Raw genomic sequence first — 338,215 nt, forward strand, 5'->3', positions numbered from 1 at the left:
TTCCCATACCGAACACGGAAGTTAAGCTCTGCAGGGCCGATGGTACTTGGGTTTATCCCTGGGAGAGTAGGTCGCCGCCAGAATTAATTTTTAAACCACTGGGTAGTTACCCAGTGGTTTTTTGCGTCTTAATCGCTTTTAATATATCGGATCAAAGTAGCACCTCTGACTTTTTGCTAAAATATCAACTATAAACATTACAAATCCTAAAACTTAAGCTTTTCTTAAGTTTTTTGGTGTAAATTAATAATATAAAACATTTCCTTGACAAACTGTAGATAAGAACAATTATATAGCTGATGTATGCAATAGTGAAAGGGAGAAAACAAGTGGAACAGAACATAAAAATTTTAGTGGTTGAAGATGATAATGATATTAATCAATTGCTATTTAGAATTATTAAAAAAAGCAATTACTTCGCACAACCTGCCTATTCTGGAACAGAAGCGTTGATCTATTTAAAAAAGCAGAAGTGGGACTTGGTTTTACTGGATTTAATGCTTCCGGGTATGACCGGGGAAGAAATTCTTGCAGAACTCACTGCGAGGGGCCCTACCCCAGTCATTATCATTTCTGCTAAGAGCAAACAGCAGACAAAGATTAGTAGTTTACGATCTGGCGCAGATGATTTTATTTCAAAGCCATTTGATGTTGAAGAGGTATCGGCACGTATTGATTCTCTATTACAGAGATATAAGCATACTAATAATACAGTTAAGAGAAATGAGCTAATCCATAAAGATATTCATATTGATTTAGAAGCAATTTTGCAATGACTAACGGTGAATTTGTAAAATCTGTTATCATCGGGGGAGCAACATTAATCATCATCACTTTCTATGGAATTTTCTTTTTTAATAGAAAAGAAATTAGATAATTTTTAAGAAGCGGGTGAGAGCAATGATTTACTTGTTAATATTGATATCATTAGTGACAGTATTGTTGCTCACTCGCTTACTCACTTTAAAAAAAGAAGTAAAAAGAATAAGCAAACAGCTACAAAACTATAACAATCGCAAAACAAACAAAAAAGTTGATATAGCACTTAATGATCAAGAAATTGAAAATCTGGGTTTGGAAATCAATAAACTTATTGATTTGCATGTGACAGAGAATAGAATGCGTGTACGTTTTGAAAATGAACAAAAGCAAGCTGTTGCCAATATATCCCATGACTTAAGAACACCATTAACTTCTATTTTGGGGTACATCCAGATGGCTGAATCGGATGATGTTACAGTTGATGAAAAGAAAGAATTATTATCTATTGCCAAACAACGAGCTAAACGACTGGAAACGTTGTTATATGATTTTTATGAGTTGAGCATTATTGAATCTACCGGTCATCATCTGAAATTTGAACAAATCAATATTAGGAATTTAACAATAGATGTAATAATTAGCTTTTATGACCGTTTTAATGAGAAAAATATAGAACCAATCATCAACATGCCAAAAAAAGATGTTTTTATTATTGCTGACGAATCCGCAGTAACGAGAGTTATTGAAAATTTGATCTCCAATGCCATTACTCATTCAGAAGGAAATATAAGTATCAGTCTTGAGGAAAAGGATGCAACGGTTAGACTAATTGTTAAAAATGATGCTCATGCCTTAACAGCAAAAGATGTTGACCACATCTTCGACCGATTTTATATGGCAGACCAATCCCGTTCAGGCAAAGGTACTGGGTTAGGCTTGTCCATTGTAAAAAGCATTATGGATAAAATGAACGGGATTATTACAGGGCATCTAAATAATGGGCAATTGTCAATCGTTTGTGAATGGAGAGCAGGTTAGATCATCTTTCTTTAGACACAACTAGCCATTTGTCTATTACTCGCTTTTTCTCGCTATACGGACCCATTGGGGAGGGCTAACCAAACATTATTGGGTTTTGGCAAAATGGATCGGTAACATATTGGCGATTACTTTTGGCGCCACCTATGTGCGGATTGCGATAGACAACTCACTTTCTACTAGCAATATTATCAGTGGTCTATATTCTTTACAAAATCCGGCTTACCTAGAAAGTCGTCAGTTTCTTTTCATTGGCATTGCAATAAGTATTACTATTTTATTCTTGTTAGTAGTAGTTTCTTATCTTAAACCGTGGGGAAAATCAGTAAAAGCCAGAGAGTAACCATCCCTGGCTTTTGTTTCTATTAAGGAACCATGCCATCTGACATTTTTGCATAATCATCGTTCCTGTACCGACTGGACTCCAATTTAGTGGACAGTTTTTTCTCTTCTTGATTGATTTTCGTCTGATTAGTGGTTTTGGTTTTACTATTTGCCATATTATATCACCTCCTTTTTAAAACCTCTAGAATTAAAAGCCTCCTACAAAAACACCCATCACAAGAACAAAGATAGTTACACCGGTGAAAACATATTTAGCCCAATATTCCCACCATTTTCCTATGGGTTTTACGGCACCTTTGTTTACTTGTGCGCGGGCTTTTTCAGCACCATAAATCCAGAAAAAGACAAAGGCGGCCAGTGCGGCACCAAAAGGAACTAAGTAGATAGTGACGGTATCGGCAAATGTGCCGAATAAGTTCATGTTTAGGTCTAGTGGTAGACCTACAATGAAACCAGCAATGGCCACAACAATAGATGCCTGTCTGCGGCTTAGCTTAAAGCGGTCTTGAATGGCTTCTACTGGTACCTCCATCAGGTTGACCGCTGAAGAAATGGCCGCAAAAATTATTGCTGCAAAAAATAAGATACCAAAGAAATAACCACCGGGCATTGCAGCAAAAACGTGGGGAATAACAATAAATAGTAGGGGTGGGCCTGCCTGTGGATCCAAGTTAAAGGCAAAGGCTGAAGGAATTACCACAAAAGCAGCCAGCAATGAAGCAATGGTGGTCCATATAGCAGTGTGTATGGCCGAAGAAGGGATATCCTCTGTCTCCCTCAAATAACTACCATATACCAGCATGGCTGCACCACCTAGGGCCACTGTAAAGAAGGCCTGCCCCAAGGCCATCACCCAAGTAATGGGGTCGGCTAGTTTTGACCAATCGGGTACCGTAAGAAATGCAATGCCCTTTGTAACTCCGGGTAAGGTTAGGACCCTGATCAATAGGATCAATAAAATAATGAATAGCCCGGGCATCATAATTTTATTGGCTTTTTCAATACCGCCGGAAATCCCTTTCATTATAATAGCCATGGTCAGGACCAGGGCCAAGAAATGCCAGATAATACTGGGAGATTGACCTGCGAAGGAACCAAAATATTGTCCGGGATCGATCTGGTCAAATCCAGTTAAAGCCAAAACAAAATAACGCAGTATCCAGCCACAAACAATTAGGTAAAAGACGAAAACACCGGAAACACCCAATACCGGAAGGATTCCTAGGGCGGCACCGTAGTTTTTACCCTTTTCTTTTAAGACACTTTCAAAGGCACTAATGGCTCCGGATTGTCGACTACGACCAAAGGCAAATTCGCCCATTAGTCCAGTAACCGCTAAGGCAAAGGTAAAGATTAAATAGGGCACTAAAAACGCCGCACCACCAAAGGCACCAATCCGATAGGGAAACATCCAAATGGAGCCAAGGCCCATGGCAGCACCAACACTGGCTAAGATAAAACCAGTTTTGCTGGACCAAGCATCACGTTCTGCCATAGGAGAAACCTCCTTTATTGTAAAAAATTTACAACAGCCTCCACCAGCAGCTTTTAAATTCCTGCCGGTGATAGGAGTATTACTGTACAGGCTTTAAGCGTGCCAAGAAGTGGCGCAGAACCGGTGGTTCGTAGGTAAACTCTAAACCTTTTAAAGAATTTACTTTTTCCTTAACACGGATGAGGCCATCTGCGATGACATCCATGTGACTATAGGTATAGGTGCGGCGCGGAATGGTTAACCGCAGCAATTCCATGGGGGACTCCAAGTTTTCCTTTGTATCTGGGTCTCTACCCAGCAGAAAAGAGCCTATCTCCACTGAGCGCACACCGGATTCTAAATACAATGCGTTGGCTAAGGATTGGGCAGGGAATTGATAATAGGGGATATGAGGTAACATTTTTTTAGCATCCACAAATACTGCATGTCCACCGGTAGGGGATTGGAAAGGTATGCCGCCTTCCTTGAGCTTTTCTCCCAGATAAGCAACTTGGTTGATGCGGTATTCCAGATAGCTCATATCCATACCTTCGTATAAGCCACGGGCTAAGGCTTCCATGTCGCGACCTGCTAGACCACCATAGGTAGCAAATCCTTCCATGGGAACACATCTAGCCCGGCAGGCGTTGAATAATTCTTCATCATCTTTGAAGGCTAGCACACCACCGATGTTCACAATGGCGTCTTTCTTTGCGCTCATGGTAAAACCATCTGCATAACTGAACATTTCTTTAGCGATTTCCTTAATAGGCTTGTCGGCATAGCCTTCTTCACGTTTTTTGATAAAGTATGCGTTTTCGTAAGCCCGGGCAGCGTCAATAAATACCCGAAGGCCGTATTTTTTGGCGACCTCACTGGTTTGACGAATGTTTTCCATAGATACGGGCTGGCCACCAGCACTGTTGCAGGTAATGGTGATGATTACAGCAGCTACATTCTCGGGGCCTTTTTCTTTAATGGTGGCTTCTAGACGTTCAATGTCCATGTTACCTTTGAAGGGGTGATATTTCTCAGTATCAAAGGCATCTTCAATCACGCAGTTTATTGCTCGACCACCAGCCATTTCCACATGACCCTTGGTGGTATCAAAGTGCATGTTGCTAATAAAGTAATCGCCAGGTTTTTTAATAACTATAGGGAATAAAACCTGCTCGGCACCTCGGCCTTGGTGAGTGGGTATGGTGTATTTATAACCAAAAATATCTTCCACGGCATTTCTTAAGTTGTGGTAGTTTCTACTGCCAGAGTAGGCTTCATCACCCAACATCAGCCCGGCCCACTGGTTATCGCTCATAGCCCCGGTACCGCTGTCTGTTAGCAAGTCGATATAGACTTCATCGCTGTTGAGTAAAAATAAGTTGTAGCCGGCACGTTCCAGAGCCTTTTCTCGTTCTTCACGAGTAATCATTTTTATGGGCTCAACCATTTTAATTCGGAAAGGTTCTGGTACAATTTTAACTGCACACATAGCAAAAAATTCCCCCTTATACAAATTTGTAATTAGTCTTTCATACTAAATGTTTTTTAACCAAACAAATTATGGTAACAAAACAGGCCCCTTATAATTGGACTGCAAATTGATATGACAACTAATGGTTGACTAGACAGAGGTATGGTTTTATAATTACACCTAGATATACGATGCATTGTAATTCGATAATGAAAAGGTGATAACTTACATGAAAGTCAACAAAGAATTGCTAAAAGGCAGTACCGTCATTTTGATACTTAAATTACTTGATCGCAAGCCAATGTACGGCTATGAAATGATTAAAGAAATTGAAGTTGCCTCTGGCGGGGTATTTGCCTTTAAGGAAGGCACACTTTATCCCATTTTGCACTCTTTAGAGGCGGATGACATGGTGGAAGCTTATTGGTCGGACGCTAATGGAGGTCGCAAAAGGAAGTATTACCGAATAACTGAAAAGGGGCGGGCTCAGCTTGAAGAAAAGTGCCATGAATGGGTGATGTTTCGCTCAGCAGTAGATAAAATTCTGGGGGAGGCAATTGTATGTCGTTAGCACAGAACCCTAAGGTTCAAGAATATTTGAATAACGTTTGTATCCAGATTAAGTTTGGTGAGGTGCATCAGCAAATAAAGCTAGAACTACTGGCCCATATTGAGGATTGTGTAATGGAGTACACGGCTGAAGGTGTGCCGGAGCAGCGAGCCATAGAAATGGCCATCAGCAGAATGGGTGATTCGATGGCATTGGGCAAACAACTCCACAAAGCCCACCAACCGGCCACAAATTGGCCGTTATTGGCAATTGTTTCAATGTTGGCGGTGGCAGGTATCTTTTTTAACAAAGATTGGGCCAAACCCAGTTGGTTTGCCACTTCTGTTTTGCTATTGTTAGTACCTAATATCTTTTATGTTGTTAGTAATTCGTGGTCTTCAGCAGTTATCTATACAATGGTATTTTTAGTGCTTATGTCACTGGCTGGTGTCAGCAAAAAACAGCTTATAGGTGTTACTTTAATACCGATTGTTATATTTACTTTGGCCATCACTACCGCGCCCCATAAATTGAATAGATTGCTAGCCTTTATCAACCCTTACCATGACTCGACCGGTAGTGGGTATATCTATATCCAATCCATTGAGACCATAAAATCGGCTGGGTTATGGGGGCAAGGGTTTAACTTTGCCGGTAATTTACCAGAACTGCACACCGACTTAATCTTTTCTTATTTAGTGTATACCTTTGGTTGGCTTGGCGGTGCAGTGGTGGTTCTGTTAGCACTGGCCTTAATTGTTAAAATGATTAGTGTGGTTAAACAGATCAAAGATGGTTTTGGCAGATTGTTGGTTAGCGGACTAACTAGCATCCTGGCACTGCACTTTATTTGGAATATATTAATGACGTTAGGCTATGCACCGATAAGCGGCATCGGTTTACCTTTCTTTAGCTATGGTGGCTCCCAAACAGTAATTAACATGGCCATGATGGGTATAGTTTTAAGTGTATACCGCAGAAAAAATTTGCGAACCAGCACCAATCCTAAACAAGGGTAAGACAAGGGGACAGGTCCCTTGTCTTACTATTTAGGGCCAATGGGGCAGGTGGTTTCCTTCACTGCTTGAAATTTGCTTATTTGTATTTATAGTAGCTGCTATATTTCTTAGATGCTGAGCTATTGTTAGATAAGAATTAATCAAATCTAAAAATATTGCGCTAATGTTTTTGGCTTCTTTACTGCTATTTTTTAATCTTACAAAATGACTTATTCTATATCGGAACTCCATATCTGAAATATCATCATATAGCAATTGGGCATGATTGATCAGAGAAGTATTATTGGTAAGTAAGATATTGTTAACATAATGGTGTAGTTGGATCACCTTTTGTTGCATATGGGCAATCTCTTGATGACCATCTTTGGAAAAATCATTCATGTTAGCATGCTTACTTTCAGCTAGATAAACGATATTTTTTTCCACTACGTCCCCGATATGCTCGTAATCACTAACAATATTTTCAAAACTCATACAACATTCAATATCCTCTTGACATTTGGAATTTCGCATTAGCTTAGTTAAATAGTTATTGGTAGCCTTAGATAGTAAATCTATTTCATCTTCAATTTTAAGTAATTTTTCAACAGTTTCAGAATCATACTTTTTAAACAATTGGTCACAATGCATAATGATATAGATAGATTTATCGGAAATTCGAATAATTTCCTTTAATGCCATCCCAATAGCTAATGAAGGAGTAGTGATTAGTTGTTCATCTAAGTATTTTGGTTTAACCTCTATATTTTGCTTTGAACGATCTGGTATGAGTTTTACCATCAATTTTGCAAATTGCTCAGTAATGGGTAAAAACATTATAGCCAGTGCGATATTATATAAAGTGTGAACATTTGCCACCTGAAAGTCCAGAGAATTGGGCGTTAACCAACAAATAAAACTGGCAAAGGGCTTAACAAGGGGCAATAGAACCAAAACACCAATTAAGCGAAAGAAAAAATGAGACAACGCTGCTCGTTGAGATTCCTTGGTTGAACCAAAACTGGAAAGAATGGCGGTAAAGGATGTGCCTACGTTTGCACCAAAAACTAAATAAATCGCCGATTGCAATGTTACTAAATGATGCATAGCTAACACCATTATAATGCCAATGGCTGCAGCACTACTATGAATTAAAAAAGTAAAAAATGATGCAAAAATAATGGCCAGTAGCGGTTGATTACTAATAGTGGCCAAACAATTGACAAAAATTGGAGCATCCCTTAGTGGCTCCATGGCATTGGTCATAAATTTTAAGCCTAAAAACAACATGCCGAAACCAATTACGGCTTGGCCAATTGTTTTTGTGGACTGATTTTTAGCAAATACCACTACCGCACCACCAATGCCAATAATGGGTAATGCTAACTTGGTGACATTTAAAGCTAACAATTGTGCAGTTATAGAGGTGCCTATACCAGCACCTAAAACCACAGGAAAAGTAATTATAGAGGCGTTGGTTAACCCCACTAAGATAACGCTAGTGGCAGTACTGCTTTGAAAAATAATAGTAACTATAATACCAACTAACAAACCAACTAAACGATTTTTGGTAAGTGTACTAAGGATAGTGCGCAACTTGTCGCCGGCAATGGTTTTTAAGCCTTCACTCATTATATATAAACCATAGAGCAATAAACCCATACCACCCAACAAATATAACACTGTAACTCGCCACATATCAGTCACCCCTATAAACATTGTAATTTTTTTCACTAATTAAATCAATAATGCTGATAAAAAAATTTTAGGATATTAAAATTAGTTTGTTAGCCTTTAGCGTTCTACAGTGTTTATATTTTGTAATGGGGGCATAGGAAGAAGACAAGGGACCTGTCCCCCTGTCTTCTCCTGCATTAATATAGATTGGACCACAGATCCCATGGGTACTCCTTTGGAGGTGTTGATTTGACATTGACCATTTCTTTTGTGGTGGGATGTTCAAATCGAAGCAGTAGAGCTCATAGGGCAATTTGTTGCCCCGGACGGTTGAACTTTTGGCCGTATTTTTGATCACCATATAGCGGACAGCCCACAGCTGATAGCTGAACCCTAATTTGATGGGGGCGACCGGTGTGCAGTTCAACATAAAGTAAACTTAGACTGTTCTTTTTTGCTATCGTTTTGTATTTTAATACTGCTTTTTTGGCATTTTTATAGTGTGGCGGAACGGTATATACTTTGTTTTGTCTGGTATCCTTGATTAAATAATGCTCTAAAACCCCATGATCTTTAGGAGGTGCTCCCCGCACAACAGCTAAATATCCCCGCTCAATTGCTCTGCGGCGAATCGCATCTGATAACCGGGAAGCCGCTTTGGATGTTTTGGCAAACACCATCACGCCACCGACAGGACGATCTAAGCGATGCACAAGCCCTAAGTACACATTGCCTGGCTTCTGGTAACGAACTTTCAAATCACGTTTTAACATACTAAGTAAATCATCGTCCCTCGTTTGATCCTGTTGCACAGCAACATTTACCGGCTTTTTAATGATAAGCAAATGATTGTCTTCATATAAAATTGGAATCTGCATGTGGTACGAAGCCTCCTTATAAAACAATTTCCATCTAATTTCCATCTATTGTATCGTAGTATATAAAAAATTGGAAGGCCATTCCAGTTAAGCGGACAGCAGGCGATACTAAGGCATTTATTAAAACCGTTAGGTGACCATACACCTACGATCTTTTATATTTTATCTTGACACAACTGTTATAACTGTATATATTGTTTATATACAGTTATAACAGTTTCTGAAGGGATGTTACAGCGATGAAAATTATTATATCTAATGTTTCTCATCAGCCCATCTATGAGCAGATATTAACGCAGGTTAAAGAATTAATTATGCGGGGGGAGCTTAGAGAAGAGGATCCTTTGCCATCCATTAGAAGCTTGGCTAAAGAACTACAGATTAGTGTCATTACCACCAAACGCGCTTACGATGAATTAGAAAAGGAAGGGTTTATTGTCACCGTACCGGGCAAAGGTTCTTATGTGGCAGCGCAAAACCAAGAACTAATGCAAGAAAAGAGGATAAAAATTGTGGAAGAGAAGCTAGCCGAAGCGGTGTTGGCCGGCAAATCCATAAATTTATCCTTGGCAGAGCTACAAGAAATGCTGAGCTTACTTTACGAGGAGGAATGAACAGATGACGCCCATTTTAGAGGTCAGCAACCTAAGCAAGAATTTTAAAGACTTCCGTTTAAAAGATATTAATTTTACCATGGAGAAAGGCTATATTATGGGGTTTATCGGCCCCAACGGTGCTGGCAAAAGCACCACCATCAAGTTAATACTAAACTTGATCAAAAGGGATGGGGGCGAGGTTAAAATCTTTGGTCTAGATAATATCAGCCAGGAGATAGAAATTAAAAATCGCATTGGTTTTGTCTTTGACGATAATTATTATTATGAAGATCTGACTATTAAAGAAATGAAATCAGTGATTGCACCATTTTATAAAAACTGGGATGAAGCCGCCTTTGCCAAGTATCTAAAGGATTTCAATTTAGCTCCCCAGAAGAAAATTAAAGATTTATCTAAGGGGATGAAGATGAAGTTTTCGCTGGCCATTGCTTTGTCCCATCAGGCAGACTTATTAATTATGGATGAACCCACCGCCGGGTTAGATCCACTGGCCCGTCATGAGCTATTGGAAATATTGAGTTTCATCATCCAAGATGAAAACAAGGGCATTTTACTTTCCAGCCACATTACATCTGATTTAGATAAAATAGCGGACTTTATTACCTTTATCAATGCTGGTGAAATCGTTTTTACCACCACTAAAGATGATTTATTGGAAAACTACGGTTTAGTTAAAGGAGGCAAAGAGCTGTTAGATGCTGATACCAGAAAGCAATTTATCGGTATCAGAGAAAACCAATTTGGCTTTGAAGGCTTGGTCAAAAACAAACAACAAGCCCAGCGATTGCTTGCCGATCAGGCACTGATAGAAAAGCCGTCCTTAGAAGATATTATGATTTACTATACAAGGGGGCATCAACATGTATAGCTTAGTGATCAAAGACATTTTAGTGCAGAAAAGGACCGTACTTATTAGCTTGCTTTATATAATTTTTCTCGCCTTTATGTTGCAGTCCTTAAAAGAGGGGATATATCCTGTAACCATAAGTGGTATTTGTTATATTTTAGTGGCCACAGCTTGTGCACAGGATGAAAAAAACAAAGCTGATGTGATGCTAAACAGTTTGCCCATAAAAAGATCCACCATTGTGGGGGCTAAATATGTACTAGCAATAGTAATATTTGCCATTGGTACAGTGGCTTATTTAGCTATTATGCAAGCAATGAAGTTTATCGGCCTACCTTTGCAAGTTTATCCGATTACTTTAGCCAACTGTTTGGGGACATTGCTGGCTATTAGTTTGTTAAACGGAATCTATCTTCCCATTTACTTTAAATTGGGTTATATTAAGTCTAGATTTATCAATCTGATATTATTTTTTAGTTTGTTTGCCGGTATTAGCAGTATTGCGACACTATTGGGGGATAGCGATGGATTGCCTAATCTAATAAGTTTTGTTAACAGCTATTCAGAACTGCAAATAGCAATAATGATTGTCATGTTAACTTTGGCAATACTGGCTTTGTCATACACCGTATCACTAAAGGTCTATAATTCTAGGGAGTTTTAAAACTATAATATGGGGGAGAAAAGATGATTAGAGAGTATCAAAAAAACGATGATCAAGAATTAATTACAATCTGGTACGAGGCATCGATAATTGCTCATAATTTTATTCCTAGCGAATTTTGGGCGGCTGAGAAAAAGAACGTCCAAGAAAAGTACTTACCAATGGCTGATACCTATGTGAAAGAAGTGGATGGTAAAATAGTGGGGTTTATTTCGTTAATTGATGATTACATTGGGGCCCTGTTTGTTTCTCCGGAATATCAGGGAAAAGGTGCAGGTTCTGAGCTAATCAGCAAGGCTAGGTCATTAAGAAAAGAATTGACGGTGGAAGTTTACAAGGATAACATTAAGGCACAACAATTTTATCAAAAGTGTGGTTTTACTTTGGTCGGTGCCAGAGTGCAACCGGAAACCGGGTGTGAATTACTAACCATGAAATTGACTAATTAAAGGGCAAAGAGGCTGCTTTTTGCAACAGCCTCTTTTTAATTTTACTTAGTAACCTGCAACAATCTCAGCAGTGAGACCGCGGCGTAACCGCGGGGAATGGTGTCCTGGGGGTTGTAGTTGCCGTTGTTTTCCGTTTGCAGGCCTAGGCCAAGGCTTAGGGCGACATAACCCTTGAGGTTGGCCGGTACTTTATTGGCATCTTTGCTGGTTAGTAGATAAATATCATTTAACTTGGCAGCGCCATCGTAGTCTAAGAAATTAATCATCAGTTTGGCGTATTCCAAGCGGGTGAGTTCTTGATCCAAATCTTTGGCTTCTTCCCTTTCAATTATGCCCATACGGATGGCGGCATCCACCACATTTTTTTGCATATCTTCAAGGGGTCTTTCCAACTGATAGCGGTCCCGGCTGGCCACCAGCCAAGTTAAGGCATCCATTTTGGTAATGTTTTTATCGGGATAAAACTTATTGTCACTACTTTTTAGAATTCCGGCGGCGGCCAGAGTGTTAATGGCATCTGCCGCTGGATGGCCAGCAATGTCGGTAAATTTAGTGGTTTGTTCAGCGGCCAGCGGTTTACCCTGCCAATCTAAGTATTGGCCGCTGATGGCATCAATGGTAAAGGAGGGGCGCTCCTTTAAATGATAGGCCAAATAGACCTTCGGGTTATTGGTACTGTGGTTTAGAGTGACATAGTCTAAAACTAGACCGTCATCGGCCATAAATGTGGCAGCGGCTCGGTCGGTGCCCAGGACATTGGTTGGTTTAGGGAAGTCGGCATCCCACCAATTCATGTTGTAATTAATTATTTCACCAGTATATAAGTTGACTTGCACGTCAAAGCCATTGCTGGGGAAGGGAATACCGTTAACCATGCGCACATAGCCAATCCGATGGCTGATTGGGTATGGCTTTTCATAAGGTATCACGCCGTAATTTACACTGTCATCCAGCTCGACGCTTTTAAAGCGCTGGGGTTGTTGTTGTTTAATAAAATCTGCAGCGATTTGTTGGGCTTGGGCTAGGGTATATTTAGGCTTTTCATTATTATCGATATTTTCTCTGTTCAGCCAGTTGTTAAAGGATGACAACTCACCGGTTGCCGCATCAATGGTGATATTCAGCGACCCATGATCGTTGTTCCAGTTAAAGTGCCACATTTTTTGGCCCGAAAGGTGGTTTTCCGTCAGACGGCTTTCCATTAGCTTAGCGTCACTGGGAATTTTGACAGATTTTTTTGCTATCTTCAGTGCACTTTCTTCGCTAATTAAATTATTCAGTTTTTCCACCTCGGCTTGTTCAGCGGGGGAAAGGCTTTGCTCTGCTTCTTTACTCATGGCCCCTAAACCACCTATAGCCCAGTCGTGGGTGTAATAACTGGGTTCGTTAATGACTTTACCGCTATGGGCATCTATAAATAGTCCAGCGCCCCTGGGCACCTGGTAAACAAGTTTTACTTGGTTATTCTCCTTTGAGTTTTGGGGTTGAAAATATGTCAACTTTACATTGTCCTTTAAAACAGCTGCCGCTTGGTTGGCGTTAATGATGTTGGTTGTACCGGGGAAGGTCTTGTTGTCTTCCCAATTGAAGTTATAGCCCACCAGTTGACCGGTGTCTGCATTAATGCGTACCGCAATACTGTTTTCTTTATAGGGTACACCGTTAACCACCCGGTGGAAATAATAACTGTACTCAATGGGCCCGCGATTAGTTAAATTGTGGTAGGGCAGCTGCTCATCCGGGGTTAATTTGGTGGCTGAGTAGTGGTTGGGGGCCAGTTTTAGCGCCCATTCAGCAGCCAATTTGCCAGCCTGCCCATAGTTATACTGGGGTAGTCCCGATAGGTTATTTGGTTGGTTTTGCCAATTATCCATGCTGGCAATTTCCCCGGTGACGGCATTAATGCGCACCACAATGGAGCCCTCCGGTTCAGCGCTGCGGTTCCAAGATAGCTCCCAATGCGTTTTGCCGTTATAGGTACTTAAATTGCTGTTAAACTTGTCATAATCTTCGCCAATATTGAAGGTTTGTTTGGCCTTTTCTATTGCTTTGTCCAACGGCATTTTTGCCTCGGCAACTTCCACTGGCGCCCTCTCTCCGATGGCGTTGGACAGGGGCAGTGACTCTGCAATTACCTTTGTTTCGGCTTCGGCCAGCGGATTAAACAACAGCAACCCCGCAGCTAAGCAACTGGCGGACAGACCGATAATCTTTTTTTTAGGCATACAACATCCTCCTGTAATCACAACATTTACCTATAAGACGTGAGGGTTTAACGAAAGGTTGCAATAAATTAAAAAGCATTTTGAACTTGCCCATTAGCATTCCTAAAGCTAACAATTCTATATATCCTTTGTTTATCCAGACATCTTTTTGGTGGGTAATAATTGTTTGGCCTTCAACCTTGGTAATATTAGAAGAATGATAGCATTTGCCAACTTACATTGCAATAATGTTAAATGTCGAAATCGATCTAAAAATAATGGGTTGTTGGTATGTTATACGTTGGTGCTTCTAAAGAAATGATGGCCACACAAATTAAACAACGATTATAAGTCAATTGATGAGTTAATTAAGCGCTCTCTCTATGATAAAGCTAAAAAGGATAAGGATATTGACATAGAAGAGGCGTGGGATAAATTTAATAATAAATATTATCCTAAGCATAAAAACCCCTACCGCAAGATAGCAGTTGTTGCTTGCTCCATTTTTATACTTTTGATTACGTCCATAACCTTTCTGCCCAATGAAGGTATCGCAATAAATAGCAAGATTTTCAATAACATAAAATTGCTGCTTACCGGAAAGGTTCAATCGCACGAAGTTTCCTTTACTGCGGAAGAAAAGGAAAGCACGCTCAACCAGTTAAAGCCGGAGGTTAAACGCGCTTTGATGGGGGCTGAATATGAAGTTTTATTGCCAGTTGGTTTGTTGGATAAGTATTCAATAGATGAGGTTACCGTTGAAAAGCATGGCAAATTGCAAGAAATTGAATTTCTACTTATCGCCGCAGATAACCGTACCACTAGGGTTAGGCAAGTTAACGTCATCGACGGTATCAAACAAGGTATCTCTTACGATACTGACGATGCCATTATGAAAGATGTTAACATCAGAGGCCAGCAGGCAACGCTGGTGGTGAATATAAAACATAACATGGCTATGTTATCGTGGGTTGATCGAGATATTTTTATTACTATTTCCGGTAAAATAACCGAAGACGAAATTATAGAGCTAGCCAGTTACACGACCAGAGTTAAAGTTAACTAACTTTGGGTAATAGATTTAACACCTCCTAAGTAGGGCGCAGTTGGTGCCACCACTTTAGGAGGTGTTTTAAACTTAGTCATATTATCACAATTATCAGGTGGCTTAATTAATGATCACTGGTTGTTAACCTGGCCACTACGCCCTCGTCCGGTGTAACAAATACTGTTTGTTGGTTTTCGTAAATCACCATGCCCGGTTTGGCTCCGTTGGGTTTGTGTACGTGCTTAACGTAGGTATAGTCCACCGGCACCTGTTTAGACTGCTTGGCTTTGCTGTGGAAGGCGGCTAAAATTGCTGCTTCTTCTAAGGTTTGGTTGGGCACTGGCTTGCCTTCGGTGCGAATGATTACATGGGAACCAGGAATATCTTTGGTGTGCAGCCACAGGTCATTCTCTTTGGCATAGCGCATGGTTAGATAATCGTTTTGCCGGTTATTTTTGCCCACCAGAATGGTAAAGCCGTCGCTGGACGTAAATGGCAGTGGTTGGGGTTTATCACGTTTTTTGTCCTTTTTGCCACCCTTTTTTTCCTCCAGTTTTAAGTAACCCTGGGCAGCCATTTCCAGCTTAATTTCTTCTAAATCTTCTAATGTTGTTGCTTGGCGAATGGTGGTATCAACACTTTCCAGGTAGTTGAGTTCCTCTTTGGCTTGTTGCAACTGCTCAGTTACCGCTTCCAAAGTGCTTTTGGCCTTGACATATTTTTTAAAATAAGCCTGGGCGTTTTGAGCTGGTGTTTTTTGTTTGTCTAAGGGAACGGTGATGCTTTTTTGCTCTGGGTCATAATAGTTCACCAGTTCTACTTGGGACAGGCCTTTGGTTAATTGATACATGTGGGCGGTAATTAAGTCACCATAAAGGCGGTAGTCTTCACCCCGGTCGGCTTCATTTAAACTTTTTTGATATTTGGGCAATTTATTTTTTAATCGACTGAGGTCGCGGTTAAGGATTGTTAACAGCGATTGTTTTTTAGCCTGCAGTTGCTGTTGGTAATCCCTATGGGTGTAAAAGGTATCCAGTAGCAAGTTCATGTCACCATGTACAATTTTTTCGTTTTTAAATTGAGTTAGTTCAAAGGCGGCAAAGTCCTTGGGGGTACCGTCCCGATTAAACACTAAACTGGGGGCGAATTCCTCTTTATCCAGCGCCCTGCCAATGGTGGAAAAATGTTGCCACAACAGCCGCAATTCATACTCTCCGCAGTGATTTAGCGTCAAATCTAAGGGTAAATCGCAACGATAAACCAGCTCCCGGCACATGCGGGGGGAGAAGCCATCAAAGGTGCTGAGCAAAATATCGGTCAACTTGGCGTCTAGTTCAGCTTGGGTAATCAAGGCAAAAAAACGTTCTTCTGTTAAGCCCAGCGGACTGTGCTTTTGCTGTTCCGGAGGGGCAACGTATTCTCTGCCGGGTAGCACCTCCCGGTGCCGGCTGATGGCATGGGAATAGCGCTTAATGCCATCTATTATGCAGTTGCTTTGATTATCAATTAAAATGATGTTGCTGTGTTTACCCATCACTTCCACCACCAGCGTTTTGGGGGCAGAACGTCCCAATTCGTCTCGGGTATCAATTGTTAAATGCAATACCCTTTCTAAGCCCGGTTGGGAAACAGCTAAAATTCGCCCCCCTTCCAGGTGTTTGCGCAAAACCATGCAGAAAAGCGGTGGCGTTGCGGGGTTGGGCTTGCTGCTGGCGGTGGTATGTATGCGGGCGTTGGTGGCGTTGGCTGAGATCAAAATTTTGTAACGTTCCTTAGGTTTGCTGACGGTGATGGCCAGTTCTTCCCTCAGTGGTTGATAAATCTTCTCTATTCTGGCACCAATTAATTTATCTTTTAATTCGCTGCCTACGGCAGCCATGACCAATCCATCGTAAGGCATTAGCACTAATCTCCTTTCCCGGACAATTATAACATATGGCTAGGCTTGTTCCCAGTTATTAAAAAGTTGTCCCATTTGATGGTTATATTTGCCTGTTCACCGAATATGTATAGGTTATAGCCAGGGTATTATTGGTAATTTTTATTATAAGGAAGTAAGAGGTGACTTTATATGGGTGGACGCTGGCATACCATGGGGCGTGAAGAAGTGGTTGACAAGTTTGATTCCAACCGGGACAAGGGGTTGGATGCCAAGGAAGCCAAAGAAAGATTAAAACATTTGGGGCTAAACCAGCTGGTTAGTGCCCCCAAAGATCCGCCGTGGGTAATGTTCCTTAATCAGTTTAAAGACTTTATGGTGTTGGTTTTAATTGCCGCCACCATTGTCAGTGGTTTTTTACACGAATGGGCCGATGCCATTACCATTATGATCATTGTAATTGTCAATGCCATTTTAGGCTTTATTCAAGAATTCCGGGCTGAAAAGTCCATGGAAGCCCTAAAGGAAATGACCGCGCCAGAGGCCAAGGTGATTAGAAACGGTGTAGAAAGCAAAATCCATGCCTCAGAACTGGTACCCGGAGATGTGGTACTGTTGGAATCTGGAGACAAAGTGCCAGCAGACCTGCGGTTGTTGCAAACGGTCAATTTAGAGGTGGAAGAATCGGCGCTGACCGGTGAATCGCTGCCGGTGAAAAAACAGGCAGAGAAGATGGTCGAGCAGGAAAACATTGGTTTAGGCGATACCTGCAATATGGCCTACATGGGTACCGTGGTGACCCGAGGGCGAGCCAAAGGGTTGGTGGTGGCCACCGGCATGGCAACGGAAATGGGTCACATTGCCGGCATGATGCAACAGGTTACCGAAGAAGTAACACCGCTGCAGCGGCGGTTGGCCCAACTGGGCAAATACCTGGTCAGTTTCTGTCTACTGGTTTGTGCTTTGGTGGTGGTGCTGGGGGTAATGCGGGGAGAACCGGCCTACAATATGTTTATGGCTGGGGTGAGCTTGGCGGTGGCGGCTATTCCCGAGGGATTACCAGCCATTGTGACCATCGCACTGGCCATTGGCGTGCAGCGGATGGTAAAACGAAAGGCCATTATTAGAAAGCTACCAGCGGTGGAAACGTTGGGTTGTGCCACGGTAATTTGTTCCGACAAAACCGGTACTTTAACCCAAAACAAAATGACAGTGCGCCGATTGGTGATGGCCGAGGCGGAAGTGGAGGTAACCGGCGAAGGTTACAATCCCCGGGGAGATTTTAATTTTGTCAAAGGTAAAGATGAAAAGGAATTTGATTTGCTGCTGAAGGCAGCGGCCCTGTGTAACAACGCTACGCTGGTAAAGGGCAATATCAGCATTGGTGGGCTGTTGCGCAAGTTATCTAGCCAACCTAAGGAATGGCAGATAAACGGTGACCCCACCGAGGGGGCGCTTATGGTGGCGGCAGCCAAAAGGGGGGTTTGGCGGTCCCATTTGGAAAAGGATGAAGCTAGGCTGGTGGAATTGCCCTTTGATTCTGACCGCAAGCGGATGACTGTAATTTATCAGAATAAAAAGTGGGAGAAAACCGCTTACGTCAAAGGGGCACCGGACGTGGTGTTGGATCTGTGTACTCACTTTTATCAAAATGGCCAAATTAGACCATTGACCAGTAGCGTGAAACAAAGTATGCTTTGGCACAATGCCAAAATGGCCGATGATGCCCTGCGGGTGCTGGCGGTGGCGGTGCGGGAACTGCCGGTCAACATGGATGATTTTAGCGAAACCAATGTCGAACGGGATTTGGTGTTTGTGGGCTTGGCGGGGATGATCGATCCGCCCCGGCCGGAAGCCCTGCAAGCGGTGCTGACCTGTAAGCGGGCCGGCATTAAAACGGTGATGATTACTGGTGACCATCAGTTAACCGCCCGGGCCATCGGCGCCGAACTGGGGCTGTTGGGCCGAAACGGTACCGTGATGACCGGAGTGGAACTGGATGCAATAGATGATGATGAACTGCAGCGGCAGGCGGAACAGGTGGCGGTGTATGCCCGGGTGTCACCGAAACACAAATTGCGCATTGTGCGGGCTTTAAAGAGTAATGGTCATGTGGTGGCCATGACCGGTGACGGGGTCAATGATGCTCCGGCGGTGAAAGAGGCCGACATCGGGGTGGCCATGGGTAAAACCGGCACCGATGTGACCAAGGAAGCCTCGGCCATGGTGTTGGCAGATGATAACTTTAAAACCATAGTGGACGCGGTAGAAGAGGGGCGCGGCATTTACGACAACATCAGAAAATTTATCCGCTACCTGTTGTCCTGTAACGTCGGTGAGGTGCTGGTGATGTTTCTGGCGGTGTTGGCGGGGTTGCCGTTACCACTGGTGCCCATTCAAATCTTGTGGATGAACCTGGTTACCGATGGCCTGCCGGCCATGGCGTTGGGAGTAGACCCGGCAGATCGGGACGTAATGAATCGCCCGCCCCGGCATCCCCAGGAAAGCGTATTTTCCCATGGTTTGGCTTGGCGGATATTGGGCAGTGGCACAGTGATTGCCATCGGCACACTGATGGCCTTTTGCATCGGATTATTCTGGGGTGACGAGGCATTAGCTCGGACAATGGCCTTTAATACACTGGTGTTTTTCCAATTGTTCTATGTGTTTATCTGCCGGTCGGAGCATCACTCATTGTTAGAAATTGGTCTCTTTAGTAATCCGTTTTTGTTAGCAGCGGTGGCAATTTCCACAACACTGCAGTTAATGGTGGTATATTTGCCCTTCCTGCAGCCAGTATTTAAAACGGTACCTTTGGAACCAATGCACTGGCTGGTGGTGCTGGCCATTAGCTTTACGCCACCATTTTTAAGCACGGTTACAATGCACGCTAAAAGACGGCTTAGACGGCATGTTACTTATTTGAAAGCCTAATAAATTTTTGCTAAAGGGGAAGTGCCAGTGCAATTGTCAGTGGCAACTTCCCCTTGACAGTTTAATTACAGTACGGTCCCCTCCGCATTAGTAGATTAATATTGATCAAGTTGCTTGGAGTAGTATAAACTAAAACTGACGAACGATGTTTTATTAGTAAAAGGAGGTTTAAACAATAGATACAGTAACAATTTTTCAGCTTTTGTTGTTTGCCTTAGGTGTAATTCTGCTTTTGCAATTTACTCCGGTTAGAGGACTAAGAACCTTAACTGGTCAGCTATTTAAACAAGAATTAAAGCAGAATGAAAATAATATCCTGATTGATGTTCGGGAACCTGCTGAATATCAAGAAGGATATATCAGCGGAGCAATCAATATTCCTTTGTCTCAATTTAAAGCTAGAATAAATGAGATTTCTCCGGACAAGCCTATCTTTCTTTACTGTCGCAGTGGACATAGAAGTAAAAGAGCAGCCCGTATTATGAGCAAAAATGGCTTTGAGAATATAGTTCACCTGCAAGGTGGCATTAGATCTTGGGATGGAAACATTAAAAAAGGTAAGCGCCCCAAACATTAGTTGGGGCGTTTTATGATTTATTCCATTGCCTCTTTATATAACCAGTACGATAAATTCTTTCCTTATATATAGACACATCACAGAGGGACGGTTTCTTTGTGTTGTAAATGAGCTGTTCTTTATCTCTGAATTTAATTGATGATTGTGTATTTAAAAGAGTGTTGTTATTGAGTTGATGTGTTAAAATGACTAACAAATAAATAATATCTATCGGTGATTGGAGTAGTTAACATGGACAATAACCAAGAAATAAAATTAACCAACAGGCTTAGCTTAATAGAATCTGATATAACAACACTAAAGGTGGACGCTATAGTTAATGCTGCCAATGAATCTTTGCTTGGTGGTGGAGGTGTGGATGGACAAATACACCGGGCAGCAGGACCCGGACTATTGGCAGAGTGCCGCAAACTAAATGGTTGCCCTACTGGTGAAGCTAAAATCACCGGTGGTTATAACTTACCTGCTAAATGGGTCATTCACACTCCTGGTCCAATTTGGCGGGGTGGAGAATTTCAAGAGGAAAGATTATTGGCTAATTGTTATAGGAATTCACTACACCTGGCAGTGGAGCATGGCGTAAAAACAATTGCTTTTCCGATGATTAGCGCAGGGGTATACAGATTCCCCATGGAAAAGGCCATTAACATAGCGATAACGGAAATAAAAAAGTTTTTGCAAATAGATAAATCTCTTGATAAGGTTTATATGGTTTTATACCGAAGATCTCCCGAAGAGATGATGAAGTTAATCAAATAGAGTGAGTTTGAAACCTATACAGGGAGCAAAAAAGGTGATTGGAGCGGCCATTGAAAGCACCGACATTGATGAAGTGAAGGGACTAGGCTTTTGTGTGTCTGTAGCCCACGCTGAATTGATGGCTAAAAATTACGACAACATGGGCAGAAAAATAGATTTTGCTGTAAAAAATCTTGGTTTAAAGCAGGGAAATGCAGAAATCAGGTTGAATGAAAAAAATAATTAGCAAATATGGAAAGAAGGTATAAGATAATTTATGGAAGAAGAAAATACTACATATAACGAACTGATTAATGCATTTCTTAAGAGTAGAAATCCCGACCAAGCAATTCAAATGGCTGCTTACATGAAAAACAACTTTCCCTTTTTGGGTATTAAAAAGCCCCAGCGGGCAGCACTGGGTAAAGATTTTATTAAGAACGCAAAAAAACAGAAAATAATTAACTGGGATTTTATTGACAGACTATGGGTTATGCCGGAGCGTGAGTTTCAGTATTTGGCCATCGATTATTTGCTGGCTTTGAAAGATTATTTGCAGAAGGATGATATTGATAATATTAAATTTTTGGTAGAAACAAAACCCTGGTGGGACACCGTTGACACTTTGGCCAGTAACATCACTGGGGTGCTATGTCTTAAATACCCAGAACTAATCAACAGCCATATTTTAAAGTGGGCAGAAAGCAACAATATTTGGCTTGTTAGGGTTGCCATTCTGTTTCAGTTAAAATATAAAGAGAAAACCGATCAGGAATTGCTTAGTTTAATAATTAAACAAAACAGCAATACCACAGAGTTTTTTATTAACAAGGCTATTGGCTGGGTATTAAGGGAGTATTCTAAAACCAATAAAGAATGGGTTAAGGAATTTATCGCCAGCAACCCGCTGCACCCGCTGAGTGTAAAAGAAGGCAGCAAATATTTAGATTAGCCTTGCCATATGGCAGGGTGTTTTATTTAGGGCTGGCTCCCTTGATTATAAAAAGTGGTTGGAGCTTATGGATACGCAACAAACTGAACTGATTAATCAGTTCCTGTGGAAAAAATATCGCCATATCTGATGGTGCTATATGGGTCGGCAGAAAACATTAACTAAAATGTTGTTTATATTATAGAAGAATTTTTAGTAATATAGTAGTAATATGCAAGAAAACAGATAATTAAAGTAATATGCTTCTGTTTCGGAGTGCCAAAATGGGTTTGTAGCTTACCTGTAAGGAATTGAAACTCTGCGGTTACAAAAATTGACGATATGTGTAGAAATTTTCTTAAAGGAATTACTTGATTTTACTAGAAGTACCAGTCAATAAACACTTAAATGACAATTTTCTTAGTACGGGGGGAGTGAAATTGCGTTTATGTCTTACTCTTACCAGCCAAGAACCGCAAATATTATTACCAATACACTATAATCATTATATTCAAGCGGCAATCTATAACAACATATCTTCAGAATTAGCAAGGTTCTTACACGAACGAGGGTACATATATAAAAACAGAAGTTTTAAATTTTTTACTTTTTCTCGATTGCTGGGTAAATACAAAATCAATAATTTAGACAAAACCATTACTTTTTATCCCCCACTAAAGCTGTATATTGCATCCCCGATTCCAGAATTTTGTACATCTATCATGAACTGTATACTCGGTGAAGGAAAAATTCGTATATATGATGTTTGGGTTGAAGTTAACAACATTAGCGTTGATAAGCCAACCATAGAAAGTGATAGCGCTATACTAAACATCATTTCGCCAGTTGTTACTTACAGTACCTTTAATAAACCTTCCGGTGGGAAATATACATGTTACTATCAGCCTGGGGAAAAGCAATTTGCATCTCAAATTGAAGAAAACCTGCGCAAAAAATATATTGCTTATTACAACCGACCTGCCCCAACAGAAAAAATAAACATAGAACTGCTGAACAAACCGCACATGAATATAACGACCTATAAAAACACAGTCATTAAAGGGTATAGCTGCAAAATAAAACTTTATGGCCCACGAGAACTACTGCAAGTGGCAGTTGATGCTGGTTTAGGGGCTAAAAACTCCCAGGGATTTGGTTGTGTTGAATTAGAAGGGAGGGATTGAACTGATCATTGAAAGTCTAATTCGGCTTGGTCGACCATTAGTGGAAGGTGGCATATCTCCCCAGGCTATATTAAGCCAAATATCTGACGTGGCAGCGGTAACAGCTAAAGGGTTTTTATCCCGAGTATTTGTGATTGAGGTTGACAAAAGGGCCCTAAAAACCAAAATTGCTGCTTTACCACTACAGTGCTGGGGGGATTATGAAGTACAATCCCCCAAAAGTAAAAAACAGGTATTCGTGCAAGATGTAGACCGGGCAGTGGGTGCTCCCTTTGTTATTCCTGCGGGAGGTAATCCTACCAAGCCACAAGGGCGTTATAGCGTTCCGTCCTATTTAACTTACGAAAAACAAGTGCAAGAGTTTATTAGTAGTGCCAGTAGTATAGAAAAATTTCTAGCCGGTAGGGTACCAAGAACTGTGGGAGTTAGCTTGACGGACAAAGAAATAACAGAAATAGCAAATCAGTTACATAAAGTGGCCCAAGGGGTTTCTACAGATACAAAGGACAAGCTTTTAGCATTAGTGGTTTTAGCAGTAGTGGCGGAAGATAGTCCTTATCAATTAAGTGACCAAATCCCCCGGGGTAATAGCACGCTTGCCTACATTGGCCCTAGCGTGATAGAAGAAGGCAAGTACTTGGTGGCTGACCTAAATCTAATTAAAGATAGATTCTGGGAAGCAAAATTAGCCGAAGGGGCAGAAAAGGGTGAACGACAGGATAATGATGCTATATGTTACTTTTGTGGTGCCGCTGGCAGAGTAGTTTCCACTTATTGCAAGGCGTGGCCTTGGTTTACCACCACCTGGAGTTGCCCATTACCTGCGGGTTTAAAGGATAATAAGTTGGTAGAAACCATTGCTGTTTGTCCCCAGTGTTATAATGCTTTAACTTACGGTGCCAACTTATTTAACAAATTAACAAAACCCCTAGATAACTGGCTTACTAAAGAATTGTTTGCACCATCTGCCACTGCCGAGGGTAAGCGTATTTCTAAAATAGGTACACCCGAAAGAATATATGGCTGTGGTTATGTACTACCTGTTTTGGATGACTTTTTAGAAGATGAAGACGATCGATTGGACTTTGTTGAAGGAATGCTATCAATGCTAACTGGCAATGAAACTAAAGACGACAAAGTAAATGTTCACCTGCAAGAAATAACTGGATTTGAACTACAACTTCCCCAAGAGATATCAGCAGATAACTATCGGCTGACCATTATTTACTACTCCGGAGATACAAGCCGGGGGGACATCCACTTAAGGGCCACCATTGAAGAGGTTATCCCATCGGTAGCTAAAAATTTAAAGCGTATCACAAAAGATGTTGCTGATTATGCACTCGACATTGCTAACCAATTACAAAATGTTTCAGTAGAGTATGCCTACATTATTAAGAAAAACTATTCTTCGTTGCCATACTTATTGACTAATGCTTACGGGGCTCCATATATCTGGCAAACATTGAGCAATGTGTTGCACCGGGGTAAAATATCACGCCAACGTTTTTTATTAAATATAGCCCAAAGAATGAATGAACTGGCACGTAAATTACCAGATTCCAATGTTATTTATGATTTAAATAAAGAAGTTATTTTCTACTTAGCGTTTACAGAATTTTTAATTAAGTATCAAAAACTTGTTGCAGTTGAAACCGGAAACGGAGGTTCACAAATGAGAGATTGGAGAGAGCTAAAAACAATAATAGCAGCGGCAGACATTAATGACATAAAATTTATCGATGCAGAAGAATTGGGCTTTGCCTGCGGTTACTTAATGCGCGTTTTTTCCAAACATTATTGGCATAAAAGTAATGGCAAAGATTTTTTAAAACACCGAGTAATGACCTTTGGCAGCAGTTTAACTCCAGAAAGTATTTGGAAACGCGGATTGTCAAAGGTTGATGAGTATGCCAGAAAATTAGATATGCATATTACAGATGATTTGCGAAAGCGCTTTGCATTGGCCTTGATGGAATATAGCCGTATGAAAGAACAGGTTAATAAAGATAAAGATGCTTTTATGGCAGCCTTTTGGGCAGGCTATGCCCTGGCCACAGATAAAAAGAATCCTAGATAAGGAGGAATAACCTTGAGCGTAAACAGTGGTGAAATCTTGTTTATTAAAAGTGTAAAGGACGGCATACCTAACCGCGATCCACTTAACGAAAGTGATGCCAGAAGATTGTTTGGCGAAGAAGATGGGCGTATTTCTCTTTCAGATGTCAGTATAAAACGGGACGTGAGAGATTATGTGTTGGCCAAATACCCAGCTGGTGGTGAACAAAAGCGTTATTACATTTTCTGCCGTCAGGAGCGTACTGAGGATGGTAAGTTATTAGGACGACAAAAACTTGCCGAATCTATTTTAAATGAGGTTAATAAGTCTAAATCTAAATCTAAACGTACGGACTTGTTAGCGGCTAGTTTTGATATGCGTATCTTTGGTGCGGTTTACAGTGTGGATAAAGAAAGTTTTAACCAAACAGGACCGGTACAATTTGGTTGGGCTCACTCACTGCATCCGGTGGAGACTAAGTATGTGCAAGGTACAGTGGTTATGCCCAGTAGAGATATAAAAGAGAACGATAAAGGTGAACAGGAGGGCAACCAACAAGGTACAATTTGGACTACCTATACACTTCCATTTGCAATATTTGCCATGCCAGCTGTAATTAATGCTCATATTGCAAAGGATACTGGCATGGATGACAAAGATGTAGAGGTGCTGTTGGAAGCTTTGTGGAAAGGTACCCAGCATCGTCAGGCTAGGGGGCGGGGAATTCAGCAACCACTGTTGTTGTTACATGTCGAATACAAAGACCCCTTTACCCGCATAGGCTATTTAGAAGATTATGTAACTATTAAACCAGAGCGGGATGTATGGTTGGGGGTAAATCCGCCAACATCATTGTCGGAAGTAAAACTGGATGTAACCAAACTGGAACAAATTTTATTAACTAATAAGAAGAAAATTGCAAACATTCGTTACTGGTTACATCCTGGCTTAAAATTAATTGGTAACTTGTCCGGAGAAGCATGTGATTTTGATTAATAGCGACAATTAATCTCCGGGAGGTGAGGTAACTGAAACTGTTAGTGTTTGATATTAAAGGCAACATAGCGCATTTTCGCCGCCCGGATACCACCGGGACTCATGCCACTTACCCTTTTATTACTAGAACCAGTTTGCATGGATTAATAGCTTCCGTCTTAGGGTTAGAGCAATTAACAGGCACAAACATGATAGGTATACAACTGCTAGCACCCATTTGTACCCGCGTCCAAGAAATGTCTATGTTAGGTAAGGGATGGTTGGGTGAATCTAAAAGCACCTTTAATCGACCTACATCAATAGAATTGGTGATAAATCCAAATTATAGAATCTATTATACAGGTGATCACTTAGAAAAACTTAGTGACATGTTGCAACATGGGCGAAGCCATTATCATACTTATTTGGGTAGCGCTTATTGCTTAACATTTCCTCGCTATGTAGAGTGTGTTGAAGTAGAAACAATAGTGCCTCAGCAAGATTGCGCATTAACCTGTAGTACAGTGGTGCCAAGCCACGTCATTAGTTCATTGATGCCTGCTGCAGGGTGTCAGTACGGGCGGGTAGGGGGTATGCATTATCAATATCTGGGCGAAAGGCGTTTTAAAGGCACAATTAATTTAATTTACGAAACGGCTGGTAAAACAATTGTAATAAAACCGAAAGTATCCAGCACTGAAAGGCCAGTAACATTTTGCATGTTGCCTGGAAAAGAGGTGGTATGTATTTGGTAATTGCACTAGAGCAATGCATTGCCAGACCTGCCGATGTTAGTGGAAAACATCCCTTGATTGAACATTTAGAAGCAGTAGCTTTTGGCTGGGGTGATAAAAACGGAAACAATAAGGATATGCTTAGATTTTTAGCAGGCTTAATGCATGATGCTGGTAAAGCCCATGCAGAATGGCAGCAATATATTAATACTCCGGCAGTCAGGCGCCGCAAAGGGCCACCCCATTCTCCGGCGGGAGCAGCTATTTTCTGCTACTGTGCCATCCACTTATTAAGTAATATGCAGCTAGATAGGGGAGAATTGAAGGAAACACAATTTTACATCATGCGTTTAGCCAGGGATATTTATGATCATCATGGGCAATTGCAGGATATAACTGAGGAAGTTCCTTGGGGCAACAGCTTAACGCTAGGATTTTTTGATCAGCTAGACTTAGATGGATTGATTGATCTAGTAGAAAAACATCTAAAAATTGCGCATCTGTCTAAAGAGCAATTTACCTGTTGGCTTGAAGAATTTCCTGAAACATGGGAGCGCTGGTATTATCGATTACCTGGTTATATTAGGCGACGAGTGGAGAGCGAAGGAAACAAGTACAGCAATGCCGCCAAAGAAGCATTGCGTTCGGTAACCGCAAACTTAATTGCTAGTGACCGTTACCATGCTGCAGGGCTATATCCATCTTCATTATGTTCGGCGGAAGCACGAAGAGCACTTAAGTTGCTTAATGGGTTGTGTGTTAAAAAGGGACAACAGGTTTTACAAAATGGTAGCGCTTCCAAAGAACTAGTGAATTTGCGCCAGTGGTTGCAGCAAACGGTTTTTGAAAACTATCAGCATAATAACCCTAATAGGTTCTTTAGCCTGACTTTACCTACAGGGATGGGTAAAACATTAACATCAATACGGCTGGCTTTAACCGCCTGTGCATCGGGACACTGTGAAAAAATCATTTATGTGGCTCCCTACCTATCTATCTTATCACAAGCCACTGCAGAAATTAGGAAATATACTGGCTTAGATGTTGTACAACATCATCATTTATCTGTGCTGGATGTCGAGGCGGGAGAAGGTAATAACGAAGAAACCTTTTATTTAGCATTGGAGGCCTGGCAAGCAGCGCCAATTATAACCACAACATTTAATCAGCTGTTTAGGGCATTGTTTCCCAACCGAGCTCAGCAATCTATGCGTTTAAAAGGATTACAAAAATCATTTTTAATTATAGATGAGCCACAAATTATAGATGGTGCGGCGTGGAACCTATTTTTACAATTATTGGCGGCAGCGGCAGAAGAATATGATATGCAAGTGTTGCTTACCACCGCCACTCTGCCGCCAGCGGAATTGGGGTTACCCAAACAATTGGTGCCTTTAGCACCAGTCTTTCAAATACCAAATCGCTATACAATAAGGTGCCGCCAGGAACCGCTAGATCAACATGAGATTTCTGAAATAGTTATGGGCAAAATAGAAAAGTGCAAGTCTATTGGCATTGTGATGAATACAATCCAAGATGCGGCTATAGTTTATGAAGAAATTTTATTTTCAATTCCTGATGGGGTAAATTGTTTTAATCTTTCTAGCCGCATGACACCATTACATAAAGCGCAAAAAATTTTAGAGATATCAGAAAAACTGAAATCTGGTCAGCCCACAATAGTAGTTTGTACTCAGGTATTAGAAGCGGGGGTGGATTTGAGTTTCCGCTTATTATTGCGGGCATTGCCGATTATTCCCTCTATAGCTCAGGCAGCGGGGCGAGCCAATAGACATGGTGAGGGAGAAGTAGCTTTGGTTGAAGTGTTCCAGTTTTTGAGAGATGGCAAAAAAAATACTAGAAAATATGTATATAGAAGTAACATTGCACGGGAGGAAACAGATAGTATTGTTGATCAATATGGGCAATGGTCTGAACCAAAAACAACAGAGATTGTGAGTAAATATTATCGAAACTGCTTTGCAAGAAATACACAAACTACTTCGCTAGAAGGTTTAATTGATGCAGTTTGTGGCAACTGGTCCGCCATTTCTGGCGTTAATCCCTTTGGTTTTGATTTACCTAATATTAGTTTATTTGTGCCATGGGGTGAAGAATATCTAGATAGAAACATGGCCCAATTATTGCATCAATATGCTCCGTTAGGCGTTGAGCAGCTTTATGAAAGGTTTGTTGATAAAGATTACTTAAGGCTAAATTTTATAGATAAAAAGCGATTTATGGCTCTGTTACAGAATTTTACTGTGCCAGTAACCGATAAAATAGCTTTAAAACTAGCGGCATCTTTAACAGATGTATCAATTCCGCGATTAGCCAACCCAAACATATATTCATCAGATACTGGTCTTGCTCATATAGTGGCCGATGGTGTGGAGGATTTTTCAAACTGTTGCTTCTAGTATAATATTTTTCCGTCGACCTGCGGTAGTGTAAAAATAGCTGGGGGTCGACGGAAAAATTTAGCTGAAATGCAGGTAAAATGCCTGTGATGCGGTAGTTTTATGTTGAAATTAATGTGGTTTGTATTGATTTTTAAGGAAAAAGGTGCAATTTTAAGCACCAAAATGGGTTTGTAGCCTACCTATAAGGAATTGAAACACTATACAGTGTAAAGAAAAGTCAGGAGTGTTAATTAGTTTGTAGCCTACCTATAAGGAATTGAAACACTCTACCTCTGATTTCCTTGCATTAATACATGGCATAGTTTGTAGCCTACCTATAAGGAATTGAAACTGGGACAAAGGCGCGCCACTATGGTTTATATCACAAAAGTTTGTAGCCTACCTATAAGGAATTGAAACTTGTAGTCGCCTACGCCCAACAAAAAAGCAGGTACTCGTTTGTAGCCTACCTATAAGGAATTGAAACTTGTCGCAGTATATAATTTTCAAAACCTAGTCCTCCGTTTGTAGCCTACCTATAAGGAATTGAAACGTCCTTCCATCGGATTGGCAGCCAGATCACAAACTTGTTTGTAGCCTACCTATAAGGAATTGAAACTATACCCCACATTGTCAAATGTCTGTACGATGTTTGTGTTTGTAGCCTACCTATAAGGAATTGAAACTTAATCCTATTGCCGAGCGTATTGTTTCGATTCTATGTTTGTAGCCTACCTATAAGGAATTGAAACTTCAGTAAGTAAATTGCATCGCAAGTGTCTATCATTGGTTTGTAGCCTACCTATAAGGAATTGAAACCCTTAGAGAAGTGCGAAATGGTTATAAGCCAGACGGGGTTTGTAGCCTACCTATAAGGAATTGAAACTACACACGCATGAAAATGGCGATTGAGAGTTGGGAAGTTTGTAGCCTACCTATAAGGAATTGAAACCTATGCAAGACGTATTGTAAACGGTTTGAGAAGGGGTTTGTAGCCTACCTATAAGGAATTGAAACAAAAGCAACCTGCCGATTTTTCGGCATTCATAACAGTTTGTAGCCTACCTATAAGGAATTGAAACTTTCCGATCTAGCACTTCAGGCTAGTAATGGCATTAAGTTTGTAGCCTACCTATAAGGAATTGAAACCTCTATACCCCCTTTGCCTTGTATTGCATTAATACAGTTTGTAGCCTACCTATAAGGAATTGAAACGCATACTTTTCTAGTTTTTTGGTGTAAGGTTTGGTAAAGTTTGTAGCCTACCTATAAGGAATTGAAACCTAGGGGGGTGGAGTGCATTGCTTGGAGTGTTGCTTGTTTGTAGCCTACCTATAAGGAATTGAAACAAAATGGCAGGTGTTATAAATGTTTAGTTTCCCAAAGTTTGTAGCCTACCTATAAGGAATTGAAACCTTCTTCTGCCGTTATTAGTGCCTGCTGTTCTCTCCGTTTGTAGCCTACCTATAAGGAATTGAAACATCAAATTGGATGGAGATTGACAGGAAGAGAAGGGGAGTTTGTAGCCTACCTATAAGGAATTGAAACACTTGCTGATAACTAATACTAACATATCTGATTTAGTTTGTAGCCTACCTATAAGGAATTGAAACGTGGTTTATTGTAGGTAATTATCAACAAAGTTATACACGTTTGTAGCCTACCTATAAGGAATTGAAACCATAAGTTTTGATGATAACGGCGACCGAATTAAAACCGTTTGTAGCCTACCTATAAGGAATTGAAACTTGCCACGCCATCATAAAATAGTTTTCTGGTTCTGGTGTTTGTAGCCTACCTATAAGGAATTGAAACTCAGATTACGATGTTTGGATTAGTCAAATATCAGATACGTTTGTAGCCTACCTATAAGGAATTGAAACATTGTTACCGCTACAGGGCTACTGGTAACATCGTTTGGTTTGTAGCCTACCTATAAGGAATTGAAACTGGTCACGCTATGGGTGCCATCACTTAATGAGCTTGGTTTGTAGCCTACCTATAAGGAATTGAAACCCAAAAATTTAAACGCGCTTAAAACGCCATTTAAAGTTTGTAGCCTACCTATAAGGAATTGAAACTAGGTACAAACCCCTTGCTCACCACAATTACTCTGCGTTTGTAGCCTACCTATAAGGAATTGAAACGAGTTAGAATTTAGCTATCCTGACCCAAATTTGCCACCAGTTTGTAGCCTACCTATAAGGAATTGAAACTCGTATATACCACTATACGGCACATGAAAAGCATGGATGTTTGTAGCCTACCTATAAGGAATTGAAACTCCAAAATGGACAACAGACATATATCGCTTATATCGTTTGTAGCCTACCTATGAGGAATAATGTCTGGGGTAGTCGTACCTTTGTATTGGCCCTGGTGGCGGAAAATTTAATAGGGGGTTAGCGCCAATGTATAGGGATGAGGTTAAAGTTGGTGGTACACTCATATGGTACTATTATGTTTGCAAACGAGAAGTGTGGTTGATGGCTCATCAAATAACGCCAGATCAAGATGATACCAATGTTGTTTTAGGTCGCTTTTTTGCTGAACAGTCTTACAATCGTAATAAGAAAGAAGTAGCCTTTGGACATATGAAATTTGATATTGTAAAGAAAGGTAAAGACGGTTTGGTGGTAGGCGAAGTTAAGAAAAGTAGCAAATTTAGAGAAAGCGCTAGAATGCAGTTGGCCTATTATTTACTAGAACTACATATCAACGGGATTAAAGCCAAGGGAGAACTGCTTTTTCCTCGCGAGAAAAGAAAGGAAATTATTGAGTTAAATGAGGACTTAATAATTAAATTAAAAAATGCTGAAAAAGAGATTTTGCAAATCATCCATTCTCCAGTGCCTCCCGATGCAAAGAAAATAAATTTCTGTAACAAATGTGCCTATGCAGAATTATGTTGGGCGTAAGGAACAAAAAAATGAAGAAAACTATTTATATATTTAATGATGGCCAGCTGAAGCGAAAAGGAAACACATTGTACTTTGAGACAGAAGAAAATTCTAAATACTTGCCGGTTGAAGATATAGGGGAAATATTGGTCTTTGGTGAAGTTACACTTAACAAAAAATTTCTAGAATTTGTTTCTCAAAAAGAAATAATAATCCACTATTTTAGCCATTATGGGTACTACATGGGTTCATTCTATCCTCGGGAACATTTGAATTCTGGGTTCATTATACTTAAACAGGCAGAAAATTATTTGAATGCTGAAAAACGAATATTTTTAGCTAGGCAGTTTGTTAGAGGGGCAGCCAGAAACATCAGACAAGTACTTAAGTACTATAATAATCGAATTGGTGGTCTAACTGAGACCATAGAAAATGTCAGTGAGCTAACTGGTATGTTGGCTGACTGTGATGATGTTAGTAAATTGATGGCTCTAGAAGGAAATATCCGCGATTATTATTATAAGCAATTTGATAAGATAACCAACAACCCTGACTTTAAATTTGAGGAACGCACCCGGCGCCCACCTAAAAACCATATAAACACATTAATAAGTTTTGGCAATAGTATTATGTATACAATTGTTCTTAGTGAAATTTACAAAACACACTTGGACCCACGCATAGGTTATTTACATACAACTAATTTTAGAAAGTTCTCACTAAATTTAGACATTGCAGAAATATTCAAACCTATTTTGATAGATCGAGTAATATTTAGTTTGTTAGCCAAAAAAATGATTACAGTTGCAGACTTTGAAGAATTTGCCAATGGAATCATGATGAAAGAAAGGGCTAAAAAGATTTTCCTACAAGAATTGGATACTAAACTAAAAACAACTATAAAGCATAAGTCCATAGGTCGCCAAGTTTCTTATAGGAGGATAATTCGCCTAGAGTTATATAAGCTAGAAAAACACTTAATGGGTGAAGTTGAGTATGAACCGTTTGTGGCACAATGGTAATTTTTTGGTGGTGAAATAATGTTTGTAATCCTAGTTTATGATATTAATGTTAAAAGAGTAGCTAAGGTATTAAAGACTGTACGTAAGTACCTCCATTGGGTGCAGAACTCTGTATTTGAGGGTGAGATTTCTAAAGCCAATTATCAAAAATTAAAAACAGAAATTCGAAACATCATTAATAATGAAGAAGATTCTGTTATCATTTATGTTTTTCGCACACTTCAATATTCAAGCCGAGAAATTATGGGAATAGAAAAGGGCGGTGAAGATATTTTTCTTTAAAGCATGTAACAGAAAGCAAAGTACACTACATGGTTGTATATAAATAAACGACCACATGACTGAGGCTAGGGGGGTTAGACTAACGTAACTGCAAGTTACAAATATTGTAATTCTTGTTACCGCCAATCAGTAGTTGTATAAAATAAAAATTTCCAAACTTGCGCAGTTAAATCACAAATACTGAAACTGGACAATACCAGTATAAAAGTATAAAATATATACATTAATAAGCTCCCAATGGAGGGCTTATTGTTGTCTATTCAAAGCCAAAAGTTATCTAAGGGGTAGATACAATGATAAAAATTGATGCTGAAAAATGTATCGGTTGTGGACTATGCGTTAAAGACTGTTTTCCCCAAGACATAGCAATAGTTGACGGAAAGGCCCAGGTTAAAAATGTAACCTGCCTTAAGTGTGGTCACTGCATTGCTGTATGCCCCCAAAGGGCTGTATCTATTGAAGAGTATAATATGGAAGAAGTAAAGGATTATAATAAAGAAGCCTTTACAGTGGATGCCGATCAGTTATTAAACTTTATTAAATTCAGAAGAACGGTTAGACAATTTAAGAAACAAGAGGTAGAAACCGAAAAAATCTTAAAAATTATCGAGGCCGGCAGGTTTACCCAAACCGGTAGTAATATGCAAGATGTATCCTATATCGTTGTCAGAGAGGGATTGCAGCAGTTAAAGGCTTTAGCCTATCAAAGCTTAAAGAATAAGGCAGAAGCCATGCTGGCCAATTTAACCCCAGAGACCATGCAGTTTAAGAGATATGCTGAGATGTGGGTGCAAATGTATCAAGGCTATCAACAAAATCCTGATGAAAATGACAAACTATTTTTTAATGCTCCGGCAATAATTGTTGTAACTGCCCATTCCCAAGTCAATGGTGCCTTGGCTTCTTCCAATATGGAACTGATGACCAATGCTTTAGGGCTGGGAACTTTCTTTAGTGGTTTCTTTGTAATTGCCTCCCAAGACAATAAACAGATTATGGATTTTCTCGGCATAGATGGGGGCAAGCAAATTGTAACCTGTATGGTAATCGGTTATCCTAATGTGAAATATTTAAGAACAGTACCCAGAAAAGAGGCCGATATCCGCTGGAAATAAAACGCCGGAAAATTCCGGTGTTTTTAATTTTGGTGAAGGGAGGAAGGCGGCATAACCAATTGGAATCCCTGGCATGGATGTACCAAAATCAGCCCGGGCTGTCTTAACTGTTATGTATATCGACGGGATGCTGAATTTGACCGGGATGCTTCAATGGTGCATAAAACTTTATCCTTTAATTTGCCTATAAAGAAAAATCGCAAAGGTGAATATAAATTGCAACCCGATGGCGATTTTGTTTATACTTGTTTTACCTCTGACTTCTTTCACCCAGATGCCGATCAGTGGCGGATAGATGCTTGGCGGTTTATGAAAGAACGTTCAGATTTGCAGTTTTTCTTTGTGACCAAGCGCCCCGACCGTTTTTATGTCAATTTACCGGCAGACTGGGGTGAGGGTTATGACAACGTGCATATCTGCTGTACCTGCGAAAATCAACAAATGGCCGATGTCAGATTGCCTGTTTTTTTGGAGTTGCCCATTAAACACCAATCCATTATCCATGAACCAATGTTGGAGGCCATCGAAATTCGAACCTATTTGGCAAAATATCGTCACCGCATCGAAAAGGTAATCTGTGGTGGTGAATCTGGTGATGCAGCCAGATTATGTGACTATAGTTGGGTGCTTTCCACCCGATCCCAATGTGTAGAATATGACGTGCCTTTTCATTTCAAACAAACCGGCGCCAACTTTCGTAAAGGGAATCGGATATATAAAATCCCCAGAAAGTATCAGCTAACTCAGGCAGCCAAGGCCGGTATTGATTATAAAACTGATAGGAGGTAAAGGGTATGAAGGTTGTAGCTTTTAACGGTAGTCCAAATAAAGCGGGCAATACTTATCATGCCATTAAGTTGGTGACTGAGGAATTAGAAAAAGAAGGTATCAAAATCGAAATCATTCATGTGGGCAACAAGGTAATTAGAGGTTGTTTGGCCTGTGGTCAATGTATAAAGAATAAAAACGAAAGATGTGCCATCAATGATGAAGTCAATGACTGGTTGCAATTAATGAAGGGGGCAGATGGCATCATTTTGGGTTCGCCCACACATTATTCAGCCATTGCCGGCACCATGAAATCATTTTTGGATCGAGCTGTTTATGTAGCTGGTGCCAATGGTGGCATGTTAAGACATAAGGTTGGGGTGGCGGTGGTTGCCGTTAGACGATCCGGCGGTCTGCCAACCTTTAATCAGCTAAACAACTACCTTAACTATTCCGAAATGTTGATCCCCACTTCTAACTACTGGAACGTTATTCATGGCAGAGCTCCCGGCGAGGCATTGCAGGATGCTGAAGGGGTACAAATTATGAGGGTTCTGGGTAAAAATATGGCTTGGCTATTGAAATTGGTGGAGAACGGCAAAGGTGCTGTGCCAGAGCCGGCAATGGAAGATAAAGTGTTTACCAACTTTATTCGCTAGAATAAAAGGGCTGTTGCAAAAAGCAACAGCCCTTTTATAATGTCGCAATGTCAAAACCTCTTATAGATAAGTTCCACATCAGTGACCATTGTTTGTCCATATTCTCTAATCTGGCGGATCAAAAAGTCTTTGTGTTTTTGTATAGTTTTGGCACTGTCAAAATCTGTGGCAAAGATAACGAAGTTGCCCTCATCCCTAATGGCCTTAGAGTTTGCCAGCGCAGTATAAAGATCCATGTTGGCATAATAACAACTGGCAATGATGTATTCCCAATACTCATATTCAATGTAGTCTTGATAGCTACCCTGTTTAAAAGTTAATAAGTCCGGTAGGTTGGGTTCCTCTATTAAGTCATACAACCCCGTTTCCTCAAAGCTGGTCATGTTGCCGCAGTTTGGGCAGTACCGATATATACCGGATAACAAAGTTGTCTCATGTAAACAAATATTGCCCAAAGCGGTACCGCATTCTTCACATACAGTGGCTTGGTTAGAAAAACTGTGGTTTTTACAGACTGGACAATATAAAATTCGGCCGTCTTCCCGGGTGTCAATATGGGGATAATACTTGCCAATTCTGGGTAGCCCTTTGCCGTCGTCGGGGTTGGCAATTTGTTGGCCGCAGACATGGCAATATTTCTGACCGGGGTCCGATATATAGGCACGGCAGTTTCGGCAAATGCGACAGATTTTATACACTCCTTTATATTGGCGACGGCCGCAATATCTGAATATACCATTGGCAATTGACTGTAGATGCTTTTGAGTATAAAAGAACCGAAAGAAATTCCGCACCAGCGTCATCTCCAAATGTTGCACCTTTACTTGATAGTTTCTTACATGCTTTGCACTTTCCTCGGCGGCATCCAAAGAAATGTCACACAATAAAGCAATTTCCTTCGGATCACAAATTTTAAACTGGTAAAGAACCGCAGTGGGTGCCAGCAGCGCTTCGGCAAACCAGTGGGCCTCCACTTCTAAAGTTCCATATTGTTCTTCCGTCAACCCACCGCGATTTAAAGCGGTTTCTTCATAATAAACCAGATGTCCCAATAAAATATGGCCAATTTCGTGGGCAATGGTCCAACGAATGCGTTCCCGGCTTTTAATAGTATCATCAAACACAATTAAATAGTCAGATGTTCCCCGGATAATTTGGACTTTAGCATCGGCACCGTTCCTCTTTAAATTATAAGGGTCTGTCACCCTGTGTGTCTTTCTCAGCTCGGTCCAGCTACACAAATATATGTTTGGCTCATTTTTGACAATTGCAAAGGGGTCCACCGGCAGCCCTTTGATGTCCAATTGCACTAAGTATTGATAGGCTCTCAATATCGCCCGCCTAAAATTAGGCTTTTTTGGAATTTTTCTTACTCTTGGCATAGGCTAGGAACATCTCCGTTTGCCGCACTAAGTCCTCTGCATCTCCTTCTTCTAAATCTGCATTTCTGGCCAAACCATCCACAATTTTGCGCAAAGCGTTGCGTTGCACTTCGGTTTTCAAGTCCGGAAACACCTTTTCAATTAAAGACACCGTTTGGTCTTGTTCATCAATGTAGCCTGCCGCCTGCAACATTTCTTCCTTGGCCACCCCTAAGGCTTCCGCTAAAGCATTCAGCACCGGTACCGATGGGTTTTGCCGTTCGCCATTTTCAATGCGGTGTACTTCGGTGTGGCTGATACCAGCTTCAATGGCCAATTTTCTTTTAGACCATTCTTTAGCTTGCCGCCGTTCTTTGACAAACTGCCCCAATGTTGCCATAAAGCAACACCTCCTGATCTTTAGTGTAACATCGTTGTAACCGAATGGCAACAATTTTATTATTTTTGAACTTCAAATTGACATCCAAAGAATGGTATGATTAAATAAATGTAACTTATAAGTTCAACTTTATAAAGGAGTGATACGATTGGTGCCAAATCGCGACTATCTTTTACAACTGGTTAGGGAGAAAGATTGGTCTGGCAGTGAACTGGGGCGGCGGATGGGCATATCCAGAACGGAAGCCAACCGCCTGCTAAACGGCAGTAGGGTGGGGGGCAAAAAAGTCATTGCTGGCTTGATGAAGGCTTTCCCCGAGGAACCTTTAAATAGGCTGTTTCTTTTGCCCACTGTGGAACCTAAAAACAACAAAGGAAAGGCAACTTCCAAATAGCCAGCGGAGCGTTAAAACTTGTAGTTTGCGGCCGGGTTTAAGGAGGGGAGAAAATTCATCATTATAAAAGTGGATGTTATCACTGGTAAGGTGCTGGTGGATAACCTGGCGGATCTGTGGCAGCAACACAACAGCAACAGCGGTTTAAGGGAACCAGTGTACCACACTAACCCGGCGCTGTTAGTGGCAAAAAAGCCGATGCACCAGCATTTGTTTGAGCGGATTAAGCATTTCAACCAAGGTCGTTATCAAAAGTGGACCAATGAGGAGTTGTATCGATTGGTAGAACTGATTTGGCTGGAGAACAGGGGTTACCAACAGGCGGTAACCCGTTTAGGCCGCAGCAAAAGTGCCTGTAAACAAATGATGTACCACATGAGAAAAGCCGGAGTGCTTATTAGGGAGGAAGAAAATAAATGAGAAGGGCAGACTTTATTGCCAGCATTAAAAAGATCGAGATATGCAACAAGGTCAAAGTAGAAAGTTGGGGTCAAACAATTAGATTAACTCTGGGTGATATCGAACTAACCAATGAAAACCTGGTGGAGTTGCGCCAATTTCGAGCCAACGAGCCGGTAAAAGTAGTAATTGAGGCAGAACAAGTTAGCTTATCTGATATTAAGACCAAAGCAACCACAGAACATTTTATCGAATTGGAAGAAAACCAACCAAACCCGCCACCCAGTGCGGTGGTGAAGGTCTTTAAATTTTAAATAAAGAGTGGTGCTGCAGGGGTGAGATTGTTGACAACTGTCACAAATTCTCACCCTTTGTCTTTGTGCCAAAAAGCTATTTACAAAAAGGGTGCAATAGGATATAATGAGAATGATAATAATTCTCAATCCCAATTTGGTGCTATTTTATAACCCGGAACGATTGGCGGAAACAATATTTAATGAGGATAATTTTTCTTTTTTTACAGCAATTTGGTTATAACCACAACATGGCGCTAGACCACTGTTGAAAAAAACTCAAAGAACACTTTGATGATTTGTGTCCCCACGAATGTGGAATATTCCTTGGTTACCCGTTAGAGGATGTCAAATATTTTATTAAGTATTCCGGCGGAGGTTGTTTACTTGGTGGCTACTGGAAGGTGTATCTTAATGTAATGGAAGCTCAGCAGCTATTTAACAAATATGATCAATCAAAAATTACCATATTAAGGTCAATGCTTAGTGGATCAATACTGTATTCATACATTAGCTATCAGCAAGTGAGTTAAGTTATTGTGCCAAAAAATAATTTATGGAGGGGAGTAGATGTCAGTATTTATAGTGGGTGGCGACAAATTGGGTAATATTGGGGATAAACTAAAAAAATATGGGTTTGATCGGGTATTTCACGAAAAAGGCAGAAAAATGATTCGAAATAAAAATTTGAATATTCCAGTAAAGACAGGCTTAGTCATTGTCCTTACAGATTTCGTTAATCATAACATTTCAGAAATGATTAAAAAGCAAGCTAAAAATAAAGAGATTCCCATTATACATACCAAACGTTCGTGGTCGGCAATATCACAAAAAATGTATCAAATACACGAGACTGGTAGTTTAGTTAAATAGTCATTTTTAAAAGCCAAGGGGGTTTATCCTCTTGGCTTTGTTAGTTTATGGCAGTTAATTGGTAATTAAAAATAACAATATGTGGATAACTTATAGCAACAAATGGAAGGAACAATTTATATAAAAATGTTATAGTTAAGTTATGCTCACATTTTTAACAGGTAAAATTACGCAGCCTGTAGAAATATGCCCTGGGGAGGTGTGGGCTTTGCAAAGATGTCCTTGGTGTGAAGGTGATGAACTGTATAGCGCATATCATGATCAAGAATGGGGCGTGCCTGTTCATGATGATCAAGTGCATTTTGAATTTTTAGTGTTGGAATCTGCCCAGGCGGGGTTGAGTTGGCTAACTGTTTTAAAGAAAAGGCCAAACTATAGAAGGGCCTATGATGATTTTAATGTGGAAAAAGTAGCCCGTTATGATGACAACAAGATTGAAGAATTAATGAATAACCCCGGCATCATTAGAAACCGCAGAAAAATTGAGGCATCCGTTAATAACGCCAAAAGATTTTTAGAAATTCAAAAGGAATTTGGCTGCTTTGATCGCTACCTATGGTCCTTTGTCGATAATCAGCCAATAAAAAATCGCTGGCAAACTGTAGATGATGTACCAGCCTATACCGAGTTGTCGGATGAAATAAGTAAGGATCTCAAAAAAAGAGGCTTTAAATTCATCGGTACCACCATTGTCTATTCCTATCTGCAAGCCGTCGGCATTGTAAACGACCATATTGTAGATTGTTTTCGCTATCATCAAATATAGTGAGAATAAAACTAAGAGGATGTGTTAGCCGTGCCTGGTAATCAAGTTGTTTTAATACACGGCTTTGCTAAAAATAGCCAAGATATGCTACCGTTACAAAATAATCTCCAGTTATTGGGTTATCAAGGGATATTGATTAATTTGCCCCTGACCTTTAAACCCCTTGAGTACAGTGTGGGGTTGTTAGAGACTGTTTTAGATGATAAATTATCAAATTTAGCGGGCAGCGAAAAAATCCACCTGGTGGGGCATAGTACCGGTGGCTTGGTGATCCGAGGTTGGTTGGCCACAACTAAGTATAAAGATAAGGTGGATAAAGGTGTGTTGTTGGCCACACCCAATCAGGGCAGCCAACTGGCCGATATGGCAGGCAGGTGTTTACCGTTGCTACCCGCCCTTTGCAAAACCCTAGCATCTCTGCAAAGTGAACGGGTAAAGCAGTTGCCTCCGCCCACTGAACTATCGGTGGAATTGGGGGCCATTGCCGGCAACAACAACAATCTGCTGCTGGGCAAGTTGCTAAAGGAAGAAAATGACGGCCGCGTGACGGTGGAATCGGTGCGCATACCGGGGTTAAAGGATTTTATGACTTTACCCTTTGGGCATCAAGAGATCCATAAAAAGTTAGAGACTGCCCAATTAATTGATCGGTTTTTACAAAGGGGCAAATTTAGATAACATCATAAATTTACTGCTGGGTCCTCTGGGTTTAATGGCAAACACAGGGGATTTTTTATTTAACAAATTTGCTTAACGGACAATATATGCCCTTTTAGTTTAGGTATAGTTGCCTCAAATGAAGTGGTTTGAGGAGGTGCAGTGTTGTACAGCAAAAAATGTTGGGCTTGTAATAAAACATCTTACAGTGCCACTGATAAAGGACGATGGATTTGTCCCTACTGTGGTAAAGATTTAACTTTTCAACCGGTAACTGAAACTAAAATATATAGAAGGAAATGTCGAAATATCACCGAATAATTAACAAACAATAACCAAACTTCCAATATTATAGCCAGTTGGCATAAAGTAGGTGATATCACAGGTGAAGGGGAAGGGCTATGCCAAAACATTTCGGATTTTATCCATGTATGATCGGTTAAATCGGGGGCAAATCATCAATAAAAACCAAGAAACCACTGCATTTAATGTGGATGAAAAAACGGTGCGAAGGGATATTGAAGACCTCAGAACGTATTTGGCAGACGCTAACCTAAACCACAGTAACGGTTCTTTATCCATTTGTTATGACAAAAAACTCAACGGTTATGTGCTCAGTGGCGATAATAGTGTCTGGCTGACCAATGAAGAGGTGCTGTTAATAGTTAAAATTGTTTTAGAGAGCCGTGCTTTGCCCCGGGAGGAGCTTAATCAACTGTTGGATAAAATTATGTTGCAGTGTATTCCTGAGGAACGAGAGCATATTAAAAAGGTAATTTTAAATGAACGTTATCATTATGTGCCGGTAAATCATGGTCAACCCTTGGGGGAAAGGATTTGGCAGTTAAGTTATGCTGTGCGGGAACACCGATTGGTTGACATAGAATACCAAAAAATAGGGCACCCTACTGCGGTCAAGCGCATGATAGAGCCAGTGGGGATTATCTTTTCAGAATATTATTTTTACCTAATTGGTTACATAGCGGGTTATGGCTATGAGTTCCCGGCGGTTTATCGGTTAGATCGCATCAAAAATTTCGTGGTTACCGATAGTCATTTTTATATACCCGATGCCCAGCGTTTTGAAGAGGGTGAATTTCGTAAACGGGTGCAGTTTATGCATCCGGGCAGTTTAATGCGCATTCAGTTTCGATTTTGGGGACCGTCATTGGAAGCGGTGCTGGATAGGTTGCCAACGGCAAAAGTGCTCAGCATTGACAAGGGGTCCGCTTTGATTGAGGCGGAGGTGTTTGGCCGGGGTATAAAAATGTGGTTACTCAGTCAGGCCCAATACTTAGAGGTGATCAAACCAGAGGACTTTAGAGCAGAAATGAAACAAACCATCCAAGCAATGCTTAACAACTACAACTAGAGGACGGTGGGTCGATGACAAAGGACGAAATACTTGGTATTGTTAGTAAATTAAGGCAGTACTCCCTTAATGATGAGACTGCGATTCCATCAATCTATTAAAGTAAATGTTCCACAGTAATCAGGAATTTTGGCAGAGAATAATTTTTGTTGGCAACCATTGTTGCGGATTTAAAGGAACTGGAAGGGATTAATAATGAATTGAAACTTTTGTACAATAGAGTGTAGTTTTAAATAGAAATACCAGCCCAGGTTTAGGCTGGTATTTTGTGTCAAAATTTTCGCTGCCAATTAAATTTTAAACTTTTCAACGGTGCTGTTCAGTTCGTTGGCCAGCTCGGCCAATTCTTGGGCAGAGCCACTCATCTGTTGAACGGTGGAGGATACCTGTTGATTGTTGGCCGCCACCTGTTCTAATCCTTGGGAGGTCTGCTTAATGCTATGGGACATCTCTTCCACAATTTCAATGGTGTGCTCAACGGCCTGTTGAATGTCACCCAGCGCAGCGCTGGCATTTCCTGCCAGTTCGCTACTTCTGCTCCGCATGGTATCGGTGGCCTGTAACATATCGCTTATTTGAGCAATGGCACCTTGTACCTCACCAATAATTTCATTGATTTCCTTGGTGGATTTAGAGGATTGCTCCGCCAGTTTTCTTACTTCCTCTGCCACCACCGCAAACCCTTTGCCGTGCTCGCCAGCCCGGGCAGCCTCTATGGCAGCATTTAACGCCAGTAGGTTGGTTTGCTCAGCTATGGCAGAAATGGCAGAGGTGATACTGCCAATCTGTGCCGAAAGGTTGGTAAGGTCACCCATGCTGCTGGCAATCTCGGTGGAAAACTCATTTATTTCATTGTTTTGTCTAATTAACAGGCCAACGGCCTTGGCCCCTTGTTGAGCCGTTACCTGAGCCTGGTGGGCTTTGTCCACCGAGCTAACTACATTCTGATAGCCGCTTTCTGCCATGGCGTTAACCTTATTGGTGGTACTGGCCACTTCTTCCATGGTGGCACTGACCTCTTGGTTGGCAGCGGCCAGCTGTTCGCTATGGGAGGCCAAGGAGTGGGAAGTTACGTTGATATCGCTGATCAGCTTTCTTAGGCTTTCACCCATGTTGTTGATGTTATGGCCCAGTTCACCCAATTCGGTATCGTAATTGACTTCAATTTTAGCGGTAAAGTCACCAGCGGCATATCGTTTTACACCGGTGGACAGCGAATTCAAAATGGCACAAAGCTTATTTACCGCCAACCAAGCGGCGACGACAATTGCCACAAACAATACACCGGCAATGGATAAAATGCGATTTATAATACTATTCTGGATTGCATAGGCATCGGCGGTGGCCTGTTCCACAAACAACCCCCAGCCGGTGCTGGGAATTTCATTGTAATAAACCAGCTGTTCTTCATTACTATAGGTGCCGCTTTCTCCGGCCAGCGCTTTTTTAACGTAGTCATTGCCAGATAAATCTTTACTTTCCTTAACCAATTGTTGGTTGGGGTGAGCGATTACTTTACCCTTTTGATCGGTAATATAAATAAAGCCCGTTTCACCAATTTTTTGGGTGTTGACTAACTCTGTCAGCGCAGACAGCGACACATCAGCAACGATGACGCCATGGAAATTTCCGTCCTGATCCTTAACTGGGTAGGATATGGCAATCACTGGATCACCGGTGACAACATCTATGTAGACATCAGAGTAGCTTATTTGGCCGCTGGATTTGGCCAATTCATACCACGGCCTAGTCCTGCCGTCGAAATCAGCGGCCATTTCCGCATGGGGCACCAGCACATCCAATTTACCATCTAAATTGCAATAATACACGTTGGTAAAGGATTCGTTGCTTTCCTTGACGGCGCTGAATAACTTGTCCATCCCTTCCAGATCAAGATTTTTAACCTCTTCGCTGGCATTTAAGGTTAATAGTACCGAGGCCTTTTCTTGTAGAAAGTTATCGATGGTGTTCTGGATGGCATGACTAAAGGATTGATTGTTTTGGTTGACAATTTTTGTTACATTGCTGGAGATGGAATTAGTTACTAAATAGCCCACTATACCGATACTGACCAATAATGTAACAAAGATTAAAATCAGCATTCTTGCTTTTAAACTTTTTACCATATTGTACTCCTTTATGCATAATTTGTTGTTTTTATATATTCTGTCATTTATTTAAAATTCCTGTTGTACTTTAGCAAAATGTAAATATTAATATGTAATTCACCATAAAAAAGCAAGGGGCAGATAATTCCACCCCTTGTTATTTTAACGATATATTTAATAAACGATGATAATGAGAATGGCCAACAAAATGCGGTAAATGGCAAATGGAACCAACTTAATGCGGTTAATCAATTTTAAAAAGAAACGAATGGACAATAGTGCAAAAATAAAGGCGCTGATAAAGCCCACAATAAAAAATGGTAGGGCATCGATGGTAAAGTATTGCCAGTTTTTAATTAGCGATAGCCCGCTGGCCCCTAACATTACCGGCACCGCCATTATAAAGGTGAAGTCCGATGCCGCCCGGTGACTCATGCCCAGCAACACCCCACCGGAAATGGTTGATCCTGAGCGGGAAAAGCCCGGCCACAATCCGATGCACTGAAATAATCCCATGCCCAGGGCTTGTTTATAGCTAATTTCATCAACGGTTTCTTTGGCAAAATTTGGACGAAACTTATCCGCGAGAATCATCAAAAATGCTCCCAACACCAGACCAATGATTACTGTTTCCACAGAAAACAAGTGTTCATCGATGTAATCCTCAAACAAGAAACCCAATACCCCGGCTGGAATTAAACCGACAATAATTTTGGTTAGGGTTAACCTTTGGGACTGGTAAATATGGCGTTTTCTGAGATCTAACAGGTCAATAAAGCGTTCTTTAAATACCACCACCACCGCTAAAATAGATCCCAGTTGGATCACCACTTTAAAGCTGTTGGCCACCGAGGAGGAGAATATCTCCTTAGAGTGCAGCAACAGATCGTCAACAATAATCATGTGACCGGTGGATGAAATGGGAGCAAACTCGGTCATCCCTTCCACCAGCCCTAAAATAAAGGCCACAAATAATGCGTATAAATCCATTAATAATCCTCCTAAAAATGTTGATTAATTCAAATGCTGTCCCCAACAAATAGTTGCCTAATATAATAAGTTATGTAACGGTGTAGATTATATCCCTTATTGCTTGATGTTGCAATGAAAAATTAAAGGTAAAAATAAATTTCGCTACCAAAATATGGAAGCATTTGGTATAATACCAATAGCTTGTACAGATCAATCCAAGGGGGTTAATGGATGAAAAAGCTTGTCAATGGCCTGGGGGTAGTTGTAATCACTTTGCTAATATTAAGCCTATATCCATTTTGGCAAATTGAGGCCGGGGAAACTGAAGTATTAACCCCCAGCTATTTTTTATCACCACCGGATAAAACCCTTGTTTATCAATATCAGCATGCAGATGGCACTGAGGGTCAATATCGGGTGATGTGGCAACAACATGCCAGCGGCGTCTATACCAATTCGACGATTTATGCTGATGGCTCTTGTGATTTTGTAAAATATCAGCTGGACAATAATCAGGTGGTTCAGTTGGATTCTGGATTTTCGGTACCCCAAAGCGAGTGGTCCAATGAACCGGTGATTGCTGGCCAGAACACAGTCTTTAGGCAAGTGGACCCAGGTGTTGGCTGGAGTAACCATTACCAAACCAAAGATGCATGGGATACTCTTTGCCGTTATCAAAGTAATTATACCTTTATGGGCTGGGAAAAAATAGTGGTGCTGGGCCAAGAGGTCACTGCCGCCAGAATTAATTGCCGTGAAGATAAAACCATAGTGTCTAAATCCCCCTTAGGTGCAGAATGGGATCAAATTCCCTTTGCTGCCACCTATGATCGCTGGTATGTTGACGGCATCGGATTAGTAAAGAGTAGTGGCGTTATTACATTTTCCGCTGACAACCAGCAATATACGGTAACCAATCAGTTGATTGACATTATAGCGGAACAATAAAAAGGAACGGACGCTGTGCCGTTCCAATGTTACTTATTTTACATCTTACTGTGTTAGTTTAAACCCAGCCTTGCGGAAACATCCTCAAAGCGGGGTTCCTCGGCATAAATTGCTTGGTAGTCTTTATTGGCTTTTTTTAGCTGACCTGCCTCTTCATACATCCGACCACGCATATACCTGGCGCAAAGCAAGAGTTCTTGGGGCCGGTGTTTTTTTCTTCTGGTGAGAGCACCCATCAGTTTAATGGCGGCATCGCTTAAGCCAAGGCGATATAACACATAGGCCCGTAAATAAAGAATGTTGGTATCGATGGGCTCTTCGTTTTCAATGTCTGCAGTTAGTTCAGCTATATCTTTCAATTCATCAATTGTGGCTGAGTGGGAATTTGCTATCAAATCAGTTAGTGAAAGTAAAATAACCTTGTCAGCGGGGTTTTGGTTCCAAATGTCGGTTAAAATGTGTAACGCCTGTTGATATTTGTTTTGCCCTTGATAGGCCTCTACCATTGCCAGCGCTAACCCTCTGGTATCAACATGAACGGGGGCTTCTATGAACTCAGTTACTTCCAAAAGCATTTCCAGGTCCCCGCTTATTTTCTGGATAATGCGCCCTAACTCCCCCGCTCTTGCTTTGCAAATATTGAAATGCCCTTCGGCCTTGGAGTAATCATCATTTCCTAGTGCAATAAAGCCACACATAAATTGGCTGTCCACTGAATTATTGTTCAGTAAAAGAATGTTGTAGGCCCCGGATTGATCCCCTTCCAAAAATCTTTTTATCCCTTGTATCAGATTTTTTTCTTCTGGGGAGGCAAATATTTGTTTTAAAAAGCCCGTTTCCGGCAGGGGTGTTGGTTTAAGACATTGCTGTTTGTTGCCTTTTTTATTGTACTGGGTATAATATAGACCGGTTCCTGGGATGCCAAAGGTGGTTCTGGTTCCTTTGGCCCCCACGGTATATTTCATTCCCCGGGGACCAAAGGAAAAGGATGCCCCTGATTTACTTAAGTTCATCGTCAGGCCAGGGGCAATTTTAATCCGTTTAAAGAAACGAAATCCCATTGCTCCATCTCCTTTCCCAATGTTAAAATTAGTCTTTTTATTGTGCCACCACTATTTTTTTATTCAATTTTCTTATTTCGCCATAGATGAATACAGCGGTAAATATTACAGACAGAAAATCGGCGATGGGGGCGGCGCGCCAAACCCCTTCGATGCCCCAAAAACGGGGTAAAATCAGCAACAGCGGAATGAAAAATAGTATTTGTCGGGACATGCTTAGGATAGCAGCTTCCCGGGCTTTGCCCACCGCTTGGAAATAGTTTGCGTTAATAATTTGGAAACCAATTACCGGTAACAGAGCAAAGAACACTAACATGGCATGGTTTGTCAAATTAATTAGTTCTTGGTCATCGCCAAATAGGCTGATGATTTCCACGGACCAAATTCTTAAAGCCACATACCCCACCACAGCGATGACGGTACCAGCAATGCTGGCGATTTTCAAAGTCTTTTTCACCCGTTGATATTGATGGGCTCCGTAGTTGTAGCCAATAATTGGTTGTGCCCCTTGGCTAATGCCCACAATGGGCATGAACAATAGGGTGGATATCCCCATCATAATCCCCACTGCCGACAGGGCTAGGTCTCCCCCATAGTTCATTAAAGCTCTGTTTAAAATTAAGTTCTGGACGCTCTGGGCAATTTGCATAGCAAAGGGCGAGAAACCAATGGCCATAATCTTTATTAAAATGGGCCACTCGGGCATTAGGTATTTGACTCTGATTTTGAGCAAGCTCTTGCCGGTAAAGAAATAACTCAACACCCAAACAGCGGACACCCCTTGGGCAACCACGGTGGCCCAAGCGGCTCCTTTGATGCCCATACCCATTTTCATAATAAATATATAATGAAGTATTATGTTGACAACCGCGCTAAGAATTTGCGTATACATGGCTATTTTTGGGTTGCCTTCCGCCCGGATAAAGTTGTTCACCCCAAAGCTGATGGAACCAAAAACTGAGCCTAGCATAATAATCTGGATATAATCCTTGGCATAGGGGAGCACATTCTCACTGGCGCCAATGGCTATTAAAATCGGCTCGGTAAACATAAAAAATATCACCGCAATGATGGCGGGGAATATCACCAGCATTAAGGTGGCATTACCCATTACCTTTTCAGCCTCATTGTTTTTCTGTTGACCCAACCGAATAGAAATTAATGCGGTGGCGCCAATGCCGAAGAGCATAGCGGCTGCAAACATAATAATCATGACGGGAAAAGCAATGGTAGTGGCTGCAAGGGCTAACGGACCCACCCCTTGGCCAACAAAAATTCTACTGATGATGTTATACATTGCGTTAACCAGCATGCCGACAATGGCCGGCAAAGAGAAATTGAGTAATAGCTTACCAATGCTTTGGTCACGCATGATGTCGCTTTGGTTCATAAAACATATCCTTTCTTAATATTTTAAGTACTAAACTATCATGCGCTATATTCTACTCCTCTAATTGATAAAAGACAAGGGATATTTAGAAATATTGCCTAAGCCAGCAAAACAATTGATTATACAGTAGGTCATTACAATAATATGTTAATGATATATGTTAATACCTTGGATTAAGGCAAACAGTGACGATAACATACTAGATTATTGTTTGAGAATTGAGTGGTTTTATACCATGCTGGTTTTGATGTATGCAGTATTATGGCAGGGATTAAATAAAAAAATATTGAATAACAACCACGGTGTAAATAAAAAAACATTGTGCTTAAAGAAACAATTAAGGAATGTGAATTTGAAGGGGGATATATGCTTTGCGGTTTACAAAGGTGCATGGTTTGGGTAATGATTTTGTGTTAGTGGACTATATAAATGGCAACGATAATCCTCCCGGTGACTTGGCAACATTGGCGCGGCAGGTTTGTCACCGCAGCTTTGGCATTGGAGCCGACGGGTTGGTGCTGCTGTGGCCATCGAACACTGCCGATTTTAAGATGCAAATACTAAATTCAGATGGCAGTGAAGCCGAGATGTGTGGCAATGCCATACGCTGTGTAGCCAAGTACGTTTATGATCATAATATTGTTAACAAGGTAAAAATCAGCGTAGAGACGCTGGCGGGTATCATGGTGCCAGAACTGATTGTAGAAAACGGTAGTGTTACCATGGTTAAGGTAGATATGGGTCAACCGCGGCTGGAAAGGGAGCAAATTCCCGTGATTGGTGCCACCGGGCAAGTGATTAACGAGAACATAATGATTGAGGGAGAAAGCTTTGGGGTGACAGCGGTTTCCATGGGTAACCCCCATTGTGTAATTTTTGTGCCTGATTTAGATAGGGTGCCGTTGACCCAGTGGGGCCCCAAGTTGGAAACTCACCCGGCCTTTCCCCAAAAGACCAATGTCGAATTTGTTCAGGTGTTAAACAAGCGAGAATTGAAAATGAAGGTTTGGGAACGGGGGGCCGGGCCCACAATGGCCTGTGGTACCGGTGCCTGCGCCACCGCGGTGGCGGCGGTTTTAAACGGTTTAACTGAGCGGGAGGTGACCGTTCACTTAACGGCCGGGCCGCTGGTTATTGAATGGGCTGATGACAACCATGTATATATGACTGGCCCGGCCAGCGAGGTGTTTACTGGAGAGTATATAGTATACAATGGGGACAAACGTTGAAAGTTTGCCAATAAATTGTTATACTGTTGTGGCAAAAATAACAATGGGTGTTATATTATGGAAACAATATAGCTGATAGATTAAAGATTCACATGAGGAGGGTGCCATGGTTGCTAGAATTTACAGAGGCCGAAAGAATTAAAAATTTGCCACCGTATTTATTTGCCCGGATTGAAAAATTGATTGCAGAAAAAAAAGAACAAGGGGTAGATGTAATTAGTTTGGGTATTGGTGACCCCGATATTCCAACCCCCAAGCATATTGTGGCTGCATTGCAAAGGGAAGCAGAAAAGCCAGCCAACCATCAATACCCATCATCGGTGGGTATGCTCAGTTACCGTCAGGCAGTGGCTGATTTTTATAACAAACGTTTTAACGTGGATTTAGATGCCAAAACAGAAGTGGTGTCATTAATTGGTTCTAAAGAGGGTATAGCCCATATCGCTTGGTGTTATCTAAACGCCGGTGATACCATTTTAGTACCAGATCCTGGCTACCCGGTGTACGCCGGCGGTGCCATTTTGGCGGGGGCGATACCGTACAATATTAAGGTTACCGAAGCCAACGGTTTTAAACCAAACTATGCCGATATTCCCAGCCAAGTGGCTAAAAAAGCCAAGATGCTATTTATCAACTATCCCAACAATCCCACCGGGGCAGTGGCGGATTTGCAGTTCTTTGAGGAAACAGTGGCCTTTGCCAAAGAATATAACATACTGGTGTGCCACGATAACGCCTATTCAGAAATTGCCTTTGATGGTTATCGACCACCCAGTTTTCTGCAGGCGCCGGGAGCTAAAGATGTGGGGGTGGAATTTGGCTCGGTATCTAAGCCCTACAACATGACCGGCTGGCGCATAGGCTGGGCAGTGGGACATCCCGATGTGGTGGAGGCCTTGGGACGGCTGAAAAGCAATTTGGATAGTGGACAATTCCAAGCTATCCAATATGCGGCCATGGCCGGATTAACCGGTCCCCAGGATGAACTGCAAAATAACATTGCCATTTATGATGAACGCAGAAAAATTGTAGTTGATAGTTTAAATGCCATGGGGTGGAATTTAAGTTACCCTAAAGCCACCTTTTATGTGTGGGCGCCGGTACCTAAGGGTTTTACTTCCACTTCCTTTGCAGAATATGTAATTGAAAAGGCCGGCGTGGTGGTTACCGCCGGTAACGGATATGGTCAGAATGGGGAAGGTTATTTCCGCATTTCCTTAACAATTCCCAAAGAAAGAATTGTTGAAGCCTTTGAACGCATGAAAGCGTGTTTAGGTAAATTGGAGTTTTGATAAGTAATAATAGAATGGGAGAGAAGACTGATGAAACTAGCAGATCGAGCAGCAAATATTGCCCCTAGTCCAACTTTGGCCATTGACGCCAAGGCTAAACAAATGAAAGCAAATGGTATTAAGGTTTATAACTTTGGTGTAGGGGAACCTGATTTTGACACCCCCCAACACATTAAAGATGCGGCCATAGCAGCCATTAACGCCGGTATGACCAAATACACTCCGGCATCGGGAACGGTGCAATTAAAACAGGCCGTTGTGGACAAGTTTAAAAAGGATAACGGTTTAGATTACGAATTGGGTCAAATAGTAATTTCCGCCGGGGCTAAACACTCGCTGTATAATGCTTTTCAGGTGTTGGTGCAAGCGGGGGACGAAGTAATTTTACCTGCGCCCTTTTGGGTCAGCCACTTAGAGCAAATTAAAATTCCCGGCGCTAAACCGGTGATTGTTATGACCAAAGAAGAAAATGGCTTCAAAATGACACCGGAGCAATTGCGAGCAGCCATTACCCCCAAAACCAAAGTGTTGTTGCTAAACAGCCCCAGCAACCCCACCGGTGGTGTTTATTCTAAAGAAGAATTAAAGGCGCTGGGGGATATTGTTTTAAAACATCCCGATATCACCATTATCTCTGATGAAATTTATGAAAAGTTAATTTACGATGGCATGGAACACTGTAGCATTGCCAGCATTAGTCCGGAACTTAAAGAACGCACCGTGGTGATTAATGGGGTGTCCAAGGCCTACTCCATGACCGGTTGGCGAATTGGTTATGCTGCCGCGCCGCTGGCAATTGCTAAGGCGATGGCTAACTTACAAAGCCATTCCACCAGTAACCCCACATCCATCGCCCAAGCTGCCAGTGTGGCGGCGTTGAATGGTACTCAACAACCGGTGGCCGATATGAAACAAGAATTTGTTAAGAGGCGGGATTATATGCATAAGCGGTTGACAGCTATGCCCAACATCAGTTGTCCCAAACCCAATGGTGCTTTCTACCTGTTCCCTAACGTTAGTGCCTACTTTGGCAAAAGCTACAAAGGTAAAGTGATCAACAGTGCCACTGATTTGGCTGGAGTTTTATTGGATGAAGTGCAGGTGGCGGTGGTGCCAGGGATAGCCTTTGGCAATGATGATTTTCTTCGTTTTTCCTATGCCACTGACATGGAAACCATCGCCGCGGCAATGGATCGGATTGAAACAGTGTTGGCAGAGTTAAAGTAAATCCTTTAGAGTGTAAAATACCCTTCCTGGTTATGGGAAGGGTATTTTAATGCAGTTTTCAGCGTTTTTCTCTTAAAATAAAGGATTTTCTTTTTTAAGGTAGAAAAATTAATTTTATAGTAAACAGTCAATAATATAATAATAGCAAAATTAGGGTGGTGAGACTTTGCTCAAAAGCATGACCGGGTATGGCCGCGGGGAGGCCGATGCCTGTGGTCGTAAATTCACAGTGGAGCTTAAGTCAGTCAATCATCGTTTCTCTGAAGTGGTGGTTAGGGTACCCCGGGTGATGTCTTCACTCGAAGATAGAGTTAAGCGGTTAATACAACAACGTATTGGCCGAGGACGAGTTGACGGATTTATATCTGTGGAAGAAACCGAACAAAAATTACAACAGGTAAAAGTTGACAAAACATTGGCCCTCGCATATCATAAAGCAATGAAAGAAGTGCAACAATTCACTGATGTTGCTGGTGAGATAGAGCTGCGGGATATTATTAATCAACCCAATGTGTTAAAACTGGAAGAGCCGGAAGAAGACTTGGAAGAATGGTGGCCGGCTGTGGAAGAAGCTTTGCAGATAGCGTTGAATCAGTTAATACAAATGCGGGTTGAGGAAGGTGCCAAGCTTGGCGAAGACATCGCCAAACGGCTGGACCTCATTGAAGAATATAATCAAAATATTAAACAGCGGGCACCGTTGGTGGTGGAGGAACATCGGGAAAGGTTAAACCAACGATTGCTGGAATGGCACACCCAAGGAACGCTTGACGAAAGCAGAATTGCTACCGAAGTGGCAATTTTTGCCGAACGGGCTAACATCACCGAAGAAACGGTGCGCTTAAACAGCCATTTGGATCAAATGAGAAGAGCTTTGCAAGCGGAGGAACCAGTGGGGCGCAAATTGGACTTCATTGTCCAAGAGATGAACAGGGAAATAAACACCATTGGTTCCAAAGCCAACGATTTGACAATTGGCAATCAGGTGATCAACGTCAAAAGCGAATTGGAGAAAATTCGTGAACAGGTTCAAAACATAGAATAATTGTATAATGTAATTTGGGGGGATATAGTTATGGATATCAAATTAATAAACATTGGTTTTGGCAATATTGTATCGGCCAATAGAATAATTGCCATTGTTAGTCCAGAATCGGCACCTATTAAACGGATTATTACCGAAGCCAGAGACCGAGGGATGCTTATCGACGCCACTTATGGTAGACGTACCCGGGCGGTTATCATAACAGACAGTGACCACGTCATTCTATCAGCCGTGCAACCAGAAACAGTAGCTAATCGCTTGGTAACCAAAGAAAATAATAATCAGGAAGATATTGCTGAATAATATCATGGGCAAAGAAGGATTATTAGTAGTACTATCCGGACCTTCGGGAGCTGGTAAAGGAACAATTTGCCAAGGCCTAGTAAAACAGGCGGAGGAGATTTCTCTTTCGGTATCAGTGACCACCAGGCCCCCCAGACCAGGTGAAGAGCACGGCAAAAACTACTTCTTTATAGCACGGGATGAATTTGAAGAGATGGTCAAAGACGATCAGTTGATCGAGTGGGCTCAGGTCTATGATAATTGTTATGGTACACCCAAAAAGTGGGTGGAAGACAAGTTGGCCAATGGGGAAGATGTATTATTGGAAATTGATATTCAAGGGGCATTGCAAATCAAAGAAAGATTTCCGGAATGTGTATTGATATTTGTGGTGCCCCCCTCAATTAATGAGCTGCAGGCTCGGTTGATTGGTCGGGGCACCGATGGCTCCGATGTAATTGCCAAGAGACTGCGCTGTGTTGAGGGTGAACTGCAGAAAATTCCCCAATACGATTTCATTGTGGTGAACGATACATTGGAAGAGGCTATTAATCAAGTGAAGGCCATCATTATTGCAGAAAAGTGTCGCCCTAAACGTTTTAATCTTGATAAATATCTACAATGTGGAGGCATATCATGAACCGAATTCCTTTAGATGAATTATTAGAGAAGGTAGACAGTCGTTATAGCTTAGTGATTGCCGCGGCCAAAAGGGCTCGGCAGTTAATTGATATGGAACTTCAAGAAGGTAATCGCGAGATTCAATACAAAGTAGTATCTCATGCCTTAAAGGAAATTTCTAACGAAGATGTGAAAGTGGTGCTGAGAAACCGAGACATGCCCAGCACCTATGAATTAAAATAATTGGGGGTAGCAACGTGTTAACCGGCAAAAAAATTACACTTGGAATCGCCGGAGGTATCGCCGTATATAAAGTGGCAGAATTGGTCAGTGGTTTAATTAAAAAGGGTGCCGTCGTTAAAGTAATTATGACCGAGGGAGCCCAAAAATTTGTGCAGCCGTTGACATTTTCCGCCCTTACAGGTCACGACGTTTATACAGATACGTTTAATTCTCCCCGCAGTGGTGGGGTAACCCATATAGAATTGGCCCAACGGGCGGACTTGTTTGTGGTGGTTCCGGCCACCGCCAATATTATTGGCAAAGTGGCTTCCGGTATTGCCGATGATTTGTTATCAACGGTGCTGTTGGCAGCCGATTGCCCGGTAATTATTTGTCCTGCCATGAATACAGTGATGTACAAAAACCCAGTGGTGCAGCAGAATATTGCCAAGCTGCAACAACTGGGTTACCACTTTATAGGGCCAAATTGCGGTCGCTTGGCTTGCGGAACCGAAGGGCCTGGGCGAATGAGTGAACCCGGCGAAATATTAAAGTACATTGCAGGTTTTTTCCAGCCCGGCGATCTGCAGGGCGTCAATATATTGGTTTCCGCTGGACCCACCAGGGAACCGGTGGATCCGGTGCGTTTTATCACCAACCGCAGTTCTGGTAAAATGGGTTACAGTATTGCTAAAGTAGCATTGCAGCGGGGAGCCAACGTGACATTGGTCAGTGGCCCGGTTAATTTGTCGCCGCCGGCGGGGGTAGAATTGATCAAGGTGGAAACTGCCCAGCAAATGCACACTGCCATGCTGGAGCGCTATGACGCTGCAGAAGTGGTGATTAAATCTGCCGCGGTGGCCGACTATCGCCCGCTACAAGTGGCGGACAAAAAAATTAAAAAAACCGCTGATGATTTAACTTTATCCATGGTAAAGAACCCAGATATTTTGGCAGAGCTGGGCCAGTTAAAAAAGCATCAAATTTTAGTGGGCTTTGCTGCCGAAACCAATGATTTAGACACCTATGCTCGGGAAAAACTGCACAAAAAGAATCTAGATCTGTTGGTGGCCAATAATGTTGCCAGCCCCGGCGCTGGTTTTGATGTGGACACCAATGTGGTTTCTTTATACTACCGCCACCAGCAGGTAGAGCACCTGCCGCTGATGGATAAACAACAGGTGGCCCAGCGAATATTAGATGGGGTGGTGGCCCTTTTGGCTGCCCGCAGGGATGGCAAAGGTTAAGTTGCTGGGGCAATATGCTGAGGTGGTGGTTGAGGTGCCCAGCCGTCAAGTGGATCGCCCCTTTCACTATCGGGTACCAGAAAGTTTACAACCACTGTCGGTGGGTAGCCGGGTGCTGGTTCCCTTTGGCAATCGGACGATAGCTGGCTATGTGATGGGCTACTCTGACCCGCCAACGGCGGTAAAAATTAAGGACATAAAAGCGGTGGTGGGCGGAGGACTATCGCCTGAATTAATGGAGTTAGCCCGGTGGCTGGCTAAGAAATATCTGTGTACTTTATCCGAAAGTTTACACTGTGTATTGGGGCCGGGCCGAGAACCCAAAAAGGTGCCCCAGGGCTTGTTTGCGGCAATAAGTGATGCTCAGTTAGTGAAGCTTAAACTAACTGCCAAACAACAGCAGGTTATGGAGCAAGCGTTGGCTCATCCTGGATTAAACAAAACTGAACTGGCCCAAATATCATCAGTGTCCACTGCCACTGTGACCACTTTGATTAAAAAAAATCTGTTGCGGTGGTCCAGCCGGACTGATGTTGGGGCCGAACAGGCAACAGAACCGTTGCCACAGCTGACTGAGGAACAAAGGCAAGTATTAGGTGCCATTGCTGTTGCTGTAGACGAAGAGGCTTACTCTGCTTTTTTACTGCATGGTGTCACTGGCAGCGGTAAAACCGAAGTATATCTCAATATTATTGCCCGGGTGCTAAGCCAAAACAGACAGGCCATTGTGCTGGTGCCAGAAATTTCTCTGACACCCCAAATGGTGTCGATATTTAAAAAGCGGTTTGGCAATGCAGTGGCGGTATTGCACAGTCGCCTTTCCGATGGAGAAAGGTATGCCGAAAGGGAGCGCATTGAACAGGGCCAGGCCCAGGTGGTTTTAGGCGCCCGTTCGGCAATTTTTGCGCCGGTACCTAAATTGGGCATAATTATTATAGATGAAGAACATGAGCCTTTGTATAAACAGGAAGAAAACCCCAAGTACCATTGCCGGGACGTGGCGTTACACCGGGCCAAATTAAATAACGCGGTAGTTATTTTAGGCAGTGCCACCCCAGCCTTAGAAAGCTATTGTCGCACCGAAATTAACGGCCCCTATCAACTGTTGTCTATGACCAAAAGGGTGGCGGATCGGCCACTGCCGGAGGTGGCAGTGGTGGATATGCGCGAAGAGATGGCCAGCGGCAATAAAAGCATTTTTAGCCGGGCACTGTTAAATAAAATGGCCGTCAGGTTGGAGAAACAACAGCAGGTGGTGCTGTTTATTAATCGCCGGGGTTATGCCACTTTTATTGTTTGTCGCCAATGTGGCGAGGTGCTAAAATGTCCCCATTGTGATATTTCTTTAACCTACCACAATGATGGTGTGTTGCGCTGCCATTACTGCAATTACCAGCGGCCCACTCCAAAAAAGTGTCCCCATTGCCAAAGTGATGCCATTGGCTTTTTTGGGGTTGGTACCCAACGGGTGGAAGAGGAAGTGAGAAGGTTCTTTCCCCAGGCCAACGTGTTGCGGATGGATGGAGACACCACCAGTCGCAAGGGCGCTCACCAAGAAATATTGGACGCCTTTAAAGCCGGTGAGGGCGATGTGTTGGTGGGTACCCAAATGATTGCTAAGGGTTTAGATATTCCTGGAGTGACACTGGTGGGGGTGGTAAGTGCCGACACCATGTTGCATATGCCAGACTTTCGGGCGGCGGAACGCACTTTTCAGTTGCTGACCCAAGTGGCGGGCCGAGCGGGCAGAGGGGTGAATGTCGGAGAAACCATTATTCAAACCTATAGCCCCGAGCACTATAGTATTGTCACCGCCCAAAGCCATGATTATGCCGGCTTTTATAATAAAGAAATGAATCTACGACGGGCGCTGAAATATCCACCTTTTTATTATCTGTCCCGGATATTAATTACCGGCGAAGATGAACAACTGGTGGAAGTGGTGGCTAAGCAACTTAAAGACATTTTGGCCCAGACGGTGGCAAAGGTACCTAGCGAACAGCAAGCCATGGTATTGGGCCCTGCTCCAGCGGCTTTATCTAAGGTGCAAAAGAAATATCGGTGGCAAATAATGATTAAGGCCCGCACTTTGGTCGCCACCCGGGCTATAACTGGTAACGGGGTTAAGCAGTGGGAGGAAAATAATCGGTTGAGAAACAGAGTTTCTGTTAGCATAGATATGGAACCTCAATTTTTAATGTAGGTTAAAGCAATTATGAATTCTAAATTATGAATTGTGAATGATTAGTTCTAAAGTAACCATTCCTAATTCAAAATTCCTAAATTCATAATTGAAATTACCATTTGCAAGAACGTTAACGGAAAATTTAACTACTAATAATTTTGTGAACCAACAGGAGGTAATTAACATGGCGGTGTATGAAGTGGTGAAAAACGGTGACCCCATCCTGCGTGAAAAGGCAGCGACGGTGCCGAAAATTACACCTAACATTATAAAGTTACTTGATAACATGCGGGATACCATGTATGCCAGTAAAGGAGTGGGTTTAGCAGCTCCGCAAATTGGTATTTCCAAACGGGTAGTGGTGGTAGATATTGGTGAAGGGTTAATTGAGCTGATTAACCCTGAGATTATCGAAGGTAGCGGCGTGGAGACTGATTACGAAGGCTGCTTATCCATTCCCGGCATCATTGGCGAAGTGTCAAGGGCCAGTGCGGTGATCGTTAAAGCTTTAAATCGGGATGGCCAGGAAGTGCAATATAAAGCTAAAGGATATTTGGCCCGGGCCTTTCAACATGAAATAGACCATTTGGAAGGCATTTTGTTTATTGACAAGGCCAAAAACATTAGGAAGGAAGAGTAAAATATAATGCGTATTATCTACATGGGGACACCGGATTTTGCAGTACCCTGTTTAGAAGCCATTGTTGAACACAATCACCAGGTGGTGGGTGTGGTCACTCAGCCCGATCGTCCCAAGGGGCGGGGCAAAAAATTGCAACCACCACCGGTAAAGGTGACGGCAGAGGCCATGGGAATACCGGTATATCAGCCAGAAACAATCAAGACACCGGAATTCATGGCATTATTAAAAGAATTCAATCCCCAATTGATAGTGGTGGTGGCCTATGGCAAAATATTGCCGCCGGAAATTTTGCACTTACCTCCATTGGGCTGTGTCAATGTGCATGCTTCGTTGCTGCCTAAGTATCGGGGCTCGGCGCCAATTCATTGGGCTATAATTAACGGGGAACAGCAAACTGGTGTTACCACCATGTATATGAATGAGGGTATGGATACCGGGGATATGATTCTCTCCGCTGCCACCGATATCACAGATGCGGACACAGTGGGGACACTTCATGATCGGTTGGCCACGATGGGAGCAACGCTTTTGGCCGAAACGTTACAACTGATTGCCCAGGGCAAAGCGCCGCGGATACCCCAAAAGGATGCCGAGGCTTGCTACGCACCGATGCTTAAAAAAGAACATGAGCTAATTCAATGGCAACGGTCTGCGGTAGCAATAAAAAATCATATCCATGGACTAAACCCTTGGCCCGGTAGCTATACCACTTTGGCAGGTAAAGTGTTAAAATTATGGCGGGCAGAGTTGGTGCCAGGAAATGGTGGAGAACAACCAGGGACCGTTGTTAGTGTGAAAGACAACCAGGTGGTGGTCCAAACCGGTGAGGGCCTGTTGGCGTTGACAGAACTGCAGTTGCAAGGTGGTAAAAGGCTCAGTGCCCGAGAGTTTCTCTGCGGGAAAAAGTTGACCCCCGGTATCAAACTGGGAGTTTAGAGGTGGAGCACAACATGATTACCGAATCAGCAGTTAATAAACCCCAAGCGAAAAAAAGACTGTTTATTGGCCTGTTGGCCGTCAGTGTAATTGCAGTTTTGGGACTGGCTATCTTATTATGGTATTTGATGTCCCATCCCACAACTGTGTTACAACAGGTATTATTGGTGCTATTAATTGGTAGTATATTAATAACACTGGTGGCGGTGGCCTTTGGCATTGGTGGTATTGTTTTGACCATTTGGTTGGCTAAGACCATTACCCCACTGCAACCATTGATGAGGGTGGCCATGAGTTTACTGTTTCCGGTGGTAATTGGCTTGGGGCACGTCTTTAACATTAATACCGACAAAATAAAAAGTTCCTTTATTGAGGTCAATAACCAGTTGGTGCGGACTAAGGAATTTAGTTTAAAACCAGAACAACTGTTGGTATTGGCTCCCCATTGTTTGCAAAAGAGCAGTTGCCCACACAAAATTACCACTAACATCAACAACTGTAAAAGATGTGGCGGTTGTCCGGTGGATAAACTTTTGGCGGTGCGGGAACGGTATGGTGTTAATATCGGTTTGGCCACCGGCGGTACGCTGGCCCGCAAATATGTTAAGGAATACCGACCAAAAGCGATAGTGGCCATTGCTTGCGAACGGGATTTGGTCAGTGGTATTCAAGATTCTACCCCCATACCGGTGTTGGGAGTGTTAAATGATCGACCCTTTGGTCCTTGCTTTAATACCCAAATATCGGTACCGAGACTAGAAGAAGCGATAAGATATTTTTTATCCGCAGAAGAAATTTAAAGGTGGAAAAATCATGTCCAATGTAAATGCTAGGGAAATGGCTTTAATGGCGTTAAAATCAGTTGAGGAAGAGGGCGCCTATGCTAATTTAGCTTTAAATAGAGTGCTGGAAAAATATAAACCAGAAAAGCTTGATCGGGCCTTTGCCACAGAAATTGTCTATGGCTCATTGCGCACCATGAATACTCTGGATTGGGTGATATCACGGTTTCTACAGCAACCATTGGCGTCACAAACGGTTTGGGTAAGAAATATTTTACGCATTGGTACATACCAATTAATCTATATGGATAAAGTCCCGGCGGCGGCCGCCTGCAATGAATCAGTGGAATTGGCCAAAAAATATGCCAATCCTGGGGTGGTTAAGTTTGTCAATGGCGTGCTGCGCAATATTACCCGCAACCTAGACAACTTAGACTATCCCGATATTGAGAGTGATCCGGTAAGCCATGTGGCGTTAAAATATTCGCATCCTCGCTGGATGGTGGAAAGATGGTTAAAGGAATATGGGGTTGAGCAGACCATAGAGCTCTGCAAGGCTAACAATCTGACGCCCCCAAACACCATCCGTACCAATACGCTGCGCATCAGTCGGGAAGCTTTAATTAACCTGTTGCAAGCTGAGGGCGTAAAGGTGCAAAAGACTAAATACGTTTCCGAAGGCTTAAAAATAGATGGTTTTTTATCTTTCCGTCATTTGGAAGCCTTTCAACAGGGGTTGTTTCAAATACAGGATGAAAGCTCAATGTTAGTGGGTCATGCTCTCAACCCAGCCCATGGTTCCCGGGTAATTGATGCGGCGGCGGCCCCCGGTGGTAAGTCCACCCATATTGCTCAATTGATGGAAAACACCGGTTTGATATTATCCTTTGATATTCATCCGCATAAACTAAAGTTGATTGAAGAGAATTGTCGCAGGTTGGGCATTACCAATGTCAAAGTAAGCGTGGGCGATAGCCGAGAAATAGCTGCTGATTTACACAATTGGGCAGACTATGTATTGCTGGATGCCCCTTGTTCCGGATTAGGGGTATTGCGCCGCAGACCTGATGCCCGGTGGCGTAAAGAGGCTTACCAAATTCCGGCAATTGTTAAATTGCAACGGGAAATGTTGGAAAGTGTCAGTAAATGTGTGCGGCCAGGTGGGGTGTTGGTCTACAGTACCTGTACCATTACCTATGAAGAAAATTTGGGGCAGGTCAAATCCTTTTTAAAGGAACATGACGAATTCATTTTAGAGGACTTAACACCGTTATTGCCAGCCAATATGGCCAACGAGCCAGATATAGCCAAAGGTTATGTTCAATTGCTACCCCATGTGCACGGTATGGACGGTTTCTTTTTAGCCCGTATGCGAAAAAGAGGATTAAGTCATAAGCTGTAGAATAATAAATTAATTTTAAGAGGCGGTATTATGGCCAAGCTAAACCTGAGGGATTTAAATTTGCAAGAGATGGAAGCATTGATTGTAGATTTAGGAGAACAAAAATTCAGAGCGAAACAAATTTGTCAATGGATACTGCAGCATGGGGTTACCGATTTTGACCAGATGACTAATATTGGCAAAGGTTTACGCCAGAAACTGCAAGATGTTGCTTATTTAGGTGGCCTGGAGGTGCTGGCTAGACAAACGGCATCCAGTGGCGACACAGTAAAATACTTATTTGGTTATCCCGATGGTGAAGCGGTTGAAAGTGTGCTAATGCGGCATTCCTATGGCCGATCTGCCTGCGTTTCCACTCAGGTTGGTTGTCGGATGGGTTGCCGTTTTTGTGCTTCTACAATTGCCGGAGTGGTGCGTAACCTGAGCAGTGGCGAAATATACGATCAAGTGTTGGCCATCCAAAGGGATAGTCAAGAGCGGGTAAGCCATGTGGTATTAATGGGGTCTGGAGAACCACTGGATAACTATGAACAGACAATCAAATTTATCCGCAATATTGCCGAACCCTATGGCTTGAATATCAGTTACCGCCATTTGACCCTAAGCACTTGTGGCATTGTGCCGGGTATTAAAAAATTGGCCCAAGAAAAAATGGCCATTACGCTGGCGGTGTCATTGCATGCCCCCAATGATCAGTTGCGCAACCAGATTATGCCCATTAACCGGCGCTACCCGCTTTCGCAGTTAATTCCTGCCTGTAAAGAGTATGTAGAGATTACCGGCAGAAGAATTACCTTTGAATACTCACTGATGAAGGGGGTCAACGATGGTGTTACCCATGCCGATGAGTTGGGGCAGTTGCTCAAGGGGATGCTGTGTCACGTCAATTTAATTCCTATCAACCCGGTTAAGGAACGTGGTTTTGAACGCACCGCTTCCCCGCAAATTATGCAATTTCAAAAAAACTTGGAAAGACACGGTGTCACTGCCACCGTTAGAAAAGAGATGGGGGCCGATATAGATGCTGCCTGTGGCCAATTGCGCAGGCGGGTCAGTACCAACCCCCAGCATAAATAAGTTATTAAAGAGGTGAAGAGTGTGGGCCTCTTTTCAGGATTGGAAGGTAATCTTGAAAAATATATCGAAGGATTTTTTAAGGATAAATTTAAAAGCAGGGTACAGCCGGTGGAAATTGCTAAGCAATTGGCCAGGGAAATGCGCAATAATCGGCGGATCAGCGTCAGCAATACCTATGTACCCAATGAATATACCGTTATTTTGCATCCCGAGGACTGGGAGAGTATTGGTGCCTTTAACCAACTACTGTCCTTGGAATTACAGGATTATTTGCTGCAAAAGGCAGAAGAAAAGGGTTTTACCCTGGTGGGTCAACCACTGGTGACGGTAGAAAAAAATGAAGAAACCGCTGCGGGCAATATTGTGGTTAAGGCAAACTTTGGTGAAGCAGTACCGGTGAATTTAGAATCGCTTCGCAAAGAGCAACCGGTGGTGGATGAAGCAGAGGTGGAGCACACCCAGATGTTTAAGCCGATCAAGGAAACGGCACCACTACCGAAGCCCGATGTGACTCCAGCTCGGTTAACTGTGGAAGCTGGCCGCGATGCCGGTAAGTTTTTTATTCTCAACAGTCAGCAAATTGACATTGGTCGTCGGGAATTAAACGATATTGTGTTGAAAGATCCCAGTGTCTCTCGAATACACGCCCAAATAGAAGTGAAGGATGACACTTATGTTTTGACCGACTTAAACAGCACCAATGGTACGTATGTAAATGACGTCAGGATAAGTCAAAAGGTGTTGAAATCTGGTGATACCATCGTATTCGGCACCACTGTATGTACCTTTAAGGTGGATCCGGTATGATAGATGTGGTGCTGCTGATACTGCGCTATTGCTTTCTGGCAATGTTTTATTTATTCTTATTCAAACTAACGCTAGCCATCCTAGCGGATTTGCGTCGACCACCGGAGGAAACGGCTATTCAATTAGGCTCACCCGGTGGAGATGGCGCCGCTTTAGTGGTGCTGTTCAGCAGTGATGAGCAACTGGAACCGGATACCCAAATTCCGTTGGGAAATAAAACGTTGTTTGGCAGGACTAACAACAGCGATATCAAGATACAGGATAATTTTGTTTCTGCCAAGCACGCACAAATCACCTATCGCGATCATCAATACTGGTTAGAGGACTTAGGCAGTTTAAATGGCACTTATTTAAACGAAATTAAAATTGACAAAGCCACTGCCATTGCGGACGGAGACAGAATCAGAGTTGGCGGAGTTAGTTTTCAGTTTGTGAGGTGGGCTTATGAAATGGGGCCAGATTACTGAGACCGGTTTAGTCAGGCCTAATAATGAAGATAACCTACTAATTTGTCCTGACATAGGATTATTTGTGGTTGCTGATGGTATGGGCGGTCACCGGGCTGGCGAGGTGGCCAGCAAACAGGCATTGACTTATTTGGAAAAGCAACTGAGGTTGGCACTGAGTTATTCCAATGACTTGGCAGAAAAATTAAAGGAAACCATAACTAAAGTTAATCAATATATCTATGAAATGTCTTGTCAAGATAATAGCTTGCAGGGCATGGGTACCACCATCACCGCCTGCTTAATCAAAGATGATTTGGCTATGGTGGCCCATGTGGGTGATAGCAGGGCATATTTAATCAGAGATAACACCATTAAACAGGTGACTGACGATCATTCACTGGTGGGGGAATTAGTCAAAAATGGTAGTATCAGCGAGGAACTGGCCCAGGTGCATCCCCGAAGGAATGTACTTACCCAAGCCATCGGGGTTTCACCCAATGTAGATGCGGATATTTACCAAGTGCCGCTGCAGGCTCGCGATCAATTAATGCTGTGCACAGATGGATTGACTAACCATCTTACCCGTAGCGATATTTTAAAAACGGTAGCTACCACCCAAGATCCCCAGCGGGCGGTGAAACAATTGGCGGACGCCGCCTTAAGTCAAGGCGGTACAGATAATATCACCATTATTTTAATTGAAATTTAGGAGGCTACCGATGTTCGGTACTGCTGGTTTAAGGTTGGAAGAAAGAAGATTAATATTTTACAATGGTCTCTTTTTATTACTGGCAGCAGTGGTTTTATTGCTGGGTGGCGATAAAGATGACATGACCGCCAACATTAAAAGTGTCACTGTGCTGTTGGGGGCCTTTGTGGCTTTTATGTTGCTAAGTTATATTTGGCAAATCACTGGTTTTAAGGCGGATTGTTATATATTGCCCATTGTCTTCGGTTTAACTTCCATTGGATTAATTTTCTTAATGCGCTTAAAACCAGATTATGCCTTTCGACAATTTATTTGGTTGTTGGTGGCCTTGACAGTGCTGATTATTGTCACTACACTGTTTCGCAATTATCATCGGTTATCTGAGTATACCTATATTTATGCTTTGTTAGGGGTAGTGGCATTAATATTGCCGATTTTCTTTGGGGTGGAGCAGTATGGCGCCCGCAGTTGGTTAGGATTTGCCGGTTTCCAAATTCAGACCTCAGAGTTTGTGAAAATATTGTTGGTACTGTTTCTGGCGGCATTTTTAGCCGAAAACCGCCGCATATTAACAGCTGGCACCGCCACTTGGTTGGGGATTCCCCTTCCCGGCCCGAGAGAATGGGGGCCATTGGTGGCCATGTGGGGAGTAGCCTTAATTATTTTGGTGTTTCAGAGGGACTTGGGTACTGCTTTGATTTATTTTTGTACCTTTTTGGCCATGATTTATGCTGCCACCGCCAGAATCTTTTATGTGTTGTTTGGCCTGGTTGCTTTTTTGCTTAGTGGTTTTGCCAGTTACCAACTCTTCGACCATGTGCAGGCCAGAGTTAACATTTGGCTAGATCCTTGGCCATATTTTGAAACTTCGGGTTATCAATTAATTCAGTCATTATTTGCCATTGGCAGTGGTGGCGTTTTCGGTAGTGGCCTAGGTGCGGGATCTCCTGATTTGATTCCAGCGGTGCACACCGACTTCATTTTTGCCGCTGTCTGTGAGGAAATGGGCTTACTGGGTGGTTGTGGCCTAATTATATTATTTATTATCTTTGTTTATCGCGGTTTAAAAACCGCCATGGCTGCTAAAGATGAGTTTTCTGCATTAGTGGCGGCAGGATTAACGGCGCTGATGGGTTTGCAAGCCTTTATTATTGTGGCAGGGGTAATTAAATTGTTGCCCTTAACTGGGGTGACACTGCCCTATGTCAGCTATGGTGGTAGTTCATTGGTGGCAAATTTTATTATCCTGGGCCTGATATTAAATATTTCTCATAAGGCAGGATTAGAACATGAGAAATAATATTCGTAAGTTAGGTATCTTTCTGCTGGGAATTTTGATCTTATTAATACTTTATCTATCTTATATCCAGTTAAAAACCGGTCCTGAGTTGGCATCTCACCCCAAAAACTATCGGTTGACAGAAGAAATGAGTAAAATTCACCGGGGTGCGATATTAGACAACCAAGGTAATATATTAGCTGAAACCAGATGGGATGATGAAAGTGGGTTGCGCCATTACCCGTTGGCAGAAAAAACCGCCCATCTGTTGGGATACACCTCAATCAAATATGGCAGTGCTGGGTTGGAGGGGGCTTATAACAGGGAACTATTGGGTTTGACCAGCGAAGGTAAGTTTTTGAATCTAATGCGCCAGGTCACCGGGGAACAACCGGTGGGCGAAGATTTGGTGCTGACCATAGATGGTGAGTTACAGCATTTGGCTGTAAAGTTGCTGGCCCAGACTGGCAAACCCGGGGCGGTGGTGGCGGTTAATCCCCGCACCGGAGCGATATTGACCGCAGCTTCCTATCCATCCTTTGACCCTAATAATTTAGAAACCCAGTGGGACAGCCTGGTGAACAATCAACAATCACCGCTATTAAACAGAGCCTTTCAAGGGGCTTACCCACCGGGTTCGGTGATAAAGCCGGCCATTGCAGTGGCCGCTCTGGAGGCGGATAATCAATTGGCCACAGGCAAATTTAACTGTCCAGGTTATTTGGAACAGAATGGAGTTAAACTTGCGGATAATGGTGTCCATGGCCAAGTTGATTTAACCCAAGCACTGGTGGTTTCTTGTAATACCACCTTTGGCCAATTGGGTGTCTCTTTGGGCAAAACTAAGCTAGAAACAGCGCTGGGGGATTTCGGTTTTAACAGCGATTTTGATTTACCAATAGATGTCAGACCCAGTACAATAACAAATGATGACAACATAGAAAAGCAAGAACTGGCAGAAGCAGCCATTGGTCAGGGCGAACTATTGGTTAGTCCGCTACAAATGGCCATGGTGGCCTCAACCATTGCTAACAATGGCATACTGATGCAACCCTATTTGGTTCAAGAAATAATTGCTCCCACGGGTGAGACGACGATGCAGCATCAGCCTCAAATATTAAAGCAGGTGACTACTGAAGACATTGCCCGTTTTGTCAACCAAGGAATGGTGGGTGTTGTGGAGAGAGGCACTGGTAAAACTGCTGCCATCAGCGGTATATCTGTGGCTGGTAAAACTGGCACGGCAGAAAATCAACAAGGGCAACCCCATGCATGGTTTATTGGTTTTGCACCAGCCCATGATCCACAGATTGCGTTGGCCGTAATAGTTGAAAATGGTGGTTCCGGTGGGACTGTGGCAGCGCCGATTGCGCAACAGATGATATTAGAGGCATTGAGGTGAGTGGCTAGATATGATTGGCAAGCTTTTAGGAAACCGTTATGAAATATTAGAGCAATTGGGCGGCGGTGGCATGGCCATTGTTTATAAAGCCCGGGATAATTTTTTGAACCGCTTGGTGACGGTAAAAATCTTGCGGGCGGAGTATGTTTCGGACTCTGATTTCGTCCGACGCTTTCGCCGGGAAGCCCAAGCAGTTGCTCGCTTGTCCCACCCTAATATTGTTAACATCCACGATGTGGGGCAAGAAAATGATACTCAATATTTGGTTATGGAATATGTGGATGGCGACAATTTAAAAAATTATATTAAGCATAACCAAAATTTGGATCTGCCAACCATTGTCAACATTGTGATGCAAATTTGTGACGCTCTGCAACATGCCCACGACAATGGCATTGTACACCGGGATGTAAAGCCACAAAATATTTTAATTGCCCACAATCAGCGGGTAAAATTGACAGACTTTGGTATTGCCTTTGAGGCGGCAACCGGTACAATATCTAATACTGAAACTGTCTTGGGTTCGGTACATTATATTTCACCGGAGCAAGCAAATGGCGATACCCCCGGGGCACAATCGGATATTTATTCATTAGGGGTAGTACTTTACGAAATGCTCACCGGTCAGCTGCCATTCAAAGGCGATGGCGCGGTGGCGGTGGCGTTAAAACATATTCAAGAACAGCCGCCACTGCCCAGTGAGATTAAGCCTGATATTCCCAAATACTTGGAACGGGTGGTTATCAAGGCAATGGAAAAGGATCCGGCCCGAAGATACCAAACCGCCAAACAGTTTAAGCAAGATCTGCAACAATTGGATTATACTGCCGATTTAAATGATGATTTTGCCACCCAGGTGTTGCCTGGTAGCGCCATTGCAAAGGCAAAGGAAAGTGTTCCCCGGGAAGGGGTTAATGGGAAGCCGCCGCCGGCAAAGGCTAAACCCAAGGCCGATACAAGGAAGATTGTGTTAATTGCCTCTTTGCTTATCTTAAGTCTGCTTAGTGGCGTGCTGTTTGCCTTTTATAAGTATATAAACGTACCGGAAATAACCGTCCCGAACGTGTTGGGGTATACCGAACAGGAAGCCCGGGATGCTCTAACCAAAGTGGGTCTGGAGGCCCAAGTGAAAGAAGTTAAAAATGAAGCGGAAAAGGGGACGGTTATCTCCCAAGACCCAGAGCCCGATGCTAAAGCCAAACAGGGGCGGGTGGTAACGTTAACTGTCAGTTTGGGACCGGAAATGGCTAAGCTTCCTGATGTCATGGGGCTGCCCATATCCGAGGTTAGGCTGGCATTACAAAATCTAGATTTTGAATATACCGAGGAAGAAGTATTTAGTGATAAATATGAAGCGGGGTTAGTGGTGGACCAGGATCCGGGGCCTGGAGAATACCCCAAAGGAACCAAAGTGGCCCTTGAGGTTAGTAAAGGTGCTGAACCAAAAGTACATCCGATGCCCACCTTGGTTGGTCTGCCCCTAAGTCAGGCGGAGCAAAAGGTGGCAGAGTTAAATTTAATTTTGGATGAACCCACTTTAACCCAAGCCAGCGATGAGTATATGCAAGGTTATGTAATTAGTCAAAAACCTGAACCCGGAGCGGAGATAACAGAGGGAGAAGGGGTGTCGGTGGTTGTCAGTGAAGGTCCGGGACCCGCTAAACGCAGTGCCGGCATTACCGTCGAGATTGACGACGATGATAAAGAACATCAATTAAGAATAAATGTTTCGGATGCCCGGGGAGAACAGGATGTGTATGTTAAAAAACATGCACCGGGTGAAGTGGTTTACGAGAATATTGAATTTTATGGCCGTGCCACAATCAGAGTATATATTGATAACGAACTGCGACAACAAAAGGTACTATAGGGCGGAGGTAACTTTATGATCGAAGGCATAGTTGTTAAAGCCTATAGCGGTTATTACTATGTCCAAGAGGGTAATAAACAGTGGGTATGTCGCTTGCGGGGCAAATTCCGCATCGATAAAGTAAATGTGCTGGTGGGTGATTATGTCAGAGTAAAGCCCGCCGGCAGTGACACCGGCGTTGTTTATGAGGTGCTGGGCAGGCGCAACCAATTGGTTCGCCCATCGATAGCCAATGTTGATCAAGCGGTGATTACCTTTGCGGTGCAAAATCCCGAACCTAATTTAGACTTGCTAGATAAGTTTTTGCTGATGGCCGAGGGAGCAGGGGTAAAACCAGTGATATGTTTAAACAAAATTGATTTGTTGGCGGCCACCGAACCGTCCTGGCTGGAAATTTATCGCCAAGCAGGTTATTCGGTGCTAACCACCAGTACTAAAAAGGACTTAGGAATAGAGGAGTTAAGAAAAATCTTAGCTCATAAAGTTTCGGTATTTGCCGGCCCCTCAGGGGTGGGTAAGTCCAGCCTGCTTAATGCTGTTCAACCGGGCTTGCAATTGCAAACCGGTGAAATTAGTCATAAATTAAAACGGGGTAAACACACCACCCGTCATGTGGAACTTTTGCCTTTGGCCTTCGGCGGCTTGGTGGCAGATACGCCGGGATTTTCCAGCCTCTATCTGCCAGAAATACCGGCGGTGGAATTGATCAACTACTTTCCGGAAATTGCCCAATATGCTTCCCGTTGCCGTTTTAACAGCTGTAGTCATACCCAAGAACCAGATTGTGCCGTTAAAGGGGCAGTGGAAGAGGGAATTATTAATGCCAGAAGATACCATAGCTATTTACAATATTACAATGAATTAAAGGAACGGGAAGGGAGATATTAACAATGGTTAAACTAGCACCTTCAATACTGTCAGCCGATTTTGCCAACTTGGCTGCCGATGTGCGGGCGGTGGAAGCAGCCGGAGCGGAGTATTTACATATTGATGTGATGGATGGTAGGTTTGTCCCCAATATTACCATCGGACCGTTGGTGGTCAAAGCACTGCGTCCTCATTCACGGATGGTGTTTGATGCCCATCTGATGATTGTGGAGCCGGAAAAATATGTGGCTGACTTTATCAAGGCCGGTGCCGATTTAGTGACGGTACATGCCGAGGCCAGTACCCACTTGCACCGGGTGGTGACACAAATAAAGGAAATGGGTGCTAAAGCCGGGGTAGCCTTAAATCCAGCAACCCCAGTCAGTGCTCTGGAATATGTCTTGCCGCTGTTGGATTTAGTGTTGGTGATGTCGGTTAATCCCGGCTTTGGTGGTCAGAAATTTATTCCCCAGGTGCTGCCGAAAATCAAACAATTGCGGCAGATGATTGACAGCCAAGGCTTAGCCACTGAAATCCAAGTGGATGGCGGTGTAAATGTAAACACCATTGCTACAGTGGTGGATGCCGGTGCTGATGTGCTGGTGGCTGGCTCGGCGATATTTGGTAGCAACAATATTGGACAGGCGGTAAATGATTTGAGAAAGGCCGTAAAATAGATATCTTGCTTAAATTATGAATTATGAATTATGAATGGCTAGTTTAATTTAAAATTCCTAATTCATAATTCGTTTTTTAGGAGGTGAGTTAAATGGCAGTTTGGAAATGCTCCCAATGTGGTGAAACCAAGGAGGGACGTTGTAAGCCAAGAAAATGCCCGTCATGCGGAGCATCTGGCACTGACACCTTTGTAAAGGCAGAAGAATCCAAGTAATTCCATTATATATCTTGATGGCTGGTTATATGCTCCTGGACATTCCGGGAGCATATTTGTTATAATGTATTCCATACTGGAATATAAATTAAAATTTGTTTATTGCATTCAATTATAATGAATTCCGATGAGGAATAATCTTAAACGCTTAATTTTCTTCTATGAAAAACGGGGGAACCATTTATTGGGGTTAATCCAGTGCTTTCGCTGGTAGGGCTAAACCTTGCGGCCCGAACCCGTCAGCTAACCTCGTCAGCGTTGTAGGGGACCGTTCTAAATGATTAATGTTAATTAATTATTGTATTTTTGCACCTTTCTATTCTGTAAAAATATGGAAACCCCTATGAGGGTTTTTTTTGTTTTTATATAGAGACAAATTTGTTCCGTATAAAGCAAAACCAATTACAAAATGCTATAGGTATATCCAAAGAAGCAGTAGAGATATTAAAGGAAGGTATTAAGTAGATGAAAAAATTAGTGGTTAAAGATCTAGTTAAAATTTTTGGTGATAATCCTAAAAAGGCCTTGCAAATGATTAAGGAAGGCAAAGACAAAGATGAAATTTTTGCTAAAACCAAACAAACGGTGGGCGTATATAATGCTAATTTTGAAGTGGACACCGGCGAGACTTTCGTAATCATGGGCTTGTCCGGCAGTGGTAAATCAACACTACTGCGTTGTTTAAATCGCTTAATTAATCCCACCAGTGGACAAATTTTAATTGATGGTGAGGACGTTGCCAAAGCAAATGATGAGCGGTTGCGCTATATAAGACGCCAAAAGCTGGGCATGGTGTTTCAAAACTTTGCTTTATTCCCCCACCGTACGGTGTTAGAGAATGCAGCCTATGGCCTGGAAATTCAAGGAATGGATGAAAAGACAAGACTGGAGAAGGCCGCAGAAGCTCTGGAATTGGTGGGCCTCAAGGGAAGGGAAGACTCGCGACCAGATCAACTTTCCGGTGGTATGCAACAGCGGGTGGGGTTGGCCCGGGCCTTGGCCAGTGATCCGGATATTTTATTGATGGACGAAGCCTTTAGTGCGCTAGATCCACTTATTCGTAAGGACATGCAGGATGAACTGCTGTCCATTCAAAGCCAGATGAATAAAACCATTATTTTTGTCTCCCACGATTTGGACGAGGCTTTAAAACTTGGTGATCGCATTATGTTGATGAAAGATGGCTCCATCGTGCAAATAGGTACGCCGGAGGAAATCCTTACCAATCCAGCCAATGATTACGTGGAGCGCTTTGTAGAAGACGTGGACATGACCAAAGTGCTGACTGCTGAAGGGGTAATGAAAAAGCCCGAGGCTACCATTACTATTAAGCATGGACCGCGATTAGCCTTGCGGATGATGCGGGATAACGGTATATCCAGTATTTTTGTTACCGCTAAAGATAGAAAACTTTTAGGTATTGTAACAGCTGATTGCTGTGTCGATGCGGTGGTAAATGGCAATAACGACATTACCAGATTAATTGTCCCCGATGTACCCCAAGTGACGCCAGATACTAACTTAAACGATGTCATTCCTCTGCTGGCGGACTCTAGATATCCAGTGGCAGTGGTTAATGACGATGGCAAATTAATGGGCGTGATTGTGCGTGGGGCTGTGCTGGCAGGCATGATGAGAAAAGGGGGGGACAATAATGGAGATGCCTAAAATACCTATTGGCGGAGCTGTGGAATGGTTTGTAGATTTTTTAGATATATATTTTGGCTGGCTGTTTGATTTGATCACCGATGTGGTTGAGTTCATGGTGGGCAATTTTACCGACCTTTTGATATTTTTACATCCCTTTATTTTCATTGCTCTAGTGGCTTTAATTGCTTGGCGTCTAGCTGGCAACAAAATAGCCATTGGTTCGATATTGGGCTTGCTTTTAATTTGGAATATTGGCATGTGGCAACCAGCCATGGAGACCATTGCCTTGGTGTTAATAGCAACCTTTTTATCTTTGCTGGTGAGTATACCCTTAGGTATTTTAACTGCTCGCAAAGAGTGGGTGCACAGAATAGTGATGCCAGTTTTGGATTTAATGCAGACAATGCCGCCCTTTGTATATCTAGTACCGGTGGTAATTCTGTTTAGAATTGGCGAGGTGCCAGGCTTGATTGCGACGGTGGTGTTTGCCATGCCGCCGGCCATTAAATTAACGGGCTTAGGCATTCGCCAAGTACCCAAGGAGTTAGTGGAAGCAGCGGAGGCCTTTGGCTCTACCGAAAGGCAAAAATTATTTAAAGTACAACTTCCTTTGGCATTGCCAACAATTATGACTGGGGTTAACCAATGTATTTTGTTGGCCCTGTCCATGGTGGTAATTGCCGCTATGGTTGGTGTTGGTGGACTGGGTGGCATGGTGTTGCGCGGTATCCAGCGTTTGGATGTGGGCATGGGATTTGAGGCTGGACTTTCCATTGTCATTATCGCCATTATCCTTGACCGCATTACCCAAAATATTGCTGGTAAGCCGAGAACATAATATTAAGTTTAGGGGGAGAGAAAACTTGAGGAAATTTACTAAATTATTAGCGTTACTGGCCACAGTATTGTTGATGACAGTGGCCTTGGTAGCTTGTGGCGGCAATGATAAGCAAGGTGACGCCGAAAAGCAGGCAGCGGACAATAAGGGTACAGTCAAATTGGGCTATGTGGAATGGGATTCCGAAGTGGCCAGCACCCATGTGGTTAAAGAGGTGTTAGAAAGTAAAATGGGCTATGAAGTAGAAGCCACTGCAGTGGATGCCGCCATTATGTGGCAAGGTATTAAACGCGGTGACTTTGATGCCATCGTATCAGCATGGCTACCTGCCACCCACGCCGATTACTATGCCCAGGTGGAAGGGGATGTGGAAAACTTAGGGCCTAACCTAGAAGATGCCAAAATTGGTTTGGTGGTACCTAGCTATGTGGAGATAAATTCCATTGAAGAGTTAAATAGTGTTAAAGATCAGTTTGAAGGTAAAATTGTGGGCATTGAGCCCGGTGCCGGTGTGGTTAATGCCACAGAAAAAGCCATTGCAGAGTATGGGCTGGACTTTAATTTGCAAACCAGCAGTAGTGCTGCCATGGCTGCTGAGTTAACCAGTGCGATAAAAGAGGAAAGGGCAATTGCAGTTACCGGTTGGACACCCCACTGGAAGTTTGCAAAATTTGATTTAAAATACCTAGAAGATCCTAAAGGCGTATATGGCGAAGCTGAACAAATTGACACCATTGTACGCAAAGGTTTAAAGGATGACGATGAAGAATTATATAATTTCTTGGACAAGTTCTACTGGACCCCAGCGGATATGGAAGCAGTGATGCTGAAAATTCAAGACGGTATGGATCCAGAAGAGGCTGCTAAGCAGTGGGTGGAAGAGAATAAGGACAAAGTAGAAGAGTGGTTAAACTAGTTTAACTAAACAGGTATCATCTAGTTTTGATGGTACCTGTTTTTGCCTTGCAGAGTGATATTTGTTGACAGCTACAGTGGTAAGTAGTAAAATTTCCCTTGTAACTTAAAGATATAAATGCTGTACAGTGGGCATTTTAATAACTGTGGAGGTGTACACATATGGAAAACTCTTATGATATTTTTGATACAACATTGATAGATAAACTGGTTTTATTGCAGCGGCAACAAAAAAACTTAGATGAAGGTGACGAGTTAAAATTTAAAGCTGACTTGGTATTCTTTGTTAATTTTCTCAATTCACAGTTGCGGAAAGATTTAACGGAGGCCGATGAGCTAGATATTGTTAAATATAAAGATTTTATTAGAGAGGATTATACTTTTAAAGATATTATAGATCGCCGCCTTAACAGTGCAAAAATTGCCCTGAAATTGTTGAAACAAATACAATAGTATAAGTAATTATTGACATTAATTAAAGCTGGTAATATAATCTAATTAAGTTGAACTTAATAAAGCGTAACCTTCGGGGACTGGTGTAATTCCGTACCGGCGGTGAGGATTTAATTCCAAGCCCGCGAACCCTTTTATTAGGGTGGATTCGGTGAAATTCCGAAGCCGACAGTTAAAGTCTGGATGGGAGAAGGTAAACATAAATCATTACGCAGGTGGTGTTTTTTTCACTTATACTTGCTTTAATGAGTTATGCTTATTTGTTTTGCCATTTTACAAACCCTGGAGGAAACTCTTGGGTTTTATTTTGTTTTGGGGGTGAAAAGTTGCAACAAGTGGACACTGACAGGGATATCTTCTTTATGCAAAAAGCACTGGAGTTGGCAGCTAAAGCCGAAGGTTACACCAGCCCTAATCCACTGGTGGGAGCAGTGGTGGTAAAGGATGGCCGCATTGTTGGCCAAGGTTATCACCAAAAGGCTGGGACACCCCATGCGGAGGTGCATGCCCTAAAGGATGCCGGCAGTTTAGCACTAGGAGCAACAATTTATGTCACGCTGGAGCCCTGTTGCCACTATGGGCGGACACCACCATGTACCGAAGCCATTAAAGCGGCTGGGATTAAAAGGGTGGTGGCAGCGATGACCGATCCCAATCCCTTAGTGGCTGGCCAGGGATTAAACTCTCTCAAAACAGCGGGCATCGAAGTTTCTTCTGGCATACTGGCAGAGGAGGCAGCCCAATTAAACGAAGTGTTTATAAAGTATATCACTAAAAAGCTACCCTTTGTGGCATTAAAGGCAGCGGTCAGCTTAGATGGTAAAATTGCCACCGTTATCGGTGAATCCCAATGGATCACTGGCACTGAATCCCGCTTATATACCCATTCCCTGCGTCACAAATACGATGGCATTTTGGTGGGTATTAACACTGTTTTGGCCGACAACCCCTCTTTAACCACTCGTTTGCCTGCTGGCCAAGGTAAGGATCCGGTGCGGATAATTCTGGACAGCAAATGCCGGACGCCGCTGGATGCTAAAATAATTAATCAAGCATCAGCAGCCCAGACAATTATTGCCACCACCAGTGGGGCCGATGTCGACAAAATAAAAGCCTTGGAGGCCCAAGGGGCGGAAGTAATAATCTGTGGGGATGCAGACACAGTGGACTTGCATCAACTGTTGCAGCAATTGGCCGCCAGAAAAATTACCAGTTTGTTGGTGGAAGGTGGAGCCGGTGTTCACGGTTCCTTTTTAACCAGCGGTTTGGTGGACAAAGTTTATTGGTTTATCGCCCCAATGCTAATTGGCGGCGACGCGGCCCCCGGCGCGGTGGGGGGATCAGGAATAAGACATTTAGAAGATGCGGTAAAATTAGATCGCACAACAATTCGCCATTTTGGCAAAGATATCTGTGTGGAAGGTTATGTTGCCCAAGGAGGTGGTAGACTATCTTTACTGGAATAGTTGAGGAACTGGGCACCATTAGAAGCATTACCAAAGGTGCAGATTCAGCGAAGTTACATATTAACGCCAGCAAGGTGTTGCAAGGTATTAAACTGGGTGACAGTATTGCTGTCAATGGTGTTTGTTTGACAGCAACCACCTTTAGTGATGATGGCTTTACTGCGGACTGCATGGCGGAAACATTGGCTAAAAGTAATTTGGGAGAATTGGCACCGGGCAGTGAAGTGAACTTGGAACGGGCATTGCGTTTGGGTGACAGATTGGGTGGACACATTGTCACCGGACATATTGATGGGGTAGGTTCGATAATTAAAATAGAACGCCATGACATCGCCATTTTAATTACCGTTAAGGCACCGCCGGCGGTGATGCGCTATATTATTAAAAAGGGCTCGGTGGCCATAGATGGCACCAGCCTAACGGTGGTGGATCACACTCCAGATACTTTCCAAGTGTCGTTAATCCCCCACACTGCCCACCATACTGTATTAGGGGGGAAAAAAGTAGGGGATCAAGTTAATTTGGAAGGCGATGTGTTAGGTAAATATATCGAAAAATTGATGGGTCAAAGGCAAGAAAATAGTGATCCTAAAAGTCCAGACAATATATCGATGGACTTCCTAGCTAAGCACGGGTTTCTCTAATTAAATTAAGGGGGTTTTAATGTGACCTATAAATTCAACACAGTTGAAGAAGCAATTGAAGATATAAAACAAGGTAAAATGATTATTGTGGTGGACGATGAAGATCGCGAAAACGAGGGGGACTTAGTGGTGGCAGCAGAAAAGGCCACTCCAGAAGTGGTAAACTTTATGGCCACCCACGCCAAAGGTTTAATTTGCTTACCAATCGAAAACAAACGGGCGGATGAACTGGATCTGCCACTGATGGTGACCCACAACACCGACCCCAATGGCACCGCCTTTACCGTTTCCATTGATGGGAAAGATTCTACCACCGGTATTTCTGCCTATGAGCGGGCAATGACCGTTAAAGATGTGCTGAACCCCAACACCAAACCAACGGATTTGCGTCGGCCCGGTCACATCTTCCCATTGCGGGCCCGGGAGGGTGGCGTGTTGCGCCGTTCCGGCCACACCGAAGCAGCGGTGGATTTGGCTCGCCTGGCGGGATTGTATCCGGCCGGGGTAATTTGTGAAATTATGAAGGACGATGGCACCATGGCCAGAGTGCCGGAATTGATGGAGTTTGCTGAAGAACATCGCCTAAAGATTATTACCGTGGCTGCGTTGATTAAATACCGGCGCAACCATGAAAAGTTAGTTAAGCGGGTAGAGACGGTGCATATGCCCACCAAATATGGAGACTTCAATGCGGTGGCTTACGAAAGTTTGCTGGATGGCGAAGGCCACATTGCTTTGGTTAAAGGGGATTTACAAAGCGTAGAAGCACCGCTGGTTAGGGTGCACTCCGAGTGTTTAACCGGTGATGCCTTTGGCTCGTTGCGTTGCGATTGCGGTGATCAACTGGCCACCGCGCTGCAACAAATAGAGCGAGAAGGGGTTGGGGTGCTGTTATATATGCGGCAAGAGGGCCGCGGCATTGGTTTAATTAACAAAATGCGGGCCTATAAACTGCAAGAAATGGGTGCCGACACTGTGGAAGCTAACGAAGCCTTGGGCTTTCCTGCAGACCTGCGGGACTACGGAGTGGGGGCGCAAATTTTAGTGGACTTGGGTTTATCCAAAATTCGGCTATTGACCAATAACCCCAGAAAAATTGCCGGCTTAGAAGGTTACGGCTTAGAAGTGATGAACCGAGTGCCGATAGAAATCCAACCCGGTGAAGATAACCAATTTTATTTGAGTACCAAAAAACAAAAAATGGGCCACATGCTCAAGTTACAAGGCTTAGAGAAAAAAGAAGCATAACAAACACATAGTGCGTAAAAAAATTAAATTAAATTAATATTTTAGGAGGAACATATCATGTCACAAATATTTGAAGGACATTTAATTGGACAAGGGTTAAAAATTGGTATAGTGGTCAGTCGTTTTAATGAATTTATTTCTACCAAACTCCTTTCCGGGGCGCTAGATGCATTAAAAAGGCACGGCGTAAATGAGATGGATGTTGATGTGGCTTGGGTACCCGGAGCCTATGAAATTCCTTTGTTAGCAAAGAAAATGGTGGAATTAAATAAATATGATGCGGTAATTACTTTAGGTGCGGTAATTAGAGGCAATACACCTCACTTTGATTATGTTGCAGCGGAGGTTTCCAAAGGGGTAGCAAAGGTTGGTTTAGATAGCGGTATGCCGGTGATCTTTGGTGTATTAACCACCGATACCATTGAGCAAGCAATTGAGCGGGCTGGCACCAAGGCTGGTAACAAGGGCTGGGATGTTGCCACCAACGCCATTGAAATGGCCAACTTGATGCGGACCCTTGGTTAAGTCCAATTCAGTTGCGGTATAATAAATTGTAAAATCAATGATGATGGGGTGTTTAACCTGGAGAAAATCAAACCTCTCAATACTTTGCAGGAAGTAGAAGAGTTGGAAATGCCCTCGGAAGGTAGACTGTTTTCTGCAGATAATGAAGAAATTAAACGGGGTTATACCACTGACATATATTTTGTTAAGACAATGGAAATACTCAAAGGGCTAAATTTGACAAATACCACGGTGGTGGCAGAAATATTTGCCAGCCGGCCAGGGGTAATGTGTGGCACTGAAGAGGTGAAAAATCTACTGGCCGGGCTGCCCATTGAGGTAATGGCTTTACCCGAAGGAGAAACCTTTGGAGCTAAAGAAGTGGTGATGCGGATCACTGGTCGCTACACTGACTTTGGCATTTATGAAACAGCTATACTGGGCATTTTAGCCAGCTCCAGCGGCTGGGCCACCGCCGCCAGGGAATGCGCCGATGCGGCGGGAGATAAGGGCATGATCTGTTTTGGTTCCCGTCACGTTCACCCAGCGGTTTCGTCGGTGATGGAACGGGCGGCATTGGTAGGGGGAGCCGACGGGGCCAGCAATATTATGGGGGCCAAGTTTTTGGGCCAGCAGCCCAAGGGTACTGTACCCCATGCAGTTTCTTTGATTGTGGGTGATACCGTGGAAGTTGCCAAGGCTTACCACCAGTGTATGCCCGCCGGCTCACCCACCATTGTTTTAGTGGATACCTTTAAAGATGAAGCCGAAGAAGCGCTGCGGGTGGCGGAAGCACTGGGTGAAAACCTAGCCGGAATTCGATTGGATACACCATCCGAACGGGGTGGTGTAACCCCACAATTGGTAAGGGAAGTGCGGGCCAGATTAGACCAAGCTGGTTATCAGCACGTTAAAATTTTTATCTCCGGTGGTTTAACGGTGGAACGCATACAATTGCTGAAGGAGGCCGGAGCTGACTCCTTTGGAGTAGGCAGTTACATATCTGGTGCCAGTGCCATCGACATGACCATGGATTTGAAAGAGATTAACGGCAAGCCAATAGCTAAACGGGGGCGGATTCCCGGCATTACCAAAACAGATAGATTAACAAAGATTATGTAGTAACAAAAGGCTGGGAAGGTTGCATGAACATTCCCAGCCTTTGCTAATATAGTCTCCATGCCATTGACCCAGGGCCCAAGGGAAAATATACTAAATAGAATTGCCGATCTGGTAATGACATATTTAACTATAATCCAATTGAATTTAAAGAAATCAACTAAGTTGTGTGTTTGGCCTCTTAGCGTCCTTCAAAAAGAATATCGCCATGGGAATCACAATAATTAAACCGCATGTTAAGTACATATAGGATAGCCCAATTTTATTAGATACCAATCCTAACATAATTGAGCCAACCCCAATACCTAGGTCGAGGGCGGTAAAGATAGTGCCATTAACAGCACCTCTGCGAAATGGCTCAACGCGATTGATGGCCATTGCTTGAATTGTTGGTTGTATAATACCAAAGCCAACGCCCATGGTAATGGCCGATAAAATAAATAATAAATAACCCTTGGCAGCAAAAAGCATGGTAAATGCTGTGGCTAAAGCAACAAAGCCGATGAACATAATCTTATTAGGACCGTGTTTATCAAAATGTTTACCGGCATATGGTCTAACAAATAGCAGCGCGACACCATAAATGAGGAAAAAGAGCCCGGCGTTGCTAATATTTAATTCTTTGGCGTAGATGGTGATAAACGTCATAATGCCCCCATAGGCTAAATTAACAAAAAACATTACCACTGACAGGGAATAGACCCGAGGTTCTAAAATACTGTTGAGAGTAAGCTTTTTCTTTGTGTTTTCCTTATAATCCTTAGCTAAGGTTTCCTCATAGTTAGTACCCAACAAAAATAAAAGACCCATGGCTGCCAGTATCGCACCAACCAAAAATAAAGTGTTAAAACCATATTGGTCCAGGATATAAAGGCTGATAATTGGACCCAGTGCCATGGCAAAAGTGCCGGCTAAGCCAAAATAACCCATGCCTTCGCCTCTTCTGGTAGCAGGAACAATATCGCTGGCCAGTGTTCCGGTACCGGTTGAGCAAAAGCCCCAGGAGAAACCATGAATTGCCCTTAATGCCAAAAGTAGCAACAAACTGGTGGTAAAACTATATGCAAAGGTTGCGATCACAAAGACTGCCAATGCCAATAACACAACCTTTTTTCTACCAATAGTGTCCAGCAGGTAACCCGCTATTGGTCGGACGATCACCGCGGCAATGGTAAGCACTCCGACAATATATCCCACCTGACTATCATTGCCGTGTAAAACATCGGTAACATATACCGGCAGTGTAGGGATTAAAAAATAAAAACTTGTAAACAAAAATAAGCTGGTTAAACATATAAAGATGAAGTTTTTAGTCCACAACGGTTGTTGAACGCTCATAAGTAATCTCCTTATAAATTCAATATTGTAAGTAGTGCTTAAGCATTTATAAAATATTATTTTTTAATAAATCTATCGGATATAGTATGAGAGGATTTTGTTTGTTGTTTTCTATCGAAGGATATGATTTTACAGTTGGTCTGAATTTGAACATCTGATTGCCGTGACCACCAATAGAATGTTGAAACATGCTGCCCTAATTCAATAAGTTGTGGATTTCTAACTACATAGGTTTGTTGGCTACCAAGGGGAAAATATCTGTAGCCGTCTGAAAATTTTTTAAGGATATAACCACCTTGTTGGTAGCAATCCGGATCAAAGAAAGCCTTTTTTCGGGCATTGCTTGGGAGTCTAAAAACCAAATCTGTTTTCATAATTATCCCCCCAAAATAAGTATTTTATCTCCAGAACAAGAAAAATTGTCCTGACAATCATGTCAACCTAAGTGTTTTAAGAATCTAAATTGCGATATATTTTATTAAGTACAGTTTTAACCAACTCAATTTCCTTTTCACTAATGCCGCTGATGGCTTTATCTAAAGCTTCAAAGGCCAGAGGATATAGTTTGTTTTTTAACTGTTTTCCTTCAGAGGTAAGATAAATTAGAAAGGATCTATTGTCTTTTGGATTAACTTGTCGCCATATATAGCCTTTTTTTTCTAACTTTGAAAGCATTCTTACGGTGGTGGGTTGATCTTTTGAAGTTAATTGGGCCAAAACTTTAGGCGAAAGGCCTTCTTGCACCCATAAACGGTTTAGAACTGCCCATTGCTCAGGGGTGACGCCATATTCTTTAAAGCTGTGTAATAAACTATTCTTCATCTTTGTGTTAGTGCGATTAAGAATAAAACCCAGGCTGTTATCTAAGTTAATGTTCATTTTATATCTCCTCTATATTTAATTGTCAAGACAATTATATTATTTAATAAATGTAATTGCAATCCAATTAGTTAAATTTGCTATTATTATGTATTACTAAAAAGGCAACAAAAAAAGCCCACCAATAAGGCAGGCCTTTAGCACTATCTGGATTACATTGCACGTTGAACTTTGCCGCTACGGAGGCAGCGGGTGCACACCAGAATACGTTTAGGAGTACCGTTAATTACTGCGCGTACGCGCTGTAAATTAGGCTTCCAAACTCTTTTGGTACGAATATGTGAGTGGCTCACTTGGAATCCTGATACCATACCTTTGCCACAAACCTCGCATTTTCTGGCCACTGCGATACACCTCCTTTATATACAATCAAAAAGTTGATTTTCTTCCAAAATCTCACTACGCTAGTATACCATAAAGAAAAGTAAATTACAAAGCTTTTTTATGGATGCTTCAATGCCTTTACCTTGACATCAACCGATAGTCGTTAGAAAATAAGGGTAAAAATAATAATGGTGATAAAATTGAACGATATACTTAATAAACAGGTGCAATACTTAAAGGGTGTGGGACCGAAACGGGCTTTGTTACTGCAAAGAATTAATATCTTTACCGTTGGTGATCTGTTATATCATTTTCCCCGGGATTACCAAGACCGCTCCAATATAAAACCTGCCCATAGCTTTGAACATGGTGAAACTGCCACTGTAATTGGACGGGTATTATATGCCCAGGAACTTAAACCCCGCCGAGGTTTAACGGTAATAAAGCTGTCCATTGATGATGGTGCCAAGGTGTTCCAGGCCATTTGGTTCAACCAAAAATATATTATCAAACAGTATCCCCCGGGCACATTATTGCTGTTAACCGGTCGCATTGACAAGAGTTTTCGCAACTCGGTTCAACTACAGGTGGTGGACAGTGAAAAAATAGATGATCCAGATAAAGCCAAGCAAGAAAGCCATATCATCCCGGTCTATGCTTTAACCGAAGGCGTCACTCAAAATGTCATGCGGGCGATGATGCAAAGGGCTCTGCATAATGTTGGCGAACTGAGTGAATTTATGCCGGTAAACCTGTTAACAAAATATAAACTGCCATCACTGAATCAGGCGTTGCAAGACATTCATCATCCCCAGGATAAAAATGCCATTGTGCAGGCCAAGCGCAGATTTATTTTTGAAGAATTATTCTTGCTGCAATTAATGTTGGCTAAACGGCGGCAGAAAAATCAACGGTTAGAAAAGTATCATCGCTATCAACCCGGTGAGGGCCCATTAGTGCAACAGTTATTGGCTAAGTTGCCGTTCAAACCTACCACCGACCAGATTAAAGTGTGGACGGAAATTTATCATGATTTGGACAGCCCTTATCCAATGAACCGACTATTACAAGGAGATGTGGGCTCAGGAAAGACATTAATTAGTGCGTTAATGTTGGTTAAGGCGGTGGAATCCGGTCTGCAAGGAGCTTTGATGGCACCCACCGAGATACTGGCTGAACAGCATTACATTGGATTAACCCAGTGGCTACAACCATTGGGAATTAAAGTGGGTCTATTGACCAGTAGTATTAAGAAATCCCAGCGGGAAACGTTGTTGGCCCAATGTGAAAGTGGCCAGTTGCAGGTTTTAATTGGCACCCATGCGTTAATCCAAGAGGTGGTCAATTTTAAAAAATTAGGGGCAGTGGTGGTGGATGAGCAACATCGTTTTGGCGTCAAACAAAGAATGGCGCTACAAGCCAAGGGCAATTTGCCTGACGTGTTGGTAATGACTGCCACTCCCATTCCCAGGACAATGGCCTTGACGGTATATGGGGATTTAGAGATGTCAGTTATTTATCAACTACCTCCGGGCCGAAAACCAATACGCACTCATTTTGTAAACCATAAAAGAATCCGCGATGTTTATTCTTTAATTAAGCGGGAAGTGTCCCAAGGACGTCAAGCCTATATAGTTTGCCCGTTAGTGGAGGAATCCGAGGCTTTAGATGTACAATCGGCGGTGGATTTGGCTGCAGAGTTGTCCCAAAGTACCTTTAAGGAAATGCGGATTGGGTTGTTGCACGGTCGCATGCGGGCAGAGGAGAAGGAAATGGTGATGCATGACTTCCGAGCGGGAGAGATTGATGTATTAGTTTCCACCACCGTCATTGAAGTGGGGGTGGACGTATCCAATGCCACGGTAATGGTTATTTTAGATGCCGATCGATTTGGCTTAGCCCAATTACATCAATTGCGCGGGCGGGTTGGTCGTGGCAAGCACCAATCCCATTGTATTTTAGTTGCTAACCCCAAGACCGATGAAGGTAAAAAGCGAATGGCCGCCATGGTTAATTCCAATGATGGTTTTGCTTTAGCAGAAGAGGATCTGCGTTTGCGTGGCCCGGGGGAATTCTTAGGATTTAAACAATCCGGAGTGCCGGAATTTAAAATTGCCAATCTAATTAGGGATCGACAGGCGATGGAATATGCTCGCCACGAAGCCAGCCTGCTGGTGCAAAAAGACAGCGGCTTTAAAGCAGATGAGCATCATCTTTTGGTCAAAGAACTACAGCGACGCTTTGGCAATAAGGAAGAGTTGTTGAATATCGGTTAACTTTATCGATACGGTGACTTTTGCATTTTTTGAATGAACAGCCTACCTGTGGTGATAATAATAAAAAAACTGGAGGTGGCAAAAATGATTGCTGGTAAAAGGGATTTTCCGATGAATGATAAGCAACAGAACTTTGCCTTTGAGGTGGCGCAGGAGATTGGCGTCAGTGGCAAAAAGCAACGCAAGCCAGGGTTGACAGCGCCCAGCACTGGGGCAGACGCATTGCAAAAGGATGCTTTAACCAAAACCGATCACGGCAATGATACCGAGAGATTTGTTCCAAAATTTTAAAGGTTAAAAGTGCTAACATAGATTTTATATGTAGTGTCCATAATAACACTAGATTAAGCGCCAACTACAAAAGACAAAATAGCGTTATCTGAACAGGGGTGCATTCCAACCCACCCCAAAGTGAGCGCGCTCTAAAGGTTGGTGTAAGAACAAGCGGACTTATAAAATTATAAGGACCGCTTGTTCCTTTATTAATGGTAAATTATTAGTGTAGGTACATGCTGTATTCCTCGGAGGAAATACCTTGGTGCAGTGATGTGGATATACCACCGGCAATGATTTTTGAGGTGTTATCTATTAGCATGTCAATTTCTTTGGGAGTGACCATTAAATGACCACCAAAGGGAGCCAGCACATCGGCAATTGCATCCTGAACCGCCTGTTGCTGGTAGGCCTGGTATACGCCGGGGTTTGTTTTAAAATTTTCAAACAGCTGATCAATGGCATCTGCAGCAATAACCGCAGCATGGCAAACTGTGGGCATGCCAACGGCGATTACAGGTACCCCTAGGGTTTCTTTATTGAGCCCCTTGCGTTTGTTACCAATTCCTGAGCCCGGTGATACTCCAGTATCCGCAATTTGAATGGTGGTGGCAATGCGCTCAACACTGCGGGATGCCAATGAATCAATGGCGATTACCAATTCAGGCTGAATATTATCTACAATCCCTTTGATGATTTCTGCTGTTTCAATGCCAGTAATGCCCAGCACCCCTGGGGCCACAGCACTGACTGGCCGCATGCCATCCCGCACTTCACTGGGGGCATAATTAAATATGTGCCGTGTCACCAGCACTTGCTCCACTGCTTTGGGACCTAAGGCGTCGGGAGTGGCATTCCAGTTGCCCAAGCCAACCACTAACACGTTGGATTTAGCAGTGAGGTTATACAAGCCACTTAAATGTTTGGCCAGCACTTCCACAACCTCTTGATGCACTTCTCGATTATTATCCCGCAGGCCTGGGGCTTCGATGGTAATATAGGTGCCCTGGGGTTTTCCCATAATTTCTTCGGCAGCCTGTTCGAGAATTCTTACTGTGGTGACCGCTGCATGTGTGTAATTTTCTTTGTCCATTGCTACCCCAGGGATTTCTTGTCCGGTTTGACCACGAACCACTTCTTGGGCTTCGATGGCTAAGTCTAGATTAATGCCAAGGGAAGATAAGAATCTATCATTAAGAGACATGGTGGTCCTCCTCTAAAGTTTAAATTTATTTTTAACTAAAAAGACATAAATATACATAATTTTGTAATATAGCTAAAAAAATCGATTTTTTGGAAACTATATGCTATAATGAACTTATTTATGAAAGGATTGTTGGTTTTGCGAGTGATTGCCGGTATCGCTAAAAAAACCCAGCTAAAGAGTCCCAAGGGCATGAATACCAGACCGACAACCGACAGGGTAAAGGAAGCAGTTTTTAACATACTAGCTCCGGTGGTGGTGGAGAGTACTTTTTTAGATTTATTTTCCGGCACCGGTGGTATGGCCATTGAAGCTTTGAGCAGAGGTGCGTCCCAAGCGGTGTTAGTGGAGAAAAACCCCAAAATGGCCGCTATTATCCGGGAAAACTTAAACCTTACCAAACTTTTTCCCCGGGCAGAAGTAATGGTAAAAGATATTTATGCCGCCATCAAAGCGCTGGCTGAACATCAAAGAAAATTTGATATTATTTACATTGATCCACCATACTATGAGGATCACTATCAGCGGGTGTTGATGGAGATCAGTGAATACCAAATATTGAATGTGGATGGTATGGTTGTTGTAGAAAGTAGCAAAAAAATGCCTCCGGCAGATAAGATAGCCACAATGACAGTGATGCGCAGACAAGTATACGGCGATACAATAATAAATTTTTATCAATCAATACAGCAATAGGTGGAGGATACATATTTCATGCGTATAGCGATTTATCCAGGTAGCTTTGACCCCATTCATTATGGTCACTTAGACATTATTGAACGCTCTGCTAAACTTTATGATAAGTTAATTGTGGCGGTGACCACTAACCCACAGAAAAAGCCTTTATTTACCAGTGAAGAACGAGTTGACATTTTAGAACAGGTGCTGCAGGACTATTCCAACGTTTTTGTCGAGTCCTTTGAAGGATTAACTGTTAACTATGCCTTAAAGCAAGGAGCCCAAGTGTTGGTAAGGGGTTTGCGAGCAATAACCGATTTTGAGGGTGAGTTTGTTTTTGCTTTAACCAATAAAAAACTGGTGCCAAATGTTGAAACCGTTTACTTAATGACTAGGTCAGAATATTCATTTATTAGTTCCAGTTCGGTGAAAGAAGTGGCCTATTATGGTGGCAATGTTAGTGATATGGTACCGTCATTGGTGGCAGAAAAGTTAAGCATAAAATATAAAGGAAACACAAAATAAGGGAGGAGAGATTGATGGAGCTCCTAAAAATACTAAATGAGCTGGAAGAATTTATAGAAGAATGTCCCGGGGTACCATTGAGTAAACGCATCATGGTGGATGAAAATGTGCTGCTTGATTATCTAGATCGCATTCGCACCACGTTGCCAGATGAAGTGAGACAAGCGAAGCTATTAATTAAAGAGCGGGAAAAAATCTTAGCCGAATCTAAACGTGAAGCCCAACAGATGATGGATGACGTGCAGCGCCAGATTGAAAAAACAGTTGACCAAGATGAAATAGTGGTGCAAGCCCATGCTAAGGCCAAAGAAATTGTTCAACAAGCTGAACAAATAGCTAGCGAAATAAGGTTAGGGGCTCGGGATTACGCCGACGAGCTACTGGCCCACCTGGAAGAAAATTTGCAAAAAATAGATGCCCAAGTTAAAGCCAACAGAGAAGAATTAAAACAGATGAAGTAAACCTGAGCTCCCCAAATATATCATTGGGGAGCTTTTATATTTGCAACTGTTGCCTAGGGGCAGTTCATAAACATTGCGCCCCACCGAACCGGGATAAACGGAATAATACTGAATGACCCCTTGGGGATCAACAAAAAAGTGGCCCGGGGGGCATTGCCTTCGGCGGTATAGAAGAACAGCATTACCCACTGTCCCCGATGATCAGCTAACTTAACACTAATGGGGTCACCCCGTTTTAAACAATATTCCGGCATCATATAAAAAACCTCCTTTTATTTACCATGTTATGAATGGTGGAAAAAGGAGGTAAAGAAACAATTATGAATTAAGAATGCTGAATTTTGAATTATTAAAACTAGCCATTCAAAATTCGTATTTTAAAATTAAAATAATCGTTCGAACATGTGGCTTTAGACAATTACTTCAATTCATCCAAAATAGCTTGCCAATCGATATATCGTTCTACATTTTCCAGAGCTAATTTAATACTGCGCTCATCGTCGGCTTTAATGCGGTGTGAAACCTCTGACATCCGTTCAATGGTGGCAAAGGTATCGTAGTGTACTAAAATAACTGGAACCCCTTTTTCCTTAGCCTTGGCGATTACCTTTACGTCGGGGTATAAACCGCCGGTTAGGATAATTACAGATGTGTCAGTCTCTAACGCTGCCAATGCCATGTCCGCCCGGTCACCGCCGGTAATGACGGCTTTGTTGGCCGAGCGGCGCAGGTAGTTTAACGCACTTTCAATGGTCATTGCTCCGACGATGGAATCTTCCACCAGACGCATTAATTGATCTGCACCGGTGAGCAACTCTCCACCCAATACTTGATAAAGGTGTTCAACTGTGGGGGCGTTCAGTTCTGCGCACCGGGGAACAATGCCGAGGGTTTTGAACCCGTTTTCTTCTAGAATTTCTTTGTAGACGCCCTCGGTTTTGGCCAAAATTTGTCGGGGAACGTTATAAAACACGTTGCCCACCACTTGGATGCCTTGGCAATCGAAGAAACGATTGAAAAACATGGCCTGGTCAAGGCTGTAATCGTTTTTAATCTTTACCATTTGTAACAAAGCAGCATTAAACTTTTTAGCCAATGTGGGTACATCAAAATTCATGCTGGCCATGGCATGGGGAAATATCGCCCCATCAATCAGCACAATGTCAGCATCCTTGTTAATTTCTTGATAAGCTTCACTGATTTTAGCTTCCAGCTCGGTTGATTGGTGAAACCGAGTTAAATAAAAGGGGCTGGTTGAACAGGGAACAATGGTTTCAATGGGTTTATCAATTTGTAGTAATTGTTTCATTAACAGTGCATCTTCGTCAATTGAACCACCGGTGGCGGTGATGGCGCCGATTGGTTTAAAATAGCTGACCCGATAGCCTATTTGCTGAAGCTTTTGCGCTAATCCCACCGCCATGGTGGTTTTGGAAGTGCCTGCCGAACCTGTAATATAAAGGTTTTTCACTGTTTAACACCTCACGATATAGTTATTTTAATATCTATAGCTGATAATCCTTCTGAATAAGCAAATATCGGGTTAATGTCCATTTCAGCAATTTCTGGAAAATCAGTCACTAATTTAGCTACCCGACCAATGACATCAATTAAGGTATAAATATCGGCTGGCCGTTGACCGCGGTATCCCTTTAATAAAGTGTATGCTTTGGTTTCGGTAATCATGGTATCGATTTGCCGTACAGTGATGTCTTTGGCAAAGCGGAAAGACACGTCCTTTAACAAGTTAACATAGATGCCCCCTAAACCAAAGGCCACCATTGAACCAAATTCTAGGTCTTTGTTCATGCCTATAATCAGTTCGGTGCCTACCGGCATCATTTTTTGTACCTCGATGCCGTAGGGCAGTACATCGGGTAAGTAACGCTGTACATTCTCCATTATCTGCAAATAACCTTCCCGAACCTTTTCGGCACTATCGACATCCAGCAGCACTCCACCAACATCGGTTTTGTGCTGAATTTTTGGCGATGCCACTTTCAGCGCCACTGGATAACCAATTTCTTCGGCTAGTTTTACCGCTTCATCGGCTGTGGTTGCCAGCAGCAGTTTGGCAGATGGAATGCCGTATGCTTCAGCAACGGTATAGGCTTCATTGCCCAACAGCACCCGTCGGTTGTCCCTAAAAACATCATAAAATACTGCTTTAACAGCATTTTTATCCACGTCATTATAACGCAGTGGTTCGTCATTGGTTAGCGGACGATTGCTGAAATCGGCGTATTTAACCATCCCTTTAAGGCTAAAAATCGCCTGTTCTGGGAAGGTGTAGTTTGGTATATTAGCAGCAGTTAATATTTGTACTCCGTCATCTAAAATGGGCCCGCCCATAAAGGAAGTAAAGATTGGTTTATGGGGATATTTTTTGTGCGCATCTATAATGGCTCGGGCAATGGCAACCGGGTCTGTCACCGCTGTGGGGCAAACCAGTACCACTGCACAGTCCACAAATTCATCGGCCAATGCCTGTTCTAAAGCGAACTGATATCTGTCGGCCTGGGCGTCACCAAGGACATCAATGGGGTTGTAAATATTAGCTTCCGGTGGCAATGTTAGCCGCAGCGACTCGATGGTTTCCCGAGAGAATCTGGCAACCCCTAAACCATTATTTTCTATGGCATCAGAAGTGACGATACCAGGACCGCCGGCGTTGGTGATTATAGCTACTCGGTTGCCCGCTGGCAGTGGTTGATATGAAAAGGCCCGGGCCAGATCAAACAGTTCGGTCATTGTCTGAGCGCGAATAACACCGGTATGTTCAAAGGTAATTTCATAGGCTAAGTCACTGCCACCCAGCGCACCGGTATGTGAGGTGGCTGCCAGGGCACCGGCGGCACTGGTACCAGATTTAAGTACAATAACCGGTTTTTTGCTGGTGGCTTTGCCGGCTGCTTGGATAAATTTTTGACCGTTATTAACATCTTCTATGTAAGCGATGATCACTTTTGTATTGGGGTCATCCGCCAATGCCTCAATAAAATCAGCCTCGTTTAGTTGGGCTTTGTTGCCCAGGCTAATCACTTTAGAAAAGCCCAAGCCGGTGTCTAAACTCCAGTCCATAATGGAAACCAGCATAGCACCACTTTGGGATATAAAAGCAATATCCCCTTGTTTGGGAAAAACAGCTGAAAATGAAGCGTTTATTGGGGTGATTAAGTCCATAATGCCGACGCAATTAGGCCCCAGCAAGTTCATGCCGCCATTATTGCAAATTTGTACCAGCTTTTTTTCTAATTCCATCCCTTCGGTACCTGTTTCTTTAAAACCGGCGCTTAGCACAATGAGGTTTTTAATACCTAGGCCAGCTGCTTCCTCTGCGATGTTGAGGCAAACATTAGCAGGTACCGCCAGAATTGCCAACTCCACCACTTCATTGATGGCAGTGAGTGATGGGAAACATTTAAGGCCGTTAATCTGATCATATTTGGGGTTTATTGGATAGACTTTGCCTTTAAACCCACTGTTAACGATGTTTTGAATGACTGCATAGCCAATTTTGCCAGGTGAGTTAGAAGCCCCGATAACGGCCACACTTTGGGGATTTAAAAAACTTGTTAAGTCTGCCAAGTTCTCACCTTCTTTAGAACTAAATTAATACCATTATATGCCACTGGCAATTTCACTGTCAATTGATCTATCTTAAAGGGCTTTCGCCAAAGTGACAATAGTAGGTTTAAATAAAAAGGAGGAAGCACAGCCTCCTCCTTAAAATATTATTTTACCAGCTCTTCAGTTTCGGTAGCGATCATTAATTCTTCGTTGGTGGGGATAACCATAGCAACGGCGTTGCCGGCTTTGGTAATGATTTGCTCTTTACCTCTGACATTGTTCTTTTCTGGATCAAGTTCCAACCCTAGGTAAGCCATGTCGGCCAGCACTTTTTCCCGGATTTCGATGTCGTTTTCACCAATACCACCGGTGAAGACAACTGCATCTAAGCCACCCATGGCAGCGCTGAAGGCACCGATCCATTTTTTAACGTTGTAAACAAACATATTGCGTGCCAATGCAGCCCGTTGGTTGCCTTTGGATGCGGCATTTTCTAAATCTCTAAAGTCGCTGCTCACGCCAGAGACACCCAAGACACCGCTTTGTTTATTCATCAAATTATTTACTTCGCCGGTGCTCTTGTTTTCTTTGTCCATAATATATGTCACAATTGCTGGGTCAATGTCACCGGTACGGGTACCCATTGGCAAACCGGCCAGTGGGGTGAAGCCCATGGTGGTATCCACCGATTCACCGTTTTTAACAGCAGTGATGCTGGAACCATTGCCCAGGTGACAAACAACAATTTTTAATTCATTAATGGATTTACCTAGCACTGCTGCTGCTCGGCCAGACACATACTTGTGGGATGTACCATGGAAACCATATTTGCGAATACCGTACTTTTCATAGTATTCGTAGGGCAATGCATATTGGTAAGCATAGTCTGGCATGGTTTGATGAAAGGCGGTATCAAATATGGCCACCTGGGGTGCCTTGGGCATTAACTCTTGGCAAGTTTTAATACCAACAATGTTTGGCGGATTGTGCAATGGAGCCAAATCTGAAACTTCTTCCAGTGTTTGTAGTACTTCGTCATCAATTAAAACAGCTTTGTTGAATTTTTCGCCACCATGGACCACCCGGTGACCAACGGCATTAATTTCAGAGATGCTGCTGACCGCACCATATGTGGCATCGGTAATGCAGGATATAAGCTTTTCTAAGGCTACTCTGTGGTTTGGCAGAGCATCATCCAGTACCAACTCACCACCGGCGGTTTTTTTATGTTTAATTCTTGAGCCCTCTAAGCCGATCCGCTCAGCCAAACCAGAAAGCAGGGCTTTGCCTTGGTTCATATCCAGCAGTTGGTATTTTAATGATGAACTGCCACAGTTAACAACTAGGATAATCACTAGGTATCCTCCTTTTATATATGTAATGTAAAATTTATAACCCAGGTTAAACTGATTAACCTAGGTTATAAAGTCAGTCTATTTTTATCTAGTTTTAGCTTAAATTCAGTCTAAAATACAACTATTTATTTAGAATTTCTGAAATATGACCTTTATGAATATAGGCGTTTAGTATATCACCGTTTCTTAAACCAACGGCATTGGCCTCGTCGGTATCCACATGCATTTCTAGTTTAAAGTTGTCACTGACGCGAACCAATACGTCGCCAAAGATAATTCCACGGGGACCTTTGGCCCGAACGCTTACTTTGTCGCCATCTTTTAATTTGAGTTTTTCGGCAACGGAGGTGTGCATATGAATGTGGCGAGCGGCCACAATGGCACCTTCCTCTAAAACAACAGTGCCTTTGGGTCCCACCAAAGTGATGGGGGCAGAACCAGCTAAATCGCCGGAATCTCTTAATGGTGCTTTAATGCCCAGTTTAAAACTATCTGTTAAAGTGATTTCAATTTGGGTTTGCTTGCGTGCAGGTCCCAGAATTCTCACTTTTTCAATTACACCCTTAGGACCCACCAGCATTACAGTTTCTTCACAGGCGTATTGACCTGGTTGGGATAAGTCCTTAAGTTTGGTTAATTCATGTCCTTCACCATATAGTGCGGCAATGTGGTCTACGGATAAGTGCACATGACGGTTGGAGATACCAACAGGTACTTCAAATATTTCTGGCTTTATAACAGTTAGGTTATCCTTTTTGTTGGTTCCCTCAACGGTAATTTTGTCTTTAATACTTTCATTTAACATTAAACTTCACTCCTTCTTTGGAAACTTAATATTTTAAAACAAATAAATTTTGGAATCAGTGTAAGTATATTGTATCAATAATATAATTTGATGGTCTGACCACCTTTTTCTTATATAAACATTGTGTATATTTTCATTATGACTCACGTTCAAACGGAAAGTCAATGATTGCATAAAATGTTAGAATTTTAACTATAATCTCAACTTGCTTATTTTCCTTATATTATCTCTGATTAATCCGGCAATTATATCTGGTGATCAATAGTAGTATTGGGGATTAAAGTATAGAAATAAAAAGTTTAAAGAAAAGCTGAGTGTTTTGCTAAAGGCTTGGCGATCACCAAGCCTTTTAATTCCCTTTAACTAACTTAATGGCCGAATTAAATAATTGATTCAAAAATCCCAGCAAAATAAAAAGTAACAATATAATAAGGAATATTTTAAAACATTGACCGGTTACAGCCCATGCTGAAATTACCACGTTGTCTGCACTTGACAGTGTGGGCACATCCAACCACCCTTTCTCCATCGGGTTTGACCAGGTCCAAAACAGATAGGTATACAATGCACCTAGAGTGGAATGGGCTAAGCGGGTAAAAATGTATGGATATATTCTGATATCGGTATCGGCAATTAAGCTGGCCACTTGGGCGTGAATGGATAGACCGCTCCATCCTAACATCATGGCGGTGGCCAGCAATTGTTGAAGCAGCGGAGCGTTGGTTTCACTGGCCAGCTTTGTGCCCAACGTGATTTCAAATATGCCGCTGGCAATGGATTTATAAACATCCTGTTCAAAGCCTAAAAAAAATAACGCCGCTGAAAATAATTGCGCCAATAAATCGATAAATCCCATCTCGGTAAGTAGACGAATAATGACAGCAAACAAAATCATAAACCCGCCAATTTTTAATAGAGTATTGATGGAATTAGTGACAGCATCGCCAATAATCTGACCAATGGGTCTTTTTTCGTTCCGGTGATAGCGGGACAATTCCGCGAAGGAACGCTTGATGACGTTATGAGGAGATGACTGACTGGCAATTCGTTCGCCATCCTTTGGACGATAAAATCTTAGCATTAGCCCCAATGTTAAGTTGGCCAGGTAATGGGCACCCACGATCAGACCCCCCAACTTAGGGTTGCCAAACATACCAACAGAAACTGCCACCAGCATAAAGAGTGGACTAGAATTGTTGGTGAAGCTCATCAGACGTTCTGCTTCCACCCGGGTACACATGTTGTTGCGACGCAACTTGGCGGTAATCATAGAACCGATGGGACAACCGGATGAAAATCCCACCACCATCACAAAGGAACCACAGCCTGGCACATTAAAGAGGGGGCGCATAATCGGTTCCAGCAAAACCCCCATAAAACTTACTATTCCCAGGCTCATCAGTAATTCCGAGGCAATAAAGAAAGGCAGTAGCGAAGGAAAAACAATATTCCACCACGCCTGCAAACCAACGGTTGCCCCTTCATAAACTGTTTTAGGTTGAATAATCATTAAATATATAAATAGCATGACACAGCTGGACCAAAATAACTTTGTGATGCTTAAATTCGATTTGTTAATGAAACTTGATAAGCTGGGTCTAAATATCAGCAGAATGCAAATAATTATTATTATAGATACTATTAGCAATTAATCACCACCTGGTTATTAGCTCACTAGAATATATACAGATAAAAAGAATAGAATAGACCATTGGATTTTGATTAGTCATGGGGGTATATCAACGAAAACACCTTGACAAATGAAGGAGCAATAAATATAATGTTGTTTGTTAAGCATAGAGGTGAATGGGCTAATGCGCATTAATGTAGCTTTTTTAAAGAAAGCCTTGGGAGACAGCAAGCATTTTGAATTGGCAGAGAATTTACCTTCAATAGATATTGATGGTAATGAAGTGGTGTTTAAAGGGCCAGCAAAGGTTAGTATCGATGTAACCAATGCAGATACACATTTAGAGGTTAAAGGCACCATCAACACGGTGGCTCAATTGACTTGTGGCCGTTGTCTGGAAAAGTATAATTTCCCTGTGGATACAGAATTGATAGAAAGCTACCATTCTGCCGAAACGGGAGAAGGAAACGCCGATGACGAAAGCAAACCTTTCACCGGGGACTATATAGATATTGAACAGGATGTTGTTGAAGCGATTCAACTATCTCTACCAATGCGACAGATTTGCAGTGAAGATTGTAAAGGTTTATGCCCCCATTGTGGAATAAACCGAAATCTAGAGCAGTGTGATTGCAAAGAAGATGATGTTGATCCCCGGTTGGCTGTCTTGAAAGATTTGTTTAACAAAAAATAATAAAAAGTACCATAAGCATTTTGGCAAGGGGGTGTAAGAGGTGGGTGTACCAAAGCGTAAAAGCTCAAAGATTAGAGGTAGACGTCGCCGTGCGGAGAACATGAGATTAGATGCTCCAAACCTGGTGACTTGCCCGCAATGTCAAGCATTGATTAGACCGCACCATATGTGCGATGTATGTGGTTATTATAAAGATAGAGTTGTAAAAGAAGTTAAAGAAGCTTAGTTATTAAATGCAAGCCTGGAAAATTCCAGGCTTGCATTTTTTTACAAATAAAAGTATAATCGTATTAGCACCAGGTATTAAGATAAGGTGATAATATGAAGAAAAAAAATACCAAAACCCAGCGGCAACATGAATTAATAAAATACATAAACAATAATCCCTTTTTGACCGACGAAGAGTTGGCAGAACTGTTGGGCGTAAGCGTACAAACAATTCGTCTGGATCGCACCGTTTTAAAAATTCCTGAACTCAGGGAAAGACTAAAACATGTGGCCCGCGGGGGGACCACTCCGGTTAAATCCCTCACCGATGAAGAATTGGTGGGTGAGTTGGTTAACATTGACATGGGTAGAATCGGTAATTCCATACTGACCATCACCAAAGATATGGTGTTTAAAAAGAATTTGGTAGCCCGGGGACATCATCTCTTTGCCCAGGCCAATTCATTGGCGGTGGCATTAATAGATGCCACGGTGGCTCTGACCGGTAGTGCTAAAGTTAGTTTTCGCCATCCAGTTAAGCTGGGGGATCGGGTAATTGCTGAAGCTAAGGTTACAGAAATTCGCGAAAACCGCCATTTGGTGGCTGTAATATCTAAGGTGAGGGATATGGTGGTTTTCGAAGGGGTGTTTACAGTATTTGCCATTGCAGAGGAGGGTTAATTGGAATGAGGATAGCGTTAGATGCTATGGGTGGTGATCATGCCCCCAAAGAAGTGGTGCAGGGGGCAATATTGGCTGCCTCAGAGTATCAAGTTGAAATAGTTTTAGTTGGCGATCAAAAGGTAATTGAAAGGGAATTGCAAGGTGACACCGTTAATGGGCTGATTACAGTGGAACATGCCCCGGAAGTGATCGGGATGGATGAACACCCGGCAGCGGCGGTAAGGCGCAAACGCAATGCCAGTGTGGTGGTGTGCAACACTTTGGTTAAAGAAGGGCTGGCCGATGCAGTGGTGTCCGCTGGCAACACTGGTGCTGCCATGGCGGCATCGCTATTTGGTTTGGGTAGAATTAAAGGTATTGAACGGCCGGCCATTGGCACCGTTATTCCTACCGGTCAGGGTTCTATGGTGTTAACCGATGCCGGCGCCAATGCAGATTGCAAAGCCAAACACTTACAGCAGTTCGCTGTGATGGCGTCTGTATATGCCGATAAAGTTTTAGGCATAGATAATCCTAAAGTGGCATTAATCAATATTGGAGCCGAAGAAACAAAAGGTAATGAACTAACCCAAGGGGTATATTCACTGTTAAAAAACACCGCTGGCATTAACTTTGTGGGTAATGTCGAAGGAAGAGATCTGATGTGGGGTCCGGTGCATGTGGCGGTGTGTGATGGCTTTGTTGGTAATGTGGTGCTGAAAACCCTTGAAGGGACTGCCATGTTTGTTTTAAATACCGTGAAAAAGAGCCTGGAACCACTAATGGCAGAAGTTGATCCTGTAAAACTAAAGCAGGTGTTAACGGGAGCAAAAAAACATTTAGATTACTCAGAGTATGGTGGGGCACCGCTACTGGGTGTTAATGGTGTTAGTATCGTCAGCCATGGTAGTTCAGAAGCTTACGCCATTAAAAACGCAGTGCGGGTTGCCAAAGAATCAGTAACGGTTAATTTGGTAGCTGCAATTGCTGATAGTATTGGCCTGATAGAAAAGGAGGAACTAGCTTAAATGAGCCAGCAACAAATTATTCAGGCCGGAATACTTGGAGTTGGAAGTTATTTGCCGGAAAGAATTCTGACCAATAGAGATCTGGAAAAAATGGTGGAAACCAGTGATGACTGGATAGTTAGTAGAACCGGAATTAAAGAACGGCGGGTGGCGGCAGAGGAGCAATTGGCCTCTGATTTGGCAACGGAAGCAGGTAACAAGGCATTAAAGGATGCCGGTATCAGTGGTGATGAAGTGGATCTGATTATTGTGGCCACCAGTACGCCGGATATGTATTTTCCATCCACTGCCTGTATAGTTCAGGATAAGTTGGGTTGTCCAAAGGCAGCGGCCTTTGATTTGTCCGCGGCTTGCAGTGGTTTTATCTATGCCATGACAGTGGCGCAGCAATTCATTGGCACCGGTGCGGCTAGGTATGTGTTAGTTATTGGGGCTGAAGTATTAACCCGGGTAACCAACTGGCAGGACAGATCTACCTGCGTGCTCTTTGGCGATGGCGCCGGTGCAGTGGTGATGGGCCCGGTGGCAGCGGGAAATGGGATTTTGTCCTCCAAAATGGCTGCCGAAGGAGCCGGCAGGGAATGTCTGACGTTACCCTGTGCCAGGGCGGTAACCCCCTTTAGCAACCAACCATCCTCAACCCAGGCATTAATCGCTATGCAGGGGAAAGAGGTGTTTAAGTATGCCGTCAGAGTGATGGTGGACGGAGCCAGAGAGGTGTTGGAGCAGGCCAATTTGACAACGGATGATATTGCTCTGTTTATACCTCATCAAGCTAACATCCGTATAATTGAACATGCCGCTAAAAAATTGGATTTGCCGCAGGAAAAGGTCTTTGCCAACGTGGATAAGTATGGCAATACCAGCGCTGCCTCGGTGCCTATCGCTTTAGATGAGGCTTATCGGCAAGGTCGAATAAAATCCGGTGATAAAATTATTTTAATTGGTTTTGGTGGCGGGCTCACCTGGAGTGCCGCGGTGGTTAAATGGCAGTAAGGTTCTAAAGGGAGAATTAGGAGGGAAATAGTATGGTAAGAACAAAACTTTGTGATGCACTGAATATAGAGTATCCAATCATTCAAGGCGGTATGGCTTGGGTGGCGACGGCAGAGTTGGTGGCAGCGGTATCCGAAGCTGGCGGTTTGGGTGTGATAGGTGCTGGGCAAGCACCGCCGGAGTGGTTGGAAGAACAGATAGCAAAAATTAAAGGTATCACAAACAAGCCCTTTGGCGTTAATGTAATGTTGATGTCACCCTATGCCGACCAAATAATGGACATTGTGATCAAAGAACGGATTTCAGTTGTTACCACCGGTGCCGGTAATCCTGGGAAATACATACCCAAACTAAAAGAAGTGGGTACCAAAGTAATTCCAGTGGTGCCATCGGTGGCATTGGCTAAACGGATGGAGCGTTATGAAGTTGATGCTGTAATCGCCGAAGGTGGAGAATCCGGTGGTCATGTGGGTGAACTTTCCACCATGCCCTTAGTGCCCCAAGTGGTGGATGCGGTAAACATTCCAGTAATTGCTGCTGGTGGTATCTTTGATGGACGCGGTTTGGTGGCAGCGCTGGCTCTGGGTGCAGTGGGCGTGCAGATGGGCACTAGATTTATGTGTGCCACAGAATGTGTGATACATGACAACGTCAAACAAGTGCTGCTTAAGGCTAAGGATCGCGATACGGTGGTTACTGGCCGTAGCACCGGCCATCCGGTGCGGGTACTTAAAAACAAGTTGACTAAACGGTTTATGGAATTGGAAAGTTTGGGTACCTCTCCAGAGGAACTGGAAAAATTAGGTGTGGGTAAACTGCGAGCCGCTATGGTGGATGGCGATGTGGAATATGGTTCGGTAATGGCTGGTCAAGTGTCCAGTATGATTAAACAAATTCAACCGGCCCAAGAAATTATTGACGATATCATTGGTGGGGCAGAAAAAACATTGAAGCTACTGTCCCAAGGGAGGTAAAGGTTTTGTCACTGGTTTTTGTATTTCCTGGTCAGGGTTCACAATATGTGGGCATGGGCAAAGAACTTTGCGCTAACTATTCGGTGGCCAGGGAGATTTTTGAACAGGCCAACGAAGTGTTGGGCTTTGACTTAACCCAAATGTGTTTTGCCGGTCCGGCAGATGAATTAAACCAAACAGCAAATACGCAACCGGCTTTGCTCACCACCAGTGTTGCGGTGATGAAGGTGCTGGAAGCTAATGGCATTGAGGCCAAGGCTGCTGCCGGACACAGTTTGGGAGAATACTCGGCGTTGGTATGTGCCGGAGCATTGAAATTTACCGATGCAGTCAAATTGGTGCAATTGCGCGGAAAATATATGCAAGAGGCGGCTCCCCAGGGTGCCGGGGGTATGGCTGCCATTTTAGGTTTAGATGGTGCAGCGGTAAATGATGTTTGCCTGCGGGCGGCAGCTAACGGCCATACCGTAGAGGCAGTAAATTATAATTGCCCTGGGCAGGTGGTGATTGCTGGCACCCAAAGCGGTTTGGAGGCGGCGATGGCACTGGCTAAAGAAGCCGGAGCACGCAGATGTGTGCCACTGGCGGTCAGTGGGCCATTTCATTCCAGTTTAATGAGACCAGCCAGCGACCGGTTGGCCAAAGAACTGGAACAAATCACCATCAGTGATCCTCAGTTGCCGGTACTATCTAATGTAACTGCGGATTATGTCCAAAGGGCGTCGGAAATCAAGCAAAAATTAATAGAACAAGTATTTAATCCGGTACGCTGGGAGGAATCGGTGCAACGTTTGGCGGCAGATGGGTATAACTTGGCGGTGGAAGTGGGCCCAGGCAAAGTTTTAAGTGGTTTGATTAAGAAAACCACCAAGAGCATTAACACTTTAAATGTCGAAGATCAAGGTTCACTAGAAAAAGTTCTTGCACATATGAAGGAGGTTGGCTAAAATGGTTCTTGATGGTAAGGTTGCCATAGTTACCGGTTCATCCCGGGGGATAGGCCGGGCAGTGGCATTAAAACTGGCCGAGGCCGGTGCGGACATTGTGGTTAATTATGCAGGCAGAGCTGAGGCAGCAGAAGAAACTGCTGGCATAATTAAAGATTTGGGACGCAAAGCGCTGGTGGTCAAGGCAGATGTTGCTGATGCTGAACAGGTTAAAGGGATGGTGGATCAAACCGTTAAAGAATTTGGCCGCCTAGACATATTGGTGAATAATGCCGGCATCACTCGGGATAATTTAATCATGAGAATGAAGGATGAAGACTGGGATGCTGTACTGGGTACAAACCTAAAGGGTGCTTTTAACTGCTGTCGGGCAGTGGTACGGCCGATGCTGAAGGCTAAAGGTGGTCGGATTGTCAACATCAGTTCGGTTGTGGGCATCAGTGGTAATCCCGGCCAGGCTAATTATTCAGCGGCAAAAGCTGGCCTGATTGGTTTAACCAGAACGCTGGCCGGTGAAGTTGGTTCCCGCCAGATCACTGTAAACGCTGTGGCCCCTGGTTTTATCACCACAGAGATGACTGAGGTGTTGGCACCGGAGGTTAAAGATCAACTGGTGCAACGGGTACCGCTGGGTAGATTGGGTTCGCCGGAGGAAATCGCTGAATTGGTGGCTTTTCTATGCAGCCCAGCCGCAGCCTACATAACCGGACAGGTGATTGCAGTGGACGGCGGGATGACTTCGGTATTGAAATAATTTTTTAGACAGACATTGGAAGGGGGTGAGTACTGTGGCAGAATTATTTGATAAGGTAAAGGACATAATTGTAGATCAGCTGGGAGCAGAAGAAGATCAAGTTACTCTAAACAGCTCTTTCGTGGATGATCTGGGTGCAGATTCCCTAGATATAGTGGAATTGGTTATGGCTCTTGAAGAAGAATTTGATATACAAATCCCTGACGAAGAAGCAGAAAAGATTCGTACAGTGGGCGATGCGGTTAAATATATCCAAGAGCATGAATAATAACTACAGCCTGTGTCGAAAGTCCCGGGGAGTTTCCACGGGACTTTTTTCCACCGGCAAAAACATAAATTTAGTTTAGTTCTTTTAAATGTACTGGGAGGTGCAGTTTTGAGTAAACGGGTTGTTATCACCGGCATGGGAGTTATCTCGCCAGTGGGTACTGGTTTGGATAAGTTTTGGCACGCCATCTCCACTGGGGTAAACGGCATAGACAAAATCACAAAATTTGATGCAGCGGAGTATCACTCACAAATTGCCGGTGAGGTGAAAGATTTCACTCCCACCGATTATTTAGATAAAAAAGAAGCCCGCCGGATGGATCGTTTCACGCAATTTGCAGTGGCTGCCACTGGAATGGCTTTGAAAGATGCTGGTATGGATTTGGATAGCGAAGATCGGGAACGCATTGGTGTCATCCTTGGTTCTGGCATTGGTGGCATGGAGACGCTGTGGGATCAAGCCCAGGTGCTGGTTAAACGTGGTCCCAGCCGCATCAGTCCATTTTTAGTGCCGATGATGATTGCCAACATGGGGGCGGGTCAAGTGGCCATCGCCCATGGCTTACAAGGCCCTAACGTAACAGCGGTTTCAGCCTGTGCTTCTGCCAACAGCGCCATCGGTGACAGCTATCGCCTATTGCAGCGTGGTGATGCGGATGTAATGATTACTGGCGGCACCGAAGCACCCATTACCCCATTAAGTGTAGCTGGCTTTTGTGCTATGAAGGCGTTGAGTACCCGCAACGATCAACCCCAGCAGGCTTGTCGTCCCTTTGACGCTGAACGTGATGGCTTTGTGATGGGAGAAGGGGCCGGTATTTTAGTGATGGAAACATTGGAACATGCCCAGGCCCGGGGTGCTAGAATTTATGCCGAAATTGTTGGTTATGGCAGCACTTGTGATGCTTATCATATTACAGCTCCTCATCCCGAGGGGAATGGCGGAGCTAAGGCTATGGAACTAGCTTTAAAAGATGCCGGTCTAAAACCCGAGGACGTTGATTACATCAATGCCCATGGTACTTCAACATCACTAAATGACAAGTTGGAAACCAAAGCAATTAAACGGGTATTGGGCGATCATGCCTACAACGTGGCCATAAGCTCAACCAAATCTATGACTGGTCACTTGCTGGGTGCCGCTGGTGGTGTTGAGGCCATTGCTTCAATTATGGCCATCAATAATTCTTTGGTGCCACCCACCATTAATTATCAAGTTCCAGATCCTGAGTGTGACCTTGACTATGTACCTAATCAAGCCAGAGAAAAGGAAGTTAATGTTGCTCTATCCAATTCATTAGGATTTGGCGGTCATAACGTCACAATTGCCTTTAAAAAATATGAAGGATAAAAGTCAGGTGATAAAACTTGTATAAATCCAGCATTTATATAGCCCGGCTGCAGCAGCGGCTGGGCATAGACTGGAACGACCCGGCATTGTTTTACCAAGCGTTAACCCATAGTTCCTGTGCCCATGAGAATCGTCATTTAGGGCTAACCCACAACCAGCGCCTGGAGTTTCTGGGGGATGCGGTGTTAGAATTAGTGATCAGTGAACACCTATATCGCCATTTTCCAGACAGTACCGAGGGAGAATTAACTAAACTGCGGGCGGCGGTTGTGTGTGAGCCTTCATTGGCCAAAGTGTCCCGAGAACTGGCCTTGGGTTACTGCTTACGGATGGGGCGGGGCGAAGAACGATCAGGGGGGCGGGAACGACCCAGTATATTGGCAGATGCCTTTGAAGCGCTACTGGGAGCCATCTATATGGACAAGGGGTTGGAAGTGGCGCGTCAAATTATTCTTGAGCAGTTGGCTCCGATACTGGAAGATGTAATTGCCGGCCGATTGGATAAAGACTATAAAACAGAATTGCAGGAAATACTACAGCAGCATTCCTCTGATCCGGTTAATTATGTGATTATTAGGGAAGATGGTCCCGATCACAATAAAACCTTTACAGCGGGAGTGGTTTACCGAGGTAAAGAGATTGGCCGCGGCGTGGGGCATTCCAAAAAAGAGGCCGAACAACATGCTGCCAAGGAAGCATTAAAGGGCATTCGAGAATTTCCGCCAAGATTTAGAGGTAATCGCAAACGACACAAGAAGTAACGATGAGGGCGTTCGATAACGAGCGCCCATAAATCTTTATAATATGATTGATAGCAAAGGGGCAAGACAGTGCTAAAACGATTAGATATTCAAGGCTTTAAATCCTTTGCCGATAAAACAAAAGTTACCTTTAAGCCGGGGTTAACGGTGGTTGTGGGCCCCAATGGCAGTGGTAAGAGTAACATCTCTGATGCCATTAACTGGGTACTGGGAGAACAGCGGGCCAGTGCACTGCGGGGCGCTAAGATGGATGACGTTATTTTTGCCGGCAGTGATAAACGCCGTGGCGTTGGCATGTGTGAGGTATCGTTGACATTGGACAATAGTCAAAATATCTTTCCCATTGACTACTCAGAAATGACCATTACCAGACGGATATTTCGTTCCGGTGAAAGTCAGTTTATGATCAACAAAGTGCCTTGTCGCTTAAAAGATATCCACAACCTACTGATGGATACCGGTATTGGTAAAGGAGCATACTCCATTATCGGCCAGGGTAAAGTTGATGAAATTCTACATAACAGACCAGAAGAACGACGCATGATAATTGAAGAGGCGGCAGGAATAGTAAAGTATCGTCGCCGCAAAGAAGAGGCTCAGCGCAAACTGACCAACACTGAGCAGGATTTGTTGCGCTTAGGCGATATCATTGCTGAGTTGCACGATCGTTTAGAACCATTACAACAGGAAGCCGCCAAGGCCCAAAAGTGGCATGGCCTGGTCAGGGAGCGTAGGCAGTTGGAATTGGGGCTGTTGGCCCGGGAATTAATTGATTTGGAAGATAAACTTTCCGTCCTGGGCGAGCAGCTAAAACAGTGGCAACAGGCAGATCAGCAAAGGGACACGCTGCAGGACCAAAATGTCACTAAATTAGAAAATCAGTTATTGAACCATAACATGCAGTTGGAACAATACCGCGCCCAGGCCGAGCAACTGAAAACTGACATTCAAACGATGGAAAGCCAGGTTTCGTTAGTAAAGGAAAGACAAAGCAGTTGTCGTCTGGAATACCAGCGCATTCAACAACAAAGGGCGGAAACAGAGCAACGATTACAACAGCTTAAATTAGAAAGGGAGCAAGAACAGCAGCAACTACAGCAGCTTAAATCCTCTATTCAGCCAAAGAAAAATGCAATTAAGCAATTGAATGAACAGCTAGAATTGGCAGCGGAAAAATTGCAGCAACAAGAGACGTTGTTAGAAGATGATAAAGCGCAAATTATTGATCTGATGAACAACGGGGCCCAGGGCAGGGCCGCTTTACAGCGGGCCGAAGAGCGTAAAGCCTCTGCCGAATACCGTCTTTCTCAGTTGCGTCAATCAGCCCACGATGCCACATTGGAACAAAATCGGTTAAAAGAACAATTAAAAATGGTACGGGAAGAAACCATACAGTTAGAGCAAAAAATCTCCACCGGCCAGCAAAAAATTAAAGACAATGAAGAATTACGCCGCCAAATAAAGACCCAACTAAATAGCAGCCAGGAAACACTGAGGGATATCCGCGGTAAAATATCCGAAGCCAAATCCCGCCATCGGGTGTTGGTGGAAACCCAAGAAGGTTACAGCGGTTACCAACGGGGTGTCAGAGAAGTGTTGTTGGCGATAAAAATGGGTAGAGCCCAGTTGGCAGGTATTTGTGGTACCGTGGCCGAACTGATAAAGGTGCCGATGGAATATGAGTTGGCCATTGAGACCGCGCTGGGTGGGGCATTGCAAAACTTAGTTACCGAAAAGGATACCGATGCCAGACAGGTAATTGAATATTTAAAGAAAAATAAGTTGGGCCGAGTAACCTTTCTACCACTGAACACACTGCGCCCCTCAAAAAGACACCCATTGGAACAGCAGGCATTACATATGCCGGGGGTAATGGGGGTAGCGGCTGATTTAATTAAGTGTGATCCCCGTTATCAAGTGGTGGTTGAATTTTTGTTGGGCAAAGTGTTGGTGGTGAATAATATTGATCATGCTTTAAAAGCAGCCCGCACCAGTGGCCAACGGTTGCGCTTAGTCACTTTGGAAGGCGAGTCTATCTATCCTGGCGGTTCATTGGCTGGTGGTGGCAGTGCTGTAAAAAGTGGTGGCCTGCTGAAGGCTCGCCGGGAAAGAGAGGAATATGCCCAAAGGATTGCCGAACTGCAACAAAGGGAACAGGCACTGGTAGTGGCTGAGCAGCATCAGGCAGCGGAATTAAATGGCTTAGAACTGGAAATAGATGGTTTAAAGGAGCAGCTTGTTAAGTATCAAGTGACTTTGGCAGGTAAAAAGCAAGAGTTGATTCAGCTGGAAGATGCAGTGACCAAGTACGGATACCGCAGTCAGGAAAATACCTATGAAATAAATAACCTGCAACAGGAAATTACAAACCACGATCAGGTGCAAGAACTGGCTGCCAAACAGGTGGCTGAGGCTGAGGGAAAATTAAAGCAAGTACAGGATATGATTCAAAATAAACAGCAACAGCTGTTAAATTTGAAAGCCCAATGTCAGCAAATACAAGATCAAATCACCGCTGCCAAGGTGGAACTGGCTGGCGTGGAACAACAGCAATCTGGTCTGAGCAACCTAGTGGAAAGACTAAACCAAGAGAATAGTAAACTAAGGCAAGAGCTGGCGCTCCTCAATACCCAGGAGCAAGGCTTACAGGTTAAAGAACAGCAACTGCAGCAGCAAGGGGATCAATATCAACAAAGGCTGATACAATTGCAGCAGCGGTATGACCATTGCAGTCAGCTGATGCAAACTGCCAAGGAGAAACAGGCTGAGCTGCAACAGGCATTGGAGCAAGCAAGAATAGAACTGCAACAACTGCAACAGCAAAGGCAACAACAATTGGCCCGAGCCCACAATTTGCAACTGCAACAGGCGCGCCTTGAGACCGAGAAACAAGCAATTTTGCAACGTCTGGAGCAGGATTTTAATATTGAAAATATTGAAGAATTAACGGTGGAACCGGTGGAAAACTTGCGGCAAACCAAAAACCGCATTGCTGAGCTGAAAAATGCCATTGAGACCATGGGTTCGGTAAATCCAATGGCTGAACAGGAGTATCAACAGGTTTTTGAAAGATATGACTACCTGCACAAGCAGAAACAGGATTTAGATGAAAGTAAGCAGTCATTGCAACAACTGATATCAGAAATGGATCAGCTGATGTCCAGCAAATTTGTCAGCACCTTTCAGCAGATTGAAAAGGAGTTTGGTACAGTATTTAAAGAACTCTTTGGTGGCGGCTCTGCAACGCTGCGTATGGTGGGTGATAACCCGCTCACCGCCGGGATAGACATTGATGCCCGTCCGCCAGGTAAAAAGCTACAGAATATTGGCTTGTTATCCGGTGGTGAAAGGTCGTTAACGGCCATTGCGTTGTTATTTGCCATTTTGAGAATTAAACCCAGCCCCTTCTGTGTGTTGGACGAAATTGATGCGGCGTTGGATGAAGCCAATGTGGATCGATTTGCAGAGTATCTGAGCAAATTTAGCCAAAGGGTGCCCTTTGTGGTGATTAGCCACCGTAAGGGAACGATGGAACGGGCTGATACCATTTATGGAGTGACCATGGGTAACACCGGCATATCCAAAATATTTTCAATTGAGTTGACCAAAGCCGAGGCGGCTGTGGCTGACGCCTAATACTTTAGCGGAGTGAGGAGGAAGAAAAGATGGGTTTTTTTGATCGATTAAAAGCAGGATTGAGCAAAACCAGAAAGGGTTTTGTGGAAAAGGTTGAGCAGGTGGTTATCGGCCGCAATAAAATTGATGAAGAGCTGTTCGAAGAACTGGAAGAAGTGTTAATCCAAGCGGATATTGGCGTTAACACCGCACTGGAACTGGTGGACAGAGTGCGGCAGGGAGTTAAACTGCGCAATATCGGTGATCCAGCTAAAGTAAAGGACATCTTCCAGGAGGAACTGGAATACTTAATTGGCGAAAAATCAGAACCAATTAATCTCAATCCCGAGGGTCTGACGGTAATTATGGTGGTGGGCGTCAATGGTGTCGGTAAAACCACCACCATTGGTAAAATGGCTAACTATTTTAAAGGTCAGGGCAAAAAGGTTATTTTGGCCGCCGGTGATACCTTCCGGGCCGGCGCCATTGATCAACTGGAAATCTGGGGTCAACGTGTGGGTGCCGATGTGATTAAACAGGCAGAGGGTTCTGACCCAGGGGCGGTGACCTATGATGCGCTGCAGGCAGCGAAAGCCAGAAAGGCCGATATTTTATTGATTGACACCGCTGGCAGATTGCATAACAAGAGTAACTTAATGGAAGAACTGAAAAAAATACATCGCATTGTGGCCAGAGAATTGCCCGGTGCCCCCCATGAGACACTGCTGGTGCTAGATGCCACCACCGGTCAAAATGCCATCAGTCAGGCAAAGCTGTTTGGTGAAGCGGTAAATGTGACCGGCATTGCGTTAACTAAGTTAGATGGTACCGCTAAGGGTGGCGTGGTCATTGGTATCAAAACCGACTTGCACATTCCTGTGAAAATGATTGGCGTGGGCGAAGGAATCGATGATTTGCAACCCTTTAACCCCAGCGAATTTGTCTCCGCTTTATATGGACTAAATATAGAACAATAATCCAGGTGCATACCTGGATTATTTGTTTGTGCGCCCCGGCATGGGCGTTATCTAACTGCAGTTGATAAATAATCGAGTTTTCACAATTAAATTTTTAAGTCTAGACTGGAATAACTTGTTCTCGCAATATAGTTAATTTAATTTTAAGAACTACTTTGATAATCAAATTTGCTTTTTGACCAGTAGATTTAGGTGAAGAATTGTCAGGAATACCCATAACGGTAATGGTTTCTATTTTAGCATTTTCTTTCACTTCATCACCGGGACGTAGACAATCGATTTGGTGTACGGATTGAATGGGTACAACAACTTCTTTACTAATGCTTTTTCTTACATCAGGGCATGGCTCTGGGTCTGGATTTTTGAAAAGCATCTTAACTTTAACGAATCCTTCGTTAACCAATAGCCCTTTCTCTATCTTTGGCGTTAATACCACATCGCTGGCAGGTGCAATTTTTATAGGTGCCATTATCTTGCCGATTTTAGGATCAATTTTCACTCCGATTGGTGCTGGTATAATGTTTTCTCCGATTTTCATGATAGTTTCCTTGAAAATCACCACTTGGGTTTTTATTTCTTTTATTTTTTTAGCATCTTTTTTTTTATCACTGCCCATAATGACTCTCCTTTTTGTTAATTTACAACTTGCTACATAATACTCTTTGCAATCTAGAATGTGACTGAGTAGTACAATTAGCTATAGGTAAAATATCTCAATTTTATTAAGAAACCAATAAATTAAGCCCTTGATCCCTCTTTTGAGAGAAACCAAGGGCTTGATCATTAGCCTATTCTAAATAGTACAAGTTTTAAGGGCAGGGGCAGAACTGGGTAGCAGCATTAACCTTCATGATTGTTTCTTTGCTGATAATAACACATGTTTGAATAGTTGCTGTAACTAATACACCAAAGTCTACTACACCATCAACCAACGGAATTGCTGTAGCGGTTAAACCTTCTAGTTGCAAATCATGTTTTTGTACGTTGATTGTGCCGTCTGGTACAATACCGGGACAAACAACTTCTCCTGAGAAGGGTATTGCCGGTATAGGTACTTCAATTGGAAGTTCTACACCAAGAAGTGTAATTGTTAATGCTGCGGGAACTGTACCAACGTTAATGATTTTGCCATCCAAGACTTCTATGGTCCCAATTGTAGGTGGTCCGGTGGCTACTATATCGATGCTGACAATGTCCTCTAATGCTGGGATACCGGGAACTGGGACGGTGACTGAACCTGTTTCCTGGACGCATTCTGAGCAGAGAACCTTTAGTACTTTAATCTTCTGGTTAACAAAATTGTCTGGTAGAACCTGATTAACAAAAGCCATATAATTACCTCCTTTTATAATATATTACAATATATTACATAATACCCAATATGTGACAGTTTATTAATTTTGATTTTGCTGATGTTTTTAATAAAGCATAGCCCTCTTCTCTCAATTATGAGAGAAGAGGGCTATGATCGTTAATTTCTTCTGAATAGCCTCTATTGGTTTAAATATCACAAGTTTTTAAGGGCAGGGGCAGAACTGGCTGGCAGCCTTAACTTTGAGAACTTCTTCACGGCTAATAATAACACACATTCTAACAATCGCTTTTATAATAAGGTTAAGGCTTAATGTGTACTCTTCAGCATTAAATAACCTAACTGGAGATGTGATAAGCCCCTCTACCTGTAAGTCATGGGTTTGCACGTTTGTAGTACCGTCTGGCTCGGCACAAGTGCAATCAACGACACTTTGGAAGGGTATTTCTAGTAATTGACATATTACACAGTCGTTAACTAGCAAACGAACGGGGACTATTCCCATGATTACTACTTTACCTACCAGTACTTTAATTGTTCGAATTTGAGGCGCACCAACAATCTCTAAAGATACCGGAGCGTTAAGCAGGCCGGTATCTGGATCAAGGGTTAGGTTTGCAGGGGCAGGAATAATAATATCACCAACTACCTGCACACATTCCTGGCAACATACCTTTAGTACTTTGACCTTTTGATCAACAAAATTATCAGGGTTAACTTGGTTAACAAATCCCATCTTTAAATCCTCCTTTTAAAAAACATACGTTAACTAATTATTGCATGCCAGGACAGAGATAATTTCCTTACGAGATATAATTAACTTAACTTCAAGTACTATTTTGATGGCAAGATCTATTCTTTGACCAACAGATTTAGGCAAACTATTATCAGGAATTCCGATGACGCTGATAGATTTAATATGCACTTTTTCTTCAATATCGTCATCGGGATATATCCCCCCGATTTGATGAACAGATTGAATTGGTACAGTGGCTTCTTTAGTAATGCACTTTCTTTCATCATGGCATGGTTCAGGGTCTGAAATGTAAGCAATTATTTTTACTTTAACGAAACCCTCATTAATAAGTAAGTTATTTACTACTTTGGGGTTAAGTATCACTTCACTCACTGGTATAATTTCTACTGGCACTGTTAATTGGCCGGTTTTAGAATCAATTTCTACACCAATTGGGGCGGGTATAACCCCTTCAGCATATTTTAGGATTTTTTCTTTATGGAGTACAACCAAGGCTTTTATTTCTTTTTTGATTACATTATCACTAGAATAGGTGTGTCGGTGCTCAGGTTTATGCGTGATTGTAGGTTTGGATTGGGCTTTAGTTTTGATGTTTTTGTCACTCATGCGAATTAAATCAGTCAAAAATATAGGAGGATGGGGCCCGTTATTATATAGGTGATTAATAAATTCAAAAATATGATTATACAAAAAATCCCTCCTTTCAATCGGTCTCTAGACACTAATTACTCTTTATAGTATTCCGTTTTATTAAATGTGTTAATGAAACATTTAGATGTGGGTTATCAAATAAAGTCAGCACAGGCCTTGCTTTTTTGCAAAAAAGGAAATGCTAGGTATTAATAAATGGTTCCGTTTTGAGGTGCAAAGAAATACGTTATTATGCCAAATCATATACATATGATTATTGTATGAAAACGGGCGGTCAAAGACCGCCCCTACGATTTCACGTATTATAAAGCAATTTAAAGCAGATGAGATTATCAAAAAAGCCTACCAGCAAAATTCCTAATTCATAATTGCCACTTAACTACATATGGGTCACCCGATCTTTTAATTCTTGGTGTTTAGCGCTGTTGAAACGATCGGTCTCTGCTAAATAACCGGTAATGCGGCGCACCCTTTTGATTGGTGGCGAAGTGACCACCTTGACCTCCAGTTCTTCGGCACTAATTTCTGTAATCACCAGTTCGGTGACAATTTTGCCTTGCCGCTGAGCTTTAGCTTGTTCTTCCTTTAATAACATGTCAATTTCTAGTTGGCTTACCGTTCCGGACACAGTGATTTTTGGTGTCATAAGCTGTCCTCCTTAACCTATGGAATAAAATTATTTTAGCATAATTTGCTATAAATGTATACCTTTTTGGTAAAGTATTATAACGAAAGTATTGCCGACAGCAGTGCTCTGCCAGGACTAGATTTGACAAAATCTTGTAATGTAGTTTGATAAGCTTTAGTATTTACTGATAACTGATTTGCTATAGATCTATTTCTTTAAATACTTCGTTTTTCATAATATCGATCAGTTTAATTTTGTCGTCGGTAATGATGGCGGCGGAATGTACCTCATCTTTGGGCAGTGCGGTGCTGCCTGGGTTAAGCACAATCAAGTTATCATCACGATAGAGTTCCTTTTTATGAGTATGGCCATAAATGAAGATATTGACATTGAATTTTTTAGCTTGCTCTATGTATTGGTTAATATCATTTTGATAGCCGTGGTTGACTAAAATTTTATGTTTGCCTAACTGGACTAAAAGATAGGGATTTTGAATGGGGTGATTAATCACCATTTGGTCCACATCGGCGTCGCAATTGCCTTTGGCAAAAATAATGTTACTCATACTGTTAATTTTTTGTGCCAACTCCTTAGGTTGATAGCCTTCGGGCAGCGGGTTGCGGGGTCCATGGTATAAAACATCGCCCCCGTGGATAATATAGTCACATTCTCCCAAAACAGATAATGCCTTTTCAAATAGACTAAGGCTTCCATGGGTGTCGCTAATCACCGCAATTTTCAACTTACTCAACTCCTTAAGATTTTTTATAATAGTAAAGCTTACCATTTTCTATTTGATGCTCCAATTGATTCAGCTCAGCTAAGTAAGTAATCATTGCAGATATGGTAGAAAGGGAGAAATGGTACTCTTTAAAATCAATGGCCAAATCATTTAATATGATAATCTCTTCTAATAATTCTTCTTTAGTCTTCGGCTGAATGAGGCTTTCTATTACCATATCCAAATAGTTGTTTAAATTATCCTGATTAATTTTTACTAGTTTTTTAATGGTTTGGCCATTGTAGATTTGATCCGCGTGACCAAGTACGAAGAAGTCATAATCAAGTTCCGTTATGGTTTGATAGCTATTTAGCTGGGCTTGAATATCGAATAAAAAGGGCAGTGAGTACTTGCTGATTATCTTTTCGCTAAATAGGGCATCGCCTAAAAAACATACTCTATCCCGGGTGGCAATGCCAATTTGCCCGCTGGCATGCCCGGGCAGCGGGATAATATCAAATTTTTCGTTATTAATTTTAAAGTGGCCCGGTGCCAACGTGATATCGATCAAGTAATCTTTGTTAGCCACAAAGTATTTGGCTAGGTCTTTAACGGGGTTGCCGCCAAAAAGATACATGGGGAATAAGCGGTCATTTTCAATCATTAACTTGGCATCAGTGGAAGCGTGTAGCACCGTGCCAGGGTAATGGGTTTTGAAAAATCCGTTACCGCCGGTATGATCAATATGGTTGTGTGTATTAACAATGAACTTGATGTTGTAATTATTAGCTTCCACCACTTCACTGATTTTGCGGGCCTGTTGATTGTTGTTGCCGCTATCGATCAGCAAAGTATATTTATCCTTAAAGGCAAACAGGCCAATATTTGTGCCGGCAGGCAGGTAATAGGTGTTGCCATTTATTTTAACTAATTCCATTGCTACCTCCATTGCAGATTGAATTTAGAATCCAAGCTAAAATATATTATAAAGTCGCCTTTTTGACAACTGGGTACAAAAAAAGCTTATTATACATAGTAATTTTTAATACTTAGAAGGAGAATAAATATTGATGTAGAATTTTGGTAACTGGGATAAAAAATAAGGTGGTAATGTTAATGTCATTAATAAACAACCAAGTGCATCAAGTACTTGAAAAAATAGCTCCAGAAGTGGTAAAAATGGTGGCGGAAGAAACCGGTGAGAATGTTCATATTATGATAGCAGGCGGAGTGATTTTAGCCACCACTCAACCGGAGCGCAAGGGTGCAGTTCACGAAGGGGCAAAAAAATTGTTGACTGGTGAAATTGACGAAGCCTTTATAACCGAGGAGGACTGTCAACGTCTAAGTGGTGTCCGTCCGGGTTATACCGCGCCAATACTATATCAAGGCCAGCGGGTAGCGGGGTTAGGCATATCCGGTGACCCCCACAGAACGAAGCCCATGGCGCGCATCGGCATTAGAGTTGTGGAGAACTTGATTGAACGGGAAATGAGTGTAGACAACGTTAGGATGGCAGCCCAAGAGGTCTACGCCCGGGTGGAAGAAACATCTGCTGCCATTGAACAGCTAAGTGCTGCTGCACAAAGTATGGCTGCCAGCAGTAGTGAAGTGGCACAGATGGCCCAACAGGCCAATGCCAAGGTTGAACAAGTTAATGCCATTTTAGAAGCCATTGAAGAGATTGCAACCCGCAGTAATTTATTAGGCTTAAACGCCGCCATAGAAGCAGCCAGAGCAGGTGAACATGGTAAAGGCTTTGGTGTGGTGGCCACCGAAATTAGAAAGATGGCCAATTCCAGTGCCAAATCAGTGGAGGAGACCGCTAAGGTAATTAATGAGATTAAGGATTTCTTTAAACAAATCAATTCATCGGTGGGCTATACCAACAGTTATGTGCAGGATCAGAGTAATTCTTTAGAAGAAATGACCACTCAGTTGACTGAGATTAATAACCAGATGGAACAACTGGTAAGAAATTTTTAATGTTACACATAACGAGAAGCCATCAGGGGAATCTGATGGCTTTTCACATTATAGGTACTTTATGGTCGGCTGACAACTAAGTTAAGTTAGTTGTGTTATAATTTAGTTAAGGTCGCTAAAGAACAGGTGATTTAATGTTAAAAATGATTATTCAGGGTTTGATATTGGGGTTGATTATAGTGCTGCCCGGGATGAGCGGAGGCACCGTTTTTTTAATGTTTGGGATTTATGAACAGGTGATTAGAGATATATCTAAACTCAATTTAAAACCCTATTGGCCGCTAGGTATTGGCTTGTTGGTAGGTATTTACTTGGGCGGTATTGGTTTTACCTTGTTTTTTCAAAATCATCCTGATGCCACTGCCGCCTTTCTGTTAGGTTGCTTGCTGGCTTCTGTTAAACCGGTAATTGGCAGTTGCGCCAAACCCCATACTAAAGCGATGGTATTTCTTGTTTTGGGCGTCATCGCCGGCTTTGCCATGGTTGATGAAAGCATTGGCCAACAGGCCCTTGTACAAATGAATGTCAGTTGGGGATTGTTGATGGTGGCTGGTGCATTATCCAGTGCGGCCATGATCATACCGGGAATACCGGGCAGCGCAGTCTTGATGGTTTTGGGCATTTATGATGACATACTTTATTATGTCGCCGAGTTACACTGGGTTAATCTTGCCATTTTTGGTATCGGGAGTATTCTTGGTATACTGCTATTAGCCAATGTGATTAATACTTTATATACAAACCACAGGCTAATAATTTCTTACTTTTTTGCGGGATTAATTATTGGGTCATCCCGCGGGTTACTGCCCACTTATTTTGAGCCTCTTTACTTGGTATTGTTTATGCTAGGCTTTATGTTTGTTTGGCAAGCCAGTGATAGGGGAAAAGAACTGAAAATGGATACTGTGGAAGAGGAATCAAGCTAAGCATATGAGATGGGGCTGTGCAATAAAACGTGCAGAGGTAGGTTTTATTGCAACAACCTTATTTTTTTGTTACTTTTCTAAGTATTCCATCAGGCTGGCAATGCCTATTGTTTCTACCAATGCCAAAAAGGGTTCCACCAAATTAGGGTCGAAATGGGCGCCAGCACATCTTTTGATTTCATCTAACGCTTGCTGGGGATGTAAACCTTTGCGGTAGGGACGGTCGCTGGTCATGGCATCGTAGGCGTCGGCAATGGCTATGATGCGGGCCACTAATGGGATGGCTTCACCCTTTAATTTTTTGGGGTAACCGGTGCCGTTATATTTTTCTTGATGATACATAACCCCTTCCCAAACCTGCCGCATAAAGTTGCGTGGTTCGATCTGTTCAATAATTTTTGCCCCAATTTCGGGGTGACTTTTCATCACTTTCCATTTTTCGTCGTCCAACGGCCCAGGCTCAAGCAAAACATTATCGCGGATACCGATCTTACCTACATCATGCAACAGTGCTGCCTGCTGAATTATTTCCAACTGTGCGGGTTCTAAGCCAATACTTTGACCAATGAGCACCGATAACTTGCTGACCCTTTCGGAGTGACCCTTGGTATATGGGTCTCTGGCGTCAAGGGCAGAGGTTAAAGACTTAATTAGACTGATTAATAACTTTTCCTGGTTAGAAAATAGCATACTGTTGTCAATAATCACTGCCGCTTGGCTGGCAAAGGCATTACATAGCCGTAAATCCCGGGGGCAAAAATTACTACCATCTTGCTTATTAATTAACTGTAGTAAGCCCAGTGGCCGACCTTTACTGATTAAGGGAATAAACACCATGGAATTAACTTGATGACTGAGTAAGCCACTGATATTATCTAACGTCATCGAACCGCCATTGCCGTTGCGGTAAACTATCTTTGGTTCGCCGCTGGCTAAAATTCTATTGACGTCCCCTTGGAAATGCTGTCCTATTTTTTTAACTAAAGGTTGATCCAGTCCATAGGCTACCACCGGTGACAGATCATGTTCTTCATCCAGGTCAAGCCATAACACACCTGTTTCTGCTTGCACCAGGATGATGCCTTGCTCCATCACAATACCAACCACTTCTTCTAAGCGTAAATTGGAACTGAGTAGCACGCCCACTTCCAGTAGCGTGTTAACTTCATTGGTGGTAAAATTATCATCCTTGTCAACGGCTAAATTATTCATAGAACATTCCCCTAATCATTTCTTTCACTCATATCTAGAGTTGAAATATGAAATAACCATTATGCCCCATTATACCAAAATTTGTACAAGCTTTATAGTCACATAGAGGAATCTTTTTAAAACAGTACTAATTTTCGACATTCTCCACTTTAACGGCACACACCTTTAACTCCGGTATTTTGGCCACAGCATCCACCGCTTTGTTAGTAAGTTTATTTATTGGTGCAGCGGGGAAGTGGAACGAGGTAAACACTGTGCCCACTGGCACAATTTCCGTTGTTTTAACTGGTAATTTTATGCTGCCACGGCGGGATGACACCTTCACCAAGTCCCCGGTTTTGATGCCCAGTTGGTCAGCATCTAACGGATTCATTTCCAAATATTCCTCTGGGTAATATTGTTCTAGTATTCCTGTGCGCAAAGTCATTGTACCGGTGTGATAATGATACAATCTTCTGCCGGTGTTTAGGAACAACGGAAATTCATCATTGGGCATTTCTGCCGGCGGTAAATACTCCACCCCATGAAATTTACCTAAACCGTTGCTAAAGGTGTCTTGGTGCAGTATGGCGGTGCCGGGGTGAGTGGCGTCCGGGCAGGGCCATTGTAAACCGCCACTTTCTAAACGATGGTGCTCGATACCGCCGTAACTGGGTGTGAGGCTGGCAATCTCACCCATAATTTCTGCCGGTGACGAATATTGCATCGGAAAGCCCATGGCGTTGGCCAAAGTGCAGATGATTTGCCAGTCAGCTTTGGCATTACCCACTGGTTCAACAGCTTTGCGCACCAATTGTACTCGACGCTCGGTGTTGGTGAAGGTGCCATCCTTTTCAGCAAAGCTAACCGCCGGTAGCACCACATCGGCCAGTTGGGCGGTTTCAGTTAGAAAAATATCTTGCACCACTAAAAAATCTAGATTTTTTAAGGCGGCAATAATATGATTGGCATCGGCATCAGACAACACTGGATTTTCTCCCATAATATACATACCCTTTATGGCCCCTCGGCCAGCAGCATCCATGATTTCCCCCACCGTCAATCCTGGCTTGGCCGGGAGGTGATCAACTTGCCAGGCGGTGGTGAATTTTTGCCTGGCCAAATCTGAGCTAACCCTTTGATAGCCGGGCAATACATCGGGTAGCGCGCCCATGTCGCAGGCCCCTTGCACGTTGTTTTGCCCCCTTAGGGGATTAACGCCTGAATGTTTTTTACCAATATGGCCGCAGAGCATGGCTAAGTTGGCCACTGTCAACACATTATCGGTGCCCGTGGTGTGCTGGGTAATGCCCATGGTATAAAGGATGGATGCCCGTTCGGCTTGGGCATATCCTCTGGCCACTTGACAAATAATGTCCGCAGGAATGCCAGTGATTTGTTCGGTGAATTCCGGTGTATACCGGGCCAGTGATTGCCGGTAAGCGGCAAAACCCTCGGTGCGTTTAGCCACAAAATCCTGGTTCCACAAGCCCTCTTTAACAATGACGTGGGCTAATCCGTTTAATAAAGCGCTGTCAGTGCCGGGGTTAAGCCGCAAATGGTGGTGAGCCAACTGAGCCACCTCTGTTAATCGGGGGTCAATTACAACCAGTTGTGCCCCTTGACGCACTGCTTTTTTAACCTTTAGCCCAATGATTGGGTGGGCTTCGGTGGTGTTGCTGCCTATAATCAATAAAAAGTCTGCCCCGGAGATCTCATCAATACTGTTGGTCATTGCGCCACTGCCAAAGGTAGTTGCCAGACCGGCAACGGTGGGGGCGTGTCACAGGCGGGCACAGTGATCAATATTGTTGGTACCTAAAACTGCCCGGGTAAATTTTTGCATCAGGTAATTTTCTTCGTTGGTGCATCGGGCTGAACTCAGTACCGCTAAGGCATCTCCGCCGTGGTTTTGTTTAATCATTGTCAATTTGCCACTGACCAGTTCAATGGCTTCATCCCAGGTGGCCGGTACAAATTGGCCATTCTTTTTAATTAACGGGTTGGTTAGGCGGTCGGGATGATGAATAAAGTTATAGCCGAAACGGCCTTTAACACAAAGCGCCCATCCGTTGACATCCCCATCACAGGAGGTGACACCCACCACTCGGCCGTCTTTGACATTCAGTTCAAAGTTGCAGCCGACACCGCAGTAAGGACAAGTGGTTTTTATTTTTTTAACTTCCCAAGAACGGGCTTTACTGCGCAAATCCTTTTCTTGCAGGGCACCCACCGGGCAAAGGGCCACACAGTTGCCGCAAAATACGCATTCCGATTGGCTTAAAGGGGTGTCCATGGCCGGGGTTATTTTAGTATCAAAACCGCGGAAGGCAAAGTCTAATACGGCTTTTCCTTGCACTTCGTCACAGACTCGAACACATTTACCACACATGATACATTTATTCATATCCCGGACGATAAAGGGGTTGTCGCTTTCAATTGGATATTGGTGATGTTGACCGCTGAAGCTGCTTGCCTGTACCCCGTACATAAAGGCATAGTCTTGCAGTCGGCAGTCGCCGGCTTTGCCACAGGTAAGGCAGTCTTGAGGATGGTTAGCCAGCAACAATTCGAGGATTGTTTTACGGGCTTCCGCCACCGCAGCAGATTCGGTGTAAATCACCATGCCTTCCTTAACCTTGGTGGTACAGGAAACAGTAAGTTTGTTTTGCCCCTCAACCTCCACTAGGCAAATTCTGCAGGAGGCCTGTTGGGTTAACTCGGGGTGGTGGCACAGGGTGGGGATAAAGACCCCTGCTTTTTCTGCTGCTTCTAAAATGGTAGTGCCTGCTGGTACAGATACTGGTTGTTCATTGATGGTGATGTTGATATAATTAGCCATTTTTCACTCTCCTTTTACCCCGACTATTTTTTAATTACCGCGCTGAATTTGCATTTTTGTAAACAACTGCCGCATTTGATGCAAATAGAGGTATCGATGACGTGGGGTTGTTTTTTGTCGCCGCTGATGGCCGCCACCGGGCAAGAACGGGCGCAATTGCCACAGCCGATGCAACGTTCGCCATCGATGGCATAGGTTAGTAGGTTGCTACACGCTGCGGCTGGGCAATGTTTATCGTATATGTGGGTCTCATATTCGTGGCGGAAATATTGCAACGTACTTAATACCGGGTTAGGGGCACTCTGTCCCAAACCGCAGAGGGAAGTTGACTGAATAACCCGACTTAGTTTTTCCAGTTGTTTTAAATCTTCTGGCACCCCTTGTCCGTCACAAATGCGGGTGAGAATTTCCAACATCCGGGTGGTACCTTCTCGGCAGGGGGTGCATTTACCGCAGGACTCAGCCTTGGTAAACTGCAAAAAGAAGCGTGCCACATCAACCATGCAGGTGGTATCGTCCAACACCACTAGCCCCCCGGAACCCATCATAGCCCCCACTTGCTTTAAAGAATCGTAATCCACCGGCAGATCTAGATATTCTGTCGGAATACAACCGCCGGAGGGGCCGCCGGATTGTACGGCTTTAAATTGACGGTTGTTTTGAATGCCACCGCCAATATCAAAAATGATTTCCCGCAGTGTGGTGCCCATAGGTACTTCCACCAAACCAGTATTAACCACTTTACCAGTTAATGAAAAAACCTTAGTGCCACTACTTTTTTCGGTGCCGATGGCAGCATACCAATGGCTGCCCTTAAGAATAATCTGAGGCACATTGGCAAAGGTTTCTACATTGTTGAGGGTGGTGGGTTTTTCCCACAACCCCTTTTCGGTGGAGCGAGCCACTTTAACCCGAGGCATACCGCGGTTACCTTCGATGGAGGCCATCAATGCCGTGCCCTCACCGCAAACAAAGGCTCCGGCGCCAGCTTTGATTTTGATGTGGAAGTTAAAGCCGGAATTTAAAATATTGTCTCCCAATAACCCCTTAGCTTCGGCTTGGGCAATGGCAATTTTTAATCTGCCAATGGCCACCGGGTACTCGGCCCGCACATAAATATAGCCTTCGTCTGCTTTGGTGGCATAGCCGCAAAGAGCCATCCCTTCCAGTACCGAGTGGGGATCACCTTCTAAAATACTGCGGTCCATAAAGGCCCCGGGGTCGCCTTCGTCGGCGTTACAGATCACATAACGCTTATCGATGATTTTGGCATTTAAAGCCCCTTGCCATTTGATGCCGGTGGGAAAACCAGCACCACCCCGTCCCCGCAAACCCGAAGCTTTAACTTCGTCAACCACCTGCTGAGCAGTCATGCTGGTCAGTGCCTTTGTCAACGCTTGATAGCCACCATTGGCAATATATTCCTCAATATCTTCCGGGTTAATGGTGCCGCAATTTTTTAACACCACTTTATGCTGCTTGGCATAAAACGGTACCCGGTCGTAGGTGAGTGTAGGGCCACTCTGTGCAGTGCCCTGATATAGCAGACGAGTTACTGGGTTGTTGGTGGTCAACGATGCCACAATGTCTGCAGCATCGGCTTCGGTAACTTGAGTATAAAAAAGTTTATCTGGTTCCACTGTGACTATCGGCCCCTGTTCACAAAAGCCATGACAGCCCACTGGCTTAACTGTTATTTGGTTGGACAATCCTTGACGTTCAATTTCTGATTTTAGCCGCTCGGCCACTTTATTTGAACCGGAAGAAGTGCATCCCCCGGCGCAGACACAAAGAACTCTTTGGTTACTACCGTCAGTAAGTTTATTCACAGCAACCGCCCTTCCTATTTATATTGGTCTAACACTGCTATTGCTCTGGCGGATGTTAGCCGCCCGTAAGTATCTTCGTTAACCATCATAGCCGGTGCCAAGCCACAGGCACCAAGGCAAGCCACTGTTTCTAAGGTGTATCTTAAATCGTCAGTGGTTTCACCGTTTTTAATGCCCAGTGCTTCCTCAATACCTTTAAGTACTTTGTCTGCTCCCTGAACATGACAGGCGGTGCCGGTACAAACTCTAATTACATGCCTGCCACGGGGTTTAAGGTGGAACTGAGCATAAAAAGTGGTTACCCCGTAGACTTTGCTGAGGGGGATGCGCAGTGCTTTGGCAATCTGTTCCATTACATTTTGGGGTAGATAACCATAAATATCCTGGGCTTCTTGCAAAAGTGGAATCAAAGCCCCTTGACTATCTTTGTACTTATCTAAAGCCGCCTTCAGCGCCTTATGATTAGCATCAGTGTTGTTACCGCAGCGACAACTACAAACGGACAAAGTTTAGCCCTCCTTGCGAAACCAAGTTATTTATATATATTGAATCATAACTTATGGAAAATGGGAATAAATAAGCTGTTAAAAAGTGATAATTTTATTAGTGAAAAAAAGGATTAGGCCAGAAGGGTGGACATTACTTCCAGCCTCTGGTATATTTTTTGTTGTCGAATTTTATATAATATTGTTGCGGAGGAAGTACAATGTCAACATTGGTCTTTGGTCATAAAAATCCGGATACCGACTCAGTGATGTCGGCCATTGCCACCGCCAATTTAAAAAACAAACTGGGTGTTAAAGCGATACCCTGTGTGCTGGGCGATGTCAATAGAGAAAGTGAGTATGTTTTAAATTATTTTAAAATTCGAGCACCTAAACAAATCGATAATGTTAAAACCCAGGCTAAGGATTTGAATTATAGCAGTATTCAGGGGATCACCCCTTGTACCTCAATATTACATGCCTATCGGATAATGGAAAGGGAAAACTTCAGAACCTTGGCAGTGGTGGATGCTACCCAAAAACTGCTGGGTATTTTAACCATGAAGGACATTGCCATGGGGTTAATTATGGGAGACTTTTATCAACTGCACACCTCCATTGATAATATTATCAATGACTTTAATGCCCAGGTGTTGGCCTGTAAAACCGATGCAGATATAAATGGCAAGGTGTCTGTCATTGCCTACTACGATGATACTGTTAAGGGTACGTTGGGCGAAGATGACATTATTATCGTTGGCGATCGGTACAATGTGATCGAAGATGCCATTGCGTCAAGGGTGCAATTGATCATTGTTACCGGAGGTCGAGAACTGCCGCCAAAGTACATTGAGCTGGCGGAACAACATCAGGTGACTATGTTGTCAGTTGCTGATGATACATATACTGTTTCTAAGTTAATCAACCAGTGTAATTATGTGACGTCCATAATGAAGTCCAAGGATATTGTTAAATTTTATGAATGTGACTGCCTGGATGACATTAAGGATGCCCTGATGTCCACCAGTTATCGCAATTACCCAGTGATCAATAAAGAAAATCAATTTTTAGGTTTTATCAATAAAAAGAATCTTTTAAATCCTGAGCGCAAGCAGGTGATTCTGGTGGATCACAATGAATATCATCAGAGCGCAGAGGGGTTAGATGAAGCGGAGATTGTGGAAATAATTGATCACCACAAAATTGGTGATATTGCCACCTCCAAGCCAATCAGTTTCCGCAACATGCCGCTGGGCAGCACCTGTACCATTGTTTATCAACTTTATCGTGAGATGAATATTGATATCACCCCGGAAATCGCCGGTGCATTACTGGCCGGGATTGTGTCAGACACGTTGCTGTTTAAGTCACCCACCACCACCCAGTTGGACAAAAAAGCGGCGGCTGAACTTAATGACATATTGAATTTAGACATAGGGCGTTTTGCCATGGATATGTTCAAGTACGGCACCTCTTTGGAAGGGCAGAGCATTGAGGAAATTTTCTACAAAGATTTTAAGGAGTTCAACTTGGGCGGGCGCAGAGTGGGTATAGCCCAGGTGTTCACCATGGATATTGAAGAAGTGCTGGGCCGCAAGGAGGCTTTTCTGGATTTCATAGGGCAAACCCATCGCAATAAGGAATATTATTTGACGTTGTTGGTGATTACAGACATTATTAAAGAGGGTTCATACCTGTTATATCAATCTGATCATAATCATTTGGTTGCCATGGCCTTTAATATCGGCGATGAAGATGAACAGGGGGCCTTTGTTGCAGATTTGGTATCCCGGAAGAAACAGGTGGTACCGATGCTTACCGAGACCATTAATATGATCAAATAAATTTTGTTATTTCAAGCTCTCCGCTTAATTTGGCGGGGAGTTTTTTTATTATTTACAAACGTGTTGGTGTTTGGCCGTCCACGGCTCGGTTGCCGGTGGCGCACGTCCTATGCGCCACCCTGCCTCCGACCGCCTCCTTCGCTAAGTTCGGTTCGCTGTTCAACTATATGTCGTTTGCTAACTGCAGCAGCAAACATGTTTTAGTCAACCTTTGCCAGGAAAGCAGCTGCGCGACCACCAACCTTTTTCAATCAACTGCCATCTTAAAAACCGCTGGCTGTTAAAATCTTCTGTTGGTTAAAAGGAAATCGTAACCAAAGGGGCGAATATTTGGGCATTGTGCAAGATATTATAAATGGTAATAAAATGAATGGGGGTATAGCGTGATGTCTGTTTCTATGGCCATAATCGGGGGTACTGGGGTTTATGATCCTAATATTCTCTCGAATATTCATGATGTAGAAGTTAGTACTCCTTATGGAGATACAGTGGTTAAAGTTGGTGAATACCAAGGACGGGAAGTGGCCTTTATGAATCGCCATGGTGCCGGTCATTCGGTGCCGCCGCACTTGGTAAATTATCGTTGTAATATTGCTGCCTTAAAGAAACTGGGGGTAAAAAGCATATTGGCCACCGCTGCGGTGGGGTCTTTAAATCCCAATATGAAGCCGGGGGACTTTGTGTTTTGCGATCAGTTTCTTGATTTTACTAAATCCCGAGCGCAGACGTTCTTTGAGGGTGGTGCTCAAGGTGTAATACATCTGGATGTAACTGACCCCTATTGCCCTGAACTGCGGCAATTGCTGGAAAAATCCGCGGTGGATTTAGGTTTGTCCTTTCATCAGGGTGGTGTGTATGTGACTAGTGAAGGTCCGCGCTTTGAAACTCCAGCGGAGATTAAAATGTATAGTATACTGGGTGGAGATTTGGTGGGTATGACCAGTGTGCCCGAGGTGATCTTGGCCCGGGAAGCAGAAATGTGTTATGCTACCATTTGCATGGTCACTAACTTTGCCGCCGGGATTTCTCCTACGCCGTTAACTCACCAAGAGGTGCTGGATATCATGGCGGAAAATGCCATAAATTTACGCAAATTGGCGATGAATACCATCGGGTTAGTATCACCGAACCGCACCTGCGCTTGTCACACAGCGGTGGGAGGCCCGATACATGAACTTTTGAAAGGTGGAGCCTAATGAAAACATTATTTTGGGAAGATGGGGTGTTGCACATCCTTGACCAAACTTTACTGCCCGGCAAGGTGGAATATATCGAGGCCAAGGATGTAGAAACGGTGGCTGACGCCATCCGCCGTCTCAGTGTCCGCGGTGCCCCGGCCATTGGAGCGGCAGCAGCCTACGGCATGGTCATTGGTGCCAACGCCATCAGGGAAACTGAAAAAGAAAAATTTTTGGCTGAAATCAACAAAGTGGGCTATGAGCTTTCCTCAACCAGACCCACTGCGGTCAACCTGCGCTGGGCCATTGATCGTTTGATGGCCTTGGTCAGAGAGCATCAAGGGTTGGATGTCAAGGGAATTAAAAAGTTGCTTTTGGAAGAAGCCCATAAGATTTTTTGCGAAGACCTGGAAGCCAACCGCAAAATGGGGGAATATGGTCAAAAATTGTTGCCGGATAGCGTGCGCATTCTCACTCACTGTAATGCCGGTGCCTTGGCCACTGCCGGTTTGGGCACTGCCCTGGGGGTTATTCGGGCCGCCCACAAAGCCGGCAAAACGATAAAGGTCTATGCAGACGAAACCCGTCCTTTGTTGCAAGGGGCCAGATTAACCGCTTGGGAAATGATGCAGGAAGGGATACCGGTGACGCTGATCACCGACAATATGGCCGGTTATTTGATGGCCCAGGGCAAGGTGGATGCAGTGATAGTGGGAGCGGATCGCATTACCGCCAACGGTGATGTGGCTAATAAAATTGGTACTTATGGCGTGGCGGTGTTGGCTCAAGCCCACAACATCCCCTTTTATGTGGCAGCACCGATATCCACTTTGGATATGAGTATGCCCAGCGGGGATCAAATACCCATTGAACAACGGGCTGCCGATGAAGTAACTCAAATTGGTGGTGTCCAGGTGGCTCCCTCCGGGGTGGAGGTGTGGAATCCGGCCTTTGATGTAACGCCAAATAAATTAGTCACTGCCATCATTACCGAGCGGGGTGTGGTGAAGCAACCTTATCATGAAAATCTGCGTAAGTTGATTGAAACCACCGCACCGGACGACGATTGCAAAAAGTTTAATCAAGCTCAAGTTTAAAGGAGGACATAAATTTGCCAGACTACTTAGTGAAGGATATCAACTTGGCCCCCGAGGGTCGTTTAAAAATAGACTGGGTTAGTAAACACATGCCGGTACTAAATGCCATTAGAGAAGAATTTGAAAGGGATAAGCCATTTAAAGGAATTAAAGTGGCGGTGAGCATTCATTTGGAAGCCAAAACCGCTTACCTGGCAGAAGTGTTGGCTGCCGGAGGCGCCGAAGTTTCCATATCCGGTTCTAATCCTCTGTCCACCCAAGATGATGTGGCTGCAGCACTGGCAGCCACCGGTATGAAAGTATACTCTTGGTATAATGCCACCGACGAAGAATATAAGCAACATCTGCTGCAGGTGTTGGATAACGGCCCAGATATAGTGATTGACGACGGCGGCGACTTGGTACATTTGTTACATACCGAGCGTCAAGATTTGGCTGCCAAAGTGATGGGCGGTTGCGAGGAAACCACCACCGGCGTACTGCGCCTGCGGGCGCTGGATAAAGAGGGTGGCCTGAAATTTCCCATGATTGCGGTCAATGATGCCTTGATGAAGTATTTGTTTGATAACCGCTACGGCACCGGTGAATCGGTGTGGACGGGCATTATGCGCACCACTAACCTGGTTGTGGCCGGTAAAACAGTGGTGGTAATGGGCTATGGCTGGTGCGGTAAAGGGATTGCGTTGCGAGCCAAAGGTTTGGGTGCCAAAGTGGTGGTTACCGAGGTGGATCCTGTTAAGGCCATTGAAGCCCACATGGATGGTTTCGCTGTAATGAACAGCTTAGATGCCGCCAAGGTAGGGGATGTGTTTATTACCGTCACCGGTTGCAAAGATGTGCTGACCGCGAAACATTATCAGGTGATGAAAGACGGCGCCATAATGTGCAATGCCGGGCACTTTGATGTGGAAGTAAACAAACCCGACCTCAAACAAATGGCCACCAATGTACGGCCAGTGCGCAAAAACATTGAAGAATTTACCATGGCAGACGGTCGCAAACTGTTCCTGTTGGCCGAAGGAAGATTGGTCAATCTGGCGGCGGGGGATGGTCACCCGGCAGAAATTATGGATATGTCCTTTGCAGTGCAGGCCATGTCAGCTAAATTTGTGTTGGACAATGCTGGCAGTTTGGAAAAGCGGGTCTATGATGTTCCCGACGCGATAGATGCCAAGGTGGCCGACATCAAATTAAAATCATTGGGCGTGAACATTGATAAGTTAACCCCAGAGCAAGAACGCTACATAAGTTCTTGGAATCATGCCGAATAAATAATCAATGCACGGATGGAGCGTTTAAATTGAAGTTAAAAGTGACAGTGGAAAAGGCCCGGGAACAGGTGGCTAAATTCAGTCAAAAAATGGCCACCATGAACCTAGTGTTGGGCACCTGGGGCAATATATCCTGCCATTTGCCCGAAGATGGGCTGGTGGTGATAACTCCCAGCGGAGTGGATTATGAAACCATGCGTCTACACAAGACGGTGGTGGTGAATATGCAGGGCGAGGTGGAAGAAGGCGAATTAAAGCCCTCCAGTGAAGTTAAGGTTCATTTGGCTGTTTACGCCGCCCGCCCGGATGTTAGGGCGATTGTACATACCCATAGCACCTATGCCAGTGCGCTGGCGGTGGCCAGGGAGCCGATACCACCAATTTTGGAAGATATGGCCTCGTTGATTGGCGGCGAGGTGGCGGTGGCGGAATATGCCTTGGCCGGCACTGATCTACTGGCCACCAATGTTGTCAGCTCGCTGGGAGATAGGAATGCGGTGCTGATGGCGAGCCATGGCATTGTTGGGGTTGGTAGAGATCTAACAGAAGCATTTAATGTTGCTATGATGGTTGAACGCTGTGCCCATATCTATACCATTGCCAAGCAAGTGGGCAATCCGCATATGCTAGGGCCGGAAGATGTGGCCTTTATGCGGAATTTCTACTTGACTAAATACGGGCAAAAATAACGAGGAGGTGAATCGATGGCCAATATACTTATTCGCAATGTGGACATTTTGACCATGACTGAAGATCAACAGGTGATAAACGACGGGGAAATGGTGGTGTCTGGCAACAAGTTGCTGGTGGTGGGGGAGCGCGGTTCGGTGCCGAAAGATTTCAAGGCAGACATTGAAATAGATGGCAGTGGCATGGTGGCGATGCCTGGATTTGTCAACTGCCACACCCATGCGGCCATGACATTACTGCGGGGTTACGCCGGTGATCTACCGCTAATGGAGTGGCTTCACAACATCTGGCCCATTGAGGATAAAATGCAGGCCGCTGATATTTATTACGGCAGTCTGCTGGCTTGCGTGGAAATGATTAAATCCGGCACCACCACCTTTGCCGATATGTACAGTTTTATGGATAAAGTAGCGGACGCGGCCATAGAAAGTGGCATGAGGGCGGTGTTGGCCCGGGGGTTAATCGGCGCAGCGCCTAACGGCATGCAAGCGTTGGCAGAGAACAAAGAGTTTGTCCAACAATATCAAGGCGCGGCCAACGGGCGGATTACAACGATGATTGGACCCCATGCCCCTTATACCTGCCCGCCGGATTACCTGTTAAAAGTTATCGAGGCGGCGGAAGAGCTGAAGGTTGGTCTGCACATCCACTTGGCGGAAACGGCCACCGAGTATACTGATATTGTCAATCAGTACGGCAAAACACCAATTCAGCATGTGGAAAGTTTAGGTTTGTTTAAGTTACCTACCTTGGCTGCCCACTGTGTGCACCTGGATAACCAAGATATTGAAATACTGGCCAAATATAACGTCGGCGTGGCCCACAACCCCGAAAGCAACATGAAACTGGCCAGTGGCATTGCCCCGGTGCCGAAATTGCTGGCTGCGGGGGTCAATGTGGGACTGGGTACCGATGGAGCATCCAGTAACAACAATCTCGATATGTTGGAAGAAATGCGTTCAGCGGCACTGCTACATAAAGTTTCCTCCATGGACCCCACAGTGATGCCTGCCCAGCAGGCATTGAAAATGGCCACTGTTAATGGCGCAAAAGTACTGGGCTTGGAGAAGGAAATTGGCCAACTGAAACCAGGAATGAAGGCTGATTTTATTCTGATTAACTTTAAAGCGCCGCACCTCTATCCCAAATTGGATATTGCAGCGCATCTGGTGTATGCTGCCCACAGCGCCGACGTGGACACGGTAATTATTGATGGGGAACTGGTTATGCAAAACCGCAAAATACTGACCGTTGATGAAGATGAAATTATGCAACAAGTGGCTGAACGAGCTAAACGATTACTGGCCTAAAAGGCGGGTGCAATTGCGCACCCGCTTTTTGAGCATATTATCTATATATTAGTATAGAGAGTGATAGCCGAAAATTAGGTGGCTTTTGCCTTTCCGTCGACCTATAATAGCGCAAAAAAGCCGGGGGGTCGACGGAAAGAATCTTGGCAATTTAGCAGGTTTTTTGTCATTAACGTAGTATTACACAGGTTAGAAGTTGATTTTTAAGGATAATATTACTAAAATGTAATGATTTGGTGCTAAATTTAAGTAAAAAATGGGTTTGTAGCCTACCTATAAGGAATTGAAACTCATATTACCCAGCGTAGCATGTCCGAGCAAACTAGTTTGTAGCCTACCTATAAGGAATTGAAACTTATACAGAACAAAGAAAAGCCAGGGGAGTTAAATTAGTTTGTAGCCTACCTATAAGGAATTGAAACCCAATGGCCGCAAATACAGCGTTATCACTTTTTAGATATGTTTGTAGCCTACCTATAAGGAATTGAAACAGCAACAATCCAGAGGTTAAAATAGCCGCCGGGAAGAGTTTGTAGCCTACCTATAAGGAATTGAAACTCTTCCTCCGCTTTCATGTGAGCTGCCACTATGGGAAAGTTTGTAGCCTACCTATAAGGAATTGAAACCTAAAATAAATACCTAGCAAAAAAAACTTAAAAAAGTTTGTAGCCTACCTATAAGGAATTGAAACTAATAAGTATGATTAACGGTGAAAGTGCTGCAATTAGTTGTTTGTAGCCTACCTATAAGGAATTGAAACCCACACAGGCTTTTAAAAAGCAATCGTGACCGCTTCCGTTTGTAGCCTACCTATAAGGAATTGAAACACTGTAGATAGTTAGTTACTATGCCAGCCGCTAGTTGGTTTGTAGCCTACCTATAAGGAATTGAAACTGAACTAGCACGGAAGAAGGAACAGAAATATAGAAAGTGTTTGTAGCCTACCTATAAGGAATTGAAACTTGAGTTTGATATTCTCACTAATGAAGAACCAACAGAGTTTGTAGCCTACCTATAAGGAATTGAAACTAGGGTTGCCTGTTAAACATAACGCCACCCCTATTCGTTTGTAGCCTACCTATAAGGAATTGAAACAACTGTCAATGTAAATTACTTTACATCTTCTATTAGTTTGTAGCCTACCTATAAGGAATTGAAACAAATCTGCGCTATCAAAAGCATGGGACGGCATGCAGGGTTTGTAGCCTACCTATAAGGAATTGAAACAAATTTATGCAGCAAGGCTATTACTGCTGGCCCTCATTGTTTGTAGCCTACCTATAAGGAATTGAAACAGATTCGGTATACTAGCAGCAATACCAGCGGAAAACATGTTTGTAGCCTACCTATAAGGAATTGAAACTCCTTTGGATAATTCCCTACAATCTGGACACAATAACGTTTGTAGCCTACCTATAAGGAATTGAAACTACCATAACAGAAGTAGGGCAATCGAAAATTAGCTAAAGTTTGTAGCCTACCTATAAGGAATTGAAACGATTTTCCACAACCTATACATTTTATTTTTGGCATTGTTTGTAGCCTACCTATAAGGAATTGAAACTCAAGGTTTAATAATAGGCAATAACGAATATTACCCTTGTTTGTAGCCTACCTATGAGGGATTGAGTGGTTTTAATGTTGGGAGACTGAGAAGTATAGGGGTATGGGAATAAATCCGGGGTCAGTTTACATACTGACCCCGGAAGCAACAGGTGTGGTAAGTTTGGGCGGGCGTGTAAACCCGCCCTTTAATGTGAGGAAAACCGGAGTTATTTTTTCCCCAGTGATTTTAATATCGTCCTGGCCCCAGAGGCGGCCACGCTGAAAAAACCTTTGTGGGTTTGAAAAATCTCCTCCAGCGATTGCACCACATGATCCAACTGCTGATATTCCACCGTGAGCGGTGGCTCTAAACGGATTACATTGGGATTATTTAAGGTATAGGCGGTAATGATGCCATACTTATTCAACAACTCTCCGGCCACTAAACTGCCCATAAACTCCTCGGCCAGTTTATTCAATGTCCCCAAAGTAGCCTTATATGTAAACCCCTTGGGCTGAGCAAATTCTAAACCAACCATTAGCCCGCGCCCTCGCACATCGGCCAGCAATGGATACTTATCCTTCAGGGCGGATAATTTGCTTCGCAAATATTCGCCCTTTTCCTTAGCCTGGACAATCAAATTTTCTTGATAAAGCACTTCGATGGTGGCAATGGCGGCGGCAGCAGCTAAGCTATTGCCACCAAAGGTGGATGTATGTAACGTCGCCTTTTCAATACTGCCATAGGCCCGTTGCCAGATTTCATCGGTGGTGATGTAGGCGCCGATGGGCATTACGCCACCGCCTAAAGACTTGGCAATGCATAAAATGTCTGGCGTGGTGTCTTCCTGTTCGCAGGCAAACATGGTGCCAGTCCTTCCCATGCCGGTTTGGATTTCATCAACTATCAGCAATGTGCCGTGCCGTTGACATAACCTTTGGACAGATGCTAAATAGCCCGTAGGAGGTACGTTGATGCCCCCCTCCCCTTGGATTGGCTCCACAATAAAGGCGGCGGCATCGTTTTGTTCAAGAGCCTTTGCTAAAGCATCAATATCGCCAAAGGGAACCGCCACGGTGTCGGTCAGCAGTGGCTGAAAAGGCTTTTGATATTTTTCTCGGCCGGTTACTGAAAGGGCGCCAAAGGTTTTGCCGTGGAAAGAACCAAGACAATAGATGATTTTAGACCGACCGGTGGCTATGCGAGCCAACTTTAAAGCACCTTCCACCGCCTCGGCTCCGCTGTTGCCAAAGAAACAGCGCTGCAATTTTCCCGGTGTAATGTGGGCCAAGTTGGCAGCCAAAGCGCCGGCCAAAGTGCCTAATGAAGCTTGCAAAAGATTGGGCAACTTTTGGGCCTTTGCCACCGCTTGTAAAACCCGTGGATGATTGTGGCCTAAATTTAAGGCGCCATATCCACCCAAAAAATCATAGTATTGGCGGCCGTCGCTGTCCCATACCGACACGCCCTCGGCCTTGACAAATTGAGCATCAAAGTTAATTAAACCCAACATGGTGGCTAAACTGGAATTGATATATTTTTTGTGTAAATCTTTAACATCCTGGCGGTTTAAATTGAATGCTTGCTCTAGGCTGATCAATTGGTCTGACAAATTGTTGTGTTGTGGTTGCTGTAACATAAATTCGCCTCCTAAGGAAATTATCACCATATTATTATTCTATCATTCACGCTCTATACCTTTTGTCAGATAAAAATCGCAGTATTACTTGACAGCGATCAAAGATTTCTGTAGAATCATTCTGTAAAGTGTATTGCCTTTATAGGGGTGGAGGCTGCTGTGGACAAAGTTATTTGGATAACCTTGCTGTATGATTTTTACGGTCAACTGCTAACTGAGCGTCAGCAGCGTTTTATTGACCTATACTATGGTCAGGATTTTTCTTTGGGTGAAATTGCCGAAGAATATCAAGTAACCCGTCAGGCGGTACATGATACCTTGAAACGAGCTGAAAAACTACTTGCCGGCTATGAAGGAAAATTGGGTTTGGTAGATAAGTTCATGTGCCAGCGCAAAGTAATAGCCGAAGCTTTGGATTTGTTAAAAGCCTTCCGCCAGGACCGCAACCCCGATCAATTAGATCGGATAGAACAAATATTGGCTGAAATTACAGAGCTAGAAGAAAAGTAACTCAGCCTCAGTAAAGGGGTGCAGTCAAAAATGTTTCAAAGTTTATCTGAAAGGCTACAGGATACCTTTAAAAAGCTCAAAGGTAAAGGACATCTTACAGAAGCCGATGTAACCGAGGCCATGCGCGAAGTGCGGGTAGCATTACTAGAGGCTGATGTAAACTATAAAGTGGTAAAAGAGTTTGTGGCCTCGGTCAAGGAAAAGGCTGTTGGCCAAGATGTGTTCTCCAGTTTGACCCCTGGGCAGCAGGTGGTTAAAATTGTTCGCGAACAATTGATTGAGCTGTTGGGTGGAGTACAAAGTAAAATAAACATTGCGCCAAAACCGCCAACAATTGTGATGTTGGTGGGCTTACAAGGCTCTGGTAAAACCACCACTTGCGGTAAATTGGCCAATTTGTTGCGCAAACAGGGACGGCGTCCGCTGTTGGTTGCTTGTGATGTCTACCGACCAGCGGCCATTAAACAATTAGAAGTGTTGGGAAAACAACTGGATATTCCAGTGTTTTCAATGGGTCAGATTAATCCGGTGGATATTGCCAAGGCGGCAGTGGATCATGCCTATAGCAATGGGCAAGATTTGGTGATTATCGACACAGCCGGTCGTTTGCACATTAACGAAGAGTTGATGGATGAACTTAAAAATATTAAAGCCACCGTCAAGCCTCATGAAATCTTACTGGTGGTGGATGCCATGACCGGTCAGGATGCAGTTAACGTTTCAGAAAGCTTCAATGAAACTTTAGGTCTAGACGGTGTGATCATGACCAAGTTAGATGGTGACACCAGAGGTGGAGCGGCCCTTTCGGTGCGTAAAGTTACTGGTACGCCGATTAAGTTTGTAGGCATGGGTGAAAAACTGGATGCGTTAGAGGTGTTCCACCCAGACCGAATGGCTGACCGTATTCTGGGCATGGGTGATGTGTTGACCCTGATAGAAAAGGCCCAAGCTAGCATTGATGCCGAAGAAGCGTCCAAATTAAGCCAAAAACTAAAGGCTGCCAATTTCACATTGGATGACTTTTTTGATCAACTACAGCAAGTTAAAAAAATGGGCCCGCTGGATCAGATTATGGGCATGATACCAGGTATGAACAAGCTTAAGGGTATCCAAGATCAGATAGATGACAAAGAGTTGGTATATGTTGAAGCCATTATCCAGTCAATGACACCCTATGAACGTCAACATCCCGAGAAGATTAATGGCAGCAGACGCAAACGCATTGCCCTGGGCAGCGGTACCAAAGTACAAGACGTAAACCGATTGCTAAAACAGTTTGAACAGACCAGAAAAATGTTTAAGCAATTTGGCGATATGGAAAAGCAAATGAAAAAGGGTAAAAAATTCAAATTGCCATTCCCTTTTTAATTGACATATCTAAACTTTTTAAAGGAGGTGACATCAAGTGGCAACAAGAATTCGCTTAAAAAGAATGGGCGCTAAAAAAGCTCCATTTTATCGTATAGTAGTGGCTGACTCCCGTTCACCACGCGACGGTCGTTTTATTGAGGAAATTGGTTATTATGATCCACTGAAAAAGCCAGTGGTAATCAATGTCAATAAAGACAAAGCCCAAGATTGGCTAAAGAAAGGTGCTCAGCCTTCTGAAACCGTTAAATCTTTGTTTGTAAAGGCAGGAGTGCTGGAGAAATAGGGAGGGATTTAGACGATGAAAGAATTGGTTGAAATTCTTGCCCAATCCCTTGTGGACCAGCCAAATTTGGTTGATGTCAGAATGGTAGAAAAAGAAAAATCTGTAATTATCGAACTAAGAGTAGCCCCAGATGACATGGGCAAAGTTATTGGCAAACAGGGTCGTATAGCCCGGGCCATACGCACCGTTGTAAAGGCTGCTGCCACAAAGCAACGCAAAAAAGTAGTTGTAGAAATAATATAACAAGGGGACATTAGTCCCCTTGTTATATTATTATTCTAGGGGGTATGGGGTTGCAAAGTATAAAAATAACCAGGCCGGTGGTTATAAAGGTTAGGGTTACGGAAGAATATAAAAAGGTAGTGGCATTTGAATTGCAGAAACTAATCCATGGTTTGGATCTAGAGCTGCAACAACTTGAATTTCAAGCAAAAAAATTACAGGCAGAAGTGGCCAAAAATTCGCAATTTGCCGTGACAGCAAAGCAAAAACTAGAGGAAGAAGTTAGGCAAAGATTGAACAAAAAACAACAGTATATGGATAAGATTAAAGACATTAGTAGGTTGGAGCTTGGTAGCGAGGTAATACATGGCCGAGTGGAAAGTTTGGTGGAGTTAAAAGTAGGCGATGATTGGAACCAACTGATGAATGTTGAGGTGCTGATTGAAAACGGTAAAGTGCTGGAGATAAGGCAAGGGGTGTAAAGGGATAATGGGTGAGCAATACATTACAATAGGTGAGATCGTTAACACTCAAGGTATCAAGGGAGAGGTGCGGGTGTTGCCCCAGACTGATTTCCCAGAACGGTTTAAGGAATTAAACGAAGTCTTAATTTATCATCAAAATCAACGGTTTACATACCAGATCACATCGGCTAGGCAGCACAAGCAGTTCATCATTATAAAGTTTGCAGAAGTAACTGATATGAACGGAGCCGAAAAACTAAAGGGAGCGTTAATGCAAATCACCCCAGATCAATTGGTGTCGCTACCTAAGGACAACTATTATATCTTTGAAATTGTTGGTCTTGACGTGTATACCACTGCAGGGGAAAAATTGGGTAGCCTTAAGCAAGTGCTAAAGACCGGTGCTAATGATGTTTATGTGGTTAAACCACCCACCGGTGCAGATATACTGGTGCCAGCACTAAAGCAGGTGGTAAAAGAAATAAACATAGAAGCCAACCGCATGGTGGTGGAGCTTCCCGAAGGGTTGCTGGACTAATGCGTATAGATATATTGACGTTATTTCCTGAGATGTTTGCCGGTCCCTTTGATACCAGTATTCTAAAAAGAGCCCGGGAAAACAAATTGCTCGATATTAACTTAATTAACATTCGTGATTTCTCTCAAAACAAGCACCATACGGTAGACGATACGCCCTTTGGCGGCGGTGCGGGGATGGTAATGCAGGCAGAACCGATTTTTAAAGCCATGGAGTATTTGGAACAACAACAAGGCGATTTGGGCCGGGTGGTCATGATGTGCCCCCAGGGTCAACCCTTTAGCCAAGAGTTGGCCAAAGATTTAGCCACCGCCCGCAGATTGGTGTTGCTTTGTGGCCACTATGAAGGCATAGATGAGCGGGTGCGAGAAAAACTGGTAACCGATGAGATTTCCATCGGCGACTATGTGTTGACAGGCGGGGAATTGCCGGCCATGGTGGTGGTGGATGCAGTGGCCAGAATGATTCCCGGTGTGTTGGGAGAAATGGCTTCGGCTGAGGAAGATTCTTTTTACAGTGGGCTGTTGGAACACCCACATTATACCAAGCCTAGGAATTATCAAGGCATGGAAGTGCCGGAAATACTTTTATCCGGTCACCATAAAAATATCGAAAAATGGCGCCGGCGCCAGTCGTTAATGCGCACTTTGGAAAGACGCCCCGAGCTTTTAGATAATGTAGAATTGACTAAAGAGGACAAAAAGGTATTGCAAGAGGTATACGATAAATTGAAGAAACTGTTGAAATGAAAATCTTTTTTGGTAGCATTTGTCAATGTGGAAATCAGCCATACATGAGTAACGGTTATTTTAAATGGTTAAAATGAAAAATGTTGATTGAAAAACTTTGTTATGTTATAATAGCTAAGGTTTGGTATTAAGGGCGGTCCGCTACCTTACATAGTGTTAAAGATTAATAAGAAGGTATGAACGTCTATACAGGAAGGAGGAAATGTAATGGACCTCATTAAGTCATTAGAACAAGATTATTACAGAAGCGATATTCCTGATTTTAAGCCTGGCGATACTGTTAAAGTACACGTAAAGGTTGTTGAAGGTACCCGTGAGCGTATCCAGGTGTTTGAAGGTGTTGTTATCAAGCGTAGAGGAACTGGTTTAAGCGAAACATTTACTGTACGCAAAATTGCTTCTGGTGTAGGTGTTGAAAGAACTTTCCCGCTGCACAGCCAACGTGTTGATAAAATTGAAGTTGCTCGCCGCGGTCGTGTAAGAAGGGCTAGACTATACTATCTGCGTAACCTGCGTGGTAAAGCTGCCCGCATTAAAGAAATTCATAATAGATAATGGCATTAACAAGGGGGGGACTGGCTCAATGCAGACAGTCCCCCTTTGCTATATCTTTAAATTGAAATAAATGATAAAATTTACATAAGTGCAGCAGAATAGGGGGGAGCGGTCCTTGAAAGATATTGAAGAAAAAGAGCCAGAAAAGGAAATTGACGGTGTAAAAACAAGTGCTTTGCGGGAATTGTTGGAGTCAGTGGTTATTGCCGTGGTGCTGGCCATAGTGATCAGAATGTTTGTTATTGAGCCTTTCTACATACCTTCTGGCTCGATGGAACCAACGCTAATGGTAAATGACCGGATTATTGTTAGCAAGCTGTCCTATCATTTTGAACAACCGGAGTACGGTGATATCGTGGTGTTTAAGTATCCCATGGATACCAGTAGAAATTTTGTAAAAAGATTAATTGGTGAGCCAGGGGATACTGTGGAATTGAAGGATAGTAAACTGTACATAAACGGTGAGGCGATGCCGGAATCCTTTTTGCCCGCCGGTTTACAATACGACAATTTTGGCCCGATAGAAGTGCCCGCCGGGCAGTATTTTATGCTTGGTGATAATCGCAATAACAGTGAGGACAGCCGCTACTGGGGCTTTCTGCCTGAGGATTTAATTGTTGGTAAAGCAGTATTCATTTATTGGCCTTTGGACCGTTTGAGTATAGCTAGATAAATTGGTGGTGAATTGTTAGTGGAGCAACAAAATGCTATTCAGTGGTTTCCTGGTCACATGGCTAAAGCCAGACGGTTGGTGCAAGAGAACCTTAAACTGGTTGACGTGGTTATTGAATTACTGGATGCCCGGATACCGTTGAGCAGTCGCAACCCGATGATTGATGAAATTTTAGGAAAAAAGCCCAGGTTAGTGGTGCTAAACAAATCTGATCTGGCTGACCCAACCATCACCAAAAGGTGGCTGGAATACTTTAAAACCCCTATTAGTCAGTCGGTAACGGTGGATTCTGTTACAGGCAAGGGGTTCTCCGAGGTGCCTGCTAAAGCTCAGCTGTTGGTGGCAGACATGATGGCTAAGCTAGCGGCTGCGGGCAGGCGACCGAGGGCGGTAAGATGTATGGTGGTGGGGATACCTAATGTTGGCAAGTCATCATTTATTAACCGCTTATCCCGTCGCAAATCAACCCAAACCGGGGATCGACCGGGAGTAACTAAAGGTAAACAAATTATCAAAATTAACAATGATTTTGAATTGTTGGATACTCCGGGCATACTGTGGCCAAAGTTTGAAGATGTGGAAGTGGGCTTTAAACTGGCAGCAACCGGAGCGATAAAGGAGCAAGTGATTAATGTAGAAGAAGTGGCCATCTACTTGCTTGGACTGCTGAAAGAACTGAAACCCGAAGGTATCGCTACCCGCTATAAACTGACCGAATTGGCTGAGGATCCGATACAGTTGTTAGAACAAATTGGCGTTAAAAGGGGTTTGCTGATCGGTGGGGGGCAAGTGGATTATCTAAAATCCTCGGTTTTAGTGTTAAAAGAATTTAGAGAAGGTAAACTTGGAAAAATCTCTTTAGAGAAACCCTAGAGGCGAAATTAATTATGGACATTAGTAAATTAACGATAACAGAGATTAAAAAAATAATTAAAGAACACCAAGCCAGCGGTGTCATCGCCGATGATTTGTTAGCAGCGGTGGCCAGTGATGCTAGACAAGGTGTGCAAAAAATACATAAAGAAATTATAAAAAAGCAACAGCAACTGGCAGCAGAAGAAAGCAGGTTGGCTCAGCTGTTCAATTATGAGCGAGAACTGATTGCTCAGGGCAAACAATATTTGGCTGGCGTGGATGAAGTGGGGCGCGGACCATTGGCAGGTCCGGTGGTGGCGGCAGCGGTGATTTTACCCCATAATATAAAGTTGTATGGATTAAATGATTCTAAAAAGTTAACCAAAGCTAAACGGGAGCAGCTAACCCAGCTAATCAAGGGAACCGCCCTTTGCTGGGCCATTGGCACTGCTTCCACAGAGGAAATTGCTAAGGTGAATATTTACCAGGCTTCGGTACTGGCAATGGCTAGAGCGGTTGAAGGCTTGACCACCGTGCCCGATCATTTATTGATAGATGCCGTCAAAATTCCGCAATTAACTATACCGCAAACACCAATCATTGGTGGTGATGGACTTAGTGCATCGATAGCAGCAGCATCAATCATTGCTAAGACCCATCGCGATCAATTGATGGATGATTACCACCGAAGCTATCCTCAGTATGGCTTTGATAAACATAAGGGCTATCCGACGCCGGAGCATTTGCAAGCATTAAAACAGCATGGCCCCTCGCCCATTCACCGGATGAATTATGGCCCGGTGGCAGAGTTATTACAGCAAAATTTGTTTTAAAGGGCACGTTACAGCGTGCCCTTTACTCGATTGCGACCACAATGTTTAGCATATCTCAATGTGGCGTCTGCCGCTTTTAAAAATTTCTCCACATCCATACCTTTGGATAACTCGGATATTCCAGCACTGGCGGTCACTTTAACCTCTTTACCAGCCACTATAAATATTTCATTTTCAACTATATCCAGTATTCTTTGGGCAAAAAGATAGGCTTGACTGAGATTGGTGTCACGCAATGTGATGGCAAAATCCGCCGAATGACAACGAACAATAGTATCATCTGCTCGTTTGTTTGCTTTTATAATTTCGCTTAGGCGGACAAGCACTTTATCACCTTGGGCATAGCCATAGGTTTTATTGAATAAATCCAAATGATCAATATCAATCATTATTAAAGAAAGAGCAGTGCCGCTGTTGCGGGCAAGGGCCACTTCTTTAGTCACTATTTGCTGTAATTTACCGCAGTTTAGTAATCCGGTTAAGGGGCAGAGATGATTATTTTTGTCATTTGTTGTCATATATTCCTGACCCACCTTCATTGTACATTTTTTACATATTATGGGTATAGGTAAAAAAGGTGCTAAATTTAATGAAATTCGGAGGTTTGGATGATGACCTTTTTCCGACAAAAAACTGGAAAATTAGGAGAGGATGCTGCAGTAACTTACTTAAAGCGTAGGGGAATGACAATTAAAACCCGCAATTACAGGTGTCGAATTGGTGAATTGGATATCGTGGCCATTGACCAAGGAGTGCTGGTTTTTGTGGAGGTGCGCTCTAGGCGTACCATTGGTTATGGATTACCGCAGGAAACCATTGACGTAAATAAAATAGCTAAGGTGCGGCGGGTGGCCGAGTATTACTTGATGGTTAATAAATTAATTGATGTTGAATGCCGCTTTGACGTCATAGCACTGCAGTTAAATGATGAGGGCGGTGTGAAAAATTTGGATTATATCCGGAATGCATTTTAATCTGCCTGCAAATACAAAATATAAAGATAAAGGCTAGTATTCAAAGTATGGACATAAGAATGCAGAAAATTAGCCAATTTTCGACAAATCAACGGTTTGCAAAGCATGCAAAATACATTAAAATTATGTTTGAGTATATTTAGATCCATTATTTTAATATTAATATAAAAAGGAGGCTAGGAGGATATAGTTATCAATAATTAGTGGAATTTGTCGCAACTTTTAAAACAATATTGTTGTTTTTTCGCAATAACAAATCTAACAACCAAAAGAGGTGTAGCACATGAAAAGAATTGGACTTTTACCTAGATTAATCATTGGTTTGACCCTTGGAATCCTAATAGGTTACCTCTCTAGCATTGTACAAGTGGAATTTCCGGTGCGCCTGTTGGCTACCTTTAACGGTATTTTTGGTAACTTCTTAAACTACGTTATTCCGCTAATTATTATCGGTTTTGTTGCCCCTGGTATTGCAGAATTAGGTAAGGGTGCTGGGCGGCTACTGGGTATCACCACCTTATTTGCTTATGGTTCAACAGTAATTGCTGGCACTTTCGCCTTTTTAGTGGGAACAGGCCTGTTGCCTAAGATTGTTAACGCCGCCAGTGGTCAGGCCAGTAACCCAGAGGAAGCTCTGCTGAGCGGTTTTTTCCAGGTTGAAATGCCACCCATTATGGGGGTAATGACAGCACTGATCACTGCCTTTCTGTTTGGTTTGGGTATGGCAGCAATTGACAACAAATCTATGTATCAAGTAACCAGAGACTTCCAAGAGATTATTGAAAAAGTAATTAAAGTGGTTATAATTCCTTTGTTGCCCTTCCACATTGCTGGTATCTTTGCCAACATGACCTATGGTGGCGAAGTGGTTAGGGTTATGCAAGTATTTGGTGCGGTGTTTGCCATTGTTATAGTTTGTCACCTGCTAATGCTTGTCTTCCAGTACACCACCGCCGGTAGCATGACTGGAAGAAACCCGTTGAAAGCGCTCAGAAACATGGTCCCAGCCTATTTAACTGCCATCGGCACCCAGTCTTCAGCGGCTACAATACCTGTAACCCTGAATTGTACTAAAAAGAATGGTGTATCTGCCGGAGTGGCTGACTTTGCAGTGCCCCTTTGTGCCACCATCCACCTGTCCGGCAGCACCATTACGTTAACACTGTGTTCCATGGCGGTGATGTTAATGGCAGGTACAGCGCCGGTGTTTGGCGAAATGTTTCCATTCATTTTAATGCTGGGTGTAACTATGGTGGCAGCACCTGGTGTGCCTGGGGGCGCGGTGATGGCGGCCTTAGGTCTGTTACAATCCATGCTAGGTTTTAGCGAAGCACAACTGGGTCTGATGATTGCCCTTTACCTCACCCAAGATAGCTTTGGTACCGCATGCAACGTCACCGGTGACGGAGCCATTGCTATGCTGACTGATAAATTTGCCAAAGGATCGGCAACAACTGCTAATCCGGCAGAGGCAAATGCTTAGGCATAAAAATTAATAAATAACTAAATTTACCATAAGCGGAACTAATTAGGTTCCGCTTTTTTGTGTGTATTTTATTAAGCTAGCAATGAATGAATTTTATAAAGGTTAGGAAAAATGAAGATGTGGTGCATTACATAAACTGGGGGTGCAGGAAATATTGATAAAAAAGTAGTATTGATACCCATGTTGGTAATTATATGTATTGCCATCATGTTTGCCGCTGTGGATACAGATAGGCATACATCGGTACATAAAATTGAGGAAAGAGAGGATACTGCCGTCATGACCAATAGCAAAGAACAATATAAATGGAAGTTGGAAGATATTTATGCCACCGATGAATTGTGGGAACAGGATTATCAAAAGGTACAGCAACTATTAAACGAAATGGTCGGTTATAAGGGCAAGTTGGATCAGTCCAGTGGTACTTTGTTGGAAGCACTAAAGTGCAGTGACAACATCCAGATGCTGAATGAAAAGGTGTTTACCTATGCCGGTATGCGACAGGATGAGGACAACAATAATAGTACTTACCAAGCCTTAAAGGATCGAGCAGTTAACCTAAGCACTAAAGTGCACACTGCCACATCATTTATCGTACCTGAGATACTGGCGATGCCGGTGGAAAAATTGCAGCAGTTCCGCCAAGAACAACCGGAGCTTAACTCCATCTATGGTTTTATGTTGGATGATTTGATCCGGGAGAAACCCCATGTGTTGTCGGAGGCTGAAGAACAAATTTTAGCCCAAACCAGTGAAATCAGTCAAGCGCCCAACAAAATCTTTGGCCTGCTTAACAATGCAGATTTATCCTTCCCCAGTATAAAAAATGAAAAGGGCGAAGATGTCGCAGTTACCCACGGCAGTTATGCTAATCTGATGTTAAATCGAGACCGACGGGTGCGGCAAGATGCCTTTAAGTCACTGTATAGTGCCTATGACAGTCACAAAAATACTATTGCAGCCACTCTTAGTTCTAGTGTTAAAAGGGATATATTTTATGCCCAAGTGCGCAAACATCCTTCGGCGTTGGAAGCGGCATTGTTTTCTGATAATGTGCAACCACAGGTGTACGACAACCTAATTCAAACGGTGCGTAAAAATTTGCATTTGATGCACCGGTATGTAGCGCTGCGCAAAAAGCTGCTGGCAGTTGATGAATTGCACATGTATGACATCTACACGCCACTGGTTAAAGATTTAGATTGGCAGGTGCCCTATCCCGAGGCAATATCCATTGTGCAAAAGGGCTTAGCCCCTCTGGGCCAATCTTATCTAGAGATAATGAATGAAGGTTTTACATCGGGCTGGATTGATGTTTATGAACAAAAGGGCAAAACCAGTGGTGCCTACTCTTGGGGACCCTATGGCGTGCATCCCTACATCCTCCTTAATTATCAAGACGATTTAAACAATGTCTTTACGCTGGCGCACGAAATGGGCCATGCCGTGCACTCCTATTACTCTTATCAGGAACAACCCTATGTAAATGCACACTATTCCATCTTTACGGCGGAGGTGGCATCCACTGTCAACGAAACTCTGTTAATGAATTATATGTTGGAAAACACCACTGACAAAAGTAAAAAACTTTACCTGGTCAATCACTATTTGGAACAGATCAGAGGAACGTTGTTTAGACAGGTGATGTTTGCAGAATTTGAAAAAATCATTCACGAAAAGGCGGAAAAGGGAGAGGCGTTGACCGCCGAACTGTTTAGTCAAGTTTATCACCAATTGAATGTAGATTACTATGGGCCGGAAATGGTGATTGATCCAGAAATAGATTTGGAATGGGCGCGGATTCCTCACTTCTACAATGCCTTTTATGTTTATAAATACGCCACCGGTATCTCGGCAGCCACATCCCTGAGCAAACAAATAGTAGTCGAAGGGGAACCGGCGGTGCAACGATATATCGCCTTTCTAAAGAGCGGTGGCTCGGATTACCCCGTTGAATTGCTTAAAAGGGCTGGGGTAGACATGACCTCTGCTCAACCGATACAAGATACATTAGATCTGTTTGCTAGCCTGCTGGATGAAATGGAGAAATTAACCCAATAAAAGTATGCTAAAACAGCTGTCGACCAATGGTTGACAGCTGTTTAGGTTTAGGTCGTTTAGATAAGAAAATTATCACCTAATCGACAAATAGTAACAGGATATTTTAATTTTACCGCGAATAGATAAATAATCCAATTTAACAGCGGAGCATAATAGTTTTGGAGGTATCTATAATATATGTTCTTTAGAAAATCTGATCAAGATGTAATGGACATGCTAAAGAAGCAGCAGGATCATGCCAATTTTGTTACCGCAGTGGCTACCTTTTCACTTACCCACACTGAATTGATCACGCTGGCTGCCATGCTGAAGGTAAAAGAAATTGGCACTAGGGCAGGAGAACTGACCTCTATGGCCCAAGAAATGGCGGCCACAACTGAAGAGGTGGCGGCTTCGGTGGAGCAAATAAATGCTTCCATGCAACAGGTGGCAGCAAATGGCCATAAGGTTGTGGGCAATTTGCAGGAATTAACGGTGTTAGGTGATAAAACCGGACAACTATTTCAAGAAATGGTTGCGGATTCAGCTGCATTGAATGATCAGATTATTAACATAGATAATATTACCCAAAATGTTTCTGACATTGCCGACCAAACCAATTTACTGGCATTAAACGCAGCCATCGAAGCGGCCCGGGCTGGAGAAGCAGGCAGAGGGTTTAATGTGGTGGCGGAAGAAGTGCGCAAACTGGCTGGACAAACTATCGTTGCGGTAAGCAATGTCAAGCAAATATCCGAGAGCATGAATAGCCAGTCCAGCACCACCAGCGGAAAAATTACCGAGGTGCAAAACAACTTTGAAAAGTACCTGGAAAACTCTAAGCTCACCAGTGAAATAGTTAATAAAACCACTGACCATACTTTGCAGTGTAATGAGATGATTAACAACATATCTGGTGCCACCCAACAACAGACGGTGGTTGCGGAAAGGTTATCTCAAGCATCGGATGAATTGACTGCCAACACCGAAGTTATTAGGAATGTACTGAGCCACGAGGCTGATAATCTATGTCAAATAGTGACCCCCTTTTTAAAAATATCTGATAGTGAATCGGTGGTTAGCACTTTGGCGGCTCGGTTAATAGATCATGCCAATTTTTTAAGAAAAACAGCAGCCGAAGCAGGCCAAGGGCAGGGGGTAGTTGGTTACACCCAATGTGCCTTTGGCAAGTGGTATGAAGCTAACCGCAGTAATTACAGCCATTTGGAAGCCTTTGTGGCAGTGGATGAACCGCATCAACGGGTGCATATAGCTGCTGAAAAACTGGCCCAAAATTGCACGTACGATAATCTTGAAGAACTAATGCAAGCTTCTGCTGGTATTTTGCAAGGATTTATTGATCTTTACCATACCTTTGCTAAACAGAGTTAAGGCTTAACCCGGGATGATAAATTCCCGGGTTTTTTCTTTAATGGTATTTAACGCAAAAGTATGAGAAAATATAAAAGAATTTAGTGTAGTTAATCGGAGGTTATCAAGATCAATGGGTAAAACATTAGTGCTGGCGGAAAAGCCGTCAGTGGCCAGAGATATTGCCGCTGTTTTGGGCAAGTTTAGAAAGGCCGATGGATTTATGGAAGGTGAACAGTACATCGTTACTTGGGCCGTTGGCCATTTGGTGGAACTGGCCGAGCCAGAGGATTATAACCCCGCTCTTAAAAAGTGGCATGTTAATACACTGCCAATAGTACCAGAAACCTTTAAATTAAAACCCAATAAACAAACCCACAAACAGTTTGCCATTGTTAAAGAACTGTTGCACCGACCGGATGTTGCCGACGTGGTCAACGCCTGTGATGCTGGCCGGGAAGGGGAATTGATTTATCGTTATATTATGCGTTTAGCAGATTGTAGTAAGCCATCCCGTAGGCTTTGGTTGAGCGAAACTACCCCCGAAGCAATAAAGAAGGCCTTTGCTGTGTTGCGCAGCAACGGTGACTTTGATTTATTGGGCTATGCTGCCGAAGCCCGTAGCCAGGCCGATTGGTTGGTGGGCATTAATGCCACCCGGGCCTTTACTGTACGTCAAAACACATTGTTATCGGTGGGCCGGGTACAAACCCCTACACTGGCGTTGATTGTCAACCGTGAGCGGGAAATTAGAGATTTCAAACCAGAGCCCTATTGGCAACTGGTTGGCGAGTTTATTAAAACCGATGGTCAAAGTTACCACGGTAAGTGGTTTAAGGGGAAACAGAACCGTTTTATCGCTCGAGATCAAGCCATGGCCATGCGGGACAAGTTGGTTGGTCAAGAGGGCAAGGTGATAGACATCAAGCAAAAGCAGCTGATTGATAAGCCCCCCTTTTTGTTTAATTTGAACGATTTACAGAAACAAGCTAATCGCAAGTTTGGCATGTCGGCCCAAAGGACATTGAATATTGCCCAAAGCCTATATGAAAAACATAAATTGCTCACTTACCCCCGGACTGATTCTCGTTATTTAACTAAGGAATTGGCCAATTCTTTACCTGGCAGAATCAGGGCGTTGTCCCAGCACGATCCATATAATAACTTTGCTGAGCGGGCAGCGAGGGTTGGTAAACTGGGTGCCCGCTATGTAAATGATGCCAAAGTAACGGATCACCACGCCATTATTACCACCAATGTGGTGCCCAATTTCGGTAAGCTAAGTGGTGAAGAACAAAAAATATACGATTTAGTGGCCCGGAGGTTTTTGGCGGTGTTTTTTAACGCTGCCCAATATATGCAAACCACCATCATCACCGATGTGCTTGGGGAAACCTTTAGCACCAAAGGCAAAGTAGTTTTGGATTTGGGTTGGCGCGAGGTCTATCAACCGGTGGAAAACAATAACGAGGATGATGACAACACGGTACTGCCGGTGGTGACCAAAGGGGAAGCAGTCAAGACAGAAAACGTTGAACTGAGCGAAAAAGAGACTAAATCCCCCAAGCGTTATACCGACGCTTCATTGCTGGCAGCCATGGAGGGTGCCAGCAGGTTGGTGGATGATAAAGAACTGAAGAGTACCATGAAGGGTAGCGGTTTGGGCACCCCGGCAACCAGAGCGGCGATAATTGAACGTTTAATAAAAGTGGGTTACATAGAGCGGCAGAAAAAAAACTTGTTACCAACGGCCAAAGGAGAAACTTTGATTGATCTGGTGCCGGAACTGGTAAAAAGTCCAGAGATGACCGGCCGGTGGGAAAAGACGTTGGCGGATATAGAAGAAGGCAGTGCCGACCCCCAAGAATTTATGGAGGGGATAATTGCCATTACTCACAAAATAGTTGACCTGGCAAAATCTCAGCAGGTAACCGATGTTTCGGTGGTAAATGAATCCGTTGGTAAATGTCCCCTCTGTGGGCGGGCAGTGGTGGAGGGAAAGAAGGGCTATGGCTGCAGTGGTTATAAGGCAGGTTGCCAGTTTATTATTTGGAAAGAAGTGGCCAAAAAGAAATTGACAGAGAAACAGGTGCAAAAATTACTAACCGATGGCAGGACAGGAGAAATTAAAGGCTTTACATCTAAAGCCGGTAAAAAATTTAACGCATCCCTAATGTTGGATCAAAATGGCAAGGTTAAGTTTTATTTTTCCCAACACCCAGCTAAGTCAGTGGGCAAATGTCCGCTATGTGGCCGAGATGTTGTAGAACTACCAAAGGGATACGGTTGCAGTGGTTACAAAGCGGGTTGTAAATTTGTGGTTTGGAAACAAATTGCCGGCCAAAACATTGCGTTACAGCATCTACGAGAACTACTGCAGAACGGTCGTACTGAAAAAATAGAAGGTTTTGTTTCCAGAAGCGGCAACAAATTTGCAGCCGCTTTGGTATTGAACAATGGCATCGTAGAATTGAGTTTGAACGATTAATGAGAGGTGAATTACAGTGTCCACTAATAATCTATCCCAGGTAGAGCCTGGCGTACTGCTGGAATTAATTAATCATTACGATCAATACATTCAAAAGGCCAGTAAAAACCAATGCTATCAGCATGGGGATTGGGAGCCAATGACTATCGAAGATTACTATGACACAGAGTTTCAATTGGTGCTTAAAACCACTGCACCAATGGAGGTGGCGCAACAAATTAAAGAACAAACAGAACAGCCTGCGGTATCTATTGAGGAAAAGCCAAGTGACGGTTGGTCTACCTTCAGTAAACATGAATTGTTAAAACCAAAACGAAAACCATGGTGGCGCAAATTGCTACCATGGTAGATGCCCGGTTTTGCCCATGCTTCACGAACAATAAGTTAATATTGTCTTATAAATGCATAATATACTGATACATCAGCCAGAAGTGGCAAAAGCTGCCGGCCAGTACAAACAGGTGAAAGATCTCGTGAAAGCCCATTATTTTATTGGTGATGTTGGGCCACTTGAAAGCATAAATCACTGCTCCTAATGAATAGATAACACCACCGCTAACCAGCCAAGCAAGGCCGTCGGCAGGTAAATTTTCGATCAATGGGAAAATGGCAATTACCACTAACCAACCCATGATTAGATAAAACAAAGTGGATAACCAGCGGGGAGCATTAAGCCAAAAGGCTTTCATGATTATGCCCACAATGGCAATGCCCCAGATGCTACCCAACAGACTCCACCCCCAAGGGCCCCGCAGCGGGATTAGGCACACTGGGGTATAGGTACCGGCTATTAGTACAAAAATCATCATGTGGTCAATCTTGCGCAAAATTTTGGTGCCGCGGATGGACAGCGGTAATAGGTGATAAAGGGTGCTGGCGGTGTAAAGTAAAATTAAACTGGCCCCAAAAATTGAAAAAGAAACCACATGCCATGGGGTGGCCCCGGTGGCGGCATAATACACCAACAGAATTAACGCCACTACCGAAAGTAAAGCACCAAATAAATGGGTTAACCCGCTAACCGGGTCTCTAAGTTTAGCAAGCATACAACACACCTTCTTATATATAGAGATGTTAGCTTCTATTAATTATACCACTTGCAACATAAATTATCCCGCTCAGTTGCAAAATATTGGATAAACAATATAATAGAAGGGAAAATACTTAACAGGGAAGGGAGATTACAAATGGCTAAAGATGCATCCTTTGACGTGGTGTCCACGGTGGACATGCAGGAAGTAACCAACGCAGTTAACCAGACTAATAAGGAAATCAGTCAAAGATATGATTTTAAAAACAGCAAATCAGAGGTTACCATCGAAAATGATGGTTTAAAAATTTTAGCAGATGACGATTTTAAATTAAAAAGTGTAATTGATATATTGCAATCTAAGTTGGTGCGCAGACAAGTGCCAGTCCGTAATTTAGAATATGGTAAAGTGGAACAAGCCAGTGGTGGCATGGCCCGGCAACTGGTTAAAATTAAACAGGGTATTGAAACCGAAATCGCTAAAAAGATTGTTAAAGATATTAAGGACTTAAAAATAAAAGTGCAGGCCCAAATCCAAAGCGACCAAGTGAGGGTCAGTGGAAAAAACAGAGATGATTTACAAGCAGTGATTGCCATGTTAAAAGAAAAGGATTACGGTGTGGAACTGCAGTTTACCAATTATCGCTAATAATGATAAACTTTAAGGCTGTTGGCAATTCTAAAGGGTGTCAACAGCCTTTTTAAATTAGGTGCTTTTGGCTATGGGCACCGATAAAAGCTGTTAATGTCCGCGGGACAGATAAGTAAACCAAAGAAATGAGGCGCAACATGAAAAAAGAACTAAAACTTGCTGAAGAATTAATAGAATTTATTAATCAAAGCCCCACAGCTTTTCATGCAGTAGATCGGATCACTAAAACTTTAGCCAACCAAAACTTTATTGAGCTTGTCCCAGGTGATAAGTGGGAGCTTAAAAATGGTGGCAAATACTATGTAACCATTAATCAATCGGCCTGTTTGGCATTTGTGGTGGGCGAAGGGGTGGCCGAAAACGGCTTTAAAATCATTGGTACCCATACAGATAGTCCCAGTTTTAGAATCAAGCCCCGCCCTGAAATGGTGGACAACGGTTATTTGAAATTGAACACCGAGGTTTATGGTGGCCCGATATTAAATACATGGCTAGATCGGCCGCTGGCGTTGGCTGGTCGGGTTAGCCTGCGTAGTAAAAATCCGTTAAGGCCGGCACATAAATTGGTCAATATCAATAAGCCGGTGGCCATTATTCCTAATTTATCTATTCATATCAACCCTAAAGTCAATGAAGGTTGGCATCTGAATAAACAAAAGGATACCTTGCCGATGCTGCAAGTGGTTACTGCAGGGTTCGAGCGCAACCATTACTTGCTTAATCTACTTTCAAACCAATTAAAGGTAAAACCCAATGACATTTTGGACTTCGATTTATTTTTATATGAATATGAACGGGGTAGCGTTATTGGCTTAGAACAAGAGTTTATATCGGCCTCTAGAATAGATGATTTGAGTATGGTACACGCAGGTCTCAAAGCTTTGTGTAGTACCACCCCAACCAGCGGTATTAATGTATTGGCTTGTTTTGATAACGAGGAGGTGGGCAGCACCACCAAACAAGGGGCAGATTCACCAATGTTGGCCCACCTGTTGGAACGAATAATTTTATGCTTAAACAAAAACAAAATTGTACTGTCCAATAAAAGTAGAGAGGATTATTTTCGAGCATTGGCCAACTCCTTTTTAATTTCGGCGGACATGGCCCATGCTGTTCACCCCAACAGCCCCGAACGGCATGACCCTACCAACAAACCGCTGATTAACCAAGGGCCAGTCATTAAAGTTAATGCCAATCAGAAGTACACCAGTGACAGCGATTCGGTGGCGGTCTTTGAAAGACTGTGTACTGATAATAACATTCCAGTACAAAAATTTGTTAACCGTTCCGATGTCCGGGGAGGTTCCACCATTGGGCCCATCAGCGCCTCCCAAGTCAACATTCGTGCGGTGGATATCGGCAACCCAATGCTGGCGATGCACTCCATCAGGGAACTGGCGGGCGTCAAGGATCACAGCTATATAATTAGTGCCTTTGAAGCCTTCTATAAACTATAAGTCAGAGAATAATTGCTTTTTGATGGGCGAAAGATAACATAATAAAGGAGGGGAAACTGATGATTGCTGGTGGAAGAAAAAATGAGTAAAGTAATTAACCTAAATCAGCCGGTAAAAGAAATTTGTGACGCCTACCCAGAGGCCAAAGAAATACTAAAGGGGTTGGGGTTTGTGCAAATTACCAACCCGATGATGTTAAAGACGATGGGTAAAGTGATGACGTTAACTAAAGGTTCGGCGATGATGGGTGTAGATATTGACAAAATTAAAAAGGCCTTTGAAGATAAGGGTTATGAGGTGAAAGATTAAATTATAAACCAGCATCCAATGTAGCTAATATTTTGGATGGTGGTTTTATTTTGTTTATTATATTATAATATGTCCAATTGTAAGGACCAGTTTAAAGAGTGCTGTGATACCACAAATTCAGAAAGGCGGGTAGGATATGCAAGCTTTAGTGGTAATTGATATGTTAAAGGATTTTATCGATCAAGATGGTGCGCTGTGTACCGGACCAGCGGGCGAAAATATTGTTGGCTTTATTCAAGATAAAATACAAGAGTTTAGGAAACAGGGGCATCCCATTATATTTATTTGCGACCACCATCAACCAGACGATAAAGAGTTTGACATGTTTCCTCCCCACTGTATTGCCGATACCGAAGGGGGCAACATAATTGCTCAGTTGGCAGTTGAAAAGGGCGATAAGATTATCCAGAAAAGACGTTATAGTGCCTTTTTTGGCACCGAACTGGATCTGTACCTCCGGGAAAAGGGAGTGCAGGAAATTTTCCTGGTGGGAGTATGCACCAATATTTGTGTGTTATATACCGCGGCCGATGCTAGAAATCTAGCCTATAAAGTGAATATCTACCGCGACGGCGTGGCCTCCTTTGATGCAGCGGCCCATCAATTTGCCCTTAAGGAAGCAGAAAAAACATTGGGTTGTCATATATTATAGGTAAATAATAAATCTAAAAGACCAGTATCAAAAAATAACCGATGCTGGTCTTTTAGATTTAAAAAATTTTAAAAGACCTGTCATGTTTTAACCTTCGCCGGTGTCTATATTATGAAACGGTGAGGGGGGGTTAATATTAGCGCTAATACACCGGCTTTAACCATCGAAGCCGTTCCGATTTGTGGTGAAAAAATGGAAAGTTCCTTTCAACAAATTTATCAACAACTTTATGCCAAACTGGTGCGGCAAGCTGTTTTTATGTTGGGTGAACGGGCTGCCGCTGAGGATGTGGTGCAAGAAGCATTTTTACGCTTGCATAATATAGGCATAACGGCGGTAAATAATCCATCGGCTTGGCTGGGTAGAGTGACCAACAATTTATGTTACAACTACATGCGGGGTGAAGGCAATCGGCGCCGCCGGGAAGAAAAGGTGAGTAGCTTACCTAATTATTGCGATAACAACTTGGTAGCACCATCGGCCGAAGACACTGTGCTGGATAAGGTTGAGTTGCAATTAATTCGTCAGGCATTGCAACAACTTCAACCCCGGGACCGCATGGTGCTGTTGATGAAATTTTCTGGTTACAAATACCATGATATTGCTGCCGCTGTGGATATAAATAAAACTTCGGTGGGCACAGTTTTAGCCAGGGCGAGGGAACGTTTTAAACAGGAATATCAACGTATCACTAATAATTAGGGGGTGGCTGGATGCAGTGTCCAGATAGAGGTACTTGGCAGGCATATATAGATGATGAAGTATCGTCAACAGAAAAAGTTACATTGGAGCAGCATGCTGAAGGTTGTCCCAAATGCCAACAAATATTGACGGAAATTTCCGATCTGGCCATGTGGTCTGAGGATAAGTTGGCCCAGTATCAAGGGTTAATTTTAGATGATGACAATACTAAAGAAAATCAAACACAGATAACTAAAGGGAGAGATTTTTGGATGACCAAAGGTATTAAAAAATGGGTTGCGGTGGCAGCTTCGGTGGCAGTACTGGCAGGATCACTAACCTTGACGCCGGTACAAGATGCAGTGGCAGATTTATTATCAATTTTTAGAGTGCAAAAGATTGAAACGGTAAAAATAAACCCAGCGGAGTTAAACCAAATGGCTAGGGACATAGAGGCTAAAGTGGGTCAGGTGGACTTGCAGCAATTTGGTGAAGTACAGTTTTTAAACACCAATGAATTACAAACATTAACATTGGCAGAAGCCAAGAACACCGTGAATTTCGACCTAAAAGAACCGAAATTTATACCAAATAACTTTACCCTGGATGAACAGGTTAATGTAATGCGGGAAAACACAGCGGAATTTAAGCTGAATGTCGAACCGGTTAACGCCATGTTAAAAAGCCTAGGCGCTAAAACACTGTTGCCTGATACTTTATCAGGCCAGGCATTTACCATCAAAACCCCCGATGGTGTGCAAATGAATTACCAAAATAAGGATAACAAGTTTTTTAGCTTTTATCAGTCTAATAGCCCCGAGGTTAGAGTTCCCGATGGGGTAAACCCCAATGAGTTGCGGGCGGCACTGTTGGATCTGCCAATACTGCCGGAAGATTTGCGTACCCAGTTGGCGGCCATTGAGGATTGGCAACACACCATGGTTATACCAGAAGCTGAAGCTTCCGAAGTGGTGACCATTGATGGTCATCAAGGAATATTTACCAGTAGTCCCCACGGCGGCTTTAGTAATTTGATGTGGGTAGATAACGGTGTTATTTATCAAATCAGTGGTGAGTTGGATCGGGATAGCATGATCAAAGTTGCTCAGTCAATTTACTAAATATTGGAGAGATGATGTTGCTAGCAATTGAGACAAAAGGACTGACTAAGACCTATCAAGGCCATGGGGGCTGTCGGGATATTTCCCTGGCAGTCCCTAGGGGCTCTGTTTTTGGCTTGCTGGGACCAAATGGTGCCGGCAAAAGCACGTTGGTGAAAATGTTGGTGGGACTACTGCATCCCACCTCGGGTGAAGGAAAAATTTTAAATCAACCGCTAAATGATCTGTCAATGCGCCAAAGAATTGGTTTTTTGCCTGAGAATTTTAGTTATCACGACTGGCTCACCGGGGAGGACTTGTTACGTTTTCATGGTTCTTTGTACGGCCTGTCTAAAGATCAACTGAATCGCAGAGTACCTCAAGTGTTACAGATGGTGGGGCTAACCGGCCATGGTAATAAGCGGGTGGGCAGTTACAGTAAAGGTATGCAACAGCGGGTGGGTTTGGGTTGTGCCTTGGTTAACAACCCGGAGATAATTTTTTTGGATGAACCCACATCGGCGTTGGACCCCATTGGTAGAAAAGCGGTGCGCGACTTGATGGAAACTTTAAAACAACAGGGAAAAACTGTGTTTATTAACAGCCACCTGTTAAGTGAATTGGAAACGGTATGCGACCAAATAGCCATTATTAAAGCGGGTAGATTGATCTTTCAAGGTGATTGGCGAGAAATGTTATCCCAAGGATGTCGGGCAAAAATAATTGTTGGCAATCAAGCGCCCCTAAATCAGTTGTTGGAAAGCCTAAAATCAGAGGTGACGCTAATATCCCAAGATCAAATTACCGCCGATAAACAACAAATAATTTTGTCTTTAACTTCCGAGCAGGTTATCCCCCGGGTAGTCAGTAGTTTGGCTAAGAATGGCTGGCAAATTTATGAAGTGACGCCGATGATGGATTCTTTAGAGAAAATCTTTTTACAGTATGTCAACAACACCGATGGCTCAGCAGAAGGAAGGTAGTGCCGTGCTTAACATTGCTAGATTAACCTTTATGGAAGCGGGAAAAAAGAAAATCTTTTTTGTCACCATTATTTTGACACTGGCCTTTCTGTTGCTATATGGTTTAGGTCTGCATTTTACTGATAAAGAAATGGCAGAGATAAACGCTGTCCTTGGGGCACAGTTGGCTGTACAGCAAATTGTTGGCAATCAATTATTGGGTTTGGGATTATATTTATCTTCATTTATGCTGTCGTTGTTGGCGTTGATGGTCAGTGTCGGTTCCATTGCGTCAGAGGTGGAAAGTGGTTTGCTACATGCCATTGTATCTAAACCCATTAGGCGACGGGACATTGTGCTGGGCAAGTTTTTAGGCTATGGGCTAATGCTGACAGCCTATTCTTTGGTGTTGTTTATCATGTTGTTGTTATTAAATTGGATCTTTAATGACATCGCGCTCACCCTTTTAACACCGGCTAATTTTTTTTATGGCGTTTTTATCTTTGTTTTACAGCCGCTAGTATTATTGGGTTTGGCCTTAGTGTTTTCCACCAGCTTTAGAACTATGGCAGCGGGTATCATCACCTTTGCATTCTATGGTCTAAGCATTGTTGGCGGCTTTATGGAACAAATTGGCGCTCTGATTAACAAAACAGCGTTAATTAACACCGGCATTGTAACCAGCTTAGTTATGCCCAGTGACGCCTTGTTTAGAAAACTAATAAGTGTGTTAACCAACAGTGAAGCTAATCCCTTATCATCTTTAACTGGGCCAATGGGGGTAGGAATACCACCCAGCAATGCCATGATTGTCTATGCTTGTTTGTATTTAGTGGCCTGTGTGGGATTGGCTGTTTCTAAATTTGCCAAGAAAGATCTATAGACCCTTAACTAAACTTCAAAAATGAGATTGCTTAACAATAAAAATACATCTTGATTATATATTTAGATTGTGTTAAACTCTGGAATAACTTAAAAAATAAATACAGACAAAGCGAAGATTGAGAAGAGTAGCTATAAATTGAAAACTCCAGAGAGTCGCTGGCTGGTGGGAATGCGGCAGGGATATTTATGGTGAATGGGCTCATGAGTGCGGTCCGAAAATATTTAGTAGGCATCGCCGGAAATCCTATCCGTTATCAATTGGACGTGTATGATAGTACATGGTTTAAGGTGGGCATAGTAATATGCCAATTTGGGTGGTACCGCAGGAGATTACCTCTTGTCCCTTACATGGGATGAGAGGTTTTTTGTTTTAGCAGGCCGTGAAACTACTCTAATATCATACACAAATAATCACAAAAATAAAATTTAAGGGGGAGTATGGTTATGATTAACAATGGTGGTTATTTTGGTGAATTTGGTGGCAGATTTGTACCTGATCAGTTAGTGGCACCGCTGGCAGAGTTGGAAGAACATTTTTACAAGTACATTCAAAATCAAGAGTTTCTGAACGAACTGAATTATTATTTCAAACAATATGTAGGGCGGTGCAGCCCACTCTATTTAGCAGCAAGGTTAACCGAACAGGTGGGTGGAGGTAAAATTTACCTAAAGAGAGAAGATTTAAACCACACCGGTGCTCACAAAATTAACAACGCCCTCGGTCAGATACTGCTGGCCAAAAAGATGGGTAAAAAAAGAATTATTGCGGAAACAGGCGCGGGACAACATGGAGTGGCAACGGCCACCGCATGTGCCCTTTTTGGCCTGGAGTGTGTTATTTACATGGGTGAAGTTGATATTAAGAGACAGGAATTGAATGTATTCCGCATGGAACTATTGGGAGCCCAGGTACAGCCAGTTACTTCAGGTACTGGTACATTAAAAGATGCGGTGGATGAGGCGCTAAATGACTATATGTTAAATTACAAAGATACTTTTTATTTGTTGGGTTCCGCCGTTGGCCCCCATCCTTATCCCACCATGGTGCGTGAATTTCAAAGTGTTATCGGTCGGGAGGCCCGAGAGCAGATTCTAGAAATGGAGGGTAGACTACCCGATTACCTGATAGCCTGTGTTGGTGGGGGAAGCAATGCCATCGGCCTGTTCCATCCATTTTACCAGGACAGTTCGGTAAAGATGATTGGCGTTGAGCCGGCAGGTAAAGGGTTAGACACCGACGACCATGCGGCCAGTATTAATAAGGGTACGGTGGGGATTATTCACGGATTTAAGTGTTATACGTTACAGGATGAAAATAATGAACCATTACCAGTATATTCTGTTGCGGCAGGACTCGATTACCCTGGGGTTGGCCCCGAACACAGTTATTACAGCGCAAGCGGCAGAGCTAAATATGAAGCCATTACTGACCAAGAAGCGCTGGCAGCTTTTATGCAACTATCCAAAACCGAAGGCATTATTCCTGCCATTGAAAGTGCCCATGCGGTGGCCTACGCTATCAAACTGGCAAAAGCATTAACTCCGGACCAGATTATTATTGTAAACTTATCGGGACGCGGGGACAAGGATGTCAACCAAGTGAAGGATATGATCCACAGGGGAGAATTTGTTTAAGTGGTACAAAGCTTATAGACAACAGCTTTGCATTATCCCTCTCACAAAGTGCCAGAAGGTAGGGGTCACCTTTTGGTACTTTCCCTTTTCTTTTAGTACTTTGTTGCCTTATATCCAACAACAATGTTGGATAAACTGTAAGAAAAGAGGGAGGGTATGCGTAAATATGGAACTGACAATGCACATGCAGTCCGAAGTGGATGAATTTGATATCCGGAGGTTACAAGAAAGGATAGAAGAAATCGGCTATACAGATGAACTTACCATTACTATGGAGGCAGCAGATGCCCATGAAGCCGTTGCCATTATTGAGTTGTTGGAAGAGAATGGTTTTTCCCACGAAGTAAAAGGTAGCCACGATGGTAATACCTTTAGCATTATTGCCCGCAGAATGCTACATTGAGATAATACATACAAAATACCCCCCGCCCTGGCAGGGGGTATTATTTTCTTTAACCCTTAAGTATTTTGGTTACGCAGTCCTTAACTTTGTTGCCGTCGGCCTTGCCCTTAACCAAAGGCATAATTTCTTTCATTAACTTGCCCATGTCCTTGGGTTCGCTGCATCCCAACTGCTGACACTTTTCCTTAACTAATTGTTCCAGTTCATCGTCGGACATTTGAGCAGGCAGGTATTTTTCCAAAATTTCTATTTCCCTTTGGTATTGATCGATTAAATCCTGCCGGTCACCAAAGGTGGGGATGGCATCGCGACGCTGTTTTACTTCTTTGACCAGTACATCAATTTCCTCGGCTTCGGTTAACGGCTGACCCAATTCCTTGGCCTTAAGTTGCATATTATTAATGGCCATTCGCACCACGGTGGTGGTGAATTTATCTTTGCTTTTCATAGATTCTATCATTTTGGCCTTCAATTGTTCTAGAATCAAAGCAATCATCTCCTAACATTTCAAGATGTTTTCATTATATAGAAAAAGTGGCAAATATTCAAATTAAGGGTTAAGGTCTTGTTTTATCAGGTTAAATATATTATAATTGTATTAATTAGACAGTAAATGATTTGTTTAAGATTTAGTATAAGTGTACTTATAATGTGTACATAGTTACTATATTAAATAAAAAGGAGAATAAAGATTAGTGAAAAATATTCATCACGGTGGGATTGTTGTTTATGCTGTTGTGGCAGCGACGTTGGCGTTGGTTACGCTGTTGGTGACTCCCAAACCGGTGGAAACCGCACAGTTGATGTCAGTGTTAACTTTCTTCGGTTAAATATTAGATAGAACAAAAGGCACTCTGTTAGGTGACAGAGTGCCTGCGTATTTTAAAAATAATTTAATCACAGTCCAACGATCCAGATAATATTGCGCTGCCCGTTTGCTTAGTGATGGTATTGACCGGACGCACCTCGATGACAGTGTCGGGGGTTAATGATGCGCTAATTTCAGCAAAAGTGCCGGCCCAGGTGGTTAATGGTTCCATAGAAGGATACAATATCCACCGCCAAGCAATATTACTGGGAATGGATGTAAGAGCTTCATAGCCATTGAAAGCACCATAGACAGAAGGTTTAGGCAGTCCATGGGCCACAATGCTGATGGCGGTACGACCGGGCCTAATGTCAGCTAATGTTCTGATCATAGCGCTGCCTAGGGCATCTGTGGAAACACGTTTTTCTTTGGGTTTTAGCAGGGTACAACTAGGTAATTTCACTGGTTCGGGTTTCGGTGGTAATTCGGGAATACATAATACGTCACCCGGGAAAATGACACTTGGGTCTTGAATATGCTTATTGGCGTCGATTAAGTCTTGGGGGACGACATCATAATGCTCAGCAATCAACCACATGGTATCTCCGGCTTTAACGGTGTAGCGATTGGCAAAACCACTGGGACATGAAGAAGGGACACGGGGAGATTTTTGACGGAACAACATTTTCATAACGACCTCCTTAAAAGCTGCACTTATTGGTGCAATGAAGACATTGTTCTTATATGTTATGTGATTAATTGCTTACTGGTTACGATCTACTGGTTTGTAAATTGCTTGAAAAGTTTCTGTTGAGTTTATCTTTTTCGGCCATCGGACACCATGTTTTCTTGTCCCGCAAATATCACCACATATTTTCCAAACTGCGATATTGCAATGCTTCTGCCATGTGAGAGGCTTCGATGCTGTCGCTGCCGGCTAAATCAGCAATGGTGCGGGCCACTTTTAACAATTTATCGTGGCTGCGGGCAGATAGATTTAGTTGTTTAAAGGCTGTTTTTAGCAGAGCCTTAGCTTCGCTGGTGGCCCGGCAGTGTTTTCTCACTAAGGAGGCGGGCATTTGCGCGTTGCAGGTGACGGTGGGTTTACTATTGGCGAAACGTTGACGTTGTATAGCCCGGGCCTTTTCAACCCGCTCTTTGATCAGAGCCGATGCTTCGCCAGGTTCTGCTTTTTCTAAATCACTAAACTCCACTCTGGTTATCTCAACGTGCATATCAATGCGGTCCAAAAGTGGTCCAGACAATCGGCGCAGGTAACGCTGAATCTGCACCGGACTGCAGGAGCATTCTTTGGATTTATCTCCGTAATAACCGCACGGACAGGGGTTCAGGAACCAACTTAGAAAAACTAAACGTGGTAGAAACATTTGCATATGCTCTACCGGTGTTGGGATCGATTTTGGTGTTAACTGTTATTTCCTTGACTAACGTTCGGACCACCGAGCGTTTATCATCAAATGATGGCTCGCCCTTGATCCTTTCTTTTAAATCCATCAGCATTTCTTCGGCTGTTTCAAATTGTGTAGTGTAATTTTTATCTTGGGTTAGTTTTTGTTCAAGCTCTTTTATATGTTGCTCAAGTGATAGAGTTTCTTTCTCGATTTTATTTAGCTGGTTAGTAACATCACCAATATTAATAACTTTCTTTCTGTAGAGATCGAGGATGCTTTGCTTTTCGGTCTCTTTGTCTTTTATAGATCTGCTTATTAGCTGCATTTCGGTTTCAATTTCTGCTTTGTGAGATTTCTGTTCTTCTATATTATCCTGCAATTCTTTGATAGCATCTCCGGGGTTAAGTATAAAGTTGACGCATGTTTGCCATGTGATTTCTTCAATCCAGTCTTTAGGGATGTTTTTTGACTTACATTTACCATTCAGGGGACCGGCATAAGCATTTTTACCACCGCAAACATAGTAGGCCTTCAATTTACCCCCAGGGCCCTTGTAAGCGGTGCCATGGTATGTTAGTCCACATTCACCACACTTGATTAGTCTGCGAAGTAAATACTGCCGCTTAGAGTTCCGGGTTGCTTCTAACATGTTACCGTGTAGCACTTGCTGAGCTTTATCCCATGCTTCTTCATCGACAATTGCCGGCATTTCACGGGGGATCAGTTCCCTGACTTTGTCCGAACGTTTTCCGTAGTAGTGTATGCCTTTATAAGTAGTGTTTTTCAAAATCCGTTGTACCTTATTTGGCCGCCAGATGCCGGAGGTGTTTACCTTTCTTTTGCCACGCTGCATTTTACGGTCATCTTTTGCGTAGTGGGTAGGGATGCTGAGTGAGTTAAGGTAGTCAGCAACTTTGATGGTTGAGTAGCCTTGCTCAGCAACTAGTTTAAAAATGAGCTTAATCACATCAGCTTCGCTCATGTTTAACCCAGGAAGCGGGTTGTTGTTTACTTCTAGATACCCGTCATCATTAACTAGATATCCATAGGGCACAATGCCGCCAAGCCATTTGCCGGCCTTGGCAGCTCTGTTAGCCCCGTGCCACATGCGACTTAATATATTTTCGCGCTCTAGGTCTGCAACACCGGCCAGAATGGTAAGAAGAAAGCGACCATTAGGATCACCTGTGTCGAATGGCTCGGTCATGCTACGGATTTTAATACCGTGCTGTTCCAAGTCATAAACTGCATTAAGAATTACCCTGGCCGAACGACCCAAGCGGTCAATTTTATAGATTAGGAGTAGGTCAAACTTTTTAGCTTTAGCATCTTCGAGTGCCCTTTTACCTTCTGGGCGCATTTCAAGGGGGAGGGTGCCGGTAATACCGTCATCCTTGAACCACTCTACAATATCTAGTTGATGAAGATCACAGTATTTTTTTGCAAATTCTATTTGGTTTTCTATAGTGCCGCGTTCCTGTTGATCCTCTGAGGACACACGGCAGTAAATAGCTACACGCATATGGGGACACCTGCCTAAGATGAATTACAGAACAAACGTTCTACTTACATGGTATTAGACAACATTTGCCTATATTCCTGCATGGTGATGTTAATTGTAGGAGAGTAATATAAGAGGAGTGCAGTTGGCGGGATTTAAATAGGTTTTAAAGAAGAAACAGGACCAAAGGGATTGCCCATTTCCCTCAGCCCTGTTTCGCGGGTTAACTCTTATTACGGTCCGTTTCTAGAATATGCATTACCACATAAAAGCATCATTATTAAAGACCTCCTTGCTTTAAAAGAGTCATACCCTTTGGCTTGGAGTTATATAATGACATCTAATGCTAATGATATTAAACTTATACTACGCTGACACTGAAATTTCCTGTTAGTTATCAAAATTTACACCAAATAATTCGGGGTTGATTCTCGCTTTTAAGGACCGCAAGCACTCAAGGACTTTGGAGCTGGTTGTATCTCTGTTGCCAGAGACCTACTAATCCACGGGCAAATGGACCCCTGCCAGATTGAAACAACCCGCAAAATTTTGGCTGAATTATAAACCCTATATACTGAAATAGCATATATTATGAATAGAGTGCATATACTAGCTATTATATCTGCGGTGAGCCTATTACTTCATCAGCTGCACCACGAGTAAACTGAATGTTATCATTAGCATCAACGCTTGATAATTTGTCATTAGTATCCTCCGCCAAACTTGCGGCAGAATTTTATCCCGGGGTGGGCAGCCCGGGATTTTTGCTTATAGTAATTTAAACAAATCAATTTAATATTAATGACGTTGTGGTTAATATGTGTATAATAAGCGTAATAGTATCATGTATTATAAGGATTTGGGGGGTATTATAGATGTATGCATACTATCATGAGCATTTTGAGTTATCAAATTTTGACTCGTTTATAAGAGTGACCTGCGTTTGTTCAAAAGATTTTATTTGGAGTGCAGATCCCTCACAAGAGCAATATCATCGGTGTCCCCATTGCTCTGAATTGTGGGTGATTGGTAGAGTTGGTGGTTTTATAACTTTATTAAGGAAAAAGACAGGTGCTAAGATTAAGCTTTGGGTTGGCGAAATTAATAACGCTTATCTGGACGATCCTCCTTTGAACGTACCAAAGTAGTTTCAACTTTAGTTTTGGTCTTAAGTTTATTAGCCCAACGACCCTCTTCTTCTCCAGTTGATAGATCGGTAACTTTTTTATAGCGTACCTTGCTTGGCTGAAACAGAATGTTTCTTATCTGATCCAAATCTTTGGGTGGTGGAGTAATAGGGCCGAATAATAATTTTAGGTACTTTTTCCATAACGTAGGTTTAATCAAAATGTTTTCAAGGGTTTCCAAAATAATTTTGCTATGTTTCCTAAAAGTTAATGCTTCATAATTTGTAGGCTCAGATAAGATATTTGGTAGCAACTCCTGTAACTTTCTGCTTGCCATAATTTGTTTGACTTCATTATCAAATATAGCGGCGCTTTGCTCTTGCGTTTCTGCACCTTTAAGTAAAAGGAATTTCTTAATACAAGAACTGCCGACAAGAAAAACCTTGCCAGTACCGATATTTGATATTACAAAATTCGTTTTTAGTCCAGGTTGATTACATAATTCACATTTATCTGTAAAACGTTCAAATTTATCATAATCTCCCTCTAATATTATCTCGGTTAATTCCCATTCTCTGCGGGCTTCTTCCCATTCGGTTTCCTTGCTATTGGCAATAATTCTTTCTTTGACTAACTTAAAATCTTTTTGCGTTACTTTTTCTTCGTGTCCAACTAAAATATTGTTCCTTCTTTTATTTCTAAGCCCAGCTACGTTTCTTCTTCTACTCATAGACCCTCCTTAAAACTAGTTAATACCACTGCGTACTTAGTAAAAAGCTGTTGCATTTTGTCGTTTGTCTTACATACACCAAAACCACCCAGTGTTTGGGTGGTTTTACGTTGCTGTTATCTAATGCTGTCAATAATTTATTTAACTTTCATCACCTGATACATAGTCTCTAACATATTAATTAACTGTTCTGGTTTAATCCCCAACTGAAAAGCTCGCTCAATTACCGGCTGCCACTTATCCATATTGATATCCCTAGCTACCAAATAATCGTTGTATATCTTATAAGCAGGGGCTTCTTTCCTAATGATAGCTATTAGCACCCCGGCAATGCGCCAGTTTGTATCCAATGGGATGTCTTCGAAATTTGGGTTGGCAGCTCTAAGTATCGGACGTTCTTTGCTATTGAAATAATACTTAAGTGTTGCCTCAGAAAACCCACCAGAATCATGTAGGGCCACAACAATATCGCCAGAATATGCGGTTGACTGTTGGCGACAGATTGCGTAATCGCCATCCAGTAGGCCAACACCGATCATGCTGTCTCCATGGGCCTCCAGTGCAAAGTCTGCGTGTATGTCGGAAGGGATCTCTAATTCACCATAGTAATTTTCTTCTGCTAGCAGTGGGATACCCATTTTGATTTGGCCTAGGATGGGTATGGTTGACATTTTTGGAACATGTAATAAATTGGGGTTGTCCAACGCTCGGATTAAATCTAAGCGTTGTTTAGGCGTAATTGGTCGTCCGCCGGCCAGTAACTTTAGTCCATCATTTTCGACTATGTCTAATAGTTCCAATTCTTTTTTAATAGCGCTTAATTTTCTTGATGAGTTATCAGTGCGCCCCAAAAGATAATCGGCGGTTGTATTAAGGACGTCTGCTAATCTTTGTATATCATCATGATCTATGCCGGTATATCCTCTCTCCCAATTAGAGATCACTTGTGCCGACACATTTACTTGTTTTGCTAGTTCTGTTTGAGTGAGCCCTTTTTCTTTTCTGAGAGTTTTTATCCTAAAACCAATATCCATAATTAGCACCTCTGACAAAATAATACCAATTACTAACGAAATATGATAGTTGACTAACGGAAATTGAGAATTTTATAATAAAACAGTTGACACTAACGGAACACGTTAGTATAATATGTTTAACGGATTACGTTAGTTCGAGTGAGGTGAGACTAATGAATGATGTACGTCAAAATATTGAAAAATTAAGAGTTGCTAAAGGCATTACAAAGACCTATGTTGCAGGCAAACTTGGTCTTTCGTTGCAGGGATATAGGCATATAATAGCAGGGACTAGTTTAGACGTTGAACGATTAAAGGTAATAGCAGAAGTTCTAGGGGTAAAGCCAGCAGTTTTTTTTGATAACAAACTAACGGATTCCGTTATTCGGAGCTTGCAAAAACCAACCGGCACTGGTTAAGGGAGGTGAATGGAGTGACCAATGAAAAGATAGAGCAATTCGTATCCTTGGTGTTAGGGATGAAGCCGGCGGAATGGAGTAGGCTCAAAATAGCAGTTGATAAGGAGTTTGATTCGATGTCAAACAGATTGGTGCTGAATGACACCGAATCATTGAAAAGAAAGATCGAAATTGAATTCAAATGTTAAATTTCAACAATCTGTATCATGGACGGATGTATTCTGTAATCTTTGCCACCATGCTGAACATGAATGTAGTCATATTCAAAACACTTTGCAACTTTTGAATTACCTTCATACGTTAGATTTTCTTCAAAATAAATAGATGGTTTTTGGTGGTCAGCAACCGTGCCAGTGTCGGTAATGTCAGTCCAAACACCTAGTAAGTTAGCGTAAATACGCTTCATGACAATCCCCCTTCCTAATATACTCAGCTTTGGCAGAGCCTGTAATTAGATTATAGGGTAAAGCAAAGGTCTTGACCATCTTATGGGGGAATCCCTGGAGGTTTGCAACCGGATGAAACATTAGGCACCGGTACCACGGGTTAAGGGGGGTGATACAAAATGGATGCCGCTCGCATTGAACAACTCAAAGCGATGCTAGATGAAAAAGGCATCAAGTGGCCTAAAGGTATTTCTTATTCCGAAACATTTGAGCCTGACAGAGAGCGTGAGGTTAAGGCACTACGGATTGTCAAAGCAATGCCAACGCCAAGCGAAAGGGCGGCTCAAAAAGAAGTGGGCTAGGGGGTGAAACATGGATCACGTTATTGACGGTATAAAAACGTTCCTCGAAATATCTATGGACTATCTTCGTGAAGAGTGGAGGTCAGGAGAATACAAAAAGTTATCTGACTGCCCTTCATATCTGGAGTGTAAAGCCATGGTTGATGCTATTCACATTTTAGAAAAATATTACTATGGTGAACACAAAACAATGTCGGTCAGAGATAACATCATGTTTGATTAGAGAAGGGAGGGACAAGTTCCCGGCCACCGGCGCTAAGTAAACCGGGTTGGAAGGTGGTGTGTGAGTGGATGATCTTAACGCATTGGCGAAACGGATTGAAGAAACAAAGGGTAAGTTAACTGCAAAGATTAGTTTTATTAACAACTTGTTGGGGTCTAAAAATGCAAAGCGCCAAATTGATGAGGCACTGAGGGATCTATATAACATCAGGGTTGAGCTAGATTGCTTAAAGCATGATTACAACAATTTATGTATTCAACTTAATTCTACTGTTAAAACTGCATAATTACCATGTCACTTTTTGCCCATATTTTACTGCAAATATGTCGCCAAAGGGAGGGGTAATACATGGATGTTGACTACCAACATTACATGAAACTAAGCAATAATACTATTGAGGGGACTGCTGTTGATCTTGGCGTTTCAGCAAGGCAACTTCAGCGGTATCTTAAGTACGAATCGATATTGCCAGATGACAAGGTATTAAAAATGGCATACATATTTGGACCAGTTGCTGCATCAATGCCATTTGAGCATTTTACGCACGAAAGCGATATAGGTAAACGACTTTACCCAGCACCATTAAATAATATTGATAATACATTTCCGGCTTTCTGCTTTAAAGCTGTTGAGGAACAAGAAGAAATGATTGATGCACTGCAAGCAATGTGTCGGATGGTTTTAAATAACCGGCTAATGACAGGCCATGAGGTAGAAAAATTCGATCGGTTATTTAATGAGGTTTTAGATGTAGAGCAACTTTGTTTAGAGATAAAGATTAAATATGCAAGATTAAGAGGGTTAGCAGCGCTAGAGGAAAGGGTAAGAGCACATAAACGTAAGGTCATTGAACGTGGATATCACTTAGAACAAAAAGAAAAACAGCCTGCTCTCGTGGCGGAGAGACAAGCTGCATACAAATTTGCTTAACGGAATTATACCATAAACGAGGTGGTGTTAACAATGGCAGTTAATGCGGAAGATATCCGACCGATTTATATTTGTGCAGTTTGCAAGAGAGATATCTACCCATGTAGTGATAGATATAAGTATGTCGGCATGTTTTTTTGCGATGACCCAGAGTGCTTGGCTAAAGCAGCCAAGCTTGAAGAAGCGAGAACAACTTGCTTTATATGTGGCAATGATTTAGCTGAAGAACAGCACTACACAATTAATGGAAAGCCATTTTGTAAACGTGTGGATTGTATAGCAAAAGCCATCGGAGCAAGACGTATTGATTGATTCTTAGCCGGCTGGGGGTTCGGACGGCTAATTAAAACTAGGGCAGGCCCGTTAATCCGCTAAAGCTTCGGGGGATCTTTTGTTAAGTCAAAATCAACATCGGGCCTGCAAGGAGGTTTGTGAAATTGAAACTATTACAACTGGTGCTTAATAATTTCAAGGGTATAAGACACTTTGTTTTAGATACACAGGGCGGCAACGTTGACGTTTTTGGTGACAATGCTACCGGTAAAACAACTTTATTTGACGCTTTCTTATGGCTGCTGTTTGACAAAGATAGTCAGAATAAAAAAGACTTCGATATCAAAACATTGGATGATAGCGGCCAACCATATCATGGTTTGGACCATGAGGTTGAAGCAATATTTGATATCAATGGCAAGCAGTTAACCCTTCGTAAGGTCTACGCTGAAAAATGGACTAAAAAGCGCGGTTCTGCAACACGTGAATTCGCTGGACACACCACAGATTATTACATCGATGGGGTGCCAACGGGAACCAAGAAAGAATTCGTTGATAAGGTGGCTGAGATTGCTAACGAGGACATTTTTAAACTACTCACTAACCCATCCTATTTTAATACCCAACTACATTGGCAGGAACGCCGTAAAATCCTCCTGGAAGTTTGCGGGGATGTATCAGATGCTGATGTTATCGCCAGCGACAAGTCCCTGGCAGAACTCCCGGGAATCCTCCAAGGCCGGAAGCTAGAAGACCATCGCAAGGTTATAGTAGCTCGCAGGGCTGAAATAAATAAGGAACTGGAACGCATACCGGTACGCATCGATGAAGTTCAGCGGAACTTACCGGACATAAGCACTATAATTCCTGAGGCGCTAGTAGATGACATGGAAAAACTTAGAGCTGAACGGCAACAAAAAGAACAAGAGCTCTCCCGCATTGAATCAGGTGGAGAAATTGCAGAAAAGCGCCTGCAACTACGGGTGGTTGAATCAGAACTGGTTCAATTAAAAAACCAACACCGGTCCCAAGTGGATGAAATATTGGGAGAAAAGCAGCGTAAGCTTAGCACCTTGAAAGGGCAGATTTATGAATTTAATAATGCAATTAGCAGGCTGGCAAGACAAAAAGAAAATTGTTTGGCAGACATTGCTCGGTTAGAGGACGAGAATGCTAGGTCTCGTGACTACTGGTTTGTTGTTAATGAACGGAAGTTTGAGTTTGAGCAGAGCGATACCTGCCCCACCTGTGGCCAATCATTGCCACAAGAAAAACTGGATGCAGCACGCGAGAAAGCACTGGCTAAGTTTAACTTGGATAAAGCGACCGAGCTGGAGGCTATTTCGGCTGATGGTAAAAAGAATAATGCTCGCATAGTGGAGCTACAAAAAGAAGTAACTGAGTTAGACAAAAAAATTGACACGGTTACCACAGATATTGCAAACACCGAGAAGCTGGTGAGCGACCTGCAGAAAGAAATAGATGCACTGCTAGCTAGTATTAAAAATATCGAAGAAACCCCAGCTTATGCTGAAAAGATACAACAGAAGGAAACTTTAGAACAAGCTATTACAACTCTGCAGGAAGATAACACTGAAGCTATTTCCAAGGTTAAGCAGGAAATAAAAGTGATAGATGATGCTATTGCCGCTATTGAAGAATCGATTGCCAAGGTTAAACAGCACGAACAGGGTAATAAGCGGATTGAGGAATTGAAGGAACAAGAACGGGCGCTGGCCAGTGAGTTTGAACGGTTAGAGCAGGAACTATACCTCACAGAACAGTTTATCCGTTCAAAAGTTAGCCTGCTGGAAGAAAAGATCAACAATTGCTTTAAGCTTGCCAGATTTAAACTCTTTGAAACACAGATTAATGGTGGTGTAGTTGAATGTTGCGAAACTATGTATCAAGGGGTACCGTACTCAAGCTTAAACAATGCGGCCCGCATAAATGTGGGGCTCGATATTATAAACACGCTGTCAGCCCATTACAACTTCACAGCTCCAATATTTATCGATAATGCTGAGGCTGTGACTAAGCTTATTGAGACCAAAGGACAGGTTATTAACTTGATAGTAAGTGAGGCGGACAAGAAACTTCGCGTAGAATATAAAACCGCCATGAAGGAGGCAGTTTAAATGAGTGAAACCAACAAGCTGACGGAAACCTCAAAAGCTGAGATAATCCCTGGATTTAGTAATCTACAAAGTTTTGAGCTTGCACAAAGGGCAGCGACACTACTTTCAAAATCTTCGTTGGTACCGAAGGAGTACCAGGGGAACCTCCCTAACTGCGTGATAGCGCTGAATATGGCAAGTAGGATGGGCGCAGATCCGTTGATGGTTATGCAGAACCTGTACATCGTTCATGGCCGTCCGGGTTGGTCTAGTCAGTTTTTAATCTCTACATTTAATACTTCGGGACGTTTCTCGGCATTGCGGTACGAGTGGGTTGGCAAGCAAGAAACAGATGAATATGGTTGCAAAGCTTGGGCTATTGAAAAAGCAACAGGTGAAAAGCTGGAAGGTTCTGTGATAACTATCGGCATGGCCAAAAAAGAAGGCTGGTACGGTAAAAACGGTAGTAAGTGGCAGACCATGCCCCAGCAAATGCTAATGTATCGGGCTGCTAGTTGGTTTATCAGAGCATATGCACCGGAGCTGGCAATGGGCATGCACACTGCAGAGGAAATCGTAGATACCATTGAATTAGATACTAACAGTTATGAGGTTAGAACTGAGCAAGAGATACGAGAAAACGCCAACAGTGAAACCATTGATATCGAAAGTACTGATGAAAATGAATCGACACCTGATAAAAAAGCAAATGTTCAAAGCAATAGTGAAGAACAGCAAGGGATGTTTGATTCTAAAGAGGGACCAGGGTTTTAGTTATGGGTAAACGGCGAATAGAAGTAGCACATGGTGATAGATATGGAAAGCTTACTGTTATAAAGGAAACATCGCCATATCAGTGGTCTAAATATAAACACCGTATGGTTTTGTGTAAATGCGATTGTGGCAATGAAACAACAGTAAGGCTTGAGTATCTTAGAAGCGGCCACACAAAAAGTTGCGGATGTAATCTAAAAACTGTTTCTGCCAAAGTTAGAATAACCCATGGAAGCAGTAATACTAGACTGCATGGTATATGGGCAGGCATGTTATCTCGATGCCGAAATAAAAACAGCAAAAGCTACAAGAATTACGGTGCGATTGGTATTTCTGTTTGTGATGAATGGCTGGATTTTGAAACATTTCAAAAGTGGGCATTGACGAATGGATATCGCCAAAACCTAACAATCGAACGCATTGACAACAGCGTTGGATATAATCCAGGTAACTGTACGTGGGTTACAAAAAGTGAGCAATCTAAAAATCGAAGGTGCTGCAGATATATTACGTACAAAGGCAAAACAAAAATAATACAGCAATGGGCTGATGAACTAGGAATAAATGCCGAAACGTTGCGCGGTAGGTTGTTGAGAGGGTGGAGCATAGATGAGGCTTTTAATACCCCTGTACAAAAAGGTACTGGTGTTAGCAAATGATCAACTTCACTCCATATGCAAGCAGTAGCAAGGCTAATATGTATACGGTTGATGATGGGAAAACAAAGCTTTTGATTGAAATGGGCCTGCCAATTAAGGAGATAAAGAGAGAGCTCGGTTTTGGACTATCAGAAATATCTTTTGCCTTACTTACCCACAGCCACAATGACCATTGTAAAGCAGCCAAGGACATAATTAAGGCCGGGATAGACGTGTATACATCCCAGGGCACAATAGATGCCCTGGGATTATCCGGACACCGAGTTCATGCGGTGGAAAGTAAAAAACAATTTAAAGTCGGAAGTTGGACAGTGTTGCCTCTTGAATCGCAACACGATGCCCCAGAACCACTTTGCTTTCTCTTAGCAAACTCAGCAGGCGAGAAACTTTTATTTGCTACGGACACTTATTACTTAAGATATAAATTTGTTGGATTAAACGTTATTGCTATCGAATGCAACTATTCACTAGATATTCTCAGAGCAAACGTAGATAGTGGCACAGTTCCGCTAACGCTAAAAAACAGATTATTAAACAGCCATTTTAGTTTGGACAACGTTAAAGAGTTTCTAAAAGCCAATGACCTAAGCAAAGTACAGGAAATATGGTTATTGCACTTGAGTGATGGAAATAGTGATGCGGAACGGTTTAAGCGTGAAATACAAGAGCTTACTGGCAAGGTGGTGTTTGTGGCCGGTGAGTAACATCTCACCGTTGCGAAGGGGTGGATAAAATTGAACTTAAAAGATATTGATTCGAAAATCAACGAATTAACTAAGAAACTAACGCCGTTAAATAAGGAATTGGATGCAATTGAGAATGAAATCGAGATATTGGAAATGCATTGTGTGATGAGTGTAAATCTTATTGGGTAACATACAGAAAAATGAAACCTACTCATAAATGTGTTAATTGCGGTAATTTTATCGTTGCTCCTACCAACGATAAATGTGCATGTGGTGGAATTTTTATTGAAATATAGCGTGAAATAATAGACTAGAACATGATAACTCGTCGGATAAAGTTACAAGAGGAGGGAGTTTCATGGCAAGTGGTCCTAATTTGGAAGAAAAGAAACTTTTGCTCAGGTACGGACTGAGACCAAATGAATGGTTAGTTATAAAGAGACCACCGAATGGTGAGTTACACCTAAGACATCGTGTTACTAGACGAAAAATGGTTTTATCGAAAGATGGTGGCGGCAATGCAGCCAGCTAGAGTAGAGGATGCTAGGCCGGAAGTAACTCAACAGGGCAATGTATATTACTTGCAGTACCGTCCGCATCAGCAGGAAGCAAAACAGCGTCGGCGGGTGTGGAAACCACTTAACAGGTTGCAGACGTGGTTGGAAGGTGAGGACAAGCTATCGGCAAAAGTGGGTTCCTATGGGGTGCTGGCGGTGGTTGTAGTGTACTTTGTTTGGCAGGTGGTGCGAGCGTATGGTTAAAGAGATACCGATGCTTTTTAACACCGATATGGTTCGGGCTATATTGGGCGGGCGCAAGACACAGACTAGGCGGATCATGAAACCACAACCACCAGGGTGGATAGATAGCTTCGGATTTTCGTTTTTTACACCTGGCGGACATATCTCTGGACGTGGATATTGTGAAAGTGAAGGACCGGGAGAGAAGTTTTTTAAACTCCCTTGCCAAGTTGGCGATATCCTCTGGGTGCGGGAAACTTGGTGTATTGATGATTTAACACCTGACGATATTTACTACCGAGCTGATTATACCGACAGAGAGGCAAAGGAGTTATTTGGTGACACAGGGTTGTATTGGCGCCCAAGCATCCATATGCCCCGCAAGGTGGCGCGACTGTTTTTGAGAGTGACAAACGTCAGAGTAGAGCGGTTGCAGGACATAACGGAAGGAGATGCTCGGGTAGAAGGGTTTCGGGATAGTTTTGATCTTTTAAGCGATACTTTTTATCCTTGCGGGTATCATTTTGTTGAAACTTGGGACAGCATCTACGCAAAGCAAGGTTATAGCTGGGATGCTAACCCTTGGGTATGGGTGATTGAGTTTGAGCGGGTGAAGGGAAATGTATAGCCACCCAAGCTATGCTAGGCAGTATAAGGCAAAGGCAACTAACGAGCTATTAACACCGCCGCCGGGCACCTGCTGGTCTCCAGTGCGGTTACTGGATCATAACTGCGGTGGGTGTAAGTACTTTGAAAATTGTACACATAAGAAAAAGCGGGTGATTTAATGCTAACGCACCTCAGTTTATTTACAGGTATCGGTGGTATAGATTTAGCAGCAGAATGGGCAGGGTTTGAAACAGTTGGACAAGTTGAATTTGCTGACTATCCAACTAAGGTATTAGAAAAACACTGGCCCGATGTGCCGAGGTGGAGGGATATTAGAACGGTCACAAAGGAGAGTTTTTATGGAAAAACAGGATTGCGAACAGTTGACCTTATTACGGGGGGGTTCCCGTGCCAGCCATTTAGCGTTGCCGGTCGGAGAAAAGGAAAAGAAGATGACCGCTATTTGTGGCCAGAGATGCTCGGAGTTATCAGAATGTTACAGCCCTCTTGGGTGCTTGCTGAAAATGTTGCAGGGCTACTCTCTATTGATGACGGAAAGCGAATCAGCGAAATCAAACAATCTTTGGAAAGCGAAAACTACGAAACAACAATTATCTTATCACCAGCATGTAACTATGGGGCGCCTTTTGAGGGGAAACGAGTTTTCATCGTTGCCACGTCCAAGAGTGGCAGATACAGAGGGCGCACCAGTAAAAAATGCGGAATTAAACAACGGTTGTTGGTCAAGGATGAACAACAAAGGTATCCGGCATGGGGTGAAGCTGAAAGACGCCTTGTTCAAACTATACGGTGTCAAGAAGCCTTACCCAGCAATTTACGAAGCGATTATGGGTTTCCCGATTGGGTGGACCGAATTAAATGCCTAGGCAATGCAGTAGTACCGCAACAGGTATACCCAATACTAAAAGCTATCGCGGAGGTTAGTTAAGTGACTAGGTTAATACTGACCCTAGTTATCACTATCTTTGCTGTTTTATACACCCAGAGCCAACCACAATATACAGAGCAGGGCCCGCCGGTACCACAAGCAACAGAACCATCGCGGGGATCTGAACGAGTACAAACTTTAACGATGGAAGCCACAGCCTATTGCCACACTGGCAGCATGACATATACAGAGACCTGGCCGGTGGCCGGAAGAACCATTGCTGTAGATCCAGAGGTAATACCCCTTGGCTCACATGTATGGGTCGAAGGTTTTGGGTGGATGATAGCAGAGGACACCGGTGGAGCGATCAAAGGCAACATAATTGATATTTATATGGACACCAGGGAAGAGGCCCTGCAGTGGGGCAGGCGTGATGTTTTAGTCATAATCCCAGAACAACCTTAATTATTAGCAGACTGAGGTGTAATTATGAATTACCTGACAGAGATTTTAGCTTTTACCGAATGGAAGGAAGTAAACCAGCTTCCTGCCAGTGCAATTGCATTATGGTATGAATTGATGGCCATTTGTAATAAGACTGGGTGGCGGCAGGAATTTACTGTTCCAAACGGTTTGCTACAAATCAAGGCTGGAATTAGCAGAAAAGAGTTTGATAGAGCTCGGCAACTGCTTATCCAGGCTGGCAGGATTCAATACAAAAAATCAGGCCGAGTAAATCAGGCAGGTAAATATATATTAATTCCGTTTGTTCAAAAGGGGCAACAGAAGGGACAACAAACGGTACAACAGGAAGGGCAACAGAAGGGGCAACGAATGGAACACAGCGGGGGCAACGAGAGGGGAACATTATATAAACGTAAACTAAAACAAAACATAAATAATAATAATAATGACAATAACGCGCGCGAAGATTTTCAGATTTTAGCAATCTTCGAAAAAGAATTTTCTCGTCCGTTGTCACCGATAGAAGTAGATCGCATTATGTACTGGTTAAATCAGGATCAGTTATCCGATGAGTTAATACTTGAGGCACTGAAACGTGCTGTGATGATGGGAAAGCTAAAATTCGGGTACATTGACGCTATTTTATTAGACTGGAGTAAAAATAATCTGCTTACTATCAGGGATATTCAGGAACGGGACAAGCAGTTTAAGGAGCGCAAGACAAAAACCAGTACAACAAACAAAAGCGGCAAAGATACCAAAAATGGTTTTGCTAGTAAAGTACCCAAGGCTTATGCAAGTCTTGAAGATTGGGCAGAGGAGGATTATTAATGACCAAATCTGAGATTAAAGTCTTACTACAGTGGGCTACAGCAAACTTCCCGAACATGCAGGAACGTGACATGAGACCAACGGCAGCACTCTGGGAAAAGATGTTGGCGGATATGCCTTACCACGTTGCAGAAAATGCACTCATGAAAGTGCTGGCTACAGCTAAGTTTTTTCCGACCGTTGCCGAGATACGTGCGGCTGCAGTAGAGATTACCCAACCGGCTATGCCTACGGCTGCAGAAGCATGGGGTGAGGTTGTTACGGCCATTAGCCGCTATGGCTACTATCGGGAGGTTGAGGCTTTAGAAAGCTTATCGCCTACGGTGGCCCAGGTTGTGCGCTTTATCGGCTGGAAAGATATATGCACCAGTGAGGAACCGGACATTATTCGTGCACAGTTCCGCAAGGCCTACGAGACACATTCGGCTAGGGAGAGGGAAATGGCCCAAATACCAAGTGATGTTCGGCAATTAATTAGCTCGGTTGTAAAAGCGTTGCCAAGTATCAATTAGGGGGTTGAGTGTGAAACAGGCTGTAATTGAATACTGCAATAAAAATGCTGCAGTACTAGAGCGGATGACAACACCTGAGATAGCCAGACACCTTAAAACGCAGTTCCCAAAGACACCGGTGATGGTAATTGTAAGTGCTTTGGGTGAGTGGTGTACAGAGTACCGGCCTAAGATAGCAGGCTAACCGCATGGATTGCCAGTTAGCTTTAAGCATAGCCGGGAAACTAGCGCTGACTGTTCAGTGTTGCCCAAGGTGCGGTAAACGGTCAGTGCAGACGTTACCGGCCGTTAGGCTGGATTATTAGCGGTGCCAGTGGTGTGGGTACCGCTGGTGCAAAATAAATAAACTTAAGCAGGTGAGTGTCTATGGCAAAGAAAGTTAATGCTCAAAGAAAGGGCAAAAAGCACATAACCCATGCTGAACAGTTCGCCAATCCTATCTATGCGGTGGACGAGCACGGCAAGGTGGTAGTGGATCGGTACTGGGACGTGGTGACCGAGGGCTATACAAAAGGAGCACCGGAGGAAGTGCAATGGCCGCAAAAGATAGCTTAAAGCTGCGCCCCAAAGAAGAGTTAAAGATTGCCCTCTATGACTTGGACTTTAGCTGGTACCACTGGGAGATCGAGCAAGTCATAGAGCTTTGGAATGAAGGCGTCAGTATCGAAGACATTGCACTCCAAGTCAGGCCTGCCAAGAATGGTATAAAGACGCGGGACGATGCAGTGGATGAGGTTGCGCTGTTAATCATGCATCTGAGACGCCAGGGGATGATAAGGCATAGAACCGGCGGAGCATGGGGTGGTGACAAATAATGCAAAAACCACATAGGCAGCTGCGGGCAGTTAAATCAAAGCCAAGAAAATTCAACGGTAAGTGTGAAAGATGCGGTAGGCCAATATGCAGTTGTAAAGCTTATCGGTACTTCGATGACACCAATGCAGCGATAAGTAATTCCTCGCCCTGGCTTTGCGCTGATTGCTATCAGGAAAAATACGGGGTGAAGATCAAATCTGATGTTGAAGTGTACAAATCTAATTTAGTCAGCAAAGCGATTAGTTATACAAAAATGGGATACGCTTTCAACGGTGTTGATGACGTTATTAAATTTATTAGAGCGGTGAAATAGCATATGCGACTAAAAGGACATTTCAACAGTTAAAACATGTATTGTCTGAAGCAGTTGAGGTTGCTAAGGCCTGGGTGTGGTATCGCCTGGGCCTTGGCAGCAGACAGCGGGTGGATGAAGAAATGGCAGACCTGCTGCATAGTGCGGAGACTTACTTTCGCATCAGAGAGCGGGAAGGGTTGGATGTGCCGGCCACGTTTAGGTCAGTAGTGCGCAAGAATCAGAGCAGGGGGTACTACGAATGACGCGGATTAGCAGAAAAGAGGCTAGAAAGTTAGGTATTAGCCTCCCGCAACTGAAAAAATCAAAGTACGGATCGCGTAAGGTAGAGGTTGATGGCATCACCTTTGATAGCAAGAAAGAAGCTAACAAGTACTGTGAGCTAAAGATGCTTAAGGCGGCTGGGAAAATTGCAGGCTTTAACTTACAACCAGAGTTCGAGCTTCAACCGGGGTACCACGATAAAAATGGTAAGTGGATAAAGCCGATTAAGTACAGGGCTGATTTTGAGGTGTTTTACCCGGACGGCCGGGTAGTTGTGATCGACACGAAGGGATTTAAGACTAAAGAGTATTTGCTAAAAAAGAAAATGCTGCTATATCGGTACCTAAACTTAGAGTTTGTCGAGGAGTGATTAGCATGGCGGTGGTAAAGACAAGATGTCACCGGGTAATCATAACAGACCACGCATGGCAGCGGTGGCAAGAACGAGCCGGGATCAAAATAAAGCGGGATAAATTAACTAAGCTGCTAACTGCCAAATTAAATACAGCCCTAGCGGTTGGTTTAAAGATAGATCATACCGGAGCCGGATGGCTAATGCTTGACCAGTGGCTATGGGCTAACGTGAGGGTTACAGATAGAGGCTGGGTAGTGACTACGTTTATCAACTGGCGCAATGAAACTATGGAGTGGGTGGTTTAGATGGTATTTAGCTTTGGTTCGTTCTTGGCGGGTGCCACGGTTGCGTTAATGGCTGGAATGGCCATTGTGGGACTGGCATCAACAGAGAGCAAGTGCAACACTTGCGGGTGGCGCAATGGTTGCCAGCAGTTGGGCGCAGAAGATGATTGTAAGCGGAATGGGTATGAGTACTGGGAGCCGGTGGAGTAGTGCGCATTCTGTCAAAAATATGTAATAGAAAGGATTAAAAAATGGAAAATGTTTTATGGGTTTTACTTGCCCATTATGTAGCTGATTACCCCTTACAAGGAGATTTTTTGGCACAAACAAAAGGTAAGTATTGGTATAGCTTGTTGGCACACAGTATGATATATGCTTTATGTGTTAGTTTATGCTTTGAGTTACTTGGAGTATTTGCCACGTGGAAGTTCTATGTTTTATTCGTTAGTCATGTATTTATCGACTATAGAAAAGCAACTGCAAAAAATAAAGAAAAAGCATTAACAACATATCTGTATATAGACCAAAGCTTGCATATAACAATTAACTTTTTGTTGTATGTCGCATAACCAATAATGTTGCGAAGGAGGTAAATGAGATTGGGTATTAGATGTCCGTTTTGCGGAGAAAAACTTGATATGGAATATTACCAAAGTGGCATTAAGGGGAAAATGGGTAAAACTGTTGTTTTCTGCAATAATGACAGATGCAATATTAAACCGTGCACAGATGCAACATCGCCATCTAAGGCTTTTAAAGAAGCAGAGTTATTTGGGAAAATCAAGTAATACACATTTCCAATAAAATCACGTAGCAAAAAGTTTCCGGTTGAAATCAAATTATAAAGGAGGGTACCTCCCTGGAATCCCTCAACAACCGGAATTATTATAACAAACTCAAGAGAGGGGGTGATTAAACCATAACTGACTAACGAGCATTAACTCACCATAACCAAATAACCTAGTAGGTGCACCGCGGATCGGGGGTTCGCCCGGCTTTAGTTAGCCGGTGCCTGATCCGTTGGCAAGTTTAGTAATAGTACAACCTGTGATACTACTTGCAATATTTGCTGGAGCTTGGGGGACTTCTCCACCCCCAGGCTATCCTTTTTAGTCAATCCCCACTGGGGTTTATATAGATTTTATTTAGGAGGTGGTCGAAATTAAGAAACATCCGTTATACCAGAAAGTTGAAGAGTTGCTGAAAGATTATAACTCAATGCAGGCGAGAGTTAAAAATCTAAAGTTAGACATAGAGCGACTAAATAAACCCATTCAGCAGGAGTCTGTTGACGAAACTATCGAAGGAATGTACTACACCAAAGCAGTGACCAGCGGGCCGCCTCCACCAGGGACTGTCGGTGATAGGACTGCAAGTGTGGCGTTATCTTTTAGGCGTGAGAACGAAGAAACAAATCATGATTCCGCATGGTTACAGATACATGAGAAGGCAGCTGTTGAAGAAGAGTTGGATAGGCTTCAGTGTTTGTTGGCCAAGGTAGATAATGCAATAGCTAGTTTGGAACCGATGCAAAGGGAAATAATTACTCTATTTTATATCAACAAGAAAAACTGGCCACAAATTACTATTGCATTACATGAAAAACATAAAGCATACTACAGTGAAAGGCATTGCAGGCGTGTTAAAGCTGCTGGCATTAAGTATATGATTAAATCTATGTTTGGTTATTCAGCTAAGGTCACTGCATGATGTCCGAAAAATGTCCGCTTTATGTCCGGTTTTGGTCCTAACAATGCTATATAATGACACTAATAGAAGTATGAACCGCCACAAGTTGGCGGTTTTTACATTAGAATATGACAAAGCTTTGCCAATCCGAAGCCCTAAGTTTAATGCTTAGGTTACTCATATAGGAGCGGTGGGGCTTTTTAGTTTGCCCGGAGCAAACAAGGCGGATTAGTCTGCTGGTAACTCCGGGGTCCCTTTGGGGCTAAACATCAATAGAGGCAGACAGTAAAGAGGGTGAGGTGGTGGGAGGCAGGCCCAAGAATCCTAACCGACAAAAAGCCAAACAAATATGGCTTAATCATAAAGGTAAAATAACCAACCGGCAGATTGCAGAGATGTTGGGCGAGAAAGAAAAGACGATCTCTGCATGGAAGTGCCGCGATAAATGGAGTGCAGTACTACAAAATGAGAACTGTAGTACTACAGATAAAAAGTGTAGTACTACAAAAAAGAAAATCGGCGCCCCGTACGGCAACAAAAATGCTTTAGGCAATAAAGGCGGTGGCGCACCTAAGGGTAACCAGAACGCCAAAGGCCATGGACCACCAAAGGGTAGTATGAACGCATTAAAGCATGGTTTCTTCCGGAAGATATTTCCCGATGATGAAGAAACCATGGCCATTGTTGGAGAAATCATGGAGAAAACTCCTTTAGATGTGCTTTGGGAGCAGATTGTCATTCAGTACACTGCAATTGCCAGGGCCCAGAAGATTATGTATGTGACAAATAAGCAGGAAATGATCAAGGAACTTAAAAAGGTTAAAAGTCAGCTAGATTTTAATCCCAGATACAATCCTGAGGAACCGGATAGCGAGCCATTTGAAGAGACTTACTGCGAAGAAGAATGGGAATTCCAGTTCGCGTGGGATCGTCAGGCTACTTTTTTAACTGCCCAGTCTAGGGCCATGAAGACACTGGAAGGGCTCATTACAAAGTATGAGGAATTGGTTGAAAAGTATGAGCTCAAAGGGTTAGTTGTTGAAGAGCATAGGTTGCGGGTTGAGAAACTAAGGGCTGAAATTAAGAAGATTGGTAATAAAGAGCAGCAGGTGCGAGTAATCATTGAGGATGATGTTCGTGAGTAGTGAAGTGAGAATATCAACTCAAAAGCTTATCGGAAAAGGATATGCAGATTACTGGAATTTTAAAGGCCGCTATCGAGTATGTAAAGGTTCTCGTGCTTCTAAGAAATCAAAGACAACAGCAATCTACTACATTATAAAACTAATGAAACATCCAGATGCGAATCTCTTGGTTATTCGGAAAACATTCAGATCTCTTAAGGATTCATGTTTTGCTGAGCTTAAATGGGCTATTCATCGATTACAAGTTGATGAGGATTGGGCAATTAAAGAATCGCCTCTTGAAATGACCTACAAACCAACCGGACAAAAAATATACTTTCGTGGTCTTGATGACCCGTTAAAAGTAACATCAATTACTGTTGATAAAGGTGTTCTTTGCTGGATGTGGATTGAAAAATGGTTCACATAAAATTCCCCTAATTGCTGGGACACCCTTAGAGCTTTCTTCACCACAACGTGACTGGTAACAGTGAGCGTGATGGTTTGAAAAGAAGAATGATTGGGAAATCAGCAGCGAAGTTACTTGGCATTAATAATCGGTTGTGGTACCATATACTTACGAAGTATAAGGGAAGGAAGAGTACTGTGACCGAAATTTGGAAAGACATTGAAGGGTTTGAAGGTTTTTATCAAATAAGCAATTATGGACGAGTTAAAAGTCTTGGCGGTTGGTGTGGAACCGCGAAACGAAAAGAAAGAATTCGAGCAGTTCATTTGACACATGATGGTTATGAAAAAGTAAGACTGATTCACGGAGGGAAAGATAAAACCGTACGAGTCCATCGTTTAGTTGCAGAAGCCTTCATACCCAATCCTGAGAACAAAGATACTGTAAATCATAAAGATGGAAACAAGCGAAACAATCATGTTTCTAATCTTGAATGGGTTGACAGGTCGGAGCAAATGATACACGCATATAAATTAGGATTGAAAACTTCAAGAGTCGGCTCCAAAAATAAAAACGCTAAACTTACCGCTGAGCAAGTTAGAGAGATTCGAAATTCATATATCCCGTATAGTCGTGAATTTGGGACAGTTGCACTAGCTAAGAAATATGGGGTAACGAATAGAGTAATAGGATTAATTGTCAGAGGTAAGTCATATGAAAATGTCAAGTAAAACGTTCAACGACTATCGAAAGCAGAAAAGCGCTCTATTACGAGTGCTTTTTTAGTTAGTAGAGTAGGGTTCAAGCGAACTCGAAACGGGGAGCGCCAAATTTTGGTGAAGATATAGTCTGAACTGCATGGAAACATACAGAGGGTAAACGGAAGCGGTTTATCCGTAACATATTGCGAAGAAGCATACGAGATTCTGAACGAAGATGACTTCAATATGCTAGATGAATCAATCCGTGGTGCAGCACCTGAAGGATTGTTTAAACAAATTACGCTTACTTTAAACCCATGGAATGAACGCCATTGGATTAAAAAGCGTTTTTTTGATGTTGAAAAAGACCCTGATATCCTAGCAAAAACCACAAATTACTTGTGTAATGAGTTCCTGGATGAGGCCGACAAGCGTGTTTTTGAACGCATGAAACGGGATAACCCAAGACGCTATCAGGTTGCTGGTTTAGGCAATTGGGGGATTGTTGACGGGTTAGTGTTTGAGAATTGGGAAGAGCGTAAATTTGATATCAAGAAATTGCTTCGGGAACGCAAACACATGAAAACATTCTTCGGCCTTGATTTCGGTTATACGAATGACCCTACCGCCTTTTTTGCCGGGGCAGTAGATGAAGAGGCAAAAGAGATCTATGTGTTTGACGAGATGTATGAATACGCATTAACCAACCGAATGATTTATGAAGAAATTTCTAAATTAGGTTATGAAAAAGAGCGTATTCGTGCAGATAGCGCTGAACCGAAGTCCATTGATGATTTATATGAGTTGGGCTTGAAAGGCATTATGAAGGCGCGTAAAGGCAAAGACAGTGTCAATAACGGCATTCAAACCATCCAAGATTATAAAATAATCATTCATCCTTCATGTGTTAATTTTTTAACTGAAATTACGAACTATACTTGGGATGAAGACAAGTTTGGTAAGAAAATCAACAAGCCGATTGATGACTTTAACCACTTAATGGATGCAATGCGGTACGCGTTGGAAGACATTAAAGGCGAATTATTCAGTTTTGACTAGGAGAGTAGGTGAAGAAATGGCTGGTTATTTTCCGTTCCAAGGCATCGAGACCGAAACCGAACGATTAAATACAATTATTTCAAATGGTGCAAAAACGGCATTAAGCGAAATTCGAGTTCTTGAGAAAGAAATTCAGAAATTCAAGCAATCAGAAAAGTTAAAGTGGATGAAAATTGGTATTGATTACTACAATGGTGATCAAGACATTATGAAGCGCGAGAGAAAAGTAATCGGTAAAGGTGGTCGCTTAGAGCGAGTAGACAATTTACCTAACAATCGAGTACTTGATAATCAATATGCGAAGTTAGTTGACCAAAAGGTAAACTACCAACTAGGCCAACCTTTAACCATTGAGACTGATAATGAAACATATTTAAAACTTCTACAAGAGGTATTCAATAAACGGTTTCATCGCACCCTAAGGAATATTGGTGAGGATGCACTAAACTCTGGCATTAGCTACCTACACCCGTACTATAACGAAGATGGCGAATTTACATTTAGGCACTTTAAAAGTTATGAAATTCTGCCGTTTTGGCGTGATTCAGCACATACCGAATTAGATGCATTCGTACATCTATACAGCATTAATATGTATGAAGGTGAAACAGAGGTAAAACGAGAATATGCCGATTTGTATAGTAAAGATGGGATAACGAGTTATGTATGGTTCAATGGTCGTTTGGTTCCTGATGTAGAAAAAGCGCCATCGCCATATTTAATAGCGGTTGATGACGAGGGTAAAGAGTATTCCATGAATTGGAAACGAATCCCCCTAATTCCGTTTAAGTTCAACTCTAAAGAGCAACCATTGATCAAACGCGTTAAGTCATTACAGGATGGTATCAACACGATGCTAAGTGACTTTCAAAATAATATGCAGGAGGATGCTCGTTCTACTATCATAGTGCTACATAATTATGATGGGCAGGATTTAGGTGAGTTTAGACGTAACCTTTCACAGTTTGGTGCTGTTAAAGTTAGAAGCACAGATGGTGCAAAGGGTGGTGTAGAAACCCTTCAAATTGAAGTTAACAAAGATAACTATGAATCTATCTTGAAGTTGTTTAAAAAGGCGCTTATTGAAAACGGGCGCGGGTACGATGCTAAAGATGATCGAATGAGTAACAACCCTAACCAAATGAATATTCAATCAATGTACAGCGACATTGAATTGGATGCAAACGGCATCGAGACTGAATTTCAAGCAGCATTTGAAGATTTACTTTGGTTCATTAATCAACACTTTGCAAATACCGGGAAAGGCGATTTTGAGGGTGAAAAGGTTAAATTCATCTTTAACAGGGATACGTTAGTAAATGAAGCAGAGGTAATCGAAAGTTTAAGTAAATCAACCGATTTATCACTAGAAACTCGTATTTCTCAGCATCCTTATGTTGATGATGTCCAGAGGGAGCTAGAACGCATCAAAAAAGAACGCCAAGAAATGATGGAACTATATGATGGCTATGGAGCTACTTTCACTAAAAAACAAGGTGATCTAGATGTCCAAGAGTAGAGAGTATTGGCGCAAAAGGTTTGAAATGCTTGAGGATGCCCAGAACAATAAGGCTATGTCGTATTATAAGAGCTTGGAAAAGGCCTATATTCAAACGATGACTGAAATCGAAAGGGATATTGCTCGTTGGTACCAACGGTTTGCTAATAATAACGAGATTACACTTGCAGAAGCGAAAAAGCTACTGAAATCCGATGAATTAAAAGAGTTCCAGTGGACCGTTGAAGAATACATTAAGTATGGTGAGGAAAATGCTATAAATAAAGCCTGGATGAAACAACTCGAAAATGCATCTGCTCGGGTCCATATAAGCCGTTTGGAGAGTTTGCAAACTCAGCTACAGCAACACATTGAAAAGCTCTACGGTGGGCAAATAGAAGATTTTGAACGGCTTATAAAGGATGTATATCAAGCTCAATACTATTACGCTGCCTATGAGATTCAAAGGGGTATAGGAGTTGCTTTTACTATATCGGCGCTTGATGAAAATGTACTAACTAAGGTAATAAGCAAACCATGGACGTATGATGGATTAACGTTCAGCGATAAGATATGGCGTGATAAAAACCTGTTGATAGATACGATTCATAAAGAACTTACTCAGTCCATTGCTCGGGGGCAGGCACCAGATAAGATCATTAAAACAATAGCTAGAAAATTGAATACATCCTGTTCAAACGCTGCTCGTCTTGTTATGACTGAATCAGCGTTTTTTAGTGCTTCTGCACAGAAAAAGACATTTGATGATTTGGATGTTGAACGATATGAAATTGTAGCAACACTGGATCACAAGACAAGTGAAATCTGCCAAGCGATGGATGGCAAAATATTTAAAATGAGTGAGTATGAACCTGGGGTAACCGCTAACCCTTTCCACCCATGGTGTAGGACTACAACAGTGCCTTATTTTGATGATAACTATGGTGAACGGATCGCAAGAGGGAGGGGTGGAAAGGTTTATTATATTCCTTCTAATATCACTTATAAGGAGTGGGAAAAGAAATATGTTGTTGCTTAAGTAAAGCATGTTGTTTCAATAGCCATTTTAGCATTTTTGGGCGTTAACTAATAAAGCTGGTCGTGGACGTAACCACGTAAAATTAAATCGTAACCAATGGAGGAAATGAAAATGAAACGTGAATTTTTAGAAGGTTTAGGTCTTGAAAAAGAAAAGATTGACGCTATTATGGCTGAGCATGGAAAAACAGTTGAATCGCACAAAACAAAGGCTGCTGAATTAAACAACAGTCTTGAGGGCTTAAAGAAGCAACTGGAGGATCGAGATAAGGACCTTAAAGATTTAAAGAAAAAAGCAGAAGGCAATGAGGAGCTTCAAACAAAGTTTACAGAACTAGAAAACAAATACAACCAAGCGAAATCTGATTTTGAGCAGAAATTAAAAGACGCTCAACTTTCCGGTGCTTTAAAATTAGCCTTAGCCGGCAAGGTCCATGATGTTGATCTAGTAGCAAACCTCATTGACAAAACTAAAATTGAACTAGGAGATGACGGTAACGTCACCAAAGGACTTGATGAGCAGATAAAGGAACTGCAAAAATCAAAGTCCTTTTTGTTTGTTCCTAATAAGCCCAATAAACCAACATTTAAGGGGTTTGTGCCAAACGGTGGTAACGATGATGATGACAATCCAATCGACATTGGCGCTAGTTTCGCAAAAATGGCAAATGAAAAAGCGCAAGCACCAAAAATTGAAAATAACCCATGGGGTTAAAGGAGGAAAATTAAATGCCATATGTTAAGCAAGTAGAAAGAGCGGAACGTATTAATTTTTTAGCATCTTCAAAAGTCCAAGCCTTTACTTATCAAGTAAGTGATGAAGGTGTCACAGCCGATGCTAATGGTAAGAAAATTGTAAAAGCTGGTACTATTCTACCTGCAAACGATGCAACAGCAGAAGGAATTCTTTATACAGATGTTGACGTGACAAACGGACCGCAACCAGGTTCTTTAATCGTTGAAGCCTATGTTTTAGAGGATCGTTTACCGGTTGCTCCTGCTGCTGAAGCAAAAACAGCTCTAACAAAAATTACATTCCGCTAATTAATAGCGATTATTTAGGAGGTTATGAAATATGCCAGATGTATTAGAACTTTTTAACTCTGAAACTGTATTGAACTATCTGAAAAATCGTCAATATAAACCACTTTTGGGAGAAACACTTTTCCCAGAAGTTAAGCACGAAACACTTGATTTCAGCTACCTAGTTGGGGCAAGCTCACTGCCGGTTGTAGCATCTGTCCATGCATTTGATACAGAAGCTGAAATTGGATCTCGTGAGGCTGCTAAGCAAGCGCTAGAAGCGGCATATATTAAACGTAAAATGCAACTAACTGAAAAAGATTTAATTGCGCTACAGTTCCCGCGCACACAAGGTGAACAACAATATTTGATGAGCCAAGTGTTTAATGACATCGATAGATTGGTTGCCGGCGTAAAAGCGCGTGTTGAATTGATGCGTATGGAGGCATTAACAACAGGAAAGGTAACTTTAAACGAAAATGGACTAAATATGATTGTAGATTATCATGTTCCAAGTGAACACCAAGAAACTTTGACAGGTACTGATTTGTGGACTAATGAAAATGCAGACATTATTGGTGATTTAGAACGCTGGCAGGATTCTTTAGATGAAAAAGCAACTCGTGCTTTAACTTCTACAAAGGTGCTAACTCAAATATTGCGCAATAGTAAAATTATTGGTTATTTATTCGGCAAAGATTCTGGCCGAATTCCAACTAGACAAGATTTAAATGCGTTTCTTATCCAGCACGACTTGCCAACTATCGCAGTTTACGATTCAAAATATCGCAAGCAAAATGCTGACGGTACTTACACTACTGCCCGTTTCTTCGGGGAAAATAAATTTGTTATGTTCGGTGATGGAATCCTTGGTGAAACGCTATATGGACCAACACCGGAAGAAAGCCGCATGATTCGTGAAGGTGCAAATGTTTCTAATGTAGACAAGGTGATTGCTATGGTTTATGAAGAAGGTAAGGACCCTATCTCTACTTGGACAAAAGCAGCGGCTACAGCTATACCTTCATTCCCAGAAGCGAATAATGTATTCCAAGCACAGCCGATTGCTTAATTAGGAGGTAAATTAAAATGGCTAAAATCAAAGTAAAGGTAAAAGCTGGTGTTTTCCCTGTGAGGTATAATGGCGAACGCTATGCAGCAGGAGATGTAGTCTCAATTGAAGATAAACACTTTAATGCTTCCGTATTTGAAAAAGTTGAAGCTACAAAAGTGAAGGAAGTTACTGAAAAAGCTGAATAGGGCGTGATACTATGCTCGAAGATGTAAAAGGGCGATTGGATTCACTGGGGATTAATATCCCCGGTGAACCTAACAACGCTGATGAAGTGATCATAAACTTTACGATAAACAAAGTAACAAATCATATTAATAGTCAAACAAATTTAGATGCAATTCCTCATGGTTTACATGAAATTGCCGTAGATATGGTTGTCGGCGAATACCTTTTTGTTAAGAAAGCAATGGGCCAACTAAATTTAGAAACAATCAATTTTTCACCAGTTGCTAAACAAGTGCAAGATGGCGATACAAATGTAACATTTGCAGTGGAAGCGAGTGCCACTCCCGAAGCAAAATTTGATGCATTGGTGAACTACCTCCAGCACAATGAAGTTGATTTTGTAAAATACCGGGTGTTGACATGGTAAGCGCTCGGAGAAAAGCTCTAGAATTGCTTTGGAGGGGTACTTGTACAGTGAAAGCTTGGCAAGAGGTTAAGGATCCTATAACGCATATAACTAGACATGAAGAAATAACGTTGTATGCAGGGTTAAAGTGCAAATTATCCCATGAAAAGTTAACTGTTGCATCCAATACAGGAGGCCCTGCGGTTATTGCGAAAAATGTAAAGCTATCACTCGGAAATGAGTATGAAATACCTGCTGGATGTAAAATTATCGTCACTCAGGACAATGTAACCACTGAATATACTCGAAGCGGGGAACCTGGTATCTTCATGGATCATCAAGAAATACGCTTAGAGTTATTTAAGGGGTATGCCTAATGGCCAGGCGTTGGGGACGTGTGGATTATCGGCAATTGCAGAAATTGCAGAAGCGTATGGAAAGACTTGAAAAAGTCGATTACGAAAAGTTTTGCGAGGCAATGGCAAAAGAATTAGCTGCTCGATTGCTTGCAAAGGTCATCAAAAGGACTCCTGTTGCAGACCCGTCTAAATGGAAAAAGCCAGTTAAAGGATATGTCGGTGGAACCTTACGTAGAGGATGGACAGCCGGTAAACAGCATTGGACAGAAACTAAAGATGGCAAATTGAGAACAAAAGGCATCGGTGGTAAATCCGGTTATGCCCAATCGCTTGAAGTAGTAAAAAGAGGTAATGTGTTTGAAATTTATGTAATCAATAACGTGGAATATGCCTTAACGTAATGGGGCATGTAAAACCGAGCAAAATCGGTAAACGCTAAACCTTATTAAAGAATATCTAGAATATGGTCATATTTATTTACTATTGGTACAATATAGGTAACCAAGTTAATGAGGTGATAATGTGGCTGTATTCAAAGATTTAACAGGTCAAACATTTGGTAGATTAACCGTTATAAAGCTCTCTAAAGAAATAAAATCAGGCAATAGATATAGAAAATATTGGTTGTGTATTTGTGAGTGTGGTAATAAAAAAGATGTTCGCACAGATAGTTTGACTTCGGGAAATGTCAGGTCTTGTGGCTGCATTAAGAAAGAACAAGATCATAAAAACCTTACAAAAAATCACCGCCATAAAATGAGTGGGACGAGGTTGTATGGTATATGGCAAAAAATGAAAGACCGTTGTTATAACAAAAATGTAAGGTCTTATAAGGATTATGGGGCTCGAGGGATTAAAGTATGCGATGATTGGTTAACGCCTGATAACTTCTTTGATTGGGCGCTTGCTAATGGATATAAGGACCATTTAACAATTGATAGAATTAATAATGATGGCGATTATGAGCCTGATAATTGTAGATGGATAACTCCTAAAGAGCAAGCAAGAAATCGTCGTTCCAATATTGAAGTTGAGTATCTAGGTGAAAAGATGACTATGATTGAAGCTGCCGAAAAATCAAATATATCTTATAAAGTCTTAAATGCAAGATATAGAAGAGGTGCACGAGGAGAAAATTTGTTTGCGCCTGTACAAGACGCAGGAAAAACTAGAGAAGTAAACTATCACGGACAAATAGTTACACTTAGAGAACTATCAGATATTACAGGAATTAATTATAATACTTTAAGTAGTAGATGGAGAGCTGGTAAAAGAGGACCTGAACTATATGAATAAGGCATGCCGATACCGAGGTAACTTACTAGATTGCGAAAGGCTAGTAAGCACCGTAGAGCGTAGAAGGTGAATAAATATAATCCTTCCAAGAGTGCTCGGAACAAAAAGAACATCTCAAGATGTTCTTTTTGTTATGATGTACGCCGAACCGGGGACGAATGAACGTCCCGTAATGCGAGGAAACTCCCGGAAGTAAAGGATAAAAAGCCTTTACGATAACAAAATGCATACGTTGAATTTGGGCACAGGACATCCGACCATCAAGGCTGGGTTCCAGGACGTTTCATGATGACCATATCTGCAGACGAATTACAAAATCAAGCGCCAAAAATCATTGAAAAGAAACTCATTAAATTATTAGGAGAGGCTTTCAGTGGAGATTAAGAACATTATTGACGCTATCTCCATCAAGCTAAATCAAAAATTTGGAGACAGCTGCAGAATATATGTTGACGAAGTACCGCAGGGGTTTAAAGCTCCTGTTTTTTTGATACTTTTTCTATCACTTGAACAAAAGAAACAAATCGGTAAACGGTGGCACATCACAACGTTATTTAACGTGCAGTATTTCCCTTCCGGTGGCCATGTGGATGCTTCAAATCACGCTCTTAAGGTACAACAAGTATTAAAAGAAATAACATTGCTAAATGGCGCCACAATGCTTGGTACGGGGGCAAACAGTGAAATTGTAGACGGTGTAGCTCATAGCTTTATTCATTTTAATTTCTTCTTGCAAGAACAAGAAGAAAAAATCTTCATGGAAACGCTAGGACAACATTCTAGATTGAGAGGGTGATAAAGTGGCAAGACAAAAAACGGTTGAAAAAGAACCAACTGAACAAACAAAGAAAGCAAAATATACTAAACACCAGCTTGTTAAAAGCAAAAAGTATGCAAATTATCGTGATGCCTTAAACGCCATTTTAGCAGATGGTGAAACTTACACGTTAATACAAGTTGATAATGCCTTAAAACAGTTTTATGAAGGAGGTAAAAAGTAATGCTGGGTGGTGGTACATTTTTAACCCAAAACAAAGTTCTTCCCGGTACTTATCACAACTTTGTTAGCGCAGCACGTGCATTTGTTAATCTATCAGACCGTGGTTATGTTGGTTTACCGATAGCACTAGATTGGGGTCCAGATGGCGAGGTGTTCGGGGTTACTCAGGAGGATTTACAGAAAAATTCTCGTGAAATCTTCGGCTACGATTACACTGATAAAAAAATAAAAGGAATTCGTGATGTATTTAAGAATGCTATCACTGTTTATTTCTACAAGTTAGCAGTAAATCCAGTTGCAGCATTCAATGAATTTGCAACAGCGAAATACAAAGGTGTTCGCGGTAACGATATCAAGATTGTTATTCAGGCGAATGTAGATGAGCCTACTAAATTTGATGTTCAAACATTACTTGATAATGTAGTAGTGGACGAACAAACGGTAGCAGAGGCTAAAGAGTTAGTAGATAACGATTTTGTCGTGTTTAAAGCAGAAGCAACCCTTGCAGAAACTGCCGGAACACCATTAACAGGTGGTACAAATGGGGATGCAGTTACAGGCGGAGCACACCAAGAGGCATTAGATGCGCTTGAAGCTTATGGATTTAACACACTTGGTTGCTTATCTGATGATGAAACCATTAAATCACTCTATATTGAGTATACAAAGCGTTTACGTGACCAAGTGGGCGCTAAGTTCCAGCTTGTCGGTCATAAACTTGGTGCAGCTGACCATGAAGGTGTAATTGATGTCATCAATGATGCGCTTGATGATGAAGTTTATGGAGCAGTTTATTGGACAGTTGGAGCTCAAGCTGGGGTTGCGGTCAATAGATCAAATACGAATAAGCGTTATGATGGCGAATTTGCTTTGGACATGAAGGAAACACAAACACAGCAACAACTTTCTGCTTTATTACAAGCCGGAAAATATGTATTCCATCGTGTTGGTGACGAGATTCGTGTCCTTGAAGACGTCAATACATTCACTTCCTTTACTGTTGATAAAAACGAAGATTTCAGCATGAACCAAGTGATTCGAGTATTAGACCAAATCGCTATTGATACTGCAACGTTATTTAACACACGCTACTTAGGTAAAGTTCCAAATGACCAAAGTGGGCGTGTTTCTTTATGGGGCGATATTGTTGCGCACCGTAGGGAACTACAAGCAGTAAGAGCCATTCAAAACTTTGACCCAGACCAAGTTGGTGTTGAACAAGGAAATTCTAAAAAATCAGTAGTAGTAAATGAGGTTGTAGAGCCCACCGTGGCTATGTCTCAGCTTTATATTACTACGACTGTAGCATAAGGAGTGAGTGCAAATGACTGAAACCATGCATGCAAAAGACGCTATTAGTGGAGCTGCCGGTGAAGCATTTGTAACTATCGAGGGGCAACGTTACAAATTTGCTAACTTAATTAACCTTGAGGCAAGGATGGAAAAAACTAAAACGCAGGTTCCGATTCTTGGTAGGGTAGGGAAAGGTAATAAGTCTACTGGTGCAGAATATTCCGGCAGTGCTACTTTCCACTTCAATACTTCCATTTTCAGAGAGTTGCTTTATCGTTACCAAGAAACAGGTGAGGATGTCTATTTTGATATCCAGGTTACAAATGACGATAAAACTTCCACAGTGGGCAGACAAACAACTATCTTAAAAGATTGCAATATTGATGGTGGAATTGTTGCTTTGCTTGATGCAGATGCAGAGTATCTAGAAGATTCTCTTGATTTTACTTTTGAATCGTTTGAATTTCCTGAGAGGTATAGTATTTTAGATACGATGCTTTCCTAAAAGAGCTCGCTTCGGTGAGCTCTTTTAAATATGTAGAGGTGAAAAATGATGCATGCGAAAATAGCTTTTAAAAATGCTAGAGAGTTTCAAAGACTGCTAGAAAGAGCTACCACTCTATCCAATCAGCTTGAAGAAACTCTCCGGCGGATCAGTGATTTCGAAGTAGACATACATGCAGAAACCAAAAATAAAGATTGTCCAGATAAGATTATAGAGCAAATCTCTAAACGATTAGAAAAAGCTACTCATCATTTGTGATTTCTTCATGATATTTTTTGAGCATTATCTTCGTTGTCTAAGCAGAAATTTTAACAAGTTGTTTTATCAGCTTATCTACTGAATCGTCTGTTTTGAATCGAGATTGTAATTCTTGAATTGTTTCTTCTTTTATTCTTTCAAAAACTTCTTGATTTAAAATAGACACCTCCTTCCAATGTCCTGATTCGACAGGGAGTGAGAAAATGCCTATTAAATTATTAGGAGGAATGTTTAATGAGTAACTTACAAGCATTTTTTGCTCAAAACGTTGAAAAAGTAGAGATTGAAGAGCATGTAATATCAAAACGATTTAAAGATGAGAATGGGAATCCAATCCCTTGGAAGTTTGGAGCAATAAGCGGCGATGAAGATGCTGCAATTCGAAAGTCTTGCACGAAGCGTGTGCCTATTCCTGGCAAGAAAGGTTTGTACATGCCTGAAACAGATTATGAGTTATATACATTAAAAGTTACAGTCGCAACAATTAAGTACCCTGATTTAAACAATGCCGAGCTTCAAAATTCATATGGTGTAATGGGTGCAGAAGCGTTACTCCAAAAAATGCTGTTACCTGGTGAGTTAACAGAAGTGAAGAAAATTTCTCAATCTGTAAACGGTTTTGACGTGGGTATGGATGAATTGGTGGAAGAAGCAAAAAACTAATTGAAGACGGCGACCCAGAGGCTAATATACTCCACTATTGGATTCATAAGCTTAAAAGGTTGCCGTCTGAATATCTAGCCCTACCGCTACTAGATAAAGCCTTTGTTACTGCATCAATTCTTGTCAAAGTTGATAATGAAAAGAAGGCTCAAAAAGAAATAGAACGTAAAAGTAAAAAAGGTAGTAGAGGAAAAAGAAGGTAGATGGTAGAACTCCTTTTCCGTATATTATTGGATAAGGAGGTATTTTTATGGCACAAAATAAAGTTATTGCTGGTGACTATGAAGGCAGTTTAATAATGGGGTTTGTTACACCAGGGATATATCCCAATCCAAAAGAGCGGCCCATTGAATTAACAAAAGAAAATGTTGTTAAGTATGAAGTTATTACAGAAGAACATCGCAAAAGCGCAATCAGTGGAGTTTCAAGGGGTTTGGTTGGTGGTGCATTATTAGGGCCAGTAGGGCTATTGGCAGGATTATCAGCCAAAAATAAAGGCACGTACGTAATTGCGATTGAATTTACTAACGGTAAAAAATCCTTAATAGAAATAAACGAAAAATTGTATAAAGCATTAATAAAATCCATGTTTTAATTCCCAAGCGCTTAAAAGAGCGCTTTTTATTTTGCACAAAAAGGCGGTGAAATAATGGCAACTATAAGAACTGCAATCATGGTTAACGACATGATGTCCCAGCAATTTAGAGCTATGAATATGGCGATGGCTGCAGTCATTGATAGTTTTCAAACGCTACAGGAAACCACAAGCAATGCAATTGATATTTCTGCACTTAATGCTGCCCAACAGGAACTGCAACAAGTAGAGGCAAGTTTCTCTCAGATAGAGAGCGAAATCAGACAGGCTGAACAAGCACAAGGGCAGTTTAATGTAGAAATAAACAATGCTTCCAATGCCGCTGATGGTTTATTGAGTAAAATTGGAGCTATTGTTGGAGCTTACGTAACTTTAAATGCAATAGGTGATGTAATAAGTTTATCAGATGAATTAACAAACACTACGGCAAGATTAAATATGATCAACGATGGTCTGCAAACCACAGCAGAATTACAACAAATGATATTTCAATCTGCTCAACGTTCTTATGGATCTTATGCTCGGACCGCTGATTTAGTAGCAAAACTAGCAATGAATGCTGGTGCCGCATTCTCCACTAATAAGGAAGCTGTACTATTTGGTGAACTGCTTAATAAACAATTTGTAATTTCCGGGACTAATGCGGAGGGCGTTCAATCAGCCACACTTCAGTTAACTCAAGCGCTTGGAAGTGGTGTTCTACGTGGTGAAGAATTAAATGCTGTTTTTGAAGCCGCCCCTAGTATTATTCAAACAATTGCTGATTATTTAGACGTTGACATAGGTATGATTAGAGAAATGGCAAAAGAAGGGGAAATCACTGCTGATATCGTGAAAAATGCAATGTTCGCTGCATCAGAAGAAATAAATAAGAATTTCGAGGCAATGCCATTAACATTCTCTCAGATTTGGACAAGTTTTAAAAATGATGCTTTATGGGCGTTTCAAGAGGTCTTGTATAAATTTAACGATATTGCTAACAGTGAAAGATTTTTAGGCTTTGTAGAAAGTTTAAAAACATCTTTATATATTTTAGCATCAGCGACACTGTTCGCTCTGGATATTTTGACTAGCGTCGGGGGATTTATGTATGATTATTGGTCAATCATTGGGCCAGTTGTAGGAGCTGTTACTACTGCAATACTGGCATACGGAGCAGCTCTATTAATAACCAAAACATACACTGTAGCAGCCGCAGCCTGGCAAGCCATATTAGAACTTAGAACTATAAGGCAAGCAGCTGCAACAATGATGGCAACAGGAGCGACTTTTGCACAAACTGTAGCTCAACATGGACTAAATGCAGCGTTATTAGCATGTCCTATCACATGGATTATCTTGGGGATAATTGCGATTATAGGCGTTGTTTACTTGGCGGTAGGAGCTATTAACCACTTTGCAGGAACATCAATAAATGCAACGGGAGCTATCGCAGGGGCTATTTTTGTAGCCGTAGCATTTATAAAGAATTTGTTTGTGGGCTTAATTAACTTCGTTTTTGATGTAGTTGCGTCAATCTATAATGCTTTTGCAACGGCTGCTGAATTTTTGGCAAATGTGTTCAATGATCCGGTAGCTTCAGTTATTCGCTTATTTGCTGGAATGGCTGATTCGATTTTTGGGATACTCCAAGGAATTGCAAAATCCATGGATGCAATATTCGGATCTAACTTAGCAGGTGTCGTTAATGGGTGGCGTTCTTCTCTTGAGGGTGCTGTTACCGGTTTAGTAGGTGAAGCAGAAATAAAAATACCAAGAATGGATACTAGTAAATTTTATCTTGATAGGTTTGAGTATGGAGAGGCTTGGAGCGCGGGCTACGAATGGGGAGCTGATTTAAGCAACTCCTTTAGTATGGATGGCCTTTTAAACGATCTTTGGGCAGCAGATATGAGCAAATATGGAGCCAATATTGCAGCTAACACCGGAAAAACGGCTGATTCATTAAAAATAACAGAAGAAGATTTAAAGTACTTACGAGATGCAGCCGAGCAAGAGGCTATTAATCGCTTTACAACAGCGGAAATAGTGATTGATATGAGTGGTATGAACAATAACATCAGCAAAGACATGGATATAGATGGTATTGTAAACAGTTTGGCCGAAAAAGTTGAAGAGGCAATTAACACAGTAGCGGAAGGAGCGTAAGAGGATTGTATAACTTTTTCTTAGATGGAACGCAGTTGCCCATAGCTCCAGAAGAATTGATAACGAAAATAAATAATAAAAACAAAACTATTACATTGATAAATGAAGGAGAAGTTAGTTTGCTTAAACAGGCCGGACTAACTTCTTTTGAATTTACAGTTGATTTGCCTAATCAGAAATATCCATTTGCTGTTTACCCAAATGGTTATCAACCGGCATCATACTACCTTGAAAAGCTAGAACGATTGAAAGTTAGTAAAAAGCCCTTTCGGTTTATCGTTAATCGAATGAGGCCTAACGGAAAACTTATTTTTGACACAAATATAAATGTATCATTAGAAGATTACATCATTACAGAGAGCGTAAAGACGGGTTTTGATTTAGAAGTTACAATCAAACTGAAACAATACAAAGCATGGGGTACCAAAACAGTAAAAATTGAAAATACCACAACAGCTGTTAAAACAGCAACTGTACAGGCCGCGAGAGATACATCATCTAAAACAACACCCAAAACCCATACAGTAGTTAGAGGTGATACTCTTTGGGCTATTGCTAAAAGGCATCTTGGCAATGGAGCACGTTATCCCGAGTTAGCAAAGCTCAATAATATTACTAATCCTAACTTGATTTACATAGGCCAGGTGATTCGCCTTGAGTAAATGCGAAATTCTAATACAATACGGAAATACGATTTATCAACCAGCGGTAGAGGAAGGTGTTGTCTGGGAGGCACAAAGAAGAAAGGCTGCGGGGAAACTAACCTTTACAGTTTTGAAAGATGCAGCATTGAATTTTACAGAGGGTAATGCAGTTCGCTTTACCTATGGCGGGGAAAAAGTATTCTACGGCTTTGTCTTTTCGAAGCAACGCTCTAATAACGATGAGATCAAAGTTATTTGTTATGACCAACTCCGATACTTTAAAAATAAAGATACGTATGTTTACGAAAACAAAACTGCCACTCAATTATTAAGAATGGTGGCTAATGATTTTCGGCTTAAATTAGCAAGAGTAGCTGACACAAAAATTGCTTTATCCGCATCTGAGGATAACAAAGAATTATTTGATATTGTCGGAAACGCTCTTGATGAGACAACGACAATAAGCGGTCAATCTTATGTTTTATATGATGAGTTTGGTGGTTTGGTTTTAGAAAACATCTCAAATATGAAATTAGATATCCTTATCGATGCAGAAACCGCACAAACTTATGATTACAGGTCATCAATTGATAGTGGCACCTACAACAAAATCAAACTGGTTTACGACAATAGTGAAACAGGAAAACGTGAGGTCTTTATTGCCCAGGATAGCGTAAATCAAAACAATTGGGGCATCTTACAGTATTTTGAGAGTTTGAATAGTAATGTAAACGGCAAGGCAAAAGCAGATACACTATTGAAATTATACAACCGAAAAGCTCGTTCGCTCAGCATTAAAGACTGCGCCGGTGATGTACGTGTCCGTGGTGGTTCGTTAGTTCCAATTATGCTTAATTTAGGTGATGTGGCATTAGGAAACTATATGCTGGTTGAAAATGTTAAGCATACGTTCAAAGAATCGGAACACACGATGACAGTGCAGATAAATGGCGGTGATTTTAGTGCGTGATGCTAATACACTGGTGAGGTTGATTAAACAAACAGCTTTGGATGCCGTTAACGCTTCCAATCCTACAATGATTCGTTTTGGTAATGTTATTAGTACCAGCCCGCTCAAAATTCAAATTGATCAGAAGTTGATACTTTCTGAGGTGCATTTAGTTTTAACCAGAAATGTAACTGATTTTGAACTACAAATGACGGTAGATCATACTACCGAGGTTGAAAGTGGCCCAGAAAACCATAAGCATGATTATAAGGGAAGGAAAAATTTTAAGGTGCACAATGCGCTGAAAGTAGGCGAAAAAGTGATCTTGTTAAGAGTGCAAGGCGGTAAACAATATGTTGTAGTTGATAGGGTGTGATCATATGCTGCCCAACAACGATGGTTTAGTGATGGATTTTGAAGAAACAACTGAACCAAGTAAAACCTTTAAATTACACATGGAAAAGAATCGCTGTATTGGCTTTGTTGATGAACTTGAAGCCGTGAAACAAGCGATTTTTTTAATGCTTAATATTGAAAGATACGATTATCTAATATTTTCATGGAATACTGGTGTCGAACTTAAAGACTTAATAGGGAAACCCGTAGCTTATGTTGCTAGTGAGGCACCACGTAGAATCAGAGAGTGTTTATTGCAAGATGATCGTATTACAGAAGTTACTGATTTTGAAGTGACGATTAGTAAGAATAAAGTCCATGTAACTTTTACAGCACATACGATATTCGGTGAAGTTCAGTCGGAAAGAGAGGTGGAGTACTGATGGCGGAACCAATTAACTTAGACACAACTTACGAAGACTTAATGGCTCAGAAACTCGCTAAATTTAGTGAAATGGACAGACGAGAAACAAGTCCACTTTACATTTCAACTGCTGCCAACAGTGCAGAAACAGCTCAAATGTTAGCAACTATTAAAAATAACATTGATTTAGTTTTTGCTGACACTGCTCCGAGAGAATATTTGATTAGACGTGCAGCAGAAAGAGGTTTATCTCCACATCCAGCAACAAAAGCTAGGTTAAAAGGTGAATTTAACATTGATGTGCCAATCGGTTCACGTTTTTCTGGCGATGATTTGAATTATATTGTTGTCGAGAAAATTGATGATGGTGAATTCATCTTGGAGTGCGAAAGCGCCGGAGAAGCAGGGAACTTATATTTAGGTACATTAATCCCAATCGATTACATTACAGGACTTGAAATAGCTAAATTAACAGAAGTATTGATACCAGGCGAGGACGAAGAGGACACAGAAGCTTTTCGAACTCGCTATTTTAATAGTTTTAAATCGGTTGTATTTGGCGGGAATCGCGCTGATTATAAAGAAAGAGTTGGTGCTTTAAGCGGTGTTGGCGGTGTCCGTGTATATCGTGCTAAATATGGTCCTGGAACGGTTGGGCTAACCATTATTAATTCGCAGTTTGAAAAGCCATCTCAAGCACTAATCAACGCAGTGCAAGAAGCAGTTGACCCGTTAACCATGCAAGGTGAAGGAGTAGGACTTGCGCCAATTGACCATATTGTAACAGTTTCAGGGGTAAATGAAACTGCAATAGACATTGAACTAAATATCACTTATCAAGATGGCTGGACTTGGGCTGATATTCAAGATGACGTTTACCGAGTTATCGACGAATACTTTAAAGAATTGGCGAAAGAGTGGGCACAAGCGCAAACATACGAAGAAGATCACACTGGTTTGGTTGTCCGTATCTCTCAAATTGAAATCAGATTGCTAAGCGTAAACGGCATTTTGGATATTGCTGATACAGAACTTAACGGAGTCACATCTAACATCCAACTTGATAAAGAAGCTATACCTGTTAGGGGCGTTGTGAATGGCTAGGGAAGTCGATATTTTAAGTTATTTGCCTCCAATATTACATGAAATCAGGGAAATAGTAGAAATCGCCAACGTTGAAAATTCGTCTCTTGAATCCGTTTGGCAAGCAATTGAGGACGCATTAAACAATCAATTTATCTTAACAGCTAACGAGGAAGGGTTGGCTCGTTATGAAAAAATGCTCGATTTAAAAGTTCCGGCTACTGATAGTGTAGAAACTCGAAGATTTAGACTTTTAACTCGTTTTAACGAGCAACCGCCATACACAAACAAGATAACAAAAAAGCTACTCGACACACTACTCGGTGAAGGTCATTACGATTACATCAGAGACGCAGCAAACAAAACTTTGACAGTAAAACTGGAACTAACGGTAAAAGGTCAATTTGATGCGGTTGTGGCAATGCTAGAACGAGTTACACCACAAAATATGGTCTTAACAATCGAACTCAGATACAACACACATCAAAAATTGTCTCAATTTACTCACTCTCAATTATCAGCTTACACACATAAACAACTACGAGAGGATGTGTTAATTTAATGGCATCTGAAACACCGAATTATCAATTGTTAAAGCCTGATCCAAATGATTTTTATGATGTCAATGTAGCAAATACCAACATGGACAAAATCGATACAATATTAAAACAATTAGCTAGTGCAATAGCTAGCGGAGCTACTGCTGAACAGATTGAGGAATTAGGAAATGCTATCGGTAATCTAGAGGGCCTTGAAACAGAGACAAAAACCAATTTAGTAGCTGCGATCAACTCATTAAAGCAAACCATTAGTTCGCATTTGGCCGAAACTGCGACCGATGAGGTACGACCTCATGGCATGGGCACTGCGGCGGGCAAAGATGTGCAAGCATCAACTAGAGATGAAAGTACCGGGCGTTTAATGCAAGTGGGGGCGTTCGGTTTAGGTGGAGGTAGTATCGGTGAAAACGGAGACCTAAATACGTTTTTGGGATATACAAACAAGTTCTTTTGGGCGGGTTCTGGTAGTGGCGACGGTCTAGCGAACACTCCTGGCAACTTGTATGGACATGGAATACAGTTTGTGCGGGCTGGTGAAGAGGGCTCGTCACGTACTCAGCTATTTACAGACAATGGTGCGGGTGATAAATCTATGTGGTTTAGAGGTTGGAGTGGCTCACAATGGGGTCCGTGGTTTGAACTTTTCCACGAAGGGAATCAACCAAAATTAAGGGTCAATAATGATGTTGTAGAATACCTAGACGACAATACATGGAAACCAATAAGTAAAGGCGGTTTACTGCCTGGCTTCAATGGACTACTATACTATAGTGGTGAGGAGCATATCCAGTTTGACGTTGGTTATAAAACAGGAACAGCCACACAATCTAAAAACGCAGATTGTTTATTATTACAACCGTCTAGTTCTACTGGTGAATGCGCGTATGTAACAAGCATTGAAGTTGATTTAACCAATGTTAATACATTAAAAGTTGATTGGGAACAAAGCTATGCAGATAATAATACTTACTCTTATTTAATTGTATCCACAAGTAAAACTGGCAACTTTGAAACGTATAATGCCCGTACTTATGTGCGTGGGCAATTCGCTAGAAAAATTGATACTCTCGATGTAAGTAACCTTACCGGTACTTATTATATACGTGTGGCTGCCAGGCGTCTTGACACGGCTAGTAGTTCTCCGTCACATAAAATATACAGGATTTGGGGTGAGTAAATTATGACTTTTGAAGAGGTGAAACAAGAGCTTATTGATAGTGGCAAAGATCCAGACGATTTTAATATTGAAATTAAGGAGAACACTGTCAAAATTTCACCTAAAAAACTTGATGATAAATTACAGAACGCAAAAACAAAAATTGTGGGTCTACAGCAGGAAAACCAACAACTGGAACAATCACTAGCAGACACTAATGCTATGATGCTTGAACTTATGGAATCAATACTTGTTTAGGAGGTATATTTAAATGGCAGTAATCAGTTTATTAGTTAAAGCATATGCAGTAAATATTTATCGTTATGGAAACCGTACTTTTGCAACCATTCCAGCGGAATACCACGAACCTGTTAAACAACACGCAGCATTAAACCTTGAATTATCAGAAATTGACCAAGCACTTGCAAAACAATATATCACCGAGCAAGAATATAACGAAACACTTGCTTATATTCCGAAAGAAGAACCAACTGAATAGTACGCTAAAGACTAAAAATGCGTACTAAGTTTCATCATATTCTGAGTGCTTTTATCTTTGCAGGAATATGCATTTTTTAATAGAAAATCTCCTTTTATTAAGTAAGAAAAAGGGGAGAGAGCGAAAATGTATACTGTTAATGTTGAAGCTTTTGCAAATGAATTAATCAGTTCAATCAAAGAATATAGGAAAGCTAGAGATGAAGCGAATTCAGGTAAAATTGTTTCAGGTATCGATGGTTATAAAAAGTATGAGAGAGAATTAGAAGATTATTTGAAGGAAAAACAAAATATTTACGCTGGGGAAATGGTTAATTTGCCCAGAAGCGAATACTGGAAAAATGTAATTAAGGCAAAAGCAGAAGTTATTGCAGCAATTGGAGGGTGCGCCTTGCTTGTTGATGTTTGCGATCAACTAAGTAATCATCCAGAAAATGCAGTCTACCACTTTGCCTCTGCATTTGAAGTGGCGGCGGACGGATTGGCAGGTTTTTATATTTAAATACAAACTTAGTAAACGCCTAGTGTTAGGCGTTATTTTTATGCCCGGGTAACACTGGTGCCTGGGTTAACTGTTACTGGGGGTGGGAGCATGGGTGAAAGCGATGTTCAAAGGCTATACAAAGCCATAGATAAATTACAAAAGACAGTGGACGAGGTAAAAAAGGAATTATCTGATACAAAGGTGCTGCTGGCCGGCACGTATGTCACAAGGGAAGAATTTGATAAAAGAATTACTGCTCTGGATAACAAGGTAGAGAACCACGAAAAAGAGGACAGAGCAAATAGGTTTAAGTTTGCCGGCATTGTCGCAACCGCAACCGGTATAATCGTTAGCGTCATTCAGTGGATGGTTGGCTTATGGACCAGGTAATTGAGCTGATTATACCTTTTATTGCACTAGCCATCTTGAGTGTGATGATAGATAAGTTCACCCTGTTTTTAGAAGCTGCCATGAATTTAATACCAGGGTTGCCAGATAAATTCGAATGGCCCGTTGCCTATGTACTTGTACTAGCAGCGGGTTATGTTGTTTGCTGGCAGGGGAATTATGATTTGTTTGCCTACCTTAACATTAACTTTAATTACTCATGGCAGGGTTGGTTAATGACAGCACTTGTTATATCAGGCGGCAGTGCTTTTGTTCGGAGTAGTTTTGGTGTTGTTGACGCCATACCAACTGGTATTGGTGGGGTGACGTCTGTTGTTAAAAAGTTCTTCAGTACTAAATAAGGAGGGGTTATACATGCTCATAGTTTTAGATCCAGGGCACGGTGGTAAAGATCCGGGTGCGATAGGCAATGGTTTGCTCGAAAAAAGGTTGACCTGGGAACTGGCACTACTGGTAAAGGAAAAGCTGGCAAATGTTAAAGCGGATGTTAGAGTTGTGCAGCCAAGTGCAACTAACCCTAACAGTACCGGCCGTAATGAAATCAATATCCCGGTACGGGAAGCAAATAACATGAAGGCTGACTTTTTCTTGTCAATCCACATCAATGCCGGTGGCGGTACCGGATTCGAAAGCTTTGTCTACAGCGCTGGTAGTAAGGCAGACCAAATTCGTGATAAGTTACACTATCAGATTATGCAGTATTGTAAAAAGCATAATCTGCCTGATCGCGGCAAAAAGTACAGCACTCATTTTGGTGTGCTACGCATGACTAACATGCCGGCTGTATTGATCGAGTGTGGCTTTATCGACAACCAGTATGATGCCAAACTGTTGGCCGACCCTAGGTTTTTGGATGGTTTAGCGAATGAAATCGCTTACGGGTTGATAGTGGCTTTAGAATTGGAGGCTAAATAATGGAAGACAAAATTGTACAGATTGCATATGAAGTACTGGCTATACTTATACCAGCGCTAGTGGCTTTGGTTGCTGAACTTGTGCGCCGCCGGTTGGGTACCGAAAGGATCCAAAAAATCCAAGAAGAATTGGTTGCTAAACAAGAATTGGCCATTATTGCGGTAAAGTTTGTTGAGCAAGCATACATGCAACTAAAAGGCCCGGAGAAATACCAACAAGCTGCTGCATGGTTAGCCAAGCAAGCCCAGAACCATGGAATCAAACTTGCTGAAGATGAAATAAAAGGTTTGGTGGAGTGGGCCTTGCGCGAGATCAAGGATGAGCTTGGGGAGCAGTGGGCCGATGGCTTGCAAAGTTGATGAGATGCGGGCGGACATTGCTAAGGTTAAAAATATTTGTTTTAGAGCTGAAAAGGTGACTGAGCCCCGCCAACTACAGCAGTTGCTAAAGCAGATTTGTAGCTATACAGCAGAATACATGACTAAATAAAAACCCCTAGTGATGTGGTCTATTAGTAGGCCATGTTGCTAGGGGTTTTTCTGTTTTTATATTATTCAATAACCCGTAGTTTTAGTGGTAATATGAAATTTATGTTTATGAACGACAAAAAACGACATAGTAAACAACATTGTTTTGATAGAATTAGCACATAGTTTTAAATTAATCTTAAAAGGGGATGTTATATAAATGCCTCGAATAGCAACGTTTATATATTCGGAAGATAGCCTTTCAGAACCCACGCCTCAAGGGCAACGGATGAATGTGGTTAACCCTCAATTGGTTTTTAGACCCTTATTTATTCCAAGTTTGTTTTCCTTTGCGATAACATTTGGCATTTCAGGAATGGATACAACTCAAGAAAACAAAATACAATTACTTTTCCGGAATCCAGATGACAGCGAGATATTAATTAATACAGACTTCACAATGCCAAAATCAGATGATGATTCCGAATTGCCTATTGAGGTACGTGGGGCTATGGTAAATATGAATCTTAGGAACGTTCCTTTTAAATCCGAGGGAACATATTCGACTGAAGTTATTGTTAATGGAGATTCGTTGGGCAGATTCCCTATATATGTTAAGGGGAAGGAACAAGTATGATTCAATTAGAATTTAACTATCCAAATGGTCCATCTACATCAGTAAGTCATGAGATCTGCGCAAAAGACACAGGCACATTAAGAAAGGCAACTTTATTTATTCAAAAAACAGTTATAGCCTCTGTTGTTGCTGGTTCTTTAATTATTTTACCTCATGGAGCAGATGCTAACATTAGGAACTTAGGTGTATCAGGAGAAAGTAATCACTCTATAAAAACTGAAATTGGGTATGGTCATAAGGTACAAAAAGTTGTTGGTGAGAACGATGTTTTTAAAGATAAAAATTTTTATACAGCAAGAGAAATGGCAGACGTAAATGTTTCAGAATATGTAAAAATAAGCAACATAAAAAACTCCGCTGCATTTGATGAAAATGTATTCATTAAACCAGAAATCGGCTATAATATAAAGAACCAATTAATTAATAGTATTACGCTGGGTGATATGAGTACATGGATGGAGGGGATGTTTATGAAAAATAATAAAAAAGATAATGTAAAACATCCCGTTAAAAAATGTAAAGCATCAGTCCGTGTTAAAAATCATGAACCAATGAAAATTAAGGACACGTTTGTAGATTTTGGCGTTGAGCGATTGATCATAAAACAATCAATTAAGAAAAAAATTACAGCTACAGTGCGTCGCGCAGAGCCAGTTAAAAAGATTTATGGTTAAGGGGGCTTCAGCGTGCAGTGGTATCAGGAAGTAGATTCTCACGAACCAATTAGTCAAGGAGATATTTTTCTTAACGTTCCTTTCTTTAGCGTGGACGTTAATTCTGTTGACTTAGAAAAAATAGATGATTCAACATCCATTGAAATTGAAATGGAGCGGATTAATTTAGTTGTATTAACTCAAGCTTGTGATCTTCAGGATGGAGTTAGCGAGGTAGTTGTTGCAGAAATTGAGGATATTAAAACCATGGAAGTTGTTGGGTCGAGGTATGATTTTGTGTGCAGTGTACATGCTGGAAGAAGGCCAAATTATGCTTTAATTGGAAAACATGAAAGTGAAGATGATAGGTTAAACATGAATTTTCAAATCGTAGATTTTTCTGATCTGCATACCATCCCTTTTGATTTTATCAGAAAATACAGCGAACAGTATGGCAGAAGGTTAAAATTAAATACACCTCATAGAGAACTGCTTTCCCAGCAATTTGGTAATTATTTTTCTAGAATCGGTCTGCCAAATGAAGACTTCATAAGTAAAACAGATCTGAAAGAAGCCCTTAAATAATAACTCACCTTTGTGTGAGTTATTATTTTTCCAAAGCGACCATTTAAAATTGGTCTATAATTATATTAGTAATTTAGTCCACAGGCTTGCTGGGTCACTAGGAACCCAGCGATGCTCCTTATTTGGTCAGTAATAGGTATACCAAAACCCAAATCAGAGCTAAAGCCTCTGGACTAATATACATATTTAAGCCTCCATATTTAACTTATAATTGTATTATTGCTCGTTAATAAATAGTTTATACCAGTTCAAAAGCAGATAACTCCAAGAAAAGCGGTGCAAGGGGATATGGGCAATCCTCTAATAGCATCGTTTTTCTGTTTTCTGCAGGACTATCGACACTTAACGTTGAACCACACTCCAAAAGCAATCAGGAGCAAAAACAATGTACACGTTATTCATACTCCAAACAATCTGGTTTGTGTTATTCTATCGCTGGTGCCGTCTCCCCAGGTGGCTGCAGATCATTGGTGCCAGCGTAAGTATTAACGAAGCTTATTTAATAGAAGTAATGTTTATTAGAGAGGTGACCACCAATGCCGCCAACCCGCGAGGAATTATATGCAGCTATAGAAAAAGTCAAAGCAGAAATAGTTGATGTAAAGGAGCGCTGGAAGGCGGCTGCCGATCCAGTCGAAGAGCGCCGGCTGAAACGAAAGCTGAAAGAGTTACAGTATCTGCAACTATGGCAGATGGACATGGTGCAGAATATGTATGATCAGGAAAGGAAACGTTAAACATCATCCTCAAAATTAGCCCTGCCACATGGTAGGGTTTTTCCTTTTATAGTACTCATTAAGTAACGCATCCAGTTGCTGGCTAACCTGCACTACATCTTCATGGCCAAAACCTTTCTCCTCAGCTAACCTGTGCATTTTCCTCCGCGATTCTTCAATTTTTATCAGTAATTGAGCAAAATTTTGCATTGTTATCCCCTTTCAACACAACAGTTTCAATTTTAACATATGTATGTCAGGAAAAATGTCGAAACCAGTCTTTGTTAAGTAAAATTAATATATTTCATACAGAACAAATGTTTGCTATAATGTAATAGGGTGAATTAAATGAATGTCTTGGTAGATGGTGGTAAAAAATATTTATACGTGCTCTTATCTACAGACATAGGTAAAGATATACCGGGCGGTTTAATACACGCGTTGGAGAAATATAACACTGACTACTCTCCAAGAGAGTGGAAAATGGAACGCGCTTGGTTAGGATTTCGGCTGGCCTATAATTTCGATGATGTTGACTATGTTATTAAAGCGTTAAATCATCATGGCATCAGTGCCGGCCCTTTACTTAAGTTGTGGAATGATCTTAAGGAGGATAAATGATACCATGGTTACCGATGAACAAATAATTAATGCAATTATAGAATTAAGTGGAAAGGGATACCCGCCAAGTATTAGAGAGATTGGCAAGCTCGTTGGATTAAGGTCCAGCAGCACTATCCATGCTAGACTAGCTAAGTTGCGTAAAGCGGGGATAGTTGAATGGGAACAGGGGCAGCCAAGAACGTTAAGAGTGGTTAGTAAATACGCATAAAGAAAACCCTGCCAATTAGACAGGGTTTATATCTATTAAGGTTTGCAAACGCCACAAGGTGCGTAGCCTTGGGCTTGTGCATCTGCAGCATCTTTAAACCAAACTTTATTTTCTGCAGTTATCTTTTCAGCATAGCGACAGCCTGGTTCATGGTATTTATCTGATTCAGCACTGCCAACAAACTGGCCAGTAGTGACAGCTGGTACTTGTGGCGTTGGCTCTGGTTTAGGTGTAACAATTGGTACTGGTTTTGTTTGTACTGGGGCAGGTTGAACTACCGGTGCTGTGCGATTATATTGAGTAGCTACTGAATATGTTTTGCCATCCGTAATCACAACAATATGACCGTTTAGGTCTGTACGATATATTTTAATGTTAGCATTATTTAACTTTTGCAATGTTTCTACTGTTGGGTGGCCGTAAGAGTTACCGGCGCCAACACTGATGATGGCAGTTTTCGGGGCGACTTTATTCAAAAAGGCATCAGATGTTGAAGAATCGCTACCATGATGGCCTACTTTAAGCACCTCTGCCTCTAGTTCTCCTTTTAGTATTTTTTCAACTGGTTCTTCTGCATCGCCGGTGAACATAAATTCAATGTTGCCGGTGTCCAGTCTACAAACCACAGAGTAGTCATTCACGTCTTTCCATGTCTCTGAACCGGTCAGAACCTGCAGAGCTACATTACCAAAAGCGAATGACTGGTGACTATCAGCTATACATTCAGCACCTTCTGCCTGTGCTTTAGCGCGATATTCGGTACTAATTTTGCTATCGGTAAAGTGTCCACTGTCTATGATTTGTTCAACCTTAAAAGCATCTAAAACTGCAGGCAAGCCGCCAATGTGGTCCTCATGCGGGTGGGTGGCGACTAATAACTCAATATCGTCTACTCCCTGTTTCTTTAAATAGTCAACTACTAAAAAACTATCGGCACGATTGCCACCATCAATCAGTACGTCCTGATTATTGGGCATTTCAATGTAAATACTATCTGCCTGCCCTACATCAATGAAGTGTACTTTTGTTATTTCAGTTGCTGGTGTAGTTGGTGAAGTTATTGGTGCAGTACCAGTTGAAGTGATTGTAATGGTTTGACTAGCTCCATCCCATACTACATTAGCACCTAATGATTCACTGACAAACCTAAGTGGCACCATAGTGTTTCCATTTACAACCTTGCCCGGTACTTGCAGTGCTACAGCTTGACCGTTTTTGTAGGCTGTCTTAGAACCTATTTGCAATTTAATAGTTGTCTGGCCTTTTACAGCATTAACGGTTTGGGTTGGTCCATCCCAGTTTACTTCAGCTCCGAGTGATTGAAAAATTGCTCTTAGTGGCACCAATGTTGTTCCGTTTTCGCTTGCTGTGGAAACATCGAGCGGTTGGCTATCAACTATAATGCTGATGCCATTACTTGATATTACTGGGGCTGTCGGCATGGGGGTTGTTTGTTCATATCCGGGGAAAGGTCTTCCGGGGTCTGTAACGATTATTTCTCCCCCGTTACCTGGAATGATTTCATCTGCAAAGACCGGGGTTGCCAAAAGCATCAATGCTATCACTAATGCTACGATAATTGGTTTTCTCAATCTTAGATCCTCCTTTGAAATTTGTAGTTATATGTATAATTGTTTATGAATTAGCAAATTCCTCCAATGCGACAAATGTTGTCATTATTTATCAAGGCTTAAGAAACTGTAATAAAGAATCCAAAGCCTATAAATAATTAATAATAGTTTTCGACAAAACATTACATAGTTTTGTTGAAATTGATTAGATTGATTGATTAGTATACTATTAAAAGATTAAAAGGAGTGCTGAAATGCGTAAGGTAATATTAATTTTGATACTCGCTTTTTTGACGTTAGGAGTTCTGGTTGGTTGTGGGGGAAGTGATCCCGATGAGCTTAAAGATATTGCTACTAAAGAAAATGTGTGGCTAGAGCAACTGCAACCTATAGCAAGTAATATAACAAATAGTTATGAAAAATGGGAAGCTGGTGAACTCTCGAGAGAACAATTAGCTAATGAACTTGCTAAAAACATTGAAGAGGTACAAGATCTAAGAAGCCAATCGGACCAATACTATCTTAATGAAATAGAGTTAACAGAAGAAATCAAAAAGCATCCAGACTACGATCAAGGACTATATTATGGCCAAAGTTTACGTCTAAATGTTTATACATTTTTAATTGCTGCCACACAGGGCTACCAAGTTGCACCCAGCGATACGCTAAAGAACAAAGAACCAGTAACAGATCAGGAACTAAAAAGCACCTTTGATACAGAAATGGTGACTGGCTATGAACGTAAAGTTGATAAACTGAAAACAGCTTTGGGAAATCAACTAAATTAACTGTTAGAAGCATTAACCCGGCCAATGCCGGGTTAATTTTTTAATATGGCCATATAAGTTTTTAGCTGGCCAATATACCGTTGCAACGGCTGTCGCTTATCCTGTTCCCACTCACGCAACGTTTTAACATTAACACCGATGGTGGCTGCCAGTTCCCTTTTTGTCAGCCCGTGAAAATGTCTAGCCTTAGATATGCGCTGTCCCAATGTATCCTCGGGCAAAGATTCAAAGCAACCCAAATATGATACCGGCGCATCTAATGCAGAAGACAATCGCCGAAGCGTATGCAGCTTGGCTTTAGTTTTATCTGTTTCTAATAAGCTAATGTTATTGGGTGCTATTTGTGCAATTGTAGCTAAATCACGAATAGTCATGTTTTTATCTATCCTAGCTTTGCGTAAGCGGGCACCAGGTGTATTTGGATTAGAGTTATATACCGATGGTTTAAGGTAATGAGAAGATAATAGTGTCTTCTTTATTATGCAACCCTCCAAGGATGGTTCTTGCACGGACAGGGATTGGCACTGGCCACTAACATTATTCGAGCGGGATAGGTGAGGGAGGACTGCACTCTGGTGATGGAAACAATGCCATCCTCCAATGGTTGACGCAGTGATTCTAAGACGTCCTTGCGAAACTCCAGTATTTCGTCTAGAAATAAAACGCCATTGTGGGCCAGTGACACTTCGCCGGGGCGAGGAATGCGTCCACCACCAACTAAGCTGGCAGATGATGCAGAATGATGAGGAGCCCGAAAGGGTCGTTCTGTTACCAATGCTTGATGCGGTTGTAGCTGACCGGCTAAGCTGTGCACCTTGGTTACCTCCACCGCTTCGTCAAAGGTCATATCCGGTAATATTGAGGGTAGTCTGCGGGACAACATAGTTTTACCCGAGCCAGGGGTACCCACCATCAAAATATTGTGGCTGCCGGCGGCAGCCACTTCCAATGCGCGTTTAGCGGCAAGTTGGCCCTTTACATCGGCAAAATCACAATGGGTTGTATGATTATTTTTCAGCAATTGGCTAACGTCAACATGGTGAGATACCAGTTCCATTTCTCCTTTGAGGGCGGCCATCAGTTGCACTAGGTGACCTGCTGGGTAGACATTAATGCCCTGGACTAAAGCGGATTCAGCGGCGTTTTCAGTGGGTACCACCAAATTGCTGTGGTGATGTTGTTGGGCGGCCAAGGCCAACGGCAGTGCTCCATTAATCTTGCGGATGGCTCCATCTAATGAAAGTTCGCCCGCAAAAATATAATCACTGCATTTTGTGGCATCTATTTGTTCCGAGGCGGCCAAAATACCTATGGCGATGGGCAGGTCGTACATTGGCCCTTCCTTGCGTATATCTGCAGGGGCTAAATTGACAGTAATTCTCTTTACAGGGAAATCAAAGCCAGAATTTTTAATGGCTGCCCGCACCCGCTCTTTGGCCTCCCGCACCGAGGTGCCGGGCAGCCCCACTAGGTCAAACCCAGGCAAACCGTGGGATACATCGACCTCTACTTTAATAACCACACCATCAAGCCCCTGGAGCGCAATGCTGTGGACAATGGCAAGCATAGAATCCTTCCTTCCATAAGCGAGGATATTTGGTATATTCTAGCAAAATATTGGTTTACCTGCAGCCTTTGTGAAAATAGATCAAAAATACAGAAAATGGTTGGCGGGATATATAAAATTGTAATAATATAAGAGTAAAACAGAGTAAGGTGGGTTAAACATGGACCATAATGTAACACCTCAGGAATATCTGGCTGCTTTAATAGAGATTTATCGAGGTTATATGGTAGATATCCCTAAGGTGGACGATAAATTGCAGTTGGATTTATTAAAGGATGTGCTTTCCTCGGCCATTAGATTTGCTGAAAGTGAAAGGGCAGTACAAACCATCAGTGAAGAGTTGTTTAATTGTGCGCAGGGAAAATGTAATTTTGCCCAGCAGATAGAGGCGGCAAAGGTACAGTCACCAGAAGTATTAACTGCCAAAATGACCGCTGCTGCCTACATAATGAAACTTCATAACAGTGCAAATTAGGAGAAAAATCACATGATTAAGGAAGGCGTGCTAATATTAGCCCACGGCTCCCGCCGGGAGGCAGGCAATGAAGAAGTCAAAAATATAACAAAACAAATAAAGGCCAAGGATGGTTTAAATCGCCTTTATCAAGCGGCATTTATGGAGTTCGGCCAACCCAATATGGTAGATGGGGTGGCAAAATTAATTGACAGCGGTGTGCAGAAAGTGATTGTGGTGCCGCTATTCTTGTTTTCGGGCAATCATATTTGGCGGGATATTCCCCAGGCATTAGAGCAACAAAGACAACAATATCCAAATGTGCAGTTTGTGTTGGCCCGACACATTGCTGCAGCCAATCTGTTTCCGGATTTAGTTGCGGAATTGATTGATGGTGTTGACAATAAATAGGCGCTGTGATTACAGCGCCTAAAATACCACCAATAAAAACCAGACGATCATGCCAATTTCAATAATCAGCTTTACTAAAGCCCCTCCGGCAAAGCCCAGTAAGGTACCAACACCTACTTTAATCGCTTGTTCCAGTGGCCTATTGCTCAATAATTCCCCAATGATGGCGCCAAAAAACGGACCTAAAAGGATACCAAAGGGTCCTAACAGAAATAACCCCACAACACCACCGACAATACTGCCCCAAACCGCGGCCTTAGAACCGCCATATTTTTGAGCACCGATGGCCCCCGCCAAGTAGTCCACAGCGAAGATCAGCATAAGCAATAGCACCTGACCGATCCAAAAGGTGGGGGAGAAGGCGGCAAAGCCCTCAAAGGCTCCGTAAACCACCATACCCAGCACTATTAACGGCCCACCGGGTAGTAGCGGTAAAATGGTGCCGGCTAAACCAACCAACATAAGCAATACTGCTAGTGTAATACCAATCCAACTCATAAAATAGCCACCTTATCTAACCGCATATTAAAAATAATTCTAACATAGGGCTATTCGCTGCGCAATGCTTCAATGGGATCAAGTTTGGCCGCTTTAAGAGCTGGATAGACACCAAAGAAAATACCTACCAGTAATGCGAACACCAAGGCGGTAATCACTGCCGGCATCGACACTGCGGTGTTAATATTTGGTAGTATTTGTGGCAAAAGTCGAGCACCGGTAATACCGGCCAATAGCCCCAGCAGGCCGCCAATTAAACTTAGAAAAACAGCCTCGATCAAAAATTGGACTAAAATATCCCGTCGTTTGGCTCCGATGGCTTTACGAATACCGATTTCTTTAGTTCTTTCGGTGACCGAAACCAGCATAATATTCATAATGCCAATGCCCCCAACCAGCAGTGAAATAGCCGCAATGCCCCCGAGACCAGCAGTCAATGCCCCTAAAATATTGTTGATGGCTTTTAAAATGTCCTTTTGTTTTAACACCGTAAAATTACCTTCGGGATGGTTTTGGCTAAGGGTATTTTTAATGACGGTGGCGGCAGCCTCCACATCCTGGGAAGAGGGGGCTTGCACTAATATCTGGCCCACTGTTTTATCCGCTTTACGATCTAAAACATCGGTAATTGGCAAGTAAATTTTAGTATTGATATTCTCGGCCTGAGGACCCAGGTTTTCAGGTTCCTTATATTTTAGAATGCCAATCACTCGGTAATCCTGACCGTTTATTTTAAAGGATTTACCAATGGAGTTTTGGTTATTGAACAGCTCAATGTTTGCTTGTTGGCCGATAACCGCCACTTTAGCTTTGTTTTTTCGCTCATCACCATTAATAAAGCGGCCGTGGGCAAAATCTAACTTATTTATTTTGTTGAAATCTTCGTCCACTCCGGTGGTGGAGACAAAAATATTTAAATCATCTAATCGATCGATACTAGTCAAGCTACCAGTGGCGGTGGCAATGTTATCTTGTCCCTTTAGCAATAACACATCGTCATAGGTTAAAACATTGGGACTATCATTGAAGTGTCCATCTTGAACGCTGAGCTGGCTTTCGCCTTTTTTAGGAGGGCCCATCTGTATTTTGCCGGGCACTACATAAAGCAGGTTAGCCCCCAGCGATTCCACCTGGGAGCCAACCTCCTGCTTTAGGCCTTCACCAATGGAGGTTAAAGTGATGACGGAAAATATACCGATAATTACCCCCAGCATAGTTAACAGGCTGCGCAACTTATTATGAAACAGCGATTTAATACTGCTGCGGATACTCTCTTTAAAATTCAATTGGTGACCTCCTCCAGCACACCATCTTTAATACTAATTACCCGTTTAGCCCTGTGGGCAATATCTAGGTCATGGGTGACAATGATAATGGTTTTACCTCGGCTGTTTAACTCCTGAAATATTTCTAATACTTCCTGACCGGTTTTGGAATCTAGGTTACCGGTGGGCTCATCGGCTAGCAACAATGAAGGGGAGTTGACCAAGGCCCGGGCTATGGCCACCCGTTGTTTTTGTCCACCGGATAGCTGGTTAGGCTTATGTTTTAAGCGATTGCTGAGGCCTAAAGCATCCAGTGCCTGGATCGCCTGTTGGCGAGCATTTTTGTTAGATTTACTATATTGTATTGCCAATTCAACGTTCTCCAGTGCGGTGTATTGGGGCAGTAAATTAAAGGATTGAAAGATGAAACCGATATGCTGGTTTCTTATTTCAGCCAGGGCATTGTCGTCTAATTTGCTAATATCATTGCCGTCCAATTTGTAACTGCCGCTGGAAGGGCGGTCTAAGCAACCGATGATATTCATTAGGGTAGATTTTCCTGATCCCGATGGTCCAATAATGGCCAAAAAATCACCGTCTTGTATTTGTAGCGAAACATCCTTCAGCACCTCAGTAACTTCATCGCCGTTTATGTAGTTTTTGTATAAAGAATTAAGCACTATTGTCATAAAATTATTTTTCGATTGTTGGCGGTGATTTATACTTGTAATTGGCTGTTGATAAATAAAAAACCTAACCCCTTGCTAGGGCTAGGTTACTAAAGTTATTTATTTTGCTGAGCAAAAATTACATACGAATATATCGTTGTGATTATAGTAGGGACCAGTATACCCGCCATCATGATGACAAACCCAACGGTGGGGGAAGCCAATAGCCCCAGCAGTGCCACCAAACCACCGGCAACCATTAATTTACTGCCAAGGCGGTGAGTTTTTTTCCAAACCACTTCACTGGCCAATGTCCAAGGGGTTTTAAAACCCAAAGTATAATTGTGTTTAATTTTAGCCATGTAGTTGCCTAAATAAATGAAAAAGATGGGCAGTAGGATGCGCATGATTAAACTAATATTAACCTTATACCCTAAACCTGCCATTAGCGACATGGTAACCACACCCACCATAATCAGTACTGTGGCCAGGCAAATTTTTTCATAACTGGCGCTAAATTTGCGGTAGCTTTCTTTTTTGGGATCAATTTTAGGAATGATAATCATTAAGAGATAAATTCCTAAAGGTAACAATGGCATGATTAGCGTTGCCACAGCTTTGTGCGAGTAGCCGTCAATCTCACCTTTAATATTCCAATGGGTTGGTACTTGTTCGGGCATTGAAGGGTAAAATGATGCACAGATACCCCAAAAGGTCAGTAGTAAGATGATGGTTATCCAGCTAATTTTTGTTTTGCCATTAGTCACTGGTTTTGCCCCCCTTCTGCATGAACCCTGCAAACCAGGCCATCACTTCATCCATAACGGTGGTGTTAAGCGAGTAGTAAATGAATTGCCCTTGCCTTTCATCCTGTACTAAATCAGCATTTTTTAATACATTTAAGTGATGGGAAACACTGGGCTTAGATATATTAAAGTGCTGGGCTATTTCGCCCGCTGTTAAGTCCGCATTTTGCAGCATCTTTAATATTTCTCGCCTGGTTGGGTCTGATAAAGCCTGAAAAGTTTTGTTGATTGACATCGCATTTGCCACCTTTAGATATTTAGAATATTATCTAACTATCTATATTATACTATGTCTTTACCATCGATTCAAGCACTAAAAAAGCCCTGCGTAAAAACGCAAGGCTTTTTTAGGCTTAACTAAGTGGTTACTTTATTCCAAATGTAACGAATGATGTCGCCACGACTGATGATGCCAACCAGTTTTTTGTTTTTAACTACCGGCACTTTTTTTATGCGTTTATTGCCTAGAATTTGGGCGACGTTGTCCAATTCAGTATCAGCGTCCACTGTAATCACACGTTTATTGGCCAGTTCCATGATGTTTAGCTTCAGTAGGTCATGAACCTTTTTTTCCATGGTTTCGTTGTCAAACCAAGTTATCAGGTGGGTGAAATAGTCAACAATGACGGTATTGTTGTAACCAATATATTTCATAATATCGCCATCGCTAATAAAGCCAATGGGCTCATTAGCGTCATTGACCACCGGCAAACCGCTAATGCGGTTGGCAACAAATTTTTCCATTACATCGCTAACGGTACTGTTGTTTGTAACAGCAATTACCGGACTGACCATAACATCACTTGCTGTCGGCATACCATATACCCCCTTTATAAGCATATTATACCATTTGGGAGTAGAAATGCACAAATTATCATACTAAGGTTAAAAAATAAGTTATCGGTGAGCTATTTTATGATTTAGTTTTTTAATTTCTGCATCCAAGAACTTAATTTCTTCAACATATTTGGCTGCTTTTTCGTTTGTGGTGGGATTAATTAAATTGGCTTTGTAAACATAGGACCCCAAATCACGAAGCAACGCATTCCTTTGCTTTTTTAACTGGTAACAGCTATATTTCAGATTGGCCAGTTCTGTCACTTCATCTGCCTTTTTACCAATCAACACCAAAGCCTTGGTCAGGGTCTGTTCAACCTTTTTGCTCAATTCCATTATTTCCAGTCCCTTCATAAAGCATGTTTTGCTATTATATAACATGATTATGTTTTGGGTGACTGTTGCGCAATCAGATTGACCGTTAATTTTAAATACGGAATTTTTCAATGGTCGGCGACTCTTTAATTGCCCGCACAAAGGTATCATAATTTTGGGCACCAACAATTTTTTTACCGTTTTCAAAAATAAAGGTTGGCAAACCAGCAACTTTGTGTTGGGCACCCAGTGCGCGGTTGTTGTCTATCACTGGTGCATATTTTTTTTGCTGTAATGCTTGTTTTAGCAGGTTCACATCTAAACCCACTTGTTGACCGCAGGCCAATACGGTTTCTAATTTGCCAATATCTTGGCCCGCTTCAAAATAAGCTTTAAACACTGCGTCGTGAAATTCTACAAATTTGCCATACTCCCGGGCAAACTCACTGGCTTCTAAGGCTAATCTGGTGTTGGAGTTAACCTCCATTTTTTTAAAGGCTACCCCGTAGGGCTCTCCGGCCTTGTTTAAACTTGTCATCATTTTGTCGATGTCTAAGTCGGGAAAAGCCTCCTTGAGCAGAGCCCCTTCCTTGGGGGTTTCGGGATGTAACTCATAGCCAATCCACTTTACCTCCAATGAATACTCCCTTTGCAGTTGTTCGACAATACCTTTGCCGATATAACAAAACGGTCAAGCATAATCTGAAAAGAGTAGCACTTTGGTCGGTGCCATCTGTAATCAATCCTTTCGTTTTGAAATTGGTTATAAGTATAGTGCGGGTGCGACAATATCTATTATACTGTAACGATGACATTTTTTGCATCCGGACTTTTTTATTCTTTTGAGATGAATTATACTAATACAGGAAGTTGAAAGGTTTGCTAGCGAAAAAAATGGAAAAGCTGTAGATATATTGGTAGGGGGAGGCTTTACTGCATTGCGATTGTGTCTTTATGCTGCCGTAATGGGCGGCAAATTATCTTCTAGATTGAGTAAATTTACCGGTGGCCGTGGTTCTTCTTTACCTGGTGTGGTGGCCAGACGTATTTATGCCAAGACACTGAGTGAATTGTCTAAGCAGGTAAAGAAAGGTACCATTATGGTTACTGGCACTAACGGCAAAACAACCACTAACAACATGCTGGCTAAAGTATTGCAGGCGGACGGTCAGCGGGTGGTGTTTAATGAAGAAGGGGCTAACCTAATTACTGGTGTTACTGCCTGTTTTGTGCGCAATGCCACCCTTAGCGGGGTAATCGATTATGATTATGCTGCCCTAGAGGTGGACGAGGCTTCTTTTCCCAAAGTGGTAAAAGAGGTAAAACCGGATATGGTGGTGGTAAATAATTTTTTTAGAGATCAGTTGGATCGTTATGGCGAGTTGGACAAAACGGTCAGCTTGGTGCGCGATGCGCTGAAGCAATTGGATGATGTGATATTGGTGTTAAATGCAGATGATCCTTTGGTGGCTCAACTGGGGCCAACCACTGGACACAAAGCTATATATTATGGCATCTCCCAGCAACAGGATGTTGGTCGGGCAGCGGTCCAAACAAGGGAAGCGCGGTTTTGTCCCTTTTGTGGGGGCGAGTTAGACTATAACTATTACCATTATAGTCAGTTGGGTGATTACAACTGCCCCCGGTGTAACTTTGCCCGGGTAACACCTGAGGTTGAGGCCACCGATGTTGAGATCACCCTTGGCGGGCTGACCGCCCAAGTTTGTCATCAGGGCAGTTGCTCGGCAATTACGCTGCACACCGCTGGTTTTTACAATCTGTATAATGCGCTGGCTGCATTTGCGGTGGGAAAATTATTGGCCATTAGCGTGCCCACAATACAAAAGGGTTTAGAAATGTATACTCCGGCCATTGGGCGAATGGAGCGTTTCCGTTATCATGATAAACCGGCTTTGCTAAACTTGGTAAAAAACCCCACCGGTTTTAATGAAGGCTTGGCAACGCTATTGTCACTGCCCGGCAGTAAAGATGTGTTTATAGCCCTTAACGACAATGCGGCCGACGGTCGGGACATATCTTGGTTATGGGATGTGGATTTCGAAATATTGACAGAGCAGTTGGATTATCTGCAGACCTTTACCTGTGCTGGTACCAGGGCGGAGGAAATGGCCCTGAGGTTGAAATATGCCGGGGTGCCGGTGGACAAAATAACGGTGGTACGAGAATTAGAATCCGCCATTACCGCCACTTTAGGTGGCCAAGCTGATACAGCCTATCTTTTCAGCACTTATACAGCGCTGTGGCCAGCTCAAAGTATATTAAACCGCCTGGCGGAGAAGGAGGAAACCCATGCTGTCGGTTTGTCATCTGTATCCTGATTTATTAAACCTTTATGGTGACCGAGGTAATGTCATTGCCTTTCTGCAACGTTGTCGTTGGCGTAACATCCCGGTGCGTTTGGTGGAAATCAACCTCGGTGATCCTTTGGATTTTAGCGACATCGACTTTTTGTTTTTAGGCGGTGGCTCTGACCGAGAACAAAACATTATGGCAGCGGACTTAGTTACTCGTAAAGGCCCATTGGGGCAAGCAATTGAGGATGGTTTGGTGGTGCTGGCGATTTGCGGTGGTTATCAACTTTTAGGCCAGTATTACCAGATGACGGACGGTTCTAAAATTCCTGGCCTGGGTTTGCTAGATTACTATACAGTGGCTAGTGAGCAAAGGTTAATCGGCGATGTGGCTATTGAAATGGAGTTGGATGGGGAGAAAGTTAAAGCCACCGGCTTTGAAAACCACGGCGGTCAAACATACCTCGGGGCTGGGGTGGCGCCGCTGGGCAAAGTGATATCCGGTTACGGCAACAATGGTAAAGACGGCTTTGAGGGTGTCCGTTACAAAAACGTTTTTTGCTCCTATATGCACGGCCCGATGTTGCCTAAAAACAGTAAATTAACCGATTACCTAATCACATTGGCTCTTAAAAGGCGTGGTATGGATACTCAGTTGCAACCGCTGGATGATCAATTAGAAAACAGTGCCAATGCAGTAATGCTTAAGCGCATGGGAAATTAAATAAAATAGATAAACGCCCTTATTTCTAAAGGTTTCAATAGAGGGCGTTTGTTTTTTGTAAGAAATACTATTCTTTTTCCCACTTATCAACAGTGTCGTTGCTATAGCGTGAGTTTGTACCCTGCTTGGGAGCAAAATTTTGTAAGGTCGGTTTTTTTACTTTAAATGATGGTGGATCATAAGAACTAATGGGGTCTGGATTTTCCCGTTGACTGGGTTTTCTTTTCATTAATTAAGTGTACCTCCCCTGAGCCTTTATTCGTTTATCCGTCTTTTAACGGAACCTTTACTATAGTGGGTATTACCGATTTCTTTAGGGGGAAGATCATTTAAAACTTGTTTTTTTGATTTGATTGAATTGGGGTTTTGTTGCAGGTTAGGTTTTGAATGCTCCAATTAGCACACCTCCTTTATACCAGTATTTCTTGTTTTGTAGATATTATTCTTTCATATACTAACAAGCACTGCATAACCGCTTGTGGCGCAGTGCTTGTTAGATTAATTTTGTGCTTGGGTATAGTAAACAATGCCGATGGTGCCGGGGCCAACGTGTAAACCAATTACCGGGCCAATGGGGCATACCGGCAAATGGGTACCAACTTGTTCTTTCAGTTGTTGGGCGAGCTTAAGGGCTTCGGCTTCGCAATTTATGTGATGGATCACCGCTTCACCCAGACCCTTTTGTTTAACGTCGGACAAAAAAGTATCGATCATTTCTTGCAACGCTCGTTCTCTTTTGCGTACCTTTTTAAATACATCTGCTTTACCATCAATAACCGTTAGAATAGGTCGTATTTGCAGTAGCGAACCTAATAATGCCGCTGCACCGCCAATGCGACCACCCTTTTGTAAATATGCCAAAGTGTTGGGTAGGAATAGAAATCGGCTTCTGGCCATGACAAACTTGGCTTGTTTAATCACTTCGTCTATACCAGCGCCCCCTTTGGCAACTCTAGCCGCTGCCAACACCGGCAGACCCAGTTCCATGCAGTTGGACTGGGAATCCAATATTTCAATGACAGCATGGGGATGTCGTTCCAGTATCATTTTTTTGGCCAGATTAGCAGTGGAAACAGTGCCGCTCATGGCGCCGGACAGAAAAATGCCCACCACAGCATGTCCATTTAAAACAAGCTTTTCAAAAACATTGTAAAATTCTTGGGGTGGCGGTTGAGAAGAGGTAGGAATTGCTTTGGCCTGAGCCATCTTGGTATAAAAGGTTGCATTGTCTATCTCCTCTTCCCGATAGGTTTCAGTATCAATTGTTACTCCCAGCGATACTACCGATATATCATACTCATCCCGTAAATGTTGGGGGAGGTAAGAGGTGCTGTCGGTGACAATCTTTATTTTCATATCATCTATAACCTCCGTTCATTCTTTTTAAGCCCATTAAAGCGATAACCGTTAATAATACACAGCATAGGTACATAAATTGATCATTGGTGGCGTCCAGTACCAAACCGGCCCCTAAACTGCCCAAAACCGAGCCGAAGCCGTAGAACATATAACGTACCCCTTGACCGGTGGATTTTAAGTTTTTTGGTACATACTGGTGGATTGTTTCTACCAATGTGGACCAAAATAGCGCAAAACAAATGCCGTGTAATATTTGTACCACTATAATGAAATTAATATTTGTAATAAAGGCCAGCAACAGCCAGCGGATTAAATATAATAGCCAACAATAAGCCAATTTGCCAATAACTATAACCCCTATGGTTAAACATTAATGGGAGAAAGGGAATGATAATGCCATTGACAGCATGGTGGGAGGCGGTAAACACCTTCAGCAATATATTTTTGCCATTCAACTTCATCCAGTCTCCTTAATAAATCCACTAATTTATACTATCATAAAGATGATGGGATAATATAAAAAATATTAGAAAGGAATTTTAATATGGAAACTACTATGCTAGAAAGATATGCTAAATTAATTGTTGAAATCGGCGTGAACATACAACAGGATCAAACGTTGGTAATTACCTCACCCATAGAATGTGCTGATTTTACCAGGTTGGTGGCTGACTTTGCCTACCAGGCCGGTGCCAGGGACGTGGTGATTCAGTGGCAGGATGAGTTGTTTTCCCACCTTCGCTATTTAAAGGCACCCGAAGCGGTATTTACTGAATTTCCTAAGTGGCGTCAGGAGTTTTACCTATCCTATGTCCGGGCTGGGGCAGCCTTTTTAAGAATTGCTGCCAACGATCCAGAACTGATGAAGGATGTTAACCCCCTAAGAATGGCCAAAGCCCAAAAAGCTAGCAGTGCAGCGTTGGTAGAATACAATGATCGACTGATGAGTAACAAAAACACCTGGTGCGTGGTGTCAGTTCCCACCAAAGCCTGGGCCCAAAAGGTGTTTCCCCATCTGTCAGCAGAGCAGGCCATGGAAAAACTCTGGCAGGCTATATTTAAAACTGTCCGGGTAGATACTGCAGACCCGGTTGTGGCATGGGAACAACATAAAAGCCAACTAAAGAAAAGATTGGATTTTTTAAACGGTCGAAGGTTTAAAATACTACATTTCCAAAATTCACTGGGTACAGATTTGACAATTGAGCTTCCGGAAGATCACATTTGGTTTGGTGGTTCGGACTATACTCTTGATAAAGTGGAGTTTGTGGCTAACATACCAACGGAGGAAGTCTATACGCTACCTTTAAAAACCGGTGTTAACGGCACAGTGGTTAGTTCAATGCCGCTGAACTACAACGGCAATATAGTTGAAAACTTTTCGCTAACTTTTAAGGATGGCGAGATTGTGGGTTGCAGCGCCGAAAGGGGTTATGAGGTGTTAAAGAATTTAATTGCTACCGATACCGGTTCTCACTATCTGGGTGAAGTGGCGTTGGTACCCTTTGATTCACCAATTTCACAGTTAAATATTTTATTTTATAACACCTTGTTTGATGAAAATGCTTCCTGCCATTTGGCCATCGGTCAGGCCTATCCCACCTGTATCGAAAATGGTGAAAACATGAGCAAAGAGGAATTAGAAGTCCAAGGAGTTAACGATTCGCTGGTGCATGTGGACTTTATGATTGGTACAAAGGATCTGAAAATCACTGGTATCGCTGCGTCAGGTCAAGAGATGCCGGTATTTAAAGACGGAAATTTTGCATTTTAGACAAACATACCCAGTTTGAGATAAAGCATAGTGAAAAACCTGAAGAGATAAGGAAGCTGGTAAGTTTTAATGCAAAAGCTGAGGAAAGTTAATATTTTCACAAGGAATCACCTTCTTTTTGGCGAATATAGATAATAAAAGGGAGAGGGAGGAGATCTACTTGGTAAGGATTATTAACTACAAGCTAGGTGACGCAGAAGAAAAATTTGAATATCAAGCTGGGGATAGCGTAGAGGTTAGGTTTGATTCAACTGCGCATTACTATTTAGACAGTAGTAAAGGAATTATCAAGTGTGACCGGCTTTCGGTATACACAAACCGAGCAAACTCGGTATCGGAAATTATGGTGGTGCCCCAGGGTGAAAACGGAACAATGCTGGCATCACTATATTTTGACGCTGGCAAGACGTATGCATTTGTAATAGAGAGCAAGCCGGAAATTAAAAAGATCTCAGTATCATTTAAACCTACCAATTAGTTTTAACAAATATAAAAAGGGCATCCCCAGTGGGGATGCCCTTTATTATGCTAGATTAACGAGCAACAACGTTTGCGGCTTGAGGACCACGGTTGCCTTCAACAACTTCGAACTCTACATTTTGACCTTCTTCTAAAGTTTTGAAGCCTTCGGATTGAATAGCGGAGAAGTGAACGAACACGTCGTTACCCTCACTGGTTTCAATAAAGCCATAACCTTTTTCTGCATTGAACCATTTTACTGTACCAGTCATTTTAAAACCTCCCTTTCCTATAAATTGTCAAAAAGCTTAAAACTCAAAATCCTTGACCAATCATAGAAAACAACGAGACGGTCTTAAAATGATTTTCGTTCTTAACTTCTCAAACACTGCAATAATACCACAAATTTATACCGAACGCAAACTTATTTTACTACATTGAGGTATAACCACCGTCAACGGGAATAACGGCACCGGTTAAAAATGAGGACTGATCTGAAGCCAGCCATAAGCTGGCCTGAGCAATCTCGCTTGGCTGGGCAAATCTACCCAACATACTCAATTGTTTGGCATATGCTATGGGATCAAAATTAAATTGTTTCAATGCCCCTTGCAACATCGGCGTGTCAACCGCTCCGGGGGCCACAGAGTTAATGCGAATGCCGTGGGGTGAATAGTCCAATGCACCACATTTTGTTAAACCGATAACCCCGTGTTTTGCTGCCACATAGACAGGATTGGCCGGTTGGGGACGAATTCCACTTACGGAAGAAATATTAATAATGGATCCGCCGTCGCCCTGTTTCATCATTTGTTGTAGTTCGTATTTCATACAAAGGGCAACCCCTTTTAAATCCACAGCAATTAAAGCATCAAAAACATCTTCCTCCATATCGGCAATGGGCTTATCATCGGGTGTGCGGGCGGCGTTATTCACTGCCACGTCAAGACGTCCATATGTGTCTACAGCAAAATTAACCATAGCTTCAACCTCTTTGGAATTAGAAACATCAACCTTTACAAAGGCTGCGGTACCACCAGCCTCATTAATTCTTTGGGTTTCTTTTTTGCCCAGTTCTTCATTGAAGTCGGCGATAACCACTTTAGCCCCAGCAGATGCAAACAATTCTGCGGTGGAAGCCCCCATCCCCATCGCTGCTCCAGTTACAATGGCCACTTTCCCATCCAAGATACGCATTGCAATTCCTCCCCACATAATAAATTTTACTTTAGGTTAAAAAATAGTACGCTTTTACTCTCATTAGCATAAAGCTCAAAAACAGTATAGAGCACTCTTGTTCATAATTCAATAAATATTCTGAATAAAGAAAAAATAAACTTTCACAGCGGTGTTTAAAAACTCGCTGCTTTTAATAATTTCGATAAGGTTGTTAACTGCCTATTCAGATGATATACTAATGGAAAGTGAATTTAGTCACATGAGAAGGGGGTATAAATAATGTTAAATTGCTCCTTTGAAACCACTGCAGAAGAATTTATTACAAAAATATATAAAGGTAATCTAAATATAGTTAAACTGTTGCTGAAAAACAATGCAAATCCCAACATAATAGTTAACTTTAATAATAAAAATATGCCTTTACTATACGTTTTAGTTAAAAATATTGAAACGCCCAATAGATTAGAAATGATTAGGTTGTTATTGGAACATGGGGCTGACCCTAATTGTTGCGGAGAGGAAAAATTAATTAAACTGTTGTTGTTGGCAATAAATAATAAATCAGATAAAGATCGTGTGGAAATAATCAGTTTATTGCTTAAACATGGAGCTGATCCAAATATTAATGTGATCATCCAAAATAGAATTATGCCTTTGTTAGCGGCGGTAATTGTTGCCCAGCCGATCCCTAACAGAACAGAAATAATTGAATTGCTGCTAAAACATGGTGCTAACCCCAATGTTACACTGGTTGAGGACGATATAACTATACCTCTCTGTGTATATGAACTGGTGATGAACCCTCAAAACATTGAAGAGCGATTGGCAACGCTCAATTTATTAATTAAATATGGAGCCGATCCCAATCAACACTTCCAGGTGGAAGACTATAAAATACCGCTTTTAGGTTGGACGTTGTTAAACGTTGAAAACGTTGAAAACGTTAATATGAAAGTTGCTCAGTTACTACTAGATGCTGGAGCAGATCCAAATCTCAATATGCAAAGAGGAGAATATAAAGATACTTTATTTGGTTATGTGTTAGAAAGTTCTTTCACCAATAAAATGGAAGTAATAGAGTTGTTTTTAAAGCATGGAGCCAGTTTAAAAGAGTTAACGGCCCACAATAACTGCTACGGAGGCCTACAATAATGTTTAAATGAAACCCTTGTCCCAAGTAAAGTGAATAAGGGTTTTTTATTGACATTAACCAAGCAATATTTTATAGTGTTAAATCAAGAATAAACCCGAGCAAAAGAAAGGAAAGTAACCGTATGAAAAGGCCCTTCGTGACTTTAGAACAATTGAGAGAAATTACAGCTAAATATCCCACTCCGTTTCACTTGTATGATGAAAAGGGTATTAGAGAAAATGCCCGGAAGTTAAAACAAGCCTTTGCTTGGAATAAAGGTTTTAAGGAATACTTCGCGGTTAAAGCCACCCCCAACCCAGCCATTCTAAAAATTTTAAAAGAAGAAGGCTGTGGTGCCGATTGCTCATCATTAACCGAGTTAATGCTATCTCAAGCGGTGGGTTTTACCGGGGATGAAATTGTGTTTTCTTCAAACATGACCCCAGCAGAGGACTTTGAATACGCCCACAAATTAAATGCCATCATTAATTTTGATGATATCACCCATATAGAGTTTTTTAAAAACATCGCAGCATTGCCGGAAACCGTTTGTTGTCGCTATAATCCCGGTGGACAGTTTAAAATTAGTAATGCCATTATGGATAACCCCGGCGAGGCTAAATATGGCTTAACCCGGCCCCAAATGACGGAGGCCTATAAAAGACTGCAGCAGTTAGGGGTCAAGCATTTTGGTATCCATGCATTTTTGGCCAGCAACACCACCACCAATGAATACTATCCTGAACTGGCAAGAATTTTGTTTAAAACCGCAGTGGAGTTGCACCAAGAAACCGGTGCCCATATCGCCTTTATCAATTTATCCGGTGGCATTGGTATTCCCTATCGTCCTGAGGAAGAGGCCGCTGATATTATGGTTATCGGTGAAGGTGTGAGGCAAGCCTATGAAGAAATATTGGTGCCCGAGGGAATGAATGATGTGGCAATCTACACCGAACTGGGCAGATATATGTTGGGACCATACGGCTGTCTGGTGGCCACTGTCATCCATGAGAAACATATTCATAAGGATTATATCGGCCTAGATGCCTGTGCCGCTAACCTGATGCGACCGGCCATGTATGGTGCCTATCATCACATTACTGTAATGGGTAAAGAAAATGCACCGGCAGATCACCAATATGATGTGGCCGGAGGATTATGCGAAAATAACGATAAATTTGCCATAAACCGGATGTTGCCCCGGGTTGAAGTGGGTGATTTAATCGTCATTCACGACACCGGAGCCCACGGCTTTGCCATGGGCTACAATTATAACGGCAAACTGCGCTCGGCAGAAATCTTATTAAAAGAGAATGGTGATACTGAACTGATCCGGCGGGCGGAGACGCCGGCGGATTACTTTGCCACCCTCGATTTTACCGATTATTTTAAAAAGAACAAATTTTAAACTACCGATTAACAGTTTGCCCCAGCGCCGGTAAATTGGCTTTGATAAAGCTCCGCATAAAAGCCACCTTTATCCAGCAGTTGTTGGTGATTGCCCTGTTCAATAATGGTGCCATTATTCATGACTAGAATTAAATCCGCATGCCGAATGGTGGACAGCCGGTGGGCAATGACAAAGCTGGTTCTACCCTTCATCAATTTAGTCATCGCCCTTTGAATAAAGATTTCTGTCCTTGTATCCACACTGCTGGTGGCTTCGTCTAGAACCAGTATCGTAGGGTCGGCCAGCAATGCTCGGGCAATGGTTAACAATTGCTTCTGCCCTTGGGAAATGTTAGAGGCTTCTTCGTTCAGCATGGTGTTGTAACCGTCGGGCAACGTTCTAATAAAGTGATCGGCGTTGGCTGCCTTGGCGGCCCGAACCACATCTTGCTCCGTTGCACCGGTGCGACCATAGGCGATATTATCCCGAATGGTGCCGTTAAAGAGCCAGGTGTCTTGTAGTACCATGCCAAACATACTGCGCAAATGCTCTCGCTTCATGTCCCTAATGTTTATGCCATCAATGGTTATTTTTCCATCATCCAGCTCGTAAAAACGCATCAGCAAATTGATCAGAGTGGTTTTGCCCGCTCCGGTGGGTCCCACAATGGCAATAACCTGTCCTGGTTTAACCTGGATATTCATGTTTGTCATTAGAGGCTGACCTGGTTGATAACCAAACTTTACCTCTTGAAATTCCACTGCCCCTTGGGGAGAGTGGATTGTTTTGGCATCTTTTTTGTCTGGAATTTCTTCTGGCTCATCCAACAGTTCAAAAATTCGCTCTGCCGAGGCAACGGTGGACTGAATAATATTGGCAATATTGGCCGTTTGGGTGATGGGTTGGGTAAACTGCCGCGAATATTGGATAAAGGCTTGAATATCGCCAATTTTCAGCGTTTGTTGGGTGACAAATATACCGCCGATCACCGAGATCAGTACATAGGCGAGGTTGCCAATTAGGTTCATCAGCGGCATAATACTGCCGGAGATGAATTGGGCTTTCCAACCTGAGCGGTAAAGTTTTTCATTTATCTTGTTAAATTCAGCGATGGACTGTTGCTCAAGGCCGAAGGCTTTGACTATTTGATGGCCGGTGAACATTTCTTCTACGTGACCGCTTATTTCGCCCAACGCCTGTTGTTGATCGGCAAATTGCTTTTGCGACCTGCTGGCCAGCGCTTTAGTCACCAGCACATAAAAGGGTAGTGTGAGCATAATAATCAGTGTTAGCAGGGGACTGATGGTTAGCATCATGATGATTACCCCCACCAACGTCACAATGGCAGAAATAAATTGGGTGATGCTTTGTTGTAAGGTGGAACTGATGTTATCCACATCATTGGTAACGCGACTAAGAATTTCGCCGTGGCTGTGGGTGTCAAAAAATTTAATGGGCAACCGGGGCAGTTTGTCATTGACCTCGTTGCGCAGCGTAAAAACTGTTTTTTGGGTCACTCCGATGATGATATATTGCTGTACATAGGAAAAAATCGAACTGGTAAAATATAACCCGGCCAAAATAGCAAGAATTTGCATGATGTAATGGAAATCTATGCCAGCACCGGGGGCACCGTTCAATTTCATCATCATACCTTCAAAAATTTTAGTAATGGCTAAGCCAAGGACTTTGGGGCTCAAAATATTAAAAATTGAGCTTAGTATCGTTGCTAAAAAAACTAATATCAATTGTCTTTGGAAAGGCTTTAAATATTTCACCAGTCGGCGAAATGTCCCTTTAAAATCCTTGCTTTTTTCCACCGGCATAGCCATTCTTGGCCCGCCGTGGCCGTGCTTTACCCTTGGTTGATGCTTGTTACTCATGCTAAATCCTCCTCTGAAAGTTGCGAGGATACAATTTCTTGATATACTGAACAAGTATTTAACAGCTGTTGGTGTTTGCCTATACCTACAATTTTGCCTTTGTCCAATACAATAATTTGGTCTGCGTGCATGACGGTACTAACCCTTTGGGCAACGATAATTACAGTGGCGTTAGCGGTTTCTTTTTTCAGAGCGGTTCTTAGGCAGGCATCGGTTTTAAAGTCCAGAGCCGAGAAGCTATCGTCAAAAACATAAATCTCAGGTTTTCTCACCAGCGCCCGGGCGATGGCCAACCGTTGTTTTTGGCCGCCGGAAAGATTGGTGCCACCTTGGCTAATTTCAGCCTGCAAACCGCCCGGCAGGTTGCCAATGAATTCGGTTGCTTGGGCAGTGTTGGCTGCTTGGGTCAGCTCTTCTGGGGTGGCGCCTTCCTTACCATAGCTGAGATTATCAGCTATGGTACCGCTGAACAATATTGCCCTTTGGGGTACATAACCAATTTTAGAGCGCAAATGTTGTTGAGCCATTTCCCGCACATCAATGCCATCTACCAATACTTGACCACTGTCAACGTCGTAAAACCGAGGGATCAGACTGATTAATGTTGATTTTCCTGAACCGGTACCGCCGATAATGGCGGTGGTTTCTCCGGGGCCGGTTTTAAAGGAGATGTTGCTAATGGCGGGTTTTTCAGCGCCGGGATAACTGAAGGTGACGTCTTTAAATTCCACCCAACCTTTTTTGTGGGCAGCCTGTTTAACCAGAGCTGCATCTTGGATTTCCGGCTTGGTTTCTAGCACTTCGTTAATCCTAATGGCCGAGGCCTGAGCCCGGGGAATCATCACAAATATCATTGAAACCATCATTAATGAAAACATAATGTGCATGATATATTGAATAAAGGCCATTAAATCCCCCACTTGCAAGTGACCGCTATCAATACGCATGCTGCCAAACCAAATTACCGCCACGATGGTAAAGTTAAGGACAATTGTCATTACTGGCATAATGGTGGCCATAATTCTATTGACCTTAACCGCAGTGACAGTGAAATTCCAGTTGGCTTGATGAAAGCGTTGTTGCTCGTAAGCAGTTCGATTAAAGGCACGGATTACTCTAATGCCCGTTAAACCTTCCCGCATGACTAAACTCAATTGATCAAGTTTCATCTGCAGTAGTTTGAAAAGTGGCATTGCTTTTTTGGTGATGGTATAAATGGTTGCCACCAATATTGGTACACCGGCAATGATAATTAATGACAGTTTGGCATCGGTTGACACCGCCATAATTACACCGCCCACCATCATTAGTGGCGCCCCTAAGGCCATGCGCAGCATCATGATCATTACCCGTTGAATTTGAGTGATGTCGTTGGTGGTTCTGGTGATTAGTGAGGCGGTGCCGAATTTGTCAAACTCTGTGAGCGAAAAACTTTCCACCTGGGCAAAAATGTCCCGGCGCAACGTGGTGCTAAATCCCAGGGCGGTTTTAGCAGATAAATAACTGGCACAAATGGTGGCAGCGGTGATCACCAAAGCCACCAATAGCATGATAACACCAACATCGGTGATGTAATTGATGTCACCGTTGACAATGCCGACGTCAACGATATCAGCCATCAGTGTCGGCAAATACAATTGAGAAATTGACTGTAAAAAAGTCAGCATTAAAATGCTAAGTACAGCCCATTTATATGGTTTTAAATAGCGTAGCAATTTTAGCATTAAATTCCTCTCCGCTGGATATTGTTTGCCTTAATAAACTTTCCCCAAATTAAATATTATCATCAAAATTTCTGTATCCAATATCTGAATTATCTATATTAACAAAATTCTAGTGGTTTGCCAAGCGCGCTACAAAAAGTTACCAGTGGTAGATGAAAATGGTGAACAAAAAAAGCCTCGCCAAATGACGAGGCTTTTTTTATTGTTTATTAATATGGGCTAAAGACATAAATTCCTGAACAACCCCTTTGTCTTGAGTCAAATAACTGACTGTAAAGGCGCTGAGAAAAGCACCCACAACGCTGTAAAGGGCGGGATTAACCAAGACTGGGACATTAAATAAGTAGGGTATCTCTAAAAAACTGGCGCCGGTAAAAATAAGACTGATAAATAACCCGGTACACATTGCGGCAATGGCTCCCTCTCTGGTAAAGTCCTTCCACCAGATGGTTAAAATTAATACCGGTGCGAAGGTGCTGGCGCCGATACCAAAGGCGATGACCACCAGAAAAGAAATTCCTTGATCCCTTAATATAACCGCTAACATGATGGCAATTAATGAAAGCATTGCAGAACCGGTTTTGGCAAATCTCAATTGTTTTTCCTGATTAGCTTTAGGATTGATAATGCCTGCATAAAGGTCGTGGGCCAGACAAGTGGTGGCAGATATCATTAGGCCGGCAGCGGTGCTTAGCATAGCAGACATTGCTCCGGCAGCAGCCAGGCCCATTAAAAACTCACCACCCACAACTTGGCTTAGCATAGGTACCACCATGTTAGTGGCTAATCCGGTATTTCCGTTGGCTAAATATCCAACCAGGGTAGGGTAAAGCATAATCATGGCAGCTAAACCAACCATGCAGGTGGCAACATAAAAGATCGCTAATCCACTCAGCGTGAGAACCAGGCTTTTTCTGGCATCCTCTGCGCTGGGTACAGTGTATAATCGGGTAAGAATGTGAGGTAAACCAGCAACCCCTAAAAAAAGTGCCAGCACGAAACTCAGTTGGTTTATTAAATCATGGGAAAAGACCCCTGGTGTTAATGCGGTGATTCCAGCCTGCTGAGACACCTGTGGCGGCACAGTTTGTTGCGCCTGTAGGATGATATTTAACGGGTTGCCATCGAAGTGTTGGATTGTAATGAGGATGAAGATAACCATCATTACCAACCAAAGCATCGTTCCTTGGATAATTTGGTTATAGGTGGTTCCGCGCATTCCACCCAACACCACATAAAGGGCCATTAAAACACCCACCACCATCATGGTAAACAAATAGTCCCAGCCCAGTAGCAGATGGAACAACCCTCCGGCGCCAATGATTTGTGGCACCAGGTAAAAGGTGCAGATAATTAATGTGGTTATGGCTGAAATTACTCTGATGTATCTACAGTTAAATCTCGCCATTAGCACATCGGTAACGGTAAACTTACCGGTGTTGCGCAAGGCAGAGGCGACCACAAACAGCACTGTCATATAACCGGCAAAGTAGCCAATGCCATCCCAGAACCGGTCGATGCCAAAAATAGCGATTGCTCCGGCAACACCTAAAAAACTGGCGGCGCTTAGATAATCACCCAGCAAGGCTAAACCATTGGCTAACCAGGAGATTTTGCCTCCGGCCACATAAAAATCGGCTGTGGTTCTGGTCCAACGCCTACTATACCAAGCCACTGAGATTGTTAGCAATATACTAATTAGTACTATCAACAATGATAAAGAATTTTGCATTAATACTACCTCCCTAAACGCAAGTAAAACCAACAGAGTGTTAATGATGCCGGAAATATCATGAAGCTAAGCCAAACTCCCAGCGGCACATTCAGCAATAATATTCCGGCGGTGGTTTGAAACGACGTGGTGTTGATTATGGCAGTGGTGAAATAAAGAAGCATGAAGGCTGTTAAAAAGCCAAAGGAAAGAAAAAAGTTTTTACTCCAGCTTTCCTTTAACAGAGGTGAAGATGCGTCTTTATTGACCATTGGCATTTTTTTATGTTCCATTGCCAATTGCCGGATGTCTGATATATCAACAGTGCCTCTTTTGACGACCAGTACCGGCACATGAGAGCGTTTTAACACACTTTCTGCCACGCTGCCGAAGTGCATTTTCTCCAGACCGCTGCGGGCGGTGTCACCCATGACAATGATGTCTACTTTGTGATTGCGACTGATCTGTAGAATTGTACCGGCAACTACCCCGGTAAATTCAATGGTCTGAAGGCGCACTTTTTTCTGCCGAGCATACTCTGTCACTAAATTTAAAACGTCATCATAAATTATCCCAGTGGTACGGGTGGCTTCGTATTTCTTCTCAGCCATTAAAAGCGGTGAATTTTCCTGCACCTTTAACGCAATAACCTCTGCATTGTACATCGATGCCAGCTCGATTGCTTTTTTCACTGCGCCTAAGGAAGGTTCATAACCATCCACGGCCACTAATATTTTATCCATGTTGCCCTCCTCTTTTAATTAGTTGGTAATCAATTTATATGTGGGTATTATAACTATGGATGGTTATGTTGACTATAGAACCTCGGTTAACTGCCTATTTTGCCAGTTTAGCGAATGTGTTTTGTAAAATTATTTTTGGTATTATTTTTAATAAACATTCGATTTCTTTCGACGGCAATAATAAAACCGTCAGTTGTCATAACTGGCGGTCGATTGAAAAATACCATATTATTTTTAGGCGTACATGCAATTTAAAGTAGGTTTTGTTCCAATTAAAACTGTGATTTAAACCATATTAAAAGTATTTTTTATTCAATCATTGATAGTTTGTCGCTGGGTTCATCCATACAAAATTGTTTTTCAGCTAGTTTTAAAATATCGTCATACATATTGATTCTGCTCAATAATTTCAAGAGGGAATTCTTTTCGTTTTCTTCAATTGCTAAACGACTAATATTCTTTTGCAACAACACCCGTGAAGCATTATAAATATTGTTAGCATCTTCTAAAAAGTCATCATCATCTGTGGTTCCAATGACGGTAACAGCGCTTTTGGGGAGGGTGATAATTGGTATACAAGAGCAACGTAATACATCGACATTATCTTCCCGAACAGCAACCACTCTACCCACCTTGTCTTTTTCCAAACCAATTTTTTGACTGGGTCTCCACAACACGATATCGTTTTCTTTAATTTTCGGCATATTATCTCCTCCTTATTATTAGATATTGTGAAATTTATTACAATAAACATAACATGCTTTGCTAAAATAATAAAGGTATTTTCCAGATGTTTCTATATTAAGTATTTTTTCACTTAGTTAATTATTGAGAAAATAAAAATTGTTTTGTGTAGACAGTTTGTATTTGTTTAAGATATCTTAAAATTTTAGAAGGAAATTAATGCAGAATGTCGAAAACCGTACAAAAATACTGATTAAATTATCTTGACAAATGGGACAACATGATAGGGCATTATTAGTCATTAGGGCTGATCTGCGGTGGCTTGGGAGGTAATATAAGATTATCGTTATGAAAAGAACAATATTCCATTTCTTGTTTAAAAACGGTGTTTAAGCGTACCTGTAAGGGAAGCCAAATGAGGGATGATATTGTGAAAACTTGTACTAAAACGGTGAATGTGAAAAATAAATACTTTCTAATTTTTTCATACATATTATCTGTGACAATAGCAATTATTGTTTATGTTACCGGAGGAACAACTAAAGTCTATGCAAATTTAATGTACTTCCCCATCGCCATTGTGGCGTCAACAAATGGTAAAAAACACGGCGTTATACACGCAGCGGTAAGTGCATTGTTAGTGGGAAATATCATGCCACTAGATGTAGATTTAAATATAAGTCAAGATTCGATAAACTGGATACTGAGATTAATCATTTATACAACAATTGCATATGTAATTGGATTTTTTGCTGAATATTACCGGCGTGAGTTTGAGAAAAATCGCAACAAAGACAAAGAAATTGCAGAGACGCAACTGGCCACCATCTATTCTTTGGTAAAATTATCAGAATCTCGGGATGATGAAACCGGTGCTCATATAGAAAGGGTAGCATTATTTTGCAAACTGTTGGCCAGTGAGTTGCGCAATCTACCTCAATACCAAGATTATATCAATGATGATTATGTTGATAATATATTTAAAGCCAGTCCATTACATGATATCGGCAAAGTGGGGATACCGGATAGTATTTTGCTTAAGCCAGGCAAACTCTCTACAGAAGAATTTGAAATTATGAAAACTCACACAGTGATAGGAGCTAACACCTTGTTAGAGGTGAAGAAAAAATACCCCGATAATAAGTTTTTAGAACTGGGGATTAGTATCACTCGTTTTCATCATGAAAGGTGGGATGGTTCTGGATATCCTGATGGCTTATCAGGACAAGATATTCCTTTGTCAGCAAGAATAATGGCCATTGTAGATGTATATGATGCCCTAAGGTCTAAGCGGGTATATAAAGAGGCCCATTCCCATGAAGAGAGCATGAAAATAATCAAACAGGGTGAGGGCAGTCATTTCGATCCAGAAATTTTGCAGGTTTTTGTTCAGAATGAAGCCAGATTTAATGCCATTTATGAACAATTAAATAAAGGAGAAGTGGATTTTGAACATTCAAATCTTTGGTGTTAAAATGCGGTGAGCCCAGGCTATGCACCAAAAGTGTTGAAGGCTTGGGAGAGAGCTGACCAATTACCACAGCATTAAACAGAACAAATCAAAAAAAGCCTCCGAAAATGTCGGAGGCCTTGCTATTACTGGCGGGAGTGTGTGAGAATCGAACTCACCTAGGACAGGAACGCTGCCCAACGACCGGTTTTGAAGACCGGGAGCACCACCAGGCACCATCCACTCCCATAAAAGATTGTCAGATTGTACTAAAGCATATATAATTTTAAATCATTTCATAGTTACAGTCAAGTATGCTAAAACTGTGGCCAGATGTTGTGATAAACAGTTATAATATATATTATTTAAGGATTGTTTAGGTGACAATTAAGGATTGTTTTAAATACAAGGAAAGGAAATCAACTTAATGAACAAAAAGACAATTTTATCAGTGGTGTTTATTACTTTAGGTTTGATATTGGCGGCAGCATTGTTGTCGATGTTTAACGCCCAATAATTACTCAAAGGAGAGGATAATTTGGAAGTCAATCCCCAAGAAAACTTGTCGGAAAGTATAGATGCGTCTGCCAAAAAGAAAAAGAATGGCTGGCTATCCAAGTTTGGGCTGCTGGGCGCACTGTTGGCGGTCACTAAATTCGGCAAGTTGGCTGCCATTGCCAAGGTGCTTTTCGCTGCTTTGAAGGCTTCTAAATTTGCTGCTACATTTATCAGCATGGCGGCAACGGTGGTTATTTATGCCCAGTTTTATGGCTGGCTTCTTGCCCTAGGTTTTATAATAGCCATTTTTATTCATGAAAGTGGCCATGTGGTGGCATCCAAAAAAGTGGGACTGGATGTATCGGCGCCGATGTTTATACCTTTTTTTGGTGCCTTTATCGCCATGAAAGAACTGCCCAAAAGCGTTAAGCAGGAAGCAATTTCTGCCATTGGTGGCCCTGTGGCTGGTGCTTTGGTGGCGGCAGTTTGTTTGTTGTTGTGGGACATCACCGGATCGCTCTATTGGGTTGGGTTAGCCTATCTAACGGCCTTTTTAAACCTGTTTAATTTATTGCCCTTGGGAATGTTGGATGGTGGCAGAATTACCAAAGCACTATCCCCAGTGATTTGGGTGATAGGTATTGTTGGGGCGGTTATTCTGATGCTTAAATTGCATGCCTATATCTTGTTACTGGTATTGGTTCTCGGTGTGATGGAGTTGGTGTCGATGATTAAAAACCGACATCAAATGGCAACTTACTTGCAAGTAGAACCGCAGTTTCGCTTTAAAATTGGTTTAGCCTATTTGTTGTTGATAACTATACTGGTGGGGATGATGATGTACTCGCTGGATTTATCACAGCAATTTATTGGTTCAATGGGATAATAGGGCTGTTGCAAAGTTTTGCAACAGCCCCTTTTCCTTATTAGCAAACTGGTTTTAATCTCCTGGCCACCACTTTTCGTTGCAGTATGACCATCCGACTTAGTAAGAAAACCGCTCCAATGGCCAGCCCCACGATGAACCCAATCCAATAACCGAAGGCTCCCCAGGAGCCGTAGGTGGACAGGATATGGCCCAGTGGTAACCCCACTATCCAGAACGAAGTAAAGGTAACTATCGAGGCAATGTTTACATCTTTATAGCCCCGCAATATGCCTTGCACTGGAGTAACGATGGCGTCTGATAATTGAAAAAAGATGGCGAACATTAGAAATTGTTGGCTTAGCTGCAGTACCGCCCTATCTTGGGTATATAAACCGGCTACCTGTTCTTTAAAGAGCAGGATGGCGACACCGCAACAAACCGCCAGTCCTAAAGCGATGCCAAGGCCCAAAAAACTGTACTGTTTAGCATCTTGGTACCTTTTTGCCCCCACTTCATATCCCACTGCAATGGTTAAGGCCATCGAAATGCTTAATGGCACCATGTATAGGAAGGAAGCAAAGTTCATCGCGGCTTGGTGGGCGGCGATGGTAATGGTGCTGTACTGACTCATTAGCAGTGTGACGGCGGCAAAAAAGCTCCCCTCAAAAAATATTGATAGGCCGATGGGAATCCCCAATTGGAGCTGATTTTTCCAAGCTGTTAAAGAAATGGGGTGCCACTTTTTAAACACCTGGTAATCGGCAAAGGGCTTCACTTTATGTACCGTCCAGAGGGTAATCAGCAGTATACACCAATAGGTTATGCCTGTGGCATATCCGGCACCTGCTCCGCCCAAACGGGGAAAGCCTAGTTTGCCGAAGATTAATAAATAATTTAGCGTTACGTTTATTGGTAGTGACGTTAGAGTAATCATCATAGTTATTCTGGTTTTTCCCAATGATTCAATAAAACAGCGCAATATGGTATAGATAAACAGCGGTGCAATGCCAATGGATAAACCCATTAAATAATGATAAGCGATATCTCGTACTGGAGCATCTAGGTTCATGTTGGACAAAATCGGCTTTAGAACGAAGGTGCCGCCCATTATGATAAATAGAGAAATAGCGATGGCTATATAAATTCCCTGTATCACTGTAAAGGGGATTTTATCCCGGCGGTTAGCCCCCAAATGTTGAGCGATAATGGGGGTGGTGGCAATTAGGACGCCGGTTACGCCAGAAAAAATTGGTGTCCAAAGACTGGAACCAATGGCGACTCCTGCTAGGTCGTTGGTGCCTGCGTGACCGGACATGATTGTATCGACTAAGCTCATTGAATAAATCATTAACTGGGTAATAAAAATGGGCCATAAAATAGTTAGTAACTGTTGTCCCTTTTCTCGTAAAGACCAGGTGGGTTGCATCGTTTATCCTCCTTAAAACATGACGATTTAGATGACAATTTTATTATTATATCATTTTTACCCACCGGCAACGACTATTTTTTTAATGAAACTGCTACAGCAAATTTTGTAGGCTGAGCTGGTTTCTACCAAATCCATCAGTTGTTCGGGTGACAGATGTTTTAATAGATCATAAATGCTAATTTGCTTTGGGGGCATTTTAGCTTTGTTGTGATACACAGAGATGGTTTGTACGCAGCAGGTTTTATTTTGGCATTTGCCAATGACGGTGACAAAGTAAACACAATCTTGACAGGTGTGAATGTTTTTTTCCAACATCTCGGGCAACATCATGGTGTGGCTGCGGTATAAAAAATTGTTTTGATAATATTTATCTAGTTTTCTTCCGCTCATAATAAACTCCTAAATCTGTTAAGGATACTGCCCGTTTAATGGCATCGTACCCCCAACGGTTTTTAATGGTATCACAAGCTTTTTCTAAATTTTCTTGACGTAGCACATCACTAACCAAGTCCAACTGGCGGTTGCCATCGGTGGTTAGATTGGAAAGGGTTACTCCCACCGACCTAACCTTAACGTCGTTGGGCCAGTGCTTTTTCATTAAAGATACTGCCACTTGGTAAACCTCGCTGGTGATATTGGAGGGTTGCGGCATGGTGATGGCGTGACTTTTGGTGGTTAAAAAATGATCCCTTAAAGTTAAGGAAACAGTTTTTCCGGAGTAGTTGGCCATTCGGGCTCGATAACAAACTTGTTCGGCCAGTTCCAAAATAACCACCTTTATTTCTTCGAAGCCTTCATAATCTTGGGGCAATGTAATTTGATTGCCAATGCTTTTCACATTTTCCAAACTGGTGGGATCCACCGGGCTATAGTCAATACCATTGGCTGATAAGTGTAAAATTTCTCCCATCATCCCAAATTTGCTGGTTAATATTTTTACTGGGAAATTAGCCAACTGGCCAATGGTTTTAATGTTTAAAGCGTGTAAATGTTTTTCATATCTTTTGCCCACCCCAAACAATTCCCGTATCGGTAATGGCCAAATTTTTAACGGCACCTCCTCTTTGCTCACCGCTGTTAACCCATCTGGTTTTTGTAAACCACAAGCCATTTTAGCCAGCAACTTATTAGGGCCAATGCCAACACTGCAAGTAACCCCCACTTCTGTTTTAATTCGTTTTTTGATATTGCAGGCAATTTCAATTGGCTGTCCTAATAACCCCAAAGAACCACTGATATCTACAAAGGATTCGTCAATGCTGAAGGGTTCCACCAGTGGGCTGAAATCCCGCAAAATATTTACTATTCGGCTGGAAAAACTAAAATAGTGTTGGTATTGAGGTGAAACAAAAATGCCATGGGGGCATAGACTGCGGGCTTCATTTACTGTCATGCCGGTTTTAACCCCGTAGGGCCGTTTGGCTTCATAAGAAGCAGCCAGCACGATGCCATGCCTTTTGCGGGGATCGCCGCAAACAATTACCGCTTTACCCCGCAATGCAGGCTCCAGAGCCTGATGCACTGAAGCAAAAAAACTATTCATATCCACCAATAAAATAACTCTTTCTTTCATAATTAACAGTATACTGCAAACAAATGTTCTGTGACAAGGATTATTTTAAAGGTTTTGGCGCTGCAAAACAATGAGAGCGTAAATTTAATTAATATAAAATAACAATTGGTTTAAAATGCTCAACAATTACTTGACATGTGTAAAGTAACTAAATATAATAAAAGACGTAAATATTCTGATTATTCCGAAGCGTTAAATAAGAGGGGGCTGGCTAAATAATGACACTGGGCGAGCGAATAAAACAACTGCGGATCAACAATAACCTCAGCGTAAGACAATTAGCGCAACAGGTAGGGGTTACGGCCAGCTTTATTTACCAATTAGAACAGAATAAGGTTTCTCCGTCCTTCTCCACGTTAAAAAGTATGGCGACTGCATTAAAAACTAACATGAGCCTACTGATTGAAGAAGAGTTACCTGAAGAATGGGTTTTAATCAGAAAGAATAACCGCCGGAGGATAGCCACCGAGAACGAAGGCATGAAGTTGGATATGCTAGCCTTTTTAGGCACCAGAAACAAAAAGATGCAACCGCTGGTGTTTGAATTGGAAACCGGTGATGGTGAGGTTGAGTTACCAGTGATTAATGGTACTCACGAAGATTTTATCTATATTATCCAAGGCAAGGTAGAGGTAACCGCTAATAATAAAGGTTACGTCGTTGAAGAAGGGGATGCTGCTTATTTTATGTTTGACAGCCCCACCGCAGTAAAAAATGTTGGTGACAAAAAAGCAGTTGGTTTATGGGTGGTTAGTCCACCTGGAATATAATTTAAAAGATTAAATAAGGGGGATTTAGCAGTGGAATCGCCAGAAAGAAAGTTTCAAAAATTGCAGGAGATAATCGATAAGCACAAAGGCCAAACAGCCCACTTGATTGCGATCCTACAGGAAGTGCAAGAAGAGTATCGTTATTTGCCAGAAGAGGTACTTACATATATTGCTACTGCCATGAACTTGCCACCGGCAACAGTGTATGGAGTTGCAACATTTTATGCTCAGTTCTCTTTAATTCCTAAAGGCAAATATGTGATCAGGATTTGTGACGGCACTGCTTGCCACGTACGTGGTTCAGAACCAATTAACTTTGCAGTCAAAAAAGATTTGCAGTTACAGGCCGATCAGTCAACCACTGAAGATCTGCAGTTCACAGTGGAAAGCGTATCATGCTTGGGAGCATGTGGCTTAGCACCGGTGGTAACGGTGAATGATGTTGAAGTATATGGTCAAATGACTCCAGAAGGTATTCTGGAAGTAGTAAACAAACTTAAAGAAGCTGAATAATCCGTACGAGGAGGCAGAGAGATGCTTAAGTCACGTGAAGATTTAAATAAATTATTTGAACAGGCCCAAGATGCCTTAAGGAAAGAAAAATTGCGTATATTAGTTTGTGCCGGTACCGGTTGTGTGGCCAATGGTTCATTAAAAGTATATGAAGCATTAAAGGCTAAGCTGATTGAAAAGGGTTTAGCTGTTAAGGTGGAGCTGATGGAAGAAAAAGAAGATGAGCCCTGTGCCGTTAATGTCAGCGGTTGTCACGGTTTTTGCCAAATGGGTCCATTGGTGCGGATAGAACCGGAGGGTGTTTTCTATCATCACGTTAAAGAAACCGATGTTGATGATATTGTGGAGCAACACATACTAAATGGTCAACTGGTTGAAAGATTGCTGTATAGCCATCCAGTCACCGGTAAACAAGTAAAAACTCAAGATGAAGTGCCTTTCTATAAAATGCAAACCCGGGTGGCTTTAGAGCACTGCGGTAGAGTTAATCCGGATGATATCAATGATTATATTGCCCACAATGGTTATCAAGCCATTACTAAAGCAATGTTTGAAATGAAACCAGAAGAAGTAATTAATGAAGTTTTGGAATCAGGCCTAAGGGGCCGTGGTGGCGCGGGTTTCCCCACTGGTCGCAAATGGCAGTTTGCCGCTGCTGCTAAAGGAGATAAAAAGTATATTATTTGTAACGGTGACGAAGGTGACCCCGGTGCCTTTATGGACCGGTCGTTAATGGAAGGTGACCCCCACCGGATGATTGAAAGCATGATGATAGCTGGTTACGCCATTGGTGCAGATGAGGGTTACTTTTATGTAAGGGCTGAGTACCCGCTGGCGGTAAAGCGTTTAAGGAGAGCCATTGCAGAATGTGAAAAGCTTGGCATTTTAGGAGAAAATATTTTAGGCTCAGGTTTTTCATTTAAACTACATGTTAAAGAAGGTGCCGGCGCCTTTGTTTGTGGTGAAGAATCGGCATTGATAGCCTCCATTGAAGGTGAACGGGGGATGCCCCGTCCCAAGCCACCCTTCCCAGCCACTAAGGGTTTATGGGGATGCCCCACCGTTATCAACAACGTTGAAACATTGGCCAACCTGACATCCATTATATTAAATGGTGGCAAATGGTTCCGGGCCTTTGGTACTGAAAGTAGTCCCGGTACAAAAACCTTCGCTTTGGCTGGACAAGTAGCCCACACTGGTTTGGTGGAAGTGCCCATGGGGATGACATTAAAAGAAATTGTTTTTGATATCGGTGGTGGTCTGCAGGCCGGTAAAGAGTACAAGGCGGTACAAATTGGTGGCCCTTCCGGTGGCTGCTTAACTAAAGATCACTTGGACGTTAGGTTAGACTATGATGAATTGAAAAAAGTTGGTGCCATGGTTGGTTCCGGTGGCTTGGTGGTAATGGGACAGGATACCTGTATGGTTGAAACGGCCAAATTCTTTATGGGCTTTATCCAAAATGAATCCTGTGGTAAGTGTGTACCATGCCGCGAAGGCACTAAGCGGATGTTGGAAATTCTTACTAATATTACCAAAGGACTGGCCACTGAAGATGACTTGGCGCTATTGGAAGAACTGGCTTATACAGTACAGGATGGAGCGCTCTGTGGTTTGGGTAAAACTGCCCCTAACCCAGTATTGACTACACTCCGTTACTTCCGCGATGAATATCTGGCCCACGTTCGGGACAAAAAGTGTCCGGCTGGTGCATGTAAAGATTTACAAGATTACGTTATTGATGCTGAAAAGTGTAAAGGTTGCGGACTTTGTGCTCGGGTTTGTCCCGTTGGCGCCATCAGTGGCGAGAAAAAGCAACCACACACAATAAATACAACTATATGTGCTAAGTGCGGCACTTGTATGGAAAAATGTAAATTTGGAGCTATTTATACAGCCTAATGTCCCAACTTACCAGTGATAAGGAGTGTGAAAAATGAGTACCAGTAAAGTGACCATTGATGGTCAAATTGTTGAAATAAATGGTGCCAAAAACATATTAGAATTAGCCCGTCGTGCCGGTATAGAACTACCTACCTTTTGTTATCACTCAGAGTTAAGTATTTATGGTGCCTGTAGATTGTGTATGGTGGAAGTGGAAAAAATGGGGTTGGTGGCTTCTTGCTCCACTCCCCCCAGTGATGGTATGATTATTCATACCAACACCGAACGGGTTAGACGCCTGCGGCGGATGATTATTGAACTGCTGTTGGCTAACCATGACCGGGAATGCACCACCTGTGGTAAGAGTACCAGTTGTAAATTGCAGAAATTGGCCAAGCAGTTTGGTGTGACCAAAGTTCGGTTTGGCAATCGAGATGTGAAATTACCTATAGATGAATCCGGTAACAGTATTGTTAAAGACCCCAACAAGTGCATCCTTTGTGGTGATTGTGTGCGTATGTGTAAAGAAATCCAAGGCATTGGGGTTTGGGACTTTGCCCATCGGGGTAGCAAAACCGAAGTTACCACTGCCTTTGGCAAAAATCTTTCCGAGGTGGCCTGCGTAAACTGTGGTCAGTGCGTGGCGGTATGCCCCACCGGTGCTTTAACCATTAAGTCAGAAGTGGAGCAGGCTTGGCGGGCAATTCATGATCCTAACAAAACTGTGGTGGTACAAATTGCTCCAGCAGTGCGGGTGGCTTTAGGAGAAGAATTTGGTTTAGAAACCAGTGAAAAGGTAACTGGTAAAATGGTGACAGCCCTGAAGAAAATGGGTGTGGATAAAGTATTTGACACTCTGTTCTCGGCAGACATGACCACCATCGAAGAATCGATGGAGTTTATGGATCGTTTACAAAACGGCGGTAAACTACCACTATTTACTTCCTGTTGTCCCGGTTGGATTAAGTACTGCGAGCAAAACCATGCAGACATGTTAAGTAACTTATCCAGCTGTCGTTCGCCGCAACAAATGTTTGGCTCGCTGGTGAAAAAACATTATGCTAATAAAATCGGTAAAGAGGCCAAAGAAGTGGTTTGTATCTCTATTATGCCTTGTACCGCTAAGAAATTTGAAGCCAAAAGACCTGAGTTTACCACCGATGGTGTTCCCGATGTGGATATCGTGCTGACCACAGTGGAGTTATCCCAAATGATTAAAGAGTCTGGCATTATATTTAAGGAATTGGAGCCAGTGGGATTTGACAATCCGCTGGGCATGGGTTCCGGCAGTGCGTTAATCTTTGGTGCTTCCGGTGGGGTGATGGAATCTGTGGTGCGCTTTGTCGCAGGCTATACCGGTGGCGCAGATGTGGGCCGGATAGATTTTTATCCAGTGCGTGGTATAGAAGGTATTAAAGAAGCATCAGTAGAGGTAGATGGTACAGAGCTTAAACTGGCAGTGGCCAATGGCATTGGCAATGCTGAAAAACTAATTCAAAAAATTAAAAAAGGCGAAGCATTCTATCATGCCGTGGAAGTAATGTGTTGCCCCACAGGCTGCGTTGGTGGTGGTGGTCAACCAGAGGTTAACGACACTGCAACCAGAGTGCAACGGCTGAAAGAAATTTACCGACTGGATGCAATGGAGCAGGTGCATAAAGCTCAAGATAACATCTACGTTAATAAAATACTGAATGAATGGTTCGGCGGTGCTGCATCTGAAAACACACACCATGACTTGCACACTAACTATACGCCCCGTAGACGGATTACCGGAAAAGCAATTGAAGTAAATGACACGAAAGAGGGTGGTTCTGTGCATGTACAAGTATGTGTAGGTACTGGTTGTTACCTTCGTGGCTCCTATGACATCATGAATAAATTTACCGAATTGATTAAAAAGTGGAGTATGGAGGACTACGTTCAACTGACCGGCACATTCTGCTTAGAAAAATGTGATCAAGGCGTGTCAATTAAGATAGATGATGAAATCATCACCGGTATTAATATGGACAACGTTGAACATATCTTTAAGACAAAAATAGCAATTAAGGTGGATTTAGCTTTAAATTCTTAATATAATTAAGTCGAATGGATAGTTAATCAGTTATAACCATTCGAAAGGATGAGATGTGATGGGCTTAATTACCACCAACGAAGCAAAGTGCTTGGACTGTTACAAGTGTGTAAGGACTTGCCCAGTTAAAGCAATTGCCATTAGCAATACCAACGATAAAAATGCTCCCCATGTGAGTATTATAGATGAGCTGTGCGTTAAAGGTGGATGCTGCATTGAAATCTGTCCTCAAAGTGCCAAAAAATTAAATCATAGTGATCTGGAGCAAGTAAAACAACTGTTGGCCAATGGTGAAAAATTGGTCTGTACTGTAGCCCCTTCCTTTGTGGCTGCAGTACCTCTAAGTGCTGATCTAATGCCCAGTTTGCTAAGGCAGTTGGGTTTTGAAATTGTGGAAGAAACGTCTGTAGGTGCCGGGATGGTGTCCCGGCGCCACCTACAGATTGGTTTCGAGGAACCACTTATTAGTAGTTCATGTCCAGTAATTGTTAACTTGGTGGAACGCTATTATCCGGAGTTAATATCGATGTTGGCACCGGTGGTTTCGCCGATGATTGCCCATGGGCGCTATCTTAAACAACGATACCCAGATGCAAAGGTGGTCTTCGTTGGACCATGTGTGGCCAAAAAGGATGAATATACCACAGCAAGCATTAATGACGCTGTGGATTTTGTACTGGGTTTTAACGAGCTATGGCAGCTGGTGGAGCAATTGGGGGTTGATTTAAACAGTTTGTTCCCAGCAAAATTTGATAACCCGGTAACCGGCGATGCCAGCCTGTATCCTTTGGATGGGGGTATGTTTAAAGGTATCAAAGATGGTTTGTCAAGCCCTGACGAAGAGTATTTTTCTGCCAGTGGTTTAGAGGATTGTATGGAGTTTCTCAACCACCTGGCTGCCGGTAATGTAGCTGAACCACCCAAGTTAATTGAACTGCTGGCCTGTAAGGGTGGATGTATTAACGGTCCACTGGCACTGGATCAGGACCAAAGTTTATATGCCAGAAAACGTAAAGTGTTGAATTATTATCAATCGTTTATTAATACTGCCGATGATCAACCATTGCCGGAATTGCCGGTGGAGCAATTAACCCGCAGTTATCAGTCTCAAAAACTTGATTTACCACTACCCACTGAAGCAGACCTAAGGGAAATACTTGCCAAGACTGGGAAAGTTAAAACTGAGGATGAATTAAACTGTGGTGCCTGTGGCTACGATACTTGTCGGGACAAAGCAGTGGCGGTTTTCCAAGGTAAAGCCGAAGTGGAAATGTGTATTCCCTATATGCGCAAACGAGCAGAGTCTTTGTCCAACGTGGTTACTTCTGCCATGCCTAACGGCATTATTATTGCGGATGAAGGTTTAAAGGTATTGGAGATTAACCCGGCGGCCGAAAAATTGTTTAACATTTCAGCTAGCAAAATTGTGGGAGAAAATCTTAGTGCTTTAATTAACACCAGCAATTTTAACCGGGCGGTTAAAGATGGATCAATGATTCACGTCTGTTGTACTTATCCAGATAGAAACATTGTTACCAGTGAATTTATTTTTCCGGTAGTTGAGGAAAATATTGTAGTGGGTATTTTTGTTGATATTACCGAGGAAAAGCGACAACGGGAACAGTTTGAATTGATTAAAAATCAAACCATTATGCAGTCACAAGAAGTGATTGAAAAACAAATGATGGTGGCTCAAGAGATCGCTGGCTTGTTGGGCGAAGCTACGGCAGAGAGTAAAATACAATTGACTAAATTAATTAAGCTAATGCGCGAAGAACCTCAACAAAGGGGTTAATGTGCTATGAGTATAAAATTTGATTTTGGAGTTGCCCAACTGAAAAAGCATGGCGAAGAACTTTGTGGCGATAATGTGGAAATATTTAACACTGACCAAGATAATATAGTGGTAATGTCCGATGGTTTAGGTAGTGGTGTTAAAGCCAATATTTTGTCGAGATTAACAGTAAAAACCGCTGGCACCATGTTAAAAATGGGCGGTGATATCGACGAGGTTATTGAAACCATAGCCAGCACCTTGCCCACCTGTAAGATAAGAAAGTTAGCCTATAGCACCTTTACAGTGGCTAAAATTAAGCACGATGGAAGAACCTATGTGGTGGAATTTGATAATCCCCAAGTCTTTGTTGGCCATAATCATAGAATACTTAAACCACACCAAATTACTCGAACCATTGCAGATAAAGAGATTAATGAATATTTTTTTGAAATGAAGGATAATGACTGGTTGGTAATGGTCAGTGATGGGGTGTTGCATGCCGGAGTAGGTTTGGTAATGAATATGGGGTGGGGTCGAGCAAGAATCGGCCAACTCCTTGAAGAAACATATTTGCCAAGCAAAAACGCCCAGGAGTGGGCTGAGGAAATTATTCATCTATGCTACAATTTGTACGGCGAGCAACCGGGGGATGATGCCACTGTTGTGGTGGTAAAGGCCCGCCAAGCTCGGAACGTAACTGTAATGATCGGTCCTCCGGCCAATAAAGAAGATGATTACGCAGTGGTAAATCGACTGATGAGTGAATCCGGTGCTAAAGTGGTTTGTGGTGGCACCACCGGTAACATTGTGGGGCGCATTTTAGGCCGTGAGGTGGCGGTGGACTTGACTACCAATACAAAAAAAGTACCACCCATTGGAATTTTGCCTGGTATAGATTTAGTAACCGAGGGTGCAGTTACGCTAGTTTATGCTTTGGAATATCTTAAATATGGCATTAAGCTAAAGGACCTAAAGGGTAACAAAGATGGTGCCAGTAGGCTGGCGGTACTTCTGTCGGAGGCCGATGACATTAGTTTTATTATTGGTACCGCTGCTAATCCCGCCCTGCAAGGGGTAGGGGTGCCGGCAATTTATACCTACAAACAACATGTAATACGTGATTTAATTACTGTGCTAAAGGACAAAGGTAAAAATGTTACTGAGGAATATTATTAAAAATGCCGCTATGGAAGAGGGTATTATGCATGAATACTAAAAATCAGTGCCAGTGCAACAGTGATCAGAGATTAATTGACTTAAACGAAGGCTCAGAATTAACAGAAGGCGAAAATACTATTAAGCCAGCGGCAAAACACCAGGTGTTAATATGTTTAGGTACTTCATGTCACTTAAGGGGATCGGCTGAGTTGTTAGAACAACTTATTGCTGAACTGTGCATTCAACCGGGTGAGGTAACTCCAGACGGCTTGTTCTCATTAAATGTGGCCCGCTGTTTGGGCGCCTGTGCAATAGGTCCGGTGATGATGGTGGATGAAGTATTATATCCAAACATGAACAGTGATAAAATCAGTAAAATTTTAGAACAATATCGAAAGTAATTGGGCGCCCATCGGCGCCCTTGTTGTTTGCTGAGATTATTGTGTCATTTTTGCTCGGTGTACCTTTAATAATGACACCCTAAGTTTCACATGGTTAAGCATTTGTGTTATAATGCATGCAGGGATTTTGAGCTGTTTGGAAGGATTTTTCTCTGAACAAGCGAATATTTATACGTTGCAATAGAAAAGATAGAATAGGTTTGAGTGGGTGATCGTTCGGTGCTGGAAATATTTGATGTAGTAAAAAATGATCTAAAATTGGTGGAAAAAGAACTGGGCCGGGTTGTGCAACATAAAGACCCGCTTTTAAATGAAACATCCAGTCACTTGTTAAATGCCGGAGGGAAAAGATTGCGTCCGGCTTTTGCACTTTTGTCCGGTAAGTTTTATCATTACGATTTAAATAAAATTATGCCACTGGCGGTGGCATTGGAACTAATACATATGGCTTCTTTAGTGCATGATGATGTGGTTGACTGTGCCGTTACCAGGCGTGGCAGACCCACTGTGAGGGCCAACTGGGGTAATAGAATATCGATGCATACCGGCGATGTTTTGTCTGCCAAAGCTCTAATGATGATTGCCCAATACAATGATATACCACTGGTGGCTAAGGTGTTTGCTAGAACCACTGTAAAAATGAGTGAAGGTGAAATAGAGCAAATAATCAGTGCTTACAGAAGTGATCAATCCATTAAAGATTACTGGTATCGTATTGAACGTAAAACTGCCATGCTAATTGCAGACAGCTGTCAATTAGGGGCGGTGGTTTGTGGGGCACCGAAGGAAATATATATGCCGTTAAGAAGATATGGCCATAGAATAGGTATTGCCTTTCAAATTGTGGATGATATTTTAGATATGATAGCCGATCAGGATAAATTGGGAAAACCTATTGGCAGTGATTTGCGTCAGGGGATTGTTACATTACCAGTTCTTTATGGACTAAAAAATAGTACCAAAAATAAGCGATTAGCCCAATTGGTTGAAAACCAGAACAAAACCGAGGCTGAAATAGAGGAAGCAATAGATATTATTGTTAGTTGTGGCGGCATTGATTACTCAAATAATGTTGTTGACCTCTATGTGAATAAGGCCAAAAAAGAATTGGATAAGCTTCCAAACACTCCAGTCAGACAAACGTTGGCCCTTATTGCTGATTTTGTCAGATATCGCAAGTTTTAAGGAGATCAATAACATGACAAAATTATATCCTTTGTATTTGCGTTTAAATGGAGAAAAATGTTTGGTGGTGGGTGGGGGCAAGGTGGCGGCCCGCAAAGTTAACAGTTTGTTGGAGGCAGAGGCAACGGTAACGGTGGTTAGTCCGATACTAATCCCGCCATTGGCTGAACTTGAAAAAAAAGGGCAAATTGAACATATTCAGCGTACATATCAAGAAAAAGATTTAGAGGGTGCTTTTTTAGTGATTTGTGCCACCGATGATAAAGAGGTTAACCGTAGAGTGGCGGCCCAGTGCCAACAAAAGAAAATATTGGTTAATGTAGTTAATGACCCACCGCAAAGCAATTTTTTTGTGCCTGCAGTCATTCGTCAAGGCTCACTTTCAATAGCGGTGTCCACCGATGGCAAAAGCCCACTTTTGGCAGCCCGCATTAGAGAGCAGTTGGAACAAACCTATGGGCCAGAATACGCTGATTTTTTAGAGCTGTTAGGGGAAGTACGACAGGATATTATTGAAAATGTACCAGATCCAGAAACACGCAGAGAGATTCTACAAAGAATTGTACAATCGGACATCATCAGTTTAATTAAAGAAAATCGTTATCAAGAAATAAAGGAGCGGGTGCAAAATGCTTATCGTAGCAGTGGGAGTTAACCACCGTACCGCCCCGGTAGAGGTTAGAGAAAAGCTTTCCTTTCCGGCACACACATTGCCAGATGATCTTAAACGTTTGCAATCTTACAGTGGTATTGATGGTTGTGCCATTATTTCTACCTGTAACCGCACAGAGATCTATGTAACTCCTTACGAATTAGATGAGGGCTTAAATGCTATTTGGCATTTTTTATCGAAACATTCAGGCTTGGACATATCAGAAATTAAGAATTGCACTTTCTGCCATAGCTTATATGATGCTGTACGACATTTATTTAGGGTATCAGCTGGTTTAGACTCGATGATCTTGGGTGAAACCCAAATTTTAGGTCAAGTGCGAGAAGCCTATGAAATAGCACTAAAGACTGGTACCACCAACAGCGTGATAAATACTTTGTTTAAGCAAGCCATTGTTGTGGGAAAAAGAGTGCGCACTGAAACCGGCATTGATAAAAATGCTGTTTCTGTCAGTTATGCGGCAGTGGAATTGGCCAAGCAAAAATTTGGCAATTTAAACGGCCGTTCAGTGCTGGTAGTGGGTGCAGGTAAAATGAGTGAATTAACTGCTAAACACTTGGTGTCCAATGGGGTATCTGGCGTCATTGTGTCTAACCGTTCTTATGATCGGGCAGAGATGCTGGCGGAGAAGTTTAATGGTCAAGCGGTAAAGTTTGAAGAACTCTTTAAACATATGCATAGTGCCGATATCATTATCAGTTCCACAGCGGCCAGGCATTATGTTATTCGTTATGCTGACATGTTGGAATTAATGCATATCAAGAAAAATAAAAGTTTAATTCTGATTGACATTGCGGTACCGAGGGATATTGATCCCCGGGTAGGTGAGATTCCTGGAGTAACCCTTTACGACATTGATGATTTGCAAATGGTGGTAGATAACAACCTAGAAGAAAGACGGCAGGCGGCAGTGTTGGCCGAAGGAATTATTGAAGAAGAATTAAACGAGTTTTTAAAGTGGTTAGCGACCCAGTTTGTAGTTCCCACCATTTCTGCCCTGAGAGATAAAGGCGAAGAAATTAAACAACATGAATTACAACGGGCCTACAATCGTTTAGGAGACTTGACTGCTAGAGAACAAAAGGTGATCAGTACGATGGCTAATTCAATAGTTAAGCAACTTTTACACCTACCAGTGGTGCGGCTTAAAGAATATGCCATGACCAGTGAAGGACATTTGTATACAGAAGTGTTGCAGAACCTATTTGACTTAGAAGTGCAAGGGCAGCGTCCAAAAAATAAGGCATGTGTAGATATTGATTTAATACCATGGTTGGAAAGTGCTGCCGAATATAATAAAAAGCATCACACCGGGGGGTAACAAGTTGAAGCAAGAAATTTTAGTCGGTACCAGGGAAAGTGCCCTCGCCATGTGGCAAACAAATTGGGTGGTGGCAGAGCTACAAAAGAAATTTCCCGACCGTACTTTTAAAATTGTCAAAATGAAAACCCAAGGCGACAAGATATTGGATGTAGCTTTGGCTAAAATAGGGGACAAGGGTTTATTTACTAAAGAGCTGGAAGTAGGTATGCTGGAAGGCAAAGTTGACTTGGCAGTGCACAGTATGAAGGATTTGCCCACCCAACTGCCCAATGGATTGATCATCGGTGCCATTTGCCAGCGTGAATATCCAGGCGATGTGTTGGTTAACGATTCCGGTAAAAAATTGGATGAGTTACCACAGGGGGCCAGAATAGGTACTTCTAGCTTGCGACGCAGTGCACAGTTGCTAAAATATCGTCCGGACCTAAAGTTAGAATCATTGCGAGGTAATTTAAATACCCGTATGACCAAACTACAAACGGAACGGTTAGACGGCATAGTGTTGGCAGCAGCCGGCATGATTCGCATGGGTTGGCAGGATAAAATAACCCAATACATACCAACGGAAATTTGTTTGCCGGCAGTGGGGCAAGGGTCCATTGGCATCGAAATTAGAGAAAACGACCCAGAAATATTGGGAATAGTGCAGAGTATCGCTGATTATGAGGCCACTGTGGCCATCACTGCTGAGCGGGCGCTTTTGCGCAAACTGGAAGGTGGTTGCCAAGTGCCCATTGGTGCCTTCGGACAGGTCGTTGACAACAAACTGCACGTTGAAGCAACGGTAATTAGCCTAGATGGCAGCAAGGCAGTTAGGGATACCATTGAAGGTCCGGCTGATAAAGCCGCTGAGTTGGGTCTGGAACTGGCTAATCGCTTGTTAGAGCAAGGTGCTGGCGATATATTGGAACAAGTGCGTAAGGAGAATGATGAATAATTATGAAAAACAGCGTAGTGTATTTGGTAGGTGCTGGCCCGGGGGATCCTGGCCTAATTACAGTCAAGGGCCTGGAATGTATAAAAAAGGCAGATGTCATTGTATATGACCGTTTAGCCAGCCCAAGGTTATTGGTCCATGCTCGGCCTGACGCTGAGTTAATATATGTTGGCAAATCACCGGAACGTCATGCCATGAAACAACATGAAATTAACCAACTGCTGGTGGATAAGGCTAAAGCAGGCCATGTGGTGACCCGTTTAAAGGGTGGTGACCCCTTTGTATTTGGCCGGGGAGGTGAAGAAGCAGAGACGTTAGTGGAACAGGGCATTAGGTTTGAAGTGGTGCCGGGAATTACCTCTGCTGTATCGGTTCCGGCCTATGCTGGTATTCCAGTAACTCACCGGGATGCCACCAGCAACTTTGCGGTGGTCACTGGGAATGAAGATCCCACCAAGGATGACTCCAACATTGCCTGGGACAAAATTGCTACAGGTATTGGTACCTTGGTGTTTTTAATGGGTATGGGCAACCTGCCCTATATTTGTGAAAAACTGATCCGATATGGCCGCAGTCCGGAAACTCCGGTGGCATTAATCCGTTGGGGCACTCGACCAGAGCAAAGAACTTTGGTGGGCACCATTGCAGATATTGCTGAAAAGGCTAAACAGGCTGAATTTAAAAACCCAGCGGTGATTATTGTGGGCGAAGTGGTGAAGTTACGGGAAAAATTAGCTTGGTTTGAAAACAGGCCGCTATTTGGCAAACGGGTATTGGTTACCCGTTCTCGGGAGCAGGCCAGTGTGTTATCACAACGCATTGAAGCTTTAGGTGGCGAACCTTGGGAATTTCCCACCATTCAAGTTACTGATCCGGAGGACTACGCACCGCTGGATCAAGCCATTGCTAAATTGTCCCAGTACAAATGGGTAATCTTTACCAGTGTTAACGGGGTAAAATATTTCTTTGATCGACTGCGGCAACAAAACAAAGATATCAGAGCACTGGCAGGCTTGAAAATTTGTGCCATTGGCCCTAAAACCAAAGAATCCCTTGAGGCCTATGGTTTAATGGTGGACTATGTGCCCGGTGAATATAGGGCGGAACAAATTATTGCCGGCATGGAGGACAAAGTAAAACCCGGTGATGGTGTTTTACTGCCTAGGGCAGATATTGCCCGTAAAATATTGCCCAATGCCCTCAGGGAGATGGGGGCTTTGGTGGATGAAGTTACCACCTACAGAACGGTTTTAGGGGCAGGAAATGCACAGTTACTTAAAGAAATGTTAGCAAGAAAAGAACTAAATATTTTAACCTTTACCAGTTCTTCTACAGTAAGGAATTTTGTAGAATTAGTTGATGCAGATCACTTACAAGATTTATTGCGAGATGTTATAGTAGCTAGTATCGGACCCATTACTACCAACACAGCTAAAGAACTAGGCATTAATGTCACTGTGGAGGCTAAAGAATACACCATAGATGGGTTGATAGAGGCAGTGTTAAAAGCAATTAAGAATTAATAATTTTGAATTTAGAATGAGCAGGTGCCAGATTCCAGCCTTAGGTACAATGTTACCTTATAGAAATATTTGCCCAGGCTGGTGTCTGGCTCCGCATAAGAGCCTTTGTCAAAAGGTACTTAGCATGCTTTTTTAAAAAGAAAGGTGAAACATAATGATCAGTATTAGTAAACTGTTGTGTGATACCAAAAATTTTGGTGATACCCTACGTTATTCTCCGGATTCCAAAGAACAAATGCATGGTACCCACGGTGATCACGGCCCGGTGGTGGTGTGGAATATCACCCGTACCTGTAATTTGAAATGTCGACATTGCTACTCCAATTCCGATGGCCAGAAATATGAAAATGAAATGACCACTGAGGAAGGCCAGCAATTTTTGCGGGACTTGGCTGAATTTAAAGTGCCGGTGGTGTTGTTTTCCGGTGGCGAACCACTGGCTAGGCCTGACTTTTTTCAGTTAGCAGCTTACGCCAGAGAACTAGGCTTGCGGGTGACCATTTCCACCAACGGTACGCTGATTACTCCGGAAGTGGCCCAAAGGATTAAAGATATCGGTGTTGGTTATGTGGGCATTAGTTTAGATGGCATTGGGGCTAACAATGACCGTTTCCGGGGACGTACCGGAGCCTTTGATGCAGCTTTGGCTGGTATTCACAACTGTTTAGCTGTAGGTCAAAAGGTGGGGTTGCGTTTCACCATTAATCGACACAATTATCACGAATTAAATGATATTTTCGATCTGTTGGAGCGAGAAAACATCCCTCGGGCTTGTTTCTATCATTTAGTTTACTCGGGACGCGCTAGCCACATGAAGGATGAAGATATTAGCCATCAAGAAACCAGAGCGGCCCTTGATTTGATTATCCGCCGGACAGAAGATATGAATCGGCGGGGATTAAACAAAGAGATTTTGACGGTGGATAATCATGCCGATGCCATTTATGTGTATTTGCAATTAAAAGCCAAAGACCCAGTTAGAGCCGAAAGGGCTTGGGAACTACTAAACAGAAATGGTGGCAACCGCACCGGCATTGCCATTGGCCAAGTGGATTGGCATGGCAACGTCCATGCGGACCAGTTTACCCAAAACCATACCTTTGGCAACGTGCGTGAAAGAAAGTTCGGTGATATTTGGACAGATTTAAGCAATCCAATATTGGCAGGCTTAAAGAATCGGAAGCCACTACTCAAAGGCCGCTGTGCCCAATGCAAGTGGCTGGAAGTTTGTAATGGTAACTTCCGTGCCCGTGCCGAAGCCATCCACGGCGACTTCTGGCATGAAGACCCAGCCTGCTATTTGACAGATGAAGAAATTAAGTAAATAGCAATTTGAATTAGGAATTTTGAATTTGGATGAATAAACTAGCCATTCAAAATTTATAATTCAGAATTCATAATGCTACTGAAGCTGTTACAAGAACACAAACAATTATTATAAATACATACAAAAGATATAATAAGCTGTAAAAAGGGGTGCCTACCTTGACTTATCCTTATCTACGTTTACGTCGGTTGCGGGCTAATGACAATGTGCGCCGTTTGGTGCGGGAGCATCATTTGCGGGTGGATGATTTAATCTACCCGGTTTTTGTAATGCCCGGTGAAGGCATAAAAAAACCAGTATCATCAATGCCCGGGGTTTACAACTTTTCTATCGATCAATTATTAATGGAGTTAAAACAACTGGTAGAGTTAAAAATACCGGGGGTACTTCTCTTCGGTGTCTTGGAAGACCAGGACAAAGACGAAGTGGGTTCCAATGCCTATGCTGATGATGGTATTGTTCAGCAGGCCATTCGAGCCATTAAGCAAACCTACCCGGAACTAATGGTCATTACAGATGTGTGCATGTGTGAATTTACCAGCCATGGTCATTGTGGCATTATTAAAGATGGTGATGTTGATAATGATGCCACCTTGGAATTGCTGGCTAAAAGTGCAGTTTCCCACGCCCGGGCCGGTGCCGATATGGTGGCGCCTTCGGACATGATGGATGGCCGGGTGGCTGCCATTCGAGATGCATTGGACGAAAACGGTTTTGGCAACGTACCCATTATGGCCTATTCCGCCAAATATTCATCAGCTTACTATGGCCCCTTTAGAGAAGCGGCCTGTTCAGCTCCGCAGTTTGGCGATCGCAAAACCTATCAAATGGACCCGGCCAATGGAGATGAAGCCATTAGAGAAACCATGTTGGATATTGAAGAAGGGGCCGACATTGTGATGGTCAAACCGGCTTTAGCCTACATGGACATTATTAGGCGAGTTAAGGATGAGTTTAACTATCCCACCGCTGCTTATAACGTTAGTGGTGAATACTCCATGATCAAGGCAGCAGCCCAAAATGGTTGGATTGATGAGAAATCAGTGGTATTAGAGACCCTCACTGCCTTTAAGCGGGCTGGAGCGGATATAATCATCACTTACCATGCTGTAGATGCTGCCCGTTGGCTTAAGGAGGACATGTAAAGGAGGACTGCATTTTGATTATATCTTGGAACACAACTAACGCCTGCAACATGTACTGTGAACACTGCTATCGGGATGCCGGTGCCAAGGTGGAGGACGAACTAAACACCGAGGAAGGCAAGGCCTTAATTGATGAAATAGCCAAGGCTGGCTTTAAAATTATGATTTTTAGCGGTGGCGAACCGCTGATGCGAAGTGACATCTATGAACTGGTGGCCCACGCCAAATCCAAGGGTTTGCGTCCGGTATTTGGGAGCAATGGCACTTTAATTACACCAGCGGTGGCCAAAAAATTAAAGGATGCCGGGGCGTTAGCCATGGGTATCAGTTTGGACAGTGTTGACGCCGCTAAGCACGATCGGTTTAGGGCTACCCCTGGGGCTTGGGAAGGTGCGGTCCAAGGTATGCGCAATTGTCGGGCGGTTGGACTGCCTTTCCAAATTCACACCACTGTGGTGGATTGGAATTATGATGAAGTGGAAGCACTAACTGATTTTGCAGTTAAGGAAGGGGCCAGGGGTCACCACATTTTCTTCTTAGTACCCACCGGCCGAGCGGTAAATATTGAGCAAGAGTCGTTGCGGGCAGAGCAATACGAAAAATTATTGCATCGGATTATGAAAAAACAGCAACAGGTAGACATTGAGTTAAAGCCAACCTGTGCACCGCAGTTTATGCGGATTGCCAAACAGATGGGCATTAACATGCGATTTACCAAAGGATGTCTAGCCGGAACCGCTTACTGCATCATTGGTCCCAAAGGGGATGTGCAACCCTGTGCCTATATGAATATCCCGGTGGGCAATGTGCGGGAAATTCCCTTTAGTGAAATTTGGCGAGACAATGAAGTGTTTAACCGTTTAAGGAATGAACCGCTGCAAGGTGGTTGTGGTAGCTGTAATTACAATGACATCTGTGGTGGATGTCGAGCTCGGGCCCAATATTACCACGGGGATTACATGGCTGAAGAACCGTGGTGCCTATATCAAGGACGTAAAGGATATTAGAAATAATGAAATTAGATGCAATCGATAAAAAACTGTTAAATATAGTGCAAACCCAGTTTCCCATCACGTTAGCGCCTTATCAAGAGATTGCCCAAGAGTTGGGTATTACTGAACAACAAGTTATTGACCGTTTGAAGCGCCTGATGGATACAGATATCATCCGCCGTTTTGGTGGTGTTTTCGATTCCCGCAAGCTGGGTTATAAGGGAACGCTTTGTGCCATTAAAGTTCCAAATGAGCGCATTGAAGAGGTGGCAGAGGTAATTAACAGTTATCCCGGCATCACCCACAACTATTTGCGCGAACATGATTATAATATGTGGTTTACCGTGTTGGCGGATTCGCCGGACAAAGTAGAAAAGATTCTTAATCAAATAACTGCTAAAACCGGTATTACCGATATTTTAAATCTACCGGCTGAAAAATTCTTTAAGGTGATGGTTAACTTTTCAATAGACGAGGTGTAGTATGATTACAAAACTGGAGAAAACAATTATTCGTGAACTTCAGGCCGGGTTGCCGTTGGTGCCCCGCCCCTTTGCTGAGTTGGGTGCTAAGGTTGGCTTAACAGAAGAGCAAACCCTGGCTAAAGTAAATGAATTAATTGATAAAGGTTATATGAGAAGAATCGGTGCCGCTCTACGCCATCGTCAAGTGGGTTATGTGGCCAATGCTATGATTGTGTGGCTGGTACCGGATGAAAGGGTAGACGAGGTGGGAAATGAGTTTGCCCATCGTCCAGAGGTAACCCATTGCTACCAACGTAAAAAGTTACCCCAGTGGCCTTACAATTTCTATACCATGATTCACAGCCAATCCAAAGATGAGTGTTACAACATCGCTGCAGACATGGCTAAATCAGTGGGAATAGATGATTACCAGTTGTTGTTTAGCACCAAAGAATTAAAAAAGAGTAGTATGAGATATTTTATGGAAGAAGAGAATATATAAAAAATCAATTATGAATTCTGCATGTTGAATTTTGAATTAGAAGTTCATAGTTATATGATGAAATAGGGTTAACCAGATTCTTCACTATTGTTCAGAATGTAACAAAAATACTCTGTTATTCTGAACATTATCGAAGAATCTCTGTGTATTACATAATAATATAAGTGTATGTAAAGTGGTGTCAGGTACAGTGTAGAAACGTAACTTTATGTGGCATAGATACTGGTGACTTTTGCTGTGGATTGATATTTGTTTAGCTGTTAAGATAAGTGTTCGGTTACTGCTCAACTATATGTCGTTCGCTTACTGCGGCGGGAACCGGGTTTTTTAATAAGCCTGTAGTTTTTAAGCAAGGGCAAAAATCACCTGCAGTATCAACCCGACACAACAATCCTAATTCATAATTTTGGAGGTTATTTTTAATGTCCAGATCTTACGAAAAATCTAAGACGTTGTTTGCTGAAGCTCAACAATACATACCCGGGGGCGTAAATAGTCCAGTGCGGGCCTTTAAATCAGTGGGCAGAGATCCACTGTTTATTGAACGGGGAAACGGGGCTTACATTTGGGATGCTGATGGCAATCGCTATATAGATTATGTTGGCTCCTGGGGGCCGTTGATTTTGGGTCATCGTCACCCGGCGGTGATTGACGCCCTCATGAACTATTTAAATTATGGTACCAGTTATGGTGCCCCCACCGAGTTGGAAACCGAATTGGCCCGGATGGTATGTGAAGCGGTGTCTTCGGTGGAAATGGTGCGGATGGTAAACTCTGGCACCGAGGCCACCATGAGTGCTTTGCGGTTGGCCCGGGGGTATACTAAACGAGATAAAATTGTTAAATTTGAAGGTTGCTACCATGGACATGCTGACTTTTTACTGATCAAGGCCGGTTCCGGTGCGCTAACTTTAGGCGTGCCCACCAGCCCTGGGGTACCAGCCAGCATTGCTGCCAATACCATTACTGCCCCTTACAATGATTTGGAAACATTAACAGAAATTTTTGCCCAGGAGGGTGAAAATATTGCAGCGGTAATAATTGAACCAGTGGCTGGCAACATGGGTACAGTGCCAACTAAGCTTGGTTATTTGGCCGGTTTAAGGGAGCTAACCCAAAAGTATGGCGCATTATTAATATTTGATGAAGTGATGACAGGTTTCCGGGTGGCTGCTGGTTGTGCGCAATCTTATTACGATATCGACCCCGATTTGACTTGTTTTGGTAAAATCATCGGTGGTGGATTACCGGTGGGTGCCTACGGTGGGAAAAAAGAGATTATGCAACATGTTTCTCCGGCAGGCTCTATTTATCAAGCCGGTACATTGTCTGGCAATCCACTGGCAATGACTGCCGGAATAGCCACCTTAAAAGAATTGGCCAAGCCCAACACCTATCAAGAGCTGGAGCGCAAGTCTGCTAAATTGGCAGCAGGCATGGCCCAAGCAGCCGCAGAAGCTGGCGTAGATGTAAGTCAGAACAGGGTGGCTTCAATGATTTGTACCTTCTTTACGCTGGAAGAGGTGGTGGACTTTAAAACTGCTCTAAGTTCAGATACTGAAAAGTTTGCCCAATTCTTTAGGGCAATGTTGGATGAAGGGGTATATTTGGCACCATCACAGTTCGAAACTACATTTATGTCCGTTGCCCATACCGATGAGGATATAGAATACACAATTGAAGCGGCCAGAAGGGCCTTCAAAAAAATAAAATAGAGGGGATGGGTTAATAATGATTATTACCACCACACAATCCATTGAAGGTAAGTCAGTGCGCAACTATCTGGGCATAGTTAACGGCGAAGCCATTATGGGCGCCAATGTTGTGCGGGATATTTTTGCTAGCATCACTGATATTGTTGGCGGACGTTCCGGGGCCTATGAAGGCAAATTAGCCCAAGCCAGGGAAATAGCTTTGGATGAAATGACCAGACGGGCGCAACAAATGGGTGCCAATGCTGTTTTAGCAGTGGACTTGGATTATGAAGTAATCCGTGATGGTATGCTAATGGTAACCTGTAGCGGCACTGCGGTAGTGGTAGATTAAAATTTTGCTACAAAAACACTGGGCAGTTTACATTAGACCCAGTGTTTTTGTAATTTTTTTGTATTTATTTTGTGCAATTTTGTAGAAATATATAGTATTTTTACATATAGGCAGGATTTTTTGTTTTAATATATAATTATTTAAAATTGAACGAACATTTATTCATTTATTAATGTGACCCAAAGGGGAGATTGAATTGAGTACTAAAGGTTTAATACCCATTGAACTGGCTAATAAAATGGTACAAATTCTTCATAAGGTTACGGGCAATCATGTGCAATTTATGGGTAAAAATGGATTAATTGTTGCCAGTACCCAAGAGAATCGCATTGGTACTATTCATGAAGGGGCTAAAAAAGTAATGGCTGGGGAAATTGAATTCGCTGCCATTACAGAAACTGACGCTCAAAATATTCCCGGGGTATTACCAGGATATACTGGACCTATAAAATTTAACGGAAAAATCATTGCGTGTATTGGCATAACCGGAAATCCTACCATTGTTAAGCCATTGCAAGAATTAGCCGCTATTATAGTTACCGAGGAGATTAAAAAGGAAATTGAAAATAAAATGCGAGAAGAACTGATAGAGAATATTTCCAACGAATGCAGTAAATATTTACAGTTAAGAAATGATGATTAGTTCACAGTATAATGATAAAAGGAGGGGCCTTTAAAAAAGCCCCTCTTTTTGTTTAGTTGCTTTATTATTAAAGTACATTATTTAAATCTAGCAACAACCATAATTGATCTTCTTTTTTCACCACGCCCCGCAAATATTCGGCATCGCTGCCCATCATGGAGGCGGGTTCAATTTCAGATTCATTAAAACGGCCAACTTCCAGCACAGAATCCACTATCATGCCTACCTTTTGGCTATTGTTTTCCACAACTACAATTCGGGTTTCATCATCTGCTTCCTTTTCCATCAGGCCTAAACGACGGTTTAAATTGATCACTGGTAAAATGGTGCCGCGTAAGTTTATAATGCCCTCTAAATAATAATTAGCGTTTGGTATGCGGGTAACATCTGTCATCCGAATGATTTCTTGGGTTTCTTGGATTGGTAAAGCATATTTTTGATCACTTAGTTGAAAGACTACTAATTGTTCTTCGCTCACTACAGCCATGTCTAAGGCCCCCCCTGTAGTTAATAATTGTAACTTGTAATTTTATTCGACACCGTTAAGCACATTCCTTTTAATAAGTCAAATTATGCTAAAATATCTAAATGTTAGTTTACAATAGCTAAAAATATAGTTCAAAAAATTTTGTCAATTTTGCCTGTTTTTGTTGACTACCTAATCGATTAAAAGATATAATGTACTCATACAACCTGAGGTTACAGGTCAGAGTGCTTGTAACCAAGGGTGAGCAAAATTTAGGTAGTCCCTGAGGGGAAGGGCTTCAGTTCTAACGCCGAGGGGTACACTACAGTGGATATACTTGTGCCATTAGTGTGCCCGTTTCCTATAAAGGATTACGGGCATTTATTATTTTTAAAGGTTATTGGTAATACAGGTGTTTGGTGAGTAGATTGAAAATTTCAAATTCTATTTGTGGGGGTGTTGCTTTGGAACGGCGCATTGGTGTGGTCGGTATTGTGATCGAAGAACGGAGTAAAGCTGCACAAATCAATTCCATCCTTAGTGAATACGGAGATATCATCATAGGCCGGATGGGTATTCCGCAACGGGAAAAGGGTTTAAATGTCATCTCTTTAATTGTAGAAGGAACCACTGATAAAATTGGTGCGATGACAGGTAAGTTGGGCAACATCAAAGGGGTGCAGGTAAAATCTGCCCTCAGTAATAAATTTTTAGGGTAGGTGCTGACTATGCATAACACTCCTAGGGGGAATAGGCTACATATAGCTATTTTTGGCCGCAGAAATGCTGGTAAATCCAGTTTGATTAATGCTATCACCAACCAGAATATAGCATTGGTCTCGGACATTGCTGGCACCACCACAGATCCGGTCTATAAAGCAATGGAATTGCTGCCCATAGGTCCGGTGGTCATTATTGATACCGCAGGTATTGACGATGTGGGACCATTGGGAGAACTGCGGGTGGAAAAATCCAAGGAAATATTAAAGAAAGCCGATATAGTGCTGTTGGTAATTGATGCCACTAAGGGCATAACCAACTTTGAGCAAGAGTTAATTAAAGAATGCCAAAGGGTTCAACTACCGGTGGTGGCGGTGATTAACAAGATTGATCAGCGACCGTTAACAGCTGGAGATGTTGCAACCTATAGTAACGATTTGTCGGTACCGGCGGTGGCGGTTAGTGCTACCACAGGTAAGGGAATAGCTGATTTAAAATTAGCGATCATTCGTTATGCTCCCAAAAGTTGGGATGACAACGCCATCATTGGTGATTTGTTGAGTCCCGGTGATACTGTGGTGCTGGTAACACCTATTGATTCAGCGGCGCCAAAAGGGCGCTTAATACTGCCTCAGGTGCAAACCATCCGGGACATCCTCGATCATGATGGCGTGACGGTGGTAACTAAAGAAACCGAATTAAAGCAATCTTTGGCTAATCTTAAGGGTAAACCTAAAATGGTAATTACCGATTCCCAAGCCTTTGCCAAGGCTGATGCGGATACCCCCAAAGAAATACTGTTGACATCTTTCTCTATCCTGTTTGCCAGATACAAAGGGGATTTGGAAACCTTAGTGGCAGGGGCTAGGGCCATCGATAAATTAAAGTCCGGAGATAAAGTATTGGTTGCCGAGGCTTGCACCCATCACCGGGTAGAAGATGACATTGGCACGGTGAAAATTCCTAACTGGCTGCGCAAACATGTGGGTGGAGAATTACAATTTGAATGGGTTAGTGGCACTAAATTCCCAGATGATTTAAGTGAATATAAACTGGTGTTACACTGTGGCGCATGTATGATTAATCGGCGGGAAATGTTAGCACGGATTATGCAAGTGCAAGGGGCAGGAGTGCCGGTGGTCAATTATGGAGTGGCCATTGCCTATTTACACGGTATATTGCGACGGGCACTGTCTCCGTTTCCGCATTTGGTAAAAATGTTGGATGAATAAATTATCTACAAAGGATTAGGAGGCGCTATGAACAGCAACTTTGCACAGATTTTAAACAAAGCTGTTACCAATCAGCGATTAACCAGGGAGGACATTATAACACTGCTGGGTGCCAAACCCGGTGAGGAACAGCAAAGGCTGTTTGATCTGGCAGATCAAGTGCGCAAAGAACATCATGGTGACTATGTCCACTTGCGGGGGATTATTGAATTTTCTAACCACTGTCGTAACGATTGTTTCTACTGTGGATTAAGACGTAGCAATAAAGATATCAACCGTTATCGCATGACGGTGGAACAAGTGTTAGAGGCGGCCAATGAAGCTGTTGCTTTAGGTTTTAAAACCATCGTACTACAGTCAGGAGAAGACTTGTGGTATGATATTAACTCGCTGTGTGAGATGGTTAGGCAAATTAAAGCCAAGGACGACGTGGCCATTACCTTAAGTGTTGGCGAACGATCCGCAGCTGAATATTATCAACTGCGACAGGCGGGAGCAGACAGATTTCTGCTCAAGCATGAAACTGCCGATGAATCTTTATTCAATAGATTACGTCCTGGCACCAGCTTTAGCCACAGAATAAAATGTTTAAAGTGGCTCAAGGAGGCCGGGTTCCAAGTTGGCTCCGGTAACATGATCGGATTGCCCGGCCAAACGTTGGCAACGATAGCAGATGACATCCTGTTGTTAAAGCAATTGGATGTAGAAATGGCTGGCATAGGGCCCTTTATACCCCATCACCAAACGCCATTGGCTGGTGAACCACCAGGAGATTTAATTTTAGCCTTTAAAACATTGGCAGTGACTAGGTTGCTGTTGCCCCAGACCCATCTGCCGGCAACCACTGCAGCGGGCACACTGCACCCCCAAGGCAGAGCGATGGCTTTAAAATGCGGTGCCAATGTAATTATGCCCAACGCTACACCGCTTAAGTATCGGCAATTATATCAGATATACCCTAATAAAGCTGGGATTAGCGATGATCCCCGGCAATCGTTAGATAATATTGTTAGTTTAATTCATCAGTCAGGACGGGAAGTAGCTACCAACCGTGGTGATTCCCCAAAAATAAAATATAATTAATTATCTGGTTTAATAACCAGCGAAGGGTAGGGAGATAAATGTCAGTTCAAGAAGAAAAAATGGTGGCGGATTTTATTAATGAAGAACAAATTCATCAAGACTTAGAGACGGCGAAGGGTTGCTCTAAGGAATATGTAAAGGAAATAATTGAAAAAGCCAGAACGGCGGAAAAAGCCAATGCCCTCAGTCCGCAAGAAGTGGCGGCACTGTTGCAAACCGAAGATCCGGAACTGTTAGAGTTAATGTTTGAGGCTGCTCACGAAATAAAAGAGAAAATATATGGTAAAAGATTGGTAATGTTCGCGCCACTTTATGTGAGCAACCACTGTATTAACAACTGCGTTTATTGTGGTTATCACCGGGACAATAACATCAAACGCCGCAAGTTGACCATGAGAGAAATTGAACTGGAAGTGCAAGCTCTGGAGGAAATGGGACATAAACGTTTGGCGGTGGAAGCCGGAGAACACCCGGTGGAATGTCCAATAGATTACATTTTGGAATGTATTGATACCATTTACAAAGTGAAATTGAAAAACGGCAGTATCCGCCGAGTTAACATAAATATTGCTGCCACAACGGTGGAGAACTACGCCAAATTAAAGGCCGCGGGCATCGGCACCTACATTTTATTCCAGGAAACATATCATCGGGAAACCTACCGGAAGCTGCACAAAAGCGGTCCCAAAATGGACTACGATTATCACACCACTGCCATGGATCGGGCCATGATGGGCGGCATTGATGATGTGGGTATTGGCGCGTTACTGGGTCTGTACGATTATAAATTTGAAGTGATGGGCATGATTTATCATGCTCTCCACCTGGAGGAGCGCTTTGGTGTAGGGCCACACACCATCTCGGTACCGAGGGTGCGGGCTGCAGAGGGTGTTGATCTAAATATGTTCCCATACCCAATCACTGATGAGCAGTTTAAGAAGATTGTCGCCATCATCCGTCTGGCAGTGCCATATACCGGTATGATTTTATCCACCCGGGAATTGCCTGAGACCAGAGATGAATTAATTAAATATGGCATTTCTCAAATCAGTGCCGGCTCATGTACCGGCGTGGGTGGATATAATAAGGAAACCCAAATACCGGATAATAAGCCACAATTCGACATTTCAGACGATCGCACCCCCAATGAAGTGTTGACCAGTGTTTGTAAATCAGGCTACCTGCCCAGTTACTGCACTGCTTGCTATCGGATGGGACGTACTGGCGACCGCTTTATGCCGTTAGCTAAGTCTGGCGAGATTCATAACGTCTGCCAGCCCAATGCCATTTTAACCTTTAAAGAGTATTTAGAAGATTATGCTACACCGGAACTAAAGGCCATTGGAGAAGAAACTATTAAAAATCATTTGGAACAAATTACCAGCCCCAGAATTCGTGAACTAACTGAACAGCGATTAAAACAAATCGAAAATGGCGAAAGGGACTTCTATTTCTAAATAAATGGCGTTCATACAAAGGGGCTGTTGCTAAACTTGCAACAGCCCCTTTATGTATTGTTATTAACGAAACCTAGGTGTCTTTTACCTTTGCTTTTTAGATAAAAGGTTAACTGAAAAACCCGGCGCCTGCTTGCAGGTAGCGAGCGACTTTTAGTGGCGCAGCGAACCGAAGTTAGCGAGGAAGGTTGTCGGAGGCAGGGTGGCGCGCTGTCAACGTGGCAAAAAAATGAACCGCTCTAACTAGAGCGGCTATTGTTTCATCAGTATGGATCTGTCTTCATTAAGCAACTGAGATCGCGATTAGTTTTTACATCCTTAGTGGCTTGGTGTACCGCTGCCAAATAACTTTCCAGCGAGTCGAAATTTTCACCAACTAGATACTCGATGGAAACACCACATATCTTAGCAGTTTTTTTAATGTGTTCAAAATCAGGGTAATATCTACCCGATTCCAAAAAGTTTATAATATGAATTGGTTCCTCCAGTGCGTCGGCTAACATTTTTCTCGTAAAGCCAAAACCCAGTTGGGCAGATTTTATTCTCCGTGCTTTTTTTATATTCAATCCAATTTGAGCGCTGTTTAAGAGGGGCAAAGTTGAAACCTCCAACCAGAATTTATATAAATATTATAAAATTCAGCTTAATTTAATAATAATATTATAGTAAAATTGTATAATTAAATTAAAAATATGTCAATAGATAGAAATGTTATATAAAATCAGGACTATAATAAACCCTACGGATATTAAATTTATTTTAAAAAGGGGTTGCATCGCGTTGTAGTTTCTGCTAAAATAACAATTGTCGCTGACGGGGTAACGGAGTGACCGACGGGATTTAGCGCAGTTTGGTAGCGCGCCTGCCTTGGGAGCAGGAGGCCGGGGGTTCAAATCCCTCAATCCCGACCATTGACAAAAACAGTCTAGATTTGTTAGAATTAGTAGCGATAATTGGCCCCTTGGTCAAGTGGTCTAAGACACCGCCCTTTCACGGCGGTAACACGGGTTCGAATCCCGTAGGGGTCACCAAATAAATATGGAGGAGTGCCCGAGCGGCCAAAGGGAGCAGACTGTAAATCTGCCGGCGAACGCCTTCATAGGTTCGAATCCTATCTCCTCCACCATGTTGGGGTGTCGCCAAGTGGTAAGGCACCGGTTTTTGGCACCGGCATTCGTAGGTTCGAATCCTGCCACCCCAGCCATCAATAGAACCTCGGTTACAGACCAAGGTTCTATTATTATATCGGTGTTTGTTTTTTTAAGTGTTTGGCCAGTTAGGGCCACTAATTCTTTGCAGTCGTTTAAGGTAAGCAGCTCTACCGGTTTTCCATGGTTCGCGATATCCACTTCCAGTGGTCAGTGTCGCAGGTCCTGTGGTGCCAGCATTCTTTAATAATCCTCGAATACGTTTAGGCATGGTTATACCTCCTTAATGGGATATTGGGACTAAAGCTAACGTGCCCTATAAATTAGTTTGGCTAATAATATAAAAAAGTTGCATCTTTACTAAAGACAAAATATTATATTATTGACAACAAAAAAATGGTGTGTTACTATAAATCTTGTCACTAAGATTAATGCGGTGGTGGCGGAATTGGCAGACGCGCTAGATTCAGGTTCTAGTGGGCATTACGCCCGTGGAGGTTCAAGTCCTCTTCACCGCACCAAATTTATAACTTAATATACTTACACCAACATGCGGTGGTGGCGGAATTGGCAGACGCGCTAGATTCAGGTTCTAGTGGGCATTAGCTCGTGGAGGTTCAAGTCCTCTTCACCGCACCAAAGATCTGTGCTCTTGGCACAGGTCTTTTTTTAGTTTGCCCGGCATGTCTGCCGAGCCGCTGGGTTGAAAGAAACCCTGTCACCTAACCAGCGGGAAGACAACCCGTAGGGCAAGGGAGGCACTGGTAACGGTGGGGTCTGAAGGAAGCCGAAGGGGGAACTTGGAACATAGCGAAAGCGAACCGAAGTTGGCCTACCAAGCGGGTAACCTTGCTAAAGGTGGGAAAGCCCAAAAGCTGGCTAGCTTGGAAGGTTAGGACGGATGGGTTCAAGTTCAGGCAAGCAGACTTAACTGGGGAAGCCCAGTACCATCCTGTGACGACAGGTAAGCTCAAACAAGTGGAAACACAAGGGAGAGAAGACGTGGTGTAGGGTGGCAGATGAGTCCGTAGTAGTGATAAAATCTCAGCCAGAGAAGGCTGGTAACAGACCGGAGGGCAAAACTGAGAGGACACTGCACCCAGTTGCCTGAGAAGCCAAGAGGAACGCAGACATGGATTTATCGAAATGCTTTGATAGGCTAGACCATGGGCTAATACTAAGGGAGGTAGCTCGAAAGATTAGTGATGGAAGCATACTGAAGCTATTGAACAAATTCCTCACCGCGGGAGTAATGAAAGATGGCGCTTGGGAAGGAACAGATATAGCAAGCCCGCAGGGTGGAGTGTGCTCACCGTACGTACGGTTCTGTGAGAGGGCTAACGCTGTAGAAAATTACTACGGCGTTACCCTACTCGATATATCAAGTTAATTATTGGTGTGATGGCGAAAACGGTGAAGGAAATCTTTATTAAAACTATTCCAAGTTGTGACTAATCTGTAGACAAATTCTTCCCATAGCTCGTCGTGGTGACAAATATTTTCAAATAACACTTGGTAAAATATTGTCACTGCTTTAAAATAATATTCCTCCCGCACTGCTTTGGCAACGTTATTTTGTTTAACAGTATATATGCACTGCATCATTTCGGCTTTAGTACCTTTATCCATACACTGGTATAAAAACTGTTGATCTAGGAACGGCAGGATTTCTTCAAAGAGCTCGGTACTCTCACAAATCATGTTCATTATTGCCTGGTTTGGTAGCGATTCCAGTGAAAGGAATCCCCCTTTTCCCATACAAACCAATACTAGTAGCCGGTCAAAATTTGTTTCTTCAGGCAACTGATCATAAATTTTTAATATCAGTGCCCGAAATGTTTTAGTTTTTTGAATTAGCTCATCAAGGGCCAAATACATTACCTAACCCCCCTTAACTAAACCTATGTTCTACGTGATGGATAAATTTTCCTTTGGTTAAATTGACATGTTTTGTCGCAACAAATAAATTTGCAAATATATATCATAACTGGGACAACTTGCCATATTATTAACATATAAGCGTTATGGGGGTGCCAAGTATGCATTTCAAAGGTAAGGTTATTTTTCATATTATAATTTCGTTGCTAGTGGTTATGTTGGCAACAATGCCTGTATTTGCAGCTCCGGCTGAGGATTCAGGTTCTACAACCAAAGAAGATGTTAAAGTTAATGAAGAAACAACAAAGATGGTATTTTTATTAATCATTGATGGTTTACAGGATGACGCTTTAAAAAATGTCAGTGCGCCCAACATCAAAGGTTTGTCCTCTGCTGGCCTCAAGGTGGAGAAGGTGGCATCTGTTTATCCAGCCGATACAGTTTCCGCTGTGGCCAGCGTCTTGACGGGATCTACCCCCCAGCAACACCATTTCACTGAAGAAACCACCACTTTGGAAGCTGCCAGTATTCTACAAGTAATGGAAGGCAAAGGTATTAAGACATCGCTATTTGACGGTACTGAAAAACTAAAGGCTTTTTCCAATGGGGTTAGTCATGCTTGCACAGGCCCTTTTAATGGTAAAGATAGTTTAGTGATAGAAAATGCAGTTAATGAATTAAAAGATAGCAATACCTATTTCAATGTGCTGGTTTTGCCCCAACTGCGTAGTATTTACCAACAACAAGGAATAAATAGTAACGAATACCGTGAGCAATTAAAAGATACCGATAACCAAGTGGGAAGGCTACTGCACTTTTTGCATACCAATGAATTGTACGATCAAAGTTTAATCATTATCACCGGCACCTGTGGCAACCTGCCATTAATAATCAAAGGTCCCCAGGTGAAGGTGGGAGATACTATACCGCCAGCCAGTTTAATTGATATTGCCCCTACCGTAGCTTATTTAAACGGGTTAAAGATGGATGGGGCTGAAGGTTTGGTGTTGTACAATGCCATCAAGCCTAAGGGTAACCGTACCGAAAGTTATTTACTTAGCCAACGGGTGCAAGAGTTAAGTGGTGCCTATGCCAATGCCCTCGATGATATGCACCGTTTGGAAGAGGAAAAAAATGAAGTTAATAAACAACAAAAAAAAATAACACAAGAAAAACAAATGATTCAACAAGAAATAAAGGAACGGGATCAAAAGATTTCTGCTTTATCCAGTAAGATTACATTTATGAAAGTGGCAGGTATCTCTTTGTTAATTATTTTTATAATTGGCTACATTATTGAATACATTATACTTCGCAAAAGATTCTTAATGTTTTAGCCGGGGTGATCTCCGGCTATTTTTTTGTTATAATAAAATAATTAGTTGATTTTTTGACTGTTATTTTATAGCTTAGGTGGTGTTTAATAATGATTGTAGCAAAGCCAAAACCGGTTGAAGAAGTGGCACGTCTAATAGATAGTTGCGATAATATTTTAATAGTAGCCTGTGGCGGCTGTGCTACCATTTGCTTAGCCGGTGGCGAAAAAGAGGGGGAAATACTGGCCACAGCCTTGTGCAGTTGGCGAGAAAAGCAAGGGCGCACCATAAACGCCACTGTTACCACCATTACCAGACAATGCGAACTTGAATTTGTTACTGATATTGCCCATCAGGTAAAACAGGTGGAGGCAATAGTTTCACTGGGTTGTGGTGTAGGGGTGCAATTCTTAGCGGAACACTACCGCGATAAACTAGTATACCCGGCGTTAAATACCATTTTTGCTGGTGGTTCTGTGCAGCCCGGGCGGTGGGAGGAAAGATGCGGTTTATGTGGCGAATGCATGCTCCATTTAACTGCCGGTATTTGCCCGGTGACTCGCTGTGCTAAAAATATTCAAAACGGTCCCTGTGGTGGCTCACAGAATGGCAAGTGCGAAATTAACCCTCAATTGCCTTGCGCTTGGCATTTAATTTACGAAAAATTAGCATCCCTGGGCAGATTAGATATAATGATGGCTTATCGGCCACCTAAGGATTGGTCTAAGGGAAAAAGTGGTGGGCCAAGATCTGTGAAGAGGGAGGATGCGACACAAAGATGAAAAGTGGCAGCGTACTAGAACAGGTTCTCTCTCGGGGCGATTTTGCTGTGACAGCAGAAATGGGGCCGCCAAAACATGCTTCTGCAAAGGTAATTAAGCAGCAGGCAAAGTTGTTAAAGGGCTGGGTAGATGCAGTTAACATCACCGACAATCAAACTGCCATTGCTAGGTTATCCAGTATTGCGGCGGGGGTTCATTTATATAATGCCGGTGTAGAACCAGTAATTCAAATGACCTGCCGCGATCGCAACCGCATTGCCATGCAAAGTGATTTATTGGGTGCCTATAGTTTAGGTATGCGCAACGTACTTTGTTTGTCCGGTGATCATCAAAAATTTGGTAACCATCCCCAGGCAAAAAATGTTTATGATATTGACTCAGTGCAACTGGTTAACATGGTAAAGACTATGCGAGATGAGAAGAAGTTTCAATGCGGTGAAGAAATTAAACAGCAAGAGCCCCGTTATTTTATCGGTGCGGTGGCCAATCCCTTTGCGGACCCCTTTGAATTTAGGGTTTTACGGTTAGAGAAAAAAATAAATGCTGGTGCGGACTTTATTCAGACCCAATCCATTTTTGATATGGAGCGTTTTGAAAGATTTATGGAATTGGTTAGATACCGAGGCTTAGACAAGCGAGTGCACATATTAGCCGGTGTTACCCCGTTAAAATCTGCCCGCATGGCAAAAATTATGCAACAGCGGGTTGCGGGCATGATTGTGCCAGACGCAATTATTCAAAGAATGGAGCAGGCTAAAGATCAAAAGGCAGAGGGCATAGCAATTTGTATTGAGCAAATTAACCGTTTAAAAACTGTAGCGGGTGTAGCCGGCGTCCACATCATGGCCATAAATTGGGAAGAAGTAGTGCCGGAAATTGTTAGTAAAGCAAAATTGAAATAAACCAGCAGGTGAAGTATAAAGTATACCCAGGATAGTGTATCCTGGGTATATATAGATTGTTCAATTAACCCCTTATATTTTTACCAACCAAATATCCCATATATCCAATGCCAAGAATGCCCATTGCATGGGTGATCCAAAAACCGGAATTTGGGTAGGCCCAGGTGGTACCTTCCAGTGGATGATCACATTCTGGTTGACGTCGTCTCATCAAGTTACCAACTCCTTTTTTAAAATATTGTTTGATTTTTAGGTCGAAACTAAACAGGTATTAGTTACACCACCAGTGAATATTAGGAATTGATAACTTTTTAATAACCATTATTGGGGGAGAATCAATGCAAGCAGAAATTATTTCAATTGGAACGGAATTGCTACTGGGAGAAATTCTAAATACCAATGCCCAATATTTGTCAAAAAAATTAGCGGAAATGGGTATATCGGTGTACCACCAAGCGGTGGTGGGGGACAACGGACAAAGAATTAAAGAAGCTTTTTCTCAGGCCTTTACTAGATCCCAGTTGGTAATCACAACCGGTGGTCTTGGTCCCACCAAGGATGATATATCAAAAGAAATGGTGGCTGAATATTTTGGCAGAGAGATGCAACTGGATCAACAATCCTTAGCGGATATCAGTTTATTATTTCAGAAAAACAATTGGCAGATGAGTGAGTATAATAAAAAGCAAGCGTATTTTCCGGTGGGGGCACATATCCTAAAGAATACCATTGGCACTGCACCGGGATGTATAGTAGAAGGGCAAGGTAAAATTGCTATTCTATTGCCAGGACCACCGGAAGAGATGACTAATATGTTTGAGAATGAAGTGGTGCCCTACCTGTCAAAGCATCAAAGTGCGGTGATTTATTCTAAAGTTTTACGTTTATACGGTATTGGCGAAAGCAGTATGGCCGAGGCCATTGAAGATATTATTGAGGCCCAAACAAATCCCACGGTTGCGCCCTACGCTAAAGAATATGATCAAACCCTTAGAATTACCGCCAAAGCAGAAAACGAATTACAGGCTAAAGCCTTAATTCTTCCTTTAGAAGAAAAAATTAGAGTACGATTAAGTCAATATATTTATGGTGAAGGGGAAACTGGTATAGAGGAGGTAGTGGCACAAAAACTACAATCTAAAGGCGTGACTATTTCGGTGGCAGAGTCATGTACTGGGGGGTTATTGGCAGCCAAATTAGTTGATTACCCCGGCGCTTCAGAATTTTTCTTGGAAGGTGCTGTCACCTACAGCAATGAGGCCAAGGTTAGACGATTAAATGTCAAGCAACATACGCTAGATCGGTATGGTGCTGTCAGCCCCGAAACAGCGATGGAAATGGCCAAAGGGATAGCCGCCTCAGCTGGCACAGATATTGGCATAGCCACCACCGGCATTGCTGGACCTACCGGCGGAACTCCCGAAAAACCCGTGGGCTTAGTATATATTGGACTATTTGTTAACGGAGACTGCAAAGTGAAAAAAATAAATGCGGTTGGTGACCGCAACAACATTAGAAATGTAACAGTTATGGAGGCCTTGCACTGGCTAAAGAAAGAACTGGAATAAAAATTATGCATTAGGAATGTTGATCATTCAACATTCCTAATGCATTTGTTTATGTTATAGTTTTTTTACCATGGGACAAATTTCATTGTCTGGATAGCAGTACAACGTTTTCTTAAAACTTAAACGTTCCCAAAATCCGATAGCGTTTTGATTGTTATCATGTTCTTCGGCAACGGCTTCCAGAAATATCTGTTGACAACCCAGCTTTACAAATTCATCCTCCAACACCTGATAAATTTTTGTTCCCAAACCGTGGCGCTGCAATTGTAACGGTATTTGATAGTACCTGATAATTGCTGTTTTTACACCCTGATAATTAAATTTAATATCAAATATCAATATAAATTGGTCAGGGTCTCCATCGGTGGAGAATTGATCAAAAATGCAGACACTGTCGGGGAATAAACGTTGTTTTTTAGTAATCAATTTTCTGTGCAAATACCTTTCGGCTGCGGTTATAATGACATCGGTTATATCTGCCGATAAATATTTACAGGCCACGATTAATCCCCTGCCTTTAGTTTTTAATTGCTTTAGCCAATGCTACGGCAAGTTCGGGATTTTGTTGTTTAATTTGGGCTAAATACATAAATACACTACCTGGATATTCCAATTGTTCTTGCAGAACACTACTTTCTAAAGCATTTCTTACTAATGAAATTACACAATCATCACTGTGATTTTCTCTACACTCTCGGCATTGCTTACAAGTTTCTGCCAGCGCTTCAGCCACTGCATCGGTATAATATGGTTTAAAATCATTCTTTGGTATCAATTTATGCGCCCCAGGTATGTCCAGTACTCCTTTTTGTATGGCAAAGCGCAAAACTTTTTTGCCAAATCCCACCAAACATGTGGATTCCTTACAGTTACCGTTGCTTTTATCATCACATTCATTGCAGTATGCATCTAATTTAGACAGCATCGCTGCCAGGTCTACCTCATTAACTTTACTGGTCATCCTCATCCCCCTTATTAGTTGTCACTTAATAAAAAGTTGGCAAAATCCTCATCGACACCAACATTTTCGTTAGTTAGATAGAGTTCGGTTGGCGGTATAAATTGCTCAATACCAATCCTTTCGATGGTATTGCACAGCCGTTCATGAGGTTGTGCCAATTGACGGTATCTTTCCAGGACAAAGTCCAATACCGCTGAAACCTTGTCTGTAACCACTTCTTTAGCGACAATTTGACCGTGGATGGGGCGATTAGTAGAACCTCTGCCGCCGATGATGATATTAAAGAGGTCTTTACCAACTGCCACCACGCCAAAATCAGCACAGTAGGGCTCAGTACAACCCCGGGCACAGCCGGCGGTTGATATTTTAAAATCCTTTGGCGTAGGTTGTCCTAAGTAGTTAGATTCAATTGTTGTACCCAAGGTAAGAGCATCGCCTAACATCCGGGGACACAACCCTTGGCCACCGGAACAAGCTTTGACACTGCGGACAGTACTGCCAAAGGGGGATACCTGTAGGTTAATCGTTTTAATAGCATCGATAAAAGCACTAATTTTATCTTCTTCTAAAACAGCAATTAATGTTTGCCTAGTGCCGCATTTTATGCGCCAAACGCCTAAGTCGGCAGCAATTTTGGCCAGTTGAGTTAATTGATCTACTGTCATTAACCCGCCTGGTGATGAAATGTTAACGGCATAGAGGCCATTTTTTTGTTGTTGAAAGATACCTTGACCCATTATATACACCTCGCAATTTATTACTAATTAAACAATTTTCTCTAAAAAATGATTAATTCCTTTAGGCTGATATAAAATATTCAACAACTCAGTGACCAAATGCTAACATCTATCATATTATGTAAAAAATGGAAGGAGGTAAACTTTTATGTGCAATAATGAGCTAAATGAAAAATGGCTTAAAAAAATGAAAGAGCAGTATGACAGACTACAGAAGAAGTGGTTTGAATGTGATGAGTACTATGACAACAAGTACCACGACAAGTATGACAAGAAGCACGACAACAAAAAATATGATGACTGTGATAAGAAACATGACAAGAAGCACGACAAAAAATATGATGACTGTCATGAAAAGCACGACAAGAAGTACCACGACAAGTATGACAAGAAGCACGACAACAAAAAATATGATGACTGTGATAAGAAACATGACAAGAAGCACGACAAAAAATATGATGACTGCGATAAAAAGCATGGCAACAAGTACGATGATAAGCACGACAAAAAGCACGATAACAAGTGTGATGAGTGTGGTAAAAAGTACGACAAGAAGTACCATGACAAACATGATAAATGCGGCGATAAAAAATTTGATAGAGAATATGAAAAGGAATACTGCCGCAAGAAAATGGAGTATTGTCGAGATAAATTTAAGGAATGCGGTAAATATGGCAAAGAGGCCGATGACTGTCGTCAATATTATAAAGCAAAATTCAAAGAGTACAAAGACAGATATCAAAAATGCGTAAAAGATAACAAAGTGGGTAAAGATGGCAAAGATGATAAGAAATCTGATGGTTACAAAGAATGTATGCAAACCTACGAATGCTTAAAGCGATTGTTTGACCAGGTATGCAAGAAATATAAATAAAAAATACAATGCACCGGCTAAAAGGCTGGTGCATTCTTTTGGCGCGTTTTATAAGTCTACCATGTGGTTTTTGATGGCGAACAGTGCCGCTTGGGTGCGGTCATTTACTTTAATTTTTTGAAATATACTGGTTAAATGGTTTTTAACAGTTTTTTCGCTGATAAATAGATTTTTGGCAATGGTCTTATTGGGAGATCCTTTGGCCACTTCCTTTAGCACTTCCAATTCCCGTTCGGTTAAACCATAATGGCGGTGTGGTTGTTCTTTTTGTTGGGCCAATCGGTTTAGTTCCTGAAATACTTTGGTAGTGAGGGAAGGGGGCATAAAGGATTGGCCCTCTGCCACCCCGCGGATAGTTTTGATCAATTCGTCAGGACTTACATCCTTTAATACATAACCCGATATGCCACTGCGAATCAATTCAAACAGGTAATCTTCTTGATCATGAATGGTGAGAGCAATTATCCCAACCTCTGGCTTGATGGCTTTAATTTCTTTGGTGGCGGTAATGCCATTGACATTGGGCATATTAATGTCCATTAATATAACATCCACAGGGGTCTTTTGGGCCAACGCAATTGCTTGGGCTCCGTCTGCGGCTTCACCGACAACATTGATATCAGATTCCAACGAGAGGATTTTTACTAAACCTTCCCTAAGCAGTGCGTGGTCATCAGCAATAATTAAATTAATTTGTTTATTGATTGTCATATATTTTCCTCCCAAAATCTTTGTTGGCTAATGCCTTATCATCGGTTGGCAAATTAATAAATATTTCCGTTCCCTCACCGATGTTTGACCGGATATTTAATTTTCCATTTAATAGTTGCATTCTTTCTCTCATACCCAACAGGCCAAAACCTTCCCGTTGTTTGTCTGCTAATACACTAGGCACATCGAAACCGCAACCATTGTCGCGGATTAATACATTGATTACATCAGCCGTAAATTCCACTTTGATCAATACATGTTTGGCCTGGGAATGTTTTTTTATATTAGTTAAAGACTCTTGAATCACTCTAAATAAGGCCACTTCCAATGAACTATCCAGTCGTCGTCCATTACCAAATTGGCTAATTTCCACATAAATTCCAGTGTCTTTACAATATTGTTCGGCATAACGTTTAATAGCGGGAATTAAGCCCAAATCATCCAGCACCATCGGTCTAAGATCAAAGATGATTTTGCGTACATCGCTTAAACTGTTCCTAGTTAACTCAATTAAATTATAAATTTCTTCTCGCATTAGGGATGGATTTTTTTCCATTAATTTAAGGCAAAATTCCGCCCGCATGACGATATTGGCCATGCTTTGGGCGGGACCATCATGTATTTCTCTGGCTACCCGTATGCGTTCCTCTTCTTGGGCCTTGATAATTGATAAACTTAACCCCTGCATTTGTTTGAGTTCATTTAATTCAACACTTAAAGAATGAAAATCATTGGTTAAAAATTTCATCACAATGCCCATATTAGATATCAATGTGTCGGTGCGCTGTAGGGTTTCTTCTAAGATTTTTAAGTTGCGCTCTAAATTATCACGCTGTAGGCGCAATAATTTTTCTTTTTCTTGTATTGCTAATAATTCCAGTTGTTTTTCATGGGCATAGTCATAGGCATCTTTAACCTGTTGTTCATTATATCGGTTAAAATTTTGGGTTACCAATACTAGATGTTGTCTGGCCCTGTATTCCTCTTTCCTTAATTGATCAACTTTTAAGATTGTCTTGGTGGTCTCTTCTTTAATAGCCAATAATTCCCGTTGAGTGCGCTGGCAATCTTGACGGGCAGTTTCTCCAATTTTATAAATTTCTTCCTGACTGTCGGCAATTACTTGAATAGCTTTGTTTAGTATTTTGTCTAAAATACCACTGTCTAACATGTAATTCATCCTTTAGCAATACATAATATTACATCATTTTCTATTATCATACAAAAAATCCCTGCTTTTTTTAAAACAATATACGCAGGTTAATACTCCTTTTGATGGGTAGCATGCCCAAATGGCATTAACAGATACTTAACAGTTGTTTAACCAACCCTTTACTAATCAGTAATTGTAACTTAACAACCAGGGTGTACTATGGTTATGTAAGGTAAGGGATTGCGAGATGATAATAAAACCGCAATCAAAAAATAGAAAACAAAGGCAGGGGAGGAATTTTAATGTTCCGCAAAAAGAATCAATCGGTATTGTTGCTGATACTGGCCTTGGTGATGGCAGTGGCTTTGGTTGGTTGTGGCGGCGGTGACAAGTCAGCAAATGAAGGTGATAACGCCGAAGGTGGCGAAACAGTTACCATTGCCGGTTCAACTTCTGTGCAACCTCTTTCGGAAGAATTAACTGCTAAATTTATGGAGCAAAACCCTGGTATAACCATTCATGTACAAGGTGGCGGCTCCAGTGCTGGTGTGAAGGCAGCGTTAGAAGGCGCAGCGGAAATTGGTGCTGCTTCCCGCAACCTGAAGGATTCAGAACAAGGCCAAGGGCTGGTGGAACATAAAATAGCCATAGATGGTATTGCCATCGCAAGTAACGCTAAAAACACAGCTGTTGATAACCTAACCATTGAACAGGTGCGTAAGATTTTTGCCGGTGAAATTAGCAACTGGAAAGAGGTTGGTGGTGACGATGCTAAAATTAATGTGGTATCCCGCGAGGATGGTTCCGGTACCCGGAGCGCCTTTGAAGAAATGGTCATGGCATACAAAGATGATGCTGGTGAAGAAAAAATTGCAGAGTTAGTGGCTGATGCGGCTATTCAGTCTTCTAACGGTGCTGTACGCACAACTGTAGCAAATGATGCCAATGCCATCGGTTATCTATCCATCGGTTATATAGATGAAACTGTTAACCCGCTGAAGATAGATGGTGTTGAACCCACTGCCGAAAATATTATTGCAGGCGAATACTCAATTGCCCGTCCCTTTCTGTACCTAACCAAAGGTGAACCAGAAGGTGTTGTTAAGGATTACATCGACTTTGTGCTCAATGAAGGGCAAGAAATTGTCAAAGAAGATTATGTTTCGGTAAAATAATAGTTAACATGAAAGAGCAAGGAAAGGTAGCCCTCAATAAGTCTGCCTTTCCCCGTGTCAATCACAGCGGGGAAGGGGTTTGGCAAAGGGGAAGTAATATGCAAAAAACGTGTAGCAATAAAATTCGAGAGACTTGGGAAAAGGTAATTGAAAAAATATTACTGTTAAGTGCAGCAGCAGCCATATTGGTAGTTCTGCTGATTTCTGTTTTTATATTTGCCCAAGGTTGGCCGGTAATTCAAAAGTATGGGTTGGCACATTTTTTACTAAATATGGAATGGAAACCACTGGCCGACCCCGTACAGTTTGGCATTATGCCAATGTTAATTGGTTCCTTTATGGTTACCTTAGGGGCGTTAATTATCGGCGTACCGCTGGGTCTTGGTTGTGCTGTGTTTTTAGCGGAGTATGCTCCCAAACAAGTAACCCGAATTGTAAGGCCAGGCATCGAACTGTTGGCTGGCATTCCATCGGTGGTCTATGGCTTCTGGGGGTTGGTGGTACTGGTGCCACTGATTCAACAGCATTTGGGTGGGCGCGGTATGTCGGTATTGGCAGCTTCTATAGTGCTAGCCATTATGGTTTTACCAACAATCATAAATATTTCTGAGGATTCCATCAGAGCGGTGCCTAAGGAATACAAAGAAGGTTCCTACGCTTTAGGTGCCACCCAGTGGCAGACCATTAAAAAGGTAATTCTGCCGGCAGCCCGTTCTGGCGTTCTCACTGCGGTGGTGTTAGGCATGGGACGGGCCATTGGTGAAACGATGGCAGTAATATTGGTGGCCGGCAATGCCACCGTAGTGCCGGGATCAATTTTAGACATGGTTAGAACATTAACCGCCCATATTGCCATAGAAATGGGCTATGCCGCCGGCGAACATTCCCAAGCTTTGTTTGCCACCGGCATGGTGTTATTTATAGTAATTATGATCTTAAATTCTCTGGTATTACTAATACCCAAACGGGCAGGTGATGAATAATGCGTAAAGCTGTGATATTTGAAGAAAAACTAGCCCGTGGCTCTTTATGGTTATCGGTAATGTTAACTTTGGGTATCTTGTTTACAATTTTATTTCATGTCATCAGCCAGGGGATAACCGGTATTAATTGGGGGTTTTTAACCGAAATGCCTAGAGAAATGGGTAAAGAAGGTGGCGTCTTCCCCGCCATTATCGGCACCATTTATTTAGTGGCGGTGGCGTTGTCGGTGGCCACCCCCATTGGTGTAATGGCTGGTATTTATCTCACCGAGTACACTAAAAAAGGCAAGTTTGTCAGTGCGGTGAGATTTTTTAGCGAAACCTTGGCGGGCATCCCCTCCATTGTGTTTGGTTTATTTGGCTTTCTGTTTTTTGTACTGTTCCTGGATTGGGGTTGGAGTATTATTTCCGGAGGTTTAACAGTGGCGTTAATGATTTTACCCACCATTGTTCGGACCACCGAAGAGGCCATTAAGTCGGTGCCGTTATCCTTCCGCGAAGGCAGTCTGGCATTGGGGGCCACCCGCTGGCAAACGGTGTATAAGATTGTTTTACCCACAGCACTACCTGGTATTGTCACCGGAATCATTTTGGGCGTTGGTCGAGTGGTGGGAGAAACTGCGGCGGTATATCTTACTGCCGGTATGTCTGGCTTTCAAGTGCCAACTTCGGTGTGGGATCCAGCCAGAACGTTATCGGTACATCTGTATATTTTAGCTTCGGAGGGTATTTCATTCGAAAAGGCCTATGCCACAGCCACGGTGTTAATTATATTGATATTTATCATTAATTTTATTGCTAACAAAATTATGCGCCTGATGATTAGAAATCGTCAAAGCGCAGAAGTCTAAGCTTACCTCCTCTTGATATATAATAATTTAGGCAAGTGTTGTTTGGTTACACTTGCCTATTTTCTTTAGTAATAGTGATTATCTTTGGATAATTTCAGTACGATAGCCATCGGGGTCTGTTAAAAAGTAATACCCACCAGTTGCTTCACCGCTTAATTGTTTAATCTCGCTAACGGTATAACCGGCATTTTTGTGGCGGTTATATGATGCTGATAAATCATTGACGGTCACTGCCATATGGCTATAACCGTCACCAAGGGTATATGGTTGTTGCCGGTCATAATTATAGGTGAGCTCCAGTTCAAAATCTTCCCCAGGAAACTTCAAGTAGACTAGAGAAAATTGGTATTCTGGAAAATCCCTCCTTCTGGAAATCTCCATACCCAATGCCTCTTGATAAAATTTAATAGATTTTTCAACATCCAGTACCCTTACACAGGCATGAACAAATTTGTAACTTTGTGACATTAAAAAACCTCCTTGGCTTATTATTAATCATGAAGTATAGTATTAATAGTTATAATGAAATCTATTATACAAGTAAATTAAATCCTTATACAAGGGATAAGAGCTATATAATTGGCCAATGATTTATTTTGTTAAAGGACGGTGACAATGTTGATCAAAGAAAAGGGAGAGCAAGTTTGTCCTAAATGTGGTGGTAGAGGATTAATCCTTAAAGATAGATTGGTTCCATGTCAGGGAAAGGTAATTAAAGAGATCAATGGAGTTAATCAATTTGTAGACCAAGTAATTAAGCGCCGAGAGGTATTTGCGGTGCAATGTGACTGTATAAAACGTCGCAAATTTAAAAACGCTAATTTGCCTGAACGCTTAAAAAACATTAGCTTTAATGATTTTGATTGTAACCGCTATTCTAACGAAATATATACAGTGGACGGCAGAGGTCAAACCTATAGAGAAAAGGCGGTGGTGGCCTTATCCCAGGCTAGACTATTTGCCCGGGAATTTTTGCAGGGTAAAAGAGACAAAGGACTGCTGTTTACAGGCGATGTTGGCAGTGGCAAAACACTATTGGCAGCGGCCATAGCCAATGAAGTTATTGCTAATACTGATAATAAGACAGTTTCCTTTGTGTCGGTTCCCAGATGGCTTGATGAAATGAAGTACACCTTTAATACACCCAAAGGCAAAACCGCCGAGGTAACTGAAAAGGATTTGATGAACAATGCCATCGATGTTGATTTGCTAATTCTAGACGACTTAGGAGCCCACAAATATAGCGAATATACCGAGGACAGGCTGTACAATGTACTCAATGAACGGTTGAATAATTATAAAACCACAATCATTACCACTAATTTAACTGAAGAAGGCTTGTTAAGGGAAAAGATTGGCGAAAGAAGTTTTTCCCGTTTTTTTGAGTTGTGTGATACCATTGTGCTTACCCATGAAGGCGGTGCCAAAGGAGACATCAGAATTAAGCAAAAGAGGGTGCTGACCGAGGTGGCCTCATTAGAACCACAACCGCCACAAACGAAATTAAAGTCAGAGCCTAAACCGAGGCCGCAATTGCATCAACAAAAGCAATCGCCGCCACAGCAACCGGTACCATCGCTGTTTCACCGACCTACACCTAATCATAATTACGATGTTAAGCAGGCTATGCAAAAAAACCCGTTATCTAAAAGGAACAGAATAAAGCCAGAGAATAATTAGCAAGAATTTGCTGAACATTAAATAGAAAATTAGTATTATCGGATTAGAATAATTATTTTATTAACATACTAAAGTTAATTGATGGTGGTAGGGTATATGGTTTTTTTGTTGAATTTACAATGTATACCATCGGAGTATATATTAATTGTTGAGGAGGGCCATGGTGGACTACGAAAAACAAATAGCAGTTATCGAGCATTACTTACGTAAGGGCGAAAAGGACAGTGGCCGATTACTGATTGGCGTGGAAATGGAGCATTTGATACTACATAAAGAAACATTAACGGCGGTTTCTTATTACGAAGAAAATGGGGTTGAGGCCATTTTACAGTCCCTATTAAATAAGGGCTGGCAAGGTCTTTATGAAGATGGTTATTTGCTCGGTTTAGAAAGGGCTGGAAGCAATATTACGTTGGAGCCAGGTGGGCAACTAGAAATCAGTATCAAGCCGTTAAGCTCCATAGATGAAATAGAAACAGAGTATTTGGATTTTTTACAGCAGATTATCCCAATACTTGAGGCCAATAAACAATTAATAATGGCAATTGGTTATCAACCGGTATCCAAGATTGCCGACATTCCTTTTATTCCCAAAAAACGATATACATATATGTCGGATTATTTGCAACATCAAGGCAAATATGCGTTGAACATGATGAAGGGCACAGCAGCAATGCATGTAAATGTAGATTACCGTTCCGAACTTGATTACATAAAAAAATCCCATGTTGCCAACTGTTTAGGCCCGACAATGGCTGTGATCTTTGATAACTCCCCGGTTTTTGAAGGGGACGTCACAGATATACAGGCTGTTAGAACCATTGTATGGCAGAACTGCGATAATGACCGTTGTGGTATTGTGCCAGCCTCTTTGAGCGACGATTTTGGTTATCGTAAATATGCTCAATATATTTTGGATACACCACCAATTTTGGTGAAAAGGGATACAATAATGTACACCAAGTCTATCAAAAACAAAGAGTTGTTTAATCCGGACAATTATACCCAAGAAGAACTGGAATATATGTTGACCATGGTTTTTCCAGACATAAGGACCAAAGGCCATCTAGAAATCAGGGTGTCAGATTCTGTGCCATATCCCTATAATATTGCAGGCATAGCCCTGTGGAAAGGGCTTTTATATAACGATAAAAATTTAGATGAACTCTACCATTATTTTGCTGAAGTTAATGAAGAGGATATCCAGCGGGCAAAAAACCAAGTGGTGCAACAGGGGTATCAAGCTAACTTTAAAGATCAAAAAATTTATGAGTTAGCGCAGTATATCATTAACTTGGCTAAAACCGGTTTAACTGAGCATGAGCAAGCATACTTACAGCCATTAGTTGCTTTGGTTCAACAAAGGGAGAGTTTGGCCAGTATTTCTAAAGCCAAGCTAAAGGAAGGGGATATACAGGCCCTGGAGCGGTGCGTATTGAATAATTTGTTGGCAGGTGAATTTAATGGGTTTCAACACGCTATTAAAGGAATATGTTGCGCTGGTAACTAATCACCCCGACCGTTACTATCAAGATTACCTGGCAACGATAAATGCAGTGGAAAATTCCAGCGCTAAATTTAATAATCAAACGGTGCCTTTTCTATACAATCCTTTATTCTTCAGCACCGAGGATATTAAAAGCTTCCAAGGGTTGACAAATACTTTGATGGGAATTTTGCAAAAGGTAATAGAAAAATTCATTTCATCGCCTTCATTTAGAATTAAATTTGGTTTTGATCAATTGTTGGAAGAATTAATCTTGGTGGACCCTGGCTATGAGGTTAATATACCAATGTCTAGATTTGATATATTTTACTACCGTCCCGGCGTTTTTAAGTTTTGCGAACTCAATGCAGATGGTTCTTCGGGAATGCATAAGACCAATGAACTGGAGAGAATTTTTTTAAATACCGCCGTTGTCAACCAATTAAAAACTAAGTACCAACTGAGTTATTATGAGTTGATAGATACTTGGGTAAATGAAAGCCTAAAGAATTACCAGCAGTTTAATGGGCACCTAGATAGGCCCAATGTGGTTATAATGGATTGGCAGCAGGCTGGCAACCTTAAAGAATTTGAAGCATTTAAACAGGCCTATGAAAACAAAGGTTGCCGTGCTGCCATAGCGGACCCTAGACACTTACGATATGATGGCCAAAAACTATACTATCGGGATATGCGGGTGGATTTAATTTATCGGCGTCTAGTAACCAGTGAATTAATAAGCAATCATCAACAGTTGACAGATTTTATTCAAGCTTATCGCGCTGGCGCAGTTTGTGTTATCGGGCCATTGCGATCAGAAATTATCCATAACAAAATTATATTTAAAATATTGCACCACGACACTGAGGATTTATTATCTGCCGCTGAGAGGGAGTTTATTAATAAGCATGTACCCTATACCGCTGAATTTAGTGGCGAAGAAAGTTTGTTTTTAAAGATTCAACATAATAAAGATAACTTCGTTTTAAAACCGAAGGATCAATACGCTGCTGCCGGCGTTTATGTAGGTAAAGATTATAGCAACACCCAGTGGCAACGGTTAACGGCACAGTGTTGGGAGAATAATTATTTGGTACAGGAATATTGTCAACCCTTTGTGGGTCCGTTGATAGAATTTAAGCAGCAACAAGCGGTGGTCAATAATTATAACCAAATGTTAGGCTTATTTGTTTATAATCAAAAATTTGCTGGCTTGTACACTCGGGTGGGAAGAAATAATGTCATTTCCCAGCAACATGGCTACTATCTATTGCCCAACTTTGTAATTGGTCAGAACCTTTAAATCAAGTATCAAGAAAATAAGCGCGTACTCTAAGGTGCGCGCTTTTATATATAGCTTAATGGCAGTAAAGCACTTGAAAAATATGTAAACATATTTACTGATAACAGGATTTGTTAACTTTTTATAGAAACTAAGATGCACTGGTGGTTGATTTTTTAACTAGTTCTGGTACATCCTTAAAGGCGTCGGTTTGGTACTCTTCAATTCTACCTTTATCGCACAGTTCAGAGAACTGAGGGTCAATGGGTAAAGTGGCGATCATGGGCAAATTTAATTTAGCGGCAGTTTCGCCGTGGCCAGGCCCAAAAATGCGTGTTTCTTCGCCACAATGTGGACACACATAGTAACTCATATTTTCAACCATGCCCAAGATGGGAACCGGTGGTGACATCAGTTGTGTCATCTTTACCGCTTTGCGAACCACCATCGCTGCTAAATCTTGAGGAGATGTGACTACGATAATGCTGTTTAATGGAATTGACTGCATTACAGTCAGTGGGACATCACCTGTGCCAGGGGGCATATCTAACAGTAAGTAATCTAATTTACCCCACTCAACATCAGTCCAAAATTGCTTAACCGCACCAGCAATGATGGGTCCACGCCAAATAACGGGATCATCTTCATTTTCTAATAACAGATTCAAGGACATAACCTTAATTCCTAAAAGGCTGGTTTTGGGAGGCTCAAAGCCAATGCCGGTACCGTTACCAGGTCTGTCGACTACGCCAAACATTTTTGGAATACTGGGGCCGGTGATATCGGCATCCAAAATACCAACTTTGTAACCTTGCCTAGCTAAACTTACAGCCAGTAAAGAAGTAACAGATGACTTACCAACGCCACCTTTGCCACTCATTATCGCTATAATGTTATTCACCATAGTGGAATCGTTGGCTGCAATTTTTTCTGGACCTGGACAGCTGCCATCGGCGTTACAGCTACCGTTGCTACTGGAATTACAACTGGAGCACTTTTCGCTCATCTTAAGTTCCTCCTTCTGTAATGGACATTGTTTCATAACCATAATATTACCGTTTTAATTTTATGTCAATATAAATAATAGAGATTATTTACACATTTATTAATGGGATAACTTATACCTGTCCATCATAGATAAAATTCTATTCAAAGTTCTGCTATGGACATTTTACCTTCAGTGCCATAAAATATATAATGGCAAGTTCAGGGGGGCTGTAACAACATGAATAATACAAAAAAAACGGTGAAAAAATATCGGGCAGGCAATATCACAGCCGCCTTTGGTGCAGATTTAATGGTGACAGGCTCCACCAGCATACCTAATCTGCTACTAAAATATTATTTTAAAATGGGAATCAGTGACAGTGAGATGATGCTACTGATCCAAATATTCAGATTGTGCACCCAGGAAAACATTCTTTTACCATCAACTGATGAATTAACTGGATGTATCAATGGAGATGAAAATCGGGTGCAGCAATTGTGGAATAGCTTGTTAGATAAGGAAATTATCAATATCACCCAACATTATGACTTTAGTAAAAACGTGGTCGTTGACGGTATTGACTTTGAGCCTCTGTTTGAGAAGCTATCTGAAATGTGGGCCCGTGATAAGGTCAAAGAAATTGAAGAAACCGAAGCAGTGCTAGGTCAAATGGCCAGTGATTTGCCAGTTAACCAGCGGGAACCATCTTTGGTTGAACCTAAGGGTCACGACCAGGCATCACATTTCAGTGGACAAGTACTTAATTTATGTGCGCTTTTTGAAAGGGAATTTGCCCGACCGCTGTCACCAATGGAGGTAGAACGGATACGCCAATGGGGCGAAGAGCACGACCCTGTTTTAATTATGGAAGCGCTACGGCGGGCAGTGATGATGGGTAAAAATAATTTTAGATATATCGATGCCATTTTAATGGAATGGCGCAAGAACAATTTACGCACCCTCGGTGAAATTGAACGTTTTGATGAAGAATTTAAACAAAAACGCATCAAAACATATGGTGGTGTCCAAAAGCAACAGCAGCTTTCAAACGCTGATAAAAACAGTCGCAACAAAAAGTCCTATGATAGTATTTTGATGGGTTAGTTTCTTCCCCCTTGTATAAGGGGGTCTTTTTTTGGTTAAAATTTCATGTATAGGGTTAAGCAGATAATGCAACACTATAGCTCGAGCCGGAAAGGAGGAACAAATGTATAAAAAAATCCGTATGCTCGCCACAGAATTATTGTTACTGATGGCCATTACGTTATTTGTTACCGGGGTTGCCATCGCTGGTGAGAGTTCGGATGTCACAGATGTGACGAATATGTGTTATATTGTGCAGGAGGGAGATACGCTTTATCAAATTAGCAGGGAACATCAAACAACTGTAGGTAAGTTGATGCAATATAATGGTTTGGAAAGCACAAAGATATTAATTGGACAAAAGCTATATTTGCCACCCCAAAATGGCAAAGTGATGCTTAGTTCCAGGAACAATCACAACATTACCAATGAAGATATAATGTTGCTGGCACGATTGATACATGCGGAAGCTCGGGGAGAAAGCTTCACTGGCAAGGTGGCTGTGGGGGCGGTTATCATCAATAGAATGAACAGTCCCTATTTTCCCCATAGTATTAGAGAGGTCATTCTGGAAAGAAACCAATATGTATATCAGTTCAGTCCAGTGGCAGACGGATCAATAAATTTAGAGCCCGATGACAGCTCAATACTGGCTGCACAACAGGCCCTAAAGGGTGATGATCCCACAAATGGAGCTCTGTTTTTTTATAATCCGGAGGCCTGTTCTGATAAATGGATTAGAACATTGCCGGTAATCACCAGAATTGGCAATCATGTATTTGCTTCATCAACCAAAGTATAATTTAGATGTTTTTCACGGCTCTGGCAAGAACTCCTACCCCTTGGTTGGAGTTCTTTATTATTGGGTATAACTTTAATATCTTAGTTATAAGGAGTGGAGGCTTATTTGCGACAGGTATGGGTAATATTATTATGCTTATTTATATTGGCAGGCTGCAGTTCTTCCCTAGGCGAATTACCTGAACCCGACGTGCCAGTAGCTTCCAGAATATTGGATTCTTCGGGCAAGTTAATTACCCAGATCGGTGAGTTTAATCGTTACCCGGTGGATTTAGATGAAATATCAAATGATATGCAAAATGCCCTGGTTGCCATAGAAGATTATCGGTTTTATCAACATTATGGGGTTGATCCCATAGGGTTGGTCCGAGCCGCTTATAATAACCTGCGGGCGGGAAAAATTGTCGAAGGTGGTAGCACCATTACGCAACAATTGGCAAAGAATTTGTATTTAACCCATGAGCGCACCTTTACCCGCAAAGTTAAAGAACTTTATTATGCCATTCAATTGGAACGTGCCTATACCAAAGATGAAATACTAAATCAATACCTCAATACCGTCTATTTCGGCCAAGGTACCTATGGGGTGCAAACTGCCGCCAATGCATATTTTAATAAGGATGCCAAAGATTTAACGTTGGCAGAAAGTGCCATGTTGGCTGGTTTTCTAAAGGGACCCAGTTATTATTCACTACCGGAAAACTATTCAGCGGCCAAAGAAAGACAGGAAATAGTACTAAATCGGATGTTTGCCTTGGAATATATAACAAAGGCAGAATTAGATGCAGCGGTTAAAGAAAATATTAGCATTAAGGCCGCTGATAACACTGGGCGCAGAGCAGCTTATTTTGTGGCGGAATTAATCGAGCAGTTGGATCAATTGGTGCCAGGGGGAAAAGAAAGGCTATACACCGAAGGCTTGATCATAGAAACCACCTTGGATTTAAAAATGCAGCAGGCTGCCGAACAAGCGATGCAACAAGTATTAGCTCAGGAACCAGAAAATTTACAGGGGGCTTTGGTGGCTATTAACCCGCAAAATGGTTATATAATGGCAATGGTGGGGGGAAGGGACTACGGTAAATCCCAGCTAAATCGTGCTGTGGATAGCGCCCGCCAACCTGGTTCGGCCTTTAAGCCCTTTGTCTATGCCGCAGCATTGGAACAGGGTTTGACCGCAGCCACTACATTTTCTTGTGATCCCATTAAAATACCCCAGGCCAATGGTGAGGATTATGTACCCACCGATCACGGTGCCAACTATCATTACCGACCAATGACCCTTAAAGAAGCCCTGAAGATTTCCGATAACGTAGTTTCTGTTAAGTTGAATGTGCAAGTGGGTCCAGAAAATGTTGTGGAATTGGCACAGCGATTGGGTATCAAGACCAAGCTAGAGCCAGTGGATTCGTTGGCACTGGGCACCTCGCTGGTAACTCCGCTGGACATTGCCAGCGCCTATGGAGTATTTGCCAATGGTGGCATTTATGCCGAACCCATATATTTTACCCGGGTTTTAGACCGAGATGGCAATGTGTTATATAGTCAAAGAAGTAAACTTGTTAAAGTGATGGATGAAAAGGATGCTTATATCGTTACCAACATGCTTGAAAGTGCATTAGAGCCGGGAGGTACCGGGGCAAATTTGCGGACAATTATCGGTCAACGACCAGCTGCCGGAAAAACCGGAACCACCGATGATCTGCATGATGCCTGGTTTGTCGGTTATACACCCCAGGTGACAGCGGCGGTCTACGTGGGATATGATGAAGACAAAGACGATCAAAAGAAAAATGTTGGTAAATATGGTGGTGAAATTGCCGGACCAATTTGGGCTCAGTTTATAAAAGAATCATTGGCTGAGCAATCGCCAACAGATTTTGTAATACCCAAGGGAATAATATTTAAACCAGTGTGCTTATGGGATGGTTTGCTATCGTCACCGGCCAGCACAGGGGTGATAGATGTACCCTTTGTGGCAGGAACCGAACCGATTGCAGTTTGTAGTGGCGACCATTGGTCAAGATAATGCAATAACAAAAATCCACCAACGGGTGGATTTTTATTCTGGTAATATAAATGCAATTGTTACAGTGCTTGTTTTTTCCTTTGCTCTGCCATTGCTGCCTCCACCATGTTTAATGGATTATTATCGCCAATATACCTAATGCTATAATTAGGTAGGAATTGAATTGTGCTTTTATACCGCCCGTCGGAGAATTCTAAAGTACCAGTCTTTGGACACCAGCTGAGGGCAGTTAATTCGAGAAAGTTTCCTTCCCAATCTTTGCCAAAGGGGGATTCTTCAATGTAAGCAATGGCTTGGTCGCTGGTTAAACTATTATACCAAACAGGCTCGGGGGTATTAAGCAATGATATCACCTCATCTGCTTATTGGAGTAACATTTCTAGTTTAGTCAGCTCTTGTTGAAAGTATACTAGGCTTGTGATTTTTAGTGCTTATAAGGGTATAACAACTGCTTTGAAAAAAGTATATTAACAGTTATATTATCAAATGGAATGCCAAAAATAAAGGATTATTGCTGCTGAATGCAAAATACTTTTTAAATACAGCAAGGAGGGAGAGATGTGGTCATTAAGGAAGTAAAACTGACACAATTGACAAAGGCTTCCGGTTGAGCGGCTAAAATAGGGCCGGAAACCCTGTCGCAGGTGCTGCGACATATGCCAAAAATAAGTGACCCCAACTTAATGGTGGGGTTGGATACGTCTGACGATGCTGCGGTATACCGATTAAATGATGATGCTGCAGTTATTCAGACAATAGACTTTTTCCCTCCGATGGTAGATGACCCTTATTTATTTGGGCAAATTGCTGCTGCCAATGCTTTGAGTGATGTTTATGCCATGGGTGGCAAACCAATATTGGCCTTAAATATTGTGTGCTTTCCCAGTTGTTTGCCAACAGAGGTGCTGGGGGCAATATTGCGCGGCGGTGCCGATAAGGTTTGTGAAGCTGGCGCGGTAATTGCTGGCGGTCATTCCGTTCAAGATGATGAGCCTAAATACGGCCTAGCGGTTATGGGCACGGTACATCCCCACAAAATATTGGCCAATGCCGCTGCTAAACCAGGGGATGTGCTGGTGTTGACTAAGCCGCTAGGCACTGGTATTGTCAACACAGCCGTTAAAGGTAACCTGGCAGAGGAGCATACGGTAGCTGAAGCGGTAAAGTATATGGCCAGGTTAAATAAACCGGCAGCTGAGGCTATGGATAAAGTGGGCGTCAATGCTTGCACTGACATCACCGGTTTTGGCCTGTTGGGGCATGCAGCGGAAATGGCGAAGGGTAGTAACGTCGCGTTAGAACTATGGTCTGCAGAGTGTCCAGTGTTGCCAGGGGTGTTAGAACTGGCACAAATGGGGTTAATTCCAGGCGGCGCCTATAGCAATCGTCACCATATTGGTGCGGATGTAACATTTGCAAGCAATGTTCCGCGGGAGCTACAGGATGTTATGTTTGATCCACAAACTTCTGGTGGGTTATTAATCAGTGTGCCGGAGGAAAAAGTAGATATGATGCTAAAATTGTTAACCGCCCAACAAGTGCCGGGAGCGGCAATCGGTCGGGTGCTTGCTGCCGGTGAACAGCTAATTAAGGTGGTCTAAGGAGTGGTATATATGAGAGAAGTGGATAATTGCGGCTTAGCCTGTCCCCAACCGGTGATCAACACCAAAAGGGCGTTGGATGAAATAGACAGCGGTGTGGTTGTCTCCATTGTGGACAACAGTGTGGCCAAAGAAAATGTAACTAGGTTCGCTGAAAACACAGGTTGCAAGACCGAGGTGGCAGAGCAAGACGGTAAGTTTATTATTACTATTATAAAAGGGGAATTAACCCCGGAACAGCCCCTTGAAGTAAATCAGGTGTTGGAAGCAAAACCTGACGGAAATACAATTTATACAATTACCACCGATGCGTTGGGACAAGGCCCACCGGAGTTGGGTTTTGTGTTGATGAAAAGTTTTATGGTCACGCTGAAGGAGTTGGACCCAGCACCGATGGCGCTAATCTTTATGAACACTGGCGCTAAATTGGCATGTGAGGGGTCACACGTTGTAAAATTATTAGGAGAGATACAAAATAGAGGAACCGAAATGCTGGTCTGCGGTACCTGCTTAGATTATTTTAAAATCAAGGATCGGTTGTTGGTGGGTAAAGTGAGTAACATGTTTGAGATTGTTCAAAAAATGCAAACGGGAAAGGTGATCGCCATCGCTTAATTTCACAAAACAATACCGGTTTTACCCGGTATTGTTTTGTGAATAATTACCTTATTATGTATTTTAATATTGACTTTATTGCTATATTGTTGCATAATATTAAATGCGGCTTCGGGATGTAGCTCAGCTTGGTAGAGCGCTGCGTTCGGGACGCAGAGGCCGCAGGTTCAAGTCCTGTCATCCCGACCAAACCCCATTGGTAATAATACTAGTGGGGTTTATTTTTTCGGGTCTTCGGAATATATGGTGGAATGTTGTGTCAATCAATAGTAGCATAATAGTATCAATCAAATACAAGTGATACTTTGTGAAAAAATTAAAACACTGTATCGGGGTATTCGAATGATTGAATGGAAGAATTTAATATAGATCCTTGTGTAACTAACGGGCAGTTTAATGCAAAAAGTATATAAAAGAGGCAGTGGCATAACTAGCCAAAAAGTAAAGGTGGTTTCGTTTATCAAAAAAAGATAAGTGAAACCATTTTTCGTTGGGTTATTCTCATGATCAATCAGCTGATTTGAACACATTTTTAGTTAGTATAAGAGTTTTTTCATATTTGCCGTTGACTTAAACAAATTAGAAATATATAATAAAAACTATACCGAACGTTCGGTACAATTTTTATTATATAGGGGAATAACCATGCCAAAAGATGATTCTTTATTTCGTAAGCGCACATTTAGTCTTTTATTAACTGCTGGAATATTTGCCGTACTGGGGTTTAGTGTATTTTTAACAACCACCACATGGTATGCAGTGACGGTATTGGGTTCAGCGGGATCGTTAGGTTTAATCTTAATAGCCGCCACGGTACCAAGGTTAATCATGATGACTTTTGGTGGTGTTTTAGCTGACAAGTATAAAAAGACAACCATCATGTTTACCACTAATCTGATTCAAAGTTTTTTATTGTTAATATTGTTTCTTTTACTTGTTACTGATCAATTGAATTTAACTTGGTTATTAGTACTATCCGGATTGTTCGGAACCTTAGATGCCTTTTTTGGGCCAGCAAGTTCAGCTATGATTCCAAAAATCGTAAAAAAAAATCAGTTACAACAAGCTAACGCTTATTTTCAGGGTGTAGACCAGATTGCCTATATCGGTGGTCCAATACTTGCGGGATTGGTTATGGAAGTGGCAAGTATAGAATTGAGCTATTTAGTGGCTACCATTTTAGTATTCATGTCAGCGGCAATTATCTTTCCACCATTTATTAAAGAAACTGCAGTTGAAGATATCGGAAAGGCCACACCGTTACAAAATTTAAAAGATGGATTTTCTTATCTACGAAAAAGCCGTTTTCTAATGGTTGGGATTCTTACTTTGATAACGATGAATTTTTTCGTTTTTGGGGCGTTGCACATTGCCATTCCTATTCTAGTTGAATTATTTGATGGGACTCCTATTAATCTTAGCCTTTTAGAATCGTCTCAAATGGTGGGTATGTTAATTAGTACTATGATACTAAGTTTTGTTAAGATAAATAGGAAAGGGTTGGTTTCTACATTCGGTTTATTTGCTACGTTAATTACAGCTTTGATATTTAGCCAAGTATCAAACTTAATGATTCTTACGGTGATTGGATTCTTTATTGGATTTTCCATGTCATTTGTTTATATACCATTTTTTACTGCTGCACAAGAACAGACTGATAGCCGATTAATGGGAAGAGTAATGAGTATCATTTTCCTGGCTATGAATGGATTTGATCCACTTGCTTATGGTTTGGTTAGCATTCTTACCGCAATTGGTGTTAATATTCAATACGTGTTACTCGCATTTTCTTTGATCGGCTTGATTATAGCTACAACTATTGCGTTAAGAGCTAAAGACTATCTGAGGAATTAATTATATTATATAGAAGGTGGTTGAATGAGGGCAGAGAATAAGAAAGAGTTGATTTTTCAAGCTGCAGTAAAAGTAATTTCAGAAAAGGGAATCAACAATTTTTCCATTCAGAATGTCTGTGATGAAGCAAAAATTAGTAAGGGTGGCTTGATTTATCATTTCGCCTCAAAGGATGTATTAATAAAATCATTGCACGAATACATCATTGGTTATATTGAACAATTAATCATTGATGAAAGAAGTATCAGAGCAACATACACAGAATCTTATCTCCATGCCTGCCTATTGGCTTCAAAAAGCGATGAGACAAAAGCATATATGTCTTTATTTAATTACGATGTTAATGAAGAGATAAAAGTTCTTTGGGAGAAGTTTTATGAAGGGGTAGTAGAAGAGTTGTCTAAGGAACTTTCTAATGAATGGGTTACTTTAGTAGTCTTAACAACAAATGGGATATTTACTAAAGATAATTACTACTCGGAGAAGGAGCTTGAGTCTGCCTTAAATCTCTTAGTAAATTTAATAAAAACCGTTCATGGACCTGCCTATTCGTTTAAAGCGAGTAGGCTTACAAGTAAACCGTAGACGTTATAAATGTCGTGCGTGTGGCTCCACATTTTGGGAACGCCTTATATCCATTGACGAAAAGCGTAGTATGACTAAAAGGTTGTTAGAGTCCATTGAAGAACAATCCATGTCTAAGATCTTTGTGCAAGTAGCCGAAAACGTTGGTGTAGATGAAAAGACTGTTAGAAACGTTTTTAAAGATCATGTGGCATTCAAAGAACGAGAATACCGATTTGAGATTCCTAAAGGGCTTGGGATTGATGAAATACATATTATCCATAGCCCCCGTCTTGTACTGACTAATGTCGAACGCAAATACCCTTTTCCACCACAAAATCCGAATACCCATTTTTTCTTTTATATTTTTTACTTGACATGGTTATTCTAACGAGATATTATCTTAATGTTTAAATCATTTATGTAATTAATAAATTGCAATAACCTTTAAGAGGAGGGAGGTATAAATTTGCAGCATGGCATTGACCAAAGTAAAATCAAAGAATTTATTGGCTTAAATGAATCTCTGCATCGCCTTTTTCAAAACTATATGACCAAAAGACTAAATAGTACCTTATCTTTACCCCAAATGTTTTTGTTACATATCCTACTGCAGCAAGGCCCCTGTACACCATCCCATATTGCTCAATTAATGGGGGTTACATCCGGGGCCATTACCAGTTTAGCAGATCGCTTACACAAACAAAATTTAATTACCAGGGAACGCAGCGAGAGTGATCGGCGAGTGGTGATGATAACATTATCAGATGAGGGGCGGCAATTATATAACAAATTAGAGTCTGAAAGTGTTGAGCACTTAACCGCTCTCTTTAATAAATTACCAGCAGAGGATGTTGATAATTTAATTAACATTCTTTATAAAATATACGATATAATCAGTAGTTTAGAGAAAACTAATTCAGTTTAAAAGGAGAGAAAAACGTGGGCAGAAAAAAAATCTTACTGAGCTTGGTATTAATAGCTTTATTTTTGCTGATGGTGGGTTGTGGTCAGCAACCACAGCAAGCCCAAGTGGAAGAAAAAATAGTGCCGGTAGAAGTGATGGTGGCTGCTAAAACAGATTTTAACAAGCAATTGGAAGTAACTGGCGAAACCCAAGCCATCAAGGAGGTAACGGTTGCGCCGAAAAATTCTTTACCCACCAGGGTTAAAGCAATACATATACAAGTTGGTCAATCGGTTAATCAAGGATCACTGCTAATGGAATTAGATGACACCGATGCCAACAACGATTTGCGTAGGGCAGAGGCGGCCATAGACCTGAGTCAAGTTCAATTGGAATCTGCCCAAAGTAACTATGACCGTTACAAACAGTTATACGAGGCCAGTGCCATTTCCGAGGCAGATTTTGAACAGGTAGAAAATGCTCTAAAAACAGCCCAAGCCAGTCATAAGCAAGCACAGGTTAATTTAGATATTGCCAAAAATACATTAAGTGAGCTTAAAATTGTGGCGCCCATTAGTGGTAAGATCACTGCTTTGAATACTGAAGTTGGTGAGATGGTCAGCGCTCAAAGTATGGTGGCTGAAATTGCTAACTTAAATAGTTTGATTGTGAAACTTAATATCTCAGAAAACGTGATTAACAATATTTCAGTAGGACAGCAGGTGGATGTAACCATACCGTCTATTAATCAAAAGGTTACCGGAACCATAACAACCATTGCTCCCAAAGTGGACACTAGAACAAAATCCTACCCTGTGGAAGTAAAAATTCCTAACCAAGACGGTAAGGTATTAGCCGGCATGGTGGCTAAGCTGACACTTTCCACCGGCAAGGCAACCAATACCATTGTTGTCCCGGTTGATGCAGTGTTGGATGATAATGGCATCAATAAAGTATTTGTTGTTGAAAAAGGTGTCGCCAAAGAACGTGTAGTCACTGTGGGCGAGAAAAACGCAGACCAAATACAGATTCTTGAGGGCTTAGAAGGTAAAGAACAGGTAATTGTAACAGGCAATAGATTGGTTGGCGACGGACAGAAAGTGGAAGTAGTAAAAAGTCAAAGTACTGATAAGCCAGGAGTGAAGTAAGGTGAAAATAGCTAACTTTTCAGTAGATCGCCCAGTTGCCATATCCATGCTGCTTGTGGCCCTGTTAATTTTAGGTTTGGTTTCATTGCCGAGATTAGCGGTGGACTTATTCCCAGATATGGAGATTCCAGTGGTGGTGGTGGCAACAACTTATGATGGTGCCGATCCCGCCGAGGTAGAAAAGATTATTAGTAAGCCACTGGAGTCGGCGGTGGGTACTGTCAGTAATCTCGATAGTATTCAATCCATCTCATCAACTGGTATGTCGATGGTTGTGATGATGTTTAACTGGGGTACCGACATTGACAATGCAACCAATGAAGTCCGGGATAAGATAGACATGTACCGGGAGTACCTGCCGGACGGTGCTGGATCGCCAATGATTATGAAAATGGATCCCAGCAGCATGCCAATTATGGTGTATGGTGTTACCGGCAAAGACTTAGTTCAGTTAAATGATATTGCCGAAGATTCAATTAAAAGTAATTTGGAGCGGGTTGACGGCATTGCTTCGGTCCAATTGTATGGTGGCCGGGATCGAGAATTCCAAGTGCTGTTGGACAGAGCGAAAATGGAAACCTATGGCTTGACATCTAACCAAGTGTCGGCGGCCATTGCTGGAGACAACATCACCGGTACTGCTGGTTCGGTGGATCAAGGTAAAGCTAAAATGGCCATTAGGGTTGAAGGGGACTATCAATCTGTAGATGATTTGTCCACCATCGAAATTCCCCTCGGTACTGGTGGTAACATTAAGTTATCGGATATTGCAGAAATAAAGGCAGACTACAAAGAGGTTACTCAAATTGGTTATGCCAACGGAGAACAAGCTCTAGCGCTGGTTTTGTTTAAAGCATCGGGCGAAAACACCGTTCAGGTTGCTGATGCAGCAAAAGCAGAAATTGAGCGGTTAAATCAATCTTTACCCGATGGAATTAAATTAACCGAGATTATGGACACCTCCACCTTTATCACTGACTCCATTGATACTGTTGTGCATCACGCTATGATGGGTGGTATCTTGGCAATTATTATTTTGTACCTGTTCCTTAACAGTGTGCGCAGTACCATTGTGGTCATTACGGTTATGCCCTTTGCGGTAATAGCCACCTTTACCATGATGTACTTTAGTGGTCAGACGATAAACCTGTTGTCATTGGGAGGTTTAGCGTTAGGGCTAGGATCGCTGGTGGACTTTTCGGTGGTGGTTTTAGAAAGTATTTTCCGCTATCGACAAAATGATTACAATGCCATCGATGCAGCTAAGACTGGTACTGCCGAAGTGGGCAGTGCGGTGTTCGCATCGGGTATGGCACAATGTGTTGTTTTTGCACCAATGATTTTTGTGGAAGGCTTGGCAGGTATTTTGCTTGGCCCATTGGCATTGACGGTGGTTATATCGCACGTTGCAGCATTATTTGCGGCATTGACCATGACTCCAATGATGAGTTCGCGCATGTTGACAAGGGTAGCTTCCCCTGAGGAAGCTCTTCCTGAAGGTAAAACTTTAAACCCAGCGCTGTTGTTTAATAGGTTCTTCTCTAATTTAAGCAAGCGCTATGGTAAATTGCTGGCTTGGTCATTGGGTCATAGAAAAACCGTTGTTTTATTGACAATTGTCTTATTGGTGGCTAGCTTGGCACTGACGCCTTTGGTGGGGATGGAATTTATGCCTTCCATGGACCAAGGTGAATTTACCGTTTATCTTGAATTGGAACCCGGTACCAAGTTGGAAGAAACCACCAGGCTATCTAAACAAATAGAACAAACTATTGACCAACAACTGCCGGATCACCAGCTGATGTTTAGTCAAGTTGGTACCAGTGGAACCGCTGGTATGGGTACTTCAAATAGTAATGAAGCAAGCATTATGGTAAAATTACTGCCCAGTGATCAGCGAAACTATACCACCGACGAAGCGATGGAAGGCTTGCGCGGTACTTTGGGTGATATTCCTGGGGCCACCATCCGCATCCAAGCTTCAGACGGTATGAGTAGTGGTAAACCGGTGAGTATTACCATTAGCGGTGATGACCTGGATGTATTGACAGAATTAGGTGCATTGGTTGCCCAAGTGGTTGAAAACGTTGAGGGAACCCGAAACGTTACCAACTCCCTTGATGAATCCCGGGCTGAGGTACAGGTACATGTAGACCGGGAGCAAGCCTCGATGTATGGTCTATCTGCATCCCAAGTAATGTCGGCGGTACGGATCGCCTTTGATGGTCAGGTTGTTGGCTCTGTGCGCACTGGTGATGATGAAGTGGACATTCGGTTAATGTATGCCGATGATTATGATCAAACAATGGAACAATTGGAGAGCTTAATGATCACCTCTGCCACCGGGGCAAAGGTGGCGCTCAGTTCGGTGGCGGATATCGGTATCGGTGATGCACCGGTGCAAATTACCCGGTCTGACCAAGCTAGAACGGTGTCTATTGAGGCTGATATCACTGGACGGGATTTAGGTAGTATCAATAAAGATATCGAAGCACAACTCAGTAAAATGGCTTTTCCAGCCGGATACACCTATGAACTGGGTGGTCAATCAGAGGACATGGCTGAATCCTTTGTTCAATTAGGCTTAGCGCTGTTACTAGCAGTGGTGTTAGTTTATATGGTAATGGCGGCACAATTTGAATCGCTGTTCCATCCATTTATCATTATGTTTGCGCTGCCACCGACAATAGTTGGGGTTATGCTGGGATTGTTTGTGACAGGTACACCATTAAGTGTGGCTGCTTTAATTGGTTGTATCATGCTGGTGGGTATTGTGCTGAATAACTCCATTGTGCTAGTTGACTATATAAATACCCTTAGGGGCCGTGGTATTGAGCGAAACGAAGCGGTGAAACAAGCGGGCCCGATTAGATTAAGACCCATTTTGATGACCGCCATGGTTACAGTGTTGGCAATGGTGCCGCTGGCCTTTGGTACCGGTGAAGGTTCAGAGGGCATGAAACCGATGGCTGTTGTGGTTACCTTTGGTTTGACCCTTTCCACCTTGGTTACCTTGGTATTGGTGCCAGTGGTTTATACACTCTTTGATGATTTGGGCAAAAAAATCAAAGGCTTCATCGGCAAAGTAAGGCTACCAGGTAAGCAAAAGGATTTGCCAATAGATTAACAAAATGCAAACGCAGGCTCTTTGTGAACCTGCGTTTGTATATTTTGGTACTTTAATAAAACAGATTTTAGGAATATTAACACGATAAAGTTTTCTTTGTGGACATTATCTGATAAAATAATAAAATATAAATTTTTATAATAATCAACCATCATAAATGGAGGTTAAATTAAAATGCATAAGATAGTTCACAAGCAGGTGTTGTCGCCTGTTATCAAGCTGTTTGAGGTTGAAGCACCAAAACTGGCGGCTAAAGCTAGGGCGGGACAGTTTTTTATCCTGAGACTACATGACCAGGGCGAGAGAATCCCCTTAACCATTGCCGATTATGATCGAGAAAAAGGCACCATTACCACCATCTTTCAGGAGGTGGGATACACAACCAAACAAATGGGACAGTTAAATGAAGGGGATAGCATAAAAGATATCGTTGGTCCTTTGGGTGAGCCCACTGAAATTGAGAATTATGGCACCGTTATTTGTGTTGGTGGTGGTGTTGGGGTTGCCCCAATCCATCCCATTGCGAAAGCCTTGAAGGAGGCCGGCAACAAAGTAATTACAATAATTGGTGCCCGCAATAAGGAACTATTATTTTGGGAAGAGAAAATGGCTGCCGTCAGCGATAAACTTATAGTTTGTACTGATGATGGCAGTTACGGCCACAAGGGCTTTGTCACCGAAATGGTTAAACAAGTGGCTGCAGAACAAGAAATTAATCGACTTTGGGCCATAGGACCAATGCCAATGATGCGAGCAATGGCCGCCACCACTAAGCCGCTGGGGATTAAAACCATTGTAAGCTTAAACCCCATTATGGTTGATGGCACAGGCATGTGTGGTGCCTGTCGAGTTAGCGTCGGTGGCGAAACCAAATTCGCCTGTGTAGATGGGCCTGAGTTTGATGCCCATTTAGTGGACTTTGATTTAGCAATGCGGCGAGTGGCGTACTATAAAGATGAAGAAAAAAGAGCAGCAGCAAAAGGAATGTGCGGTAGAGAGGAGGCTGAATAAATGACACCGGTGATGACTAAACACGAAATGCCAACTCAAGACCCCAAGGAGCGGGTGAATAATTTTAACGAAGTGGCGTTAGGATATGACGAACAGACAGCATTAACGGAAGCTAGCCGCTGTCTGAATTGTAAAAAACCAAAATGTATGGAAGGATGCCCAGTGGAGGTGCCCATTCCGGAATTTATCAGCAGCATTAAAGAGGGAGATTTTGCTGGTGCCATTAAAAAAATTAAAACTAAAAACAGTTTACCGGCAGTTTGTGGTCGGGTTTGCCCCCAGGAAAACCAGTGTGAAAAATACTGCATCCTAGGTAAAAAGGGAGATCCGGTGGGTATCGGTCGGCTGGAGCGATTTGTTGCCGACTATGAGTTGTTACACGGAGGTGAGCCAATAGAAAAGGCTGCTCCCACTGGCAAGCGGGTGGCAGTTGTGGGTTCGGGGCCTGCCGGCCTAACCGCCGCTGGCGATTTAGCTAAAATGGGACATCATGTCACTGTTATGGAAGCCCTTCATGTGGCCGGTGGAGTGTTGATGTATGGTATTCCCGAGTTTAGATTGCCAAAGGATAAAGTTGTCCAGAAAGAGATTGAAAAAATTAAAGAACTTGGGGTAGAAATTAAAACTAACTATGTGGTTGGTCAACTCGATTCAATCGATGAACTGCTGGCCGAAGGCTATGATGCGGTGTTTATTGGTACCGGGGCAGGATTGCCATACTTTATGAATATACCTGGGGAAAATCTCAATGGTGTTTACTCTGCCAATGAATTTTTAACCAGAACAAATTTAATGAAGGCCTATCAATTCCCTGAGCACGATACCCCCATTAAAGTGGGTGAGCGGGTGGCTGTAATTGGGGCTGGCAACGTAGCCATGGACGCAGCTCGCACTGCTTTGCGGTTGGGTGCCAAGGAATCCTATATTGTATATCGGCGGTCGGAAAAGGAAATGCCCGCCAGGCATGAAGAAATTGAGCATGCTCAAGAGGAGGGTGTAAAGTTTGCGCTATTAACCAGCCCGGTTGAATTTTTAGGGGATGAAAATGGCAATCTCAAGGCTATGAAATGTGTTAAATATCAGCTGGGTGAGCCAGATGCCTCGGGGCGCTGCCGGCCAGTGCCGATAGCGGGTTCAGAATACGAGATGGCGGTGGACAATGTGGTGCTGGCCTTGGGACAAGGCCCCAACCCACTGGTGCCCAGAACAACTCCCGGGTTGGAATTAACCAAAAAGGGTAATATCGTTGCCAATGAAGAAACCGGTGAGACATCGAAACCAGGGGTTTTTGCCGGCGGTGATATAGTAACAGGAGCAGCGACGGTGATTAAAGCAATGGGCGCAGGTAAAAAGGCCGCACGGGCAATTAATGATTATTTACAAAGCAAGTAATCTAGTCTTAACCCGGTACTGATTAGTGCCGGGTTATTTTATCACCAATATAACCATAATAATGAATAAAGATTACATGGGAGATTGATAAAAATGGAGCTTATATCTGCGATTAAAAATCGCCGTAGCGTTCGTAAATTTATTGATCAAGCGGTGCCAAAGGAAATAATTCAAGAACTGATAGACTTGGCGGTTTGGGCACCAAGCGCCACTAACAAACAACCTTGGGGATTCCTTGTCGTTGACGACCGGGAATATTTATTACAGTTATCAGAAGAAATAAAAAAGGGATTATTGCAGGATATTGATCAAAATTGCCACCTTAAACCATACAAAGAAATGTTAGCAAAGGATGGTTATCATATTTTCCATAACGCACCGGTTTTAGTGGCCATTTACGGCAATGCCAGCGAAAGTTCCTGGTACATAAATGATTGTTCGTTAGCGGCACAAAATTTTATGTTGGCAGCCTATGGTAAAGGCTTAGTAACCTGTTGGACCGGCTTTGCTCAAAAGTTATTAAACTCAACGGAATTTAAGCAAAAACACGGCATTCCTGTTGGTTATCAAATAGTGGCGCCAATAATTTTAGGTTACCCGGAAAAATTTCCAAGTCAAGGTTTAGCCCGCAAGGATTATCCAATATTTAGATAGAAAGTAGTGATTGGCATTAAAGAAAAAACTGTAAAGGAATTAATGATACCGCTGGAACAGTATTCAAAGGTTAGTCCGGATGATACTGTTGCTGACGCGGTTAAAATATTGATTAATTCCTATAGAAATACCGGATTACACCACCGCACAGTGTTGGTGGTTTCTGGAACTAGGCTGGTGGGGCTGTTAACAATGAGAAATTTGCTGGCATCACTTGATCCCGCCCTCTTTAGTGATCGCTATTTGGATGAGAATTATTGGGTTGAAATAACACCGGCAGTTGAACTTCTGGCCCTTGAAGAACTCTTTACTGAGCGGTGTCGGAAAAATTGTTGTAAAAAAGTTGGGGCAATTATGCAACCCTTAGATCTCATCACCATTGAGCATAACGCATCGCTGTTAAAAGCCATACATTTAATGGTGAAAAATCATATTAATTTGTTACCAGTAATGAATGGTGAAGACGTGATTGGTACCATCAGAATGGTGGAAATAGTTGAGGAGGTACACAATTTAATTTTAGAAATGCCTGAATGTAATATCTGATTTTAACACTTTGAGCTAATAAAAAAGCTGGCCCTAGGCCGGCTTTTTTATTTTGTGCGCAGTAATAAATACATATAACCTACATACAAGGTATTTATATACATTACTTTGATTTGCCTCTGAAGCCTTGTCATTAGATAGCTTGGAGTGAGTATGTGTGCGGCCTTTGCAAAAGCACAATATAACAAACTTTACATTTGTAAAGTGATAATTTACAAACGAGAATCGACATAATATACAATCTTTTTATGTATAGCATATATATTAATTTACTCTATAAAATTAAGTAAAATTTTTGAAGGAATATTGCAATGGACATAGAAGTGTAAGTTAAGTGAATTATTCAAAAAATTAAAATATTACGGGAGAAGGGATCTCTGTGGTACTAGATCAGTTGTCTATTCTCTTACACGAGATTGTAAAGGAAAAAATGTCGGTGGAGCCTTGGGAGCCAATAATAAAAAGAATAGATCAATCTAGGTTAGCTGAGCTGGATCTTGACAACCTGCAATTTCAAGTTTTTCAAAAGACCGCAGCAGACTGCCGGTTGATGGAACTGTTTCCAGGGCCGATAGTTTTGTTAGACCATGAAGGAGTTGTGGTTTTTGCTAATTCATCGGCTTTAGCTTGGGTTGGTAAAAGCTATAATGAAGTGAACGGAGAATTTATAGGCGATCTTTTTTCAGATCGCAGGCGGTTAAAATATAAAGGTCAGTTTTTAAGTCCAACCATTGAAGTTTGGGCCAAGAAAAAGGAATGTTTTCTTGAAAAGTGCTATGTCACCACTGCTTTATTATCCAGTCCGGTACCGGTGGAAATAACCACAAAAAATATAATAGATAATGATGAAATATATTCAGCAGTGGTTATTTTCAACAGGTTTTCCGCCGGTAATTTTGATACCGAAATAATGTGTATGTACACTGAATTATTGGCAGATAGCCCGGAATTATTGTTATATTTTTCACAATACATATCAGGACTGGATGTATATACCCGGGGCCATTGCAAAAATGTGGCGGAGTACGCAGGTGTATTGGGGATGGAAATAGGTTTAACCAACAAAGAAATGGAAGAATTATATATTGCCAGCATGTTGCATGATATCGGCAATTTAGCGGTATCACCAAAGGTGTTATATAAAAAAGGAAAGCTAATACCAGCAGAAATGCTGGAAATACAAATACACCCCTTAGCTGGTTCTGATATACTGGAAGAAATGTCTGTATTTCGCGAGCTTTCGCCCTATGTTAGACATCATCATGAAAGGTATGATGGTACGGGGTATCCGGGTAAACTAAAGGGTACAGAGATTCCTCTGTTGTCTAGAATTATTGCCATTGCTGACGCCTTTGATGCCATGACTTCATATCGTCCCTATCGGCAAAAACTTACTCTGCGCCAAGTGAGAGAGGAACTGATAAATAATGCCGGTACCCAATTTGATCCGAACTTGGTAGATATTGCTATTTATTTAATAGATGTTGGTAAGTTGAAACCATCAAAGTATTGTTCCATTTCAGATGTTGGTTAGGAGATAACTGCTTGCAGAACAAAACTTCATTCTTAAAGAAAAAAGGCATTGAAATATCGGTGCAAAGATATTTTATAGACGGTTTAGGGGCCATGGCGCTGGGGTTATTTGCTTCCCTACTTATTGGTGTGATTATAAAAACACTGGGGGAGCAACTACATATAGAAATGTTGAAAAATGTTGGTGCACTGGCTATGAATGACAACCTGGTTGGAGCAACCATCGGTGTGGCGGTAGCCTATGGTTTAAAAGCGCCACCGTTAGTGATGTTTGCTTCTGCCGTTGCCGGTGCAGCAGGGTATTTAATGGGTGGTCCGGCAGGTAGCTTTATAGCCACGGTAATAGGTGCAGAGTTCGGTAAATTGGTAAGCAAAGAAACCCCCGTCGATATTATTATTACTCCGCTAACCGTTATTTTAATTGGTTATGCTGCCGCCGGTACGGTGGGGCCGGTGATTAGCTATGGCATGAAGGAATTAGGCAATTTTATAGAATGGGCCACTGAACTGCAACCTATTCCCATGGGAATTATTGTGGCGGTGGTAATGGGGCTGGCTTTAACAGCACCAATAAGCAGTGCCGCGTTAGCCATTATGATGGAATTGAGTGGTATTGCAGCCGGTGCAGCGACGGTGGGATGCGCTGCCCAAATGGTGGGTTTTGCGGTGGCAAGTTATCGAGAAAACGGATTAGACGGCATATTGGCCCAGGGTTTAGGCACTTCGATGCTACAAATAGGTAATATAGTGAAGAACCCTTGGATATTATTACCGCCTACTGTAGCTGGGGCCATTTTGGGTCCCTTTAGTACCACCATATTTAAGATGACTAACCTTCATTTAGGTGCGGGGATGGGCACAGCTGGCTTGGTGGGTCAATTTACCACTATCACTGCCATGGGATTAAGTACCAATGTGCTGTTAAAAATTCTACTTCTACATTTTGTTGCACCGGGGATAATAGCTTTGGCTGTGGCAACATATATGTACAAAATTGGTTTTATTAAAGATGGAGATATGAAATTAGATTTATAAAAGTAAAAATGCCGGGAAAGAAGCGTTCACTTAGGGATTGAAGAAAAACTTAAATGAACAGCTTCAAGCGGGGCAAAAAAGACCACATAAGAGTTTTTATACTCCTGTGTGGTCTTTTTAACATTCAGCTAATTTTGTCCCAATAGTTCTATAATTAATAGTTTATCTGCAATATCCTTAATAAAATGAGGAATTTCCTCTATATGTTGTGCAATAGCTTTAGCTTTTCCTGGCTTTGAAGAAATATGATATTTTTCAGAAATAGTTTGTTCCATTGAAGTATAATCCTCTATTGCTGTACGCAAATAGGATTCAAAGTCTTTACCGAAGTATGCATAATCGGCTCTAACAATACAATTTTCAGTTTCTGTATCCCATTCTTCTTCGCAAAAGATGCCATTAAACACATCCCTAGTCTTTGATGCATTCCTGTCACAATCAAATATAGCATAACAATTATAACCGTATGCTTTAAATAACCTCCAGTACAAGGGGATTGCATCCTTACCGCGACAATTAACAATTTCGGTTCCATGTTCAGCTAAAGAATACCCACTACGTTTCAAATACACTGGCAGAGCAAAATATTCAGTAGCTCCCTCCACTAAAATGATTGTTTCGGCAAACATTCCTTTTAACTGGTCTGAAAATAGTTTTGTCGAGTAAAAATCAACTATATTTTCTGGTGACACACAATTCTCTGGAACACCTGACCCTATACAAAAATCGCAAAGTTGCTGAGCGGATAGTTGTATTGCTTTAGTAACTCCACCCTCTTTATGTACTCGAACAAGTCCGTCTAAGTATTCTGCATCTATGAATTCTGCGGAATGTGTTGAAATGATTACTTGAATACCACATGAACACATATCCACAACATATTCCTTTAACCATCTTTGAGCTAAGGGATGAAGATGGGCTTCTGGTTCTTCAATAATCAACACAAAGTTTTCACCAGTGAATACTTCCATATATGCTTTAACAAAAGCCATTAATAAGACTTGCTGTTCACCAGTGCCGAATTCTTCAAATCCACGAATATTATCTCCCTCTTTTGCATAGATCCGAAGTGACTTTGCATAATTGTTTGGATCATAGGCTGAAAAATCCACAGCCAATGAATGAACAAACCCTTTTACCGCTCCCTTTAGAGCTTCAGAAAATCGATTAAAAAAACCAGAGAATTCATCAGTCTGTTCAAAGGATGCTGTAATTTGATTAAAGGCTTGTGATAATTCATCTTTATGCTCTGTACTTAAGGCTTCATGTATCTTCTTTGAAAACTTGCTTAACAGAGAGTAGCTACTACTATAATTAAAAGCACTCTGGATATTTCTTTCAGCATCAATCAAGTAAGATTGACAAGCGGAACGCTCTTCATTTTTTATATATAACCTATTTCCATTAACATCGTGAAAAAGATTATTATTAGCCTGTCCATTATAATTATAACTTATAGTTATCACATCATGTCCATTCCCTCTACTATCATAATGTAAAGGCTCAGAAAATTTAGCAGTTATCTGTGCGGTAGGATATTCACTTTGATTACGTTTAAAGTAATCACTTTCCAACATCTCAATATTTGTTGGATACCTTTCACCAAGTAATCTATTTATAGCTGATAATATATTAGATTTTCCTGCGTTATTCGGTCCAAATAGGACAAGTGGCTTATTTTGAGGAAGTTTAAGAGCCACTTTTTCTATCGACCGATAATGTTTAATTAAAAATGCTTCTAACCTCAATCTTTCACCCCCCTAAATTAAATTACTCTGCCAATACTTCCTTAATAATCTGAGCCATCTGTTTGTTGTTTAACTGATCACGGAAATAAACAGTGTATCCATCTTTCGAGAGCATATCAAAGAAAACACGAGCACAATCAATTTTTGCTTTTTCTGTACCACGTAAGTCGGATTTATTTTCTACGTCTTTTGTTTCGACTACAATGTTAAGCTCTTTCTCACCGGAAGCCTTTCTTACAACATACATGAAGTCTGGACTGTACATTCCACCGGTAATAGTTGGTATGGCAATGCTGCTACGTGGAATTTTTCCATATACAATGACTTCTTCGATGTCCGACATAATATTTTTTTGTTCCAACGGTGAGTCATAAGCGAAAGCATCATATAAATACTTCTCACTTGGAGTTCCCGGAACTATCTTTGTGCCAATACGTCCCTGCGCAATATCTTCACGTGGAGAACCGTCTGAATAGGTGAGTGCTGTTGCACCAACAGGCGTATTGCTTTTTGCATAATGGAATCGACCTTGCAAATTATTGCTTCTCCAGTCATGAAATTGTTGGATAAACATGCTGACAGAATTTTCATTAATACGTTCTGGATTTATAGTTCCATTCCTCTTAACATACTCACACAATGCCTCATGCAATACTTTAATTGGAATGTTTGTAGCATTTGTGATCCTCTTAAGAAATTCATTGTAGGGAATAGGTTTGGATACTATATATTGGGCACCTGTATCTGAAACAATCATCATCTGTGAGCCATCGCTCTTAACGATATCTCTGGAGCTAGTCATGACAACGTCTGTAAAAACACCGGGTTTTTCCAGCAAAGATAAAACAACTTTAGCCATATCAGCATCCAGATCATCATCATAGAAAAGTAGGTATCGTTGATTGATTGCTTCCCATAATTCGCGTATTTCACTGTAAACAGCTTTGCGGATTTTTACAGGTCTTGGTTTTGCTACATTTCGGTCTTTTACCTTACCTGAAGACAATCCTGTAGCAAAGTCCGGGTATTCTGCAAAGAAAGCGTCCCTTGTATCGGGTTTTATATTTAATCGCCTGTCTATGTAATGTTTATCATATAGTGCATCAAAAAGTTCATCTGAAGTCATGCCAAGCTTCTTGGCCACTTGTTCCAATCTTTCTTCGCTAATAGAAGAAGCTTGTGGAATTTCTCCGTTTATTTGGTCTATTAATCGTTTAGCAAAGTCTGCCTCTGTGAAGTCGACAATATAATTAAGCTGGAATTCTTCATTGGAGATTCGATTACCATTCTCATCTACAGGCAGTCGTAAACCTCGTCCAACCTCTTGCAGTTTACTGTTTTCACTTCCACTAGAACGAAGTTTAGCTATCGTAAATACATTAGGGTTATCCCAGCCCTCTTTAAGTGTCCATTTTGAAAATAGAAAACGTAAAGTGTTATAGCTACCGTCTTTATTCTTGAAAGAGAGAAGGTGTTTTTTTCCATGAAGGATAGTTTCTACTTCTTTTGCTATATCTTCATCCGAATCGCTATTGTCCTGTGAAAAATAGCCTGCATGGCAAGCAGAAATATCTGCAAGACTTGCTTCCAGATATGCCCGATATTCAGTATCATGCTCACTGAGGGTAGATAGCACCGATTCTATCCGTTCCTTAAGCAATCTCTCAAAAGCTTGTAATAGATAAGGGGTTTTACCTTCCTCGTTTGGTCGATATGATGATATATCATCGATAAAAAATAATGCCAATGTCTTGATCTTGAAATTGCGACCACAGAAGTTTATTTTTTCTGTTTCAAAATGACGCTCAAGGGCAAGACGCATCATCTGCTCTTGATAAGAGGTCATATAGATATCCACATCCAATTCCTCACCAGTTGACTTTTGAATACCATTAGAAAACTCAACTGTTGATTTGCCAATAGCATGAACCGTAATTCCCTCGAAAGCTTCATTAATGATAGATAGTGAATCTCCAGTTTTAAGAGTAAATGTTTTAGTCGATTCATCACGCTTTTTATACTGAAAGGTAACAGAATCCTTGCTTGTGATGGAAGTGATTTTCACCTTTTCTTCACGCTTGGATACCGGTTCAAAATGCTCCTTCGTTACTCCCTTTATCAAATTTTGATTAAAAGATTCACAGGCATTTAAATCATAGAGCAGGTTTTGGTAGTCTTTTACGGTTATTTTGTTTTTTCCACGTCCACTTGTAGTTTCAGGGAAGGTAGCACCAAAGCGTATAATACACTGTGGTTTTATTTCATCAACGATAACCTTAAATGCCTTCTGGTCACGAGAAAATCTGTGTGGCTCATCAATAATAACAACAGGGTTTGTTGCACGAATAGCATCAAGTGGTCTATAAAAACCTTCTACTCCATAATCATAGTCGTCACGGCTAAGCATACCATTTGATCGGACAACAAGTAGTTGCATATTAACTAATAATACATAAATCTTCTTCGTGTTCTGGCAAGAACCTTTTACAAAGTCGCTCACAACACTCGGGAAATAAGAGCGCCCCTTTTTCTTGTTTTTTGGCGCTTCTAGTACTCCAACCTCAATTTCTGTACCATAGCCACAAACATCGGAAAAATGTCGCTTTACATATTCATCACGCAAAAACTGTGCAGTTCCTGCTTTAATCGCAAGTGAAGGTACAGCGATAATAAACTTATTAAGTCCGTAACGTTTATGAAGCTCATATATAGTATGAGTATAAACGTAAGTCTTTCCTGTACCGGTTTCCATTTTAATATCAATATTCAAGCAGTCATCAATAGGCATACTGCTTCGATATTCTGAAGGTATATTTTTTTGAATTTCTCTAATATTTGCAGCTAGTTTAGGATCAGAAAGAGAAATGCTTGGATTTTCATAAAATTGTACAGGAGAAGTTATCTGTACCCCATTCAAAGCAGCACTTATTGCATCTACAGCTTTTTGTTGGTGTGGTAATCCTCGTTGTAGGATAAGTTCCATAACATACCCTCCAATCAATAACGGATATCGAAGTTGATACGCAAGTTTTTCTCTGTATCCTTCAACCGTTTCAAATTAATTTTTAAAGCTTCCATTTCCGTCCATGTAAAACTATAACCGAATAACACCACGTTCTCAGGATTAAAGCTGCCGTCAGTTTCATATTTTACTACAATGGATTCAATCGCCTTATTAGACAATTCCGGGTCAATTAGGTAAAGATGTTTTCCTATATAATAGCCATTGTATCCAGCAAAATTTAACTCCTCAGCATCTGCTGTAAGTCCATATCCATCTCTAACAAGCCACGTTGCAAGGACGGTAGGTTTTCCAAAATCACTAAGAATGTCTTTGTCAGCAAATAATTTATTTTCAGTAGGGTCAAACTTTTCAAGCTTGTCTAGAGTGTTTTGCTCAGGCTCAACCAATGTATAGTGCTTAAAGCCAAGATCCGCTGTTGTATCTGGATAATCTTCCTTTATTTCAGTTGCTGCACGTCTTATTCGTTCCATGCCAATTTCATCGATAGTTTTATAACCAGCTTTTTCAGCATCACTGTTTGGAAGAACAGGTTCGGGGATTTGCACCATAATAAACTTCCTACGGCCACTATCCTCAGCATTTAACTGCATTACAGAATGTGCTGTTGTAGCAGATCCTGAAAAAAAGTCAACAATTATATCATCCTCATTCATTCCAACTTTAATTAAATCGGAAATTAATGAAAGTGGCTTAGGAAAGGAGAAAATTTTACCTCCCAACAGCTCCTCGACTTCAGCGGTTCCACGTCTACTGGAATACTTTGTGTCAGATAAAATGCTACGAATTAATTTTTCATTATGACGCATCTTTTGTACTATGCGATATTCGTCTGAATTTGTTCGGTAGCCGATAATCTCTTGATTCATATACCTTCTTGCTTTTTCTTTTCCCCATCTCCAAACAAACTGAACATTGTTTCTTAACGACTTCGGTGGATATATTTCAATAGAATTATCTCTTTCTTCTAATCCAATTTTAAAGAATCCATCCTCACAAGGTTCATCAAGGTATAAATAAAATGGATAAAATAAGTTAGGACGGTTTCCTTTATGAAAAGCTTCATTACTATTATATAGAGGATGAATATTAAATCCCCCTTTGTCATCTATGTATTTAAAATTCTTATCTGTATCCGGTAACATGTTAGTTTCTGTTTCTTCATTATTCTTTACATAGAAAAGACAGTATTCATGCATTTTACCTATATGTCCGTAGTCACGTGCATTTGGTGTTGAATTAATGACAAAATTTCCAACAAAATTTTCTTCGCCAAAAACATCATCACATAGTAATTTTAAGTTATGACATTCATTGTCATCAATACTAATATAGATTACACCATTATCTTTAAGTAAATCTCGAGCAAGTAAAAGGCGCGGGTACATAAACATCAACCAAGCAGAATGAGAAGCCGAACCACGTTTTGTTAAGTCTAAAATACGTTGTGCCTGTTCTTCGCTAATACTTAGTTTTTCCGAAAGTTCTTCCACAGTAAAATTGAACTGGTCATTATACACAAATCCATCTGTTCCAGTGTTATAAGGTGGATCAATATAAATGCATTTAACTTGACGTGAATAGGACTTCAAGAGATGCTTTAACCCATCAAGATTGTCGCCACTTATGTAGATATTTTCACTGTTCATATTTTCTGGTTTTGAGTTATGTTCCTCGTCCGGCACAACAACTGTTGTAGTATCAATTGAAGCCAGCAATCGGGCATAGTTTTTACCCAAAAACTTAAGTTCATAACCCTCTCCCGTTACAGCAATCTTATCACTTAAAAATTCCTTAAACCGCTCAATATCAAAGGACCCATCTGCCTTAAAACATGAGGGGAAATTTTCTTTTAATACAGCCATTTCTCGACTGTTCGGTGTTGCACTATCATTGGCATTCATAATATCCTTAATCATTGTTATCATTCACCTTGCCTTTCTCAATTTTATCAGGTACAAACTCTAAAATATCACAAATGTCACATTCTAAAGCTGTGCATATTTTTTGAAGTATTTCTGTATTTACATTTTCGTTTCTGCCAAGCTTTGTGATAGTTGCCGAGCTAACACCGGAAAGGCGTTGCAAATCTTTCTTTTTCATATTCTTATCAATTAGCAGCTTCCATAGCTTGTTATAATGTATTGCCATTTTTTGCACCTCCCACAAATATTAATAATTATATCACAAAAACACGCTATAAACAGTATAAATTTTTAATCTCACATTATTTTTCGTCTATTTCAATCACAATTTTCTATTTATGCATTTAATCAAAGGGGTTCAAATCAAGACTTTTAGACAAAAAAGTCTGTAAGTCTATTTGTAAAACCAAAGGCAAAGTTATAACATTAATCTTTCTTAAACTAAATATCACTTCCGCTCAAATTTGAGCAAAAGCATAAGCATTACAGCAGTCTTTACCGGAAAAAAGACAGGCTGTTTTTTTATTTTAGGGGTTCGAATCAATAGAATTCTTCGCTTATGGATGAGGAAGAAAAAATATTTTTAGAAAAACCTCAACTAATGTGATCTACCAAGGCTATAAGGTGAGAGGAAAAAAATCTCCCAATGAAAGCATAGTTTTTCTCTCACTGCTCCTTGACAACTGAATACCCCGAAATGCAAGAGATACTTCAAGCAGAATATGCCATGACGATAATTCCGAGCGTATTCCTTGAAAGATAACGAGGTTGTGTCAAACAAGGCAAACCCTCTGGAACAGTAGCATTTCGGCTCATTTTTAACAGGCAAGGAGGTGAAATAACTGAATATACAATATGATAACTTGCCACAGGTGCTTAAAGATAAGCCACAGTTTTGCTGCTGGAAATATGAAGAACGAAGTGGTAGAAAAACCAAAGTTCCATATAACCCAGTAACAGGTAAAAGGGCAAAAGCAGATCAGCGGAGTACATTTTTAGATTTTAGTTCGGCGGTAGCTGCTATAAGTGATTATGACGGTATCGGATTTTTGGTAGGTAATGACATTTGCGTTATCGACTTAGATGATTGCTTTGATAGCAGCGGTAAGCTTAAGCCTATTGCCCAAAGTATTGTAGAGGCTTTTAGTGGTTGCTATATGGAACACAGTCCATCTGGAAAAGGGCTGCATATTTTCTTTAAGGCCACTGGCTATAACTTTGACAAAACAAAATACTATATCAATAACAGAAAGCTGGGAGTTGAGGTCTATGTGGCTGGAGCTATTAATCGCTTTGTTACCGTAACGGGAAATATGTTTGCAGATGGAGAGATAGCGGAGAAATCGAATGAGCTTCAGATGATACTAGACAAGTATATGCTACGTTCTACCCCTGTGAAGCAACTTCAGGATACAGAAAGTCAATCCTATCTGTCTGACAAGTCTGTTATTGAGAAGGCATTAAAATCAGCAAATGGAGAAAAATTCAAAGCATTATGGCAAGGAGATACGTCTGGTTATGCTTCTGCAAGTGAAGCTGATTTGGCACTTTGCGGTATGCTGGCATTTTGGTGTGGCAGGGATATTGGACAGATGGACAGACTTTTCCGGCAGAGCGGCCTAATGCGAGATAAATGGAATAGACCACAGTCCGGCAGTACTTATGGAATGATAACCATAGTAAAAGCAATTGCAAATGCTACTGAAATATACAAGCCAGGTGGTAAGCGTTCATCAGCTGCAGAAGATTTTGGTGAATGTTCCCTTGCTGACTTTAAGCCTGAGAGTAACGGTCGCTACCCTTGGACGGATATTGGGGCAAGCAGGCTGTTTGCTGATTATTATAAATCTTTTGCCCGCTTTGTTCCTGAAAGGAAGATGTGGTTTTGCTATGAGAATGGCATTTGGATTCCTGATATCGGTAATCTAAAAGTAATGGAAATGTGTAAATCATTGGCTAATCAACTGCTAACCTATGCTTTGACTATTCAGGATGAACATCAAAGAAAGGCATACATTGACTATTGCCGAAAGTGGCAGTCAAGAAGATACAGGGAAACGGTGCTTAAGGATGCACAGAGCGTATATCCCATATCAATGGCTGAATTTGACCAAGACCCACTTATGCTCAACTGTGCCAATGGCACATTGTTTTTAATGTCTATGGATTTTCGTCCCCACAACAGCGAGGACAGGCTTACAAAGATATCTGGTGTTAAGTATGATCCAGAAGCAAAAAGTGAGCGATGGGATAGATTTATTCATGAGATTATGAGCGGAGATGAGGAAAAGGCAAAATTCCTCCAAAAGGCCTTTGGCTACAGTATCAGCGGAGACACTCGGTATGAATGCCTGTTTGTTCTCTATGGTGCTACAACTCGAAATGGTAAAGGTACGCTATGTGAGAGCATTCTTAAGGTATTAGGCAGTTATGGCTGTACCGCAAGGCCAGAGACTATCAGTCTGAAAAAGAACAATAACAGTTCAAGTCCAAGTGAAGATATTGCCCGGCTTGCAGGAGTACGCTTTGTGAATATCTCCGAACCTAGCAGAGGACTTGTCTTAAATGCTGCACAGGTAAAAAGCATGACGGGTGGTGACACCATTAACGCAAGGTTTCTACATGAGAATTCTTTTGACTTTTCGCCAAAGTTTAAGCTGTATATCAACACCAATTATCTGCCCGTTATTACGGATATGACGCTGTTTTCTAGTGGCAGAGTGGTGATTATTCCTTTTGAACGACACTTCGATGAAAGCGAGCAGGATAAAAACCTAAAACGTGAATTCGCCAAACCGAAGAATCAGAGTGCTATCCTCAACTGGCTAATTGAAGGCTATCAGTTGTTAAAGAAGGAAGGCTTGACTTTACCTGATTCTGTTAAGACAGCAACGGAGGCTTATAAACGTGACAGCGATAAAATAGCATTATTTTTCGAGGATGCCTTGGAGGAAAGTCCTAACAGTGAGGTGCGGACATCCGAAGTGTATGCCCGGTATCAGCGGTGGTGTAGTGCCAATGGATGTTATTCGGAGAATGCAAGAAACTTTAAACAAGCATTAACAGCTATTGCCCGTGTAGAACGGAAACGACCACGTTCTGGTGGTGGAATGACCACAATGCTTATCGGATATAAGCTGACTGAAGAAGAATTTCTTCTTATTTAAACACAGTGTAGCAGCTTGTAGCAAGAAAAACAGGTTATATAAAAAATCGCTCTCGTATAGAGAGTTTAGTTTTTACCTGCTACATCTTGCTACAAAGCTTAAAACCACTAAAACACTGGATACAACTCCATGTGTTAATACCTGCCCCTAGGGGAGGTCAAATCTCCACACCTTTACATCTGGACAACGGGCGTGGGGCAACGCGTAAAAAAACGCAGTTTCAAACGGGGTATATACCCCACATTTAATAGAATTTAGGAGGTAAACGATTATGGCAACATCAACAACTTATAATAGAGCGTTTTGGAATGTTATGAAAGGAAAAGAAGAAAATAATCAAAATCTAAGCGAGGGCTTTGATAATGCAGGAGCTTATGTCGCACCAGATGAGTTCAGAGAAGGCTTTAACACTGCTTTGGCAAAGGAGAATATATTCCGCAGATTTGCCACTGTTATCAATCTATCTTCTGCAGAAGGTAAAATTCAAGCGGTATCCTCAACGGGTACAGCAGATTGGGTTGAAGACGGAGATCCAATCCCCGAAAGTGCCGATACATTTACACAGTTTCTGGTGAAATCATACAAGCTGGCATCTCTTATCAAGCTAAACCGCTCATTCGTCACCGATATGAACTTTAATCTAGAAAAATATCTGATGGGTGATTTTGCGAAGCGTTTTGGCAAGGCTGAGGAAAATGCATTGCTTAATGGAAATGGCACAACTCAGCCAACAGGTATCCTTACGGCAGACGCAGATGTAACTACAGCAGACAATAGTACCATCTCTTTTGATGAGATCATCTCTCTGTATTTTTCATTAAAAGATGAATACCGAAATAACGCTGTGTTTATCATGCATGATAATACAGCCATGCTTCTTAGAACCCTTAAAGATACAAGCGGTAGTTATCTGTGGAATTCTTCGGATAACACCATCTTCGGAAAACCTGTAGTTACCTCTCCATATATGCCTACAGTATCAGCAGGAGCAAAAAGCATTGTATTTGGAGATTTATCATACTACTGGCTGATTGAACGTCAACCAATAACGATAAAAAAATTAAGTGAGTTATATGCATTGCAGGGGCAAATCGGATTTTCTGCTTACGAAAGATTGGATGGCAAGCTAATTCAACCAGATGCTCTGAAAATATTACAAATAAAAGCTTAAATAATGGATTAGGTACTGGGTCATCAATTCGGCTCAGTGCCAGTTCCTTCAAAACATCGGACAGGAGGTCACGATATGGAAAATCAAAGTAACAGCCGCACAACCAAATCCGATATCGGAGGTACGGTCTATGTGGTGGAATCACGAGTAAGCGATTCAGCAAAGGAAAGTGCATATTCCAAGCTGAAACGACTGATTACAGTCAACGCAAAAAGCCTTTCAAAGTTATCTGATAGTTCATATAAACCCACGGAAATCAACTCGACTTCTTCAAGGTAGTACGGTAATATACATAGTGCTAAACCGCTTGAAGACTGTCGGAAATGGAGGAGAAAAATGAATAGACAGTCAACATTTAGTACTATACGTAAATCAACATTAGCATTTGAAGAAGCGAAAATTACTGCTCTTTACTGCAGGCTTTCCCGTGATGATGAGCTTGCAGGGGACAGCAACAGTATAGTAAACCAGAAGGCAATTCTAAAGAAATATGCTGAGGACAACGGTTTTCGTAACATCGAATTTTATGTGGATGATGGGGTCAGCGGTACAACTTTTGATAGACCAGACTTTAACCGCATGATTGCAGATGTAGAGTCCGGTAGAATCGGAACGATTATCATCAAGGATATGTCCCGCTTCGGCAGGGATTACCTCAAAGTAGGTTATTATACCGAGATTATGTTTCCTGAAGCAGATGTACGATTTATTGCTATTAACAACGGTATTGATAGTGCAAACCAAGCAGACAGTGACTTTACACCGTTTCTTAACATTATTAATGAATGGTACGCTAAGGATACTAGCAAGAAAATCCGTGCTGTGTTCAAATCCAAAGGACAATCCGGTAAGCCACTCTGCACCAATCCACCTTACGGTTATATTAAAGACCCTGAAGATAAGTTGCACTGGATTATAGATGAGAAAGCCGCCGAAGTGGTCAGAGATATTTTCCGACTGTGCATGGCTGGCTTTGGACCCACGCAGATAGCAAAGCAACTTGAAAAGCGATGCATTGATACACCTACGGTTCATCTTCGCAAAATGGGTATTAACACTCCAGCAAGACCACCTGAAAACCCATATGCTTGGTCGGCTCGTACCGTAGCAGATATTCTGGCTAAAATGGAATATCTAGGTCACACGGTGAATTTCAAGACTTCTAAAAAGTCATATAAGAGCAAAGTCAAGATATTGAACAATCCAGAAGATTGGCTAGTTTTCAAAAATACCCATGAAGCAATTATTGATGAGGGGACTTGGGAAACAGTGCAGAAAATCAGAGATGGCAAGCGAAGACCATCACGATTAGGTGAAATGGGAATGCTTTCTGGCATGATGTTTTGTGCCGACTGTGGAGCAAAGCTGTATCAGGTTAGAGGCAAGGGATGGACACACGATAAGGAATATTTCGTTTGTGCGACTTACCGCAAGAAAAAGGGTATGTGCAGTTCACATCAGATACGTAATGTTGTAGTGGAACAGCTTTTGCTAGAAGATTTAAGACGTGTAACCTCCTTTGCCAAAGACCATGAACAGGAATTCATCCGTATAGTTATGAATAATTCAGAAAAGGAACTTGCCAAAGAACTCCGCCAAAGTCAAAAGGAGTATGAACAAGCACAGACTCGCATTGCTGACATAGACAAAATCATTCGAAAGCTATATGAAGACAATGTGATGGGCAAAATTCCCGAAGAGCGTTTTTACAAGATGTCGGCTGAATATGAAGCCGAGCAGAAGGCACTGGAAGAAAGGATATCCAAATTAAAGCATACCATTGATACAGCAAATGAACAGTCCCTCAATACCGACCGCTTTTTGGCACTGGTTAAAAAGTACACAGAAATTACAGAATTGGATGCAGAAATTATCCGAGAGTTTATTGACAAAATTATAGTATTCAAGGCTGAAAAGATAGATGGCCGCAGAACCCAGCGGATTCAAATTTTCTATAACTGCATTGGTGCTATCGACTTACCAAAATAAACGAAAAAACGGCATAGCCGAATATCAACGACTATGCCGAATTTTTTAGGAATTATAAATCCCTATCTGACCGCTCCTAATACCCGGTATTTTTATTTGGGCTTAAATGGTGTATACTGGTAGTTGAATTCTTTTAGTGGAGGTACCCAATGGACGAACAGTTAATCATAAATCAAGTTTCCGAAGCCACTAATATTAGCAGTAAGCAAGTATTACCCACCGTTAAGCTATTGGACGAAGGTAATACTGTTCCGTTTATATCTCGTTATCGTAAAGAAGTTACCGGTGAATTAACTGATGTTCAGGTGCGTGATATAGAGGAGAAACTAAAGTTCTTCCGCAACTTGGCACAGCGCAAAGAAGAAGTGGTGCGCTTAATAGCTGAGCAGAAAAAGTTAACTCCTGAATTACAGCAACAGATAGAAAGTGCCACTAAAATTACCGAAGTAGAAGATATCTATCGCCCCTTTCGTCCCAAACGTCGTACCAAAGCATCCATTGCCAAAGAAAAAGGCTTAGAACCGTTAGCCAATTACTTACTATCATTTCCTGCGGTGGGTGATGTATGGCAGCAGGCTAACAAATACCTAAATATAGAAAAAGAAGTGACTTCTGCCGCCGAGGCGTTACAAGGTGCCCAGGATATTATTGCTGAACAGGTAGCGGATCACCCCAATGTTAGGGGGTGGGTAAGAAGGTTTATGGCCAAACATGGGAGTTTAGTGACCGTTGCCAAGGATGCCGATGCTAGGTCGGTCTATGAAATGTACTATCAATATAATGAACCAGTGAAAAAGATTTTACCTCATCGGATACTGGCCATAAATCGTGGAGAAAGGGAAGAATTTTTAAAGGTTAGGATTGAAGTAGAAGAAGAGCAGATTCTAGAACATCTTTATAAAGAATGGACTAAACCCGGTAGTGTAACCACCGATCAGGTTAAACAAGCGATCAAAGATGGATTAAATCGCTTAATACTGCCGGCGGTGGAACGGGAAGCGCGCAATGAATTGACTGAGATTGCTGAAGAACAAGCAATTAAAGTCTTTAGTAAAAACTTGCATCAATTATTATTGCAACCTCCGGTCACTGGCAAGATTATGTTGGGGGTGGACCCTGCCTACCGCACTGGCTGTAAATGGGCGGTGGTTGACGATACTGGGCGGTTGCATGAAGTGGGTGTGGTTTATCCCACTCAGTCTGCGGCTAGAGTAGAACAGGCGAAAGCAGTATTTAAACAACTGGTGGACAAGCACCAGATAGACATTATCGTTATTGGTAACGGTACTGCTTCTAGAGAAACCGAAAGCTTTGTTGCTGAGTTTATTAAAGAATATACTGCCAAACAATTGCAGTATATAATTGTCAGTGAAGCAGGGGCCAGTGTATATTCCGCCTCTGATATAGCCCGGGGTGAATTTCCTGACCTGGATGTGGCCCAGCGCAGCGCGGTATCCATCGCCCGTAGATTGCAGGACCCATTGGCGGAACTGGTGAAAATTGACCCTAAATCATTGGGGGTAGGGCAGTATCAGCATGATGTTAATCCGAAAAAATTGGCAGAAAATCTTACTGCTGTGGTAGAAACGGCCGTTAACCATGTCGGTGTGGATGTAAACACCGCTTCCCCGGCGCTGCTGGCTTATGTAGCTGGTATTAACGTTACCGTGGCCAAGAATATAGTGGCCAACCGGGCAGAAATCGGACGGTTTAAAAATAGAAACCAGTTGAAAAAGGTGCCGCGGTTAGGCCCCAAAACATACGAGCAATGTATTGGTTTTTTGCGCATTTTTAACGGCGAAAACCCGTTGGATAAAACCCCCATTCACCCTGAATCCTACGATATAGTAAAGAAACTGTTACAGCAAATTGATTGCAAGCTGGAAGAAGTGGGCAGCGAGGAAATGCGCCGCAAGCTTTCCCAAATAAATGTTGAGCAGATGGCAACGGCACTAAATGCCGGTGTGCCAACTTTGAAGGATATAGTGGAGGCACTGATGCGCCCCGGGCGTGATCCCCGAGAAGAATTGCCCAAACCAATACTGCGCACCGATGTGTTAACAATGGATGACTTAAAGCCGGGTATGGAACTTAAAGGGACGGTACGCAATGTGGTGGATTTTGGTGCCTTTGTGGACATAGGAGTGAAAGTTGATGGGTTGGTACATATTTCACAAATGACCGACCGCTTTATCAAGCATCCACTGGAAGTGGTGTCCTTAGGTGATATAGTTACCGTTTGGGTGATGGAAGTGGATACTGTTCGTCAGCGCATTAGTTTAACTATGAAAAGGTAATATTATGAAATTGCTTATTCACAAACCAAATGGTTGTGATATAATACACATAGTATAATAATCGACTACATAACTTCAGGAGGGATTTTTGTGAATTTACTTATTATGGGGCCGCCTGGTGCTGGTAAAGGAACCCAGGCCGAAAGATTGGTTAAGGAATTGGCAATCACTCACATTTCCACCGGTGATATGTTCCGTGCCGCCATCGCTGCCGGTACTGAAATGGGCATGAAGGCCAAGGAGTACATGGACAAGGGTGCATTGGTGCCAGACGAAGTGGTTATTGGTATGGTAAAGGATCGCCTGCAAGAGGAAGACTGTAAAGAAGGTTTCTTGCTTGATGGTTTCCCCCGGACAGTGGAACAAGCTAAAGCCTTAGACGCTACCTTAGAAGAGCTAGGCATTAAACTGGACGGTGTAATTAACATTGAAGTTCCGCTGGAGAAGTTAATGGCTCGTCTGACCGGTCGTCGAGTTTGTAAAGGTTGCGGCGCATCTTATCATGTGCTCTTTAACCCACCGCAAGCAGAGGGTAAATGTGACAGTTGCGGCGGCGAATTGTATCAGCGCAGCGATGACAACGAAGAGTCCGTTGGCACTCGCCTTAATGCCTATATGGAAAAAACCCAGCCGTTAATTGATTACTATCAAGCCAAGGGATTAATTAAAGCTATAAATGGTGATCAAGATATTGACAAAGTGTTAGCTGATGTTTTAGCTGCCGTTAAGTAATTGTATTAAAGGGGCTGTTGCAAAACTGTGCAACAGCCCCTTTATTGTTAATGACGAAACCCAGGTGTCTTTTGCCTTTGCATTTTAGGTTAATTGAAAAACCCGGCACCTGCTGCAGTTGGCGAACGACATATAGTGGCGCAGCGAACCGAAGTTAGCGAAGGAGGTTGTTGGCGGCAGGGTGGCGCATAGGACGTGCGCCACCGGCAACTGAGCCATGGACGGCGAATTTGCCGGGTACGCTGCCGGAGACAACCGGATGAGCTTAGTTCGGTCTGCGAAACTATCCCCAAAGTGAGCGGTGCAGCAGGTGCCGGGTTTACTGAAACCTTTATCTTTTGCTTATGGGGATGTTTCTCCACGGCTCATTGGTTGGGGCGGATTTTGGGTACTGTATATCTGACCAGACATATTTAAGTGTTTTGAATGCAAATCGCTGGTTTCGCCATAATTGTCATTCCATACATGGGCTTTATGGTTGTCAATGGCAGCAAAGGTTTTGGCCTGTTGGGCATGCTCATTCACTAGGGACGCTGCTTTTTCTACACTAATAATTGTTCCTGGTCCACCCACACAACCGCCGGGGCAACCCATTCCTTCCATAAAATTGGCGTCTAATTTACCCTGTTCCAGTTGTTTTAAATACATGTTGCATTCCTTGAGTCCGTTGCCCTGCACAGCTTTGATCTCATATTCAGGAGCCAGCCTTTTAACAGCCCGTTTGATAGCTTCGGTTACTCCGCCAGTATGGGCGTAGATTCGGCCATCGTGGGAGGCATCTTCCATTTCCAGTTCACCTAGCGAACCATCTAAAGGCACATCACCGGCCTCTAATAAAGCTTTAGTTTCTTTAAATGTTAACACACAATCTATGGCCGGATGTAAATCCGGTCGCTTGGCTTCTGACTTTTTGGCAATACAGGGGCCGATGAAGACTACTCGACACTGGGGTTCACGATTCTTCAGCATTTTACCCAGGGCGATCATTGGTGATACTGATGGGGAGAGCAAATTGGCTACCTTTGGCCTAATCTTTTCCACCAGTTTAATAAATGCTGGACAACAGCAGGAGGTAATCATAAAATTTTCTCCTTGTTGCCGACGATTTACAAATATTTCAGCTTCGTGCTCGGTAATTACATCTGCCGCTAGGGCCACTTCATAAACATCGGTGAAGCCGATGGCTTTTAGAGCCCCCTTAATTATTTCCGGCGTCACCCGGTTGCCAAATTGGCCCACAAAGGATGGTGCTAAGATGGCATAGACTGGATGTTCCTTTCGTTGCATAATCATACTGGCCACCTGGGCAAACTCTGAACGGGTAACAATGGAACCGGTAATGCAAGAATTAACACACCAAGTACACTCTACGCATCGGTCTGGGTTGATGCTAAAATTACCCTTTTCATCTTTGTTGATGGCCCCGGTAGGACAAACGTCAGCACAAGGTTGCATGTCTAGGCAATCATCACATGCCCCTTCAATAAGTTGCACTAACAGCATGCTTTCACCCTTATCTTCGTCCATCAAAAGTGATAATCTTTTATTGAGCCGTTCCCGCCAAAATTGATACTGCTCATCCTTTTCAGTAATACCGCTGTCTTTCATAATCCGGTCTATCACTTTGTCGCGTTTAGGGGCTTGGCCTTCACCTTCTCTGATTTGCCTAGCTAAACTAACTAACACTCGATGGGCAAATTCACTGGGTTGCAAAACATCACCTCATTGGTATTGGCATATATGAGGTATTGTTTTCAAATTACATAAAATTATCCATATCTAACAAGAAGTCGGAATTCAATTTGTTGCGACTTCTTCTTCCAGTTCTACCCAAGCAGTTAAATATTCATCTAATTTTTCTTTGGCTATGGTCAAGGTTTCGTTGACTTCTTGACACCTATTATGATCTTTATAGACTTCTGGTTTACAAAGATCTGCCTCCAGTTTGGCAATCAGTTGCTCTTGCTCTGTAATCAGTTGTTGTAGCTCATCTATTTTTCTTTGTCGCTGTCGTTCTAGGCGTTTTATCTCTTTACTTTTATAATAATTTTCTTTATCCTTCTGGGTGGTTTGTTCATCTTGGATGTTAGCTATTTGTAGTGGTTCCGGTATAGTTGGTTGTTGTTCTTGTTTTTTTAGCAGGTAATAGTCATAATCACCCAGAAAACTTTCTACGCCGTTTTTATTTAACTCGATTATTCTGGTGGCTACACGATTAATGAAGTAACGGTCATGGCTGACAAATATTATTGTACCTGGAAAATCGGTCAGGGCATTTTCTAACACTTCACGACTATAAATATCCAAGTGGTTGGTTGGCTCGTCCAGTATTAGCAGATTGGCCCTTTGCAAAAGCATTTTAGCTAAAGCTAACCGGGCTTTTTCGCCACCACTTAGATCAGCTACCCTTTTCAAGACATCTTCACCACTAAATAAGAAGTTGCCCAGCACGGTGCGAATATTCTTTTCATTCATTAAGGGATATTGGTCCCAAAGTTCATTAAGAACTTGTTTATTGCCTTGTAGATTAGCCTGCTCTTGATCGTAATAAGCTATTTGTACATTGGTGCCATAATAGATGGAGCCAAATTTCGGCTTGATAAAATTTAACACCGTTTTGAGTAATGTGGATTTTCCAACCCCATTAGGACCAACCAAGGCCACGCTTTCACCACGTTCAATTAATAAATTGATCCCCGATGACAAAGTTTTATCGGCATAGCCAATACTCAAATCCCTAAGCTTTAATACCTCTTTGCCACTTTGCACTTTTACATCAAAATTAAAGTTAGCCCTTTTTGTGGCCACCTCAGGTTTATCCTGAAGCTCCATTTTTTCTAGCATCCGCCGTCTGCTTTGGGCCCTTTTGGTTGTCGAAGCCCGAGCCAGGTTGCGTTGGACAAATTCTTGTAACTTAGCCACTTCTGTCATCTGTTTGTTGTATTGCTTAAGCTGTTGTTCCAACTGTTCGGCCTTTAATTCTAAGTATTTAGAATAGTTGCCAGCATAACGCACAATTTTATTGCGCTCCAGCTCATAGATGATATTTGTTAATGTATCCAGTAGGTAGCGGTCATGAGAAATCACCAGCATGGCCCCAGGATATGATTTGAGATATTGTTCCAACCAGTTTAATGTGTTAATATCCAAGTAGTTGGTGGGCTCGTCTAACATTAAGACATCTGGTGACTGTAGCAATAATTTAGCTAGGGCAACCAATGTCTTCTGGCCGCCACTTAAGCTTTTAATGGCGGTATCATAACCTAGGTCTGTTAAGCCCAATCCATGCATAACGCTGCGGGTTGTGGCCTGATAACTATAGCCACCTTTATCCTTAAAGGTATCAGATAGTTTAGCATAGTTATCCAACAACTGTTGGTAACCTTTACCATCAACTGCAGAATCGGCTATTTGCTGTTCCAGCTTTCTTAGTTGCTGTTCCATTGAAATTAAGGGTTGGAAAACGGCAATCAGTTCTTGATAAATGCTGTTGTCGGAGTGCAAACCGCTGTCTTGGGAAAGATAGCCAACGGAAATTTCCTTTGGTTTAATAACCTCACCGGCATCACAGGTGAGGTCTCCGGCCAATATTTTCATCAATGTGGACTTGCCAGCACCATTGATGCCCACCAGTCCAACCCGCTCGCCGGATTGGACAGTTAGGGTAACATCGGATAAAATAGTTTTGGCGCCATAAGATTTTACAATATGGGATGCTTGTAATAATATCAACTTGCTCACCTCTACACTTTAAGTAGTTTATCGCAGCATGTTGGTAACAGGCAAGGGTTTGCTGCCATATAAATTAAATATTTATCACAATAGGGAGGATGTTATGATTACAGTTGAACCAAAATCAGGAAATATTGGGTTGATTAAAGCACCACATGCGGCAAAGGCCACAGGAATTACATTGTATAGTCCAGACTTTGAGCCTATATACAATGAATTAAAGAAGCTGGATGTTTTAATTGGTGGATCTATGACTGGCAAATTTGATGACCATTGGGAATACAGTCCAGAGGAAGATGCATATTTGTTGATACTAAATTATTTCCAAGGTAAGGCTGAATTTGCCATAAAATTTCCCAAAGCAAGATCCGGTCAAATATTGCAAGCGGTGGTGGAACAAGGACAACGGGTTGTCACCATGGTGCTAAAATATAAACAGGATTCTCACAAACTGTTTGATGATGCAGTGGTACTGATGGGCATTGAGTTAGAAATTTTACCAGAGGCTGGATGGCCGGTAATAAATGATTAATCCATTGTAATAAAGGTGTTCCAACCAAGGAACATCTTTATTATTTTTTTATTGTTGACGTAGCATATTTTACTAAAACACTTAATAAAATGTCTGATAATTGAACACTTTTTCTTTCCGCCGTTGAAAGAAAATTTTTAAATTATTATTTAGTGCTGGCAGGAATTATTGTGCCAGTGTAGAATAAATTATACGTCAAAATATTAAACAATTGATTGTCAAGTGTCATAAGCAAAAAAGTAGTATTAATAGGTGATAGTTTATTATGAAATCTAAGCACAATTTTAATCTGCGTGTCCACGACGTCCCAATAATTACATTGGATAGTGCTGAGTATGAACAAACATTAAAAAATATACCAGAAAAAACTCTTTTAGTAAATGATAATGATGATTTGTTGGCGATATTATCAAACAAAGAATATCATGGACAAGACTTGTTGGTTATGGGTAAAAATGTCAGAGTTAAAGGATTAATTGACAAAACTACTTTGGTTAAACACATTGCCAAATCATACGGTCACTTGCTGGCCTTTATGGAATCGATGTTGGTTTCTGAAGCAGAGCAAAGGAATACAGAGGGTGTTTCTGAATTTGATAAATTGGTGGGTCGGTCGGCAAAGATGCAGGAGATCATTAAGCTGTGTAAAAAGGTTGCTGCCACTGATACCCCTGTTTTGGTGCGTGGGGAAAGCGGCACAGGAAAAGAAACCTTTGCCCGGGCGCTACATCGGGAGAGTCCCCGCCGTAATGGCCCCTTTATTACGGTGAACTGCGGTGCCATTCCGCCCTCTTTGTTTGAAAGTGAGTTATTTGGCTATGCCGAAAGGGCTTTTGCGGGGGTTAATGCAAAGGGCAAGCCTGGTATTATTGAATTGGCGGATGGTGGCACAGTTTTTCTAGATGAAGTAGGCGAGCTGCCGTTAGATATTCAAGTTAAATTAATGGCAGTGATGCAAAGGGAACAGATAACCCGCGTAGGGGCCACTGAACCCACCAAGGTTGATGTGAGAATAATTGCAGCCAGCCACAGAAATTTAGAAAGTCTGTTGGAAAAAGAATTGTTTCGTGAAGATTTATTTTACCAGTTGAATGTTATTTCCATTGAGATGCCTCCATTGAGAAAGCGCAAAGAGGATATTCCGGAGTTGGTAGAAATATATACTCGGGAGTTTGGTGCTGTCTATAATAAACCATTTCTTAAAGTGTCACCGGAAGTGGTCAGAGCTTTTATGGAATACTCATGGCCCGGTAACATCCGAGAATTAAAAAATGCTGTGGAGCGAATGGTGGTTTTGGCAGAGGATGAAGTGGTTACTGTAAACTGCTTGCCTGAAAATCTGCGCAACTACACCTACATATCAATGTCAACATCCCAAAAAGGAAATTTAATGCATATGGCAGTTGAAGCTGAAAGACAGCTAATTTTAAAGTCCTTAGAAAAGGCTAACGGCAATCGATCAGAAGCTGCCAGGTTACTCGGAATACCCCGGAGTACTTTATACTATAAGTTGCGTCAATTGGGTATCCCGGCAAAGGGCCAAAGTTAAATTTTATCTCGGGAGGTGAGGGCGGAACAACAACTGGTTAATTAAGTAGAACAGATGAAGAGAAGTAGAAATGAGGAGGTTAAAAATTGAAAAAGAGAAGTTTGTTATGGGTGCTAATTACACTATTAGCCCTATCACTGATGGTGGTGGGTTGTGGCGGCGGTGAACAAGCAGCCACTGATGGTGCCGACACCTCTGCCGACAGTGGTGACACCATTAAAATTGGTTTTTTAGGTGCCAAAACAGGTGGTCATGCTGATTTCGGCATTAAAACCTTAGCTGGCATGCAAATGGCTGTTGATGACATTAACAAAGCGGGCGGCATTTTGGGTAAACAATTAGAAATTGTTGAAGAAGATCATGGCAGTAAGTTAACCGAAGGTGCGAACGTTGTTCAAAAATTGATTCAACGGGATAAAGTTGTTGCCATCATCGGCGATCCCACCACCGGCATTACCAAATTGGCGGCGCCAATAGCTGAAGATAACAAGATTGTACTTCTGTCCGCCGGTGCGGTGGGTGATAATGTTGTCAATGACGAACAGGGGAATCTGCGGGAATTTGTATATCGGAACACCCTTTTGGATGCGGTTGCCGCTCCCTCAGTAGTTAAATATTTGAAGGAAGAACTGGGTTGGCAAAGGGTTGCTCTAATCACCTCAATGAATAACGATTACAGTGTTGGTTTATCTAAAATCTTTAAACAGGCCTTGTTGGACAATGGTTTAGAAATAGTTGCTGAAGAAAGTGTTCAGGACGGTGACCAGAATTTCAGCGCCCAGGTTACTTCAATTAAACCTAAAAACCCCGACGGTATTGTGTTCACTGGTTATTATACCGAAGGTGGACTGTTAATGAAGGAAGTTAGAAAACAAGGAATGGACATCAACATGGTTGGTGGAGATGGTATGCTTGGTGCCACCCTTTGGGAAATGGGTGGTGAGGCTGTAAATGGCAGTATGGTATACTGTGGTTTTGAAGCTGACCCTTCAATGGCTGAAGGTAAAACCAAAGATTTTATCGACCGTTACAGTGAAGCCAATAACGGCGAACTACCTAACATGTTCGTAGCCCAAGGTTACGATGCGGTGATGATGTTAGCCGATTCAATTACTGCGGCTAACAGTGTTGATCCCAGTGTATTTAAAGAAGAGTTCAAAAAACTAGCCGACTGGCAAGGTGTTTCTGGTACCATTACCATTCAAGACAACCATGAGCCATTAAAGAGCCCAGTCTACCTATTGGAAGTTGCCGAGGGAGATAATGGGCAACAGTTTAAAGTAAAAGCTGCTATTCCTGTAAAATAAATAATCAAGGTGATGACCATTGTGCCTAGGCGCAATGGTCACTCCTTGGTTATACCACCCGAATGGAGGAAGCGTTACATGCTGGAACAACAATTAATTAACGGTTTAACCTTGGGGGCGGTTTATGCATTAATTGCTTTAGGGTACACCATGGTCTATGGTATTATCCAACTGATTAACTTTGCCCATGGTGAAATTTATATGATTGGGGCATTTGTCGGGGTATCGATGGTGGCTGTTTTTGGCCAAGGTTTTTTAGCTTCCATGCTTTTGGCTATGCTGGTGTGCATGATTTTAGGTATGACTCTTGAACGTGTTGCTTATCGGCCTCTGAGAAGATCTACTAGATTGGCAGCATTAATATCAGCCATTGGTGCCTCTACATTTTTGCAAAACGCCATGTTACTTTGGAAAGGCCCTCAACCCGTGGGGTTCCCTGAGGTAATTAAAGACGCCATTTATCATATTGGCCCGATAGAAATATCGAAGGTACAGCTAATTATTTTAGCCACTGCGGCAATATTGATGGCGGTGCTAAATTATATTGTTAAGTATGTCAAGATTGGCAAGGCGATGCGTGCTGCTTCACAGGATTATGATACCGCCTCGCTGATGGGGATTGATATTAACAAAGTAATCTCCTTTACCTTTGCCATTGGATCTGCCCTGGCAGCAGCTGGCGGCGTGCTTGTGGGTATGTACTTTAATTCTGTGGCCCCACTAATGGGTGTGACGGCAGGTATCAAAGCATTTTGTGCTGCGGTTTTGGGAGGCATTGGCAGCATCCCCGGAGCTATGCTTGGCGGGATTTTCCTTGGGGTCGCAGAAACGTTGGGAATTGCAGTGGGCTTTAGTACCTACAGAGATGCCATTGCTTTTACACTGCTGATCATTGTATTGTTATTTAAACCAACTGGGTTGCTGGGGAAACCCATCCAACGGAAAGTGTAGGTGACGCAGCATGGATACTTTGATTGCCTCTTTTATTGATCCATATTATATGCAGGTCCTAACGTTGCTGGGTATCTACATTATAGCAGCTTTAGGTCTTAATCTTATCACTGGCGTTACTGGACAATTTTCATTTGGCCATGCGGCATTTTTAGCCATTGGTGCATATGGCGCGGCCATTTTAACTGTTAAATTTCAAATTCCATTTTATGTTGCCCTTTTAGCCGGTGGGTTAATGGCAGCGTTTTTTGGTGTGGTCATTGGGTTCCCGGCATTGCGCCTCACTGGTGATTATCTGGGCATTGTAACCTTGGGTTTCGGTGAGATAATCAGAGTGGTTTTTTTAAACTTAGAGATTACCGGTGGCGCCCTAGGACTTGCCGGTATTGCTAGAAATTCCAGTATTACTGTGGTTTATGTGCTGGTTGTTATCACTATTATCATTATGTATTATTTGCAGAGTTCCCGTTTTGGTCGAGCGCTGATTGCCATTCGTGAGGATGAGATCGCTGCTGAAACAATGGGAGTGAATATATCTGTTTATAAAATTAAAGCCTTTGCCATTGGTTGCTTTTTTGCTGGTGTTGCCGGTGGATTATATGCCCATTTGCTACAATACTTAAATCCCACTGACTTTGGTTTTGCCAAATCCTTTGAACTTTTATGCTTCGTTGTTTTGGGGGGATTGGGCAGTATCCCCGGGGTTGTGCTGGGGACTACCATTTTGACTATGGCCCCAGAATTCCTTAGGTCTATGTCGGACTACCGGATGATGATTTATGGTGCGCTGATGGTTATCATGATGATTTTCCGTCCCCATGGTTTGTTGGGAGGCATAAACTTGCACCGGATGTTATTTAAGAACAAATATAAAATTGAAACTAACCGCGGCACCACCGATGAGGTGTGATTCTGCGGTAAGGAGTGATAGGTTTTGACAGCGATTCTTGAATTGCAAAATGCAACTATCCGCTTTGGTGGCTTGACTGCAGTTGACGGAGTGAATATGACCATTAATAAAGGCACCATTAGAGCGCTCATTGGACCTAATGGGGCAGGAAAGAGCACAATATTTAATATTATTACCGGTATATATCCACCCTCCAGCGGCAAAGTGTTATTTCAGGGTGAAGATATAACTGGTTTAAATCCCTATCGCATAACCCATCGGGGGATTGCCCGTACTTTCCAAAATATTAGACTGTTTAAAACGATGACGGTGTTGGAAAACGTAAAAATTGGACAACACTGCCGAACTAAAAGCGATGTTTTGGGGGCCATCACCAGATGCATTAATCCCAAAGTAAGACAAGAGGAGAAGCAAATCGAGGAAGCGGCTTTAAAAGCGCTGGAATTGATGGAATTGGCGGACAAAAGGTATGACTATGCTAAAAACCTTTCCTACGGCGAACAACGTCGCTTAGAAATTGCCCGGGCACTGGCCACTGATCCATCCTTGATACTGTTGGATGAACCAGCTGCTGGTATGAATCCGCAAGAAAAGCAAGTGTTGATGAAGATGATTAAAAAAATACAAGATATGGGCTTGACGGTCTTTTTAGTTGAACACGATATGAAATTTGTAATGAATTTATCAGATCAAGTTGCTTGCTTGGACTATGGCCGAAAAATTGCTGATGGGTCACCGGCTGAAGTGCAAAAGAATCCTGAGGTGATTGAGGCATACTTAGGAAAGGATGTGGATTAATTGTTGCTGGAAATTAACGACCTGCACGTTTCCTATGGCGCCATACGGGCATTAAACGGGATATCTTGCACCCTCAATGAGGGTGAAATTGTTGCTTTAATCGGAGCCAATGGTGCTGGTAAAAGCACAACATTGCGTACCATATCGGGATTAATAAAGCCCCATCAGGGTGCTATTACCTATAAAGGTGTAGATCTGACTAAAATGCCCCCCCATAAAATAGTTACTTCTGGTATATCCCAAGTGCCGGAAGGGCGACGGGTTTTTCCGCTGATGTCGGTGATGGAAAATTTAGAAATGGGTGCTTATACAAGAAGTAATAAAGCTGAGTTTAAAGAAACTTTGGCCACAGTGTTCCAGCGTTTTCCCCGTTTGGAGGAGCGCAAAAACCAGTTGGCTGGTACCCTTTCCGGTGGCGAACAACAGATGTTAGCCATGGGGAGAGCATTGATGTCAAAACCCGAGGTGTTGCTTTTGGATGAACCTTCCATGGGTTTAGCACCGATGCTAGTAAAGGAAATATTTGAAATTATTAAGGACATTAATAAAACCGGAACCACCATAATGTTGGTGGAGCAAAATGCACATATGGCGTTATCCATTGCTGATAGAGCCTATGTGCTGGAGACGGGTGAGATTGTACTTTCAGGCGATGCCACAGAACTTGCCAATAATGATCAAGTGCGCAAAGCTTATTTAGGCGAAGAATAACATGATGATCTTCTTCCTAAAGGGAGGATAATATGAATAAACTAGGTAATCTTACAGTGGCGGAAATGCTTTACCGCAATTTTGTGGAAGTGCCTCCTAATATCACTGTTAGCGAAGGGCGAGCCATTGCCGCTATTAAACAGTCAGCATTAATTGTGTTAGAAAACCAACAACCCACCGGCATTGTTCTTTACAAAAAATTATTTAAAAGCAATGTAGATCCCGATGCAAACATCAGTGAGATAATGCGAACTGACTTTACAAAACTGGAGTGCGACACTTTAGAAGATGACATTTTAACTTATTTAAGGGAATTGCGCTATCACCCATTAATTGTAATGGGCAGCAACAAAGAAGTATTGGGATTGTTAGCTTTTGATTTGCTGTTTATTGATTTAACTAATTCATTAAAGGCGTCCCAGGCTAGATTAGAAACGGTATTGGACGTGGTAAATGAAGCAATTTGTGTGGTGGATGATCAAGATAAAGTGGTCTATTGGAACCACAGGGCAGAGTCCCTCTATAATATTAAAACAGAGGATATTGTGGGCCATAATATTGAAAAATATTTTTCCAATCTGATGATAACCAAAGTAATAAAAGAACGCGTAGGAGTAAGTTCTGTTTATCATCAGCCCTGTAAAGGCACCCATGTATTGATAAGTGCCAGTCCGGTGCGGGTTGGGGGTGAAGTAATTGGTGGTGTATCAGCAGAAAAAGATGTCACTGAGGTAATGCAGTTAAATCAAAAACTAACCCATGCCAGCAGCCAAGTTAAGGAATTGGAAAACGTAATTACTAGAATAACCGGGGGTAGAAATCCCTTTACACGGATAAAAGGACATCATCATAAGTTAACCGAGTTAATTAATATGGCGAAAAAAGTGGCGAAAACAAATGCCGCTGTTTTAATTCGAGGAGAAAGTGGCACCGGCAAAGAACTTTTTGCCAGAGCCATCCATGAGGCCAGCAATAGAGCTGACAAGCCCTTTGTGGTAGTGAACTGCGCAGCTATTCCACCAACATTGTTTGAAAGTGAGGTCTTCGGTTATGAAGGCGGGGCTTTCACCGGTGCTAACAGACAGGGGAAAGCTGGCGTCTTTGAAGCTGCCCATCAAGGTACTCTGTTTTTAGATGAGGTGGCCGAGTTGCCGCCTGACCTGCAAGTTAAGTTGCTGCGGGTGTTGCAGGATCAAGAATTTTGTCGGGTGGGTGGCTCAAAGCCCATTCAGGTTGATGTACGGATTATTACCGCCACCCATAGAAATCTAGAAGAAATGCTTCATAAAGAATTGTTTAGAGAAGACTTATACTATCGTTTAAATGTAGTCACTTTAGAAGTACCCCCGTTAAGGGATCGCAGAGAAGATATACCAGAGTTGATCTATCAGTTTACCCAAGAATATAGTCAGCTTTATGGGAAACATATTTCACGGTTAGAACCCAGTGTAATGGCTGTTTTATTAGCTTACCCCTGGCCTGGAAATGTCAGGGAAATGAAAAATGTTGTTGAGAGAATGGTTATTTTAGCGGAGGGGGATACAATAACCGAAGCTAACATACCAAATACTTTAAAGCAACAGCAAGGCAAAAATCAGCTGCCGTATCAAACTGGTTTAGTCTCGGTTACCGAACAAACAGAGAGGGAGTTAATTCAAAAGACACTGGAACAGGTTAATGGCAATCGCTCCCAAGCGGCTCGGATGTTAGGCATACCTCGCAGTACTTTATACTATAAAATGCATCAATTGGGGCTAATGTAACCTCTAACTCCCCTAAAGGCATGGCAAAATGCCTTTAGGGGAGTTTTTTATGTTCATTTATATTTACTATTAAAATAGTTTTTAAATTTGTAATTTAATAACGTGACAATTGTCCAAAATGTGTCAGCAAACTGTCAATGTGTATGGAATGTGGACAGATGTATACATTAGACAAACAATTTGCCGACATCCATATCACATTAAATCAAGTCAATAATTTAGCTTTACTATGGCAAATAATGATTCTGAAATTTCAATAAACTGTTGGCATGTTTCTTGCTGATATTTTAATAGAGAATATTTTGTGGATTAGGAGGTGTAAAAAATGAGAATAAATGAGCACCCCATTTTAAATTTTGAAAAGGGAAGCAAAGTAAAGTTTTATTATAACGGTCAAGCGTTAGAGGGTTATGAAGGCGAAACCATAGCAGCGGCATTGCATGCCAACGGAGTACGAACCATGAGGGAAAGCATTCATCTACATCGGCCCCGGGGTCTGTTTTGCAATATCGGCAACTGTTCTTCGTGTTTGATGGTTGTTGATGGAAAACCCAACGTTAGGGTATGTGTCGAAAAACTGCGGGCGGGTATGTATGTGGAAACCCAGAAAGGGAAGGGTGAATTAAAGTGAGGCAAACCGAAATTTGTATTATCGGCGGAGGACCTGCAGGTTTAACTGCAGCTCTAAAAGCTGCTAACCTAGGGGCCTCGGTAACAGTAATTGATAGGAATGATTATCTTGGTGGCCAATTAATTAAGCAAACCCATCGCTTCTTTGGGTCAAAACAACAGCGGGCATCGGAGCGAGGTATTAATATAGCAAAGGAATTGGCCGAGGCTGTACATAATCACGACAAAATTACTGTTTTCACCGGTGCCACCGTGCTGGGTTATTACAAAGATGGTGTAATCACGGTGGAACATAACGAAAAGTTGATAACAATAAAACCAGCAAAAGCAATAGTGGCCACCGGCGGTGCTGAAAAAAATCTACTGTTCCCTAACAATGATTTGCCAGGCATTTACGGTGCCGGTGCAGTGCAGACGCTGGTGAATGTTTATGGTGTTAAACCAGGCAAAAGGGTTCTGATGGTTGGTGCCGGAAACATTGGTGTAATCGTCAGCTATCAACTCTTGCAAGCGGGCATAGAAGTGGTGGCTATTATCGAGGCTGCGCCAAAAATAGGAGCCTACTGGGTACATGCTTCTAAAGTGGTGCGAGCAGGGGTGCCAATTTATACCAAGCATACCATTAAACGAGCTTGGGGGGAGAAAGAAGTGGCCGGTGCCACTATAGTTCAGTTGGATGATAATTGGCAACCAGTGCCCGGAACGGAAATGGATTTAGATGTGGATGTAATTTGTTTGTCGGTGGGATTGAGTCCCCTCACCGAGCTATTATGGCAGGCGGGTTGTGAGATGAAATTTGTACCTGAGCTTGGGGGTCATGTGCCGATAAGAAACCAACAATTGGAAACAACAGTTGCCGGTGTATATGTGGCCGGAGACGTCGGCGGTATTGAAGAAGCCTCTGCAGCCATGATGGAGGGTGCGTTGGCCGGGTTAAATGCAGCTAAGGCCTTGGGTTATGATGCACCGGACTTTAAGGAACAACAGGCCGATGTAATTAAAGAGCTAACCGGACTGAGATCGGGTCCGGTGGGAGAAAAAATTCTTCATGGTATGGCTAAAGTGGTTAGATAACCTCGTTGAACGAAAGGAGGAATGGATATGTTGGCCCAAAATGGTATCCCCACACCGAAAGATATTGCTCAGGTAATGCCCAACGCCGACAGGCTTGCTAAAGGCCCGGTGGCCATGGCTGAGTGTTTTCAAAATATTCCTTGTGACCCTTGTTATCACAGTTGTAAACGCCAAGCAATACAGCCCTTTAAAGATATTAATGAGCGTCCACAAATAGATCACCAAAAGTGCAATGGTTGTGGCCTGTGCTTAATGCGTTGCCCAGGTTTGGCAATTTTCATTATAGATGAGACATATAGCGAACAGCAAGCGTTAGTGAAACTGCCCTATGAATATTTGCCTTTGCCTGGGGTAGGAGAAGTTGTGGCTGCAGTTAATCGGGCCGGTGAAATCGTCGGCGAAGCTAAGGTGGTTAAGGTACAATCGGGGCAAAATCTTGATGGTACCAGTGTTGTATGGTTGGCAGTACCAAAGGATTTATCCATGGAAGTTCGTCATTTTAAAATTAAGGGGGTGCGGTAATGTCTGGATGTAAAAGCGATGGTCATGATGTCAACATAGTGTGCCGCTGTGAAGATATCACGTTGGAAGAAATCCGCGCCTACTTAAAACAGGGCATAACGGATCTGGAAATGTTGAAGCGGCTACTGCGGGTGGGGATGGGACCCTGCCAAGGTCGGACTTGTACGCCGATTATTATTCGTGAAATTGCCGCCGCCACCGGTAAACCGGTGGAAGATATTATGCCCACTACCTTCAGACCACCAACCACACCTGTAAAACTGGGTGTGCTGGCAGCAGGGGGTGAAGATAATGACTAGGACGACAGATGCAATAGTTATTGGTGGCGGAATCGTCGGCTGCTCCACCGCCTACAACCTTGCTAAATTAGGGTGTAAAAAGGTGGTGGTAATTGAGGAAAAGTACCTGGCCAGCGGAGCCACCGGTCGCTGTGGTGCAGGTTTTAGAATGCAGTGGGGATCCGAGCCAAACTGCTTGTTATCCCGGGATAGCATTCATATGCTTAAAACATTGGAAGAGGAATTGGGTTACCAAGACAGCATTGAATTTAAGCAAAATGGTTATTTGTTGCTGGCCTATAGTGAAAAAATGGTGGAGCAGTTCCATCAAAATTTAGGTCTGCAGCATAGGCTTGATATTCCGTCCCGCTGGGTTACTCCGGAGGAAATTAAAGAACTAGTACCCCAAATCAACCTGCAGGGCTTGCTGGGAGCCACATATTGTCCCGAGGATGGGCACTGTAACCCCTTTAAAACTACCGATGCCTATGCCCAAGCAGCCAAAAGATTGGGAGTAGAGATGCTCACCTATACTAAAGTTACTGGCCTGTTGCGGGATGGAGATAAAATAAAGGGAGTGGAGACCACTGCCGGAGTAATTGAATCACCGTTGGTGATAGGTTGCGCCGGAGCCTATACCAGGCAGTTGGGCTTGATGGTGGGAGTGGATTTGCCAATTCAACCGGAACGTCATCAAATTTTAGTCACCGAACCGGTGGAGCCGCTTTTAGGACCGATGCTAATGTCCTTTTACCATGGAATTTATGGTCAGCAGGTGCCCCATGGTGGCTTTGTGATGGGTTTGGGAGACCCCCACGAAATTAAAGATTTCAATATTGAATCCAGTTGGCAGTTTATGCACGAAATGGCAGCTAAATTCACTTTTATTCTACCGATATTGAAGGAAGTGCGGGTGGTGCGCCAGTGGAGTGGCCTTTATGACTTGACCCCTGATAGAACCCAAATCCTCGGTGCCATTCCGGAAGTGCCCGGGTTCTTTGTGGCTGCCGGATTTTCTGGCCATGGCTTTATGATTGCTCCGGTGGTGGGTAAATTGATGGCTCAAGTGATGTTGGGCATGGAACCGGATTATCCCATTGATATGTACGGAGTAAAACGTTTTGCCAGCGGCGATTTGTATATAGAACCATCAGTTGTGTAATGTGAATTGTATGTGTATTTGAGACTTCCCTCAATTTATTTGGGCCGAAGTCATTTTTTCATATCAGAAATATAAAAAATTAAGTGTAACTACTGCGTTTGATTAGAGAAAATGGAGCATTCCTGTAATGAAATAAAATGCACTTTGAAAAAATAAGTACCTCACAGTAGAATTTAAATGTGCAATCGGCCAAAAGCACAAAATTAAATTCACGGAGGTACTCAAAATGAAGTATAA

General features: G+C 42.3%; 364 protein-coding genes, 8 tRNA genes, 1 rRNA gene, 2 pseudogenes, 2 CRISPR repeat arrays, 2 riboswitches and 1 other annotated feature. Of the genes and pseudogenes, 283 read left to right on the top strand and 92 right to left on the bottom strand.

Translation table 11 applies throughout. The features are described 5' to 3' along the window. From rrf to V6C27_01910, 4 genes are all read left to right on the top strand, one after another. Positions 1-83, top strand: a 5S ribosomal RNA gene (rrf, locus tag V6C27_01895); the annotation flags it as partial. A 246-nt stretch (positions 84-329) separates the two neighbouring features. Continuing rightward, positions 330-776 (top strand): response regulator transcription factor, encoded by a 447-nt coding sequence (locus tag V6C27_01900; protein MEG6615180.1) that lies wholly within the window; start codon positions 330-332, stop codon positions 774-776. A gap of 124 nt (positions 777-900) precedes the next feature. Beyond that, positions 901-1,800: a HAMP domain-containing sensor histidine kinase gene (locus tag V6C27_01905; GenBank protein ID MEG6615181.1), complete on the top strand. Its 900-nt coding sequence runs from the start codon at positions 901-903 to the stop codon at positions 1,798-1,800. Positions 1,801-1,897: 97 nt separating this feature from the next. Then, positions 1,898-2,143 carry a hypothetical protein gene (locus tag V6C27_01910; protein ID MEG6615182.1) on the top strand — a complete coding sequence of 82 codons (246 nt, stop codon included), beginning with the start codon at positions 1,898-1,900 and terminating at the stop codon, positions 2,141-2,143. A gap of 22 nt (positions 2,144-2,165) precedes the next feature. Here V6C27_01910 and V6C27_01915 read toward each other — a convergent pair whose 3' ends face one another. From V6C27_01915 to V6C27_01925, 3 genes are all read right to left on the bottom strand, one after another. After that, positions 2,166-2,300 (bottom strand): hypothetical protein, encoded by a 135-nt coding sequence (locus V6C27_01915; protein MEG6615183.1) that lies wholly within the window; start codon positions 2,298-2,300, stop codon positions 2,166-2,168. A 32-nt stretch (positions 2,301-2,332) separates the two neighbouring features. Next, positions 2,333-3,640, bottom strand: coding sequence for a sodium-dependent transporter (locus V6C27_01920; GenBank protein ID MEG6615184.1), 1,308 nt, complete (start codon positions 3,638-3,640; stop codon positions 2,333-2,335). A gap of 79 nt (positions 3,641-3,719) precedes the next feature. After that, the gene (locus V6C27_01925; GenBank protein MEG6615185.1) at positions 3,720-5,108 is read right to left on the bottom strand and encodes a tryptophanase; all 1,389 of its coding nucleotides are present in this window, start codon (positions 5,106-5,108) and stop codon (positions 3,720-3,722) included. A gap of 211 nt (positions 5,109-5,319) precedes the next feature. Here V6C27_01925 and V6C27_01930 point away from each other — a divergent pair, with 211 nt between their 5' ends. Both V6C27_01930 and V6C27_01935 read left to right on the top strand, forming a co-directional pair. Further along, positions 5,320-5,661 (top strand): PadR family transcriptional regulator, encoded by a 342-nt coding sequence (locus V6C27_01930; protein ID MEG6615186.1) that lies wholly within the window; start codon positions 5,320-5,322, stop codon positions 5,659-5,661. After that, the gene (locus V6C27_01935; GenBank protein MEG6615187.1) at positions 5,652-6,659 is read left to right on the top strand and encodes an FtsW/RodA/SpoVE family cell cycle protein; all 1,008 of its coding nucleotides are present in this window, start codon (positions 5,652-5,654) and stop codon (positions 6,657-6,659) included. The genes V6C27_01930 and V6C27_01935 overlap by 10 nt, the downstream gene beginning before the upstream one ends. A gap of 30 nt (positions 6,660-6,689) precedes the next feature. On the opposite strand, the gene V6C27_01940 is transcribed toward V6C27_01935, so the two are convergent. Then, positions 6,690-8,336, bottom strand: coding sequence for a Na/Pi cotransporter family protein (locus tag V6C27_01940; GenBank protein MEG6615188.1), 1,647 nt, complete (start codon positions 8,334-8,336; stop codon positions 6,690-6,692). A 284-nt stretch (positions 8,337-8,620) separates the two neighbouring features. After that, positions 8,621-9,193: pseudogene (locus tag V6C27_01945) on the bottom strand (RluA family pseudouridine synthase). Positions 9,194-9,432: 239 nt separating this feature from the next. Between V6C27_01945 and V6C27_01950 the strand changes: the two are divergent. Genes V6C27_01950 through V6C27_01965 form a run of 4 tightly spaced genes read left to right on the top strand, consistent with a single transcriptional unit; the run spans position 9,433 to position 11,770 of the window. Continuing rightward, positions 9,433-9,807: a GntR family transcriptional regulator gene (locus tag V6C27_01950; protein MEG6615189.1), complete on the top strand. Its 375-nt coding sequence runs from the start codon at positions 9,433-9,435 to the stop codon at positions 9,805-9,807. 4 nt (positions 9,808-9,811) lie between these two features. Beyond that, positions 9,812-10,678, top strand: a complete 867-nt coding sequence (locus V6C27_01955; GenBank protein MEG6615190.1) for an ABC transporter ATP-binding protein — start codon at positions 9,812-9,814, stop codon at positions 10,676-10,678. After that, positions 10,671-11,321 (top strand): ABC-2 transporter permease, encoded by a 651-nt coding sequence (locus V6C27_01960; GenBank protein MEG6615191.1) that lies wholly within the window; start codon positions 10,671-10,673, stop codon positions 11,319-11,321. Before V6C27_01955 ends, V6C27_01960 begins: the two co-directional genes overlap by 8 nt. A 23-nt stretch (positions 11,322-11,344) precedes the next feature. Next, a complete protein-coding gene (locus tag V6C27_01965; GenBank protein MEG6615192.1) occupies positions 11,345-11,770 on the top strand; it encodes an N-acetyltransferase in 426 nt (141 codons plus the stop codon). Positions 11,771-11,811: 41 nt separating this feature from the next. Here the strand turns inward: V6C27_01965 and V6C27_01970 are convergent, their stop codons facing one another. After that, complete coding sequence (locus V6C27_01970; protein ID MEG6615193.1) at positions 11,812-13,995, bottom strand: YcdB/YcdC domain-containing protein; 2,184 nt, start codon at positions 13,993-13,995, stop codon at positions 11,812-11,814. Positions 13,996-14,488: 493 nt separating this feature from the next. Between V6C27_01970 and V6C27_01975 the strand changes: the two genes are divergently transcribed. Next, positions 14,489-15,040, top strand: a complete 552-nt coding sequence (locus V6C27_01975; GenBank protein MEG6615194.1) for a DUF4367 domain-containing protein — start codon at positions 14,489-14,491, stop codon at positions 15,038-15,040. 106 nt (positions 15,041-15,146) lie between these two features. On the opposite strand, the gene V6C27_01980 is transcribed toward V6C27_01975, so the two are convergent. Beyond that, complete coding sequence (locus V6C27_01980) at positions 15,147-16,922, bottom strand: NFACT RNA binding domain-containing protein (GenBank protein MEG6615195.1); 1,776 nt, start codon at positions 16,920-16,922, stop codon at positions 15,147-15,149. Positions 16,923-17,093: 171 nt separating this feature from the next. On the opposite strand from V6C27_01980, the gene V6C27_01985 reads away from it, so the two are divergent. The 16 genes from V6C27_01985 to V6C27_02060 all read left to right on the top strand — a co-directional run bounded on the left by V6C27_01985 (position 17,094) and on the right by V6C27_02060 (position 36,181). After that, positions 17,094-19,835 carry a calcium-transporting P-type ATPase, PMR1-type gene (locus V6C27_01985; protein ID MEG6615196.1) on the top strand — a complete coding sequence of 914 codons (2,742 nt, stop codon included), beginning with the start codon at positions 17,094-17,096 and terminating at the stop codon, positions 19,833-19,835. Positions 19,836-20,037: 202 nt separating this feature from the next. Further along, the gene (locus V6C27_01990) at positions 20,038-20,412 is read left to right on the top strand and encodes a rhodanese-like domain-containing protein (protein MEG6615197.1); all 375 of its coding nucleotides are present in this window, start codon (positions 20,038-20,040) and stop codon (positions 20,410-20,412) included. Positions 20,413-20,643: 231 nt separating this feature from the next. After that, entirely contained in the window at positions 20,644-21,171 is a 528-nt protein-coding gene (locus tag V6C27_01995) for an O-acetyl-ADP-ribose deacetylase (protein ID MEG6615198.1), read from the top strand. A 7-nt stretch (positions 21,172-21,178) separates the two neighbouring features. Continuing rightward, the gene (locus V6C27_02000; GenBank protein MEG6615199.1) at positions 21,179-21,397 is read left to right on the top strand and encodes a hypothetical protein; all 219 of its coding nucleotides are present in this window, start codon (positions 21,179-21,181) and stop codon (positions 21,395-21,397) included. Positions 21,398-21,427: 30 nt separating this feature from the next. Beyond that, entirely contained in the window at positions 21,428-22,102 is a 675-nt protein-coding gene (locus V6C27_02005; protein MEG6615200.1) for a DNA alkylation repair protein, read from the top strand. A 413-nt stretch (positions 22,103-22,515) separates the two neighbouring features. Beyond that, on the top strand, positions 22,516-23,265 hold the full coding sequence (cas6, locus tag V6C27_02010) for a CRISPR-associated endoribonuclease Cas6 (GenBank protein ID MEG6615201.1): 750 nt from the start codon (positions 22,516-22,518) through the stop codon (positions 23,263-23,265). A 40-nt stretch (positions 23,266-23,305) separates the two neighbouring features. Further along, on the top strand, positions 23,306-25,345 hold the full coding sequence (locus V6C27_02015; GenBank protein ID MEG6615202.1) for a TM1802 family CRISPR-associated protein: 2,040 nt from the start codon (positions 23,306-23,308) through the stop codon (positions 25,343-25,345). A 12-nt stretch (positions 25,346-25,357) separates the two neighbouring features. Further along, positions 25,358-26,320 carry a type I CRISPR-associated protein Cas7 gene (locus V6C27_02020; GenBank protein MEG6615203.1) on the top strand — a complete coding sequence of 321 codons (963 nt, stop codon included), beginning with the start codon at positions 25,358-25,360 and terminating at the stop codon, positions 26,318-26,320. Between the two features lie 44 nt (positions 26,321-26,364). Continuing rightward, positions 26,365-27,054, top strand: a complete 690-nt coding sequence (gene cas5 / locus V6C27_02025; protein MEG6615204.1) for a CRISPR-associated protein Cas5 — start codon at positions 26,365-26,367, stop codon at positions 27,052-27,054. Beyond that, complete coding sequence (gene cas3, locus V6C27_02030; protein MEG6615205.1) at positions 27,048-29,453, top strand: CRISPR-associated helicase Cas3'; 2,406 nt, start codon at positions 27,048-27,050, stop codon at positions 29,451-29,453. The genes cas5 and cas3 overlap by 7 nt, the downstream gene beginning before the upstream one ends. 169 nt (positions 29,454-29,622) lie before the next feature. Beyond that, a CRISPR array of direct repeats spans positions 29,623-31,784; the repeat unit is 30 nt; unit sequence GTTTGTAGCCTACCTATAAGGAATTGAAAC. 62 nt (positions 31,785-31,846) lie between these two features. Next, complete coding sequence (cas4, locus tag V6C27_02035) at positions 31,847-32,353, top strand: CRISPR-associated protein Cas4 (protein MEG6615206.1); 507 nt, start codon at positions 31,847-31,849, stop codon at positions 32,351-32,353. Between the two features lie 11 nt (positions 32,354-32,364). Then, the gene (gene cas1b / locus V6C27_02040; protein ID MEG6615207.1) at positions 32,365-33,357 is read left to right on the top strand and encodes a type I-B CRISPR-associated endonuclease Cas1b; all 993 of its coding nucleotides are present in this window, start codon (positions 32,365-32,367) and stop codon (positions 33,355-33,357) included. A gap of 18 nt (positions 33,358-33,375) precedes the next feature. Then, positions 33,376-33,639 carry a CRISPR-associated endonuclease Cas2 gene (cas2, locus tag V6C27_02045; GenBank protein MEG6615208.1) on the top strand — a complete coding sequence of 88 codons (264 nt, stop codon included), beginning with the start codon at positions 33,376-33,378 and terminating at the stop codon, positions 33,637-33,639. Positions 33,640-33,932: 293 nt separating this feature from the next. Beyond that, a complete protein-coding gene (locus V6C27_02050) occupies positions 33,933-34,754 on the top strand; it encodes a nitroreductase family protein (GenBank protein MEG6615209.1) in 822 nt (273 codons plus the stop codon). 51 nt (positions 34,755-34,805) lie between these two features. Beyond that, positions 34,806-35,543, top strand: a complete 738-nt coding sequence (locus V6C27_02055; GenBank protein ID MEG6615210.1) for a DUF5131 family protein — start codon at positions 34,806-34,808, stop codon at positions 35,541-35,543. A gap of 5 nt (positions 35,544-35,548) precedes the next feature. Next, positions 35,549-36,181 (top strand): flavodoxin family protein, encoded by a 633-nt coding sequence (locus tag V6C27_02060; GenBank protein ID MEG6615211.1) that lies wholly within the window; start codon positions 35,549-35,551, stop codon positions 36,179-36,181. Between the two features lie 50 nt (positions 36,182-36,231). Here the strand turns inward: V6C27_02060 and V6C27_02065 are convergent, their stop codons facing one another. Next, entirely contained in the window at positions 36,232-37,563 is a 1,332-nt protein-coding gene (locus V6C27_02065) for an ImmA/IrrE family metallo-endopeptidase (protein ID MEG6615212.1), read from the bottom strand. Then, positions 37,529-37,942 carry a helix-turn-helix transcriptional regulator gene (locus tag V6C27_02070; GenBank protein MEG6615213.1) on the bottom strand — a complete coding sequence of 138 codons (414 nt, stop codon included), beginning with the start codon at positions 37,940-37,942 and terminating at the stop codon, positions 37,529-37,531. The genes V6C27_02065 and V6C27_02070 overlap by 35 nt, the downstream gene beginning before the upstream one ends. Before the next feature lie 148 nt (positions 37,943-38,090). On the opposite strand from V6C27_02070, the gene V6C27_02075 reads away from it, so the two are divergent. The 8 genes from V6C27_02075 (at position 38,091) to V6C27_02110 (ending at position 42,696) form a co-directional block, all read left to right on the top strand. Then, positions 38,091-38,336, top strand: coding sequence for a helix-turn-helix transcriptional regulator (locus V6C27_02075; protein MEG6615214.1), 246 nt, complete (start codon positions 38,091-38,093; stop codon positions 38,334-38,336). Between the two features lie 69 nt (positions 38,337-38,405). Beyond that, the gene (locus V6C27_02080; protein MEG6615215.1) at positions 38,406-38,756 is read left to right on the top strand and encodes a hypothetical protein; all 351 of its coding nucleotides are present in this window, start codon (positions 38,406-38,408) and stop codon (positions 38,754-38,756) included. Then, complete coding sequence (locus V6C27_02085; protein MEG6615216.1) at positions 38,753-39,049, top strand: hypothetical protein; 297 nt, start codon at positions 38,753-38,755, stop codon at positions 39,047-39,049. Before V6C27_02080 ends, V6C27_02085 begins: the two co-directional genes overlap by 4 nt. 549 nt (positions 39,050-39,598) lie before the next feature. After that, positions 39,599-39,901, top strand: coding sequence for a DUF2325 domain-containing protein (locus V6C27_02090; protein MEG6615217.1), 303 nt, complete (start codon positions 39,599-39,601; stop codon positions 39,899-39,901). A gap of 208 nt (positions 39,902-40,109) precedes the next feature. Then, positions 40,110-40,667, top strand: coding sequence for a DNA-3-methyladenine glycosylase I (locus tag V6C27_02095; GenBank protein ID MEG6615218.1), 558 nt, complete (start codon positions 40,110-40,112; stop codon positions 40,665-40,667). Between the two features lie 30 nt (positions 40,668-40,697). Continuing rightward, complete coding sequence (locus V6C27_02100; GenBank protein ID MEG6615219.1) at positions 40,698-41,345, top strand: alpha/beta fold hydrolase; 648 nt, start codon at positions 40,698-40,700, stop codon at positions 41,343-41,345. A gap of 144 nt (positions 41,346-41,489) precedes the next feature. Next, positions 41,490-41,645, top strand: a complete 156-nt coding sequence (locus V6C27_02105; GenBank protein ID MEG6615220.1) for a hypothetical protein — start codon at positions 41,490-41,492, stop codon at positions 41,643-41,645. Between the two features lie 106 nt (positions 41,646-41,751). After that, positions 41,752-42,696 (top strand): WYL domain-containing protein, encoded by a 945-nt coding sequence (locus tag V6C27_02110; GenBank protein MEG6615221.1) that lies wholly within the window; start codon positions 41,752-41,754, stop codon positions 42,694-42,696. Between the two features lie 290 nt (positions 42,697-42,986). Here the strand turns inward: V6C27_02110 and V6C27_02115 are convergent, their stop codons facing one another. Together V6C27_02115 and V6C27_02120 are read right to left on the bottom strand one after the other, a co-directional pair. After that, a complete protein-coding gene (locus tag V6C27_02115; protein ID MEG6615222.1) occupies positions 42,987-44,822 on the bottom strand; it encodes a methyl-accepting chemotaxis protein in 1,836 nt (611 codons plus the stop codon). A gap of 156 nt (positions 44,823-44,978) precedes the next feature. Continuing rightward, entirely contained in the window at positions 44,979-45,794 is an 816-nt protein-coding gene (locus V6C27_02120) for an undecaprenyl-diphosphate phosphatase (protein ID MEG6615223.1), read from the bottom strand. A 213-nt stretch (positions 45,795-46,007) separates the two neighbouring features. Here V6C27_02120 and V6C27_02125 point away from each other — a divergent pair, with 213 nt between their 5' ends. Further along, on the top strand, positions 46,008-46,724 hold the full coding sequence (locus tag V6C27_02125) for a hypothetical protein (protein ID MEG6615224.1): 717 nt from the start codon (positions 46,008-46,010) through the stop codon (positions 46,722-46,724). A 53-nt stretch (positions 46,725-46,777) separates the two neighbouring features. Here V6C27_02125 and V6C27_02130 read toward each other — a convergent pair whose 3' ends face one another. Beyond that, entirely contained in the window at positions 46,778-47,785 is a 1,008-nt protein-coding gene (locus V6C27_02130) for a DUF4236 domain-containing protein (protein ID MEG6615225.1), read from the bottom strand. Between the two features lie 37 nt (positions 47,786-47,822). Then, positions 47,823-49,175, bottom strand: coding sequence for an MATE family efflux transporter (locus tag V6C27_02135; GenBank protein MEG6615226.1), 1,353 nt, complete (start codon positions 49,173-49,175; stop codon positions 47,823-47,825). 371 nt (positions 49,176-49,546) lie between these two features. Between V6C27_02135 and dapF the strand changes: the two genes are divergently transcribed. From dapF to V6C27_02295, 32 genes are all read left to right on the top strand, one after another. Next, positions 49,547-50,404 (top strand): diaminopimelate epimerase, encoded by an 858-nt coding sequence (gene dapF / locus V6C27_02140; protein MEG6615227.1) that lies wholly within the window; start codon positions 49,547-49,549, stop codon positions 50,402-50,404. Positions 50,405-50,514: 110 nt separating this feature from the next. Beyond that, positions 50,515-51,696, top strand: a complete 1,182-nt coding sequence (locus tag V6C27_02145; GenBank protein ID MEG6615228.1) for an LL-diaminopimelate aminotransferase — start codon at positions 50,515-50,517, stop codon at positions 51,694-51,696. A 30-nt stretch (positions 51,697-51,726) separates the two neighbouring features. After that, positions 51,727-52,923: a pyridoxal phosphate-dependent aminotransferase gene (locus V6C27_02150; protein MEG6615229.1), complete on the top strand. Its 1,197-nt coding sequence runs from the start codon at positions 51,727-51,729 to the stop codon at positions 52,921-52,923. Between the two features lie 166 nt (positions 52,924-53,089). Beyond that, positions 53,090-53,968, top strand: coding sequence for a YicC/YloC family endoribonuclease (locus V6C27_02155; protein ID MEG6615230.1), 879 nt, complete (start codon positions 53,090-53,092; stop codon positions 53,966-53,968). A gap of 30 nt (positions 53,969-53,998) precedes the next feature. Then, positions 53,999-54,271: a DUF370 domain-containing protein gene (locus V6C27_02160; GenBank protein ID MEG6615231.1), complete on the top strand. Its 273-nt coding sequence runs from the start codon at positions 53,999-54,001 to the stop codon at positions 54,269-54,271. A 4-nt stretch (positions 54,272-54,275) separates the two neighbouring features. Beyond that, a complete protein-coding gene (gmk, locus tag V6C27_02165; protein ID MEG6615232.1) occupies positions 54,276-54,890 on the top strand; it encodes a guanylate kinase in 615 nt (204 codons plus the stop codon). Next, positions 54,887-55,114, top strand: a complete 228-nt coding sequence (gene rpoZ / locus V6C27_02170; protein MEG6615233.1) for a DNA-directed RNA polymerase subunit omega — start codon at positions 54,887-54,889, stop codon at positions 55,112-55,114. The genes gmk and rpoZ overlap by 4 nt, the downstream gene beginning before the upstream one ends. 14 nt (positions 55,115-55,128) lie before the next feature. Continuing rightward, the gene (gene coaBC, locus V6C27_02175; protein ID MEG6615234.1) at positions 55,129-56,340 is read left to right on the top strand and encodes a bifunctional phosphopantothenoylcysteine decarboxylase/phosphopantothenate--cysteine ligase CoaBC; all 1,212 of its coding nucleotides are present in this window, start codon (positions 55,129-55,131) and stop codon (positions 56,338-56,340) included. Beyond that, on the top strand, positions 56,327-58,543 hold the full coding sequence (gene priA / locus V6C27_02180) for a primosomal protein N' (protein MEG6615235.1): 2,217 nt from the start codon (positions 56,327-56,329) through the stop codon (positions 58,541-58,543). Before coaBC ends, priA begins: the two co-directional genes overlap by 14 nt. Positions 58,544-58,709: 166 nt before the next feature. Continuing rightward, positions 58,710-59,165, top strand: a complete 456-nt coding sequence (gene def / locus V6C27_02185) for a peptide deformylase (GenBank protein MEG6615236.1) — start codon at positions 58,710-58,712, stop codon at positions 59,163-59,165. 6 nt (positions 59,166-59,171) lie between these two features. Next, positions 59,172-60,104 (top strand): methionyl-tRNA formyltransferase, encoded by a 933-nt coding sequence (gene fmt / locus V6C27_02190; GenBank protein ID MEG6615237.1) that lies wholly within the window; start codon positions 59,172-59,174, stop codon positions 60,102-60,104. 14 nt (positions 60,105-60,118) lie between these two features. After that, positions 60,119-60,904 carry a DUF116 domain-containing protein gene (locus V6C27_02195; GenBank protein MEG6615238.1) on the top strand — a complete coding sequence of 262 codons (786 nt, stop codon included), beginning with the start codon at positions 60,119-60,121 and terminating at the stop codon, positions 60,902-60,904. A gap of 13 nt (positions 60,905-60,917) precedes the next feature. Next, on the top strand, positions 60,918-62,288 hold the full coding sequence (rsmB, locus tag V6C27_02200; GenBank protein MEG6615239.1) for a 16S rRNA (cytosine(967)-C(5))-methyltransferase RsmB: 1,371 nt from the start codon (positions 60,918-60,920) through the stop codon (positions 62,286-62,288). Positions 62,289-62,315: 27 nt separating this feature from the next. Continuing rightward, positions 62,316-63,365 carry a 23S rRNA (adenine(2503)-C(2))-methyltransferase RlmN gene (gene rlmN, locus V6C27_02205; GenBank protein MEG6615240.1) on the top strand — a complete coding sequence of 350 codons (1,050 nt, stop codon included), beginning with the start codon at positions 62,316-62,318 and terminating at the stop codon, positions 63,363-63,365. 21 nt (positions 63,366-63,386) lie between these two features. Then, complete coding sequence (locus V6C27_02210) at positions 63,387-64,172, top strand: DUF3662 and FHA domain-containing protein (protein MEG6615241.1); 786 nt, start codon at positions 63,387-63,389, stop codon at positions 64,170-64,172. Further along, positions 64,169-64,639, top strand: coding sequence for an FHA domain-containing protein (locus V6C27_02215; GenBank protein MEG6615242.1), 471 nt, complete (start codon positions 64,169-64,171; stop codon positions 64,637-64,639). Before V6C27_02210 ends, V6C27_02215 begins: the two co-directional genes overlap by 4 nt. Continuing rightward, entirely contained in the window at positions 64,617-65,330 is a 714-nt protein-coding gene (locus tag V6C27_02220; protein MEG6615243.1) for a Stp1/IreP family PP2C-type Ser/Thr phosphatase, read from the top strand. The genes V6C27_02215 and V6C27_02220 overlap by 23 nt, the downstream gene beginning before the upstream one ends. 10 nt (positions 65,331-65,340) lie before the next feature. After that, positions 65,341-66,630, top strand: coding sequence for an FtsW/RodA/SpoVE family cell cycle protein (locus V6C27_02225; protein MEG6615244.1), 1,290 nt, complete (start codon positions 65,341-65,343; stop codon positions 66,628-66,630). After that, positions 66,620-68,011: a penicillin-binding transpeptidase domain-containing protein gene (locus V6C27_02230; protein MEG6615245.1), complete on the top strand. Its 1,392-nt coding sequence runs from the start codon at positions 66,620-66,622 to the stop codon at positions 68,009-68,011. Before V6C27_02225 ends, V6C27_02230 begins: the two co-directional genes overlap by 11 nt. A gap of 10 nt (positions 68,012-68,021) precedes the next feature. Continuing rightward, positions 68,022-69,881, top strand: coding sequence for a Stk1 family PASTA domain-containing Ser/Thr kinase (pknB, locus tag V6C27_02235; GenBank protein ID MEG6615246.1), 1,860 nt, complete (start codon positions 68,022-68,024; stop codon positions 69,879-69,881). A 15-nt stretch (positions 69,882-69,896) separates the two neighbouring features. After that, positions 69,897-70,769 carry a ribosome small subunit-dependent GTPase A gene (gene rsgA / locus V6C27_02240; protein ID MEG6615247.1) on the top strand — a complete coding sequence of 291 codons (873 nt, stop codon included), beginning with the start codon at positions 69,897-69,899 and terminating at the stop codon, positions 70,767-70,769. Between the two features lie 2 nt (positions 70,770-70,771). Further along, complete coding sequence (rpe, locus tag V6C27_02245) at positions 70,772-71,425, top strand: ribulose-phosphate 3-epimerase (GenBank protein MEG6615248.1); 654 nt, start codon at positions 70,772-70,774, stop codon at positions 71,423-71,425. A gap of 92 nt (positions 71,426-71,517) precedes the next feature. Then, positions 71,518-71,640 (top strand): hypothetical protein, encoded by a 123-nt coding sequence (locus V6C27_02250; GenBank protein MEG6615249.1) that lies wholly within the window; start codon positions 71,518-71,520, stop codon positions 71,638-71,640. 135 nt (positions 71,641-71,775) lie between these two features. Beyond that, positions 71,776-71,913: riboswitch (cyclic di-AMP (ydaO/yuaA leader) on the top strand. Between the two features lie 192 nt (positions 71,914-72,105). Continuing rightward, positions 72,106-73,308, top strand: coding sequence for a glycine betaine/L-proline ABC transporter ATP-binding protein (locus V6C27_02255; protein MEG6615250.1), 1,203 nt, complete (start codon positions 72,106-72,108; stop codon positions 73,306-73,308). Continuing rightward, positions 73,301-74,128: a proline/glycine betaine ABC transporter permease gene (locus V6C27_02260; GenBank protein MEG6615251.1), complete on the top strand. Its 828-nt coding sequence runs from the start codon at positions 73,301-73,303 to the stop codon at positions 74,126-74,128. Before V6C27_02255 ends, V6C27_02260 begins: the two co-directional genes overlap by 8 nt. A gap of 25 nt (positions 74,129-74,153) precedes the next feature. Then, entirely contained in the window at positions 74,154-75,044 is an 891-nt protein-coding gene (locus tag V6C27_02265) for a glycine betaine ABC transporter substrate-binding protein (GenBank protein ID MEG6615252.1), read from the top strand. A gap of 161 nt (positions 75,045-75,205) precedes the next feature. After that, positions 75,206-75,496, top strand: coding sequence for a hypothetical protein (locus V6C27_02270; GenBank protein MEG6615253.1), 291 nt, complete (start codon positions 75,206-75,208; stop codon positions 75,494-75,496). A 65-nt stretch (positions 75,497-75,561) separates the two neighbouring features. Next, positions 75,562-75,695, top strand: a riboswitch (FMN riboswitch). A gap of 163 nt (positions 75,696-75,858) precedes the next feature. Then, positions 75,859-76,962, top strand: coding sequence for a bifunctional diaminohydroxyphosphoribosylaminopyrimidine deaminase/5-amino-6-(5-phosphoribosylamino)uracil reductase RibD (gene ribD, locus V6C27_02275; GenBank protein MEG6615254.1), 1,104 nt, complete (start codon positions 75,859-75,861; stop codon positions 76,960-76,962). Beyond that, a complete protein-coding gene (locus V6C27_02280) occupies positions 76,947-77,606 on the top strand; it encodes a riboflavin synthase (GenBank protein MEG6615255.1) in 660 nt (219 codons plus the stop codon). The genes ribD and V6C27_02280 overlap by 16 nt, the downstream gene beginning before the upstream one ends. 21 nt (positions 77,607-77,627) lie before the next feature. Next, positions 77,628-78,854, top strand: a complete 1,227-nt coding sequence (locus tag V6C27_02285; GenBank protein ID MEG6615256.1) for a bifunctional 3,4-dihydroxy-2-butanone-4-phosphate synthase/GTP cyclohydrolase II — start codon at positions 77,628-77,630, stop codon at positions 78,852-78,854. A gap of 57 nt (positions 78,855-78,911) precedes the next feature. Further along, positions 78,912-79,379, top strand: a complete 468-nt coding sequence (gene ribE, locus V6C27_02290; protein ID MEG6615257.1) for a 6,7-dimethyl-8-ribityllumazine synthase — start codon at positions 78,912-78,914, stop codon at positions 79,377-79,379. Positions 79,380-79,463: 84 nt separating this feature from the next. Next, positions 79,464-80,480 (top strand): nicotinate phosphoribosyltransferase, encoded by a 1,017-nt coding sequence (locus V6C27_02295; protein ID MEG6615258.1) that lies wholly within the window; start codon positions 79,464-79,466, stop codon positions 80,478-80,480. 153 nt (positions 80,481-80,633) lie between these two features. Here V6C27_02295 and V6C27_02300 read toward each other — a convergent pair whose 3' ends face one another. From V6C27_02300 to rpmB, 4 genes are all read right to left on the bottom strand, one after another. Further along, positions 80,634-81,815 (bottom strand): MFS transporter, encoded by a 1,182-nt coding sequence (locus V6C27_02300; GenBank protein ID MEG6615259.1) that lies wholly within the window; start codon positions 81,813-81,815, stop codon positions 80,634-80,636. A gap of 56 nt (positions 81,816-81,871) precedes the next feature. Then, complete coding sequence (locus V6C27_02305) at positions 81,872-82,189, bottom strand: hypothetical protein (GenBank protein MEG6615260.1); 318 nt, start codon at positions 82,187-82,189, stop codon at positions 81,872-81,874. A gap of 76 nt (positions 82,190-82,265) precedes the next feature. Continuing rightward, positions 82,266-82,694 (bottom strand): MarR family transcriptional regulator, encoded by a 429-nt coding sequence (locus tag V6C27_02310; protein ID MEG6615261.1) that lies wholly within the window; start codon positions 82,692-82,694, stop codon positions 82,266-82,268. Between the two features lie 152 nt (positions 82,695-82,846). Continuing rightward, complete coding sequence (rpmB, locus tag V6C27_02315) at positions 82,847-83,038, bottom strand: 50S ribosomal protein L28 (protein MEG6615262.1); 192 nt, start codon at positions 83,036-83,038, stop codon at positions 82,847-82,849. 168 nt (positions 83,039-83,206) lie between these two features. Between rpmB and recG the strand changes: the two genes are divergently transcribed. Both recG and V6C27_02325 read left to right on the top strand, forming a co-directional pair. Then, positions 83,207-85,294 (top strand): ATP-dependent DNA helicase RecG, encoded by a 2,088-nt coding sequence (gene recG / locus V6C27_02320; protein ID MEG6615263.1) that lies wholly within the window; start codon positions 83,207-83,209, stop codon positions 85,292-85,294. Positions 85,295-85,378: 84 nt separating this feature from the next. After that, the gene (locus tag V6C27_02325; protein ID MEG6615264.1) at positions 85,379-85,585 is read left to right on the top strand and encodes a hypothetical protein; all 207 of its coding nucleotides are present in this window, start codon (positions 85,379-85,381) and stop codon (positions 85,583-85,585) included. Positions 85,586-85,790: 205 nt separating this feature from the next. Here the strand turns inward: V6C27_02325 and gpr are convergent, their stop codons facing one another. After that, positions 85,791-86,771, bottom strand: coding sequence for a GPR endopeptidase (gpr, locus tag V6C27_02330; GenBank protein MEG6615265.1), 981 nt, complete (start codon positions 86,769-86,771; stop codon positions 85,791-85,793). 108 nt (positions 86,772-86,879) lie between these two features. Here gpr and rsmD point away from each other — a divergent pair, with 108 nt between their 5' ends. From rsmD to V6C27_02345, 3 genes are read left to right on the top strand one after another with little or no spacing between them, the layout of a single operon-like run. Continuing rightward, entirely contained in the window at positions 86,880-87,467 is a 588-nt protein-coding gene (rsmD, locus tag V6C27_02335) for a 16S rRNA (guanine(966)-N(2))-methyltransferase RsmD (GenBank protein MEG6615266.1), read from the top strand. An 18-nt stretch (positions 87,468-87,485) separates the two neighbouring features. After that, entirely contained in the window at positions 87,486-87,974 is a 489-nt protein-coding gene (coaD, locus tag V6C27_02340; GenBank protein ID MEG6615267.1) for a pantetheine-phosphate adenylyltransferase, read from the top strand. A gap of 14 nt (positions 87,975-87,988) precedes the next feature. Continuing rightward, positions 87,989-88,435 carry a DUF3939 domain-containing protein gene (locus V6C27_02345; protein MEG6615268.1) on the top strand — a complete coding sequence of 149 codons (447 nt, stop codon included), beginning with the start codon at positions 87,989-87,991 and terminating at the stop codon, positions 88,433-88,435. 53 nt (positions 88,436-88,488) lie between these two features. On the opposite strand, the gene V6C27_02350 is transcribed toward V6C27_02345, so the two are convergent. From V6C27_02350 to ylbJ, 6 genes are all read right to left on the bottom strand, one after another. Beyond that, on the bottom strand, positions 88,489-88,692 hold the full coding sequence (locus tag V6C27_02350) for a hypothetical protein (protein MEG6615269.1): 204 nt from the start codon (positions 88,690-88,692) through the stop codon (positions 88,489-88,491). Positions 88,693-88,853: 161 nt separating this feature from the next. Beyond that, positions 88,854-89,906 carry a phosphotransacetylase family protein gene (locus tag V6C27_02355; GenBank protein MEG6615270.1) on the bottom strand — a complete coding sequence of 351 codons (1,053 nt, stop codon included), beginning with the start codon at positions 89,904-89,906 and terminating at the stop codon, positions 88,854-88,856. An 11-nt stretch (positions 89,907-89,917) separates the two neighbouring features. Next, complete coding sequence (locus V6C27_02360) at positions 89,918-92,023, bottom strand: acetate--CoA ligase family protein (protein MEG6615271.1); 2,106 nt, start codon at positions 92,021-92,023, stop codon at positions 89,918-89,920. A gap of 146 nt (positions 92,024-92,169) precedes the next feature. Beyond that, positions 92,170-93,360 (bottom strand): acetate kinase, encoded by a 1,191-nt coding sequence (locus V6C27_02365; protein ID MEG6615272.1) that lies wholly within the window; start codon positions 93,358-93,360, stop codon positions 92,170-92,172. Positions 93,361-93,481: 121 nt separating this feature from the next. Beyond that, the gene (locus V6C27_02370) at positions 93,482-94,165 is read right to left on the bottom strand and encodes a phosphate propanoyltransferase (protein ID MEG6615273.1); all 684 of its coding nucleotides are present in this window, start codon (positions 94,163-94,165) and stop codon (positions 93,482-93,484) included. Positions 94,166-94,514: 349 nt separating this feature from the next. Further along, the gene (ylbJ, locus tag V6C27_02375; protein MEG6615274.1) at positions 94,515-95,693 is read right to left on the bottom strand and encodes a sporulation integral membrane protein YlbJ; all 1,179 of its coding nucleotides are present in this window, start codon (positions 95,691-95,693) and stop codon (positions 94,515-94,517) included. A 286-nt stretch (positions 95,694-95,979) separates the two neighbouring features. Here ylbJ and V6C27_02380 point away from each other — a divergent pair, with 286 nt between their 5' ends. The 13 genes from V6C27_02380 to ftsY all read left to right on the top strand — a co-directional run bounded on the left by V6C27_02380 (position 95,980) and on the right by ftsY (position 109,029). After that, the gene (locus V6C27_02380; protein MEG6615275.1) at positions 95,980-96,489 is read left to right on the top strand and encodes a DUF177 domain-containing protein; all 510 of its coding nucleotides are present in this window, start codon (positions 95,980-95,982) and stop codon (positions 96,487-96,489) included. Between the two features lie 40 nt (positions 96,490-96,529). Further along, positions 96,530-96,715, top strand: coding sequence for a 50S ribosomal protein L32 (gene rpmF, locus V6C27_02385; GenBank protein MEG6615276.1), 186 nt, complete (start codon positions 96,530-96,532; stop codon positions 96,713-96,715). A 95-nt stretch (positions 96,716-96,810) separates the two neighbouring features. Further along, positions 96,811-97,377: a transcription factor FapR gene (gene fapR, locus V6C27_02390; GenBank protein MEG6615277.1), complete on the top strand. Its 567-nt coding sequence runs from the start codon at positions 96,811-96,813 to the stop codon at positions 97,375-97,377. A 5-nt stretch (positions 97,378-97,382) separates the two neighbouring features. After that, complete coding sequence (gene plsX / locus V6C27_02395) at positions 97,383-98,387, top strand: phosphate acyltransferase PlsX (GenBank protein MEG6615278.1); 1,005 nt, start codon at positions 97,383-97,385, stop codon at positions 98,385-98,387. Beyond that, positions 98,388-99,383 carry a beta-ketoacyl-ACP synthase III gene (locus V6C27_02400; GenBank protein MEG6615279.1) on the top strand — a complete coding sequence of 332 codons (996 nt, stop codon included), beginning with the start codon at positions 98,388-98,390 and terminating at the stop codon, positions 99,381-99,383. Positions 99,384-99,415: 32 nt separating this feature from the next. Further along, positions 99,416-100,357 (top strand): enoyl-[acyl-carrier-protein] reductase FabK, encoded by a 942-nt coding sequence (fabK, locus tag V6C27_02405; protein ID MEG6615280.1) that lies wholly within the window; start codon positions 99,416-99,418, stop codon positions 100,355-100,357. Between the two features lie 5 nt (positions 100,358-100,362). Continuing rightward, the gene (fabD, locus tag V6C27_02410; GenBank protein ID MEG6615281.1) at positions 100,363-101,304 is read left to right on the top strand and encodes an ACP S-malonyltransferase; all 942 of its coding nucleotides are present in this window, start codon (positions 100,363-100,365) and stop codon (positions 101,302-101,304) included. 1 nt (position 101,305) lies between these two features. Continuing rightward, complete coding sequence (fabG, locus tag V6C27_02415; protein MEG6615282.1) at positions 101,306-102,058, top strand: 3-oxoacyl-[acyl-carrier-protein] reductase; 753 nt, start codon at positions 101,306-101,308, stop codon at positions 102,056-102,058. 25 nt (positions 102,059-102,083) lie between these two features. Further along, positions 102,084-102,326 (top strand): acyl carrier protein, encoded by a 243-nt coding sequence (gene acpP, locus V6C27_02420; protein MEG6615283.1) that lies wholly within the window; start codon positions 102,084-102,086, stop codon positions 102,324-102,326. A gap of 108 nt (positions 102,327-102,434) precedes the next feature. After that, positions 102,435-103,676: a beta-ketoacyl-ACP synthase II gene (gene fabF / locus V6C27_02425; protein ID MEG6615284.1), complete on the top strand. Its 1,242-nt coding sequence runs from the start codon at positions 102,435-102,437 to the stop codon at positions 103,674-103,676. A 17-nt stretch (positions 103,677-103,693) separates the two neighbouring features. After that, positions 103,694-104,437, top strand: a complete 744-nt coding sequence (gene rnc / locus V6C27_02430) for a ribonuclease III (GenBank protein MEG6615285.1) — start codon at positions 103,694-103,696, stop codon at positions 104,435-104,437. 69 nt (positions 104,438-104,506) lie between these two features. Next, the gene (smc, locus tag V6C27_02435) at positions 104,507-108,073 is read left to right on the top strand and encodes a chromosome segregation protein SMC (GenBank protein MEG6615286.1); all 3,567 of its coding nucleotides are present in this window, start codon (positions 104,507-104,509) and stop codon (positions 108,071-108,073) included. A 29-nt stretch (positions 108,074-108,102) separates the two neighbouring features. Continuing rightward, on the top strand, positions 108,103-109,029 hold the full coding sequence (ftsY, locus tag V6C27_02440; GenBank protein ID MEG6615287.1) for a signal recognition particle-docking protein FtsY: 927 nt from the start codon (positions 108,103-108,105) through the stop codon (positions 109,027-109,029). Positions 109,030-109,129: 100 nt separating this feature from the next. Here the strand turns inward: ftsY and V6C27_02445 are convergent, their stop codons facing one another. From V6C27_02445 to V6C27_02475, 7 genes are all read right to left on the bottom strand, one after another. Continuing rightward, on the bottom strand, positions 109,130-109,645 hold the full coding sequence (locus tag V6C27_02445) for a hypothetical protein (GenBank protein ID MEG6615288.1): 516 nt from the start codon (positions 109,643-109,645) through the stop codon (positions 109,130-109,132). 193 nt (positions 109,646-109,838) lie between these two features. Continuing rightward, positions 109,839-110,360 (bottom strand): hypothetical protein, encoded by a 522-nt coding sequence (locus tag V6C27_02450; protein ID MEG6615289.1) that lies wholly within the window; start codon positions 110,358-110,360, stop codon positions 109,839-109,841. Positions 110,361-110,546: 186 nt separating this feature from the next. Continuing rightward, the gene (locus V6C27_02455; protein ID MEG6615290.1) at positions 110,547-111,077 is read right to left on the bottom strand and encodes a hypothetical protein; all 531 of its coding nucleotides are present in this window, start codon (positions 111,075-111,077) and stop codon (positions 110,547-110,549) included. Positions 111,078-111,110: 33 nt separating this feature from the next. Next, positions 111,111-111,788 carry a hypothetical protein gene (locus V6C27_02460; protein ID MEG6615291.1) on the bottom strand — a complete coding sequence of 226 codons (678 nt, stop codon included), beginning with the start codon at positions 111,786-111,788 and terminating at the stop codon, positions 111,111-111,113. Positions 111,789-112,128: 340 nt separating this feature from the next. Continuing rightward, the gene (gene nrdD, locus V6C27_02465; protein MEG6615292.1) at positions 112,129-112,395 is read right to left on the bottom strand and encodes an anaerobic ribonucleoside-triphosphate reductase; all 267 of its coding nucleotides are present in this window, start codon (positions 112,393-112,395) and stop codon (positions 112,129-112,131) included. 181 nt (positions 112,396-112,576) lie between these two features. Further along, positions 112,577-113,119, bottom strand: coding sequence for a phosphodiesterase (yfcE, locus tag V6C27_02470; GenBank protein MEG6615293.1), 543 nt, complete (start codon positions 113,117-113,119; stop codon positions 112,577-112,579). 13 nt (positions 113,120-113,132) lie between these two features. Then, on the bottom strand, positions 113,133-114,035 hold the full coding sequence (locus V6C27_02475) for an MBL fold metallo-hydrolase (protein ID MEG6615294.1): 903 nt from the start codon (positions 114,033-114,035) through the stop codon (positions 113,133-113,135). Positions 114,036-114,214: 179 nt separating this feature from the next. On the opposite strand from V6C27_02475, the gene V6C27_02480 reads away from it, so the two are divergent. After that, complete coding sequence (locus V6C27_02480; protein ID MEG6615295.1) at positions 114,215-115,084, top strand: methyl-accepting chemotaxis protein; 870 nt, start codon at positions 114,215-114,217, stop codon at positions 115,082-115,084. Positions 115,085-115,218: 134 nt separating this feature from the next. Then, positions 115,219-116,010, top strand: coding sequence for a DUF368 domain-containing protein (locus V6C27_02485; GenBank protein MEG6615296.1), 792 nt, complete (start codon positions 115,219-115,221; stop codon positions 116,008-116,010). 69 nt (positions 116,011-116,079) lie between these two features. Here the strand turns inward: V6C27_02485 and V6C27_02490 are convergent, their stop codons facing one another. The 4 genes from V6C27_02490 to nuoE all read right to left on the bottom strand — a co-directional run bounded on the left by V6C27_02490 (position 116,080) and on the right by nuoE (position 122,378). Further along, positions 116,080-117,222: an HD domain-containing phosphohydrolase gene (locus tag V6C27_02490; GenBank protein ID MEG6615297.1), complete on the bottom strand. Its 1,143-nt coding sequence runs from the start codon at positions 117,220-117,222 to the stop codon at positions 116,080-116,082. Between the two features lie 127 nt (positions 117,223-117,349). Then, entirely contained in the window at positions 117,350-120,043 is a 2,694-nt protein-coding gene (fdhF, locus tag V6C27_02495) for a formate dehydrogenase subunit alpha (protein MEG6615298.1), read from the bottom strand. Positions 120,044-120,066: 23 nt separating this feature from the next. Continuing rightward, positions 120,067-121,890, bottom strand: a complete 1,824-nt coding sequence (locus V6C27_02500; GenBank protein MEG6615299.1) for an NADH-quinone oxidoreductase subunit NuoF — start codon at positions 121,888-121,890, stop codon at positions 120,067-120,069. Beyond that, positions 121,887-122,378 (bottom strand): NADH-quinone oxidoreductase subunit NuoE, encoded by a 492-nt coding sequence (nuoE, locus tag V6C27_02505; protein MEG6615300.1) that lies wholly within the window; start codon positions 122,376-122,378, stop codon positions 121,887-121,889. Before nuoE ends, V6C27_02500 begins: the two co-directional genes overlap by 4 nt. A gap of 200 nt (positions 122,379-122,578) precedes the next feature. On the opposite strand from nuoE, the gene V6C27_02510 reads away from it, so the two are divergent. The 6 genes from V6C27_02510 to V6C27_02535 all read left to right on the top strand — a co-directional run bounded on the left by V6C27_02510 (position 122,579) and on the right by V6C27_02535 (position 129,747). Continuing rightward, on the top strand, positions 122,579-124,201 hold the full coding sequence (locus tag V6C27_02510; GenBank protein MEG6615301.1) for a putative manganese-dependent inorganic diphosphatase: 1,623 nt from the start codon (positions 122,579-122,581) through the stop codon (positions 124,199-124,201). 386 nt (positions 124,202-124,587) lie between these two features. Continuing rightward, positions 124,588-125,397, top strand: a complete 810-nt coding sequence (mtnP, locus tag V6C27_02515) for an S-methyl-5'-thioadenosine phosphorylase (GenBank protein ID MEG6615302.1) — start codon at positions 124,588-124,590, stop codon at positions 125,395-125,397. Beyond that, complete coding sequence (gene mtnA / locus V6C27_02520) at positions 125,397-126,476, top strand: S-methyl-5-thioribose-1-phosphate isomerase (protein MEG6615303.1); 1,080 nt, start codon at positions 125,397-125,399, stop codon at positions 126,474-126,476. Before mtnP ends, mtnA begins: the two co-directional genes overlap by 1 nt. Before the next feature lie 14 nt (positions 126,477-126,490). Beyond that, positions 126,491-127,747 carry an adenosylhomocysteinase gene (locus V6C27_02525; protein ID MEG6615304.1) on the top strand — a complete coding sequence of 419 codons (1,257 nt, stop codon included), beginning with the start codon at positions 126,491-126,493 and terminating at the stop codon, positions 127,745-127,747. Between the two features lie 29 nt (positions 127,748-127,776). Further along, positions 127,777-128,436 carry a class II aldolase/adducin family protein gene (locus tag V6C27_02530; GenBank protein MEG6615305.1) on the top strand — a complete coding sequence of 220 codons (660 nt, stop codon included), beginning with the start codon at positions 127,777-127,779 and terminating at the stop codon, positions 128,434-128,436. Positions 128,437-128,451: 15 nt separating this feature from the next. Beyond that, positions 128,452-129,747 carry an amidohydrolase gene (locus V6C27_02535; protein ID MEG6615306.1) on the top strand — a complete coding sequence of 432 codons (1,296 nt, stop codon included), beginning with the start codon at positions 128,452-128,454 and terminating at the stop codon, positions 129,745-129,747. 260 nt (positions 129,748-130,007) lie between these two features. Then, positions 130,008-131,379: direct repeats of the CRISPR family, unit length 30 nt; unit sequence GTTTGTAGCCTACCTATAAGGAATTGAAAC. Positions 131,380-131,519: 140 nt separating this feature from the next. On the opposite strand, the gene V6C27_02540 is transcribed toward V6C27_02535, so the two are convergent. Next, complete coding sequence (locus tag V6C27_02540) at positions 131,520-132,932, bottom strand: aspartate aminotransferase family protein (GenBank protein MEG6615307.1); 1,413 nt, start codon at positions 132,930-132,932, stop codon at positions 131,520-131,522. A gap of 159 nt (positions 132,933-133,091) precedes the next feature. Here V6C27_02540 and V6C27_02545 point away from each other — a divergent pair, with 159 nt between their 5' ends. From V6C27_02545 to V6C27_02595, 11 genes are all read left to right on the top strand, one after another. After that, a complete protein-coding gene (locus tag V6C27_02545) occupies positions 133,092-133,442 on the top strand; it encodes a putative DNA-binding protein (GenBank protein MEG6615308.1) in 351 nt (116 codons plus the stop codon). 30 nt (positions 133,443-133,472) lie between these two features. Beyond that, a complete protein-coding gene (ffh, locus tag V6C27_02550) occupies positions 133,473-134,810 on the top strand; it encodes a signal recognition particle protein (protein MEG6615309.1) in 1,338 nt (445 codons plus the stop codon). A gap of 37 nt (positions 134,811-134,847) precedes the next feature. Next, positions 134,848-135,096, top strand: coding sequence for a 30S ribosomal protein S16 (gene rpsP / locus V6C27_02555; protein ID MEG6615310.1), 249 nt, complete (start codon positions 134,848-134,850; stop codon positions 135,094-135,096). A gap of 15 nt (positions 135,097-135,111) precedes the next feature. Then, positions 135,112-135,339: a KH domain-containing protein gene (locus V6C27_02560; protein ID MEG6615311.1), complete on the top strand. Its 228-nt coding sequence runs from the start codon at positions 135,112-135,114 to the stop codon at positions 135,337-135,339. 50 nt (positions 135,340-135,389) lie between these two features. Next, positions 135,390-135,800: a YlqD family protein gene (locus V6C27_02565; protein ID MEG6615312.1), complete on the top strand. Its 411-nt coding sequence runs from the start codon at positions 135,390-135,392 to the stop codon at positions 135,798-135,800. A 7-nt stretch (positions 135,801-135,807) separates the two neighbouring features. Then, positions 135,808-136,320, top strand: coding sequence for a ribosome maturation factor RimM (rimM, locus tag V6C27_02570; protein ID MEG6615313.1), 513 nt, complete (start codon positions 135,808-135,810; stop codon positions 136,318-136,320). Continuing rightward, positions 136,320-137,069: a tRNA (guanosine(37)-N1)-methyltransferase TrmD gene (gene trmD, locus V6C27_02575; GenBank protein MEG6615314.1), complete on the top strand. Its 750-nt coding sequence runs from the start codon at positions 136,320-136,322 to the stop codon at positions 137,067-137,069. Before rimM ends, trmD begins: the two co-directional genes overlap by 1 nt. A 207-nt stretch (positions 137,070-137,276) precedes the next feature. Next, positions 137,277-137,624, top strand: a complete 348-nt coding sequence (gene rplS, locus V6C27_02580; GenBank protein ID MEG6615315.1) for a 50S ribosomal protein L19 — start codon at positions 137,277-137,279, stop codon at positions 137,622-137,624. A gap of 124 nt (positions 137,625-137,748) precedes the next feature. After that, on the top strand, positions 137,749-138,297 hold the full coding sequence (gene lepB, locus V6C27_02585) for a signal peptidase I (GenBank protein MEG6615316.1): 549 nt from the start codon (positions 137,749-137,751) through the stop codon (positions 138,295-138,297). 18 nt (positions 138,298-138,315) lie between these two features. Further along, on the top strand, positions 138,316-139,170 hold the full coding sequence (gene ylqF / locus V6C27_02590; protein ID MEG6615317.1) for a ribosome biogenesis GTPase YlqF: 855 nt from the start codon (positions 138,316-138,318) through the stop codon (positions 139,168-139,170). Between the two features lie 14 nt (positions 139,171-139,184). Next, positions 139,185-139,985 (top strand): ribonuclease HII, encoded by an 801-nt coding sequence (locus V6C27_02595; protein ID MEG6615318.1) that lies wholly within the window; start codon positions 139,185-139,187, stop codon positions 139,983-139,985. Between the two features lie 8 nt (positions 139,986-139,993). On the opposite strand, the gene V6C27_02600 is transcribed toward V6C27_02595, so the two are convergent. Next, positions 139,994-140,503 carry a GGDEF domain-containing protein gene (locus V6C27_02600; protein ID MEG6615319.1) on the bottom strand — a complete coding sequence of 170 codons (510 nt, stop codon included), beginning with the start codon at positions 140,501-140,503 and terminating at the stop codon, positions 139,994-139,996. 93 nt (positions 140,504-140,596) lie between these two features. Here V6C27_02600 and V6C27_02605 point away from each other — a divergent pair, with 93 nt between their 5' ends. The 6 genes from V6C27_02605 to V6C27_02630 all read left to right on the top strand — a co-directional run bounded on the left by V6C27_02605 (position 140,597) and on the right by V6C27_02630 (position 148,693). Further along, positions 140,597-140,959, top strand: a complete 363-nt coding sequence (locus V6C27_02605; protein ID MEG6615320.1) for a YraN family protein — start codon at positions 140,597-140,599, stop codon at positions 140,957-140,959. A 283-nt stretch (positions 140,960-141,242) separates the two neighbouring features. Next, the gene (locus V6C27_02610; protein MEG6615321.1) at positions 141,243-142,442 is read left to right on the top strand and encodes a dicarboxylate/amino acid:cation symporter; all 1,200 of its coding nucleotides are present in this window, start codon (positions 141,243-141,245) and stop codon (positions 142,440-142,442) included. 282 nt (positions 142,443-142,724) lie between these two features. Then, the gene (gene pepF, locus V6C27_02615; protein ID MEG6615322.1) at positions 142,725-144,506 is read left to right on the top strand and encodes an oligoendopeptidase F; all 1,782 of its coding nucleotides are present in this window, start codon (positions 142,725-142,727) and stop codon (positions 144,504-144,506) included. A 177-nt stretch (positions 144,507-144,683) separates the two neighbouring features. Further along, on the top strand, positions 144,684-145,877 hold the full coding sequence (locus V6C27_02620; GenBank protein ID MEG6615323.1) for a methyl-accepting chemotaxis protein: 1,194 nt from the start codon (positions 144,684-144,686) through the stop codon (positions 145,875-145,877). A gap of 112 nt (positions 145,878-145,989) precedes the next feature. Continuing rightward, positions 145,990-148,344 (top strand): DNA topoisomerase III, encoded by a 2,355-nt coding sequence (locus tag V6C27_02625; GenBank protein ID MEG6615324.1) that lies wholly within the window; start codon positions 145,990-145,992, stop codon positions 148,342-148,344. A gap of 16 nt (positions 148,345-148,360) precedes the next feature. Further along, positions 148,361-148,693: a hypothetical protein gene (locus V6C27_02630; protein MEG6615325.1), complete on the top strand. Its 333-nt coding sequence runs from the start codon at positions 148,361-148,363 to the stop codon at positions 148,691-148,693. Between the two features lie 46 nt (positions 148,694-148,739). Here the strand turns inward: V6C27_02630 and V6C27_02635 are convergent, their stop codons facing one another. Beyond that, positions 148,740-149,390, bottom strand: a complete 651-nt coding sequence (locus V6C27_02635; GenBank protein ID MEG6615326.1) for a hemolysin III family protein — start codon at positions 149,388-149,390, stop codon at positions 148,740-148,742. A gap of 141 nt (positions 149,391-149,531) precedes the next feature. Here V6C27_02635 and V6C27_02640 point away from each other — a divergent pair, with 141 nt between their 5' ends. The 10 genes from V6C27_02640 (at position 149,532) to V6C27_02685 (ending at position 158,110) form a co-directional block, all read left to right on the top strand. Then, positions 149,532-150,023 (top strand): YajQ family cyclic di-GMP-binding protein, encoded by a 492-nt coding sequence (locus V6C27_02640; GenBank protein MEG6615327.1) that lies wholly within the window; start codon positions 149,532-149,534, stop codon positions 150,021-150,023. 140 nt (positions 150,024-150,163) lie between these two features. Beyond that, positions 150,164-151,483, top strand: coding sequence for a M18 family aminopeptidase (locus V6C27_02645; GenBank protein MEG6615328.1), 1,320 nt, complete (start codon positions 150,164-150,166; stop codon positions 151,481-151,483). A gap of 81 nt (positions 151,484-151,564) precedes the next feature. After that, the gene (locus V6C27_02650; protein MEG6615329.1) at positions 151,565-151,792 is read left to right on the top strand and encodes a DUF1858 domain-containing protein; all 228 of its coding nucleotides are present in this window, start codon (positions 151,565-151,567) and stop codon (positions 151,790-151,792) included. A 136-nt stretch (positions 151,793-151,928) separates the two neighbouring features. After that, the gene (locus tag V6C27_02655; protein MEG6615330.1) at positions 151,929-152,444 is read left to right on the top strand and encodes an isochorismatase family cysteine hydrolase; all 516 of its coding nucleotides are present in this window, start codon (positions 151,929-151,931) and stop codon (positions 152,442-152,444) included. 192 nt (positions 152,445-152,636) lie between these two features. Then, positions 152,637-153,146, top strand: a complete 510-nt coding sequence (locus tag V6C27_02660; protein ID MEG6615331.1) for a sigma-70 family RNA polymerase sigma factor — start codon at positions 152,637-152,639, stop codon at positions 153,144-153,146. Positions 153,147-153,157: 11 nt separating this feature from the next. Then, a complete protein-coding gene (locus V6C27_02665) occupies positions 153,158-154,246 on the top strand; it encodes a DUF4367 domain-containing protein (protein MEG6615332.1) in 1,089 nt (362 codons plus the stop codon). A gap of 14 nt (positions 154,247-154,260) precedes the next feature. Continuing rightward, positions 154,261-155,208: an ABC transporter ATP-binding protein gene (locus V6C27_02670; GenBank protein ID MEG6615333.1), complete on the top strand. Its 948-nt coding sequence runs from the start codon at positions 154,261-154,263 to the stop codon at positions 155,206-155,208. Continuing rightward, positions 155,171-156,070: an ABC transporter permease subunit gene (locus V6C27_02675; GenBank protein MEG6615334.1), complete on the top strand. Its 900-nt coding sequence runs from the start codon at positions 155,171-155,173 to the stop codon at positions 156,068-156,070. The genes V6C27_02670 and V6C27_02675 overlap by 38 nt, the downstream gene beginning before the upstream one ends. Positions 156,071-156,175: 105 nt before the next feature. Then, positions 156,176-156,420, top strand: a binding site (T-box leader). A gap of 96 nt (positions 156,421-156,516) precedes the next feature. Then, positions 156,517-157,707, top strand: a complete 1,191-nt coding sequence (trpB, locus tag V6C27_02680) for a tryptophan synthase subunit beta (GenBank protein ID MEG6615335.1) — start codon at positions 156,517-156,519, stop codon at positions 157,705-157,707. A gap of 166 nt (positions 157,708-157,873) precedes the next feature. Continuing rightward, on the top strand, positions 157,874-158,110 hold the full coding sequence (locus V6C27_02685) for a hypothetical protein (protein ID MEG6615336.1): 237 nt from the start codon (positions 157,874-157,876) through the stop codon (positions 158,108-158,110). A gap of 49 nt (positions 158,111-158,159) precedes the next feature. On the opposite strand, the gene V6C27_02690 is transcribed toward V6C27_02685, so the two are convergent. After that, positions 158,160-158,597, bottom strand: a complete 438-nt coding sequence (locus V6C27_02690; protein MEG6615337.1) for a GatB/YqeY domain-containing protein — start codon at positions 158,595-158,597, stop codon at positions 158,160-158,162. A 208-nt stretch (positions 158,598-158,805) separates the two neighbouring features. Here V6C27_02690 and V6C27_02695 point away from each other — a divergent pair, with 208 nt between their 5' ends. Further along, entirely contained in the window at positions 158,806-158,940 is a 135-nt protein-coding gene (locus V6C27_02695) for a hypothetical protein (GenBank protein ID MEG6615338.1), read from the top strand. Positions 158,941-159,003: 63 nt separating this feature from the next. Here V6C27_02695 and V6C27_02700 read toward each other — a convergent pair whose 3' ends face one another. The 5 genes from V6C27_02700 to V6C27_02720 form a co-directional block, all read right to left on the bottom strand. After that, positions 159,004-159,609 carry a LysM peptidoglycan-binding domain-containing protein gene (locus V6C27_02700; protein MEG6615339.1) on the bottom strand — a complete coding sequence of 202 codons (606 nt, stop codon included), beginning with the start codon at positions 159,607-159,609 and terminating at the stop codon, positions 159,004-159,006. 172 nt (positions 159,610-159,781) lie between these two features. Beyond that, positions 159,782-160,312, bottom strand: coding sequence for an ATP-binding protein (locus tag V6C27_02705; protein ID MEG6615340.1), 531 nt, complete (start codon positions 160,310-160,312; stop codon positions 159,782-159,784). After that, positions 160,236-161,852 (bottom strand): recombinase family protein, encoded by a 1,617-nt coding sequence (locus tag V6C27_02710; protein MEG6615341.1) that lies wholly within the window; start codon positions 161,850-161,852, stop codon positions 160,236-160,238. Before V6C27_02710 ends, V6C27_02705 begins: the two co-directional genes overlap by 77 nt. Before the next feature lie 1,080 nt (positions 161,853-162,932). After that, positions 162,933-163,688: a hypothetical protein gene (locus V6C27_02715; GenBank protein ID MEG6615342.1), complete on the bottom strand. Its 756-nt coding sequence runs from the start codon at positions 163,686-163,688 to the stop codon at positions 162,933-162,935. A 137-nt stretch (positions 163,689-163,825) separates the two neighbouring features. Next, complete coding sequence (locus V6C27_02720) at positions 163,826-164,722, bottom strand: S24 family peptidase (protein MEG6615343.1); 897 nt, start codon at positions 164,720-164,722, stop codon at positions 163,826-163,828. Between the two features lie 155 nt (positions 164,723-164,877). Here V6C27_02720 and V6C27_02725 point away from each other — a divergent pair, with 155 nt between their 5' ends. Continuing rightward, positions 164,878-165,123, top strand: a complete 246-nt coding sequence (locus V6C27_02725) for a helix-turn-helix transcriptional regulator (GenBank protein MEG6615344.1) — start codon at positions 164,878-164,880, stop codon at positions 165,121-165,123. A 5-nt stretch (positions 165,124-165,128) separates the two neighbouring features. Next, entirely contained in the window at positions 165,129-165,311 is a 183-nt protein-coding gene (locus V6C27_02730; GenBank protein ID MEG6615345.1) for a hypothetical protein, read from the top strand. On the opposite strand, the gene V6C27_02735 is transcribed toward V6C27_02730, so the two are convergent. Beyond that, positions 165,308-165,529: a hypothetical protein gene (locus tag V6C27_02735; protein ID MEG6615346.1), complete on the bottom strand. Its 222-nt coding sequence runs from the start codon at positions 165,527-165,529 to the stop codon at positions 165,308-165,310. The two genes, V6C27_02730 and V6C27_02735, sit on opposite strands and share 4 nt — an antisense overlap. A gap of 159 nt (positions 165,530-165,688) precedes the next feature. On the opposite strand from V6C27_02735, the gene V6C27_02740 reads away from it, so the two are divergent. The 68 genes and pseudogenes from V6C27_02740 (at position 165,689) to V6C27_03075 (ending at position 206,451) form a co-directional block, all read left to right on the top strand. Next, complete coding sequence (locus V6C27_02740; protein MEG6615347.1) at positions 165,689-165,871, top strand: hypothetical protein; 183 nt, start codon at positions 165,689-165,691, stop codon at positions 165,869-165,871. A gap of 10 nt (positions 165,872-165,881) precedes the next feature. After that, positions 165,882-166,094 (top strand): hypothetical protein, encoded by a 213-nt coding sequence (locus V6C27_02745; protein ID MEG6615348.1) that lies wholly within the window; start codon positions 165,882-165,884, stop codon positions 166,092-166,094. Positions 166,095-166,158: 64 nt separating this feature from the next. After that, positions 166,159-166,380 (top strand): hypothetical protein, encoded by a 222-nt coding sequence (locus V6C27_02750; GenBank protein ID MEG6615349.1) that lies wholly within the window; start codon positions 166,159-166,161, stop codon positions 166,378-166,380. A gap of 62 nt (positions 166,381-166,442) precedes the next feature. After that, a complete protein-coding gene (locus tag V6C27_02755) occupies positions 166,443-167,024 on the top strand; it encodes a hypothetical protein (protein ID MEG6615350.1) in 582 nt (193 codons plus the stop codon). Between the two features lie 33 nt (positions 167,025-167,057). Then, on the top strand, positions 167,058-167,336 hold the full coding sequence (locus V6C27_02760; GenBank protein MEG6615351.1) for a hypothetical protein: 279 nt from the start codon (positions 167,058-167,060) through the stop codon (positions 167,334-167,336). A gap of 125 nt (positions 167,337-167,461) precedes the next feature. Next, entirely contained in the window at positions 167,462-169,435 is a 1,974-nt protein-coding gene (locus V6C27_02765) for an AAA family ATPase (GenBank protein ID MEG6615352.1), read from the top strand. Positions 169,436-169,606: 171 nt separating this feature from the next. Continuing rightward, positions 169,607-170,188, top strand: coding sequence for a hypothetical protein (locus V6C27_02770; GenBank protein ID MEG6615353.1), 582 nt, complete (start codon positions 169,607-169,609; stop codon positions 170,186-170,188). 2 nt (positions 170,189-170,190) lie between these two features. Further along, positions 170,191-170,847, top strand: coding sequence for a hypothetical protein (locus tag V6C27_02775; protein MEG6615354.1), 657 nt, complete (start codon positions 170,191-170,193; stop codon positions 170,845-170,847). Further along, entirely contained in the window at positions 170,844-171,551 is a 708-nt protein-coding gene (locus V6C27_02780) for an MBL fold metallo-hydrolase (GenBank protein ID MEG6615355.1), read from the top strand. Before V6C27_02775 ends, V6C27_02780 begins: the two co-directional genes overlap by 4 nt. 340 nt (positions 171,552-171,891) lie before the next feature. Beyond that, positions 171,892-172,065 carry a hypothetical protein gene (locus V6C27_02785; GenBank protein MEG6615356.1) on the top strand — a complete coding sequence of 58 codons (174 nt, stop codon included), beginning with the start codon at positions 171,892-171,894 and terminating at the stop codon, positions 172,063-172,065. Continuing rightward, positions 172,052-172,294, top strand: a complete 243-nt coding sequence (locus V6C27_02790) for a hypothetical protein (GenBank protein ID MEG6615357.1) — start codon at positions 172,052-172,054, stop codon at positions 172,292-172,294. Before V6C27_02785 ends, V6C27_02790 begins: the two co-directional genes overlap by 14 nt. A gap of 76 nt (positions 172,295-172,370) precedes the next feature. Next, positions 172,371-172,901 carry a hypothetical protein gene (locus V6C27_02795; protein MEG6615358.1) on the top strand — a complete coding sequence of 177 codons (531 nt, stop codon included), beginning with the start codon at positions 172,371-172,373 and terminating at the stop codon, positions 172,899-172,901. 159 nt (positions 172,902-173,060) lie between these two features. Then, positions 173,061-173,831 (top strand): DNA (cytosine-5-)-methyltransferase, encoded by a 771-nt coding sequence (dcm, locus tag V6C27_02800; GenBank protein ID MEG6615359.1) that lies wholly within the window; start codon positions 173,061-173,063, stop codon positions 173,829-173,831. Then, positions 173,832-174,236 (top strand): 3D domain-containing protein, encoded by a 405-nt coding sequence (locus tag V6C27_02805; protein MEG6615360.1) that lies wholly within the window; start codon positions 173,832-173,834, stop codon positions 174,234-174,236. It abuts the gene before it with no gap. A gap of 24 nt (positions 174,237-174,260) precedes the next feature. Continuing rightward, entirely contained in the window at positions 174,261-175,067 is an 807-nt protein-coding gene (locus tag V6C27_02810; protein MEG6615361.1) for a DnaD domain protein, read from the top strand. Continuing rightward, positions 175,067-175,579: a replicative helicase loader/inhibitor gene (locus V6C27_02815; GenBank protein MEG6615362.1), complete on the top strand. Its 513-nt coding sequence runs from the start codon at positions 175,067-175,069 to the stop codon at positions 175,577-175,579. The genes V6C27_02810 and V6C27_02815 overlap by 1 nt, the downstream gene beginning before the upstream one ends. 10 nt (positions 175,580-175,589) lie before the next feature. Continuing rightward, positions 175,590-175,763 carry a hypothetical protein gene (locus V6C27_02820; protein ID MEG6615363.1) on the top strand — a complete coding sequence of 58 codons (174 nt, stop codon included), beginning with the start codon at positions 175,590-175,592 and terminating at the stop codon, positions 175,761-175,763. A gap of 182 nt (positions 175,764-175,945) precedes the next feature. Then, complete coding sequence (locus V6C27_02825; GenBank protein ID MEG6615364.1) at positions 175,946-176,134, top strand: hypothetical protein; 189 nt, start codon at positions 175,946-175,948, stop codon at positions 176,132-176,134. Then, the gene (locus tag V6C27_02830) at positions 176,113-176,394 is read left to right on the top strand and encodes a hypothetical protein (protein MEG6615365.1); all 282 of its coding nucleotides are present in this window, start codon (positions 176,113-176,115) and stop codon (positions 176,392-176,394) included. The genes V6C27_02825 and V6C27_02830 overlap by 22 nt, the downstream gene beginning before the upstream one ends. Then, on the top strand, positions 176,394-176,708 hold the full coding sequence (locus V6C27_02835; GenBank protein ID MEG6615366.1) for a hypothetical protein: 315 nt from the start codon (positions 176,394-176,396) through the stop codon (positions 176,706-176,708). The genes V6C27_02830 and V6C27_02835 overlap by 1 nt, the downstream gene beginning before the upstream one ends. Positions 176,709-176,749: 41 nt before the next feature. After that, positions 176,750-176,953 (top strand): hypothetical protein, encoded by a 204-nt coding sequence (locus tag V6C27_02840; protein ID MEG6615367.1) that lies wholly within the window; start codon positions 176,750-176,752, stop codon positions 176,951-176,953. Then, complete coding sequence (locus V6C27_02845; GenBank protein ID MEG6615368.1) at positions 176,950-177,342, top strand: DUF1064 domain-containing protein; 393 nt, start codon at positions 176,950-176,952, stop codon at positions 177,340-177,342. The genes V6C27_02840 and V6C27_02845 overlap by 4 nt, the downstream gene beginning before the upstream one ends. A gap of 5 nt (positions 177,343-177,347) precedes the next feature. Further along, the gene (locus tag V6C27_02850) at positions 177,348-177,632 is read left to right on the top strand and encodes a hypothetical protein (GenBank protein MEG6615369.1); all 285 of its coding nucleotides are present in this window, start codon (positions 177,348-177,350) and stop codon (positions 177,630-177,632) included. Beyond that, positions 177,633-177,821, top strand: coding sequence for a hypothetical protein (locus V6C27_02855; protein MEG6615370.1), 189 nt, complete (start codon positions 177,633-177,635; stop codon positions 177,819-177,821). It begins immediately after the preceding gene. Positions 177,822-177,862: 41 nt separating this feature from the next. Then, complete coding sequence (locus tag V6C27_02860) at positions 177,863-178,180, top strand: DUF3307 domain-containing protein (protein ID MEG6615371.1); 318 nt, start codon at positions 177,863-177,865, stop codon at positions 178,178-178,180. A gap of 30 nt (positions 178,181-178,210) precedes the next feature. Continuing rightward, entirely contained in the window at positions 178,211-178,399 is a 189-nt protein-coding gene (locus V6C27_02865) for a hypothetical protein (GenBank protein ID MEG6615372.1), read from the top strand. Positions 178,400-178,829: 430 nt separating this feature from the next. Beyond that, positions 178,830-179,321: a hypothetical protein gene (locus tag V6C27_02870; protein ID MEG6615373.1), complete on the top strand. Its 492-nt coding sequence runs from the start codon at positions 178,830-178,832 to the stop codon at positions 179,319-179,321. 281 nt (positions 179,322-179,602) lie between these two features. Continuing rightward, on the top strand, positions 179,603-180,445 hold the full coding sequence (terS, locus tag V6C27_02875; protein MEG6615374.1) for a phage terminase small subunit: 843 nt from the start codon (positions 179,603-179,605) through the stop codon (positions 180,443-180,445). Then, positions 180,432-180,851: pseudogene (locus V6C27_02880) on the top strand (phage terminase large subunit). Before terS ends, V6C27_02880 begins: the two are co-directional and overlap by 14 nt. Positions 180,852-180,901: 50 nt before the next feature. Beyond that, on the top strand, positions 180,902-181,564 hold the full coding sequence (locus V6C27_02885; GenBank protein ID MEG6615375.1) for an NUMOD4 motif-containing HNH endonuclease: 663 nt from the start codon (positions 180,902-180,904) through the stop codon (positions 181,562-181,564). 123 nt (positions 181,565-181,687) lie between these two features. Next, the gene (locus V6C27_02890) at positions 181,688-182,593 is read left to right on the top strand and encodes a PBSX family phage terminase large subunit (GenBank protein MEG6615376.1); all 906 of its coding nucleotides are present in this window, start codon (positions 181,688-181,690) and stop codon (positions 182,591-182,593) included. A 16-nt stretch (positions 182,594-182,609) separates the two neighbouring features. Then, entirely contained in the window at positions 182,610-184,112 is a 1,503-nt protein-coding gene (locus V6C27_02895) for a phage portal protein (GenBank protein ID MEG6615377.1), read from the top strand. Next, on the top strand, positions 184,099-185,130 hold the full coding sequence (locus V6C27_02900) for a minor capsid protein (protein MEG6615378.1): 1,032 nt from the start codon (positions 184,099-184,101) through the stop codon (positions 185,128-185,130). Before V6C27_02895 ends, V6C27_02900 begins: the two co-directional genes overlap by 14 nt. Positions 185,131-185,241: 111 nt before the next feature. Next, on the top strand, positions 185,242-185,844 hold the full coding sequence (locus V6C27_02905) for a phage scaffolding protein (GenBank protein ID MEG6615379.1): 603 nt from the start codon (positions 185,242-185,244) through the stop codon (positions 185,842-185,844). A gap of 14 nt (positions 185,845-185,858) precedes the next feature. Beyond that, positions 185,859-186,173 carry a hypothetical protein gene (locus tag V6C27_02910; protein MEG6615380.1) on the top strand — a complete coding sequence of 105 codons (315 nt, stop codon included), beginning with the start codon at positions 185,859-185,861 and terminating at the stop codon, positions 186,171-186,173. Between the two features lie 31 nt (positions 186,174-186,204). Continuing rightward, positions 186,205-187,224, top strand: a complete 1,020-nt coding sequence (locus tag V6C27_02915) for a major capsid protein (GenBank protein ID MEG6615381.1) — start codon at positions 186,205-186,207, stop codon at positions 187,222-187,224. A gap of 17 nt (positions 187,225-187,241) precedes the next feature. Further along, on the top strand, positions 187,242-187,412 hold the full coding sequence (locus V6C27_02920) for a hypothetical protein (protein MEG6615382.1): 171 nt from the start codon (positions 187,242-187,244) through the stop codon (positions 187,410-187,412). An 11-nt stretch (positions 187,413-187,423) separates the two neighbouring features. Further along, on the top strand, positions 187,424-187,819 hold the full coding sequence (locus tag V6C27_02925) for a hypothetical protein (GenBank protein ID MEG6615383.1): 396 nt from the start codon (positions 187,424-187,426) through the stop codon (positions 187,817-187,819). 47 nt (positions 187,820-187,866) lie between these two features. Further along, positions 187,867-188,175, top strand: a complete 309-nt coding sequence (locus V6C27_02930) for a hypothetical protein (GenBank protein ID MEG6615384.1) — start codon at positions 187,867-187,869, stop codon at positions 188,173-188,175. Next, complete coding sequence (locus V6C27_02935) at positions 188,175-188,558, top strand: HK97 gp10 family phage protein (protein MEG6615385.1); 384 nt, start codon at positions 188,175-188,177, stop codon at positions 188,556-188,558. The genes V6C27_02930 and V6C27_02935 overlap by 1 nt, the downstream gene beginning before the upstream one ends. Positions 188,559-188,679: 121 nt before the next feature. Next, complete coding sequence (locus tag V6C27_02940; GenBank protein MEG6615386.1) at positions 188,680-189,453, top strand: hypothetical protein; 774 nt, start codon at positions 188,680-188,682, stop codon at positions 189,451-189,453. 373 nt (positions 189,454-189,826) lie between these two features. Beyond that, positions 189,827-190,249: a hypothetical protein gene (locus V6C27_02945; GenBank protein ID MEG6615387.1), complete on the top strand. Its 423-nt coding sequence runs from the start codon at positions 189,827-189,829 to the stop codon at positions 190,247-190,249. Between the two features lie 4 nt (positions 190,250-190,253). Beyond that, complete coding sequence (locus V6C27_02950; protein ID MEG6615388.1) at positions 190,254-190,454, top strand: hypothetical protein; 201 nt, start codon at positions 190,254-190,256, stop codon at positions 190,452-190,454. Continuing rightward, positions 190,454-191,764 carry a phage tail sheath family protein gene (locus V6C27_02955; protein MEG6615389.1) on the top strand — a complete coding sequence of 437 codons (1,311 nt, stop codon included), beginning with the start codon at positions 190,454-190,456 and terminating at the stop codon, positions 191,762-191,764. Before V6C27_02950 ends, V6C27_02955 begins: the two co-directional genes overlap by 1 nt. Positions 191,765-191,777: 13 nt before the next feature. Beyond that, positions 191,778-192,251: a phage tail tube protein gene (locus V6C27_02960; GenBank protein ID MEG6615390.1), complete on the top strand. Its 474-nt coding sequence runs from the start codon at positions 191,778-191,780 to the stop codon at positions 192,249-192,251. 45 nt (positions 192,252-192,296) lie between these two features. Next, complete coding sequence (locus tag V6C27_02965) at positions 192,297-192,509, top strand: hypothetical protein (GenBank protein ID MEG6615391.1); 213 nt, start codon at positions 192,297-192,299, stop codon at positions 192,507-192,509. Between the two features lie 234 nt (positions 192,510-192,743). Continuing rightward, positions 192,744-193,172: a phage portal protein gene (locus V6C27_02970; GenBank protein ID MEG6615392.1), complete on the top strand. Its 429-nt coding sequence runs from the start codon at positions 192,744-192,746 to the stop codon at positions 193,170-193,172. A gap of 250 nt (positions 193,173-193,422) precedes the next feature. Beyond that, complete coding sequence (locus V6C27_02975) at positions 193,423-193,767, top strand: hypothetical protein (protein ID MEG6615393.1); 345 nt, start codon at positions 193,423-193,425, stop codon at positions 193,765-193,767. 54 nt (positions 193,768-193,821) lie between these two features. Next, the gene (locus V6C27_02980; protein MEG6615394.1) at positions 193,822-195,915 is read left to right on the top strand and encodes a tape measure protein; all 2,094 of its coding nucleotides are present in this window, start codon (positions 193,822-193,824) and stop codon (positions 195,913-195,915) included. Positions 195,916-195,920: 5 nt separating this feature from the next. Further along, positions 195,921-196,577 (top strand): LysM domain-containing protein, encoded by a 657-nt coding sequence (locus V6C27_02985; protein ID MEG6615395.1) that lies wholly within the window; start codon positions 195,921-195,923, stop codon positions 196,575-196,577. Further along, a complete protein-coding gene (locus tag V6C27_02990; GenBank protein MEG6615396.1) occupies positions 196,570-197,529 on the top strand; it encodes a hydrolase in 960 nt (319 codons plus the stop codon). The genes V6C27_02985 and V6C27_02990 overlap by 8 nt, the downstream gene beginning before the upstream one ends. Then, on the top strand, positions 197,522-197,884 hold the full coding sequence (locus V6C27_02995) for a DUF2577 domain-containing protein (GenBank protein MEG6615397.1): 363 nt from the start codon (positions 197,522-197,524) through the stop codon (positions 197,882-197,884). The genes V6C27_02990 and V6C27_02995 overlap by 8 nt, the downstream gene beginning before the upstream one ends. 4 nt (positions 197,885-197,888) lie before the next feature. After that, the gene (locus V6C27_03000) at positions 197,889-198,287 is read left to right on the top strand and encodes a DUF2634 domain-containing protein (protein ID MEG6615398.1); all 399 of its coding nucleotides are present in this window, start codon (positions 197,889-197,891) and stop codon (positions 198,285-198,287) included. Then, on the top strand, positions 198,287-199,372 hold the full coding sequence (locus V6C27_03005; protein ID MEG6615399.1) for a baseplate J/gp47 family protein: 1,086 nt from the start codon (positions 198,287-198,289) through the stop codon (positions 199,370-199,372). The genes V6C27_03000 and V6C27_03005 overlap by 1 nt, the downstream gene beginning before the upstream one ends. Next, positions 199,365-199,913 carry a putative phage tail protein gene (locus V6C27_03010; protein MEG6615400.1) on the top strand — a complete coding sequence of 183 codons (549 nt, stop codon included), beginning with the start codon at positions 199,365-199,367 and terminating at the stop codon, positions 199,911-199,913. Before V6C27_03005 ends, V6C27_03010 begins: the two co-directional genes overlap by 8 nt. Continuing rightward, complete coding sequence (locus V6C27_03015; GenBank protein MEG6615401.1) at positions 199,913-201,088, top strand: pyocin knob domain-containing protein; 1,176 nt, start codon at positions 199,913-199,915, stop codon at positions 201,086-201,088. The genes V6C27_03010 and V6C27_03015 overlap by 1 nt, the downstream gene beginning before the upstream one ends. Positions 201,089-201,091: 3 nt before the next feature. Beyond that, entirely contained in the window at positions 201,092-201,325 is a 234-nt protein-coding gene (locus V6C27_03020) for a hypothetical protein (protein ID MEG6615402.1), read from the top strand. Positions 201,326-201,338: 13 nt separating this feature from the next. Continuing rightward, entirely contained in the window at positions 201,339-201,566 is a 228-nt protein-coding gene (locus V6C27_03025) for a hypothetical protein (GenBank protein ID MEG6615403.1), read from the top strand. Between the two features lie 126 nt (positions 201,567-201,692). Continuing rightward, positions 201,693-202,067: a hypothetical protein gene (locus tag V6C27_03030; protein MEG6615404.1), complete on the top strand. Its 375-nt coding sequence runs from the start codon at positions 201,693-201,695 to the stop codon at positions 202,065-202,067. Between the two features lie 90 nt (positions 202,068-202,157). Then, entirely contained in the window at positions 202,158-202,439 is a 282-nt protein-coding gene (locus tag V6C27_03035) for a hypothetical protein (protein ID MEG6615405.1), read from the top strand. Continuing rightward, positions 202,427-202,798 carry a hypothetical protein gene (locus tag V6C27_03040; GenBank protein MEG6615406.1) on the top strand — a complete coding sequence of 124 codons (372 nt, stop codon included), beginning with the start codon at positions 202,427-202,429 and terminating at the stop codon, positions 202,796-202,798. Before V6C27_03035 ends, V6C27_03040 begins: the two co-directional genes overlap by 13 nt. A gap of 13 nt (positions 202,799-202,811) precedes the next feature. After that, positions 202,812-203,372, top strand: coding sequence for an N-acetylmuramoyl-L-alanine amidase (locus V6C27_03045; protein MEG6615407.1), 561 nt, complete (start codon positions 202,812-202,814; stop codon positions 203,370-203,372). Then, positions 203,372-203,731 (top strand): phage holin, encoded by a 360-nt coding sequence (locus V6C27_03050; protein MEG6615408.1) that lies wholly within the window; start codon positions 203,372-203,374, stop codon positions 203,729-203,731. The genes V6C27_03045 and V6C27_03050 overlap by 1 nt, the downstream gene beginning before the upstream one ends. Further along, complete coding sequence (locus V6C27_03055; protein MEG6615409.1) at positions 203,715-203,861, top strand: hypothetical protein; 147 nt, start codon at positions 203,715-203,717, stop codon at positions 203,859-203,861. Before V6C27_03050 ends, V6C27_03055 begins: the two co-directional genes overlap by 17 nt. 198 nt (positions 203,862-204,059) lie before the next feature. Continuing rightward, positions 204,060-204,476, top strand: a complete 417-nt coding sequence (locus V6C27_03060) for a hypothetical protein (GenBank protein ID MEG6615410.1) — start codon at positions 204,060-204,062, stop codon at positions 204,474-204,476. Then, the gene (locus V6C27_03065) at positions 204,473-205,150 is read left to right on the top strand and encodes a hypothetical protein (protein ID MEG6615411.1); all 678 of its coding nucleotides are present in this window, start codon (positions 204,473-204,475) and stop codon (positions 205,148-205,150) included. Before V6C27_03060 ends, V6C27_03065 begins: the two co-directional genes overlap by 4 nt. A 12-nt stretch (positions 205,151-205,162) precedes the next feature. Beyond that, on the top strand, positions 205,163-205,714 hold the full coding sequence (locus V6C27_03070; protein ID MEG6615412.1) for a hypothetical protein: 552 nt from the start codon (positions 205,163-205,165) through the stop codon (positions 205,712-205,714). Positions 205,715-206,250: 536 nt separating this feature from the next. After that, positions 206,251-206,451 (top strand): hypothetical protein, encoded by a 201-nt coding sequence (locus V6C27_03075; protein ID MEG6615413.1) that lies wholly within the window; start codon positions 206,251-206,253, stop codon positions 206,449-206,451. A gap of 15 nt (positions 206,452-206,466) precedes the next feature. Here the strand turns inward: V6C27_03075 and V6C27_03080 are convergent, their stop codons facing one another. Then, entirely contained in the window at positions 206,467-206,640 is a 174-nt protein-coding gene (locus V6C27_03080) for an aspartyl-phosphate phosphatase Spo0E family protein (protein ID MEG6615414.1), read from the bottom strand. A 138-nt stretch (positions 206,641-206,778) separates the two neighbouring features. Here V6C27_03080 and V6C27_03085 point away from each other — a divergent pair, with 138 nt between their 5' ends. Then, positions 206,779-207,051 carry a hypothetical protein gene (locus V6C27_03085; protein MEG6615415.1) on the top strand — a complete coding sequence of 91 codons (273 nt, stop codon included), beginning with the start codon at positions 206,779-206,781 and terminating at the stop codon, positions 207,049-207,051. 4 nt (positions 207,052-207,055) lie between these two features. Continuing rightward, complete coding sequence (locus V6C27_03090; GenBank protein MEG6615416.1) at positions 207,056-207,262, top strand: hypothetical protein; 207 nt, start codon at positions 207,056-207,058, stop codon at positions 207,260-207,262. Between the two features lie 35 nt (positions 207,263-207,297). Here the strand turns inward: V6C27_03090 and V6C27_03095 are convergent, their stop codons facing one another. Continuing rightward, on the bottom strand, positions 207,298-208,854 hold the full coding sequence (locus V6C27_03095; protein ID MEG6615417.1) for a stalk domain-containing protein: 1,557 nt from the start codon (positions 208,852-208,854) through the stop codon (positions 207,298-207,300). A 233-nt stretch (positions 208,855-209,087) separates the two neighbouring features. Between V6C27_03095 and V6C27_03100 the strand changes: the two genes are divergently transcribed. Next, positions 209,088-209,621: a hypothetical protein gene (locus V6C27_03100; GenBank protein MEG6615418.1), complete on the top strand. Its 534-nt coding sequence runs from the start codon at positions 209,088-209,090 to the stop codon at positions 209,619-209,621. Positions 209,622-209,653: 32 nt separating this feature from the next. On the opposite strand, the gene V6C27_03105 is transcribed toward V6C27_03100, so the two are convergent. Both V6C27_03105 and V6C27_03110 read right to left on the bottom strand, forming a co-directional pair. Next, positions 209,654-210,130 carry a helix-turn-helix transcriptional regulator gene (locus V6C27_03105; GenBank protein ID MEG6615419.1) on the bottom strand — a complete coding sequence of 159 codons (477 nt, stop codon included), beginning with the start codon at positions 210,128-210,130 and terminating at the stop codon, positions 209,654-209,656. Next, the gene (locus V6C27_03110) at positions 210,100-211,188 is read right to left on the bottom strand and encodes a YifB family Mg chelatase-like AAA ATPase (GenBank protein MEG6615420.1); all 1,089 of its coding nucleotides are present in this window, start codon (positions 211,186-211,188) and stop codon (positions 210,100-210,102) included. The genes V6C27_03105 and V6C27_03110 overlap by 31 nt, the downstream gene beginning before the upstream one ends. A 160-nt stretch (positions 211,189-211,348) precedes the next feature. Here V6C27_03110 and V6C27_03115 point away from each other — a divergent pair, with 160 nt between their 5' ends. Beyond that, positions 211,349-211,663, top strand: coding sequence for a hypothetical protein (locus V6C27_03115; protein MEG6615421.1), 315 nt, complete (start codon positions 211,349-211,351; stop codon positions 211,661-211,663). A 12-nt stretch (positions 211,664-211,675) separates the two neighbouring features. After that, on the top strand, positions 211,676-212,053 hold the full coding sequence (locus tag V6C27_03120; GenBank protein MEG6615422.1) for a CbiX/SirB N-terminal domain-containing protein: 378 nt from the start codon (positions 211,676-211,678) through the stop codon (positions 212,051-212,053). Positions 212,054-212,071: 18 nt separating this feature from the next. Here V6C27_03120 and V6C27_03125 read toward each other — a convergent pair whose 3' ends face one another. The 8 genes from V6C27_03125 to V6C27_03160 all read right to left on the bottom strand — a co-directional run bounded on the left by V6C27_03125 (position 212,072) and on the right by V6C27_03160 (position 217,121). Further along, the gene (locus tag V6C27_03125; protein ID MEG6615423.1) at positions 212,072-212,551 is read right to left on the bottom strand and encodes a DUF456 domain-containing protein; all 480 of its coding nucleotides are present in this window, start codon (positions 212,549-212,551) and stop codon (positions 212,072-212,074) included. Between the two features lie 50 nt (positions 212,552-212,601). Next, positions 212,602-213,837 (bottom strand): ABC transporter permease, encoded by a 1,236-nt coding sequence (locus V6C27_03130; GenBank protein ID MEG6615424.1) that lies wholly within the window; start codon positions 213,835-213,837, stop codon positions 212,602-212,604. Then, positions 213,834-214,505 (bottom strand): ABC transporter ATP-binding protein, encoded by a 672-nt coding sequence (locus V6C27_03135; GenBank protein MEG6615425.1) that lies wholly within the window; start codon positions 214,503-214,505, stop codon positions 213,834-213,836. The genes V6C27_03130 and V6C27_03135 overlap by 4 nt, the downstream gene beginning before the upstream one ends. A 95-nt stretch (positions 214,506-214,600) precedes the next feature. Beyond that, a complete protein-coding gene (locus V6C27_03140; protein MEG6615426.1) occupies positions 214,601-215,251 on the bottom strand; it encodes an SdpI family protein in 651 nt (216 codons plus the stop codon). Next, positions 215,244-215,525 (bottom strand): autorepressor SdpR family transcription factor, encoded by a 282-nt coding sequence (locus V6C27_03145; GenBank protein ID MEG6615427.1) that lies wholly within the window; start codon positions 215,523-215,525, stop codon positions 215,244-215,246. Before V6C27_03145 ends, V6C27_03140 begins: the two co-directional genes overlap by 8 nt. A gap of 122 nt (positions 215,526-215,647) precedes the next feature. Then, complete coding sequence (locus V6C27_03150) at positions 215,648-216,106, bottom strand: CBS domain-containing protein (GenBank protein ID MEG6615428.1); 459 nt, start codon at positions 216,104-216,106, stop codon at positions 215,648-215,650. Positions 216,107-216,187: 81 nt separating this feature from the next. Continuing rightward, a complete protein-coding gene (locus tag V6C27_03155; GenBank protein ID MEG6615429.1) occupies positions 216,188-216,463 on the bottom strand; it encodes a hypothetical protein in 276 nt (91 codons plus the stop codon). Positions 216,464-216,554: 91 nt separating this feature from the next. Further along, positions 216,555-217,121 carry a DsbA family protein gene (locus tag V6C27_03160; protein MEG6615430.1) on the bottom strand — a complete coding sequence of 189 codons (567 nt, stop codon included), beginning with the start codon at positions 217,119-217,121 and terminating at the stop codon, positions 216,555-216,557. 286 nt (positions 217,122-217,407) lie between these two features. Here V6C27_03160 and V6C27_03165 point away from each other — a divergent pair, with 286 nt between their 5' ends. Then, the gene (locus V6C27_03165) at positions 217,408-218,781 is read left to right on the top strand and encodes a MurT ligase domain-containing protein (protein MEG6615431.1); all 1,374 of its coding nucleotides are present in this window, start codon (positions 217,408-217,410) and stop codon (positions 218,779-218,781) included. Beyond that, complete coding sequence (locus tag V6C27_03170) at positions 218,753-219,478, top strand: glutamine amidotransferase (protein ID MEG6615432.1); 726 nt, start codon at positions 218,753-218,755, stop codon at positions 219,476-219,478. Before V6C27_03165 ends, V6C27_03170 begins: the two co-directional genes overlap by 29 nt. A gap of 67 nt (positions 219,479-219,545) precedes the next feature. Here V6C27_03170 and V6C27_03175 read toward each other — a convergent pair whose 3' ends face one another. From V6C27_03175 to V6C27_03195, 5 genes are all read right to left on the bottom strand, one after another. Beyond that, complete coding sequence (locus tag V6C27_03175; protein ID MEG6615433.1) at positions 219,546-219,707, bottom strand: hypothetical protein; 162 nt, start codon at positions 219,705-219,707, stop codon at positions 219,546-219,548. Positions 219,708-219,733: 26 nt separating this feature from the next. Beyond that, positions 219,734-219,874, bottom strand: coding sequence for a hypothetical protein (locus tag V6C27_03180; protein MEG6615434.1), 141 nt, complete (start codon positions 219,872-219,874; stop codon positions 219,734-219,736). 102 nt (positions 219,875-219,976) lie between these two features. After that, positions 219,977-220,834, bottom strand: coding sequence for a DegV family protein (locus V6C27_03185; GenBank protein MEG6615435.1), 858 nt, complete (start codon positions 220,832-220,834; stop codon positions 219,977-219,979). Between the two features lies 1 nt (position 220,835). After that, complete coding sequence (locus V6C27_03190) at positions 220,836-221,174, bottom strand: MFS transporter (GenBank protein MEG6615436.1); 339 nt, start codon at positions 221,172-221,174, stop codon at positions 220,836-220,838. Then, positions 221,110-221,292, bottom strand: a complete 183-nt coding sequence (locus tag V6C27_03195; GenBank protein ID MEG6615437.1) for a hypothetical protein — start codon at positions 221,290-221,292, stop codon at positions 221,110-221,112. The genes V6C27_03190 and V6C27_03195 overlap by 65 nt, the downstream gene beginning before the upstream one ends. 89 nt (positions 221,293-221,381) lie before the next feature. Between V6C27_03195 and V6C27_03200 the strand changes: the two genes are divergently transcribed. Beyond that, the gene (locus V6C27_03200) at positions 221,382-222,611 is read left to right on the top strand and encodes an aminopeptidase (GenBank protein ID MEG6615438.1); all 1,230 of its coding nucleotides are present in this window, start codon (positions 221,382-221,384) and stop codon (positions 222,609-222,611) included. A 160-nt stretch (positions 222,612-222,771) separates the two neighbouring features. Then, a complete protein-coding gene (locus V6C27_03205; GenBank protein MEG6615439.1) occupies positions 222,772-223,089 on the top strand; it encodes a hypothetical protein in 318 nt (105 codons plus the stop codon). A 55-nt stretch (positions 223,090-223,144) separates the two neighbouring features. Here the strand turns inward: V6C27_03205 and V6C27_03210 are convergent, their stop codons facing one another. After that, positions 223,145-223,342, bottom strand: coding sequence for a cold-shock protein (locus V6C27_03210; protein MEG6615440.1), 198 nt, complete (start codon positions 223,340-223,342; stop codon positions 223,145-223,147). A 160-nt stretch (positions 223,343-223,502) separates the two neighbouring features. Continuing rightward, positions 223,503-224,267: a glucose 1-dehydrogenase gene (locus tag V6C27_03215; protein ID MEG6615441.1), complete on the bottom strand. Its 765-nt coding sequence runs from the start codon at positions 224,265-224,267 to the stop codon at positions 223,503-223,505. Positions 224,268-224,528: 261 nt separating this feature from the next. On the opposite strand from V6C27_03215, the gene V6C27_03220 reads away from it, so the two are divergent. Together V6C27_03220 and V6C27_03225 are read left to right on the top strand one after the other, a co-directional pair. Next, a complete protein-coding gene (locus V6C27_03220) occupies positions 224,529-225,401 on the top strand; it encodes a hypothetical protein (GenBank protein ID MEG6615442.1) in 873 nt (290 codons plus the stop codon). Between the two features lie 122 nt (positions 225,402-225,523). Continuing rightward, positions 225,524-226,789, top strand: a complete 1,266-nt coding sequence (locus V6C27_03225; GenBank protein MEG6615443.1) for a diaminopimelate decarboxylase — start codon at positions 225,524-225,526, stop codon at positions 226,787-226,789. 8 nt (positions 226,790-226,797) lie between these two features. Here V6C27_03225 and V6C27_03230 read toward each other — a convergent pair whose 3' ends face one another. From V6C27_03230 to V6C27_03250, 5 genes are all read right to left on the bottom strand, one after another. Then, positions 226,798-228,654: an ABC transporter ATP-binding protein gene (locus tag V6C27_03230; GenBank protein ID MEG6615444.1), complete on the bottom strand. Its 1,857-nt coding sequence runs from the start codon at positions 228,652-228,654 to the stop codon at positions 226,798-226,800. Then, on the bottom strand, positions 228,651-230,378 hold the full coding sequence (locus V6C27_03235) for an ABC transporter ATP-binding protein (protein ID MEG6615445.1): 1,728 nt from the start codon (positions 230,376-230,378) through the stop codon (positions 228,651-228,653). Before V6C27_03235 ends, V6C27_03230 begins: the two co-directional genes overlap by 4 nt. 199 nt (positions 230,379-230,577) lie before the next feature. Beyond that, positions 230,578-232,110, bottom strand: a complete 1,533-nt coding sequence (locus V6C27_03240) for a cation acetate symporter (protein ID MEG6615446.1) — start codon at positions 232,108-232,110, stop codon at positions 230,578-230,580. Positions 232,111-232,115: 5 nt separating this feature from the next. Continuing rightward, a complete protein-coding gene (locus V6C27_03245) occupies positions 232,116-232,832 on the bottom strand; it encodes a universal stress protein (GenBank protein MEG6615447.1) in 717 nt (238 codons plus the stop codon). A gap of 308 nt (positions 232,833-233,140) precedes the next feature. After that, positions 233,141-233,536: a hypothetical protein gene (locus V6C27_03250; protein MEG6615448.1), complete on the bottom strand. Its 396-nt coding sequence runs from the start codon at positions 233,534-233,536 to the stop codon at positions 233,141-233,143. A 410-nt stretch (positions 233,537-233,946) separates the two neighbouring features. On the opposite strand from V6C27_03250, the gene V6C27_03255 reads away from it, so the two are divergent. After that, the gene (locus V6C27_03255; GenBank protein ID MEG6615449.1) at positions 233,947-234,990 is read left to right on the top strand and encodes an HD domain-containing phosphohydrolase; all 1,044 of its coding nucleotides are present in this window, start codon (positions 233,947-233,949) and stop codon (positions 234,988-234,990) included. A 126-nt stretch (positions 234,991-235,116) separates the two neighbouring features. Here the strand turns inward: V6C27_03255 and V6C27_03260 are convergent. After that, a tRNA-Sec gene (locus tag V6C27_03260) sits at positions 235,117-235,214 on the bottom strand. A gap of 290 nt (positions 235,215-235,504) precedes the next feature. Between V6C27_03260 and V6C27_03265 the strand changes: the two genes are divergently transcribed. Continuing rightward, positions 235,505-236,350: a site-2 protease family protein gene (locus V6C27_03265; GenBank protein MEG6615450.1), complete on the top strand. Its 846-nt coding sequence runs from the start codon at positions 235,505-235,507 to the stop codon at positions 236,348-236,350. A 40-nt stretch (positions 236,351-236,390) separates the two neighbouring features. Here V6C27_03265 and V6C27_03270 read toward each other — a convergent pair whose 3' ends face one another. The 3 genes from V6C27_03270 to dinB are packed head-to-tail and all read right to left on the bottom strand — an operon-like array spanning position 236,391 to position 239,334. Beyond that, positions 236,391-237,758: an MATE family efflux transporter gene (locus V6C27_03270; GenBank protein ID MEG6615451.1), complete on the bottom strand. Its 1,368-nt coding sequence runs from the start codon at positions 237,756-237,758 to the stop codon at positions 236,391-236,393. A 57-nt stretch (positions 237,759-237,815) separates the two neighbouring features. After that, a complete protein-coding gene (locus tag V6C27_03275) occupies positions 237,816-238,151 on the bottom strand; it encodes a hypothetical protein (GenBank protein MEG6615452.1) in 336 nt (111 codons plus the stop codon). Then, complete coding sequence (dinB, locus tag V6C27_03280) at positions 238,129-239,334, bottom strand: DNA polymerase IV (protein ID MEG6615453.1); 1,206 nt, start codon at positions 239,332-239,334, stop codon at positions 238,129-238,131. Before dinB ends, V6C27_03275 begins: the two co-directional genes overlap by 23 nt. A gap of 218 nt (positions 239,335-239,552) precedes the next feature. On the opposite strand from dinB, the gene V6C27_03285 reads away from it, so the two are divergent. The 20 genes from V6C27_03285 to V6C27_03380 all read left to right on the top strand — a co-directional run bounded on the left by V6C27_03285 (position 239,553) and on the right by V6C27_03380 (position 260,675). Beyond that, the gene (locus V6C27_03285; GenBank protein ID MEG6615454.1) at positions 239,553-240,104 is read left to right on the top strand and encodes an XRE family transcriptional regulator; all 552 of its coding nucleotides are present in this window, start codon (positions 239,553-239,555) and stop codon (positions 240,102-240,104) included. Between the two features lie 30 nt (positions 240,105-240,134). After that, the gene (locus V6C27_03290; protein MEG6615455.1) at positions 240,135-240,617 is read left to right on the top strand and encodes an NAD(P)H-dependent oxidoreductase subunit E; all 483 of its coding nucleotides are present in this window, start codon (positions 240,135-240,137) and stop codon (positions 240,615-240,617) included. A 21-nt stretch (positions 240,618-240,638) separates the two neighbouring features. Next, the gene (gene nuoF / locus V6C27_03295; GenBank protein ID MEG6615456.1) at positions 240,639-242,519 is read left to right on the top strand and encodes an NADH-quinone oxidoreductase subunit NuoF; all 1,881 of its coding nucleotides are present in this window, start codon (positions 240,639-240,641) and stop codon (positions 242,517-242,519) included. A gap of 34 nt (positions 242,520-242,553) precedes the next feature. After that, entirely contained in the window at positions 242,554-244,578 is a 2,025-nt protein-coding gene (locus V6C27_03300) for a [FeFe] hydrogenase, group A (protein ID MEG6615457.1), read from the top strand. Positions 244,579-244,636: 58 nt separating this feature from the next. Next, entirely contained in the window at positions 244,637-246,373 is a 1,737-nt protein-coding gene (locus tag V6C27_03305; GenBank protein MEG6615458.1) for a [Fe-Fe] hydrogenase large subunit C-terminal domain-containing protein, read from the top strand. 6 nt (positions 246,374-246,379) lie between these two features. After that, positions 246,380-247,531, top strand: coding sequence for a SpoIIE family protein phosphatase (locus V6C27_03310; GenBank protein ID MEG6615459.1), 1,152 nt, complete (start codon positions 246,380-246,382; stop codon positions 247,529-247,531). Positions 247,532-247,560: 29 nt separating this feature from the next. Continuing rightward, positions 247,561-247,914 carry an NAD(P)H-dependent oxidoreductase subunit E gene (locus tag V6C27_03315; GenBank protein ID MEG6615460.1) on the top strand — a complete coding sequence of 118 codons (354 nt, stop codon included), beginning with the start codon at positions 247,561-247,563 and terminating at the stop codon, positions 247,912-247,914. A gap of 219 nt (positions 247,915-248,133) precedes the next feature. Next, on the top strand, positions 248,134-249,099 hold the full coding sequence (locus V6C27_03320; GenBank protein MEG6615461.1) for a polyprenyl synthetase family protein: 966 nt from the start codon (positions 248,134-248,136) through the stop codon (positions 249,097-249,099). A gap of 13 nt (positions 249,100-249,112) precedes the next feature. Next, entirely contained in the window at positions 249,113-249,754 is a 642-nt protein-coding gene (locus tag V6C27_03325) for a bifunctional precorrin-2 dehydrogenase/sirohydrochlorin ferrochelatase (GenBank protein ID MEG6615462.1), read from the top strand. Further along, on the top strand, positions 249,729-251,093 hold the full coding sequence (gene hemA / locus V6C27_03330) for a glutamyl-tRNA reductase (GenBank protein MEG6615463.1): 1,365 nt from the start codon (positions 249,729-249,731) through the stop codon (positions 251,091-251,093). Before V6C27_03325 ends, hemA begins: the two co-directional genes overlap by 26 nt. A 4-nt stretch (positions 251,094-251,097) precedes the next feature. After that, the gene (gene hemC / locus V6C27_03335; GenBank protein ID MEG6615464.1) at positions 251,098-252,033 is read left to right on the top strand and encodes a hydroxymethylbilane synthase; all 936 of its coding nucleotides are present in this window, start codon (positions 251,098-251,100) and stop codon (positions 252,031-252,033) included. Positions 252,034-252,035: 2 nt separating this feature from the next. Next, complete coding sequence (gene cobA, locus V6C27_03340; GenBank protein ID MEG6615465.1) at positions 252,036-253,556, top strand: uroporphyrinogen-III C-methyltransferase; 1,521 nt, start codon at positions 252,036-252,038, stop codon at positions 253,554-253,556. Positions 253,557-253,710: 154 nt separating this feature from the next. Continuing rightward, positions 253,711-254,880: a putative heme d1 biosynthesis radical SAM protein NirJ1 gene (nirJ1, locus tag V6C27_03345; GenBank protein MEG6615466.1), complete on the top strand. Its 1,170-nt coding sequence runs from the start codon at positions 253,711-253,713 to the stop codon at positions 254,878-254,880. A 161-nt stretch (positions 254,881-255,041) separates the two neighbouring features. Further along, positions 255,042-256,028, top strand: coding sequence for a porphobilinogen synthase (gene hemB, locus V6C27_03350; protein ID MEG6615467.1), 987 nt, complete (start codon positions 255,042-255,044; stop codon positions 256,026-256,028). Between the two features lie 14 nt (positions 256,029-256,042). After that, on the top strand, positions 256,043-257,035 hold the full coding sequence (gene nirJ2, locus V6C27_03355) for a putative heme d1 biosynthesis radical SAM protein NirJ2 (protein MEG6615468.1): 993 nt from the start codon (positions 256,043-256,045) through the stop codon (positions 257,033-257,035). Between the two features lie 5 nt (positions 257,036-257,040). Further along, positions 257,041-257,502 carry an AsnC family transcriptional regulator gene (locus V6C27_03360; protein MEG6615469.1) on the top strand — a complete coding sequence of 154 codons (462 nt, stop codon included), beginning with the start codon at positions 257,041-257,043 and terminating at the stop codon, positions 257,500-257,502. Between the two features lies 1 nt (position 257,503). Beyond that, positions 257,504-257,986 (top strand): Lrp/AsnC family transcriptional regulator, encoded by a 483-nt coding sequence (locus V6C27_03365; protein ID MEG6615470.1) that lies wholly within the window; start codon positions 257,504-257,506, stop codon positions 257,984-257,986. A 422-nt stretch (positions 257,987-258,408) separates the two neighbouring features. Then, the gene (gene hemL, locus V6C27_03370) at positions 258,409-259,701 is read left to right on the top strand and encodes a glutamate-1-semialdehyde 2,1-aminomutase (GenBank protein MEG6615471.1); all 1,293 of its coding nucleotides are present in this window, start codon (positions 258,409-258,411) and stop codon (positions 259,699-259,701) included. Positions 259,702-259,717: 16 nt separating this feature from the next. After that, positions 259,718-260,032: a YbjQ family protein gene (locus tag V6C27_03375; protein ID MEG6615472.1), complete on the top strand. Its 315-nt coding sequence runs from the start codon at positions 259,718-259,720 to the stop codon at positions 260,030-260,032. 196 nt (positions 260,033-260,228) lie between these two features. Next, on the top strand, positions 260,229-260,675 hold the full coding sequence (locus V6C27_03380) for a sugar diacid recognition domain-containing protein (protein MEG6615473.1): 447 nt from the start codon (positions 260,229-260,231) through the stop codon (positions 260,673-260,675). Between the two features lie 67 nt (positions 260,676-260,742). Here V6C27_03380 and V6C27_03385 read toward each other — a convergent pair whose 3' ends face one another. Then, a complete protein-coding gene (locus V6C27_03385) occupies positions 260,743-261,162 on the bottom strand; it encodes a chemotaxis protein CheW (protein MEG6615474.1) in 420 nt (139 codons plus the stop codon). Between the two features lie 443 nt (positions 261,163-261,605). On the opposite strand from V6C27_03385, the gene V6C27_03390 reads away from it, so the two are divergent. The 4 genes from V6C27_03390 to hydG are packed head-to-tail and all read left to right on the top strand — an operon-like array spanning position 261,606 to position 265,633. Further along, complete coding sequence (locus V6C27_03390) at positions 261,606-261,860, top strand: TM1266 family iron-only hydrogenase system putative regulator (GenBank protein ID MEG6615475.1); 255 nt, start codon at positions 261,606-261,608, stop codon at positions 261,858-261,860. Positions 261,861-261,869: 9 nt separating this feature from the next. Further along, positions 261,870-263,093, top strand: a complete 1,224-nt coding sequence (gene hydF / locus V6C27_03395; GenBank protein ID MEG6615476.1) for a [FeFe] hydrogenase H-cluster maturation GTPase HydF — start codon at positions 261,870-261,872, stop codon at positions 263,091-263,093. Positions 263,094-263,120: 27 nt separating this feature from the next. After that, positions 263,121-264,176 (top strand): [FeFe] hydrogenase H-cluster radical SAM maturase HydE, encoded by a 1,056-nt coding sequence (hydE, locus tag V6C27_03400; GenBank protein MEG6615477.1) that lies wholly within the window; start codon positions 263,121-263,123, stop codon positions 264,174-264,176. Positions 264,177-264,214: 38 nt separating this feature from the next. Then, positions 264,215-265,633 carry a [FeFe] hydrogenase H-cluster radical SAM maturase HydG gene (gene hydG, locus V6C27_03405; GenBank protein MEG6615478.1) on the top strand — a complete coding sequence of 473 codons (1,419 nt, stop codon included), beginning with the start codon at positions 264,215-264,217 and terminating at the stop codon, positions 265,631-265,633. 263 nt (positions 265,634-265,896) lie between these two features. Here hydG and V6C27_03410 read toward each other — a convergent pair whose 3' ends face one another. Beyond that, positions 265,897-266,229 (bottom strand): helix-turn-helix transcriptional regulator, encoded by a 333-nt coding sequence (locus V6C27_03410; GenBank protein ID MEG6615479.1) that lies wholly within the window; start codon positions 266,227-266,229, stop codon positions 265,897-265,899. 238 nt (positions 266,230-266,467) lie between these two features. On the opposite strand from V6C27_03410, the gene V6C27_03415 reads away from it, so the two are divergent. The 4 genes from V6C27_03415 to V6C27_03430 all read left to right on the top strand — a co-directional run bounded on the left by V6C27_03415 (position 266,468) and on the right by V6C27_03430 (position 266,837). Next, positions 266,468-266,544, top strand: a tRNA-Pro gene (locus V6C27_03415). A gap of 44 nt (positions 266,545-266,588) precedes the next feature. Further along, positions 266,589-266,664, top strand: a tRNA-Glu gene (locus V6C27_03420). A 9-nt stretch (positions 266,665-266,673) separates the two neighbouring features. Then, positions 266,674-266,759, top strand: a tRNA-Tyr gene (locus V6C27_03425). 3 nt (positions 266,760-266,762) lie between these two features. Next, positions 266,763-266,837 (top strand) — tRNA-Gln (locus tag V6C27_03430). A gap of 56 nt (positions 266,838-266,893) precedes the next feature. On the opposite strand, the gene V6C27_03435 is transcribed toward V6C27_03430, so the two are convergent. After that, on the bottom strand, positions 266,894-267,052 hold the full coding sequence (locus V6C27_03435; protein MEG6615480.1) for a hypothetical protein: 159 nt from the start codon (positions 267,050-267,052) through the stop codon (positions 266,894-266,896). 162 nt (positions 267,053-267,214) lie between these two features. Here V6C27_03435 and V6C27_03440 point away from each other — a divergent pair. Both V6C27_03440 and V6C27_03445 read left to right on the top strand, forming a co-directional pair. Further along, positions 267,215-267,302 (top strand) — tRNA-Leu (locus tag V6C27_03440). Positions 267,303-267,333: 31 nt separating this feature from the next. Further along, positions 267,334-267,420, top strand: a tRNA-Leu gene (locus V6C27_03445). Positions 267,421-268,167: 747 nt separating this feature from the next. Here the strand turns inward: V6C27_03445 and V6C27_03450 are convergent. Further along, positions 268,168-268,659: a hypothetical protein gene (locus tag V6C27_03450; protein ID MEG6615481.1), complete on the bottom strand. Its 492-nt coding sequence runs from the start codon at positions 268,657-268,659 to the stop codon at positions 268,168-268,170. A 161-nt stretch (positions 268,660-268,820) separates the two neighbouring features. On the opposite strand from V6C27_03450, the gene V6C27_03455 reads away from it, so the two are divergent. From V6C27_03455 to V6C27_03465, 3 genes are all read left to right on the top strand, one after another. Next, positions 268,821-269,996 (top strand): alkaline phosphatase family protein, encoded by a 1,176-nt coding sequence (locus tag V6C27_03455; GenBank protein ID MEG6615482.1) that lies wholly within the window; start codon positions 268,821-268,823, stop codon positions 269,994-269,996. An 89-nt stretch (positions 269,997-270,085) separates the two neighbouring features. Then, complete coding sequence (locus V6C27_03460) at positions 270,086-270,757, top strand: methylenetetrahydrofolate reductase C-terminal domain-containing protein (protein MEG6615483.1); 672 nt, start codon at positions 270,086-270,088, stop codon at positions 270,755-270,757. After that, positions 270,754-271,659, top strand: coding sequence for a methylenetetrahydrofolate reductase (locus V6C27_03465; protein ID MEG6615484.1), 906 nt, complete (start codon positions 270,754-270,756; stop codon positions 271,657-271,659). Before V6C27_03460 ends, V6C27_03465 begins: the two co-directional genes overlap by 4 nt. A gap of 64 nt (positions 271,660-271,723) precedes the next feature. Here the strand turns inward: V6C27_03465 and V6C27_03470 are convergent, their stop codons facing one another. Then, complete coding sequence (locus V6C27_03470) at positions 271,724-271,873, bottom strand: hypothetical protein (GenBank protein MEG6615485.1); 150 nt, start codon at positions 271,871-271,873, stop codon at positions 271,724-271,726. A 124-nt stretch (positions 271,874-271,997) separates the two neighbouring features. Between V6C27_03470 and V6C27_03475 the strand changes: the two genes are divergently transcribed. Continuing rightward, positions 271,998-273,227 carry a competence/damage-inducible protein A gene (locus V6C27_03475; GenBank protein ID MEG6615486.1) on the top strand — a complete coding sequence of 410 codons (1,230 nt, stop codon included), beginning with the start codon at positions 271,998-272,000 and terminating at the stop codon, positions 273,225-273,227. Positions 273,228-273,281: 54 nt separating this feature from the next. Here the strand turns inward: V6C27_03475 and V6C27_03480 are convergent, their stop codons facing one another. Genes V6C27_03480 through V6C27_03490 form a run of 3 tightly spaced genes read right to left on the bottom strand, consistent with a single transcriptional unit; the run spans position 273,282 to position 274,925 of the window. Then, complete coding sequence (locus V6C27_03480) at positions 273,282-273,728, bottom strand: GNAT family N-acetyltransferase (GenBank protein MEG6615487.1); 447 nt, start codon at positions 273,726-273,728, stop codon at positions 273,282-273,284. Between the two features lie 16 nt (positions 273,729-273,744). After that, positions 273,745-274,188: a hypothetical protein gene (locus tag V6C27_03485; GenBank protein MEG6615488.1), complete on the bottom strand. Its 444-nt coding sequence runs from the start codon at positions 274,186-274,188 to the stop codon at positions 273,745-273,747. 14 nt (positions 274,189-274,202) lie between these two features. Next, a complete protein-coding gene (locus V6C27_03490) occupies positions 274,203-274,925 on the bottom strand; it encodes a nitrite reductase (GenBank protein ID MEG6615489.1) in 723 nt (240 codons plus the stop codon). A gap of 148 nt (positions 274,926-275,073) precedes the next feature. On the opposite strand from V6C27_03490, the gene V6C27_03495 reads away from it, so the two are divergent. After that, on the top strand, positions 275,074-275,799 hold the full coding sequence (locus tag V6C27_03495) for a hypothetical protein (protein MEG6615490.1): 726 nt from the start codon (positions 275,074-275,076) through the stop codon (positions 275,797-275,799). 48 nt (positions 275,800-275,847) lie between these two features. Here the strand turns inward: V6C27_03495 and V6C27_03500 are convergent, their stop codons facing one another. Beyond that, a complete protein-coding gene (locus V6C27_03500; protein ID MEG6615491.1) occupies positions 275,848-276,504 on the bottom strand; it encodes a response regulator transcription factor in 657 nt (218 codons plus the stop codon). Further along, complete coding sequence (locus V6C27_03505; GenBank protein MEG6615492.1) at positions 276,497-277,681, bottom strand: sensor histidine kinase; 1,185 nt, start codon at positions 277,679-277,681, stop codon at positions 276,497-276,499. The genes V6C27_03500 and V6C27_03505 overlap by 8 nt, the downstream gene beginning before the upstream one ends. Before the next feature lie 284 nt (positions 277,682-277,965). Between V6C27_03505 and V6C27_03510 the strand changes: the two genes are divergently transcribed. From V6C27_03510 to pstA, 3 genes are all read left to right on the top strand, one after another. Continuing rightward, entirely contained in the window at positions 277,966-278,838 is an 873-nt protein-coding gene (locus V6C27_03510; protein ID MEG6615493.1) for a phosphate ABC transporter substrate-binding protein, read from the top strand. Between the two features lie 98 nt (positions 278,839-278,936). Then, on the top strand, positions 278,937-279,821 hold the full coding sequence (gene pstC, locus V6C27_03515; protein MEG6615494.1) for a phosphate ABC transporter permease subunit PstC: 885 nt from the start codon (positions 278,937-278,939) through the stop codon (positions 279,819-279,821). After that, entirely contained in the window at positions 279,821-280,672 is an 852-nt protein-coding gene (gene pstA / locus V6C27_03520) for a phosphate ABC transporter permease PstA (GenBank protein MEG6615495.1), read from the top strand. Before pstC ends, pstA begins: the two co-directional genes overlap by 1 nt. A gap of 78 nt (positions 280,673-280,750) precedes the next feature. Here the strand turns inward: pstA and V6C27_03525 are convergent, their stop codons facing one another. Then, on the bottom strand, positions 280,751-281,140 hold the full coding sequence (locus V6C27_03525) for a VOC family protein (GenBank protein MEG6615496.1): 390 nt from the start codon (positions 281,138-281,140) through the stop codon (positions 280,751-280,753). A gap of 147 nt (positions 281,141-281,287) precedes the next feature. Here V6C27_03525 and V6C27_03530 point away from each other — a divergent pair, with 147 nt between their 5' ends. From V6C27_03530 to V6C27_03540, 3 genes are all read left to right on the top strand, one after another. Next, entirely contained in the window at positions 281,288-282,352 is a 1,065-nt protein-coding gene (locus tag V6C27_03530) for an ATP-binding protein (protein ID MEG6615497.1), read from the top strand. Between the two features lie 163 nt (positions 282,353-282,515). Beyond that, positions 282,516-283,862 carry a glutamate-cysteine ligase family protein gene (locus V6C27_03535; GenBank protein ID MEG6615498.1) on the top strand — a complete coding sequence of 449 codons (1,347 nt, stop codon included), beginning with the start codon at positions 282,516-282,518 and terminating at the stop codon, positions 283,860-283,862. After that, positions 283,816-285,141: a circularly permuted type 2 ATP-grasp protein gene (locus tag V6C27_03540; GenBank protein ID MEG6615499.1), complete on the top strand. Its 1,326-nt coding sequence runs from the start codon at positions 283,816-283,818 to the stop codon at positions 285,139-285,141. Before V6C27_03535 ends, V6C27_03540 begins: the two co-directional genes overlap by 47 nt. Positions 285,142-285,271: 130 nt before the next feature. Here V6C27_03540 and V6C27_03545 read toward each other — a convergent pair whose 3' ends face one another. Beyond that, entirely contained in the window at positions 285,272-286,126 is an 855-nt protein-coding gene (locus V6C27_03545; GenBank protein MEG6615500.1) for an Mrp/NBP35 family ATP-binding protein, read from the bottom strand. 219 nt (positions 286,127-286,345) lie between these two features. Between V6C27_03545 and V6C27_03550 the strand changes: the two genes are divergently transcribed. The 3 genes from V6C27_03550 (at position 286,346) to V6C27_03560 (ending at position 290,021) form a co-directional block, all read left to right on the top strand. Continuing rightward, positions 286,346-287,212 (top strand): DnaD domain protein, encoded by an 867-nt coding sequence (locus V6C27_03550; GenBank protein ID MEG6615501.1) that lies wholly within the window; start codon positions 286,346-286,348, stop codon positions 287,210-287,212. Positions 287,213-287,315: 103 nt separating this feature from the next. Next, a complete protein-coding gene (locus tag V6C27_03555) occupies positions 287,316-287,993 on the top strand; it encodes a cell wall hydrolase (GenBank protein MEG6615502.1) in 678 nt (225 codons plus the stop codon). A 105-nt stretch (positions 287,994-288,098) separates the two neighbouring features. After that, the gene (locus tag V6C27_03560; protein MEG6615503.1) at positions 288,099-290,021 is read left to right on the top strand and encodes a PBP1A family penicillin-binding protein; all 1,923 of its coding nucleotides are present in this window, start codon (positions 288,099-288,101) and stop codon (positions 290,019-290,021) included. A gap of 59 nt (positions 290,022-290,080) precedes the next feature. On the opposite strand, the gene V6C27_03565 is transcribed toward V6C27_03560, so the two are convergent. After that, entirely contained in the window at positions 290,081-290,365 is a 285-nt protein-coding gene (locus V6C27_03565) for a hypothetical protein (protein ID MEG6615504.1), read from the bottom strand. Positions 290,366-290,587: 222 nt separating this feature from the next. On the opposite strand from V6C27_03565, the gene selD reads away from it, so the two are divergent. The 15 genes from selD to V6C27_03640 all read left to right on the top strand — a co-directional run bounded on the left by selD (position 290,588) and on the right by V6C27_03640 (position 306,008). Continuing rightward, positions 290,588-291,622 (top strand): selenide, water dikinase SelD, encoded by a 1,035-nt coding sequence (gene selD, locus V6C27_03570; GenBank protein MEG6615505.1) that lies wholly within the window; start codon positions 290,588-290,590, stop codon positions 291,620-291,622. A 12-nt stretch (positions 291,623-291,634) separates the two neighbouring features. Then, positions 291,635-292,237: a sulfurtransferase-like selenium metabolism protein YedF gene (yedF, locus tag V6C27_03575; protein MEG6615506.1), complete on the top strand. Its 603-nt coding sequence runs from the start codon at positions 291,635-291,637 to the stop codon at positions 292,235-292,237. A 112-nt stretch (positions 292,238-292,349) separates the two neighbouring features. Beyond that, positions 292,350-292,426, top strand: a tRNA-Pro gene (locus V6C27_03580). 456 nt (positions 292,427-292,882) lie between these two features. Further along, positions 292,883-294,091 (top strand): MFS transporter, encoded by a 1,209-nt coding sequence (locus tag V6C27_03585; GenBank protein MEG6615507.1) that lies wholly within the window; start codon positions 292,883-292,885, stop codon positions 294,089-294,091. Between the two features lie 24 nt (positions 294,092-294,115). Next, positions 294,116-294,676, top strand: coding sequence for a TetR/AcrR family transcriptional regulator (locus V6C27_03590; GenBank protein ID MEG6615508.1), 561 nt, complete (start codon positions 294,116-294,118; stop codon positions 294,674-294,676). After that, positions 294,627-295,046: a helix-turn-helix domain-containing protein gene (locus V6C27_03595; protein ID MEG6615509.1), complete on the top strand. Its 420-nt coding sequence runs from the start codon at positions 294,627-294,629 to the stop codon at positions 295,044-295,046. Before V6C27_03590 ends, V6C27_03595 begins: the two co-directional genes overlap by 50 nt. Positions 295,047-295,124: 78 nt before the next feature. Beyond that, complete coding sequence (locus tag V6C27_03600) at positions 295,125-295,583, top strand: MarR family transcriptional regulator (GenBank protein MEG6615510.1); 459 nt, start codon at positions 295,125-295,127, stop codon at positions 295,581-295,583. Between the two features lie 14 nt (positions 295,584-295,597). After that, entirely contained in the window at positions 295,598-296,710 is a 1,113-nt protein-coding gene (locus tag V6C27_03605; GenBank protein MEG6615511.1) for an efflux RND transporter periplasmic adaptor subunit, read from the top strand. A 1-nt stretch (position 296,711) separates the two neighbouring features. Next, on the top strand, positions 296,712-299,837 hold the full coding sequence (locus V6C27_03610) for an efflux RND transporter permease subunit (protein MEG6615512.1): 3,126 nt from the start codon (positions 296,712-296,714) through the stop codon (positions 299,835-299,837). Between the two features lie 174 nt (positions 299,838-300,011). Beyond that, positions 300,012-300,848, top strand: a complete 837-nt coding sequence (locus V6C27_03615; GenBank protein MEG6615513.1) for a sulfide/dihydroorotate dehydrogenase-like FAD/NAD-binding protein — start codon at positions 300,012-300,014, stop codon at positions 300,846-300,848. Next, on the top strand, positions 300,849-302,240 hold the full coding sequence (gene gltA, locus V6C27_03620; protein MEG6615514.1) for an NADPH-dependent glutamate synthase: 1,392 nt from the start codon (positions 300,849-300,851) through the stop codon (positions 302,238-302,240). A 93-nt stretch (positions 302,241-302,333) separates the two neighbouring features. Further along, positions 302,334-302,894: a nitroreductase gene (locus V6C27_03625; GenBank protein ID MEG6615515.1), complete on the top strand. Its 561-nt coding sequence runs from the start codon at positions 302,334-302,336 to the stop codon at positions 302,892-302,894. Between the two features lie 6 nt (positions 302,895-302,900). Next, positions 302,901-303,440 carry a CBS domain-containing protein gene (locus tag V6C27_03630; GenBank protein ID MEG6615516.1) on the top strand — a complete coding sequence of 180 codons (540 nt, stop codon included), beginning with the start codon at positions 302,901-302,903 and terminating at the stop codon, positions 303,438-303,440. 379 nt (positions 303,441-303,819) lie between these two features. Then, entirely contained in the window at positions 303,820-304,974 is a 1,155-nt protein-coding gene (locus V6C27_03635) for an HD domain-containing phosphohydrolase (protein MEG6615517.1), read from the top strand. Between the two features lie 11 nt (positions 304,975-304,985). Then, positions 304,986-306,008: a PTS sugar transporter subunit IIC gene (locus V6C27_03640; protein MEG6615518.1), complete on the top strand. Its 1,023-nt coding sequence runs from the start codon at positions 304,986-304,988 to the stop codon at positions 306,006-306,008. A 128-nt stretch (positions 306,009-306,136) separates the two neighbouring features. Here V6C27_03640 and V6C27_03645 read toward each other — a convergent pair whose 3' ends face one another. Genes V6C27_03645 through V6C27_03660 form a run of 4 tightly spaced genes read right to left on the bottom strand, consistent with a single transcriptional unit; the run spans position 306,137 to position 312,929 of the window. Then, a complete protein-coding gene (locus V6C27_03645; protein ID MEG6615519.1) occupies positions 306,137-307,756 on the bottom strand; it encodes an AAA family ATPase in 1,620 nt (539 codons plus the stop codon). Positions 307,757-307,778: 22 nt separating this feature from the next. Continuing rightward, positions 307,779-310,739 (bottom strand): type III restriction-modification system endonuclease, encoded by a 2,961-nt coding sequence (locus V6C27_03650; GenBank protein MEG6615520.1) that lies wholly within the window; start codon positions 310,737-310,739, stop codon positions 307,779-307,781. Positions 310,740-310,753: 14 nt separating this feature from the next. Next, positions 310,754-312,697, bottom strand: a complete 1,944-nt coding sequence (locus tag V6C27_03655) for a site-specific DNA-methyltransferase (GenBank protein MEG6615521.1) — start codon at positions 312,695-312,697, stop codon at positions 310,754-310,756. After that, a complete protein-coding gene (locus tag V6C27_03660; protein MEG6615522.1) occupies positions 312,690-312,929 on the bottom strand; it encodes a helix-turn-helix transcriptional regulator in 240 nt (79 codons plus the stop codon). The genes V6C27_03655 and V6C27_03660 overlap by 8 nt, the downstream gene beginning before the upstream one ends. 637 nt (positions 312,930-313,566) lie before the next feature. On the opposite strand from V6C27_03660, the gene V6C27_03665 reads away from it, so the two are divergent. The 6 genes from V6C27_03665 to V6C27_03690 all read left to right on the top strand — a co-directional run bounded on the left by V6C27_03665 (position 313,567) and on the right by V6C27_03690 (position 322,059). Beyond that, complete coding sequence (locus V6C27_03665; GenBank protein MEG6615523.1) at positions 313,567-315,870, top strand: phage/plasmid primase, P4 family; 2,304 nt, start codon at positions 313,567-313,569, stop codon at positions 315,868-315,870. A 271-nt stretch (positions 315,871-316,141) separates the two neighbouring features. Continuing rightward, complete coding sequence (locus V6C27_03670; GenBank protein ID MEG6615524.1) at positions 316,142-317,041, top strand: phage major capsid protein; 900 nt, start codon at positions 316,142-316,144, stop codon at positions 317,039-317,041. A gap of 75 nt (positions 317,042-317,116) precedes the next feature. Further along, complete coding sequence (locus V6C27_03675; protein ID MEG6615525.1) at positions 317,117-317,320, top strand: transposon-encoded TnpW family protein; 204 nt, start codon at positions 317,117-317,119, stop codon at positions 317,318-317,320. Positions 317,321-317,377: 57 nt separating this feature from the next. Beyond that, positions 317,378-319,030, top strand: a complete 1,653-nt coding sequence (locus tag V6C27_03680; protein MEG6615526.1) for a DUF4368 domain-containing protein — start codon at positions 317,378-317,380, stop codon at positions 319,028-319,030. A gap of 149 nt (positions 319,031-319,179) precedes the next feature. Continuing rightward, positions 319,180-321,327: a Tex family protein gene (locus tag V6C27_03685; GenBank protein MEG6615527.1), complete on the top strand. Its 2,148-nt coding sequence runs from the start codon at positions 319,180-319,182 to the stop codon at positions 321,325-321,327. 90 nt (positions 321,328-321,417) lie between these two features. Beyond that, positions 321,418-322,059 (top strand): adenylate kinase, encoded by a 642-nt coding sequence (locus V6C27_03690; GenBank protein MEG6615528.1) that lies wholly within the window; start codon positions 321,418-321,420, stop codon positions 322,057-322,059. A 342-nt stretch (positions 322,060-322,401) separates the two neighbouring features. Here the strand turns inward: V6C27_03690 and V6C27_03695 are convergent, their stop codons facing one another. Then, positions 322,402-323,772, bottom strand: a complete 1,371-nt coding sequence (locus V6C27_03695; GenBank protein ID MEG6615529.1) for a [Fe-Fe] hydrogenase large subunit C-terminal domain-containing protein — start codon at positions 323,770-323,772, stop codon at positions 322,402-322,404. Positions 323,773-323,856: 84 nt separating this feature from the next. Beyond that, positions 323,857-325,800 (bottom strand): ABC-F family ATP-binding cassette domain-containing protein, encoded by a 1,944-nt coding sequence (locus tag V6C27_03700; GenBank protein MEG6615530.1) that lies wholly within the window; start codon positions 325,798-325,800, stop codon positions 323,857-323,859. 94 nt (positions 325,801-325,894) lie between these two features. Here V6C27_03700 and V6C27_03705 point away from each other — a divergent pair, with 94 nt between their 5' ends. From V6C27_03705 to V6C27_03765, 13 genes are all read left to right on the top strand, one after another. Continuing rightward, positions 325,895-326,323, top strand: coding sequence for a hypothetical protein (locus V6C27_03705; GenBank protein ID MEG6615531.1), 429 nt, complete (start codon positions 325,895-325,897; stop codon positions 326,321-326,323). A gap of 265 nt (positions 326,324-326,588) precedes the next feature. Then, positions 326,589-327,872, top strand: coding sequence for a sigma-54 dependent transcriptional regulator (locus tag V6C27_03710; GenBank protein MEG6615532.1), 1,284 nt, complete (start codon positions 326,589-326,591; stop codon positions 327,870-327,872). Positions 327,873-327,958: 86 nt separating this feature from the next. Beyond that, the gene (locus V6C27_03715) at positions 327,959-329,179 is read left to right on the top strand and encodes an ABC transporter substrate-binding protein (protein MEG6615533.1); all 1,221 of its coding nucleotides are present in this window, start codon (positions 327,959-327,961) and stop codon (positions 329,177-329,179) included. Positions 329,180-329,257: 78 nt separating this feature from the next. Next, a complete protein-coding gene (locus tag V6C27_03720) occupies positions 329,258-330,130 on the top strand; it encodes a branched-chain amino acid ABC transporter permease (protein ID MEG6615534.1) in 873 nt (290 codons plus the stop codon). 10 nt (positions 330,131-330,140) lie between these two features. Then, positions 330,141-331,040, top strand: coding sequence for a branched-chain amino acid ABC transporter permease (locus tag V6C27_03725; GenBank protein MEG6615535.1), 900 nt, complete (start codon positions 330,141-330,143; stop codon positions 331,038-331,040). Positions 331,041-331,064: 24 nt separating this feature from the next. Continuing rightward, a complete protein-coding gene (locus V6C27_03730) occupies positions 331,065-331,838 on the top strand; it encodes an ABC transporter ATP-binding protein (GenBank protein MEG6615536.1) in 774 nt (257 codons plus the stop codon). Then, complete coding sequence (locus tag V6C27_03735) at positions 331,839-332,549, top strand: ABC transporter ATP-binding protein (GenBank protein ID MEG6615537.1); 711 nt, start codon at positions 331,839-331,841, stop codon at positions 332,547-332,549. Between the two features lie 32 nt (positions 332,550-332,581). Next, positions 332,582-334,312, top strand: coding sequence for a sigma 54-interacting transcriptional regulator (locus V6C27_03740; protein MEG6615538.1), 1,731 nt, complete (start codon positions 332,582-332,584; stop codon positions 334,310-334,312). 325 nt (positions 334,313-334,637) lie between these two features. Continuing rightward, positions 334,638-334,943 (top strand): (2Fe-2S)-binding protein, encoded by a 306-nt coding sequence (locus tag V6C27_03745; GenBank protein MEG6615539.1) that lies wholly within the window; start codon positions 334,638-334,640, stop codon positions 334,941-334,943. Then, entirely contained in the window at positions 334,940-336,016 is a 1,077-nt protein-coding gene (locus tag V6C27_03750) for an NAD(P)/FAD-dependent oxidoreductase (GenBank protein MEG6615540.1), read from the top strand. The genes V6C27_03745 and V6C27_03750 overlap by 4 nt, the downstream gene beginning before the upstream one ends. Before the next feature lie 27 nt (positions 336,017-336,043). Continuing rightward, positions 336,044-336,538: a 4Fe-4S dicluster domain-containing protein gene (locus V6C27_03755; protein ID MEG6615541.1), complete on the top strand. Its 495-nt coding sequence runs from the start codon at positions 336,044-336,046 to the stop codon at positions 336,536-336,538. Further along, positions 336,538-336,837: a (2Fe-2S)-binding protein gene (locus V6C27_03760; GenBank protein MEG6615542.1), complete on the top strand. Its 300-nt coding sequence runs from the start codon at positions 336,538-336,540 to the stop codon at positions 336,835-336,837. The genes V6C27_03755 and V6C27_03760 overlap by 1 nt, the downstream gene beginning before the upstream one ends. Further along, positions 336,830-337,978 (top strand): FAD-binding oxidoreductase, encoded by a 1,149-nt coding sequence (locus V6C27_03765; GenBank protein ID MEG6615543.1) that lies wholly within the window; start codon positions 336,830-336,832, stop codon positions 337,976-337,978. The genes V6C27_03760 and V6C27_03765 overlap by 8 nt, the downstream gene beginning before the upstream one ends. Positions 337,979-338,215: the final 237 nt, after the last annotated feature.

Source organism: Peptococcaceae bacterium 1198_IL3148 (assembly GCA_036763105.1).
GTDB lineage: Bacteria > Bacillota > Desulfotomaculia > Desulfotomaculales > Desulfohalotomaculaceae > JBAIYS01.

Excerpts from the sequence above, each read along its gene's own strand:
- V6C27_03360 (MEG6615469.1), top strand. The coding sequence starts at position 257,041 with ATGAAATTAGATGCAATCGATAAAAAACTGTTAAATATAGTGCAAACC.
- V6C27_03435 (MEG6615480.1), bottom strand. The coding sequence starts at position 267,052 with ATGCCTAAACGTATTCGAGGATTATTAAAGAATGCTGGCACCACAGGA.
- pknB (MEG6615246.1), top strand. The coding sequence starts at position 68,022 with ATGATTGGCAAGCTTTTAGGAAACCGTTATGAAATATTAGAGCAATTG.
- V6C27_02475 (MEG6615294.1), bottom strand. The coding sequence starts at position 114,035 with ATGGAATTAGTTAAAATAAATGGCAACACCTATTACCTGCCTGCCGGC.
- V6C27_02195 (MEG6615238.1), top strand. The coding sequence starts at position 60,119 with ATGATTACCGAATCAGCAGTTAATAAACCCCAAGCGAAAAAAAGACTG.
- V6C27_02790 (MEG6615357.1), top strand. The coding sequence starts at position 172,052 with ATGCAGCCAGCTAGAGTAGAGGATGCTAGGCCGGAAGTAACTCAACAG.
- V6C27_02640 (MEG6615327.1), top strand. The coding sequence starts at position 149,532 with ATGGCTAAAGATGCATCCTTTGACGTGGTGTCCACGGTGGACATGCAG.
- V6C27_02845 (MEG6615368.1), top strand. The coding sequence starts at position 176,950 with ATGACGCGGATTAGCAGAAAAGAGGCTAGAAAGTTAGGTATTAGCCTC.
- V6C27_03235 (MEG6615445.1), bottom strand. The coding sequence starts at position 230,378 with ATGCTAAAATTGCTACGCTATTTAAAACCATATAAATGGGCTGTACTT.
- V6C27_02775 (MEG6615354.1), top strand. The coding sequence starts at position 170,191 with ATGGGTAAACGGCGAATAGAAGTAGCACATGGTGATAGATATGGAAAG.
- V6C27_02350 (MEG6615269.1), bottom strand. The coding sequence starts at position 88,692 with ATGATGCCGGAATATTGTTTAAAACGGGGTGACCCCATTAGTGTTAAG.
- priA (MEG6615235.1), top strand. The coding sequence starts at position 56,327 with ATGGCAAAGGTTAAGTTGCTGGGGCAATATGCTGAGGTGGTGGTTGAG.
- V6C27_03230 (MEG6615444.1), bottom strand. The coding sequence starts at position 228,654 with ATGAGTAACAAGCATCAACCAAGGGTAAAGCACGGCCACGGCGGGCCA.
- trpB (MEG6615335.1), top strand. The coding sequence starts at position 156,517 with ATGATTAACAATGGTGGTTATTTTGGTGAATTTGGTGGCAGATTTGTA.
- V6C27_01930 (MEG6615186.1), top strand. The coding sequence starts at position 5,320 with ATGAAAGTCAACAAAGAATTGCTAAAAGGCAGTACCGTCATTTTGATA.
- V6C27_02065 (MEG6615212.1), bottom strand. The coding sequence starts at position 37,563 with ATGCCAAGAGTAAGAAAAATTCCAAAAAAGCCTAATTTTAGGCGGGCG.
- fapR (MEG6615277.1), top strand. The coding sequence starts at position 96,811 with ATGAAGAAAAAAAATACCAAAACCCAGCGGCAACATGAATTAATAAAA.
- V6C27_03725 (MEG6615535.1), top strand. The coding sequence starts at position 330,141 with ATGGATACTTTGATTGCCTCTTTTATTGATCCATATTATATGCAGGTC.
- V6C27_02445 (MEG6615288.1), bottom strand. The coding sequence starts at position 109,645 with ATGGGCAGTGATAAAAAAAAAGATGCTAAAAAAATAAAAGAAATAAAA.
- V6C27_03490 (MEG6615489.1), bottom strand. The coding sequence starts at position 274,925 with ATGGGTCAAGGTATCTTTCAACAACAAAAAAATGGCCTCTATGCCGTT.
- V6C27_03455 (MEG6615482.1), top strand. The coding sequence starts at position 268,821 with ATGCATTTCAAAGGTAAGGTTATTTTTCATATTATAATTTCGTTGCTA.
- V6C27_03680 (MEG6615526.1), top strand. The coding sequence starts at position 317,378 with ATGAATAGACAGTCAACATTTAGTACTATACGTAAATCAACATTAGCA.
- V6C27_03175 (MEG6615433.1), bottom strand. The coding sequence starts at position 219,707 with ATGAAAAGAAAACCCAGTCAACGGGAAAATCCAGACCCCATTAGTTCT.
- V6C27_02710 (MEG6615341.1), bottom strand. The coding sequence starts at position 161,852 with ATGCGTGTAGCTATTTACTGCCGTGTGTCCTCAGAGGATCAACAGGAA.
- V6C27_02225 (MEG6615244.1), top strand. The coding sequence starts at position 65,341 with ATGTTCGGTACTGCTGGTTTAAGGTTGGAAGAAAGAAGATTAATATTT.
- V6C27_02915 (MEG6615381.1), top strand. The coding sequence starts at position 186,205 with ATGCCAGATGTATTAGAACTTTTTAACTCTGAAACTGTATTGAACTAT.
- V6C27_03240 (MEG6615446.1), bottom strand. The coding sequence starts at position 232,110 with ATGCAAAATTCTTTATCATTGTTGATAGTACTAATTAGTATATTGCTA.
- V6C27_02910 (MEG6615380.1), top strand. The coding sequence starts at position 185,859 with ATGCCATATGTTAAGCAAGTAGAAAGAGCGGAACGTATTAATTTTTTA.
- V6C27_02250 (MEG6615249.1), top strand. The coding sequence starts at position 71,518 with ATGGCAGTTTGGAAATGCTCCCAATGTGGTGAAACCAAGGAGGGACGT.
- V6C27_03145 (MEG6615427.1), bottom strand. The coding sequence starts at position 215,525 with ATGTCAATCAACAAAACTTTTCAGGCTTTATCAGACCCAACCAGGCGA.
- V6C27_03020 (MEG6615402.1), top strand. The coding sequence starts at position 201,092 with ATGACTTTTGAAGAGGTGAAACAAGAGCTTATTGATAGTGGCAAAGAT.
- V6C27_03660 (MEG6615522.1), bottom strand. The coding sequence starts at position 312,929 with ATGGCAATACATTATAACAAGCTATGGAAGCTGCTAATTGATAAGAAT.
- V6C27_03525 (MEG6615496.1), bottom strand. The coding sequence starts at position 281,140 with ATGTCACAAAGTTACAAATTTGTTCATGCCTGTGTAAGGGTACTGGAT.
- V6C27_03505 (MEG6615492.1), bottom strand. The coding sequence starts at position 277,681 with ATGTTAGACAGTGGTATTTTAGACAAAATACTAAACAAAGCTATTCAA.
- V6C27_03315 (MEG6615460.1), top strand. The coding sequence starts at position 247,561 with ATGAATACTAAAAATCAGTGCCAGTGCAACAGTGATCAGAGATTAATT.
- gmk (MEG6615232.1), top strand. The coding sequence starts at position 54,276 with ATGGGCAAAGAAGGATTATTAGTAGTACTATCCGGACCTTCGGGAGCT.
- V6C27_03170 (MEG6615432.1), top strand. The coding sequence starts at position 218,753 with ATGCTGTCGGTTTGTCATCTGTATCCTGATTTATTAAACCTTTATGGT.
- cas2 (MEG6615208.1), top strand. The coding sequence starts at position 33,376 with ATGTTTGTAATCCTAGTTTATGATATTAATGTTAAAAGAGTAGCTAAG.
- V6C27_02715 (MEG6615342.1), bottom strand. The coding sequence starts at position 163,688 with ATGAGTAGAAGAAGAAACGTAGCTGGGCTTAGAAATAAAAGAAGGAAC.
- V6C27_02660 (MEG6615331.1), top strand. The coding sequence starts at position 152,637 with ATGGAAAGTTCCTTTCAACAAATTTATCAACAACTTTATGCCAAACTG.
- dcm (MEG6615359.1), top strand. The coding sequence starts at position 173,061 with ATGCTAACGCACCTCAGTTTATTTACAGGTATCGGTGGTATAGATTTA.
- V6C27_02230 (MEG6615245.1), top strand. The coding sequence starts at position 66,620 with ATGAGAAATAATATTCGTAAGTTAGGTATCTTTCTGCTGGGAATTTTG.
- V6C27_03650 (MEG6615520.1), bottom strand. The coding sequence starts at position 310,739 with ATGGAACTTATCCTACAACGAGGATTACCACACCAACAAAAAGCTGTA.
- V6C27_02700 (MEG6615339.1), bottom strand. The coding sequence starts at position 159,609 with ATGAAAATGTTGTTCCGTCAAAAATCTCCCCGTGTCCCTTCTTCATGT.
- V6C27_03595 (MEG6615509.1), top strand. The coding sequence starts at position 294,627 with ATGGACCTGCCTATTCGTTTAAAGCGAGTAGGCTTACAAGTAAACCGT.
- V6C27_03085 (MEG6615415.1), top strand. The coding sequence starts at position 206,779 with ATGAATGTCTTGGTAGATGGTGGTAAAAAATATTTATACGTGCTCTTA.
- def (MEG6615236.1), top strand. The coding sequence starts at position 58,710 with ATGGCGGTGTATGAAGTGGTGAAAAACGGTGACCCCATCCTGCGTGAA.
- V6C27_03215 (MEG6615441.1), bottom strand. The coding sequence starts at position 224,267 with ATGCGTATCTTGGATGGGAAAGTGGCCATTGTAACTGGAGCAGCGATG.
- V6C27_03760 (MEG6615542.1), top strand. The coding sequence starts at position 336,538 with ATGTCTGGATGTAAAAGCGATGGTCATGATGTCAACATAGTGTGCCGC.
- V6C27_02665 (MEG6615332.1), top strand. The coding sequence starts at position 153,158 with ATGCAGTGTCCAGATAGAGGTACTTGGCAGGCATATATAGATGATGAA.
- V6C27_03270 (MEG6615451.1), bottom strand. The coding sequence starts at position 237,758 with ATGCAACCCACCTGGTCTTTACGAGAAAAGGGACAACAGTTACTAACT.
- V6C27_03675 (MEG6615525.1), top strand. The coding sequence starts at position 317,117 with ATGGAAAATCAAAGTAACAGCCGCACAACCAAATCCGATATCGGAGGT.
- V6C27_02705 (MEG6615340.1), bottom strand. The coding sequence starts at position 160,312 with ATGCAAATGTTTCTACCACGTTTAGTTTTTCTAAGTTGGTTCCTGAAC.
- V6C27_02830 (MEG6615365.1), top strand. The coding sequence starts at position 176,113 with ATGGCCGCAAAAGATAGCTTAAAGCTGCGCCCCAAAGAAGAGTTAAAG.
- V6C27_02085 (MEG6615216.1), top strand. The coding sequence starts at position 38,753 with ATGAGAAGGGCAGACTTTATTGCCAGCATTAAAAAGATCGAGATATGC.
- V6C27_03075 (MEG6615413.1), top strand. The coding sequence starts at position 206,251 with ATGCCGCCAACCCGCGAGGAATTATATGCAGCTATAGAAAAAGTCAAA.
- V6C27_02855 (MEG6615370.1), top strand. The coding sequence starts at position 177,633 with ATGGTATTTAGCTTTGGTTCGTTCTTGGCGGGTGCCACGGTTGCGTTA.
- rsmD (MEG6615266.1), top strand. The coding sequence starts at position 86,880 with ATGAACTTATTTATGAAAGGATTGTTGGTTTTGCGAGTGATTGCCGGT.
- V6C27_02215 (MEG6615242.1), top strand. The coding sequence starts at position 64,169 with ATGATAGATGTGGTGCTGCTGATACTGCGCTATTGCTTTCTGGCAATG.
- V6C27_02605 (MEG6615320.1), top strand. The coding sequence starts at position 140,597 with ATGACCTTTTTCCGACAAAAAACTGGAAAATTAGGAGAGGATGCTGCA.
- V6C27_02305 (MEG6615260.1), bottom strand. The coding sequence starts at position 82,189 with ATGAAAACAGATTTGGTTTTTAGACTCCCAAGCAATGCCCGAAAAAAG.
- V6C27_03045 (MEG6615407.1), top strand. The coding sequence starts at position 202,812 with ATGCTCATAGTTTTAGATCCAGGGCACGGTGGTAAAGATCCGGGTGCG.
- ribD (MEG6615254.1), top strand. The coding sequence starts at position 75,859 with ATGCAAAAAGCACTGGAGTTGGCAGCTAAAGCCGAAGGTTACACCAGC.
- V6C27_02655 (MEG6615330.1), top strand. The coding sequence starts at position 151,929 with ATGCAAGCTTTAGTGGTAATTGATATGTTAAAGGATTTTATCGATCAA.
- V6C27_02900 (MEG6615378.1), top strand. The coding sequence starts at position 184,099 with ATGTCCAAGAGTAGAGAGTATTGGCGCAAAAGGTTTGAAATGCTTGAG.
- V6C27_03135 (MEG6615425.1), bottom strand. The coding sequence starts at position 214,505 with ATGACAATAGTGCTTAATTCTTTATACAAAAACTACATAAACGGCGAT.
- V6C27_02795 (MEG6615358.1), top strand. The coding sequence starts at position 172,371 with ATGAAACCACAACCACCAGGGTGGATAGATAGCTTCGGATTTTCGTTT.
- V6C27_02920 (MEG6615382.1), top strand. The coding sequence starts at position 187,242 with ATGGCTAAAATCAAAGTAAAGGTAAAAGCTGGTGTTTTCCCTGTGAGG.
- rplS (MEG6615315.1), top strand. The coding sequence starts at position 137,277 with ATGGACCTCATTAAGTCATTAGAACAAGATTATTACAGAAGCGATATT.
- V6C27_02850 (MEG6615369.1), top strand. The coding sequence starts at position 177,348 with ATGGCGGTGGTAAAGACAAGATGTCACCGGGTAATCATAACAGACCAC.
- V6C27_02735 (MEG6615346.1), bottom strand. The coding sequence starts at position 165,529 with ATGAAGCGTATTTACGCTAACTTACTAGGTGTTTGGACTGACATTACC.
- V6C27_03305 (MEG6615458.1), top strand. The coding sequence starts at position 244,637 with ATGGGCTTAATTACCACCAACGAAGCAAAGTGCTTGGACTGTTACAAG.
- V6C27_02970 (MEG6615392.1), top strand. The coding sequence starts at position 192,744 with ATGAGTAACTTACAAGCATTTTTTGCTCAAAACGTTGAAAAAGTAGAG.
- V6C27_02810 (MEG6615361.1), top strand. The coding sequence starts at position 174,261 with ATGAATTACCTGACAGAGATTTTAGCTTTTACCGAATGGAAGGAAGTA.
- V6C27_03090 (MEG6615416.1), top strand. The coding sequence starts at position 207,056 with ATGGTTACCGATGAACAAATAATTAATGCAATTATAGAATTAAGTGGA.
- V6C27_02975 (MEG6615393.1), top strand. The coding sequence starts at position 193,423 with ATGGCACAAAATAAAGTTATTGCTGGTGACTATGAAGGCAGTTTAATA.
- trmD (MEG6615314.1), top strand. The coding sequence starts at position 136,320 with ATGCGTATAGATATATTGACGTTATTTCCTGAGATGTTTGCCGGTCCC.
- gpr (MEG6615265.1), bottom strand. The coding sequence starts at position 86,771 with ATGTCTCTTAATGATAGATTCTTATCTTCCCTTGGCATTAATCTAGAC.
- V6C27_03655 (MEG6615521.1), bottom strand. The coding sequence starts at position 312,697 with ATGATTAAGGATATTATGAATGCCAATGATAGTGCAACACCGAACAGT.
- V6C27_03200 (MEG6615438.1), top strand. The coding sequence starts at position 221,382 with ATGGAAACTACTATGCTAGAAAGATATGCTAAATTAATTGTTGAAATC.
- V6C27_03250 (MEG6615448.1), bottom strand. The coding sequence starts at position 233,536 with ATGCCGAAAATTAAAGAAAACGATATCGTGTTGTGGAGACCCAGTCAA.
- V6C27_03720 (MEG6615534.1), top strand. The coding sequence starts at position 329,258 with ATGCTGGAACAACAATTAATTAACGGTTTAACCTTGGGGGCGGTTTAT.
- fabG (MEG6615282.1), top strand. The coding sequence starts at position 101,306 with ATGGTTCTTGATGGTAAGGTTGCCATAGTTACCGGTTCATCCCGGGGG.
- V6C27_02740 (MEG6615347.1), top strand. The coding sequence starts at position 165,689 with ATGGATGCCGCTCGCATTGAACAACTCAAAGCGATGCTAGATGAAAAA.
- V6C27_02060 (MEG6615211.1), top strand. The coding sequence starts at position 35,549 with ATGAAGGTTGTAGCTTTTAACGGTAGTCCAAATAAAGCGGGCAATACT.
- pepF (MEG6615322.1), top strand. The coding sequence starts at position 142,725 with ATGACCAATAGCAAAGAACAATATAAATGGAAGTTGGAAGATATTTAT.
- V6C27_03245 (MEG6615447.1), bottom strand. The coding sequence starts at position 232,832 with ATGGATAAAATATTAGTGGCCGTGGATGGTTATGAACCTTCCTTAGGC.
- V6C27_02310 (MEG6615261.1), bottom strand. The coding sequence starts at position 82,694 with ATGAACATTAACTTAGATAACAGCCTGGGTTTTATTCTTAATCGCACT.
- V6C27_01965 (MEG6615192.1), top strand. The coding sequence starts at position 11,345 with ATGATTAGAGAGTATCAAAAAAACGATGATCAAGAATTAATTACAATC.
- cobA (MEG6615465.1), top strand. The coding sequence starts at position 252,036 with ATGAAAAACAGCGTAGTGTATTTGGTAGGTGCTGGCCCGGGGGATCCT.
- ribE (MEG6615257.1), top strand. The coding sequence starts at position 78,912 with ATGTCACAAATATTTGAAGGACATTTAATTGGACAAGGGTTAAAAATT.
- V6C27_03555 (MEG6615502.1), top strand. The coding sequence starts at position 287,316 with ATGTATAAAAAAATCCGTATGCTCGCCACAGAATTATTGTTACTGATG.
- cas1b (MEG6615207.1), top strand. The coding sequence starts at position 32,365 with ATGAAGAAAACTATTTATATATTTAATGATGGCCAGCTGAAGCGAAAA.
- V6C27_02965 (MEG6615391.1), top strand. The coding sequence starts at position 192,297 with ATGATGCATGCGAAAATAGCTTTTAAAAATGCTAGAGAGTTTCAAAGA.
- V6C27_01950 (MEG6615189.1), top strand. The coding sequence starts at position 9,433 with ATGAAAATTATTATATCTAATGTTTCTCATCAGCCCATCTATGAGCAG.
- V6C27_02815 (MEG6615362.1), top strand. The coding sequence starts at position 175,067 with ATGACCAAATCTGAGATTAAAGTCTTACTACAGTGGGCTACAGCAAAC.
- rimM (MEG6615313.1), top strand. The coding sequence starts at position 135,808 with ATGGGTGAGCAATACATTACAATAGGTGAGATCGTTAACACTCAAGGT.
- V6C27_02770 (MEG6615353.1), top strand. The coding sequence starts at position 169,607 with ATGGCAAGTAGGATGGGCGCAGATCCGTTGATGGTTATGCAGAACCTG.
- plsX (MEG6615278.1), top strand. The coding sequence starts at position 97,383 with ATGAGGATAGCGTTAGATGCTATGGGTGGTGATCATGCCCCCAAAGAA.
- V6C27_03165 (MEG6615431.1), top strand. The coding sequence starts at position 217,408 with ATGGGCGGCAAATTATCTTCTAGATTGAGTAAATTTACCGGTGGCCGT.
- V6C27_03110 (MEG6615420.1), bottom strand. The coding sequence starts at position 211,188 with ATGCTTGCCATTGTCCACAGCATTGCGCTCCAGGGGCTTGATGGTGTG.
- V6C27_02755 (MEG6615350.1), top strand. The coding sequence starts at position 166,443 with ATGGATGTTGACTACCAACATTACATGAAACTAAGCAATAATACTATT.
- V6C27_02110 (MEG6615221.1), top strand. The coding sequence starts at position 41,752 with ATGTATGATCGGTTAAATCGGGGGCAAATCATCAATAAAAACCAAGAA.
- V6C27_03550 (MEG6615501.1), top strand. The coding sequence starts at position 286,346 with ATGAATAATACAAAAAAAACGGTGAAAAAATATCGGGCAGGCAATATC.
- V6C27_02325 (MEG6615264.1), top strand. The coding sequence starts at position 85,379 with ATGATTGCTGGTAAAAGGGATTTTCCGATGAATGATAAGCAACAGAAC.
- V6C27_02560 (MEG6615311.1), top strand. The coding sequence starts at position 135,112 with ATGAAAGAATTGGTTGAAATTCTTGCCCAATCCCTTGTGGACCAGCCA.
- V6C27_03745 (MEG6615539.1), top strand. The coding sequence starts at position 334,638 with ATGAGAATAAATGAGCACCCCATTTTAAATTTTGAAAAGGGAAGCAAA.
- V6C27_02895 (MEG6615377.1), top strand. The coding sequence starts at position 182,610 with ATGGCTGGTTATTTTCCGTTCCAAGGCATCGAGACCGAAACCGAACGA.
- V6C27_02780 (MEG6615355.1), top strand. The coding sequence starts at position 170,844 with ATGATCAACTTCACTCCATATGCAAGCAGTAGCAAGGCTAATATGTAT.
- V6C27_03670 (MEG6615524.1), top strand. The coding sequence starts at position 316,142 with ATGGCAACATCAACAACTTATAATAGAGCGTTTTGGAATGTTATGAAA.
- V6C27_02050 (MEG6615209.1), top strand. The coding sequence starts at position 33,933 with ATGATAAAAATTGATGCTGAAAAATGTATCGGTTGTGGACTATGCGTT.
- V6C27_02825 (MEG6615364.1), top strand. The coding sequence starts at position 175,946 with ATGGCAAAGAAAGTTAATGCTCAAAGAAAGGGCAAAAAGCACATAACC.
- V6C27_02260 (MEG6615251.1), top strand. The coding sequence starts at position 73,301 with ATGCCTAAAATACCTATTGGCGGAGCTGTGGAATGGTTTGTAGATTTT.
- nuoF (MEG6615456.1), top strand. The coding sequence starts at position 240,639 with ATGCTTAAGTCACGTGAAGATTTAAATAAATTATTTGAACAGGCCCAA.
- fabK (MEG6615280.1), top strand. The coding sequence starts at position 99,416 with ATGGTAAGAACAAAACTTTGTGATGCACTGAATATAGAGTATCCAATC.
- V6C27_02935 (MEG6615385.1), top strand. The coding sequence starts at position 188,175 with ATGGCCAGGCGTTGGGGACGTGTGGATTATCGGCAATTGCAGAAATTG.
- V6C27_02925 (MEG6615383.1), top strand. The coding sequence starts at position 187,424 with ATGCTCGAAGATGTAAAAGGGCGATTGGATTCACTGGGGATTAATATC.
- gltA (MEG6615514.1), top strand. The coding sequence starts at position 300,849 with ATGACACCGGTGATGACTAAACACGAAATGCCAACTCAAGACCCCAAG.
- V6C27_03150 (MEG6615428.1), bottom strand. The coding sequence starts at position 216,106 with ATGCCGACAGCAAGTGATGTTATGGTCAGTCCGGTAATTGCTGTTACA.
- V6C27_03185 (MEG6615435.1), bottom strand. The coding sequence starts at position 220,834 with ATGAAAATAAAGATTGTCACCGACAGCACCTCTTACCTCCCCCAACAT.
- nirJ1 (MEG6615466.1), top strand. The coding sequence starts at position 253,711 with ATGATCAGTATTAGTAAACTGTTGTGTGATACCAAAAATTTTGGTGAT.
- V6C27_03590 (MEG6615508.1), top strand. The coding sequence starts at position 294,116 with ATGAGGGCAGAGAATAAGAAAGAGTTGATTTTTCAAGCTGCAGTAAAA.
- V6C27_02300 (MEG6615259.1), bottom strand. The coding sequence starts at position 81,815 with ATGAGCGTTCAACAACCGTTGTGGACTAAAAACTTCATCTTTATATGT.
- ylbJ (MEG6615274.1), bottom strand. The coding sequence starts at position 95,693 with ATGCTATTTATATATTTAATGATTATTCAACCTAAAACAGTTTATGAA.
- V6C27_02835 (MEG6615366.1), top strand. The coding sequence starts at position 176,394 with ATGCAAAAACCACATAGGCAGCTGCGGGCAGTTAAATCAAAGCCAAGA.
- V6C27_03460 (MEG6615483.1), top strand. The coding sequence starts at position 270,086 with ATGATTGTAGCAAAGCCAAAACCGGTTGAAGAAGTGGCACGTCTAATA.
- V6C27_03035 (MEG6615405.1), top strand. The coding sequence starts at position 202,158 with ATGGGTGAAAGCGATGTTCAAAGGCTATACAAAGCCATAGATAAATTA.
- V6C27_03000 (MEG6615398.1), top strand. The coding sequence starts at position 197,889 with ATGCTGCCCAACAACGATGGTTTAGTGATGGATTTTGAAGAAACAACT.
- V6C27_02130 (MEG6615225.1), bottom strand. The coding sequence starts at position 47,785 with ATGGGATTTCGTTTCTTTAAACGGATTAAAATTGCCCCTGGCCTGACG.
- V6C27_02220 (MEG6615243.1), top strand. The coding sequence starts at position 64,617 with ATGAAATGGGGCCAGATTACTGAGACCGGTTTAGTCAGGCCTAATAAT.
- V6C27_03040 (MEG6615406.1), top strand. The coding sequence starts at position 202,427 with ATGGACCAGGTAATTGAGCTGATTATACCTTTTATTGCACTAGCCATC.
- V6C27_03010 (MEG6615400.1), top strand. The coding sequence starts at position 199,365 with ATGGCTAGGGAAGTCGATATTTTAAGTTATTTGCCTCCAATATTACAT.
- V6C27_03385 (MEG6615474.1), bottom strand. The coding sequence starts at position 261,162 with ATGGCTGTAGTGAGCGAAGAACAATTAGTAGTCTTTCAACTAAGTGAT.
- V6C27_03465 (MEG6615484.1), top strand. The coding sequence starts at position 270,754 with ATGAAAAGTGGCAGCGTACTAGAACAGGTTCTCTCTCGGGGCGATTTT.
- mtnP (MEG6615302.1), top strand. The coding sequence starts at position 124,588 with ATGTCTGTTTCTATGGCCATAATCGGGGGTACTGGGGTTTATGATCCT.
- V6C27_02135 (MEG6615226.1), bottom strand. The coding sequence starts at position 49,175 with ATGAACCAAAGCGACATCATGCGTGACCAAAGCATTGGTAAGCTATTA.
- V6C27_02595 (MEG6615318.1), top strand. The coding sequence starts at position 139,185 with ATGGACATTAGTAAATTAACGATAACAGAGATTAAAAAAATAATTAAA.
- V6C27_03050 (MEG6615408.1), top strand. The coding sequence starts at position 203,372 with ATGGAAGACAAAATTGTACAGATTGCATATGAAGTACTGGCTATACTT.
- V6C27_01995 (MEG6615198.1), top strand. The coding sequence starts at position 20,644 with ATGGACAATAACCAAGAAATAAAATTAACCAACAGGCTTAGCTTAATA.
- V6C27_03325 (MEG6615462.1), top strand. The coding sequence starts at position 249,113 with ATGACAAAATTATATCCTTTGTATTTGCGTTTAAATGGAGAAAAATGT.
- V6C27_03080 (MEG6615414.1), bottom strand. The coding sequence starts at position 206,640 with ATGCAAAATTTTGCTCAATTACTGATAAAAATTGAAGAATCGCGGAGG.
- V6C27_03530 (MEG6615497.1), top strand. The coding sequence starts at position 281,288 with ATGTTGATCAAAGAAAAGGGAGAGCAAGTTTGTCCTAAATGTGGTGGT.
- V6C27_01960 (MEG6615191.1), top strand. The coding sequence starts at position 10,671 with ATGTATAGCTTAGTGATCAAAGACATTTTAGTGCAGAAAAGGACCGTA.
- V6C27_03510 (MEG6615493.1), top strand. The coding sequence starts at position 277,966 with ATGTTCCGCAAAAAGAATCAATCGGTATTGTTGCTGATACTGGCCTTG.
- V6C27_03685 (MEG6615527.1), top strand. The coding sequence starts at position 319,180 with ATGGACGAACAGTTAATCATAAATCAAGTTTCCGAAGCCACTAATATT.
- V6C27_03005 (MEG6615399.1), top strand. The coding sequence starts at position 198,287 with ATGGCGGAACCAATTAACTTAGACACAACTTACGAAGACTTAATGGCT.
- V6C27_02720 (MEG6615343.1), bottom strand. The coding sequence starts at position 164,722 with ATGGATATTGGTTTTAGGATAAAAACTCTCAGAAAAGAAAAAGGGCTC.
- dinB (MEG6615453.1), bottom strand. The coding sequence starts at position 239,334 with ATGAAAGAAAGAGTTATTTTATTGGTGGATATGAATAGTTTTTTTGCT.
- V6C27_03375 (MEG6615472.1), top strand. The coding sequence starts at position 259,718 with ATGATTATTACCACCACACAATCCATTGAAGGTAAGTCAGTGCGCAAC.
- mtnA (MEG6615303.1), top strand. The coding sequence starts at position 125,397 with ATGAAAACATTATTTTGGGAAGATGGGGTGTTGCACATCCTTGACCAA.
- V6C27_02150 (MEG6615229.1), top strand. The coding sequence starts at position 51,727 with ATGAAACTAGCAGATCGAGCAGCAAATATTGCCCCTAGTCCAACTTTG.
- V6C27_03740 (MEG6615538.1), top strand. The coding sequence starts at position 332,582 with ATGAATAAACTAGGTAATCTTACAGTGGCGGAAATGCTTTACCGCAAT.
- hemA (MEG6615463.1), top strand. The coding sequence starts at position 249,729 with ATGCTTATCGTAGCAGTGGGAGTTAACCACCGTACCGCCCCGGTAGAG.
- V6C27_02610 (MEG6615321.1), top strand. The coding sequence starts at position 141,243 with ATGAAAAGAATTGGACTTTTACCTAGATTAATCATTGGTTTGACCCTT.
- hydE (MEG6615477.1), top strand. The coding sequence starts at position 263,121 with ATGAACAGCAACTTTGCACAGATTTTAAACAAAGCTGTTACCAATCAG.
- V6C27_03710 (MEG6615532.1), top strand. The coding sequence starts at position 326,589 with ATGAAATCTAAGCACAATTTTAATCTGCGTGTCCACGACGTCCCAATA.
- V6C27_02760 (MEG6615351.1), top strand. The coding sequence starts at position 167,058 with ATGGCAGTTAATGCGGAAGATATCCGACCGATTTATATTTGTGCAGTT.
- V6C27_02600 (MEG6615319.1), bottom strand. The coding sequence starts at position 140,503 with ATGACAACAAATGACAAAAATAATCATCTCTGCCCCTTAACCGGATTA.
- V6C27_03125 (MEG6615423.1), bottom strand. The coding sequence starts at position 212,551 with ATGAGTTGGATTGGTATTACACTAGCAGTATTGCTTATGTTGGTTGGT.
- V6C27_03060 (MEG6615410.1), top strand. The coding sequence starts at position 204,060 with ATGCCTCGAATAGCAACGTTTATATATTCGGAAGATAGCCTTTCAGAA.
- V6C27_02955 (MEG6615389.1), top strand. The coding sequence starts at position 190,454 with ATGCTGGGTGGTGGTACATTTTTAACCCAAAACAAAGTTCTTCCCGGT.
- V6C27_03120 (MEG6615422.1), top strand. The coding sequence starts at position 211,676 with ATGATTAAGGAAGGCGTGCTAATATTAGCCCACGGCTCCCGCCGGGAG.
- yedF (MEG6615506.1), top strand. The coding sequence starts at position 291,635 with ATGAGAGAAGTGGATAATTGCGGCTTAGCCTGTCCCCAACCGGTGATC.
- V6C27_02070 (MEG6615213.1), bottom strand. The coding sequence starts at position 37,942 with ATGGCAACATTGGGGCAGTTTGTCAAAGAACGGCGGCAAGCTAAAGAA.
- V6C27_02685 (MEG6615336.1), top strand. The coding sequence starts at position 157,874 with ATGGAACTGACAATGCACATGCAGTCCGAAGTGGATGAATTTGATATC.
- pstA (MEG6615495.1), top strand. The coding sequence starts at position 279,821 with ATGCGTAAAGCTGTGATATTTGAAGAAAAACTAGCCCGTGGCTCTTTA.
- V6C27_03030 (MEG6615404.1), top strand. The coding sequence starts at position 201,693 with ATGTATACTGTTAATGTTGAAGCTTTTGCAAATGAATTAATCAGTTCA.
- V6C27_03155 (MEG6615429.1), bottom strand. The coding sequence starts at position 216,463 with ATGGAATTGAGCAAAAAGGTTGAACAGACCCTGACCAAGGCTTTGGTG.
- V6C27_02535 (MEG6615306.1), top strand. The coding sequence starts at position 128,452 with ATGGCCAATATACTTATTCGCAATGTGGACATTTTGACCATGACTGAA.
- V6C27_01970 (MEG6615193.1), bottom strand. The coding sequence starts at position 13,995 with ATGCCTAAAAAAAAGATTATCGGTCTGTCCGCCAGTTGCTTAGCTGCG.
- V6C27_02450 (MEG6615289.1), bottom strand. The coding sequence starts at position 110,360 with ATGGCTTTTGTTAATCAGGTTCTACCAGACAATTTTGTTAACCAGAAG.
- V6C27_03065 (MEG6615411.1), top strand. The coding sequence starts at position 204,473 with ATGATTCAATTAGAATTTAACTATCCAAATGGTCCATCTACATCAGTA.
- V6C27_02905 (MEG6615379.1), top strand. The coding sequence starts at position 185,242 with ATGAAACGTGAATTTTTAGAAGGTTTAGGTCTTGAAAAAGAAAAGATT.
- V6C27_02400 (MEG6615279.1), top strand. The coding sequence starts at position 98,388 with ATGAGCCAGCAACAAATTATTCAGGCCGGAATACTTGGAGTTGGAAGT.
- V6C27_03285 (MEG6615454.1), top strand. The coding sequence starts at position 239,553 with ATGACACTGGGCGAGCGAATAAAACAACTGCGGATCAACAATAACCTC.
- ffh (MEG6615309.1), top strand. The coding sequence starts at position 133,473 with ATGTTTCAAAGTTTATCTGAAAGGCTACAGGATACCTTTAAAAAGCTC.
- V6C27_03540 (MEG6615499.1), top strand. The coding sequence starts at position 283,816 with ATGGGTTTCAACACGCTATTAAAGGAATATGTTGCGCTGGTAACTAAT.
- V6C27_03310 (MEG6615459.1), top strand. The coding sequence starts at position 246,380 with ATGAGTATAAAATTTGATTTTGGAGTTGCCCAACTGAAAAAGCATGGC.
- V6C27_02620 (MEG6615323.1), top strand. The coding sequence starts at position 144,684 with ATGTTCTTTAGAAAATCTGATCAAGATGTAATGGACATGCTAAAGAAG.
- V6C27_03100 (MEG6615418.1), top strand. The coding sequence starts at position 209,088 with ATGCGTAAGGTAATATTAATTTTGATACTCGCTTTTTTGACGTTAGGA.
- V6C27_02480 (MEG6615295.1), top strand. The coding sequence starts at position 114,215 with ATGTCATTAATAAACAACCAAGTGCATCAAGTACTTGAAAAAATAGCT.
- V6C27_02510 (MEG6615301.1), top strand. The coding sequence starts at position 122,579 with ATGTCAACATTGGTCTTTGGTCATAAAAATCCGGATACCGACTCAGTG.
- V6C27_03625 (MEG6615515.1), top strand. The coding sequence starts at position 302,334 with ATGGAGCTTATATCTGCGATTAAAAATCGCCGTAGCGTTCGTAAATTT.
- V6C27_02490 (MEG6615297.1), bottom strand. The coding sequence starts at position 117,222 with ATGAATAATTTAGCCGTTGACAAGGATGATAATTTTACCACCAATGAA.
- rsmB (MEG6615239.1), top strand. The coding sequence starts at position 60,918 with ATGTCCAATGTAAATGCTAGGGAAATGGCTTTAATGGCGTTAAAATCA.
- V6C27_03365 (MEG6615470.1), top strand. The coding sequence starts at position 257,504 with ATGATTACAAAACTGGAGAAAACAATTATTCGTGAACTTCAGGCCGGG.
- cas4 (MEG6615206.1), top strand. The coding sequence starts at position 31,847 with ATGTATAGGGATGAGGTTAAAGTTGGTGGTACACTCATATGGTACTAT.
- V6C27_02270 (MEG6615253.1), top strand. The coding sequence starts at position 75,206 with ATGGAAAACTCTTATGATATTTTTGATACAACATTGATAGATAAACTG.
- V6C27_02980 (MEG6615394.1), top strand. The coding sequence starts at position 193,822 with ATGGCAACTATAAGAACTGCAATCATGGTTAACGACATGATGTCCCAG.
- V6C27_02725 (MEG6615344.1), top strand. The coding sequence starts at position 164,878 with ATGAATGATGTACGTCAAAATATTGAAAAATTAAGAGTTGCTAAAGGC.
- V6C27_02625 (MEG6615324.1), top strand. The coding sequence starts at position 145,990 with ATGGGTAAAACATTAGTGCTGGCGGAAAAGCCGTCAGTGGCCAGAGAT.
- V6C27_03225 (MEG6615443.1), top strand. The coding sequence starts at position 225,524 with ATGAAAAGGCCCTTCGTGACTTTAGAACAATTGAGAGAAATTACAGCT.
- V6C27_03755 (MEG6615541.1), top strand. The coding sequence starts at position 336,044 with ATGTTGGCCCAAAATGGTATCCCCACACCGAAAGATATTGCTCAGGTA.
- V6C27_02370 (MEG6615273.1), bottom strand. The coding sequence starts at position 94,165 with ATGTTAAATGAAAGTATTAAAGACAAAATTACCGTTGAGGGAACCAAC.
- rpoZ (MEG6615233.1), top strand. The coding sequence starts at position 54,887 with ATGAACCGAATTCCTTTAGATGAATTATTAGAGAAGGTAGACAGTCGT.
- hemL (MEG6615471.1), top strand. The coding sequence starts at position 258,409 with ATGTCCAGATCTTACGAAAAATCTAAGACGTTGTTTGCTGAAGCTCAA.
- V6C27_02635 (MEG6615326.1), bottom strand. The coding sequence starts at position 149,390 with ATGCTTGCTAAACTTAGAGACCCGGTTAGCGGGTTAACCCATTTATTT.
- V6C27_03475 (MEG6615486.1), top strand. The coding sequence starts at position 271,998 with ATGCAAGCAGAAATTATTTCAATTGGAACGGAATTGCTACTGGGAGAA.
- V6C27_03485 (MEG6615488.1), bottom strand. The coding sequence starts at position 274,188 with ATGACCAGTAAAGTTAATGAGGTAGACCTGGCAGCGATGCTGTCTAAA.
- pstC (MEG6615494.1), top strand. The coding sequence starts at position 278,937 with ATGCAAAAAACGTGTAGCAATAAAATTCGAGAGACTTGGGAAAAGGTA.
- V6C27_03220 (MEG6615442.1), top strand. The coding sequence starts at position 224,529 with ATGTTAAATTGCTCCTTTGAAACCACTGCAGAAGAATTTATTACAAAA.
- recG (MEG6615263.1), top strand. The coding sequence starts at position 83,207 with ATGGTGATAAAATTGAACGATATACTTAATAAACAGGTGCAATACTTA.
- rpe (MEG6615248.1), top strand. The coding sequence starts at position 70,772 with ATGGTTAAACTAGCACCTTCAATACTGTCAGCCGATTTTGCCAACTTG.
- hydG (MEG6615478.1), top strand. The coding sequence starts at position 264,215 with ATGTCAGTTCAAGAAGAAAAAATGGTGGCGGATTTTATTAATGAAGAA.
- ftsY (MEG6615287.1), top strand. The coding sequence starts at position 108,103 with ATGGGTTTTTTTGATCGATTAAAAGCAGGATTGAGCAAAACCAGAAAG.
- V6C27_02745 (MEG6615348.1), top strand. The coding sequence starts at position 165,882 with ATGGATCACGTTATTGACGGTATAAAAACGTTCCTCGAAATATCTATG.
- V6C27_02485 (MEG6615296.1), top strand. The coding sequence starts at position 115,219 with ATGTTAAAAATGATTATTCAGGGTTTGATATTGGGGTTGATTATAGTG.
- V6C27_02345 (MEG6615268.1), top strand. The coding sequence starts at position 87,989 with ATGGAGCTCCTAAAAATACTAAATGAGCTGGAAGAATTTATAGAAGAA.
- V6C27_03025 (MEG6615403.1), top strand. The coding sequence starts at position 201,339 with ATGGCAGTAATCAGTTTATTAGTTAAAGCATATGCAGTAAATATTTAT.
- V6C27_02120 (MEG6615223.1), bottom strand. The coding sequence starts at position 45,794 with ATGGATTTATACGCATTATTTGTGGCCTTTATTTTAGGGCTGGTGGAA.
- V6C27_01905 (MEG6615181.1), top strand. The coding sequence starts at position 901 with ATGATTTACTTGTTAATATTGATATCATTAGTGACAGTATTGTTGCTC.
- V6C27_02115 (MEG6615222.1), bottom strand. The coding sequence starts at position 44,822 with ATGGTAAAAAGTTTAAAAGCAAGAATGCTGATTTTAATCTTTGTTACA.
- V6C27_02125 (MEG6615224.1), top strand. The coding sequence starts at position 46,008 with ATGAAAAAGCTTGTCAATGGCCTGGGGGTAGTTGTAATCACTTTGCTA.
- V6C27_03115 (MEG6615421.1), top strand. The coding sequence starts at position 211,349 with ATGGACCATAATGTAACACCTCAGGAATATCTGGCTGCTTTAATAGAG.
- V6C27_02650 (MEG6615329.1), top strand. The coding sequence starts at position 151,565 with ATGAGTAAAGTAATTAACCTAAATCAGCCGGTAAAAGAAATTTGTGAC.
- V6C27_03300 (MEG6615457.1), top strand. The coding sequence starts at position 242,554 with ATGAGTACCAGTAAAGTGACCATTGATGGTCAAATTGTTGAAATAAAT.
- V6C27_03275 (MEG6615452.1), bottom strand. The coding sequence starts at position 238,151 with ATGAGCGGAAGAAAACTAGATAAATATTATCAAAACAATTTTTTATAC.
- V6C27_01935 (MEG6615187.1), top strand. The coding sequence starts at position 5,652 with ATGTCGTTAGCACAGAACCCTAAGGTTCAAGAATATTTGAATAACGTT.
- V6C27_02255 (MEG6615250.1), top strand. The coding sequence starts at position 72,106 with ATGAAAAAATTAGTGGTTAAAGATCTAGTTAAAATTTTTGGTGATAAT.
- V6C27_03765 (MEG6615543.1), top strand. The coding sequence starts at position 336,830 with ATGACTAGGACGACAGATGCAATAGTTATTGGTGGCGGAATCGTCGGC.
- V6C27_02785 (MEG6615356.1), top strand. The coding sequence starts at position 171,892 with ATGGCAAGTGGTCCTAATTTGGAAGAAAAGAAACTTTTGCTCAGGTAC.
- V6C27_01920 (MEG6615184.1), bottom strand. The coding sequence starts at position 3,640 with ATGGCAGAACGTGATGCTTGGTCCAGCAAAACTGGTTTTATCTTAGCC.
- V6C27_02455 (MEG6615290.1), bottom strand. The coding sequence starts at position 111,077 with ATGGGATTTGTTAACCAAGTTAACCCTGATAATTTTGTTGATCAAAAG.
- V6C27_02380 (MEG6615275.1), top strand. The coding sequence starts at position 95,980 with ATGCGCATTAATGTAGCTTTTTTAAAGAAAGCCTTGGGAGACAGCAAG.
- V6C27_02870 (MEG6615373.1), top strand. The coding sequence starts at position 178,830 with ATGCAGGCGAGAGTTAAAAATCTAAAGTTAGACATAGAGCGACTAAAT.
- V6C27_01985 (MEG6615196.1), top strand. The coding sequence starts at position 17,094 with ATGGGTGGACGCTGGCATACCATGGGGCGTGAAGAAGTGGTTGACAAG.
- V6C27_01925 (MEG6615185.1), bottom strand. The coding sequence starts at position 5,108 with ATGTGTGCAGTTAAAATTGTACCAGAACCTTTCCGAATTAAAATGGTT.
- V6C27_03545 (MEG6615500.1), bottom strand. The coding sequence starts at position 286,126 with ATGAGCGAAAAGTGCTCCAGTTGTAATTCCAGTAGCAACGGTAGCTGT.
- V6C27_02675 (MEG6615334.1), top strand. The coding sequence starts at position 155,171 with ATGTCAACAACACCGATGGCTCAGCAGAAGGAAGGTAGTGCCGTGCTT.
- V6C27_02670 (MEG6615333.1), top strand. The coding sequence starts at position 154,261 with ATGTTGCTAGCAATTGAGACAAAAGGACTGACTAAGACCTATCAAGGC.
- V6C27_02860 (MEG6615371.1), top strand. The coding sequence starts at position 177,863 with ATGGAAAATGTTTTATGGGTTTTACTTGCCCATTATGTAGCTGATTAC.
- fmt (MEG6615237.1), top strand. The coding sequence starts at position 59,172 with ATGCGTATTATCTACATGGGGACACCGGATTTTGCAGTACCCTGTTTA.
- V6C27_02160 (MEG6615231.1), top strand. The coding sequence starts at position 53,999 with ATGGATATCAAATTAATAAACATTGGTTTTGGCAATATTGTATCGGCC.
- V6C27_03585 (MEG6615507.1), top strand. The coding sequence starts at position 292,883 with ATGCCAAAAGATGATTCTTTATTTCGTAAGCGCACATTTAGTCTTTTA.
- rsgA (MEG6615247.1), top strand. The coding sequence starts at position 69,897 with ATGATCGAAGGCATAGTTGTTAAAGCCTATAGCGGTTATTACTATGTC.
- V6C27_01940 (MEG6615188.1), bottom strand. The coding sequence starts at position 8,336 with ATGTGGCGAGTTACAGTGTTATATTTGTTGGGTGGTATGGGTTTATTG.
- V6C27_03055 (MEG6615409.1), top strand. The coding sequence starts at position 203,715 with ATGGCTTGCAAAGTTGATGAGATGCGGGCGGACATTGCTAAGGTTAAA.
- V6C27_01955 (MEG6615190.1), top strand. The coding sequence starts at position 9,812 with ATGACGCCCATTTTAGAGGTCAGCAACCTAAGCAAGAATTTTAAAGAC.
- hydF (MEG6615476.1), top strand. The coding sequence starts at position 261,870 with ATGCATAACACTCCTAGGGGGAATAGGCTACATATAGCTATTTTTGGC.
- V6C27_02540 (MEG6615307.1), bottom strand. The coding sequence starts at position 132,932 with ATGTTACAGCAACCACAACACAACAATTTGTCAGACCAATTGATCAGC.
- V6C27_03210 (MEG6615440.1), bottom strand. The coding sequence starts at position 223,342 with ATGACTGGTACAGTAAAATGGTTCAATGCAGAAAAAGGTTATGGCTTT.
- coaD (MEG6615267.1), top strand. The coding sequence starts at position 87,486 with ATGCGTATAGCGATTTATCCAGGTAGCTTTGACCCCATTCATTATGGT.
- V6C27_03450 (MEG6615481.1), bottom strand. The coding sequence starts at position 268,659 with ATGTATTTGGCCCTTGATGAGCTAATTCAAAAAACTAAAACATTTCGG.
- V6C27_01915 (MEG6615183.1), bottom strand. The coding sequence starts at position 2,300 with ATGGCAAATAGTAAAACCAAAACCACTAATCAGACGAAAATCAATCAA.
- V6C27_02960 (MEG6615390.1), top strand. The coding sequence starts at position 191,778 with ATGACTGAAACCATGCATGCAAAAGACGCTATTAGTGGAGCTGCCGGT.
- V6C27_03495 (MEG6615490.1), top strand. The coding sequence starts at position 275,074 with ATGTGCAATAATGAGCTAAATGAAAAATGGCTTAAAAAAATGAAAGAG.
- V6C27_02090 (MEG6615217.1), top strand. The coding sequence starts at position 39,599 with ATGTCAGTATTTATAGTGGGTGGCGACAAATTGGGTAATATTGGGGAT.
- V6C27_02005 (MEG6615200.1), top strand. The coding sequence starts at position 21,428 with ATGGAAGAAGAAAATACTACATATAACGAACTGATTAATGCATTTCTT.
- V6C27_02645 (MEG6615328.1), top strand. The coding sequence starts at position 150,164 with ATGAAAAAAGAACTAAAACTTGCTGAAGAATTAATAGAATTTATTAAT.
- V6C27_03705 (MEG6615531.1), top strand. The coding sequence starts at position 325,895 with ATGATTACAGTTGAACCAAAATCAGGAAATATTGGGTTGATTAAAGCA.
- V6C27_03015 (MEG6615401.1), top strand. The coding sequence starts at position 199,913 with ATGGCATCTGAAACACCGAATTATCAATTGTTAAAGCCTGATCCAAAT.
- V6C27_03615 (MEG6615513.1), top strand. The coding sequence starts at position 300,012 with ATGCATAAGATAGTTCACAAGCAGGTGTTGTCGCCTGTTATCAAGCTG.
- nrdD (MEG6615292.1), bottom strand. The coding sequence starts at position 112,395 with ATGACACCAAAAATCACTGTGTCCGGAACGGTAAGCCAACTAGAAATT.
- V6C27_01980 (MEG6615195.1), bottom strand. The coding sequence starts at position 16,922 with ATGCCTTACGATGGATTGGTCATGGCTGCCGTAGGCAGCGAATTAAAA.